Here is a 455,518-nt window from a genome sequence, read left to right as displayed (position 1 = left end):
CGCTACGCCGAGGAGCGCCACTGGGACGTCTTCCCCGGCACCTGGCTGGAAGCCGTCGACGGGGTGCAGCACTGCTCCTGCGGCGACCCCGCGTGCGCCGCACCCGGCGCACACCCGGCGCGTGAGGACTGGGCGACGCAGGCGACGGGCAGTGCGACGGTCGCGCGGCGGATGTGGCAGAAGCAGCCGGCGGCTTCGATTCTGTTGCCCACGGGGCGGACGTTCGACGCGATTTCCGTCCCGGAGAGTTCGGGGTTCCTCGCGCTGGCCCGGATGGAGCGCATGGAGTTGACGCTGGGGCCTGTGACGTTGACGCCGGCGCGGCGGATGGAGTTCTTCGTGCTGCCGGGGGCTTCGGTGAAGGTGCCGGATCTGGTGCGGAGGATCGGGTGGGCGCCGGCTTCCCTTGATCTTGTGGTGCTGGGTGAGGGTGGGTATGTGGCCGCGCCGCCCACGCGGTTCGGGTCTCGGGGGGCTGTGCAGTGGGCTTGTCGGCCTACCGCTGCGAACCGTTGGCTTCCGGATGCGGAGGAGTTGATCTCGCCGCTCGCCTATGCGTGTGGGCGGGATCGGTAGTTTCGCGAGTGCCGGTTGAGGGTGGCTGGTCGCGCGGTTCCCCGCGCCCCTAGGTTGGCTTCCATGACGTCGGCTGTAAGTGTGCGTGGGCTCTGGAAGCGGTTTGGGCAGCAGGTTGCTGTTGCCGGGATCGATCTCGAACTGCCCGCGGGGAAGTTCATCGGGCTGGTCGGGCCCAATGGAGCCGGGAAGACCACGACCCTCTCCATGGTGACCGGGTTGTTGCGCCCCGATCAGGGGAGCGTCTCGGTCGTCGGGCACGACGTGTGGGCGGACCCCGTGGCCGTGAAGGCGCGGATCGGGGTGTTGCCGGAAGGGCTGCGGCTCTTCGAGCGGCTCTCGGGGCGTGAACTCCTCGGGTACAGCGGGCGGTTGCGGGGGCTGCCCGGTGCCGAGGTCGACAAGCGGGCCACGCAGCTTCTCGACGTGCTCGACCTGGCCGGGGCGCAGCACAAGCTCGTCGTCGACTACTCGACCGGTATGCGCAAGAAGATCGGGCTCGCCGCCGCTCTCCTCCACAACCCCGAAGTCCTGTTCCTGGACGAGCCGTTCGAGGGCGTCGACCCGGTCTCCGCGCAGACCATCCGGGGCGTCCTGGAGCGCTACACCGCCTCCGGCGCCACCGTCGTCTTCTCCTCCCACGTCATGGAACTCGTCGAGTCCCTCTGCGACTGGGTCGCCGTGATGGCCGCCGGCCGCATCCGCGCCCAGGGCACCCTCGCCGAGGTCCGCGGCGAATCCCCCACCCTCCAGCAGGCGTTCCTCGAACTCGTCGGCGCGGGCGCCCGCGACCACAGTTCCGACCTCGACTGGCTGGGCGGCGGCACCCGATGAGCGACACCACGACACCCTCTTCGATCACCCCTGTCGTCGTACGGCTGAAGCTGTCCCTGCTCCGCAACGGTCTACGGCAGTCCGGTGGCCGGCGGGCCGCGTACGTCGCGTCGGCGGTCGTGGCGCTGCTGTTCGCCGCGCTCCAGTTGATCGGGCTGATCTCGCTGCGCGGGAACACGCACGCGGTGTCCGTCGTCGTCATCCTGGTCGCGGTGCTGGGGCTGGGCTGGGCGGTGATGCCGGTGTTCTTCCCGACCGGCGACGAGACCCTCGACCCAACTCGCCTGGTGATGCTGCCACTTCGGCCCCAACCCTTGGTACGAGCGCTGCTGGCGGCCTCACTGGTCGGCATCGGTCCGCTGTTCACGCTGGTACTGCTGCTGGGCTCCGTGATCGCGGTGGCGCACGGGCCCGCCGCGTACGTCACGGCGGCCCTGGCGCTCCCACTCTCCCTGCTGATCTGCGTGGCCCTCGCGCGGGCGGTCGCCGCGGCCAACATCCGCCTGCTGACCAGCCGCAGGGGCCGGGACCTGGCGGTGCTGAGCGGACTGGTGATCGCGGTCGGCGCGCAGTTGGTCAACTTCGGTGTGCAGCGCCTGGGTTCGACCGGACTGTCCCAACTCGACGCGCCGGCAGAGGTGTTGCGCTGGGTGCCGCCCGCGTCGGCGATCGGCGCGGTGGACTCGGTGAGCAAGGGCTCGTACGGCCTGGCGACCGCCCAACTGGCCCTGTCCGTGGGAGCTTTGGCAGCCTGCCTGCTCCTCTGGTCACGCAGCCTGACCAAGTTGATGACGGCACCGGACGGCTCGACGCTCCAGTCCGCGGAACCGGCGGCGAAGGACCGGGCATCCACCGGCGGCCTGGCCCGCCTCCTCCCGTCCGGCCGCACGGGGACCGTCATGGAACGCAGCCTGCGGTACGTGTGGCGCGACCCCAAGACCAAGGCGGCCTGGGTGACTTCGCTGGCGATCGGGCTGATCGTGCCGGTGTTCAACGCGTTGCAGGGCACGGGCTCGGTGTACTTCGCGTGCTTCGCGGCCGGGATGCTCGGCATCCAGATGTACAACCAGTTCGGTCAGGACACGTCCGCGTTCTGGATGGTCGCGCTGACGATCTCCACGACGCGGGACGCCTACGTCGAACTCCGGGCCCGCGCCCTGGCGTTGCTGGTGATCACCCTGCCGTACGCGGCCCTCGTGACCGTCCTGACGACAGCGCTGCTCGGCGACTGGTCCCGGCTCCCGGAGGTCCTCGGCCTCTCCTTCGCCCTCCTCGGCGCGATGCTCGCGACCGGCGCCTGGACCTCGGCCCGCTTCCCCTACTCCATCCCTCAGGGCACCCACAAGAACGTCGCCCCCGGCCAGGCCGGCCTGGCCTGGATCTCCATCTTCGGCGGCATGATCTCCGCGGCCCTCCTCTGCGCCCCCGTCATCGTCCTCACCATCTGGGCGAACGTCAGCGCGGACGGCGACCAGTGGAGCTGGGTGCTGTTGCCGGCCGGGGCGGGTTACGGAGCGGCGCTGACGTACGCGGGCCTACGCCTGGCGGCACCGGGAACGGCAAGGCGCCTGCCGGAGATCCTGGCGGCGGTGAGCAAGGGGTGACTTCTCAGCGCAGGGTGAGGTGATTCCCTCAGGGGCGCGGGGAACTGCGCGACCAGCCACAACGGCGCAGCACTCGCCACACAACAGAACCCCCCACCCCCCCTAGGCGCCCACCTCACACCAGCACCCCATCAAGAAACGGCTCGATAGCCGCCCGCCAGGCCTCGGGCTGGTCGTAGTGCACCAGATGCCCGGCATCGGCAACCTCCGCGTACTCCCCTCGCGGCAGCACCCGCACCATCTCCTGCGCCTCAGCCCGCCCCAACTCCCCGTCAAGCCCCCGAACGACCAGCGCAGGACACTGCACCTGAGCCAGTTCCTCCCAGTGCGCGTCGTACACCCACGTCTCCCGCGACTTCAGCATCTGCTCAGGCTCGAACACCGGCCGCCACCCGTCCGGAGACTCGTGCATGACCTCGGCGTAGAACTCCCCCCGGGACGGGTTCGGCCGCTCCACCCACGGATCGTCCTCGCCGAACCACTTACGGACATCCGCGAGCGTGGCGAAGGGAACGGGCCAGGACTCGAACCAGTCGGCCCACTCCCGCTGCGAGGCCGCGCCCAGCGCGGACGCCCGCATGTCGCAGATGATCAACCCCCGCACCAGATCGGGCCGTTTCGCCGCGAGCTGCCACGCCGTGAGCGCGCCCATCGCGTGGCCGATGAGGACGACCGGAGCGAGCCCCAGCTGCTCCAGCGCCGCCTCCGCGTCCTCGACGTAGGCCTCGCGGGTGAAGGCCGCCCGGGGCGGCTTGTCGCTCTGGCCGTGGCCGCGCTGGTCGAGGGCGACGGCGCGGTGCCGTTCGGAGAGCCAGCGGGCGGTGGACGCCCAGTGCGAGGCACGGCCCATCAGGCCGTGCAGTAACAGAACTCCGGGTGCCCGCTCGATCTCCCCCGACTTGGGCGGGTCCGCGAACTCCCATGCGGCCAGGCGTACGCCGCCTGCTCCGGTCACGTCGATGCGCCGCGCCATTGGTCCTGGCACCCCCCTAGCTCCGCACGGACCGCTCGCTCCCGCTTCGAGCCCATCGGTCCTGTGAACCACGCTCTGCCGCCTGTGCCGTTTCTTCTTGCTTCCGTCTCTTCTCTCGCTCGTCTCTTCCTACAGCTCATGCCCCGCGGGTTTCATCACCCGCAGGTTATCGAATACAGATTCGAAAATGCCGTCTCCGGCCGCAACACCCCTCGTTCGAGTGACCCGGCTCAAGGAATGATCGCCGCCGCCGAGGGGAGATCTTCAGCGGGAGGCGGACCGCTCGGGGAAACCGGTCCGAAGGGGATGACCTTGAGAGCTCGGGGCTCCGGGTCAGCACAGGGGAGGACAGGCCCCGGCGCCGCACGGCGCCGGGGCCTTCTCCACGTCTACGGCACATCCTCCCGTCCCCCTCACGGTCATATGCCTTGCGCGACAGCCTGGCACGCGCAGCGCCCGAGCGCTGCGATTCAGCGCAGCGAATCTCGGATTAGCCGAGTTCGCCGACGGTCCCGCCGGGACGCCACAACTACCCCTCGCGCCCCACGAGTTGAACGACCCGCAGCTCAGCGCTCGGCCCGCCCCCCGACCCTCGGCTCAGCGCTTGGCCACGAACACGTGCGAGGCGATCTCCGACTCCAGCTCGGCCGCCTCACCGCCGCTGCCCACCAGCACCCCGCCCGCCGACTCCGTCACGCTCACCACCGAGCCGGGCTGCACGCCCGCGCGGCGCAGCGTGTACATCAGCTGCGCGTCCGTCTGGATGGGCTCGCCGATCCGCCGTACGACGACGGTCTTGCCGTCGACACCCGGGTCGAGGTCGGCCAGCGACACCATGCCCTCGTCCAGGAACGGGTCGGCCCCGTCCTTCTCGCCCAGCTCTTCGAGCCCGGGGATCGGATTGCCGTACGGCGACTCCGTGGGGTGACGCAGCAGCTCAAGGACGCGGCGCTCCACGGCCTCGCTCATCACGTGCTCCCAGCGGCAGGCCTCGGCGTGCACCTGCTCCCACTCCAGGCCGATCACGTCGACGAGCAGACACTCGGCGAGGCGGTGCTTGCGCATCACGCGTGTGGCGAGCCGACGGCCCTCGTCGGTCAGCTCCAGGTGGCGGTCGCTCGCCACGGCCACCAGGCCGTCGCGCTCCATGCGCGCCACCGTCTGGCTCACCGTGGGCCCGCTCTGGTCGAGCCGCTCGGCGATGCGGGCGCGCATGGGGACCACACCTTCCTCCTCAAGCTCAAGGATGGTGCGGAGATACATCTCCGTGGTGTCGATCAGTCCGGACATACGTGCCCCTCGATTACCTCTGCCCGAAGCTCGACGGCTCCGCGGCGCGTGCGCTGGCCCTGGACTCAATTCTGACGCATACCACTGACAACCGTGCCGCGCCGCTGAAACCAGCCGGTTACGACCACCTGTGGGCCCCTGCGCGGCGGCCCGCCACCCGGGTTCCCCGGCCTTGCCCGCCGTATTGACAGCGCACTGGTCCAGACCGCACGGTGATCCGCGACACAGCCGCATGGCAACCGTACCGAAGGGGCTTCCGCATGAGCGACCGTACGCCGGCCGGCCAGTTCTTCGACGCCGCGATCACCCTCCTCCAGCGGGTCCGCGACGAAGAGGCCGACTCCGTCCAGGCGGCCGGCACGCTCCTCGCGGACACCGTCGCCGACGGCGGGCGCCTCTTCGCCTTCGGTGCCGGACACTCCTCCCTCGCGGCCCAGGACGTCGTCTACCGCGCGGGCGGGCTCGCCCTGATGAACCTGCTCACCGTCCCCGGAGTCGTCGGCGTCGACGTCATGCCGGCCACGCTGGGCTCCGCCCTGGAGCGCGTCGACGGCCTCGCGAGCGTCGTCCTGGAGACGTCACCGCTGCGCTCCGGCGACGCCCTGGTGATCATCTCGCTGTCCGGGCGCAACGCGCTCCCCGTGGAGATGGCCATGAAGGCCCGCTCCCTCGGCGTACGGGTCATCGGCGTGACGTCGGTGGCGTACGCCTCGGAGACGACGTCACGGCACGTCTCCGGGACGTACCTGAAGGACCACTGCGACGTGGTCCTCGACTCGAAGATCGCGATCGGCGACGCGGAACTCACCCTCGACACCATCCCGGCCCCCTTCGCCCCCGCCTCCACTGTCGTCACCTCCGCCCTCCTCCAGGCGGTCATGGCGACGGCGGCGGCGACCCTGGCCGACCGCGGCATCGAGCCGCCGCTGCTGCGCTCCGGGAACGTGGACGGCGGCCACGAGTGGAACGGCCGGGTGTTCGAGGAGTACCGGGACCGGATCTTCTACCAGTACTGAGCGGCGGCCCAGTAGTGAGCGACTGACTACTAGTGGCTCACTACTGGGCAGCGGCTCATTTCTCGCCCGCCGCCTCCGCCAGGTCCAGCGCGGCCGCGATCCGTACGGCGACATCCTCGGCGTAGATCGAGTCGGACCGTTCGAACTGGCTGCGCCCGGCGCCCCGTAGGAACGTCACGACGCCCAGGGTCCGCCCCCGGCTGCGCAGCACCGCGCACAGGGCGTGCACGGCGTCCGTGGGCCACTGCCTGACCCGGGCCCACTCGCGGGCCTGCTCGGGCGGGGCGGTGCCGATACTGGCCCGCACGGAGCCGACGCGTTCGACGCACTGCAGGGCGGGATGCCCCTCTCCGTAGCGCACGGGCAGCCCGGCGGCGCCGGTGAGGAGGCTGGGGCCTGGTGCGCCCGTGGGCGTAGCGGCGACCCGAATGAGTCGTACGACCGCCGTACCACTACGTAGGCCCTCACTATCGTTCAACGATCCGCCCGCGACCCGGTCGATGAGGGCGTGGTCGGCGAAGCCGGCGAGGGCGAAGTCGAGGTGGACGGTCGCCGCGTCGCGCGGGTCCTCGCACTCGGCGGCGGCGCGGGCGGCGCGGTGCAGTTGCTGGGCACGGAAGCGCAGCAACGACGCCTCCTGCTCCAGCTGCTTGGCCTCGGTGACGTCCTGGAAGAGCCAGCCGACGCCGAGCGGCACCGGTTCCTCGGTGAGCGGCGAGGCGAGCCGCAGGAAGCCACTCCGCCAGCACCGCCGGAGATTGCCCTCCGGCGTCCGTACGCTCACCCAGATCTCCGCGGGAGCAGGCGGCGCACCCTCGGCGAGCACGTGCGTGAGCGCGGCCTCCAACTCCTCGACACCTTGGGCGAGCAGCTCACCAAGAGGCCGCCCGAGCACGGAGGTGCGCCCGGTACCGAGCGCACGAGCGGCATGAGAGTTGACGACGGCGGGCCGCAGATCGGCATCGACGAGCACGACCCCCCAGGAGGCGTCCTCGAACAACGCCTCACTCAGGGCAATCGACCGCTCAAGGTCGATCTGGGCATGCACTTCACTGAAGGCGCAGTAGACCCCGGCGGGCTTCCCGTCGGGCCCGCGCACGGCGGCGGACTGGGTCCGCACAAGCACCCGCCCACCGTCCTTGGTCAGCAGAGCGAACTCATTGACCTGCCGCCCGGGCGCCTGCATGGCGGACATGAGCCGCCCCTCGACCTCCTCGGCGTCCGCACTCCGTACGGCCCACCCGGCCAGCCCCTGCCGCCCCACGGCCTCGGCCGCGGTCCAGCCGAGGATGCGCTCCGCCTCGCGGTTCCAGTGCGTCAGCACCCCGTCCGCGTCGAAGGCACACAGCGCCGCGTCCATCCCGTCCAGCAACGCGGCCAACAGATCGGAGCCGCCGACCCCTTCGGGCCCACCGTCCCGCTCGGGCTCGTCGGGACCCAACTCATCGGTGGTCCCACTACGCCGGGAAGCACTCACCTGGACCCCCTGCAGGCTGCGTCCGCGGACACGACGCGTCGGTTCACTCACTCCCCCTCATTCAACTCGAACGTGACGCAGCACACACCGAGTTCCCGCAAGATTGAGGGAATCGTTGTACGACGCCGGTTCGCTCCCGACACACTCGGCCGATGCCCGCGCGTCTCCCACTCGACGAACAACTCACCGCGCTACGGACGACATTGTCCCGCAACGAGACCCTCCTGGAGATCCTCGACCGCACCGCGGCCCTCGACCTCCCGAACTGGTACCTGACCGCGGGCTGCCTCTTCCAAACCGTCTGGAACACGGTCACGGACCGTCCCCCGACCCACGCCATCAAGGACTACGACGTCTTCTACTACGACGACACGGACCTGTCCTGGGAGGCCGAGGACAAGATGATCCGCGCAGGCCGCGAGGCCTACGCCGACCTGTCCACCAAGCCCGAGGTCGAGATCCGCAACGAGGCCCGCGTCCACCTCTGGTATGAGCAGAAGTTCGGCACTCCGTGCCCGCCGTACGACTCCGTAGAGGCCGCGATCGACTCCTTCGCGGCAACGACATGCTGCCTGGCCGTACGCCTGAAGGAGGACGGCAGTTGGCGCGTCTACGCCCCGCACGGCCTCTCCGACGTCTTCAACCTCGTCGTACGGCCGAACCCGGTCCTGGCACCACGAGAGGTCTACGAGACGAAGGCGGCCCGCTGGCGGGAAGCGTGGCCGGAGTTGACCGTCCTGCCCTGGCCCACGGAAACCGCGACTACGACCGCAACCGCAACCGCAGAGTGATCCACAAGTCGGTCTCGCCGTCCAGTACATAGCGCTCGGTCTCGACGAAACCCCGAGCCTCTGCGAACCGCACCCCGTCCGTGTTGGCGGCCAGGACGACGGTCTCGATCGCACCGGCGCCGAGCGCACGCGCGCGCGTGAGGCCGTTTTCGTAGAGGGCGGCTCCGTAGCCGCGCCGCCGGAAATCGGGCAGCACGCGCGCGATGACGGTCGCCACCGCTTCCTCGCCCTCCGGCGGCCGCACAGTGGAGCAACCCACGAGCACGTCCCCCAGGTACGCGTTCTCCAGCCGGTTCCGCCCGCTCCGCTCCCGGACTTCGTCGAGGGACATCGCGGCGGGCGGCACGATCAGGTTGTGGACGTGTCGCCAGTCCCGGAGTGCGTTCTGAGCATCGGGATCCACCGGTTCCATACGCACATCGGTCACCGTTCGCCGCTCCGCACGCTGTTCTGCCATGGCAGGACGCTAGGCGAGCAGACCGGCTTCTGGGCGTGGATAGCAGGAAGATCGGCTACGCGTTCGACGAATTCGGCCTGTTCGCACGAACGGGCGACTTCTGTTGGATCAAGCCCCGCGGGCAGATCCCGGTCTCTAGCGTCGACCGCACACTTCGGAAAGGAGGCCACTCGCTCCCCGGGCATCGACCGGAGTCCGCGCCGCCCCGGCGGACGGACGCAGAGTGGCCAGCCCCAGTCATCGCGATCGCAGAGATCAGGGAAGTACCCCGATGACTACGTTTCCCGCAGGCGAGCAGACCCACCAGGCCGTGCTTCCTCAGCGGCCTGCTCTGGAATCCGTGGGAGCAGACACCCCTGGGAGCAGGGACGAAACGGCTCACGGACTCCCCGCCACCGCGCGGGGCACCGTCGGGGAACAGGGGCGAGGGGAGACCGACGGGCGCGGTACCAGGGCCCGTCGGCGTCACGCCAAGAGCGCTGCCACGGCGGCGGAGGCGGCAGAGAACCGGAGCGGTGACGCTCCCGCACACCACCAGCCGTACAGGGGCGGGGTCGGCGCGAGCAGGGTCTTCGTGCTCGCCAGGGACGGGCGACCGCTCATGCCCTGCCATCCGGCCCGCGCCCGCGAACTCCTGGGAAAGGGGCGGGCCGTGGTCGCCCGGCAGGTGCCCTTCACCATCCGGCTGAAGGACCGCGCGCTCGCCGACTCGGAAGTCGACGGAGTGCGGTTGCGCATCGACCCCGGCTCGAAAGGCACCGGCCTCGCCGTCACCGACGAGAAGAGGGAAATGGGCCAAGAGGGCGCCGCCGTCACCGTCAGACGCGGGCTGTTCTCGATCGAACTCCGGCATCGCGGCGATCAGATCCGCCTGCGCATGCGGCAACGCGCCGGTTACCGGCGCAGGCGCCGCTCGGCCAACTGCCGCTACCGTGCGCCTCGTTCGGACAACCGGCCCCGTCCCGCAGGATGGCTGCCGCCCTCCCTGCGCCACCGGGTCGAGACCGTCCTCTCCCTCGCGACGCGCCTGTGCCGCTACGCCCCCGTCAGCGAGGTCCACATCGAACGCGTCGCGTTCGACACCCATGCCATGAGCGCGGGAAGGCCCCTGTCCGAAGCCGAGTACAGGCAGGGCCCACTCGCCGGAGCCACCGCCCGTGCCTACCTCCGCACCAAGTGGAACAGCGCCTGCGCCTACTGCGACGTGAGCGGCGTACCCCTGAACATCGAGCGCCTCAGACCCCGCAGCCGCGGAGGCTCCGACCGCGTCTCGAACCTCGTCCTCGCCTGCGTCCCCTGCAACGAGGCCAAGGGCACCACCCCGGTGGAGACCTTCCTCGCCGACCGGCCCGACCGCCTCGCGAGAATCCTCGGACAGGCCAGGGCGCCGCTCCACGACGCCGCCGCCATGAACGCGACCCGTTGGCAGCTCACGGAGGCCCTGGGCACCCTCGGCAGGCCCGTGCACGCCTGGTCGGGCAGGCGCACGAAAGGCAACCGCAGCGCCATGGGCCTGGCCAAGACACACACCCTGGACGCGTTGTCCGTCGGACGCCTCAACCACGCATACGGCGACGTGATCGTGCGGTACCCGGAGCGGGTGCTCGTCGCCAGGGCCACCGGGCGAGGCTCCTACCCCGCACGACTCCGGACCGGTTCGGCTTCCCCCGACTTCGCCGGGCTCGTACCAAGCGGCACTTCGGGTACGTCACCGGGGATCTCGTACGGGCCACGGTGCGCTCCGGCAAGTGGGCGGGCACGCGGACCGGCCGTATCTCCGTCCGGGCCAGGGGGCAGCACAGTCTGGCGACGCCGAGAGGTCGTATCAACGTCTCTCACCGGAATCTGCGGCTCCTCCAGCGGGGCGACGGATACGGATACGGCAGTCGTCCGGAGCCGACGCCGTCAACATCCCGAAAAAGCGGTTGATCCGTCGCCGAGCGGTTCCTAGTGTGTGGTGCACACGAGAAGGGAGGTGGTTCGGCAGATGTATGGAAACCGGACGCGTGAGGTGACTGCGGGCTAGCGGCCCGTCGCCACACCCAGTGCGGTGCCGGACCCGCACGTGAGACATGCGTGCAGCCGGCCCAATCTCCAGCAGTCACCCGACCCGCGAGCTCGCCGGTACGTCCGGCCGGCTCCCCCGCTGTGAGGCGGAGGGACCTGAGCTCGCGGGTCGTCTGTGTTTCCGAGGCCCTGTGGGTCAGGGGCTCAGGCGGTCCAGGTGCCAGGTGCCGGAGGGTTCTGCTGTGTAGCGGAGGCGGTCGTGGAGGCGGTTTTCCCGGCCCTGCCAGAACTCGACCGCCTGGGGGGCGATGCGGAAGCCGCCCCAGTGCGGGGGGACCGGGACCTGTTCGCCCTCGGGGTAGCGGGCGAGCAGGTCGGCGTACGACGACTCCAGTTCGGCTCGTGAGGGGATCACCGTGGACTGGGTGCTGGCCCAGGCGCCGAGTTGGGAGCCGTGCGGGCGGGTGCGGAAGTACGCGGCGGTCTCGTCGCGGCCGGTGCGGCGGGCGGTGCCGGTGACCAGGACCTGGCGGGCCATCGGGTGCCAGGGGAAGAGCAGCGAGACGTACGGGTTGGCGCCGAGTTCGCGGGCCTTGCGGGAGTCGTAGTTCGTGTAGAAGACGAAGCCCTGGGCGTCGTAGTGCTTGAGGAGGACCGTGCGGGAGCTGGGGCGGCCCTCGGCGTCGGCGGTGGAGACGACCATGGCGTTCGGCTCGTAGACGAGGTCCTGGAGCGCCGCCTCCTCGAACCAGCGGCCGAACTGTGTCATGGGGTCGGCTGCGAGGTCGTTCTCGTCGAGGCCCTCCGCGCGGTACTGCTTGCGCATCGCGGCGGGGTCGAGGCGGGGATCACGGTCGGTGGGATCGCGGTCGGTCACACGATCATCCTGCCGTACGGCGGTGTGGGGGCGGGGGCGGGTGCGTACAGCCGTCTACAGTGCGGGCCGTCGCGGGCCGTCGCGTGCGGTCGCGGGCCGTCGCGTGCGGTCGCGAGTTCGGGTGGCACTCAGTGCCGTAGGCCCTCCCCTTGTGTGGCACTCGGCGTTATGGTGCTGATGTCTCTATCTTCGGCCCGCGAGTCCCCCGTGACCGTGGAGCCACAGCATGAGGAGCCGCCTGATGTCCGACTTCGACCCCTCCTTTGTCCCTGGACTCGAAGGAGTCGTCGCGTTCGAGACGGAGATCGCCGAACCGGACAAGGAAGGCGGCGCTCTGCGGTACCGGGGCGTCGACATCGAGGATCTGGTCGGTCACGTCTCGTTCGGCAACGTCTGGGGGCTGCTCGTCGACGGCGCCTTCGACCCCGGGCTGCCGGCCGCCGAGCCGTTCCCGATCCCGGTGCACTCGGGGGACATCCGCGTCGACGTACAGTCCGCGCTGGCCATGCTCGCGCCCGTGTGGGGCCTCAAGCCGCTCCTCGACATCGACGAGGAGCAGGCGCGCGACGACCTCGCCCGGGCGGCCGTCATGGCGCTGTCGTACGTCGCCCAGTCCGCGCGCGGGCAGGGGAACGCGATGGTTCCGCAGAGCGAGATCGACAAGGCGCACTCGGTCGTCGAGCGGTTCATGATCCGGTGGCGGGGGGAGCCGGATCCCAAGCATGTCGCGGCTGTGGACGCGTATTGGACGTCCGCTGCCGAGCATGGGATGAACGCGTCCACCTTTACGGCTCGGGTTATCGCCTCTACGGGCGCTGATGTCGCCGCCGCGCTGTCCGGGGCCGTGGGTGCGATGTCCGGGCCTCTGCATGGTGGGGCGCCGTCCCGGGTGCTCGGGATGATCGAGGAGATCGAGCGGACCGGGGATGCCGAGGCGTATGTGCGGCAGGCGCTCGACAAGGGTGAACGGTTGATGGGGTTCGGGCACCGGGTGTACCGGGCCGAGGACCCTCGGGCTCGTGTACTGCGGCGTACCGCGCGGGAGTTGGGGGCGCCGCGGTTCGAGATCGCGGAGGCGTTGGAGAAGGCGGCGCTCGCGGAGTTGCATGCGCGGCGGCCTGATCGGGTGCTGGCGACCAACGTCGAGTTCTGGGCGGCGATCGTTCTCGACTTCGCTGAGGTGCCGGCGCACATGTTCACGTCGATGTTCACGTGTGCGCGGACCGCCGGGTGGTCGGCGCACATTCTTGAGCAGAAGCGGACGGGGCGACTGGTGCGGCCGTCTGCTCGGTATGTGGGGCCGGAGTCTCGTGGGCCCCAGTCGATCGAGGGGTACGCGGATATCGCCCACTGAAGAAGGGGCTGAGGTGCGTGGGCGACTGCGGGCCCGTTGGGGCTGGTCGCGCAGTTCCCCGCGCCCCTAGGAAACTCACCCCAAGGCGTGTTCCAGGAGGGCCGCCCATTGGGCTACCACCCTCTGACGCCTGACCCTGTCGTCTGTGAGCAGGTTGGCCAGGCCCAAGCCCCTCGCCATGTCCAGGAGGCCCTGGACTGTCTCCCGCACCCCCTGCTGGGACTCGTCCGCGTCCAGCAACTCCACCGCGATCCGGTGGGTCTCGCGGCCCACCTTCGCCTCCAACTCCGTCACCCGGGGCCGGAGTTGATCCTCGTTCGACGCGGCTACCCACAGGTGCAGGGCCGCGCGGAAGAGGGGGCCCGTGTAGAGGTCGACCAGGGCGTCGATCACCGCGCGGCGGTTTGCCGCGCCCTCCGGGAACAGGGTGCGCAGCGCCGTGGAGCGTTCTTCCGCCACGTACTCGACCGCCGCCGTGAAGAGGTCCTCGCGGGTGGGGAAGTGGTGTTGGGCGGCGCCTCGGGAGACGCCGGCGCGTTCGGCCACGACGGAGACCGTGGAACCTGCCCAGCCGTGTTCGGCGAGGCAGGACACGGCGGCTTCCAGGAGGCGTTGCCGGGTGGCCCGGCTGCGGTCCTGCTTGGGTCTGCGGTCGACCGCGCCCGGCGCCGTCGTCGCGCTCACACCACCCATGCGGGATCCCGTCGTTCGAGGAATGCTGTCATCCCCTCGCGGGCCTGCGCGGAGCCGAACAGCCGTGCCGAGAGCGCGGTCAGGTCGGCCGCGTCCCGGTCGAAGGTTTCCAGCACCCTAGCCGTGAGCAGCCGTTTCGTCTCGGCCAGGGCCTCGGGAGCGGCTCGGCGCAGGCCGTCGAGGATCGGTGCCAGTGCCTCGTCTACGTCCTCTCCCGCCACCGTCAGCAGGCCTGCGCGGGTCGCTTCCGTCGCGTCGAAACGCTCGCCGGTGAGGTAGTAGCGGGCCAGGGCTCGGGGGTCCGTGCGGGGAAGAAGAGGGAGGGAGATCACCGCCGGGGCCACTCCGATCCGTACCTCTGTGAAGGCGAAGGTGGCTGACGCGGTCGACGCTGCCGCTATGTCGCAGGACGCCAACAGGCCTACGCCGCCTGCCCTTACGTGGCCTGTCACTCGCGCCACCACCGGCTTCGGGAGTTCGACGATCTGGCGGAGTACGGCCACCAGGGCGTCCGGGGGCGGCGGGTCCCGTAGGTCCGCGCCCGCGCAGAACGTGTTGCCGGTGTGGGTGAGGACGATCGCCCGTACGCCGGCGTCCTTCCCGCACTCCGTCAGCGCGTCCGCCAACTCGCTTACCAGGGACGCCGACAGCGCGTTCCTGGTGTCCGGTGAGTCCAGGCTCAGGGTCTCGATGCCACGCGCGCGGGTACGACCGATCAGCGTCATGCGCGGCCTCGCAGTTCCCGGCGCAGGATCTTGCCGGAGGCGGCTCGGGGGACGGCCTCGATGAAGGTGACGATGCGGACGCGTTTGTACGGGGCGACGCGTTCGGCGACGTACATCAGGACCTCGCTCTGGGAGAGGTCGGGGGCGGTCGGGTGGCGGACCACGTACGCGTGCGGGACCTCGTTGTTGTCGTCGTTGTACTCGCCCACGACGGCCGCGTCGGCGATGCCGGGGTGGGTGAGCAGGAGGGCCTCCAGTTCGGCGGGGGCCACCTGGAAGCCCTTGTACTTGATGAGTTCCTTGACGCGGTCCACGACGAACGTCCAGCCGCCGTCGTCCACGTAGCCGACGTCCCCGGTGCGCAGCCAGCCGTCCTGGTCGATCATCGCGGCGGTGTCGTCGGGACGGCCGAGGTAGCCCTTCATCACCTGGGGGCCGCGGATGAGGAGTTCGCCCGCCTCGCCGATGCCGAGGTCCTTGTCGGGGTCGTCGAGGGAGACGATCCGCATCTCGGTGCCGGCGATGAGCTTGCCGACGGTTCCCGGGGGTGCGGTGGGCATGTCCCGTACGGGGACCACGTGGGTCCCCGGGGACAGTTCCGTCATGCCGTACGCCTGGCCTACGGGCGGCAGGCCCAGGCGGTGGGAGCAGGCGGCGGCGAGGTTCGCGTCGAGAGGGGCGGCGGCGCTGATGATGTATTTGAGGGACGAGAGGTCGTACTGCGCGACCGCGGGGTGCTTGGCGAGGGCCAGGACTATGGGCGGGGCCACGTAGAGGCCGGTGATGCGGTGGTTCTCGATGGCCGCGAGGAAGGTCTCCAGCTCGAAGCGCGGGAGGACCACGACCGCGGCGCCCTTCCTCAGGGGGGCGTTCATCAGGGCCGTCAGACCGTAGATGTGGAAGAAGGGGAGCACGGCGAGGATGCGGTCGCCTGGGCCGGTGGGGACCGCGGGCTCCAACTGGGCCAGGTTCGTCGCTATTTGACGGTGGGTGAGCATCACACCCTTGGGAGTGCCGGTCGTGCCCGAGGAGTACGGGAGAGCCGCCACGTCCGTCACCGGGTCGATGTCGACCGTCGGCTCGGGGGCCGTGGAGCCGAGCATGTCGGCGAGGGAGCGGTGGCCGGGCGCGCTGTCGCAGACGAATATCTCCTCGACGCCGCCCGCGAGTTCGGCGGCACGGCGTGCCGCGTCCAGGAGCGGTGACAGGGTGACGATCCAGCGGGCCGCCGAGTCGCGCAGCTGCTTGGCGAACTCCTCCGGGGTGGCGAGCGGGTGCACCGTCGTGACGGAGGCACCCGCGCGCGTGGCGGCGTAGAACGCCAGCGGGAAAGCCACCGTGTTGGGGCTGTGCAGGGCGAGGACGTCCCCCTTGCGCACGCCCGCGTCCGCGAGGCCGGCCGCGATCCGCCGGTGGAACGCGTCGAGTTGGGTGTACGTGAGCGTGGTGCCGTCCGTGCCGTCCACCAGCGCGGGTTCGTCGCCGAACTCGGCGGCTCGGGCCAACACCGCGTCGTGGATGGGGAGTTCGACGGCCGGAACGTCTGCGTACTCGCTGCGGAACATGGTTCCTCCTGGCGCGGCACTGGGCTTGTGGCGGGCTTCGGGCCCTGGGCTAGTACGACTTGGGCAGGCCCAGGGTCTGGTGGGAGACGTAGTTGAGAATCATCTCCCGGCTCACCGGAGCAATACGAGCCACGCGCGCGGCGGTTATCAATGAGGCGAGCCCGAATTCCCGCGTGAGGCCGTTGCCGCCGAGGGTGTGCACGGACTGGTCCACCGCCCGCACGCAGGCCTCGCCGGCCGCGTACTTGGCCATGTTGGCGGCCTCGCCCGCACCCACGTCGTCACCGGCGTCGTACAGGTACGCCGCCTTCTGCATCATCAGGCGGGCGAGTTCGAGGTCGATGTGCGCCTGGGCGAGGGGGTGCGCGATGGCCTGGTGGGCGCCGATGGGGGCGTCCCATACGGTGCGGTCGCGGGCGTACTCGATGGCTCGGGCCAGCGCGTAGCGGCCCATGCCGATCGCGAAGGCGGCGGTCATGATGCGTTCGGGGTTGAGACCGGCGAAGAGTTGGAGCAGGCCGGCGTCTTCGTCTCCGACCAGTGCGTCCGCCGGGAGTCGTACGTCGTCCAGGGTCAGCTCGAACTGCTTCTCCACCGCCTGGAGTTCCATGTCTATCTGGCGGCGGGTGAAGCCGGGGGCGTCTCGCGGGACGATGAACAGGCAGGGCTTCAGGCGGCCTGTGCGGGAGTCTTCTGTGCGGCCGACTATGAGGGTCGCGTCGGCCAGGTCGACGCCGGAGATGAAGACCTTGCGGCCGGTGAGGAGCCAGTCTGTTCCGTCTTTGCGGGCTGTGGTGGTGATGCGGTGGCTGTTGGAGCCGGCGTCCGGTTCTGTGATGCCGAAGGCCATGGTTCGGGTGCCGTCCGCCAGGGCGGGGAGCCAGGTTTGCTTTTGGGCTTCTGTGCCGAAGCGGGCGATTACCGTTCCGCAGATTGCTGGTGACACGACCATCATGAGGAGGGGGCAGCCGGCTGCTCCCAACTCCTCCAGGACGATGGAGAGTTCGGAGATGCCGCCGCCTCCGCCGCCGTATTCCTCGGGGAGGTTGACGCCTAGGTAGCCGAGTTTGGCTGCCTCGGACCAGAGTTGTTCTCGGTCGTAGGTGCGGCCGTGGCGTTTGCCCAGGGTGGAGACGGCTGCACGTAGGGCCTTGTGTTCTTCGGTTTCGGTAGTGGACATGTGACTCCCTCGTCGTGGCTGGTCGCGCAGTTCCCCGCGCCCCTTAGGTGGGCTCTACTACCGCCAATAGATCGGCGAGCTGTACCTGTTGGCCGGGTACAGCGTTCAGAGCCGTCAGATTGCCCGTTACCGGCGCCGTGATCTTGTGTTCCATCTTCATTGCCTCTAGCCACAACAACGGTTCGCCTGCGGCTACTTGGGCTCCTACCATCAGGCCGTCTGCCACTCTCACCACCGTGCCCGGCATGGGGGCCAGGAGGGAGCCGGGGGCCAGTTGGGCGGCTGGGTCGGGGAAGCGAGGGAGGGCTGTCAGGGTCGTTGCGTTCACGTACACCTGGTCGTCGCCGTAGCTCGCGACCTCGAACTTCCGCCTCACACCGTCCAGTTCGAGTACGACTCGCTCGGCGTCCGCGTGGATGACCCGCACCCCGTCCGCCGTCAGGCCCTCCCTCGTGTGGCGGTACTGGACCTCGCACTCGGTGTCGCCCATGGCGTAGCGCTTGGTCTGGGGCTGGGAGGGGAGGTTGCGCCAGGCGCCTCCTCCGAAGCGGGAGCGGCCGTGGGTGTCGGCGAGGGCTGCCGCGAGGGGGGCATGCGGGTCGGGGGTGGCCTCTGCGAGTTCCGGGAGGTGGCGGTCGTAGAAACCCGTGTCCATGTGGGCCGTCGTGAACTCCTTGTGGCGTAGGGAGTTGACGAGGAGGGTGCGGTTGGTGATCGGGCCGTGGATTGTCGTCCGTTCCAGGGCGCCGGCGAGTTTGCGGAGGGCTTCGGCGCGGGTGGGGGCGTGGGCTACGACCTTGGCGAGCATCGGGTCGTAGTGGATGCCTATGGTGTCGCCGTCGGTGTAACCCGTGTCGAGGCGGACGCCGTTCGGGACGGCTATGCGGTGCAGGGTGCCGGTCTGGGGGGTCCAGTCGTGGGACGGATCCTCGGCGTAGAGGCGGGCTTCTATGGCGTGGCCGCGCGGGTTCGGGGGGTCGTTTTCCAGGGGCTCGCCCTCCGCGATGCGTAGTTGCAGGGCCACGAGGTCGATGCCGAACACGGCTTCTGTCACCGGGTGTTCGACCTGGAGGCGGGTGTTCATCTCCAGGAAGTGGGCCTTGTTGTCGGGGGAGATCAGGAACTCGACCGTTCCGGCGCCTTCGTAGGCGACCGCGCGGGCGGCGCGTACCGCCAACTCACCGAGTTCCTGCGCGAGTTGATCCGGTAGGCCCGGGGCCGGGGACTCCTCGATCACCTTCTGGTGGCGGCGTTGGAGGGAGCAGTCGCGGGTGCCGAGGGGCCAGACCGTGCCGTGGGTGTCGGCGAGGATCTGGACCTCGACGTGTCGGCCGCCTTCCACGTAGGGCTCGACGAAGACCTCGCCGTCGCCGAAGGCGCTCATCGCCTCGGCGCGTGCCGCCGTCAACTCGGATGGCAGGTCCGCGAGTTGGCGTACGACCCGCATGCCGCGCCCGCCACCACCCGCCGCCGCCTTCACCAGGACGGGGAGGTCGGCCTCGGTGACGTGTTCCAGGGGGGCGATGCCCATGAGTTGTTTGGCGCGGGTCTTGGAGGCCATGGCCTCGATCGCCTCGGGCGGGGGGCCGATCCAGAGCAGGCCGGCGGCCTGGACGGCGCGGGCGAAGTCGGCGTTCTCGGAGAGGAAGCCGTAGCCGGGGTGCACGGCGTCCGCGCCTGCGGCGACGGCCGCCTTCACTATCGACTCCCCGCGCAGGTACGTGTCCGTGGGCGTCGAGCCGGGGAGCTGTACCGTGGCGTCGGCCACGCGTGTGTGGAGCGCGTGCTCGTCGGCGTCCGAGTGGACGGCGACCGTGCGGATGCCGAGTTCGCGGCAGGTGCGGAAGATCCGGCAGGCGATCTCGCCCCGGTTGGCGACAAGGACGGTCGCGATCATGTGGTCCCTCATGTCGGTCATGGCCCTCACATCCGGAAGACGCCGAAGCCACCGCGCGCGCCCTCGTAGGGCGCGGTGTGGATGGCGGACAGGCACAGGCCGAGGACGGTGCGGGTGTCGCGCGGGTCGATGACACCGTCGTCGTACAGCCGCCCCGACAGGAACATCGGCAGGGACTCGGACTCGATCTGCTGCTCCACCATGGCGCGCAACGCCGCGTCCGCGTCGTCGTCGTAGGGCTGCCCCTTCGCTACGGCCGACTGGCGGGCGACGATCGACAGGACGCCGGCGAGCTGTTGGGGGCCCATGACGGCGGACTTGGCGCTGGGCCAGGCGAAGAGGAAGCGGGGGTCGTAGGCGCGGCCGCACATGCCGTAGTGGCCGGCGCCGTAGGAGGCGCCCATGAGCACGGACAGATGCGGTACGCGGCTGTTGCTGACGGCGTTGATCATCATCGCGCCGTGCTTGATGATGCCGCCCTGTTCGTACTCCTTGCCGACCATGTAGCCGGTGGTGTTGTGCAGGAAGAGCAGCGGGATGTCGCGCTGGTTGGCCAACTGGATGAACTGGGCGGCCTTTTGGGACTCCTGACTGAAGAGGACGCCTTGGGCGTTCGCCAGGATGCCGACCGGATAGCCGTGCAGGGTGGCCCAACCGGTGACGAGGCTCGTGCCGTAGAGGGGCTTGAACTCGTCGAAGTCGGAGGCGTCTACGAGCCGGGCGACGACCTCGCGAGGATCGAAGGGGGTCTTCAGGTCCCCCGGGACGATGCCCAGTAGCTCGTCCTCGTCGTACTTGGGGGGTGCCGCCGGGGCCGGATCGCCGTACGCCTTGCGGTGGTTGAGGCGGGCGACGACGCGGCGTGCCTGGCGCAGGGCGTCCTGCTCGTCCACGGCGAAGTGGTCCGCGAGGCCCGAGACGCGCGCGTGCATCTCGGCGCCGCCGAGCGATTCGTCGTCGCTCTCCTCGCCGGTCGCCATCTTCACGAGCGGCGGCCCGCCGAGGAACACCTTCGCCCGTTCCTTGACCATGATCACGTGGTCGGACATGCCGGGGATGTACGCGCCGCCGGCGGTCGAGTTGCCGAAGACGACGGCGATCGTCGGAATGCCGGCGGCCGAGAGGCGGGTGAGGTCGCGGAAGATGGCGCCGCCCGGGATGAAGATCTCCTTCTGGGACGGGAGATCCGCGCCGCCGGACTCGACGAGGCTGATGCAGGGGAGGCGGTTGGCGAGGGCGATGTCGTTGGCGCGCAGGGCCTTCTTCAGCGACCAGGGGTTGCTGGCCCCGCCGCGCACGGTGGGGTCGTTGGCGGTGATCAGGCACTCCACGCCTTCCACCACCCCGATGCCGGTGACGAGGGAGGCGCCGACCGCGTAGTCGCTGCCCCAGGCGGCGAGCGGGGACAGTTCGAGGAAGGGCGTGTCGGGGTCGAGGAGCAGCTCGACGCGCTCGCGGGCGAGCAACTTGCCGCGCTTGCGGTGCCGTTCGACGTATTTCGGCCCGCCACCGGCGAGAGCCTTCGCGTGCTCGGCGTCGAGTTCGCCGAGTTTGGCGAGCATGGCCTCGCGGTGGGCCGTGTAGTCGGGACCGTTGGTGTCCAGGGCGGTCGAAAGGACGGTCACAGGAGTGCCTCCGGTATGTCCAGACGGCGGGAACGCAGCCATTCGCCCAGGGCCTTGGCCTGCGGATCGAAACGATGCTGGGCGGCGACGCCCTCGCCGAGAATCCCCTCGACGACGAAGTTGAGAGAACGGAGGTTGGGCAGGACATGCCTCGTGACCCCCAACTCGGCGGTCTCCGGCAGGAGTTGCCTGAACCTCTCGACGGTCAGCGCATGGGCGAGCCAGCGCCACCCCTCATCCGTACGCGCCCACACCCCCACGTTGGCGTTCCCTCCCTTGTCACCGCTACGGGCCCCGGCGACCAGACCAAGGGGCGCCCGCGCCGTGGGCCCGTCCGGCGGAGGCTCGGGGAGGGCCGGCTGCGGAACGTCTTCCAGTACGCGGGTGTCGTGGGCCGGGGCCACAGGAATCCGGCGCCCGTCGTGGAGGACGGCCATATGGTCGACGGCGCCATGGGGGACATACACATCATCGAAGACGCCATAGGGCGCTCCCTTTCCAGGTGGGGTCAGCACATGGAAGCCGGGGTAACTGGCCAGTGCGAGTTCGACGGCGGCGGCGCTCAGCGCCCGCCCGACGACCTCCGGATCGGCATCCCGCACGACGAGCCGCAGCAGTGCGCTGGCGGTCTCCTCGGTGGAGGCGTCCGCATGGTCGGTACGGGCGAGATCCCAACGGAGTTCACCGGGCCGGGACTTGGCGTTCCCCTCGCCGAACGCGGCCTCCATCTGCTCCCGGACGAGCGTGGCCTTGCGCTCGATGTCGAGGCCGGTGAGCACGAAGGTGACCTCGTTGCGGAAGCCGCCCAGCCGGTTGAGCCCGACCTTGAGGCTCGGCGGCGGAGCCTCTCCCCGCACGCCCTCGATCCGAACCCGGTCGGGCCCGGCCCCTGTCCCGTCCTCACTGAGCCGTACGGTGTCGAGGCGGGCGGTGACATCGGGCCCTGCGTACCGCGCGCCGTGCGTCTCGTAGAGGAGTTGCGCGGTGACGGTGCCGAGGTCCACGACTCCGCCCGTGCCCGGGTGTTTGGTGATGACGCAGGAGCCGTCCTCATGGATCTCGGCGAGCGGAAAGCCGGGGCGGCGGAGCTTTTCGGGCGCGTGCTCGGTGAAGAAGGCGTAGTTGCCGCCGGTCGCCTGGGTCCCGCACTCCAGCACATGTCCGGCGACCACGGCCCCCGCGAGCCGGTCGTGGTCGTCGGCCCGCCACCCGAAGTGAGCGACGGCAGGCCCGGTGACCAGGGCGGCATCGGTGACCCGCCCGGTGACCACGACGTCGGCCCCCGCATCCAGGCAAGCGGCGATCCCGAAGCCACCCAGATAGGCGTTCGCGGCAAGGGCGTCCGGATACCGCCCGGCGAGATCGTCCCCCTCGACATGCGCGACCCGTACGGCGATCCCGAGCCGGTCGGCCAACTTCCGTACGGCGTCGGCGAGTCCAGCGGGATTGAGTCCCCCGGCGTTGGTGACGATCCGCACCCCGCGCTCTTGGGCGAGCCCGAGAGACTCCTCCAACTGCTTGAGGAAGGTACGGGCGTACCCGGCGCCGGGGTCCTTCAGGCGGTCCCGGCCGAGGATGAGCATGGTCAGCTCGGCGAGGTAGTCACCGGTGAGGACGTCGAGTTGGCCGCCGGTGAGCATCTCTCGGAGGGCGTCGAAGCGGTCGCCGTAGAAGCCGGAGGCGTTGCCTATGCGGAGGGGGGCAGCGGTGGACGTCACTGTCCGGCTCCTTTCTCCTTCGGCGGGCGCCCGGCGCCGGGGGGTCCCGCGAAGGCCTGGGCGATGTCGAGCCAGCGATCGGCGTCGGGGCCGGCCGCTTCCACGGCGAGGTCGGTGCGGTGGGCTCGCTGGGTGACGAGGAGGCAGAAATCGAGGGCGGGGCCGGTGACGCGTTGCGGTGCGTCTTCCGGGCCGCAGACCCACAACTCACCGGAGGGCGCGCGGAGTTCGACACGGAACTCCTCGCTCGGCGGGGTGAGCCCATGCACACCGAAGGCGAAGTCACGTGCGCGCACGCCGATGCGCACCACATGCCGGAGCCGGTCCGTAGGTGGCCGGACCACACCGACCGCGTCGGCGACATCCTGGCCATGGGCCCAGGTCTCCATAAGCCGACCGGTGGCCATGGAGGCGGCCGACATGGGTGGCCCGTACCAGGGGAAACGGACTCCTGTGGGTGCGGCGTACAGGGCTGCCAGCAGGGCCGTCCGCCCGGCCCGCCAGTCGGCGAGGAGCTGGGCGGGCGTCTTGGCGGCCCCCTCCTGCGCACCCTCGTCCACGAACGTCTCGGGTGCGGCGAGCGCCTTCTCGACCAGCGCGCGGAACGCTTCCCCGTCCGTCACGGCGAGCAGGGCGGAGTGGTCGGTCCAGGCCAGGTGGGCGATCTGGTGGGCGACGGTCCAGCGGGCAGCGGGCGTCTCGAAGGCCCAGCCCTCCGGCCTCAACTCGGCTACCAGCCGGTCGAGTTCCTCGCTCTCCTCACGCAGGTCGTCGAACACGCGCGTCGGATCGGACATGGAGGGAGCATGGCAGGGGCACCAGAAACAATCAAGCGTGCTTGCATTATTAAACGGGGCGGGATGAGGGGACCCGGGGGGAGCACTATGGCCCTGAGCTGTGATGTGACCGTTGGGCCGCCCGCTTCTTGGTCAGTGTCGGGATTGCGGGAGCCGAGTAAAGGGCGCTCCCTGCGGTCGCGTCGGCTACGCCGATTCCGCTCCGCTCCACCCTTGACTCACCTCCCTCAATCCCGTTTCAGAAGCGAGCGGGCGGCCCCGAGGGATGGGTGGCCAGGCAAGAATCCCCGTGCCTGTACCGCGTTCCGGCCCGGCGCCTGGGGGCGCGCTCGCGTCTCGCCAGCACGCCGGGCCGGCTCAGCGGCCAACGGTGGATGGGCGGATGGGTGGCTACTGGAAGCCGGGGGTAAATCTAACCACCGTTGTGGGCTGTGACTGGTTAGAAATAGACACAGCTTCCAGAGAGGACAGGGCGGGGCCGGGGCGAGTGCGACGCGTTGAGGTCTCGCCCGCACGCCGGGCCGGCTTAGCGGCCAACGGTGAGTGGGTGGGGAGTGCGGTTGGGTGCTGCCACCCATCCCGCTGGCCCTTCCCTGCTGGGCTCTTCCCCCACCACTCTCCGCAGCCTGTGGTCTTTTCTAACCGGTCAAAGGTGGCGACGGTGGTTAGATTTACCCCCGGCTTCCAGCACCTACCCACCCGGCGTCGGTCGCTCAAGCCGAGGCCGCGTGCAGGCCGGACGGCAGCATGCCCCCCTGCACTCTCCACTCGTGTCGCGCCTCCCACTCCACCGGCGGGTAGCCGCTAAGCCAGCCCGGCGTGCAGGCGAGACGCGAGCGCGCCCCTCAGTGCCGGTCGGCAACACGGTTCAGGCAAGGGGGTCCCTACCTGGCCACCCGTTCCTCCGGGCCGCTCGCTCGCTTCTGAAACGGGCTGGAGCGGCCCTAGTCAAGGGTGGCCCGCAGGGCCATCGCCGAAGGCGACGCGTAGCGCAGCGGAGCGCCCTTTACTCGGGCCGTGGAAGCACGACACTGACCAAGAAGCGAGTGGCCCAACGGTCACCTACGCCTCTACTTTCGCCTTCCCCCGGCCCACCTGTGTCCGTACCGCCCCCATACTCGCCGCGATGACCAGCGTGATGGCCATGGCTTCGGGGACGGATAGGGCCTGGTGGAGGATCAGGAAGCCTGCTGTTGCCGCTACGGCTGGTTCCAGGCTCATCAGGATGGCGAAGGTTGAGGACGGGAGGCGGCGCAGGGCCAGGAGTTCGAGCGTGTAGGGGAGGACCGAGGACAGGATCGCCACTGCGGATCCGAGGGCGATCGTCGTCGGGTTGAGTAGCTTTGTGCCTGACTCCGCGATGCCGAGCGGCAGGAACACCACCGCCGCCACGACCATCGCCAGTGCCAAACCGTCGGCCTGCGGAAAGCGACGGCCCGTGCGAGCGCTGAAAATGATGTACGTGGCCCACATCGCGCCGGCCCCTAGGGCGAAGGCCACGCCTACAGGGTCCAGGCTGCTGAAGCCTCCGCCGCCGAGGAGGAAGACTCCTGCCAGGGCGAGACCCGCCCAGACCGCGTTCAGCGCGCGCCGGGATGTCAGGACGGAGAGGGCTAGCGGGCCCAGCACCTCAAGCGTCACCGCCGGTCCCAGGGGGATGCGGGCCAGTGACTGGTAGAAGAGGCCGTTCATCGCGGCCATGGTGATGCCGAAGACGACGACCGTGCTCCAGTCCGCCCGTGAGTGACCCCGCAGGCTCGGGCGGCAGATCACGAGCAGGACCACCGCGGCCACCAGCAGGCGGAGCGTGACCACGCCCAGCGCACCCACCCGCGGCATCAGCGTCACCGCCAGCGCGCCACCGAACTGCACCGAGATCCCCCCGGCCAGCACCAGCCCCACCGGCCCGAGCGAACCTCTGCGGGACGGAGCCGCGGTCGAGTCGGCGGTCGGGTTGGCCACGGGGGCGGGGGTCGACGTACTGGGGATGCTCACGGGGGCTTCCAGGGCTCGGTTCAGCGCGCATTCGTCCATCACGATGCACTGCTCGGTCCATGGTAATGGACTTCGACAGGTGTGAGAACCCTCTATGCAGCTGTCACTGGGCACTGGGCCTAGTCCCGGAACAGGGGCCGGCCATCGGGGAGGGTGGTGGGCATGGGCCCGAAGAGGGGATCGGAGTAGTCCGGGTACTCGGTCTGCGGGTGGGGCGGTTGATACGGCGGCTCGTACGTCGGTGCGTGCGTCTGCGGTACCCAGCTCTCGACGAAGACCGGTGCCGAGGAGTACCCGTAGCCCACGCCCGCCTCCGCGAACGACGGCAACCGGAGCTCCCCGGTGTCCATCACCGCGTTGTTCTGCGAGCGGTGCAGTCGCGAGTACGCCCCGCCCCGCGCCATCAACTCCTCGTGCCGGCCCGTCTCCACGATCCGGCCCCGGTCCACGACCAGGATGCGGTCGGCGTCGGGGGCGAGGTTGAGGTCGTGGGTGATCACGATGGTCGTACGGCCCGCCATCAGTCGGCGCAAAGGCTTCACGACCCGGCGGGCCGCCATCGAGTCCAGGCCGGTGGTCGGTTCGTCGAGGACCAGGACCGGGGCGTCGCGCAGGATCGCGCGGGCGATCGCCAGGCGTTGGAGCTGACCGCCGGACAGGCGGGCCGAGTTGGGGTCGACCTTCGTGTCGTAGCCGTCGGGGAGGCGGAGGATGAACTCATGGGCGTCGGCGGCGACAGCCGCGTCCATGATCGCCTGCTCGCTCGCGCCGGGGCGGCCGCAGGCGATGTTCGCGCGGACGGTGTCGTGCAGGACCAGGGTCTCCTGGGGGAGCAGGGTCACGTACTCGCGCAGGCGGGCGAGGGGGAGGTCCCGCAGGGGGACGCCGTCGAGGAGGACGTCGCCCGCGTCGGGGTCGTAGAAGCGGAGGAGCATTTTGGAGACGGTGGACTTGCCGGCGCCGCTTGGGCCCGTGACGATCACCAGTTCGCCTGGGTTGACGGTGAAGGAGAGGCCCTCCAGCGCGGTGCTGTCCGCGCCCGGGTAGCTGAAGGTGACGTCGCGGAGTTCGACCGTGCCGTCGGGGCGGCCGGTCTCGGAGTCGCGGGCGGGGTCGGCGACGGACGGGCGTACGTCGAGGATCTCGATGAGGCGTTCGGCGCCCGCGGTGGCGGCCGTGATGGTGAGGCCGAGTTGGGCCAGGCCGCGGACGGGCGGGTAGAGGTAGCCCAAGAAGGCGGAGAACGCGAGGAGTTGGCCGAGGGTCATGCGGCCGGTGGAGATCTCCCAAGCGCCGATGCCGATGACGGCGAGCACGCACACGGTCTCGATGACGGAGACAAGTTGCTCGTACGCCTCGTTGAGCCGGGTCGAGCGGACGGAGGCGCGGAACCAGGCGCCGGCCTCCTCGTTCAGGCGGCGGCGTTCGGCGTCGCGGCGGCCGTAGGCCTGGGTGAGGACGATGTTGCCGAGGGACTCCTCGACGACGGAGGTGATCGCGCCGTCGGCGACCCGGCCCTCGCGCGATACGTCCTTGATGGAGCCGGAGAAGCGGCGGGCCGCGAGCCAGAAGAGGGGGGCGAGGACGAAGGTGGCGGCGGCCAGGTCCCAGCGCAGCCAGAACGCGGCGGCGGCGTAGAAGAGGGCCGAGAAGAGCGCGGAGGCGGTACCGATGACACCGGACACGACGAGGGTCTCGATCGCCTCGACGTCGCCGGTGAGGCGCGACAACAGGTCGCCCTGGCGGTGCCGTTGGAAGAAGTGCGGGGGCAACTGCTGTACGTGGTCGAAGACATGCTCGCGCAGTCTCATCACGAAGCGTTCGGTGGCCCACGCGGCAAGGGAGTTGCCGGCGTACGAGACGAACGCGCCGACGATCGCGACGCCCAGCCATTTCACGGCCGGGCTCCAGAACGCGCTCAGCGAGCCCTTCGCGAGGGCGCGGTCGGTGAGGTCGGCGAAGAGGAGGATGGCCTCGGTCTCGGCGAGCGCGCCGATCACCGTGCACACCCAGACGAGGACCAGCCAGCGTCTGAGGCCGCGGGTCAGCGGCCAGAAACGGCGGAAAGCGGTGCGGGCGGGAATGGTGGGAGTTCCGTAGTCCTCGTCGTATTCGAGGTCTTCCTCATCCGCATCCATGTCCACAATACGCTCGCTTTCCGTCATCAGAATTCCTTGGATTTTCGAATTCAGGAAAGAAAAGAGGGCCGACTGCGTGGGTCGGCCCTCCCTCTACTGCCGGTTCAGCTGTCCTGGCCGGGCAGCGGCTTCGGCAGGGGCTTCGGCTGGTGCTTCTTGCGCGGCTTCGGGGGCGGGGGCGGCAGCTGCTGCTTCTTGGGCTTGGGCAGCGGGGCGAGCTTGTTGAGGCCCATTCCGAACTCCTAGGTTGTGCAGTGGAATTTGTGCGTCAAAGTCGAGCGTTTTACCGCCCGGGGAATTCCCGACACCCAGAAACTTACACGGGCCTGTAGCCAAGTCGCAGCAAAGTCGTCGAGCGAACGGCAAACATGGGCTGTGAATACCTTTGCGAATCCTGAGTTACGCCCGCCAACCTGAGAGTTCTCTAATAAACCTGAGAGCAGCCTTAATGAACCTGTGCTTCCGCCCTCAAGCGAGGGCCTGCCCGAGGCCGTCCGGCCCTCAGCGGCGCGCCATGTAGAGGTCCAGCGCCTTGTGCAGCAGCCGGTTGAGGGGGAAGTCCCACTCCCCCAGGTACTCGACGGCCTCTCCACCCGCGCCGGCCTTGAAACGCAGCAGCCCCAGCAGATGGTTGGACTCCTCCAGGGTGTCGGTGATGCCCCTGAAGTCGTATACGTCGGCGCCGAGTTGATGGGCGTCGGTCATCATGCGCCACTGCATCGCGTTGTTGGGCTGCACCTCGCGGCGGCGGCTGGTGGAGGCGCCGTAGGAGTACCAGACGTGCCGGCCCACCGTCAGCATCGTGGCCGCGGCGAGGATCTCGCCGTCGTGGTGGGCGAGGTAGAGGCGCATGCGGTCGGGGTGTTCGGCGGTGAGGGCGGTCCACATGCGCTGGAAGTAGGGCAGCGGGCGCGGGATGAAACGGTCGCGCTCGGCGGTCTCGGCGTACAGCTCGTAGAAGGCGGGGAGTTCGTCGTAGCCGCCCTGGACCACCTTCACGCCGGACTTCTCGGCCTTCTTGATGTTGCGCCGCCACTGCTGGTTGAGGCCGCGGTGGATGTCGTCCAACGAGCGTCCCGCGAACGGCACTTGGAAGACGTACCGGGGCTGCCCGGCCGCGAAGCCGTCCTCTCCCCCGGCTTCCGTCTGCTGCCAGCCCGCGCGGCGCAGGCGGTCGGCGACCTCGTAGGCACGCGGTTCGTACGACGTGGGCGCGGCGTCCTTCAGCCGGCGAGCGTCGGGGTCGGCGATCGCCGCCTTCACCGCGTCCGCGCTCCAGCGGCGTACGACGACGGGCGGGCCCATCTTCACGGTGAACGCGCCCTGCGACTTGAGGTGCGCGAGCATCGGGTCGAGCCAGCGGTCGAGATCGGCGGCGTGCCAGTCGATGACCGGACCCTCGGGCAGGTACGCGAGGTACTTCTTGAGTTTGGGCACGGGCCGGTACAACACCAGCCCCACGCCGACCAGTTGCCCGCTCGCCTCCTCGAACCACCCCAGGCTCTCCGCCCGCCAGTCGGGCTTCACCGCACCCCACGACGGCACCTGCATATGGCTGGCGGAGGGGCGGGCGGCGATGAAGGCGAGGTGTTCGGCGGGGGTGATGGGGCGGAGACGGAGGTTGGTCATACGCGGGCTCCCTGGCGGATCGAAACCGTGGTCGAACGGCCAGCCTAGGCAGTCACCCGCGCCCGTCCCGGGGTCCGAACGCCTCCAGCGCGTCCAGGTCCGACGCCCGCGCGTTGAGGAAGTAGTCGGCCCACTCGGCGATCTCCGGGTAGCCGGACTCGCGGGTGAGACGGTCGATCGCCGCCGGGATGTCGTACGGCGTCACACGCAGGTCCGTGCCGGGGCCGAGCAGGCACCAGTGGGCGCCGGGGCGGCCGTAGGGCATGCCGACGCTGCCGGGGTTGACGATCAGGCGGCCGTGGGCGAGGCGGACGTACGGCATGTGGGTGTGGCCGCAGACGATCGTGCGGATGTCGTCGTCGAGGCCGGTGAGGACCTCCGTCCAGCGGGCGGGGCGGGAGTCGACCAGGACGACCTCCTCGTCGTCCCGGGGCGTCGCGTGGCAGAACAGGACCTTGCCCAGGCCTCGGATCGGGAGGGTGAGCGTCTTGGGGAGGGCGGCCAGGAAATCGATCTGGTCGGGGCGGAGGGCGGTTGCCGCGTAGGGGGCGATGGGGTCGGGGATGTCGGCGCGTTCGCCTCTGCGGTACTCGACCAGTTCGCGGTCGGCGTTGCCCGAGATCCACAGCACCCGGTCGGCCTCGGCTCTCAACAGGTCTACTACTTCCGCCGGTTGGGGGCCCGCCGTGATGTCGCCGGTGAGGACGATGCGGTCGGCGGCGGCCACCTCCGGTTCGGCGAGGACCGCTTCCAGGGCGGGGAGCACTCCGTGGATGTCGGAGAGGACGGCGACTCGGGTCAGTTCGTCGGTCACTTGCCCTCTTCCTCCAGCGCGTCCGCCAGGACCTCCGCCAGGTGCCGGCCCCGTACCCCCGCCAGCTGCTCCAGCTGTGTGCGGCACGAGAAGCCGTCCGCCAGGACCACCGCGCCGTCCGGGGCCTGGCGTACCGCCGGGAGGAGTTGTTCCTCCGCGCATGCCGTCGACACCTCGTAGTGGCCCTTCTCGAAGCCGAAGTTGCCCGCCAACCCGCAGCAGCCGCCCGCCAGTTCGCCCGTCAGGCCGGCCGCCTCGCGCAGGCGGCGGTCGGGGGCGTCGCCCAGTACCGCGTGCTGGTGGCAGTGGGTCTGGCCGACCGTGGGGCGGTTGATGTGGGGTGGGGTCCAGTCGGGGGCCAGGCGTTCCAGAGCCTCGGCGAAGGTGAGGACCGAGGCGGACAGGCGGGCCGCCCGTGGGTCGTCCGGCAGCAACTCCGGGAGGTCCGTGCGGAGGGCCGCCGCGCAGCTCGGTTCCAGGACGACGATGGGCACATCCCCCGTGCCCGGGAGCTCGCCCATCGCGTCCAGTGTGCGGCTCATCACCGCGCGGGCGCGGTCCAGTTGGCCCGTCGAGACGTAGGTCAGGCCGCAGCACACCGGCTTCCCCGCCGTCAGCGGAAGCGCCGTCACCGGAAACACGTCCAGCCCCGCCGCCTCCAGCACCCGCACCGCCGCCTGCCCGACCTCCGGCGAGAGGTGTTCCGTGAAGGTGTCCGGCCACAGGAAGACACGCTCTCGACCAGGCTCCCCTGCTCTCGCGTCCCGTCGCCACGCCCGCGTGAACGTCGTCCCCGCCACCCGCGGAATCCCCCGCTCCCCCGCGATCCCGCCCAGCCGTTTCGCCAGCGACGCCAACGGCCGTACGGAAGCAAGGGAGTTGACCAGCCACGCCGTACGCGTGCGCGCCACCAGCCGGAGCCAGCGCGGCAGCCAGCCCATCGCGTAGTGGGCCGCGGGCCTGCGCCTGCCCTCGTAGTGGTGGTGCAGGAACTCCGCCTTGTACGTGGCCACGTCGACCCCGACCGGGCAGTCCGTGCGGCAGCCCTTGCAGGACAGGCACAGGTCCAGCGCGTCCCGGACCTCGGTCGACTGCCAGCCGTCGGTGACCAGTTCGCCCGCGAGCATCTCGTGGAGGAGTCGGGCACGCCCGCGCGTGGAGTGCGCCTCCTCGCCCGTCGCTCGGAACGACGGGCACATCACCGAGGGCCCGTTCGCCTCTGTCGTACGGCACTTGGCCACCCCGACGCAGCGCCGTACCGCCGCCGAGAAGTCGCCGCCGTCGGACGGGTAGCCGAACACCACGTCCACCGGCTTGCGGGGCAGGACCGAGAAGCGGAGGTTCGTGTCCAGCGGGGCGGGGCGCACCAGCATCCCGGGGTTGAGGAGGTCGTCCGGGTCCCAGACTCCCTTGACCCGCTCGAACAACGTCACCATCTCGGTGCCGTACATCTTCGGCAGGAGTTCCGCTCGTGCCTGCCCGTCCCCGTGTTCCCCGGAGAGCGAGCCGCCGTGCGCGGTCACCAACTCGGCCAGTTCCTCGGAGAATCGGCGGAAGCGGGCCACCCCCGCCTCCGTCAGCAGGTCGAAGTCGATGCGGACGTGGATGCAGCCGTCCCCGAAGTGGCCGTACGGCGTGCCCCGTAGGCCATGCGCGACCAGCAAGCCCCTGAAGTCGCGGAGATACGGGCCCAGTTGAGCCGGTGGCACCGCGCAGTCCTCCCAGCCCGGCCACGCCTCTGAGCCTCCCCCAGCCCCTGGGGGCTGGGAGGTGCCCCCAGGCATGCGCGTCGCCGCACCGCTCGCGTCCTCGCGGATGCGCCACAGGGCCCGTTGGCCCGAAGGGTCGGTCACCACCAGGGAGTCGAGGACGTCGGCCGCGCGGACGATGGTCTCCGCACGCGCGCGTGCCTCCGCCTCCGTGTCGCCGCCGGTCTCGACGAACAGCCAGGCGCCGCCCCGGGGGAGGTCGGCCGTGGAGCGGACCAGGTCGGCCGCCATGCCCTCGACGGTGAGCGGCGCGAAAGGCAGCAGTCCCGCCGCCGCCTCCGCCGCCGCGCTCTCGTCGGCGTACCCGAGTACCGCCAACGCACGTGCGCGGGGTGCCTCGACAAGGCGTACGACCGCCTCCGTGAGGATGCCCAGCGTGCCCTCGCTGCCGCAGAAGGAGCGGGCCACGTCCGCGCCGTTCTCGGGGAGGAGGGCGTCCAGGGCGTAGCCCGAGATGCGGCGGGGGAGGTCCGGGAAGCCGGTGCGCAGGCGGGCCGACTCGGCCTCCGCGAGGGGGCGTAGGCCCTCCGGGGCGCCCGCCCAGTCGCGGCCGAGGCGCAGAAGATCCCCGCGCGCGGTGATCACGGACAGGTCGCTCACGCTGTCCGCCGTCGTGCCCCAGGCGACCGAGTGGGAGCCGCAGGAGTTGTTGCCGATCATGCCGCCGAGGGTGCAGCGGCTGTGGGTCGAGGGGTCGGGGCCGAAGCGCAACCCGTGGGGGGCGGCGGCCTGTTGGAGGCGGTCGAGGACCAGGCCGGGCTGGACGACCGCCGTGCGGGAGGCGGGGTCCAGGGACACCAGGCCGTTCATGTGGCGGGTGAAGTCCAGGACCACGCCCGTGCCCGTCGCCTGGCCGGCGATGGACGTGCCGCCGCCGCGGGCCACCACCGGCACCCCGTGCGCCCGGCAGGCCGCGAGCGTCGCCGCCACGTCGTCGGCGTCACGAGGTGCGACGACACCCAGCGGGACGCGTCGGTAGTTGGACGCGTCCATCGTCATCAGCGCCCGGGACGTGACGTCGAAACCCACCTCGCCCCGGACGGTCCTGCGCAGCTCCGCCTCAAGATCCGCCATGCCCCCAGCATGCACCCGACCACTGACAGTGACCGCCCGGCATCTGGCGAAACGTTCCGGGAAACTTCGCGCCCACGGGGCACCGATTCCGTAAACGCATCCAGAACCCACCCAGTTCGATCACTAATTCTCATATAGTGACCGTCAGTTGAGCACCCGGAGTCGCTTCTCGCCCAGGAACCCGACGAGCACCCCCCGAGGACACGACCGAGGACGACTGAGGACCACGACCAAAGACGCCCGAGGACCCGACCGAGGACCCCCTTCATGACCGCCCCCATACTTCCCGGCGAACGACCCACCTTCCGCACCATCGCCCCCGTCCCTGTGTTCACCGCCGTGCTGGCCGGGCTCGCGGTCGCCGGCGCGGTCTATGTGACACCCGGCTCGAAGCGCCTCGCGGTCGCCTGCGGTGCCGGTGCCGGCGCGCTGCTGCTGTGCGCGGCCGTCGCGCTCGCCGCGCACGCGTATCAGACGGCCCGGATCACCCGCCGCCGCCTGGAGGCCGTCACCCTGGACGCGGGGCGGCTGTTGCAGGAACGGGCCCGGCTGAGCACGGACTTCGACCGGGAGCGCGTGCAGCTGACCGAGGAGCTGACCCACGAGCGGGCCCGGCTGACCGCGGAACTCTCGCAGGAACGCGCCCGGTTGACCTCCGACTTCTCCCAGGAGCGCATGCGGCTCACCACCTCCTTCGCGGAGGAGCGCGGCCGTCTCACGGAGGAGAGCGAGCTGGAGCGCGCCCGGCTGACCGCCGCGAACAAGCAGCTGTCCGAGAAGGCCCGCCGGGACTCCCACGAGCGGGCCGCCGCGCTCTCCGCGACCGCCAACGCGGCGGGCCGGATGCAGGCGCTGGCCACCGGCATGCTCGCCGACCTGCGCGCCATGGAGGAGCGGCACTCGGACGAGGACGTTCTCGCCGACCTGCTCCACCTCGACCACCGCACCGCGCAGGCGGGCCGTATCGCCGACTCCGTCGCCGTCCTCACGGGCGCCCGGTCCGGCCGCCGTTGGGCCCGCCCGATCGCCATGGAGTCGATCCTGCGCGGCGCGATGGGCCGGATCAGCGGCTATCAACGCGTGCGCGTGCACTCCGCGAGCGACACCGCCGTCGCCGGGCACGCGGCCGAGGGCGTGATGCACGCGCTCGCCGAACTCCTCGACAACGCCGCGAACTTCTCGCCGCCGAGCGCCGAAGTGCACGTCTACGTAGAAGAAGTGCCCGCCGGGGTCATCCTCTCGGTGGAGGACAGCGGCCTGGTCATGGGCGACATCCAGCTGCGCCGCGCCGAGCGGGCCGTGTCCGGCGACTCCACCGAGCTTGGCGGTCTCACCGGCACCCGGCTCGGCCTCGCGGTCGTCGGCCGGCTGGCCCGCAAGTACGGCCTGAAGGTGTCGTACCGGCCCTCCGCGCGGGGCGGCACCGGCGTCCTGATGCTCGTACCGCAGGACATCCTGGTGCCCCAGGACGCGCCGACACCGCAGGTGTCCCTGGACCTTCCCGAGCCGTCGCCGTCACCGTCGTCGACACCGGTGGATCCGGAGGCGGTTGCCGCGCCCGCGGCCTCCGTCCGGGACCATCCGTGGATGTCCTACGCCGCCGGGCGCACCCTCGCCGATCTGGACCCGGACCCGGTGCCCACGCACGAGTCGCCGGAGCGCGGGGTCCTCGCCGACGCGGTGACGGACGTAGCGAACGCGTTGCCCGAAGGCCTGCCCAAGCGTCGCCGGGGTCAGGCACTCGCGGAAGCCGAGCGCGCACGCACGCGTGCCGAGTCCCCGGTGCCCGAAACGCCCCGTCCGGCCCCCTCCGCCGACGACACCCTCGCCCGCACCGCCCGCTTCAACAGCTTCCGCCAGGCCGTACGCGAGGCGGCGACCGACCAGGGCACGCGCGCGTCCGGCACCGACGCGGACAGCACCGTACCGGCGGACAGCCCCGTATCAGCAGAGCCCACCCCCTCCCTCTCCCACTCGGAAGGCAACCCCACCTCATGACCGGCACGACGACCGCCGACGAGAAGCTCACCTGGCTCATCGAGGGCCTCCTGGAGCGCACCCCGGGCGCGCGGCACGCGCTCGTGCTGTCGCGGGACGGCCTGAAGCTGTGCCGGACGCCCGAACTCTCCGTCGACCAGGCCGACCAGCTCGCCGCGATCGCCGCCGGGATCCAGTCGCTGTCGCACGGCGCGTCCGTGGAGTTCGGCGACGGCAGCGGGGGTGTGCGCTCCGCGATGACGGAGTTCTACGGCGGGGTGCTGTTCATCGTCGAGGCGGGCGAGGGCGCGCATCTGGCCCTGGTCACCACCGAGGACGCGGACGCGGGGCTGATCGGGCACAACATGAGCGAGCTGGTGGAACAGCTCGGCGAGCACCTGCGCGCGGAACCCCGTTCGTGATGAGCCGCCCCGGCAGGGACGACTCACCCGACCGCCTCTACACGCTCACCGGAGGCCGCACCCGTTCCGGCCCGGACAGCCCGTTCGACCTGGTGACCCTCGTGGTCGCCGAGTGCGATCCGGCGACCGGGATGCAGTCGGAGCACGCGGCGATCCTGCGGATCACCGAACACCCCACGGCCGTCGTCGAGTTGGCGGCCGAACTGAAGCTCCCGGTGTCCATCACCAAGATCCTCCTCTCCGACCTTCTCGCGGCCGGCCGGGTCAGCGCCCGCCATCCGCGCAAGGCCGATCTCGATCCCGACGTCCTGGAACAGGTGCTCGTTGGACTCCGCAACCTCTGACGCGCGCACCCCCTTGGGTGCCTCCGCCGACAACGGCTTGAAGATCGTGGTCGTCGGCGGCTTCGGCGTCGGCAAGACCACGCTGGTCCGCTCGGTCAGCGAGATACGTCCCCTCAACACCGAGGAGACGATGACGAAGGCCGGCGAGGCCGTCGACGACATCAGCGAAGTGCGCGGCAAGTCCGCGACCACCGTCGCCTTCGACTTCGGCCGCATCACGCTCGACGCCCGCAATGTGCTGTACCTGTTCGGTGCCCCGGGCCAGGAGAGGTTCTGGTTCCTCTGGGACCGTCTCTTCTCCGGGACGCTCGGCGCGGTCGTCCTCGTCGACACCCGCCGCATCGGCGACTCCTGGTACGCGATCGACCGCCTCGAACACCACGGCACCCCCTTCATCGTGGCCTGCAACGACTTCGGCGGCCCGACCTACGCCCCGCAGCAGATCCGCGAGGCCCTCGACCTCGACCCGCACGTCCCCCTCCTGGACTGCGACGCCCGCTCCCGCGCGTCCGCGAAACAAGTCCTGATCACCCTGGTCGAGCACGTCAAGGACCAACACAGCAAGGGCCGTTACGACGGCCAGGGCCCCGCCCGCCCCCAAGTCCCCGCCCCTCACCAGGAGTTGGCCCTGTGACCGCGCCCGTACCGCTGAGTGGACCCAGGTTCCAGACCGAACCGGCGCAGCTGTACCGGGAGATGCGGCGCGAGCACGGCGCCGTGACCCCCGTGGTGCTCGACGGCGACGTCCCGGCCTGGCTGGTGCTCGGCTACCGCGAGCTGCACCAAGTCACCGGCGATCCCGTGCTGTTCAGCCGTGACTCCGACCTGTGGAACCAGTGGGACGGCATCCCCGACGACTGGCCGCTGCTGCCGATGATCGGCCGTAAGCAGCCGTCGATCCTCTACACGGTCGGCGAACGGCACCGCGAGCGCGTCGGCATGATCAGCGACGCGCTGGAGGCCGTCGACCCGTCCGAACTCCGGTCCTACACCGAGAAGTTCGCCGACGAACTGATCGACGGGATCTGCGCCAAGGGCGAGACGGACATCGTCGGTGACTACGCGATGCTGCTGCCGGTACGGGTCCTGGCCCGGCTCTACGGCTTCCGGGACGAGCAGGGTTCGGGGCTGGTGACCGCGCTCAACGACATGATCGACGGCCGCGAGCGGGCGATCGCCGGGCAGACCCATCTGGCCACGTCCATGGGGCAGTTGCTGGCCGACCGGAAGGAAGCGCCGGCCGACGACGTCGTGTCGAGGATGCTGACGCACGAGTCCGGCTTCAACGACATCGAGATCGCCCAGGACTTGATGGTGATGATGGCGGCGGGCCACCAGCCGACCGCCGACTGGATCGGCAACTCGCTGCGCCTGATGCTGACCGACGACCGTTTCGCGGCCTCGCTGTTCGGCGGCCGCAACAGTGTCGCCGAGGCGATGAACGAGGTCCTGTGGGAGGACACCCCGACGCAGAACGTGGCCGGCCGTTGGGCCTCCCGCGACACGCAGCTCGGCGGCCGCCGTATCCGCGCGGGCGATCTGCTCCTGCTGGGCCTCCAAGGCGCCAACTCCGACCCCCAGGTCCGCACCGACGGCTCCGCGCTCACCGGCGGCAACAACGCGCACTTCTCCTTCGGGCACGGGGAGCACCGGTGTCCGTTCCCGGCGCAGGAGGTGGCCGAGGTGATCGCGCGGACGGGCATCGAGGTCGTCCTGGACCGGCTCCCGGACATCGACCTGGCGGTACCGGCCGAGTCCCTCACGCGGAGACCTTCGCCGTGGCTGCGCGGACTGACCGAACTGCCGGTGCGGTTCACACCCGTCGCCGCGCTCTGAGTACCGAACTCCGAGATCCGGCTTCCGACTTCTGAGATCCGAGTTCCGACCCTTGAGCGCTGCCCTGCCCCTGCCTGTCCTCTGAGCCCAGCCCCTGCCTTTGGAGGCACTCCCGTATGAGCACCGGTTCCGAAGAGACCCGTATCGTCCTCGACCCGTTCGTCGGCGACCTGGACGGCGAGAGCGCGAGGCTTCGCGCGGCCGGTCCGCTGGCCGCCGTAGAGCTGCCCGGTGGCGTGCCCGTGTGGGCGGTGACGCGGCACGCCGAGGCGAAACAGCTGCTCACGGATCCGCGGCTGGTGAAGGACATCAACGTCTGGGGTGCCTGGCAGCGCGGCGAGATCCCCGCGGACTGGCCGCTGATCGGGCTCGCGAACCCGGGCCGTTCGATGCTGACCGTGGACGGCGTGGACCACCGCCGGATGCGCACGCTGGTCGCGCAGGCGCTCACCCCGCGCCGGGTGGAACAGATGCGGGAGCGGATCGCGAAGCGGACGCAGGGCCTGCTCGACGGCCTGGACGGGGACGAGGTCGACCTGAAGGCGGCGTTCGCGTACCCGCTCCCCATGTACGTCATCGCCGACCTCATGGGCATAGCGGAGGACCAACTCCCGCGCCTGAAGGAGCTGTTCGAGAAGTTCTTCTCGACGCAGACGCCGCCGGCCGAGGTGATCGCCACCCTCACGGAACTCGCGGGCATCATGGCCGCGACGGTCGCGGCCAAGCGCGCCGAACCCGGCGACGACCTGACCTCCGCCCTGATCGCGGCGTCCGAGAACGGCGACCACCTCACCGACGAGGAGATCGTCTCCACGCTCCAGCTGATGGTCGCGGCCGGCCATGAGACGACGATCTCACTGATCGTCAACACGGTCGTCAATCTCTCGACGCACCCCGTCCAGCGCGCCCTGGTGCTGGCCGGCGAGGCCGACTGGTCCTCGGTGGTCGAGGAGACCCTGCGCCACTCGACGCCCACCTCGCACGTCCTGATCCGCTTCGCCACGGAGGACGTCCAGGTCGGCGACAAGATCCTCCCGGCCGGGGACGCGCTGATCGTGTCGTACGCCGCGATCGGCCGCGACGAGGAGGCCCACGGCCCGACGGCGGGCGAGTTCGACATCACCCGCACCAGCGAGAACCGGCACATCTCCTTCGGCCACGGCCCGCACGTCTGCCCGGGCGCGGCCCTCTCCCGCCTGGAGGCGGACGTGGCGCTCCCGGCCCTCTACGAGCGCTTCCCGCACCTGGACCTGGCGGTCCCGGCGGCCGAGCTCCGCAACAAGCCGGTGGTGACGCAGAACGACATCTTCGAGCTGCCGGTGCGGCTGACGCCGGGCGACTGATCGGACGGTCCGCGGGGCCGGAGGGGTTGGAAGGAATCAAGCCCCTCCGGTGTCGGGAAACCCGCTCCCATCAGAAACGGAAGCCGAAGAGGCCACCTTCCTCGTTCCTGTCCGTCAACCGTGGGTCGACGACGCGCCCCTCCGTCTGGAAGCCGCGCTGGACCGCCTTGGCGAGGTCGTCGGAATTGAGGCTGACGATGTATTGCATGTCCTCGTCCTCGGCGACCTCGGCCGCCAGCGATAGCGCCGCGGCGATCTGTCGGTCGTCGACGCCGTCGAAGAGGTGGCTGTCGTGCACCAAGAAGTCAGGGCCACGACCATGACGGTGGGCGATGACGGCAATCGTGAGGTCAAGGCAGAAAATCACCATGTTGCCGATGCCTCGACTGTCACCCCGGTCAATGAACGGCGTGATCTTGAGGGAATTCGTCCCCGACTGAATGGCGAGGTAGGCCTCGTGCTCGGGCCCGTAGAGCCTGCGGGCATAGTCGGCGAACAGCAGAATAGCCTCGCGTGTCTGCTCCTGCCGCTCATCGAGGTCGACAGCCATGGCTTCCTGCAACTCCGCACGCTTCGCCGTGATCTGTCGGGCACTGCTCTCCAGTGCCTGAGCTGCCTCGTACCGGTGTCTGAGCGCATCGACGGACGCCTGCTTCTGCGCCAGCGCCTGTTGAAGGGCGGTCAGGGCTTCCAGCGCCCCGCCCTCCTCAAGTGACTTGAGTACTGAGGCCAGTTCTTCGCCGAGCTGTTCCCGCTCCCGTCTGCGGGTCTCCAGCCGCTGCTGAATGCCATTGATCTCGTCCATCAAGTACCGCCGACGATTCCGGACGACCGAGGCATGAAACGCCTGCACATCGTCGAACCGTTGTCGCACCTGCCGACCGAGCGTGACCCCCAACTCCTGGTAGGCCCGCTCCAGATAGCCGGTATCGGGATCTGCGGCCTCCGAAACCGAATTCTGAAGGTCATCCAGATTGCGTCGGTCCGTGATGTCCTCGTTCGGGATGGCGCGGATTCGGCGGTTTATGTCGTCGGCCCGGTTCTTGAGCTCTTCGTAAGCAGGTACAACCCTGAAGGATCCGATCTGTTCCTTCAATCGGCTCACCTCGTTCTCGCCCAGCGCGATCTGACCACGCAGGTCCGCAACGCTGCCGACGATCCGCCCCCAGACAGGGTCGTCCACGGCCTTCCGCAATTGACGCCGTGTGGCCTCCCGAGCCGCCAGTTCACGGAATTCGGCGGCAAGCCGCCAGTCAAGTCCCAGCAGATAGGCAAGGTTGGCCGTGGCCTCGGCCTCCGACTGCTGCGGGAACGTCCGTACTGCGTCATTGAACGCCTTGGCCGCGATGCGCCGGATCAAGAACGACAGCATGGTTCGGCCCGAGATCCCCGGGTGGTCCACGCCCAACCCGAACAGAACCTGCTCCACAAGCCGGTTCCACTCCGCGACCGGGATCACAGCCGGTCCGGCAACGTCGAAGAGGCTGCTTGAGTCGTGCCGAACATCGGGGTCGAGCCGTACGAAGCCCGCGTCACTGCCTTTGCGCTGTACAGTCACCTGTCCGTTGCCCGGCCAGTCCAAAGTCAGGGCGAAGGTGACGTTCTGGAGCGGCCGGCGGGAAGTGAGGCTCTTCTTGCCCGCGTTGGCGCCCAGGAGGAAATGCAGTAGCTCGACCAGGCTGGATTTTCCCGTGCCGTTGCGGCTGTCGGTTTCGCGCGAGGTCTCGGTCGTATCGGCCACCAGGAGATTGATTCCTGGGCTGAAGGTGACCGTACGGAACGACCCGAGGTCAGCGGAGAGGCTACGCAGCATCCTCGCTCCTTGTCGGTACGAGCAGATCCCGGCGCAGCTCAACGGTCCCGAGCGCGTACAGGATGTCCAGGCCCAGCACGAACCACTCGAACGAGACCGGGGCATGGTGGCCGAGCCGCACGCGCTGTTCCTTGAAGCGCGCCCAGGTCTGGGTCACGGTCAGGGGCTGGTCGAGCGCGAGGATGATCTGCGCACCGATGGCCAGCAACGCACGGTCAGGGGCGATTCCCTTGGTCGGAGTGAGCACTTCACATCTCCCCTACGGCCGTCGGCACCCACCCGGAGGGAGGTACGTCGAACACGTCGCAGCGCTCGAAGAAGTGCGCGATGACGACGGCCGCCGCCCACGTGGCCCGATGAGTCACTCGCGCATTGCCCACCACGTATTGCTCCAGTCCGAGCCACAGTTCCTCCGTGTCGGAGGTCGTCTCCCGCAGTTGGTCGAAGTAGATCCGGAAACCACGGGCCACCAAGTCGTGTTCGTCGACTCGTGTGATCCCGTCGTAGTACTCGTCCACCAGATAGCTGTGCCGCAACGCTTTGAACAGCGTCTCGCGCACGTCTTCGGTGAGGCGGTTGTACTCGATCTTGTGCTGGTTGACGACGGGTACCTCAGCCAAGGGCTCCGCGCTGTCCCTGCGCTGCGTGAGCTGCCTCAGCAGAGGTTCCAGGTCAGCCAGCCCGATGCCGTAGGTCCGGTCGTCGATCGGGATGGGGCAGCCGAGCAGGTCCTCGGCCGCGGCCCGGTCGAGCGTCATGAATTCCTGCCAGAGCCACTGCTTGCCGCGTACCGCCATCCGCAGCGGTCTGATCTCCTCCTGCGCGTCTGACAGCAGCACGCTGATCTGCGGATGGACCCCTCCCCTGGCGTCGTTGTAGACGAAGGCGAAGGTGTCGAAATGACCGTTGCGCTTGGCCAGTGCCTTGTCCAGGTCAGAACGGAGCTTGGACTGGAACGCGGCGACCGCGTGCGTCTCGGGGGCGTAGCAGGCGTGGAGGGTTCGATCCCAGAGAAGCATGCCGTCGGCTCCCATGTCTCCGAGATTGCCATGGGTGCGCACCGGCACGTAGTCGGAATGCCGCGCACTCATGAGGCGGTGGAAGAACTCCTCGAAAGGCTCGCCGTGCAGGTCCGTGAGCAACTGCTGAAATTTCAGGTACGCGAAGATGCGCTGAGTGAAGTCCATATCCCCCGTCGACCTTTGGATTGAAAATAGCGGCGCGGGCCGCTCAGCTCCGGTCGCGCAGTGCGGCAAGAGAAACACCGTCGTCCGTGTGCCAGACGCTCCAGCCGTTGATCTTGCAGTCAGCCACGGCTTCGCAGGCCCCCGACGGCGAGTCACGGATGCTCCCGTCCTCAAGCCGCAGATATCCGCCCTCGGTCACATACGCCGTGTGCGTCACGCCGAGGTTGCGCCTGCGCCAGGTGAGCCGCTGCTCCGGTGACAGCACACCTGCCGTCAGCAGCGAAGCCAACGACGGCTTTCTGCGCCGACCGGCCTCCGCGCCTTCCTGGCCCAGGTCGAGAAGCCTGCGGAGGACGGTGTTGGGGTTGTCCACGAACGGTTCGGCTTCCCTCTGGAGCCGTTCGTAGACGTCGTCGTCCACGACGATCGTGTGCTTCGGCACACGCCACCGCCTCTCTTCGGACTTCCTTGAGAGAAAAATAGAGAAACTCGGCGTCCCCGTCCAGCGCGATTGCCCGTTGCAGCCTCCACCCGCTCGCCCCTGTCTCACCCGACGGACGACGTTTCGCCCAGGTTTCCTGGAACGGCTAGGCTCCCGCTCGTGGCTGATATCGAGATTCCCGCTGACATCAAGCCCGCCGACGGACGTTTCGGCGCTGGCCCCTCCAAGGTGCGGACGGAGGCGCTGGACGCGCTGGCCGCCACCGGTACGTCTCTGCTGGGTACGTCCCACCGCCAGGCCCCGGTCAAGAACCTGGTCGGCAAGGTGCGCGAGGGCGTCTCCGCGCTGTTCTCGCTCCCCGAGGGCTACGAGGTCGTCCTCGGCAACGGCGGTTCGACGGCCTTCTGGGACGTCGCGACCCACGGCCTGATCGACAACAAGTCCCAGCACCTGACCTTCGGCGAGTTCAGCTCGAAGTTCGCGAAGGCGGCCAAGCTGGCGCCGTGGCTGGCCGAGCCGACCGTCATCTCCTCCGACCCCGGCACGCACCCCGAGCCGGCCGCCGAGGCGGGCGTGGACGTGTACGCGTACACGCACAACGAGACGTCGACGGGCGTCGCGGCCCCGATCAAGCGAGTGCAGGGAGCCGACGAAGGCGCCCTCGTGCTCGTCGACGCCACGTCGGGCGCGGGCGGCCTCCCGGTCGACATCGCCGAGACGGACGTCTACTACTTCGCCCCGCAGAAGTCCTTCGCCTCCGACGGCGGCCTGTGGATCGGCGTCTTCTCCCCCGCCGCGATCGAGCGCGCCGAGCGCGTCCACGCGTCCGGCCGCCACGTGCCCGAGTTCTTCTCGCTCCCCACGGCGATCGACAACTCCCGCAAGAACCAGACGTACAACACCCCTGCCCTCTCCACCCTGTTCCTCCTCAACGAGCAGCTTGAGTGGATCAACGGCCAGGGCGGCCTGGCCTGGTCGACGGCCCGCACGAAGGACTCGTCGAGCCGCCTGTACAGCTGGGCGGAGGAGTCGAAGTACGCGACCCCGTTCGTGTCCGACGCCACCAAGCGCTCGCAGGTCATCGGCACGATCGACTTCGCCGACGAGATCGACGCGGCGGCCGTCGCCAAGGTCCTGCGCGCCAACGGCATCGTCGACACCGAGCCCTACCGCAAGCTCGGCCGCAACCAGCTCCGCGTGGCGATGTTCCCGGCGATCGACCCGGCGGACGTCGAGGCGCTGACGAAGTGCATCGACTACGTCATCGAGAAGCTGTAATCGCCTTACGGTCACACGGTTCTACGACGACGAAGGGCGCCCCGCGGATCGATCGCGGGGCGCCTTTTGCCGTCGTAGGGCAATGCGGGGCGGCGTGCGGTCGACGTCCAGGTGAACCCGGAACCCGGACAAACCCCCCGCACACCACAGCCGCGTAACAGCGAACGCACAGCGGACAACTCCCGCCCCACCCCGCCGGTCGAACTCGACGCGTCGCACACCTGCGGCGCAACTCCTCGACTCCCGACCGAAGTTGGAGTTGCCCCATGCCCAGGAAGTCCCTGCCGACGCGGCTCGCCGCCACCGCCGCATTGCTGCTCACCGCGGGCGCCCTGTCCGCGCCGACCGCCTCCGCAGCCCCCTCGGACGCCGCGCCCGGCGACGCGTACGTCCTGACCGTGACGACGAACCCGGCCCGCACCAACTACCAGGAACGGCACGTCGACGTCACCGGCACCGTCACGAAGGCCGACGGCACCCCGGCGCCGAACATCCCCGTCACCCTCCAGGAAGTCGTCCGTTTCACCACCTGGAACCCGTGGGGCGACCCGATCGACCCCAACTACTACGAGTCGCGCGACCTGGGCAAGCCGGTCACCGACGCCAACGGGAAGTTCACGGTCCCGGACGTCGACATCGACCACTCGGGCGGCAGCAGCCTGCTCAACGTCCAGCACCAGGTGGAGATCACCGCCTCCTACGACGAGGACGGCGACCCCAACACCCCGCAGGACGGCTACTTCGCGGACACCACGGTGGCCGTCAACACCCGCTCCAGCTCGATCAGTTACTTGGTCAACAAGAAGAAGGTGAAGGCGGGCGACATCCTCACCGTCCAGGGCAAGGTCACCCTCCCCCAGGGCGTCGAGCCCCAGGGCACGGAAGTCTTCCTCCAGACCTACTGGGAACAGGAGTCCCACGTGAAGGTGACCGCGGAGGACGACGGCTTCTTCGTCCTGTCGGTACGCGTCTCCGGCTACGACGACACGTTCACGCTCCGCACGGCGCCGAGGGATATGTACGTGACGGGGGCACAGCAGGCTCTGCCGATCACCAACACGTCGTTGCCGCGCGGCTAACCTCCCGGCGGGACCGGGGGAGGTGGGTCCGGAAAGTGTGACACTTTTCGGGAAAGTGACACACTTTTCGGGGGAGGGTGTGGTGGGGGGCGTCAGAACTGCCGGACGAAGCAGCGCCAGGCTTCGCGCGAGACGGCAAGGAGGGGGGCGGTGCCGTCTTCCGGGTGCTGCTTGCTGTCGCGGACGGCGCGGCCGTGAGTAGCGGTGTCGGCGACCTCGACACAGGCGTTCTCCTGCCCGGAGTACGAGGACTTCCAGAAGGGGTTTACAACCTTGGTCACGATGTGTCTTCCTTCAAGCTCCGCAGTACGCCCCGGATGAGCTTCGCGCTCGCGTCCGGCGCCAACGCTGACGATCGTAGTAGGTCGTATGCATTGGCGTAAGCGGCAAGATCCTCCGCGCCTTCAAGGACCGAGGTACCTCGCAGGTTGTCCATGGCGACGGCTTCGACCGTCGGCTCCTCATCGAAGCTGAAGGAGTAGAAGGCGGACGAGTAACCGGCCAGGACCCCCGCGCTGAACGGCAGCACCTGCACGGTGACGTTCTTCCGCTTTCCGGCCTCAAGGACCGCGGACAACTGCTCCCGGTGAATCCCGACGCTCACCAACGGGTGCACGACGACGCCCTCCCAGAGAATGACCGTGTACGACGCCCCGCCCTCGTCGATCTTCGCCTGCCGCCCCATCCGTACCTTCACCAGTTGGTCGACCCGCTCCGGCTCCAGGTAGTGGGGACCGCCCGCGATAACCGACTCCGCGTAGGCCGGAGTTTGCAGGAGCCCCGGCACCGTGACCGGCTGCCACTCGCGGATGTAGGTCGCGTCGTCCTCCAACGCGATGTGGTCGACGTAATCCGGCCGCAGGTGCGCGGCATGCTCAAGCCACCAGCCCCGGTTCTTCGAGTTCTTGGCCAACTCCTCCAGCTTGACGCGCACTTCCGGGTCCGTGACGCCGTACGCGTCCAGCAGCAGCCGCACTTCGATCACGCGCGGGGTGGCGTGGCCACTCTCAACGCGGCTGATCCTGGCCTGACTTGATGCGATCAGATCGGCGGCCTGCGGCTGGTCGAACTTGGCAGCCAGCCTGTACTGCTTGAGTGCCGTACCCAATCGCCTGCTACGCACTGTCGGCCGTCCACCTGCGGGCATGGGCCCTCCCCTCTTCTGCGGCAACGATGCCACACCGAGCGTCAACCTTAGGGTTGCATCACTCGATCGAGTGACACTCACGAATATATTCGTCGATTCACATTGCGCGGATCCGGAATCCACCTCTAGCTTCATGAAGGCGCCGCAACGCAGCCCAACTTGACGCCACGTCAGGACGGAGTTCCCCCATGCCCGCGTCCGAAAGCTTCCGCATCCCCAAGAACCGAAGCCACGTCCCCGTCGCCCGCCAACACGTCCGCAAGACCCTCGCGGGCTGGGGCATCACCGACGAACTGGCCGACGCCGTAACCCTGTTGGCGAACGAACCGGTCACCAACGCCGTGACCCACTGCAAGGTCTCCCACTCCCAGATCAAGGTCGAACTCACCCTCACTGGCGCGGAGTTGGTCCTAGAGGTCTCGGACCCGGACCGGAACAGACTCCCCCGGCCGCACGACTCGACCCCGGACGAGGAAGGCGGCCGGGGCCTCGCGCTCGTCGCCGCGCTGGCCGACGACTGGGGATGCCGGCAGGAGCCGTACGCGAAGTGCGTGTGGGCGAGGTTCGGCCTGGAGGAGGTCCAGGCTCATGTTCCGGCGACTTTATGAGGCGACGGCCCGCCTGCTCACTCGCCCAACTCCCTTGAGCGACACGGAGCTTGCGCGGGAAGTCCGGACGCCCGACCCCTACGTATGGCGACTCCCGCCCGTCACACTTCGGTAAGACGGTCATCGCCCGCATCCCCGAACGTGTCTGTTAGCGTCCGCGCGACCCCTCAGAGATCCACAACAGGAGACGTAGATGGGTATCGCCCTCATCCTCGCGAGCGGCATCGCCTGGACGATCGTGTACGTCGAGGCGATCCGGGTCGGGTTGCGCGAGCGCACCTACGCGATGCCGGCCGTGGTGCTGGGTCTGAACTTCGCGTGGGAGTGGACGTACGCGGTGCACGACCTGGTCTTCGACCCGTCGGTGCAGGGCGGTATCAACCTGGTGTGGGGCATCGCCGACGCCGTGATCGTGTACACGTTCTTCCGGTACGGCCGCGCCGAGTTCCCGTCGTTCGTCACGCCACGGATGTTCGCCGGGCTGAGCGTGCTGCTGTTCGGGATGTCGTTCGCCGTGCAGTGGCTGTTCCTGGCGAAGTTCGGTGCGGAGGACGGGGTCGCCTACTCGGCGTTTCTCCAGAACCTGCTGATGTCCGCCCTGTTCATCGCGATGTTCGTCGCGCGGCGCGGACTGCGCGGGCAGTCGGTGACGATCGCGGTGGCCAAGTGGCTCGGCACGCTCGCGCCCACGATCCTCTTCGGCGCCCTCCAGCACGACGGGTTCCTGCTCGGGCTCGGCATCATGTGCAGCGTGCTGGACCTCGTCTACATCTGGCTGTGCGTGGCGGCGAAGCGGGGCGACTGGGACGGTGCGGTGTCCGGCTCGGCGGACTCGGCTCCGGAACAGCGGGAACACGGGCTTGCACCTCACACGGCGTCAGGGAGCATCGTCGACGCATGAGCATCGACCAGACATGGAAGGTCGGAGCGCTCGCCGAGGCGAGTGGGCTGACTGTTCGCACGTTGCATCACTGGGACCGGATCGGGCTGCTGAGTCCGTCCCGGCGTACGGCCGCCGGGCACCGTGAGTACACCGAGCAGGATGTGGTCCGCCTCTATCAGGTACTCGCGCTGCGCCGTCTCGGGCTGGGGCTGGAGACCATCGCCACGTGCCTGGACGTCGGAGTCGACCCGGTCCGGCTGGTGAACGAGCACCTGGCCGCCGTAGAGGCGTCCATCGCGTCCCTGGACGCGCTGAGGCGCCGACTGGCCGACATCCAGGGCGAGTTGGCCTCCGATCGGGCACCGGAGATCTCCGCGCTGATCGGCGCGCTCCGGACGATGGGCGGCGCGGGACCGGAACGCGAGCAGGCGCTACGGCGCCACCTCGACGACGACCAGATCCAGGCGCTGCACGACCGGGCGGCCCCGCTCGGCCCTGCCGCCCACTACCTCCTGGAGGTCGAGTGGCCGGAGCTGTACCGCAGGGCCGAGGCGCTGCGAACCGCCGGGGTGGAGCCGGCGGAACCGCGGGTGCGGAAGCTGGTGGCCCGCATGGACGAGCTGAGTTCGCTGTTCAGCGGGGGTGACGGCGACGTCTCGGCCGCGGTCCGGTCCGCCTGGCGGCACGAGCCCGCCGCGATGTCCGGCGACCCGACGGCTCCGGCCGACACCTGGCACACCCTGACCGCCTACCTCGACCGCGCCCGCGCCACCGCGTGACCGCGTGACCGCGACTTCCGGCCCTCTCCGCCCACGTCGGTCAGCGCGCCCACGATCACGGGGATGACCTCGGGTGCGTCAACCGGCCTGCGGGGCACGGTTGTTCGTGCTGCTCGGGCTGTCCTGATGGTTGGATCTGCACGTGGACAACATGTTGTGGAACAGGCTGTCGGCGGAGGCGCAGGCGGAGGTGGACGGCCTCATCGCCGCCGGCCGCAATATCCAGGCCATCGCGGTGATGCGGGAACGCCTAGGGCTTCCGCGGCCTGAACTGCGTGACTGTATCGATCTGTTGGCGTGGCGGCACGGGGCGCGGAACGAATAGGCGATACGCCCGTACGTGCTGCCGTCAGACGGCGAGGTCCCGACGAACCCGGGTGACGATCCGCCTCGCCTCGGCCCCGTACACGGCGGACGCGGCGTGTGTCTCGCAGACCAACTGGTGCAGCTCCTTGCCGGGGACGTGCAGCCACTCCTGCCGCTTCATCCGGGCACGCACCGCGTCGTCCGTGTCCCTGGTGGTGTTCATCAGTTCCGCGAGATCTTGGAAGAGGCGCAACGCGACGCCGGTCAGCTGTCCCGGCTCGTCACCTCCGCCGCCCAGCGGCTCGGCTCCGGCGGCGACGCATCGTACGGCTTCTATCTCGAACGGCCCTCGTACCTCTCGCTCGCCCTGGTGACCTGCTCCCCGAACCGCGCGAGGCCCGAACTGCCCTGCCCGCTCGGGAGTTGAGACCTCGGACAAGAACCACGGCCCCAACAGCCGGACAACAACCAGGTAGGCGCATGTCGACCGAACACATAGCCTCCGCCCGTGGCCGATCGCAGTGAGGCAGAAGGCGCGTTCAAGAACCGGTGCGAGAGCGCCGCGCGGACGCTCGCGCCACTCGTCGGCCACTTCATCGACCGCATCTCGTTCGCGGCCTTCAACGCGGACGACTCTCTGGAGATCGCCCTCTGGGCAGGACCGTCGAAACCCGACGTCGTCATCTCCCTCGGCGGCCTGCGCTACGTCATGGTCTCCAAACCCCCTGAGATCTCAGGGTGCTTCGTCGACGAGATCTCCCTGGTCCACCTGCCGACGACGCCGCATCCCTGGCCCGAGGACGCGGTCGGCCGCGTCGTCCGGTTCGGCGGACTGAGCGAGCTGGCGTGGCTTCGGATCATCGGGCCGGCCGAGGTGGACGTCATGGCATCGATCGTGACCGTCTACGTGGCCGTGGGATACGGCACGGCCACGTCGGCAGACGGCGATTCTTCATCACGCCAGGGGTGAGACGGGGCGCGCGCGGTGCCGGTCATGTCGCCCGACTCAGCACCCCCGCGCGAGCGCCGCCCCTCTGCCCCCTCTGCCCCCTCAGCCCCTCACGTCGCCGTACAGCTCAGGCTCGGCGCGCTCCCACCCCCCGGAGCACCCCCGAACCCGAAACTCGCCGAACCCCCCACCCCCACACTCCCGTTGTGATCCGCGTTCACCGCGGTCACACCCATCCCGCTCTGCGTGTACGTCGCGTTCCACATGTTCGTGATCTGCTGGGTGCCGGACCAAGTCCACTTCACCTGCCAGGACTTGAGGGCCGAGGTGCCGGAGTTCGTCACCGTCACGGCGGCGTTGAAGCCGGTGCCCCAGTCGCTGGTGGTGGCGTAGGTCGCCGTGCACGCGGCCGTGCTTCCGCCGCCGCCTCCGTCGCCCCCGCCCGTCCCCGTCCCCGTGCTCGGGAACCCCGCCGCCTTGATGCTCGCCAGGTATCCGTCCTTCACCGTGTCCACGGTCTGCCAGTCGTCCTTCAGGATTCCGCCCGTGTCACCGGAGTTGGGGTTCCACGACCAGAAGGTCCAGGAGAAGGAGTCGGCGCCGTACGTCGACGTCGGGCGGAGGTAACTCACCAGCGCGGCAAGCCACTTCTGGTCCACCGTCGATGCCAGCGTCGTGCCGAACTCGCCCACCCACACCGGCGCGATGTTCTGCTGGAAGAGGTAGCCCCAGTACTTGTCCCACACGGCGGGCATGTTCGCCGGGAAGGACGGGTCGCTGAACCACGGCTGTTGGGCCACGCTCGTCGCGTAGTCGTGGGCCGAGTACACGACCCGGTTGGGCACGGTGAGTTGAACCGGGTACTGGCCCGCGCCCATCAAGTTGCCGCCCCACCAACCCGATACGCCGGCGTACGTCTGCACACCCTCCACGAAGATCAGGAGGTCCGGGTTGACCGACAGCACCGCGTTGCCCGCCCGCTCCGCCGCCAGGCGCCAGTCCGTCGCCACGTCGCCGCAGCCCCAACACGCGGGATCGTGCGGCTCGTTGTGGAGGTCGATGCCGATGACCGTCGACTGGCCCGCGTAACGGGTCGCCAGGGAGCGGAGGTTGGCGATCCACGTCGACTCCGGTACCGCTGACGTGTACCAGAGCGCCGACTGCGCCGACGCGTCCGGGCGATGCCGGTCGAGGATGACCTTCAGGCCGTCCTGGCCGGCGTAGGCGACCAGTTTGTCCATGATCTGGAGGGAGTTCAGGCCCTGGAGGTCCGCGTTCTTGCCGCTGGAGAAGTCGATGCTGTTGGGGACCGTGCCGGGCTTGAAGATGTCGTCGCTGTAGGGGAGGCGGATGGTGTTGTAGCCCAGCGACTTCATCTGGTCGATCATGCTCTTGTAGTCGCGTGACCAGAGGCCGTGGACAACGTAGTTGGCGGTCTCGAAGCCGAACCAGTTGATCCCGGCGATACGAACCGGCTGCCCGGCCGCGTCCAGGATCTGGCGGCCACTGGTGTGCCAGTAACCGGCGCCGGGTGCGTCGGCCGCGTGCGCGGCGTGGACGCCGACCAGCGGTAGAAGGAGCACCGCCGTAACAGCGCACAGCGCTCTTCTCAAGGTGCGGAACATGTCGCTGCTTCCTCTCGGAGGCGCGGGTCCGGAACCAATGGGAGCGCTCCCACTACCCGACGTCCTCCATGGAAGCCATGTCGCGTGAACACGTCAAGGCAACGAGCAGCTATCGGCTGAGCCTGCGGAACCTCCGTACCGCCAGCGGAAGGAACAGCAGCGTCAGCGCCGCCGGCCATGCCCCCGCGAGCAGCAACGCGTGCTGTTCCGGCCAGGACGTGCCCTGGCCCGTCGGCGCCCCGAAGAGCGCGCGGGTGGCGCCGGCCGTGGACGAGAGCGGGTTCCAGAGGGCGGCCTGGCCGAGCCAGTGGGGCATCTGGGTCGGGGAGACGTAGATGCTGGAGATCATCGTCAGGGGGAAGACGATCGCGAACAGGCCGCCGACCTGTTCGGGGCCCGGGAGCAGGAGCCCGAGCCAGACGCCGACCCAGATCAGCGCGAAGCGCAGTGCCAGCAGCAGGGCCACCGCTTTCGCGAAACCGGGGCCGAACTCCGGGCGCCAGCCCATCCCGTACGCCGTGGCCATCATGATGCCCAACTCCGCGCAGGCGACGATGAGATCGGTCGCGCCGCGCCCCGCGACCACCGCCGACGGCGCCATCGGCATGGAGCGGAACCGGTCGATGACGCCCTTCTTCGCGTCGTTCACGAAGATCGTCGCCGTCGACACGAAGCCCATGGCCACCGTCATCACGAACATGCCCGGCATCAGGAACGCCTTGTAGTCGCCGCCGCCCGGCACCCGCATCGCCTTGCCGAAGACATAGCCGTACAGCAGCACGGAGAGGATCGGGAAGCCCAACTGCCAGAGGATGCTGACCGGTTGGCGCCGATAGTGGGTCAGGCCGCGCCGGACGACGTTCCAGCAGTCGGCGATCGTCCAGAAGACACGGCCGTGTTGGGGGCGTCTGCGGTAGGTGCGCCCGGTGCCCTCGGACGCCGTCGAGACGTTGCCGCTCACGCCGCCGCCCCCTCGGCCTCCGGGACCTCGAACTCCGGTTCCTGCGCGGCTGGTTCCTCTTCCGTACGGCGGCCCGTCAGCCGGAGGAACACGTCGTCCAGGCTCGGGCGGCGCAGGCCGATGTCCTCGACCGGGATGCCGTAGTGGTGGAGGTAGCGGGCGACCTCCGTCAGCGAGCCCACCCGGTCGGCCACCGGCGCGTGCACCCGCAACTCCCCCATGTCCGCCTCGGGTTGGCCGCCATGGGCCACTCTCGCGACCGCCTGCAACGCGTAGGGGATGTGGGCCGGTTCGCGCAGCACGACCTCGATACGGTCGCCGCCGACGCGGTTCTTGAGGCCGTCGAGGGTGTCGTCGGCGATGGCGCGGCCCTGGTCGATGACGGTGATGCGGGAGGCCAGGCGGTCGGCCTCCTCCAGGTACTGGGTGGTCAGGAGGACGGTGGTGCCGTCGGCCACCAACTGCCGTACCGCTTCCCAGACTTCGCCCCGGCTGCGCGGGTCCAGGCCGGTGGTCGGTTCGTCCAGGAAGAGGACGGCCGGGGCCAGGATCATCGACGCGGCGAGGTCGAGGCGGCGGCGCATGCCACCGCTGTAGCCGCCCGCGCCCTTGTCCGCCGCGGCCTCCAGGTCAAACTGGCGCAGGAGTTGGGACGCCCTCAACTTGGCCCGCCTGCGGCCGAGATGGAAGAGGCGGCCGAACATCTCCAGGTTCTGCCGGCCGGTGAGGATCTCGTCGATCGCCGCGTACTGGCCGGTGAGTCCGATCCGGGTGCGCACCTGGCGCGGCCGGCGGGCCACGTCGAGACCGGCGACCGTCGCCCGGCCGCCGTCGAGCCGGACGAGCGTGGAGAGGATGCGTACGGCGGTGGTCTTGCCGGCGCCGTTCGGGCCGAGCAGCCCGTGCACGGTGCCCTCGCGGACGGCCAGGTCGAAGCCGTCGAGGGCGAGTTTGTCGCCGTAGCGCTTCTCCAGCCCTTCGGCCTCGACCACGTACGTGTCACCACCCATGGGCCCTCGTCCCTCCCTCCCGTACCGAGCGTTCTCAGCGTTCGAACTGCGTGCACCGTATCCGATTGCGCGTACGGTGTACTCGGTTTTCGCGCGGCGACCTAGACTCCCCCGCATGACGAGCAGGCCCCCCAACTCGACCTCCAACTCGACGGACTCCAGCGGCAGCGGCGACATCGGCCGCACCCTCGAACTGCTGTGGGACACCGGCCCCCGCCCCAGCCGCGGGCCGAAACCGGGGCTGTCCGTCGACCGGATCGTGGACGCGGCCATCCGCATCGCGGACGAGGAGGGGCTGGACTCGGTGTCCATGCGGCGGGTCGCCACCGACCTCGGTACCGGCGCGATGTCCCTGTACCGGTACGTCCCCGGCAAGGCCGAACTCCTCGACCTCATGCTGGACCGCGTGCGCTTCCCGGACCACCCCAACGACGGTGCGGGCAGCGGCAGTTGGCGTACGGCGCTGGAGACCGCCGCCCGCGACGCCCTCGCCGTCCACCGCCGACACCCCTGGCTGCTGCGCGTCAACCAGTCCCGCCCGCTCCTCGGCCCCCGCGCCCTCGCCACCCTGGAACACCTGCTCGGCCGTATCCGCCCGATGGGCCTGACCGACCCGGAACTCGTCTCGACCGTCGTCATGATCGACGGTTACGTCGTCGGCGCCGCCCGCACCCAGGTCCACCAGGAGGAGGCGGCCCGCAGCACCGGGCTGACCGACGCGGAGTTCTACGGCGCCCAGGTCCCGGCGCTGGAGAAGGCGATGGCGACCGGCGCGTACCCGACCCTCGCGTCCCTCTCCCCCGACACGTTCACCGTCGGCTTCGACCACTTCGAGTTCGGGCTCGGGCGCATCCTGGACGGGCTGGAGGTCGTGGTCCAGCAGCACGGCGAGGGTCAACAGCCCGCAGAGACGGGTGAGTTCAGCTCCTACGACGCGTGAGGCGCCGTAGCCCGAACAACGCCCCGCCGACGACCACAATGGCCAGGGCGCCGATCTTCACGTTGCTCCCCGAGCCGCCGCCGCTGTCACCGCTCGCCGAACTCCCGCCACCGGAGGGCGACTTGGAGGAGTCCGAGCCACCCCCGGGCGCGTCCTCCGCCTGCACCGGACTGTCGGTGCCCTCGCTCCCGTACATCAGCTTGGTGCCGTCGGCGGAGTAGCTGACGGACTCCCCCTGCCCCTGCAACGGCACGTCGAGGCGCCCCTCGCGCTTGATCTTCCCGCCGTTCCAGTCGTAGTAGATACCGCCCAAGTAGCCGCGTACGGCGAGCTGTTGGCCGTTCGGCGAGAAGGCGGCGTCGGTGGCCCAGAGGTCGACGGCGGCGATGGGCTTGAAGTAGTTGGTGCCGGAGGAGGAGAGATTGGCGGGGCCTTCGAACAGATGCCCGCCGTCCTCCTTCTTGTCGATGATGTACACGCGTCCGGTCTTGGGGTGCACGATCAGCGACTCGGCGTTGCGGGCGCCGTCGGAGTACTTCACGACGTACTGCGTCGCCCGGATCGTCTGGTCCTTGAGCACCTTCGGTTCGGGCAGCTTGTAGATCCAGACGTAGGGCCAGGTCCCGTCGAGGTTGTCGCCGATGTCGCCGACGTAGATCTCGTTGTGCGGGCCGATGGAGATCGCCTCGACGTCACGCGGCTTGCCGACCCCGCTGAAGGTGACCGTGGCGACCGTCTTGCCGGTGCCACTGTCGACGGCGTAGATGTACGGGCCGTCGTTGCTGTCGTTGTGCGTCCAGTAGATGCCGGGGTGGAGGTGCGAGGCGGCGAGCCCGCTGGACTCGGTGATCCGGGAGTCGGTGATCGTGAACCCCTCGTCACCCTTGCCGTCACCGTCGTCTGAGGGTGCTGCGGCTGCGGGCAGGGCGAGCGCGCCGACGAGGAGGCCGGCACCGAGGAACGCGAGGAAGCGACGCATGCCCCAAGCCTGCCATCCCGTGCGGCGCCGGGCGTGGTGGGCCTCACACCCCGCCCGTTCCATCCATCGGTGGTTGATCGTCCATCATGAGCGGATGCTCAGGTTCATGCCCGTAGGCGACTCCATGACGATCGGGAGCGCGGGCGAACACACATGGCGTTACCGGATGTGGCAGCACCTGCGCGCGACCTACGGCGGCCCGTTCGCCGTGGTCGGCCCGCGCGAGACGCTGTACGACAAGGCGACGGACACGCCCACGTCGTACGAGTACGCCGACCCCGACTTCCCGCACTTCCACCTGGCCGGCTGGGGTGAGGGCTGGCTGCACATGGCCCCGCTGATCGGCGAGGCGGTCCGCGCGCACCGGGCCGACGTGCTCCTCGTCTCCCTCGGCCTGATCGACCTGGGCTTCTACACGAACGCGACGCAGACGGCCGCCAACATGCGGTCCTTCGTGGCGGCGGCCCGCATCGTGAGACCGTCCGTCCGCATGGTGTTCCTCCCGGTGATCCCGAACGTCCGCGCCCAGACGGACGCCCCCTTCGCCACCGAGGTAGCCCTCTTCAACGAACTCCAGGCGAAGGCGGTCGCCGACCTCGACGATCCCCGCTCCCCCCTCCTCCTGGCCTCCCTCCCGGAGTCGTACGACGTCACCCACGACACGTACGACGGCACCCACCCGAACGCGTCCGGCGAGCACAAGATCACGGGGGCGTTCGCGGGGGCGATGCATCAGGCGTGGGGGGTGGGCGGGGAGTACGGCGAGGACGCCCCTGCCGAGGGCGACAGCACCCAACACCGGGCGCACCACTCCTCGTTGAGGCGGTCGGCGCGGCGCTGACCGGCGGCGTGATCACGCCGGTCGATGGCGTGATCACTACGCATCCCGGTCACCGTGCGTATCGTTGAACCGCGCGGCTGCACTTGTGTGGAGGGCGGCCGGGGAGGAGCGCCACGATGACCGTCCTTGAAGACAGGATCGCGATGGCCGAGGTAAGCGGCGAGCTGACTCTTGATGTCATGTTCGAGTGGCTTGAGAAGATGCCCATCCCCGAGGGAATCAGGGTCGAGATCGTCGGGGGGAACATCTACATGTCGCCGCAGCGGGACACCCACTGGGAGATCATCCGCAGGGTCGTACGGGCGTTGGAGGACAAGTTCGGCATGATGGCGAAGATCTTCTCCGACGTGCGCATCGACTTTCCCGGCCATCTCAACGGCTTTTGTCCGGACGTCGCGAAGCTGCGTGAAGGCGCGCAGAAGAGCCCCGAGGGACACTGGCAGCACCAGGACGTCGAGTTCGTCGCCGAGGTCATTTCCAAGGGCACCGCCGCCAACGACTACGGCCCGAAGAAGGCCGCGTACGCCCTCGCCGAGGTCCCCGTCTACGTCATCGCCGACCCGTACCAGGGGCGTTGCCACGTCTACACCCACCCCAAGGGCGACGACTACGCGACGGAGACGAAGGTGGCGTTCGGGGACGACATGGATCTCAGCGGCACCGTGGTCGGTCTCACCCTCAGCACCGCCGACTTCCCCCGCGACTGACCCCCCTTGCATAGAGCGCACTCGAAGTCGTTGGCTAGATACTCATGAAGTACACGCAGCTCGGACGCACAGGCCTCAAGGTCAGCCGACTGGTCCTCGGCACGATGAACTTCGGACCGCAGACGAATGAGCCGGACAGCCACGCGATCATGGACGCGGCGCTGGACGCGGGCATCAACTACTTCGACACCGCCAATGTGTACGGGTGGGGCGAGAACAAGGGCCGGACCGAGGAGATCATCGGCAACTGGTTCGCGAAGAGCCCCGACCACCGCGACAGGACGGTCCTCGCCACCAAGGTCTACGGCAACATGGCCGCCGACGGCGACGCCTGGCCCAACCACGACAAGCTCTCCGCGGTGAACATCCGGCGGGCCGTGGACGCCAGCCTCAAGCGGCTACAGACCGACTACATCGACATCTACCAGTTCCACCACGTCGACCGGGCCACCCCCTTCGAGGAGATCTGGCAGGCGATCGACACCCTCATCCAACAGGGCAAGATCCTCTACGTCGGTTCCTCGAACTTCCCCGGTTACAAGATCGCCCAGGCCAACGAGATCGCCGCCCGCCGCGGCGGCACCATCGGCCTCGTCAGCGAGCAGTGCCTCTACAACCTCGCCGAGCGCCGCGCCGAGATGGAGGTCATCCCGGCCGCGCAGGAGTACGGCCTCGGGGTCATCCCCTGGTCCCCGCTCCAGGGCGGACTCCTCGGCGGGGTCATCAAGAAGGAGGTCTCGGGCGGCCGCCGGGCGAGCGGCCGGGCCGCCGACACCCTCGCCAACCCGACCTCACGCGCCCAGATCCAGGCCTACGAGGACCTCCTCGACAAACACGGCATCGAACCCGGCGAGGCCGCCCTGGCCTGGCTCCTCACCCGCCCCGGCGTCACCGGCCCGATCGTCGGCCCACGCACCGCCGAGCAGTTGGAGTCCGCGTTGCGCGCCGTAGAGCTGGAGTTGAGCGAGGAACTTCTCGGGTCACTTGACGAGATCTTCCCGGGGCCCGGCCCGTCGCCGGAGGCCTTCGCCTGGTAGACGCCGTTGAGGCAGGCGCCCCTTCAGGGGCGCGGGGAACTGCGCGACCAGCCACACACAGCCCGCACCCGGCGACGATCGCGCAGTCCCCCACGCCGCGCCCGCCCTCACTTGCCAAGGGCCGCCGCGAGCCCCACGACAACGAACAACAGCACAAGCACACCGGCCATGATCCGGTTCCGGGTTTTCGGGTCCACGTACCCGAGCCTAACCGGCCGCTCCCAGCGCCCAGCGGGCGACCGCCTCGTACCGCGGTTGCTCCCCCGCGACCCCGGACCTCGGCAGGTTGCTGCGGACGAGGACCAGCTCGTCCGCCGTCCACCCACGGCTCGCGAAGTCGTCGAGCCGGTCGAGACACGGCCGTACGTCCACGGCCTCCCGGCTGCGCGCCACGGTGAGGTGGGCGCGGTACCGCCGGTGTTCCCGCGTCGCCGTGGCCTCCTCGCAGCGCTCCGCGAGGTGTCGTAGGGCCGTCACGTCTCCCTCCACCCCCGCCCACAGCGCCCGCCCGTCCCCGAACTGCCCGCCTCCGCGCACCGCCAGCCCGAACGGTTCGGTCCGGCGCGCGGCCCGCTCCAGGGCGGCGGACAGTTCGGGTACGGCGACCTCGTCGACCTCGCCGTAGAAGGCGAGCGTGAGGTGCCAACCCGGGCGGGCCGTCCAGCGGAGGCCGTCCGCGCCCGGGAGGCCGTGCAACTCGTCGACGGCGGCACCCAGTTGGGCCAGTACGTCCTCGGGCGGCAGCAGCGCCGCGAAGAGTCTCATGGGGGCAGCCTTCCACCACTGCCCACCGTGTGTGCCCTGGGCTAACCGGTCTGCCGCGCTTGGACGGTTAGTCCAGGACACAGCCTTTTCCGACCCCTAGCCTGCTGCCATGGAGACCGACACCAGCATCAGCATCAGAGACGGCGGGCCCGACGACATCCCCGCGATACTCGGCATGTTCGACAGCGCCGTGGCATGGCTCGTCGCGCAGGGGCGGACCGGGCAGTGGGGCAGCACGCCGTGGTCGGAGAATCCGCGGGCCGTGGCGATGGTCGAGCGGTATGTGGCGCAGGGCTCGCCCTACATCGCCGAGGTCGGCGGCGTTCCCGTCGGCACGCTCACCCTCACCGACTCCCCGGGGTCGTACATCGACGCCGTGGACGAGCCGGAGCGGTATGTCCATCTCCTCGCCTCCGACCGCCGGTTCAAGGGCCACGGCGTCGGCAGCGCGCTGCTCGCGCACGCGGTGGAGGTGACGCGGCGGGCCGGGGTCTCCCTGCTGCGGGTGGACTGTTACGCGGGGGACGACCGCAAGCTCGTCGCCTACTACGAGAGCAACGGGTTCACGGCCACCGAGGCGTTCGTCGGGAGCGACCGGTGGCCGGGACAGGTGCTGGCCCGGAGGGTGTGACCATCACCATCACCCTCCGGGCCATGCCCCCAACTCCTAGGCCGCTGTCGCCAGTTGCTCCCGCTCGCGCGGGACGAAGGCCACGCTCGGATGGCCGTGGTTCCAGTCGAACGACAGGCGCAGGTCGCCGATGCGGGCCAGGATCACGCCGATCGTGGCCGCGGCGACGGCCGCGATGACGCCGCCGAGGGCGAAACTCACCCGGGGGCCGTAGGTGTCCGTGATCCAGCCGACGATCGGTGCGCCCACCGGCGTACCGCCCATGAAGACCATCATGAACAGGGCCATGACGCGGCCGCGCATGGCCGGGTCGGTGCCCATCTGGACGGCGGTGTTGGCCGTGACGTTGACCGTCAGGCCGAAGATGCCGATCGGGATCATGAGCAGGGCGAACAGCCAGTAGGAGGGGGCCACCGCGGCCACCACCTCAAGGATGCCGAAGGCCGCCGCCGCCGCGATCAGGACGCGGAGGCGGGTGGTGCCCCGGCGGGCGGCGAGCAGGGCACCGATCAGGGAGCCGACCGCCATCAGGGTGTTGAAGAGGCTGTACGCGCCGGCGCCCGCGTGGAAGATGTCGTCCGCGTAGGCCGACAGCCACACCGGGAAGTTGAAGCCGAACGTGCCGATGAAGCCGACGAGGACGATCGGCCAGATCAGGTCGGGGCGGCCGGCGACATAGTGCAGGCCCTCGCGGAGCTGGCCCTTGCCGCGCGGGGCGCGCGTGACGGAGTGCAGGTCGCGGTTGCGCATCAGGAGCAGGCTCGCCAACGGCGCCACGAAGGACAGGCCGTTGAAGAGGAACGCCCAGCCCGTGCCGACGCCGGTGATCATGACGCCCGCGACGGCGGGACCGACCAGGCGCGCGGACTGGAAGTTCGCCGAGTTCAGGCTGACCGCGTTCTGCAACTGCTCGGGGCCGACCATCTCGGAGACGAAGGACTGGCGGGCCGGGTTGTCGACCACCGTGGCGAGGCCTACGGCGAAGGCGGCGACGTACACGTGCCAGACCTCTACGTGGCCGGAGAGGGTCAGGAAGGCGAGGGCGAGGCCGGTGAGGGCCATCGCGGACTGCGTGACGAGCAGCGTGGGGCGCTTGGGCAGCCGGTCGACGAGGACACCGCCGTAGAGCCCGAAGAGCAGCATCGGCAGGAACTGGAGGGCGGTCGTGATGCCTACGGCGGCGGAGGAGCCGGTGAGGCTGAGGACCAGCCAGTCCTGGGCGATGCGCTGCATCCAGGTGCCGGTGTTGGAGACGACCTGGCCGATGAAGAACAGCCGGTAGTTCCGGATCTTCAGCGAGCTGAACATCGACGACTTGCCGGCGGGATCAGGGGTGGGCGGGGAGTCGGGGGTGGCTGGCGCGGGGGCGGAGTCTGCTCCGGGTCCCGAACTCAAAGGTCGCCTCCTCTTTCTTTTGCTCGTTCGCCTTCGGGGCGCTTTGTGCCGGTGTCGAGAGCCCGACCGTGTTCGGCCCTTCGGGCCTCCGCGCGCTCGCCCTCTCGACACCGGCGCGACCCTACGGCTCACTCGCGCATAGACAGACTTACAGGTGTGCGAGTTTCTCCAGCACGGGGGCGGCGGCGACGATCTTCGCCCACTCGTCCTCGTCGAGGCCGTCGACCAGGCCGGCCAGGAACGCGTTGCGCTTGCGGCGGCTCTCTTCGAGCATCGCCTCGGCCTGGGGGGTCTTGGTGACGACCTTCTGGCGCCGGTCCTCGGGGTGCGGCTCCAGCTGGACCAGACCCTTCGCTTCGAGCAGCGCCACGATGCGGGTCATCGAGGGCGGCTGCACATGCTCCTTGCGAGCGAGCTCGCCAGGGGTCGCGCTGCCGCAGGTGGACAGGGTGCCGAGCACCGACATCTCGGTGGGGCTCAGTGACTCGTCGACCCGCTGGTGCTTGAGTCGACGGGACAACCGCATCACGGCTGATCGCAAGGAGTTCACAGCGGCAGCGTCGTCGCCATGGGTTAGGTCCGGCATGTTCTTTAGCGTAACTCATTACTCTCCCTAAAGACCAATGGCGACACGCCGAGATGCCCGTGACCCTGACCACTGAACCCTTACGTCACCCATATGAGTGATACCGGCGCGGAACGTCACCCACCGCCCGGAACCGCCCCGGACCCTCGTCTACATGGGGACCAGCGTGCTCAGCCTGCGGATAGACGGGGAGCTGCTCGAACGGCTCCGACACCATGCCTCGAAAAGGGGAATGAGCGTCCAGGACTATGTGGTCCAGACGCTCATTCGGGACGACTTCGACGAGCGGTTCCAGACCGCGGTCGAGGAGACGGAGAAGTTCTACGGGGTCACGTGACCCCGTCCGATCAGGTGAGACCCAGCGCCGGCATCAGGTAGTAGAACCCGAACACCGCCGCGACGACGTACATCGGCACCGGGACCTCCCGGCCCCGGCCCGCCACCAACCGCAGCACCACGAACGTGATGAAGCCCATGCCGATGCCGTTGGTGATCGAGTAGGTGAACGGCATCATCACCATCGTGATGAAGGCCGGGATCGCGATCGTGTAGTCGGCCCAGTCGATCTCCTTGACGGAGCCCGCCAGGATCAGGAAGCCCACCGCGAGCAGCGCGGGGGTGGCCGCCTGGGACGGGACCATCGTGGCGACCGGCGTGAGGAACAGCGCTACGGCGAAGAGCGCGCCCGTGACGACGTTCGCGAAGCCCGTGCGGGCGCCCTCGCCGACACCCGCCGTGGACTCCACGAAGCAGGTGGTCGCGGAGGACGAACTGGCACCGCCGGCCGCGACCGCGATGCCGTCGACGAAGAGGACCTTGTTGATGCCGGGCATGTTGCCCTCGCCGTCGGTCAGCTTCGCCTCGTCGCTGATGCCCATGATCGTGCCCATCGCGTCGAAGAAGCACGACAGCAGGACCGTGAAGACGAAGAGCACGCCGGTCAGCACGCCGACCTTGGAGAAGCCGCCGAACAGGCTGAACTTGCCGATCAGGCCGAAGTCCGGGGTGGCGACCGGGTTTCCGGGCCACTTCGGGGTGGTCAGGCCCCAGGAGGGGATCGTCGCGACCGCGTTCACGATCACCGCGAGGACGGTCATCGTGACGATGGAGATCAGGATCGCGCCGGAGACCTTGCGGACGATCAGCCCGAGGGTGAGCAGCACGCCGAGGATGAAGATGAGCACCGGCCAGCCGTTGAGGTGACCGTCGGCGCCGAGCTGGAGCGGGACGGTGGTCTGGGCGGCGTCCGGGATGCGGGAGATGAACCCGGAGTCCACGAGCCCGATCAGCATGATGAACAGGCCGATACCGATCGAGATGGCCTTGCGCAGTCCGTACGGCACCGCGTTCATCACGCGCTCGCGCAGCCCGGTGGCGACCAGCAGCATCACGACCAGACCGGCCAGCACGACCATGCCCATCGCGTCCGGCCACGTCATGCGGGGCGCGAGCTGGAGGGCGACGACGGAGTTCACGCCGAGTCCGGCGGCCAGCGCGATCGGTACGTTGCCGATGACACCCATGAGGAGGGTGGTGAACGCGGCCGTCACGGCCGTCGCGGTGACCAGCTGGCCGTTGTCCAGGTGGTGCCCGTACATGTCCTTCGCACTGCCCAGGATGATCGGGTTCAGCACGATGATGTACGCCATCGCGAAGAAGGTGGCGAACCCGCCCCTGATCTCGCGAGGGAGGCTGCTGCCCCGTTCGGAGATCTTGAAGTAGCGGTCGAGGGCGGTCTGCATTGGATGTTCCTACGAGCAGAAGTGGACAGACGGAAACCGTTTCAGTATGAACATATGAAGACGTCAGGCGCTATCTCCGCGCGTAGATCAGAGAGTGTTGCGCCGCCTCGTAAGCTGGGGGCATGGCGAAGTGGACACCGACACACGAGGCACCGGAGCCCCTTGAGGGCCCGATCGTCCCGACGATCATCGGCCTCACGATCCTCTGGTTCGTCCTCTTCCTGGTACAGCTCCCCTTCTACGGCTGGTACGACGACCACGGCCATCTGTGGTGGCTGTGGACCTGCCTGGCCGGGAGCGGGCTCGGGCTGATCGGTATCTGGTACGTCCGGGGGCGCGATGCCGCCCTCAAGCGGCTGGCGGCCGAGGCGGCTGTTTCGGCCACGGAGGCCTCCTCCCCTGCTGCGGAGTGAGTAGTTCCTGCTGCGGAGTGAGGGCCCTCCCCTACACCCCTGGCATCACCCCGCCCCGCCCGCCGTCCTCCCCTGGTCGGATCTTCCGGGCACTCGGCGGGTGAAGCCGTAAATCCGCACGTACCGTCGAATGCATGACGCACACCGACGCGGGCGCCGAACTCGACCCTGTGCACCCCGTGCCCATCCCGGCGCGGCGGGCCCATGGACTCAGCACCGCCGAGGTCGCCGAGCGGGTGGCGCGCGGGGAGGTCAACGACGTCCCGGTGCGCAGCAGCCGTTCGCTCGGCGAGATCGTCCGCGCCAACGTCTTCACCCGGTTCAACGCGATCATCGGCGTGCTCTGGCTGATCATGCTGTTCGTGGCGCCAGTCCAGGACAGCCTGTTCGGGTACGTGATCATCGCCAACACCGGGATCGGGGTCTTCCAGGAGTGGCGGGCGAAGAAGACCCTCGACTCCCTCGCGGTGATCGGCGAGTCGAAGCCGACGGTACGGCGCGACGGGGCGGCCGTGGAGGTGAGCACCTCCGAGATCGTGCTGGGGGACCTCATCGAGATCGGGCCCGGTGACAAGGTCGTCGTCGACGGGGAGTGCGTCGAGGCCGACGGTCTTGAGATCGACGAGTCGCTGCTCACCGGTGAGGCGGACCCGGTGGTCAAGCGGCCGGGGGACGCGGTCATGTCGGGGAGTTTCGTGGTCGCCGGCGGTGGCGCGTTCGAGGCGACGAAGGTGGGGCGGGAGGCGTACGCGGCCCAACTCGCCGAAGAGGCCTCGCGGTTCACGCTCGTCCACTCCGAGCTGCGGACCGGTATCTCCACGATCCTCAAGTACGTGACGTGGATGATGATCCCGACCGCGATCGGCCTGGTCATCAGCCAACTGGTCGTCAAACAGCACGGGTTCAAGGACTCCATCGCGCGGACCGTGGGCGGCATCGTCCCGATGGTCCCGGAGGGGCTGGTCCTCCTCACCTCGGTGGCCTTCGCGATCGGTGTCATCCGGCTTGGCCGGAAACAGTGCCTCGTCCAGGAGCTTCCGGCCATCGAGGGGCTCGCCCGCGTCGACACGGTCTGCCTCGACAAGACGGGCACGCTGACCGAGGGCGGGATGGACGTCACCGAGTTGCGTCCGCTCGGCGGGGCCGACGAAACGTACGTACGCAAAGTCCTGGGTGCGTTGGGCGAGTCGGATCCGCGGCCGAACGCGTCGCTCCAGGCGATCATCACCGCTTATCCGGACAGCGGGGAGTGGCGGTGCGTGGAGTCGCTGCCGTTCTCGTCGGCGCGGAAGTACAGCGGGGCGTCGTTCAGCGAGGGGAACGGGGAGTCGAGCACGTGGTTGCTCGGGGCGCCCGATGTGCTGCTGGGTGCGGACGATCCCGCGCTGGAGGAGACCGGGCGGCTCAATGAGGAGGGGCTACGGGTGCTGTTGCTGGCCCGGGTCTCCGGTGAGCTGGATGATCCCGGGGTCGCGCGGGGGGCCTCGGCGACGGCACTGGTGGTGTTGGAGCAGCGGTTGCGGCCCGACGCGGCGGAGACGCTCGCCTATTTCGCCGAGCAGGATGTGCACGCGAAGGTGATCTCCGGGGACAACGCGGTGTCCGTGGGCGCGGTGGCCGGGAAGCTGGGGCTCAGCGGGCAGGTCGTGGATGCCCGTCAACTGCCTTCGGATCAGGAGGAGATGGCGAAGTCCCTCGACGAGGGGACGGTGTTCGGGCGGGTCACCCCGCAGCAGAAGCGGGACATGGTGGGGGCGTTGCAGTCCCGTGGGCACACGGTTGCGATGACCGGGGACGGGGTGAACGACGTTCTTGCCCTGAAGGACGCGGACATCGGTGTCTCCATGGGGTCGGGGTCCGAGGCGACCCGGGCTGTCGCGCAGATCGTGTTGCTCAACAACAGCTTCGCCACGTTGCCTTCGGTTGTTGCCGAGGGGCGGCGGGTCATCGGGAACATCACTCGGGTGGCGACGCTGTTTCTGGTCAAGACCGTGTACTCGGTGTTGTTGGCGGTGCTGGTGGTGTGCTGGCGGGTTGAATATCCGTTCCTGCCGCGGCACTTGACGCTGTTGTCCACGTTGACCATCGGGATTCCGGCGTTCTTTCTTGCGCTGGCGCCGAACACGGAGCGGGCGAAACCCCATTTCGTGCGGCGGGTGATGCGGTATTCGATTCCGGGTGGGGTGATTGCCGGGGCGGCGACCTTCGTCACGTATCTGATTGCCCGTCATCACTACGTTGGGAAGGGGGCGTTGGGGGCCGAGACCAGTGCGGCGACCTTGACCCTGTTTCTGATCTCCATGTGGGTGCTGGCGATTATTGCGCGGCCGTATACCTGGTGGCGGGTGGCGCTGGTCGCCTCGATGGGGGCGGCGTTTGTGGTGGTGCTGGTCGTGCCGTGGCTTCAGCATTTCTTCGCGCTGAAGTTGGTGGGGGTGACGATGCCGTGGATCGCTGTGGGGATTGCGGGGGTGGCGGGGGTGGCGTTGGAGCTGGTGTGGAGGTTGGTTGATCGGCGGGGGGTGGCTTGAGTGGGCGGTGGGGGCGTGGTTCGTCGGGTGCGGGTCGGTGGGGGGTTGGGGCGTGGTTCGTCGGGTGCGGGTCGGTGGGGGGTTGGGGCGTGGTTCGTCGGGTGCGGGTCGGTGGGGGGTTGGGTGCGTGGTTCGTCCAGCGCGGGCCGGTGGGGGCTGGTCGCGCAGTTCCCCGCGCCCCTTAAAAGCGGCTCGCCGCACCCCTGTTTTCAAGCTCGCGTCCTTTAAAGGCAGCTCGCCGCGCCCCTGTGTTTGAGCCCGCGCCCCCTAAAGCAGCTGCCGCGCCCCACTTCTTGGGCGCGCGCCCCTAAGAGCAGCTCGCCGTGTCCCTGTTCTCAAGTACGCGCCCCTTAAAGGCGGCTGCCGCGACCCCGTGCTTAGGCGCGCGCCCCTAAAAGCGGCTCGTCGCAACGCTGTTCCTAAGCCCGCGCCCTCTTCTTGGGCGCGGGCCCCTAAAAGCAGCTCACCGCACCGCTGTTCATAAGGCCGTGCCTCTAAAAAAGCAGCTGCCGCGACCCCGTTTTCGGGGCGCGGCAGCTGCTTTTGGGTGGTGCTACTTCACGTCGACGTAGTCGCCCGTGGCGTTGACCGCCGGGGTCGTCGAGGTGCCTGCGAAGCTGTAGCGGAAGTAGCCGTCGACCGTGGCCTTGACGGTGGTCTTCAGGGCGCCCGTCGAGCTCGTCTTGATGGTCTTGACCGTGGTGTACGTGGTGGCGTTCTTCTTGCGGAACTGGAGCTTGACCGGCTGGGTGGAGTAGCCGGTGTAGTTGTTGGCGTCCCAGTTCGCGCGGGTCAGCTTGCCGGTGACCGTGATGGTCTTGCCCTTCTTCACCGGCTCCGGGGCGGCGTTGACCGTCAGCTTGGACAGGCGCGTGACGTTCGGGGAGGCGAAGCCGCCCTGGTCGGCGAGGCCGACCTTGGTGATGTCGAACGTGCTGCTCGTCGGGTCCTGGCCGTTCAGCGCGATGGCCTCGGCGCCGGCCTTCCAGGCACCGGCGTCGGTGTTCGACAGGTCGCCGTCACCCGGGTAGATGTCGAGCGTGGCCTTGCAGGAGGCGGTGGTAGCCGAGGTGGCCGTGCAGGTGCCCGCGTTGTCGCCGAACAGCATGTTCGTCGGGTTGGCGAAGGTGCCCTTGTAGATGTACGGGCCGTTGAGGAAGTCGGACGCGGTGATGTCGACGTCGGCGCCGTGCGTGAGCGTGTACGTGACCGGCACGGAGACGTGGGCGGCGGCACCGACCACGATCGGCTTGCCGCTGTGCACCTTGATGTTGGAGAAGGTGACGTTCAGGGCGTACGGCTCGTCGTCGGCCGGGGTGGCGACAGTGGAGCCGGACAGGGTGGCCTTGCCGGAGGCGGTGTGAGCGGCCTCACGGATCTTCGCGACGTCCGAGCGGTAGGAACCGGCGTCGGAGCCCGCGGCCTGCGCGGCCGGTACGGCGAAGGCGGAGAGAACCAGGGCGCCGGAGACGGCGGCCACGGTGGCGCTTATGCGCATGCGTTCCCCAAGTGGGAAAGGGGGCCCCGACGCGCTGGTCGTTCCGAACGGCTCGTCGTCGGCGTCGGGGCCCAAGTGATGGCGGAGCCTGTTGGCTCACGTGATGTGATTCGCGACCAGTGGTGTGGGTTGTACGGCGAATCGAGACTTTGTGCGGGTATTGCGAACTGATGGTGAAGTGCGGAGACTCCGCCGGTCGGCGGGGCCGCGTGGGCCGCGTCGGGTCTTACTTCACGTCGATGAAGTCACCCGCGGCGTTGACGGCCGGGGTGGTCGAGGTGCCCGCGAAGCTGTAGCGGAAGTAGCCGTCGACGGTCGCCTTGACGGTGGTGCTCAGGTTGCCCGTCGAGTTCGTCTTGACGGTCTTGACGGTGGTGTACGTGCTGGCGCTCTTCTTGCGGAACTGGAGCTTCACCGGCTGGGTCGAGTAACCGGAGTAGGTGGCGGCGTCCCAGTTCGCGCGGGTCAGCTTGCCGGTGACCGTGATGGTCTTGCCCTTCTTGACGGGCTCCGGGGCGGCGTTGACCGTGAGCTTCGACAGGCGCTGGACCTGGAAGGTCTTCGCGTTGTCCTTCTGGACGTAGTCGGTGTCCTTGCCCCTGGCGACCGCCCAGACCTTCCAGCCACCGGCCACGGAGTTGATCAGGTTGGAGCGCGGCGTCAGGTCGAAGGTCGACTTGCAGGTCGACGTCGTGGCGTTCACCTTGGTGCAGGTGGCGCGGCCGTCGCTGCCGTTGGCGACGGCACCGCTGTCGGACGAGTCGATGTCGGCGCCGTGGTACAGGATCGCCTGCGCCCAGTCGACGCCCGAGGCGTCCTTGACCGTGAAGCTGACGGTGATGGTCTTCTTCGCGGTCGCGCCCACGACGACCGGCTTGCCGCCGTTCACCACGACGGTCGAGATCGTGGTGTCCCCCCGCCCCTCGTCGGCCTGCGCGGCAGGCATGGCGAGAGCGGAGAGGGCCAGGGCGCCGGTCAGGACGCCGAGGGTGGCACGCATGCGCATGGGTTCCCCAGGTAGAGAAGTGATCGTGGAGCCTGTTGGCTCAGCTGATCAGATTCACGACGAAAGGGAATGGTTGTACGACTCGTGAACTTTTTTCGGAACGACCGTGAAGATCGTCGACCGGCTCAGTCGAACCACCGGTCCCGAGCCAGTTCCTCCGTCCGCGACGGGTCTTCCAGCAGCGCCGCCACCTCGAAGCGGCGTGGCCACTGGCCGGCCGCCCAGGCCAGGCCGGCCGCTACGCCTTCCAGGGTCGAGGCGTGCAGCACGCCGTCCCGGGTCCGGCGCCAGTCGATCTCGACGCCGTCCACGACGAGTTCGTCGTGTTCGACGTAGGTCGCGGGGGTGCGGGGGCCCAGGAGCGTCCGGACGGATTCCGGTACGTCGTGCTCGGTGCCCTCCGAGGTGACCTCGCCGGTGATCGACTCGCTCAGGCGGCGGACCTGGAAGAGTTCGGCCAACTCGGCCGCCCTGGACGGGCGTACGGGGAGGAGTGGGGTGCCGGCGGTGAAGGGGAGCAGGTCGGGTGAGTCGACGACCACGGCGTCCGCCGCGTCCACGACCGTCACCTCGCCGTCGACCACGGCGCGCAGGTCGTCCGGGAGGGTCACCTGTTCCGGGTCGAGGTCGGCCAACGCGCTGTACAGGGCGTGCAGTTGGGTGCCGGTGACCTCGCGGTCGGGGTCGGCGAGGCGGTCGAGCAACTCGGCCGCCCCGCCCGGTTCTTCGAGCAGTGCGGCGACGGAGGTCCGTACACCGAGGGCCCGCAGCACCTGCTCGTCGTCGAAGCCGGTCGCGTCGGCCTCGTCGTAGAGGCCGCGCAGGAGCGGGTCGCCGCCTGCCGCCAGGAGGCCGGCCGGGCGGCGGCCGTCGAGTACCGGGTGGCCGCGCAACCACCAGGCCGTGTAGGACCGTACGACCTCGTGGGTGCCGTCCGGCATGAGGATGCGGACCTGTTGGGTGATCGCGTCGCGGAGCGGGGGCCGGGCGAGGAGCGCGAGGGCCTGGGGCCAGCGGTCCTCGTCGACGAGGTCGAGGTCGCGTACGGCGACGAGTTCGGTGGCGACGGGGGGTACGGGGGTGTCGGGGAAGCGGTCGAGGACGTCCTCCGACCAGACGTCCACGGAGTCCAGGAGGCCGGGGTCGTCGGGTTCCGCGAAGTCGCTGTCCCGGGGCTCCAGTTCGTCCGGGTCGAGGACCACGTCGGTGGCGCGGACCAGGGCGAAGGTGGCGAGGACTCCGCAGGCGGCGAGGGGCTGTTCACCCCAGCGGTCGGCCAAGTCGGCTTCCACGAAGGCCAGTTCGTCGTCCCGCATCACCTGGGCGAACGGGCTGCCGGGGAGGACCAGTTCGCCGGCGGGGGCGAGTTCGCCGTCCTCGTCGGGCAGGGCGAGGGCGCCGAGCCAGGGTTCGTCACCGGGTTCCAGGCCCGCGTCCCGGACCAGGGCGAGAACGGTCTCCGCCAACTCGTCGCTGTCCGGGGCGACTTCGTCCCACATGGCCCCGCCCTCCTCGTCGAGGGAGGCGGCCACGGCGGCCCGTACCTGGGGTGTCGTGAGGACGGCTCGGGGAGTCGCGGGCAGCGCGCCGAGCTTCTCCAGGAGGGGGTGCGCGGCGTCCGGGTGGGCGACCTTGAGGCCCAGCCGGGCGAGGACTTCGGGCTCGACCCGGGCGGAGTCGGCGGTGGGGAGGAGGACTTGGCGCGGCCCGATCGTCGTCCTGCCGTCCGCGAGCGGCACGGGCAGGCCGGTGAGCCGGTCGGGGTCGACGCCCGCGAGGCTGTCGTAGAGGCGCCGCCACCAGCCGGGGTCCTTCTCCAGGCCGGCCAGCCGGTCCACGGCGTCAGTGAGGGGGACGCGGGCCACGCCCAACGTCCGTAGTTCCACGCGGCGTTCGAGGCCGGCCGGGAGGAGGGTGGGGAGTACCTCGGCGAGGACGCGCACGGTGTCGGCGCCGGCGCCCTCGACGACCTCGGCGTCGCGGGGCCGTAGCGACTCGGGCAGGTCGGAGTCGTCGTCGCCCTGACCGTCGGGCTCGATGGCGGGCGGGAGGAAGGAGGTGCGCGGCAGGCGCTTCAGGATCGCCTGGCGCAGGGTGCCGTCCAGCTCCCCCTTGCCCAGCGGGCCGGGGACGAGGTCGATGATGCCGGTGGTCACCGGGCGCCAGGCGGCGAGGAGTTCGACGTACGCGTCCGCCGCGCGCTCCACGACGAAGTCGGTCAGCGGGCCCGGGGCGGCGTGCCGGCGGGTGGTGTCGAGGGGGAGCGAAGCGATCAACAGGGCGGGTACGCCCAGGGGTTCGTCGCTGGGCGTGGGCGCGTGCACGACCGGGCTGGTGCGGGGGCGGGCCGGAGTGCCGTCCTTGTCGACGGGTACGGCCCAGGTGATGGACCAGTAGGGCCGCAGCCGCTCCTCGACGGGGCGGTCGGCGAGGAGTTCCTTGGCGAGTTCCCCGTGCGCGGCGACCGTACGCCAACGGGTGGTTCCGTCCCGGCTGTCGTCCACGACGGTGTCGGCGCGGTCGGTGCGGCGGGTGAGGGTCCGGGGTTCTTGGTCCCCCACCTCGACCACGACTTCGGTCAGCCCCGGGAGGGCGAGGAGAAGCGCGTCGTCCACGGCGCCGAGGAGGCGCTCGGCGAGGTCCTCGGCGGCGGTGTCGCGGAGGGGGAGGATGACGACCGTGTCGTAGGAGTCGGGGGCGGTGCCCTCGGCCGCGAACGGGAGGCGGAGCAGCGGGATGTGGCCGTCGCGGCGGCGGATCTCGGTACCGAGGCCGGGGCTGTGGCGGGCGGTGTCGTCGGCGAGGGCGCGGGCCTCGGCGAGGGACCAGCGGACGCCGCCGTGCCTTCCGAGGACGGCGGGTTCGTCGGTCACGGCGACGACGGCGGCGAAGCCGACGCCGAAGCGGCCGACCGCGCTGTCGCCCGCGTCGCGCTTCGCGGAGGCGCGGAGGGTGGAGAGGGATTCGACACCGGTCGCGTCGAGGGGGGCGCCGGTGTTGGCGGCGCAGAGGACGCCGTCGCGGAGGGTGAGCCGGAGCCGTCCGGCCACACCGGCGCGGGCGGCGGCGTCGGCGGCGTTCTGAGCGAGCTCGACGACGAGTCGGTCCCGGTACCCGCCGAGGACGAGGTCCTCCTCGGCGTTGGCGTCCTCCCGGAACCGGGCCGGGCTGGTCGCCCAGGCGTCGAGCACCCCACGCCGCAGACGGGCGGTCCCGAACGGGTCGGCACCCTCGGCGGCGGGCCGCACGAACTTACTCACGTACGTTCACTCTCCTCATCGACGTCGCGATGAAGGTACCGCGCGGAGGGGGGTGGGGTTGCCGGGGAGGGTGTCCGGTGCGGGGGGATGGGTTCGTGTCCCTAAGGTCGGTTCATGGACGTTCGCGGCATCGATCCCCGTGACACCGCGTGGGAGCAGAACCATGCCCAGTACCGGGTCTACTTCTGGGACGTGGCGGCGGTGACGGCGTACGAGTACGAGGTCCTGGGCGAGGTCGACGTCGACGAGGTCCTGGCCTCGACATCCCGGTACGCGGCCGAGCGGGGATGGACCTACACGGTCTACGCGGCGGTGACATCCGACGGAGACGGCCCGGGGCTCATCCGCCTGGCCGGCGTCCTGGGCGACCCGTTCGCGGACGCGTGACGAATTCCGTCCAGGCGGCGAGGCGCGGCGCGTCTCCCAGTAGGTGGGGACCCTTCGCCGTGAAAGTGTGACACTTCGGCGGGAAGTGTCACACTTTTTGAGGGTGGGTGCGGGGGAGCGGCTGGTGCACGAAACCCGTCCACGCGGTGGAGGTGAGGGTGAGGCGGGGGCCCTCGGTGTGCTTGGAGTCACGGACGTGCACCGTGCGGGGCGCTACCGCGATCTCGACGCAGGAGTCGCCCTCGGGCCCGTCGCTGTAGCTGCTCTCGAACCAGGCCAGTTCGGGCGGCGGCGTCATGCTTCTCCCAGCTGGTGCACGAACCCCGTCCACGCAGCCGGAGTGACGGTGAACCGGGGCCCCTCCACGATCTTGGAGTCACGGACGTGGACCGTGTCGGGGGCTACGGCGATCTCGACACAGGACTCGCCGTCGTTGCCGCCGCTGTAACTGCTCTTGAACCACGCGAGTTCGAAGGCATCCTCGGCAGCGGTCTTGCGGATCATGTCTCTCCCAGCAGTTGTTCGATGAGGGCCGACGACTCCCGTGGGGAGAGAGCCTGCGCCCGGATGGTGCCATACCGCAGTTCGAGGATGCGCAGCTGTTTCGGATCCGTGGTCGGGCGACCGCTGAACGCACCGTCGGAACGCCCCACCGCCGTACCGTCCGGAAACTTCAGCACCTCGATCCTCCCGTCCAGACCGGAGTGGACTTCGCAGTTCATCGGCATCACTTGAAGCACGACGTTGCGCAGCTTCCCCACCTCCAGCAGGTGTTCGAGCTGCCCTCGCCACGCCATTGTGCCCCCGATGGGACGGCGTAGCACCGCCTCCTCCAAGACGAAGTGGATCGACGGAGCCGGGTCCCGGTCGAAGACCGATTGCCGGGCCAGACGGGCGGCAACCATGCGCTCCACGTCGTCCGGTGAGTACGGGGGCTGTGCTGCCTCGATCACGGACCGGACATGCTCCGGCGTCTGCAACAGCCCCGCGATGATGTTGCACTCGTAGACGCCGATCTCGACCGCCTGGGCCTCCATCTTCGCCAACGCCCGCACCTTCTTGGGGTACCGGACCTTGGCGGTGTCCTCCTTCATCGCCGAGATCAGCCCGTCCGCCCGAAGCACCTCCTCGGACTTGTCCAGATACTCGGGCCGGGGAATCCGTTTCCCACCCTCGATCTTGTAGACCAGGTCCTCGCCGTATCCCACCGCCACCGCAAAGTCTGCAGCCCGCATCCCCACCGCCTCCCGCCGCAGCTTCAACTGCCGCCCGACCGTCGCGAGGACCGCCAACCCCCACTCGTCGTCCGGGTCCACCTCCCAACCCGGCTCGTCCGCCTCGCCGTTGACCTGCTCCGGTTCGCTCATCCCGCACCCCTCCTGATTCGTACGACCGTGCCGCGACGCCCCTACCCGCGCGACCGGTATCGACAGCCTGGACACGACCGGACAACGACTGGACAGTCACCGTACGCAACGGCCATGTCACTGTTCACGGTAGTCACGCACGGCCACGCTGAGTGACGTGATCCAAGAAACCACCGCCTCCGAAGCCCAGCCCAAGCCCCAACTCGGCAACCCCATCCGCAACTTCACGGTGCAGTTGTCCCCCACCCGACGCGGCGCCCGCCTCGCCCGTCTCCTGGCCACCGAACAACTCCGCGCCTGGGCAGTCCCGTTGGACCCGGCCCGCCAGATCGTCGCCGAACTCGCCTCCAACGCGGCCACGCACAGTCGCGTCCCGGGCCGCGATTTCAGACTGACGCTCTACGTCGTCGGCGGCGTCCTGCGCATCGAGGTCACCGACACCCGGGGTGACTGTCCACCCCGCCCCCAACACCCCACGCAGGACGAGGAGTCGGGCCGGGGCCTGCTGATCGTCGAGGCGCTCGCCGACCGCTGGGGCTGGGACCCGGGACCGCGCCCCCGTAAGACGGTCTGGGCGGAGCTGGTACTGGACCACGCACCGAAGCCCGGAAACCCGAACTCCGGTGCAAGGGGCGCCTTTTCCCAAGAACCACGACGGTGAAAGGACCATCACCAAGCCCCACCCCACCCTCCCGGCAGCCGGGCTCGCCATTCACCCATCCGGGTGAACATCATCAACTGGGCTGGATTCCAGGCAGGTTGCGTGATCTACGCTCAGCGCGACACAACCGCAGACAGCGGACATACGACGGCCCTCGCCGGGACGGCAATCCCAAGGCGAGGGCCTGACCACCTAGGAAGACAAGACCTTCCCGATGGATACGTACGACATTAGCGCGCCCTCGCGCGCCCAGTCCCGGCACACCGCCAACGCTCACGCGAACCACCCGAACCGGCGGCCCAGCGGCCACAGCGGGCTCACGCACGACAACGCCCGGCACACCGCCCGCTTCACGGTGATCGGCAACCACCTCGCCCAGCACCCGGAGTTGTCGGCGCTCGCGATCGGACTCGGCGTCCACATCCAGTCCCTCCCGGCGGGCACCCGCGTCGACATCAAGTCGCTGGCGGCCCGTTTCCCGGAGGGCACGACCCGAATCGCCGCCGCGCTACGGGAGTTGGAGGCCCACGGCTACCTGCGTCGCGAACGGCACCGGATTCCCGACGGCCGCATCGTCACCCGCACGATCTCGTGCAACCAGCCCGGCAGCGGCCGTAGGGACAGCCATGCCCCGGAGACGCCGAGTACGCCAAGTGCGCCGAAGAGGCCGAAGAAGCACACAGCCCGTAAGGCGCTCCCGCCCGTACCGCGCCCGGCCCACCCCTCCCCCGCCCTCATCCAGCAGGCCACGGACCTCCTCACGGGCCTCCGCCGCCACGATCCCCGCCTGCTCCTGTCGGCCTGCGACACGGCCCACCTGGCGCCGGGAGTCGCGGCGTGGCTGGAGCGCGAGGTCAGCCCCACTGCCGTACGCCACGCGCTCACCACGGACCTGCCACCCGACCCCCTACGCCGCCCCGCAGCCCTCCTGGCCCACCGCCTGACGGCCCAACTCCCGCCCCCGCCGCCGTTCCGGACACCGGCGCCACCGCCGACGGTCCGGCACCCCCTCCAGAACTGCGAGGGCTGCGACCGCGCCTTCCGCTCACCTATCCCAGGACGCTGCCATGACTGCCGAACCGATCTTCCAGGGGCCGCCTAGCATGACCATCGCCTCGGACAACTCACAGCGGGGCGCTTCCCACTCCTACCGGGCCATGAGGGACTTCCTTGAGTCCATGGACGACACCATCCCGGGCAAATTCGAGATCACCAAGGAAGGAATCATCCACGACATGACGGCGGGCATCAGTCCGCACGAGCTGACCACGCTCCATCTTCGCAAGCGCCTGGAGAAGGCCATGCCGGAGGAAGTGGTAGCTCACACGGGGACGCCGGACGTGGAAGGCGAAGCCGAGGGCGTCATGCGCCATCCGGATGTAATGGTGATCGCGTGGGCGGACATGGACGTCCCAGGTTCGTTCGACCCGCACACCCTCATCGCCGCCATCGAAGTGGTCTCCCGCTCCAACCCGGACAACGACTGGGTCGGCAAGATGCGCGACTATCCCCTGATCGGGATCCCCATCTACGCCGTCTTCGACCCTCGCACCGGTACCGGCGCCGTCCTCACCGACATCCACGCCACCCCCGACGGCCCCCGCTACGCCACCCGCAAGGACTTCGTCTACGGCGAGGACGTCACTATCGCCGACTGGACGATCTCCACGGAGAATCTGCCGCGCTACGGAGAAGACAGGGGCACCGGCCGGCCCAAGCCGTGAACCGACCGGCACGCCTCTACGAGTGGCCCAACTCCGCAGAATCCTCATCCACGCCCACCGACACCGACCCCGAATCCGCCGCGGGCCGCAGCGGGAACGGGTCGACCATCGTCTCGTCGATCACCGGGGCCGGGGGGTGGGGCGGTTTGGGCATGACGGCTGCTTCGGAGTGGCCGCCGCAGCCGTAGGACAGGGACACGACGTGGCCGTCCGCCGGGGAGAACTCGTTCGCGCAGACGCCGAACGCCTGGCCCAGGGAGCCGCCGATCGCGACCAGGAAGCCGCAGCTGACACAGGCCGCGGGCGCTGCCTGGGCCATCGGGGTCTTCGGGCCGAAGCCGTCCTCCCAGCGGTCGGCGGCGACGTGGAGGCCGTAGCGGGAGAGGACCCGGGCGCGGCGGATGCCCAGTTCCTCGGCCACCGCCGCGATCGAACCCCGGGTGGGGGCGACAGGCAGAGCGGACGGCGCCCCGGCCGTCACCTCCGCGTCCTCCGACTCCACCAGTTCCGCCATCTCCTCGGAGACCGCGGAGTTCGGCGGGGGCTCGTCCTCGCCCGTGTAGCCGGGCTCCAGGCGGAGGTCCTCCGCGTCGGTGGGGAGCAGGTCGCCGGGGCCCATGTCGCCGGGGCGGAGGCGTTCGCTCCACGGGACCCATTCGGGGGCCAGGAGGGAGTCCGGGCCAGGGAGCAGGACGACCTCGTCCAGGGTCACCAGCTTCGCGCGGGACGCCCTCGCGACCGTCACCGCCCAGCGCCAGCCCCGGTAGCCGAACTCCTTGCATTCGAAGAAGTGCGTGACCACACGGTCACCGTCGGATTCGAAGCCGGCGTGCTCGCCGACCACACCGGGTGCGGCGGCCTCCTCGGCTGCGGCACGGGCGAGGTCGACGGCCTCGGCGCACAGGCGGTCGGGGGTGCGGCTTCGCGTGGTCGCTGCGCTCACAGGTATCGCTTCTCTCCTACGCCGTCTCACGGGTGCGCCTGGTGTGACGAAGGGAGCGGACGGAGCGGCTGAAAGACATGTACCAGGCCCTTGGAGGCACTGGTGGAGGGCCGCGTCGACGTCCGCGCCCGATCGCGCTCGGGCACGCCTACGCCATCCATTCTGCGGGATGGCCGAGAGGCGCGCGGCCGAGAACAATCGCCACGGCGCGCTACGCACGCTACCTTCTCCCGCGCCATGCGCCCACACCGGCGGCCTCTCGGGCGCTGCGCGGCGGTCCCGCGGACAACCATGGAACGGTCGGTCTGAGACCTGTGCAACGGCTCAGAATCCACCCCCGTACGCCTCCATACGTGCGGTAACCGCACTACTCGCGCCGTTCTCGGGGCACTATGACGGGGTGGCAGCCGCGAGGTCGCCCCAAGGTGCCACCGGGATCGGTGGCACGAAGGGGAACATCCGAGGTGGCGGTTCGGGCCGGGTGAGCGGTTCCGTCCGTGCGATGGGTCGTGCCCTGCACTTCCCCGTCACCGGTACCGCCCGCGGCATCCGCAAGGCCACCCACGCCCACGGCGCGGGCGAGTCGGGCCTCGGCCGGCTCATCGAACTGCACGCGGTGAACGGCGCCGGCGACGTCATGATCACCGTCGCCCTCGCCTCGACGGTCTTCTTTTCCGTGCCGACCGACGAGGCCCGGGGGCGGGTCGCTCTCTATCTCGCGATCACGATGGCGCCTTTCACTGTTCTCGCGCCGGTGATCGGGCCCCTGCTCGACAAACTTCCGCACGGGCGGCGCGCCGCCATGGCCGCCGCGATGCTGGCCCGCGCCCTCCTCGCGCTGATCATCTCCGGCGCGGTCGCCAGCGGCAGCCTGGAGCTGTATCCGGCCGCGCTGGGCGCCCTGGTCGCCTCGAAGGCGTACGGCGTCGTCAGAAGCGCCGTGGTGCCCCGACTGCTGCCACCCCGCATCTCGCTGGTGAAGGCGAACTCCAGAGTCACCCTCGCCGGGCTCCTCGCCACCGGCGTCGCCGCCCCGATCGCGGGCGGCCTGCACGCCATCGGCGACCCCTGGCCGCTCTACGGCGCCTTCGTGATCTTCGTCGCGGGTACGGTCCTGTGTTTCTTCCTGGACCCCAAGGTCGACTCGGCCAAGGGCGAGGACACGGCGCTGCTCGCGGCGGACGAGGACCATCTGCACGGCCCGCATCCCAAGGAGGTCAAGCGGCCGGGGCTGCGCACGGTCGGCATCGCCGTCACCCACGCGCTGGGCGCCAACGCGGCCCTGCGCTGGCTCTCCGGGTTCCTGACCTTCTTCCTCGCGTTCCTGCTGCGCGAGCACCCGATGACCGGGCAGAGCGCGGCCGTGTCGCTGGGCATCGTCGCCGTCGCGGCGGGCGTGGGCAACGCGCTCGGTACGGCGGTCGGTTCCTGGCTGCGGCAACGGGCCCCGGAACTCATCATCGTGACCGTCGTCGCGCTGGTCCTGGGCGCGGCCGTCACGGCTGCCATCTTCTTCGGTGCCGTACTGGTGGCCTGTCTCGCCGCCACGGCCGGGTTCTGCCAGGCGCTGGCCAAGCTGTCCCTGGACGCGCTGATCCAGCGGGACGTGCCCGAGCTGGTGCGGACCTCGGCGTTCGCGCGCTCGGAGACGATGCTCCAGATGGCCTGGGTGCTCGGCGGCGCGATCGGCATCGTCATGCCGCTGAACGGCGCCCTCGGCTTCACCCTCGCCGCCGCGGTCATCGCCCTGGGCTGGCTGACCACCCTGCGCGGGCTGCTCGCCTCGGCCCGGCACGGGGCCGGTGGACGCCCGCGAGTGGCCTAACCCGCACCACCCGGCCCGCCGCGCCGCACCCCACGTGGGGGGAGTACCGGACGGGCCCGATAGCCTTCGCCCCATGACCATGCAATCCGCTGTGCGACGCCGCCGCGCCGTCGCCGCCGCCGGCGCCGTTTCCGCCGGACTGCTCGTCCTGTCGGCGTGCGACAAGCCGACGCCGATCTCGACGATCACCGTCGGGAGGAACTCGGTCCACACCGAGGCCACCTGCTACAACGACGGCGACGCGGTGAAGACCGCGGACCTGCCGAAGTGCCTGAAGGCCTCCACGTCGATCTCGGTCGACCCGGACGACACCGTGCGCTTCGGTGTCGACCCGAAGATCGCCGACAACGGCTGGACGATCCTGATGAACGGTCAGCCGCTGACCGACTCCAGCAAGAAGACGTACCGCACGATCCCCGGCAGCGTGTTCTTCAACACCCAGTACGGCGCGACCGGCAACTCGACCGTCGTCTCCATCAAGGAGGGCGACAAGACGGTCAAGGGCCTGTGGTCCTTCAAGTTCAAGAAGGACTCCTGACCACGTCCGCGTCCACGCCGTCCTCCGTACGGATTCTCGTCGCCACCGCCGTCCCCGCCGAACGGGACGCGGTGGCACGGGCGTTCACGAGCGACCTTTTGTGCACGGTTGATGTCATCGCCGCCGGAGTGGGTCCCGCCGCTGCCGCCGCCGCTACGGCCACCGCCCTCGCCGGTACCCCGTACGCCCTCGTCGTCTCCGCCGGGATCGCCGGCGGCTTCCAGCCCGAGGCGCCCGTCGGCTCCCTCGTCATCGCCGACGAGATCACCGCGGCCGACCTGGGCGCGGAGACCCCGGACGGGTTCGTCCCGGTCACCGAGCTGGGCTTCGGGACCGTCACCCACCGTCCGCCGAGTGCACTCGTACGAGACCTCGCGGCCGCGTCCGGCGCCCGCACCGGAGCCGTACTCACCGTCTCCACGGTGACCGGAACGGCCGCCCGCGCCACGGAACTCCGCGCCCGCCACCCCCGCGCCCTCGCGGAGGCGATGGAGGGCTTCGGCGTCGCCGAGGCCGCCGCCGCCCACGGCGTCCCCGTCCTGGAACTGCGCGCGGTCTCCAACCCCGTCGGCCCGCGCGACCGCGCCGCCTGGCGCATCGGCGACGCGCTCGCGGCCCTGACGGAGGGATTCGGGAAGTGCGCGCCCGTACTGGAGAGTTGGAGACAGGTATGACCCCGTTGACCGAGCCCCTTCACATCGCCTTCTCACCCTGCCCCAACGACACGTTCGTCTTCGACGCGTGGGCGCACGGCCGGGTCCCGGGTGCGCCCGCGCTCGACGTGACCTTCGCGGACATCGACATCACCAACGGCATGGCCGAACGCGGTGAGTTGGACGTCCTGAAGGTGTCGTACGCCGTGCTGCCGTACGTCCTCGACGAGTACGCGCTGCTGCCGTGCGGGGGTGCGCTGGGGAGGGGCTGCGGGCCGCTGGTCCTCACCCGCGGGCCGGGTGACCTGACCGGTCGTACCGTCGCCGTGCCGAGCGAGCGGTCGACCGCGTATCTGCTGTTCCGGCTCTGGGCCGCGGACACGATCCCGGGCGGGGTCGGCGAGATCGTGGTCATGCCGTTCCACGAGATCATGCCGGCCGTGCGGGACGGGAAGGTCGACGCGGGGCTCGTCATCCACGAGGCGCGCTTCACGTACCAGAACTACGGCCTGCACAAGCTCGCGGACATGGGTGAGCACTGGGAGGCCACGACGGGGCTACCGATCCCGCTGGGCGCGATCATCGCGAAGCGGTCGCTGGGCGCGGACGCGCTGAACCTGCTGGCCGACTCCGTCCGTACGTCGGTCCGCGCGGCCTGGGACGACCCCGAGGCTTCCCGGCCGTACGTCATGGAGCACGCGCAGGAGATGGACCCGGGGGTCGCCGACCAGCACATCGGGCTGTACGTCAACGAGTTCACGGCGGATCTGGGGGTCGACGGGTACGCGGCGATCCGGGGTCTGCTGACACGGGCGGCGGCGGAGGGCCTGGTACCGGCACTGGACCCGGACGCGCTCACGTTTCCCTGAGCTTCCTGGTTGCCCTGAGCTTCCTGGTTGCCTGAACTTCCCGGGTGCCCTGCGCTTCCCGGTTGCCCTGAACTGGGGTCGCCGTCCCTGGGGGCTGCGCCCCCAGACCCCCATCGGCCCTGAAGGGGCCTCGTCCTCAAACGCCGGACGGGCTGGATATAGGCGGCCTGCATCAAGAGGTCACCCGGCGTTGGATTTTGGCGGCCTGTGTCGGAGAGGCGCCGGACGGGCTGGATGGTGCGGGTCTCCGCTGAAAAGTGACGGACGGGCTGGGTGGCGCGGGCCCGCGTCCAAAGAGCCGACGGGATGGATGGTGTCGGCCCGCGCTCAAAGAGCCGACGGGACGGGTGGTCTCGGCCCACGCTCAAAGAGCAAACGGGCTGCATATAGGCGGCCTGTGTCGGAGAGGCATCGGACGAGCTGGATGGTGCGGGCCTGCGCTGAAAAGTGACCGCCAGGCTGGGCGGTACGGGCCCGCGCCCAAAGAACCGACGGACTTGATGGTGTCGGCTCGCGCCCAAAGAGCGGACGGCCTGGGTGGTTTCGGCCCACGCTCAAGGACCGGACGGAGGGAGTGGTGTCGGCCCGCGCTCAAGGAGCGGACAGGCTGAGTGGCGCCCCAGCGCCAAGAAGAACCCCCGCGCACGCCACGGGCCGAGAGGCTGGTGTCGCCCCTCGGCCCGGACTTGCTCGGAATTTCTCGGATCCCTGGATCCATGGATCCCCGGATCCTTCGGCGTTCTCCTGTCCTCAAGATCCTCAAGATCCGCTGAATCTCCCGGACTTCTCCACGGCCCTCTACCCGGCCTCCTACACGTCCAACTGGTCGGCGACCGCGCGCAGCAGGCCCGCGATCTTCGCGCCCGCGGGCTTGTCGGGGTAGCGGCCGCGTTCCAGCATGGGTGTGATGTTTTCGAGGAGGGTCGTCAAGTCCTGGACGATGGAGGCCAGTTCGTCCGGCTTCTTGCGTTGGGCCGCCGCGACCGACGGGGTCGGGTCGAGCAGGGTCACCGAGAGGGCCTGGTCGCCGCGCTGACCGGCGACGACCCCGAACTCCACGCGCTGTCCGGGCTTCAGGGCATCAACTCCGGCGGGCAGAACCGAGGAATGGACGAAGACGTCACCGCCGTCGTCACGGGAGAGAAAGCCGAAGCCCTTCTCGCTGTTGAACCACTTGACCTTGCCGGTAGGCACGTCTGTCCTCGTCCTCGTACTCGTCGGAAAACTGCTTCGGATAGCAGACCGGCGGGTCGTCGGGACCCGCCGGTACCAAGGCTAATGGTCTTCAGGCCGGTGACAAGACGTCGCCGGGTTGTTCCTTTGCGCAAGGAACTACCCTGGTCCAGTGCGCGACAAAACCCAAACGAATTCCGCCGCGGCCGGTGACCGGCTGATCCGTGCCGGTGCCATCGTCTTTTTCATCGGTGCGGTGGCCACACTCGTCACCGTGGTACCGCTGTTGCTCCACACGACGCCTTTTCCGACGTACATGTACCTCTTGAGCATGCTCATGGGCGTCGGATTCCTGCTGGCCGCCGGAGGCGTGCTCCAGTCGGTCGCCGCGGGCCGGCGTCAGGCGCGCGCCGAAAGGTAGTCCGAAAGCCATCGCGGGAACTCGGTGAGGTCGCCGAGGACCACGTCCGCCCCGGCGGCGCGGAGTTCGTCCGCGTCGCACGGTCCGGTCGCCACCGCGACCGACAGGGCCTCGGCGGTACGGGCGCCGCGCACGTCCCCGACATGGTCGCCGACGTAGACGCTCGCGCCCTCCTCGCGCAGTGCCTCCGCCTTCTGCTCGGCCCACAGGTCGCCGATCACGGCGTCGGCGTCGATGCCGAGGTGGGCCAGGTGCAGCTTCGCGTTGGGCTCGTACTTCGCGGTGACGACGACCGCCCGACCGCCGGCCGCCCGCACGGCCGCGATCGCCTCGGGGGCGCCGGGCATCGCGGGGGTCGCGGCGACGGCGAACGACGGGTACATCTCGCGGTACAGGTCCGCCACGGCGGGCACCTCGTCCGCCGGGAACCAGTTGATCAACTCGTCTCCGAGCGGCGGCCCGAGCCGGGTGACGGCCAGATCGGCGTCGATGTACGTCCCCGTCCGCTCCGCCAGCGCCAGCATGGCGGCGTGGATACCGGGCCGGGAGTCGATGAGGGTCATGTCGAGATCGAAGCCGACGGTCAGGGCGGGCTCAGGGTGCGGGCTCATACGGGCCATTGTGCCCAGCTCCTACGACAATCCCACCGGGCCCGCTGACCGCACCCGGGCCCACCGACCGCGCTACCGCTGTCTCTGCGACCGCCACACCAGGTACAGCGCCGACGCCACCGCCGCGCCCCGCACCACCCACGGCCAGGTCTCCGCGATCGCGTCGCTCATGTGACCGTGCGCGATGGGGGTACCCCAGCGGCCCTCGTTCCTGCCCCACAGCCACACGATGCCGGCCGCGACGGCCGCCGTCGGCAGGCCGATCACCGCCGCCTTCGTCTCGGCGTCGGTCAGCCGCCGGGACGCGTACGCGATGAGCCAACCGAGCAGCAGGGCGAACCAGTTGCCGAGTACGGCGCCTACGACGAGCAGCGCGGCGGCGATCAGGAGGAGCGGGTTGGACCAGCGTCCGGCGGGGAGGCGCGGGACCATGCGGCGCCGGCGGGCCGGGGTTTCCGCCGCCTGCTCGATCACCGGTACGACCACCGCCTCCGGTGCCTTCGGCGTCTCCTTCGGGGGTTCCTTCGGCGGCGGGGGCTTGAGGAGTTCGGGGATCTCCACCCCGCCGGTGAACCCGGGCACGCTGTCGCCGAGCGCGAACCCGTTGCCGTTCTCCGGCCGCCACCAGTCGGGCTGGAGGACGCTCGCGCCGAGGTCGGACGCGCTGGCGAGGTGCGGTGCGGAGGCGGAGTTGTCGGGCTCCGGTGCGGGTGCGGATTTGGTGAGGCGGGTGCGCGGGAGCGGTACGACCCGGCGCAGGCCCTTCGGCCGTAGATCGTCCTCGTGGTCGCGTTGTACGGGGACGGAGGCGGTCGGCATCTGCGGAACACCGGCGCCGGTGCCGGCCGCGGCGACGATCTCGTCCGGGCTGCCGAGGCCCTTCAGGATGCGCTGGACGGCGGCCGGTGTGTCGACGGCGGACCCGGCACGCCGCCGGTCGATCTCGTTGCGCAACTCGGACACGAGCCGCATACGCGTGACCGAGGGCAGCTGCCGTTGCTGAGCCACGTCACCGACGCGGCTCAGAAACTCGTAGACGACCTGATCGCTCTCGATACCCACGAAGTCCCCTCCGTGGCGGGTGCGTTGGATACCCCGCCGGAACGACCGTAGCGCAGGTCGGGCGTCGTGTCGGCCCCGGCATCGGGGGGTACGGCGAGGACGGACGCCGGATGAGGGCGAGGGCGATCGCCGCCCACCCACGGGGTGCCCTCGGCCGAGGGTGTGGGGCGGTGCTGTCGGGCGGGCGGCACCGGCCCGGCGCCCGTACCCGCTACCGTGGGTCGGATGAGCACCCCGGCCACGCCGCCCCGTTCGCTCGCGGAGGCACTCCGAACCAGGGACGACGCGTCCCTGGCCGCGCTGCTGCGCAGCCGCCCCGACCTCATCACGCCCGTGCCCACCGACCTCACCCAGCTCGCGACCCGGGCCGGTACGCGCGGGTCGGTCGTGCGGGCGCTGGAGCGGCTGGACCGTTTCGCGTTGCAGACGGCGGAGGCGCTGGCCGTGGCGGCGGATCCGGCGTCGTACGACGAGTTGGTCGGGCTGATGGCGGGTGACGCGCGCGATGCCGCCGTCGTGCACGCGCTGCCGCGTGCCCTCGGGACCCTGCGCGAGCAGGCGCTGGTGTGGGGCGCGGACGACCGGCTGCGGCTGGTGCGGACGGCGCGTGAGCTGCTGGCGCCGTCGCCGCAGCATCCGTCGCCGACCGGCCTCGGGCCCACGGTCGCGGAGGCCACGGCGGGGATGTCGCCGGGCCGTATTCAGGAGATCGTGACGGCCGCCGGACTGTCCTCCACCCATGACTCCGTTTCCGCGGTGGCGGCACTGACCAAGCTGTTCACGGCCCGCAGGCGGATGAAGGCGCTGCTCGGGCGCGCTCCCGAGGAGTCGTTGGAGGTGCTGAACCGGTTGGTCTGGGGGCCGCCGTACGGGCAGGTGACCGCCGAACCTGCGGCCCGGCTGCGCTGGCTCATCGACCGGGGGCTGCTGCTGCCCACCGCGCCCGGAACTGTCGTACTCCCGCGTGAAGTTGCCCTGCATCTGCGGGCCGGGCGGGCGCACCGTGAGACGGAGCCGGTGGCGCCGTCGGTCGAGGCGAAGGCGATGCATCGTCCACAGGTTGTGGACACGACGGCGGCCGGGCAGGCGTACACCGCGCTCGCGACGGTCGAGGAGCTGCTGAAGGACTGGGACGAGGGCGGGCCGACCGTCATGCGCGCGGGCGGGCTCAGCGTCCGTGATCTGAAGCGGACGGCGGTCGCGCTGGACGTGGCGGAGCCGGTCGCCGCCTTCTGGGTCGAACTCGCTTATGCGGCAGGGCTGTTGGCCTCCGACGGTGACGCCGACGAACGGTACGCGGCGACCCCCGTCCTCGACGAGTGGCTGGAGCAGCCCGCCGCGCAGCGCTGGGTCCGGCTCGCCGAGGCGTGGCTGACGGCGACCCGGACGTCGGGGCTGGTGGGTGGGCGGGACGTGAAGGAACGGACGTTGTCCGCGCTGGGTCCGGGGCTGGACCGGTCGGCGGCTCCGGAGGTACGGCACCGGGTACTGGGTTTGCTTGCGGGGCTTCCGGAGGGGGCCTCGCCGTCTGCCGAGTCCGTGTTGGCTCGGTTGCGGTGGGAGCGGCCGGTCCGGGGGGCGGGGGGTGCGCAGCGCAGTACCGGGAATGCAGAGGGCGCGGGTGCTCAGGGGGGTGCTCGGGAGGACGACGATCTGCGTAGTCGGCTTGCCCGGTGGACGCTGAGCGAGGCGGAGATGTTGGGGGTGACGGGGCGGGGGGCCCTGTCGGCGCAGGGGCGGGCGTTGTTGGGGCCGCGGGGTGCGGTGGCGGGCGGCGGTAGCAGTGGCAGTGGCAGTGGCAAAGGTGTGGAGGACGCGGGCGGCTCCTCCGGCGGCGCCAACTCCTCAGCCCCCTCTGGCTCTTCAGCCCCCTCCGATCCCTCCGGCCCCGGCGACAAGCTCCCCGTCCATCACCACCAGCACCGCCCGCCCACTCCCCCCGACCCCCTCTCCCCCGCCGAACAGGCCGCCGCGAGTGCCGCCGCCGCGCGGCTCCTCGCGCCGCTCCTCCCCGAGCCGTTGGACCACGTCCTCCTCCAGGCCGACCTGACGGCAGTGGCCCCCGGCCCGCTGGAGCGGCCGTTGGCGGACATGCTGGACGTGCTCGCGGACGTGGAGTCGAAGGGCGGGGCGACGGTGTACCGGTTCACGCCGGGGTCGGTGCGCCGCGCGCTGGACGCGGGGCGGTCCGCCTCCGACCTGCACGACTTCCTCACCGCGCACTCCCGTACGCCGGTCCCGCAGCCCCTCGCCTATCTGATCGACGACGTGGCCCGCAGGCACGGGCATCTGCGGATCGGCGCGGCCTCGGCGTACGTGCGCTGCGACGACGACTCGGTGCTCAGCGAGATCCTGGCCGACAAACGGTCCGCGGGCCTGCGCCTGCGCCGCCTCGCGCCGACCGTGCTGGCGGCCCAGGCCGACCCGGCCGCGCTCCTCGACGGGCTGCGCGCGATGGGCTTCGCGCCGGCCGCCGAGTCCGCCGAGGGCGATGTCGTCATCACCCGGGCCCACGCCCGCCGCACCCCGCCCCGCACGGCCCCGGAACCGGTGCCGGACGGCCCGCCGACCCCGGACACGACCCTCCTGTCGGCGGCGATCCGCGCGATCAGGGCGGGCGACCGGGCCTCCACGACGCCCCTCAAGACGACCCCTTCGCCCGCCGGTGACCTCCCCCGCACCAGTTCCGCCGAGACCCTCGCCACCATGCAGGCCGCCGTCCTCACCGGCGGCACCCTCTGGATCGGCTACGTCAACGCCGAGGGCGCCGCCAGCCAGCGCGTCATCGCCCCCATCCGCGTGGAGGGCGGCTTCGTCACGGCGTACGACCACACGGCGGACGAGGTACGGACGTATCCGCTGCACCGGGTGACGGGGGTCGCGGAGCTGGCGGAGGACTGAGGTCCCGGGTCAGACAGCGGGTCGGGCGTCCCGGTTCAGGTAGCGGTCCAGCGCCTCGACGGCGTCCGCCACGAACGTCGGGCGCCGGGCCATCTCCCGCAGCTCGGCCTCCGTGACCCACGCGTGCCAGGAGATCTCGTCCGGGTCGGGGGTGATGTCCGTGCCGATGACCGCGTCGTGGACGCCGAGCCAGTACGGGCTGATCTCGCCCCGGCACAGGTACTTGAAGGCGAATTGGACCGGTGCCCGCACGCCGAGTTCCTCGGTGAGTTCGCGGGCCGCCGCCTCCTCGTAGGACTCCCCGGCCTCGGCGCCGCCGCCGATCATGAAGTTGTACTGCCCCGGGAACCGGGACATGTCCGCCGCCCGCCGGTGCACCAGGACGCGGCCCTCCTCGTCCCGGCACACGATCGTCGCGACGCGGTGCAGCCAGTGGTGCGTGATGGCCTCTCCCCGGTCCACGACCCCGAGCACCCGGTCCTGCTCGTCGACCCGGTCCACCAGTTCTCCCATGGCCTCCACCCTCAGTTCTCCCATGGCCTCCACCCCCAGCTCTCCCATCGCCTCACCCTCTCAGAGCGCCGCCGTGATCATCGGCCGATAGTGCACACTGGACGTTTGGCCGCCCCGAGTCCTCCAGGCCCGGCGAGCCCCGCAGAAAGGCAGTCGCGCGTGAATGGCCCCCTCATCGTCCAGTCCGACAAGACCCTTCTCCTTGAGGTCGATCACGAGCGCGCAGACGAGTGCAGGCGCGCCATCGCGCCGTTCGCCGAGTTGGAGCGGGCGCCCGAGCACATCCACACGTACCGGGTGACGCCGCTGGGGCTGTGGAACGCGCGGGCCGCCGGGCACGACGCCGAGCAGGTCGTGGACGCGCTGGTGGAGTACAGCCGGTATCCGGTGCCGCACGCGCTGCTCGTGGACATCGCCGAGACCATGGACCGCTACGGCCGCCTGACCCTGAGCAAGCACCCCGCTCACGGGCTCGTGCTCACGACCACCGACCGGCCCGTGCTGGAGGAGATCCTGCGCTCGAAGCGGGTCGCCCCGCTCGTCGGCAACCGGCTCGACCCCGACACGGTCGCCGTGCACCCCTCCGAGCGCGGACAGATCAAGCAGGTGCTGCTGAAGCTGGGCTGGCCGGCCGAGGACCTCGCCGGGTACGTGGACGGCGAGGCGCACGCGATCGAACTGGACGAGGACGGGTGGGCGCTGCGGCCCTACCAGAAGCAGGCCGTGGAGAACTTCTGGCACGGTGGCAGCGGTGTCGTCGTGCTGCCTTGTGGGGCGGGGAAGACCCTCGTCGGCGCGGGGGCCATGGCGCAGGCCAAGTCGACCACGCTGATCCTCGTCACCAACACCGTCTCCGCCCGGCAGTGGAAGCACGAGCTGATCAAGCGGACCTCGCTGACCGAGGAGGAGATCGGCGAGTACAGCGGGACGCGCAAGGAGATCCGGCCCGTCACCATCGCCACCTACCAGGTGCTGACGACGCGGCGGAAGGGTGTCTACCCGCACCTGGAGCTCTTCGACTCCCGCGACTGGGGGCTCATCCTCTACGACGAGGTGCATCTGCTGCCCGCTCCCGTCTTCAAGTTCACCGCCGACCTCCAGGCGCGCCGGCGGCTCGGGCTGACCGCGACCCTCGTGCGCGAGGACGGCCGGGAGTCGGACGTGTTCTCCCTCATCGGGCCGAAGCGGTTCGACGCGCCCTGGAAGGAGATCGAGGCGCAGGGGTACATCGCGCCCGCCGACTGTGTCGAGGTGCGGGTCAATCTCACGGAGTCCGAGCGGCTCGCGTACGCCACCGCCGAGGCCGAGGAGAAGTACCGCTTCTGTGCGACCACCGCGACGAAGCGGAAGGTCACGGAGGCGATCGTGCGCCGGTTCGCCGGTCAGCAGATCCTTGTCATCGGGCAGTACATCGACCAACTCGACGAGCTGGGCGAGCACTTGAACGCGCCCGTGATCAAGGGTGAGACCTCCAACGCGCAGCGCGAGAAGCTCTTCGGGGCCTTCCGCGAGGGGGAGATCAGCGTGCTCGTGGTCTCCAAGGTCGCGAACTTCTCCATCGACCTGCCGGAGGCCACCGTCGCCATCCAGGTGTCCGGGACGTTCGGCTCGCGTCAGGAGGAGGCACAGCGCCTCGGGCGCGTGCTGCGGCCGAAGGCCGACGGGCACCAGGCCCACTTCTACTCGGTCGTCGCGCGCGACACGATCGACCAGGACTTCGCCGCCCACCGCCAGCGCTTCCTCGCGGAACAGGGGTACGCCTACCGGATCATGGACGCGGACGAGATCCTCGCGGAGAACTGAGCGTCACGGTGCGGCGCGGGTGAAGCGGACGAGCGGGTGAAGCGGGCGGAGCCGGTGGTCACTTACGGCGAACGCCCGCTTCCTCGCCGTACTCGCCGAGGACGACCACGCTGAACGCGGCGCCCACGAACACTTTTATCGCGCGGAGGGCATTGCCGAGGCGATGGGGGTGGCTGCCGCCGGTGGCCGGTGTGGCGCCGGTCGGGCGGACGGGGACCGGGGTGATGGTTGCTGCGCTCATGTCTCCATGGTGCGTCTTGGGACATAAGGTCGGCATCGGTCCAGAGAGCCAACCTCCGGGCCGCCCGTGTACACCTCCGGGCTGACCCGTTCCCCTCCTGGGTGGAGGGGTCGTCCCCTAGGGGACACGCACGCGGGCGTCAACGCGGCCGTAAAATCGTTCGCCTCCGCCAGTTGCCCTGCTCTAGAATCTCCGCTCTTGCCCGCCTCCCCGCAGGGAGTGCCACCGCCCGGACGGAAACCGGTCGGTACCCACCGAGCACACACCCAGCAGCCGCATCAGCAGGCCCTCCGGAGGCACCCCCTTGTCCACGCCCACCGACGATCCGCTCTTCCGCGAACGCTCCCACCTGGCCTCCTCCCGTTCCGCGCTGCGTGCCATGCGCGAGGACGTCGAGTCGCTCGACATCAAGGACGTCACGGCGAACTGGGTCAACGCCGCGGTCCTCTCCCGCCAGATCGACGACCGCATCAAGGCGCTGGCCGACCTGAGCGACACCCCGCTGTTCTTCGGGCGGCTGAACTACCTGCACTCACCCGGCGCCGACCAGGCCGAGGGCGCGGAAGGCGAGCAGTTCTACATCGGGCGCCGGCATGTGCACGACGCCGACGGCGACCCGATGGTCATCGACTGGCGTGCGCCGGTCTCGCAGCCGTTCTACCGGGCGTCCAAGAAGGACCCGTTGGACATCTCGCTGCGCCGCCGCTTCGGTTACACGGGCGGCGACCTCACGGCGTACGAGGACGAGCACCTCATGGACCCGGCCGAGGCGGCCGCCACCAGCAAGCTGCTCCAGCAGGAGATCGAGCGCCCGCGCGTGGGCCCGATGCGCGACATCGTCGCGACCATCCAGCCCGAGCAGGACGAGATCGTACGGTCCGGACTCGGCGGCACGGTCTGTGTGCAGGGCGGGCCGGGGACCGGAAAGACGGCCGTCGGTCTGCACCGGGTCGCGTACCTCCTCTACGCCCACCGCGAGCGGCTCGCCCGGACCGGCACCCTCGTCATCGGGCCGAACAAGTCCTTCCTGCACTACATCGAGCAAGTCCTGCCCGCGCTGGGCGAGTTGACGGTCCGCCAGGGCACGGTCGACGACCTGGTCGCGCACGTCGAGGTGAGCGGCACGGACGAGGCACCGGCCGCCGTCATCAAGGGCGACGCCCGCATGGCCGAGGTTCTCCGCCGGGCCATCTACTCGCACGTCACCATCCCCACCGAGCCGGTGATGGTCGTGCGCGGCTCGCGCCGCTGGCGGGTCCCGGCGTACGAACTCGAAGCGATCGTGCGGGAGTTGCTCGACCGCGACATCCGCTACGGCGCCGCCCGCGAGGCGCTTCCGCAGCGCATCGCGCATGTCGTGCTGGTGCAGATGGAGCGGTCCGGGGAGGCGCCGGACGACCGGGTTCAGGACGCGGTGGCCCGCAACACCGCGGTGAAGGCGGCCGTCAAGGCGGTGTGGCCGCCGGTCGAGCCCGCGAAGCTCGTGCTGCGGCTGCTCACCGACGCGGACTTCCTCGCCGCGCACGCGGACGGGATCCTCGACGAGGACGAGCAGAAGACGATCCTCTGGGCGAAGGCCGTGCGGAGCGTGAAAGCCGCCAAGTGGTCTTCCCCGGATGCCGTGTTGATCGACGAGGCGACCGACCTGGTCCAGCGGACGCACTCGCTCGGGCATGTGGTGATCGACGAGGCGCAGGACCTCTCCCCGATGCAGTACCGGGCGGTCGGCCGCCGCTGCACCACCGGTTCCGCGACCGTCCTCGGCGATCTGGCGCAGGGCACCACGCCCTGGGCGACCCGGAGTTGGGACGAGGCGCTGGCCCACCTCGGCAAATCCGACGGCGTGATCGAGGAGTTGACGGCCGGTTTCCGCGTGCCGACGGACGTCATCACGTACGCCTCCCGACTCCTCCCCCACATCGCCCCCGGGCTCACGCCTGTCGCCTCCGTCCGTGAGAACCCGGGCTTCTTCGACCTCCGGGAAACGGTCGACACCGGCGAAGTGGTCGCGGCCTGCGAGGAGTTGCTGCGCAACGAGGGTTCGACGGGCCTGATCGCGGCCGACGCCAGGATCCCGGTGCTGGCGGAAGCCCTGACCGCGGCGGGCATCGGCTACATCGACCCGGGTGAGGAGACGACCGTGGAGACCCGTCTGACCCTGGTCCCGGCGTCGCTCGCGAAGGGCCTGGAGTACGACTACGTGGTCCTCGACGAACCGCAGGCCGTGGTCGACGGCGAACCGGACGAACGTACCGGCCTGCGGCGCCTGTACGTGTCCCTGACCCGAGCGGTGTCGGGCCTGATCGTCACGCACACGGCTCCGCTGCCGCCCCAACTCGCCTGAGGGGAAGGGGAGGTCGGCGACAGGAGCGGTCAGCGAGACGGACACGTCAGGCTCTGTCGAGCACGACCCGCCACTCGCCCACCGCCGTCACTGACACCGGCCGCTCCGAGCCCTCCGGCCGAGCGGCCGAACCGATGGCGCCGGTGCCGCCCCAACCCACCCGAGCGAAAAGGGCGGTCGGCGACAAGGGCAGTCGGCTAAACGGGCGATTCACGCTCCGTCGAGCACCGCCCGCCACTCGCCCACCGCTGCCGTCGACACCGGCCGGTCCCAGCCCTCGGGGCGGGCGGCTCCGCCGATGTGGAAGGCGTCGACCCCGGCGGCGAGGAGGGTCGGTACGTGGTCGAGGCGGAGGCCGCCGCCGACCAGGATGCGCTGCTCGTAGCCGGGTTCGCCGCGCAGGGCCGCCTCGCGGAGCAGGGTGGGGAGGCCGTCGTCGACGCCGTCCGCGGAACCGGCGGTGAGGTAGGCGTCCAGGCCCGGGAGGTCGGCGAGTTGTTTGCGCAGGGCGTCGCGGTCGGCGGCGCGGTCGATCGCGCGGTGGAACGTCCAGGCGCAGCCGTCCAGTTCGGCGACGACCCGTTCCACCGCGTCCAGGTCGACGCACCCGTCCGGGTCGAGGAACCCGAGCACGAACTGGTCGGCGCCGGCGGTCCGCAGCTCCCCGGCGACCCGGACGAGCCGGTCCACGTCACCCGCGGCGAACCCGTCCGCGAGGCGCAGCATCACGCGCAGGTCGATGTCGACGGCGGCGCGGATCGCGGCGAAGGTCTCCACCGGCGGGGTGAGTCCGTCGGCCGCCATGTCGGTGACCAGTTCGAGACGGTCCGCGCCTCCGGCCTGGGCGGCGACCGCGTCCTCGGCGCCGAGGGCGATCACCTCCAGGACTGCACGCGTGCTCATAGGACCCCTTCCGTCGTGTTCCCTGGAGCGGCTACAGGTCTAGTCCAATCTCAGGGTACGCGGGAGGGCCGGGGGCCGCGAGATCACCCCCGTCACCGCGCGCCGCCGACCAGGCGCCGGCTGCCGCACAGGTACCGACAACCGGCCGGGTGCCAGCCACCGCACGGGCGTGGGCTGGCGGCCGCACGGGCGTCGACTGCCGACCAGACATCACCCACCGCACAGGGGTCGGCCGGCGGCCGGATGCCAGCCACCCCACGAGCGTCGCCACCGACGGACGTCACCCACCCCACAGGCGGCGGCCACGGGCCAGACGTCAGCCGCCGAAGATGTTCAGCTCCGCCGGTTCCGCGCCGGCCAACTCGTATCCCGCCCCGGCCGGGACCGGCCGTCCCGAGTACAGGCGTACGAGCGTGGGCGCGTCGCCGATGTAGCGGGCCGGGGTCAGCTCGCCCGAGAGGTCGCCCAGGCGCAGGGGGTCGTCCAGGTCGTCGAGGTCCGCGTGCAGAGGCCGGTGGTTCTTCTGACGGGTCACGAAGGCGAGAAGGGTCAGAGCGGAGGACAGCCCCTCGCCACCATAGGCGCCGGGCACGCCGAGGACGTCCCGTACGTCACCCGCGTGCACCCACTCGCCGAGCGCGACCATGTCCAGCACACCGCGCGTGCGGGCGATGGCCGCGCCCGCCTCGGTCATGCCCCGCTCCAGTTCGTCGACGACCTGCGCGTTCGTCCAGTCGGCCCGCTCGGCGATGTCCCGGTCGTTGGCCGCCGGCGAGAACACGCCCTCCTCGAACCGGCGCTCCACCACCCGCGTCAGCGCGGCCGAGCAGTGCGCGAGAACGTCCCGTACGGTCCAGCCCGGACACGCGAGGGTCGCCAGCGCGAAGTCCTCGTCGGGGCGGGAGCGGAGGAGCGGGATCAGGGCGTCGCGCTCGGTGGTGAGGAGGCGGCCGGGCAGTTCGGGGTCACGTACCTCGTGTGCTGTGTCGGCGTAAGTCATGGGTTCCACGCTAGGGGCGCGGCCGCGGGAGGAAAATAAGGGGCATGGCCGATCTCGACGCCCTCCGCGCCCGCTGGACCCGCGCCCTCGAAGGCGCCCGCACGCCCGCCACCGCACCCGCACGCACACCCGACGGCGGTCCCGACGCCTGTCCCGACGCCTGTCCGGACCCCTCGCCGTACGCCGAGAACCTCCTCGCCCGCTGGCAGGAGCCGCAGCGGCACTACCACACGCTCACCCACCTCACCTCGGTCCTCGACCACGTCGACGTGCTGGAGAAGCACGCCGACGACCCGGACGTCGTACGGCTCGCGGCCTGGTTCCACGACGCGGTGTATCTCCCGGACCGTTCCGAGAACGAGGAGCGGTCCGCGCGGCTCGCCGAGCGGGCGCTGGCCGAGGCGGGCGTGCCGGAGGCGAGGACCGCCGAGGTCGCCCGCCTGGTCCGGCTCACCGTCACGCACGACCCCGCCGACGACGACCGCGACGGCCAGGTCCTGTGCGACGCGGACCTCGCGATCCTGGCCGCGCCGCCGTCGGCGTACGCCGCCTACACGGCCGCCGTCCGCGAGGAGTACCACTTCGTCCCCAACGACGCCTTCCGGGACGGCCGTTCGGCGATCCTGCGGCAACTCCTCGACCTGCCACGGCTGTTCAGGACGCCGTACGGGGCCGCGCGGTGGGAGGCCACGGCACGCTACAACCTGGCGGCGGAACTGGAGCTGCTGGCCCCTTAATCACGGCGGGCGCCGGTCGCCGCCCGTATGCTCCCCCGCATGGGGAACACGGGCGGAGACATGGCCGGGCATTCAGCCGCACACCAGGTGGAAGAGGCCGTCGCGAGCTGCCTCGCACTGCTGGGGACGGCGACGGACCGGGACTGGGACGGGGCGAAGGCGGGCCGGCTGGAGTGGAGTTGCCGGGACACCGCCGAGCACATCGCCGGTGATCTCATCTCGTACGCGGGGCAGTTGGCCGGTCGCGCGCAGCACGCGTACGTCCCCTTCGACATCACCTTCGACGACGGCACCGACAACTCCGGTGTCCTGGACGTGATCCGGACGACCGGCGTCCTGCTCGCCGCCGCGATCCGCACCACACCCCGTGAGGTGCGCGCCTTCCACCCGTACCCGTTCCGCAGCGCGAACCGCGAGGGCTTCGCCGCGATGGGCATCGCCGAGGTGCTGCTGCACACGCACGACATCGCCGAGGGCCTGGGCCTGACCTACCAACCCGCCCCGGAACTCAGCGAGTTCGTCCTCGGCCGGATCTTCCCGCACATCCGCCCCGGCGCCGACCACTGGCGCACCCTGCTGTGGGCGACCGGCCGCGGCGAACTCCCCGGCCGCGCCCCCGTCACCGGCTGGAAGTGGAACAACAACCTCGTCCACACCACCGACCGCCTCACCCTCCAGGGCATCACCCCCGCGGCCGCCGGTGACCTGGTCGCGGGCGGCGACGGCGGTTTCGAGTGGATCGAGGGCGGCCCCTACGAGGGCACCCGCGAGGCCGCGACCTTCCTGCTGAAGGCCTACGCATCGGGCGTCCACCGCCCGGAGTTCGGCGTGTTCGCCCTCGTCCGCCACGAGGACGGCCGCGCGGTCGGCGGCCTGGGCTTCCACGGCGCCCCCGACGAGGAGGGCCGCACGGAGATCGGCTACGACCTCGCGGAGGGCGCCCGCGGCCAGGGCTACGCGACGGAGGCACTCCGCGCGCTCTCGGAGTGGGCACTGGCCCGAGACGACGTACGCACCGTCTTCGCGACCATCGAACGCGACAACCTCGCGTCACAGGCCGTCGTCACCCGGGCGGGGTTCAAGAAGGTCAGCGAGGACGAGGTGGAGGGCGAGTTCGCCTACGAACTCGGGCGCTGAGCAGGCCCGTTCGGCCGACGGCCGGTGCCCTGCGAACTCCGGCGCCGAGCAACTCGCCTACTGCGCCCGCCCCTTGGGCCTCCGCAGCCCGGCCGCCGTCAGCAGCCGCACCACCTCCCGGCTCCGGACCTCCACCGCCCCGGCGGCCACCGCGTCCGCGTAACGATGCGAGGGAAGGTCGTAGTGATCGCGCTCGAAGGCCCGGCGCGGGACGCCCAACTCCTCGGCGAACAGGTGGAGTTCGTCGTACGAGACGTCACTGACGAGGTGGGACCAGAGGCGTCCGTGCCCCGGCCAGGTCGGTGGGTCGATGTACACGGTCACAGGGAGCCCAGGGTTCCCACGGCGGCGACCTTCACGCCCGCCTGGTGGCAGACCCAGTGCGGGTCGGGTCCCAGTTCCGGCTCGACCTCCAGGGCGTGCGGGTCGCCGGCCGCGCAGACCGGGCAGAGCGGCCAGCGTCCGTACGCCTCCAGCAGCGCGTCCTGCACGTCCTGAGCGACAAGGCCGGCGACGTACTCGACACCCTCCGGCCACTGCTCCACCCACCATCGCCGCTCCACGATGGACTCCTCCACCATGGACACCACGTCCGCCGCGACCACCTCGCGCGCGGCCAGATCGGCGAGCACGAGGGCACGGGCGGCGTGCAGCGCCTGCTCCAGGGGGCTTATGGGATCGCTGCTGGGGTCACTACTGGGGTCCATGCACCCATTGTGCGCACTCTTGACCGGACCACCGTCGCGAAAATATCTTTCAGAGGTGACTCAGGAAGTGAAGGAAATTTTCGGAAGCGCCTCCGGGAGTACGCCACCCGCCGCACTGGCCGCCAAGGTGCGCACCCTCGCCCCCTCCATGACCCGCTCCATGCAGCGCGTCGCCGAGACCGTCGCCGCCGACCCGGCCGGCTGCGCGGCCCTCACGGTCACCGGCCTCGCCGAACGCACCGGCACCAGCGAGGCCACGGTCGTCCGCACCGCCCGCGTCCTCGGCTACCCCGGCTACCGCGACCTGCGCCTCGCCCTCGCCGGGCTCGCCGCGCAGCAGCAGTCCGGGCGGGCGCCCGCCCTCACCACCGACATAGCCGTCGACGACCCGATCGCCGACGTCGTCGCGAAACTCGCCTACGACGAGCAGCAGACCCTCGCCGACACGGCCGCCGCACTCGACACCGTCCAGCTCGGCGCGGCCGTCACCGCGCTCGCCGCGGCCCGCCGTACCGACATCTACGGCGTCGGGGCGTCCGGGCTCGTAGCGCAGGACCTCACCCAGAAGCTCCTGCGCATAGGCCTCATAGCCCACGCCCACAGCGATCCGCACCTCGCCGTGACCAACGCGGTGCAGCTGAAGGCGGGCGATGTGGCCATCGCGATCACCCACTCCGGGTCCACCGGTGACGTCATCGAACCGTTGCGCGTCGCCTTCGAGCACGGGGCTACGACCGTTGCGATCACCGGGCGGCCGGACGGGCCGGTGACGCAGTACGCCGATCACATACTCACGACGTCCACAGCTCGGGAGAGCGAGCTGCGACCGGCCGCTATGTCCTCCCGGACGAGTCAGTTGCTGGTGGTGGACTGTTTGTTCATCGGGGTGGCGCAACGGACGTATGAACAGGCTGCGCCCGCGTTGTCGGCGTCTTATGAGGCACTGGCGCATCGGCATAGGCGATAGAGGTGCATTGTTCGCTGCGGGTGCGTTGTGGCTGGTCGCGCAGTTCCCCGCGCCCCTAGGGGGTTGACACCAGCGGCACTTTCAAGTGCGCGACGAGAACACCGACCGTTTTTAGGGGCGCGGGGAACTGCGCGACCAGCCCCCACCGGCCGGCAGACAAGAACGAACGGAAAGAGCCGCTTCTCAATGACCTCAACGTCCAACCCCCGTGACCTCCGCGCCGAGTTGGAGTCACTCACCACCGAAGCCTTCCGCCCGGAACTCGCCGGGATCGACCAACTCCCCACCCCCGAGATCGCCCGCCTCATGAACACCGAGGACGCCACGGTCGCCGCCGCGGTCGCGCAACGCCTCCCTGAGATCTCCGCCGCGATCGACGCCGTGGCCGACCGGATGGGACGAGGCGGCCGGCTGATCTACATGGGCGCAGGTACCGCAGGACGGCTGGGCGTACTCGACGCGTCCGAGTGTCCGCCGACCTTCAACACCGACCCCTCCCAGGTCGTCGGACTGATCGCCGGTGGCCCGGACGCCCTGGTCACGTCGATCGAAGGCGCCGAGGATTCACGGGAGTTGGCCGAGGCCGACCTCGACGCACTCACGCTCACCCCCGACGACACGGTGGTCGGCATCTCCGCCTCGGGACGCACCCCGTACGCGATCGCAGCCGTAGCGCACGCGCGCAAACTCGGGGCGTTGACCATCGGCCTGTCCTGCAACGCGCACAGCGCCCTCGCCGCAGCCGCCGAACACGGCATCGAGGTCGTCGTGGGCCCCGAACTCCTCACCGGATCAACGAGGTTGAAGGCGGGCACGGCCCAGAAGCTCGTGCTCAACATGCTGTCGACGATCACGATGATCCGGCTGGGCAAGACCTACGGGAACCTCATGGTCGACGTACGCGCGTCGAACGAGAAGCTGCGCGCCCGCTCCCGCCGTATCGTCGCGCTCGCGACCGGCGCGGACGACGCGGAGATCGAGCGCGCCCTCGCGGCCACCGACGGCGAGGTGAAGAACGCGATCCTGGTCGTTCTCGCGGGGGTCGACGGCCCGACGGCCGCCCGCCTTCTGGAGGAGTCCGGCGGCCGACTGCGCGCGGCGCTGACCGCGGCGGCCGACTGACCGGCACGCTCAGGGGGTGGACACTCCGTACGACACCGCCGCCGCCCTCCTCCCCCTCGTCGGCGGCCCCGCGAACGTCACCTCCGTCGCCCACTGCATGACCCGCCTCCGACTCGGCCTCGTCGACCGGTCGCTGGTGGACGAGGAGGCCCTGCGGGCGCTGCCCGGCGTGCTCGGGGTCGTGGACGACGACACATACCAGATCGTGCTGGGGCCGGGGGTGGTGGCACGGGTGACCCCGGAGTTCGAGAAGCTGGTGAGTGGCGCCGCCGGTGAACTGGCCGCGCGCGGCGCCGAGTTGAAGGAAGCACAACGGGCGCGCAACGCCACCCCCGGCAAACTCCTCCTCCGCCGGATCGCCAACATCTTCGTCCCGCTCATCCCCGCCCTCATCGGCTGCGGAGTCCTCGCCGGCCTCAACGGCCTGCTGATCAACATGGGTTGGCTCCCGGGAGTGACGGGCGCCCTCGCCGTCATCCCCTCCGCGTTCCTCACCCTCATCGCCGTCTTCGTCGGTTACAACACGGCGAAGGAGTTCGGTGGGACACCGGTGCTGGGCGGGGCGGTGGCCGCGGTCGTGGTGTACCCCGGGGTCGCGAAGGTCACAGCCTTCGGGGTCGCCCTCTCCCCCGGCCAGGGCGGGGTGCTCGGCGCACTCGCCGCCGCACTCCTCGGCACCTACGTCGAGAAGTGGTGCCGCACCTGGGTCCCCGCGACCCTCGACGTCCTCGTCACCCCCACCCTGACGGTCCTGGCCGCGGGCCTCGCGACGCTCTACGGCCTCATGTACGCGGCCGGCGAGATCTCCACCGCGATCGGCACGGCCGCGAACTGGCTCCTGTCCACCACCGGCCCCTTCGCCGGCCTGATCCTCGGCGGCCTCTTCCTCCCCCTGGTGATGCTGGGCCTCCACCAGGCCCTCATCCCCATCCACACCACCCTCATCGAACAGCAGGGCTACACCGTCCTGTTGCCCATCCTGGCCATGGCGGGCGCGGGCCAGGTCGGTGCGGCGGTGGCGGTCTACTTCCGTATGCGCCACGACACTTCACTCCGTACGACCATCAAGTCGGCGCTCCCCGCAGGGCTGTTGGGCGTCGGCGAACCGCTCATCTACGGCGTCTCGCTCCCCCTCGGCCGACCGTTCCTGACGGCCTGCGCGGGCGGGGCGGCGGGCGGGGCGTTCGTCGGGTTCTTCGCGATGCTGGGCGACAGGGTGGGGGCGACGGCGATCGGACCGTCGGGGTGGGCGCTGTTCCCGTTGCTGGCGGGGAACAAGGGGCTCGGGATGACGGTGGCGATCTATGGGGGCGGGCTGCTGACGGGGTACGGAATCGGCTTCCTCGCCACGTACGCCTTCGGCTTCGCCCAACGGGACCAAGTCGCCCGGAACGGAGGGGGGTTGGTCAGAGATCCATCGCGCGGCTGATGATCTCCTTCATGATCTCGGACGTCCCGCCGTAGATCCGCTGGACGCGCGCGTCGGCGTACCGGCGGCAGATCGGGGACTCCCACAGATAGCCGGAGCCGCCGAACATCTGCAGGCAGTCGTCGACGACCTGGCCCTGCAGCTCGGTGGTGACGAGTTTCGCCTCGGCGGCCTGGTCGGCGGTGAGGGTGCCCTGGTTGTGGGCAAGGACGCAGGTGTCGACGAAGGCCTGGGCGGAGCTGATCCGCGCCCGCATCGCGGCCAGCCGGAAGCGGGTGTCCTGGAATCGCGCCAACGGCCTCCCGAATGCGGTGCGTTGCTTGGTGTGGGCGATGGTCTCGCGCAGCGCGGCGCCCGCGTCGGCCACCGCACCCATCGCGACGACGAGTCGTTCCAGGGCGAACTGCCGCATCAGCAGAGCGAATCCCTGATCCGGCCCGCCGAGCACATCGGCGTCCGGGACGTACACGTCGTCGAAGAACAGTTCGGCGGTGTCCCAGGTCCGCAGCCCGAGCTTGTCGAGCTTGCGGCCCCGGGTGAAGCCGGGGGTCCCGTCGGCCACCAGGAACAGGCCGATCGCATGCCCCTCGCCGGTGCGGGCGGCGACGATGACGAGGTCGGCGTTGACGCCGCTGGAGATGAACGTCTTGGCCCCGTTGAGCAGCCAGCCGTCCCCGCCCGGGGCCCGCACGGCGTGCGTACGGAGGGCGGCCACATCGGAGCCGGTACCGGGTTCGGTGATCGCGATGGCGACCAGCGCCTCGCCCGAGACCGCGCGGGTGAGATGCCGGCTCTTCTGGTCCTCGGTGCCGAACTCGGCCAGATACGGGGCGACGACGCACGAGTGCAGCGGGGCCGCGAAGCCGGACTCGCCGGCGTCCGCCAGCTGCTCGATCATGATCTGCTCGTACCGCAGATCGGCCAGGCCCAGACCGCCGTAGGCGGGATCGGCCCACGGGCAGAGCAGGTTCTGTGCCCCCGCGAGCCGCCAGACGTCCTTGCCCACGATCCCCTCGCGCGCCCAGCCGTCCTGCCTCGGCACGACCTCGTGCTCGACGAAGCCGCGCCAGGCCGTCCGGTACGCCTCGTGAGCCTCGTCGAAATATCCGTTTCTGATCACGCCCCGACGGTAGGCGGGCGGCACGGCGGGCCGTCATGACCGCAGCGCTCACGGTCGTTGACCTGCGTGTCCCGTACGATCGGCGCTCATGGCCACGCCTCCCGCGTACAGCGCTCCGACCCGCTCGGTCGCCATCCACCACGTACGGGCCGCGCTGCGCGGAGCCCGGCGGCACGGCGTGGACATCGCCCCGCTCCTCGAACAGGCCACCCTACCACCGGAGTTGCTGGAGGTACCGCTCGCCCGGGTGTCGCCGCAGCAGTTCGCCCGGCTCACGAAGGCGGTGTGGCAGGCCCTCGACGACGAGTTTCAGGGCCTCGGCCCACACCCCCTCAGGGTGGGCACCTTCGCGATGATGTGCCACGCGGTGGTGCACTGCAGCCCCGACCTACGGACCGCGATCAACCGCAGCAGCACCTTCTACGGCCTCTTCCCCGGCGGCCCTCGCTTCCAACTGGAGGAGGGGGCAAGCGAGTTGGGACAGCAGGTGGCGCTCGTCTTCGACCTCACCGCCTTCGACGACCCCGACCACTACCTCGCCGAGTCCGCCACCGTCGTGGCCCACCGCTTCGCCGGCTGGCTGATCCGCCGCCGGATCAACCTCACCCGGGTCGAGTTCAGCCACCCGGCACCACCCCACGCGCTCGAATACGACCTCCTCTACGGCGCCCCGTGCACCTTCCGGGCCCCGCGCACCGCCCTCGTCTTCGACCGCGCCCTGCTCGAACTCCCCGTACTCCAGGATGAGTTGGGGCTACGCACCTTCCTGCGCCGCGCCCCGGGCGACGTACTCGCCCGCCTGGACTACGGCAGCACCGCCGCCGCGCAGGTCCGCCGACTGCTCGGGCAGTCGCTGCCGGACCGGATGCCGGACCCCGAGGACATCGCGGCCCGGCTCACGGTGAGCGCGCAGACCCTGCGGCGGCGGCTGGCGGCGGAGGGCACCTCGTTCCAGCGGATCCGCGATCAGCTGCGGCGCGATGTGGCCATCGCTGCGCTGGCCACGGGCACGGTCTCCATCGAGGACATCTCGCGGCGGCTGGGCTTCTCGGAGCCGAGCGCCTTCCACCGCGCGTTCAAACGCTGGACGGGTTCCGCGCCCCGCTCCTACCAGCCCGGCGACTGAGCCACCTCCCCTGCTGCGAACGCCCGGGTCAAGGACCTTGAGCGGCACGGTCACGGCAACCGCCCCACCCCACCCCCTACCGTCCCGGTATGACAGTGGTGGAAGAAGCGGGACTCGGCCGCGTAGGGATCTGGACCGCGAGCCTGGATGCCGTCGCCCCGGCGGTGGGCGCGGAGATCGCGGCCGAGCTGGAGGAGCAGGGCTGGGGAACCCTGTGGTTCGGCGAGGCGTACGGCCGGGAGGCGTTCAGCCAGGCGGGGGTGCTGCTCGCGGCCACCTCACGCATGCGCGTGGCGACCGGCATCGCGAACATCTGGGCGCGTGACGCGGTCGCGGCGAACGCGGCGTCCCGCACGCTGTCGGCATCGTACGGCGGCCGCTTCGTGCTCGGACTCGGGGTCAGCCACCGGCCGTTGGTCGAGCGGGTGCGCGGCGGCAGTTACGGCAAACCGGTCGCCGCGATGCGCGAGTACCTGACGGCGATGGCGGGCGCGACCTTCTACGCCGCCGAGGCCGACGCGCCCCGGCCGCCCGTCCTGATCGCCGCGCTCGGCCCCCGGATGCTGGAGACGGCCCGCGAACTCGCAGACGGCAGCCACCCGTACCTGGTGACACCGGCCCAGACCGCCGAGGTACGGGCGGCTCTCGGCCCGGACAAGATCGTGGCCGTCGAGATGGGCGCCGTACTCACCAAGGACCGCGAGACCGCACTGCGCCGGGCCCATACCCACCTGGACATCTACACCGGCCTGCCGAACTACCGCAACAACTGGCTGCGCGCCGGCTTCGACGAGACGGACCTCGTACGCGGCGGCTCCGACCGGCTGGCCGAGGCGCTCGTGGCGTGGGGTGACGAGACGGCGATCCTCGACCGGGTGCGCGAGCATCTCGCCGCGGGCGCCGACCATGTCTGCGTACAGGCCCTGATGGAGTCGCCGTTCGAGGTACCGACGGAGCCGTGGCGGGAGCTGGCACCCGCGCTCGTGGGCGGATAGCGATGGCGCGCCACCGGGCCCACCAGTGCTTGGAGCGGTTGCCGTCGCCCCTCTCGACGAGGTGATGCATCGGGTTGGCGGAAATCATGCCAGGGGTGCCCGCCACACCAGCGTGTACCGCCAGAACAGCCACCGCCGCGGCCGGACCCGTGGCAGGACGCGGATCGCCTCGCGGCGGACCTCGGCGAAGGTCATCTCCGGCGGCCGGGTGACGGCGGTCATGGCCACCGGGCGGGACGCGGCCCTACGACCCCGGTTCTTGACCCAGCCCACGACGAGGTTCAGGGCGACGGAGACGGCCCCGAGGAGAGTGTCGACGGCGTCCTCCTCGCGGGCACAGCCGACCACCACGAGGGTTCCACCCGGGGCGAGTTGGTCACGGAAGCGGGTGAGCGTCTCGGCGAACGGGAGGTGGTGGAGGGCGGCGACACAGGTGATGACGTCGTAGGGGCCGGCGGGGATCTCGGCCCGGGCATCGACGACGGTGAAGACCGCGGGAACACCTGAGACGCCGGAGACGCCGGACGAGGTCAACTCCCTTGCCCTGGCGATGATTTGGGGATCGGAGTCGATGCCCTCCACACCACCCGTACTCCTCGCGGCAAGCAGCCGCACGAGGTCGCCGCTCCCACAACCCACGTCCAGGGCGCGCCCGAACCTGCGGGGCAACTGCCGTAGCAGCCAAGGGTGGTAGTGGGCGTTGTGGCTCCAGGGGTGGGCGGAGTTGAAGGATTCGAGGGCGCGGAGGAGGCGGGGCGGAATCAGGGGCATGGGGGCAGTCGATCACGGCGGGTGGCTCACGGCGGGCGGCTCAGGGCAGGCGGCTCAGGGCAGGCGGCTCAGGGCAGGCGGGCTTCGCGGTTCCGCTCGCGGACCCTCGCCCGCAGTACCTCCTCCTGCCCGGCGGGTCCTGTCGACTCCGGTGGACAGTCCCACTCCCGGCCGCCGGCCACAGGCCGCAACTGCACGTTCCCGGCCACGTGCCCCATCACCTCGCCGACCCGCCCGTCCCGTACGTCCACGGCGTACGCCCCGACCGGGGGCCGTTCGCCGCGCAGCACGGACGCGAGCTTCTCGGCGGTACGGACGTTGCAACGCCCCAGCGTGACCAGCGCGAACTTCTCGTCGCTCGCACCTGTCACCGGGTCCACGCACAGGGACGGCAGGACGACACCGACGCCGGTGAGTGCCTCCCGGAGCGAAGCGACGATTTCTTCGGTCGATCGCAGCATTCCTTACGCCTCCACACAGAGTTTGCTGTTCGCAACACAGCGTGGCGGCAACGTGTCTAACCTGGCCATACGGGGAGTCCCAACAAACTCGGGTGTTAGGACAGGGAGTTGCTGTGGCAGGACAGAAAGACCTCGACCCGTCGTCGTCACCGCGAGCCTTGCTCGGCGCCGAACTCCGGCACGCCCGCGAGAAAGCGGGGCTCAGCCAGGACGAGTTGGGGCAGCGGCTGTTCGTGAGCGGTTCGTTCATCGGGCAGTTGGAGGCGGGGACGCGGCGGATGTTGCCGGAGTACGCGCGGATGCTGGACGTGGAGTTGGGGACGGGGGACTTCTTCGAGCGGAACTGTGGGGCGGCGGCGAAGTCCCAATATCCCGAGCACTTCGCGGAGGCAGCGGACGCGGAGGCCCGAGCCACGGCGATCCGGGAGTACTCGTCGATGCTGATCCCGGGGCTGCTCCAGACACCCGCGTACGCGAGGGCCGTCTGCCGGGCCTACCAGCCGACGGCAACCGACGAAGAGATCGACGCGGTGGTAGCACAGCGGATGGCGCGAGCCCACATTCTCGACGACCCAACGAAACCCTTGTTGTGGGCGGTGATCGACGAATCCGCGCTACGTCGGGCGACGGGTGGCCCCGGGGCCATGGCGGAGAACCTGCGCCACATCGCCGAACTGGGGCGCCGGAGCCGGGTCATCGTGCAAGTACTGCCGTTCGACGCGGGGGCGCACCCCGCGATGCAGGGCTGCATCAAGCTGATGGACTTCGCCGACGCCCCTCCACTGATCTACCTCGAAGGCGTAGGCACCGGCCAGTTGGACGACGACCCCACCCTCGTCGCCCAGTACAGGCTCTACTACGAGTTCCTCGCGGCCTACGCGCTCTCCCCCGAGAAGTCCCTGGTCTTGATCGAGGAGATGGCGCAGGATTACGCCCATGAGGAACAACCCTGATCACGACCTGAGCGCGGCCACCTGGCACAAGTCCAGCTACAGCGGGGGCAGCGGCGACAACTGCCTGGAAGTTGCCGACGGCCACCCCGCCCTCGTCCCCGTCCGGGACTCCAAGAACCCCCTCGGCCCGAAGCTCGTGTTCCGGGCCGCCGCATGGTCCACGTTCGTCGAAGACCTCAAGTAACCCCAACAACTCACCCGTTGGGATACGCCTCCGCGATCACCTTCGCGCGGAGGACCGTCCACTGGGCCAGCATGTCGTGGACCAGGTACAGGTCACGGCGCCGGGTCCAGGCCTGGCCGGACTCCAGGTCGTAGGTGCGCGGCATGGCGAACCCCGCGGGGGCGTACGCCGGCATCGCGCGGTCGCGGGTCGTCTGCACGCACCGCTTGTGGTGGTCGCGGAAACCGACGACACAGGCGGTGCCGACCCCGCCCGGGGCCTGCTTGCGGTGGTCGAAGACCTGGGCCGCGACCCCGTCCGTGCTGAGGTACGTGATCGTGCCGTCCGCCGCGATCTCGGGCTCGATCGACGTGACGTCGGTCATCCCGTACTTGGACTCCAACCAGCGCGCGATCTCCCACTGGGCGTAGACGGGCAGGTCGCGGCGGCCGGCGCGGATACGGGCCACCGTGTCGGCGAGTTCCTCGTTGACGGGGCCCGGCTCGGCGAGAACCTTCGTGGGGTCACCGCCGGCCGGGAGCCGGTTGCCGAAGGCGTAGGCCACGACGAAGTCGAACTTCTTCAGCGGCGCCGTCTCCGGGTACCAGTCGAAACCGACGTCCTCGATGAGGGGGACGAGGGTCTTGGCGGTCGCCTTGTCGTCGAGCTCCGCGGCGAGGGCCGCGACCATCTGGCGACTCAGGCCGCGCGGCCCGCCGTGCTGCGGGGATACCTGGGGTGACGCCTGCGCGGGCGTAGCACCGAGGACGGCGGGTGCGGCTACGGCGGCGGTGAGGGCGGCGGCGAATTCACGTCGTTGCATGGTGAGTTGACCTCTTTGTATAGGTTGCCGGAGTGGATCAGCCGACCAACAGATCCTTCTCGACGTCCCGGAACTCCTTCGCGTCGATGTCGGACCCCCGCTCGAATAGCAGTTGAACGAGCCGTACCGGCACACCAAGCGACATGGCGAGGTGAGCCAAGGCGCGGCGAGGTAAGCCCTTCCGCCCCTCCCGCTGAGTACCGGTACTCATGTCCAGGCGCGCCCCCCGGTCCACCGTTGTCCTCACCGCCCCGGACCGACCGACGCGAAGGACGACTCCTCGATGCCGCAGACCTCACGCCCGCGCCGTCTCCTCGCCCTCGCCACGGACAACTGGCCGGCGCGGACCTACCTGACCACCGTGGGTGTCTCCGTCGCCGCGATGTTCATCGCCCCGGAAAGCCCCGTAGCCGCAGGCCCGTTGATCCTCACGGCGCCGCTCTCCCTCCTGAGCGTGGTCCTGCCCTTCGGCCCCGGCACCGAGGGGCCGCTACAAGCGCTGGCGTTCGGCTCGTGGACGCTATGGCTACTGCTCTGCGCCCTCGTGAACGCCGCCGTACTCGGCGCCCTCGCGAAGAGATCCACGACGACGACAACGACGACGGCAACCACGGCACCTCGCACCCGCACCCGCACCCGCGCCTACGCTCGCCTACGCACCCTGCTCGCCCCCGCCGTCGACAACTGGCCCGCGCGGGCATACCTCGCCGTGGTCGCGACCTCGCTCGCGTTCTTCCTCTCCGCCGACTACATCCTGGCGGACCCGACATTCGCCGCACTCTGGCCGCTGATGGCCACGGCACCGGCCGGCTTCCTCGCCTTCCTCCTGCCGACATCGAGCTCGCCGGCCTTCGCCGCCGCTACGGCCCTGTGCGGCCTGGCCAACGCCGTACTGCTCGGCCACCTCGCCCACCGGCTCCGGGCACCGGAGGCACACCCGGCCACCTGAGCGGAGAACGAGCGCCGCCGCCCCACTCCCACCAAGGCAACCGGCCCGCGGCAAAGCCGACTATCGTCGACAGAACCATGAACCACGCCCAGCAGACCGCCCTAGGCCGCGCCCTCCGCCTCCTCGGCGAGCACGGCGAGGCCCTCACGTCCGACACCCCCGACGGCAAGCTCCACGAGGTCAAGGCGGACCTCAAGCGCGCCCTGGACCTGCTGGACGACAGCGTCAGCGGCGCCGCGCCCACCACCCGCTGCCCGGAGCATCCCAACGGCCCGGTCGACGCCGACGCCCCCGACCTCTGCCTGCTCTGCGAGACCCGCCGCCGCTCGGCCCGCCGCTCCGAGTTCAACGGCCCCGCCGCACCCCGGCCCACCGACACCACACCGTCCCGCTACGGCGTCCGCGAGGACCGCCCGCAGGCCCAGCAGCGCTGGCTCCCCGAACTGTGGAACGGCCAGGCCTGGCAGCTCTGCGGCACCCCGCGCCGCGACCGCCACGAGGCCGAGCTGTACATCAACGCCGCCCGCCGAGGCTCCCGCCCGGCGATGGCGTACCGCCTCGTGCACGAGTTCACGGACTACGAGGTACTCCGCGTCTGGGGCACACCGGTCCACGTGGACATCGAGCCGCTGGGAAACCTGTAGTACGCGGAGTACTCGGAATACGCGGAGTCCGCACAACGCGAAGTCCCCGCCCCGCGCGATGCGGGACGGGGACTTCGTTCGGAGCGCCGGGCAGGCCTTGCACCTGCATCTCCCCGCAGGAAGCGGGACATCTTTCCTTGGACCACCAACGCAGCACCAGCCAACCGGAGTTACGGCGACGGGCTCAAGATCCAGTATACCCGGCCCACAAGCCACTTAGGGCGCATGCCGCTCAACAACCGACCGAACCTGTTCGGCATCCAACTGGTACACCGTCTCGTGCGCCCGAGGATCCCGCGCATGGAAGGTATGGAACATCGGCCCGGTCTCCCCACCCAGCTCCACGAGCGAGGCCGAGGCGCCCCGCACGGCCCGCTCCGTGCCGTAGGCCGTCGTCAGATCCATCCGGTTGACGACACCGGGCGTGACCCACACCGGAGTCGCCTCCAGGAACCCGAAGAGCTGAAGGTGGAAGTGCCCGGTGAGCACGACCCGTACGTCACTCCCCCGGATCGCGTCCGCCAACTCCCCCGGATTCCGCAGCCCGAAGGCCCGCTGCATCGGCGTACCGAGGTTGATCGGCGGATGATGAAAGGCGAGAACGGTCCCGAACTCGGCCGGAGTCCCCAACTCCTCCCCCAACCAGTCCAGTTGAGCCCGGCTCAACGCCCCGTAAACCTCCCCCGGCACAAGCGAGTCGAGCGTGACGAACCGATACCCGCCGACCGTACTGACCGCAGCACACCCGAACTCCACCGGAAACACGGCGTCGGCAGCCACATGCCCACTCCCGAGCACCTTCCCGAACGCCTCCCGCTCGTCATGGTTCCCGGTCGTATAGAAGACGGGCACCCCACCCATCACCCGGGCGAACCCACCCACCAACTCCCGCACGGCCGCATACGCCTCCACCGCCCCGTCGTTGGCGAGGTCCCCGGTGACGACGACCGCGTCCACCCCCCGCTGATGCCGCAACTCGGCAAGCATCAGCCGCAGGGAGTCGGTCGGGTTGATGCCGTGGCGGTTGGGGGCGTCGGTACGTTCCAGGTGGGTGTCGGACAGGTGCAGGATCCTCATGTGCGCGAACGCTAGCCGGAGTTGGGGGCGGCGGACAGGGGACGGGGCCGGGCACCGGCGTCATCGGTGCCCGGCCCCGTCATCCACTCCGGCCGTCCTCATCCACTCCGGCCGCCCCCGCCCACTCCGGCCGTCCTCATCCACCCTCGCCGCCCCATCCACCCTGGCCGACTATCTCCAGCCCGTCCGGCGTTTGAGGACGAGGCCCTTCAGGGCCGATGGGGGTCTGGGGGCGCAGCCCCCAGGGACGCGCACCCCCACCACCCCGCACCCACAACTCAGCGCTCAGCTAAGCGACTTCAGCGCCGCCGCGTCATAAGGCGCCAGCTCCTCCACCCGCCCGGCGAGGACCTTGGCGGCCCACTCAGGGTCCTGAAGCAGCGCCCGTCCCACGGCCACCATGTCGAACTCGTCCCGCTCCAGGCTGTCGAGGAGGTCGTCGATGCCCTTGACCGGCGCGCCCTCACCCCGGAACCCCTTGAGGAAGTCCCCGTCGAGGCCGACCGAGCCGACCGTGATGGTCTGCTTCCCGGTGAGCTTCTTGGTCCAGCCGGCGAGGTTGAGGTCGGAGCCGGCGTCCTCGAACTCGGGGAGCCAGTAACGGCGGGTGGACGCGTGGAAGACGTCCACGCCGGCCGCCGCGAGCGGGGTCAGGATCGCGTCCAGCTCCTCCGGGGTCTCGGCGAGACGGGCACCGTAGACGTCCTGCTTCCACTGCGAGTAGCGGAAGATGATCGGGAATTCAGGAGAGACCGTCTCGCGGACCGCCGCCACGATCTCCGCCGCGAACTTCGTACGGGCGACCGCGTCACCGCCGTAGGCGTCCGTACGGCGGTTGGTGCCCGCGTACAGGAACTGGTCGAGGAGATAGCCGTGCGCGCCGTGCAACTCGACCCCGTCGAAGCCGATCCGCTCCGCCGCGGCGGCCGCCTCGGCGAACGCCCCGATGACGTCGTCCAGGTCCCGCTGCGTCATCGCCGTACCGGTGACCTCGTCGCTGCCGATCCGCAGCCCGGAGGGGCCGACGGCGGGCGCGTCCGCGTACGGCGGCTGGCCCTGCTCGCGGACCATGCCGATGTGCCACAGCTGCGGCACGATCGTGCCGCCCGCCGCGTGCACGCCCTCGGCGACCTTCGCCCAGCCGGCGAGCTGCTCCTCGCCGTGGAAACGCGGAATGTCGTCGCTCTGCCCGGCGGACTCGTGGCCGACGTACGTGCCCTCGGTGACGATGAGGCCCACGCCCGCGGCGGCGCGGCGGGCGTAGTAACCGACCACGTCCTCACCGGGGATGCCGCCCGGCGAGAACTGCCGGGTCATCGGCGCCATCACGATCCGGTTCGGGACGGTCAGGCCGTTGAGGGTGATCGGACGGCCGAGGATTTCGGCCGCTCGGGAGGCGGGGGCGGTCGTAGACACGTGTGGGGGCTCCTCGAATACCGGGTACCAGGTGGTATGTGCGTATGCATCGATCATGCGTCAACAACAACCACCCGGCCAAGCCCCTCATTCCGACCGCCCGGCACCTCCCCCTGTGACTCCGGACACGCCCGAGGGCGGTACCCCCTGCCAGAAGCAGGAAGTACCGCCCTCGGTAAGACCGTTGATCAACCGGAGGTCGATCAGAAGTCCATGTCACCGCCCGGCATGCCGCCACCGGCGCCCGCGCCGGCACCGGCCTTCTCGGGCTTGTCGGCGATGACCGCCTCGGTGGTGAGGAAGAGCGCGGCGATGGACGCGGCGTTCTGCAGGGCAGAGCGCGTGACCTTCGCCGGGTCGATGATGCCCTCGGCGATCATGTCCACGTACTCACCGGTGGCGGCGTTGAGGCCGTGACCGATGGGCAGGTTGCGGACCTTCTCGACGACGACTCCGCCTTCGAGGCCACCGTTGACGGCGATCTGCTTCAGCGGGGCCTCAAGGGCCAGCTTCACGATCGCGGCACCCGTGGCCTCGTCGCCTTCGAGCTCAAGCTTCTCGAAGACGTGGCCCGCCTGGATGAGGGCGACGCCGCCACCGGCGACGATGCCCTCCTCGACGGCCGCCTTCGCGTTGCGAACGGCGTCCTCGATGCGGTGCTTGCGCTCCTTGAGCTCGACCTCGGTGGCCGCGCCCGCCTTGATGACGGCGACGCCACCCGCGAGCTTGGCGAGGCGCTCCTGGAGCTTCTCGCGGTCGTAGTCCGAGTCGCTGTTCTCGATCTCGGCACGGATCTGGTTGACGCGACCGGCAACCTGGTCCGCCGAGCCCGAGCCGTCGACGATCGTCGTCTCGTCCTTGGTGATGACGACCTTGCGGGCGCGGCCGAGGAGATCCACGGTCGCGTTCTCCAGCTTGAGGCCGACCTCCTCGGAGATGACCTCGCCGCCCGTGAGGATGGCGATGTCGCCGAGCATGGCCTTGCGACGGTCACCGAAGCCCGGAGCCTTGACGGCGACGGACTTGAAGGTGCCGCGGATCTTGTTGACGACCAGCGTCGACAGGGCCTCGCCCTCGACGTCCTCGGCGATGATCAGCAGCGGCTTGCCCGACTGCATGACCTTCTCCAGGAGCGGGAGCAGGTCCTTGACGTTGGCGATCTTCGAGTTGGCGATCAGGATGTACGGGTCGTCGAGGACGGCCTCCATACGCTCCATGTCGGTGGCGAAGTACGCCGAGATGTAGCCCTTGTCGAAGCGCATACCCTCGGTGAGCTCCAGCTCCAGACCGAAGGTCTGGGACTCCTCGACGGTGATGACGCCTTCCTTGCCGACCTTGTCCATCGCCTCGGCGATGAGTTCGCCGATCTGGGTGTCGGCGGCGGAGATGGAGGCCGTCGAAGCGATCTGCTCCTTGGTCTCCACGTCCTTGGCCTGCTCCAGCAGGGCACCGGAGACGGCCTCGACGGCCTTCTCGATACCGCGCTTGAGGGCCATCGGGTTGGCGCCCGCGGCTACGTTGCGCAGGCCTTCCTTGACGAGAGCCTGGGCGAGAACGGTCGCGGTGGTCGTACCGTCGCCGGCGACGTCGTCCGTCTTCTTGGCGACTTCCTTGACCAGCTCGGCGCCGATCTTCTCGTACGGGTCCTCCAGCTCGATCTCCTTGGCGATGGAGACACCATCGTTGGTGATCGTGGGGGCGCCCCACTTCTTCTCAAGGACGACGTTGCGGCCCTTGGGGCCGAGGGTGACCTTGACGGCGTCGGCGAGCTGGTTCATACCGCGCTCAAGGCCTCGCCGCGCCTCCTCGTCGAACGCGATGATCTTGGCCATGTGAAGTGGTCCTCCCGGACTGGGGTGGATTGCTCCGGACCGCGCTGGCGCCCGCGACGGACGGCTCGCCTGCCCCATGGCTCCTTGCGCCACCTGGCCTGCGGGCCTCACCGACCCGATCCTTCGTTATCACTCTCACCTTCAGAGTGCTAACGCCAATGATTAGCACTCGGCATGGTCGAGTGCAAGCGGCTCCCAGGTTCTGGGCCCCTCCTTCACGGGGCGCGCGAGGTGCGCACGGGGCATGCCGAAGGGCCCGTACCCCAGGAGGTGACCCCCCAGGAGTACGAGCCCTTCGGTGAGGAACGAAGAACGTCGCTGCTGTTCGCCGGCGCGTGCTTCAGGTAGTCGCGAGCCGGACCATGTCCGCCTGCGGCCCCTTCTGACCCTGCGAGATCTCGAAATCGACCCGCTGACCCTCTTCCAGGGTGCGGTAGCCGTCCATCTGAATCGCGCTGTAGTGGACGAAAACATCCGCACCACCGTCGACCGCGATGAAGCCGTACCCCTTCTCCGCGTTGAACCATTTGACGGTGCCCTGAGCCATGCCTAACTCCCCTATTACTGGCCCTTGCACGGACCCGCACTTCGCGGATCCGGGTCAGACCTCACCCCCCACAGGATTGGGGGCGTGCGCCGGAACGCGTCGACCGCGGCCGAATGTATCCGTCCAACTGCCGTCTGCAACAGGTCAATCCGACGAGAATTCCGGGCAGGACCGGTCGGGAATATACGGAGAATTCGTCCGACTTCAGGGCAAGTCGGGCCCGATAAAGGGAACATAACGCGCAAAAGGAATGCACACTTTGGCTACTTCTCATCGCACGCGGAGCGGGTACTCATATGCGTCCGGCATGCGGAGTGGAGCGGGTTCCCCAACTGTACCCCGCTCAACCCTACAGAATTGCCCCCTCCGCTTCTCTCACGGAGGGGGCAATTCGATGAACTCTTGGTAATCGGCGTTACCCAGGGTAATTTCCGGGGCCCGCCAGACCGCCGCTCAGCCGCCGGCGACAGCCGGAATGATCGAGACGCCGGCCCCGTCCGGAGTGGCCGTCTCCAGCCCCTGCTCGAACCGCACATCGTCGTCATTCACGTACACATTGACGAACCGCCGCAGCTTGCCCTGATCGTCGAGCACGCGGGCAGAGATCCCGGCATGGTTCTTCTCCAGGTCACTGATGACCTCGGCGAGGGTGCCGCCTTCGGCGGTCACCTCGGCCTGCCCGCCCGTGTAGGTGCGGAGAATGGTGGGGATGCGGACACTAACGCTCATGCTGATGACCTCCGGTCAGGTGCGGCTTTTGCTTTTAGGGGCGCGGGGAACTGCGCGACCAGCCCCCACCGGGCCCGCAGACGACAACGACGCTACGACGCAAGCCCGGCTTCCCTGAACGACTCAAGGTTCGGCCGGATCGTCGCGGTGAGCCCGGTACCAGCCACCGCGTCCAGCGTCTTCAGACCATCACCGGTGTTGAGGACCACCGTCGTCAGGGTCGGATCCAGCAACCCGTTCTCGATCAGCTTCTTCGCCACACCGACGGTCACCCCACCCGCGGTCTCCGCAAAGATCCCCTCGGTCCGCGCCAGCAACTTGATCGCGTCGACAACCTGCTCGTCGTTGACGTCCTCCACCGCCCCACCGGTCCGCCGAGCGATGTCGAGGACATACGGCCCGTCCGCCGGGTTCCCGATGGCCAGCGACTTCGCGATCGTGTTCGGCTTCTGCGGCCGCACGACGTCATGCCCCGCCTTGTAGGCGACGGAGACCGGCGAACACCCTTCCGCCTGCGCCCCGAAGATCTTGTACGGCCTGTCCTCGACGAGCCCGAGCTCGATCAGCTCCTGCAAGCCCTTGTCGATCTTCGTGAGCTGCGACCCGGAGGCGATCGGCACGACCAGCTGGTCCGGAAGCTTCCACCCCAGCTGCTCGCAGATCTCGTAGGCGAGGGTCTTGGAACCCTCCGCGTAGTACGGCCGGAGGTTGACGTTGACGAACCCCCAGCCCTCGCCCGCCGGGTCACCGATCAGCTCGGAGCAGAAGCGGTTCACGTCGTCGTAGTTGCCCTCGATGCCGACGAGCTCGCCGCCGTAGATCGCGGCCATGACGATCTTGCCCTGCTCCAGGTCGTGCGGGATGAACACGCAGGAACGGAAGCCGGCCCGGGCCGCGGCGGCACCGACGGCACCCGCGAGGTTGCCGGTGGAGGAGCAGGAGAGGGTGGTGAAGTTGAAGGCACGGGCAGCCTCGATGGCCTGGGCCACGACGCGGTCCTTGAAGGAGTGCGTCGGGTTGCCGGAGTCGTCCTTGACGAACAACTTGCCCGCGTCGACGCCCAGTTCGCGGGCGAGGTTGTCGGCCTGGACGAGCTTGGTCCAGCCGGGGTTGATGTTCGGCTTGTCGGCCACGTCGGCGGGGACGGGCAGCAGGGGCGCGTAACGCCAGATGTTCGCGGGGCCCGCTTCGATCTGCTTGCGGAGCTCTTCGGTGTCGTAGGCCGAGAAGTCGTAGGCGATCTCCAGCGGGCCGAAACACTCCTCGCAGGCGAAGACCGGACCGAGCGGGACGCGGTGGCCGCACTCGCGGCAGGACAGCGCGGCGGCGGGGCCGAGATCGACGGCGTCTACGGAGTTCGTGGTGCTTGCAACAGTCTGCGCAGCCATGGAGGCGAGGCCCTTTCCTCATCTTCCTCACGACGCGTTTCGCCATGAGACGGATTTGGCACCTTCCCGAGCCGGGAGCCTCGCCACATCAACGTGACAAGACCGGCTGGAGGGTTGCCGGGGCTTCAACGGGCCGTATCCCTCTGCCCCTCTGGATGAGCGGTGTTCAGTTGTGTATGCGGTTGTGTCACTTGCGTGAGCGTTGACGGCCCCCGACATGCGATGGTCATCAGCGTTGTTCAAGACTGTAACCGAAGGCCAGGACAGTTGAGTGAGCCGTCCGAACCGCGAGACGACGGAATCCACCTGCCGCTACCGCGGCGGGCCTACACACGGTGACCGTCACTCGCCGAGAGAACGCAGAGGAGCCGCGCAACGTGCTGAAGGAAGTCGAGCACTGGCTGAGCACCCGCTCCTGGTCCATGACCGACCGGCCGCTCCACAAGATCCTGGCCGCGAAGCACCGCACGGGCCAGTCGGTCTCCGTCGTGCTGCCCGCGCTGAACGAGGAAGCGACGGTCGGCGACATCGTCGCGATCATCCGTCACGACCTCATGCAGCAGGTCCCGCTCGTCGACGAGATCGTCGTCGTCGACTCGGGGTCCACCGACCGCACCTCCGAGGTGGCCGCCGCGGCGGGCGCCCGGGTCGTGCACCGTGACGACATCCTGCCGCGCATCCCCGCCGTGCCCGGCAAGGGCGAGGTGCTGTGGCGCTCACTGCTGGTCACCAGCGGCGACATCGTCGCCTTCGTCGACGCGGACCTGAAGGAGTTCTCCTCCGACTTCGTCACCGGGATCGTGGGCCCGCTGCTCACCGACCCCGGCGTCGACCTCGTCAAGGCGATGTACGACCGCCCGCTCGGCGGCGCGGCCGGCCAGGGCGGACGCGTCACCGAGCTGATGGCCCGCCCGCTGCTGAACATGCACTGGCCGCAGCTGGCCGGTTTCGTGCAGCCGCTCGGCGGCGAGTACGCGGCCCGCCGCTCGCTGCTGGAGCAGCTGCCGTTCCCGGTCGGGTACGGCGTCGAGCTGGGCATGCTGGTGGACGCGCTGCACCTGGTGGGGCTGGACGCCCTCGCCCAGGTCGACGTCGGGGTGCGCAAGCACCGCCACCAGGACGGGCAGGCCCTGGGGCGGATGGCCGCGCAGATCTACCGCACGGCTCAGCTGCGGCTGGCCCGAGGGCATCTGATCCGGCCGTCGCTCACCCAGTTCGAGCGGGGTCCGGACGGTTTCGAGCCGCGCACGTACTCCGTGGACACGGAGGAACGCCCGCCGATGGCGGACATCACCGAGTACCAGTCACGCAAGGTCGCATAACCACACAGTTACAGACGCTCACGGACGGTCGTATACGGACTCGTGCAGTCCGCCGACGGCCGTCCGTACGTTTGAGCGTTTCCGGCCCGGGCTAGGTTGTGCCGTATGGCTTCTACGTCGTCCCCCTCGCCCGCGTCCGGTGCCGCTCAGGTGCTCGTCGCGTCCAATCGCGGCCCGGTCTCCTACGAGGTGGGCGACGACGGTTCGCTGCGCGCCAAACGGGGTGGCGGCGGGCTGGTGTCCGGGCTGTCGGCGATCGGGCCGGACGCGGGTGCGCTGTGGGTGTGCTCGGCGCTGTCCGACGGCGACCGCGAGGCGGTGCGGCGCGGGGTCGGCGAGGACGGCGTACGGATGCTGGACATCCCGGCGGACGTGCACGCCGACGCGTACAACGGCATCGCCAACTCCGTGCTGTGGTTCGTCCACCACATGCTGTACCAGACCCCGCTGGAGCCGGTCTTCGACGCGGAGTTCCGGCGTCAGTGGGCGTCGTACGAGACGTACAACCGGGCGTTCGCGGAGGCGTTGGCGGACGAGGCGGCGCAGGGTGCCGTCGCGATCGTGCAGGACTACCACCTGTGCCTGGTCCCGGGAATGCTGCGGGAGTTGAGGCCGGACCTGCGCATCGGCCACTTCTCGCACACCCCCTGGGCACCGGCGGACTACTTCCGCATGCTGCCGGACGACATCCGTGAGCAGCTGCTGACGGGCATGCTCGGCGCGGACCGCCTCGGCTTCCTCACCCACCGCTGGGCGGACGCGTTCGCGGCCTGCTGTACGGAGTTCACCGGGGGCGTCGGTGACACCCTGATCGGCGTCCACGGCCTCGGCGCCGACGCCGACTTCCTGCGCGCCCGCTCGCACGAGCCGGACGTGGAGGAGCGGATCGTGGCCCTCCGCGAGGAGATCGGCGAGGGGCGCAGGACGATCGTCCGCGTCGACCGCACCGAACTGTCCAAGAACATCGTGCGCGGACTCCTGGCGTACCGCCAACTCCTCGACGACCACGCGGAGTTGCTGGAACAGGTCGTCCACGTGGCGTTCGCCTACCCCTCCCGGCAGGACCTCGCCGTCTACCGCGACTACACGGCGGAGGTGCAGCGGGTGGCGGACGAGATCAACTCTCAGTACGGGAAACCGGGTTGGACCCCGGTGCTCCTCCACGTCGAGGACGACTTCGCCCGCTCCCTGGCCGCGTACCGCCTCGCCGACGTGGCCCTCGTCAACCCCATCCGCGACGGCATGAACCTCGTCGCCAAGGAGGTCCCGGTCGTCTCCGACGAGGGCTGCGTCCTGGTCCTCTCCCGGGAGGCGGGCGCCTACGAGGAGTTGGGCGAGGACGCGATCCCGGTCAACCCGTACGACGTGATCGGCACGGCCGCCGCGCTCCACGAGGCGTTGACCATGCCGGCCGAGGAACGAGCCGAGCGCACGAAGAGGTTGGCGGCGGCGGCTACGGCCCTGCCCCCGGCCCAGTGGTTCCTGGAACAGCTGAACGCGCTCAAGGGCTGAGCGCCGGAGCACCCTCTCCGAAAAAGTGTGACACTTTCGCCGAAAGTGTCACACTTTTTCGGAACAGCCCCTGCCCGGTCCCGCTCAGCCCAGTTGGGCCGCGATCGCCGCCAGCAGTCCTACGACCCCCGCCGGGCCGTCCACCACCAGGTCCGCCCGGTCCGAAAGCTCCGCGACCTCCGAGCTGCCACTGCACACCAGCAGACCCGGAACGCCGTCCGAGCGGAGTTTCTCCACGGCGGCGAAGGCGGGGAGGTCGCCCAGGTCGTCGCCGGCGTAGAGGACGGACTCGGCGCCGGTTTCGCGGAGGTAGTCGAGGAGCGCTACGCCCTTGTCCATGCCCGGCGGGCGCAACTCCAGGACCATGCGGCCGGGTTCGACGATCAGGCCGTGGCGGGTGGCGAGGTCGGTGAGGGGGGCGCGGAGGGCCTCGTAGGCCGCCTGGGGGTCGGTCGCCCGGCGGGTGTGGACCGCCAGCGCGCGGCCCTTCTCCTCGATCCAGGTGCCCTGCCAGGCGCCGATCCCGTCCAGGAAGCCCGGCAGCTCGGCGCGGACCGCCGCGACCCCGGGGTGCGGGGCGGGGGCGCTGACCGTGCTGCTCACCGCGTCCCAGCGCTCCGTGCCGTAGTGGCCGAGCACGACCAGGTGTTCCAGTCCCGGTACGCCCGCGAAGCCGCCGTTGCGGACCGCCACGCCGGCCGGGCGGCCGGTGATCACGGCCACGGAGGCCACCTTCGGGGCGAGTGCGGCCAGCGCCGGCACCGCGCCCGGGTGGGCCCGCGCCTGCTCGGGGTCCGGCACGATCGGGGCGAGTGTGCCGTCGAAGTCGAGCCCGATCACCGCGGCGGCCGGTTTGGCGAGGATCGCCTCCAGAGCCTCGCGCCCGGCGCGGGTGGCGGGGGTCGGCAGTGTGTGCAGGGGATCGGTGGAGTCCTGAGGGCTGCCCATGTCGACGACCCTATCCGGGCGGGGCCGGGACCCACACCTGCTGCTACCTCTCCCCACGCCTCGTTTCACGGACCCGTCTCAGCCTGTTCACCGTCACCGGGTCGTGGGCCAGCGCCCGCTCGTCGTCCAGCAGGGCGTTGAGCAGCTGGTAGTAGCGCACGGGGGCCAGGCCCAGCTCCTCGCGGATCGCGCGCTCCTTCACGCCGGGGCCGGGGAAACCGCGGCGCTCCAGCGCGAGGATGTCCTGTTCCCTCCGGTTCAGCGAAGGGAGCCGCGAGGGCCGGTCGTCGTCCATGCCCTGAACCGTAACCCCCGCCACTGACAACGCCCCCGGACGCTGCCCGGCTGCTACTTCCCGCTCTCCGCCAGCGACGCCGACGCCTGCAACTGCCCCAGCACCGCCCCCGGGCTGCCGTTCGCGGCCACCGCCTGCCCTATCCGCTTCTTGATGTCCGCGCTGACCGTGGACCAGGAGGTGTTGCCGACCGGGTAGAGCGTGGACAGCGGGAGTTCCTCCAGGAAGGGCCGTAGAGCCTTGTCCTGCCGGGACTCCTGCATCGCCTCGGACGCGGAGTTGGTCACCGGCAGGAGGTCGTACTCGCGGGAGAAGGCGAGGACGTTCTTCTCGCTGTAGACGAAGTCGAGGAAGTCGCCGATCTGCTCGCGGTGGCCGTTCTGCTTGAACGCGGCCATCCAGTCGGCGACACCCATCGTGGTCTTGGCCTTGCCGTTGCGGCCGGGCATCGCGACCGTGCCGAACTTGACGCCCTTCTTGGCGGCCTGCCGCATGAGGGTGGGGTGCCCGTTGAGCATGCCGACGTCACCGTTGGCGAAGGCGGCGAACGCGTCCGCGCGATTGAGCTCGGCGGGCGCGACGGGACCGGTCAGGCCCTTGGCGACCAGGTTGTCGCGCAGCCAGGTGAAGGTGGAGATGTTCTGCGTCGAGTCGAGGGTGTACGTGCCGATGTCGTCGGTGTAGCCACCGCCCCCGCCGAGCAGCCACTGCATCGTCTCGGCCTGCGCCTCCTCGGACCCGAGCGGCAGCGCGAACGGGTACTTCACGCCCTTCTCCTTCAACGCCTCCGCGTCGGCGGCCAGTTCGCTCCAGTCCTTCGGCGGGGTGAGCCCGGCCTCGGTGAAGAGGGTCTTGTTGTAGAAGAGGACGCGCGTAGACGCGGCGAAGGGCATGCCGTACTGGATGTGGTTCACCTGCCCCGCGTCCAGCAGCGGCTCCAGGAAATCGGCCTCTACGGGGATGGAGAGCAGGTCGGCGGTGGAGTACAGCCTGCCCGCGTCGGCGTAGTCCGCGTACGCGCCGATCTGCGCCATGTCGGGCGCCTTGCCGGCCGCGACCATCTCCTTGACCTTGCGGTCGACGTCGTTCCAGGAGTAGACGCTGACCTCGACCTTGACGTCCGGGTGCTTCGCCTCGTACGCCTTGACGAGCCCGTCCCAGTATTTCCGCGAACTGTTGGACGCGGAGTCGCCGTAGTCGGCGGCGACGAGCCGCAGAGTGACCTCACCGGAATCCCCGCCGAGGCCACAGCCCCCGAGGACCGCCGTCAAGCCCAGTGCGGAGGTCACCGCGATCATTCCTGTCCTACGCCGCTGCACTGCCGAATCCCCAACCTTTGCTGTCGTGACGTTCGCTCCGCGAACCCATAAGGTCTACACCACGTGAGTGGACTAGACCTCTCGCGGGTGTACGGGCCACACTGTCCCCCGTGAGACATGTCATCGCCCTCGACGTGGGCGGCACCGGGATGAAGGCCGCCCTGGTCGGGGCGGAGGGCGAGCTGCTCCACCGGGCCCGCCGGGCGACCGGCCGTGAGCGCGGTCCGGACGCGGTCGTCGAGCACATCCTCGGCTTCGCCGCCGAGCTGCGCGCGTACGGCGAGGAGCACCACGGCGAGCCCGCGGCGGCGGCCGGCGTCGCCGTCCCCGGCATCGTCGACGCCGAGCGGGGCATCGCCGCCTACTCGGCCAACCTCGGCTGGCGCGACGTACCCCTGCGCGATCTGCTGGCCGCCCGCCTCGGGGGCGTCCCGGTCGCCCTGGGCCACGACGTCCGCACCGGCGGCCTAGCCGAGGGCCGTATCGGCGCGGGCAAGGGTGCCGACCGCTTCCTGTTCGTCCCGCTCGGCACCGGTATAGCGGGCGCGATCGGCATCGACGGCCGGGTGGAGGCGGGCGCGCACGGCTTCGCGGGCGAGATCGGCCACATCGTCGTACGCCCGGGCGGTACGCCGTGCCCCTGCGGCCAGATCGGCTGCCTGGAGCGGTACGCGTCCGCGGCGGCGGTGACCGAGGCGTGGGCGGCCGTCTCCGGCGACCCCGGGGCGGACGCGGCGGACTGCGCGAAGGCGGTCGCCGCCGGTGACCCGCGCGCGGAGAAAGTCTGGCAGGAAGCCGTGGACGCCCTCGCCGACGGCCTCGTCACCGCCCTCACCCTCCTGGACCCCCGCACGATCATCATCGGTGGCGGCCTGGCGGAGGCGGGGGAAACGTTGTTCACACCGCTGCGGGAGGCGGTCCGGTCCCGGATCACCTTCCAGAAGCTGCCGTCCATCGTCCCGGCGGCCCTCGGGGACACAGCCGGATGTCTAGGTGCAGGCCTCCTGGCCTGGGACCTCCTCAATCTCACCGACCGTACGGAGGTAACCACCTGATGGCAGCCGACCCAGGGGCGCGGGGAACTGCGCGACAAGCCACGACGGACCCGCAGCCCGCAACCGGCACAAGGCCCCTCATCCTGTCCGGCGCCGCAGTGGTCCTCCCCACCGGAACGGTCAAAGACGGCCGCGTGATCATCGACGGCACCCGCATCACCGGCGCCGCCCCCGACAACGCCCAGGTACTCGACGTCACCGGATTCACCCTGGTACCGGGATTCGTAGACATCCACAACCACGGCGGTGGGGGCGCCTCGTTCACCTCCGGCACCCCCGAGGACGTCCTCAACGGCATCCACACCCACCGCCAACACGGCACCACCACCCTGGTCGCCTCCACCGTCACCGGCGAGATGGACTTCCTCGCCCAGCGCGCCGGCCTCCTCTCCGAACTGGCCGAACAGGGCGACCTCGCCGGCATCCACTTCGAGGGCCCGTTCATCTCCCCGTGCCGCAAGGGCGCCCACTCCGAGGCCCTGCTCCGCGACCCCGACCCCGCGGACGTCCGCAAACTGGTCGACGCGGCCCGCGGGCAGGCGAAGATGGTCACCCTCGCGACCGAACTCCCCGGCGGCCTCGACTCCGTACGCCTCCTCGCCGAACTCGGCGTCATCGCGGCGATCGGCCACACCGACGCGTCGTACGAGCAGACGGTGGAGGCGATCGACGCGGGCGCGACGGTCGCCACGCACCTGTTCAACGCGATGCCGCCGCTCGGTCACCGCGACCCCGGTCCGATCGCGGCACTGCTCGAAGACGAGCGGATCACGGTCGAGTTGATCAACGACGGCACCCATCTCCACCCCGCTTCCCTGGAGTTGGCGTTCCATCACGCGGGCGCGGACCGGGTCGCGTTCATCACGGACGCGATGGACGCGGCGGGCTTCGGCGACGGGCGTTACATGCTCGGCCCGCTGGAGGTCGAGGTGAGCGAGGGCGTGGCACGGCTGGTGGAGGGCGGTTCCATCGCGGGCTCGACCCTCACCCTGGACCGGGCCTTCAAGCGCGCGGTGACGGTCGACCGACTGCCGGTCGAGGACGTGGTCGCCGCGATCTCGGCCAACCCAGCACGGTTGCTGGGGAGTTACGACGAGATCGGCTCGCTGGAGCCCGGCAAGTACGCGGACCTGGTGCTGCTGGACTCCGCGTTCGACCTCAAGGGCGTGATGCGGCGCGGCACTTGGGTGATCGATCCCCAACTGGGGTGAAATGTAACGCTGTTGAGGCGGCGGTTGTCCCGGGAGACTGGGAGGACCGCCGCCTCTTTGGCATGATCGGGCCCGAACTGGACGGCGGATACACATACTTCGGGGGAGGTCGGCCGGTGATCCTCACGGTGACGCTGAACACCGCTCTCGATATCACCTACCGCGTACGGGAGTTGCACCCGCACGCTTCGCACCGCGTGTCCGAGGTGACGGAACGCCCGGGCGGCAAGGGCCTGAACGTGGCCCGGGTCCTGGCCGCCCTGGGCCACGAGGTGACGGTCACCGGCTTCACGGGCGGCGCGACCGGACGCATCGTCCAGGACCAACTCACGGGCACCCCGGGCGTGTTGGACGCGCTCGTCCCGGTCTCCGGCGCGACCCGCCGCACGATAGCGGTGGTCGACGAGCTGACTGGTGACACGACTCAACTCAACGAGCCCGGCCCGACGGTCACTTCGGCGGAGTGGACGGCGTTCCAGGAGGCGTACGGGTCCCTGCTGACCGGCGGGATCTCGGCGGTGGCCCTGTGCGGAAGCCTCCCGCCGGGAGTGCCGGTGGGCGCCTACGCCGGCCTGATCCGCACCGCGCGAACAGCGGGCGTCCCCGTCCTCCTCGACACCAGCGCCGAACCCCTCCGCCGAGGAGTCGCCGCCCGCCCCGACATCGTCAAGCCCAACACCGACGAACTCGCCGAACTCACCGGCTCCCACGACCCGTTGCGCGCCACCCAGGACGCGCGACGCCGAGGCGCCCGAACGGTGGTCACCTCACTGGGCGCGCGGGGGCTGCTGGCAGCAACCCCGGAAGGCACCTGGCACGCGACACCGCCGACCCGCATCCACGGCAACCCGACCGGCGCGGGCGACTCAGCGGTCGCGGGCCTGCTGTCGGGCTTGGTGGAACACCTGCCCTGGCCGGACCGGCTGGCACGGGCTGTCGCGTTGTCGGCGGCGACCGTACTGGCGCCGGTGGCGGGCGAGTTCGACCGGGCGGCGTACGAGGAGCTGCTGGGGCGGGTCGTGGTGACGGGGGAGGTCAGCGCGGCTTGAAACCGACCAACCAACCTTGGCCGACGACCGCCGACACGGATGGTCACTCCTTCAAGATCCGAAGCAGTGCCAGCACCTCGTCGACCGTGCTCTACTCGATCACCGACTCGGGCACCAGGGTTCCCTGCACCACGACCCCGTGCACGCGGGACAGCAGCGGTGGCTCCTACACGTGCTGGTCCGGAGGCCCTTCCGGCATTGACTGGGTCAAGGTGAGCTGGGGTGGCAAGACGGGTTGGGTAGCCATCCTCCGCGTCGAAGGCGGACGCGTCCAAGCAACGCGGTGTCATCGCCTGGCATCTGATCGACGGCCGTCGGAAGCTCACCCTCCGACGGCCGTCGGACGCCGCGGCCTGATGCGCCCCGGCCCATTCCTGACCTGGCGCCCCGGCTACTTCTTGACCTGGCCCTGTTTCACCCACAGCTGGTCCAGGAGGACGTTGCAGTTGTCGCCGTTCTCGCAGGACAGGGTGAGCGTGTTCGTTCCCTTGGTGAGGGAGGGCCACGCGAAGCTCGTCGTCCAGCCCTTCGCGAAGTCGCCGTCGGCGGCCTTCGCGTAGTTCTTCAGGCTGAACGGGCTGCCGAACTTCTTACCGTTGACGCTGAGCGTCATCTGCTGGTCGTCGCTGGTAGAGCTGTAGTGCGCGAACACCGTGTAGGTGCCGTCCGAGGGGATGCCGTTCACCTGCCAACTGACCGAGGCGCCCACGGTGTTCAGGCCCGTCACATAGACACCACCGTCGGCGTCGGCACCCTTGACGTCCGACGCCAGGGTGGCGCCGCCCTGGAGGTTCAGCGCTTTCGCGTCGATGGTCTGGGTCGCCAGCCCGCTCGACGCGCTCGTGCTCGGCGAAGGACTCGACGAAGCGCTCTGCGAAGCCGACGGCGTCGAACCCGCCTGGTCGCCGGTCTTGTTGTCGTCGTTTCCGTTCATCATCGCCACGCTGATGCCGATGACCACCGCGGCGACGACCGCGATCGCGCCGATCAGCAGGCCCTTGGTGTTGGGGCCGCGGCCCCGGCCGTTGCCGCCGCCGTTGTTGTAGGACGGGGGCTGCTGGCCCGCGGGCGGGCCGCCGGGGAAGGTCTCCGGGGCCTGGTAGTGGGCGTTGGGCTGGGCGCCGTAGGGCTGCTGCTGCGGGACCGTCTGGCCGTAGGGCTGCTGGTACTGGGCGGTGGGGGCCGCGGCGGCCTGCTGGCCGCCGTACTGGCGCTCGCCCACCGGGCGCACTCGGTTGACCGAACCCGGGTAGCCGTAGCCACCGCCGGACGGCGGCTGGGCGCCGGCGGCCTGGCCGTCCTCGTACAGGTAGCCGAACGGGTCGTCGTCCTCGGGCGTGCTCGCGCCGTTGTTGCCGGGCGTCATCCCTAGGTACTCCTCAACAGGTGCGGGTGCAGATACGTCAGCTTCAGACACGTCGTCGATACGTCTGGAGAACTGCGAGCCTACCCGCTCCGCGTCGTCCAAACGGGTGACTCGGACCGCATCAAACCGCTGACCTGGAGATCATCCCGCGCGTCTGTGCTGTTTGGGACGAGATCGTTTCTCGATGTACATCCGTTCGTCGGCGGACTTCAGGACCTCGTCCGCCGTCATGCCGCAGTGGGCCCACCCGATACCGAAACTGGCCCCGACCCGCATGCCGCGGCCGTCGACCCGGATGGGCTGGATGATCTCGTTCCGCAGGCGTACGGCGAGGTCGGCGGCGTCGGCCTTGCCGAGCCCGTCGGCCAGGACGACGAACTCGTCGCCGCCGAGCCGGGCCACCGTGTCGCCGTCGCGCACCGCCCGGCCGAGCCGCCGCGCGACCTCGATGAGCACCGCGTCGCCCGCGTTGTGCCCGAACCGGTCGTTGATCGACTTGAAGCCGTCGAGGTCGCAGAAGAGCACCGCGAGCCCCTTGGTGCCGTCGTCCCGCTCGCCCTCGGGGGCGATGGTGTGGACGTGGTGGTCGTAGGCGTCGAGGAGGTCGGCGCCGGGGCGGAAGTCGAAGCCGTGGCCGTTCGCGTCGTAGGCCGCGTGTCCGTACGCGGCGTCGATGGACTCGATCTCGCCGGGGTGGGTGGCCTGCGGGCGCTGGCAGAGGCGGGCGGAGAGGCGGGTGCGCAGCTCCGCGGAGTTCGGCAGGCCGGTGAGCGCGTCGTGCGCGGCGCGGTGGGCGAGCTGTAGCTCGCGGCGCTTGCGGTCCTCTATGTCCTCGACGTGGGAGAGGAGGAAGCGCGGTCCGTCGGCGGCGTCCGCGACGACGGAGTTGCGGAGCGAGACCCAGACGTACGTGCCGTCCCGACGGCCCAGGCGGAGCTCCGCGCGTCCGCCCTCCGCCGACGTTCTCAGCAGGGTGCCTATGTCCTCGGGGTGGACGAGGTCCGAGAAGGAGTAGCGGCGCATCGCGGACGCGGGGCGGCCCAGGAGGCGGCACAGGGCGTCGTTGCTCCGGAGTATTCGGCCGTGCTGGTCGCCGCCCATCTCGGCTATCGCCATGCCGGAGGGGGCGTACTCGAAGGCCTGCCGGAAGCTCTCCTCGCTTGCGCGCAGGGCCTGTTGCTCGCGCTCCAGGCGGACCAGGGCGCGCTGCATGTTGGCGCGCAGCCGGGCGTTGCTGATCGCTATGGCCGCCTGGAACGCGTACATCTGGAGCGCCTCGCGCCCCCACGCGCCCGGCCGCCGGCCGTTGCGCGGACGGTCCACGGACAGGACGCCGATCAGCTCGCCGCACGCGCCGCCGGAGACTCCGGGGGTGTACATGGGCGCGAAGAGCCGGTCGGACGGGTGCCACTCGTCCTCGAAGCGGGGTGCGGGGCCGTCGGTGTACCACTGCGGTACGTCGTCCTCGTCGAGGACCCAGCCCTCGGTGTGCGGGATGAACCGGAGGTCGCCCCAGGCCTCGCCCATGCCGAGCCGGCGCTCCCAGGAAGTGCGTGAGCCGACGCGGCCGGCGATGAGCGACTCGGCGGCGGAGTTGCCCGCGAAGGCGGCGACCACGAGGTCGCCGTCGGGGCGGACGAGGTTGACGCATGCCAGCTCGTACCCGAGACCCTTGACGACGCCGTCGGCGACGGTCTGAAGGGTGTCCGCCAGGCTGCGGGCGGTGTTCATGTCCGCCATGACCGTGTGCAGTTGTCGCAGGGTCGCAAGACGGACGTAGGGTTCCGACTCGGTCTCCATACTCGCCCTCCCCCCGAGACCTCGCAGTGAATCAAGGGTCATCTTCCCCGCCACTGAATCACAGCGCGCTGCCCACTCGGTACACAGGGTCAACAATTACTACCCCTTGTGACTCAAGTCACAGCAGAAGATGAACAATTGAGTGGAGTTTCTGCTTTTTCCCTGTGCGTTAACTGAACGCAAACTGTGCGGGTGTGTGGACATGATGCACGACGATGTTCCGCCGCGTGGGCCATTGGTCCTAGGACCCGAGTGGGCCGCAGGTCCGATGTGGTGCGCGAACACACGAGGCTAGCGTTTCGAGTGTGCTGAACACCGCGTCGCAGACCACCTCGATCATCAAGACCGTTCCCTCCGGGCATGCTGTGGGGGTGAGCAACGACGAGTTCCGCGCCGCCCTCGCGCGACTGGCCGCGGGCGTGGTCCTGGTGACCGCGCACGAGGAGCCCTACGACCCGGACGACCCCCAGGCCCCGGTCGGCGAGGACGTCGGCATGACGGCGACCGCGTTCATGTCGGTCTCCCTGGACCCGCCCCTGGTCCTGGTCAGCCTCCGCAACGGCTCCCGCATGGACGACCTCCTCGACGAACAGCCCCTGTGGGCCGTCTCCGTCCTCTCCGAGAGCCAACGCCACATCGCGGGCCGCTTCGCGATGAAGGGCCGCATCAGCGACCGGCTGCTGTTCGACGACATTCCCTACGTCCACGGGGAGGCGTCCGGGGCTCCGTTGGTACGGGGAGCCCTGGCCACGCTGGAGTGCCGGACGGAACAGCGGGTCCCGGCGGGGGATCACACGCTGGTCATCGGGCGGGTGCTGACGGCGGAGGTGGGGAGTGCGGAGGGGGGTCCGCTGTCGTACTTCCGGGGGCGGTACCGGCAGTTGGGGTAGGCAGCGGGGGGGCGGGGGGACGGCACTCCTGGCCGGTAACGGCAGTTGGGGTGACTGCCAATTCGGTGGCCCCGCCGGTGATCGACCCACTTACCGTGCACGCATGACGCCGATCACCGCCGCCGTTCCCGGGCCGCGCCTCGAAGAGTCACCCGGCTCAACATCGATGCCGCCATGGGCATACGGGTCCGCCCCGACCAGGAGTTCGCGGTCTCCCCCGTCATGAAGTCCCTCGCCGAGGCCTACGTCCATCAGGGCACCGCCTGGCCCCGCCTGATCGTCGACGAGGACCGGCCGGTCGGCTTCCTCATGGCCTTCCTCGACATCGACTGGAACCTGGACGGCACCGTCATCCGTTCCGGTCTGTGGCGGCTGAACATCGCGGCGGACGAACAGGGGCGCGGCTACGGCCGGTTCGCGGTGGAGTCGGTCGCCGCGGAGATCCGCCGCCGAGGCGGCAAGGAGCTGTACGTGACGTGGCACGAGGGTCCACTGGGCCCCGCGAAGTTCTACCTGGGGCTGGGTTTCCGGCCCAACGGAGAGCTGAGCGAGGGGGAGACGGTCGGGGTGCTGGAGCTGTCGTAGGCGATGCCGGCGACACCGTCCACCGAGGCGAGCCGTGCGAGGGCGGCGAAGTGCGCGAAGCTCGTCGCGCCGGTCGCCAGGGCTACGGCGCCGGCGGTCATGGCGCCCTCGGAGGGGGCGACGACGTCCGGGGCGAACACCTTCACCAGCGCGTCGAAGTCGCCCTCGCGCACGGCGGCGAGGAAGGCGTCGGCGACCGCCCGTTGCCGTACGAGATCCGTGTCCGGTGCGGGCCGAGTACGAGCCGAGGACGTGACAACCAACCGGTACCGGAACTACCCCCAGCCCCGCCCGTTCCGCCCCCGCTTCGTGTCGGAGCGCTGCTTCTTCTCCCGCAACCGGCGTTCGTTGATACCGCGCGGAATACGGGTCGCCCGGCGCGGCTTCGGCGGCGGTGCGGTGGCCTCCGCGAGGAGCGCCGCGAGGCGTACGGCGGCGGTCTCGCGGTTGCGCCACTGGGAGCGGTGCTCGGAGGACCGTACGGTGACGACGCCGTCGACGAGCCGCGAGGCGAGCCGCTCCAGCGCGCGCTGCTTCCACACCGGGGGCAGGGCCTCGGTCTTCGCGAGGTCGAAGCGCAGCTCCACCTGGGAGTCGCTGGTGTTGACGTGCTGCCCGCCCGGCCCTGACGACCGCGAGAAACGCCACATGAGCTCGGCCTCGGGCAGGGAGACGGAGCCGCGGACGGGATAGGGACCGGACATGTCCCCATGGTCGCGCAGCTGTCCGGTCCACGTCACTCCCATTTCCACAGGAGTCCCGCGGACCACCGAGGGGCGCGGGTAAAGAAAGTAAAGTCGCCTGGAACCTTCGGTACCCCTCTTGGCGTTCATACAGGTACCGGTAGCTTCGTCCTCAGTACGAAGCCCGCACCGCAACGAGGGAAGGACTCCCAACAATGGCTGTAAGCCTGTCCAAGGGTGGCAACGTCTCGCTCACCAAGGAGGCCCCGGGCCTGACGGCCGTCACCGTAGGCCTCGGCTGGGACGTCCGCACCACCACCGGCACGGACTTCGACCTCGACGCCTCGGCGATCGCGGTCAACCCCGAGGGCAAGGTCTACTCGGACGGTCACTTCATCTTCTTCAACAACAAGTCGACCCCGGACCAGACGATCGTCCACACCGGCGACAACCGCACGGGCGAGGGCGCGGGCGACGACGAGGCGATCAACGTCAACCTGGCCGGCCTCCCGGCGGACGTCGAGAAGATCGTCTTCCCGGTCTCGATCTACGACGCGGAGACCCGCTCGCAGAACTTCGGCCAGGTCCGCAACGCGTACATCCGCATCCTGAACCAGGCCGGCGGCGCCGAGATCGCCCGCTACGACCTCTCCGAGGACGCGGCGACGGAGACGGCGATGGTCTTCGGCGAGCTGTACCGCAGCGGCGCGGAGTGGAAGTTCCGCGCGGTGGGCCAGGGTTACGCCTCCGGCCTGGTCGGCATCGCCCAGGACTTCGGCGTGAACGTCTGACGTTCACCGCGTTGGTACGTGGTGCCGTGTGTGAGGGCCCCTGGCCGCGGTTGCGGCCGGGGGCCTCGGCATGTGCGGGAACGGGAGCCCGGGGACCGGGAGTTGGGGAACGCGGCACCGGGCGCCGGGAGTTGAGGGAACAGGGCGCGGGGGCCGCACAGGGGTGTCTCAGCCGCGTATGGCAATGTGCCGGGATCAACAGTCGTTGGCCCCTGGAAGGACAGCGAGCCCTATGTCGTTCGGACCGTCCCCCGCCGGTTTCGGGCCTCCCCCACCTCCCGCATGGACCCCGCCGACCGAGACGGAACGCGCACTGGCCGAGGCGAGAGCGCGCGGCGACCGGCCCGCGTACTACGACGCACTGGCCCGGGTCCGCCTCTACTACGTGATGTCGCGCGAGTCCTACGACGCCCAACCGGACCGTACGCACCGCACGTTCGCCCGCGACCCCCGCACCGGCGCGGAACGCTGGGAACTCTTCACGGACGGCATGCTGCCCGCGCCCCGCCCCGACCTGGTGTACTCCCGCGCCTCGCTGCGCGGGATAGCGGACGCCTGGAACCCGCGCTGCCCGCCCACCCTCCTCGTCAACCCCGGCACCCCCTGCGAACTGGCCCTCCCCTACGGCCCACCGGGCACGACGGACTGGTCACGCGCGGCGGAACGCATCGGCGCCCCCGACACCTCCATGCGGCTGCGCGCGCTCCACGTCGGCGGCGTGCTCCACGGCCCCGTGGCCCACGGCCTGGCCTGCGGAGCCCTCCTCTGCGTCAGCAACGGCTCCCTGTGGAACGCGGTGGCCTGGCACGGCAGCGGCTACGACGGTGAGCGCCGGCGGCTGCGCGAGTGGTGGGGCATCACCACCCGCGCCGAGTGGCAGCACCACCTGCGCAACCTGCTCGCCTGCGAAGCGTCCAGCTCCGTATGGGAGTTCGCGCTGAGCCTGCGCCGCACGATCGCCCGCGACTTCGGCGGCCACGTGGACACGGGCTACTGGCGCCAGGCCGTGGCCACCGTCATCCGAGCCAACTCGGAAGGCTCCACGGTGATCACGGAGGACGGCGTGACGAAGACGGACCCGCGCCCGGCGTCGGAGACCGAGGCCCGCATCGAGGGCGTACAACGGCTGATCGGCCGCATCACCCGCTACGAGGCCCGCATGCGGGCGGACGGCATCCTCGCCGAGAACCGCCACGTCACCTCGGTGGAGGCCTGGGACCTGGGCCGAGCCTCGAAGATGGCCCGCTGGGGCCTGGGCGCCCGCTTCGCCACCCTCCAGGAGACGGAGTCGGCCGTCGTCCGCGCCGGCCGGGCCGCCGCCCTCGCCCACCGCTCCTGGGCCGACTTCTCCACGGGCTACATCCTGGGCCGCTGTCTGCACTTCGACGAGGAGGAGTTCGGCGACTGGTACCAGGACATGGTCTCGGCGCACCGGATTCTGATGTCCGATCCCGGGAGCCCTTGGCTCAACATCCCTTTTCGATAAGGCGCCGTGACGGGGGACCGTCGAGTCGTCCCGAACCGGAGCGGGCCTCACGTCTCGGTGTCCGTTCAAGTCCACCTCGCCTCTGTGGGGCCGGAATCCGTGGGGCCGGAAGACGTCGCTGTGTTCAACGGCTCCCGCTCCGGAGGAGTTCCTGTGGGGAGGCGCAGGAGGAAGTGGGCGCCCTGGAGGCTCGGGACGATGGCCAGTGTGCCGTGATGCGCGGTGGCGATGCGTTCGGCGATGGCGAGCCCCAGCCCCGCGCCGCCTTCGTCGCGGGCGCGGGCGTCGTCGAGGCGGCTGAAGCGTTCGAAGATCCTCTGGTGGTGTTCCGGGGGTATGCCCGGGCCGTCGTCGAGGACCTCAAGGACGGCTCGCCCGTGTTCGGCGTCGCGGGTGAGGCGGACCGTGACGGTGCCGACGGCGTGGCGTTCGGCGTTGTCGAGGAGGTTGCCGAGTACACGGGCCAGGAGCGCCTGATGACCGAGTACGGGGATCGGCGCGGGGTGGATGAGGGCGGTCAGGGTGAGGTGGGGCGGCAGCCTCCTGCGGCTGGTCTCGCCGCGGACGAGCTCGGTCAGGTCGAACGGCGGGTTCGGCGGCGGGTCGGCGTGTCCGGCGTCCAGCCGGGCGAGGAGCAGCAGGTCGCTGGTGAGGGCCTGTAGGCGCAGGGTGTCGTCGTGGGCGGCGTGCACGACAAGGGGCCAGTCGGCGGTGTCGGGGTGGTTCAGGGCGAGTTCGAGTTCTGTGCGGAGACAGGCCAGTGGTGTGCGCAGTTCGTGGGAGGCGTCAGCGGTGAACTGACGCTGCTGTTCGACGACTCCTTGCAGGCGGTCGAGCGTGGAGTTCATGGTCACGGCCAGGCGGGAGATCTCGTTGCCGGAGCGCGGAACCGGGACACGTCGGTCGAGGTGGTGTGCGCTCAGGTCGGCGAAATCGGCGCGGATGGCCTCGACCGGGCGCAGTACCCGGCCGGCGGCGAACCAGGTCGTGCCCGACACCACCAGCGTCATGCCCGCGATGCCGCCGATGAGGAGCCGGACGATCGTGTTCAGACGGGCCTGTTCGGCCTCGAGGGACTGGGTGACGGCGACGTCCTCGACACCCGCGTGCACATAGGTGCGGTAGATGATCTGGCGGATGGGTACGGGCCCGCGAACCGGGTCGGTCCACGGGATCAGTGACAACTTCCCCTGACTCGCACGCGTCTTCTTCGTAGGGCGGCACAGGCTGATGTCCTTGTACTCGGCCTGTTGAGCCGGCTGGAAGAACCGGGTGCAGTCGGGTGGGTTCCCGCCGCTGAGACCGTTGATCATCGTGTCGATGACCGGGCTCATCCTGGCCGCCTTGTGGTCGGCGTTCTGCATCTGGGCGGTGCGCTCCGTGCGCGCGATGGGTATCGCGGCCGCGGTGAGCGGGACGAAGGTGATGACGGCGGCCAGGACGGCCAGTCGCATACGGATGGTGGCCGGTCGCAGGCGGCGCAGCAGGAGTCGTACACCGGCCGGTGTCATGGCCGGCCCCCGTATGCCGGGTCGAGGCGGTAGCCGGCGCCGCGGACGGTACGGATGGTCTGCCGGCCGAACGGTGCGTCGATCTTGCGGCGCAGGGAACTGACGTAGACCTCGACGAGGTTGACGTCGCTGTCGAAGCGGTCGTCCCAGACGTGTTCGAGGATCTCGCACTTGGAGACGGTCTCGCCGCCGCGCTGGGCCAGGTATTCCAGGACGGCGAACTCGCGGGCCGTCAACGCGATGGGGACCGTTCCACGGTGGCACCCGTGGGAGGCCGGGTCGACTTCGAGGTCGCCGATGTGCAGCACCGCCGGCCGCTCGGGTCGGCCGCGGCGGATGAGGGCCCGTAACCGGGCGGCCAGCGCGATGAAGGAGAACGGCTTGACGACGTAGTCGTCGGCGCCGGTGTCCAGGCCTTCCGCCTGGTCGTACTCGCCGTCCTTGGCCGTCAGCATCAGCACCGGCATCCACCGCCCCGCTTCCCGCAGCCGCGCACAGACCCGGTAGCCGTTCACGTACGGCAGCATCACGTCCAGCACCACCGCGTCATAGGGGTTCTCCAGCGCCAGCTCCAGACCTCGGCGCCCGTCGTGCCCCACATCGACCGCGTACCCCTCACCGACCAGGCCCCGGCGCAGCAGTTCCGCCATCCGCCGGTCGTCCTCCACCACCAGTATTCGCATCACCCCAGCATCGCCGCCGGCGGCTGAGGGGAACCTGAAAGGCCCTCAGGAACCTTCAGAGTCCCCTCAGTCCCGTCCTGCCATCGTTCTGTCCCACGGGTCCCCGGCGAGATCGGCTTCAGGGGGGAGATCTCGCCGGGGGCCCGTGGGTTGCGAGCAGACGCGGTCCGGACCACGCAGACGTCCCTGAGAGATCGGAAGGTCATCCATGCGAACGAAGCCCTTACGCGTACTGGCGGGAATCCTCGCCGTCCCGGCTGCCGTACTCGCGTTCGGCGGCACCGCCGCCGCCGCGCCGGCGCAGGCCGACCACAGCCAGGTCCAGGCATCACCGACGGCGACTCCGCTGACCCCGGCGCCCAACTGCGTCTCGTTCAGCCAGTACAGGAACGGCAACGCGCTCACGGGCTACTACACCAACGTCTACCTCGACAACAACTGCGGCACCGGCGCGCGAGTCAAGGTCATCATGGTCTACGGACACGACAGCGGCTGCATCCAGCTCGCGAAGGGCAAGCAGGACTACAAGTTCCGGTCCGACTCCATCACCGGCATCCTGTCGCCCTACGTCGACCGCATCGACGCCTGCTGACCCGGCCTCTCCTCGTGTGCAGAGCTGGTCGTTCCAGCTCTGCACACGCACGCGCTCCGCACGACGGCGCCACCGCACCCGGCACCCCGCCCAACAGATCTGGTTCGAGCCCGGCCGAGCCTCCGGCCGCTAGCGTGCCCCCATGTTCCTCGAACCGCTCACGCCGACCGAGGCCGGCGCGCTCCCCGGCGAGCTGCTCACCGAGCTGACCGCCCTCTACGCCTCGAACCACGCGTTCCACGCCCTGAGCGGTGACTTCCCGGACCCGGAGGACATCCGCCCCGAGCAGGTCGCGACCGCGCTGGCCGACGAACTCGCCGACCCGGACACGGAAGTCCTCCTCGCCCGCAGCGCCGGACGGCTCGTCGGGATCGCGATCACCCTCGGGACGCATCCCGACCCGGACGACGAGGACCCCTGGATCGGCCTGCTGATGATCGACGCCACGCGGCAACAGCAGGGACACGGACGGCAGTTGGCGTCCCTCGTCGAGGACCGTCTCCGCGCGGCCGGCCGAACCGCCATACGCCTGGCCGTCCTTGACAACAACCCCGACGGCGTCGCCTTCTGGACCGCCCTCGGCTACGACGTCATCGACCACCGCCGGGACCGCCAACTCGGCCGCCCCTGCGCCGTGTTGCGCAAGCGGCTCCGCAAACTCCGCCGCGCCGCCCGCATCGCCGTGCTCGACCCCTCGGGCTCCGTATTCCTCTTCCTGCACGACGACTCCGCGAACGGCACCTTCTGGGCCCTGCCCGGCGGCGGCATCGAGGGGGACGAGACCCCCCGCGAGGGCGCCCTGCGCGAACTGCGCGAGGAGACCGGCTGGACCGACCTGACCACCGGCCCCCTCCTCTGCACCCGGGAACGCGACTTCACCCGCGCCGACACCCACATCCGGCAACACGAGCACATCTACGTCACCCACGGCCCCCACCGCGAACCCACCGGCCCCGACCTCGCCACCGCCCACGCCGAGGACGGCATCCTCGCCTGGCGATGGTGGACACGGGAGGAGCTGCACGGGGCGACCGAGCTCGGCTGGCTGCCCGAACTCGCCGGACTGCTCGACGAGTTGGAGGAAGGGCCGGAAGAGAGGGCGGGAGGGGAAGCGGGGAATGGATGACCTCGCACCGGACACCACAGGCCGTCGGCAGCCGGACCCCCGGCCACGCGCCCTGCTCCACACCGACTTCGACGGCAACCCCGCGGAGCCCGACGACGTGATCGCCGACGCCCTGGACGACGACGGCTGTCTGGAACGCGCCCCCGGCCCGATCGCGATTCTCCAGGACCGGGCCGCCGACCCCGCCGGCCGTCTCCTCGCCTGCCGCGCACTCACCAGCTGGGCCGATCCGCTCGGCTACGACACCGTCCTCCAGGCCGCCGCCGGCCCTGACGACGTGGTCTGGCACGGCCGGTCCGCCGACCGGTTCTTCGGCCAGGACGACACCTTCGGCCGGCTCGCCGACGCGGTCGGGGCCAGTCCGGACATGGTCGACGAACGGGGCACCGCCGAGTTGCGGATCGCGGCGGCGCGCGCCCTGCTCTCCCTCACGGACCGGGTCCAGTTCGACCGGCACATGTCCTCACTGCTGTTCCGCGAGATCGTCGAAGCCGCTCGGGACGAGATCGACGCCACGGTGGAACGGGGCATCGACCGCCTCGTCTCCGGCGAACGTGTCCCCTACGACCTCGGCCTTCAACTCGCCCTGCTCACCGTCGCGATGAAGACATACGACGAGCCGGGCGCGAACGACGCCAGCTGATGTAGGGGTCACCGGATTCCGGCTCGGTCAAGGACAGGCCGGTCAAGGACAGGCCGGTCAAGGGCGAGCCGGCTTTCCCTCCCCGTACAGCCAGTCCTTCCAGATTCCGCTGAAGTCCTTGCCCGGCGCCATCTTCTCCACGTACGCCGTGAAGTCCGCCGTGTTGGCGTTGCCGTAGCGGTGGGTGGCTGCCCAGCCCTGGATGATGTCGTAGAAACGCGCGTCACCGACCGTCCGGCGGATCTTGTGGAGGACCATCGCGCCGCGTTCGTAGACGGGGCTGTCGGAGATGTGGGCGGCGGAGGTGGGGCGGGCCGGAGGGAAGGACCAGATCGCCTCGTCGTCGGACCTGTCGGCGAAGTAGGTGCCTTTGTAGAGGGCGTCGAAGCTCTGCTGGGCGGTGTCGCCGCCGTGGTCCTCCGACCAGAGCCATTCCGCGTAGGTCGCGAAGCCCTCGTTGAGCCACATGTCGCGCCAGGTCTTCGGGGTGACGGAGTCGCCGTACCACTGGTGGGCGAGTTCGTGGACGAGGGTGGCGGTGTCGGGGGCGCCGGGGAAGAACGGTCGGGTCTGGGTCTCCAGGGCGTAGCCCGCGTCGCCGCGGCGGTCGACGATCGCGCCGGTGGAGGAGAACGGGTACGGGCCGAAGTTGTACTCCTCCCACTCCATGATCTCGGGGATCTCCGCCAGCACCTCGCGGCTGGCCGCCGCCTCCTGCGGGTCCACCGCCACGTACACGGGGAGGCCGTTCTTCGTGCTGGTGCGGGTGATGTCGTAGTGGCCGATCGCCACCGTGGCCAGGTAGGTCGCCATGGGGTGGGTGGTGCGCCACATGTAGGTCGTACGGCCCGCCCGGGTCGTCGTCTCTGTCCTCAACTCGCCGTTGGAGACCGCCTGTAGGCCCTTCGGGACGGTGATCGTGATGTCGTACGTCGCCTTGTCGGAGGGGTGGTCGTTGCCGGGGAACCACGCCATCGAGCCGGTCGGTTCACCGAGGGCCAGCGCCCCGTCCGCCGTGCGCAGCCAGCCCTCTTCCGAGCCGTCGGGATCGGTGATCGTCTCGGGGGTGCCGGAGTAGCGGACGGTCGTCCTGAAGGTCTTGCCCTGGGGGACTGTGGAAGGTGGGCGGACTTTCAGTTCCTGGCCGGCGCGGGTCCAGGAGGTCTTCTTGCCGTCCACCGTCAGCGAGTTGACCTGCATGCCCTTGAGGTCGAGGTCGTAGGCGGAGAGGTTCCGGGTGGCGCGGGCGGTGATCGTCGCCGTACCGGTCAAGGGAGTTGAGGTGCCGGGGGTGTACGCCAGGGTCAGCGCGTAGTGGGTCACGTCGTAGCCGCCGTTGCCCGCCTGGGGGAAGTACGGGTCGGCCACGCCCGCGCTGCCGGCGGTGCCGTGTACGCCCCCTGTTCCACCGCACGCCGTCAGGACGAGGGCCAGCGCGCACGCGGTGACCGTGGGAACAAGGCGTACGGATCGGGACACGTGCGCGATCCTACGAGTTCGGGGCCTCCCACCCCGGACCGTCCGCCCGAAGTCCGGTGACCCTCGTACGCTCGGCTCCGTGCCCCGCTCTCCGAAGAAACCGCGCCGACTCGTTGCCGACGGGCGTACGTACATGTGGAGCCTGCGTCACCGTCACGCCCCCTCCGGGCCGACCAGAGACGACGCCGGCTGGACCGTGGGCTGCGTCCAGACCCTCACGTTGTCTCCGCAGCCGGCCGGCACGGGCGGTCCGCTGCGGATCGTCTTCACCTCGGGCCCGGAACGGTACGTCCCGGGCGGAGCCCCCTTCGGCTCCGGGGACGTCGGATACGGCCGTGGCGCCTCCCTCAACCTCCACGAACCCGGCGCCGTCCGCGCCCTCCTCGACGCGGCGTCGGCCCGCGGGTGGCTGCCGGGGCCGGGAGAGACGCGGGCGGTGGAGGTCGACGGCTGGGCCCTGCTGGAGGCGGCCGCCGCCGCACGGGACGGGGGCGGTGAGCGTCCCGCTGAGCCTGGTGAGGGACATCGTGAGGTGCGTGATGAGGGGCACCGTGAGGGGCCGTCCTGAGGGGTGACTCCGGCCGACCTCGGACCTCCCCGACCGTGACACCATCTCCTACGTGCTCGACATCGGCTACGCCCTCTCCAACCGCTTCCCCGACCCCCCGCAGACCGACTACCGGCGCGCGGACGTCCACGCGCTGCGGCACGACCTGTTCTGCGGCGACGTGTACCTCGCCGACACCAAGGCGGACCGGGAAGTGTCCACGGCCTGGGGATGGGTACCGGTGCTCGACTTCGCGTGGGCGTTGTGCGACATCGTGGAGCGGATCGACCAGGACCCGGCGGGGTCCCGGGCATCCCGGCCGCAGCGGGCGGAACTCGACTTCACCGAGTCCACCGACCGGATGCTGTTCGAGCGGCGGTTCGGGTGGGTGAATGTCGAGGCGGACTGGATGCGGCGGGACGAGGAGGCGTTGACCTTCTCCCACGCCGAACTGCGGCGCGAGGCGCGGGACTTCCTGCACGATCTGATCGCCGACCTGGTTGATCTGCATGATGCCCTCGGCGAGAACCCGGCGATCTGGACGTTGCAGGCAAGGTTTCCCCGGGTGCCCTGAGCTTCCTTCTTGCCCTGCACTGGGGTTGCCGTCCCTGGGGGCTGCGCCCCCAGACCCCATCGGCCCTGAAGGGACCTCGTCCTCAAACGCCGGACAGGCTGGATGACGGCACCCCAGGCCAAGAAGCAACCCTCCTCACCCCTCCACCCGAATCCCCATCTGCACAGCCAACACCGGCGCCAGATCCAACAGTTGCCCCATGCTGATCACCGCCCCGGACAACCGCTCCACCCCCCGCGCGATCTCCAACTGCACCGCCCCCCGCAGATCCACATCCGTGAACGACACCCCCGTGAAGTCCGCCCCCTTCAACGCACAGTCCACGAACTCGACGCGCTCCAGCCGAGCATCGAGAAAGTCCGGCTCGACAAGGACGCAGCCCTCGAAAACAACATCCCGCAGCTTCGCCTTGCGCAGGTTCAGGTAATCGATCTTGCCGCCCCGGATCACCACCCGCTCCAGAACCGCACCGTGCAACTGCACCCCGCCCATCCGCGCGTCGACCACCTCGACGTCACGCAGGGTCGACTCCGCGAGGTCGGTGCCGACACCCCGTATGCCGGTGAGGACGGAGTCCAGCACCCGCGCGTGATGCAGCCGCGTCTCGTCCAGCGCGCAGTCCGTCAGCGCGCAGTCCATGAACCGGGCACCCCCGCCGTCCTGCCCGACGAAGTCCTCGTCCCGGAACTCCAGCCCGTCGTAGTCCCCGTCCGGCTCCAACTCCCCACCGCCGTAAGCCTCCAGAGCAGGCAACCGCACCTCCGGCCGCCGCGCCCCCTTCACTCCACCCGTCGCTCTCCTCGCCATGCCCCCATCCTGCACCCCACCACTGACATCGAGGACGCCGGACACTTGACCTCAAGCACGCTTGAGGTCGAACAGTGACCCCATGCATGCCATACGACTCCACACCTTCGGCCCCGCCGAGAACCTCACCTACGAACCCGTCGACGACCCCTCCCCCGCCCCCGGCCAGGTCCGCATCGCCGTGGCCGCGGCCGGAGTCCACCTCCTGGACACCGTTCTGCGCGCGGGAGAACAGGGCCCGCTCCCCGAACTCCCCACCCTCCCCACCATCCCCGGCCGCGAGGTCGCCGGTGTAGTCGAGTCGCTCGGGGACGGGGTCGCCGGGCTGTGGCTCGGGAAGCGGGTGGTCGCGCATCTGGGGTTCGCGCCGGGCGGGTACGCGGAGTTGGCGGTGGCCGATGTCGACCGGGTGCACGAGATCCCGGCGAACCTGGACTTCGCGCAGGCCGTCGCGATGATCGGAACGGGCCGTACGGCGATGGGGATCGTGCAGTTCAGCGAGCTGAGCGTGGACTCCGTAGTCGTCGTTCCGGCAGCCGCGGGCGGACTCGGCACCCTGCTCGTGCAGCACGCCAAGCAGGCCGACGCCACGGTCATCGGCCTCGCGGGCGGCCCGGAGAAGGTCGCCCGCGTACAGGCGAACGGCGCCGATCTCGCCGTCGACTACACACACCCGGAGTGGCCGGGAAAGGTAAGGGCCTGGCTGGGCGGGCGGCACGCGACGGTCGTGTTCGACGGGGTGGGCGGAGCCATAGCAAGGGAGAGCGTCAACCTGCTCGGGCCGAACGGCCGGCACCTCGTCTTCGGCTGGTCGAGCGGGCAGCCGTACACCTCCGAAGCCGAAGGGGTGTCCGAACAGGTGCTCGGCCCCGTGATGATGCGAAAGGCCGGCGGACCGAGCCCCATCCGAACCCTGGAGCTACGAGCCCTCACCGAGGCCGCCGCAGGCCGACTAGTCCCGGCCATAGAACGATTCCCGCTGGCCAGCGCAGCACAAGCACACAGCGCACTGGAAAACCGAAGGACAACCGGAAAGGTGGTCCTAGAGCCATGACCACACAGAGCGGATCACCAAGCACACCACCCAGCCTCCCCCAACCGAACACACGCACGAATACAACTGAGGGTGCGATACCTACCGATTCATGGTCTTCTGAGCAGATGAGCGTCACCCAATCAGGTGAATCAGGTGGATCCGGAACGACGGCCACGGGCCCCGATCCCCGCCGCTGGTGGGGCCTGGTGATCATCGCTCTCGCGCAGCTCATGGTGGTCCTCGACGCGACGATCGTGAACATCGCGCTCCCCTCCGCACAGCGCGACCTGGGCATGTCCGACGGCAACCGGCAGTGGGTCATCACCGCGTACACACTCGCCTTCGGCGGCCTGCTCCTCCTCGGCGGCCGGATCGCCGACCTGGTGGGCCGCAAACGGACGTTCATCATCGGCCTGATCGGCTTCGCGGGCGCCTCCGCACTCGGCGGCGCGGCCACGACCTCGGGCATGCTCTTCGGCGCCCGCGCCCTACAGGGCGTCTTCGCCGCCGTACTGGCCCCCTCCGCCCTCTCCCTCCTCACCACGACCTTCACCGACCCGAAGGAACGCGGCAAGGCCTTCGGGATCTACGGCGCGCTCGCGGGCAGCGGTTCGGCGATCGGCTTCATCGCGGGCGGCCTGCTCACCGAGTACCTGAACTGGCGCTGGTGCCTGTACGTCAACATCCCCATCGCGATCATCGCGGTCTTCGGCGCCTTCGCCCTCCTCCACGACCGCCCGGGCCACTCCGGCGCCCGCCTCGACGTCCCCGGCGTCCTGCTCGGCTGCGGCGGCCTGGTCGCGATCGTCTACGGCTTCAGCGAGGCGGAACCACGCGGCTGGACGGACTCCCTGGTCCTGGCCCTGTTCGCGGCCGGTGTCGTCCTCCTCACCTCCTTCGTCTGGTGGCAGACCAGAGCCCCCAGCCCCCTCCTCCCCCTCCACATCGTCAAGGACCGCAACCGCGCCGGCTGCTTCCTCACGATGGGCCTCGCGGTCATCGGCATGTTCGGCATGTTCCTGTTCATGACCTACTACCTCCAGGTCATCCTCGACTACTCGCCCGTGAAGACCGGCATGGCCTTCCTGCCCCTCACGGTCGCGATCATCATCGGCTCGACCCAGATCTCGGCCCGCCTGATGCACCACGTCCCACCGCGCACCCTGATGGTCCCGGGCGCGGTCCTGGCCGCAGCGGGGATGTCCTTCTTCACCCGCCTCACGGTCCACTCGGACTACACGACCGAACTCCTCCCCGGCCTCCTCCTGATGGGCCTCGGCATGGGCCTCATCTTCATGCCGGTCTTCGCCACCGCCACGGCCGGAGTCGCCCCGCAGGACTCGGGCGTGACCTCCGCGACCGTCAACACCGCCCAGCAGGTGGGCGGTTCGATCGGCACGGCCCTCCTCAACACGATCGCCACCACCAGCAGCGCGGCCTACATCGCCGCCCACCTCCACACCCCGGCCCAGAAGGCCCTCATCACCAGCAAGGGCATCGTCCACGGCTACACGGTCGCCATCTGGTGGGCCGTAGCCGTGATGCTGATGGCCGGCTTGGTCGCGGGGCTGATGGTGACGGCGCGAGCCCCCAAGCACGGGGCGACGGCACAGTCACCCGCATCGGAGTCGGCATCCGAGTCCGTCACCTGAGCCGAGCGGACCGCAGGCCGCGTACGGCGGCAAGGCGACGTGTCGGGGGGTGTCCGCCCGCAGCGGTTGGCGCGTCAAGCACGGGCGAGCCGATGACCAACAGCCCCCGCGCCAATCCGAGGACGGACACCCCCCAACGCACCGCGGGCAAACCACAACGCACCCGCACCAAGACACAAAGCCGCACCCCAAACCACCTAGGGGCGCGGGGAACTGCGCGACCAGCCACAACGCACCCGAAGACGACAGCGCACCCCAGACCTCAGTGCCGCCCCGCCACCCAATCCGCAACCCGCGCCAACCGCGACGACTCCCCGCTCACCCCACCCGACTCCCGCCGATCCGCCACCCGATACGTCGCGTACAACCCCCGCACCCCCAACCACCGAAACGGCTCCGGCTCCCACTTCCGCACCTTGTGCCCCACCCAAGGAAGCCCGGTCAACTCAGAAACCCCCGCCTGCCCCGAGTCCAGCAGAACCAGATCCCGCAACGTCCGCGCGGCGAGATTCGTCGTGGCCACCCCCGACCCGACATAACCCCCGGCCCACCCCAGCCCCGTAGCCCGATCCAACGTCACCGTCGCGCACCAGTCCCGAGGCACCCCCAGCACCCCCGACCACGCATGCGCGACCCGCACCCCCGCAAGCGACGGAAAGAACCGCACAAGGATCTCCCGCAACGCCTCGACCGTAGAAGCCTGCGTCCGCCCGTCGTTGTCGGTCCTCGACCCGAACCGATACGGCACCCCACGCCCACCCAACGCGATCCGCCCATCAGCGGTGCGCTGCGCGTACATGTACGCATGCGCCATGTCACCGAGCGTCTCCGCACCACCCCACCCCACCGACTCCCACTGCGCATCGGAGAGCGGCTCGGTAGCGATCATCGACGAGTTCATCGGCAGCCACGTCCGCCGCTGCCCCTTGAGACTCGCGGTAAATCCCTCCGTACAACGCAGCACATAGGGCGCGCGAACGGTCCCGTACGGCGTCACCGCACGCTTGGGCCGAATCTCCGTCACGGGCGTCGACTCGTGAATGACAACCCCCAGCGCCTCCACCACCGCCGCGAGCCCCTTGACCAGCTTCACCGGATGCAGCCGCGCACCGTGCGGCGTCCACGTAGACCCGACCGCGTCCACGACCCGGATCCGCTCACCGGTCTCACGCGCGCCGTACAACTCCCGATCCGTCTCGCCGTACGACAGCTCGTGCTCATGAAAGTCCTTCAGCCGCCCCAACTGAGCGGGCGTACAAGCGACTTCGAGCACCCCGCCCCGATGGATATCGGCCTCGATCCGCTCTTCCTCCGCAACCCTCACGACCTCGCCAACGGTGTCGTTCATGGCCTTCTGCAAACGCACGGCGGCGTCCCGCCCATGGCGTTTCGCGTACCGATCACGCCCCGCGATCCCGTTGTACAGCCACCCCCCGTTCCGCCCCGACGCGCCGTACCCGCAGAACTTCTGCTCCAGGACGGTGACCCGGAGGAAGGGCGCCGCCTTCTTCAAGTAGTACGCGGTCCACAGCCCCGTGTACCCGCCACCGACGATCACCACGTCGGCGGAGGCGTCACCCCCGAGGGGCTCCCGTCGCGCGGGGAGGCCGTCATCCGCGTACCAGAAAGAAATGCCACCGTTCACGACACCGCTCACCGAGCTGCTCATATCCGGAAGCTAACCCCTGAGCGCGGCGACTGTCTCCTTCGGATTCCATGCTTTTCCACAGCCCCTGACCAGCGGATAACACGCCAGCCCGATCACCACGGACGTGAAATGCCCAAGATCGGTGAAGGTCCGGCCGGTAGCCAACGGCACCCCGTACACCGCCACCACAACCACCAGATACGGATACCGCCACGGCACCGCGATCCGGTACACCAGCACCCCCACCACCCCCGCCAGCGCGTAACTCACCCCGATGTCAAGGGTGTTGACCGCGGACTGCGGTGCCACGCCCCGCCTGATCGCCTCCAGCAGCGCGCCCTCGCTGATCAACGAGGCCAGCACATGCGCGGCCACACACACCATCAGCCACCGCGCCGTACCGAGCCACCGCTCGGCCTGCGCGTGGAACACCGTGTAGAGCACCGCATACGGCAACCAGCGCCCCCCGTCTATCCACATCGCGCTCGCGAACAGCACCCGCACCGGATTGTTCGACAACTCGTGGATGTTGGTGGACCGCTGCCGCAGGAACTCCTGCTCGAACTCCGGCGACATGTGGTGCATGGCGACCGTGGTGACGAAGAGGATCCCCAGCCAGACATAGGTGCCGGGGGCGCTGCGGACGTACGCCCACACCCTGTGGAGGCCCCGGGTAATTCGCATGAGCCGATTCACGCACGCAAGTATCGTCGGAGCCGTGATCGACATTCCGGCCGGACTGGTCGCCTCCCAGAACAGGTCCAACGGAGCGGCCGGACGCGCCTTCGTGGCGGAACTTCCCCAGCGTGCGGCCGACTTCCTCGACCTCTGGTCGCTACGGCTCAACGGCCCCTCGATGTACGGCAATTGCTCTCTCGTCCTGCCCGTCCTGCGCACCGACGGCACCCGGGCCGCGCTGAAACTCCAGTACCTCGACGAGGAGACCGCGGGCGAGCCGATCGCCCTGCGCACCTGGGCGGGCGACGGCGCCGTAGAACTTCTGGAGTACGACGACGAGACCGGCACTCTGCTCCTGGAACACCTCGACGCGTCCCGTGCCCTCACCCACGAACCGGACTCCCGCGCCGCGACCGTCGTGATCGCCCGCCTGCTCGCGCGTCTGACGGCGGTATCCGCACCGCCGGACCTGCGCCAGAACCTCGGCACGCTGGCGGCGGCCATGCTGGAACGGGTCCCCGCGGCCCTCCCCCACCTCCCCGACGCGGCCGACCGGCACCTGATCGAGGACTGCGCGGCAGCGGTCCGCGAGGTCGCGACCGAGCCCGGCGACCGGCTGCTGCACTGGGACCTGCACTACGACAACGTGCTCCGCAGCCCGCGCTACGACGACGTGCTCCGGAACCCGCGCTACGACGACCCCCTCCCCGCCGACCGCGAACCCTGGCTCGCCATCGACCCCAAGCCGCTGTCGGGCGACCCCGGGTTCGATCTCTTCCCGGCCCTGCACAACCGTTTCGACCCCGACGAAATCCGTTGGCGCTTCGACGCGATGACGGACGTGATCGGCCTCGACCGGCCACGGGCACGCGCCTGGACGCTCGGCCGGGTGCTCCAGAACGCGCTGTGGGCGATCGAGGACGACAGCCCGCCCGCGCCGCCCCACCTGGAGGTCGCGCGGCGGCTGCGCGGTTAGGACCGCCCTCTTACGCCCATGCTTACGCCCATGCCGGTGTCCACGTCTCCGTGTCGGAAGGGTCAGGGCGGGTCGAGCCGAGGTGATCACGGAGCGCGGCCAACGCCGGATGCCGATTGTCCCGGTGCCGGACCAGCGAGTGCGGATAGACCGGCGTCGGATTCCGTACGGCGATGCGCCGCAGGTCGTGACCGGCGGGCCAGACCAGGCGGGTCCGCTCCCCGACGAAGGTCGCCAGCGAACCCGACCCGGCGATGGTGTCCAGCAGCGGCTCCACCCCGAAGTCGGGCCCGGTGCTCTCGATACCGAGCCCGAACGCGGCGGCGAGCGCGTCGTAGTAGGCGGCCCACTCGGTGCCGGGTACGAGACCGGGCATCCAGATCCGGTGCCCGACGAGGTCGGCCGGGGTGACCGTCCGGGCGGCGGCGAGCGGGTGGGCCGGGCCGGTGAGCAGCTGGACGGGCTCGTCGAAGGCCCGGCTGACCTCGATGTCGTCGGGGAGCCGACGGCCGGTCGTCGTGACGGCACGGAAGGACGCGTCGACCGTGCCGGAGCGGATGGCGTCCACGGCCGCGTCGGCGTCGAAGAGGGTCACGACGTCGAGCTCGACGTCTGGGCGGGCCCGATGGAAGTCCCGTAGCAGCGCGGCCGGGGCGAGCCCGCGCCCGATCACGTCGACGCGCAGCGCGCGGTGACCGGGCCGGACGGAGGCGAACGCCCGCGCCTCGGCACGCAGCAGTTCGCGGGCGTGCGGCAGGAACGCCCGCCCGTCGACGGTCAGTTCGGCCCCGCGCGGGGTCCGCGCGAACAGCCGTACGCCTACGGCCCGCTCCAGCGCGGCGACCCGCTTGGAGACGGCCTGCTGGGTGATCGACAACTCCGTGGCCGCATGCTGGAAACGGCCCGCGTCCGCGATGGCCACGAAGGTGCGCACAGCGTCGACATCCACGTCGGCGACGATACTGGCGGCCACTGACAATCACCGCTCACCAGTGGGTACAACCAGAGGTTGTAGCTTCCCGGCGAATCGGTTGTTTGATCTCGGCGTCCGGCACTCGCTTTGATGCCGGTGGGCGAAGTCGTGGTCGCGGTCGGCGGGTAGGTGTCCTGGAAAAGTGTGTCAGTTTCGCCGAAAGTGTCACACTTTTCGGGAGAGGGTGGGGCGGGGATGGCAGGGAGGCGGGCGCTCGGGCGCCGGTTCGGGTGGCTGTGGGCGTCGTTCGCGGTCAGCTCGTACGGCACCGGGCTCGGGTTCGGCGCGTTCTCCTTCATGGCGATCCTCGTGCTGCACTCCGGCCCGACCCAGGTGGCGGTGCTGGCCGCCTCGGGACGGGCGGTGGGCGCCCTGGTCGCCGTACCGCTGGGGCCGTGGGTGGAGTTCCGCCGCAAGCGGCCGGTGATGATCGCGATGGACCTGACCCGGTTCGCGGCGCTGCTGACGGTCCCCGTCGCCTACGCGCTCGGCGGGCTCACCTTCGCGCAGCTCCTCGTCGTCTCCATCACGGTCGCCGCGGCGACCATCGCCTTCAACGCGGCGAGCGGCTCGTACCTGAAGTCACTGCTGCCACGGGAGGACCTGCTGACCGCCAACTCCCGCTTCGAGTCGACGACTTGGACCTCGACCATGCTCGGACCGCCGCTCGGCGGGGTCGCGATCGGACTGTTCGGCCCGGTGACGACGGTGATGGCCGACGCGGTCAGCTATCTGCTCTCGGCGCTGGGCATCCGTGCCATCGGCGGGACGGAACCGCACCCCGAGCGGAGCGGTGCGCCGCGGCTGCGCGCGGGCGAGCTGCTCGACGGCTGGCGCTACATCCTCGCCCACCCCACCCTGCGCCCGCTGCTCCTCAACGCGATGGTGGTCAACGGCCTGATCATGGCCGCCGAGCCGCTGCTCGCCGTACTCATGCTGGGGCACCTCGGCTTCTCCCCCTGGCAGTACGCCCTCGCGCTCGCGGCCTCCTCCGGCGTCGGAGGCTTCGTCGGCTCACGCCTCGCGCGCCCGCTCGCGGCCCGGTTCGGGCAGCACAGGGTGATGCTGGTCGCCGGGACACTGCGCGCGTGCTGGCCGATCGGCCTGGTGTTCGTCCGCCCCGGAGTCCCCGGGATGCTCCTCGTCATCGCCGTCCAACTCGGCCTGGTGACCTGCATCGGCGTCTTCAACCCCCTCCTGGCCACGGCCCGCCTCACCCACACCGCCCCCGACCGCGTGGCCCGCACCCTCACCGCCTGGTCCATCAGCACCAGCGCGGCGATCGCGACACTGACGGCCGCGTGGGGGTTGCTGGCGGCGGCCACGACCCCGCGCACGGCGATCGCGCTGGCCGGGGTCCTCCTCCTGGCCGGCCCGCTCCTCCTCCCCCGCCGCGAGCACGCTCCCCACGACTCCGGCAAGGACCCGAGCGCGTCTACCCTCTCGGCATGATCCGCACCGCGACCCCCACCGACATCCCCGTCATCCACGCCCTGATCCGCGAACTCGCCGCCTACGAAAAGGAACCCCAGGAAGCGAGGGCGACCCCGGAACAGCTCCACGAGGCCCTCTTCGGCCGACACCCCGGCGCCTACGCCCACATCGCGACCGACGACACCACCGGCGAACCGGTCGGCTTCGCCCTGTGGTTCCTCAACTTCTCGACCTGGCGCGGCGTCCACGGCATCTACCTGGAGGACCTGTACGTCCGCCCCACCGCCCGCGGCACCGGCCACGGCAAGGCCCTCCTCACCGAACTCGCCCGCATCTGCGTCGACCGCGGCTACGAACGCCTGGAGTGGTCCGTCCTCAACTGGAACCGCCCCGCGATCGACTTCTACGAAGCGCTGGGCGCCCGGCCCCAGGACGAGTGGACGGTGTACCGGCTGACGGACGGGGCGTTGAGGGAGCTGGGAGGGCACGGGTGACGGGTGCCGGGTGACGGGTGGTCCACCTGCTCACCTGCCCACTTGCCCGACTGGGCCTCTGTGGCCGGGAGTTGAGGGGGGCAACGGCGAAAATTCGCGCGCACGATCATGTCGAGACTGGGCAGGGTCGGGGCATGAGCTTCACGAATATGCCAACTTTTTTACCGGGCCTCGAACTCTCCCGCCGTTTCTACACAGAAGCCGTCCGCCCCCTCCTCGAAGACGCCGCCCCCGACATCCCGCACTCCGCCGCCCGCATCGGCGGCGGCTCCGAGGTCCTCGGCTACGACACCCCCCGCTCGACGGACCACGAATGGGGCCCGCGCCTCCAGCTCTTCCTCCGCCCCCGCGACGTCCCCCGCCACGCGGGCCGCATCCGACACCACCTGGCCGAGCACCTCCCGAAAACCTTCCACGGCTACCCGACGAACTTCGCCCCGACGCCCGACGGCGAAGTCCGAGTCATGAAGAGCACAACCGGCCCGGTCCACCACAGAGTCGAAGTAACCCACACCACGGCCTGGTTCAAGGCAACACTGGGCTTCGACCCGACACACGACATCACTACGGCGGACTGGCTAGCGACCCCCACACAACTCCTGGCCGAGGTCACGGGCGGCGCGGTCTTCCACGACGGCCTCCACGAACTCGGCCCAGCCCGCCACGCCCTCCGCTGGTACCCCCAAGACGCCTGGCTCCACGTCCTGGCCCGCCAGTGGAACCGCATCTCCCAGGAGGAGGCCTTCGTAGGCCGCTGCGGCGAGGTGGGCGACGAACTCGGCTCGGCGACAGCGGCAGCCGGCCTCACCCGAACCCTGATGCGCCTGTGCCTCCTCATGGACCGCCGCTACCCCCCGTACAACAAATGGCTGGGCACCGCCTTCGCCCGCACGACAGCCGGCCACCGCCTGATCCCGGTCCTCACAGCCGCCCTCTCGGCGACGGACTGGCACACGAGGGAAAAACACCTCGCCTACGCCTACGAAGCGGCAGCCGGCATCCACAACCAACTGAACCTGACCGACCGCGTGGACCCCACCACCCGCCCGTACCACTCCAGACCCTTCCGAGTCCTCCACGCCGAACGCTTCACCAAAGCCCTGACGGCCCGCATCTCGGACCCGACCCTGAGAGACCTCTCAGACAACATACGAAAGCCCAGGCCGGATGAAACCTGACCTGGGCATTTCTGGATGAGCCCCCTGTCGGATTCGAACCGACGACCTACGCATTACAAGGTCGCCAGAGCGTTACCCTATGCTTCACCGAACGTCACTGTTTCCACTGTCTGTGCAGGTCAGGCCGCATGTGCATACCCGGGACTCATTGATCGTTCACGGAGTTTCCCCGTCCTTCTGGCCCCATCCTGGACCCAGGTTTGGGCTGGCCCCCGGCTGGCCCGGCACCAGTCGGGCTGATATCAAGCTCAGCGGCGGGCGGCAAATCCCCCCTTTCTCGAACGAGCCTTGCGACGCGAAGAAGCTCCGCCTCGGCAGGAACGGCGTCCTTGAAGTTGCAGATGCAGGGACTTGGATCTACGTGTGCTTCTTCGTGTCGCTGGCCGCCGGAGTCGTGGCAGTCGTCTGGCCCCGGGCCTGGCTGCCCTTTCGTATTGCAGCCAGCCCAGCCAGGAAGGCCAGTGCGACTGTACTGACACGGCATTCGTGACCAGGCCCACGTAGCGCCGCGTAACAGCCACTCCCGCCTATCCCCGCTTCGCCGGTCTCGCCGCCTGACACAATTGATCTTGAGGGTGGTCTGATTTCCGTCGCCCTCAACCCACCGTATCCGTGCGATCCGCTACCCCAGCCGAGTACTCGTACTCATATCCCCACAGGTGCCCGGCTGACACAGTGGTCACAGCGGGGTCCTTCAGCACGGCTTCGTTGAGCGGACAGTTGGCTGCTGTCTCACATCGGCCATTCGCCGTCCACTCTCCTCGTCCGGTCGACAGCCGACTCTCGCTCAACCAGCGCGGCGCAGAAGATTGCACGTCGCAGCGGCGGAGCTACTCCGGGTCTAACGCGATCGCTTTCAGCCAGCTTCACGCCTTGGTGGGAGCCGGATTCCGCAGAGATGCAAGATCACAGCTATCTTGCCGAGTTACATCTGTCACGGATGAGGCACTACCAGTGAGCGGCCGAGGGACTCGCTGAGCAACGTGCCGCACAGGGAGGAAGCGGTGGCGGTCGACAACACAGGGGATCCGCAGGTAACTGCCGCTGGGCTTGAAGCAGCTGCCGGCGGCGCGATCGCCGCGTCGGGCATAGGGCCCTTCGCCGGTATCGGTGCCGCCGTGGCGCAGGCGCTGCGTGTCGAGGGCGAGACGCTGACGACCTTCAAGAAGCGGGTCGACGATCTCCTGACCCAGCTGGAAGAGTCGAAGGCCGCCCCGCGGAGGATCGCCGACGGTGGCCTGCCAACAGGACGGCTCGGGAGCTTCGACGAGGCCGACGCACTTCACGCTTCCTACACCCGCGTGCACTCCCGCCTGGAGCAGCTGTCCAAGATGCTGGCGCTGCAGATCGAGGGGCTGGTCGTCACGGTCGACGCGTCGAAGAGCGGCTATCACAACCTTGACGACGACGTCCGAGACCGCCTGAGCCGGATCCGGGTCGAGGCGGACAAGTTGATCGCCGACGAGGCGGGTCCGGGGGCGCGGGCACACACCAGCGGCGCGTCGAACGGATCGGCCCGCGACCAGCAGGGCTCCCAGCCGGCGGATGAGCAAGCCGGTGGCCTGTGATGGCGGTGTCGACGTCAGGGAAGAGTGGCAGCACAATGACCGCGGCAGGGAAGGCGGGGCAACTTCATGTCTGACTGGGGCAGTCGGGCCTGGCAGATGGTTAAGGAGACCCGGTTCGTTGCCCACAATCCAGAAGAGCTGTGGGCCATGGTCGAGCCCGCGGACGGTGCGACGGCCACGGAGCTGGGCGAACTGCTGACCCAGGCCGCCAAGACGATCAAGGAGATCGGCGGCGACCTGCGCACGCACAGCATGGCCGTCGAGTGGGACGGCGAGGGCGGCGAGGCGTTCCGGACGTGGTGCAACCAGGCCGCGCTGGCCACTCTGGGCCTGGGCGACTACAGCGAGTCCGCGGGCAAATGGCTGGGCCACGCCGCGGACACGCTCCACGAGGTCAAGCCCCAACTGGAGATCCTGCGAACGCAGAGCGCCACCGCGCGGTCGGTGCTCGACGCGCACGCCGCGAAGGCGACGGACGTCGGCAACCACGACGGCGGCCCCTCGGCCACCGAGGTGAAGACGGCCAAGACCCGGTACACCAACGACAGCGCCGACGCCGCCGGCCTGATGATCAAGCTCGCCCAGTCGTACACGGCCTCGACCGAGCAGATCGACGCGCTGGAGACGCCCGAGTTCCCGAAGCTGCCGGAGCGGTTCGTCCCCGAGGCCCGTGGCGAAACCGCGGTCTCCGTTCCGACTGGCCAGAAGTCCGTCACGCCAGTGGAGACCTCTGGGCGAAGGACAGCCGTCGACTCCGGTATGAGCGGGACGAGTTCAGCGCCTCAGGTGTCCGCGCCGCACCACTCCGCGAGCGTGGCGCACGTGCCCGATACGGCCCCGAGAGGCCATACGCACCCGACGAACACCACGATCCCGACGAATACGGCGATCGACAGCGTGGGAACGCTTCCTTCCACACCATCAGTCCCTGCTGCTGGCGCAGCTCCGCTCCCGGGAGTGAGCGGCCCGGACGGCAGGACATCGTCGCCAACCGGTGTGCTCCCACCTGCATTCGGGGGTACCGCGACGTTGGCGCCCGGTACTGGGGCAGGCGGAGGTCGTCCCGCGTACGGCGCTCGGAGCTCACTGCGCACGCCCTCCGAGCCAGGTGCTTCCGGCAGCTCGCGCGTACCCGGCCGCGGGCTGCCCACATCGTCTGTCCCCGGTATGTCCGGTGCTGGTACCGCTACCCCCCGCATGTCAGGGAGGGGACTGCCCGGTCCCGCGTCGGCCAGGGGCAACAACGGCATCACTGGCGGCCGCCCCATCTCTCCCGCCGGACGATCCACCGGTGCGATTCCCCGGGGCACGGTCGTCGGCGGCACCCCGAACGAGCAGCAGCCTCCGATGGGCCGTGGCGGCGTCGCAGGGGGTACGAGCGAGGGCGCGACACCGGCCCCCCGCAGCGGAGAACGCGTACCAGGTCGGGAAGGTGCGGCGAGGGGCGGCCCGAGGTCGCCCGCCCAGTCCGGTGGGATCATCGGCGGGCAGCCGAAGCAGGCCCCGCAGCGCAGAAGGGCGCTGTTCACCTCGGGAGGTGAGGGACTCGTACGCGGAGCGAACGCGCATGCCGACGGCACACTGCCGCAGGGCGGCGGAACGACCCGCGGTGGCTCCGCCGCTCCGCTGGGCCGCGCTGGCCGCTCCCCTCGTGGTGAACGCACCCGCGACCGCTCGGAGGACCATGCGGACGACGGGAGTAACCGGCACCAAGGCGACCAGCGCGTCATCCCGCCGACAACCGACTGAGCATCGCCCGCACCACGAGCAGCCTCGACGACAACGCCGATGAGAAGGACGAACATGCGCACCCGCAGCAAGCAGGCCAGACGACGCGGACCGGTCGTGTCGGCCCTGGCAGGCGTCCTGCTGGCGAGCGTCGCCGTCACGCCCGCGCACGCTGACACCATCCGCAGCCGGCAGTGGTACCTCGACGCCATGCAGGCCCAGCAGATGTGGAAGACCAGCACGGGCAAAGGCGTCACCGTCGCATTGATCGACAGCGGCGTCCAAGCCGACATCCCCGACCTGCAGGGCCAGATCGTGACGGGGAAGGACTTCTCCAAACGCGCCGGCGACGAACGCACGGACTACGACGGCCACGGCACGGGCATGGCGGTCATCATCGCCGGTACCGGTGGCAGAGGCGCCACCAACGGCTCCTACGGCCTGGCCCCGGGCGCGAAGATCATGCCGATCCGCGTACCTGACTTCGTCGAGCGCAACCGTACCGACGGCAACCAGGACGACTTCGCCACCAGCACGGCCAAGGCCATCCGGTTCGCGGCGGATTCGGATGCCAAGGTCATCAACATCTCGCTGGGAAGCACGGCCCACTCACAGCAGCTGACCGACTCCGTCGACTACGCCCTGTCCAAGGGCAAGCTGATCTTCGCGGCGGTGGGCAACACCGGAGACGCCCTCAACGAAGTTGAGTACCCGGCAGCGATCCCCGGGGTAGTGGGCGTCGGGGCGATCGACAGAAACATCAAGGCGACGAAGGAGTCCCAGCACGGGCCCCAGGTCGACCTGGTCGCGCCAGGAGCGGACATCGTCACGGCCTGCCTCGAATCCAGCACCAAGGTGTGCGAGACGCGCGGCACCAGCGACGCCACCGCCCTCACCTCCGCCTCCGCCGCCCTGATCTGGTCCAAGCACCCCGGCTGGACCAACAACCAGGTTCTGCGGGTCATGCTCAACACCGCAAGCAAACCCAAGAGCGGCAAGAACCGCACCGACTACCTCGGCTACGGCGCCGTACGCCCCCGCATCGCGCTGACGGACCCCGGCGACCCCGGGCCGGCGGACAAGTACCCCCTCCCGGACCTCACGGCCGCAGGCGCCAACTCCCCCTCTCCTGGCGCCTCCGACGCACAGGGCGCGGGTGCGCCAGCAAATGATGACAGCTCTACCGCGGCAGCCTCCGCATCCAAGGACGATCACGGCAACAGCACCCTCTGGATCGGGCTGGGCATCGGTGCCGCCGTACTCCTCGGAGGAGCGATCGTGGCCTTCGTCGTCGCCCGCAGGCGTCAGAGCCGCTTGGATTCGCCGTCGGTGTCCACGGGCCCTGCGAATCAACTGCCCCACCCCCACTCGACGTTCATGCCGCCCACCAGCGCATCGAGTGCCGGTGGCCCACCCAACCAGGGAGAGCGAACCTGACCCACCGACTCACTGAAGGAAGCACGCCACAGCAGACTCGCCACGCATGAGTACGGATACTCAGCCGTCCTGGTTGCGGTAGCGGATGGGACGCACGGTGAAGGGGCGCTACCGTACGTCTCGGCCATTGCGATGTGACTGCTGCGAACATTTGCAACGTTCCGGTCGTACGGTCACGGTCACATCTATTCCGGACGTACGACGAGGCACGGGGAGGGGCCACACATGGCGTGGGAGGAGTGGGAGGAGATCAAGGCCACTGCGGTCGATCGGCACTCCACGCGGATGCAGCTCAACCAGCTGCCGGCCGATCAGGGGGGCGGCGGCACGAGTAACGTCGGCACTCCTTCCGGCAAGCTGAGGTCCGACAAGGCGGCGTGGTCCAGGGCGGGGGAAGGCGTCGGTGATCTGCGGGACAACACCGGCAAGGCGCTGGCGAAGTTGGAGGAAGGCCAGACAGGGCTCGATAAGGGTTCCGGATGCCTTACCGCAGCTGCCCAGAAGGGTGTGTACGACTCCTGGGAGCGCCGATTGAAGGACATCGGTGAACTCTGCGACGGGCTCGCCGGCGTGCTGGAGAAGACGGGTAACGACCAGCTGAGGACCGACGAGGCCATCAAGGCCGAGATCGCCAAGCTGAAGGTCCGCTCCGAGGAGACGCCCGCTTCCAGCGACTCGGGCAAGGGCCGGTGATCTGGAGGCATGGACCTCGGTACGCTCAAAGCCATCAACCCGTCTGAATACGCGGAAGCGGCGGACGGCTATCGCGCGGTGAGTGACATGGCTGACGCGGCCAAGGATCGCATCGACAAGCAGATCACCACAGACATGCGCAAGGCCAATGAGGGCGAGGCCGCGGACGCGGCACTCAAGCAGTTGCGGAAGCTGTCGGAGAACTTCCACTACTCCCAGGTGGAGTGCGGTCTGATCACCGGAGCCCTCGACGGCTTCTCGTCCGAAATCGCCGCCCCCAAACGGCGCCTGACTGACGCGCTGGACGACGCGGCCGTGCTGGCGTACACCGTCAGCGAGGACGGCGCCATCACGTATCCCGCAGGCGGTAAGAACGAGCTCACCGGTGAGCCGATCCCCGGCGGCACGGTCCTGGCCAACAATGGCCTGATCACGGGCAACAACACCGGATTCCAATCACCAGGGCTGGCGCCGAACGATCCTCAGCTCAAGAGTGCGAACCCGCATCACGCCAAAGCCGTGGACATCGCCGACCGCATCACCTACGCCGTACGAGAAGCCCAGGAGATCGACGATCGGTACAGCAAGGCACTGCGCAAGCTCAACGCGGCACCGGGCCTGAACGTCAGCACCAGGACATGGGCGGACGTGGCGTCCGACGTCGATGCTGTGAGTTCTGCCGCGAGTGACTACATCGCGGACCACATCCCGTTGGACAAGTCACCCGCCGACCGCAAGAAGTGGTGGGACAACCTCAGCAACGAGGAACGCGAGGAGTACAAGGCCGCCTTCCCGGAGATCATCGGAAACCTGGACGGAATCCCGGCCGTGGTCCGCGACGAGACAAACCGCGAGAACATCCAACTTCTCATCGCGCAGTTGGACGGCCGACAAGACGAGGCGTCCAAAGACAAGCTTGACGGGCTGAAAGGCATCCAGACCAAGCTCAACTCGGGCAGTCAGCCACCAATGTTCCTTCTGGGGGTCGGTCTCGAAGGAAACGGGAGAGCGATCGTCGCCTTCGGGAATCCTGACACCTCAAAGAACGTCTCAGCTTATGTACCCGGCTTGGGCACTAAACTCAATTCCAGTTTTGCCGACGGCACCGTGAAACGCGCCTTCGATACGGCTAAGGATGCCCAGGGTATCGATCCCTCCTCATCCGCGATCGTATGGCTCGGCTACGATGCTCCTCAATCGATCGACGTGATGACTACGAACGATGCCGAGCACGGCGCCCCTGCGTACAACAGTTTCATGGGCGGAATTTCGGCAACCAATGAGCATGCCGATCCCCATATCACTGCCATTGGACATTCCTACGGTTCCCGACTGGTGGGGGCCGCCACACAGGAGGCGGGAGGGATTCCGGGGGCTGATGACATCATCCTCGTCGGAAGTCCCGGCGTCGGCGTCGACAAGGCGGCGGACCTGGGTGTGGGCAAGGACCACGTCTGGGTGGGAGCGGCTGAGAACGACATCGTCACCAAGCTCCCTTCGTCAAAGGAAGCTGTGGCAGGAACCATGGGATTCTTCGGAGGAGGGCCGCTTGGCGCGTACGTCGGAGGGGAAATCGCAGACCAGGGTGACGATGACATCTGGTTCGGCAAGGATCCGGCAAGCAAAGCGTTCGGCGCCAACAGATTCGAGACGTTGCCCGGTCCGGAGCTGGCCCAGCCTGCCTTCCCCGACGTATTGGACTCCAAGTTGGACATCGAAGCCCACAGTAATTACTTCTCTCCAGAGGAAGGGAAGGACAAGGTTTCTGCGCGAAACATCGCTGCCATTGTCGCAGGACAGCCTGGATACGTAACGAGGGAGACGCCGCGATGAGGAAAAGAGTTGCAGCGGCCGCAGTGCTGGTTCTACTTCTGGCCGGGTGCGGCTCGACAGGTACCGCGTCCTCAGGCAAGGAAAGCCAATCGAAGATGAACATGCAAGAGGCGGCCGACAAGGCGGACGCGATTCTGGACGAGACGTTTGCGGCCGTCAAGCCTCCCGTTCAGTGGACTCACACGTACTCAATGCCGGGTGACTGCTATGTGGACCGTGATCGTTCCGTCATGACGATCATCTCGGCCGAACGGCGTGGCAGCTTCCTTGGGGTGTTGGAACGCCACTGGAAGAGCAAGGGCTACAAGCTCGTCGCCACGAGTCAGAACGGGCTGGCAGCCAACTTCGAGACCCAGGACGGCTTCCAGCTCGAAGTCCTGATCGGGACCACCGGCCAGGCCCACGTGAGCGTCACCACCCCATGTGTGGAAAAGTCCGAGGTCGCACCGCCGACCAGCACGCCGAACGGCCCGGACTACTCGAAGCAGAAGCTGCCGGCGCCGAACGTGAAGTCGACGTTCTGGTCGAGCGACGCGCCCGTCTCGAGCTGACGCACGCGTCCGGAAGCTCATCGCTGCGGCTTCCTTCCAGGGTGATGACCTGGTCGGCGGGGCACGCAGGCATCCCTGCCACGCCAGCGCGAAGGGGGCGGGCCTCCTCCGCAACGACGACGGAGACGTACCCATCTCTCTGCGCCACGAGTACTGACGGGTCATTCAGGGATCCGGCTGTGCCCATCGCGGCAGAGCGGTCCGGCTGCCGGGCGGCGCCCGAACCACTCTGCCGCGATGGGGCCTCGGTCAGCTACGTGGGACTGCGCACCGGAGGTCCTGAGAACACCCGGAACTTCAGCTCGTGGCTCCCGTACCATCAACTCTGGGTGGGGGCTTGGCGTATGCCATGGACTGAGCGTGCGGAGGGGCGTCCCCCGAATCGGGGTGCTCGCCCGCTCGGTTCCAGTGGATCTCCGGGACGGCCGTACACCGAGCAGTGTCCGTAACGGGGGAAGCAGGGCTGGAACCACCCATGACGTACGACATCGCAGCCCCTGAACCCGCGGGCATGGTCGCTTCGCTCAGCTCACTGGGGTACTCACTGCCGGCTGCCATCGCGGACCTCGTGGATAACAGCATCTCGGTGGAGGCCCGCAACATCGACGTCGAGTTCACGTGGGCAGGACAGGACTCGTGGGTTGCGGTCGTCGACGACGGCTGGGGCATGACCGTCGAGGAACTCGTCACCGCCATGACCGTGGCGGCTCGCGGGCCCGCGACGTCGCGCTCCTCCACCGACCTGGGCCGCTTCGGGGTCGGCCTGAAGTCGGCCTCGTTCTCCCAGGCGAGGCAGCTCACGGTGTCCACCGCCACCGCCGGGGAGTGGCACACCCGTACGTGGGACCTCGACGTCGTCGAGCAGTTCGGTGAATGGCGACTGCTCCACGGGGCCGACGACGCCACCACAGCCGTGCTCGACAAAGTCCGAGGTGCCACCGACCACGGCACCGTCGTGCTCTGGCGACGGCTCAACGGGTACCACGGCGGCGCTTTCAGCGAGGACGACGAGCACACCCAGAAGCAGTTCTACGCCGAGGTGGTCCGCACGGAGTCCCACCTCGGCATGGTCTTCGCCCGTTTCCTCACCGGGAGCCGACGCCGAAACCTCCGGGTCTCCGGGACTCCGGTTGAACCCTGGGATCCGTTCATGGGCAACCACCCCTCGGTGCAGCGACTCCCGACCGAGGAACTGCCGCTCGGTGGCCGCTCTGTACGGGTCGAGGCGTTCATCCTCCCCAGCGCCCACCGGCTCACTCCGGAGGAGTACGCCAGAGCCGCGGGACCACAGGGCTGGCTCGACCAGCAGGGGTTCTACGTCTACCGCCGGAACCGCCTGATCCTGGCGGGCGACTGGCTGGGGCAACGTGGGATGCGCCGCGAGGAGAAGTACAACCTGGCTCGTATCGCCGTCGACATCCCAGCCGAGACGGACGCCGAGTGGGGCGTCGACGTGAGGAAGTCGAGCGTTGTCCCGCCCGTCGGTCTCCGCCCGCACCTGAACCGCATCGCGCGGCAGGCGCGGACAAGAGCCGCGGACGTGCTGCGGCACCGAGGACAGGTCGCTGCGCGTACACACGGTGATCCCCTGTCGTACGCGTGGACCGTGCGCCGGCCAGACGGCAGGGTCACGTGCAGGATCAACCGCAGCCACCCACTGGTTCAGGCTGCTCTGAGACCCGGCAGCAACAGCGCGGCCGACGTGCGCGCGTTGATCCGCCTCCTGGAGGAGACGGTGCCGGTCGCTGCCCTCCGCGTGATGCACGAGACGGACACCAGCGACGACCCGGAGCCATTCGGTGGACCGGGGCCCGCCGACGACGCCGCTATTGAAGTCGCACAGCGCATCTACGAGTCGCTGGTCTCTGGCGGCCGCTCACCCGCTGCCTCACGCGAGAGGCTGCGGACCATGCCGCCCTTCGACCAACTACGGGGATTCTGGAGCAAATAGACCCGTTGTCAGTGGTCGCCCCTACCCTGCTCGATACCGTATACGTCCAGCTGGAGGTCCCGCGTGAGCATCATTCCCGACGAACCCATGGCCAAGGCCAAGCGCCTGGTTCTCGGATTCCTGCCACAGGACCGTCAGCCGAAGACGGACGAGGTGCAGAACGCGGTCAACGCCATCTTCGGAATGCTGGCCGCGCAGGGCGAATCCCTGGACCGGGACCAGCTGGCCAAGGAGATCGAGGTCATGACCGCCGTGTTCCAGGAGCGGTCCTCGGGACTCACGGACTCCGAGGGGCACGAACCGTGGCTGCCCGAGGCGAAGAACGACCGCGACTGGGACTTCTGGGAACGCTACCGGCGTTACCTCGAAGACGTGGTGAACCTTCCGCCGTGGGTCGTGAGGCGACTGGACCAGAGTTCCGACGACGTGCTGAGCCAGCTGGAGGACCCGCGCCGCGCCGGTTCCTGGAGCCGTAAGGGCCTCGTGATCGGTCAGGTGCAGTCAGGTAAGACCGGCCAGTACATCGGACTTGCCGCCAAGGCCGTGGATGCCGGCTATCGACTCGTCGTGGTGCTTGCCGGCATCCACGACGACCTCCGCAGCCAGACACAGTTGCGGATCGACGAGGGACTCCTGGGTTTCGACACGCAGCACTACAGGCGATCCAACGAGGTCGGCAAGTCGCGGCTCATCGGCGCGGGCCGGATGCCCCTCGCGAAGAAGCTCGACATCGCCTCGCCGACGAACAGCACCGCGAAGGGAGACTTCGGCAAGAAGACGGCCTCCCACACCAACTTCCCTCTCGGCAGCTTCCCCGTGGTGCTCGTCGTCAAGAAGCACTGGAAGCTTCTGGAGTACGTGCGTGACTGGGTGCTCGACGTTCACGGGACCGAGGACGAGAACGGCAAGAGGGTCGTGAAGGACCTTCCCATGATCGTCATCGACGACGAGGCCGACAACGCCTCGATCGACACGACCAAGGACGACGACGCGGACCCGACGAAGACCAACGCCGCGATCCGTGACCTTGTCAACGTCTTCGACCAGTCCGCGTACGTCGGATACACGGCCACCCCGTTCGCCAACATCTACATCAACCCTGAGGCGAACAACGAGAAGGTCGGGAAGGATCTCTTCCCGGCGAGCTTCATCCGCAGCCTTCCCTCTCCCTCCAACTACCTCGGTCCTGAGCGGGTCTTCGGCCTACAGGTGGACGATGACGACGAGGAGGACACACCGCCCCTGCCCCTGGTGCGTCACGTGAAGGACGCCGAGCTCTGGCTTCCCGGCAAACACAAGTCGGGCCACGTCCCCGGCGACAAACTCCCTCAGTCCCTGCGAGAGGCGATCTCGTCGTTCGTGCTCGCCTGTGCGGCCAGGCGGGCTCGGGAGCAGACGAAGGTGCACAACTCGATGCTGGTGCATGTCACCCGCTTCACTGCGGTGCAGGGACTGGTGCGGGACCAGATCGACGACCACCTGCGTCTCCTCATCGACACGCTCCGTGACAGGTACGGCAAGGGCCCCGCGCTCCGCGAGGAACTCCAGGAGCTCTGGGAGCGGGACTTCGTGCCCACCACGGAACAGTTCCCGACCGACGAGGCCGAGCCCCTCACGTGGGATCAGGTTTCGGCGGAACTCCTGGACGCCATCCGGAAGATCCAGGTCAAAGCTGTGAACGGCACGTCCAAGGACGCACTCGACTACTACGAGAGCCGCAGGAGCGGTCTCTCCGTGATCGCTGTCGGAGGGCAGAAACTCTCCCGTGGCCTCACCCTGGAAGGTCTGACGGTCAGCTACTACCTGCGCTGGTCCAAGTCGTACGACGCCCTCCTCCAGATGGGGCGGTGGTTCGGATACCGGCCGAAGCACGAGGATCTGTGCCGTCTGTACACGACCCCCGAGCTTCAGGACGCCTACGTGGAGGTCACGGCCGCCACCGACGAACTGCGCCGGGAAGTCGAGGAAATGGCCACGCTCGGTCTCGAACCGACGGCGTTCGGGCTGAAGGTGAAGTCCTCGTCACTAGGGCTGACCGTGACCACACCCAACAAGATGCGCAAGGGCACGAAGATCCTTCTCAGCTACTCCGGCGAAGGGCCGGAGACCGTGATCTTCAAGCTCGCCGACCGGACCGTCGCTCACAACTTCAAGGTCCTTGAGGGCTTCGTCCGACGACTCGACAGCGCCGAGGGTCTCAACAAGGTGACGCCCGAGGGCGGCAACGTGCAGTGGGAGGGTGTCCCTCCCGAGCTGGTCTCGGAGTTCCTGTCCGACTACGAGACCGACCCCATGGCGCAGCGGGTCCGGCCGAGGCTCATTGCCAAGTACATCGACCAGTGCGCGAAGGTGGGAGAACTGGCCGACTGGACCGTGGTTCTGGTCAGCAGCACGACGTCGAAGTGGCCGAAGGAGATCGCTGGACACACCGTCGGCGCTGTGAAGCGAGCCGCGCTCAAGGATGACTTCGAGATCGAGGGTAGGTATACGATCCGCCGGGTCATCAGCCCTCAGGACGAGCTGATCGGTCTCGACGAGATCCAGAGGGAAAGGGCGCGCGAAGCAGCGCGAAAGGCTGCGGAGGAGGCCGAGAAGGCCGCGCCCCCGCAGAACCCGTCGGGCACGTACATCCGGCGGCAGCGCCGCCCCGACCAGGGCCTGCTGCTGATCTACCCCGTCATGCCCGTCAACAAGGACGGCTTCGGGGTGTCGACCACACCCCTCGTGGGCTTCCAGGTAAGCCTCCCCCACTCGAAGCACCAGTCCAAGACCGAGTACGTCGCCAACACCGTCTGGCTCCAGGACGACATCTACTCGATCGTCGAGGAGGACGAGGCGTGACCGTCACCGAGGACGCGTGGAGTGAACTGGAGAGTCCCCAGGACACCCCGGGGCGATCCACCCTCCGTCTGCACCCGGAGTCCCCGCTCGACATCTTCCTCTCCGTCTCCCACCCCGGCCGACAGCGCATGCTGGTTCTCAGAACCGACGCCCGCTCCGCCGACCCGATCGTCCGGTCGGTGGGGCGTCTCCCCCGGGCTGCCGGAATCGAGATGAGCCTCAGTGCGGTGTCCCGTGTCGAGTACGAGCTCCAGGTGATCCTGACCGCGAACGAGCTGCGTGAGGTGTTCAACCCTCTCGTCAGCGACGTCGCCGACACCGCGAAAGACGCTCCGGCAGCCACCGAAGCCCTGGCGGCCGCCGTGGACAGATTCGGGAGGTGGCAGGACCTTCTGCGTGCCGTCGGCAGGGATGGGCTGAGCGTCGAGGCGCGTCGCGGACTCTACGGCGAACTCCTCGTACTGGGCGACGTCCTCCTGGCCTCGCTGGCCCAGTCCGAGGCCGTCGAGGGATGGACTGGGCCCACGGGGACCAACCAGGACTTCCAGCTGCCCGATGTGGCCATCGAAACCAAGGCCAGCGCCGCGAAGCGTCCCCGCAGCATCCGCATCGCGAGTGAGCGGCAGCTGGACGGGACCGGGACCCCCGCCCTGCTTCTCGCGCTCGCGACGATCGACGAACGACGCGGTGGGTCGGGAGAGAGTCTGAACAGGAGGGTGGACGGAATACGTCAGCAGCTCACGAGTCCCTCTGCCCGGGCCCGTCTCGATGGTCTACTCATGCAGGCTGGCTATCTCCCCGGACACCGCGACCTCTACGACGAGCCTCGATACACCCTCCGGGACCTACGTTTCTGGCATGTACGGGAGGACTTCCCGAGGCTGGTCGAGTCGGATCTTCCCGAGGGCGTCAGCGACTGTACGTACAACTTGAGCACCTCGGGTCTGGACGTCTACCGCGCGACAGCCGACGAAGTGAAGGAACTGATCGGGGGATCTCATGGCTGAACTCGACCTGGCCGAGTTCTCGAGGAGCCTCGTTGCCGATGTCCAGGCGACCGCCGACGCCGAGGGGACGACGACCCCGGAGGCGTTCACACGTCGAGTCTTCGAGGACCTAGAGCAGGCCGGCGTCGTGTCCAACACCTTCACCGCGTACCACAAGGCACGTGGCCACGAGGTGCACGGTTACGGCATCGGAGAGTCGGGCGAGTCACTGGACCTGTTCGTGACGGACTTCCAGCTGATCCCGCTGGAGACCAAGCTCACCAAGGCACAGATCGAGACGTCTTTCAGACGGCTCCTGACGTTCGTACTGCGTTGCCGGGATGGGCTGCAGCAGGACATCGACGAGTCCTTCGACGTGTACGACATGTGCTCGGCGGTCGAAAAGGCCCTCACCGAGGTACAGCGGATCAGGCTCTTCCTGCTCAGCAACCGGGTGAGCACGTCGACCGAGATCCCGGCCTCGGACTTCGACGGCCTCCCGGTGACCCATGAGGTGTGGGACCTGGCACGGCTGCACCGTCACGCGACGTCGGGCAGCCTCGGGGAACCCATCGTGGTGCCCTTCGTCCCGCCACTCGCCTGCGTCTCCGCTCCCAGCTCGGAGGAGGACCACTCCGTGGTCCTGGCGGTCATACCCGGGCAGATGCTCGCCGAGCTGTACTCCGACTACGGCACCCGGCTCCTCGAGCTCAACGTCCGTTCCTTTCTTCAGACCCGCGGCGCGGTCAACCGGGGCATCCGCGAGACGTTGCTGCACTCGCCCGGCCGGTTCCTGGCCTACAACAACGGGATCACGGCGACGGCGTCGCAGGTCGACTTCGTGAGGGGACCGGACGGCGAGCCCACCCACATCTCAGGCGTCCACGGCCTTCAGATCGTGAACGGCGGTCAGACAACCGCCTCGCTCCACTACGCGCTGAGCCGTGACAAGGCCGACCTGTCCCACGTCCGGGTCCAGATGAAGCTGACGGAGGTGTCACCGGAACGGCTCGGGGAGATCGTTCCGAAGATCTCGGAGTACTCCAACACGCAGAACCGGGTGACCCAGGTCGACTTCAGCTCCAACCACGACTACCACGTGGAGATCCAGCGGATCACACGCTCTCTCTGGGCCCCCGCGACGGACGGCAGCGGCCAGGAGACCCACTGGTTCTACGAGCGTGCGCGAGGCCAGTACACGGACGAGGTGGCGAAGGCCCGTACCCCTGCCAGACAGCGGCAGTTCAAGAAGCTGAACCCTGTGAGGCAGAAGTTCACGAAGTCGGAGCTCGCCAACTTCGTCCACTCGTGGAACCGCTTGCCGTACCTCGTGTGCCGGGCGGCGCAGAAGAACTTCGTCGAGTTCATGCTCCACATCGAGGAGGCGCCGCCCCGCGTTGACGTCCAGTACTGCCAGCGAGTGATCGCGATGGCCGTCCTGTTCAAGGCGGTGGACCGGATCGCCGCCATCCACGGAGCGGGCAGCCACAAGAGAGCGATCACCACCTACACCATGGCCCGACTCTCCCTGGAGACGGACCGGCGGATCGATCTCGACCGGATCTGGCGGGAGCAGGGCATCTCGGCGGTGCTGGAGGCCGCGATCCACGACCTGTGCCCGCGGGTCATGCGGGCGGTGACCAGTCCCCTGGAGGGGAACCACGTGGGCGAGTGGGCCAAGAAGGCGGCGTGCTGGGACGCGGTGTCCCGGGTGTCGTGGAAGGTACCCCGCGCTCTGGCTGCGGAACTGCTGGACCATTCGTTGGACGAGGCTGCGCTCGCCGGCGGTACCGGCGCTGACGAGGGAGCGGGAGAGGAAGCGGCCCTGGTCCCTGCTGACGAGTGGTACGCGATCGAGCGCTGGGCCAAGGAGACCCGCAACCTCGAACCCTGGCAGCGACAGCTGGCCCTGTTCGTCGGAAGGCGCCTCGAACTCGACCAGCAGGTTCCCGAAACGCAGGCCGTCCAAGCCCTACACGCTCGCAATGAGGCGCTGCGCCTGGGGTTCAATCCCGGCCAGTAACTGGTGGATTCGTGTCTGAGGCGCGAACCCACCGACATGTCAGAGAGTTCCCTGCTCGATGAGGTCCCGAATCGCGTCCTCGGCCCGCCTGAGGACGATCCGCCCGTCACCGTCACTGAACGCGACAAGGTCGGCACCTGGCGAGATGTCGGCCTCGGCGAGCAGCCCGAGGGGAAGATCGACACGGCCGTGGTCGTCGACGCGAAGCTCAGCTGGTTCCCGAAGCATGAGGAGAGTGTGGCACTCTCACCCCAGAGGGCTGCGGACAGGCTGGAACCACGAACATGACACAAGCTGAGAGCGCGCCAGGCGGACGCTGGGTCAGCACGAACAAGGGCGAACACCTCCGCGGAAGACGCGTGCGTGACACCGCCCCCGAGGTGGCTCTTCGGAAGGCCGTGCACCGGCTCGGGCTCCGCTTCCGGCTCCAGCGCAGGGTCGCGACTCGTTGCGCGGCTGACTTCGTCCTGCCCCAGTACGGCGTCGCCGTGTTCGTCGACGGGTGTTTCTGGCACGGCTGCCCTACCCACGGAGCTGCGGTCTTCAGGGGACCGAACGCCGCCCTGTGGAGAGAGAAGATCGAGACGAACAAGGAGCGGGACCTCCGCAACACCGAGGCCGCGGAGGCCGCGGGGTGGACGTTGGTCCGGATCTGGGAGTGCGAGATCCGGACCAACGTCGAGCGAGCAGCGCTCAGTCTCGCCCAGCGGTGCGGCGCACGGACTCACGGGCCTGAGCAGGCGCCGGGATCCGACCCTGTGTCTCGTCCAACGCGTCGGTGAACAAGTCACCCGAAGCGTCGTCCCTCCCGGCGCAGTACTTGCTCAGGGGACACTCGTAACAGAGCGGCTCCTTCGCCCGGCACAGGGTTGTTCCGATCAGGCGCAGCGCCGCCATGCGCAGGGGCGCGTCCTCCCCCGCTCCGACCAGTTTCACGAGGTTCACACGGCCGTCGCTAAGCCTGTTCGTACGGTCCGAGTCGCTGTCGTTCAGACGAGCGGCGACCCGCAGCGCGCCCTGTCCCACCCAGAGCAGGTCCTCGTTGGCCAGAAGCCGAAAGAGAGTACTCTCTGCTGGTTTCAGCTCCAGACGTCCATGGACGTCCTCCGGCTTCGCCCACACGTCCTCGTCGTCCACCACGACAACCATCCGGTCGATGCGAGCGCGAGCAGCCGTGCTGGGAGCCTTGTCGAGGAGGGCCTTGAAGGCGCTCTTGGTCAGAGACCGGCATTCCCTTACGACCTCGACCATTGCCTTCAGCTGATCGGGCTTCAGCTTGGTGCCGGACAGTATGGCCACCACCGCTGCGGACAACGGAGACATCCGGCCCGGGAGCTGGTACCAGGCGCCCTCTTCACGCTGCCGTTCCGCCCAGACAGTCAGGTCCCTGCGCACCGTACGCCAGTGAGGCTTGAGTCCGACCCCGTCCGGTTGCCCCTCGCCCGAGGGCAGCAGCGCTTCGGCCGCTGCCTGGCCGAGCAGGGGCGGCACGGCGTTGCCGATCTGCCGAAAGGCGTCACTGCGCGTTCCGGCGAACCGGAACCGGTCGGGGAAGGTCTGCACTCGTGCCGCCTCGCGGACGGTCAGGGTGCGTTGCTGTTCCGGGTGGATGTACCAGTAGCCGTCCTTGGCGATGTGCGCCGTGATCGACCTGCTGAGATCGGCCCAGTCCAGCTTCTTGTACTTGTCCGTGAACTGATCAGCGTTGTACCGCTGAAGCTTCGGATCGATGTCCGAGTACAGGGTCTTGGAGTTCATCCCGGAGAAGATCTCGAAGTCGTCCGGCCTGACCCTGCGGGTCATGTGGTCCCAGACGTGATCCTTCGGCGCACGCTTCCGCATCTCCGTCGCGAAAGGGGACAGCTTCTCAGGAGTGCTGTACGGCCACTCACGACTTCCGATGCGTTCCCTGGCCACGACGGGCAGTTCGGGCAGGTCACCGATGGCGTCTCGCAGCGTGGTGCGTTCCTTCGTCTCGGCACGCCACTCGAACTTCTCCACGTCGTTCCGCGCCAAAAGGATCAGGCGCTTCCGGTGCTGAGGGACTCCGTGGCGCCATGCGTCGACAAGACGCAACTGCGTCGCGTAACCGAGCTCCTCCAACTGCTGCTCGATCGTACGAACCACGAAGAAGTCGTCACCAAGCCCCATGTCGGGCACGTTCTCCATGAGAACCGCACGCGGACGGATCCGCTTCACGACGTCGAGGTAAGCACTCCACAGCTCCTTGCGACGGTCGTGGGGATCACGGCCGTGGTGGTCGACAAGGCTACGGATCTTGCTGCGTCCCGCCCTGCTGAACGGCTGGCAGGGTGGCCCGCCCGCGACCAGATCGATCTTGCCCTTGGCCGGCTCCAAGAGCTCCTCAAGCTTGTCACGTTCGTCGGGACTGCCCAGATCCATGCGCAGGCTCATGCCGGGAAAGTTCGCGGCATGCGTTTCCAGGGCTCGCTCGTCGTGGTCGACGGCGGCTGCCACCGTCCAGCCAGCCCGTTGAAGCCCAAGGCTCAAACCACCCGCTCCGGAGAAGAGGTCGACCGCGAGTCGCCGTCCGCTACCGAACCCTTCCAGCCATCCGGCGAACTTCTCAGGCTTACAGCTGTACCTGTGCGACTTGAGCTTCAGCTGGTCGCTCCGCTCGAGAGGCACGCCGTAGTACTGCTTCGCCACAGCACGAACCTCCACGCCAACGAGAACAACGAGCACCAGGACATCACGCATCCGCTGGTGAGATCAAGGTGTCCGACATTTCGCCTGCCAGAAAGGCTGAGGTCAACCAGCGGGCCACCCCAAGCACCCCGAGAATATTACGGTGAAACCGACCCGTGGGGCTGATGCAGCGCTCTGGTGCCTTCCGAGGTGATCAATGGTACGGGTTCACTCCGACAAGATCACCAGCGGGGAGCATCTCCTCGGAGCGACGTCCGGTTCACGTTCACATCTTCAACGCCGCCCCTGGCCGGAGGTCACGCGCCGTGCGACGTCTCAACGCCAGTGGGGCGACGGCACGGGCACAGACGGAGTGCGGAGCCCAGCGTCGATTCCGTGAGGTCACCTACCAGGCCGACGAAGCAGAGGGACAGGAGAGACAAAGCCGGATCCAGCTGACGTCTCCACTGTCAGGCCGGCGATCTGGCGCTCGATCGCCTTGACGTTCTCCGCGGTGTTCACCGTGGCGACCCCTTGGACCGTGACGGCCAAAGGATCAACGACGAGCGCCGCCCTGCGCTCGCGGAGAACCTCCACGGCGACGGCCTCCACCGAGCCGAGACGCATGTGACGTACATCCAGGTCGCTGCGGTCGGTCTCGCCGAGTTCGGAGCGGAGGTAGGCGTACTCGGCGTCGGTGAGTGTCATGCAGCACCTTTGCCGTGATGTGGATGTCCGGGACGTACAGGATGGGCATGGCGACCGCGGCGCCCTTCGTCCAGACCTGGACCGGGTCGTCCTGGTAGCCCTGGGTGATGACGATGCCGGAGGCGTCCTCGCGGGTGATCGCCGGGTTCGTGCCGGAGGACAGGACCAGGGACTCCGCTGTGATGCCGTACTGGGTCTCCGCCCATGACTGCGGGTTCGGCGGGAGGAGGATCCAGCGGTCCTCAGGGATGACGCGCTGGTAGGTGTCGTCGACGGAGATCTGGACGTCGTAGACGGTGATCGGCCGGAGGTTGTAACGGGCACGGACGACCTCGACCTCGTTCGGGGCGAGGACCGCTGTGGGGGTGGTGGAGCCGTTGACGCTGCCGTAGTACGCCGCGCGGTAGGCGTCGTGCGCGGCGAGGGTCGCTCGGGCCTTGTACGAGGTGATGACGCGGGTGGGGAGTGGGGCGCCGATGGAGCGGAGGTATTCGATCCATCGGAGTTCGTCGGCGAGGGGGTCGCTGGTCGGGTCCTACCAGGGCTTGGCGGCCGTGGGCATGTTGGCGGCGGGGACTCCGAAGTCGGCTTCCAGGTGGAGGCCGTTCTCGCCGTTGAGGGTGAAGATCCCGTCGGTGAGGAGGTCGCCGGCGGCCAGTTCCATGCGGTTGTGGATCGACTCGACATGGCGCTCGATGTCGTCGTAGAGCAGCTCGACGAACTCCGTGGCGTCTGCGCCGCGGGAGGTGTCGAGGAGGATCAGTTCGAGTTCGCCGATCAGCAGCCTCTGTCCGAGCGGCGGAAGCATGCCCTCGGTGAGGATCTTCTCGGCCTGGCGGCGGGCTACGGCGGTCTGGGCATCGTAGGCGCGGAACTTCGCGGCGTTCACGCGGCGCTTGCTGCTCTTGATGCGGAACTTGACGGAGTTCAGGCGGCGTTCGGGCATGACCGTGCGGGTCAGCTCGTAGTCGGCTGGGGTGGTCATGGTGCGGGCGAAGGCGTTGATGTCGGCGGCGTCGATGTCGCGCAGCAGGGTGTCGAGCATGGTCGGTGCGGCTCCTCAGATGAATCAGATGAAGTGGATCTGCGCGGTCGACTGGGTGATGTCCGCCGGGTTCAAGCCACCGGGGATGTGGGCGGCCGCGATGACGCCGTGCCACAGCAGGGCCGCCCCGGCCCGGGTGCTGGTCTGGGCGAAGGGGACCTCGGCGAGCAGGACGCCGGTGAAGGTGGCGCGGCCGTCGGTGGCGGTCTTGTCCCACGGTCCGTAGAGGCCGGTGGCGCTGATGCGGCCGAGCAGGATGCCGGAGAGGAAGGTGTTGCGTGGCTGGAGGAGGCTGCTGGGCCTGTAGTGCGTGCCGCTGGTGAACAGGGCGATGTCGAGGGTGACGGTGAGTGGGGTGTCGAGTCCGTGCCGGGAGGCCAGCCAGGGGCGGTCGGCGGTAGTGGACTCGGAGTAGGTGATCGGCTGGAGATCCACGCCGGGTTCCTTCGGGCAGGCCGGGTCTGCGGCGAGTCCGTACGGTCACCGGGCGGTGCCGTCGTCCGCGGGTGGGTGGTGGGGCGCGGTCCCCGTGGGGCGTCAGGTGTTGTTCCCGACAACTCGCGCCGCCTGGAGCACCGTGCCCGCCTCGCCGGACTGCAAGATGCGCCACCCGCAATACTTCTCCGACCGCTGAGACCCACCGGTAGAGCTGTCCGGCCTGCCGCCGATCCGGTTCCACGACGACCGCCACGAGGCCGAGGGCCTGGCGCTGGCCGCCGACGCCGACGCCGCGCTGAAAGTAGTGCACGCGATTCTCGGGCACTCCTCGACGCGCATAGCGACCCACACATGCCAGACGGATGCTGACCAGCATGCACACCGCGAAGGCTTCAGCCTGCTTAGACCTCATCACCACATACTCGGAGAAAGAAACCGAAGGCGGATGAACCGGACCCACGCGGGCCCCAGATCGGGCCCCATCTGGCCACTTCGGGGCCCAATCAACAAGTGGTCTAGACCGGTACCCGCTCAAGGGAACAAGGAAAGGCCAGGTCAGAAGCTATATGACCTGGCCTTCGAAGGAGCCCCCTGTCGGATTCGAACCGACGACCTACGCATTACAAGTGCGTTGCTCTGGCCAACTGAGCTAAGGAGGCCTGCGTGGGCGCGACGACGCGCGCGATCACGTGCCCGTGCAGTGTACCCAGGTCCCCGCGGCCCCCTGTCGAAAATTTCCTCGAAGTTCACATGGGCCCAGGTACTGACAGACCAGGCAAACGCCAGGTACCGTCCTGACCCAGTTCACTCGCGTGGACTACACCACCACCTTCCTACAACGGATCGTCCGGCACGTTCCTGCCGGTAGAAGGGGGCCCTTCATCATGGCCACTGTTTCGTTCGACAAGGCGACCCGGATCTACCCGGGCACCGAGAAGCCCGCCGTAGACGGTCTGGAGATCGAGGTCGGGGACGGCGAGTTCCTCGTCCTCGTCGGTCCGTCCGGCTGTGGCAAGTCCACCTCGCTCCGGATGCTCGCGGGGCTTGAGGACGTCAACGCCGGCGCCATCCGCATCGGTGACCGCGACGTCACGCACCTGCCGCCCAAGGACCGGGACATCGCCATGGTGTTCCAGAACTACGCGCTGTACCCGCACATGACGGTCGCCGACAACATGGGCTTCGCGCTCAAGATCGCCGGCGTCAACAAGGCCGAGATCCGACAGAAGGTGGAGGACGCGGCGAAGATCCTCGACCTCACGGACTACCTCGCCCGCAAGCCGAAGGCCCTCTCCGGCGGTCAGCGCCAGCGTGTCGCGATGGGCCGCGCCATCGTGCGTGAGCCCCAGGTCTTCCTCATGGACGAGCCGCTGTCGAACCTCGACGCCAAGCTCCGTGTCTCCACCCGTACGCAGATCGCCTCGCTCCAGCGCCGCCTCGGCATCACCACCGTCTACGTCACCCACGACCAGGTCGAGGCCATGACGATGGGCGACCGGGTGGCGGTGCTCAAGGACGGTCTGCTCCAGCAGGTCGACTCGCCCCGCAACATGTACGACCGCCCCAAGAACCTCTTCGTCGCCGGCTTCATCGGCTCCCCCGCCATGAACCTGATCGAGGTCCCGATCACCGACGGCGGCGTGAAGTTCGGCAACTCGGTCGTCCCGGTCAACCGCGAGGCGCTCAAGGCCGCCACCGACAAGGGTGACCGCACGGTCACCGTCGGCGTCCGCCCCGAGCACTTCGACATCGACGAGCACAACGGCGAGGCCGCGAAGACCCTCACCAAGGACTCCGAGGACGCCCCGGCCGGTCTCGCCGTCTCCGTGAACGTCGTCGAGGAACTGGGCGCCGACGGTTACGTCTACGGCAGCGCCAAGGTCGACGACAACCTCACGGACCTCGTCGTCCGCGTCAGCGGCCGCTCGGTGCCGGAGAAGGGCTCCACGCTCCACGTGGTCCCGCGTCCGGGTGAGATCCACGTGTTCTCGACCTCCACGGGCGAGCGACTCACCGACTGATCGGTCCTCACCGGCCGGTCGGTTCTCACCGACTGATCAAACGTTCCCAGGAAGGGCCCCGCGGATCGCCGCGGGGCCCTTCCTGTTGCGCACAGCCCCCGAACGTGTCGACAAATACCCCGGCAGAGCGGTCATTTCGAGCAGTGTTCGTCAACCCCCTACCCAATCCGAGGCACCGATCCATCCCCCGAATTGGTGACTAAATGTCGCCAAATCATTACCGGACGCTACCCTCACACGCGTGAAGCACTCCAATAACCAACAGCCGCGACGCGGCCGGGGCCCCGCCCGTCGGGTCGGCCGCACGCTCGCCCTCGTCCTGCCCGTCGTCATGGTGCTCTCCGGGACCCTCGCGGTCACCCGGGTCAACTGGTCGGGGAGCCCCTCCAGCTCGATGCTCACCGCGACGGACGTCACGGCGGCCGGAGCCTCCTCGCGGGCCGCCGCACGCGCCCCGCAGGACATCCTGCGCGACCAGCTCATGACCGAGCTCCAGGACAAGAACCCCGGCGTCGTCCTGACGCACCTCCAGGAGGCGGTGAACGGCCACCCGTCGCTCGCCACCCACTGCACCTCCATCGCCCGCGCACTGGGCCGCGCCGCGGTCCGTATCTACGGCGCCGCACGCGCCCAGTCCTACGCCCGCCCCGTGTGCGACACCGCGTTCGCCTCCGGGGTCATGGCCGCGCACAGCTGACCGCAGCCGGTGCCCGCGGGAACAGGTCGGAGTAGGAGGTCGGTAACGGCTGATTAAGGAACGGTTGCAGCCGAAAGATGCGGTGGGGCCGCCACGTACAGTTCGGGTCATGACCGATCCGAACGCCGCGTCGCGCCCCACCCAAGCCGTGATCCTGGCCGGTGGCCAGGGATCCCGGCTGCGCCCGTACACCGACGACCGGCCCAAGCCGATGGTCGAGATCCCCGGCACGGGGACGCCGATCATCGGCCATCAGCTCGTCTGGCTCGCCGAGGAGGGCGTGACCGACGTGGTGGTCAGCTGCGGGCATCTCGCCGAGGTGCTCCAGGACTGGCTGAAGTCGGCCGACCTGCCGGTCGACGTGACCACGGTCGTCGAGACGGAACCGCTGGGCCGCGGCGGCGGGCTCAAGTACGCCGCCGCGCACCTGCCGCGGCCGGACAAGGCCTGGTACGCCACGAACGGGGACATCTGGACCCGGTTCTCGCTGCGTGACATGGCGGACTTCCACACCGAGCGCGACGCGGTCGCGACGATCGCGCTGGCTCGGCCGCGGATCCCGTGGGGGGCCGTGCAGACGGACGGCTTCGGGCGCGTCACGGACTTCATCGAGTCGCCGCCGACGCAGTACGCGATCAATGCGGGGGTGTACGTCTTCTCGCCCGAGTTCGCGGGGTTGTTGCCGGAGCGGGGGGATCACGAGCGGACGACTTTCCCTCACCTCGCTCGTGAACGGCGGTTGGCCGGGTTCCCGATTCCTCAAGGGGCTTACTGGCGGGCCATCGACACCGCGAAGGACCTCAGGGAAGCTGCCAAGGAGCTTGCTGCGCTGGGTCGTTGAGTGCGGGTCGCGTGTGGCTGAGCGCGCAGTTCCCCGCGCCCCTAAAAACAAAGCCGAAGGGGGCCTGCACTCAAAAGTGCAGGCCCCCTTCGCCATACCCACCGGAGTCAGCCGGTGGGCGACTGCTTCAACAAGCCGCCCACCGGCCCAGTTACCCCAACAGGCCGCCCACCAGGCCCGGCTGGCCGGAGGAGGATGAACCCCCGGTGCTGGAGCCGCCGTTGGAGCCGGTGCCGCCGCTGGTGCCGCCGCTGGACGTGGGTCCGGAGGTGGTGCTGGGGGCCTGGCCGGCCGGGGAGGACTGCTGGGGCTGGGTGCGGCCCGCGGTGCCCTGGGTCTGGCTGGGGGCGCCGCCGGTGGCCGTACCGGAGGAGGAGCGGGTCGCGCCCGGGGTCGTCGCGGCACCCGACGGCTTGGCCGAAGTCGCGTGCTGGGACGGGGACTTGGACGCCCTGGGGCTGCTGCTGTGGCTCTTGGTCGGTTCGCCGGGGAGCGGGGCGCCCGGCAGTTCGTTGCGCGGGGCCTCGCCGGGGCCGGGGACGACCACGCGGCTGGAGTCGCGGACCGCGCCGCCGAGCAGGGAGCCGACGAGCAGCGTGAGGCCGATGGAGACGGCCGTGACGAGGACGCCGCGGCGCAGGACGTAGCGGCGCAGCTCCCAGATGTCGGCGCGGGGTCCGAGGCGGCGCCAGGCGCTGCCCGCGAGGCGGCCGTCGACGGAGTAGACGGGGGCGCCCGCGATGATCAGCGGGGACCAGGCGGCGAGGTAGATGATGTCGGGGGCGTCGTAGGCCGGGACGGTCTTCCAGCTGACCGTGACGATCAGTGCCGCCGAGAGCAGCGCGCCGAAGACCGCGGCGACCCGCTGCCACAGGCCGAGGATCGTGAGGACGCCCACGATGACCTGGGCGAAGGCGATGACGAGCCCGGAGCCGACCGGGTGCTGGAGCGCGAACTGCCGTAGCGGCTCGGCGACTTCCCACGGGTGGAGGGTGTTGAGCCACTTCACCATCGAGCCGCGCTTGCCGCCGTCGAAGTAGACGGGGTCGCACAGCTTGCCCATGCCGGCGTAGATGGAGATGAAGCCGAGGAAGATGCGGAGCGGGAGGAGGACGACCCCGAGGTTCATCCGGCGGCCCGGGTAATAGGCGTGCCGTACGGGCTCGTTGGGGTTGCGCCGGGTGCGGCGCTCCTGTTCCGTGCCCTCGAAGTCCTCGAACTCCGGGTCCCCGTAGGCGGGTTCGTCGTAGACGCTGCCCACCGTCCGCATGGGCGGCAGGAGTCGGGTCTCGCCGGTGTCGTGGTCGCCGCCGCGCTGGGCGCCGACGACCGGGGTCTCGATGGTCTGCGCGGTCAGGTCGCCGTCGTAACCCCCGCTGTCGATACGGGGGATGACCTGCGTGGCTCCGGCGTCGCCGGCCGGTTCGTCGCCGTGGCGGACGCCCGTGCCGCGCACGGCCTGGAGCAGCCGGTGGGCGCCGGTGTCGTCCGGCGCGGACTTGCCGCTCCAGACGACGGGCCGGCGACGCGCGCCGACGGCGGGGATCCGGCCGGGGGCCTCGGTGGCGCTCAGGTGCCGTGCGATCCGCGGCGACGGGGGACGCGACGAGGCGCCCAACTGCACGCGGAAGCTCGCATGATTGACGATGATCTGCGCCGGATCGCTCGGCACCTTCACCATGCTCAGCGCGGGAGCGTCGTCGAAGCCCGACGGGCCGTCCCCCGTGGGTGTGCGGGGTGTTCTGGTGTCCACACTCATCTAACCGAGTGACGTGTGTTTAGGACACTGCTTTGACTCGCCGGAAGTGTCCGGACCGCGTCAAGCGTGTGCCCGAGCCCCAGATTGCCCCGAGTGGGGGACGGTGCCGAACGCCCGTTCAGGAGCGCTTGCGTGCCGCCTCGTAGAGCACAACTCCGGCCGCCACACCGGCGTTGAGGGACTCCGCGCCGCCCGGCATCGGGATCCGGACCCTGAAGTCGCAGGTCTCGCCCACGAGTCGGGACAGGCCCTTGCCCTCGCTGCCGACGACGATGACCACCGGGCCTTCCAGCGCGGCGAGTTCACCGACCTCGTGCTCACCGTCGGCCGCGAGACCGACGATCGAGAGACCCGCCTTCTTGTACGCCTCCAGCGCGCGCGTCAGGTTCGTGGCGCGGGCGACGGGCGTGCGGGCCGCCGTACCGGCCGACGACTTCCACGCACCGGCGGTCATGCCGGCCGCGCGCCGCTCGGGGACGAGCACGCCGTGACCGCCGAACGCGGCGACGGAGCGGACGATCGCGCCGAGGTTGCGCGGGTCGGTCACCCCGTCGAGGGCGACGATCAGCGGGTCCTCGCCCTTGTCGTAGGCCGCGTTGGCGAGGTCCTCGGCGTGCGCGTACTCGTACGGCGGGACCTGGAGGACCATGCCCTGGTGGTTGAGGCCGTTCGTCATGCGGTCCAGCTCGGGGCGGGGGGCCTCCATGAGGTGGACGCCGCCGCGCTCGGCGACGAGCTGGAGCGCCTCGCGCACCCGCTCGTCGTTGTCGATGAACTGCTGGACGTAGAGCGTGACCGCCGGGACGCCCTCGCGCAGCGCCTCCACGACCGGGTTGCGGCCCACGACCATCTCGGACGTGCCCTTGCCGCCGCGCCCGCGCTGCGCGGGACGGCGCTGGACCTGCTTGGCCTTGGCGTTGGCGACGCGGTTCTTCTTGTGGCCCTTGCGTACCTCGGCGGGCGGGGTGGGGCCCTTGCCTTCGAGGCCCCTGCGCCGCTGGCCGCCACTGCCGACCTGCGCGCCCTTCTTGCCGGACATGCGGCGGTTGTTGGCTGCCATGACCTACCTGTCTGTGTGACCCGTCTGGGGGTGTGGTGCGTACGTACGTCTATGCAGTGTGCCGCCCGGAGCGCCGGGCGGCACAGTCGATCTTCGTTGACCGGGTGCGATCAGGGTGCGATCGGGGTGGGTTCAGCGGGGGCCGAGGGTCCAGCGCGGGCCCTGCGGACCGTCCTCGATGTTGAGTCCGGACTGGTTGAGCTGGTCGCGGATGCCGTCGGCGGTCGCCCAGTCCTTACGGCCCCGGGCGGCCTCGCGCTGGTCGAGGACCATGCGGACCAGGGTGTCGACGACGCCGTGCAGGTCTTCGCCGCGGTCACTGCCCTCGCCGACCCAGTGCGGGTCCAGCGGGTCGAGGCCGAGCACCCCGAGCATGGCGCGCACCTCGGCGAGACGCGCCACGGCCGCTTCCTTGTCGTCGGCGGCGAGGGCGGAATTCCCCTGCCGGACGGTGGTGTGTACGACGGCGAGCGCCTGCGGGACGCCCAGGTCGTCGTCCATCGCCTCGGCGAAGGCCGGCGGCACCTCGGCCGCGGGCTCGACGACTCCCCCGGCCTTCTCCACGACCCGCTGCACGAAGCCCTCGATCCGCGCGAACGCGGACTCGGCCTCGCGCAGGGCCTCCTCGCTGTACTCGATCATCGAGCGGTAGTGCGGGGTGCCGAGGTAGTAGCGCAGGACGATGGGGCGCCAGCGCTTGACCATCTCGGAGACGAGGACGGAGTTGCCGAGCGACTTCGACATCTTCTCGCCGCTCATGGTGACCCAGGCGTTGTGCACCCAGTACTGCGCGAAGTCGTCGCCGTAGGCCTTGGCCTGGGCGATCTCGTTCTCGTGGTGCGGGAAGATCAGGTCGAGGCCGCCGCCGTGGATGTCGAAGGCGGGGCCCAGGTACTTGTGCGCCATCGCCGAGCACTCCAGGTGCCAGCCGGGGCGGCCGCGGCCCCACGGGGTCTCCCAGTCGGGCTCGCCCGGCTTGGTCGCCTTCCACATCGCGAAGTCGCGCGGGTCGCGTTTTCCGGTGATGCCGTCCTCGGTGGGCTGGCGCAGGTCGTCGATGTCCTGGTTCGACAGCTGGAGATAGTCCGGGTACGAGCGCACGTCGAAGTAGACGCTGCCGTCGGCCTCGTACGCGTGACCGCGCTCGATCAGCCCGCGCATCATCTCGATCATCTCGGGGACGTGACCGGTCGCGCGCGGTTCGTACGTCGGCGGGAGGCAGCCGAGTGCGGTGTAACCGTCGTTGAACGCGCGCTCGTTCTCGTACCCGATCGACCACCAAGGGCGGCCCTGTTCACGGGACTTGGTGATGATCTTGTCGTCGATGTCCGTGACGTTGCGGATGAACGTGACGTCGTAGCCGCGGTGTTCGAACCAGCGGCGGAGGATGTCGAAGTTGAGGCCTGAGCGGATGTGGCCGATGTGGGGGGCCGCCTGCACCGTGGCGCCGCAGAGGTAGATCGAGACACAGCCCGCTGTGAGCGGGGTGAAGTCGCGAATCTGCCGGGCGCTGGTGTCGTACAGGCGAATGGTCACGGTACAAGGGTAGTGGGCGTTGCGCTGTGCCTCAGACGGTTGGGTCGATTGTTGTGTGCGGGCCGGTGGGGGCTGGTCGCGCCCCGCGGCGGAGCCGCTGATGTCACAGCCCCGCGCCCCTAAAAAACCGCCTCGCTCACGCGTGTTTCACCACCAGGGCTGTTGCCACTGCCATGAGGCCCTCGTCCCTGCCCGGGAAGCCCAAGCCGTCCGTTGTCGCGCCCGATACCGAGACCTGCGCTCCTGCCGCCTCCGACAGCAGCTTCTGGGCTTCGTCCCTTCTCTTGCCGATCTTCGGCCTCGGGCCAATCACCTGGACCGCCACGTTGCCGATGGTGAAGCCCGCCTCGCGGACGATCCTCGCGGCCTCTGTCAGGAGGGTGACCCCGGACGCGCCCGACCACTCGGGGCGGCCCGTGCCGAAGTGCTGGCCCAGGTCACCGAGGCCGGCGGCGGAGAAGAGGGCGTTGCAGGCCGCGTGGGCCACGACGTCCGCGTCGGAGTGGCCGGCCAGGCCCGGGCCCTCTCCCTCCCACTTCAGGCCGGCGCACCACAGGTCGCGGCCCTCCTCGAAGGCGTGGATGTCGGTGCCGATGCCGACCTGGGGAAGGGGGTACGTCTCAGAAGCCATCGTTCAGCCTCCTGCGGGTCAGGACCGCCTCCGCGAGGACCAGGTCCAGGGGGCGGGTGACCTTGAAGGCCTCCTCGTGGCCGGGGACGACCACGACCGTGAGGCCGAGCTGTTCGACCATGCTCGCGTCGTCGGTGACGTTGTCGGTGACCGTTTCGTGGGCGTGGACCAGGGTCGCGCGGTCGAAGCCCTGAGGGGTCTGTACGGCGCGGAGGCGGGCGCGTTCCGGGGTGGCCACGACCGGTTCCGGGCCGCCGGGGTGCGCAGCCGGCTCTACTTCCTTGACCGTGTCGGCGAGGGGCAGGGCCGGAACGACGGCGGGGGCTCCGTCCCGTACGGCCTCGATGACCGCGTCGACCGTGTCCACCGGGACGAGCGGGCGGGCCGCGTCGTGGACGAGGACGATGTCGTAACCGGGCGGCAGCGCGTCCAGACCGAGCTTCACGGACTCCTGGCGGGACTCGCCGCCGGGGACGACGAGGAAGTCGGTGCGATCCGGGAGTGCGTGGGCGTCCAGGAGGGTCTTCACCTCGGCCGCGCCGTCGGGCGGGGCCACTACGACGACCAGGGAGACCGCGCGGGACGCGGCCAGGGCGCGGATCGCGTGGATCAGCATGGGGGTGCCGTTCAGCGCGCGGAGCGCTTTGGGGGCGCCCGGGCCGAGGCGTACGCCCCGTCCGGCGGCCGGAATCACGGCGGCGACGGAGGACTGCGCCGGCGAAGGGCGCGAATCGTCAGACATCGGTTCCTGTCAGGTTTGTGTGCTCGACCTACGTGGGTATGGCCTCAGGAGTGCCGGGCGCGACGCCTTGACCGGACCCTTCCGTGACACCGGTCGAGCCAGCTGCCCGGGCCCGGCACACCATTATCGGGGGATGTTTCTCCGACGTTCGACGGAGTCGGAGTCTCGGGTCTCGGGTCTTCGACGGAGTCCGGAGTCGGCGTCGGAGTCTCGGAAAAATCCCCCGAACATGCCGAAGCGCCCGGCGACAAGGGAGCTGTCATCGGGCACCACGGCATTTCAGTGTGCTGAGCAGGGCGTACCAGTCGCCTGCGTCAGGACGCGAGAACCTCGTCGAGCAGGGCCTCGGCCTTGTCCTCGTTCGTGTTCTCCGCGAGCGCGAGCTCACTCACCAGGATCTGGCGAGCCTTGGCGAGCATGCGCTTCTCACCTGCGGAGAGTCCGCGCTCGCGCTCACGACGCCACAGGTCACGGACGACTTCCGCGACCTTGATGACATCGCCGGAGGCGAGCTTCTCCAGATTTGCCTTGTAACGACGCGACCAGTTCGTGGGCTCCTCGGCATACGGAGCGCGCAGCACCTCGAAGACCCGGTCCAGCCCGTCCTGACCGACCACATCACGTACGCCGACGAACTCCGCATTGTCCGCTGGCACACGCACCGTCAGGTCACCCTGAGCGACCTTCAGCACCAAATAGGTCTTGTCCACGCCTTTGATCTGGCGAGTTTCGATAGCCTCGATCAGCGCGGCCCCGTGATGGGGATAGACCACGGTGTCGCCAACCTTGAACGTCATGTGACAGGTACCCCTTCCGTGGCTATCCAGGGTAACACGGAAACTGCGGGTTCTGAATGGCGTTTTCGCAGGTCAGAGCGCATCTCGGGGCTTGACAACTGCAACAGGAACGTGCTGCGGAGACCGAGCGGAAGAGGGTATTCGCAGGTCGGAGCGGCTCTCCGGGCGAGGTGAAACGCGTACGTTACACACATCCGGAGGCGCCTCCAACTGGACGAACGTCCCCAAATGTCTGGTTCCAAGTGCTCGACTTCCGCTACTCCGTTCGGTGGGCGGAGCCCGGTACGAGACGAATCCGGAATTGATCACCGAAGCCCGTCGAGATGCCGGTGATCGATTATCCGAGGCGCCGTGCATTCTTCACCGAAAATCCGCCGCCGGACGACTGAGCTGCTTATGTGAATGCCGAACGAGTGCCGGTCACAAGTGACCCGTGAGTCACTTGAGGCACACGGGTACCCGGTTGGGGGAGGGTCGGGTGCGGTGGTGCGGGAACGGCTCGGTAACCTAAGGCCGCTGACAGACACTTAGGGCGGCTTTATTCGGGAGTCGCCCTGCTCCGCCCACGTTCAAGGAGTAGCCGCCGCCGTGAGCAGCAGCCTTCGACGCGGCGCCCTCGCCGCCGCCACCATCGCGTTCTCGATCGCCTCGCTCGCCGCGTGCGCCGCCGGCAACGACGCACAGACGCTGGAGGTCAAGCCGGACAACGCGGCCGCCTCCGTGGGCGTCATCAAGGTGCAGAACGCGCTCGTCATCACCCAGCCCCTCACCGAGTCCGGCTCCGAGGCCGCGGGCCCGGCGGTGATCTCCGCGACCGTGTTCAACAACAGCAAGAGCCCCCAGACCCTGGACTCCGTCAGCGTCGACGGCGCCGGCACGGCCACGCTGACCCCCGCCAAGGGCAAGGGCAAGCTGGTCGTCCCGGCCTTCGGCTCGCTCGTCCTGGGCGGCAAGGGCAACGCCTCCGCGGCGCTGGCCGACCCGGCCGGCATCACGGACGGCAACACCCAGAAGATCACCTTCACCTTCAGCACGACCGGCGGCGTGAGCCTGAACGCCTTCGTCGTCCCGGCCGACAGCTACTTCACCAAGTGGGGCCCGACCTCGATCCCCTCGACGCCGGCCGCGGGCGCCACCGCGACCACCTCCGGCTCGCCGAAGCCGGGCAAGAGCACGTCGGCCACCCCGACCGACGCGGCCTCCGCGAGCGCGACGGCCACGGAGACGGGCACCACCACCGGCTGAGCAACAGTCGTAGGACTACGACGACGGGCGGGACCTCACGGAGAGGTCCCGCCCGTCGTCGTGGAGCCGGTGAGAGAGTGTTCGCGGTCTACGGCTCGAACTTGTAGCCGAGGCCACGCACCGTCACCAGGTAGCGCGGCGCGCCCGGGTCCGGCTCGATCTTGGCGCGGAGGCGCTTGACGTGGACGTCCAGGGTCTTGGTGTCGCCCACGTAGTCGGCGCCCCAGACTCTGTCGATGAGCTGCATGCGGGTCAGTACGCGGCCCGCGTTGCGCAGGAGCATCTCCAGCAGGTCGAACTCCTTGAGGGGCAGGTCGACCTTGGAGCCGGAGACCGTGACCACGTGGCGATCCACGTCCATGCGGACCGGACCGGCTTCGAGGGCGGCCGGGGTGACCTCCTCGGGCTCGCCGCGGCGGCGCAGGACGGCCCGGATACGGGCGACGAGCTCGCGGGACGAGAAGGGCTTGGTGACGTAGTCATCGGCTCCTATTTCCAGGCCTACGACCTTGTCGATCTCACTGTCCTTGGCCGTCACCATGATGACGGGGACGTTGGAGCGGCCGCGCAGCTGGCGGCAGACCTCCGTGCCGGGGAGCCCCGGCAGCATCAGGTCGAGCAGGACGAGGTCGGCGCCGTTGCGCTCGAACTCGTCGAGTCCGTCGGGCCCGGTGGTCGCGATGGCGACCTCGAAGCCCTCCTTGCGGAGCATGTACGACAGGGCGTCGGAGAAGGACTCCTCGTCCTCGACGACGAGCACTCGGGTCACGGAAGGACCTCCGGGGCGGGAAGCGGTTCGTACGGGGATGGTTCAGGGGACGCCTCGACCTCGTCGTCGAGGTCGGGGTGCTGGTGGGCGCGGTCGCGGGCCGCACCCGCCTCCGGCAGCCTCAGGGTGAACGTGGAGCCCTGTCCCTCGGAGCTCCACACCGTGACCTCCCCGCCGTGCGAGGCGGCCACGTGCTTGACGATCGCCAGTCCGAGACCCGTACCGCCGGTGGCCCGCGAGCGGGCCGGGTCGACACGGTAGAAGCGCTCGAACACGCGCTCCTTGTCCTTCTCGGAGATGCCGATGCCCTGGTCGGTCACGGCGACCTCGATGTGGTCGCCGCCGCCCGCGGAGATCCGGCGTGCGGCTATGCCGACGCGGGTGCGGGCGGGCGAGTAGTTGACGGCGTTCTCGACCAGGTTTCCGAGGGCCGCGGCCAGCTGGCCCCGGTTCCCGTAGACGTGCAGGTCGGCGGTGCCGCCGGCGGCCATGGTGATCTGCTTGGTGCCGGCCTGGTGCCGGCAGCGGTCGATGGCCTCGGCGACGAGTTCGTCGACGCGGACGGGTTCGGCGTCTTCGAGGGGGTCGTCGTTCTGGACCCGTGACAGGTCGATGAGCTCCTGCACGAGATTGGTCAGGCGCGTGGCCTCGATCTGCATCCGGCCGGCGAAACGCTCCACCGCCTCAGGATCGTCGGAGGCGTCCATGACCGCCTCCGAGAGGAGGGAGAGCGCGCCGACCGGGGTCTTCAGTTCGTGGCTGACATTCGCCACGAAGTCACGTCGTACGGCCTCGATACGGCGGGCCTCGGTGAGGTCCTCCACGAGGAGCAGGACGAGCCGGGAGCCGAGCGGCGCCACCCGGGCGGAGACCGCGAGGGCCTCCCCGCGGCCGGTGCCGCGCCGGGGCAGATCCAGCTCGACCTGGCGTATCTCGCCGTCGCGCCGGGTGTCCCGGGCCATCTTGAGCATGGGGTCGACGGAGAGTTTCCCGCCGCGGACCAGTCCGAGGGCGTACGCCGCCGAGCTGGCCTTGACCACGGCGTCCGCCTCGTCGAGGACGACGGCCGAGGAGCGGAGCACCGAGAGCACGGTGTCCACACCCGGCGGAAGCACCGGGTCCGTATGCAGGGAGGTCCTGGTCGGTCGCTTCTGGTCGCGTTCGCTCCAGCGGAACGCCAGCATGGCGATGACGCCGGTGAGCACCCCGGCGATCGCTGCCGCTGCGGCGACCGCCGCGTTCACGTCCATGCCCCCAGGTTAGGCATGGGATACCTCCTGGCCACAGCCATCGGAGTGCGACCTCGAACACTCGTCGCCCAGAGTTCACCTTGGAGCCAGTATTGGTTCATTCGGGGTGGCGGAAACCGTCGCGTAGGAGCGGGAACGTGGGAGCGTGGGGTGGAAGGGCCGGTTTTTGGTCACATCGACAGGCCCAGGGCCCCGGAGCCCCCGAAGCAACGTAGGAGAGGGAACCCTGATGCGGGACGCGTACCACGAGGAACTTGACTCGATCGGCGACGGTCTGGTGGAGATGGCCCGGCTGGCCGGGTCGGCGATCGGACGCGCCACGACGGCCATCCTGGACTCCGACCTGAAGCTGGCCGAGAGCGTCATCGAGGCCGACAAGAAGGTCGACGATCTCCAGCACGACCTCGAAGCCCGGGCCATAGCACTGCTGGCGCGGCAGCAGCCGGTGGCGACGGATCTGCGGATCGTCGTCACGTCGCTGCGCATGTCGGCCGACCTGGAGCGCTCCGGCGACCTCGCCCAGCACGTGGCGAAGCTGGCCCGGCTGCGCTTCCCCGAGCGGGCCGTGCCGCACGACCTGCACGCGACCATCCTGGAGATGGGCCAGCTCGCCCAGCGCCTGATGGCCAAGGCGGCCGAGGTCATCATCACGAAGGACGTCGACCTCGCGCTCCAGTTGGAGCAGGACGACGACGCGATGGACCTCCTCCACCGCACGCTCTTCCAGCACCTGCTGGACGACAAGTGGAAGCACGGCATCGAGACCGCGGTCGACGTGACCCTCCTCGGCCGCTACTACGAGCGCTTCGCCGACCACGCGGTCTCGGTCGCCAAGCGCGTGGTGTTCCTGGTGACGGGCGAGCACGCGGACGAGTTGCAGCCGGACATCCAGCCGGTGACGGGGGCGGAGGGCGCGTAGCTCTCCGCTCGGTCGCTCGGCCGGGGGGTCTCTGGAAGCCGGGGTCATTTCTAACCACTGTCCTGGTCTGAGACTGGTTAGAAATGACCCCGGCTTGCGGGGAAGCCTCAATGCGCCGTTGATGCGCCCGGCGAAGCGGGCATCCAATGGGCACAGGCACCAGCCTCTAGGAGGACCCATGGCCGAATCCCCCGCCACGACGCCGGACCCGACGCAGGAGCGCGAGACGCAGCAGCCCGCCGAGATCAAGAGCCTCCCGCTCTTCGGCGCCTGCGGCTGCGGTTCGGGCTGCGGGTGCGGGTGCCAGTCCGGCAATCCCTGCCAGTGCGGCTGACCGCCGCCCACTCCCTGAGGGGCCTCGGTGCTACGGCGCCGGGGCCCCTCAGGCGTGTTCGGCCGCCGGTGGCCCCGGACGCCGTGGAAGCGCAGCATTGAGGGGGGAAAGCACGAGGAGGTGTGAGGCCATGGCTCAGTACATGGATGTACATCACGGGATGAAGGGCATCACGGCCGACCAGTTGATGGAGGCCCACAAGGCGGATCTCGCCGTGGAGAAGGACGAGGGTGTCCACTTCGAGCGGGCCTGGGCGGATCCGGAGACCGGGACCGTCTACTGCCTCTCGGAGGCGCCGTCGCCGGAAGCGGTCCAGCGCGTCCATGAACGCGCGGGTCACCGGGCGGACGAGGTGCACGCGGTGCCGTACTCGATCTGACGACTGCCTGTTGGACGTCAACAGGTCGGATCGGCAGGGGTGTTCGAGTCTTTGGTGCTGTTTGGGCAAAGGGTTCGACATCGACAGTTCAACAGTCTTGTCCTGTGCATGTCTCACTCGATGAGATGCGCGGAGACCTCTTCGTCCGGCTGACGGCCGGGCGAACTCCGCAGCACTCAGGGGGGATTCATGCGCATAGCCCGCACGAGACTGAACATGGCCGCTGCCACGGCCGCCACCGCCGGCCTCGCCGTCGCCGCGCTGGCGACCGCGCCGCTGGGCGGTGTCGCCGGCGCCGCACCCGCCGCCGCCGTACCGCAGACGAAGGCGATCCCGGCGATCACGGGGCACACCCTCGCGCGCGACGTGCCGACCCCGCTCTCCAGCGCGGAGTGTGAGGCCAAGTGGCAGATCGCCTGCTACAACCCGCTCCAGTACCGCACCGCGTACAACCTCAACTCCCTGTACCGGAAGGGCATTACGGGCAAGGGGCGGACGATCGTCATCGTGGACTCGTTCGGTTCGCCGACGATCCAGCACGATCTCGACACGTACAGCAAGCAGTTCGGCATGCACAGCGCCAAGGTGAACGTCGTCAAGTGGGGCAAGGTCCCGGTCTTCGACCCGACGAACGCGGACATGACCGGCTGGGCCGGCGAGACGACCCTGGACGTCGAGATGGCGCACGCGGTCGCACCCGACGCGAAGATCGTGCTGGTGGAGACGGCGGTCGCCGAGACCGAGGGCGTGACCGGGCTGCCGGAGATGATGGACGCCGAGAAGTACCTGATCGACCACGGCGTCGGCGACGTCATCACGCAGAGCTTCGGCGCGACGGAGAACACCTTCCCCGGCTTCGACCAGGGCGACTTCTCCAGCATCAAGAAGCTGCGCTACGCCTTCGAGGCCGCCAACCGCAAGCACGTGACCGTCCTCGCCTCCTCCGGCGACGGCGGCGCCACCGACTACAACGCGGACGGCTCGGCCTTCTACGACAAGCCCGTCAACTCCTGGCCCTCTTCCGACCCGCTGGTCACGTCGATCGGCGGCACACAGCTGCACCTGAACGACAAGGGCGACCGCGTCACCCCGGACAGCGTCTACAACGACTACGGCGCGGGCGGCGGCGGCCAGTCCCACGTGTTCGCCCGCCCGTCCTTCCAGAACGGCGTGAAGAGCGTCGTCGGCACCCAACGCGCCACCCCCGACGTCTCGATGGCCGCCGCGGTCAACGGCGGCGCGTGGACGTACTCCAGCTTCGACCCGACGGCAGTCGGCTGGGACGTCTACGGCGGCACGAGCGAGGCCGGCCCGCTCTTCTCGGGCATCATCGCGCTGGCGGACCAGGCGGCGGGGCACCGGGTCGGCAACATCAACTCGGCGCTGTACGCGCTCGCGAAGCACGGCGCCAAGGGCAACGGCATCGTCGACGTGAACGACGGCACGAACAACTCGTACGCGGGCGTGACCGGTTACACCGCGGTCAATGGCTACGACATGGCGACGGGCGTGGGCACGGTGGACGCGCTGCGGTTCGTACCGGCGCTGGCGCGGGCCAGCCGGCGCTGACCCATCCCATCCCATCGTGAGACGGCCCAGGCGCAACTCGCCTGGGCCGTCCTGCTGTTGACGCGGTTCACACGGTTCACACGCTGATGGACTGGGCGTAAGTGACCTGGTTGAGGACGTACACGACCTGGTCGCGCGACTGCACCGGGATCATCGTCGAGTGGTGCCGACCACCGCTGTTCACGCCGACCTGCACGAACCCGGTGGTGACGCGTTCCTTCATCAGCAGGAACAACAGCCCGACGAAGCACAGCAGGAAGAACAGGATCGCCAGCACGATCGCATGCGGCGGAATCCGCTCCTCGGTACGCGACATGTCCGTGGCCGTCCACACCGCGCCCCTGAGCGGCATCGACCCGGCGGGGCTCACGATGGTGTCACCGTTGACCGCGATGTCTCCGAGGGTCAACAGCGGGGCGGCGAAGGCGGGTTGGGGCTGGGGTTGCTGCTGCGCGTACGGCTGGGGTTGCTGCTGCGCGTACGGCTGGGGTTGCGGCTCCGGCGGTACGGCTTGCGGGTAGCCGTAGAGGGGAGCTGGGCTCGCGGGGTAGCCGTAGGCGCCCTCGGCGTACGGACCACCCGGCGGGGTGGCATAGGGATTCTGACCGGGTTGTCCGGGCGGCTGTTCCGGAGGTGGTCCGGGGTACTGGTTCGCCATGGGTGCTCTTCCCCCCGAGAGTGCGTGTGAACGCGTCCATCCTCCCGCTCGGTCACATCCCGTATCTACGTAATGACGAGAAATATCCAGGCACGGGCGCAGTCACGACGAGGACGGTGCCGAAGTCGACGACGTGGCCGTCCGTTTCCGGTACCGGGCGAGTCGGCGCCCGAGCGTGTAGAGGGTGCCCAGGAGTACCACCGATGCCCCGACGGCCCAGCCGATGGAGCCGCCGTCGCGGTACATCTGGATCCCCTCCACCAGCAGCAGAACGCTGACCGGCGGACCCACCAGGTCGGAGAAGACGTCCATCCACCACATGACTTTCGAGAAGTCGTCCACGGCTTGATCGTGACAGGGGGACGGTTCGTTGCCAAGGATCTTTTTGTCGCCCTGCCGCAGCGGTTGCTCGGCGGAGTCGCTCGGGATTCGCCCGGGCGGCCATGACCTGGCCGGTGTTCCAGCGAAAGCGGCGCCCGGCGGCCCGTTCCAAGGCCAACACGTGTGTGATCGCGGCCCGTTCCGTCTCTTTGTCCCCCATGGCACCCCCTGCCTCTGAGTGCCTGCGACGCCATGGTGGCGCGCGGGCGGGGGAGTTGGGAAGCTGAAGCTGTGGACCTCCGGGGCGAGCGACGGTGACCGAGCACACCGAGCACACCGAGTACTTCGAGTTGGTCTGCGACCACGTGGACTACGACGTGGTGATCACCGATCCCGGCGCCCGGGTGCTCGATGTCGCCCAGGTCGTAAGCCGGTTGACGGGGCTCGGCCTCTGGCGCGGCAAAGTGCTGGTGACGGAAGTTCCGGCCGTAGTACTCGACGGCGTACCGCGGGCGGACGCCGAGACGGCGGTCGCGGCGCTCCGCGAGGCGGGAGCGCGGGCGGAGACGAGGCAGTGGCAGCCGCCGGGCCTCCCGGCTCCTTGCCCCTGACCGCCACCTGCCCACCGATGGCGCGGGCAGGGGACGGGCACTTCAACCGTCAGGGGTCAGGAGGCAGCGGGCCGGGGTCACTTCACGTCGACGTAGTCGGCCGAGCCGGGCGTCGGCTGGGTGAGGCTCGTGCCCGCGAAGTCGTAGCGGTACGCGCCGTCCGCCGTCGCCTTCACGGTGGACGTGGCCCAGCCGTCGCGGTCGGTCTTGAGCTTCTTCAGGGTGACGAAGGGGCCGCTCGTGCCCTTGCGGTACTGGAGCAGCACCTGGTGCCCGATGAGGGGCACGTTCTTCTTCTGCTCCCAACTCGCCACCGTCATACGGGCCTTGACCGTGATGTTCGCGCCCTTCTTCACCGGGTCCGGGGTGACGACGGTCTGGGACATGGAGGTCTGGCGCCTGATGCGTGCGAAGTAGACGCCCTCCCCGCGGGTGACGTTGCCGGCGCCGTCGACGGCCACGGGGGTCATGTACCAGAGACCGGCGAGGGCGTTGCTGCGGAGGTTGACGTTCGGGTCGGCGGTCACGAGGGCCTCGCAGTAGGAGGTGAACTCGTTGATCTTGTGGCACTGGGCAGCCCCGGCCATGACCCCGTCGGCCGTCGCCCGGTCCTCTCCGTGCCACAGTTCGTACGACACGCTCTTGACGCCGGACGGGTCGCTGACCGTCGCGGAGACCGAGAACACCCTCTTCTTGGTGGCCTCGACGCCGACGGTGTAGTCGAGGTCGTGGTTGACGCCGATGTTCACGAACGTCGTGGCCGAGTCGCCCTGGGCGGCCCCGGCGGCCGGAAGTGCGAGAACGGTGACGGCCAGGGCGGCGCTGAGAGCGGCGGCGGCGGTCGCGGCGGCGACGGTGGTGGTGCGTCTGCGCATGGTGTGGTTTCCCCCCACGTGTGATGCGTCGAGTGGTGACTTCACCCGCAACAGACAGAGGGGGCGGGTGGGAGGTTGTGCATGATCGCCGACCCACCCCATCACTTAACCTCGACTTCTCCGGGGGTTGTCGGAATCACCGGACGCCGGTCACCGGCCAACTTCCCCGCGCGGGCCGCGGAGGGGACCGAGACGAGCCGGGCCGTGAGAATGCCCGCCCGTCCGTCGGCCTACGAACTGATGGGCAACTCGCGGGCTCGCCGGCGTGCTTGGGCCCGCAGCCCCTTCAGCCGGCTGTGGAAGGCGTTGTGGCGGTTCTGGTCGAGGTTCAGCGGGAGGTCGAGTCGGGAGATGAACTGTGACTCCAGGTCCCATGGTTCGCTCTGCTCGATCCAGCACACCCGCGCGTTGTCCGCCATCCACTGGCTCAGGGTGGCTTCGCCTGCCTTGCCGAAGGTCATCCGCTTGCCGCTGCCCACGCGGCGCAGCTCAAGTCCCAGCAGGCTTCCGAGGGTGAGCCGCAGGGTTGAGCCGGCCGCGTTGCCTCGGTAGTGATAGCGCACCCGCTTGCGCAGGTTCTGAGTGCTGGTCCGGTTCGCCATGTACCGCGGGGCTATGCCGACGTAGAGCAGGCGCCCGGCGTGCAGGTCCGGGTGAGGCGACTGTTCGAAGTGCCATCCGTAGACCCCTGCCACCGCTGGGACAGGACTCGGGCGCGCCAAGACCTCCCGCGCCGACCACAACCGGCCTGGACTTACGAGAGCGACAGCTTCCACGAAGCCTCCAGACGCGCCAGGGCTGATCGTCGCAGGCTACTGGGCGACGCTGACGCAGCTGGTCGCGGACTGAAGCCAGGGCCTCTTGGTAGCTCGGGATCGCGAAGCCGACCGAGATCCAGGAGACCCTGTTGCCGCGGTTGTGCGCGCTCGCGCCGATGGAGCTCAACTCGGCTGCTCCGTCGTGCGGTTACCGCGCCATCTTCTTCAGAGTCCAGTCGAGCGTCATTGCTGACTTGCTCGTAGTGGAAGCAGTGAACATGGTGCCGCCGGAATCGGTCTGCAACTCGGAAGTGCCGCCGCACTGTACGTCTGTGGCCTTTCCCCCGGTGGGCTGGACATGCACCAGCCCCTTACCCCGGCAGGTCAAAATGAGTTCCCCGGCCACCCCCGGTGTGCTGTCGGCACCGAAGTGGACGGGCGCCCCGGCGACAAGGCGCAGCCCTGTACCAGAGGCGGTCACGTGCAGAGCCGATGCCGTATGGGCTGGGCTGGCCGTCGCGGAAGGGTGAGCGCCGGCGGTAGCTCGATCTGCCGGGTGACCGCCGCATCCCGCCAATGCCACACCGGCAGCCAGAGCCGCCCAAGCGGCAGGCGCACGCTTCATGAACTGGTCTCCCAGTACTTGATACGGATGGAGTAGGAAGGCGCGGTCAGGGTACCCGAGCCAATGGTTTTGACATTGCAAGGGGCGACGATCTCAGTCTTCTTCCAGGGTATTTTGTATCCGTCCGATCCCGGCTTGGCGTTCCCGATCTTGTGTGGGCTGACCGAGAAGGTTCCGGTCAAGGTCGTCGAAGCCGTGATAGAGCCGTGGAGCGTGACGGACAGACTTGCCTCGGCTTTGGCGATCAGCCCGTTGATCTCGCTTTTCGCCGTACCGGTCACGGACGCGCCGACGGTGGCACCCGCTTGGAATGCGACGCTCATCGTGCCGCCCTTGGGGCCGTACGGGCCGGAGCGGAAGACAGGGACTGGCGCGCCGATGAAGTAGCCCTTCTTGGCTCCGAAGCTGGTGGAGACCTCGCCTACTTCGGGGCAGGCCTGCGGGCGGGCGGTTACCGCGTCAGCCGCTTGGGCGGCCGGCGCGGTAACCAGACTTGCTGATGCGATTGCCGCAAGCGCGGCTATTGACGCCCGGAACATGAATCCCCCTGGTCAGGCATTGTGCATGGTGATCTTGGTCGACCAGGAACGTAGCGCACCCATAGACAATCGATCAACAGTTTTGAGACGAACTTGAGGCGCCTGATTTTTTGACATTCCATCAGAGGGAATTCAATTCAGGCAGAGATCGCTCCGCATGCCCTGAGCGGCTGTTGTCGGAGTTCAACTCGGTTGCTCCGTCGTGCAGTTGTGACGCTCACCGCTTCGGGAATGCGGCCGATCACCTGTGGCGTGTTCGGCGGTATCCGTCGGACATGACGGACGCGGAGTGAGAAGCGGTTCGGCCGCTGCTGCCGGTGCCGGCCTGGCCGCGTGGCCGGGGCGGACAACCGGAGGCGTACTGCCACCGCGCAATGCCGGACGCGATCCGCTGCCTCGTGGACAACGGCATCAAGTGGGGGCGATTCCCGGGGACTTCCCGCCGTGGGGTCGGGTGTATGCCTCCTTCCTTCCGCCGGTGGCGTGACCGTCGGCCGGTCAAGGAGTTCCACGACCGGCTCCGGGCGAAGTTCCGCGGGGAGCTGGGGCGGGACGCGGAGCCGGCGGTCGGTCCCCGCGCCGAGACTCAGAGATCCGAACGCATGCGAAGTGGGATCCGCCGCCTCGCACAATCCGGGATCCAGAGGGCCCACGGCGGACCCGGATCGTGAAAACGCCCCCGATCCGCACCGTATGCGCAGCTCAGGGGCATGATCACCATTCCTACTTCTTCTTGCCCTGGTTCTTGACCGCCTCGATCGCGGCCGCGGCCGCGTCAGGGTCGAGATACGTCCCGCCCGGCTTGACCGGCTTGAAGGACGCGTCCAGTTCGTAGGCCAGGGGGATGCCCGTCGGGATGTTCAGGCCCGCGATGTCGGCGTCGGAGATGCCGTCGAGGTGCTTGACCAGGGCGCGGAGGGAGTTGCCGTGGGCGGCGACCAGGACCGTGCGGCCCGCGAGGAGGTCGGGGACGATGCCGTCGTACCAGTACGGGAGCATGCGGACGACGACGTCCTTCAGGCACTCCGTGCGGGGGCGCAGCTCCGGCGGGATCGTCGCGTAGCGCGGGTCGTCCGACTGGGAGAACTCCGTGCCGTCCTCAAGGGGCGGGGGCGGGGTGTCGTAGGAACGGCGCCACAGCATGAACTGCTCCTCGCCGAACTCCGCGAGGGTCTGGGCCTTGTCCTTGCCCTGGAGGGCGCCGTAGTGGCGCTCGTTCAGGCGCCAGCTGCGGTGGACGGGGATCCAGTGGCGGTCCGCGGACTCCAGCGACAGCTGTGCCGTGCGGATCGCGCGCTTCTGGAGGGACGTGTGGACCACGTCGGGGAGGAGATCGGCGTCCTTCAGGAGCTCGCCACCGCGGACTGCCTCCTTCTCGCCCTTCTCGTTCAGGTTGACGTCCACCCAGCCGGTGAACAGGTTCTTCGCGTTCCACTCGCTCTCGCCGTGGCGGAGGAGGATCAGCTTGTACGGTGCGTCGGCCATGCCTCAGAGCGTAATCCACGCATTCGGGCACCCGCCTGGCGCCTGTCCCCCGGCCCCACAGTTGACGGCTTCTGTTAATCGAGTGGTCCCCTGGGCCGTCCCGTTCGTAAGTTGTGCTCGCGGCCGTAGCCGCTTACATGCCAAGCCAACAGGCCAGGCCATCTGTCCGACCGTGGGGGAACGATCCATGTCACTCGACGCCCTGAGACGTGCCGCCAGGGAGACCGTCTCCGGTCTGCCCCGCGAGTTCTGGTGGCTGTGGACCAGCACGCTCGTGAACCGGCTCGGGGCGTTCGTCTCGACCTTCATGGCCCTGTACCTGACCCTCGACCGCGGCTACTCCGCCACCTACGCCGGTCTCGTCGCCTCCCTCTACGGCCTCGGCGGGGTCGCCTCCTCCATCGGCTCGGGTGTCATGACCGACCGGCTCGGGCGCCGCCCCACCCTCCTCATCGCGCAGTCGGCGACCGCCGCGTCCGTGGCCCTGCTCGGCTTCATGCACGACCCCGTCGCCATCGCCGCCGTGGCGTGCCTGGTCGGGGCGGCGAGCAACGCGTCCCGCCCGGCGGTGCAGGCGATGATGGCCGACATCGTGCGCCCCGAGGACCGGGTCCGCGCGTTCTCGCTCAACTACTGGGCCATCAACCTCGGCTTCGCGATCTCGTCCATGGCCGCCGGGTTCATCGCCGAGGTCAGCTACCGCGCCGGGTTCCTGCTGGAGGCCGGGATGACGGCGGTCTGCGCGGTCGTCGTGTTCCTACGGCTGCCCGAGTCCCGGCCGACCGTCGCGGCGGACGACAGCAAGGGGGCGGCCGACGCGGTCGGGCTCGGGACCGTACTGCGCGACCGGCGGTTCATGAGCGTCGTAGGACTCTCCTTCCTCGTCGCCGTCGTCTTCCAGCAGGGCTCGGTCGGGCTGCCGGTCGCGATGGGCGAGGCCGGCTTCACGCCCGCCGACTACGGCACCGCGATCGCCGTCAACGGCTTCCTCATCGTCGCCCTCCAGATCCCGGTCACCCGACTCATCGAACACCGCGACGCCAAGCGCCTGTTGGTCGTCTCGTCGATCCTCGCGGGCTACGGCTTCGGGCTCACCGCGTTCGCCGGCTCGGTCGGCGTCTTCGCCCTCACGGTGTGCGTGTGGACCCTCGGCGAGATGATCAACGCCCCCACCCAGACGGGCCTGGTCGTCCGCCTCTCCCCGCTCCAGGGCCGCGGCCGCTACCAGGGCATGTACACCCTGTCCTGGGCGGTCGCCGCGCTCGTCGCCCCGCTCATGTCCGGTTTCGTCATCGACCGGTTCGGGGCGGAGTGGCTGTGGGGGATGTGCGCGGTCGTGGGGACGGGGGCGGCGGTGGGGTACGGGGCGCTGATGCGGGGGCTTCCGGCGAGCGGACCGGCGACCACCGAGACACCGGCTGCGGTCGAGCCCGAGGTCAGCGCGGCCTGAGGGGTGGGGGGTGGTGGGGGAAAGTGTGTCACTTTCCGGAGAAGTGACACACTTTGCGAGGTGGGGTACGGCCTGTCGGCGTCGGCGCAGCGCGATCCACCGAGCGTTCACGCAGCCGAGGCCGTCTCGGCGAGGGTGAACCATACGCGTTTGTGCACGCACCCCTCCCCCGCGGCCGGCCATGTCACCACTCCCCACCCGGCAGAGAGCCGGGCCAGGAGCAGGAAGCCCCGCCCCCGCCCCTCATCGAGCCGAACCCCACGCGACGTCGAGGCAGAGCCTTCGTTCCACTCGTCGTCCCGGACCGCGACGCAGACATGCCCCGGACGCACCGAGACATCGACATACAGCCGAGCCGTACGCGCGTGCAGATACGAGTGCGTGATCACCTCGCTCACCACACAGGCGTGCGGCGTGCGCCACCGACTCGTCGAACAGCTGGTCGCCGACGACGAGTTGCGCGACCCCGAGGTGCGGCGCGCGGCCGAGACGGTCCCCCGCGAGGTTTTCCTCGGCCCCGCGATCTACCGGCCGAGCAGCCCTCCGGGGGTCACGGTCTGGACCCCCACCCGCCGCGACGACACCCCCCGCCGACGCGTGGCTGCGCCTCACCTATCAGGACCGGACATGGGTGACACAGCTCGACGGCGTACTCGCCGAGGAGGCCGCAGGTCCCGTCACCGGAGGGAGCCCGACCTCGTCCTCGACCCTGCCCAGCGTCATCCTCGGGATGATCGAGCAGGCGGGCGTCGCCCGAGGGAAACGCGTGCTGATCATCGGCACCGGAACGGGCCTGTCGACCGCCTACGCCTGCGAGGTGGCCGGCCAGGAGAACGTGACCTCGATCGAGACCGACCCCGCTGCGGCAGAACGCGCGCGCAAAGCTCTCACCGAGGCCGGCTACACCTCGACGCTCATCACGGCCGACGGCCTGCGCGGCCACCGCGACCGGGCCCCGTACGACATCGTGATCGCGTTCTGCTCGATGCGGTACATCCCCTACGGCCTGCTCCAGCAGATCAAGGCCGGAGGAAACCTCCTCGTCACCCTCGCCGGATGGGGATCCGGACACGGCCTCGTTCGTCTCACGGTCGAGGGCGACGGCGTCGCGGAAGGCCGGTTCCTGCCCGGATACACCTCGTTCATGATCGCCCGTACCCACGACCGGCCACCGCACGGACCCTTCGAACTGCTCCCCGGGGACGAACGCCCGAGCGTGATCGACCCCGCCCTGCTCGACGACTGGAGCGGCCGGTTCGTCGCACAGCTCGCCGCGCCCTCGGCGGAACGGCTCGGCACGGAAGCCGAGCAGATCCTGCTCGACGTGGCCGCCGGCTCCCAGGCCCGGACCCGCACGGCGGACAACGGCGAAGGCTGGACTGTCGTCCGACGCGGACCGCTCGACCTGTGGACCGCGGTCGAGAACTCGATCACGCGCTGGCAGAGCCACGGCTCACCGCACGTGTCCAGCTTCGGAATGACGATCACCCCGGACACGCAAAGGGTCTGGCTCGACGAACCACATGGTCCGAGCTGGGCACTCCCCGTCTAGCCCGCCGCAAAGGGGCGTCCTCACGGATGCATCCGCGCCCCCTTCACCACCTTGTCCACCCCGTTCCGCGGCCCGTACACCGCCAGCCCCACCACATCCAGCTCGGCCGTGGCGACGGCCCGTACCGCCGCTCGGTTGTCGCGGTCGTTGCCCGTGGTGAAGAGGTCCGACGTGAAGACAGCCCTCGGCAGGGCGCGGGACAGCGCTCGCCCGTGCGCCGCCACCAGGACCTCCTTCGTGGCCTCGAAGACCATCACCGGCTGTCGGAACATCGACAGATACCGCACCCCGTCGGCGTCCTCGTACGGCTCCCCGATCACCTCGGGGACCTGCGATCCCAGGCCGCTGACCAGGAAGGACGTGACGTTCAGCCGTTGCCAGGGCTCAAGGTCCTCCCGCAGCAGGACGGCGATCTTGGTGTCGAAGCGGACCGGTTCGGCGGTGATGGCGGTGCTGGCAGTGGTGTCAGTGCTCATACGTCGAGACTGCCGACCGCCCCACGGTTCCGTCTTGTACGTTCTTTGCATGGCCCCGCAGCGCCCCCAGCAGGAAGTCTCCGCGTGGCGGCCCCGCATCCCCGGTGTCGTCGAGGTCTTCCACGCGCACTTCACCGAGTACGCGTACCCGATGCACGTGCACGACGCGTGGACGCTGCTGATCGTGGACGACGGAGCCGTACGGTACGACCTCGACCGGCACGAGCACGGCACCCCGCACGACACCGTGTCGCTGCTGCCGCCGCACGTCCCGCACAACGGCTCCCCCGCCACCCCGCACGGCTTCCGCAAGCGCGTCCTCTATCTCGACGGCACGCATCTCCCGGACAGCCTGATCGGTTCCGCCGTCGACCGGCCGGACCTCCGTGATCCCGAACTCCGGCTGCGCGTGGGCCAGTTGCACACCGCGCTCGACCACCCCGGCGACGAACTGGAGGCCGAGAGCCGACTGACCCTCATCGCCGAGCAACTGCACGCCCGCCTACGGCCGTTCGCCGCCCCCTCCCCGACACCCGGCCCCGGTCCCGTCCTCGCCCGCGACCTCCGCGAACTCCTCGACGAGCACGTCACCGAAGGCATCACCCTCGACGAGGCCGCCCGGCTCGTGCACGCCCATCCCGCCCATCTGGTACGGGCGTTCAGCGGGGCGTACGGCATCGCACCGCACCAGTACCTGATGTCCCGCCGCGTCGACCGCGCCCGCCGGCTCCTCCTCGACGGCCGTCCGCCGGGCGAGGTGGCGACGGTGACCGGGTTCTACGACCAGTCCCATCTCACGCGCCATTTCCGGAAGTTGGTGGGGGTCACGCCGGGGCGTTATTCACGCGACAGTGATCGCCGCCGTAGCTAGATTCCGCGCATGGACTGGCACGAATGGCACGACGCCTACGACTCCCCCGACTCCTACCTCAGCCGCCGCCTGGCCCTCATCCAGGAACGCCTCCGCCTCGCTCTCGACACCGCCCCGCCGGGCCCGCTCACCGCGATCAGCCTCTGCGCCGGACAGGGCCGCGACCTGATCGGCGTACTGGCCGAGCATCCCCGAGGGCCCGAAGTCCGCGCCCGGCTCGTGGAGTTGGACGAGCGGAACGTGGATGTCGCGAGACAGGCGGCCCGCGCCGCCGGCCTCCCGAACGTCGAAGTCGTCGCCGGAGACGCCTCGTTGACGGACCAGTACGCCGAACTCGCCCCCGCCGACCTCGTCCTCGCGTGCGGCATCCTCGGCAACATCTCCGACGCCGACGTCGAACGCGTCCTCGACCACTGCACCGCCCTGTGCCGGACGGGCGGCACCCTCGTCTGGACCCGCAGCCGCGACCTCGCCCCCGACCTCGTCCCCCAGGTCTGCGCCTGGCTGGAGGAACGCGGTTTCGAGCGCCTGTGGGTGTCGGACCCCTCGATCCCCCAGTCCGTCGGCGCCCACCGTTTCACCGGCGAACCCCGCCAACTCCCCACCGGCACCCGCATGTTCGACTTCATCGGCTACGACGTCCTGCGCCGGGCCTGAGTCACAGCTCCCGCTGCGCCTCGTACAGATTCCGCGGCCGTACGACCCCCGTCGTGCCGTAGAGCTCCAGCCGCGCGTGCAGGTCGCCGGTGAAGTCGGGGACGTCGATCTGGTCGAACTCGGTGACCGTATTGAGGCCCACCGTGGCGCTGTACGGGGCGAGTTGGTCGATCTTCATCAGGCCCGCGCGCCCGTTCGTGACGCGGATGTTCCAGTGGGTGAAGCGGGCGCCGAAGAGCGGACCGGCGTTCGCGTCACCGCCGTGGCGGCCGTCGTTGTTGACCGTGATGTCGGTACGGACGTTGGCGAAGGGCAGGCCGCGGTGGCTGTCGAAGGTGCCCATGCGCATGTCGCCGCGCGACCAGACGTTGTACGACGACAGACCCTCGACGTTGATGCCGTGGAGCTGGGTGTTGGCCGGGGCCGGGACCGTGCGCTCCTCGATGGTGAAGTCCTCGACGAGGTTGTCGTGCGAACCCTCGCGGCAGAAGTAGGGGTGATGAGAGCCCCGGCCCGCCACCGTCGTACCGCGCAGCGTGCACGCCGAGGCCGCCACCAGGCCGAAGCCGTTGTCCACATGACGGACCGTCACGTCGTCCACCCAGCAGTCGTAGGCGCACTGGAGGACGACGCCGTTGTAGCCCTTGTCGAGGAGGTGCGGTTGCTGCGGGGTCTCCACCGCCTCCAGGGTCAGGCCTTCCACTCCCGAGCCCGTCAACTCCTCCACGTGCGTGGTGAATTGGGGGTTCCACTCGGGGCGTAGGTCGAGGGGCAGGGGGCGTTCGAGGGTCACCTTGCGGCCGTGGACGTGCGCGATGCGGACGGGCCATTCGTAGGGGACGTACGACAGCAGCTTCGTCTTGTCGTCCCAGTAGTACGCCTCGGGGCCGGGGCCGCCGCCCGCCATGTGCTCCAGGAGGGTGTGGCCGGTGTCGTCGGCGAGGCGGAGCAACACCAGGTTGCCCGGCTTGAGTTGCGAGGCGTCCGCGACCCGCACCGTCCAGGCGCCCTGTCGCGCGGGCTCGATCGTCGTCAACTGCCGCCATTCGTCACGCTTGTTGCCGGTCCAGCCCTCGAAGGGCCAGGCCTTCGCCCTGATCGCGGCGACCAGTGAGTCCCAACGGGCCGTCGGGGCAAGCCAGATGAGGCCGCCCGCCCAGGACCAGGACGACTTGTCGCCGCCGTAACGGGAGCCGTAGACGCCGATCAGTTCGGTGAGGTTCTTGGTCGCGTAGAGCTTCGTACGGTTGCTGCCCGCGCCCCTGACCACCACGTTCGAGTGGCCTACGCGGATCACGTCGTCGACGCGGAAGGTGCCGGGCGGGATGAGGACCGTGCCACCGCCGGCCCTGCCGGCAGCGGCGATGGCACGGTTGATCGCGGGGGCGGAGTCGGTCGTAGCGTCCGCTACGGCGCCGTACGCGCGGACGTCCAGCACGCGCGAGTGCCGGGGGTGTCGCTGCGCGCCCGCCTTCGCGACGTACGGGATCTGTGGGTGGGTGTAGGGGGTGCGGGTGAACTCCCGCCAGAGGGAAGGGACTTGACCTCGCGATCCCTGTTTCGGCAGGGGGACCGCCAAGGCCAGGGTGCTTCCGAGCAGGGTTCGTCTGGTGAGACGGGGATTGCTCATGTACGTACGTCCTCCCACGCGGCTCTTCATGGATGTGAACGTCGTTCAGAAATGTGCTGGCGGTGAGCATGCCACGGCGCCCGGGCGCAACGAAAGAGGGCGGGAGGAGATCAGTTGGTCGGGCGCTGGGTCAGATTCGTGAACGCGTCCAGATTCCGCGTCGACTCCCCGCGCGACACCCGCCACGCGTACTCCTTGCGGATCGCGGAGGCGAAGCCCAGTTCCAGGAGGGTGTTGAAGCTGCCGTCGGCGGCCTCCAGGACCTGGCCGAGGAGGCGGTCGATCTCGGCCTCGGTGACGGCGGACAGCGGCAGCCGGCCGGTGACGTACACGTCGCCGAGCTGATCGACGGCGTAACTCACGCCGTACAGCTTGAGGTTGCGCTCCAGGAGCCAGCGGTGGACGCCCGTCTCGTTCTCGTCGGGGTGGCGGATGACGAAGGCGTTGAGCGAGAGGGAGTGGCGGCCGACAAGGAGGGAGAGGGTCGTCGACAGCTTGCGGGTGCCGGGGAGTTTGACGACGAACGTACCGGACTCCGGGCTCTCCCAGTCGAGTTCGGCGCCCTTGAGGAAACCCTCGATGACCTGCGCCGCCCGCTCCTGGTCCGCTGCCGCCTCACCCATGGTGCGAGCGTACGTGACGGCGGTGGGCCTGCGCCGCCGCCGTGTAGACGTCCGCCGTGGCGGCGGCGGCGGTGTCCCAGCCGAAGGACTGGGCGTGCCGGGCGGCGGCCTCACCCATGCGGGGCGCGAGGTGCGGGTCGTCGGCGAGCCGGCGCAGGACGTGGGCGTAGGCGACGGGGTCGTGGCCCTGGACGAGGAAGCCGGTCTCGCCGTCGCGCACGGCGACCGGGAGGCCGCCGACCGAGGCCGCGAGCACCGGCGTACCGGCCGCCTGCGCCTCTATGGCGACCAGCCCGAAGGACTCGCTGTACGACGGCATGACCAGCACGGACGCGGCCCGGAACCAGTCCGCCAGCTGCTCCTGCCCGACCGGCGGCCGGAACCGTACGACGTCCGCGATGCCCAGCCGCGCGGCCAGCTTTTGCAGGCCCTCGGGCTTGGCGAGGCCGCTGCCGCTGGGGCCGCCGACGACGGGCACGACGATGTTCGAGCGCAGCTCGGGCCGCTCGTCGAGCAGCACGGCGACCGCGCGCAACAGCACATCCGGCGCCTTCAGGGGCTGGATGCGGCCCGCGAAGAGCGGGATCAGGGCGTCCTGCGGGAGGCCGAGGCGGGCGCGGGCGGCGGCGCGGCCGTCCGCCGGGCGGAAGCGTTCGAGGTTCACGCCGGGGTGTACTACGGCGACCTTGGCGGGGTCGGCCGAGTAGTGCCGTACGAGTTCGTCGGCCTCCTCCGCCGTGTTGGCGATGAGGCGGTCGGCTGCGGCGACGATCTGGGTCTCGCCGATGACGCGGGCGGCGGGCTCGGGGGTGTCGCCGTCGGCCAGGCTGGCGTTCTTGACCTTGGCCATGGTGTGCATGGCGTGCACGAGGGGGACGCCCCAGCGCTGGGCGGCGAGCCAGCCGACGTGGCCGGAGAGCCAGTAGTGCGAGTGGACGAGGTCGTAGTACCCGGGGCGGTGGCCGGCCCACGCCTGCATCACTCCGTGCGTGAACGCGCAGAGCTGGGCGGGGAGTTCCTCCTTGGCGAGACCTTCGTACGGCCCCGCGTCGACGTGCCGGACGAGGACGCCGGGTGCCAGCTCGACGGTCGGGGGGAGGGCGGCCGTGGTGGCGCGCGTGAAGATCTCGACCTCGATGTTGATCGCGGCGAGGCGCTGCGCGAGCTCCACGATGTAGACGTTCATGCCGCCGGCGTCGCCCGTGCCGGGCTGGTGCAGCGGTGACGTGTGCACGGAGAGCATGGCGACCCGGCGGGGCTTGCGGTGCAGCCGCAGCCGGGTGGACGAGGCCGCGGAACGCCGCCCGAGCCTGCTGCCGTACTGGCTCACGTGGCGTTCCTCCTCGCTGCGGGCATGCCTGAGGGAGGGTGTGGGGTTCCCTCCAAGGACGCCAACATCGGGAGGCCGGATTCTCATTCCGGCGCATGGGGATTTTACCGAGCCATTGCCGATGGTCGCTCAACCGTTCGAGCGCGGGCTGCGTGGTCGGCACGCGAACCGGGCAGCCGTCCGAACGATCGGCACGCGGGCCGACCACTCCTCAGCCACCTCTTGACCTGCGGCGACACAACCCTCGCAGCAGGCCCACAGGTCTTGTAGGCGTATCCGGCCTCGGGCTCTTCAACGTAAGGACAAACCTGTCCCTCTCCCCTGGTACGTGCAGCATCGGCGACTTCACCGCGACCCCCGTCTGCGACGCCCAGGGCAACGGCGTCATCCGCGTCACCGACAAGGACGCGACCGGCACCCCGGCCAAGATCACCCTGTACGTCCAGCTGAACATGCCGGGCGGAGAGCGGTGGGTCGACACCGAGACCATCGCGCACCCGACCGCCGACGGCGTCAGCGTCGACCTCAAGACCCTGGACTGGTACGCCGGCGAGACCTTCCGGGTCCACGTCCAGGCGGGCGACCAGGTCGACGACGACATCACGCCGATGGTCGTCGTCCCGGACGTGACATGCGGCGCCTCCGCCTCCGCGTCGGCCTCGGCCTCGGCGTCCGTGTCCGCCCAGCCGTCGACGTCGTCGACCCCTACCTCCGACCCGTCCTCCGCCGAGAGCAGCAGCCCCGTGCCCGCGGCGAGCGGCGCCCCGTCGCCCGCGGGCGGTGGCACCCACCTCGCCGACACCGGCGCGAGCGACGGCACCACGGCGCTCGCGGGCACCGCGGCCGCCCTGCTCGCGGCGGGCGGCGGCATCGTCGTCGCCCTGCGCCGCAGGACGGCTCGCGGCTCGCGCTGATCGCCCCGGCCCGGCTCCCGTGGCGACACCCCCGTAGAAGCCGCCGCCTACCCTCTAGGTATGACAGCCCGCGCAGCCACCCGCCCGATCGGAACGGTGACCCGCGGCACCACCAACCCCAACCGGCTGCGCCGTATGGACCGCTGGATCGCGGCGACGCACGGCGCCGAGCTGCGGCGGGCCGTCGATCCCGTCGCCGTGGACCTCGGCTACGGCGCCGCGCCCTGGACCGCCGTAGAACTGCTGGCGCGCCTCCGTACCGTCGCGCCGCACGCGCGCGTGGTCGGTGTCGAGATCGAACCGGCGCGGGTCGCGGCGGCGAGACCGTACGAGCGGGAGGGGCTCGCTTTCCGGCACGGCGGGTTCGAGATCCCCGTGCCGCAGCGGCCGTCGCTGATCCGCGCGGCGAACGTCCTGCGGCAGTACGACGAGGCGCGGGTCGCCGAGGTCTGGGCGCGGCTGTGCGGGCGGCTCGCGCCGGCGGCCGGGGGCTCCCGGGGCGGGCTGCTCGTCGAGGGGACCTGCGACGAGATCGGGCGGCGGCACGTGTGGGTCGCGCTCGGTCCCGAGGGGCCGCGCACGGTCACCTTCGCGACGCGGCTCGGTTCCCTGGAGCGGCCGTCCGACCTCGCCGAGCGCCTCCCGAAGGCCCTCATCCACCGCAACGTCCCCGGCGAACCGGTGCACGCCTTCCTCCGCGACTTCGACCGCGCGTGGGCCGCCGCCGCGCCCTACGCCTCCTACGGCGCCCGCCAGCGCTGGATCCGCGCGGTGCGGGACCTGACCGCGGACTGGCCGGTCACGGACGGTCCGGTGCGCTGGCGGCAGGGCGAAGTGACCGTGTCCTGGGGGGCGTTGGCGCCGAGCGGGTGAATCCGGTTGCGGGTGTGGCGCGTGGGGAACGATCCCCGGCGACCGTTCGTCACACGGGCGGGGAGATCGTCACGCCAGGTCGTGACAACTCATGACCTGGAAGGAAAGGGAAGAAGTACGGGAAGTTCCGCCTCTGTCGTTTTGCGTGCGGGCATGGCACGATCCCCCAGGCGTCCGTAAGTTACTGACGGTCAATCAGATGTGGGATGCGGGGGAACGGATATGGGAACGGGCAGGCGAGCCCTGATCACGACGGCCATCACGGTCGTCTGCGCGGTCACCGTACTCGCGGCACCCGGCATCGCGTTCGCGAGCCCGGCTCCGACGCCGACAGCGACGCCTTCGGCGACCGCGTCCCCAACCCCCGTGACCAACAAGGACCTTGAGGCCGTACGCGAGAAGCTCGACGCGCTCTACCACGACGCCGCCGTCGCCACGGACGCCTACAACGCGGCCGAGGAGAAGTCCCAGAAGCAGTCCGCGGAGATCGTCGAGCTGGCCAAGAAGATCGTCAAGGGCCAGGAGAAGCTGGACGAGTTGAAGGACCGCGCCGGTGCCGCGGCCCGCTCCCAGTACCGCACGGGCGGGATCCCGGACGAAGCGCAACTGCTGCTGAGCGACAACCCGCAGGCGTTCCTGGACGGTACCGGCCGGGTCCTTCAGGGCCAGCGCGCCACCAAGGGCCTGATCGCCGAACTGACCCGCACCCAGCAGGACTTGAAGCAGTACACCGCCGACGCCTCCGCCCAGTGGCAGCAGTTGGAGAAGAACCGCCAGGCCAAGGCCGCCGCCAAGAAGAAGGTCACGACCCAGATCGCGGCGGCCGAGCAGCTGGAGTCCCAGCTGGAGAAGCAGGAGAAGGAGCGGCTGGCCAAGCTGGAGCAGCAGGCCGCGCTGAAGGCGCAGACCGCGTGGCTCGACTCCGGCGCCCTCAAGGATGCCGGCGGGAAGGCGTCCGCGGCGGGCAAGGCGGCGGTGGCCTACGCGACGGCCCAGCTCGGCAAGGCGTACGAGTGGGGCGCCGAGGGCCCGTCGACGTACGACTGCTCGGGGCTGACCTCACAGGCCTGGGCGAGCGCCGGCGACCCGATCCCGCGCACCTCGCAGGAGCAGTGGAAGCAGCTCCCGCACGTCGCCGAGAAGGACATGCGCCCCGGCGACCTCATCATCTACTTCGACGACGCCAGCCATGTCGCCATGTACATCGGCGACGGCGCGATCATCCACGCCCCGCGGCCGGGGCGGACGGTGACGGTCGCGGGAGCGGGTTCGATGCCGATATTGGGTGTTGTGCGACCGGATGCGTAATACGTCCGGCTGATGGGCGGGGTTCGGTCGGTGACCCGGGCCACGTGACCTGGCGCACGCACCACCCGCGCCAAACACCCGCCCGGCGTGACCTTCGTCATTCCCCGGTAAGAGCCACCCTGCCCAACTGCCGTACGGATCACGGCATATGACAGTGGCCGCCTGCCGGGCGACCTGTCTCACACCATTCCTTTACGGCGCCCACTACCGCTATGGTCCCGGTCGGTGGGTCGAGGTCCCTCGCTCCGCCGTGCCCTCGGGGGGAGGGAAGGAACCAGGACGATGCCCGCACCCATACCGCGGCAGAGAGCGGTCCCGGCCGCGGAAAGTGGTCAGGCGCAGACCGAGCCCGCGATCGGCGGCCGCTCCGGAGACAGTTCCGGAGGCCTCACCGGGGACAGCTCCGCAGCCGCCTCCACGGCCGTGCCCGGAGCCGTGTCCGAAGCCGTCTCCGAAGCCACGGAGGCTCCGCGCCCGCAGGACAAGGCCGACGACGGCAAGGCGGACGACCGCCCGGCCGACGCCACGCCCGGTGCTGCCCACGCCCAGGCCCCTGCCCACGGCACCCCGACCGGTCACCTCACCCTGCTGATGATCGAGGACGACCCCGGCGGCTCACCCGTCGTGCCCGAGCTGCTCGACCCGACCGGCAAGCCGATCCGGATCCGCACCGCCCGCAACCTCACCGAGGCCGAGCGGCTGCTCACCGACGACGTCCACTGCATCCTGCTGGACCTCGCGCTGCCCGCCCCCGCCCGGGCCGGGGACGGCACCGACGACGAGCTGGCCGTGCTCAAGCACGTGCTGCGGATCGCGCCGCACCACGCCGTCCTCGCCCTCACCGCGTCCGGCGACACCGAGCGCGGCGCCGAGGCGGTCCGCGTGGGCGCCCAGGACTATCTCTTCCGCGACGAGCTGGACGGCCGGCTGCTGAGCCGCGCGATCCGCTACGCGGTGGAGCGGAAGCGTTCCGACCGCGCGGAGCGCAAGCTCACCGAGTCCAAGCTGCGCGCCCAGGAGAACGCCCGCCTCGAACGCGGCCTGCTGCCCACCCCCCTCCTGGAGGGCTCCCCGCTGCGCTTCGCCGCCCGCTACCGCCCCGGCCGCTCCCGCGCGCTGCTCGGCGGCGACTTCTACGACACCGTGCGCACCCCCGACGGCACCGTGCACGCGATGATCGGCGACGTCTGCGGCCACGGCCCCGACGAGGCCGCGCTCGGCGTCGAACTCCGCATCGCCTGGCGCGCGTTGACCCTGGCGGGCCTCTGCGGCGACCAGCTGCTCGGCACGCTGCAACAGGTCCTGGAGCACGAGCGCTCCGACGACGAGATCTTCGCGACGCTCTGCACGGTCGACATCGCCCCCGACGGCCGCCGCGCGGGCCTCTGCCTGGCCGGCCACCCGTCCCCACTGCTGGCCCGCCCCGGCCGCCCCGCCGAACTGCTCCCCTACGACAACAACGGCCCCGCTCTCGGCCTGCTCCCCGGCGCCCGCTGGCCCCGGATGCAGGTCGAACTGGGCGCGGAGTGGAGCCTGATGCTCTACACCGACGGCCTGATCGAGGGCCGGATCGGCGAGGGCCGCCGCGAACGGCTCGGCCAGGACGGCATGGTGGCGATGGTCCGCCGCCAGCTCGCCGAGGGGCTGCGGGGCGAGGAGCTGCTCCGGGCCGCGGTCAACGAGGTCCGCGACCTCAACGGGGGCGAGCTGACGGACGACGTGGCGGTAGTGCTGCTGGACCGGGCGCCGTAGCTCCGTAGCGAGCGGGGCGACCGGTCGGTGCGGTGGTCGTCGTACGGCTTCAGCGGCCGCCGTTGTACGGGCCGTAGGGGCCGTCGCTGCTGGAGCCGCCTCTGCGGCTGCGGCCGCCGCCGGGGAGGCCGCGGAGGGCCGGGCGCACGTCGACCATGTACACGATGGTCGCGACGAGGCCGATGATCGGCAGGAACGACAGGATGTTGAAGATCAGGTTCACCACGAAGGCGATCCCGAGGACGATCAGCCAGAACGGCTTGGTCTTCTTGTCCGCCGCGCGGTAGGCGTCCTCGCGACGCGTGGCGGCGTCGACGAGTGCGAAGCCGCTGAAAATGATCAGGGCGGTGCTCAACAGCCACATGAACCCTGCGAAGCCCTGCATCAGCACTACGTCCACCACCAGACTCGGCTAGTTCCTACGCGGTCACCGTACCCGCAACCGGATTCCCGCTACCCGAAGAACGGGCCGGGCACTCATGGAGTGCCCGACCCGTTACCGATCACCCGTACGTGTTACTTGGCGGGCGGAGTGGTCTTCTTGGCGGTGGTCTTGCGGGCCGGGGCCTTCTTCGCGGGCGCGGCGGGCTTCTTCGCCGGAGCGGCCGGGGCCGGGGTCTCGGCCTTCACCACGACGGGCTCGGCCACCGGAGTCGGGTCGGGCTCGACCGCGACGGCCAGCTCCTCGATCTCGTCGGCGGCCTCGCCGCGCCAGGTCTTCACGGCCTGCTCGCCGTGCTCGGCGACCTTCTCGTACGCCTCGCGGGCCTTGACGGCGTACTCGGCGGCGACGCCGACACCGCGCAGCGCGAAGTCCTGGGCGGACTCGCCGAACTTCTTCAGGTCGGCGTCGAAGGTGCTGCTGAGCTTCTTGAGGTCACCGTCGAGGCTGGTGATGAACTCGTTGACCTTGGTCTGGAGGTTCTCCTGCGCCCCCTTGGCCTTGGCACCGGCCTCCTTGGCACGGGCGGCGGCCTTCTCCTGCACGGCCTTCGGGTCGGTGCCGCGCACGGCGTCGATCCGGGCCGGCGCCTCGGCACGCAGCTGCTCGACCAGGCCGGGAACCTTCTTGGCCTGCTGGAGCGCGAGGTCGGCGGTGCCGGCGGCGAAGTAGAGGGGGGTGGGGTCGCTCAGGGTCTTGCGCAGGTCATCGGTGATGGCCATGGTGATGGTCCTCCCGGTTGCTATCAGCTGAGGGTTGTGTGATGTGTACGTCCGCGGGTCAACCGGCGGTCTCGTGCGGCGCGGCACTGTCGCCGCCCTCGCCACCGTCGCCGACATCGGCCACGCCGGGGCTACTGCTACCGCTACTGCCGCCGTCCTCGCCCCCGTCGGCGATCTCGAACCCGTTCTCCTTGCGGAAGGACTCGTAGATCTGAAGCAGCACCTGCTTCTGCCGTTCGGTGAGCGTGGGATCGGCGAGGATGACGGCACGCGTCTCGACCTCGTCCCGGTCCCGCTCGGCGTCGAGGATGCCGGCTCGCACGTACAGCGTCTCGGCGGAGATCCGCAGCGCCTTGGCGACCTGCTGCAACACCTCCGCGCTCGGCTTGCGCAGCCCGCGCTCGATCTGGCTCAGATACGGATTCGACACCCCGGCGGCATCGGCGAGCTGCCGCAGAGACAGCTGCGCGTTGCGCCGCTGCTCACGCAGATACTCCCCGAGATTGCCGACGTTGAGCGTTGCCATGCCTCCACCTTGCACCACCCGCGCTAACTTTTGCAAGCACCCGCTTGCAAAAGTGCGCCATGCCACGTGCCGGGCCGGTCGCCGGGCGCGGCGAGGCGCGTGCCGACGCCACATATATGCTCGCCGCCGTGCGCCGCCGACCGTGCGTGCACCGCGTCGGTCGTGCTCGACGTAGCCGTGGTCACGTGGGGGACGCGCCGTGCGCGGACGGCGGGAGCCGGACGATGGCGAACGGAGCGCGGGAATGGTGAGTATGTGGCCCGACATGGTCCGGTCCGCGGCCGGGCCCGGACACCGCCGGATCTTCGAGCGGGGTGACGTGATCGGCGCGGGCGCGCTGATCGCCTGCGTGGTGGTCTCGGTGATCGCGGCCGACGGGGCGGCGTTGAAGGTGGTCGTCGCCGTGCTCGGGCTCTGCGCGGAGCTGGGCATGGTGCTCAGTGGCCGGGCCCTGCCGACGCCGCTGACCTGGTTCGGCGTCGCGCTGACCATCGGGACGGGCTTCGCCGTCATGGCTCTCGTGCCCAACGGGCTCGGCGAGGTTCCCGTGCTGGCCGCCGCCGCCGTGCTGCCGATGTGCATCCCGGCCGGGCCGGTGCGCAACGCCTGCGTCGCGCTGCTGGCTGTCGGCTTCGGCGTCGCGGTCATGGTGATCTTCGGCAGCGTGGCCGGCCTGCTGTCGGCCGTCGGGGTGTGGCTGCTCGCCGACCGTTCGATCGAGCACGCCGCGCTCCAGGCCGAGCGGGACCGCGCGGTCGCGCTGCTGGCCGAAGTGGAGGCGTCCCGCGCCGCCCGACAGGAGGCGGCGGCCCTTGAGGAGCGCAGGCGGATCGCCCACGAGATGCACGACGTGCTCGCGCACAGCCTCGCCGGACTGTCCATGCAGTTGCAGGCGGTCAGGGCGATCGCGCGGCGTGACGGTGCTCCGGCGACGCTGACCGGGCCGCTGGACCGCGCCGCCGAGCTCGCGCGCGACGGAGTACAGGAGGCCCGCGCGGCGGTGGGTGCGCTGCGTTCCGTACCGCTCCGGGGTGTGGCCGATATCGACGGCCTGACCAGGGGTTTTCCGGGCGAGGCGCGGCTGCGCGTCAGCGGCCGGACCGGTCGGCTCGCACCCGAGGCCGGGCACGCGGTGTACCGGGCGGTGCAGGAGGCCATGACGAACGCGGCGCGGTACGCGACCGGTAGCGCCATCGACGTGGACCTGGCGTGGGAGGGCTCCGAGCTGCGGGCTGTCGTGCGGGACCGCGGGCTGCCGGCCGGTCGCGGCCCGTCGGGAGTACAGGGCAGCGGCACGGGGCTGCGCGGCATGGCCGAGCGGATCGAGGCCGTCGGCGGCTCGTTGGCCGCCGGACCCGCGCCCGAGGGACCGGGCTGGCGGATCGCGCTCCGTGTGCCGGTCGTGGAGGGCGCCGGCGCCGCGGCGGACACCGCTGTTGAGAATGGTGCCGCGGCGGACGGCGCTGTCGTAGGCGGCACTGATGCAGGCGGCGCTGTCCCAGATGGCACTGACGCAGACGGCACTGACGCAGGCAGCACTCACTCGGGCGGCACTCACGCGCCTGGCACCAACACCGGCGGCATGACGGCAGACGGGAAGGCGGACGCGTGACGATTCGGGTGCTGGTCGCGGACGACCAGGCGGTGGTGCGGGACGGGGTGGTGCTGCTGCTGACCTCGGCGGCGGACATCGAGGTGGTCGGGCAGGCCGGTGACGGGAACGAGGCGGTGCGGCTCGCCGTGGCGGAGCGGCCCGACGTCGCCCTCGTCGACCTGCGGATGCCCGGGCTCGACGGCGCGCAGGTGACGGCCGAGATACTGGCGGCGGGCATCGGGACACGGGTACTGATCCTGACGACGTTCGCCGACGACGACGCGGTGATGCCCGCGCTGCGGGCCGGCGCACTCGGTTACCTGACCAAGGACGCGACCGGCGAGGCGGTGCTGGCCGCGGTCCGGGAGGTGGCGGCCGGCCGGACCGTCCTCGACCCGGCCGTGCAGCGACGGCTCGTGCAGCTCGTCGTGACGCGGCCCGAGGCGCCCGCCGCCGCGCCCGCGTCCTCGCCGACGACGCTCCCTCCCGAGGCCGAGGGGCTGACCAGGCGGGAGGTCGACGTCGTACGCCTCCTGGCGAAGGGGCTGAACAACCGGCAGGTGGCGCGCGAGATGGTCGTCAGCCTGGCGACGGTGAAAACGCACCTCAACCACGTCCTGGCCAAGCTGGCGCTGGAGGATCGCGGCGCGCTGATCGCCTGGGCCTGGCGCTTCGGCCTGGTCGACAACACCGAGCGGTAGCGGCGCGGACCTCAACCCGGGTTACACCCCTGGGTTGAAGGAGTTCGGGGCGCGTCGGCGAATGCTCGTACCCATGACAACGACCGACTGGTTCATCGACATCGCGCTCCTGCTCATCGTCCTTCGCCAGCTGCGCGAGGAGCGGCTGACCACCCGCACCATCCTGCTCCCGCTCGGCATGATCGCCTGGGCGGCCAGCAACTACCTGACCGACATCCCGACCGCCGGCAACGACGTCCCGCTGGCCGTGGTCTTCGCCGTCACCGGGGTCGTCCTCGGCCTCGCCGGCGGTCTGCTCACCCGGGTCCGGCACGCCGACGGGCATGTGCTGATCAAGGCCTCCCGCAGTGCTGCCGCACTCTGGATCATCAGCATGGGCTTCCGCCTGGGCTTCGCGGTGTGGTCCACGCACCCCTCCGGCGCCGCGCACGTGACCAGCTTCTCCGCCGCGCACAACGTCACCAGCGGCCAGGCCTGGGTCGTCGCCCTGCTCCTGATGGCGGTCGGCGAGGTCGTCGTCCGCCTGGGCACGATCGTCATCCGCGGCCAGCTGCTCCAGGCACGGGCCGACCGCGACGCGACCAAGCCGGCCCACCGCCCGGGCGCCTACGCCTGAGTCGCGGAGCAGCCCACGGCCCGGGCGCCTACGTCTGCGTCGCGGAACCGCCCACGGGACAACCCGCGGCACGGCGCTCGACCCGCGCACCGGACCCACAGCTCATCTCATCCTGCTCAACCCCCCACCCGCACATGACCAGCACGGAGGTCCCTCATGTCCGCATCGCACCGCACGCCGCGTGCCCGCACCCTGCCCCGGCTGGCCGTGGCCGTCGCCACGGTGGCCCTCGGAGCGGTCGCCTGTTCGTCCGGCGGTGGGCACGCGACCGGCGCTTCCAGCAGCAGGCCGAGCACGCGGGCCACGGCGATCACCGCTACCAAGGCGGCGTCGACCGTCGTCCCGAACTCCGCCCCGAGCGGGCGGGGCGCGTTCCTCGGACCGGTGCGCCGGATCCCGGTCGACGGCATCAGGATCGGCTACCGCCAGTTCGGCTCCGGCCCCGACCTCCTCATGGTCATGGGCGACACCGGCACCATGAGCGACTGGACGGTCGACCTGCTGAGCCGGCTCGGCCGGCACTACCGCGTCACGATCTTCGACAACCGCGGCGTCGGCTACACGACCGACGACACCTCGGTCCCCGACACCATTCCCCTCATGGCGGACGACACCGTCGGTCTGATCAAGGCGCTGGGTCTACGGCACCCCGCGCTGCTCGGCTGGTCGATGGGCGGCGAGATCGGCCTGACCGTCGCCGCGCTCCACCCGGGTGCGATCAGCGCGCTCGTGAGCACCGGCGGCGACCTCGGCGGCAGCGAGGCCATCAACACGCCGGCCGCCGTGGCCAAGGAGCTCAACAGCCCGAAGACCACGGGGCCGCAGATGATGGACCTGCTCTTCCCCGCCGACGCCACCGCCGCGCGGGCCGCGTACATCGAGCAGCTCGGTCTGATCCCGCCCGAGAAGGTCGGCGACGAGACGCTGCTGCGTCAGTACCAGGCCGGACAGGCGTACGGGTCCTTCGAGGGCACCTGGGACAAGCTGCCCGACAGCACCATCCCGATGCTGATCACCAACGGCTCCCTCGACAAGATCACGCCGCCCAAGAACGCGAGCATCATCGCTCAGCGGGCCAAGCACGCCGAGCTGGTCATGTTCCCCGACGCCGGCCACGCGATGCTCGTCCAGGACTCCGGCCGGTTCGTCTCCCTGGTGACGCGGTTCACCGAGGCGTCGGGCATCGGGTGAGTGCCTGGCGTTTCCCGCATCCGGACGTGTCGTGGTGCCTGTCATGTACGCCCGTTCAGGGGCACGCGGATCCTCGCGGGAAGCTGGAGCGCTGTGGTGAAGCACGTGGAACGCGAGGCGGTCACGCTCACTCCGACCCGACGGGCGGGTTCGGGCAGGCCTCTTCTCATCGTGCCCGGTGTCACGGCCGATACCGCCGGCCGGCAGCCGGTCGTGGACGCGCTGGACGTGGCCGGACCGGTCCATGTGCTGAACCGGCGCGGCAGGGAGCAGGGCGTGGACCTGTTCGGCTGGAGCCTGGGCGGGCTTGTCGCGCTGGAGTCGGCCGCGCGGCGCGTCGGCGTCGTCGTTGACCACGGGGATGCCGCGCCCGGCGGCCGTGACGGTGTCCACGTTGTCCAGGCCTACGCCCGCGCGGCCGACGACGCGCAGCCGCGGCGCCCGGTGTCGAGCGCCTCGGCGTCGACCTGGGTGCCGCCGCGCACGATCAGGGTGTCCGCGTCGGGCAGCACGGCGTACAGGGCCGGGCGATCAAGGCCGTCGACGGCATCGTCGGGAAGCAGGGCAGGCCGGGACCCGGGTCAGAGCAACTGGGCGCGGTACCAGGCGGCGTGGGCCGCAAGACCCGCCGAGAGGCCGGTGTCGGGCACGCGGCCCCCCAGCTCGGCCAGCCGGGTCGCGTCGAACCAGTGGTCGACTCCGAACAGATCCAGGAGGTGCCCGTCGCACCCGGCGCGCACCAGTTCCGCGCGGGCCCCCTCGAACGACTGCTCGCCGCCCACCAGCGGGAAGCCGAGGTGCAGGTGCGCCGCCACGACCAGTTCGCGCAGGCTGACGGGCCGGGACGGGCAGGCGTGGAAGACGCCGGTCGCCCGCCTCGGCGGCGTTCCCACCACCATGTGGGCGAGGGACGCGGCGAGGCTGCCGACCTCGGTGAGGGAGAGCAGCGCGCCACCACGCCCGGGCAGCCCCGAGCGCAGGGCTCGCACCACACGCAGCAGGCCCGGCATCACCCACCGGTCACCGGTGCCGTAGACGAGGTAGGGGCGGAGCACCGCCCCGCCCGCCCCGAGCACGAACCGCTCGCCGCGCAGCCGGCTGCGGCTGGTCGGTGAGACGGGGCGCGGCTCCGCGTCGCCCTCCCGCAGCTCCCGGAACGGCCCGTCGCCGTACACGGCCGCGGTGCTCAGCTGCACGAACGCGGCCACACCGGCGCGCCCGGCCTCCTCCACCAGACGGCGCGTGCCCTCGACGTTCACCGCGGCGCACCGGTCCTCGTCCTTGCCGATGTACGAGGCCAGATGCAGGACGGCGTCCACGTCCCGGCCGATGCCGCGCAGGGTCGTGGGGTCCGTGAGGTCGCCGTCCACGATCTCGACGTACGGCCCCGGCGTCACCGAACGGTGGTGGGCCAGCACGCGCACATGGGCCCCCGTGGACCGCAGGAGAGGAAGGACCGCGCCGCCGATGAATCCGGACGCGCCGGTGACGAGGACGCGAGGGCGGTTCATCGGCGGGCGCCCGATGGCGCCGACCCGGCGCGGGCTGTCAGCAGGCACTCGAAGGCGGTCCCGCCGTTCTGTTCGGCGGTCACCCGCACCTCGTACGCGCCGTCGCCGTGCGCGGGCGGGGCCAGCCGGGCCCGGACGAAGCAGGGGGTGTCGAACTCCACGTACCGGTGGAAGCGGTTGATCATTCTGGTCACCAGCACAGGATCGGGGCCCAGGAGGCGCTGGGCCGCCTGGCGCGCCGCCTCCAGCGGGAGCATCCCCGGCACATGGTCGGTCGGGGGGGAGCGAAGAGCGTGGGGTGCGTCCAGTGACGCGCAACGGCCACCCCTCCTCACCGGCCGGCCGGCGGCCGAGCACCACGTCGCTCCCGCGCGCCCTGCCCACCTCGTGCGCGGGCAGGGGCTCGGCCTGCTCCGGCAGGACTCCGGGAACCTCCGCGTGCGCGCCGCGCAACCGCCGGTGGACGGAGCCGCGCACGCAGTTGAGTACCGTCCGGCCACGGCCCAGGCACACGGCGCCCCGGGCCGGACCGACGTCCGTGGTCATTCCCGCGAGGCGGTTGCCGTGCAGTGCCACATCGGTGCAGGCGATGGTCAGTTCGACGTCGGCCGACCCGTCGTCCAGGAGAAGCGCGTCCGATCGGTTCGTAGAAGCCGTGGCCGCGGGGCGCCGACCACTGGTGGGGGCGGCGGACGTCTTCGATGAGCGCGGCTACGCGGCCGCGAGCTCAACGAGATCCAGGCACGCGGCGGCGTCACGAAGGGCGCCATGTACTCCCACTTCACATAGAAGGAGGAGATCGCGCAGGCGGTGACGGCCTCTCAGCCGGACATGAAAGTGACGGCACCCAGGACGAGCGAAGGCATCACGGAGCCCCGCCACCGCCGCCCTGCCCATGGCCGTGCCCATGGCCATGCTCATGGCCGTCCCCGTACCCGTTCCAAGCCCGCAGCTTGTCCGGATTGACCACCAGCCACACATCGGTGATCAGCCCACCCCCGACCCCCACCGAAAGCACGGCGAACGTGGTCCCGCAGATCCGTACCGCCACCCCGGGCATCCCGTTCACGTCCTCCTCGACAAGCTCCACCTCGGGTTCCCGCCGCATGAGCCCGAGGAAGAGGCGAGCCACCTTGTCCCGGCCGACGACCGGACGCAGGGCCGCCCGCACCTTGCCGCCCCCGTCGCTGCGCGACTCGACCGCCGGGTCGAGCAGCGCGACCAGCGCGTCGAGGTCCCCGGTCTCGCAGGCCTCGCGGAACGCGGAGACGACGCGCCCGTGTTCCTCCGCCGTGGCGCTGCCGGGCGGGCGCCGGGCCAGGCGGCGGCGGGCGGAGGAGGCGAGTTGGCGGCAGGCGGCGGGCGTACGGCCGACCGTCTCGGCGATCTCGGTGAACGGCAGGCCGAAGACGTCGTGGAGGACGAAGGCGACGCGCTCCGCGGGAGTCATCGAGTCGAGCAGCACCAGCATCCCCATGCTGACCGACTCGTCCAGGGTGATCCGGTCGGCGGGATCCTCGGCACCCGCACCGCCGCCCGTACCGACCCACCCGGCCCCGTGCCGCACCGGCTCCGGCAGCCACTCACCGGTGTACCGCTCCCGCCGGGCCCGCGCCGACCCCAACTGGTCCAGGCAGATCCGCGAGGCGACCCGGGTCAGCCACGCCATCGGCGCGTCGATCGCCCGCTGCCCCTCCTCGGACAGCGCGTACCAACGGGCGTACGTCTCCTGTACGACGTCCTCGGCATCCTGCACCGAACCGAGCATCCGGTACCCGAGGTTGAGCAGCCGACGACGCTCGGCCATGAGGGAACCGAGGGTCGGGACGGGCGGGTCGGCCGGTTCGGCCGGGTCCTGGCCTGTTCCGGACGGCGAGTCGATCGGCGAGTCGGACGGCGAGTCAGGCGGCACGGCGGCGCTCATCCTCCCTGCCATTCCCGCTCGGCCCGCGCGCCCTTCGCCACGTCTCGCGCAAGCCACTCATCAAACGTCTGCCGACCCCGCGCCCCACCCCCCACCGGCAACTGCCCGTCCCCCGTCATGGCCGCCCCCACCCCACCCGGCATCCGCACCGGCACCACCAACCGCCGTTCCCCCCGAGCCCGCAGCAACCGCCGCACCATGTCCACGAGTTGCTCGACGCGTGGCCCGGCGAGATCCGGGGCCATGCCCTGAGCCGGACCCACCGCGAGCTTCACCAGGTGCTGCGCCACCTCCCGCGCGGCGACCGGCTGGGTCCGCATCCGCGGCACCACCGCGAACGGCTTCGGCACCCGTTCGAGGGTCTGCTCGGCGAACTCGTGGAACTGCGTCGCACGCAGCACCGACCACGGCACCGCCCCACCCCGCACCACGTCCTCCTGGCGGAGTTTGCCCTGGTAGTAGCCGAGTCCGACCCGGTCGATGCCGACGATCGACAGCGCCACGTGATGCCGTACGCCGGCCCGCTCCCCCGCGTCGAGCAGATTGCGCCCGACGGCCTCGAAGAACGCGACCGACTTCCGCGCGCTCGTGGTCGTCACGTTGCTCACGTCGACCACGGCGTCCACACCCTCCAGCGCCGCGTCGAGCCCCGCGCCGCCCGCGGCCAGGTCCACACCCCGCGACCGGCTCAGCACCACCGGTTCCCGCCCGGCCGCGACCAACTCCTCGACCACGTACCGCCCGACGAGCCCGGTGCCGCCCGCCACCGCCACCCGCATGCCGTCCCTCTCCTTCACTGGGTGTCACCCCGCCGTCCAGGAAACGCCGGTACCAGCAACACCGCCGACAACAGCACCAACGCGCTCAGGGACACGACATTCAGCACCTGGTCACGCGTCCCGTACATGTCGAGGTGCTGTACGTGATAGCTGAAGTGCAGCACGTTGAAGACCAGCCACACCGCACCCGTCGTCTGCACCAGCCGGGTGTTCCGCACGTGGCGCAGCGCGATGACCGTCAGACAGGCCAGCGCGAGGAACATCGACCCCGCGTCCTTGACGAGGTGTTCGTTGTAGGGGCCGAGCTGGGGCAGCCAACTCAGCCCGAGCCCGGGGAAGTCGGCGTACCACCCCGTCGGCGAGAAGTAGGCCCACAGCCCTGTGTACAGGCTGACCACGGCCAGCAGACCGAGGCTGACATACCGGATCGTTGTGTTCATACCCGTACGACGACACAGCCCCCGAGAATGTCAGGCCGGGCCGGTCCGGACGCCGAAGACGCGGCTCAGGCGGCCGCTTCCCGCTCCCCCCGCACCATGAACACATCCACCGGGTCCTCCGCCTCGACGACGAACCCGTACCGCTCGTACAACCGCCGGGCCGGACTCCCTCGCAGGACATTCAGCCGTACGACGCCGCCCCCGCCCCGATCACACCGCTCCAGCAGCTCCCCCAGCACGCCGGACCCGATCCCGCGCCCCTGGTGTTGTGCGCCCACATAGAAATGCTCCAGCCAGTGGCAACGGGCGCCCGCGTCCGGCCGTAGCGCCACGCACCCGGCGAACGCCCCGCCCACCTCGATCACCCAGGTGCACCCCGGCTCGAACCCGTCCCGAAACCGCTGCCGCACCCGCCGCGCGTCGTACCTGCCGAGCCGTTCCAGGTCATCGCGGAGTACGACGGCACGCAGCTCGGCGATCGCGTCGGCGTCGGCGGCCGACGCGGGCCGTAGCTCCCAGTCCGCCATGATCGGCACGCTACCGCGCGGAAATCGATGGAACCCGGGCGGCCCCGCTGCTGGAATGACGCGATGCACGACAACGGTGACGACGACACATCGGCGGTCATGGACCGAGGCCGGTACGAGGGCGCCAAGACCCCGTGGGATCAGCCGACTTGGCGGAGTGAGGTCCTCGCCTGGGCCACCCGCGAACTCACGGCAAGGGGCCTGCACGAGAGCGGGACAGCCCGCCGGGGCGAACGCCTGCGCCCGTGGTCCGTCCTGGTCCGCATCCCCGTAGAAGACGCCGCCACCACCTCCACCTCGGTATGGCTGAAGGCGAATCCCCCCGCCGGCGCCTTCGAGGCGCCGCTCACCGCCGCACTCGCCCGCTGGGTCCCGGAGTACGTCCTGGAACCCCTCGCCGTCGACGCCGACCGCGGCTGGTCCCTGCTCCCCGACGGCGGCGAACTCTTCCGCCAGGTCCTCGACCGCACCCCCACCGACGCCCGCGCCTGGGAAGAACCGCTGCGCCAGTACGCGACGATGCAGCGCACCCTCGTCCCGTACACCAAGGACCTCGAACACCTCGGCGTCCCCAGCGCCCGCACGACGGCCCTCCCCCAAGTCTTCGACAGGACAGTGGAGTTCATCCACTCGGTCCTGGAACAGACAGCGCCGCTACGACACCCCACCCCCGACGTCGACCCCACCACCCTGCACGCCCTACGCCCCCGCCTGCTCAACTGGTGTGCGGAACTGGCCGACTTGGGCATCCCCGACTCCCTCGACCACTCCGACCTGCACGACGGCCAGTTGTTCAACCCGGAGCCCGGCCGCTTCACCTTCTTCGACTGGGGCGACGCGGCCGTGTCGCACCCGTTCTACAGCTTCCTGGTCCCCGCGGGACGGATCACCGAACGCCACGGCCCCGAGGCCCTGCCCCGCCTACGCGACGCCTACCTGGAACCCTGGACGGGAACGGGCCGTACCGGCAAGGAACTTCGCCGCGCGCTCACCCTGGCGGGACGGCTCGGCGTCATCGGCCGCGCGGTCTCCTGGGGCCGGCACTTCCCGGGCGCGTCCGACGAGACACGGGCGGCGGGCGCGACGGAGAGCGCGAGGTGGCTGCGGCAACTGTCGTACGACGACCCCCCGTTCTGACGGTTCACCGCTCCCCATGGACCCCAACCACCCACCACCCACTACTGGTTGACCGCCAACCACGCCTCCATCGCATCGAAGTCCGCACCCGTGATCCCGTACCGATGGTCGACGCGTCGCAACAACGCCCGTTCGGGATGGTGGGCGGTCACCCAGTCGCGGTCGGCGTCCCGAATCTCGTCGTCGACCCACACGAAGGGCCGCCCGGCGGCCCAGGCGACAAGCGACCGGGTCTTCCAGTGCAGGCGACCGCTGGTCGGACTCTCACTCCCCTCCTCCGGTGCGAGCCAGTCCACCAGGGGGAGTTGGGGCAACCCGAGCCAGGGCGCGACGCACACGTTCGCGTCGTCCATCCAGGTCGTCGCCCACACCAGTTCGCACCGCAGCGCGGCGAGCCGCGGCCCGAGCGCGGGGTCGATCCGGGTCAGCAGCGGAGGGGCGGCGGCGGCCGGCAGCGCGAAGCCCGGTTCGTACACCGGGTAGGGCCGCGACGCACCGAAGGGAAGCAGCGTTCCGTCGACATCGAGGAAGAGGAGCATCGCCAACAGGATCGGACACTTTCCTCTCCTCTGCCACGCCCGTCAGCCGTTCCTCCCCCGCGCCCCGCACGTCACCGCTCGAACCCGCCCGCGCGCAGCAGCTCGTCGACCCGGGCCCGATGCGCGGCCTCCCACTCGTCAAGGCTCTCGGCGCCCTCCTGGACCAACCGCGCCGACGCCCCCGACAGCACCTCGGCCCGCCGCGCACCCGGCACGACCACGACCCCGTCCTCGTCGGCCACCACGACATCCCCGGCGTCGACGGCGACGCCCCCGCACCGCACTCGCCCGTTCAACGGCAGTACGGCCTTCTTGACCCCCGGGATCGGCACGACCCCCCGCCCGAACACGGGGAACCCGGCCGCCCGCACCTCCCCCACGTCACGGATCACCCCGTCGACGACGAACCCGGCGATCCCGCGCCGCTGCGCGATGGCACACACATTCCCGCCGGCGAGCGCGTATTCCACATCCCCCGACTCCACGACGACGACCGAACCGGGCTCGGCACGGTAGATGGCCGCGTGCAGCATGAGGTTGTCGCCGGGCGGACACCGCACGGTGAAGGCCGGCCCGGCGAGCCGCGGCATCGGCCCCCACAGCGCCCGGACACCGAGGTCCAACACCTGCGCGTGGCCGAGCAGATCGGCGAGGGTGGTCGTGGGGATGTCCTCGAATTCGGTGGCGTCAGTCATACGACGGACGCTACCGCCCCCCTCATGACTGCCGGGTCGGCCTTGTGCCGTGAGCGAGTCGGGTACCCGGCCTCCGAGTGAGGCCGAGGCGGGCGAGAGCCCCCGACGGCGACCGGGTCCTCGCCTCGGCGGCCCTGACCCGCCTCCGCGAGGAACACGAACGGATCGCGGAGCTGGTGGACGAACTGCGCGAGTCTCTCACGTCGACCACGGATCCGGCGGAGGTGGAGCGGCTGACGTCGACGCTGGAGGCTCATCTGACGTACGAGGAGGAGGAGTTGATTCCACTGCTCGACGCCGCGCCTTGACCTCCGCTCTCCTTTAGGTCGAAGGCTGCACGCACATTCCGCTGCCGTGGAGGTGGGTTGTGCGTGCGGCACGGGCGGTCAACTCGGCGTCACGACCCTGCCTTTGACCACGATGGGTGGCGATGCGGCTATGGATGGTGCTGACCTGCCGAGTGGCTCACTGACAGCCGCGCCCCTTTTCCTTCTCGATCAAGGGCAGATAGGAGCTGACGACTGTCTCGGCTCCGGCATCCCTCAGTCCCGTGACTTTTCGTGTGTTGCGCCCAAACCCGAGGAATCGCACTCCGGCCCGTCTGGCCGCCTCGACGTCCGTGCCGGTGTCACCGATCATCACCGCGTCCTGCGGCCTCAGCTTCAGACTGCCGAGGGCACGAGTCAGGACGTCAGGGTCGGGCTTCATCAGACCGAGGTCCGTGGCACGGCCATGGACGAACTCGAAGCAGCGTCGCAAGCTCATCCGCCGGAGATAGAGTTCCGCGGCCCAGCGAGAGTTGTTGGTGACCACAGCCAGTCGGACCTGCCGCCCGGACAGCATCTCTATGAGCCGGCTGGCGCCCGGGGTGCCCCAGTGCCCGTCCACTGCCTTGTTCGCCGCCTCCAGTTCACCCATGGTCACCATGGCCTCAAGGAGCGGCAGCAGTCCGCCCACGTCCCAGCGCCGCCGCGCCTCGTACACCGCCCCCAGCACCGCGTGGGGATCGTCATCGGTGCGCACATCCTCCTTGAGCATTCCCGGGAAGCCCAGCTCATCGATCTTGCTCACCAGAGCACGGGCGACGGACCTCGACGCACCGTTCGGGAACAAACGGCAGATCGGACCATCGAAGTCGAACAGCACACATCGCGCGCCTGCCAGCAACTCCCGTGCTTCCTTGACGTCGTCGAGGTCGACAGCCATGCCGCTCCACCCTCCGCAACGGTTTCCGTCGGTGGATCAACTCCCCACACCCGTGGGCTCTCTGTGGGCCGAAGCGCCAATACCCGCCGTATTTCCCCGTCGTCCGGTGTGTTCCCCCGGCCGGGCGTGGTCATGGCTCACTGAGACCTGGCCGACGGCCGGAATCTCCGCCCGCTCCACCTCTCCCTCTCCGTCGGGCCGCTCCATCCGCCGGACCAGGTCCTTCGCATGCCAGTCGAGCAGGGCCTCGCGGACTTCCCGTTCGTGCGGCAGCCCGTCCAGACCCAACGGGCCGCTCGCCCGATGCAGAGCCCGGCACACCCGCTCTGCGGCGCGGACCACATCGCGCCTCGCGGGCCTGTCCGGAAGTTCCAGCGCCGTACGCATCACATCAGGGTAGAGCGACTGCACGTACTCGAACCCGAGGTAGGTGCGCAGGTCCCGCTTCAGCTCGACGGTCATGTCAGCGTGGCCGGTTCGCCGCATCGCGGACGCCCACATCCCGATCATCAGCCCGCGCTCCTTGCTGTCGTACTCCATCCGCACCAGATGGGTCGCCAGGTCGTGCAACGGGTCGCCGTACAGGGCGAGTTCCCAGTCGATGACCACGAGCCCCTCGCCATCCGGCCCGGGGGTGGCCAGCACATTGGCCCGGTGAACGTCCGTGTGCAGAAGCGCGAAGGGGCGGGAGGCCAGCTTCGGGGCCGAGTCCAGGAACCGGTTGACCGCATCGCCCGGAATCCCGACCGCGTCGAAGAGGCTGCCGAAGCGCGGCCGATTGGACCGGTTGACTCTCTGCTCCGAGAATCGGGCAAGGCGACCGAGGAACCCCTGGCTGTCGCCACTGACCGGCCAATCGGTCGGCACCGGCGGCAGGGCATCCTCGGGGATATCCGCCAACCGGGCGAAGAAGTCCGCCAGTACCGCCAGCCTGCGCCGGCCGATACGCTCCCCGGCCGGCGCGACCTCGGCCAGCGCGCAGCCCGCCAGATAGCCGTGCAGAGACCATTCTCCGAAGTCCGCCAGGCATCTCGGGACTTCGTTGAGACGCTCGCCGACCACGCGCAGCACCTCCGACTCGCGTCGCCACAATCGCGGCACAACCTCGATCACCGGCAGGGGTGTACGGAACTTGGCGAGAACCTCTCCCGACGGCATCCCCAGAAGAAGGGCCAGCGGGCGGCCCACGGGCATGATGACGTTGGTGTTGTGATGGCCGGAAACCACCTCCCCCTGAGGGCGGTGGCGGCGCGCCTCCGCGAATCGGCGGACCAGTGACTGGTGCGCCCTGCGGTGCAGAGGGGACGACATGGGCGGAGGCTACTACGCGCCATGACCGTCTTCACGCCGTGTCACTATTTGGACAACCTCCGATCACTGCCGGTATCCGCCAGCTCCTCCTGGCTTCATCAGGGCGTCTCGTCGGATGTACCTTCGGATCGAAGTTGAGGATCTGCCCAGCACTCCCAGTTCGACCTGAACCAGTCCCTCATACTCGCGAAGAAGAGGGAGTCGTGCGATTCCTCGTCATCCTCCCAGCGGTGGTACGAGAGAGTCGAACCCGCGCCGAGCACATCAAATGCGGCCACGGGCTTGCCCTGTCGTGACCCGTCAACACCCTTGAGCGTGATCGGGCGCCGGATCACCTCGTAGGGGCCGAACAGCATGTCCGAGTCATTGAGTACATACAGCTTGAACTGCGGTGTCATCGGGATCCGTTGGATCTCGATCTCGGTGTCAACTCCCATGTCCCGCAATCTGACGGCGAGTTCGGCCAGCTCGGCACAGTGATCCTGCACCATGCCCCGCCATCGCTCCCAAATCCGGGCGTCGTCCGGATCCTCGGCACTGGGGTAGGCCAGCCGCTGCCCTTCTCCCGGCAGGAGCATGCGGATGCTCAGTTTCCGCGGGTCGATCTCCTTGGCGACCACCCGCTCCTCCTGGTTCTTGAGGTGCCTGAGCAGCGTCTCGGAGGTGAGCGAGGCGACATCCAAGGACACCTCGGCCTGCTCGAAGGCCCGACTGATCAGGGGCCCGAGCGACACCCGCCCCCGCGACCCAGGACGAGCTTCCGTGAGCCGGGTTCGAGGGACCTTCACGACTCTGACGCCACTGCCCTGCCGGGATTCGAGCCAGCCCTCCTCGGTCAACTTGCGCAGAACCCGCTGGACGGTGTCCCGGCTGACGCCATACTCCTCCGCCAGCTCCCGCTGTGGCGGAAGGAGTTGTTTGTAAACGAAGGCCCCGCTCTCCAGTTGCTCCCGAAGAGCGGTCTCCACACGCGTGGATCCCTTGCCTCCGCTTTCCGCATGTCCCGAGGTAGTCACGGATCGAACCTACCGCTTTCACGGCCGGATCACACCACTTTCAGCCAAACAGGCCAACCCATTGGACTGAAGATTAGAGACCACCCCAAACGGGAAAGTCCAATCCAAGTCAACCAGTCCAATTGGACGGGGCGTTGACGAGACACAAGGGGGACGGTGGGAACCATGCCGCTACTGGAGATAGCCCTTTCGATACTGCGCATCGGCTTCGAGCAGATCGTGCAGTGGCGCTATGGCGCCATGGGCATCGTGGCCCTGCTGCTGCTGAGCATCGGACTCCGGGCCCGCAACTCGACATGCGCCTCGGTGGGTGCCGTCATCCTGCTCCTGCTCATGATCCCGAGCTGAGTCGCACTCAGTCAGCCGCCCTGCACGACCTTCAGCAACTGGTCGAACGAGTCGACAACCGTCTCCGCACCAGCCCTGCGCAGCGGCTCCGCGTCACCCGCGTAGCCCAGGAACGGGACACCGGCCTCGCGTGCGGCTTCGAAGTCCGTGACGGAGTCGCCGATCATGAGGGCGGAGGAGGGGGCCGTCCCCATCGCTTTCAACGCTCGGTTGAGACAGTGCGGGTCGGGCTTGAGGCGTTGCAGGTCCCGTATGCGGCCGTATATGTGAGGGGAGAAACAGGAGACGAGACCGCGGCCCTCCAGGTACTCGCGCACCGCCCGGGGGGAGTTGTTCGTGGTGATCGCCAGCCGAGAACCGACCGCTTTCCAGGTACGGATCAGTGGGTCGGCGTAGGCGGTGGGCATGGCCGAGGATGCGGCCTTCACCTCCTCAATGGTCAGACGTTTCTCCAGTTCCGTCACCAGGTCACTGTCGGGGCGCCGGGCGTCGATGGAACGCAGCACGATGTGCGGGTCCAGGGACTCTCGTTCGGACTGCGTCAGCAACCCGTGCAGGCCTTGCCCCTTGAGCCAGGCCATGAGATCGCGAGCCACCTGCTCCGCCTTGCGCCCCGCGAACAGCCGGCAGATCGGGCCGTCGAAATCCCACAGCACGACTCGCGCCGGAGTGATCAACTCGCGGAGGTTGCCGGTCTTGTCATCGGTCTGTGCTGTATCAGGAGTCACTAGGAGAGTGTCAGGTCCGTCGTGATGGTTTCCCAGAGGGCGTCGAACCACAGCTGCGATTGATCCACGAACGCCGCGTCCCGCTCGCCGGTCTGCCGGAGGAAGGAAAAGAGGAGGGACTTGGCGCCGAGGGCGTCGTACATGTCCAGGGTCTGGTTGCCGTACTCCTCCTCCCGCCGCGTCAGCAAGTAGTAACCGAGCAGCGCCTCCTGGCCGTTGAGGAGGTAGAGCTTCACCGGCGGGGTGAAAGGGAGCGCCCGGAACGTGACCTTGACGTCCATGCCGTGCGTGGCTCTCAGGGAGAGCAGGTTGTGCTGGAGCACCTGGCCCTGGGCGTTGCGCATCGCCAGCCAGCGTTGGTGGACCGAGTTGTCCTCGGCGTCGCCGTCGACCGGGACCGGGAACGCGAGGGTGATCTCCCTGGAGGGCACGAGGATGCGGACCGTGATCGACTCGGGGCGCAGGCGGCCCTCGTGGATCTGGCGGAGGGGTTCGCCGATGGCCACCATCAGGGTCTCGGCGGTGTGGCACACGACGTCTATGTTGACGTTCGGCGAGGAGAAGGCTTCTGTCAGCCGCGGGGCCAGGCCGACCATCGTCGGCTGGGGTTCCCCCCGCAACGGCGTCGGCGGCTCCGCGATCCGTGGCGGGCTCCCCTTGCTCACGTTGGTCAGGAGGCCCGCCTCCTGGAGGAGGCGGAGTGCCTGGCGTACGGCGCCTCGTTCGACCCCGAACTCCTCCGCCAGGTCGGCCTGGGTGGGCAGGCGGTCTCCCGCCTTGAGGTCGCCGGTGCGGATGCGGTCGCGTAGGGCGTCGGCGATCTCCTGGGGCGAGAAGCTTCTGCTGCCGTTCACTGCCACGTTCTCCTGGGTCACGACCAAACGGTATAACTCTGCCCCATCTATGGGGAGTTGTTTGGAACCTGATTGTAAGTAGGTGTGAGTAGGTACCAATTGGGAACAACTTAAGCAGAGTTGGCTGCCAACTTCTCCAAGTTGGTGGAAGTTTTGCTTCCACAGCCCGAAGGGGGAACCACCGTGCCTGCCATCGCCCTCCTCTCCGCCGTCTTCGTCGTCGGCTTCGAGCAGATCGTCCAGTGGAAGTTCGGCGCCACCGGGATCATCGGCCTGCTGTTGCTCTCCATCGGCATCAAGGCCAAGAGCCCGGCCATCAGCTCCATCGGGGCCGTCGTCCTGGCCCTGCTGGTCACCGGACCGGCCCTGTGACCGTACGACCCGAAGGCCGCCCCCAAGGTCACATCAGGTCAGCCACTGCGGGAGGCGATCAGCTCGTGGGTGTCAGCGTGAGTTCCGAACTGATCGTCTCCCACAGTGCGTTGAACCACAGGTGCGACTGTTCCACGAACGTCGTGTCCCGCAGTCCCGCGCTCTGGTCGAAGGCGAACAGCATCGACTGGGTGCCCTCCGCGTCGTACATCTCCACCTGCTCGTGGCCGATCTCCGCCTCGCCCTTGGTCAGCGTGTAGTAGGCGAAGAGCGCCTCCGAGCCGTTGAGCAGGTACAGCTTCACGGGCGGGGTGAAGGGCAGCGCGCGGAACGTGATGTGCACGTCGATGCCGTGCGTCGCGCGTAACGCGAGCAGGTTGTGCTTCAACACCTGTCCCTGGGCGTTGCGTTGGGCCAGCCAGCGGCGTTGCAGCCGGCTGTCGGCCGGGGCGTCCACGCGGGAGGGGAAGGCGAGGTCGATGTCGCTGCTCGGCAGCAGCACCCGGACGTCGACCGTGGCCGGTTTCAGACGTCCGGCGTGGATCTGACGGAGCGGTTCGCCGACGGCCAGCGTGAGCGAGACCGCGGTCAGGCAGAGGGCCTCTATCTCTACGTGCGGCTGCGCGAAGGCCTCCGAAATGCGCGGTCCCAGGCCGACCATCGTGGGCTGCGGCGGGGCTCCGGGGCCGGTCAGGGCCAGGTTGAGGTCGGGGGCCACGGTCGCCGGGCTGCCCTTGGACACGTTGGTGAGCAGCCGCTCGGACTGGAGGATGCGCAGCGCCTGTCGTACGGCCCCGCGCTCCATGCCGAACTCGTCCGCCAGCTTGGCCTGGGTGGGCATGCGCTGGCCGGGCCGCAGTACACCGGACCTGATCCGGGTGCGCAGCTCGTCGGCCAGCTCACGGTGTGACCACTCCGGCCGTGGTGACCTCGTCCGTCCATTGACGGTGGCGTGTTCCGGGTCCACGACCAAACACTACAACTTCCCGCCATCTTTGGGCAGTTCAAGGAAAGGTGGTTATGAGACGTACCCAAGAGGAGATAACTAGAAGAGAGTTGGTCACCAACTTGACTGACTTGGCCGCCTGGGTCTCTCTCCTGGAGGGGAGCCGAGAGCCCGGCGGCCGGCACCAAACCCACAACTGAACAGCTACGGATGAGTCCAGTCCATCAACAGGCACCAGCGGAAAGGTCGTTCAGGATCAGAAGATGTCCGGGCACCATGGCCGCCTGGACGTACGCAGCAGGGCGTCGGCCACACGGGCGGCGCCCGCTCGTTCTTCCCGCACCCGGCCCAGCGCCGCGAGCCGCACGGCGGACTCGTCACCCAGCCACAGCGTCCCCAACTCCCGCACATCCAGCGTGAGTTCGGCGCTCTCCGTGGTCGGCGTGCAGGACGCGCCCTGCGCCGACGCCTCCAACCGGTAGCGCCCGCCGGCGAGCCCGGCCCCGTCGACCACCTCGAACACCAACGTGCCCTCCCCCTCGTACGACCGCGCCTCCATGGCCCGTACGACGTCCAGGACCCGCACCCACAGCCAGTCCGCCTGTGTCGTGATCGTCGCCGCGCGCGGGTCCGGCAGCAGGAGGGGCAGCAGGTCGTCGGGGGCACGCCAGCCCGACTTCACCTTGGTCACCCAGTCGATGGAGCAGATGTGGTGCCACAGGGCGCGCTCGGCGGCCGGGGTGGTCGCGATCAGCTTCTTCACGGTGGCCGTGTCCTGCGGCTGCTTGGCGTCGGTCCATGTGTCGTCGCAGCCGTATGTGGCCAGGCCCTGCACCTCGCCGTCCGGCGCGCGGTAGACGGCGTAGAACGGCTCCGTCCACGGCGCGTGCTCCAGGCGTACGGCGCCCGTGGTGACCTGCCACCAGCGGTCGTCGCGGTTGACCGCGCCGGGCTGGGTGCGGCGCAGGCGCTCGTGCAGTTCGGGGCCGAGCTTGCGCACGTCCTCGGCGTCCACCAGGTCGATACGGCCGCCGTCCTCCGGGGCCGACCAGCGGGGGTCCAGGCCGGCCCTCGTCACGTCGATGTCCCACTGGGTCGCCGTTGTGGCGGGGCCGAAGCCGTAGCGGCCGTAGATCCGGTACTCGGCGGCGATGAGGGTGGCCACGACGTCGCCGCGCTCCTTCGCCGCGGCGAGGTCCTGGGTCATCATGCGGGTCAGCAGGCCTCGGCGGCGGTGGGTGGCGGTGACGGTGACGTTCGAGATGGCGTCCGCGGGGACCGGTCTGCCACCTACCGCCGTCAGTTCCTGGGGGAAGGAGCGGAAGGTCGCCACGCAGCGGTTGCCGTCGAAGGCGCCGAGAGTGCGGGACGTGTCGATGTAACTGCCGCGGTCGGCGATCTCTTCGTCCGAGACGTCCGGGGTGCGCAGGAAACCGGTGTTCAGGGCGCGGATCCAGTCGGGGATCTCGGGCTCTGTGACGGGGCGGACGGCGAGATCCTGGGGGTGACTGGTCATGGGATCACGCTAGGTGTACGAGCGGCGGGGTGTCTCGGGGATTTTTCTCGCCCCCGCCGCCCCTACCCGTCCCATCCCTGGGGGCTGCCGCCCCCAGACCCCTGCTTCGGCCTGGACGGCCTCGTCCTCAAACGCCGGACGGGCTGAGTGGGGCCGACCTCGCTGAAAGAGTGAACGGGCGGCACAAGCACGCTCCCCCACCCGGGACCCTCTGGAAGCTGGGGTTATTTCTAACCAGTCAAAGCCTGCGACAGTGGTTAGATTTACCTACAGCTTCCAGCAACCACCCACCCACCGCTGGCCGCTGAGCCGACCCGGCGTGCTGGCGAGACGCGAACGCGTCCCTCCCCACCTTGGCCACCCGTTCCTCCGGGCCGCTCGCTCGCTTCCGAAACGGGCCGTGGAAGCCCGACACTGGCCGAGAAGCGAGTGGCCCGACCCCGGCCCCGGCTCCCTAGAACACCGCCCGGATCTCCCCCACCTCACGCCCCCCACCCAACACAGCCGCCCTCCCGAGCTCCCCGGTCGGTACGTCCATCAGGTCCAGGGCCCGTCGCAGCACCGGCCCCAACGCCCGCCCCGCCCCGTCCTCCACCTTGAACGCCAGCGCCCGCCCGTCCGGTAGGGCGACCGCCTGGACCGCCTCCGCGCCCATCTTCGACAGCAGGCCCGGTACCGCGCGCATCAGCCACGTGTCGGGGCGGCGGGTGCCGGCGACGTACTCGGGGTGGGCCCGCATCGCGTCGGCGACCCGGCGTTCCGCCGAACCCGGGGCGGCCAGGACGAAGAAACGGAAGGCGCGGGCCAGGCCCGTCAGGCTGATCGCCATCAACGGGGCGCCGCAGCCGTCCGTGCCCACGGCCGCCACCCGCTCGCCCGACACTTCCTCCACAACCCTGTGGATAAGTTTTTGGAGGGGGTGGTCGGGGTCCAGGTACGAATCCAGCGGCCAGCCCCGCAGCGCCGCCGCCGCCAGCATCGCCGTGTGCTTGCCGGAGCAGTTCATGGCGACGCGATCGCGCACGGCGCCCGAGGCCAGGTACGTCTCCTGCTCGACGGGGTCGAGGGGGAGATCCGGCGGGCACTGCAACCGGCCCGCGTCCAGGCCGTGTTCGGAGAGGAGTCGGCGTACCAGATCGCGGTGGAAGAGTTCGCCGGAATGGCTCGCGGCGGCGATCGCGAGGCGTTCGCCGGTGAGGTCGAGGCCCGCGCGCAGGACACCCGCCGCCTGCATCGGCTTGTTGGAGGAGCGGGGGAAGACGGGGGTCGTCACGTCACCCAGGGCCAGTTCCACCGAACCGTCCGCCGCCAGAACCACCAGGCTGCCCCGGTGCCGGCTCTCGACGAAGCCGGAGCGGACCACCTCCGCCAGCACCGGAGGGGCCCCGTCGACAGTCTCCGTACCCTCAGCCGTCACATCGGGCCCCTCACGTCACTCACAACAGCAGGTCGTCCACCTGTGCCTCTCCCTCACGGTACCGGCGGGCGATCTCCGCGCTACAGCCGTCGGCCGTGTGTTGGAGCAGCTGACGGCGCCGGGACACCTGCTGTTCGTACCGGACCAGGCGGCCCATCGCCGTGGTCAGCTCCAGGTCGGTGCGGGCCTCCAGGTCGGACAGTTCGACCTCGGCGAGCATCTCCGCGGCCAGCAGCCGGTACTCCTCGCTGTGCGGCGTGCCCAGCGTGACGTGCCGGGCCGAGGAGCGGTGCCGGGCGGGGGCGTCGGTGAGGATCTCCGAGAGACGGTCCACCACCGAGGCCGCGCCCGCCGGGGAGCGCCGGGCCAGTTCGGCCCGCAGGATGTCGATACGGCCCTGGAGGAGCCGTCGTACGTAGCTCAGGTCGGCCTCGTCGCGCTGGGCGTCGCGGCGCACCGCGCGCAGCTCCGGGAGCCGTAGCGCGGTCAGGTCGGGTGCGGGCGGTTCGGCGGGCAGCAGCGGGCTGTCGACGCGCTGCGCGGGCGGGCGGCGCGTGGCCGGTCCTCCCGCGCGGATCAGCGAGACAGGCCCGTGGGGCTGCCCGGTACTCGGTGTGCTCATGTGCCTGAACCGTCCCCTCGACCGGCGTGTGGACAGCATCGTGCCACCCCCGGTGGCCGCTATGTGACCGAGTGCCCCCGAACGGCCCCAGATGGGGGGTTAAGGATCAAAAATAGGCCTGCCGGGAGCCGTTCTCTTCCGCACGGCATCATGGGGGCCATGCGAGCAGTGGTGCAGCGAGTGGACAGCGCGAACGTCGTGGTCGACGGCGAGACGGTCGGGGCGATCGAGGGCGAGGGCCTGTGCGTCCTCGTCGGCGTCACCCACGAGGACACCAAGGAGAAAGCGGCCCAACTGGCCCGCAAACTCTGGTCGATCCGCATGCTCCACGACGAGAAGTCGTGCAGCGACATCGACGCCCCGCTCCTCGTCATCAGCCAGTTCACGCTCTACGGCGACGCCCGCAAGGGCCGCCGCCCCACCTGGAACGCGGCCGCCCCCGGCGACATCGCGGAGCCGCTGGTCGACGAGGTCGTGGCCCAACTCCGTTCGCTGGGCGCCACGGTGGCGACGGGCCGCTTCGGCGCCCAGATGCGCGTCTCCCTCACGAACGACGGCCCGTTCACCGTGGTCGTGGACCTCTAGGGCTCTACGACCACTTCCTGCGCCGCCGCCGTCGTGTCGGCCAGCAAGGGCGCGTCCAACGGCACGTTCCGCTTCACCAGCGCGAGCGCGATCGGCCCCAGCTCGTGGTGGCGTACGGAGGTCGTGATGAAGCCGATCTTGCGGCCCTCCGCGCCCTCCTCCGCGAGCCTCAACTCCGTGCCGTGGCCCGGGAGATGGACCTCGCTGCCGTCGAGGTGGAGGAAGACCAGGCGGCGCGGCGGCTTGCCCAGATTCTGCACCCGGGCCACCGTCTCCTGGCCGCGGTAGCAGCCCTTCTGGAGATGCACCGCCGTACCGATCCAGCCCAGCTCGTGCGGGATGGTGCGGTGGTCGGTCTCGAAGCCGAGGCGCGGACGGTGGTGCTCGACGCGCAGCGCCTCGTAGGCGAGGATCCCGGCCGGGGGGCCCGCCTTCTCGGCGTACGACTCCAGGTCCTCGCGCGGGAGGAAGAGATCGCGGCCGTACGGCGTCTCGCGTACGACGGCGCCGGCCGGGACCTCGGCGATGGAGCCGGCGGGGACGTACACCACCGCGAACTCGCTTGTGCGGTCGGTGACTTCGACGCGGTAGAAGAACTTCATCGACTCCAGGTAGGCGATCAGCGCCTCCTGGGTGTCCGGTTCGGTGTGCATCCACACCGTGGTGCCGTCGTCGACGAGGTACAGGGCGTGCTCGATGTGGCCGTGCGCGGAGAGGATCAGGGCCTCGGTGGCGACGCCGGTGGGGAGGTCGCTGACGTGCTGGGTGAGCAGGAGGTGCAGCCAGCTCAGCCGGTCGTCACCGGTGACGGCGACGACCCCGCGGTGCGAGAGGTCCACGAAACCGGTGCCGTCGGCGAGGGTGCGCTGCTCACGGAACAGGTCGCCGTAGTGGGCGGCGACGCCTTCGTCCACTCCTTCGGCGGGGACGGCGCCGGGCAGGGACAACAGGGGGCTCTTCATACGGGTAAGCCTACGACTCGGTAGTTGAAGTCTTAGCGGTCGCGCTCTTGCCCGTGCAGTCCTTGCAACGGCCGAAGATCGCGAAGTGCTTCATGTCGGTCTCGAAGCCGAACGTGTCCCGCAGCTTGGCCCGGAACTCGGCGGCCACCTCGACATCGGCCTCGATGACGTTCGTGCAGTCACGGCAGACCAGATGGATGTGATGGTGCCGGTCCGCGAGGTGGTACGTCGGCGCCCCGTGCCCGAGATGCGCGTGGCTGACCAGCTGGAGCTCCTCCAGGAGTTCCAGGGTCCGGTACACGGTGGAGATGTTGACCCCCGACGCGGTCTTCCGTACTTCGCCGAGAATGTCGTCGGGGGTCGCGTGCTCCAGGGTGTCCACGGCTTCGAGCACGAGCTGTCGCTGCGGCGTCAGCCGGTAGCCGCGCTGCCTGAGGTCACTCTTCCAGTCGGTGCTCACCACACTGGAAGTGTAGGACTACTTGAAGAAAGCGATCCCGTCGTCCGGCATGTCGTCCGGGAGGGCCTTCGCCCAGCGTTCGACGTCGTCCGGGGTGACGATCTTCTTCAGGTGCGCGGACATGTAGGGGCGGAGTTCGACCTCGGGGGTCTGCTTCTCGCCGACCCACATGAGGTCGCTCTTGACGTAGCCGTAGAGGCGCTTGCCGCCGGTGTAGGGGCCGGAGGCGGCGGTGCGGGCGACGGCGTCCGTGACCAGGTCGATCTGGGGCTTCTGCTTGGCGAGTTCGCCGTACCAGATCTCGACGACGCCGTCGTCGCGGGTCATCGTGACCTCGACCTTGCGGTCGGCGTCGATGCGCCAGAAGCCGGACTCGGTCTCCAGGGGGCGGACCTTGTTGCCGTCGTTGTCCAGGACCCAGGTGTGGGAGCGGTACTCCAGGAAGTCGCGGCCGTCGTGCGTGAAGGAGACCTCCTGGCCGAAGTTGCACTTCTCGGAGCCGGGGAAGTCGTGCACGCCCGCGCCGGCCCACTCGCCGAGCAGGAAGACGAGGGGAACCAGGTCCTTGTGGAGGTCGGACGGAATCTCGATCATGACGTCAGCAGTTCCTCGGTGGGGGTCAGCGCTGGCCCTGGTACAGCTTCTTCACGCTCAGTCCGGCGAAGGCGAGGACGCCGACGCAGACCAGGACCAGCAGGGTTTCGAAGAAGATCTCCACGGGTGCTCCTCGGATGAGCGTGCTGCGATGCGTGTACATGTGCATAAGGCCGGGCCCCAGCTTACGCGGCTGGGGCCCGGCCTTCTCTGCGAGGTGCGGCTAGCCGAGCAGCTGGCTCTGGAGCGTCACCGTCTGCTGGAACGGGATGCCGTTCGCCTCGCCCTTCCTCGACTGCACGATCATCGCGACGGTGTCGCCGGCCGTGAGGAACGCCAGCCGGATCTGTTCGGGGCCGTACGGTTTCGCCTCGGTGTACGGGACGAGCGAGACGTCCGTGATCTTTGCCGCGTCCGGGAAGTCGTCGTCCGGCTCGTAGCTGTCGGCGCCGTGCACCGGGTAGGTGGGGGCCGCGTATCCGCCCAGGTTTCCCCCGACCATGCCGTCGGCGACCGTCGCCGTGTCGAACTGGAGCAGGTAGATCCGGGTGTGCGTGCCGTCCGGGGTGGTCCAGCCGCGCGCCGCGATGTGCCGCAGGCCGTCGTCGGTCAGCTTCTGCGCGAGTTCGGTCCGGTCGTCGCCGGACGAGAGCTCGGCGAGGAACGTCTTCGTGGCCAGCCAGCCGTCACTGCCGTCGAGTGCCTTGTCCCCGGTGGCCCCCTTCGGTGCCGGCAGCACCAGCGCCCGCAGATCCGCGAAATGGACCTCAGCGGTGTTGGCCTCGGCGAACGGCCCCGGGCTGCCCGCCGGCAGCGGCGGCTTGCTGAGCACGGGATAGTCCCACCGCCCGTCCGAAGCCGTCCCGAGCCCGGGCACGTCCGTCCGCTTCATGTCGGTGATCCCGTACGCCGTCCCGGCCCCGACCACGGCGAACACCACGACGGCGGCACCCCACCGAAGAACCGCACGCAGGACGCGACGGTCTTTCTTGGCGGGAGTGAGCGGGATGAGCGGTTCCGTGGCGGGCGGAAGGGCCGGAAGGGGCGGGGCTTCGTGAGCGTCCGGGCTGAGCGGGGGCTGTGCGACCACCGTGCCGACCGGAACCTCGGCGGAGGCCGCCGCCGGGACCGCCGGAGGCTCGGCGGCAGCCGGAACAGCCAGAGGCTCCGTGTCTGCCGGTACAGCCGGGGCCTCGAAGGCCGCCGGTGTCACAGCAGAGGACTCCGAAGCCGGCGGAACCACCGAAGACTCCGGAGCCGACGGAGCCGACGGAGCCGTCGGGGCGGCCGTGCGCTCCGGTGTCGTCGACGCGGTCGAGGAGTCGGCGGAGGGCGGGGGCAGGGCGGGCTCCCTGGGTGTCGTGTCCTGCTGCTGGTCGGTCATACCGCCTCCCCCGGGTCCTTGATGCGGTCGAGTTGGTCCTTGAGCAGGTGCGCGATGGCGGAGGTCTGCATGGGCTTGGAGGATTCCGCCGTGAGGGTGACCAGGACCTCGCCCTGGTAGGCGGAGCAGAAGATCGAGTCGATCTTCTCCTCGGTGTCCTTCGGGGAGAGGAAGCACTCGGCGTTCTTGTAGCCCTTGATCGTCGGGCCGGGGCGGAAGACGCCCAGGGCGTCGAGGAACTCGTTCTGGAAGCGGGACGCGCTCCGTACCGCCGCCGTGTCCCCGATCTGGGACAGCACGATGTTCACCGTCGCCGCCTTGTCCGTGTAGCCGGTCGACTGCTGGTTGGTGCTGACGTAACTGCGCATCGCCAGGCCCTTGGTGTGCTGCTTGTCGATCTCCTTCTCCAACGGCTTGCGCTGCTTGAGCGGGAGTTCCTTCAGCGCCTCCTTGCGCAGCGCCGTCGCCTGCGCCCCGGTGAACGCGGCGTCATAGCCGTACTGCGCGATGTCGGGCCCCTCGCTCCACCCGTCGTCGAGGGCGTACGGCACGAGCGCCGCGGCGAGCCCGGTCGCCTTCGCCGTGCCCGTCGCCTTCTCCTCGGACACCTTCGGGAACGTCCATACGGTGTCGCCCGCGTCCCGGTCCGCGCCGTTCACGGTCACGACGGTGTACCCGACCCCGCCGACCACGGCGAGGCTCAGCAGCACCACCCCGGCGATCGCCGCGATACGGCCCTTGCGCACCGGCTTCTTGACGGCATCCGGAGGCAACTCCTCGGAACTGTCGACCGGTTCGGGGTTCTCGATGGTCACAGCCGCTCCATCTGCCGCTTGGCCAGATCCATGATCTTCTTCTTGGGGACGGGGCTCCCGGAGGAGACCCAGATCTCCATCTCGATGTCACCGCGCCAGGCGTGCGCGTCGGCGTTGTAGACATCCGTGTAACCGGCCTCGCGGTCCGGCGAGTTGTGGACGTACGCCATCCCGTCACCGGTGCCCGGGATGGGCCAGCTGTCGGTGTGGGGCTTGTTCTCGGCGTAGGTGTAGGCGCTGCTCGCGGAGTCGGCGACGACAAGCTGGTCCTGCTGCCGGTACTGCACGAGCCGGATCTCGACGTAGAGCGAGCTGCCCTCCCGCCAGTTCGCGACAGCCGCGCGGCGGAACTCGTCGGCGACGAGCTCAGGGAAGGCGTTGGCCGGCCTGTCGTACATCTCCGCGTATCCGGCCAGGTCCAGCCACCCGTCCTCCCCGGTGGTGTAGTCCGCGTCCCGCGCCCCGCTCGGCCTCTTCAACAGCAGCTTGCGCAGGTCGCCGTCGACCTTGACCTCACGGTCCTGGGCGGCGGACAACGGCTCCGGCGCCGGCCCCTTCGCCTGGACGAGCGTGGTCTGCGAGAGCGAGGGCAGCGCGTCGGGTGCGCGGTTCGCCTGCACGAGGAAACCCGTACAGGTACCGGCTACGACACCCAGCACGGCGGCGACGGCGATGAGGAGGGTGGTACGGCCCCGGCGGCGCGGGCGGGGCGCGGGCCCCGACTCCGGCTCCCGTTCCGGGCCCGACTCCGGCTCCGGCGCGGGTACTTCTTCGATGGATTCTTCGGGTACTTCCAAAACGTCCCCCACGGAACATGACGTGCGCATTCCATATGCGCGCACAGGAGACCCATGGCCAACGCAGGGAGTTGTAAGGGAGTTGATTACGATTCGGTCATGTCGAAGAAGCTCGTGATCAAGGTGACGGCAGGAGCCGACGCCCCCGAACGCTGCTCACAGGCGTTCACGGTGGCCGCGGTCGCCGTGGCCAGCGGAGTGGACGTCTCGCTCTGGCTCACCGGTGAGTCCGCGTGGTTCGCCCTGCCGGGCCGCGCCGCCGAGTTCGAACTCCCGCATGCCGCGCCGCTGCCCGACCTGATCGACTCGATCCTGGCGGCCGGCCGCGTCACCCTGTGCACGCAGTGCGCGGCCCGCCGGGACATCTCCGAGAAGGATGTCATCGAGGGGGTTCGGATCGCCGGGGCGCAGGTGTTCGTGCAGGAGGTTATGGCCGACGGTACGCAGGCGTTGGTCTACTGAGCCTGTCCCTTGACCGAGCCTACGAACTCCGCCCAGGCGTCCGCGCCGAAGAGCAGGGTGCCGTGGGTGGGGTTCTTGCTGTCGCGGACGGGGACGAGGGGGAGGAGGTTGGGGGCGAACTCGACGCACTGGCCGCCGTCGGTGTTGCTGTAACTGCTCTTCCGCCACGTGACGTTGCTCAGGTCGATGGCTCGCACGGCACTTCCTCCAACATCCGCAGGACGAACGACCGCGACTCGGCCGGGGGCAGCGCCAGGTCGCGTACCGCATCATATGCACGTTGCAGCCGCTCAACCCGTTCGGTTTCTTCGATCAGTTCCCCACGCACATCGTTCTCCGTGTAAGCCACGGTACGGCCGTCGAGCAGCCTCAAGAACATGGTGTCGGTGTTCGTCAGGCCGTGCAGTCCAGCGCTGAACGGCAGGATGTAAGGCGTGACGTTCGGGCGCTCCGCAACTTCCGCCAGGAACTCCAACTGCTCACGCCAGGCCCGCTTGTCGCGCAACTCCATGCGCAGGACCGCCTCGGACATGATGGTGCGGAACGGCGGCGCATCATCGCCCTCCAGCAACTTCCGTCGCCGCACGCGCGCTTCGACCTGTTGCTCCAGCTCTTCGCCTCGGAGCCCACCTGCCGCGAGGGACTCCCTCACGTACCCGTCCGTCTGGAGCAAACCTGGCGGGGCGCTCACGGCGTAGTGCCACATGCTGACCGCCTCGGCCTCCAGCATCATGTACCGCCGGTACTGCTCCTTGAACTGCGTCGGGTCACCAACTGCCAACTCCCACAAGGTGAGTAGCAGCGGCGCCGTCCCGTAGTACTGGTCCAACGCCTGTACGACCTCGGGCCCACCCAGCGTGCCGCCACGCTCCATCTTCCCGAACTGCGACGCGTCCCACCCCAACGCCTTCCCCAACTCCCGCAGACTCAGGCCCCGTTCACGCCTCAACCTCACCAGTTCCTCGGCAAACCGCTTCCTGGGCTCATGGCTCAGCGCCGTGACAGCCACCCGTTGCGGCATCTCAACCTCCCGTGCTGTGGAATTTGTGGAATTTGACGCGCCAGGCACGGAAGTTGAGCCCGTTGGCGCTGCGTTCGCCTCCGCCCTGGGCCATCCTCGTAACACACCCAGGAATGCACAGAGTAGTGCAACTGTCGCATTCTGTATGGAAGTTACCCAAAGAGGAAGAGGAGGAGGCGCCGATGGAACCCGGAACGCTGCTCTACGACCCGGCCACCGGCACGGTCGGCGAGTACCAGGACAAGGCAGGGCCCTACGCCCTGTTGCGTCCGGTCGGCGGTGGGCGCGAATGGCAGGCCGACCCGGGGTCACTCCGCCCGGCCACGGACGCGGAGCGCATCAGCGCCGGGGTCCGTGCCGCGAACTACCGCGCACGGACCGACGCCCCGTTCCTGGTGGCCGTACCGCCGCAGCCGGCCCCGGGGTGCGCCGGCTGCGCGGAACTGGCCGAGGTCCGGACGGCGGCACGCACCGCGCGTGACTACAGCGCCGAGACCGACGCGAACGTCCTGCTCCGCAAACACCGCAGCGAGGCCCACCCCGTATGAACCGTCCCCGCCCTCACCAGCTGATCCAGGTCCCCCCGGCCCAGGCGGTACCACCCCCGCTCATGCCACCCGCACCGCCCTTGCCCGTCGTACGACAGCAGGAGCCCCCGGCACCACCACCCGCAGCCACACCTGCACCCGCACCCACCCGGCGCCGCCGACGGTTCCGCGCACCCCGGGCCCTGCGCGAGGACGCCTTCTGGACCGGGGCGCTCACCGCGATGTGCATCGGCGGCCTGCTGATGGCGATCATCGCGACGACGTGAGTGCGTAGGCGTCCACACCAACACCCGGAACGCCTCAGGACAGTTTCGCTCCGGGGGCGAACGCGGGCAGCTTCTCAAGACTGCTGCGCACGGCCTCCGCGCCGTACTCGAACATCTGCCGCTCGTAGTCGCCGACCGCGCCGAGCAGATCCCGGCGGCCTTCGTCGGCATCGATCAGGCGGCGGCGCAGCAGGTCGGCGTCGCGCAGCGCGGTGTTCGCGCCGTTGCCCCCGGTCGGGGAGGTCGCGTGGATCGCGTCGCCCAGCAGCGTGACCGGGCCGGACGCCCAGCGCTCACCGGGCTTGACCACCCGGATGGACAGCAGCGCGGTGTTGTCCGGGTCGGCCTGCTCGATCAGCGCGCGCAGCTCGGGGTGCCAGCCGTCCATCCTGGACAGCACGGCGTCCTGCGCGGTCAGCTCCTCCAGCGAGCCGTTCGACGGCAGGATCATGGCCCAGCGCACGTAGTCGCCGATGTCGGGCAGCATGACCTCGGGGGCCAGTCGCTCGGCGGCCTGCTTCGGCGGGGTACGGAAGCGCATCGCGCCGAGCAGCAGGCTGACGCCGTCGCCCGCGATCTTCGAGCCGTACGCCTTGGACAGGCCGGCGAACTCGTCGGTCAGCGGGGTGCGGCCGATGACGAACCGGACGCCGGTGTCGGTCGGGGTGGTCCGCGGCGACAGCACCCCGCGAACCGCCGAGGTGACGCCGTCCGCGCCGACGAGCAGGTCGGCGGTGGCCGGGTCGCGATGCGCGAACCGGGCTTGGACAGTGCCGTCGGCCAGCACGTCGTAGCCGGTCAGCGCGGCGTCGGTGTGCACGGTGAGGCCCGTCAGCAACAGGTGTCGCAGCACCTGCCGGTCGACCACGATGCCGGTCCGGCCCGCGCCGAGCCTGCCGATCTCGTTCAGCTTCGGGTCCAGGATCAGCTGCTCGGCGGAGGCGTCCATGACGATCTCGTCCAGCAGCGGGTGCCAGCGCGTCGGCAGGCAGTCGCGCACCGCCCGGAAACCGGTCGGGTTCAGCACGAGTCGGTAGCCCTGGAACCGGGCGACGATCCCCGGGTCGCGCTCGAACACGTCGGTTTCGATGCCCGCACCACGCAGACCCTGCGCGAGAGCGAGGCCTCCCAGACCGGCTCCGACTACGGAAACTCTCATCACACACCTCCGGAAAATCGACCCGCCACGAATCTGGTTCGCCGAACCAGATTCGCCTGACTGACGAACTTAGTTCGTTCTGACGATCTAAGTTCTACTGAACGAACTAAGTTCGTGTCAAGGTAAGGTGGTCGGCATGTCAGCCGATCCCCGCGATCCCCGCGATCCCCGCGATCCCCGCGATCCCCGCCAACGCCGCGCAGCCCGCAAGAAGCCGATCACCGTCGAGCGGATCACCGACGCCGCCCTGGAAGTCGTCGCCACCGAGGGGTACGACGCGCTGACCATCCGCCGGGTCGCCGCCGTGCTCGGCACCGGCCCGTCGTCGCTGTACGCGCACATCGTCAACAAGGACGACATCGACGACCTGCTGATCGGCAGGCTCTACGCCGAGGTCGTGCTCCCCGAACCCGACCCGGCCGCCTGGCGCGAGCAACTGCTCGGGGTGTACACGCAGATCCGCGACCTGTACCTGAAGTACCCCGGAGTCTCGCGCGCCGCGCTGGCCATGGTGCCGACCAGCCTGGACACGCTGCGGGTCGGCGAGGGAATCCTGGCGATCCTGCTCGCGGGCGGCATCGAACCGAGGACGGCCGGATGGGCCCGCGACGCGCTGTCCCTCTACGTCAGCGCCTACGCACTGGAACAGTCGCTGGTCCGGCAACGGCGCCGGCAGGAGGATCCGGAATGGGTGCTCAGCCACGAGGAGTTGCTGGACCGCTTCACCGCGCTGCCTGCCGAGGAGTTCCCGCAGACCCGACGCCATGCCGCCGAGCTGATCTCCGGCACCGGCCCCGACCGCTTCGAGTTCACCCTCGGCCTGCTCATGAACAACCTGCGGCCCGCATCCGGTTGACCTGGGGTGTGCGGTGACCGCGTGACGCCTTCGGTCACGTGCCGCCGTCGGGCGGGCCGATGAGGACCCGGTCGGGTTCCTCGGCGCGGATCACGTACCCGAGGAGGCGGAGGTAGAAGCCGGCCGGCTCATGCGCGTCCCGCGCGTCAAGCAACACGGTGGACGGTCTCGTAGGCGACATGCCCGCCCCCCTACCCGCTCACCGAGATGTGCATCGGCGGCCTGCTGATGGCGATCATCGCTACGACCTGAGCAGGCCTGCGGCCGTAGTCGAACGGCTGTCAGGGGGACGGTCGGGCGGGGCTGTCAGGGATGTCCGCCGCAACCGCAGCCCGTCATGGCCGCCCCATCCTCGGGCGGCGGGGTGGTCGCGGCGGCCTGTTCCACCGCCGTGAGCAGCCGGCGTCGTTCCTCCGGCGGGATCCACCTGCCGTCGACGACCACGCCGTGGACGCGGCGGGTGTTGCGGATGTCGCGCAGCGGATCCGCGTCGAGGACGAGCAGATCGGCGGCCTGTCCGAGGGCCACGGTGCCGACGGCGGGCAGGCCGAGGGTGCGGGCCGCGTCCGACGTGGCCGCGCGCAGCACCTCGCCCGGGGTGAGGCCGGCCGTGACGAGCAGCGCCAGTTCGTCGTGGAGGGCGAAGCCCGGGACGAGATATCCCGTGCCGGTGTCGGTGCCCGCCGCCAGCCGCACACCCGCGCCGTGCAGTTCGCGGACCAGCCGGAGCCGGTGCGCGAAGATCTGCCGGATCTGCCGGGCCTGCTCGGGGGTGCGACCGCCGGTCAGGTCCGCCAGCTGGTCCGGCCAGCCCTCCACCTGCCAGGCGGGCAGGTACTTCCACTCCTCGGCCCGGGTCGGAACCTCGTCGGGCAGCTCCAGCGTGCGGTGCACGCTGAGCGTGGGGACGACCGCGGTTCCGTGCGCCGCCAGACTCCGGAAGAGGGCGTCCGCCCGGTCGCGGTCGTAGCCCCGCACCGCCCGCCATTCCAGGGGATGCACCTGCTGGAACCAACTGCGGTACCGGGACAGGCTGTTGGGGTCGCGCGGGTCGATCCGTACCGCGTCCAGGAGGCGCCGTATCTCCTTCTCGTGCCGTGAGGTCGCCAGGAGCAGCGCGTGCAGGTGCTCGATGGTGCGGTGGCCGGCGGCGCTCGCCTCCGCGATCCGTACGGTGTCGGGGCAGTGCCCGAGGTGGGGGATGCCCTGGCGGCGGGCCTCGTCCGCGATGGCGAAGTAGGCCTCGCGGGACAGGCGGGAGTACACCTTGACGAAGTCCGCGCCCTCGCGCTTGACCCGCCGTACGGCACGGCGGGCCTCGGCCGCGTCGGCCACCTCGATGGTCGGGCCCACGTCGGCCGCCCACAGTGAGGGCGTGCCGTCGACGATGGGGCTGCCGATCACCCAGCGGGGGCCGAGCAGTTCACCGCTGCGGATCTTCTCGCGCCACTCGTGGTGGACCGGCTCGCCCCGCATCTCCCGGACCGTGGTGACGCCGGTGAGGGCGTACAGCGCCGGCACCACCGACTCCGGGCCGTCGCTGTGGGTGTGCGCCTCGATCAGTCCCGGGATCAGGTACTTGCCGGTCAGGTCGACCGTGCGAGTGCCGGGGCGGAGGCGGATGCGGGCGCTCGGGGCGAGTGCGGTGATGCGGCCGCCCTCGACGACGACCGTCATGCCGGGGGCCGGGGGCGCGCCCGATCCGTCGATCACGGTGACGTTGGTGAACGCCAACGGGCCGGTGCCGGGGCCGGTGCCGTTTCCGGCCGTGGTCCCGGTCGTCGTCCCGGTCGCGCGTGCCGTGCCGACGGCCGCCGTGCTCGTCAGTGCCGCACCCGTCACGGCGGCGGCCCCGGTCAGGAACCCCCGTCGGGCCATACCGTGATGTGCCCCAACTGTCGCTTCGGACATGCTGTTTCCCCCTCCTGCTGGTGAGTCCGTCGGCCGTGTCCGCCGACTCCCACGACTCTGGCGGACACGCGGCGGCAGGACAGTGCGGCCAGACCGTGGATGTGGGGGTGTTGCTGGGACCACCGGGGGCGGTCTCAGGGCAGAGGGACAACGGGCGCATGGGCAAGCACAGTCGCCCCGGACCGCCGAACCAGGTGGGTGAACGAACTCCGGATCGGCGACGACCCGGCCGTGTGACGTCCCTCGGTCACGCCCCCTGCTCCTGTCGCCACAGGCAGAAGGGGTGGCCGGACGGGTCCAGCAGGACGCGTACGTCGTCCTGCGGCTGGTGATCGTGGAGCGTGGCCCCTTCGCGTACGGCCCGCTCGACCTCGCCCTCCAAGTCATCGACCTGGATGTCCAGATGCAGCATCATCTGCTGCTCGCCGGGGTTGCGGGTGGGCCACACCGGCGGGACGTACTCCGGCTCGGTCTGGAAGGAGAGGCCGGTGCCGCCGTCGGGCGGGCCGATCAGGACCCAGTCGGGTTCCTCGGCCCGGACCACGTAACCGAGCAGGCGGAGGTAGAAGTCGGCCAGTTCGTGCGCGTCCCGCGCGTCGAGCACCACGGTGGACAGTCTCGTAGGCGACATGCCCGCCCTCTACCCGCTCGCCGCGTGCCCTACTGGCGGCGCTTCTTGCCGTCCAGTTCGTCCCACCACTCGTCGGACTTGGGGTCGCCGGAGGGGTCGTCCCACCAACGGTCGTCGGGGCCGCGCCGGTTGGCGACCATCGCGGCGACCGGCGGGATCAGCATCGCGACCACACACATCCCCACGGCCGCGGGCACCGACCAGATCCGCACGACTCCCCAGGCCAGGACGAAGAGTCCGATGCAGATGCCCATCATGACGAAGTACACGCGACGACGACGTGCCAGCATCCTTCCAGCCTAGGCCCGCAGGGATGCCGACTCCACAGATGCGGCCCCACCAGCGTCGGCCAGCATCAAAGCCGCTTCGCAGACTCGGGCCCAGCAGCGCCGACGGCCGGAGGCCGGCGCAGCGCTCCCCAGCCTGCGAAGCAGTGCAAGGAGCGCATCAAAAAGGGGGCCACGCGACGGCGACGTGCCAGCATGCTTCCAGCGTAGGCCCGCATCAGAGCCGACTCCACAGGTGCGGCCCCCACCCCCACCTGAAAAAAGTGTGACACTTTTCGCGAAAGTGTCACACTTTTTCAGGGTAGGTACCCCGGGCCCGCTGGACTCGCCAGCAGCGTCAGACGGCGATCGCGACCTCCGCCAGGCCGCCCGTCTGGGCGACCACCGTGCGGTCGGCCGTGGCGCCCGGGACGAGGGCGCGGACGGTCCAGGTGCCCTCGGCCGCGTAGAAGCGGAACTGGCCCGTCGCGGAGGTCGGGACCTCCGCGGTGAACTCACCGGTCGAGTCCAGGAGACGGACGTAGCCCGTCACCGGCTCGCCGTTGCGCGTCACCTGGCCCTGGATGGTGGTCTCACCGGGCTTGATCGTCGAGGCGTCGGGGCCGCCGGCCTTCGCTCCACACATGGTCTGTCCTTACGGGGGTTAGGGCTTGGGCTTGGTCGGGGCTTACTTGTTGGCGCCGAGCTCGATCGGGACGCCGACGAGGCTGCCGTACTCGGTCCAGGAACCGTCGTAGTTCTTGACGTTCTCGACACCGAGCAGCTCGTGCAGCACGAACCAGGTCAGGGCCGAGCGCTCGCCGATACGGCAGTACGCGATGGTGTCCTTCGCCAGGTCGACCTGCTCGTCGGCGTAGAGCTCCTTGAGCTCGTCGTCCGACTTGAAGGTGCCGTCGTCGTTGGCGTTCTTCGACCAGGGGATGTTGCGCGCGGACGGGACGTGGCCCGGACGCTGCGACTGCTCCTGCGGAAGGTGCGCCGGCGCGAGCAGCTTGCCGCTGAACTCGTCGGGCGAACGGACGTCGACCAGGTTCTGCGCACCGATGGCGGCCACGACGTCGTCGCGGAACGCGCGGATCGCGGTGTTCTGCGGCTTCGCCTTGTAGGAGGTCTCGGCGCGCGCGGGGACCTCCTCGACCAGCTCGCGGGCGTCCAGCTCCCACTTCTTGCGGCCACCGTCGAGCAGCTTGACGTTGTCGTGGCCGTAGAGCTTGAAGTACCAGTACGCGTACGACGCGAACCAGTTGTTGTTGCCGCCGTAGAGGATCACCAGCGTGTCGTTGCCGATGCCCTTGCCGGACAGGAGCTTCTCGAAGCCCTCCTGGTCGACGAAGTCACGGCGTACCGGGTCCTGGAGGTCCTTCGTCCAGTCGATCCGGATCGCGTTCTTGATGTGGTTCTTCTCGTACGCGGCCGTGTCCTCGTCGACCTCGACGATGGCCACGCTCGGGTTGTCGAGGTTGGCCTCGACCCAGTCGGCGTCGACCAGGACGTCACTGCGGCTCATGCTTTTCTCCTCCGGGGCAGATACGGCGGTGCGGTGCGTGAGAGAAAGGGTGCGCGCTCGCGCGGGTGTCCCTGATCAGGGACACGGGGGAAGACGGAAGCCTGCGCTTCCGCTCAGAAAGTGCGACAGAGCATGGCGGCGACGCGGCACAGGTCCACTGCCCGCCGCTTCGTGAGGTCGTCCGCCTGGCGCTTCATGAGGTCGATCGTAGGGACGGATCGCGGCGCATGTCACCGGTGTGTCGTATTTTGAGACGCGATCGTCCGTGATGTGAGACGAGGGAGGCGTTGGAGGCCCTACGGCGGGGAATCCGGGGCCCCTCGGCCGTTAATTCCCCTGCCGTACGGACATCGCCGTCTCGCCCCTCGGACAGGCACCGCCCACCCGGAGCTCGACCTACCCGGCCAGCCTGACGTTCGAACCCTTCACCTTGATGTCCACACCGCTCTTCGCGGCCTGCACACTGTCCAGCTTCACACCGCCCGGCAGTTGGTCGAGCGTCTGCTGGAAGTCGGTGATCGAGCGGATCCGGGAGTCGGCGAGGTCGACGACCAGCTTGGGCAGGTTGTCCGCGTGCACCTTCACCGTGTTGCCCACGACGGTGACCGTGCTGAGCACCGGATACGTCGTCGTCCCGATCCCGGTGACCGTGACCTTCATGTCGGCCTTGATCTTGCCGTCGCCGCCGTCGGAGAGGCTGACGATCTGGGCCGTGACACCGGTGAAGACGCTCGTCGGCGCGGACTTGGCGGCCTTGAGCAACTGGTCGTAGGAGATGCTCGCGGTGCCCGTCGCGCTGGCCGCCGTGGCGGAGCTGTAGCCGCTGGAGAACTTGACGTCCTTCATGTCGGCCTTGAGGTCGTCGATCCGGATCGTGGTGGCGCCGCCGGAGGCGCTCGTGTTGCCGGTCGGGGCCTCGTACTGGCCGACGCCGAGTTCCACGTCGTCCAGCTCACCGGAGGCGACCTGGGTGAGGAAGGGGAAGCCCTTGATGGAGACGTCGGGGGTGCTGGCCAGGTTCTCGCTGGTCTTCACCTTGGACGCGGCCTCCTCCTCGGCGAAGTGGAGCGCGACCCGGTCCACGACCACGAACAGGACCCCCAGAATCACCACGACGATCAGAAGTATTCGTAGCCCACGCATGTACGGAGATCCCCACCTGGTGGTCGTCGACGAAAGCGGTACGACGACCTAATGGCCGCCGAGCGCGAGAGTAGTCCTGCGGGACGCGTGTACCGCGAAATTGTCGATCAGCTGTGACAGTGCTCTTAACTGCCTCGGACAACCACCAGGGCTCTCTTAACTACCGTCTACGACACGGCACTTGGCCGCCCGCGCTATACGAGCGCCCGTCCCAGCAGGTACACCGCGGGGGCCGCCGCCGCGAGCGGGAGGGCCACGCCGGCCGTGAAGTGGACGAAGCGGGACGGGTAGTCGTAGCTCGCCACCCGGTGGCCGATCAGCGCGCAGACCGCCGCGCCCGCGCCGAGCAGCGCGCCCTTCGCGCCCATGCCCGTCATGCCGCCGACGGCGATGCCCGCACCCGCGGCGGCCAGCAGCGACACGACGACCGACGCCACGGTCGGCAGCGGCAGCGCGCGGGCCAGGACCGCCACCGCGACCGCGGCCGCGCCGACCGTCACCGCGTCCGGGTCGGCCGCGAGGTGACCGGCCGCGACGATGGCCAGGGCCGCCGAGGCGACCGTCGCCATCAGGCCCGTGATCCGGGTGTCCGGGTCGGCGTGCGAGCGCAGCTGCATGACGAGGGAGAGCAGGACCCAGACACCCAGGGTGCCCAGGATCGCGGCGGGACCGTTCTCCCGCCCGGCCGCGAGCAGCGCCACGTCCGCGACGAGCGCGCCCGCGAAGGCCAGCGCGATGCCCTGCCGCGCAGGCCACATCCCGTTCAGCCGGAACCAGCCCGCGGCCGTCACCGCCTGAAGAATGACGAGCGGTACGACGAGGGCGTAGGACCCGACCTGCGCGGTGACGGAGAGGAGGAGCGCCAGTACGGCGGTGAGGGCGGCCGGCTGCATCCCGGGTTCGATGATCGGCGAACGGCCCTCAAGGCGGGCCCGCTGGGCGTCGGTGATCCGGGTGTTGCCGGCGAGGGAGGGCGGGCCGTAACCCTCTGCGGCGGGTGCCTGCGCCTCGGGGACCTCAGGTCCGGCGGGCTGGGCGTAGGGGTCGTGACTCTGCTGTGCCGCCTGGTAGTTCTGCGGCGGGAAGTACGCCAGGTCGGACGCGGAGGGTCTGGTCTGCTGGACCTGGGTGTCCCAGGTCTGGCCCTGCCACTGCTGGGTGTACTGCTGGGCCGCCTGCGGATCGTCGTACGCCTGCTGCTGATGCCCGGGCCACGCCTGCGCCCGTGCCTGCTGGGGCTGCTGTTGCTGCTGTTGTTGTTGCTGGGCGTAGGGGTCGTAGCCCTCGCCATAGCCCTCGTACGGCTGGTTGCTCATCGCTTCGCTCATCCTCCTGCGAACGGCGGGAGCACCTCGACCGTGCCGCCCTCGGCCAGCCGTACCGTCTCATGTCCGCGGGTGCCCACGGGATCACCGTCGACGAGGAACGAGCATCGCAGCAGTACGCGGGCGAGTTCCCCGGGGTGTCGCTCGCGGACGGCGGCGAGGGCGTCGGCGAGGGTGACCGCGTCGTACGGCTCCTCGGCGATGCCGGCCGCGGCCTTCGCGGCGGCCCAGTAGCGCACCGTGACCTTTGGCATGTGCTCGCTTCCTCGGTAGACCGGTGTCGACGGATCGGGCGTCAACACCGTCAGGCTAGCCGTCCTGTGAATTGCCCCAGCGCCCGATGCGGGCCAGCAGGTCGTCCGCGGCCGCGTGCTCGGCGTGGCCCATGCCCGGCTCCAGCCAGAGTTCGGCCTGGTCACCGGCGGCGTCGGCCAGCATGCGGGGGTGGTCGACGGGGAAGTAGCCGTCGCGGTCGCCGTGCACGATGAGGAGCGGGGTCGGCGCGATGCGCGGGACCGCCTCGACCGGGGAGAGCGGGACCGGGTCCCAATCGCGGTGGTGGATACGGGTGTTGAGGGCGTAGCGGCCGACCAGCCGGCCCTCGGGGCGGGTCACCAGCCAGTGCAGCTTGCGCATGGGGGCCGTCCCTCTGTAGTACCAGCGGGCCGGCGCACTCACGGAAACCACCGCGTCCGTGTGCGCTTCTGTGCGCCCCTCGCGCCTCCGGCCGTCGGCGTGCGCCTGCGAGCCGTAGAGCGCCGCGTGCCGCAGCACCACCGAACCGCCCATCGAGAAGCCGACGGTGACCACCCGCGCGTGCCCCTGCTCGCGCGCCCAGGCGACCGCCGCCGCCAGATCGAGCACCTCGCGGTCGCCGACGGTGGAGCGTCCGCCGGAGGCGCCGTGGCCCCGGAAGGAGAAGGTGACCACGGCCCCGTACTGGAGGAACGCCTCGGCGACCCGGCGTACATGTGGCTTGTCCACATCGCCCGTGAAACCGTGCGCCACGACGAACACCGGATCACCGGAAGGTGACCGGGAGGCGTCGTATACGGACGCCCCCGGTTCGTATACGGAATCGATCGTCACCCCGTCGTCGGTGTGCAGAAACGTCCGCAAAGGTGTACGTCTGATCGTCTCAGAGTTCGGACGAACGGTGGATCGTGCCACATGACCTGCCGTACCAGCGCTCATGTGGGCTATTCTGCTGGACAGAGGACTCGGGCAGCGAAGCCCCCGGGTCCTTTTGTGCTTCCGGGAGCGTTGTATACGAAGCGGTACGCCACGGGAAACCGCAGGTGGCCGTAGGCGATACAGAGCCCCCGGGATCACAGAGCATCGCCGCAATGCCGCAGTGCCGCATACGTCCTCGCAGGGACCGAGGAGGAACCAGACATATGAGTTCTCTGCTGCTCCTGACCAATGCCCTCCAGCCGTCTACGGAGGTGCTTCCGGCCCTTGGCCTGCTGCTGCACAACGTGCGCGTGGCACCGGCGGAAGGCCCCGCTCTCGTCGACACCCCAGGTGCCGACGTCATCCTGATCGACGGCCGCCGCGACCTGCCCCAGGTGCGCAGCCTGTGTCAGCTCCTCCGGTCCACCGGTCCGGGCTGTCCGCTCATCCTCGTCGTCACCGAGGGCGGCCTCGCGGCCGTCACCGCCGACTGGGGCATCGACGACGTCCTGCTCGACACGGCGGGCCCCGCCGAGGTCGAGGCGCGACTGCGCCTGGCCATGGGCCGCCAGCAGATCGTCAACGACGACTCCCCCATGGAGATCCGCAACGGCGACCTCTCCGTGGACGAGGCGACGTACTCCGCCAAGCTCAAGGGCCGGGTCCTCGACCTGACCTTCAAGGAGTTCGAGCTCCTCAAGTACCTCGCCCAGCACCCGGGCCGCGTCTTCACGCGCGCCCAGCTGCTCCAGGAGGTCTGGGGCTACGACTACTTCGGCGGCACGCGCACGGTCGACGTCCACGTACGACGGCTGCGCGCGAAGCTCGGAGTCGAGCACGAGTCGCTGATCGGGACCGTCCGGAACGTCGGTTATCGATTCGTTACCCCGGAGAAGGGTGACCGGGGCGGCGACGAGGCCAAGCTCAAGGCAAGCGCTGCCATCGCCGACGCAAAGCCGGAGGATGCGGACGGTACGGCCGATTCGGCCGCGCTGGACGCCGCCGAGATCCCGGCCGAGGCGTAACCGTTCCGGGCAGGGCGCCGCTTCTCGGTGTCGGCTCCGCGCGGAGATGGTGCGCGGAAGCTGAGAGAAGCTTCGAAACGCCCTGCCCAGAGCGGGTCCATCCGCGTAGACTCCGCGCGTGGCCAAGGTGACTCGGGATGATGTGGCGCGGCTGGCGGGTACTTCGACCGCCGTTGTCAGCTATGTCATCAACAACGGACCCCGGCCGGTTGCCCCGGCCACGCGCGAGCGTGTCCTCGCCGCGATCAAGGAACTGGGGTACCGACCCGACCGGGTGGCCCAGGCCATGGCGTCGCGGCGTACGGACCTCATAGGCCTGATCGTGCCGGACGCGCGCCAGCCCTTCTTCGGGGAGATGGCGCACGCGGTCGAACAGGCCGCGTCCGAGCGCGGAAAGATGGTGCTGGTCGGCAACTCCGACTACGTGGGCGAGCGCGAGGTCCACTATCTGCGCGCGTTCCTCGGGATGCGGGTCTCCGGCCTGATCCTCGTCAGCCACGCGCTGAACGACAACGCGGCCGCCGAGATCGAGGCGTGGGACGCCCGCGTCGTCCTCCTGCACGAACGCCCCGAGGCGATCGACGACGTGGCGGTCGTCACGGACGACCTGGGCGGCGCCCAGCTGGCCGTCCGCCACCTCCTTGAGCACGGCTACGAATACGTCGCCTGTATGGGCGGTACGGCGGAGACGCCGTCCGTCGGTGACCCGGTCTCCGACCACGTCGAGGGCTGGCGGCGCGCGATGACCGAGGCCGGCCTGCCGACCGAGGGCCGCCTCTTCGAGGCCCCGTACAACCGCTACGACGCCTACCAGGTCGCCCTCGGCATCCTCGCCGGGCCCCGCCGTCCCCCCGCGATCTTCTGCTCCACCGACGACCAGGCGATCGGCCTGCTGCGGGCCGCGCGCGAGCTGCGCATCGACGTACCGCGCGAGCTGGGTGTCATCGGCTTCGACGACATCAAGGAAGCGGCCCTGGCCGACCCGAAGCTGACAACGATCGCATCGGACCGCCCGGCGATGGCCCGCGCGGCGGTGGACCTCGTCCTCGACGACGGCCTGCGAGTGGCGGGGTCTCGGCGCGAGCGACTGAAGGTGTTTCCGTCGCGGCTGGTGATACGGCAGTCGTGTGGGTGCGAGGGCTGAGGTCTTCGGCTGCGAGGACCTGACGCCGTTCGGCCGCGGGTCCGTTGCCGGGGGCTCTGCCCCCGGGCCCCCGTATCGGCCCTGAAGGGGGCTCGTCCTCAAACGCCGGACGGGCTGGTTTTGCGGGCCTGTGTTGGAGAGGTCAGCGGGTTCGCCTCTGCGGTCACAGGGTTCGCAGGAATCCCCGAGTTTGCAGGGCTCCGGCGTCTTTATATCGGGCATACGAGGTTCTGTCGGGCTTCTCAGCGGGGACTCAGGTACCTCTCATGATCGCGCGACAGGCTCTGTTCCATGACCGAGAGCTTCCGCCGCAGCGGCGAGTACGAGACCCCCCAGGGCGACCAGCCGCAGGCGTACCCCCAGCAGCAGCACGCCTCTTCTCCCGTGAACCCGGAGTGGCCGCCCCCGCCGGCCTACCAGCCGCCGGTGCAGCAGGCTCAGCCGGTGCAGCCCGTACAGCAGGTTCAGCAGCCGGCCGCTCCCGCGTGGCCGACCCAGACTCCCGCCCCCTCGCCCGCCCCGCAGGCCGCCTTCGGCGCCGACGGCGGAGCGTACGGCGGCGGTGACGGCTACGGCGCCGGTGACGGCGGGGCTCTCGCCGCCGACGGCGGCGGCGGTCACGGCGGCGGCGACACCGCTCTCCTCACCCACGTCCAGGGCGAGGCGCCCAAGCCGAAGAAGCGCACCCGGGGTCCGTTCGCGCTGCTCGCCGCCGTGGCGATCGTCGCGGCGGCCGTCGGCGGCGGCACGGCGTACGCCTTCCAGGAGCTGACCGGCAAGGACACCGTCGCCACCTCCAGCACCACCACCGCCGTCGTGCCCTCCAGCAAGAAGGGCGACGTCGCCACGATCGCCGCGACCGTCAGCCCGAGCGTGGTCGAGGTCGAGGCCACCCTCAGCAACGGTTCGTCGACCGGCGCCGGCGTGATCATCACGACCGACGGCCAGATCGTCACCAACAACCACGTCGTCTCCGGCGCCTCGTCCATCAAGGTCAAGACGAGTGACGGCAAGTCGTACACCGCGAAGGTCGTCGGCACCGACAGCAAGAAGGACCTCGCGCTCCTCAAGCTGGAGAACGCCTCCGGCCTGAAGAAGGCCACCCTCGGCAACTCCGCCGGCGTCCAGATCGGCGACACGGTCGTCGCGATCGGCTCCCCCGAGGGCCTGACCGGCACGGTCACCAGCGGCATCGTCTCCGCCCTGAACCGTGACGTGACCGTCTCGACCGACGAGAGCCAGAGCCAGGGTTCGGATTCGAGCGGCGGCAGCGGCCAGTGGCCGTTCCAGTTCGGCGGCCAGCAGTTCAACGGCGACACCGGTTCGTCCACGACGACGTACAAGGCGATCCAGACCGACGCGGCCCTCAACCCCGGCAACTCCGGCGGCGCCCTGATCGACGCGAACGGCAACATCATCGGCATCAACTCCGCGATGTACTCGTCCAGTTCGGACTCCTCGTCCTCGTCGTCCGAGGCCGGAAACATCGGCATCGGCTTCGCCATCCCGATCAACACCGTCAAGGCGGACCTGGCTTCGCTGCGGGCGGGCGGTTCCGACAGCTAAGCACTGCCCCACACGAACCAAGTAGGGAGTACGTCATGATCAAGCAGGTTTCGCACACGGTGACCGACACCGGAGCGGCCGGTCTCGGCCTGGCCCTCGGGGTGGCGTACGAACTGCACGCGCCGGCGGCGCGGGCGCCCGAGGTGGCACCCGTCCCGGAGCTGATGGGGCTGCGGACCAGCGCGGCCCGTCCGCACCACCGCAAGGTGCCGCTGAACCGCCTCCAGACGATGCGAGGCTGAGCCGGAGACAGGGGAAGCCGATCTCACCCTTTTTCTCACTTCCTCCCCTCTTCACGCACCGGCCGGGAAACATGCGAGGCTGATTGCGACCAGCCGATCGTTGTCTCCCCGTCCCACCGCACCCGAGGAATCCAGCCATGAGCCCCGCCGAAGGCGACCGTGACACCCAGCGCATCCTGATCGTCGACGACGAGCCGGCGGTACGCGAAGCACTCCAGCGCAGCCTCGCGTTCGAGGGGTACGACACCGAGGTCGCCGTCGACGGCGCGGACGCGCTGGAGAAGGCGACCGCGTACCAGCCCGACCTGGTCGTCCTCGACATCCAGATGCCGCGCATGGACGGCCTGACGGCGGCCCGCCGGATGCGGGGCGCCGGCACGACGACCCCGATCCTGATGCTGACGGCCCGCGACACGGTCGGCGACCGCGTCACCGGCCTCGACGCGGGCGCCGACGACTACCTGGTCAAGCCCTTCGAACTCGACGAACTCTTCGCGCGGGTAAGGGCGTTGCTCCGCCGCAGCTCGTACGCGGCGGCAGCCGCCGCCGGGAACGCCCCCGAGGACGACTCCCTCACCTTCGCCGACCTCCGCATGGACCTCGCGACCCGTGAGGTGACGCGGAACGGCCGCCAAGTCGAGCTGACCCGCACGGAGTTCACGCTGTTGGAGATGTTCCTGGCGCATCCCCGGCAGGTCCTCACCCGCGAGCAGATCCTCAAGGCGGTCTGGGGCTTCGACTTCGAGCCGTCCTCCAACTCCCTTGATGTGTACGTGATGTACCTGCGCCGGAAGACGGAAGCCGGGGGCGAGCCTCGGCTTGTGCACACGGTTCGTGGTGTGGGGTATGTGCTGCGGCAGGGTGGCGCGGAGTGAAGAAGGTCCTCGACCGGTTCCTGCACCGGTTCCGGACACTGCCGATCCGGTCACGGCTGGCGATGCTGGTCGCGGCGGCGGTGGCGTTCGGGGTGGCGGCGGTTTCGGTGACCTGTTGGTTCATCGTGCAGGGGAAGTTGTACGAGCAGTTGGACAACGACCTGCAGAGGTCGGCGATGAGGGGGCCCGGTCAGATCCCGCAGGTCCAGTCCGCCCTCCTCAACTGTTCGGAGACGGTCCCGCAGACCAACAACGGTTTCATCGTCCGGAACTCCTACTCCCAGGTGGTCACGGAGAAAGGAAAGGTCTGCGTCTCAGGTGACTCCACGGGAGTGGTCAAGGTCACCCAGGCCGACAAGGACGAGATCAAGAACGCGATCGAGAACCGGGTCTACTACCGCAACGGCACGGACACGGACGGCAACGAGGTACGCGTGATGACGCGCTTCGTGTCCCCCACCACCACGACCTCCGGGGCTGTCGGGCCCAATGTCGGGCTCCTGGTCGCGGTACCCCTCAACGGCACCCAGAACACGCTCAACGAACTGGCCCTGATCCTGCTCCTCGTCTCCGGCATCGGAGTCGTCGGCGCCGGAGCCGCAGGCCTCGCTGTCGCCCGCGCAGGTCTCCGCCCCGTCGACAAACTCACCGAGGCCGTCGAACACGTGGCCCGTACCGAGGACTTGGCCATCCGCATCCCCGTGGACGAGGACAGCGACGACGAGATCGCCCGCCTCTCCCGCTCCTTCAACTCCATGACTACCTCCCTCGCCAACTCCCGCGAGCTGCAACAACAACTCATCGCGGACGCCGGTCACGAACTCCGCACCCCCCTCACCTCCCTCCGCACGAACGTCGAACTCCTCACCCGCAGCGAGGAGACCGGCCGCCCGATCCCCCCGGCGGACCGCAAGGCACTGCTCGCCTCGGTGAAGGCGCAGATGACCGAACTGGCGTCCCTGATCGGCGACTTGCAGGAGTTGTCCCGCTCGGAGGGCCAACGGGGTGAGCGCGTCCAGGTGGTCTCGCTCCAGGACACCGTGGAATCCGCCCTGCGCCGAGCCCGCCTGCGCGGCCCGGAGTTGACGATCACGGCCGACGTACAGTCCTGGTACGTCCAGTCGGAGCCCTCCGCCCTGGAACGCGCGATCGTCAACATCCTCGACAACGCGGTGAAGTTCAGCCCCGAGGGCGGCACGATCGAGGTCCAGCTCACCCACGGCGTCCTCACCGTCCGCGACCACGGCCCCGGCATCCCCGCCGACGAACTCCCACACGTCTTCGACCGGTTCTGGCGTTCACCGAGTGCACGGGCGCTGCCCGGCTCGGGGTTGGGCCTGTCGATCGTCGCCCGCACGGTCCAACAGGCGGGCGGAGAGGTGACGTTGGCGCACGCGCCGGGTGGGGGGACGGTGGCGACGGTACGGATGCCGGGGGCGCCGACTGCACCGCCCGAAAGCTCCACCTCCCCCCAGTAGGTAGCCCGAAAAAGTGTGACACTTCTTGCCGAAGTGTCACACTTTTTCGGGGGAGGGGTCGAGAAGTCCCGCTACCCCGCGCCGACCAGCTCCGCCTCTCCGACGCCCTGTTCGGCGCGGGCGAGGCCGCGGCGGCGTCCTTGCTTCAGGACGGCCCACCGGACTCGGCTGAGCGTCAGAGCCCTCTGCACCTCTCGCGCGGCGGCGACTTACTCCGCAACCTGCTCACCTACCGCCCCAACGTCGGTTGCTCGGTGGCCAGTTGGGGTCTCCGCCATCGCTACTCCTCTGCCGGAGGCAGGGCGATAGGCTCAGGTTCTCGCCAGAAGACCTCTTCGACCACGATCTAGAGGTGGCGGCCCTTCGGTTCGGTGGACCGGCCCGGCATGACGCTCATGCTCTCGGGTAACCCGGCGTCGGCATTGATGCCACGGAAGTACGGATCCTTCGCGGCGACCAGTTCAGCTCGCACCGCGAGGACGATGGTGGCGAGGGCATCGGTTCGCCAGTCCGCCTGCCATGGCGACCTCACGAACCCATCGGTCACTCGCCGGGCTCCAGGTCTCGGACCCGGTAGTGAATCTTCGCCGCCGCTTCGAGCAGGGCCTTGGCCTCGGCGATGTCGATGCATTCGTACGCGGCACGGTGTTCGAGGTCGCGGACATGCGCGTCCAGCCTGGGGTCACGGGCGAGGGCGTACTCACCCCACCAGCGGGCCATGAACGCGGGCACGGGACCTACGTCGTACGCGTCGGCGATCGCCCACTTCCAGTGGGCGTCGAAGTCGGGGAGGAGTTCGGGGGTGTGCTGCGCGATGGCCCTGAGCAGCGCCTTCGGCGTCCGCTCGGGCATCGGCGGGACGGACGGCTCGGGTTCAGCAACGTGAGCAGTCATGGCCGGCGCCCTCCTTCGACGCGTCGTGTCTACGACCATAACCGGCTCGTCCGTTCCCTCTCGGTGGTTGGTCTCCCGGCCGTCCATTCGACCGGAAGATCAACGATGAGGGAGGCGCGGCGGCGAACGTCAGGCCTTTCGACTCACGTCACCCGAACGTGCGCACGGCCGCCCCGGCTTTGACCCCGTCCACGAACCCGGACCAGGCCGCGGCGGCGAGGATCAACGGCGGGGAGGTGGGGGCCTTGCTGTCCCGGACGGGGACCAGCCCGGTGTGGCCGTCGGCAACCTCGACGCAGTTCGTGCCACCCCTGTCGCTGTAGGACGACTTGTGCCAGGCGGCTGTGCTGAGGTCGGGGGCGGACCTCATGCCCCCTCCCCGCCCCGAACCAGTTCCACGAACGCGAGCCAAGACCCAGCCGAGAAGACCAGCTCGCGGCTAGCCGGGGTCTTGCTGTCCCGGACAGGGACGACACCGGTGTAGCCGTCGGCGACCTCAACGCAGTCGTTGGCTCCGCCTTGGCTGTAGCTCGACTTGCGCCACGCAGCGGTGCTGAGGTCAGGGGTGTGCGTCATGACGTCTGTGCTCCTTCAGTACAGCCCGGATGAACACCAGCGAGTCCCGTGGGGACAACGCCAGGTCGCGAAGACGATCGTAGGACAGTCGGAGCCGCAGAACATCGTCCGGATCTTCAACCAACTGACTGCATCCGTCGCCCTCTTTGTAAGCAACGGCGCTGCCGTTCTTTTGCCAGAGCAGGGTCAGCGATCCCGTCATGTAGTGATGAACTCCCGCCGAAAACGGCAGCACTTGAAGGGTCGCGTTGGGCAACGTGGCGACCGTCTCCAGGTGAAGCAACTGGTCGTGCCAGGTCTGGGCGCTGGCAGCGGGTCGCCGGAACGCCACCTCGTCCATGATGATCCGGACATCGGGTGCGGGCTTCTGCCGTAGCACGTACTGCCGTCCCAGCCGTGCGGCTACCTGCTCCTCGACCATCTCCTCGGCGTCTGCTGTTGTCTGGCCCCCAGACAACACCTCGCGAGCGAAATCCTCTGTCTGCAGGAGACCCGGCACCGCAGGTGTGAACACCCTCATCACCCGCGCCGTCGCCTCCAACTCCATGAACCTCTTGTACTGGTCCTTGAACGCGTCCAGCCGAGCCGCCTTCCAATGGCTGACGAGCAGCTCACCGGCCTCGTAATAGACGTCCAGGTCCTCCATGACCGTCACCTTGGACAGCCGTTCCCCGGACTCCAGTCGGCTCAGGTAGCTCTTGTCGTAGCCGGTGTCCTCGGCCAGCTGCCCGAGTGACTTTCCCGCCTTCTCGCGCAGATACCGGAGCGTCCGTCCCAGTACCGCGCGCCCCGACTCGCCCTCCGCGTCAACCTGTTCGGTCACGTCACCCCTCCCCGTTGCCTGGGCCCGCAGACAACGCCAACCCTCTTCCGCAGCGTACGCCGCACCAGTGACCATCGAGGTACGAACGGTAATCACCGCTCGTCAGGACACTCGGCAGGACAGAGGAGCGCAGCGGAATGAGTGAACGCGTCGTAAGAATCTGGGAGTTACTACTGATGGCACTCGTGCGCGGCATCGATGTCGGGCCTCGCCGTATCCACGGAGTGGCGGTGCGGGCATGACCATCCCCAACACCACGTACGGCGAACGGCAGTTGCGGTTGCTGCCCTGGACCACCCCCGACGGCAAGCCCTGTTACCTCAGCGCCGACAGCCACGACAGCCGGCTCTCCCTCCTCGCCGATGACATCGAGGCGGCCCAACTCGAATCCGGGGAACAGGTGTTGGCCGGAGCCAAAGCCGTACTCGCCGACCCGAAGGCCGGCGAACGAGCCGTACGGTTCGCACTCACCAGGGCGTCCGAATCCCTCGGCGACACCCTCCGGATCGCCATCAGCCGCGGCGAACGCATCCCGGAGCCCGAACGGTGACCCCGGACCGGTCCCGTCCACTGACCTCGGGGCCCTTCATGGTCCCGGTCCGCCTCCTGACACCCACAGCTCCCCGGCCTACCATCGACCCGTCCTACACGGGGGAGTTGTCATGGGCGAGGACGTGCACGAGCGCGGCATCGAGCGGGAGTACGGCCGACGAAGACGGTCGTCCTGGCGGCGGCTCATCCCCCTGACTGTCATCGTCGCGAACTGTGTCCTCCAGCTGACGACGGACTCCGATGTCGCCGGCGTGCCGTCCAGGACAGCGATCGTGACGATCCTGCTGAGTTCGCTCACCGCGATGCTGTTGTTCCGATGGCGGGGACGCACGATCGTGGGCACCGACGGAATCACCGCGCGCGGAACCCTGCGGTCGGTGACGCGAACCTGGCACACCGTCTACGACATCCGGCCCGAACTCAACCACGCCGGGAAACTGGACGGATCCGAGTGGTTGACCTATCTCTACGACGTCCAGGGCCGCCGATTCCTCCTCCCTTACGTCGACGACTGGCAACTCCCGGACTTCCACGCCGAGATCGCCGACCTGCGCGCCACGGCCGCCCTGCACCACGGCACGACCTGGGAGCCGAGGCCCGCGACAGAAGCGTTGATCCGTCGGCGCGCACGGCACCGCAAAGCCTGGGAATTCGCCTGCCTCACTGGCTTCATCGCCGTGTTCGCGGCGTTCGTGTTCCTGGCGTAGCCCCTGCGAACCGAACCCCGGCTCACCCCCTCCCGGCCCGGCACAGCTCCCGCCCTTAGGATCGCCCCCAACACAGGCTCTGGGGAGGGTCGATGGGCGGGGACGACGAGGACGACCGCGACGACGGACGTGGGGTCGAGCGGGAGTACCGCAGGCGGAGAAAGATGTCCCGGGGAAGGTTCGCCGCCCTGTGCATCGTCCAAGTGAACTTCGCTCTTCAGATGGCGCGGCCCGACACCATCCCCGGCCGGTACAGGCTGCTCGCGGTGGCGCTCATGGCGCTGCTGGGTGTCTGGGCGATTCTCACCGTGCGACGGGGGCGCACCACCGTAGGGACCGACGGTGTCTCCACCCGCGGAGCCTTCCGCGTGCGCAGGTGGGCCTGGCACGACATCTACGATCTCCGCGTAGAGACCAATCCGGGCCAACGCAGAGCCGACGTCAAGTCGTTGACCTACCTCTACGACAACGACGGCCGCAGGGCACGCCTCCCCCACCTCGACGACTGGCAGCTCCCGGACCTCTGGGCCGAGGTCGCCGGCCTGCACACCGCGGCCGCCCGGCACCGGGGCATGACCTGGGAGCGGCGCCCGGCGGTCGAAGTGCGCATCCGCGAGCGGGCCGCGTACCGCAAGGCCCGGGAGCGAGCGATCACCGGGGCCCTGCTCGTTCTCTTCGCCGCCATCGGGTATGTGGTGTGGGAGGCCGTCACCGACGGCGATCCCCACCCCTTCCTCCTGCTCTTCTGCGCCCCCCTCGCCGCCTACGCCCTCCTCGCCCCTCTCTTCCGTCGGCGCTACATCCGAGCCCTAGCCCACGCATAACCCCCTGCCAGCCCCAGCACAGCCGCCCGTCACACCGTGTTCAGATGGCGCGGAAGATCCTGCTTGCCGACGACGACGTGGACGTACGCGAAGGGCTTGGGCGGCTGCTCAGATTCGAGGGGTACGAGACCGTTCTCGCCGGAGACGGCCGTACCGCGCTCGATCTGCTCGGCGTATCTCTCGGTGTATCTCTCGGCCTGTCCCTCGGTGTGCCGGATGATGCCTCCGCGCCGGACCTCGTGCTGATGGACGTCACCATGCCAGAGTTGGACGGGCTCGCCGCCACCCGGCGTATCCGTGCCTCCGGGTCCACCGTGCCGATCCTGATGATCACCGGGCGGGACGCGGTCGGCGACCGGATCGTCGCCCTCGACAACGGTGCCGACGACTACCTCTCGAAACCGTTCGCCGTCGAGGAACTCCTCGCGCGTGTACGGGCGTTGCTGCGGCGCGGTGCCCAGCGGAACGCCGCCGACGAGCATCCGCCCGAGCTCGAACGGCTCGTCTTCCAGGATCTGGTCATGGACCTGCGTACCCGCACCGTCGCCCGTGACGGCCTGCCGCTCGATCTCACGCGGACCGAATTCCTGTTGCTGGAGTACCTGTTGAGGCATCCGGGTGCCGCGCTCACCCGGTCGCAGATCCACCGGCACGTGTGGGGCTTCGACTTCGAGCCCGCGTCCAACACCCTTGATGTGTACGTCATGTACCTGCGCCGGAAACTGGAGAGCCGCGGCGAACCGCGGCTCATCCACACCGTGCGGGGGCTCGGGTACAGCCTCCGTGCAACTCCCTCTACATGATCCCTATTTGAGGGGAAGCCGCAGGATCATCGTCTCGTCCGGTGCCTGCGGCGGGACCTGGCGCAGGGTCATCGTGTCCTCCGAACGATGCGAGCGGTGCGAACGATGCCGTCCCGTTCCGGTGATCGCCATTTCGGGGAGCGGACCCGCAAGTCGCGCGTACGCGCCGCCCCTTGCCACCAACTCCGCGTGCGTTCCCGTCTCCACCAACCGTCCGCCTTCCACCACCAGGATGCGGTCCGCGTCCGGGGCGAGGCTCAGGTCGTGGGTGATCATGATGGTCGTACGGCCCGACATCAGGCGGCGTAGAGGCTGGATCACCTGGCGGGCGGCCACCGAGTCGAGGCCGGCCGTCGGTTCGTCCAGGACCAGGACCGGGGCCTCTCGGAGCATCGCCCGGGCGATCGCGATCCGTTGGAGCTGACCGCCGGAGAGGGCCGCCGTGCCGGGGGCGATCTGGGTGTCGTAACCCTCGGGGAGGGAGGTGATGAAGTCGTGCGCCGCCGCCGACCTCGCCGCCCGTTCGATCTCCTCGTCCGTCGCGCCGGGGCGGCCGCACTCGATGTTCTCGCGGACCGTGCCGTTGAGGATGAGGGTCTGCTGGGGGAGCAACGCGACGTTCTCCCGCAGGAATTCGAGGGGTACGTCGCGGAGGGGGACGCCGTCCAGGCAGATCACGCCCGCCGAGGGGTCGTAGAAGCGGGTGAGGAGTTTGGAGAGCGTGGACTTGCCCGCCCCGCTCTCGCCGGTGATGATCACCAGCTCGCCCGGGTCCGCCCTGAAGGTGACTTCGTCGACCGAGTTCCGGGTCGCGCCGGGGTAGGCGAAGGTCACACCGTGGAAGCTGACCCAGCCGTGGACGGGCCAGGCGGGGACGGGTTGGCTGGGGTCGCCGACGGACGGGGTGGCGTCCAGGATCTCGTTGATACGGGCGGCGCCGGCCGTGGCGGCGGTGAGGGTGAGGCCGAGTTGGCCGAGGTTGCGGACGGGCGGGTACAGGTAGCCGATGAAGGCCGCGAAGGCGAGGAGGGCGCCGAGGGTCATGCGGTCGGCGGAGATCTCCCAGACGCCGAGGCCGATCACCGACAGGACGCAGAGGGTCTCTACGACCTCCACGAACTGCTCGTACATCTCGCTCAGGCGGGCGCCGCGCACCGACGCCTTCATCCATGCGCGCGCTTCGACGTCGAGGCGCTTCTCCTCGTCGCGGCGGCGGTTGTACGCCTGGGTGAGGACCACGTTGCCGAGGGACTCCGCCACCACGGACGTGATCGCGCCGTCCGCGACCCGCTCGTCCGTCGAGGCCTGCTTGATACGGCCCGAGAAACGGCGGGCGGCGATGAGGAACAGGGGAGCGAGGACGAACGTGGCCAGGGCCAGGTCCCAGCGGAGGTACAGGGCCGCGCAGGCGTAGAAGACCGCGGAGAAGGCCGCCGAGATCGTGCCTACGACTCCGGACACGACCATCTGCTCGATGGCCTCGACGTCTCCGGTGAGGCGTTCGACCAGGTCGCCCTGGCGGTGCTTCTGGAAGAAGTGGGGCGGGAGGTCCTGGACGTGCCGGAAGACGTTCGCGCGCAGGCGCAGGACGAAGCGTTCGGCGGTCCAGGTGGCGAGGGAGTTGCCGAAGTAGCCGACGAGCGCGCCCAGTGCGGCGACACCGAGCCAGGCCGCGGCCGGGCCCCAGAAGGCGGACAGCGAACCGGACTTGAGGGCGTTGTCGGTGAGGTCCGCGAACAGCAGGATCGCGGCGGTCTCGGAGAGCGCCGACACCACGACACACGCGATGATCACCGCGAGCCACTTGCGGTCACCGCGGGTCAGCGGCCAGAAACGGCGGAAGGCCTCACGGGCTTCCCTCATGGTCAACTCCCTTCAGAGCGTGGGCTGGTCATGGCCGAGGCGGGGCCACCGGAGCGAGTTCGCTCGCTAACCGGTGGCCCCGCCTCAGGGTGTGCTGGATCAGCCCTTGTGGCCGACGGGGCGCTTCGGGGCGGGCTTCTTCGGCGCCTTCTTCTTGGGGGCCGGGGCGGGCTTGTGGCTCTTCTTGACGGGGACGATCTTGTGGAAGCTCATGGCGGGGTCCCTCCCGGTAAGTGCCGCTGTAGTGCGGCGAGTTGTGGGGTACTGCGGGTGGTACTGCGGGTGCTGCGGGTCTTCTACGGCCTGCCCTGCGGCTTACTTGTGGCCGACCGGACGACGCTTCGGGGCCGGAGCCGGCTTCTTCGGGGCCTTCTTGGGCGCCGGAGCGGGCTTGTGGGCCTTCTTGACCGGGGCGATCTTGTGGAAGCTCATGGTGGGGTCCCTCCCGGTAAGTGCCGCTCAGCCGCGGCGAGTTGTGGAGTGGTGCGAGTACTGCGGGTGGTGCTGCGGGTGCTCTGAGTGGTGCGGGTGCTGCGGGTCTTCTACGGCCGGGCCGGCGGCTTACTTGTGGCCCACGGGGCGGCGCTTCGGGGCCGCCGCCGGCTTCTTCGCGGGCTTCTTCTTCGGGGCCGGGGCGGGCTTGGGGGCCTTCTTCACCGGGGCGATCTTGTGGAAGCTCATGTCTGTGTCCCTCTCCGTCGCGGCTGCTGCCGGCTCTGCTGCGGTTCTGCAACAGTTCCTCTACCGATCTGCTGCAATTGCCTTTGAACTACTTCTGAATTACGTCTGTAAATTCTCTGTCAGCCCTTGTGGTCGACCGGGCGACGCTTCGGGGCGGGCTTCTTCGGCGCCGGCTTCTTGGGGGCCGGGGCGGGCTTGCGGGTCTGCCTGATGGGGTGAATCTTGTTGAAGCTCATGGTTTATTTCCCTCCCTGGGAATTCTTATCCGTGGTTTATCGCGGCTGGTCGGACGGGCTACTTGTGGCCGACCGGGCGGCGCTTCGGGGCCGGGGCGTGCTTCTTCGGGGCCTTCTTGGGCGCCGGGGCGGGCTTGGGGGCCTTCTTCACCGGGGCGATCTTGTGGAAGCTCATCGTGCTCTCCTTCGTCTCTTGCGTTCTCTTGCGTCTTCTTGTCGTTTGCGCTGTTCGCTTTCGACATGGAAAACACTACTGGACTTCTGACGCAGGAAAAGACTTTTTCGCTTAGACCTTCCTGAGCAATCCCTGTGGAAGATTCTTATGGACTTTGCGGAACTGAACCCGCTCTTACACAGAATTTAAAACGGGAAAACAGTAAGGGGCCCGGTGCCGACCTACGCGGCACCGGGCCCCTGAGCAGGGAAAAGCTGCTGACTGTTACTGGACGATCGTGATCCGGTTCGCCGCCGGGGGCACCAGCGGGCCGGTGGCCGACGAGTTCGCCGTCAGGTAGTCCGCCAGCGCGGTCAGGTCGTCCGTGCCGACCAGGTCGCCCGTGCCCTGCCCCAGCGTCGTGAAGCCGTCACCGCCGCCCGCGAGGAAGCTGTTCGTCGCGACGCGGTACGTGGCCGCCGGGTCGATCGCGGAACCGTTGAGCCTGATCGAGTCCGTGACCACCCGGTCCGCGCCCGTCTTCGTCAGGTCCAGCGTGTACGTCAGCCCGGACGACACCTGGAGCACCTTCGGCGCCGCCGTGTTCGTGCCGCTCACCTGTTCCTTGAGCGCCTGGATCACCTGGGCGCCGGTGAAGTCCTGGAGGTTCACCGTGTTCGCGAACGGCTGCACCGTGAAGCCCTCGGCGTACGTCACCACGCCGTCGCCCTCGGCACCGGTGGCCTTGTAGGTCAGCCCCGCCCGCACCCCGCCCGGGTTCATCAGCGCGAGGTCGGTCTCCGGGTCCAGCCGCTTGCCGTAGGCGAGTTGGGCGTCCGCGATGAGGTCGCCCATCGGGGACTCGGTGCCGGTGTTGTTGACGTCCCCGGCGATGTAGCCGATCGCGCGGTTGCCGATGGGGGCCGCGAGGGTGTTCCACTTGCCGATCAGGGAGGTCATGTCGGCGGCCTTGGGCACGGTCCGGGTGACCACGTGGTTCGCCGACTTGACCGCCGTACGCGCGATGTCGCCCGTCTTACGGTCGTACGTCAGCGTGGTGTCCGTGTAGAGGCGGCCGAAGGAGGCCGCCGAAGTGACCATACGGGGCTTGCCACTTGGGTCGTCGATCGTGCAGACGTACGCGTTGTGCGTGTGGCCGGTGACGAGCGCGTCCACCGCCGGGGTGACGTTCTTCGCGATGTCGACGATCGGGCCGGAGATGCCGGAGCCCGAACCGGACGCGTCGCAGTCGTAGTTGTACGACGCGGAGGCCGGGAAGCCGCCCTCGTGGATCAGCGCGACGATCGACTTGACGCCCTGCTTCTGGAGCTCCTTGGCGTACTTGTTGATCGTCTCGACCTCGTCCTTGAACTGGAGGCCCTTGACGCCGTCCGCGGAGACGATGCCCGGGGTGCCCTCCAGGGTCACGCCGATGAAGCCGACCTTGACGCCGTTCTTCTTCCACACCCAATAGGGCTTCAGGATCGGCTTCTTGGTCTTCTCGTCGAGGACGTTGGCCGCGAGGTAGGGGAAGTCGGCGCCCTTGAACTTCTTGTCCGCGTAGCAGCCGTCGGTGGGGTGGCAGCCGCCGTTCTGGAGCCGCGCCAGCTCCTTCGCGCCCTCGTCGAACTCGTGGTTGCCGACCGAAGTGACGTCCAGATCAAGCTTGTTGAGGGCCTCGATCGTCGGCTCGTCGTGGAACAGGCCCGAGATCAGCGGGGACGCGCCGACCATGTCGCCGCCGGCCGCGGTGATCGAGTACGGGTTGCCCTTGCGGGCGTCGCGCAGATGCGTCGCGAGGTACTCGACGCCGCCCGCGTCGATCGTCTTCGTCGTGCCGTCCGGCTGGAGTTCGGCGACGCGGCCGGAGGAACCGGACGGGGGCTCCAGGTTGCCGTGCAGGTCGTTGAAGGAGAGGAGTTGAACGTCCTGGTAGCGGCTGGGCTTGGAGCTGTGGCCGTGGCCGCTTCCGCTTCCCTTTCCGGTCGGGTTGCCGTGCGCGTCGGCGGGGAGTGCCGCGGCCAGCGCACCCGCCGTGGCCAGGCTCACCGTGGCGGCGAGGAGTGCGGCGGTACGGCGTCTGCGCGGGCGGTTCGGCTGGGTTGTGGCTGGCATGAGCCCCCCTGTGTGTCGGCTGAGAAGGTCACCACGTTCCGGCGCAGCCTAGGGTCAACGCGCGTAGCGTGACAGGGGGTTCTTGGTTACATCCTGGTTTCTTCTTTGCCGCCACTTTGCGGGGGGATCGGCTTACCCTCATACCCATGACCAGCGACGACACCGTACGGCCCGCGCCCGGCTCCCGTTCCATCGAGACGTACTCCGCGCTCACCCCGGACCAGGCGGAGGCCGTCCTCGCGCTGATCGCCGAGGCCGCCCGCGTCGACGGGCAGCAGGCGGTGTCCGAGCAGGGTCGGTTGCGGATCCGCGGGGGTGAGCGGGACGGGGTCTCGCATCTGCTGCTGACCCTGGGCGCCGAACTCGTGGGCTACGCGCAGCTGGAGGACACCGATCCGGTGGAGGCGCCGGCCGCCGAACTCGTCGTCCACCCCTCCCACCGGGGGCACGGTCACGGGCGGGCGCTCGGCGCCGCGCTGCTGGCCGCGTCGGGGAAACGGCTCCGGGTGTGGGCGCACGGTGGGCATGCCGCCGCGCGTCATCTCGCGCAGGTTCTCGGGCTCACGATGTTCCGTGAACTCCGGCAGCTGCGGCGGCCGTTGACCGACCTGGAGTTGCCGGATCCGGTGCTCGCGGAGGGCGTGACCGTACGGACCTTCGTCCCCGGCGTCGACGACGCGGCATGGCTCGCCGTGAACGCCGCGGCCTTCGCCCACCACCCCGAGCAGGGTTCCCTCACCCAGGGCGACCTGGACGACCGTAAGTCCGAGGCGTGGTTCGACCCCGAGGGGTTCTTCCTGGCGGAACGGGGCGGGGAGCTGGTGGGCTTCCACTGGACCAAGGTCCACGAGCAGGAGCAGCTCGGTGAGGTCTACGTCGTCGGGGTGCTGCCGGGGGCGCAGGGTGGGGGGCTGGGCAAGGCGTTGACGACGATCGGGCTACGGCACCTGGCCTCGCAGGGGCTTCCTACGGCGATGCTGTACGTCGACGCGGACAACAAGGCGGCGGTGTCGGTGTACGAGCGGCTGGGATTCACGACGTACGAGACGGACCTGATGTACCGCTCGGAGTCGTAGGGTTCGCTGCGCCTGCTCGGGCGGTGCGGCCCTTTGCCCGTCCCCGCCGGAGGGGACCCTCCCCGCGAAAGTGTGACACTTTCCACTGGAGTGTCACACTTCTACGGCTCACTCCCCCTACCCCCCTGGCACTGAGCGCCCCGCCCGCCACTCAACGTCGAAGACTCCTCAAGCCGCAGCGAGCTCGCACCACACGAGCTTCCCCCGCCTGCCGTGCCGGGACAACGGCTGCCAGCCCCACTGATCGGCACAGACCCGGACCAGCGCGAGACCGCGCCCGTCCTCCGCGTCGCCGAGTTCCTCCAACGGCCTTGGCGGCTCCGGCGGTTCGGGATCGGCGTCCCAGGCACCGAGCCGCAGCACCCCCGCCGGCCAGCCCACCCGCAGGGCGGCGGGCCCCTTCGTGTGCCGTACGGCGTTGGCGACCAGCTCCGTCGCGAGGAGTTCGGCGGTGTCGGCCAGCCGGATCAGTCCGTGCACGGTGAGGATCAGCCGGAGGGTGCGACGGCTGACGGTGACGGCGCGCAGGTCGTTCGGGACGTAGAGGCAGTACTTCCCAGGGCACGGGCGGGTTTTCGGGCATGCGTCAACTCCGCTTCGGTGATGGGGGTTTCGGAGGACTGCGGGGTGCCGCGGGCGGTGGCTTGCCGCAGCCGTGCTGGCAGGACGGAGTGGTGCGCTTCCGGTGCCCCGGGATTGCCGCAGTGTGTGCGTCGCATCACCGACGGTAGACCTAGCATTTTAAGTTTTGCAAGCCGGTCGCGTAATCTGACCCCCGAACGAGTCGCGCCCACCGGCGCGTTGGGAGGAACAGTCGTGGCATTGAGGCGCGAGCCAACGGCACGTCAGATGCGCCTGGCGGTCGAGTTGCGCAGACTCCGCGACGCGGCAGGTCTCGCGGCCCGCGAGGGAGCAGCGCTGCTCGGAGTGAGTTCCGCGCAGATCAGTCAGATCGAGGCGGCCCTCGCCGGCGTCAGTGAAAAGCGGCTGCGTCGGTTGGCGGCCAACTATGCAGCCACGGATGAGGAGTTCATCGACGCCCTCGTCGTCATGGCGACCGACCGGACCCGCGGTTGGTGGGAGGAGTATCGAGGTTCGCTGCCCACCCCGTTCCTCGACCTGGCCGAGCTGGAGCACCATGCCAGCTGCCGATGGGACGTGGACTTCCTGCACATCCCGGGCCTTCTACAGACCGAGGACTACGCCCGGGCCCTCTTCTCCTACGTGAACCCGGAGTTCCCGGAGAGCGAGGTGGAGAGCTGGGTGGAACACCGGATGAGGCGCAGGACCATCATCGAGCGCCCCGACCCGATCCCGTACGAGACGTTGATCCACGAGGCGGCCCTGCGTATCCGGGTCGGCGACCAGATCACGGCGCGGGCCCAACTCACCCGTGTCCTGGAACTCTCCGAAGCCCACCACGTCACCGTGCGTGTCATCCCCTTCGATCTGAACGGCTTCGGCGGGGCCGGAAGCGCCATGGTGTACGCGGGCGGTGCCGTCCCGCAGTTGGACACGGTCGTACGTGACGGCCCCAACGGCCCCGTTTTCATTGACTCCGAGGCCCAGCTCAATCGCTATCGAGCCCTCTTCCGTAGGGTGGAGGCGGTGTCACTTGAGCCCGAGCGTTCGCGTGACTTCATCCACAGGCTGGCGAAGGAGCTGTGACCGCATGATCACCCCTGGCATATGGCAGAAGTCATCGTTCTCCGGGGGCGGCCAGGGCGACGCCTGCGTGGAGGTCGCCCATCGTCACCCGCACATAGCCATCAGGGACTCCAAAACCCCGGCCCGAGCCACCCTCACCTTGCCCACCCCCACCTTCACCACCTTCGTAGAAGCCCTGAAGGAGAACCCCGGACCCTGAACCGCCTCGTCCTCAGACGCCGGACACGCCGGACCCTGCCGACCGGATGGGAATCAGCCGCCTGCGCTTCAGCGGTTCCGGTCCGCACGCCGCCCATACCAGGGCCGCCCCCACCAGCACCATCGCCCAGTGGTCGTGCCCCACCCCCCACGGTTTCTCCGTCGGGGAGACGTACATCCCCCAGTCGTTCGGCAGGGCCACGCGCGACACCAGGGCGATGACCAGGAAACCGGCGGCCACGCGCTGGCCCGGTTCCGGCTCGGCCGTGAAGCGGAGGGCCGCCCCCGCTGCCGCGAGGGAGAGGACCGCCGCTGCCGCCGCCTCCAGGGTCATGTCGCCCACCGGAGGGCGGATCTTCGACGGGATCAGCAGGACCGCCGCTGTCCACCAGGCCGCCGCGAACGGGGCCACCAGTGCCACCCGCAGGGTCGTGCGGAGGATGCGGCGGGTCGGTACCGAGGACGTCAGGTCGCGGGTCGGGTCGTCGAGGACGAAGGCCAGGCCCAGGGCGAAGGTGAGGGCGGCGGCGCGCAGGGCGACGAGTGCGGACCACGGGTCCGGTTCGTCCGCGAGGAGGCGGGGCAGGGCCGCGATCAGTAGGGCCACCGCTGCGGTCACGCCCAGCGCCCGTACCGGGAGGGCGCGCAGGACCGGGTGGATCAGCTGCGTCAACACCCTTGCTGTAGAGGGCCGTTGGGCGTCCGCCCGCTCTGTCTCCCCGCTCTCCCTCGTCATCACTCGCACTTGTCGGCCCCACCGGGAGCCTTGACGCCCAGCAGCTGAGCGACCTTTGCCGTCGTCACCTTCGGAGAAGTCAGTTCGGCCCAGTGCGCCTTCACCTTCGGGGTGACCGTGGACGGGCCCGCGGCGAGCAACTCCCTTACGACGCTGGTCTGTCCGGCCGTCATGGTCATTCCGTTGGTCGGCGACAGGACGACGGAGGAGCCGGTCACGGTGTCGCTCAGGCGGACCGCGCGGAGCTCGGTCACCGGGTCGGACGTCCAGCCCAGGGCCAGCCACATGATGGTGACCATGCGGCCGTCGCACACGTCACCGCCGGCCTTCTCGTTCCCGAGGACCAGTACGGAGGCGACCGCGGCCGAGAATTCCGGCGTCCGGGGCCCGCCCCACATCGTGCGCACGGTGACCTGGTTCGGCGCGGTGGACGGGTCGATCGCTCCGTCGCCATCCATGCCGTAGCGGGCCTCGACCCGTTGCCGTACGAGGAGCTTCTGGGTCTGGGCGGTGCCGCCCGCGAGGGACTGGACGTGGTCCGTGACGTCGGCCCATGTCGCCGTCCTGGGGCCCCACTCGGGGAACGCGCAGTACGTCGAACGGCCGTGCCGGACGCAGGACTCGACCTTCTGCGGGGTGAGCGTGGCCACGGTGCGGGCCGCGACCGTCTCCGACGGGACGCCAGCCGCCTGGCCGATCCCGCCGACCATGCCGAGCGCGACCGCTCCGGCCAGCGAGCCCGCCAGTACCGCCGTCGACGTCTTCGTGCGGCCCTTGCTGATCAGTACCGCCAGCAGGGCGAGGGCCAGCGCCAGGCCCGTCAGGTAGAGGGAGTGCGAGACGGCCGGGCGGCCGATCAGGTCGGAGGGGATCGTCTTGGTGCTCGCCACGCCCACGACCGGGGTCAGCCAGGTCGAGGCACCGCCGCCGCCGAACGAGACCGGCGCGAGGACGGACATCACGAGGAGCAGCACCGCGGCCACCGGGATCGCGAACGGCTTCGGCACCAGCCTCGCCATCAGCAGGCCGATCGCCCCGCACAGCAGCACGCACAGGGGGCCCACCAGCAGCTCACCCACCGAACCGTTGCCCACCGCCGTCGACTTGACCGCCTGCCAGCCGAACTGGGCCGCCACGCCCAGCGCGACGAGTCCGGTCACCGGCAGGATCGACAGCGCGTGGGCTGCCGTACGGCGCCACGGTTCGAGGGCCACGACCCCGAACAGCCGCTCCGTGTCGTGCCGTCGGGAGCGCAGCACGGCCTGGTTGACGCAGAGCAGGACCGCGAAGCCGACCAGCAGCGGGCCCGTCTGGGTTTCGCGGTCGACGTCCTGGAGGGCCGGGTAGCCGTACCAGGCGCCCTTGGTGCGCCACACGATCCAGGCGACGTAGGCCGCCAGCATGAACAGCACCGGGATACGGAGGAGGAGTTTGCGGGACTCGAAGCGGGCCAGGGCGAAGATCGCCTGCCAGGACTGGCGGGCCGGTGCCGTGCTCGTCTCGGCGGGGGTCAGGGTCAGTACGGTGCTCATGCCGTCGCCTCCGCGTGCATGCCGTCGAGGGTGAGCAAGTAGCCGTCCTCCAGGGTGGGTTCGACGAGTTCGGCGCCGGGCGGCGGGTCGCCCACGTTGCGGAAGACGCCCAGGCCGGTGCGCCAGCCCGCCTTCGCGTCGGGGTCGCGTTCCGAGCTGCTCCACACGCGGCCCGCGGCCCGTGCGGTGAGTTCGGCCGGGGTGCCGTCGAAGCGGACCCGGCCGACGGCCATCACGACGACGCGGTGGCAGAGCATCGCCACGTCCTCGGTCTGGTGGGTGGACAGGAGAACCGTTCGCCCCTCCCCCGCGCGGGCGATCAACTCCCTGAAGCGCATGCGCTGTTCGGGGTCCAGGCCGACCGTCGGCTCGTCCAGGACCAGGAAACCCGGGTCGCCCACCAGCGCCGCCGCGAGCGCGACCCGCTGGCGCATACCGCCGGACAGCTTCTTGATGCGCTTGCCGCGTACGTCCGACAGGTCGACCTCGGCGAGCACGCGCCGTACCTCGTTGTGGCGGGCGGTGCGGTCGGTCAACTCCTTGAGGATCGCGACGTAGTCGACGAAGTCGAAGGCCGTGAAGTCGGGGTGGAAGCCCGGTGTCTGCGGGAGGTAGCCGAGCACGCGCCGGGTCTCCTGACGGCCGGCGGGCGTGCGGGGGTCGTGACCGAGGACGGTGAACGCGCCCTCGTCGGCGGGGACCGCGGTGGCCAGCACCCTCAACAGGGTCGTCTTTCCGGCCCCGTTGGGGCCGAGCAGGCCGGTGACGCCTTCGGTGAGCCGCAGCGACACGTCGTCGAGGGCGGTCGTCAGGCCGTAGCGCAGGCTGAGCCCGGCCGCGGAGACGGTGGTGGTCATGACGTACTCCAGTCAGGAAGTCGTAGTCGTCGTCGTAGCGAAATTCAGCAAGTCGTAGCGAAATTCAGGCTGTTGGGCGGAAGCCCGGGGTCTTCGTGTCGAAGCGGTCGCGGGCCAGGTAGAGGAGGCCCGCGGCGAGGACCGCCACCGCCGCGGCCACCGTCTGGCCGGTCGCGGTGAACGGGGCGAGCGTGCCGCCGTGCGTCGCCCGCTCGTGGGCCGTCACCAGCAGGGCGGTCCAGGCCACGCCGACCACACCCGGCGCGAGGACCGGGCCCAGGCGCGGGGTCAGCGCGAGGCTCGTCGAGGTGAGGGCGAGCGCGGGGAGCAGCCAGGCCAGGGCGGCGAGGCCGTATCCGGGCAGGGCCAGGGTCGCGAGGCCGTTCAGGCCAAGTCCCGCCACCAGTACGGCGGTTGTGCGGATCATGAGCAGTTTGAAGCCGTGCATCGGGGCCACGACGGTCATCTCGTAGGTCGGGTCGAGCACCGGGCCGTACGCCATCGCCACGCCCGCGAGCGGCAGCAGCGGGGCGAGGGCGAGGAAGACGTCGGGTGCCGCGACGTTCGAGGCGTCGGTCATCAGGACCGTCATCACGAGCAGCAGGGCCACCGCGCCGAACCACGAGCGGCGCAGCACCGGTGTCGCCGCGAGCAGCCGTGCCGTGTGGTCGGCCACGCCGATCCGGACGAGCAGGGATTCCACCAACCCCCTTCTGGGGGCGTCGAGTTCGGCGTCGAGGCGTTCCCAGCCCGCGTCGAGGGCCACCGGGTCGGTGACGGACGCCAACAGGGCCCGGCACTCGGCGCACCGGGCGAGGTGGGTGTCGGCGGACCAGAGCATGGGCGGTGCCAACTCGCCCCGCGCATAGGCGCGTACGTCGTCTTCGGCCACATGCCAGGTCATGCCAGCTCCTCCCGCAGTTGCTTACGGGCCCGCATGGCCCGTGTCTTGACCGTGCCGGCGGGGATGCCCAGCAGCACGGCGGCCTCCCGGGTGGTCAGCCCGTCGATCACGGTGGCCTGGAGGACCGCCCGCAGCTCCGGCGAGAGCCGGACCAGGGCGCCGGCGAGATCCCCGTGCTCCACCCCCGCGAGCACGCGCTCCTCCGCCGACGCCTCGTCCCTGTGCCGGAGCCGCGCCAGCGCCTGCCGCAGCCGGCCGCGCGCCCCGTCGCCGCGCAGCACGTCGATCAGCCGCCGCGACCCGATCCGCCACAGCCACCCGGCCACATCGCCGTCCTCGCGGTAGCGCGCACTGCCCCGCCACACCGCGAGAAACGTCTCCTGTACGACGTCGTCGACCATCCCGGCGTCGGCGCAGCGGCCGCGCAGCCGCGCGGTCAGCCAGGGCGCGTACCGCCGGTACAGCTCCTCGAACGCGCGCCGGTCGCCGTCCGCCGCGATGGCCCGCAGCAGCTCCCCGTCGCTTCCCGTATCGCTCACGTCTCCTCATCGCACGAGCCCCGCCGATCGGTTCACGGACCGGCACATCGATCTCACTTGACTTTCTCAGCCCCCTTGCACCACCCTTTCACTACTCAATTAGTGAAAGGGTGGTGGAACCCAGTGGTCGAGTACCGCATCGACCGGCACAGCGGCGTGGCCACCTATGTACAGATCGTCCAGCAGACCAAGCAGGCACTGCGCCTGGGAATGCTGGAGCCCGGCGACAAGCTGCCGACGGCCCGCGAGGTCGTCGAGGCCACGGCCATCAACCCGAACACCGTCCTGAAGGCCTACCGCGAGCTGGAGCGTGAGGGACTGGTCGAGGCCCGGCGCGGACTCGGCACCTTCATCCGCAAGGGGCTGAGCATCACGCCCGCCGACTCGCCGCTGCGGTTAGAGCTCGACGACTGGGCCGCGCGGGCCCAGGAGGCCGGCCTGGGCCGGGACGACGTCGCCGCGCTCTTCACCGCCGTACTCGAAAAGCACTTCCAAGGAGAAGACTGATGACAGGCACCGCCGCGATAGAGGCCGCCGCTCTCGGCAAGCGGTTCGGCCGGCGGGGAGGGTGGGCCCTGCGGGACTGCGCCTTCCGACTGCCCGCCGGACGTGTCTGCGCGGTCGTGGGACCGAACGGCGCGGGCAAGTCCACGCTCCTCGCACTCGCCGCCGGGCTGCTCGCCCCGACCGAGGGCGCGATATCCGTCCTCGGCACGGCGCCGGGCGCGGCCCGCGAGCGGGTCGCCTACGTCGCGCAGGACAAGCCCCTCTACCCGCAGCTCACCGTCGCCGAGACGCTGCGCATGGGCGCCGACCTGAACACCGACCGCTGGGACCCCTCCGTCGCCCAACGCATCGTGGACGACGGGGACTTGAACCCGAAGTCCCGCATCCGCACCCTCTCCGGCGGCCAGTGCACCCGCGTCGCCCTCGCCCTGGCGCTGGCCAAGCGGCCCGAACTGCTGCTGCTGGACGAGCCGATGGCCGACCTGGACCCGCTGGCCCGGCACGAGATGATGGGCCTCCTGATGGCGCGGGCCGCCGAGTCCGGCACCACGATCGTGATGTCCTCGCACGTGGTGGCCGAACTGGAGGACTCCTGCGACCACCTGCTGCTGATCGGCGGCGGCCGGGTCCGGCTCGCCGGGGAGATCGACGAGCTGCTCGCCGCGCACGTCCATGTGTCCGCGCCCGCGCACGCGGTCCTCGCCCCGCACACGGTCGTCGAGTCGCGCACCACCGGCCGCCAACTCAGCGCCCTGGTCCGCCCGTCGAGCACCCTCGACACCGACTGGCGCACCAGCACCCCTTCACTGGAGGAGCTGGTCCTCTCCTATCTGCGCAACCCCGAAGCCGGCGGCACCAAGACCCCGGAATCCGTCGCGTGACCGCCCTCGCGACACCCCCGGCGCCCCTGCGCCCTCGGAAGGCTGTGCTCTTTTCTAACCATTCAAGCGCCGTGAGAGTGGTTAGTTTTACCCACAGCCTCCAGCACCCACCCATCCCCAACGCTCCGGAGACCGCCGCATGACCGCCCTCGCCACACCGCCGGTCACCGGACGCCAGGCCGGATCCTCGCCGCATCTGCTCCGCTGGCTGATCCGCCTGCACCGGCCCGCCCTGGTCGCCTGGGTCCTGTTCGTGCTCGTCCTCGGCGGGCTGCTGCTGTGGGTCGGCGGGCCGCTCACCGACGCGGCGGTGGAGGGCTGGAAGCAGTACCACGCCTGCGAGTCGGGCGGTTGCGTGTACGACCCGAGCGCGGTCGCCCGCTACAAGGACTGGTACACGTACGCGACCTTCGCCGTCGTCGGCGTCCCCGTCCTGATCGCCGGCTGGTCCGGTGCCACGCTGACCAGTCGCGAACTGGAGCACGGCACCGCGCAGTTGGCGTGGACCCAGTCGGTCTCGCCGGCCCGCTGGCTCGCCGCCAAGCTCGCCCTGCCGGCCGTACTCGTCACCGTCGGCTCCGCCGTGCTCGTCGGGCTGCACCACTGGGCCTGGTCGACGGGCCAGGGCCGTCTCGACTCGGCCAAGAGCTGGTACGACGTCGGCACCTACGCCGCCAACGGCCCGGCCACCGCCGCCCTGGCCCTGGCCGCCCTGGCGATCGGCGCCCTCTTCGGCCTGCTCAAGCACAACTCCCTTGCCTCACTGGTCGGTTCGCTGTGCGGCACGGGGCTCCTGTGGAGCGTCATGGCCATCGCGACGCCGTACCTCTGGCCCACCGTCACCAAGCTCAGCAGCCTCAAGAACAGCGTCCCGCAGGGCTCCGGCATCGTCGTCGACCAGGGCCTGGTCACCTCCACCGGCGCCCACATCGCCAACCCGCAGTGCGGTGCCATCACCAACAGCGGCTGCCAGGCTGTCTACGCCAAGCTCGACGCCGTCGGCTACTACAACGACTACCACCCCCAATCCCACTACTGGCCGCTCCAGTTGACCGCGACCGCGATCATCCTCGCCGTCACCGCCGCCCTGGCCGTGGCCGCGTTCCGACTCCTCAAGCGCCAGACCGGCCCGTCGGCGCCCGCACGCAAGGCAGCCGCCGTATGACCACCCTGGCCCTGAGCCCCACCGCCCGACCGCAGCGCGCCGTACTGCGGCTGCACCGACCGGCGTTGACCCTCTGGGGCGCGTTCCTGCTGCTCGCCGTGGGCGCGCTGCTCTGGGTGCACCTGTTCCGGGCGCCCGCCGAACGGCACCCCGTCGACCAGTACTTCGTCCTCACCGACGTCAACAACGTCATGAACTTCCTTGGCGATGTGCTCAGTTACGTCTCCACAGCCGTGGCCGCCTGGACGGGTTCCGCGCTGATCGGCCGCGAGCTGGAGTCCGGCACGGCCCGCCTCGCCTGGACCCAGTCCGTCACCCCGGCCCGCTGGCTGACCGCCAAACTCACCGCGGCGGCGCTGCCGTTGACCGCCGGCAGCACCCTGCTCGGCCTGGTCTTCGCCTGGGTCTGGACCACCGACCAGGACGTCCTGGTCACCAACTGGTCCTGGGACCGCGTCCTCGTCCCGGCCGGCCCGATGTCCGTCGCCCTGGTCCTCTTCGCCCTGGCCGCCGGCACCCTCGCCGGAGTCGCCCTCGGCCGCGCACTGCCCGCGCTCGCGGTGGCCGCCGCCGTCACCTACGCGGCCCGCTACTTCTTCGGCCGCACCTGGGACGACATCTGGCCGGACCGCCACTTCTGGCCGGTCCAGCTCACGGCGACGGCCGTACTCCTCGCTCTCACCGCACTCGCCCTCGCGGCAGCCTTCACCCTGCTCGGCCGCCGTACGAACATCAAGGGAGCCGCCGTATGACCGCCCTGGCCACCGCCCCGACGGCCCGCACCCGTGCGGCCGGCCCCGTCCACGCGGTCCTGCGGTTGCAGCGCGGCGTCCTGATCGTCTGGGCGGTGCTCTTCACCGTCGCCGCCGGTGCCCTGCTGTGGGCCTACGGTCCCGGAGGGAACGCCGCCGCGGCCGACTGGAAGCGCAAGTGCGGCGCCCACGGGTGCGACTGGAGCGCCGCGATCACCAACTACCACCTGGCCTACGCGGGCGCCGAGTTCCTGATCGGCGTCATCCCGTACTTCGCCACCGCTCTGGCGGGCGCGGTCGTCGGCCGCGAGCTGGAGAACGGCACCGCGCGACTCGCCTGGACGCAGTCCCTCACCCCGACCCGCTGGCTCGCCACCACCCTCGCCGTGCCCGCCGCGCTCATCGCCACCGGCTCCACCGTCCTCGTCCTGCTGCACCGGCTGCTGTACGACGCCCACCAGGTGCCGATCACCTGGAGCTGGTGGAACGCGGAGACCTTCATCCCCAACGGCACCCTCGGCATCGCCTACCCCCTGCTCGGCCTCGCCGTCGGCGCCCTCGCGGGCCTGCTCCAGCGCCGCCTCCTGACCTCGATCGGCCTCGGGTTCGCCGCCACCGCACTCGCCCTCACCACCCTCGGCTTCGCCCGCCCGCACCTCTGGCCCTGGGCGACCAGCACCGGCGCCGACTACGAGACACCGCGGAACGTCCTCTACGGCGACGGCGGCGCCGTCACCTCCACCGGCGCCCACATCGCCGACCCGATGTGCCGCGACAGCACGGCGTGCCTCAAGGCCCACGACGTCACTGGCTTCTACAGCGAGTACCACCCCGCCTCCCACTTCTGGCCCCTCCAGCTCGTGGAGACCGGCATCGTCCTCGCCGTCACCGCCCTCGTCCTCGCCGCCGCCTTCACCCTCCTCAGGCGCCGCACGGCCTGACCGGAACCCACCTCCCCGCGGCTCCCAGGCATCCGTTACGTTCATTTCCGCGCCGTGGACGTCCGGGAGCCGCCCCCCGATATCCCGCACGCCATGTCGCCGTAACCAACGGTTCAGACGGGCTTGCGACGCTCGGCGAATGAAGCCCGTCGTGCCAGAGCCTTCGCCGCCTCCCGAGGTGAACGGGAGCAACGGGGCCGTCGTCCCGCTCCTTCCGGCGCTGTCCGACGCGCCTGTATCACCGGTGGCGCGGAACAATGGGCACATGAGCAGCCAGCCCAACGCCCAGGCCCAGGTTCAGCACGCGCAGCCCTCCGTGGGCTCCATAGCCGCCCACCGCCCGCACACCGTGTCGGCGGCGGTCTCCGATCTGGAACCCGACATCGACGCCGACCTCGACGAGTACGAGGAGTCGCCGTACGACGGGCCCCAGCTGCCGCAGGGCCGCTTCCTGGACCGGGAGCGCAGCTGGCTCGCGTTCAACGAGCGGGTCCTGGAGCTGGCCGAGGACCCGAACACGCCCCTGCTGGAGCGGGCGAACTTCCTCGCGATCTTCGCCAGCAACCTGGACGAGTTCTTCATGGTCCGGGTGGCCGGCCTGAAGCGCCGTATCGCCACCGGTGTCGCCACCCGCTCCGCGTCCGGTCTCCAGCCGCGCGAGGTGCTGGAGATGATCTGGGCCCGCTCGCGCGAGCTCATGGCCCGGCACGCCGCCTGCTATCACGAGGACATCGCCCCCGCGCTGGCCGAGGAGGGCATCCACCTGGTCCGCTGGAACGAGCTGACGGAGAAGGAGCAGGCCCGCCTCTTCACGCTGTTCCGGCACCAGATCTTCCCGGTGCTGACCCCGCTGGCGGTCGACCCCGCGCACCCCTTCCCGTACATCTCGGGCCTCTCGCTGAACCTCGCGGTCGTCGTACGGAACCCGGTCACCGGCCACCGCCACTTCGCGCGCGTCAAGGTGCCGCCGCTGCTCTCCCGCTTCCTGGAGTCCTCCCCGGGCCGGTACGTCCCCCTGGAGGACGTCATCGCCGCCCATCTGGAGGAACTCTTCCCGGGCATGGAGATCCTGGAGCACCACGCGTTCCGGCTGACCCGCAACGAGGATCTCGAAGTCGAGGAGGACGACGCCGAGAACCTGCTCCAGGCCCTGGAGAAGGAGCTCATGCGGCGCCGCTTCGGGCCGCCGGTGCGCTTGGAGGTCGAGGAGTCCATCGACCGCGAGGTGCTCGACCTGCTGGTGCGCGAGCTGAAGATCAGCGAGGCCGAGGTGTACCCGCTGCCGGGTCCCCTCGACCTGACCGGCCTGTTCCGGATCGGCGGCCTGGACCGGCCCGAGCTGAAGTACCCGAAGTTCATCGCGGGCACCCACCGCGACCTCGCCGAGGTCGAGTCCGCGTCCGCGCCCGACATCTTCGCCGCCCTGCGCAACCGGGACGTGCTGCTGCACCACCCGTACGACTCGTTCTCCACGTCCGTCCAGCGGTTCCTGGAGCAGGCGGCGAACGACGACGACGTCCTCGCGATCAAGCAGACCCTGTACCGCACCTCGGGCGACTCCCCGATCGTCGACGCGCTCATAGAGGCGGCCGAGGCCGGCAAGCAGGTCCTCGTCCTGGTCGAGATCAAGGCCCGCTTCGACGAGCACGCCAACATCAAGTGGGCGCGCAAGCTGGAGGAGGCGGGCTGCCATGTCGTCTACGGCCTGGTCGGTCTCAAGACGCACTGCAAGCTGTCGCTCGTGGTCCGCCAGGAGGGCGACCTGCTGCGCCGCTACAGCCACGTCGGCACCGGCAACTACCACCCGAAGACGGCCCGCCTGTACGAGGACCTCGGGCTGCTGACGGCGGACCCGCAGGTCGGCGCCGACCTCTCGGACCTCTTCAACCGGCTGTCCGGCTACTCGCGCCGCGAGACCTACCGCCGCCTGCTGGTCGCCCCCAAGTCCCTGCGCGACGGCCTGATCGCCCGGATCAACAAGGAGGTCCAGCACCACCGTGCCGGGCGCCCCGCGTTCATCCGCATCAAGGTCAACTCGATGGTGGACGAGGCGATCATCGACTCGCTGTACCGCGCGTCCCAGGCGGGCGTCCCGGTCGACGTGTGGGTCCGCGGCATCTGCGCGGTCCGGCCCGGCGTCCCCGGCCTGTCCGAGAACATCCGCGTACGGTCCATCCTCGGCCGCTTCCTCGAACACTCCCGCGTCTTCGGCTTCGGCAACGGAGGCGAGCCCGAGGTGTGGATCGGCAGCGCCGACATGATGCACCGCAACCTCGACCGTCGGATCGAGGCCCTCGTCAGGGTCACCGACCCGGCCCACCGCGCCTCGATCAGCCGGCTGCTGGAAACCGGCATGTCGGACACCACTTCCTCCTGGCACCTGGGCCCGGACGGCGAGTGGACCCGGCACGCGACCGACGCGGAGGGCCAACCACTGCGCAACGTCCAGGAGATGCTCATAGACGCCCGGAGGCGCCGGCGTGGCACAGCAACACCTTGACCCGACGGATCCCACGGCCCGGGCCGTGACAGGTGACGCCCTCGCGGGCTACCTGCGCGGCCAGGCCACCGAGTTCCTCCGCGCCCTGCGGCTGCACCGGGAGACCGGCAACGGGCAGAACGGCACCGAGGACTCCGTCGACGCGGCGCGCGCCCTGCGCCACTCGGCCCGCCGGATCAGCGGCACCCTGCACACCTTCCGTCCGCTGCTGGACGCCGACTGGTCCGAGGCGATGCGCCCCGAACTGGCATGGCTGTCCGGCACGTTGGCCCTGGAGCACGCGTGCGCGGCCCGCCTGGAGCGGCTCCTGCTGGCCCTGCACCGGCTGTCGGGTTCCACGGCGTTCCCCGCCCAGTCGGTGGCCTCGGCGGTCGGCGGCCGGATCACCGGCGCGGGCCGGGGCGTCCCGGCACCCGCCACAGCCGTCGGCCGCGGACCGGCCACGTCCCCGACCGCCACCGCCGAGCGCGGCAACCTCACCGTGGGCGCGGCCAAGGCCGGTGCCCTGCTGGAGCGCCAGCTCACCCTGGCCCGGACCCGGGCCCACTCCACCGCCCTCCAGGCCCTCGGCTCCTCCCGCTTCCACGCGGTCGCCGACAAGGTCGCCGTGCTGGCCAGCGAGGTCCCGCTGACCCCGGCCGCGGCCGGCACCGACCTGCGCGCGCTGGCCGCCGCCGCCGGGGAGCGCCTCACCGACGCGGTCACCGCGCTGCCCCTGGTCACCGCCGGGCACCCGTACAACGCCGAGGCCCTCATCCACGGCCTCTCCCCCGACCCCGCCCCGCACCCCCAGGACGGCCCCTGGCACCAGGTCCGGCTGCTGCTGCGCCTGCACCGCTACGCCGGTGAGGTCCTGCACGCGGACGGCGCGCCGATGGACGTACGCCTGCTGACGGCCGGCCAGGCCCTCAATCTGCACCGGGACGCCTCGGAGGCCGCCGCGGCGGCCGCGTCGGCGGCCCGCACCCCGCGCATCGCCCCGGCGACCGCGTACGCGCTCGGCGTGCTCCACGCCGACCAGCGCCACGAGGTGGAGGCGGCCCGCTTCGCCTTCCATCAGTCGTGGCAGAAACAGGCGGTGGGCACGCCCTGACGCCCTGAGCAGAGCCGCGCACCACCCCCGCGCAGAGGAGACGGTGAACCACCAGTGACTTCCTCCACGAACGACACCATCGTCCAGGCAGCGGGCTGCGTCCTGTGGCGCCACCGGTCCGCCGGAGACCTCGAACTGGCGCTGGTCCACCGGCCCAAGTGGGACGACTGGTCGTGGCCCAAGGGCAAGCTCAAGCGGGGCGAGACCTTCGAGGACGCGGCCCGGCGCGAGGTGCTCGAAGAGACCGGCTACACGTGCAGGCTGGGGACGAGACTCCCGTCGGCCCACTACACCGACCACCACGGGCGCCCCAAAGAGGTCCGCTACTGGGCGGCCGAGGTGACCGACGGAGCCTTCGCGCCCAACGACGAGGTGAACACGCTGCTCTGGCTCCGGCCGGCCGAGGCCCAACGGCGACTCACCTACGAGCGGGACCGCGACCTGATCTCCCTCGTGCTGATCGCGGTCGGCACGGACGAGGACCCTCTCGACTGAGGCTCGGCTCGACTACGGGGTGTCGTCGCGGCTTTCGGCCGTGCCGACGACGACGAGTTCTCCGCTCTCCAGCAGCTCCGCGAGCACCCGCGGCGCGCGCTTGAAGTGGCAGTGGTCCCGCTGTGCGCGGCCGATCACCCGGTCCGGGTGGCCGAGCGCCGCCAGCACGTCCCAGTGCAGGCCCTGCGCCCAGACGTACCCCGGCTCCCCGTCGACGTCCATGTCCCTCTCGTCCAGCGGGGTGTCCGCGAGCGCGCAGGCCAGCCGGTACCCGTCCACGGGACCGGCGGCGAAGTCCAGGAACACGGCGGGGTCCGCGTCCGCGGGGGTGCCGTCGGCGGGCTCGTCGTCCTGGACGCCCGGCCAGGAGTCGTAGCGGTAGGCACGGACTCCGTCCCGCCAGACCTCCAGCTCCAGCCGGTCGCCGTCGTACTGGAAGGCGGCCAGCACCGGAACGCCCAAGGCGGCGCCGACCGGCCCGGCGACCGAGAAGACACCGTTGCCGTCGATGAACCGGTCCGGATGGACGAGGCAGAATCCCGGCCCGGCGGGCGCCGCGTAGGCGGCCACGCGGACCTCGCGCAGAACGGGGGCCGCCCGGTCGAGCGGCAGGGGAATCAACAGCGTGCCGTACGTGGCCACGGCCTCACCTCCGAGAACGCCGTGAACCTACGTGCCCACGGCACCGCGAGGCCGGCGAAATACGCTCGCCGTCCCGCGGTGCCGTCCCGCCCACCTCGCGTTACGTTGCGAACGGGCGGCCACGGCAGGTCCCTCACCCGGCCGAGGGACCGCCCCTCGTGGAGACGCCGGGGACCGCTCCACACCTGGCATAGTCCGGAACCAGCCCGTGTCCTCGACGTGAGCGTTCCGTGACCTAACCGCACCGCCCACAGGGGTTCACCCTCCGTTCACTTATGCCCATAGGCGCCTTCACCTGTTCTGCCTAATTTCGGCCTTACGCGATGCGAGCCGCGACCTGGGGGTCGCCACCCGTGTCACCCCGTCTTCGCACGCCGCCGTAATTCAGGACGGCGGCTCTCGGAAGGAACTCTTTCAAGTGAAGCTTCAGCGCATGAACCGGCGGGCCCTCACCCTCGGTGCTCTCGCGGTCTCCGGCGCCCTGGCCCTCACGGCGTGCGGCTCGGACGACAACGGCGGCTCTTCGAGCAGCACCAGCTCCTCGGCGGCCAACGCCAGCTCCGCCAACTGCGGCGCCGCGAAGAAGGGCCAGCAGCTGCTGGCCGACGGCTCCTCCGCGCAGAAGAACGCGATCGACGCGTGGGTGAAGGCGTTCAGCCAGGCCTGCGGTGTCCAGATCAACTACAAGGGCGGCGGCTCCGGCGCCGGCGTCACCTCCTTCAACCAGGGTCAGCTGGCCTTCGCCGGTTCCGACTCCGCGCTGAAGCCCGAAGAGGTCACCGCCTCCAAGCAGGTCTGCTCCGGCGGCCAGGGCATCGACCTCCCGATGGTCGGCGGCCCGATCGCGCTCGGCTACAACGTCCCGGGTGTCGACAACCTGGTCCTGGACGCCCCGACGCTCGCCAAGATCTTCGACAGCAAGATCACCAAGTGGAACGACGCGGCGATCAAGAAGCTGAACCCGTCCGCCACGCTGCCCGACCTCAAGATCCAGGCGTTCCACCGCTCGGACGAGTCCGGCACCACGGACAACTTCACCAAGTACCTGATCGCCACCACCGCCGCCAACTGGAAGTACTCCGGCGGCAAGGCCTGGCAGGCCAAGGGCGGCCAGTCCGCGGCCGGCTCCGCGGGCGTCGCCCAGCAGGTCAAGGCGACCTCGGGTGCCATCGGCTACTTCGAGCTCTCCTACGTCGGTGACGGCGTCAAGGCCGTCAGCATCGACACCGGTGCCGCCGCCCCGGTCGCGCCCAGCACCGACAGCGCCACCAAGGACATCGCCGACGCCAAGGTCGTCGGCACCGGCTCCGACCTGTCGCTCAAGCTGAACTACAACACCAAGGCCGAGGGCGCGTACCCGATCACCCTGGTGACGTACGAGATCGTCTGCGACAAGGGCAACAAGGCCGCCACGCTGCCCGCGACGAAGGCGTTCCTCACCTACATCGCCAGCGAGGAGGGCCAGAAGGTCCTCAGCACCATCGACTACGCGCCGATCCCCGACGCGATCATCACCAAGGTTCGCAGCACCATCGCGAGCATCAGCTAGTCCGAGTGTGCGGCCGGGTCCCGGACCAGGGACCCGGCCGCACCGTCCGGTGCACCGCCGCCACGGACCCCACACCGCACGTGTGGACCCGCAGACCGGAGAAACCCGATGGACATATCGACCAAGAACCCCGCAGAGGCACCGCCTCCCACCCCAGCACCCTCGGCCGCCGTGCAGAAGCGCACGGCCCGCGGCGCCACCCGACCCGGTGACCGGATCTTCCTCGGTCTCTCCCGCGGGTCGGGCATCCTGCTGTTGGTGATCATGGCCGCGATCGCGGTCTTCCTCACCTATCGCGCCTCCCTCGCGATCAGCAAGGACCACGCGAACTTCCTCACCACCTTCGAGTGGAACACCAACCTGTTGCCGCCGAAGTTCGGCATCGCCGTCCTGGCGTTCGGCACGGTGGTGTCCTCGATCATCGCCATGGTCATCGCGGTCCCGATCGCGGTCGCCATCGCCCTGTTCACCACGCACTACGCCCCGCGCAAGCTCCGCGGCCCGGTCTCCTACGTGATCGACCTGCTGGCCGCCGTACCGTCCATCGTGTACGGCCTGTGGGGCGCCCTGATCCTCGTACCGCACATGGTCGGGCTCTTCGGGTGGCTGAACGACTACCTCGGCTGGACCGGGATCTTCTCCTGGGACGAAGGCGCCCCCCGCTCGATGCTCACCGTCGGCATCCTGCTGGCGATCATGATCCTGCCGATCATCACCAACGTGAGCCGCGAGGTCTTCCGCCAGGCCCCGCAGATGATCGAGGAGGCGGCCCTCGCCCTCGGTGCCACCCGCTGGGAGGTCATCCGCATGGCGGTGATCCCCTTCGGCCGCTCCGGCGTGATCTCCGCCTCGATGCTCGGCCTCGGCCGCGCGCTCGGCGAGACGATGGCCGTCGCCACCGTGCTCTCGCCCGACTTCATCATCCACGCCAGCCTGCTCAACCCGGGCGGCGGAACCTTCGCCCAGAACATCGCCAGCAAGTTCAGCGAGGCGTCGGCGGACGGCCGGGACGCGCTCATCGCGTCCGGTCTCGTCCTGTTCGTCATCACCCTGCTGGTCAACGGTGCGGCCCGGCTCATCATCGCCCGCCGCGCGGAGTACTCGGGGGCCAACGCATGAGCAACGCAGCCGTAGCGGAAAAGCCCGCGAGCACCCTCCAGGGCGCCACCCTCCCGAAGTGGTCGCCGTACGCGATCGCCGGCGGGTCGATCGTCCTGGCCGTCCTCATCGGACTGGTCGGCAGCCTCGACAGCAAGGTCCAGTGGGGCCTGATCGCGGCGATCCTCTTCGTCGTCGGTACGTACGTCATCGCCTCGCGCATCGAGGGCACCCGCCAGGCCAAGGACCGGATCGCGACCAGCCTGGTCTGGGTCGCGTTCATCCTCGCCGTCATCCCGCTCGTCTCCCTCCTGTGGACGACGATCTCGCGCGGCGTGAAGGTCCTGAACATCTACTTCCTGACCCACTCGATGGGCGTCGTCGCCGACTCCGAGCCCGGCGGCGGCATCTACCACGCCATCATCGGCAGCCTGGAGCAGGTCGGCCTCGCCACCCTGATCGGCGCCCCGATCGGTGTGCTCACCGCGATCTACCTGGTCGAGTACGGACGCGGCGCCCTCTCCAAGTGGGTCACGTTCTTCGTCGACGTCATGACGGGCATCCCGTCGATCGTCGCGGGTCTGTTCATCCTGTCCCTGATGCTCATGTGGGACATGGAGCCCTTCGGCTTCGCCGGTTCCTGCGCCCTGGCCATCCTGATGATGCCGGTCGTGGTCCGCTCCACCGAGGAGATGCTGAAGCTCGTCCCGAACGAGCTGCGCGAGGCCTCCCTCGCCCTCGGCATCCCGAAGTGGCGCACGATCCTCAAGGTCGTCCTCCCCACCGCGATCGGCGGCATCACCACCGGCATCATGCTGGCGGTCGCCCGTATCGCCGGCGAGACCGCGCCCGTCCTGCTGCTGGTGTTCGGCAACCCGTTCATCAACAACGACCCGTTCCACGGGGCCCAGGCGTCGCTGCCGCTGTACATCTACCAGCAGTTCGCGCAGAGCGCGGGCGCCGGAGCGGCCTACGACCGCGCCTGGGCGGCCTCGCTCACCCTGATCGCCTTCGTGATGATCCTCAACCTGGTGGCCCGCGGCATCGCCCGCTGGAAGGCCCCCAAGACCGGTCGCTAAAGCATCGATATGCGGCTACCGCCGCGCGGGGCCCCTCCGGCGACACAGAGACTTTTGGAAGTGAAGCAGTCATGTCCAAGCGAATCGACGTAAGCGGGCTCACCGCTTTCTACGGCTCACACAAGGCGATCGAAGACATCTCGATGACGGTCGAGCCCCGTTCGGTGACGGCCTTCATCGGCCCCTCCGGCTGCGGCAAGTCGACGTTCCTGCGCACGCTCAACCGTATGCACGAGGTCACGTCCGGCGGCCGCGTCGAGGGCAAGGTCCTCCTGGACGACGAGGACCTCTACGGCCACGGTATCGACCCGGTGTCGGTCCGCCGCGAGATCGGCATGGTCTTCCAGCGGCCGAACCCGTTCCCGACGATGTCGATCTTCGACAACGTGGCGGCGGGCCTGCGCCTGAACGGCAGCTACAAGAAGAGCGAGCTGTCGGACGTGGTGGAGAAGTCCCTCAAGGGCGCGAACCTCTGGAACGAGGTCAAGGACCGCCTGAACAAGCCGGGTTCGGGCCTGTCGGGCGGCCAGCAGCAGCGCCTGTGCATCGCGCGGGCGATCGCGGTCGAACCGAAGGTCCTCCTCATGGACGAGCCCTGCTCGGCCCTGGACCCCATCTCGACCCTGGCCATCGAGGACCTGATCGGCGAGCTGAAGGAACGCTTCACGATCGTCATCGTGACGCACAACATGCAGCAGGCGGCCCGCGTCTCGGACCGCACGGCCTTCTTCAACCTCGCGGCGGTCGGCCAGCCCGGCCGCCTGATCGAGATCGACGACACGGAGCGCATCTTCTCCAACCCGTCGGTCCAGGCCACGGAGGACTACATCTCGGGCCGCTTCGGCTAGACACCGGCGCGCCAAAAACCCCTCGCGGTGCTGCATGGCGGTGCCACCGCGAGGCCGAAAAGGGCCCGCCCCTGGCTCCCGGGGGCGGGCCCGTTCGTCTTACGTTGCCTGCCCACCCACCCACCCGACTCGGTGGGCCGAGAGGTGCCCCCTCGGGGGCCGTTCGTTTGCGCGGGCGAGTGGGGGTGCGCGTTCCCGCTTTCCCACCCGCCCACCCGTTTGCGGTCGGCCGAGAGGTGACCGATTCAAGACACCCGGGGTCACCTGACGGCCTAGCTTCTTGGCGCGGGTCAGTGGGAGTGCACGCCCGTACTTTCCCACCCGCCCACCTGTTTACGGTCGGCCGAGAGGTGACCGTTTCAAGCGACTTGAGTCAGGTGTCTTGAATCGCCCACCTCTTGACCCACCGTAAACGGGTGGGTGGGTGGGAACGGGGGGCCAGGGGGCGAAGCCCCCGGCATACAGCGGCACGGCGCCTACAGAACAGCCAGGTCCACAACCCAGAACGCCAGCGCCGCCACAATCGCCGCCGCCGGCATCGTGATGAACCACCCCATCACGATGTTCTTGGCAACACCCCACCGAACGGCCTTGACCCGCTTCGTCGCCCCGACACCCATGATCGCCGAGGTGATGACATGCGTCGTCGACACCGGCGCCTTGAAGAGATACGCCGTGGTGAACATGATCGCCGCACCGGTCGTCTCCGCCGCGAACCCCTGCGGCGGATCCAGCTCGATGATCTTCCGCCCCAGCGTCCGCATGATCCGCCACCCGCCCGCGTACGTCCCCAACGACAGCATCAACGCGCAGACGATCTTCACCCAGACCGGAATCGGATCGCCGTAGGTCGAGTGGCCGGAAATCACCAGGGCCATCACCACGATGCCCATGGTCTTCTGCGCGTCCTGAAGACCGTGCCCGAGCGCCATCCCCGCGGCCGAGACGGTCTGAGCGATACGGAATCCCCGCTTCGCCTTGTGCGGATTGGCCCGCCGGAAGATCCACATGATCGCCGTCATCACCAGATAACCGCCGACCAGACCGACCACCGGCGACACGAACATCGGCACGACGACCTTGTCGACGACCCCGTGCCAGATGACGTCCGTACCGCCCGCGAGCGCGGCCCCCACCATCCCGCCGAACAACGCGTGCGAGGACGACGACGGCAGCCCGAAGTACCAGGTGACCAGGTTCCAGGTGATCGCGCCGATCAACGCCGCGAAGAGGATCCCCATCCCCTTCGACCCCTCGGGCGTCTCGATCAGCCCCTCACTCACCGTCTTGGCGACCCCGGAACCGAGAAAAGCACCCGCGAGATTCATCACGGCGGCCATGGCGAGCGCCGCGCGCGGAGTCAGCGCCCGGGTCGAGACCGACGTAGCGATGGCGTTCGCGGAGTCGTGGAAACCGTTCGTGTACGTGAAAAAGAGCGCGACCAGAATGGTCACGACCAGAGCGAAGGTGTCCATGGAGAGGTCAGGACTCCTTGACGGCGATGGTCTCCACCGTGTTCGCCACGTGCTCGAACGCGTCCGCCGCTTCCTCCAGCACATCCACGATCTGCTTGAGCTTCAGCACCTCGATGGCCTCGTACTTGCCGTTGAAGAGCATGGCCAGCAGCTTGCGGTGGATCTGGTCGGCCTGGTTCTCCAGCCGGTTGACCTCGATCCAGTACTCGGTGAGGTTGTCCATCGTGCGCAGGTTGGGCATGGCCTCGGCGGTGAGCTCCGCCGCCCGCGCCAGCACCTCGATCTGCTGCTCGACGCCCTTGGGCAGTTCCTCCACGTTGTAGAGGACGACCAGGTCGACGGCCTCCTCCATGAAGTCCATGATGTCGTCGAGGCAGGAAGCGAGGTTGTAGATGTCCTCGCGGTCGAAGGGCGTGATGAAGGAGGAGTTCAGCTGATGGAAGATCGCGTGCGTGGCATCGTCACCGGCGTGTTCCGCGGCCCGCATACGCTCTGCGATCTCGGCCCGGCCGGCGGTGTCCGCCCCGAGCAGTTCCATGAGGAGTTTCGAGCCCGTGACGATGTTGTCCGCGGACGCGGCGAACATGTCGTAGAAGCTCGTCTCCCTGGGGGTCAGACGAAAGCGCACAAGGGGTCCTCGGGATGCATGGGTTTCGGTCAGGCTGATGCTAAGTGCATCATCCGGCCACGGCTAATGGGCCGTCCCCCAGTGTCGCCCATCAGGCACAGTGATCCGCACGGGGGCGTACCAAGGGCCCTATACCCAGCAAAGTTCGTTACGATATACCCACTAGGGGTATATGTCTGGAGGACGCGATGGACGCGATGACGACCACCGAGGCCGGCGCGGCGGCAGCGCCCTCCGAACCGACGCGCGAGCCGGTCGACGAGGTGACCCAGGAACCGGTCACGCACGGTTACCACCACCAGAAGGACGAGCACCTCAAACGCCTGCGCCGGATCGAGGGCCAGGTCCGCGGCCTGCAACGCATGGTCGACGAGGACGTCTACTGCATCGACATACTCACCCAGGTGTCCGCCTCCACGAAGGCCTTGCAGTCGTTCGCGCTGCAACTCCTGGAGGAGCACCTGCGGCACTGCGTCGCCGACGCGGCGATCAAGGGCGGCGAGGAGATCGACGCGAAGGTCGACGAGGCGACGAAGGCGATCGCCCGACTCCTCCGCACCTAGGGCCTGTCGGGGATGTCCCGTTCCTCGGCGACCTTCAGCACCTCGTCGATGCTCTCCAGGCTGAGCCGGTCCTCGGCGGCCGAGGCCGCGATGATCAGGTCTCCGCACAGCTCGATCTCGGCGAGGGCCACGTGGTCCTGAACTGCCGTACCGCCGACCGGAGCCACGTGCATCACCTCTTCTCTGCCGACACCGACTTCCTAGAGTAGGGAGCGGTCTACACAACGCGCATGGCACGGACGGGCTAGTCCTCACCCCGACCCACACCGACCGTTTCAGGTCACTTCTCGGCGATCTGCCCGGCGTAGATGTCCTTCGACGCCGGAAGTCGTACGTCCACGGGGGCCCCGAAGTCGTACAGCAACGTCGTCGAGGTGACCGCCACCGGGTTGTGGCGCTGCCCGTTGACGAAGCTGAACCGCTGCCCCAGCTTGCGGACGCGCCCCTGGTCGTCGAGGTAGACGTCGAAGGGCACGCGGGCGGTGGCGAACCCTTTCGCCGCCGACCGCAGAGCCGCCTCGTTCCCCGCTGACGCGCTCCGCGCGGCGACGGCGAGATCGGCGACCCCCCGATAGTGACGCACGGAGGCCCCGGCCACCTCCGTCTTCCCCAGATCCGTCGCCGTAGTCGTCCCGCGCAGCAACTCGGCGGCGGCGTACGGGTCGGTGGCGCCGCCGGTCACGAGGTTGCCGTCGGTCAGCGTCCCGGTGTCGACCCGTACCCATTTGTCGGCGGGCACCCCGGCGCCCCGGTTCTTCATGAACAGGGCGCCCGGCGCGAGGAGTTCGGTGATCGGCCGGTGCTCACTGGCGCCGGCCGGGTCCTGCGGGAGCTGCACCTTCAGCCGGCCGAGCTGGCGGCGGAAGTCGTAGACGCCCTCGCCGCGGATGGTCACGCGGGTGCCGCCGGTGGCCATCTCCATGGACGTACGGGCCTGTGAACTCCCCGCCGCCGCAAGGGAGTCGGCGGCGCGCCGCACCACCGCGACCGCGTCACCGCCGCCGCGCGCGTCCGCGGTCGCCACCCCGTCACCGGCGCCGCATCCACCGGTGCCGACACAGACCCCGACCATGAGCCCCGCCGCGACGACCGCCCCGCCCGCGCGCCTCTGCTGCCGCTCCATAGCCTGCCGTACCCCCGTACGTCGTCACGGGCCCTGTCGTTCCGCTTAACGACGGGTGGATGGGCCCGTCACGCGTTGTGGCGGCCGTACAACCGCCCTATGACCGTCGCGCGACCGCCATACGAGCGCTTTACCCGGGCTCGGTACCTTGGTCGATGTGGCGCAGCAGGACGAACGACAGGCTCCCCCCGTACATCCCGAACATCACACGACGACGGTCGAACAGGGTCCCTTCTGCTTCGCCCGCTGCGTCTGCGGCTGGCGGGGTCCGGCGAGACGGGCGAGAAGCCAGGCCAGGACGGATGCCGCGGGGCATCCGCCTGTTCCGAACCTGTGACATGCGCACGAGAACTTGTGGGGTCCGGCCCGTATCTCACTTGACGGAACCCCACAGGAGGCGAAATGGAACGGCGTTCGTTCATAGGCGGCGGCGTGGCCGCGATAGCGGCGGTCGCGACCACCGCGTGCAACGGCAAGAACACCGGCGGCGGTGCCCCGACCGCCACGGCGACCAACGCCTCCAGCTCGACAGGCACGACCGGCACGACCGGCCTGCGCACCACCACCGCAGCCGCCGCGGCCAACTGGGCCGCCCTGGCCCGTGAGCTGGACGGCACCCTGGTCCGCCCCGGTGACGCCTCCTGGAAGACGGCCCACCAGCTCTACAACACCCGCTTCGACGCCCTGAAGCCGGCCGCGGTGGCGTACGTCGCGAACCCCGACGACATCCGCTCGGTCCTCTCCTACGCCCGCGCCCACAACATCCGCGTCGCGATCCGCAACGGCGGCCACTCCTACGCCGGCTACTCCTCCGGCGACGGCCGCCTCATCCTCGACGTGTCGAAGCTGAACAAGATCCGGGCGAGCGGTTCCTCCGCGGTCGTCGGCGCCGGCGCCAAGCTGATCGACGTGTACCGGGGCCTCGCCGCGAAGGGCGTCACGATCCCCGCCGGTTCCTGCCCGACGGTCGGCGTCTCCGGCCTCACCCTGGGCGGCGGCCACGGCGTGGTCTCCCGGGCGTACGGCCTGACCTGCGACAGCCTCACGCAGGCCACGCTGATCACGGCGGACGGCAAGCAGCTGGTCGCCAACTCCACTGAGAACAAAGACCTGTTCTGGGCGCTGCGCGGCGCGGGCAACGGCAACTTCGGCGTGGTGACGGAGCTCCAGTTCAAGACCCACCCCGCGCCCCAGGCCGTATCGGGCTATCTGACCTGGCCGTCGTCGATGGCGGCGGCCGTGGTGAAGGCCTGGCAGGAGTGGGGCCCGGACCAGCCCGACGAGATCTGGTCGTCCTGCCACCTGACGAACACACCCGGCGGCACGCCCCGCGTCTCGGTCGCGGCCTTCTCCCTCGGCACCTACAACGAACTCCAGAACGCGGTCGACAAGCTGGCCCACCTGGTCGGCGGCAACGCGTCGAGCGTCTCGCTGAAGCGGCACACGTACGAGGAGTCGATGGAGGCGTACGCGGGCTGCACGTCCTTCTCGACGGACGCCCAGTGCCACCTGCCGGGCTCGACCCCGGGCCGTTCCCCGCAGGGCGCGCTGGCGCGGGAGACCTACGTGGGCCGCTCCGACTTCTTCGACCGCTCGATCTCGGCCACGGGCATCCAGACGATGCTCAACCAGATGAAGGCGGTCCGCGGCAACTCCGGCGACATCGCCCTGACGGCCCTCGGCGGCGCGGTCAACCGCGTCTCCCCCACGGCAACGGCCTTCGTCCACCGCCGCTCCCGCATCCTGGCCCAGTACATAGTCTCCTGGCCCTCCGGCACGGCCGGCACATCAGCCCAGTCCTGGCTGACGTCCTTCCACAACGCCATGAAGCCCTACGCCTCCGGCGCGGCCTACCAGAACTACACAGACCCGACTCTCACCAACTGGCGCAAGGCGTACTACGGCGACGCGTCCACCCGCCTGGCAACCCTGAAGAAGCAGTACGACCCGACCCACTTCTTCACGTACCCGCAGGGGTTGTAGGCGGGGCTGAGCAAGGGTGCGAAATCGGCTCCGGTCCGGCAACACCCCCAGGGGCGCGGGACCGTATCCATCCGCGGCTCCGCCGCGCGGGCGCGACCACCCAGGGGGAAGAAGTCAGCCACGGTTCGACAACCCCCTAAGGGGCGCGGGGCTGTATCCATCCGCGGCTCCGCCGCGCGAGCGCGACAAGCCACCCGTACCCCGTCACCCCGCCCCACCCCAACCCCCTCAGGGGCGCGGGGAACTGCGCGACCAGCCACAACGCACCCGCAGCCAACGAACCGACCCCCAGGCGGAGCCTTACGCAGCGAGGTCCCGCTCCTCGGTACCGGACGACTCGCTACGAGCCCCCGGAATCAAGGCATCCCGCCCCACCCCCCGCGCACCGGCCGACCGAACCACCCACCCACCCCACGCCGACCCCTCAACCGCCTTGAGCACCGGCGTGAGCAGAGCCATGGCAACCGGCGACAGAAGCAGAGCGACAGCCGTACCCAGCGCGAACCCACCGATCACGTCGGTCGGATAGTGCACGCCCATGTAGACCCGGCAGAACCCTTCGAGCAGCGCGAGCCCGATCCCGACCACCCCGAACCGCCGATCCGCGACGAACAGCGCGACCCCCATCGCCATGGTGATGGTCGCGTGATCGCTCACGAACGAGTAGTCGGTCTTCCCGGAGATCAGCACATCGAGCCCGGTGTGGTCGAGGAACGGCCGGGGCCGCTCCACGAACCCGCGGATGGGCACGTTCACGAGGACGGCGAGCGAAGCGGCGAGCGGCGCCCACACCAGCGCGGCCACGGACGACGCGGAGTCCTCGCCCCCACGCCGCCGCACGGACCACCAGCACCCCACCACGAGCAGCACCATCGCGACGAGCAACCCGTACTCCCCGACGAACTCCATGCCGCGGTCGAACCAGTGCGGTGCGTCCTTGGCGAGCCCATTGATGTCGTAGAGCAGATCGACGTCGGGATTCGACCCGGATTCGGCGAGTACAGCCATGGTGCTGCGGCTCCTTCGTCGTAGTTCCGGGCGCACCTCTCGTGCGCATTACTGAACAGGAACGCACGGTCCCGGTTAATACGTTCCACCCTCCACCGAATGATCACTCAGACGTTATCGAAGAGAGACTCATCGCCGCAGCTCAGGGGGTGGGTTCACGCTCGGTTCACACCGTCGTGGGGAGCGCTTTCGCGCCATCTTCGGTGACCCGGGTGGCGCCGAAGTAATCAGGGGTGTCAATGGGGTCGAATCGGATCACAGCACCCGTCCGGGGCGCGTCGATCATGTACCCGCCGCCGACATAAATCCCCACATGCCGGATGGCCCGGGAATTGGTGAGGTCGTCCGAGAAGAACACCAGATCTCCCGGAAGCAATTCGGCCCGCTGCGGATGCGGTCCCGCGTTGTACTGATCGTTCGCGACGCGCGGCAGCGTGATCCCCGCCTGGGCGAACGCGGCCTTGGTCAGCCCCGAGCAGTCGAACCGCCCGTCCTGGTCGGCGGTGCCGTTACCGCCCCACAGATACGGCGTGCCGAGCTTGGTCTGGGCGTAGGTGATGGCGGTCGCGGCCTGCTCGGAGGGATCGACCCGGCTGACGGGCGCGGCGAAGCTCTGCGAGAGCGTCGTGATCGTCTTCACGTAGTTCTTGGTCTCGGAGTACGGCGGCACGCCCCCGTACTTGATGACCGCGTACGCCCCCGCGTTGTACGAGGCGAGCATGTTCGCGGTCTGGTTCCCCGGCACGTCCTTCACGTACTTGGCGAGCTCGCAGTCGTAGGTCGCGGCCGACGGGATCGCGTCATTCGGATCCCATACGTTGCGTACGCCGTCGCCGTTGGCGTCGATCCCGTGCGTGGCCCAGGTCCCGGGGATGAACTGCGCTATCCCCTCGGCCTTCGCCGGGCTCTTCGCGTTCGGGTTGAACCCGCTCTCCTGGTACAGCTGGGCGGCGAGCAGCGCGGGGTTGAGGGCGGGGCAGAGGTTGCCCCACTTCTGCACGAGCGCCGAGTACGCCGTCGGCACCGCGCCCTTGGCGAGCGCGACGCTCCCGCCACCGGCCCCGTTCACGAGGTTCCCGGCGACGAGGTAGACCCCGACGACGAGCAGCATCACAAAGCTGAGCCCGAGCCCAGCCGCGACCCCACCGGCCACCCATACTTTTCGCACGGCTCAACCCTCCCCCATGTCAGCCCTGTTCAAGGCCATTTCGGGGCAGGGTGGCGGCATTTCGCCGTGCTTCCACCACATCTGACGCGTATTCAGCGAGTCACACCCACCGCACACCGCGCCTTACAGCACCGCATTACGGGCGAGTCGTACGACCGCGGGCCAACCGCCCCACTACGGGTCGGTCGTCGCGTCCTTGTACAACTCGGCCGCCTCTTTCCCGAACACGACGCTGTACGAGATGTCCGGTGTCAGCCCGCCCTGCTCATGCCCGCCGATGACACCCACGACCTGCTGGTCCCCGTTGATCCAGGGACTGCCACTGGTGCCGCCGGTGAAGCCGGGGCAGTCGATGCGCTGCTGGGTGCCGCTGTGCTGGGTGGGCTTGTTCGTGCAGCTGATGGGCTGGTCGGTCGCGGAGGGATACCCGGTGATCGTCACCGCCGTGGCCCCGGTCGCCGTCCCGGTCGTGAACCGGTCGGCCCCGACCACGTCCTCGATGTTCTTGCCGCCGACCTCGACGAGCGTGGCGAACCCGATGTCGCTGTCCTCGGCCTGCCCCTTGGCCCACCCGTCCGGCAGGAACCGCTTCTCGACCTTCCACACCCCGTACGGCGCCTTGCCGTCCCGGTAACCGGGGACGAACACGTCGCCGGGGTCACCGTCCAGACAGTGGGCCGCGCTGACGATGAGGTTGTGCCCCGCGCTGTGCACCACGGACGCGGTGCAGTGGTGCCCCCCGGCGAGGCTGGTGGCATGGGCCGCCCCGAACAGGGCGCCGACCCGCACGCTCTGCTTGCTCACCTCGGTCACGGTGGTCACACCGAAGGGCCCGGGGCCGTCGTCGGCGGTCGCCACAGAGGCGGAGGTCAGTGCCAGCGTCACCACGGCGACGAACAGCGCGTACCTACGGTTGCCCGCGAGGCGAGCGGAACGGGAGATGCGTGAGCTGCGCTTCATCGGGCCCCACTCTGTCCCACAAAGGTGAGAAAGGACGTCGACGTTTACTGAAATTTCGCTGTGAACAGCGCGTTCGCGCTCAGGTCGACGTTTGGTCCGGCGGTCTGTCCACCGTACTGTCCGTCCGTCCCTCCCGCCTCTCCTGCGCGATACTCGTCGTCTCCCCGGCACCCGACGAAGGAAACCCCCCGTGTCTGACATCCCCCCCGACCTCACCTGGGAACGAGCCGCCCCGCCGGACGCGACGGGCCCCGGCCCCTGGATCGAGCTCGCCTTCGGCCCGGGCGACGACGGCGAGGCCCCGGTCTACATCCGCGAGACCAGCGACCCGGAGAACGTCGTCACCACCAACCGCCGCAAGTGGGACGCCTTCGTACTCGGCGTACAGGCAGGCGAGTTCGACCACTTCGTGGAGGGAGTGGAGGGCGTGGAGGACACGACGGACCCAACACCCCCGGAAATCAAGGAACTCGGGCCGGATGCACCGAATACTCCGGGGACTCCGGGGACTCCGGGGACTCCGGGGACTCCGGATGCATAGAAGCCGCGTCTACGCCCTCCTGATCGACACCCCGGGCCCGGAGGCCGCCGCCGCGGCGGCCTTCTGGTCGGCGGCACTCGGCACCCCGGCGGAACCGGTCCCCGGAGAGGAGCAGTTCACAACGCTCCACGAGGCAATTCCCGGCCTGGTCACGGCGATTCAGGCCATCGACGACCCCGACCCGCGCTTCCACATCGACATCGAGACCGACGACGTGGAGGCGGAAACGGCCCGCCTGCTCACCCTCGGCGCGACCGAGACCGCCCGCTGGCTGGAGTGCCGAGTGCTGCGCGCCCCCGGCGGCCACCTGCTCTGCGTCCTGCCGGTGCACAGCGACCCCGAGGTCTTCAACACCCGTGCGCGCACCTGGAGTTAGCGCGCGGCACTCACCAGCGGGAACACCACTCCCGTAAGCCCCTCCGACGCCTCCCACAACCGCTCCGCCGCCTCCACGTCACTCGCCGCCGGGCTCCGCCCCACCAGCGTCGGCGCCCCGCGCATCTCCATCGGCCCGCTCGGGCCGGCGAAACTCGCGCCCGGAAGATCCTGGGTCGCCACGAAGAGCGTCGGCAGGGCGCCGCCCTTGTCGTCCTGGGCGAGGACCTTGTTGCCCGCGGCCATGAGGACGCGCGAGACCGGGTTCGCCGTATGGCTCTGGAGGTTGGTCGCCGCCCAGCCCGGGTGGGCCGCGAGGGAGCGGACGCGTGAGCCCGACTCCGTGAGCCTGCGCTGGAGTTCGAGCGTGAAGAGCAGGTTGGCGAGCTTGGACTGGGAGTACGCGCGCTGCGGGCTGTAGATCCCGTCCAGGTTCAGGTTCTCGAAGTGGATGATGCCGTCGCCCATCCGGTGCGCGCCGGAGGAGACGGTCACCACCCGGTCGGTGATGTGCGGCAGCAGCAGGTTCGTGAGGGCGAAGTGGCCCAGGTGGTTCGTGCCGAGCTGCATCTCGAAGCCGTCGCGCGTCCGCCGCTCGGGGAGCATCATCACGCCGGCGTTGTTGACGAGCAGGTCGAGCGGCCGGTCCCAGCCCTCGGCGAACTCCCGCACGGACGCCAGATCCGCGAGATCCAGCCGCCGCACCTCCGTGCTCCCGCTCACCTTGGCCGCCGCGGCCCGCCCCCGCTCAAGGTCCCGCACGGCGAACACGACGTGCGCGCCCGCACGGGCCAGCTCGGCGGCGGCCGCGAACCCGATCCCGCTGTTGGCCCCGGTGACGACGGCGGTACGCCCGGAGAGATCAGGAATCCGCCCGACACCCCACTTGACCTTGCTCTTGCCCTTGCTGCTGCCGATGGTCCTGTCCGTGTTGTCCATGCCTCCCAATGTAGGCAACGCCAACAATGCTGTCAATGACAACAATGGTGACGGTGACAACAATGTCGGCATCGACAACATCGGGATACGATGCTTCGTATGCCTGTACGCCCCTATCACCACGGAGACCTGCGCTCCGCCCTGCTCGCGAGCGCGGAGCGCACCCTGCTGGAGAAGGGGGTGGCCGCACTGTCCCTGCGCGAACTGGCCCGCGACGTCGGCGTGAGCCACGCGGCCCCCGGCCGCCACTTCAAGGACAAGCAGGCCCTGGTGGACGCCTTGGCCCTGACCGGCTTCGAGCGCATGGCGAGAGACCTGACCGCCGCGGACAGCCCCGACCTCCCCCTCGAAGCCCGCCTCACCGAACTGGCCAGGACCTACGTCCACTTCGCGGTCTCGAACGCCGAGTTGGTGGAGGTCATGTACTCCCGCAAGCACGACGCGGACATCTCCGAGCAGCTCCGTGCGGCGGTGGACGGCACGACCAACCAGTTCGTACAGATCGTCATCGACGCCCAGGAACGCGGCGAGATGATCCCCGGCACCCCCTGGACCATCGCCCTGGTCATCGGCGCCGCCCTCCACGGCACAGCCTCCTTCGCAGCCCAGGGCACCCTCACCCCAGAGGCAGCGGTAGCCGACATCCCCGCCCTGATCCACCACTTGCTGAACGGTTTGACACCCCGCGAGAACTAGCAGCGAACGGCGACCACTTGGCGCCGGTTCAGAGCAACCCCCTCAGAGGCGCGGGACTGTGTCGATATGCGGTTCCGCCGCGCGGGCGCGCCCAGCCCCCACCCACCCGCACCCCGCAACAACCGAACCACCCACCCCGAACCCGGCAGGCAACCCCAGTCAACGCGCGTCCCGCTGTGAAGTTCCCGTGGAGAGAGTCAAGCCCGAGCCATCCCCACCCCATCCCGCAGCCACTGATCAGCAATCCCCCAACCCCCTTGAGTAACGCGGAAGTCAGAATTCCGGAACCCACCTTGTTGTCACGTACTCAACAAGAGATGGTCATCGCGGGCCGCCGCCCCCACCGGGAACCTCACCGGTGGACCCCCCACCCGCAGGCCTCTGCCAACCTCTCTCTGGAGGCTGTACGTTGCGTACGTCACCCCCCAATTCCCCCCACATACGCGGCAACTGGCGCAGACTCGGCACCGCCGCCGCCGCGACCACCGCGCTCCTGCTCGCCGGACTCGGCACCGCGGCCCACGCGAGCGCCGCCACCACCCCCCACAAGGCGACCGCCAAGACGATCGCCGCGCAGGTCGCCAAGGCCCACGTGCAGTACACGAAGATCGGCTGCGCCGCGACCCCGAAGAAGGGCTTCGCCGCCTGTAACGCCCTCCGTGTGACCGGCGGCACCACCGCCTTCATGGAGAAGCAGGCCGCGCTGAAGGGCGTCACGCCCAGGACCATCTCCCCGAAGGCCGCCTCGGACGACCCCACCGGCTACGGCCCCTCGGACATCCAGTCCGCCTACGGCCTGGCCTCCGCCGCCTCCTCCAGCGGCTCCGGCGAGACCGTCGCGATCGTCGACGCCTACGACGACCCGAACGCCGCCGCCGACCTGGCCACCTACCGCTCGTACTACGGCCTCTCGGCCTGCACGGTCGCCAACGGCTGCTTCACCAAGGTCAGTCAGACCGGCTCGACGACCTCCCTCCCGACCGCCGACAGCGGCTGGGCCGGAGAGGAGTCCCTCGACCTCGACATGGTCAGCGCGACCTGCCCGAACTGCAACATCCTCCTGGTCGAGGCCAAGTCGGCGAGCGACGCCAACCTCGGCACCGCGGTGAACGAGGCCGTGAAGCTGGGCGCGAAGTTCGTCTCCAACTCCTACGGCGGCTCGGAGTCCTCCTCCGACACGTCGTACGACACCTCGTACTACAAGCACGCGGGCGTCGCCATCACCGCCAGCGCGGGCGACGAGGCCTACGGCGCCGAGTACCCGGCCGGCTCCCGCTACGTCACCTCGGTCGGCGGCACCGCCCTCAAGACCTCCTCGAACAGCCGCGGCTGGACCGAGTCCGTCTGGAAGACCAGCAGCACCGAAGGCACCGGCTCCGGCTGCTCCGCGTACGACGCGAAGCCCACGTGGCAGACCGACACCGGCTGCACCAAGCGCATGATCTCCGACGTCTCCGCGGTCGCCGACCCCGCCACCGGCGTCTCGGTCTACGACACCTACGGCGACGACGGCACCGGCTGGGGCACCTACGGCGGCACCAGCGCCTCCTCCCCGATCATCGCGAGCGTCTACGCCCTCGCCGGCACCCCCGGCAGCAGCGACTACCCGGCGTCGTACCCCTACGCCGCGGCCGGCACCTCCGCCCTGAACGACGTGACGAGCGGCAACAACGGCTCCTGCTCGACGAGTTACTTCTGCACCGCCGGCTCGGGCTACGACGGGCCGACCGGCTGGGGCACCCCGGAGGGCGTGTCCGCCTTCACCGGCTGACCGCACTCCACTCCGCGAGAACCTCCCCGTCGGGTCACGGGGAGCCGCCGGCAGAGGGGGACGTGGGGTCCCCTCGGCGGAGCGAATGGCAACGGGCCGCGGCAACCAGCCGCGGCCCGTTCGCCATGCCCCACACCTCATGCGTCCGTGTGCTAAGCGACTGCGTGACCAGTGGAAACACCATGGAAATACTGTGAGTTGGGTCAAGCGGGCGCCACCCGATGGCCATCGGACAGCCATCGGAACGTAAGGCCCAGACCCCGTTCGGCAATACGGAGGTCAGGATTCCAGCAGCCTCTTGTTGTCGCGTACTCAACAAGGGATCGTCATCGCGGGCCGCCCCCCACCGCCGGGGAAACCGCACCGGCGACACGCACCCGCACCGCCCCTGTTCCACCGACTCAGGAGGCTGCACCTTGCGTACCACGACCCCCAACTCCCCCCACACGCACGGTAGATGGCGCCGCACAGGGTCCGTCGTCATAGCCACGGCCGCACTCGTCTTCACCGGCCTCGGCACCGCCGTACAGGCGGACGCCGCGGCGAGCGCCACCACCTCCACGAAGGTGACGTACGCCGCCACCCCCTGTGCGACCCCCAAGCACACGGGCGACCTCACCTGCAAGTCCTACCGCGTCACCGGCGGCCTCACCGCCTTCCAGAAGGCCCAGGCCGCGAAGACCGGCATCACCCCCAAGGCGGCCGACGCGTCGACCCCCTCCGGCTACAGCCCGACCAACCTCCGGTCCGCCTACGGCCTGACCTCCGCCGCCGCCTCCAACGGCTCCGGCGAGACGATCGCGATCGTCGACGCGTACAACGACCCGAACGCCGAGGCCGACCTCGCCACCTACCGTTCGTACTACGGCCTTTCGGCCTGCACGACGGCCAACGGCTGCTTCAAGAAGGTCAGTCAGACCGGCTCGACGACCTCGCTGCCCTCCAGCGACGCGGGTTGGTCCGAGGAGATCTCCCTCGACCTCGACATGGCGAGCGCGATCTGCCCGCTGTGCAACATCACCCTCGTCGAGGCCACCAGCGCCAGCTACGCCAACCTCGGCACCGCCGAGAACGAGGCCGTGACCCTGGGCGCCAAGTTCGTCTCGAACTCCTACGGCGGCTCCGAGTCCTCCTCCCAGACGACGTACGACACCTCGTACTACAAGCACGCGGGCGTGGCCATCACCGTCTCCTCCGGTGACAGCGCCTACGGCGCCGAGTACCCGGCAACGTCCCAGTACGTGACGGCAGTCGGCGGCACCGCCCTCTCCACATCGTCCTCCACCACCCGCGGCTGGACCGAGTCCGTCTGGCGCACCTCCAGCACCGAGGGCACCGGCTCCGGCTGCTCCTCCTACGACGCCAAGCCCACCTGGCAGACCGACACCGGCTGCACCAAGCGCATGGAGTCCGACGTCTCCGCGGTCGCCGACCCCGCCACCGGAGTCTCGGTCTACGACTCCTACGGCGTCACCGCCGGCTGGTACACCTTCGGCGGCACCAGCGTCTCCGCGCCGATCATCGCCGGCGTCTACGCCCTGGCCGGCACCCCGGCCAGCGGCACCTACCCCGCGCAGTACCCCTACGACTACGCGGGCACCTCGTCCCTCAACGACGTCACCAGCGGCTACAACGGCTCCTGCTCGACGGCGTACTTCTGCACCGCCGAGACCGGCTACGACGGCCCGACCGGCTGGGGCACCCCGGAGGGCATCTCGGCCTTCGCCAACTGACGGTGACCTGCCCCCCACCCTGAGCTGATCCTCCGTCACATGACGTGCCACAGTGGGTCGTGGGGGCCACACCTGGCACGAGAGAACGGGCCGCGGCATCCAGCCGCGGCCCGTTCATCATGAGAACATCAACGCGAACCAAAGCGAGTAATCAGGGGCTAACGACCGAACCACGGACAGGTTCCGCTCCAGAATCGTTGCCCGGCGTTACCTACCGTGATACACAGAGTGACCGTACGGGGTATTCGTACGAAACCCGCCAATCAATGACGCCAAGTCGACATCCGACGGCGTCTTTGTCGGCGACAATGATGCCTGACCTCTGCGCACCTGCAGGGGACGCGGAACTACCCACCAGGGGCGGTGACTTACATGCTCTTCGCGGCCGACAAGGGAGACATCAACACCATCATCGGGGGGATCGCTCCGGACTGGGGCCCCTTCGGCAGCCTGGGTAACGAGGCGAAGGTGATGATCGAGGTCGTGATGGCGGTCGCCATCCTGCTCTGCCTCGGTATCGCCGTATGGGGTGCGGCCAAACAGCGCATCGGCGCGACGGCGCTCCGCGACACCTTCAGCGCGGAACAGGGCAAGGGACTCATCGTCGCCGGCCTGACCGGCGTCTTCATCATCGGCTCCCTCGGCACCCTCTTCACCATCGTGTACGGCATGGCCGTGTAGCCGTCCGACCGGAGCCCCCTCCCCGTCTCCCCACCCATCCACTCCCCCGCCCGTCGTGCCCACCGGCTGAGGTTGCGTTTCCCTGATGTCGAGTCACCACTCCGCGCCCGCGCGGGAACCAGCACGGCTACCGTCGTACTTCCAGATGTTTCTGGACGACGGCGAAGGGGCGTACCCGGCATGAGTCCCGGAGACGAGCACGAGACCTCCGGCGGTTACGGCGGCACCGGCCAGACCCGCACCCGCCTCCCCCAGGGAACCGGCGGCGACATCTACGGCGGCGCCCGCCGCGGCGGCAGATCCTCCTCCTCCAAAAGCCTGGTGACGGTCGTCGCAGTCGTCGTCCTCCTCATCGCCGCCATCGCCTTCGCCAACCGCGGCGACGGCACGTCGGCCTCGAACAACGGCACCACGTCGAGCGGTTCGAAGCCGGATGCCGCGTCCACGGCGGCGACGGGGACGAAGCCCGTGCAGTCGAAGGCGAGCGGGATCCCGGCCGGGTTCGCGCACGACCAGCAGGGCGCGGAGAGCGCGGCGACCAACTACGCGACGGTGCTCGTCTCGGCCGACATCCTCAAGCCGGCCCGGCGGGCGGAGATCGTGCAGCAGGTCTTCGCCGCAGACAAGCAGACCGCGCTGGAGAACAGCCTCGACCAGGCCTACTCCAAGGACTTCCTGAGCAAGCTCGGCCTGGACGAGAACGGCAACGCGACCTCGGGCAACACCTACGTCTCCCGCACCGTGCCCATCGGCACCAAGGTCACGAGCTACTCGGACACCGCGGCGACGGTGGAGGTCTGGTGCACCGGGCTGTACGGCACCGCCGGCACGGCCTCGACCAACCCGGTGACCAGCGACTGGTTCACCCTGACGCTCCACCTGCGCTGGGCCGACACCGACTGGAAAGCCGACAGCTTCTCCCAGAAGGACGGCCCGGCCCCTGTCCCCGGTGACAACAAGGCATCGACCGCCGACGCCATGGCCAAGGCCGTCCAGGAGTACGGAGGGTTCACCTATGCCCGGTAAATCGGGTCGCGTACTCAAGGTCGCGGCCGCCCTCACCGCCGTACAGACCACCGCCGTACTGCTGGCCACCCGCGCCGTCGCAGCCCCCACGCCGTCCCCCTCACCCTCCGGGAAGGCGGATTGCAGGCTGCTCGTCGCCGACGCCAAGGACATCTGCGAGAACGGCAAGGCCGGCGCCGGTTCCGGGACCACCACCCCCAGCACCACCGACACCCTCGACCCCCTCTCCTCCCTCGGAAAGGGCTGCGCCGAAGCCGCCTCCTGGACCATCGACAAGCTCAGCGACGCCGTCAAAGAGACAGCGAACGTCGACTTCACGAACCCCAGGTTCCTTCAGCAGTACGCCGTCGTCTTCGCCGCGTCCACGATCCTCACCCTTCTCCTGTGGCTCCTCGCGGTAGCGAAGCGCGCGGTCCGAGGCGTCCCCCTCACCACCGCGATCTCCGAAGCCATCGGCTTCCTCTGGCTCACGGTCATCGCCTCCGCGTTCACCCCCCTGATCCTGTACACCGTCGTCTCCGCCACGGACGGCATCACAGAGGTCCTCGCGAAAACCACCGGCAACCAGACGGACACCTTCTTCGGCAACTTCTCCGGCGCCCTCGCCAAGGGCAACAACATCGGCGGCGGCCCGATCATGCTGATCGTGGTCTCCCTGGTGTCGATCCTCGCCGCCGGCGTCCTCTGGCTGGAGCTCGTCATCCGCGCAGCCCTCCTCTACGTCGGCGCCCTCCTCGGCACCGTCGTCTACGCGGGCCTCGTCGACAAGAACCTGTGGGGCCACGTCCGCCGCTGGGCCGGCATCATGATCGCGGTGATCCTGGTCAAACCGGTCATCGTGATCGTGCTCGGCCTGGCCGGCGCGCTGTCCACCGCCGACGGCCCGGACTCGTTCTCCGCCGTAGTCTCCGGCCTCGCGATCATCCTGCTCGCCATCTTCGCCAGCGCGATGATCTACCGCTTCGTCCCCGGCTTCGGCGACGAGATCGCCGGCGGCCGCAGCAACCGCATCATGCAGGGCGCCGAAGGCAAGGCCGCCGCGGTCATCAGCTCCCCGGCCACCATGGTCGCCCAGGGCATCAAGACCCACAGCTCCCGCGCGAACGACGGCGGAGGCGGGGGCGGCCAGTCCTCGTCCGGCGGCGGCGCCCGCCCGTCCAACCCGATCTCCGGCGGCGTCGCGGCCCACAGCAGCCGCCCGTCGAGCGGCGGCGGCGGAGCAGCCCCCTCCGCCGCGCCCGCACCCCGCCAGAGCCCGGCGAACACCCCGCACGCCCGCAACAACCGCACGGGAGGTGAAGGGCGTTGACGACAGAGGCCCACCTGTCCCATCCGATCACGCCCCGCCGGACCTATCTCATCGGCCGTGCCCGGCCGAACGCGATCGTCGGCAAGAATCGCGAGACCGGCGAGATCGCGCTCATCATCGTGGGCGCGTTCCTCGGCATGATGAGCGGACTCCTCGTCCCCGTCCTGTCCCTGCGCATCGTGCTGCTGACGGGCTTCCCGATGCTCGCGCTGATGGCGGTCTACGTCCCGTACAAGCGCCGCACGTTCTACAAGTGGTTCGAGATCAACCGCAGTTACAAGCGGACCCTGCGCAACGGCACGACGTACCGCTCCTCCGTCGTGGAGGCCGGCGTCCACCTCGACGGCCGCGAGGTCGAGGTCGGCCCGCCGCCCGGGATCGGCCGCATCAACTGGCTGGCCGCCCCCTTCGGCCCGGACGAGATCGCCGTACTCCTGCACGCCGACCGCCGTACGGTCACCGCCGCGATCGAGATCGAGGGCCCGGGCGTCGGCCTGCGCGACAGCGAGGACCAGGAGGCCCTCGTCGACCGCTTCGGCACGCTCCTCAAGCACGTGGCGAACGGCGACGGCTTCGTCACCCGCATCCAGATGCTCGCCCGCACCCTCCCCGCCGACCCGGACGCGCACGCCAAGGACGTCGCCCAGCGCGGCGACGAGAAGTCACTGACCTGGCTGCAACAGTCGTACGACCAACTCCAGTCGATGGTGTCCACCAGCAGCGAGCAGCACCGCGCCTACCTCGTCGCCTGCATGCACTTCACCCGCGAACTCTCCGCCGAGGCCCACGCGATGGCCCGCGCGTCCCGCCCGCACGCGGGCCGCAAGCTCGACCGGGACGCGGGCCTCGCGGTCGTCATGGCGCGCGAGTTGACGGACATCTGCTCCCGTCTCCAGGAAGCCGACATCCGCGTACGGCAGCCGCTCGGCCAGGGCCGGCTCGCCTCGCTCATCCACTCCATGTACGACCCGGACCACCCCATCGACCACCTCCAGGCGATGACGAAGCGCAACGCCTGGCCGGCCGAACTCGACGCCATGGAACCGACGTTCCTCCAGGCGAAGACCCGTGAGTCGTCGACCCGCGAACCGTGGTGCCACGCCACGGCCTGGGTGAAGGAGTGGCCGATGACCCCGGTGGGTGTCAACTTCCTTGCCCCGCTCCTCGTCCACACCCCGGACGTGATCCGCACGGTCGCCGTCACGATGGACCTCGAACCCACCGAGGTCGCCATCGAACGCATGCTGACCGAGAAGACGAACGACGAGGCCGACGCCTCCCGCGCCGCCAAGATGAACCGCACCGTCGACCCCCGCGACGTCGCCGCCCACGGCCGCATGGACCAGCGCGGCGAGGACCTGGCGAGCGGCGCGGCCGGAGTGAACCTGGTCGGCTACATCACCGTCTCCTCCCGCAACCCCGAGGCCCTCGCGCGCGACAAGCGCACGATAAGGGCGTCCGCGGGCAAGTCGTATCTGAAGCTGGAGTGGTGCGACCGCGAACACCACCGCGCGTTTGTGAACACACTGCCGTTCGCCACCGGCATCCGGAGGTAGGGCTCAGATGCGGGATCCGCTGTCCGTCCTCACCGACGCCTTCACGTCCTTCCTCTTCGGAAAGATCGAGTCCACCCGCCTCCCCGTCCGCACGTCGACAGGCCAGGCCCAGGCGGTCTACCTGCCGACGGCCGCCCCCGGCCTCGGCGACTCGGGCGTCATCATCGGCCGCGAGGTCTACTCCGGCAAGGGCTACATCTACGACCCCTTCCAGCTCTACGGCCAGCAACTCCCCGCCCCCCACTGGCTGGTGCTCGGCGAGTCCGGCAACGGCAAGTCGGCCCTGGAGAAGACGTACGTCCTACGCCAACTGCGCTTCCGCGACCGCCAGGTGGTCGTCCTGGACGCCCAGGGCGAGGACGGCGTCGGCGAATGGAACCTGATCGCGGAGGAGTTGGGAATAACCCCTATCCGCCTGGACCCGACCGCCGCCCTGGACATGGGAATCCGCCTCAACCCGCTCGACCCGGCGATCACGACGACGGGCCAACTCGCCCTGCTCCGAACGATCATCGAGGTGGCGATGGGCCACGGCCTCGACGAACGCTCCGGCTTCGCGCTCAAGGTGGCGCACGCCTACGTCAACGAGACGATCGTCGAACGCCAGCCGGTCCTCATGGACATCGTCGAGCAACTGCGCCACCCCGAACCGGAGTCGGCCGAGGCGATGAACGTCGCCATAGACGACGTACGGGCCTGGGGCCTGGACGTCGCCCTCGTCATCGACCGCCTGGTCGACGGCGACCTGCGAGGCATGTTCGACGGCCCGACGACGGTGGGCATCGACCTCGACGCCCCGCTGATCGTCTTCGACCTGTCCCACATCGACCGCAACTCCATCGCCATGCCCATCCTGATGGCGATCGTCGGCGTCTGGCTGGAACACACCTGGATCCGCCCCGACCGGAAGAAGCGCATCTTCCTCGTCGAGGAGGCCTGGCACATCATCAACAGCCCCTTCGTGGCCCAACTCTTCCAGCGCCTGCTGAAGTTCGGCCGCCGCCTGGGCCTGTCGTTCGTGGCGGTGGTCCACCACCTGTCGGACGTCGTCGACGGAGCCGCGGCAAAGGAAGCCGCGGCGATCCTCAAAATGGCCTCGACACGAACGATCTACGCCCAAAAAGCGGACGAAGCCCGGGCAACCGGGCGGGTGTTGGGCTTGCCACGCTGGGCGGTGGAGATCATCCCCACCCTCACCCCCGGCATCGCGGTCTGGGACGTCAACGGCAACGTCCAGGTGGTCAAACACCTGATCACCGAGACGGAACGCCCCCTCGTCTTCACCGACCGCGCGATGACCCAGTCCTCCCGCGAACACGACCAGGAAGTGACCGACGACGCCCTTCGCGCCGCCGAGTTGGAGGCCGAGGAACGCGCGGCGGCCTTCATGGAACAACAGTTGAGCGATCTCGACGGCTCCTCCGAGTCCACGGTGGCGTGAACGGCGGTGGCATGACATGAGACCGGACGACGGTGGACGCGAGCGCCAAGGGGGCATCCCCGACGGCCTGTTGGTGAGCCTGCTCGCGTTCCTCATCGGCATGACGTTGCTGGTCTGGTCGGCCACCGGCCTGGCCGCCCTGTTCTCCAAGGGCAGCTGGCCGACCGGCGTGACCTTCGCCCGCACCCCGATGGCCATGCGCCACCTGATCGCCCAGCCCCACGACATCACCGGCGCCTGGCCCCAGTCCCCACCCGCCGAGTTCTCCGGCTACGGCCTCTTCTGGGGCCTGTTCATCGGCGAGTTGATGATCCTGGTCGTCCTGACGGTGTTCGTGATGGGCACGCTGGCGAGATGGCGGGCTGTACGGGCAAGAACTCGGGCGGCGGGACTGGTCGTCCCGCCTTCACCGGAGCCCCACGAGGTACCGATACAACGCCCGGAACCACCACAACAACCGCAGCCGACGGTCCTCCTGGAACAGGCGCCACCTGCACCGGTCTCCTCAACTTCTCTGTCCAACGGTGAACGGGTGGGTGGGTGGGAAAAAGTCTTTCTGGCGACGGCGGAAAGCCGCCAATCCACCGCCACCCAAGCCGTAAGGGACGCGGAAGGCCCAGCCCTGGTAGTCACGTCCAACCCCGCCATCTGGCAGGACACAAAGGACGCCAGAGCCAAACTCGGCCCGGTCCTCCTCTACGACCCCACCCACCTCTGCGACACCCCGGCCCGCCTCCACTGGTCCCCCACAACGGGCTGCGAGGACAAACCAACAGCGGTAAAGAGAGCCGCCGCCCTCCTCACCCCGGTAAGACCCACGGCAAAGATCGACCAGGCGGTGGCGGACACAGCCGAAACGCTCCTCCGCAGCTACCTGCACGCCGCCGCCATCGACGGCCGCACCATCCGCCACGTCCACCGCTGGTCCCAGGGCACCCAGATCCAGGACGCGGTGAGAATCCTCCGCACCAACCCCAAGGCAGCCCCCGGTGCGGCGGGCGAACTCGAAGCCGCACTCACGTCCCACCCCGAACGCCGGGACATCGCCCAGGAGTTGACGACCCGCGCACTGTCCTCCCTCTTCACGGTCAACATCCGCGAAGCCTGCACACCCAACAGAACTGACGCCCTCTCCTTGGATTCCTTCGCGAACGAAGGGGGCACGCTTTATCTGGTCGGTGAATCCATCGAGGACCCCCGTACGAACCCGGGCGCGATGCCTCTCCTCACCGCCCTCGCATCAAGCGTGGTCGAGCGCGGCCGGCACATGGCCGAACGGTCATCGGCCGGTCGCCTCGACCCACCAATGACGCTTGTCCTGGACGACGTCGCCGCCGTGGCCCCGCTCCCCCAACTCCCCGAACTCCTCGCCACGGGCGCGGACCGAGGCCTGCCGACCCTGGCCCTCCTCCGCTCCAGAGAACAGGCCAGGGCCCGCTGGCCCCATCACGAACTACCGGTCTAGCAACAGGACTTACGGCGCCCACAGCCACGGCTACGGCCGCTCGACCGCCATCTCCAGCTCACGCTCGTCCGCGTTCCCGCCCAACGGCACGACGACGCCCGTGGGTATGAAGCCTGCCTTGCCGTAGAACCGCCGGGCCCGCTCGTTGTCCTCGTGCACGATGAGCCGCACCCGCTCGACCCCACGCCCCCAGGCCCACTCCAGCGCAGCGTCGAAGAGCACCTCGGTCAACCCGATGCCCCGCACCTCCGGCCGCACGAACACCCCGACGATGTGCCCCTGCTTCCGCTCGACCGCAAAGCCGGCCCAGTCGACCGTCCCGGCCTCCTCAAGCAGCACGGTCGCCGTCCCGACCCACTCCCCGTCCGGCCCCTCCGCAATGACCTGCTGAGCCTTCTCAGCACCTTCGGCAGCCCCTACGGCCCGCTCCTGATAGAAGGAGTCCGGCCGGGCCAGCGCCGTGTCGTAGGTCTCCAGGAAGGCAAGGTGCGCGACGGGATCCTGCAAGGCGACGAGCCGCAGCTCCTTCGCCGCGGCCCACTCGTCGGCGCGTATCGAACGGATCTTGTAGTTCATGCCAGTCACGGTAGCCGAAACGCAGAAAACCCCCGTACCGAATAAACGGTACGGGGGTTTTCGCAATATTTGTTCGGCGGCGTCCTACTCTCCCACAGGGTCCCCCCTGCAGTACCATCGGCGCTGTAAGGCTTAGCTTCCGGGTTCGGAATGTAACCGGGCGTTTCCCTCACGCTATGACCACCGAAACACTATGAAACAGACAACCGCACCATCACCGTGACCATGGCAATGGGGTTGTTCGTGGTTTCAGAACCAACACAGTGGACGCGAGCAACTGAGGACAAGCCCTCGGCCTATTAGTACCGGTCACCTCCAGCGGTTACCCGCCTTCCAGATCCGGCCTATCAACCCAGTCGTCTACTGGGAGCCTTAACCCCTCAAGGGGGTGGGAACACTCATCTCGAAGCAGGCTTCCCGCTTAGATGCTTTCAGCGGTTATCCCTCCCGAACGTAGCCAACCAGCCATGCCCTTGGCAGAACAACTGGCACACCAGAGGTTCGTCCGTCCCGGTCCTCTCGTACTAGGGACAGCCCTTCTCAATGTTCCTGCGCGCGCAGCGGATAGGGACCGAACTGTCTCACGACGTTCTAAACCCAGCTCGCGTACCGCTTTAATGGGCGAACAGCCCAACCCTTGGGACCGACTCCAGCCCCAGGATGCGACGAGCCGACATCGAGGTGCCAAACCATCCCGTCGATATGGACTCTTGGGGAAGATCAGCCTGTTATCCCCGGGGTACCTTTTATCCGTTGAGCGACGGCGCTTCCACAAGCCACCGCCGGATCACTAGTCCCGACTTTCGTCCCTGCTCGACCCGTCGGTCTCACAGTCAAGCTCCCTTGTGCACTTACACTCAACACCTGATTGCCAACCAGGCTGAGGGAACCTTTGGGCGCCTCCGTTACTCTTTAGGAGGCAACCGCCCCAGTTAAACTACCCATCAGACACTGTCCCTGATCCGGATCACGGACCCAGGTTAGACATCCAGCACGACCAGACTGGTATTTCAACGACGACTCCCCCTGAACTGGCGTCCAGAGTTCACAGTCTCCCAGCTATCCTACACAAGCCGAACCGAACACCAATATCAAACTGTAGTAAAGGTCCCGGGGTCTTTCCGTCCTGCTGCGCGAAACGAGCATCTTTACTCGTAGTGCAATTTCACCGGGCCTATGGTTGAGACAGTCGAGAAGTCGTTACGCCATTCGTGCAGGTCGGAACTTACCCGACAAGGAATTTCGCTACCTTAGGATGGTTATAGTTACCACCGCCGTTTACTGGCGCTTAAGTTCTCAGCTTCGCACACCCGAAAGTGCACTAACCGGTCCCCTTAACGTTCCAGCACCGGGCAGGCGTCAGTCCGTATACATCGCCTTACGGCTTCGCACGGACCTGTGTTTTTAGTAAACAGTCGCTTCTCGCTGGTCTCTGCGGCCACCCCCAGCTCAAGGAGTAAATCCTCTCACCAGTGATGGCCCCCCTTCTCCCGAAGTTACGGGGGCATTTTGCCGAGTTCCTTAACCATAGTTCACCCGAACGCCTCGGTATTCTCTACCTGACCACCTGAGTCGGTTTAGGGTACGGGCCGCCATGAAACTCGCTAGAGGCTTTTCTCGACAGCATAGGATCATCCACTTCACCACAATCGGCTCGGCATCAGGTCTCAGACTTAATGAATGGCGGATTTGCCTACCACTCGTCCTACACCCTTACCCCGGGACAACCACCGCCCGGGATGGACTACCTTCCTGCGTCACCCCATCACTCACCTACTAACCGCTTGGGCCGGCGGCTCCACCACTTTCCATTCCCCGAAGGGTCCGGAACGGCTTCACGGCCTTAGCATCACGATGCTCGATGTTTGACGCTTCACAGCGGGTACCGGAATATCAACCGGTTATCCATCGACTACGCCTGTCGGCCTCGCCTTAGGTCCCGACTTACCCTGGGCAGATCAGCTTGACCCAGGAACCCTTAGTCAATCGGCGCACACGTTTCTCACGTGTGTATCGCTACTCATGCCTGCATTCTCACTCGTGAACCGTCCACCACTAGCTTCCGCTGCGGCTTCACCCGGCACACGACGCTCCCCTACCCATCCATACAGGCGTTGGCCCTATTGTATGAATGACACGACTTCGGCGGTACGCTTGAGCCCCGCTACATTGTCGGCGCGGAATCACTAGACCAGTGAGCTATTACGCACTCTTTCAAGGGTGGCTGCTTCTAAGCCAACCTCCTGGTTGTCTCTGCGACTCCACATCCTTTCCCACTTAGCGTACGCTTAGGGGCCTTAGTCGATGCTCTGGGCTGTTTCCCTCTCGACCATGGAGCTTATCCCCCACAGTCTCACTGCCGTGCTCTCACTTACCGGCATTCGGAGTTTGGCTAAGGTCAGTAACCCGGTAGGGCCCATCGCCTATCCAGTGCTCTACCTCCGGCAAGAAACACACGACGCTGCACCTAAATGCATTTCGGGGAGAACCAGCTATCACGGAGTTTGATTGGCCTTTCACCCCTAACCACAGGTCATCCCCCAGGTTTTCAACCCTGGTGGGTTCGGTCCTCCACGAAGTCTTACCTCCGCTTCAACCTGCCCATGGCTAGATCACTCCGCTTCGGGTCTTGAGCGCGCTACTATATCGCCCTATTCGGACTCGCTTTCGCTACGGCTTCCCCACACGGGTTAACCTCGCAACACACCGCAAACTCGCAGGCTCATTCTTCAAAAGGCACGCAGTCACGACTGTATGTGCAAGCACATACAGCGACGCTCCCACGGCTTGTAGGCACACGGTTTCAGGTACTATTTCACTCCGCTCCCGCGGTACTTTTCACCATTCCCTCACGGTACTATCCGCTATCGGTCACCAGGGAATATTTAGGCTTAGCGGGTGGTCCCGCCAGATTCACACGGGATTTCTCGGGCCCCGTGCTACTTGGGTGTCTCTCAAACGAGCCGTTGATGTTTCGACTACGGGGGTCTTACCCTCTACGCCGGACCTTTCGCATGTCCTTCGCCTACATCAACGGTTTCTGACTCGTCTCACAGCCGGCAGACTGTGAAAGAGAGATCCCACAACCCCGTACACGCAACCCCTGCCGGGTCTCACACGTATACGGTTTGGCCTCATCCGGTTTCGCTCGCCACTACTCCCGGAATCACGGTTGTTTTCTCTTCCTGCGGGTACTGAGATGTTTCACTTCCCCGCGTTCCCTCCACTTGCCCTATGTGTTCAGGCAAGGGTGACAGCCCATGACGACTGCCGGGTTTCCCCATTCGGAAACCCCCGGATCAAAGCCTGGTTGACGACTCCCCGGGGACTATCGTGGCCTCCCACGTCCTTCATCGGTTCCTGGTGCCAAGGCATCCACCGTGCGCCCTTAAAAACTTGGCCACAGATGCTCGCGTCCACTGTGCAGTTCTCAAACAACGACCAACCACCCGTCACACACCGCTTACACGATGCTTTACCGGGGTCGGCACTGAAGGCAGCTTGTTACAGCCGTGCCCTCAGACACCCAACAGCGTGCCCGGTATCCCCGTCACTCATGGTCAGCTTTCCACGCCCCGAAGAGCAGTACTTGCAGCCCGAGATGAGCGGCGACACCGAATAATCAACGTTCCACCCTTGAGCAACCACCGCAGAACATTTGCCTGCGTAATGGCCCTGGACCACCAAGCAAGCTTGGCGGCCTAGATGCTCCTTAGAAAGGAGGTGATCCAGCCGCACCTTCCGGTACGGCTACCTTGTTACGACTTCGTCCCAATCGCCAGTCCCACCTTCGACAGCTCCCTCCCCACAAGGGGGTTGGGCCACCGGCTTCGGGTGTTACCGACTTTCGTGACGTGACGGGCGGTGTGTACAAGGCCCGGGAACGTATTCACCGCAGCAATGCTGATCTGCGATTACTAGCAACTCCGACTTCATGGGGTCGAGTTGCAGACCCCAATCCGAACTGAGACCGGCTTTTTGAGATTCGCTCCACCTCACGGTATCGCAGCTCATTGTACCGGCCATTGTAGCACGTGTGCAGCCCAAGACATAAGGGGCATGATGACTTGACGTCGTCCCCACCTTCCTCCGAGTTGACCCCGGCGGTCTCCTGTGAGTCCCCGTCACCCCGAAGGGCACGCTGGCAACACAGGACAAGGGTTGCGCTCGTTGCGGGACTTAACCCAACATCTCACGACACGAGCTGACGACAGCCATGCACCACCTGTACACCGACCACAAGGGGGGCACTATCTCTAATGCTTTCCGGTGTATGTCAAGCCTTGGTAAGGTTCTTCGCGTTGCGTCGAATTAAGCCACATGCTCCGCTGCTTGTGCGGGCCCCCGTCAATTCCTTTGAGTTTTAGCCTTGCGGCCGTACTCCCCAGGCGGGGAACTTAATGCGTTAGCTGCGGCACCGACGACGTGGAATGTCGCCAACACCTAGTTCCCACCGTTTACGGCGTGGACTACCAGGGTATCTAATCCTGTTCGCTCCCCACGCTTTCGCTCCTCAGCGTCAGTAATGGCCCAGAGATCCGCCTTCGCCACCGGTGTTCCTCCTGATATCTGCGCATTTCACCGCTACACCAGGAATTCCGATCTCCCCTACCACACTCTAGCTAGCCCGTATCGAATGCAGACCCGGGGTTAAGCCCCGGGCTTTCACACCCGACGTGACAAGCCGCCTACGAGCTCTTTACGCCCAATAATTCCGGACAACGCTTGCGCCCTACGTATTACCGCGGCTGCTGGCACGTAGTTAGCCGGCGCTTCTTCTGCAGGTACCGTCACTTGCGCTTCTTCCCTGCTGAAAGAGGTTTACAACCCGAAGGCCGTCATCCCTCACGCGGCGTCGCTGCATCAGGCTTTCGCCCATTGTGCAATATTCCCCACTGCTGCCTCCCGTAGGAGTCTGGGCCGTGTCTCAGTCCCAGTGTGGCCGGTCGCCCTCTCAGGCCGGCTACCCGTCGTCGCCTTGGTGAGCCATTACCTCACCAACAAGCTGATAGGCCGCGGGCTCATCCTGCACCGCCGGAGCTTTTAACCCCCACACATGAGTGCAGGAGTATTATCCGGTATTAGACCCCGTTTCCAGGGCTTGTCCCAGAGTGCAGGGCAGATTGCCCACGTGTTACTCACCCGTTCGCCACTAATCCCCACCGAAGTGGTTCATCGTTCGACTTGCATGTGTTAAGCACGCCGCCAGCGTTCGTCCTGAGCCAGGATCAAACTCTCCGTGAATGTTTTCCCGTAATCGGGATCACATACACGAGAGCGGAACAGTCAGGCGGAATAAGCCCGACCGTTCACAGCGTCCTCGCTGTATGTTTTCTTCAAAGGAACCTCGCCCCAACCATCGTGATGATGAGCTGGAGACGGGGTATCAACATATCTGGCGTTGATTTTTGGCACGCTGTTGAGTTCTCAAGGAACGGACGCTTCCTTTGTACTCACCCTCTCGGGCTTTCCTCCGTGCTTTTCCCTTCGGTCTTGCGTTTCCGACTCTATCAGACCGTTTCCGGTTCCGATTTCCTCGGTGCTTTCCAGGTTTCCGCTTCCGCGTTTCCCTTTCCGGCGGTTCCGACTCTACCAGATCCTTTCGGGCCTGATTCCCAGTCAGAGTGGGCTGCCTTCCCGGCCGTTGGGCCGTTCCGACGTCTCAAACCTTAGCCGATTCCCCCGGCGGAGTTCCAATCGAGGCCCAGTGACCTGATCGAACAACAGCCGAGCCCAAATCGAATTGAATTCGGGCACGCCGAAATCAATCCCGTTGGGAGATCGTGCGGTTGGTTTGGGTTGCCGCTGTCGCGGCGGAGGTGCTGCCGGAGAACCGTTACGGCTCGGCGGCAACCCGAAGAACTTTACGGATCGAGCAGGGGACTGTCAAGCACCCTCTGTCAAGATCTTTTATTCGAGGTCGCTGAGCCGGCCGCCGGCGTCCGGCTGGGCGTGCTCCACCCTGCGCAGCAGGCGGGTCAGGACCTCGCCGAGGACTGTGCGCTCCACCGGGGAGAGGTCCTGGAGGAGGTCCTCCTCGAAGACCGTCGCCATGCGCATCGCCTCCAGCCACTTGCCGCGACCCTCGGGCGTCAGCTCCACGATCACGCGGACGCGGTTGGACTCGTCCCGCTCTCTGGTGACCAGGCCCTCGGCGACCATGCGGTCGATCCTGTGGGTCATCGCGGCCGGCGTGAGGCCGAGGCGCTTGGCGAGGTCGCTCGGGCCCATCCGATAGGGGGCGCCGGCGAGGACGAGCGCCTTGAGGACCTCCCACTCGGCGCTGCTCATGCCGAGGTTCGCGGTCTGGCGGCCGTAGGCGACGTTCATGCGGCGGTTCAGGCGGCCCAGGGCCGAGACGATCTTTTCGACCTGGGGGTCGAGGTCCTTGAACTCGCGCTGGTAGGCGGCGATCTGCTCGTCGAGTGTCGGTTCGCCCATGGGCGTCAGTATCGCACGGGGTCGCTTGGCGTTGAAGTCCTTCTAGATGTACTGTTTAGCTTCGAAGTCTTCGGTACTAAGAAGTACCGATGGCGACCAACTACCTGATTGAGGTGACCGTGACCAGGGCGATGGGCGCAGCGATGCGCCGGATCCACGTGGGTAACGCACTCAGCGCGTTCGGGCTCGGCTTCACGGTCCCCTACCTGTACGTCTATGTGGCGCAGGTGCGGGGACTGGGGGCCATGACGGCGGGTCTCGTACTCGCCGTCTTCGCCGTGGCCGCGTTGATCGTGCTGCCGTTCGCCGGGCGGGCCATCGTCCGGCGCGGTCCCCGACCGGTTCTCCTCGTCGCCCTGGTTCTGGCCGCCGTAGGGTCGATGAGTCTGGGGCTGGCGGGGACCGCGACCGCTGTGTTGCTGTCGGCTGCCGCGCTCGGGGCCGGGCAGGCCGTGATGCAGCCGGCGCTCGCCACGATGATCGTGGACTGTTCTACGGCGGACACGCGCTCGCGTGCCTTTGCGATGCAGTTCTTTCTGCAGAATCTCGGGCTCGGTGTCGGCGGGCTCATCGGGGGTCATCTGGTCGACACGACCAGCGCGGCCTCGTTCACGCTGCTCTTCGGGATCGAGTCGGCGATGTTCCTGGTGCTCGCCGGGGTGATGGCGACCGTGCGGATGCCGCATTCGCCGGTCATCGGTGACGCTCCCGCGCGGTCGTCCGCCAAGGGGGCCTGGAAGCAGTTGCTGGGCAACCGAGCCATGGTGCAGCTGAGCGTGCTCGGCTTCGTGCTGTTCTTCGCCTGCTACGGGCAGTTCGAGTCGGGGTTGAGTGCGTACGGGATCGAGGCCGCCGGTATCTCGACGTCCGCGCTCGGTACGGCGCTGGCCGCCAACACCGCGATGATCGTCGTCGCGCAGTTCGCGGTGCTGAAGTTCGTCGAGCGGCGTCGGCGCTCGCGCGTGATCGCGGCCGTAGGGATGATCTGGGCGCTGGCGTGGGTCACGGCCGGGTTCGCGGGGCTCGGGCACGGGAGTCAGGAGATGGCTACGGCGGCCTTTGTGTCGACGTACGCGCTGTTCGGGCTGGGGGAGGCGATGTTGTCGCCGACCGTCGCTCCGCTGGTGGCCGATCTGGCGCCGGAGGGGATGGCCGGGCAGTACAACTCGGCCTTCGCCCTCGTCAAGCAGCTCGCGCTGGCCGTCGGGCCCGCGGTGGGCGGGCCGTTGGGGGCTTCGCTGCCGGGGCCGTATGTCGTGACGTTCTTCTTGTTCTCGCTGGGGATCAGCCTGCTCGCCGTGAAGCTGGGGCGGCAGTTGACCGCCGTACAGGATCAGCCTTGGCGGGCGAAGGGGAGTCTGGTCGTCGCTCGCGGGAGTGTGGAGCCCGTAGGGGTCGAGGCGTAGGTCAGGCCGGGGGTGTCTTGGGGAGTACGAACTCGCACCAGACGGCCTTGCCTCCGCCTGGGGTGCGGCGGGAGCCCCAGTTCGAGGCGATGGTCGCCACGATCGCGATGCCTCGGCCCGACTCGTCGGCCGGTTCCGCGCGGCGGCGGCGGGGCAGGTGGTCGTCGCCGTCCGTGACCTCGACGATGAGGCGGCGGTCCGTGCGGCGCAGGCGCAGGCGCATGGGCGGGGTGCCGTGCTGGAGGCTGTTGGCGACCAGCTCGCTTGCGGCCAGGACGCCCAGGTCGTGGAGTTCGGTGGGGAAGCGCCAGCTGGTGAGGACTCCGGAGGCGAACGCACGCGCGCGTGGGGCCGCTTCCACTCCGCCGAGCAACTCCAGGGCCGCGTTGCGGAAGAGGTCGCCGGCCGGGCCGGTGCGGGCCGGGTGCTGGATGACCAGGACCGCGACGTCGTCGTCGTGGTCCGCGGTGACGCCGAGGGCGCGGACCAGGCGGTCGCAGACGACCTGAGGGGTGCCGGTGGCGCCGGCCAGGGCGCGCTCCAGGGAGGCGATTCCCTCGTCGAGGTCCTCGTCCCGGCGCTCCACCAGGCCGTCCGTGTAGAGAACCGCCGTAGAACCGGGGCTGAGGGGGATCGAGCCCGAGGAGTGGATCCAGCCGCCGGTGCCGAGTGGGGGGCCGGTGGGTTCGTCGGCGCGCTGGACCGCGCCCGTCTCGTCGCGGACGAGGATCGGGAGGTGGCCGGCCGAGGCGTAGACCAGGCGGCCCTCGTTCGGGTCGAAGATGGCGTACACGCAGGTGGCGATCTGGTTCGCGTCGATCTCCGTGGCGAGGCCGTCCAGGAGCTGGAGGACCTCGTGCGGGGGCAGGTCGAGGCGGGCGTACGCCCTTACCGCCGTGCGGAGTTGGCCCATGACCGCCGCCGCCCGGACGCCTCGGCCCATGACGTCGCCGATGACCAGGGCGGTGCGGCCGCCGCCGAGGGTGATCACGTCGTACCAGTCGCCGCCGACCGCCGCCTCGGTGCCGCCGGGCTGGTAGGTGGCGGCGATGCGCAGGTCGTCGGGTTCTTCGAGTTCCTGGGGGAGCAGGGAGCGCTGGAGCGTCACGGCTGTCTCGCGCTGGCGGCGTTCGCTCGCGCGGAGGCGTTCGGCGGCCTCGGCGTGGTCGGTGACGTCGGTGGCGAAGATCAGGACGCCGCCCTCCGCGCTGTCGGCGCTCACGGCGACCGGGGTGCACGTGAACGTGTACGAGCGGCCGCCGGGCGCCTTGCGGGACTTGAGGGTGCGGGGCTTGCCGCTGCGCAGGACCTGGTCCAGGAGCGGGAGCAGGCCCAGTTCGTCGAACTCGGGGAGAGCCTCGCGGGCCGGTGCGCCCAGGGGGCGGGTGCCGAAGGCCGCTGCGTAGGCGTCGTTGACGTACGCGATGCGCTGGTCGGGGCCGTGTACCAGGGCGACGAGGGCCGGGACGCGGTCGAGGACCTCGCGGACGGGCAGGTCCTCGACGGCGGGGACCGGTGGCGGCTCGTCGGTGAGCTGCTCGGCGCGGGCCGCGGGCACGGAGCCTTCTCCTCGCCGGTCCGGGGTGACCGTGTGGTCGGTCCGCGCTGCGGCGCGGCGCTGCGTTCCGGGGAGCCGGGCGCTCCAGCGCGTGAAGTTCACGAATCCTTGCCTCGTGTAGGTGTTGTCGGCCCGCTCCGGACCCTGCCGGGGGTCCGGGGGTTGGCCCCCGGGGGATGCAGCACAGTGGGGAAAGCCTCTTGGGTGAGAAGGGCGGGCGCGGGCCCGCCCGAAGTCGTGGACCAGTCTGGCAGTGTGACCGACCGGGGCGACATTCGTCAGACGCCTCGGCGGCCGGTGGAGTTCCTCGGTCCGGTCAGTTCGACCCCTTCGGGTCGTGTGGAGGCCTTCCACCGGCCGCGAGTTCGAACTCCGCTCGGGGATGTTCGAGTGAACCGAGGGAGACGATCTCCCTTTTGAAGAGCCCCGCCAGGGTCCATTCGGCGAGCACACGGGCCTTGCGGTTGAAGGTGGGCACCCTGCTCAGGTGGTAGACGCGGTGCATGAACCAGGCAGGGTAGCCCTTCAGCTTCCGTCCGTAGACCTGCGCGACACCTTTGTGCAGTCCCAGGGAGGCGACCGAGCCGACGTACTTGTGGGCGTACGTCTCCAGGGGCTCGTCACGCAGGGAGTGCGCGATGTTGTCGCCGAGGATCTTGGCCTGGCGTACGGCGTGTTGGGCGTTGGGGGCGGTGGTGGTGCCGGGTTCGGAGGCGGTGACGTCGGGGACGGCGGCCGCGTCTCCCGCTGCCCACGCGTGCGTGGCGCCCTCGATCGTCAGCTGGGCGGTGCACTTGAGGCGGCCGTGGTTGTTGAGCGGGAGGTCGGTGGCGGCGAGCACCGGGTGGGGTTTCACGCCGGCCGTCCACACGAGGGTGCGGGTCGGGAAGCGCTGGCCGTCGCTGAGGACGGCGACGCGGTCGACGCAGGATTCGAGGCGGGTCTCCAGGAGGACCTGGATGTTGCGGCGGCGCAGCTGGGTGATCGTGTAGGTGCCCATCTCCTCGCCGACCTCGGGGAGGATGCGGTTCGAGGCCTCCACGAGGATCCACTTCAGGTCGTCGGCGTCGACGTTGTGGTAGTAGCGCACGGCGTAGCGGGCCATGTCCTCCAGCTCGCCGAGCGCCTCGACGCCGGCGTAACCGCCTCCTACGAAGACGAAGGTCAGCGCCGCGTCGCGGATCGCGGGGTCGCGGGTGGAGGAGGCGATGTCCATCTGCTCGATGACGTGGTTGCGCAGGCCGATGGCCTCCTCGACGGTCTTGAAGCCGACGCCGTGCTCGGCGAGACCGGGGATGGGGAGGGTGCGCGAGATCGAGCCGGGGGCCAGGACGAGTTCGTCGTACGCCAACTCCTCGGCGCCCGTGCCCTCTTCCTCGGTGGCGAGGGTGCTGAGGGTCGCGGTGCGCTTGCCGTGGTCGATGGCGGTGGCCTCGCCGATGACGACCCGGCAGCGGCCGAGGACGCGGCGCAGCGGGACGACGACGTGGCGGGGGGAGATCGAACCGGCGGCGGCCTCGGGGAGAAACGGCTGATACGTCATGTAAGGGTCGGGACTGACGACGGTGATCTCGACCTGCCCGCGCTTGATTTCACGTTTCAACTTCTTCTGAAGGCGCAGGGCTGTGTACATCCCGACGTAGCCGCCACCGACAACGAGAATGCGCGCGCGTTCCTTCACCATCCCATGACGCACCCGGCGCTGGAGTTTGTCCACAGCCTCGACAAATTGTGTGACCGGCGACGGAGGGTGCGCGGGCGCGCCGAAAGTGCCGTCGTCGAGGGCAGGTTCGCAGGTCAGTGAGGGTGATCGGGGTGGTGCCCCGGGGTGCAATAGGGGCGTATGCGACCCGTACTCCGATCGGGGGGCGCTCCGTGCGGAACCTGCCCCTTCTGAATTGACCCCCTCTCAACTATGTTCGTGTGTCGACGGGGTGAAGGGGGATGTGCTCAGCGAGTCCGCGAAGAGCGGGGCTCGCGAACCGGGCTTGTCTCACGATGCTCCGGCTGCCGATGGCGGGGAGTCTCCGGGGGGAGACGTCATTAACCGGGGGAACGTGTATGCATATTCAGGATTCGCATTGGACATCCGCGTCAGCCGTCGCATCCGGCGGCGCGGTCGGAGCGGCGGCGAACGGACGCGGGGACTCCTCGCGGACGACGCCGTTGCGGGTGGACGCACAGCGCAATCTGGAGCACGTGCTGCGGGCGGCGCGTGAGGTCTTCGGCGAGCTGGGCTACGGCGCGCCGATGGAGGACGTGGCGCGACGCGCGCGGGTCGGTGTCGGCACGGTGTACCGGCGCTTCCCGAGCAAGGACGTCCTGGTGCGGCGGATAGCCGAGGAGGAGACCTCCCGGCTGACCGACCAGGCGCGTTCGGCGCTCGGCCAGGAGGACGAGCCGTGGTCGGCGCTGTCGCGCTTCCTGCGGACGTCGGTGGCCTCGGGCGCCGGGCGGCTGCTGCCGCCGCAGGTGCTGCGGGTCGGCGTCGCCGATGAGGGTGAGGGTGCCGCTCTCCTCGACGAGGCGCGGGTGCCGCAGCAGCGGACGCAGCCGGGTGCGGGTGAGCTGCGCCTGGTGCCGGAGGATTCGGCGGGGTCTCTGGGTTCCGCGGAGTACGACGCCGGGGCGACCGCGCTGCTGGAGGTCGTGGGGCAGTTGGTGGACCGTGCGCGGGCCGCGGGGCAGTTGCGGGCGGACGTCTCGGTGTCGGATGTGCTGCTGGTGATCGCTACGGCGGCGCCCTCGTTGCCGGATGCCGCGCAGCAGGCGGCGGCGTCGGCTCGGTTGCTGGACATTCTGTTGGAGGGGTTGCGGTCGCGGCCGTTGTGAGGCGGTCTCGGCCGTTGTGAGGGTGGGGCGCGGCCGTTGTGAGGGTGGGCCGGTGTTGGGGCGGGCGTCTTCTGGGGGCTGCGCCCCCAGCCCCCCCCATCGGCCCTGAAGGGGCCTCGTCCTCAAACGCCGGACGGGCTGATCTATGCCGACCCAGTTGAAAAGGTGCGGGCGGGTGGCCCGTTCCCGGTGACTCGAATAGGTGACTGTGGGGCGTGGGTGCCGTGGTGCCCGCGCCCCTCGTGACACCTGGGAATGTTCCGGGCATTTCGGTCACCGGTGCCAACTCCCGTTCCGGGCCCGACAGTTGAGCCTTCCCCGGAGGGGTGAACGCTAGTACTGCGGTGCGGGAAGTCCCCACGGATGAGTGGATGGTCCGTACGACGGGGTCCTGAACAAAAGCCAATATGGCTACGCTGACCCGGTGTTCGGGACCGGTTGGACTGGCTTGGCAGGCGGCGGGGGCTTTCCGCGATGAGCGTTGACGGGCGTGACGAGTCACTGGGTGACGGTGACCCGGAGGCCGGTGGGCTGACCTCACCACAGGTGCCGAGTCAGGGCGGGCCCAGTGGTGTCCCCCAGGGTGCTGTCCCCCCGGGTTTCGAACCCGCCGAGGGCAGCGTCCCACCGCAGCGCGAGGGCAGTGTGCTGCCGCCGCCGCTGCCGCCGCGGGAGATGCCGGCGGCCGACGCCTCGCTGATCGAGCGGATGCGCGCCGGTGACGACACGGCGTACGAGGAGCTGTACCGGCGCCACGCGGACGCCGTGCGCCGGTACGCCCGGACCTGTTGCCGGGACGGGCACACCGCCGACGATCTCACCGCCGAGGTCTTCGCCCGCATGTTGCAGGCGGTGCGCGGCGGTTCGGGGCCCGAGCACGCCGTACGCGCGTATCTGCTGACCTCCGTCCGGCGCGTCGCCGCGAACTGGACGAAGTCGGCGAAGCGCGAGCAACTCGTCGACGACTTCGCGGTGTTCGCCGCGCAGTCCGCGCGGGTGTCGGAGGTGTCCGACGACGACACGATCGACCTGGGCGCCGATGTCCGGGCCATGCACGTGGCCGAGCAGTCGATGGCGATGCAGGCCTTCCGGTCGCTGCCCGAGCGGTGGCAGGCCGTGCTGTGGCACACCGAGGTCGAGGACGAGTCGCCGAGCGAGGTCGCCACGCTCTTCGGGCTGGACGCCAACGGCACGCGCGTGCTGGCCAGTCGGGCCCGCGAGGGGCTCAAGCAGGCCTATCTCCAGGCCCATGTCAGCGCCACCCTCACCGACGACGAGGACTGCTCGCGCTACGCCGACCAGCTCGGCACCTACGCCCGCCGCCGGCTGCGCACGCGTGCCGAACGGGGGCTGCGCAAGCACCTGGAGGAGTGCGCCAAGTGCCGGCTGGCCGCGCTACAGATCGAGGAGGTCGCCAGCGGTATCCCGGCGGTCGTCCCGGTCGCGGTCATCGGCTGGTTCGGCGTCGCCGGGTACGCGAAGGCGGTCGCGCTCATCGCCGGTGGCGCGGGAGCGGGTGCGGCCGGTGCCGCTGGTGCCGCCGCCGCTGCGAGCGGGAGTTCGTCCGGCAGTGCGGGTGCCGGAGGCGCGGCCGCCTCCGAGGGCCTGGGCGCCCCGGTGAAGGCGGGCATCGCGGCCGGTGTGGTCGCCACGGCGGCAGCGGCGGCGATCGCCCTCGCGCTGGCCGGCAGCACCCACACCCCCGCGAAGAAGCCCGAGGCGAAACCGGCGCCCTCGTCCTCCCCCATCGCCAAGCCCGAGTCGACTCCCCCGACGCCCCCGAAGAAGCAACCGGCCCCGGAACCAGCGGTGTTGAAGCCGGAACCGACGCCCACTCCGACCCCGACGCCCAAGCCCACACCCCGGGCGAAGCCGACACCGACCCCGAAGTCCACCCCGACTCCGAGGCCGACCCCCAGACCCACGCCGACGCCCACCCCCACGCCGACCCCGACGCCCCCACCCGCGCCGACGATCTTCCAGGTCAGCGAGCTCTCGTACAACGTCAACGGCGACGGCACCGCACCGGAGATCCAGCTCGGCGAGAGCAGCTGGGTGTGGCAGCGCTACGGCGTCTCGATCGGCGGCACCCGGTACGCGCACGGGGCCACCGTGCACGGCCGCTCCTCCGTCACGATCGACCTCAACCGCCAGTGCGTCTCCTACGACGCGACGGTCGGCGTCGACGACATGATGCTGGGGATCGGCAAGGTGTACTTCTCGGTGTACGCGGACGGGGTGCGGCTGTGGCAGTCCGGGGAGATCGACGGCGGGGATCCCGCGGTGCCCGTCCATGTGAACATCGCCGGGCGCAAGACCGTGCGGCTCGTGGTCGAACCGCACAGCTCCTTCGACAACCTGGCGCTGGCGGACTGGGCGGAGTCCAAGTTCACCTGCCAGTAGGAGGTCACGGCGGGGCGGGCAGCTCCGCCAGGATCTCGTCCATGGTGAGGGTCTCGCCGCGGGCGCGTTCGGCGGCGTAGCGCTCGGCGCTCAGGTCGGTGCGGGCGACGGCCTCGGTGTGCTCGACGCGGGCGCGCTCCGGCATGGGGCGCGGGTGGCCGCCGCGCCAGTGGTCGCCCGCGGCCAACAGCCGTACCGCGCGCGGGAGTTCGCCGAGGTCGGCGAGGAGCAGGGCCGTCTGGTCCACCAGCATCGCGATCAACGCGTCGGCGCAGCGCTGTTCTACGGCCTCGCGCAGGGTGGCGGTCATCAGCTCAAGGCCGCGTTCCGGGCCGGACTCGGCGGCGGTGACCAGGGCGGCGACCGCGTTCAGGCCGGCCTTGAACTGCGGTGGGGGTGTGCCCTTCTGGCTCTCCGTCGTGGCCAGGTCGCTCAACTCCCGCGCGCGGGCGACGTCTCCGTCCTCCAGGGCGATGTGCGCGCGCAGCATCAGGACGAAGGTGCGGGCGTCCGCCACACCGTGCCGGTCGGACTCCTCGGTCGCCCGGTCCAGGCCCGCGAGGGCGCTGTCGCGGTCGCCGGCGCGGAAGGCGAGTTCGGCGAGGCGGGCGATGAGGAACGGGGTCTCGGTGTTGGCGCCGACCTCGTAGGCGAGCGCCAGGGCCTCCTCGTACTCCGTCCGCGCCTCCTCGAAGCGGCCGCGGACCATGGCGGCCTCGCCTACCGCGCTGGACACCTGGGCGCGCACCCAGCGGTCGCCGACGCGTCGGCAGAGCACCTTCAGCGCCTTCAGGTCCTCGTCGATGCCCGCCATGCCGCCCGGTGAGTCGACGAGGAGGTGCGTGCGGAACATCAGCATCACGGCGTTCTCCCAGTCACCGCCGTGGGCACGGGCGTTGACGACCGCCGCCTCCATGGCGGGCCGGATGTCCATCGACTCGGTGAGGAAGTAGGCGGTGAGCGGCCAGATGAGCCCCGGCATACGGGCCGACTGCGGGCCACCGGCGGAGAAGTGGTCCTGGATCAGCCGCATGTACTGCCACATGCACTCGTCCCGCAGGCCGTCCTCCGTCCGTCCCAGGAGCTCGGACTCGGCCCTGAGGAAGAGGTTCAGCAGCCGGAGGTCCATCCGTCGCGTGTGCAGGGGGTGCCGGGCGTCCGCCTCCGGGTCGGCGACGTAGGCCTCGTACGGGTCCAGGGCGGAACCGGCCGGCGAGGTCAGGGCGAGGACGCGGATCACCCATTCCGCGCCCTCGGTGCGGTAGTTGCGCAGCCACCAGAACCAGCCGACGGCGATGACCAGGGCACCGGCCTCCGCCTCGTCGCGCGCGGCGACGGAGCGGGCGAGGGCCGCGCGGATGTTGTCCAGCTCGGTCTCCAGGCGGGCTATCCACGGGAGTTGGTCGCCCGAGCGGAGGAGCGGCTCGGCCTCCTCGACGAGGGCGCTGACCCACGCGCGGTGCCTGCGCTCGGCGGCGGCGCGCAGGTCGGGGGTCTCGGCGGCGCGCTCGACGGCGTACTCGTGGATGGTCTCCAGCATGCGGTAGCGCATGCCGCCGTCCGTGTCCCCCGGGGTGGCCACGATCAGGGACTTGTCGACCAGGGAGCCGATGAGGTGGGCCGCGGGGCCGGTGCACACGGCCTCGGCCGCCGCGAGGTCCCAGCCGCCGGCGAACACGGAGACCTCGCGCAGCACCGTCCGCTCCGCCTCGTCGAGCAGGTCCCAGGACCAGTCGACGACGGCACGGAGGGTCTGCTGGCGGGGCAGGACCGTGCGGCTGCCGGAGGTGAGGAGGCGGAAGCGGTCGTCGAGGCGGTCGGCGATCTGGCGCGGGGTGAGCAACCGGAGCCGGGCGGCGGCCAGTTCGATGGCCAGGGGCAGGCCGTCGAGGCGGCGGCAGATCTCCGCGACGGCCTCCGTGTCCTGGAGCACGGCCTCCGCGTCGGGGCGGACGGCGGTGGCGCGCTCGGTGAAGAGGCGGTGTGCCTGGTCGGGGACGAGGGGTTCGACCGGGCGCACGGACTCGCCGGGGACGCCGAGGGGTTCACGGCTGGTGGCGAGGATCGTGAGCCCCGGGCAGCGGGTCAGGAGGGTCTCGGCGAGGTCGGCCACCGCGTCGATGACATGTTCGCAGTTGTCAAGGATCAGGAGTCGGCCGCGCGAGGCGCAGTACTCCACCAGCAGGGCGACCGGGTCGTCCTGCGTGGTCATCAACTCGGTGGTCAACAGGGCGGTCTCGCGCAGACCGAGGGCACTGACCACCGCGCCCGGCACCGCCTCCGGCCGGTCGAGCCGGGCCAGCTCGACGAGCCACGCCTGCGGGAGCCCGGCGGCGGCTTCCTCGGCGAGACGGGTCTTTCCGGAGCCGCCCGGTCCGGTGAGCGTGACCAGGCGGGCCCTGTGCATATCGGAACGGATGGCGGCGATCTCGGGTTCCCGGCCCACGAAAGAGGTAAGCCGAGGACGCAGGTTGCCGTTGCGCTCGGGCGGCCCCGGTGCCGGGGGCGTCGTACTCGCGGGTGCCGTCGACGTGAGCAACTCCCCGTGCAGGGCGCGGAGTTCCGGACCCGGGTCGGTGCCGAGCCCTTCGGCGAGTGCGCGCCGGGCGGCCTCGTACGCGGCGAGGGCGTCGGCTCCTCGGCCCGAGTCGCGCAGGGCGCGGATGAGGAGGGCGTGCAGGGGTTCGTCGTAGGGATGCGCGGTGGTCAGTTCCCTCAGTTCCGGTACGACGTCGGCGGCGCGGCCGAGCAGCAGGTCGGCCTCGGCCCGCGCGCGGGTGGCCTCCTGGCGCAGCGCGTCGGGGCGGGCGGCGGCGGACCGGTCCGGGAGGTCGGCGAGCGCGGGGCCGCGCCACAGGGCGAGCGCGTCGGCGAGGTCGCGGGCGGCGGCGGTCGCGTCGCCGCGGTCGAGGGCGGCCGTACCCCGGCGGGTGAGGTGTTCGAAGACGAACAGGTCCACGTCGTCCCGGGTGGCCGCGAGGCGGTAGCCGCCGGGGTCGGAGGCGATCGCTTCTTTACCGAGGGTGCGGCGGAGGCGGCCGACCAGGGCCTGGAGGGCGGCCGGGGCGTCCTGGGGAGGTTCCTCCGCCCACACCTCGTCGATCAGGGTGCCGGAGGGGACGATCCGGCCCGGGTGCAGGGCCAGCGCGGCGAGCAGGGCACGGATGCGCGCACCGCCGAGGGGTACGCCGGTGCCGTGTTCGTCTTCCGCCCGGGTGTTGCCCAGGATTTTGTACCGCACCGGGTCATTGTCTCCGGGTGGGTGGGGTGGAGGCACGGGGTTTCGCGGCGGGGCGGGTGGTTGGGGTGGTTTGGGGGATGCTGGGTGGGGCGGTTCAGGGTGCGGGGATCTTGGACTGGTGGACAGGTTGTTGGTTGGCTGCGGGTGCGTCGTGGCTGGTCGCGCAGTTCCCCGCGCCCCTTAGGGGCGCTCTCGTTGCCCGGAGTGCGTGCAATGGCCGACGGCTGAAGCCCCCGGAACCCCCGGACTTAGCGCGCCCCGCTCACAACCGCCCCCCGCTCACCCGCCGGAGGCCAACGCCCCCCGTTGCGGACGGATCCCCTCCGGTACGGCACGCGCGCGTGCCGGTGTGCCCGTCCAGCAGGTGCCCCGGCGGGCCAGCAGCCGGCCCAGCCACAGTTCCAGGGAGACCAGGTCCGCGAGGCCGTCCAGGGGCAGTGGCTCGCCCTGGGCCGCCGCGCGGAGCGCCTTGCGGACGACGCGTGCCTCCACCAGGCCCGCCTGCGCGAGCAGCGGCGTGGCGAACAGGTCCATCAGGGAGTCCGCCGCGACCCGTAGACCCTTGCGGGCCGCGGCCGCCGCCGACGCGTGGGAGGGGGCGCCCCAGCCGGGTGGGAGGTCGCCCACGCCGGCGCCCTCCAGGACCGTGCGCAGGATGGCCGCGCGGGCGCCCGGCTGGACCCGTAGGGCTTCGGGGAGGGAGCGGCAGGCGCGGACCACCTGGTTGTCGAGGAAGGGGGTGTGCAGGCGCTGGGAGCGGATCTCGGCTGCCTGTTCCAGGACGCGGAGGTCGTTGGCGTGGCGGGCCAGGGCCGCTCGCGCGCGGAAGTCGCCGGGGCGCTGGCCGGGGCCGCTGCCCTGGCGGCTGGGCGCGCTCTGGAGGCGAACCGATACTTCAGCCAGGGCCTCGCCGGTCAGCCAGCGCGCTGCGGGGCCCGGTCTGGCCCAGGTGAGCGCGGCGAGGGAGGCACCGACCGCGCCGCCGGGCTCGTCGAAGCGCTGGTTCATCAACCGGTCGGCGAGGACTTCGAGTCCCGCGCCGTAGGGCGTGCGGGCGAGGCGGCGGGCCGCGCCGTAGACGCGCCCCGGGACCATCACCGAGCCGTCCGCCTTCGCCAACGCGGCCACCGGGCGCACCAGATGACGCCGTTTGCGGTCCATCAGGAGGTCGGCGAGGCGGGCCGGGTGGGCGTCCAGGACCTGGCGGGCGCCGTAGCCGGTGAAGTGGTCGGCGCTGCCCGCGGCGAGCCGGGCGCGGTGGCGGGCGGCGACGATCAGGGAGGGGCCGGGTTCGTCGGTGAGGGGGCCGTCGAGTTCGGCGTACGGGAGGACGTCCTCGGCGCCGGTGACCACCACGTGGTGCAGGCGCGGGTTGGCCGCGAGGGTGCCCGCGCGCTCCACCTCGGACTCGCGTCCGGGGACGGCGAGATCGTTGAACGTGACGGCCAGGAGCCGTTCGCCCGCGCCGGTGCCGTGCCCGAGGACCGTGCCCGGCGCCCCCGGCAGCCCGGCGGCGAGCAGGGCCAGCGTCCCGGAGGCGGGCCCCCCGGAGAGGTCGGCCCCGATCCCGGGGACGGGCATCCCGCGCGCGGCACGCCGTTCGGCGGGCCCCATGCCGGGGACGGGTCCCGGGTCTATGTCGGGCACGTGGCGGGGAGCGGAGAGGCGCGCACGCACCGCATCAACGAGCGCGTCCCGTACGGCGTCCACCGCGCTGTCCGGGTCCACGGCCGCCGCCGCGACCGCGAGGGAGGCGACCGGCTCGTACCCGGCGATCTCACGCGCCCCGGCGCGCAACACCAGCGCATGCCCCGGCGGAATGCGCCGTACGCCCTCGTACGGCGTCGAGTCGTGCAGCGCGGCCGGGACGTCCGGGGCGGCGAGCAGCGCGGCGAGGTGACCGAAGTCGAGGTTGGCCTCGATGAGGTCGGCGAGCGGGAGCGCGGCCGTGGAGTACGCCGTACCGCCGGCCCAGGGGGTGAAGAACACCGGCTTGGCGCCCGCGAGATCACCGCAGACCATGGTGCGGCGGCCGACCTTGACGACCGCCGTGTAACTGCCCGACCAGGCCGTCAGATGCCGAAGTGCCCCTCCGCGCGCGGAGAACAGGCTGAGGCGCAGCTCCTCGTCGGAGGCGCCGCACGTACCGAGGACCGCGATACGCGTCTCGGCGTCGACCTTCACGACCCGTACTTCGTCGGGTCGCCAGTCGCCGACCGCCCACAGCGGATCCGGGTCGCCCCAAAGGAGTTGGGACCCGACCGGGTGCACCGTCTCACCGTCGAGGCCGGTCGCCCCCGCGGAACCGATCGTGGCGGCTCCAGCGGCGGTACTGCTCCATCCCACCAACCACCGCATCGACGCCTCCACAGGCTGTGGACAACCAGTGCACCGCACGAACTGGGCACCATGCTGCCATGAAGGACGCCTTCCGGAGGGCCGGAGAAGCCGCTTGAGATCGCGTGAAGACGCCCTGGACTAGGGACAACCGGACAAGGAAGACCCTACGTCCACGACGCGAATGCGCCCCCGATACGCTCCCCCAAAACACCTAACGCGCCCTCAACTCCCATGGTAGGAGCGGTATTCGACATCGGGAGGCAGGGGCGGTTTTCGGCCAAATCGGCGTTACAGGGACAGGCTCGCGCACGCTCCGTACATGCCGTGCGCACCGCTTCGCACCGCGCACAGTCCGGGAGGCGGAGTACGCCTCCCGGACCGGTCCGCCGCCCGCGGGGATGTAGGCGGCGGTGTCCCCCAGCCCACTGGATCCAGTACAGCGGGCCGACCCACGCACGATCCATCGAAGCGCTCCCGGGATGGCCGGAGAAGAGCGCACACACGGGCGCACGGCCACACGACGGGGGCACGTCGCAACCCTGCGTGCAAACCCCGCACTCGCGTACGGACCACAATCCCGCCAACCGGAACAATGCCCCTTAACGCTTGGGATGCGGCGAACTACGCTGGGTTTACGAATGCCGGGTGGTTATGCCAGCGCGGCAGCCGTCTGTGTCGAGGGGTGGCGCATGTCCAGGGAGCAACGCGGGCCGAACGAAAAACTCGGCACCGTTCTCGCCCTCGCGGGAATCAGCAACGCAGGACTCGCGCGTCGCGTCAACGATCTTGGCGCTCAACGCGGGTTGACACTTCGCTACGACAAGACGTCGGTGGCGCGCTGGGTGTCGAAGGGGATGGTGCCCCAGGGCGCCGCCCCGCACCTCATCGCGGCCGCCATCGGCCAGAAGCTCGGCCGCCCTGTGCCGCTCCACGAGATCGGCCTGGCGGACGCGGATCCCGCACCGGAAGTGGGCCTCGCCTTTCCCCGGGACGTCGGCCAAGCCGTGCGTTCCGCAACGGAGTTGTACCGGCTCGACCTCGCCGGCCGCCGGGCCGGCTCCGGCGGCATCTGGCAGTCCCTCGCCGGGTCGTTCGCAGTCAGCGCATACGCAACGCCCGCCTCACGGTGGCTGATAACCCCGGCCGACAGTTCGGTGGCGCGCGAGGCCAACTCCGCGGAGAGCTCCGGGACACCGCTCAAAGTCGGCCACAGCGATGTGCAGAAACTGCGGGAGGCCGCGGAGGACGCGAGGCGCTGGGACTCCAAGTACGGGGGTGGCGACTGGCGTTCGTCCATGGTGCCCGAGTGCCTCCGGGTGGAGGCGGCACCGCTGCTGCTCGGCTCGTACTCCGACGAGGTCGGCAGAGCCCTGTTCGGCGCGAGCGCCGAACTCACCCGCCTCGCCGGGTGGATGGCCTTCGACACGGGTCAACAGGAGGCGGCGCAGCGGTACTACATCCAGGCGCTGCGCCTGGCCCGCGCGGCGGCGGACGTGCCGTTGGGGGGCTATGTGCTGGCGTCGATGTCGTTGCAGGCGACCTACCGGGGCTTCGGCGACGAGGGCGTCGACCTCGCGCAGGCGGCGCTGGAGCGCAACCGGGGGCTTGCTACGGCCCGGACGATGAGCTTCTTCCGGCTGGTCGAGGCGCGGTCCCATGCGAAGGCGGGGGATGCGCAGGCGGCCGGGGCTGCCCTGAAGGCCGCCGAGGGGTGGCTTGAGCGGTCCCGGGAGGGCGACAACGATCCGTCGTGGCTCGGGTTCTACGGCTACGACCGGTTCGCGGCCGACGCGGCGGAGTGCTACCGGGACTTGAAGGCGCCTCGTCAGGTACGGCGGTTCACCGAGCAGGCGTTGTCGAAGCCTACGGAGGAGTTCGTGCGGTCGCACGGGCTTCGGCTGGTCGTCTCTGCGGTGGCTGAGCTTGAGTCGGGGAATCTTGATGCGGCTTGTGAGCAAGGGGTTCGGGCGGTGGAGGTCGCTGGGCGGATCTCTTCGGCGCGTACGACGGAGTACGTGAAGGATCTTCTGCACCGGTTGGAGCCGTATGGGGATGAGCCGCGGGTCGTTGAGCTGCGGGAGAGGGCTCGGCCGTTGTTGATGGCGCCCGCCTAGTCGTCTGCGTGGTTGCGGTCTGTCTGCGCGTGCGGGTCCGTCGTGGCTTGTCGCGCAGTTCCCCGCGCCCCTTGGGCGCGGGTATCCCTTCCGGGGTTTGAAGGCATTGTCAGTGGTGCAGTGCACTATCGAAGCCGGGAGGTGGTGCACGTGCGGGCTGGGGTCGGGTTCGACTGTGACGTGCTCGTGGTCGGTGGCGGGATTGTCGGGCTGTCTACGGCGTATGCGATCACGCGTGCCGCGCCGGGTACGCGCGTCACCGTGCTGGAGAAGGAGGCCGGGCCCGCCCGGCACCAGACAGGGCGCAACAGCGGAGTCATCCACAGCGGGATCTACTACCGGCCGGGGTCGCTCAAGGCGCGATATGCGGTGGGTGGGGCTGCCGAGATGGTCAAGTTCTGTGCGGAGTACGGGGTTTCGCATGCCGTCACCGGGAAGTTGATCGTCGCCACGGAGCGCGCCGAGCTGCCTCGCCTGCACGCGCTCGTGCAGCGCGGGCGGGAGAACGGCATTGCGGTCCGGGAGCTGGGCGGCGCCCAGATCGCGGAGTACGAACCCGAGGTGCGCGGCCTCGCGGCCATACAGGTCGCGACGACCGGCATCTGCGACTACACCGAGGTCGCCCGCCGCCTCGCCGAGGCCTCCGGCGCGGAGATCCGCTACGGCGCGCGCGTGGCCCACATCGACCGGCGCCCGGAGCGCGGGGTCGCCGTCCGTACGGTGACCGCGACCGGCGGTGACGTCGTCCGCGCCCGCGTCCTGGTCAACTGCGCCGGCCTGCACTGCGACGAGGTGGCCCGTCTCACCGGCGACGACCCGGAGATGCGGATCGTGCCGTTCCGCGGCGAGTACTACACGCTCACCCGCCCCGAACTGGTCCGGGGCCTGGTCTACCCGGTCCCCGACCCGGCGTTCCCGTTCCTCGGCGTCCACCTCACGCGCGGCATCGACGGCAGCGTCCACCTCGGCCCGAACGCGGTCCCGGCCCTGGCCCGCGAGGGCTACGACTGGGGCGTCGTAAGCCCCCGGGAAGTCGCCGCGACAGCAACCTGGCCCGGCACCTGGCACATGGCCCGACAGCACTGGCGCTACGGGGCGGGCGAGCTACGCCGGTCCATCTCCAAGACCGCGTTCACGGCAGCCGTGCAACGCCTCCTCCCGGCGGTGACCCCGGACGACCTGGTCCCATCGGCGGCGGGCGTACGGGCGCAGGCGGTCCTGCGGGACGGCACCCTCGTAGACGACTTCCTGATCAAGGAGGGACCGCGGGCGGTACACGTCCTCAACGCCCCAAGCCCGGCGGCCACCGCCTCCCTACCCATCGGCAGAGAGGTAGCCCGCAGGGCCCTAGCTGCACTGCACCGGGAACTACAGCACCGCTAAGGGGCGCGGAACTGCGCGACCAGCCACAGCAGACCCGCGCTCGCCAGACAACAGAAGCCACGCAGACGCAAAGGCGCACGCCCAGTAAAATCAACCCATTGTGTCTGACTCCCCCAACACCCCCGCCGAGCCCGCGCAGCGAATCCGGCCCAAGGGCGAACCCCGTTTCCCCGACGGGCCGACGCCCGACCCCGCCGGCTCCCACTTCGAACGCCGCATCCGAAGCTTCCAACCCCGCAGAAGCCGGGTGACAGCCGGCCAGGCAGACTCCCTGGAACGCCTGTGGCCCAAGTGGGGCCTGGACATCGACGGCCAACGAACCCTCGATCTCCCCGAGCTGTTCGGGAACGACAACCCCGTCGTCCTGGAGATCGGCTTCGGCATGGGTGAGGCCACCGCCCAGATGGCCGCCGACGCCCCCGCGACGAACATCCTCGCCGCCGACGTGCACACCCCGGGCCAGGGCAACCTCCTCCGCCTCGCCGACCACCACGGCCTGTCCAACATCCGCGTCGCCAACGGGGACGCGATCATCCTGCTCCGCGAGATGCTCGTCCCGGACGCGCTCGACGGCCTGCGCGTGTACTTCCCGGACCCCTGGCCCAAGAAGCGGCACCACAAGCGGCGCCTGATCCAGCCGGAGTTCCTCACCCTCGCCGCGACCCGCCTCAAGCCAGGGGCGACCGTGCACTGCGCGACGGACTGGGAGCCGTACGCGGAGCAGATGCTCGAAGTGCTCGACGCGCACCCGGACTTCGAGAACAGCCAACCTGAGGGCGGTTTTGCGCCCCGTCCGGAGTTCCGGCCGCTGACCCGTTTCGAGGGCCAGGGACTGGACAAGGGACATGTCGTGAACGATCTGCTCTTCCGTCGCGTACCCCACGACGACCAGCACTGACGACCAGCGCCGACGCCAGGCTCCCTCGCGGGCCGTGCCCTTACCTCGTTAGGGTCGATGCCGTGGCCACGTTTCCGCCGTACCCCCCGCACCCCGGCCACCCCGCCGGTGGTGTGGCCGGGCACGGGCCGCGGGTGCGCTGGTGGCAGCGGAAGTGGGTCCGTTACGGCGCGTTGATCGCCCTGCTGACGCTCTCCGGGCTCGTCATCCTCGCGCTGGTCCGCCAACAGACCGGCACGGAAGGGTTCTTGGTCGGGCTCGGGCTCGCCGTACTACCCGTCCCCCTCCTCCTCGCCGCCTTCCGCTGGCTGGACCGCGTCGACCCCGGCCCCTGGCGCAACCTGCTCTTCTCCTTCGCGTGGGGCGCCTGCGCCGCGGCCCTCATAGCCATCGTCGCCAACAGCTTCGCGACGAGATGGATAGCGACCACGACCGCCGATCCGACCAGCGCGGACACCCTCGGCGCGACCGTCATAGCCCCGATCGTCGAGGAGTCGGCGAAGGCGGCGGCCGTACTCCTCGTCTTCCTGTTCCGCAGACGGGACTTCACCGGGATCGTCGACGGGGTGGTGATAGCCGGGGTCACCGCCACCGGCTTCGCGTTCACCGAGAACATCCTCTACCTCGGCACCGCCTTCGGCACCGACCAGCTCACCGGCGACCGCGGCTTCACCTCCGTCACCGCGGCGACCTTCTTCGTGCGCATCGTCATGTCCCCCTTCGCGCACCCCCTGTTCACCGTCCTCACCGGCATCGGCTTCGGCATCGCCGCCCTCTCCCCCGACCGGCAGCACGTCCGCCGCGTCCTGCTGCCGCTGACCGGCCTGCTCCTCGCGATGGGCATGCACGCGATCTGGAACGGCTCCTCCACCTTCGGCCAGTACGGCTTCTTCGAGGTCTACGGCGTCTTCATGGTCCCCATGTTCGGCCTGCTGACCTGGCTGGCGGTCTGGACCCGGCAGCGCGAACTGCGCACCGTGCGCGAGGAGTTGCCCGCCTACGTCTACGCGGGCTGGCTGATCCCGGCCGAACCGTTCGTGCTCGGCTCGATGAAGGCACGGCGCTTGGCCCGCGAGTACGCCCGCCACCACCTCGGCAGGCAGGCGGCTCGCTCGGTCGCCCGGTACGAGGCCCACGCGACCTCTCTGGCGTTCCTGCGGCACCGGGCCGCGCGGGGTCGCGCCGGCGCCGATTTCGTCGTACGGGAAAGGGAGCTGCTGCACGAGCTGTGGCTGCGCCGGGAGGTGGCGCGGCCCGCGCTGGACTACGCGGCGCGCCGGACGGCGCCACCGGTACCGGTGGTGGTGCCGCCGTGGCCGCCGGTGTACGGGTCGTACGGGTCTCCCCTGTACAACCCGTACCGGTCATAGTTCCGAGGACATTTACGCCGACGCCTGCGTGAGGCGGGTGATCTCCGCCTCCGTCAGCTCCAGTTCGGCCACGCCCAGCAGTGCGGGGAGCTGCTCCACCGACCGGGCCGACGCGATCGGGGCCGCGACCGTGGGCTGGGCCGCGAGCCAGGCGAGGGCCACCGTGGCGACCGGGGCGTCGTGGGCCTGGGCGACCTCGTCGAGGGCGGTGAGGACGTTCAGGCCGCGCTCCGATTCGAGGTACTGGGCCGCGCGCCCGGCCCGCGGGCTGTCGACCGTCGTACCGGGGCGGTACTTGCCGGTGAGGAAGCCGGCGGCCAGCGCGAAGTACGGGACCGCGGCCAGGCCCTCCCGCGCGGCGAGCTCGCTCAGCTCACCCTCGTAGGTGTCGCGCGAGACCAGGTTGTAGTGCGGCTGGAGGGCGACATAGCGGGCGAGGCCCTCGCGGTCGGAGAGGTCGAGGGAGGCCCGGAGCCGCGCCGGGGTGATGTTGGACGCGGCGATGTGCCGCACCTTTCCCGCCTTCACCAGCTCGTCGAGCGCGCCGATGATCTCCTCGACCGGCACCTCGACCTGGTCGAAGTGGGTGTAGTAGAGGTCGATGTGGTCGGTGTCGAGGCGGCGCAGGGAGGCGTCCGCGGCGGCCTTGATGTTGGCGGCGCTCAGGCCCGGGAAGTCGGGGTGCTGGCTGACCTTGGTGGCGATGACGACGTCGGAGCGGTTGCCGCGGGCCTTGACCCACTTGCCGATGATGGTCTCGGACTCGCCGCCCTGGTTGCCCGGCGCGAACGCCGAGTACGAGTCGGCGGTGTCGACGAAGTTGCCGCCCGCGGCCGCGTAGGCGTCGAGCACGGCGAAGGAGGTCGCCTCGTCGGCGGTCCAGCCGAAGACGTTGCCGCCGAGGGAGAGCGGGAAGACCTCAAGGTCGGACCGGCCCAGCTTGCGAAGAGAAGTCATGACCCACTTCAACAGCCGGACCGGAACCGGATATTCCAGCCCTTTAGAGCCCTTAGAGCCCTTAGGGGTTGAGGCCCTTGCTGCGCAGCCAGGGCGCCGGGTCGCTCGCGGTGGCGGCGCCGTTGATGTGCACCTCCAGGTGGAGGTGCGGCCCGGTCACGTTGCCGGTCGCGCCCACGCGGCCGATGACCTCACCGGTGGAGACCTTCTGCCCGACGCTCACGTTGATCGAGGACTGGTGGCAGAACCACAGCTCGGTGCCGTCGTCGAGGGTGAGGATCGTGCGGTACCCGTACGACCCGGCCCAGCCCGCCTCGGTGACCGTGCCGCTGTGGATGGCCTTGATCAGCGTGCCGGTGGGAGCGGCGAAGTCGAGACCCGTGTGGTACCCGGAGGACCACATCGAGCCGGCCTGTCCGAAGGTGCCGGTGATCGTGTACGAGCCGACCGGCAGCGTGTACTGCTTGGCCAGCGCGGCGAGCTTCGCGGCCTCGGCCTTCTTCTTGGCGGCGGCCTCCGCGGCCTTCTTCGCGTCGGCGGCCTTCTTCGCGGCGTCCTTCTCGGCCTTGGCGGCGGCGTCGTCGACCTGCTTGGCGACGGCGGCCTCGACGGCGGCCTTCGACTTGCCGTCGACCTGCACCTGCTGCGACTCGGCCTGCGCCATGATCCGGTTGCGCAGCAGCTCGCCCGCGTCCGAGGCACCCTTGGCGGTCTCGGTGGTGGTCACGCCGACGCTGCTGAGCGCGGTCGCGGAACCCTTGGGGGTACTGCTGGACGAGTCGTCCAACAGATGACCCACGGAGGGCAGGTCGGGTATGGAGATCGATACCGGCGGCTTGCCGGTGTTGGCGCTGGCCATGCCGCCCGCGCTGACGGCGGCTATGACACCGACGCCCAGGACGGTGGAGCTGCGGGCGAATCCTCCGCCACCACGCTGCTTGGCGACACGGTGCTTGCCGCGGTTGGGAGCAACGGTCTCCGCGCTGGGATTCCACTCCTCCCAGGGGCCCTCGTCGGGGCGGTAACCGCCGTAGACGACAGGGGCTTCTGGGGCAGCCTGGTTGGACGCCACGTGGGCGTGCTCCTTTCCTTCCTTCTCGCCTACCGGGTTAGCTGACGGGTTCGGAGCAGGAAGGTCTCCTACGCGCGTAAACCGGCCGCGTTTCCACGGCAGTTGACGAGCGATTCACCCCAAGGTGGTGGTTCCCCGGTTCCCTTTCAGGATTCGGCGCGTGCGCACGGAGCCATCTCTAGTGACGGCTGGGACGACCGCGCTGCGTTATCGAACGTTAATAGACACGGGCGCCCGTTTCCAAGCTGTTCGGCTTGATCATTAACCTTTCCTTGCTGGACGAAGGGCCCACCACCGGCGAAAAACGGGCGAGTTGGCCAAGTCTCAGAATTCCCACAGGTATTGACGGCATGTCAGTTGTTATGCGGAGGGCTCCCACCCGGTCACCCGCCGTGACAACGGTCATGGATGCCGTACGGCGATCATCGCCATGTCGTCCGTCATCCAGCCCCCGGAGTACCGGCGCACCTCCTTGGCGAGGATGCCGAGCAACGCCTCGGGGGTGCGGAAGGTCCGGCCGGCCAGCCGCGCCCCGGGGTCGTAGAAGACACCGCGGGAGTCGCGCGCCTCGGACAGCCCGTCGGTGTGCACGAGGAGGGTGGCCCCGCCCGGGAACGCGAACTCTTCAGCACGGTCGGGCCAGACCCCCAACTCCCCCATTCCCAGGGGCAGTGCGGGCTCCTGGACCTGCAACGTACGGACGGTGCCGTCCTCGTGCAGGAGCAGCGGCGGCGGATGGCCGCGGTCGACGATCCGTACGACGCCGTCGCCGTGCGGGAGTTCGGCGAGGACGGCCGTGGTGAACCCCTCGAACGCGTCGAGCCCGTCGCGCCGGGTGCCCTCGCGCGCCAGCGCCCGCTCCAGCCGCTGCGCGACCGCCTCCAGGGTCGCCTCCTGCTCGGCGGCCTCCCGGAACGCCCCGATGACCACGGCGACGGCGGCGACCGCGCCCATGCCCTTGCCGCGCACGTCGCCGACGACCAGCCGTACGCCGTGCGGGGTGTCCTGCACCGCGTACAGGTCGCCGCCGATGAACGCGCCCTCCTGCGCCGCCTCGTACCGTGCCGCGATCGCGAACCCGCCGATGCGATCGGCCGGTTCGGGCAGGACGGCGCGCTGGGCGGCCTCGGCGATCTCGCGCGCGGAGGCGAGCTGTTCGCTGCTGCGGCGGACCAGGAGGTTGATCAGGACGGCGAGGACGGCGACCGTCGCCACGGTGACCACCTCGGTGACCGCGTCGGTGTCGAGGACGATGCCGAGCCTGATGTGGATCACCAGCACGACGGCTACGGCCGCCAGACCGGTGAGGACGGTGCCGCGCCGGGAGTAGAGCGGGGCGGCGACCAGCGGGGCGGCGGTGAAGAGCGGGGCCGCCGTGAATTCGGACGGGGTGAAGTAGTCGTAGAGCGCGGCGGCGATCAGCAGCAGGACGGGGAGGCGGCGGACGACGGCGCGGGCGTACGAGATCCGCCGGCCCTCGCCCTCGGGGCGGGGGGACGGACTGTCGCCGAGGCCCGGGTCGGGCGTGGGATCGCCGGGGAGGCGCCCGCCGGCTCGCACGTACGGACCCTCCTCCTCCACACGTCCAGTTTTTCCCGGTGGGGGGAGTGCGGCGAGCGGGGTGGGCCGACAGGGGGAGAAACACCAAGGGCCGGAACCCATTTCTGGATTCCGGCCCTTGGCCGTAGTAGCGGGGACAGGATTTGAACCTGCGACCTCTGGGTTATGAGCCCAGCGAGCTACCGAGCTGCTCCACCCCGCGCCGTTGTGATTGCAACTATACGCCATCCGCGGGGTCCGATGTCACACAGGTTTCAGTCGGCGGTGTTCCCGGCGTGCGTGAGGGTCTCCCAGGAGACGAAGAGGTCGTCGCTGCCGGCCGGGCGGGTGGACTCGGCGAGCTTGTGCGCGGCGGGCACCTTCACGCCGAGCCGGCCCTCCAGGTGGTTGACGGCGACCTCCAGGTCGGGCCCCATGTTCCGGTCGACCTTGCCGCCGCACAGCCAGGCGGGCGCGGGCTCGCCGAGCTGGTAGCGGGCGTGGAATTCGAGGGCCGCCTTGAGCCGGTCCTTGACCCCGTCGTAGAGGTCGACGCCCTGGTGCCAGGCGGTCTCGGCGATGTGCGCGGTCGCGGCCAGCGAGTACCCGACGTGCTTGAAGTTGCGGCAGGTCTCCTGGGCGAGGCCGTCCTTGAAGGTCGTCTGCTTGAACCAGTATGTCGTCAGCTTCTGCGGCGTGGTGAGCTTCGAGCCCACCGGGGTGAGCGGCACCCTGCCGTCCTTGGCGAGGTAGAAGTAGGCGGGCACGCGGTCGCGGAAGCGCTTGACGGCGGCGTCGAACGCCTTGTGGTCGTCGAGGAAGACGGCGATGCCGATCGCCGCGTCCGTCATCGCGAGGTCCCAGTTGCCGTTGTAGTCCGGCAGGTCCTTGGTGACTTCCGGCTCGTAGGCGGTACGCAGCATCGTCCCGAACCGCTTGACCCGGTCCGCCGGCCATCCGGCGCCGGGCGCGTACCGCACGATCTCCGCCGCCCGCGCCCAGGTCGAACCGGCCCACGCGGTCTGGAGCCCGGCGTCGTCGGAGGTGTGCTCCTTCATCTTCGCCGACCAGTCGTCCATGATCTCCCGCGCCTTGAGCGCGTGATGCTGCTTGCCGGTGATGCTGAACAGCAACGCCTGCGTGTACGCCGCGATCGCGTCCTCGCGCTCCTCGACACAGCCGTGCGCGGCCTTGCCGTTCCAGGGGCAGTCGACGTCCGCGGACGGCTTCGCCGTGTACTTGTACGACCCGTACTTGCTGTCCCGCATCCCGAAGTACGCCTTCAGCCAGGGCTGTTTGCCGGCGGTGACGTTCTTGCGCACGGCGTCCAGCTGGCCCTTGCTGACGAGGACTCCGGGGTGGGTGAACGCGGCGTCCGCGGGAAGCGCCCGGGCCATGGTCCGCGTGCCGGTGTCCGCCGTTCCGCACGAGGCGAGCAGTCCTACGGCTACGGACGCGCCCAGCAAGGTGATGGCGTGCCGCCGGCCCACTGACCTCATGTGTCCTACCTCCGCGTTGTCCTCCGCACCGGTTCTTTGTGAGCGTGACGTGGGAGGCGGTGGGGCGCAGGATTTGATGGGCCGGTCGGGGAGCCGGGGGGGTGGGGGGCCTGAAAAAGTGTGTCACTTTCGGCGAAAGTGACACACTTTTCCGGAGAGGGTGTCCCGGGTCAGCCGAGCAGATGCCCGTTCGGCGCCTTCGCTCGCTTCTCGTACTCCGGGAGTACGACCACGGTCACCCCCCGCGCTGCCAACATCCCGCTCCCGTCGGCCCCCGCGACGAACGTGTCGGGCTCGCGCCAAGCGGTCACCACCCGCCGTACGCCCGCGTCGAGGATGAGGCGGGCGCAGGGCTTGGGGCGGGAGGCGCGGTGGGTGCAGGGTTCGAGGCTGGTGTAGACGGTGGCCGTGGGGAGGCGGGGGTCGGCCGGGTCCAGCTTGGCCAGGGCCGCCTCCTCCGCGTGGACCACCGGGTCGCCCGCCTCGCGGGAGTGGCCCCGGGACAACTCCGTGCCGTCCTCCGCCACCACCACCGCGCCGACGCTGAACGCCGTCTCCGAGGGCGGGCAGTCTGCGGCCAGGTCGCAGGCGAGGGCGAGCCAGTGGTGGTCGGCGGCGGAGGGGAGGTCGCCGGTGCCGGGGGCGGTGGGTTCGTAGCGCATGAGGACCACGTCCTCGATGGGGCGGGTCTCCAACAGGCGCAGGCGGCCGGACTGGTAGGTGCCCGGGCCGAACAGGCGGGGGGCCTTGTCGTCGCCCACGAACAGGGGGGACAGGACCAGGTGGAGTTCGTCGGCCAGGCCCTGTTGGAGGAGTTGGGTGTGGATCGTGCCGCCGCCCTCGACCATCAGGCGGTCAACTCCCCTTACCGCGTGCAGGTGTTCAAGAAGGGCGCGCCAGTCGAGGTCGGGGCCGAGGGCCACGACGTCCGCCGCCAGGCCCCGTTCGCGTGCTCGCTCCGCGCCCTTGTCCGTCGTACAGACCAGCTTTTCGCCGCCCGTGTGCCAGAAGTTGGCCGTCGGGTCCAGGTCGCCGGAGGCGGTGACCGTGACCTTGAGTGGATACTCCGGCTTGCCTGCGGCTACGCGACTCGCCCTGCGCTCAGGGGAGTTGACCAGGAGACGGGGGTTGTCCGCGCGGATCGTGCCGGCGCCGATGAGGATCGCGTCGACCGATGCCCGGACCTCGTCGACACGGTCGAAGTCGGCCGGGCTGGAGAGGAGCAGCCGGTCGGGGCCGGTGTCGTCGAGGTAGCCGTCGAGGGAGACGGCGGCGGACAGCAGGACGTACGGGTGGGGCATCGACGCGCTCCCGGGTCATTGCTCGTGGGGATGGCGGGGCTGGGTGGAACGGCGGGGCTTGGTTCAAGTTTGAAACAAACCTACACTGGGGGCATGACGACTCGCTGGCTCACCGCCGAGGAGCAGCGCGCCTGGCGCGCGTACATCGCCGCGACGCACCTCCTGGAGGACGCGATCGACCGGCAGCTCCAGCAGGAGGCCGGCATGCCCCACCTGTACTACTCCATCCTCGCCAACCTCTCCGAGGTGCCGGACCGCCGGCTGCGGATGACCGACCTCGCCGAGAAGTCGAAGATCACCCGGAGCCGGCTGACGTACGCGGTGACCCGGCTGGAGAAGGACGGTCTGGTGCGGCGGGAAGGGTGTCCGTCGGACAAGCGGGGCAGCACCGCGGTCCTGACCGACGAGGGGATGGCCGTGCTGGAGCGTACGGCGCCGGGGCATGTCGAGACCGTACGGGCCGCGATCTTCGATCACCTCACGCCGGAGCAGGTGCGGCAGATGGAGGAGATCAGCGCCGGGATCGTGCGGGCGCTGGAGGAGCCGAAGGACGTTCCGTGGCGCCGCCGCTCCACTCCTTCGTGCTCGTGAGTCTTCCGGCGTTCGTTCGTGACCCGTCCCACAATTCTGTTGCTTCAAATTTCAAGCATGAGGTAGTGTCCGTCATCGTGGATGTGCTTCAAAACTGAAGCACTCACCGAGGCACATCCGCGTACCTGCCGCCGGACCACGGAGACCCGCATGCCCGACTTCCCCGCCGCCACCCCGCGTGCCCGCGTCCGGGTACCGCTGCGCTTCCAGGACGGCTACGGCGTCGACGCCGAACTCGTCACCTTCCACGGCCTGACCGACGGCCAGGAACACGTGGCGGTCGTCCTCGGCGATCCCGCCCCCGGTACGACCCCGCTGGTCCGGCTGCACTCCGAGTGCCTCACCGGCGATGTCTTCGGCTCCGCCCGCTGCGACTGCGGGCCCCAGCTGCGCGAGGCCGTCGAGCGCATCGCCGAGCGCGGCGGTGTCCTGCTCTACCTGCGCCAGGAGGGCCGCGGCATCGGCCTCTACAACAAGCTCGACGCGTACGCCCTCCAGGACCAGGGGCTCGACACGTACGCCGCGAACACCGCGCTGGGCCTGCCCGAGGACGCCCGTGACTACACGGCCGCCGCGCAGATGCTCAGCGCCCTCGGGATCACGTCCCTGGACCTGCTCTCCAACAACCCTGACAAGGCCGACCAGTTGCGCGGGCTCGGCATCGACGTCCACGACCGCGTGCCGACCGGTGTGTTCACCACCCCGCACAACGTCCGGTATCTACGCGCGAAGGTCCTCCAGACCCACCACACGCTGCCGCTGGGCCAGTTGACGGAGCTGAACGCGGGCTGAGCGGGGGCAGAGCAGCGTGGATGGTGTAGCGGGCTACACCATGCATTCGGGAGGGCACTCCCTCGTGCCGGAGAGCGGCCGCCGGAAAGGTTGAGACCACGATCTCGACCGCCCGCCGACACGGAGGCCCTCCCCAGCCATGGCAACTCTCCTTTATCGCTTGGGCCGTGTGGCCTTCCGGTGGCGCTGGTTCGTCACCCTGTTGTGGGTGGCGGTCCTCGGCGCCGTCGGATTCGCCGCCGCCAAGGCGCCGGCCGCCCCGGACGACGGCTTCACGATGCCCGGCATCGAGTCGCAGCGCGCCTTCGACCTGCTGGAGCAGCGCTTCCCCGGCACCGCGGCGGACGGCGCGAGCGCGCGGATCGTCTTCGTCGCCCCGAACGGCGAGAAGGTCACCGCGACCGAGAACAAGGCCGTGATCGAGAAGCTGGTCACGGAGGCGGCCGACGGTTCCCAAGTCGCCTCCGTCGTCGACCCGTTCGCCGCGAAGTCGGTGAGCGCGGACGCGTCCACGGCGTACTCCACCGTCACGTTCAAGGTGAAGGCCGACGACCTCACCGGCGCCGCCAAGACCCACCTGGAACGGGCCATCGACACGGCCCGGGACGCGGGCCTGACCGTCGAGGTCGGGGGCGACGCCCTCGCGACCCAGCCCGCGGCGGGCGGCAGCGCCGAGGCGATCGGCATCGCGATAGCGGCTGTGGTCCTGCTGGTCACCTTCGGTTCGCTGGCGGCGGCCGGCCTGCCCCTCCTCACCGCGATCCTGGGCGTCGGCATCAGCATGTCCGCGGTCCTCGCCCTGGGCAGCGCCTTCGGCCTCTCCGAGACCACCGGCACACTCGCCACGATGCTCGGCCTCGCCTGCGGGATCGACTACGCGCTGTTCGTCGTCTCCCGCTACCGGGAGGAACGCGAGAAGGGCCACGCGCCGCGCGAAGCGGCGGGACTGGCCGCCGGTACGGCGGGTTCGGCAGTGGTGTTCGCCGGCCTGACCGTAGTCATCGCCCTGGCCGGTCTGTCGGTGGTCGGCATCCCGATGCTGACGAAGATGGGCCTGGCGGCGGCGGGCGCGGTCCTCCTGTCGGTCCTGATCTCCCTCACCCTGGTCCCGGCCGCCCTCGGCTTCTGGCCGAACGCCGTCCTCTCCCGCCGCGAGCGGAAGGGCAGGGCCAAGGCCGGGCGGAGCAAGGCCAACGGCGAGAACGGGGGCAGCCGTTGGGCCCGGCTCGTCGTGCGCCGCCCGATCCCCGTCCTGCTGCTCGGCGTCGTGGGCCTCGGCGCGATGGCGCTGCCCGCGCTCAACCTCCAGCTCGGCATGCCCGGCGACGAGGCCAAGTCCACGGCCACCACCGAACGCCGTGCCTACGACGACCTCGCGAAGGGCTTCGGCCCCGGTTTCAACGGTCCCCTGACCATCGTCGTGGACGCGAAGAAGGCGGACGACGCGAAGAGCGCCGTAGCGACGGTCTCGAAGGACATCGCGGCGACGGACGGGGTGGTCTCGGTCTCACCCGCGCGCTTCAACTCGGCCGGCGACACAGCGGTGTTCAGCGTGACTCCCGCCACCAGCCCGACCGACGAGAAGACGAAGCGGCTCGTCCAGACGATCCGCGACGAGCGGTCGGACATCGAGTCGAAGGCCTCCGGCGCGAGCTTCGAGGTCACCGGCACCACCGCGCTGAACATCGACGTGGCGCAGAAGGTCCAGGGCGCGCTGATCCCGTACCTGGCGCTGGTGGTCGGCCTGGCGATCGTCCTCCTGCTCCTGGTCTTCCGCTCGCTGCTCGTGCCGCTGAAGGCGGCCCTCGGCTTCCTGCTCTCGGTCCTCGCGGCGCTGGGCGCGGTCGTGGCGGTCTTCCAACAGGGCCACGGGGCCTCGCTGTTGGGCGTCGAGCAGACCGGTCCGATCATGAGCCTGATGCCGATCTTCCTGGTGGGCATCGTCTTCGGACTGGCCATGGACTACGAGGTGTTCCTGGTCTCCCGGATGCGCGAGGCGTACGTCCACGGGGACGGGCCCGGGGAGGCGATCGTCTCCGGGTTCCGGCACAGCGCCCGGGTGGTCGTGGCCGCCGCGCTGATCATGATGGCGGTGTTCTCGGGCTTCATCGGTGCGGGCGCCTCGATGATCAAGATGATCGGCTTCGGGCTGGCCATCGCGGTGCTGTTCGACGCGTTCGTGGTCCGGATGGCGATCGTGCCCGCGGTCCTCTCCCTGCTGGGCAACAAGGCCTGGTACCTGCCGAGTTGGCTGGACCGGATCCTCCCCCGCATGGACGTCGAGGGCGAGGCCCTGAGCCGCAAGGTCCCGGCGCCTGCCGCCGACACGCCCACCGCCCGCCTCACTCCGGTCCCCTAGCTCCCTCAGACCGGGGCCGCCGAGAGCGGAGGCGGCCCCGCGGTGCCGGATCCCGTGGGGACGGGGACCGGCGCAAGTCCCGGGCCCGGCGACGGGGCACTCCCCCCGCCCGTCGCCGGGCCCGCGGACGTCCCCACCTCACCGAGTCACCAACTCGCCCACCAGAGAGGGCACTTCGATGAAAACCTCAGTGCAGGCCGGCGTGGCCGGGCTCCTCGCCTGCGGCACGCTGCTCACCGTCGTGCTGGTCACCCGCGACGGCGACGGCAACGACGACGACAGCCACGCCGGTATCGCCTACTCGGCCCCGTCGAAGGGCCCGTACGTGGCCCTCGGTGACTCCTACACGGCCGGCCCCGGCATCACCGACCCCACGGGCACCCCGGCCGGCTGCGACCGCTCCGCCGGCAACTACCCGGCCCTCGTCGCCGCCGAACTCGGCCTGAAGGGAGGAGACTTCCGCGACGTGAGTTGCAGCGGCGCCACCACCTCCGACCTCACGGCGGCACAGAAGACGGACGACGGCACCAACTCCCCACAGCTCAGGGCACTTTCGTCGACGACCCGCCTGGTCACCGTGGGCATCGGCGGCAACGACATCGACTTCAGCGCGATGATCAAACGGTGCGTGGCGATGGGCGCGCTGTACGAGATGACGGGCAGCGGCAAGTACGTCCCCGAGGACGCGCCCTGCGAACGGAACTACGTCAAGGGCGACTTGGACGCCGTGGAGAAGAAGATCGCCACGGCGGGCGAACGCCTCACCCGGGTCCTGGCCGAGGTCAGGCGCCGCGCCCCCGAGGCCCGGGTCTACGTCGTCTCGTACCCGGCGATCCTGCCGTCCGACAGCGCCGACTGCGGCCGGGAGATGTCCCTCGCACCGGGCGACGTGACCTTCCTCCGCGAGAAGGAGAAACAGCTCAACTCGATGCTGCGGCAACGGGCTTCGGAGGCGGTGGCCGGCTACGTCGACACGTACACGCCCTCCGCCGACCACAACGCCTGCGCGGCGAAGGACACCCGCTGGATCGAACCGCTCGTACCGGAGAGCCCGGCGGCGCCGGTGCATCCGAACGCGCGGGGCGAGCGGGGCATGGCGGACGCGGTGCTGCGCACGATCAAGTCGGCGCTGTAGGGCTGTCGTTCACGGTCCAAGGTGTCAACCCGTGGATCCGCAACCTAAGTTGCACCAGTGGACACTGTGAGTCACGAAAACTCCCTAGGCCGTCCCGGTCGGCCCGGCACAGCATGAGGCGACTCGTCCTCAAGTGATCGGGAGACACAGTGAACTCCTCCCCCACCGGTGTCGGCCGCCGCGCCTTCCTCGGCCGTACGGCAGGTGTCACGGCAGGTGTCACGGCCGGCGCGGCCCTGCTGAACACCCTGCCCACCGCCCCCGCATCAGCCACCTCGCGCGACGACGCGAGCCACCCCGTAAGAACCCAGTCAGGCCTGGTCACAGGTGTCCCCGCAGCCCTCCCCGGCGTCACCGTCTACAAGGGCATCCCGTACGCCGCCTCCACCGCGGGCGAGAACCGCTGGCGCGCACCACAAGCACCCCCCTCCTGGCAGGGCGTCCGCAAGGCCGACACCTGGGGCGCCGCCTGCCCCCAGCCGGTCACGGGCATCGCGGCCGACAAGGTGCCCCCGCTGAGCGAGGACTGCCTGAACCTCAACATCTGGACGGGGGCGGGGAGTTCACCGGCCAGGCGCGACCTCCGCCCGGTCTTCGTCTGGATCTACGGCGGGCGCAACAGTGCCATGTGGGCCTCGCAGCCGGTGTACGACGGGGCGAACCTGGCGGCCAAGGGCGCCGTCGTCGTGACGTACAACCACCGTGTGGGCGCCTTCGGCAACCTCGCGCATCCGGCGCTGAGTTCGGAGGGCGGGCACGGTGGTTCCGGGAACTGGGGTGTGCGGGACACGGTGGCGGCGCTGAAGTGGATCCGCCGCAACATCGCCGCGTTCGGGGGCGATCCGGAACGGGTGACGCTGGCGGGCTGGTCGCACGGCTCGTCGTTCGTGAACATCCTGATGATCTCGAAACTGGCCCGGGGCCTGTTCCACCGGGCCGTCCTGTCGGCGGGCGTGCAGTACACCAAGGACCCGGCACTGGGCCATGTGGCCGGCGGTTACGCGCAGTTGGCGGCGGCGGAGGCCAACGGCACGGCGTTCGCGACGTACATGGGCGCGTCCTCGCTGTCGAACCTGCGCGCGCTGACGGCCGACGAGATCGTGACCAAGGTGTACGCACAGGACGCCCCGGCGACGGCCACGAACTTCGGCAACGTACTGGACGGCTACGTCCTGCCGAAGTCGTACACGGCGGCGATGACGTCCCGTACGGAGTACGACATCCCGGTCCTCACCGGAAACAACAAGGACGAGAACGGCGCGTCCCCGACCCTGACGATGACGGTCGCGGCGTACGAGGCCTACGCGGCGACGACGTTCGGCGCCCAGGCCGCCGACTTCCTCGCCCTCTATCCCGCGACGACGGACGCGGAGGCGGCAGCGCAGTACAACGACTACGCCCGCGACGAGGAACGGGTCTCCACGTTCCTCTGGGGCACGCAGTTCCGCGTCACGGCCGCCAACCGCAGCCCCGTCCACACCTACTGGTGGACCCACGTCCCCCCGGGCCACGACACCACCAACCCGATCGAACCGGCGGACGGCGTCGGCGCCTACCACGGCGCCGAGAAGTACTACCTCTTCGGCAACCTGTACGGCACGGACCGCCCGTGGACGGCGGCCGACCACGCGATCGCCGACCGGACGTCGTCGTACGTCGCGAACTTCGCGGCCACGGGGAATCCGAACGGCCACGGGCTGCCGACCTGGCCGGCGTTGCGCACGTCGAAGCCGGTGGCGATGGAACTGGGTGATCATTTCGCGCCGTTGCCCGCAGCGGACACGGATGCCAAGTACGCGTTCCTGAAAGGGTATTTGGAGTCGCAGGCGACGGATTACTGACACCGAGCCGGAGCGGTCGGCGGTCGGCACGGACGCCGACCGTCGAGGTGCTCCTCACAGGAGGACGACAACCCCGCGCCGCTCCAACTCCGTCAGCAGCGCCGAGGGCGGGTCGCAGTCGTTCCACCGCAGGTCCAGTTTCTCCAGCGACGGCATGCCCAGCACCCAGTCCGGCAGCCGGGTGAGGCGGTTGCTCCGCAGGTCGAGCTGTCGTAGTCGGGGCAAGTCGGCGAGCGCGGACGGGAGTTCGGGGAGGGCGTTCTCCCGTAGGTCCAGGTGGCGCAGTTCGTGGAGGTGGGCCGCGGTCGACGGCAGGTGGGTGATCTCGTTGGCCCGGAGCCAGAGTTCGCGCAGGTTGCCGAGGGCGCCGATGGTGTCGGGCAGTGTGGTCAACCCGTTGTGCTGTGCCCGGAGTTCGATCAGGCCGGCCATGTGGCCGAGGGCCTCGGGGAGGGTGGTGAGGGTGTTCTCGCCGACGTTGAGGTAGCGCAGGCGGGTCAAGTTGCCCAAGGTGGGCGGGAGTTCGGACAGGGCGTTGTCGTGGAGGTAGAGGAAGGCGTCGAGGTCGGTCAGGGTGCCGAGTTCGTCGGGTATCGCGGTGAGGTGGTTGTGGCCGAGGTCCAGGGTGGTCAGGCTGTGGAGTCGGCCGATCCCGGGCGGGAGGTCGGTGAGTCCGTTGTCCGCGAGGATGAGGACCTGGAGTTCGGTGCGTCGCCAGACCGACTCGGGGACTTTTCCCAGCTGTTGGCGCCACAGGTTCAGTACGTGGGGCGCGGTCCGCCTCTCCCGGGGTATGTCGGTGTCAGTGGCCGGAGTCGCTCCTGCTCGCTCATCGGACACCGGACGCCGCCAACAGGCCCAGTACGTCGCCGAGTTGCCGACGTACCCCCGCATCGGCGATGAGCCCGTCCGCGCCGAGCATGCCCCGGTCCACCGGGATGCTCACGCAGGCCGACTCCACGATGTCGGCGCCGGTATAGCCCAGGACCGTCCGCAACGTGGCCTCCGCACCCCCGCCCCGCCCCGGTGGAGCCGCGTTGACCAAGGCCACCGGCTTGTCGGAGATCTCGGTGCCGCTGACCGTCCAGTCCAGGAGGTTCTTGAACGAGCCCGGCAGGGTGCCCGCGTACTCCGGGGTGCAGATCAAAATCCCGGCCGCCCGGTCGATCGCCGCCCGCAGCGCGGCCACGGGCGCGGGCAACGGGTCGGTGTCGTCGTCGGGGTTGAAGTGCGGAAGCCCGGCGAGACCGTCGTACAGCACGGTGTCCACCCGCGCGTCCGGCGCCACGGCACAAGCGGTGCGCAGCACGGCCTCGTTGGAGGAGCCGGCCCGCAGACTCCCCGACAGCAACAGGATCACCGGTGACGTGGACATCCGCACAACCTACTCCCGGCGCTCACGCCCACCCGTGCAGGGACACCTGCGGTTCGACGCCGTCGAGGTACTGCCGTAGAGCCCGGCCGTTGCCTCGCACGAACTCCTCGGGCAGGGCGTCGACTTGGGCCCAGCGGACCTGCGCGTGCTTGAGGGGCTCGCGGTTCTCGGCCTCGCCGGTCCACTCGTCGGCGACGAAGACGACCGTGAGGAAACCGCCCGGCGCCTCGACCCCGAGGGCGCCGTGGACGATATGCACGACCTTCAGCGAGGCCGGGTCCACGACGACCCCGGTCTCCTCGTACAGCTCGCGCACGGCGGTCTCGGTGACGGGCTCGCCGGGTTCGTTCTTGCCGACGGGGAGGTCCCACATCCCGCACCCGAACTTGGCCTTCTCACCACGCTGGAGGAGAAGGACACGACCGGCCGCCCTGTCGTGGACGATGACGGACGCGGCCAGGAGGGTCATGGAGGAGTGGGCGGGCTGGAGGGCAGGATTCATGGCCGGCCCGGCCGGACCGTGAGATACACCCAGCCGCTCCACACGGCCCCGGTCTGGGCGCCCGTGGCCGGTGGGGTGTAGTGGCCGCGCACGCGGTAACGGCCGTTGTCCGCGAAGAGTTTCAGCGCGCGGCTGTAGCCGTACGCGCCGTCGGCGTACAGCGGCACGCAGCGCTGCGAGGTGCTGGGGTGCCAGGCCCCCGAGGTGTAGCGCTCGACGGACACCGACATGCATCCGGTGGTCTGGTGGGGCGTGACCTTGAGGCTGAGGCCCATGTTCACCTCGGACTTGTAGAGGACCTGATAGGTCGTCGACCCGATCCGGGTGGTCGCGAGCGGCCATTGCAGCTGCGTGCGGACGGTCGGCGTGAGTGTCACGGTGTGCGTCACGGTCCGTGGGGCGTACCGGTAGTCGCCCGCGAAGACCGCGGTGAACGTGGTGTTGCGACCGATCTTCTCGTACACGACCAGGTTGCCGGCCGAGTCGACGTGCCCGCTCTTGAGCCGGGTGCGGGACTGGCCCGCGGGCTGGGCATAGAGCGTCACCGTACGGGAGTTGTACGTCGTCCCCAGATGCGCGGTGACCTTGGCCTTCGCGCCTGAACGGTAGGACGCCGCGTCGGTGGTGACGCTCAGTGCCGAAGTCGCCCTGGACACCTGGACGTCGGCCGTCGCCGTCACCGGGAGGTAGGCCGTGCCGCCGTCGTACGTGACGGTGTAGGTGTTCATGCTGCCAACCTGCGGTGTGTCGTGCAGCGCGAACGTGCCGTCGGCGGCGACCGGTACGGCGGGGAGGGCGTAGCCGGACGGATGCGCCAGGTCCTTCTTGACCACGTGGACCGTGCCGGTCGTCAAGTGGGCGTGGGGCCAGGTGAGTTGGCCGGTGACGGTGAGCGGCGCGGCGCGCTTGCCGGCGGTGGGTGCCGACAGCGTCGTCGTCGGCGCGTACTTCGCGACGGGGATGTCGAAGGTCCGGGTGGCCGGGGCGTAGTGGCCGCCGCCGGAGTAGTCGACGCGGTAGCTCAGGGTGCCGGTGAGCGGGGCGGTGTCGTGGACGGTGTACCCGCCGAAGAGGTTGGCCGCGTTCGCCGGAAGCCTGGTCGGGTCGGTCACGGCGATGCCGTCCGGGTGCGCGCTGTCGTAGCGCAAGATCCGTACGGTGCCGGGGAGTTGGCCGTGGTCGCTCGCGGTCAGGGCGATGGTGGAGTCGAAGGAGACGTTGAGGGAGACGGGCTCGCCGGGGGCGAGGGGCGAGGTGGCGCTCCCGATCAGCCGGACCGCGGCCGCCTCCGGGGACTTGGCCACCTCCAGCGTCGGGCTTCCTCCGTCGGCGTCCACGGCGACGCCGTAGAGGCGGCTCTCGTCCGGGGCCCAGGCGAGGCCGTGGGCGGCCAGGCGCAGCGGAGAGTCGATCGCGTGGCTGCCGTAGAAGCCCGAACCGGTCACCGGAACGGCCCTGAACTCGTCGCCGTCGCAACCGCATCCCGCCAGGGTTCCGTCGGGCGCCACGGCCACCGCACGCGCCGCCAGCGGGTCGGCGAAGCGGCCGTCGGCGGCGAGGTCGGAGACGCGGAACCGGTTCGCGCTCGGGTTCCGCCACGACGTGACGGCCACGTCCTGTCCGTCGGCCGTGACCGCGAAGTCGGTGAGGTCGGGGACGGGCAGTGCCTGGGCCGCCTGCCGGGTCAGCCCGCCGTCCGCGACGCGGTACGTGACGAAGGCGGAGGTGTCTCCCGTCTGCACAGCCGCGACGAGCGTGCCGGACGAGGTCGGAGTGGTCGCCAACAGCGGGGAGCCGGCCCAACTCCCGGAATCCTGGGCGGTCTTCACCGACCCGGTCGCGTCCACCGACCCGATGCCACCGGCACCCGCGCCTCCGTAACCGAACCAGAGGGTGCCCCCGGCCACGGCCAGCGCGTCGGGACGGGTACCCGCGCCGGTGGCGTAACGGGCCGTCTCCGTCAGGGTGTCGGTGTCGATCGCGGCGATCGTGTCCTGGTCGGGCAGTGCCGCGTAGACCGTGGAACCGTCGTCCGAGAGCGCCAACCCCGTGGCACCGGGCTCCCCTTGGATCGTCGTCGGGTCGCCCCCGTCGAGATCCGTCACGAGGATGCCGTCCGTGCCGGCGCCCCCGCTGAGGAAAAGATGGCCGTGCGCGGCGTCCACCGCCAGATGCGAGAAGCCCGCGATCGGCAGCGACACCCCCGACGCCGCGTACGAGTCGCCCGCCCCCGGGACGATCACACCCGTCAGCCCCGACACCGTCGCCGCAACGGTCAGCAGCGAAAAGCGTCTTGTCTTCATGCGAGTCCCCCGGACACTCGTCGAGACCCCGGCCGTCCGAAGGCGGCCGGGGAGTAAATCTTCCATCCCCAGATCACAGACACAGACACAGACACAGAAAGCCGCACCACCCGCTCACGCGGACGGGCGCCGGCGCGTCAGCCGAAGTAGCCCTCCAGGTCGGCGACCACGTCGACCGAGCCGAGCGCGTTGTGGATGCGGATGGAGCCGTCGGCTCCGACCGGAACCACGGCGAGGATCGGCCGGGTCCGGCCCGCGGTCAGGTTGTCGTTGGACGCGTTCGGCAGGCTGCCGTCGCCGTAGGCGGTCAGGTGGGTGTTGACGGTCGGAGTGACGCCGGTCAGGTTGACCAGCACGGCGGAGGCGCCCGCGGGGACCCCGTCGACACCGGCGACCTTCACGGTGAGGGTGCCGCCCGCGCCCAGTGACCTGTCCGGTGCGCCGAGGCCGGCGCGGGTGTCGAGGAAGCGGGTGGGCGTGGTCCCCACGAAGGGGCCGCCGCTGAGGGCGTCGGGGTCCGCGGGATCGTCGGACGAGCCCGCGAGGTCGTTCGTGTACACGCCCTGGACGTCGGCGATCAGGTTGACGTGCCCGGCGCTGTTGTAGATGTGGACCTTGCCGGCGCCCACACAGGGGGTGGCCAGATTGGAAGCGGTCTGCCCGGCCCGGTAGTTGAGCGTGGACGTGGTCGGCGGGGTGGGGCCGTCGCAGGCGACGGTGATGTAGCCGCTGCCGGTGCCTCCGGTCACGGTGACGTTGAGGACGGCCCCGACGGTCGCCTCGCCCCGGGCGTACTTCGGCAGGGTGACGGTCGTGGTGCTGCCGGGTCCCACCGCGCCCTTGGGCGCGCCGGTGCCGTCGCGGGTGTCCAGCACCCGGGTCGGGACCACCGTGGCCAGGCCGGACATGTACGGGTCGTCGCTGCTCGGCCTGGTGGTGGTGTAGTACCCCTCAAGGTCGGCGATGAGGTTCACGGCACCGTGCGCGTTGTAGAGGTCGATGTAGCCGTCGGTGCCCACCCGGACGGTGACGAGGTTCGGATTGTCCTGTCCCGCCCGGAAGTTGAGGTTCGAGGCGTTCGGGCGGGTGGTGCCGTCCGGGTAGACCGTCACATAGCCGGCGGCGGTGGCGCCCGCGTCGGTGATGTTCAGGGTCACCCCTGTCACCCCGGAGGCCGGGATGCCGTCCACGCCGAGGACCTTCAGCCGGACCACGCCTCCGGCGGCGACCGGACGCTTGGCCGCGCCCGTCCCGTCGCGGGTGTCCAGCAGCCGCTCGGGGCCCGCGGGGACGAAGGCCGCGCCGACCGTCGCCTTGCCGGTCGTGGTGGTGGTCCGCCCGCCGGAGTCGGTGATCGTCTGCGTGACGGTGTACGTGCCCGGGGCCGCGTAGCTGTGCTTCAGCGTGTCGCTGAGGGCGGTGACGGAGACGGCCGTGGAGCCGTCGCCGTAGGTGATCCGGTCGCCGGTGACCGCGTACGGATCGAAGTCGACGTTGTAGAAGCAGTTCGCGGTGTCCGGCGCCGAGGGGCTCGTCGCACAGGAGACGGTCGAGGTGAGGTCCGGTGTGGGATCGACCAAGGCCCAGATGTCGGCGGCGCCGACCCGCGTGCCGTCGGCCCTGTCGACCACCACCGCGACCTGGACTCCGCTGATCCCGGTGGCCTGGGTGTAGGTGTGCGTGGCCGAGCCGGTGGTGGAGGTGACGGTGGTGCCGCCACCGAAGTCGAAGGCGTACGTGAACCCGGTCGTCGAGTCCGACCACGGATTGCTCACCTGCGCGGTGGCGGTGACCGGAACGCCGACGTATCCGCGGCCCATCTTGATCCCGCTCACGGTGAGCGGGTCCTGGAACTCCGTGGCGCCGCGGTCGTCGTGGCCGGTGCCGGCACCGGTGTCCGGGACCAGCGGGTCGTCGACGCGGGCATGGCCGTCGATGTCCGTGGACAGCTCACCGGGAGCGTCGGTGTCGGCCGAGTCGACGAGCGGTGAGTGCTCGGCGGGTCGCCCGAGCGCGGGGATCGTCAGGTCCGTCTGGTCCAGGTCGTGGGTGCCCTGTCCGGTGCCCGCCCGGAACGCCTGCGCGGTGGCGTACGCGGTGCCGGCCCAGTCGTAGTCGGTTCCGGCCGACGACGGGTTGAGCGCGTTGTAGTCCGCGGTGACCTGCGGGGCGGAGGCGGCGTCCACCGTGATCCCGGCATGGGTGCCGGTGCACGTCGTGGTGCCGTAGGGCAGCGCGACCGTGTTCTCCACCGACCCGGAACTGCCGTCGGTCAGGCTGACCCCGTCGGCGCAGTCCGTCGCGACGGTGTCGCCCGCGAGGTCGATCCCCGTGGTGCCCGCGGCGAGGACACCGCCGACCTGGAAGGAGTCGCCGGCGAGCGTGATGTCCCGCGCGCCGGGCGCACTGCTGAAGTCGGGCCCGTGCGGCTGGCTGACAGTGAGGCGGGTGAGCGAGATGCCGGAGGAGGACCCGTCGACCGCGATCACCGGGGTGGTGCCGTCGACCAGGGTGCTCTGCACGACCGCGACGCGGTAGGTGATGTGCTGCGAGCCGGTGACGGCGAGGGCGGTCGTACCGGAGGTCCTTGCCCGTATCCCGGCCAGGTCGACGTACTGGGCGCCGGAGAACGTGACCGCCGTCGTGCCCTTGCCCGCGACGGTGACCGACGATCCGTCGCCGGGTGCGGAGAGGAAGGTGACGGGTGCGTCCGCGGTGCCGACGGACCTGATGGTCACCGGTGCGTAGGCCGTGTTGCGGCCCGCGACGTACACGGTGTCACCGGGAGCGGCGGCGTCCGCGGCCGGCTGGATCTGGCAGAAGGGCTCGGCCGCCGAACCGGGACCGGTGTCGCTACAGCCGGTGGCCGCGTCATCGACGTGGAACGCCGTACCGGCGACGGTGTCCGCGTGGGCCACGCCCGGCCCGAAGCAGCCGACGACCAGGACAGCCAGAGCGGCGGTCGACGTCAGCGGTGGTCTTCGCCCCATGAACACGTTCCCCCTCCGGGCCGGCGAAGGCGTCGGAAGGCGGCGCGCACGGCCTGTGCGATCCAGTCAGGTGTGCGCTGGAACTGTCGGGAGAATAGGTCACGTCGGGGACAGCGAAGGCCGATGAATGGGCGCCGGTTCGTCGACGCGTCGAAAGTTTGCGCGGTGTTTGATCAAAGCAGGGGCCACGAAGACCGGCCCATCAACGGGTATTGACCGTTCCGGGATGCGGAGGGGACCGGTCCCGTCATCCCGGCCCGACCCCCTCGGCGGGATCGGTACCGGCCGGCAGCACCCCGGCCAGGGACTCCAGGGACGGTCGGCGGCCGCGCTCCACGTGCACGAAGGCGAGCGAGGCGGCGAGTTCGGTGTCGCCGGCGCAGATCGCCTCGTACAGCTCGCGGTGCTCGGTGCACAGGACGCCGGGGTCGCGGTCGGAGGTCACGGCGTAACTCATTGATCGCCGACGCGGCCCCGCTCTCCTTCGGGAGGGCGGGGCCGCTTTCGTGCGTCTGCCACGGGACGGCCGAGGCGGGTGAGAAGGCATGTCAGCCTCGCGCGCCTCTGCGCCCGCCGCGCGCCCTGACAGCGGCGGCGGGCACTCCCATAGCTTCCACATGCCACACCTCATCAGTTGGTAGCCGGGGTCGATCAAGCGCCCGGTTTCCGCTGGGGGTTGCCGGACCTCGGCGGCCCTGGCCCAACAAGATGAGGTGAGGTGGGCAAGTGGTGCCAAAGGATCACGCCGACTCCCGCAAGGGGTGGGCGCTTGCAGTGGCTGAACGACTCGGGATCGCGATAGCGGCACGCGCGCTGTGGTCCGTCGTCGAACGGCTGCTCCACCACTAGGGGCTTTGCCCCAGGCCACGCCCCCGGTGTAACCCCAGTCGCCGGGGGCGGGCCGCCCGCATATAGATGTGCGCACAAAACAGGGCGGTCACCAGCGCCCACTTATCGCGCTACTACGGCTAGGGCAACTCGGTGACGAACGTTCCGACGCCGACCTGCATCTGCGCGAGGCCCGTGTCCCTCAGCTCGGACAGGACCCGGCGGGCCGTCATCTGCGCGATGCCGAACTCGCCCTGGATCGCGAGAACGCCCGGTAGCTGCGAGCCCGGCGGGTACGTGCCGTCCACGATTCGGGCCTCGATGACCTCGTATACCTGCCGCCACCGCGGTACGTCCGGCTTCCAGTCCATGCGCGCCACCGTGCACCGGGCACTCGCCCTCGCCGCACCTTCCACCGCCATGGACGTCACCCTGCTCATCGCACAGTTGCGCGGGCACGTCGAGCTGATGGTGACCGAGGTCGAGCCGCTCGCTGCCGAGCATGCCGGGCGCGCTCGCCGACGTCTGCCTGGGCGAGGCTCGCCGCAAGCTCGACGCCGGCGGAGAGATCCGGCCCCTCGCCTCCGCACGGCTCGCCTACGCCCGCCGCCTGGCCCGTGTCCTGACCGCCCTGTGTGACCACCACCGCAACCTCGGCGGGGCCACAACATGACGGCGCGCCCTCACATCTGCCGCGACTGCGACGAGCCGATCGCCGACCCGGACGACGCCGTCCTCATCTGGCACCAGGAATCCATGAGCGGGCCCGGGCGGGACGTGTGGGCGCACCATGAACACGCCGACCTGATCCAGCCGGACACCTCGCTGGTCCGTGTCCTGGCCCGGGTCATGATCTCCCGCGCCCTGCGCGAGAACGACCGAGTCCGCAGACTCCCGTCCGCCCCGGTACCCCGTGCTGAGTGGGGCGGGCGGGACCGGGCCCCGGCCGGCATTCCCCGTTGCCGACCGGGGCCGCTCCATGTGCAGGCGAAGGGCGGCGAGTGCAAACTGACGGCGGGGGTCGAGAACGGAGCCACCATGGAATTGCGAGAAGACATCCAGTGCGGCGTCACCCTCGACATGACGGAGATCAGCGAGGCCGACGCGAACCGGATGATCCGGCTGGCTCAATCCTCTGGCCTCTTGGTCAACGTGCAGTACCAGAAGCGCGAGCACTGCAAGATCTCGGTGAACTTCGCCGACAAGCTGGCGGAAGCCCAGGCGCTCGTCGATGAGGCGCACCGATTGCGGGACAGCTCCGGCGACTACGACTGAGAACACATGATCGCCTGCACTTCGGTTGAGCGTCGGCTGAGCTAACGATCACCGAGGCCCCGAAAATGGCTGCGGCCCCAGCTCGAAGTGCCTCTGAGCTGGGGCCGATTGCGTAGACCCTGTGGGACTCGAACCCACAACCAATGGATTAAAAGTCCACTGCTCTGCCAATTGAGCTAAGGGTCCTCGCGATGTTGCCTCCCCGAGCATAGCGGGAGGTGGCCGTGTCTCCGATCGGGTATCGGGGACACGGCCGCGCCGGACGGCGAAACAGGGTGCGAGCAGGGCCGGGAGTAGGGCCGGGACAAGGGACCGACTGGTCCGGAGTGTTACGGATCCACCGGTTCGGGCACCCCCGCCCGCCCCACCCCCCGCACCTTCGCCGGAGAACTACGGATCCACCGGTCCAGGCACCCCGCCCCACACCACCACCCCCATACCGGCAAAGACACCAACCAACCCGGACCGCTACGGATCCACCGGCTCCGGCGCCCCCGCCCGCGCCGCCTCCCGTGCCTTCGTCCGTGCGTGTTCCGGGTTCAGGAACCACTCCCGGGCCGAGGCGAACCACCAGGCCGCCGCGAAGCCCAGGACCACCAGGACCGCCACCGGCGCGTAGTTGAAGGACTCCCAGGTGACCGGTGAGACCTGCGGCAGCATGAACAGGACGGTGATCACGATCACCCACACCACCGACACCGTCCCGATCAGCCGCGACCACCGGCCCAGATGCCACGGCCCGCGCTGGAAGTCGTCCCCCTTGCCCAGCCGTAGGAGGGTCGGGATGACGTAGGCGATGTACAGGCCGATCACCGCGATCGACGTCACCGCCGCGTACGCCGTCACATTGATCAGGTAGGGGAGGCCGAGCACCAGCGCACCCGCCGCCGCCAGCCACACCGCCGCCACCGGCGTCCGCGAGCGCGGGCTCACCGTGTGCCAGACGCGGGAGAACGGGAGCGCGCCGTCGCGTGAGAAGGCGTAGATCATGCGGCTGTTGGCCGTCACCGACGCCATCCCGCAGAAGAGCTGCGCGCCGATCACCACCAACAGCAACAGCTTGCCCGCCGTCGCTCCCAGGGCGTCGAGGAGGATCTGGGCCGGGGGTGCGCCTGTCGCCGACTTCAGCTCCCCGTTGTACGACTGGATCGCGTACGTGAAGCCCAGGAGCAGCACGAAGCCGGCTATCCAGGACGTCCAGATGGAGCGGACGATGCCCTTCGGGCCCGCCGTCGACGCGTCGTGGGTCTCCTCCGTCATGTGGGCGGAGGCGTCGTAGCCGGTGAAGGTGTACTGCGCCATCAGGAGGCCCAGCAGGACGACGTAGACCCCGCTGCCCCAGCCGGTGTTGTTCACGAACTTCGTGAAGACGAACGTCGTCGACTGGTGGTGGTCCGGGACGAAGGTCAGCGCGCCGACGATCACGCCGACACCCACCACGTGCCACCACACGCTCACGTTGTTGAGGATGGCGACGATCTTCACGCCGAAGGTGTTCAGCAGGCCGTGGAGGATCAGGATCCCGGCGAAGAGGAGCACCGTGCGGCCCGGCGTCACCTTGAAGTCGAACTGGAGGTTCAGGTACGCGCCCAGGAACGACGCCGCGCCGAAGTCGATGCCCGCGGTCACCGCGACCTGGCCGAGGACGTTGAACCAGCCCGTGAACCACGCCCAGGCCGCCGCCGTGCGCGGGGGCGCCAGGCGGTGGGCCCAGAAGTACAGGCCCGCCGACGTCGGGTAGGCGGAGCAGATCTCGGCCATCGACAGGCCGACGAAGAGGGTCATCAGGCCGACCGCCACCCAGCCCCACATGATCACGGCCGGGCCGCCCGTGTTCATGCCGAACAGGTACAGCGTCAGGCAGCCCGACAGGACCGAGATGATCGTGAAGGAGACCGCGTAGTTGGAGAACGCCGACATGCGGCGGGCGAGAACCTGCGTGTAGCCGAGTTGGGCAAGCCGTTCTTCGTCGGAGAGACCGGGGGGATCTCCCTTTGACAGCCCACTCGCTATGGCGTCATCTGTCATGCCCCCAGCGATTCCCTCGCCGGGGGCGTGACATGCGCCACTTAAGGAATCGATAAGGACTCGATGTGGCCAGAAAACGCCCTAGGAGTCACATACGCGTCACATACGAGTCACCTCAGAAGACGCCCTTGTAGCCCTGCCACCCGGTCGCGATCTTCACCCGCGCCCCGAACGACCCCTTCCCGTCACCGCTGTTGCGGTACAGCACCCCCGCCGAGTCCCGCTCGACCAGGTCCGCCTTCCCGTCCCCGGTGATGTCCCCGACCCCGACCACCGTGTTGTACGACCCGCCCCACGCCGTGAACAGCTTCGCCCGCGCCCCGAAGGTGCCGCGGCCGGTGCCGTAGTAGCGGTACAGGTTGTTCGACTGGTCCTGGGCGAGGAGGTCGCCGATGCCGTCGCCGTTGATGTCACCGACGCCGACGACCTTCTTGTACGTCTTCCAGTTCGTGTACAGCTTCACGCGGGCGGAGAGCTTGCCCGTGCCGGTGCCCTTGTAGAGGTAGACGTCCCCGGTGGACGTGTTGCGGGCGATCAGGTCCGGACGGCCGTCGCCGCTGATGTCGCCGGGCGCGGTGAGGACGTCGTACTGGTTCCAGCCGCTCGTGCCGAGTGACGTGTACGCCGTCGACGGCTTCAGCACCGCGTCGCAGGCCGGTTTGTACGCGCGGAGCGCGCCGCTGCTCAGCCGGACCAGGACGTCGTTGCAGCGGTCGCCGCTCAGGTCGCCGAAGGGCACCGCCCTGACGGTCGTCGGCCAGCCACTGCCGCTGACCTTGCCGGCGAACGTGCCCTTGCCCGTGCCCAGTTGATACGTCAGCGCACCCGCCGGGTCGAGCGTCAGGAGATCACCTACGGCGTCGCCGCCCACGTGGTCGTGGCGGGCCGGGGCACCGCCGCGCAGCGCGACCGTGCCGCTCGCCGTCACCGGGGCACCGACCCCGTCGGCCGGTGCGACGGACAGCGTCCAGTCGTACGACCCGTTCGTCAGGAAGGTCGCCCCGGTGACGGACGCGGACCAGCCGACCTTCAGCTCGCCGCGCGCCGCGCCGCCGTCCCGCGTGTCCACGACCTTGCCGGTGGCCCGGCTGCGCACGGTCAGCCGCCAGCTCGCGGACGGCTTCGACAGCAGCACGGTGGCCAGGGTGTCCTGGGTGGTGTCGATCTCGTGCGCCTGCACGGACGGGGCCGCCTCGACCGGGGCCAGCAGGCGCAGCGGCTGCGGGGTCGTGCCGGTCGGCACGAGGTGCACGCGCTCCTGGTCGTCGACGTAGGCCACGTTCCCGGTCGGCTCGTCGACCGTCCAGCGCACCTCGCGCTGGGAGACCCCGGTGTCGGGCAGCGCGCCGATCACCCGGCTCACGGGTGTGCCGTCGGGGAATGTGGTGAGGACCAGTTGCCCGGCCTGTCTGTCGTGCGTGACGACGAATCCGTCGCCCAACTCGGCCTCGCCGGAGGGGACTTGGACCGACTTCTTCGCCGTACGGTCGTAGACGCCGGCCGTGCCGTCGGGGCAACTCCAGTACAGCCAGCGGCCGTTGGCCCGGAGTTCGGTGGGTGCGCAGCCGGCGTCGGTGGTGAGGGTCTCGGTGGTCTCCTTGGTGGTGAGGTCGTACGCCGTGAGAGTGCCGGGGGTGGTGCCCGGCGTCCACAGGGTGTCGCCGGAGAGGGCGGCGGCGCCGGGGGTGCGGGTGAGGGCCGGTGCGCCGTCGTTGCCGATCCGGTAGACGGTCTGCTCGGTCGCCGTGGTGTGGATCAGGTAGCGGCCGGAGACGTCCGTGATCCGGCCGCCCGCGGGGACGGCGCGCTCCCAGAAGGTGGCGGAGGCGGGCCCGTTGACCCGGATACGGTCGCTGGTCGCGGTGTCCTTCGTCACCCAGGCGGCCCGGCCGTCGGCCGTGCCGTACAGCTGGGAGCAGCCGACCTCCGTCAACGGGCAGGTGCCGAGGTTCAGTTGGGCGCCGTCGAACGACGAGCGGGCGCCGAACTCGGGCGTACCGGTCGCGGCGACGGTCCGTATGTAGTCGTCGCGGTATCCGTTCGGGCCACCGGTGTCGGCGACGAGGAGCCGCCCCTGCTCCAGGGACAGCCCCTGGATCCTGACCGGCGGCTTGGGCAGCGCCCTGACCTGGGTGACGACCGGGGTGCCGGCGGGACCGGGCTGGATGCGCTGGATGCCCCAGTCGTCGCTCCCGGTGCGGCCGATCTTCACGGCGGTGCCGTCGGGGCCTGCCGCGATCCCGAACGAGGACGACGGCATGAGGGTCACCGCGGCGCCGCCGGCGATGGGCTGGGCCGTCACCGCGCCGGTGCCGTTGACCAGCCAGTCCCCTACGAGTGCCAGGTCGTGCGTCGCGTTCACGCCGTCGCCGACGCCCCTGAGCACCACCTCGGCCGGGGTCGCCGACAGGTCGGCGCGCGGCAGCACCAGCACCTTGGCCTTGTCGTAGGCGGAAACGACCACGTGGTCCCGGGATGCCTGCACATCGATGTACCCGCTGGGCAGCGGACCGGTCGTGCTCTGCACCTGCCCGGTCTCCCGGTCCACGGCGACCAGCACCTGCTGTCCGTCCAGCGAGGAGCGGAGGAACACGCTGGTGGCGTCCGCGCCGGCCGGCAGACCGAATATCAGGCCCGCCGGTCCGCCCGCGACGGTCACGTCCCGGGTGGTTCCGTCGGCGCCCGGGGTCAGCAGATGCATGATCCGGGTGCTGGTGCCGTCCTCGGTGGTGGAGTTCCGGAAGGCGAGGGCGAGGTTGTCGAAGACACTGAGGAAGCCGAGGCCCGCCGGGATCTGGACACTGCGGGTCGTGCCGTCGGTCGGGTCCCAGAACGCGACCCGGCCGTCGGGGTACTGGTACGCGAGGACATCCGTACCGGTGGCCCGGACGGTCGCCCCGTCCCGCGCCGGCACGGGCACCGCCACACCGTCCGAGTAGCGCGTCCACAGCGACGGCGTGACGCCCTCCACCCGGTGGAAGACGCCCTGCGCCCCGGCGCTGTCGTGACCGCCCTGGGTCGAGGACGCGAGCAGCGCGGCCGAGGTGTAGGTGCCGCGCAGCGTGGCCGGTACGACCGTCTCCTGCGCCGCGCCCACCGCGAACGCGGGCGCCGGCAGCAGCGGGCCGAGCCCGGCGGCGAGTACGGACGAGACGGCGATGCCCACGAAGGCATGACGAACCAAGGAGTCCTCCCCCAGAACAGACAGAACAGAGCGGGATGCGTGCGCCCTTGTCGCCCCCGGCCCCCAGCCGTCACATCCCGCACACAAGTCGGCCGATCATACAGCCAAGACACAGAAAAGAGCGCGCAAAAATGGCCCCCGCCCGAACCCGGACGGGGGCCATCTCCCTGCTCTGCTACGTCACTTGACGTCAGCCGTTGCGCTTCCAGCGGGGCTTGTCGTCGCGGCGGCCGAAGGAACCGGTGCCGGTGCCCGTGCCGGTCGTGCCGCGGTGGCCCGGACGGTCGTGGCCGCCGGCGCGGAAGCCGGGGCGGTCGCCCTGGCGGTCACGGTTGAACGGGCGGTCGCTGCCCCGGTGACCGGTCGCGGGACGGTCGTCGCGACGGAAGCCGCCCGACGCCGGACGGTCGTTGCCGGTGCCGCGGTCGTCACGGCGGAAGCCACCGGACGGACGGTCGTCACGACGGTCACGGTCGAAAGAACGGCCACCACGGTCGCCGTCACGGCGGTCGTTGCTGAAGCCGCCCGAGGGACGGTCGTCGCGGCGGAATCCGCCACGGTCGCCACCGCGGTCGTTGCCACCGCGGTCGTCGCGGCGGAAACCACCCGAGGGGCGCTCGTCACGACGGTCGAAAGAACGGCCACCACGGTCGCCGCCGCGGTCGTTGCCGGTGCCGCGGTCGTCACGACGGAAGCCACCGGACGGACGGTCGTCACGACGGTCACGGTCGAAAGAACGGCCGCCACGGTCGTTGCCGCCGCGGAAGCCACCGGACGGACGGTCGTCGCGACGCTCGAAGGAACGGCCACCGCGGTCACCGCCACGGTCGTTGCTCCCACGGTCACGGCGCTCGTAGTTGCCGCGGTCGTCACGCTGCTGGCGCGGACGGTCGTAGGAGGAGGACTCCTCGCGCACCGGCGCCTCGGCGACGGCCGACTGCTCGGCGGCAGCGGCCTCGACCACGGCGGCAGCCTCGGCCACCGCCGTCTCCGGGTCCTCGCCCCGCTCGCGCGCGGCGCGGGCGATCAGGCGGTCGGACTCCTCGCGGAGCTCGGCGGCACGGCGCGTGGCGCGCTCCAGCTCCTTGGTGAGCTGGGTCACCTCACGCTCGGCCTGCTGCGCGGCGTCGCCCGCGGACTGAGCCTGGACCTCGGTCATCGAACGGGCGCCGGTGATCTCGGCGACCTCGGGCTCGAAGGCCGTACCGGTGTTGATGATGTGACGCCCGGCGTCGACGCCCGCGTCCTCCATCAGCCGGAAGATCTGACGGCGCTGGTGCGGCAGCGAGAGGGAAACGACGGTGCCCGTACGACCGGCACGCGCCGTGCGGCCCGCGCGGTGCAGGTAGTCCTTGTGGTCGCCGGCCGGGTCCACGTTCAGGACCAGGTCGATGCCGTCGACGTGGATACCGCGGGCGGCCACGTCGGTCGCGACGAGCGCGTTGACGTAACCCTCCTTGAAGTCCGCCAGCGTCCGCGTACGGGCGCCCTGCGTCATGCCGCCGTGCAGCGCGTCGGCCTTCACGCCGGACTCGCGCAGCTGCTCGGCGATGCGGTCGGCGCCGAGCTGGGTGCGGACGAAGATGATCGTGCGGCCCTTGCGGGAGGCGATCGCGGCGGTGACCGGCGCCTTGTCCTTGGGCTTCACGATGAGGATGTGGTGGGACATCGTCGTGACGTTGCCCTGCGCACTGTCGACCTCGTGCGTGACCTGGTCCTTGAGGTAGCGCTTGACCAGCGTGGAGATCTCGTTCTCCATCGTCGCCGAGAACAGCATGCGCTGGCCGCCGGCCGGGATCTGGTCGAGCAGCTCGGTGACCTCGGGCAGGAAGCCCAGGTCGGACATCTGGTCGGCCTCGTCGAGGACGGCGATGCGCACGTCTTCGAGGGAGCAGGCGCCGCGGTTGATGATGTCGCGCAGGCGGCCGGGAGTTGCGACCAGCACATCGACACCCCGCTCAAGGGCGTAGATCTGGTTGCCCATGGACGTGCCGCCGCAGACGACCTTCATCTTGAGGCCGAGGACGTCGCCGTAGGGCTGGAGCGCGTCGGCGACCTGCATCGCCAGCTCGCGGGTGGGGGTGAGGATGATGCCGCGCGGGCGCTTCTTCTCGGTGCGGCCGCCGGAGAGCGTCGCGAGCAGCGGCAGACCGAACGAGAGGGTCTTGCCGGAGCCGGTACGGCCGCGGCCGAGGATGTCCTTGCCGGCCAGGGCGTCCGGGATGGTCGCCGCCTGGATCGGGAAGGGGGCGGTCACACCGTTCTGCGCGAGCTTGCGCACGATGCCCTCGGGGAGACCGAGGGACGCGAAGGTGACCTCGGGGGCCGCCTCGGTGGTGGCCTCTACGGCCGTCTCGTCACCCTCGTTCTCGTTCTCGGGCATGACGATGTGATCAGTACTGGAAATGGACATGCGAATGCGAAACCTTCCGGAGTATCCGTCGGCACGCGCCCGTCAACTCCGTGATTCGCTCTATCGACCGCCTCAATGCGGTCCGTCACGGCAAGGGAGAGTACGCGCCACACGGCGCGCTCTACAGTGGCGCCGGGCAATGGGATCAAACGATCTACCACCTTACGCACCCACCACCCCTCGACGCAAACCGGCCCGCATTGACGTGCGTCACACCCGTCACTACGCCGGCGACCCGGCCGCGGGCGCCGGTTCACGGTCCACCAGCTGCGGTACGGGGTCCTCGTGAGCCGAGGACGAGGGCTCCGCGACGGTCGGCTCGACGGACGAGGGCTGCGCGGACGGCGTCGGGTCCGGGGGCGGGGGAGTCCGCGTCGGGGTCTGCTGCGGCACGGCCGTGGTCGGTGCCCCCGGCTTCGGACTCGCGCCCGGTCTGGGCGCCTTGGTGGCCGTCGGACTCGCCGCACCGCCGGGCGCGCTGGGCGAGGCCGAACCCGAGGCGGACTCCCCCGGCCCGGGCTTCCCGTGCCCGTGCTTCCCGTCCCCGGCCGAACCGCCGAACCCGATCCCGCCGCCCGGCACCCCCGAACCACCGTCCGGCGCCGCACCGCCGTGCTGCCCGGCGGAGTGCGAGGGCTTGGCACCGCCGCCCGCGTCGTCGCCCACGCTCATGCAGCCGGCGGCAGCGGCGACGACGGCGACCGCGGCGGCCAGACGGACGGGTACGTACATGGGGCGCACGGGGCCACCTCCGAGGGCGGAAAAAGGGAGTCTCCCTCTCAACTCCCACCGCCCACCGGAAGACACGCGCCGCACCGACAGCCCCTGTTTCCTGGCCGGAGAAGACCGGTTCCCGACCCGTTCCAGCCCCTCACCGACCGGGAATCGCCGTTACGGCACCCCCCGCGCCACCTCAACTCCCCTCCTCCGGAACCGACTTCGAGCACATACCGGACAAGCTCGGCCCGCCGTCTCCGCGCCCGCAGCCCCGAACCCGCGTTCGTCCCGGACAATGGACCCGTGCTGGAAATGACACGCGAGGCGTTCGAAGAGCTGGTGAGTGAGGCCCTGGACCGGATCCCGCCCGAGCTGACGCGGGTCATGGACAACGTGGCCGTGTTCGTCGAGGACGAACCCGACCCGTCCGACCCCGAACTGCTCGGCCTCTACGAGGGGACACCGCTCACCGAACGGGGCGAGTGGTACGCCGGCGTCCTGCCCGACCGGATCTCGATCTACATGGGCCCGACCCTGCGCTACTGCGCCACCACGGAGGACGTCGTCCACGAGGTCGCCGTCACCGTCGTCCACGAGGTCGCCCACCACTTCGGCATCGACGACGAGCGACTGCACGAACTGGGCTGGGGCTAGGTCGTGTCCGCCGGGTGGGCGGTTCTTCGGCTGCGCGCCGGTGGGGGCTTGTCGCGCAGTTCCCCGCGCCCCTTTCGGGGGCGGAGCCCCTCGCCGACGCTCCGCCTTCCGCGTCGCCCGCGGCGGCAGGTTTCCTACGACGACGGAGGGCTCCCGGCGCGCATCACACCCCGCTCAACGGCGCCGATCAGTCACCGCCGCTCTCCCACGACCTGATCCGCCGGACAGGCCCCGACCCACCCGCATACCTGCCCCCACCCCTGGGCATACGGGACCAATGGCCCGCGTCCCCGTCGCAGCCCTGAACCGCCTCCGCCGAGCCCAGCACGCCCTGATCCGCCAGTACCGCGCCCGCCGCCCCCGCCCCGTCCTCGAACTCGTCCCCCAGCCCCACCCCTGGCCCCACGCCCTCGGCCTCGTCATGGTCGTCGTGGTCGGGGCCTGGCTCGGCCTGCTGATCGTGGGCAACGTACGGGCCCAGGTCGGCCCCATGAACACGACCATGACCCTGCGCCCGTCCCTCACCGGCGGCACGAAGATCAACGTCTCCCCGCTCGGCGCCCTGTCCCTCGACAGCCACCACGCCCCGGTCCGCCTGGACGTCAACGTCGACCAGCTCGACCCGGAACGCTCGCAGGCCCTCGTCGACCACCCCGAGCGCCTCTCCGGCCTCCAGGACGAGGTCGCCCGGGACGTCGAACACGGCACCCTCGACCTGGCCGTACGGTCCTGCACGGCCGTGGTCCTCGGCGCGACGACCCTCGGCCTCGCGGTCTACCGCCGCCCCCGCCGGGCCCTCGCGGCCGGCGGCCTCGCGCTGACCCTCCTCGCCGCGTCCGGAGCGACGGCGTACGCGACCTGGAACCCGAAGTCGATCCTCGAACCGAAGTTCTCCGGCCTGCTCTCCTCGGCCCCGTCCCTGGTCGGCAACGCGCGCAACATCGTCACCGAATTCAACGTCTACCAGCAGGAGTTGGCCCGCCTGGTGACGAACGTGACCAAGCTCTACGACGTCACGTCCACGCTCCCCGCCTACCAGCCGGACCCGACCACGATCCGCGTCCTGCACGTCTCGGACATCCACCTGAACCCCGCGAGCTGGAAGATCATCGCGTCGCTGGTGGAGCAGTACAAGGTGAACGTGATCGTCGACACCGGCGACACCATGGACCACGGCACGACGGCCGAGAACGGCTTCCTGGACCCGATCGCCGACCTGGGCGTCCCCTACGTCTGGGTCAGGGGCAACCACGACTCCCTCGCCACCCAGCGCTACCTGGAGAAGATGAAGAACGTGCACGTCCTGGACGGGGGCCGGGCGGAAACGGTCGCGGGCATACGCTTCGCGGGCATCGGCGACCCCCAGTTCACCCCGGACCGCTCGACCGCCCCGGGCGCCGACAACGCGGAGGAACTCGCCGGCGACCAACTCGCCTCCGCCCTCCGCGACCAGCGGGCCGCCGGCACCCCGGTCGACATCGCCCTGGTCCACGAACCGTCGGCGGCCCGCGAGACCGACGGCGAGGTCCCCCTCGTCCTGGCCGGCCACCTCCACCACGAGGGCACCGAGGTCATGAAGCACGGCACCCGCCTGCGCATCGAGGGCTCGACGGGCGGCAGCGGTCTGCGCGCCGTGGAAGGCAAGTACCCCGACCCGATCGAGGCGTCGATCCTCTACATCGACCGCGACACCCACCGCCTCCAGGCCTGGGACGAGATCAAACTCGGCGGCCTCGGCCTGACGACGGCAGAGGTCAGCCGCCACCTCCCGAAGGAGAACCTGCCCTGAGCGCACCCCGCCTTTTCGGTTTGGCTCCGGCCCAAACGCCGTAGTACAGTCTCGTCGTGCCCAAGGGCACCGGTCAGGGCTTGACCGTCCGAAACTCCGCAGGGAGTCAGGAGAAGCGGCCCCCTTCGGGGGAAAGCGGAGTCACATGCTTCTCACGTCCCCTGGGACACCTAGACGAAGCAAGCAGTACTGAAGAAGGCCCTCATCGTCTAGTGGCCCAGGACGCCGCCCTTTCAAGGCGGTAGCACGGGTTCGAATCCCGTTGGGGGCACGCAACACCGTGTGCGACACTGGCTCCGCCAGTTCGCGCGCAACAGCAAGGTCCTGTGGAGCAGCTTGGAGTGCTCGCCACCCTGTCAAGGTGGAGGCCGCGGGTTCAAATCCCGTCAGGACCGCTGAGGTTCCGCAAGGAATCTCGTGGCTGGGTAGCTCAGTTGGTACGAGCGATCGCCTGAAAAGCGATAGGTCGCCGGTTCGACCCCGGCCCCAGCCACCGGATCGAAAGCCCTGTCCCACCCGGGACGGGGCTTTCGTCGTGACCGGACGACACAGGGCGGGGCGCGATGGGTCAGGACGAGGCCAGAGGCATCCGGGACACGGACCTGGAGAAGATACGGGCGCGGTACGGACTGCTCGCGGTGGTCGGGAGCAATCTCGCGATCACCGCGGTGGCGATCTTCGGCGTATGGCAGCTGAACGGCGACCGTGCGGTGATCGTAGGCGTCCTGACCTCGGCGTTCACCGCGATGGCGGGGCTGACGACGGCCTACCTGGGCATCAAGGCGGTGTCCAACACGGCGCAGTCGATGTCCAAGGACGCCGGGCGAGAAAAATCAGCCCGTCCGGCGCTTGAGGACGAGGCCCCTTCAGGGCCGATGGGGGGTTCGGGGGCACAGCCCCCGACAACGGTGCCGTAACTCACCCGCACGACTCCCGCCGAGCCGCCGGAGGCAACCCGTACAACCCCCGCCGGCAAACCATTCGCCAGGAATTTCGCCGAGGTGAGATCCTGGACGGCGTATGTCTACGCACCCCGCCTCCGCGCCCGGCACTTCCGCCCCCGCCCTCGGCGACCTCGCCCCCCGCCTGACCGAGCTGACCCTGCGCGACGCGCACCGGCTCGGGCGCAGGCTCGAAGGCGCGCGCAAGATCCGTAAGCCGGAGGCCCGCGCCGCCGTCCTCGCCGAGATCGAGACCGAGGTCGCCCGCGGCGAGGAGCGGATGGCCGCGCGGCGCACCCGCATCCCGGCGATCTCGTATCCGGAACAGCTGCCGGTCAGCCAGAAGAAGGCCGACATCGCGGCCGCGATCCGCGACCACCAGGTCGTGATCGTGGCCGGTGAGACCGGCTCCGGCAAGACGACCCAGATCCCCAAGATCTGCCTCGAACTCGGCCGCGGCGTCCGCGGCATGATCGGACACACCCAGCCCCGCCGTATCGCCGCGCGCACCGTCGCGGAGCGCATCGCGGAGGAGATGGACACCCCGCTCGGCGAGGCCGTCGGCTGGAAGGTCCGTTTCACGGACCAGGTGAACCAGGAGTCGACGTTCATCAAGCTGATGACGGACGGCATCCTGCTCGCCGAGATCCAGACCGACCGCGAACTGCGCGCCTACGACACGATCATCATCGACGAGGCCCACGAGCGGTCCCTCAACATCGACTTCCTGCTGGGCTACCTCGCCCAACTGCTGCCCAAGCGCCCGGACTTGAAGGTCGTCATCACCTCGGCGACCATCGACCCGGAGCGGTTCTCCCGGCACTTCGGCGAGGCCCCAATCATCGAGGTCAGCGGCCGGACGTATCCGGTCGAGGTGCGGTACCGCCCACTCCTGGAGGACGAGTCCGAGGACTCCGACCGCGACCAGATCACCGCGATCTGTGACGCCGTGGAGGAGCTTCAGGGCGAGGGCAAGGGCGACATCCTCGTCTTCCTCTCCGGCGAGCGGGAGATCCGCGACACCGCCGACGCGCTGACGAAGAAGAACTACCGCTTCACGGAGGTCCTCCCTCTCTACGCCCGCCTCTCGCACGCCGAGCAGCACCGGGTTTTCCAGCAGCACACGGGCCGCAGGATCGTTCTGGCGACCAACGTCGCCGAGACCTCCCTCACCGTCCCGGGCATCAAGTACGTCATCGACCCCGGCTTCGCCCGCATCAGCCGCTACAGCCACCGAACGAAGGTGCAGCGGCTGCCCATCGAGGCGGTGAGCCAGGCAAGTGCCAATCAGCGCAAGGGGCGTTGTGGCCGTACGTCGGACGGCATCTGCATCCGCCTGTACTCCGAGGACGACTTCCTCGCCCGTCCGGAGTTCACGGACGCCGAGATCCTGCGGACGAACCTCGCCTCCGTCATCCTTCAGATGACCGCGGCCGGTCTCGGTGAGATCGAGAAGTTCCCGTTCATCGACCCGCCGGACCACCGCAACATCCGCGACGGCGTCCAACTCCTCCAGGAACTGGGCGCGTTGGACCCGGACGAGAAGGACCCGCGCAACCGCCTCACACAGACCGGCCGCAAGCTCGCCCAACTCCCCGTGGACCCACGCCTGGCCCGCATGGTCCTGGAGGCCGACAAGAACGGCTGTGTCCGCGAGGTCATGGTGATCGCCGCCGCGCTCTCCATCCAGGACCCGCGCGAACGCCCGGTGGACAAGCAGACGCAGGCGGACCAGCAACACGCCCGTTTCCGGGACGAGTCGAGCGACTTCCTCGCGTTCCTCAACATGTGGCGGTACATCCGCGAGCAGCAGAAGGAACGCGGCTCCTCCGCGTTCCGTCGCATGTGCAAGCAGGAGTACCTGAACTTCCTCCGCATCCGTGAGTGGCAGGACATCTACAGCCAACTCCGCACGGTGGCAAAGCAGATGGGCATCCAGTTCAACGAGGAGGATGCCGCCGAGCAGAGCGTCCACGTCTCCCTCCTCGCCGGCCTGCTGTCGCACATCGGCATGAAGGACGTGAAGAACGCCGGGGGGGAGGGTGGGAAAAACACAGCGAAGAACGAGTATCTGGGCGCCCGCAGCGCCAAGTTCGCGATCTTCCCGGGTTCGGCGCTCTTCAAGAAGACCCCGCGTTTCGTCATGTCGGCGGAACTGGTGGAGACGTCACGCCTCTGGGCCCGCGTCAACGCCAAGATCGAGCCCGAGTGGGTCGAGCCGCTCGCCGGCCACCTCCTCAAGCGGACGTACAGCGAACCGCACTGGGAGAAGGACCAGGCGGCCGTGATGGCCTTCGAGAAGGTCACGCTCTACGGCGTCCCGATCATCGCCCAGCGCAAGGTGAACTACGGCCGCATCGACCCGGAGGCGTCCCGCGAGCTGTTCATCCGCAACGCGCTGGTCGAGGGCGACTGGCGCACGCACCACAAGTTCTTCGCCGACAACCGCAGACTCCTCACCGAGGTCGAGGAGTTGGAGCATCGCGCCCGCCGCCGGGACATCCTGGTCGACGACGAGACGCTCTACGACTTCTACGACCAGCGGGTGCCCGAACACGTCGTGTCCGGCGCCCACTTCGACTCCTGGTGGAAGCACAAGCACCATGAGGAGCCCGAACTCCTCGACTTCGAGCGCTCGATGCTCATCAACGAGCGCGCGGGAGACATCAGCAAGGACGACTATCCGGACTCCTGGCATCAGGGACGGCTCAAGTTCCGGGTGACGTACCAGTTCGAGCCGGGCGCGGACGCGGACGGTGTCACGGTCCACATCCCGCTCCAGGTCCTGAACCAGGTCACGGACGAGGGCTTCGACTGGCAGATCCCCGGGTTGCGGGAAGAGGTGGTGACGGAACTGATCCGCTCCCTCCCGAAGCCGATCCGCCGCAACTACGTCCCGGCCCCGAACTTCGCCCAACGCTTCCTGGCGGCAGCGGTCCCCCTCCAGGAACCCCTCCCCACCACCATGGCCCGCGAGTTGAAGCGCATGGTCGGAGTCCCCTTCACCGCCGACGACTTCGACTGGTCGAAGGTCCCGGACCACCTGCTCATCACCTTCCGGATCGTGGACGAGCGGCGCCGCAGGATCGCCGAGGACAAGGACCTGGAGGCGCTGAAGGTCCGCCTGAAGCCGAAGGCGCGCCAGGCCATCTCACAGGCGGCCGCGGCGACGGCCGAGCGCGAGGGCGGCGAGTCCCTGGAACGCAAGGGCCTCACCGACTGGACGATCGGCTCCCTCACCCGCGTCTTCGAGACCCGTCGGGCCGGCCAGCCGGTAAAGGCGTACCCCGCGCTGGTCGACGACGGCGACACCGTCTCCGTACGGCTCTTCGACACGGAGGAGGAGCAGGCGGAGGCGATGTGGAAGGGCACGCGCCGGCTCATCGTGCGCAACATCCCGGTGAATCCGGCGAAGTTCGCGTCCGAGAAGCTCACGAACGCGCAGAAGCTGGCCCTGTCCGCGAACCCGCACGGTTCGATCCAGGCACTGTTCGACGACTGCGCGCTGGCGGCGGCGGACAAGCTGATCGGCGACTTCGGCGGCCCGGCGTGGGACGAGGAGTCGTACCGGAAGCTCTACGAGAAGGTGCGCGCCGAGATCGTCGACACGACGGTCCGGGCGGTCGACCAGGTCCAACAGGTGCTGGCCGCCTGGCAGGCCTGTGAGCGCCGCCTGAAGGCGGCACACAGCCCCGCGCTCCTCCCCAACCTCGCGGACGTACGCGCCCAGTTGGACGCCCTCGTGAAGCCGGGCTTCGTCACGGCGACGGGCATACGACGCCTGCCCGACCTGATGCGCTACATGGTGGCCGCCGACCGCCGCCTCCAGCAGATGCCGACGGGGGTCCAGCGGGACACGACCCGCATGGAGAAGGTCCACGAGATGCAGGACGAGTACGCGTGGCTCCTGGAGCAACTCCCGCAGGGCCGCCCGGTTCCGTCCTCCGTCCGGGACATCCGCTGGATGATCGAGGAGCTCCGGGTCAGCTATTTCGCCCACGCGCTGGGCACGGCGTACCCCGTCTCCGACAAGCGGATCGTGAAGGCGATCGACGCGGCCGCACCGTAACAACGCCTGCACACCGAGTGAGTTCGACCAGGCGGGCCCGCCTCCTGTACAGTCTCATCTCGCGGCACAACGCACCATCAAGTGCCGCGAATCAAGGTCCTGTGGAGCAGCTTGGAGTGCTCGCCACCCTGTCAAGGTGGAGGCCGCGGGTTCAAATCCCGTCAGGACCGCAATAGATCAAACGAAAGCCCGGGTCTTCGGACCCGGGCTTTCGTGTGTGTCGTCGCCCTCGTGGCTGCTACGACTCCCTTGACGCCGCCGCACCCGCCAGGTACCCAGAAACCAGGCCCCGTTCCGCACAGGGCCACTGGAGGTGGCACATGGCGGCTTCGGTCAGGCACGAGACGCGGGCGCTGCTCCGTGCGCACCTGTCGGCCGCCAGCTCCTACCGCCATGTGACCCGGCACTGCTCGATCTGCCACCGCCTGCTGCGGCTGGCCATGGACGCCCCGCCGGCGCCGGAGCCGCAGGACGACCCGGAGAGTGGAACGTCCTAGCGCACATAGGTCAGAGGCAACAAGCCATCCGGCATGTGACGGGTGTCACCGCATAAGTTTTTGAAACGTCGGAACTTACGACTCACCTACAACTGGTCAATTTAATATGTGCAATTGCACCCCTACGAAGGATCGTGCACAGGAGATCCGACAGCCCTCCCCAGACTCCGACAAGGTCCCTCACAGGACCCCGCGCTCAGGGCCTGTCGGCCGCGCACGGACCCACGACCAGGCACAAAAAAGATCGCGCTGGACCCGGCGGAGTCCAGCGCGATCTACGACGCACCCTGTTCAGTTGCTTCAAAAGCGTTGGGCGTGGGCCCTGTTGGGGCAGAACCCGCGTCGCTTGGAGCTGTGATGTCGGGCACCACGACCGGCTGGGGGGCCGGCCCTGTGCCCTTATTCAGTTGGTCAGGCTTCCGTGCGCTGCTGCGGGATGCCCGCGAGCAGGGCACGGACCTCCGCCTCGCGGTAACGGCGGTGTCCGCCGAGCGTGCGAATCGAAGTGAGCTTGCCGGCCTTCGCCCACCGCGTGACCGTCTTGGGGTCCACACGGAACATCGTGGCGACCTCAGCCGGGGTCAGCAGCGGCTCGGCATCAGGGGTGCGAGCGGTCATGAGCGGCCTCCTCGGGAGAACCGAACCTTCTCGGTTCTTTCCTCTAAATTCTGCACCTTGACCCGCGTTGCCCGAAATGGCGTGTGCGGGTCGAGTCGGTTATAGGACGAACGGCTTGTCCTCGGCACTACAACTACACCATCTGTCCAACCGCGTAGGCCAAACCGATGGAATTGCCCTCCCAGGTGTCCATCAGCGACGGAAGCCGATGGACCATGCCATAGCGGACAGTCACACCACTGTGACGATCAGTCACAGGGGCGATCAGGAGTCATCCAGACCCCCCAAAGCGCGCAATGCCGAGATTCCGCCCAAAGCATGACGGATGGAGTCCTCCCCGGACTCCTTGTCCTATTTTGGCATGAGGAGGGGCAAGCGGCGCAAGGCATCTGCACGTGCGGTCCGTCACGCTTGGCATCAAACGTCCGGATCGGGACCTACGTCCCGTGTTGACGAACCGTAAGAATCCTATGCGCATCTGTTCGAAGATGTCAGCCACGTTCGAAGGCGAGCCGGCCCGTGTCCGTCCCCGCCCGGCTCCGCGTCAGTTCGCCGAGCGCCGGTCCCTGACCGACCGCCAGCGCTCCACGAGCCGCCCGTACGCCTCGCCCGCCGCCGCCCCGTCCCCGGTCCGCAGCGCCTCGATGCCGGCGGCCACGTCCGCCGCCGAGTGGTCGTCCTCCAGCTCGCCGGCCGGCAGGACGTGCACGAGCCCGCCGTAGTCCAGCTCGACCAGGGACCGCGGATGGAACTCCTCCAGCCAGCGCCCCACGTCCACCAGACCCTCGATCAGCGGCCCGTCGTCCATCGCGTCCTTCAGGGCCCGCAGCGCCCGCGCCACCCGCCGCCGCGCCTGCACCATCGGCGTCCGGTACCGCAGCATCGGCGGCACGTCCCCGGCGGCCTGGTCGTAGCGCCGCTCCTCGTCACCGACGAGCACGAACCAGTTCAGCGGCACCTGCCAGGTCGCCGTCCGGATCCACGGGCGGGCGTCCGGGTTCCGGGCCAGCCAGCGCTCGTAGTCCTGCGTGGCCTGATCCCGTACGAGCGGCGGCAGTACGGCGTCCAGGACCGGCGGCGGAAGCTCCTCCGCGAGGTCTCCCAGGGCCTGCCAGCCGCGCAGCCGGGTGCGCCAGGGGCAGACGCAGACCACGCCGTCGACCTCCACCACGAAGGCGTCGGCGCTCTCGTGCACCGGCACCGGGATGGGCGGGGTGGGCAGCAAGTCGGCCAGCGCGCGGCGCAGTTCGTCCTGGTAGGACGGGCGGTCGGGGCGGCGGGCGTAGCGCGTCCAGTGGCCGCGCTCGGGCTCGGGGAAGGCGGCCAGCGGCTCGTAGACGCGCAGATAGGTCGCGTACGGGACGATCACCGAGGACACCTTCTTGGGCACGCCTGCTCCCTCCCCCGCCGACCGTCGGGAAAACCTCCGGAACCCGCTCACGAACGCGCGGGAAAACTATGCAAATCGTCGCACGGACACCCCCCTTCGGTAGGTGATCCTGAACACTGCACGGATGGCGGCCCGACGCAGGCTCTACGCTCATGCGACAGGTACCCGCCACCCCTACGGGAGCCTGTCTCCAACCGCCGCCACTTACCCAGGAGTCACCACCGTGACCGACGTAGACAACGGCGTCCTGCACACCCTGTTCCACTCCGACCAGGGCGGTCATGAGCAAGTCGTGCTCTGTCAGGACCGGGCCAGCGGCCTCAAGGCCGTCATCGCCATCCACAACACCGCCCTGGGCCCCGCCCTGGGCGGTACGCGCTTCTACCCGTACGCGAGCGAGGAGGAGGCCGTCGCCGACGCGCTCAACCTCGCCCGCGGGATGTCGTACAAGAACGCCATGGCCGGTCTGGACCACGGCGGCGGCAAGGCCGTGATCATCGGTGACCCGGAGCGCGACAAGACCGAGGAACTGCTGCTCGCCTACGGCCGGTTCGTGGCCTCGCTCGGCGGGCGCTACGTCACCGCGTGCGACGTCGGCACGTATGTCGCCGACATGGACGTCGTGGCGCGCGAGTGCCGCTGGACGACCGGACGCTCCCCCGAGAACGGCGGCGCCGGCGACTCCTCCGTGCTGACCGCCTTCGGTGTCTTCCAGGGGATGCGGGCGAGCGCCCGGCACCTGTGGGGCGACCCGTCGCTGCGCGGCCGTACGGTCGGCATCGCGGGCGTCGGCAAGGTCGGGCACCACCTGGTGGAGCACCTGCGGGACGAGGGCGCCGAGGTCGTGATCACGGACGTGCGCGAGGAGTCCGTACGCCGGATCCTCGACAAGCACCCGACGGGCGTGACGGCCGTCGCGGACACGGAGGCGCTGATCCGGGTCGAGGGGCTCGACATCTACGCCCCCTGCGCGCTCGGCGGCGCCCTGAACGACGCGACCGTGCCGGTGCTGACCGCCACGGTGGTGTGCGGCGCGGCCAACAACCAGCTGGAGCACCCGGGCGTCGAGAAGGACCTCGCCGACCGCGGGATCCTCTACGCGCCGGACTACGTGGTGAACGCCGGTGGCGTGATCCAGGTGGCCGACGAGCTGCACGGGTTCGACTTCGAGCGGTGCAAGGCGAAGGCCGCGAGGATCTTCGACACCACGCTGGCAATATTCGCACGTGCGAAGGAAGACGGTATTCCGCCGGCCGCCGCGGCCGACCGGATCGCCGAGCAGCGGATGCACGAGGCGGCCGGCGCACGCGGACGCTGAGGTTCCGGTAAGCCGCTCGGCAGGCGTCTTCGGTACCCGTCGGCGACGACTTAGAGAGAACTCTCACGTTCGTCGGCGGGTCGCCTGCCAAGAAGTGGTTAAAATCGCGGTTGACCAGCGAGTACAGGGCACCTCGCGGGTCCTGGAGCCCGGCACGTGCTGCGGGCGACGTACCGTATGGGCGCGGGCTCAGGTACCGTGGAAGCCCTACGGACCGGTCTCTCCACGGAGAGTCCGTTCCAGATCATGAACGCGTGTCAAGACTCTGGGGCCACGGAGCCCCGTATCCGAGGGGGTCGAGCCATGGGGCGCGGCCGGGCAAAGGCCAAGCAGACGAAGGTCGCCCGCCAGCTGAAGTACAGCAGCGGCGGGACTGACCTCTCGCGTCTGGCCAATGAGCTGGGCGCTTCGACTTCGAGCCAGCCGCCGAATGGCGAGCCGTTCGAGGACGACGACGAGGAAGAAGACGACCCGTACGCTCAGTACGCGGATCTCTATAACGACGACGACGAGGACGAGGACGACGAGTCCGGTCCCCAGTCGCAACGTCGCGGCGCGTAACGCAACAGCGTCCCTCGCAGCAGTTTCCGCCATTTCCGGAACAACTGCACCTCACCCGGTCCGGGGCTACACCGCCGGACCGGGTTTTGTGCTGCCGTTCATCAGGCTGGAGCTTCTAGATCGAATACGTGCCGACCAGCTCCGCGCCCGTCGCGTGGTCGCCGCGCTCGGTGATCTCGCCGGCGACCCATGCCTCGACCCCGCGGTCGGCCAGGGTCTCCAGGGCCACGTCCGCGGACTCCTCCGGGACGATCGCGATCATGCCGACGCCCATGTTCAGGGTCTTCTCCAGCTCCAGGCGCTCGACCTGGCCCGTCCTGCCGACGAGGTCGAAGATCGGGGCCGGGGTCCAGGTGGAGCGGTCCACGATCGCGTGCAGGCCGTCCGGGATGACCCGGGCGAGGTTGGCGGCGAGTCCGCCGCCGGTGACGTGCGAGTAGGCGTGCACGTCGGTCGTACGGGTCAGCGCCAGGCAGTCCAGCGAGTAGATCTTCGTGGGCACGAGGAGTTCCTCGCCGAGCGTGCGGCCGAGCTCCTCGATGCGCGCGTCCAGGTCGAGACCGGCCTGGTTCAGGAGCACATGCCGGACGAGCGAGTACCCGTTCGAGTGAAGTCCCGAGGACGCCATCGCGATGACCGCGTCACCCGTCCGGATGCGATCGGCGCCGAGCAGCCGGTCGGCCTCCACGACGCCCGTACCGGCGCCGGCGACGTCGAAGTCGTCCGGGCCCAGCAGACCGGGGTGTTCGGCGGTCTCGCCGCCGACCAGGGCGCAGCCGGCCAGCACACAGCCTTCGGCGATGCCCTTGACGATGGCCGCGACACGCTCGGGGTGCACCTTGCCGACGCAGATGTAGTCGGTCATGAAGAGCGGCTCGGCACCGCACACCACGATGTCGTCCATGACCATGGCGACCAGGTCGTGGCCGATCGTGTCGTAGACGCCGAGCCGGCGCGCGATGTCGACCTTCGTGCCGACGCCGTCCGTGGCGGAGGCGAGCAGGGGGTGCTCGAACCGCTTGAGGGCGGAGGCGTCGAAGAGCCCGGCGAAGCCGCCGAGGCCACCGAGGACCTCGGGGCGCTGGGTCTTCTTCACCCACTCCTTCATGAGTTCTACGGCGCGGTCGCCCGCGTCGATGTCGACGCCGGCGGACGCGTAGGAAGCACCGGGAGAGGGAGTCTCAGACATTGCCTGGGATCTTTCGCGTTGATTGATACGGGGCTTCTACGGGCGACGGATCGCGTCGGCCGCGGCCGTGGCGGCCGGACCGGCCGCCAGCTCGGTCTCCAGGAGCTGCTTGCCGAGCAGCTCGGGGTCCGGGAGCTCCATCGGGTACTCGCCGTCGAAGCAGGCGCGGCACAGGTTCGGCTTGGCGATGGTGGTCGCGTCGATCATGCCGTCGATGGAGATGTACGCCAGGGAGTCGGCGCCCAGGGAGACGCCGATCTCGTCGACGGTCATGCCGTTGGCGATGAGTTCGGCGCGGGTGGGGAAGTCGATGCCGAAGAAGCAGGGCCACTTCACGGGCGGCGAGGAGATCCGGATGTGGACCTCGGCGGCGCCGGCCTCGCGGAGCATGCGCACCAGCGCGCGCTGGGTGTTGCCGCGCACGATCGAGTCGTCGACGACGACCAGGCGCTTGCCCTTGATGACTTCCTTCAGCGGATTCAGCTTCAGGCGGATGCCGAGCTGCCGGATGGTCTGCGAAGGCTGGATGAACGTACGGCCGACGTAGGCGTTCTTCACCAGACCCGCACCGAACGGGATGCCCGAGGCCTCCGCGTAGCCGATGGCGGCCGGGGTGCCGGATTCCGGAGTCGCTATGACCAGATCGGCGTCGACCGGGGCTTCTTTGGCGAGCTTCCGGCCCATCTCGACACGGGAGAGGTAGACGTTCCGACCGGCGATGTCGGTGTCGGGGCGGGCGAGATAGACGTACTCGAAGACACAGCCCTTGGGCTTCGCATCCGCGAATCGGGACGTACGGAGGCCGTTCTCGTCGATGGCGACGAACTCGCCCGGCTCGATCTCGCGGACGTAGGCCGCACCGCAGATGTCGAGGGCGGCGGACTCGGAGGCGACGACCCAGCCGCGCTCCAGCCGGCCGAGGACCAGCGGGCGGACGCCCTGCGGGTCGCGGGCGGCGTAGAGGGTGTGCTCGTCCATGAAGACGAGCGAGAAGGCGCCCCTGACCTGCGGGAGAACCGCGTGGGCGGCCTCCTCGATGGTCAGCGGCTTGCCGTCGGTGTCGACCTGGGCCGCGAGGAGCGCGGTGAGGAGGTCGGTGTCGTTGGTGGCCGCGACGCGGGGCGTACGGCCTTCCTGCTTGGGCAGGTCGGCGACCATCTCCGCGAGCTGTGCGGTGTTGACCAGGTTGCCGTTGTGGCCGAGCGCGATCGAGCCGTGCGCGGTGGCACGGAACGTCGGCTGGGCGTTCTCCCAGGTGGAGGCGCCGGTGGTCGAGTAGCGGGCGTGTCCGACCGCGATATGACCCTGGAGCGAACTGAGGGAGGTCTCGTCGAAGACCTGGGACACGAGGCCCATGTCCTTGAAGACGAGGATCTGGGAGCCGTTGCTGACCGCGATTCCCGCGGATTCCTGACCCCGATGCTGGAGGGCGTAGAGCCCGAAGTAAGTGAGCTTGGCGACCTCTTCACCGGGAGCCCAGACTCCGAAGACGCCGCAAGCGTCCTGGGGTCCTTTCTCGCCGGGGAGCAGATCATGACTGAGTCGACCGTCACCACGTGGCACGGCACCGAGTGTAGGCGAGATCGACCACTGGTCCGAATTCGGGTTACTCGCCGGTAGTGGATCACTTGGCGGCGACGGCGCGCACGATCGTGCCGTTTCCGCTGGTCAGCGTGAGGGTGTCGTGATCGACTCGGTAACCGACCTGCCCGTCGAAGAGGCCGAGCAGGGCGCGTTCGGTGCCCATGAGTGAGGCGTCGCACATCATTCGGGTGGTGGACGGGCGGCCGAGGGTGATGTGGGCGGTGCGGACGGTGGCCGTCGCGTTGACGGCATTGCAGCCGAGGCGGCCGCCGACCTTGCCCTTCTTGGCGTCGAAGGTGAGGTACGGCTTGCCCTGCGCCTTGGTGGTCGCGCCGTCCGCGGTGATGCCCCGCACCTGCCAGTCGACGCCGGTGACGGGGCGCTGTTCCGCTACTGATCCGCTGCCGCCGGTCGCCTTCTCGCTGCCGCACGCCACCACGAGCGGGAGGATGGTCAGGACGGCGAGGGTGAATCGCTGTTTGTCCATGGGGGTGGGACGGGAGGGGTGGAGGAGCGGTTCCCCGGCCCCCTTCGAGGTTCCGCGGTTCACCCCATGATCGGGAGCAGCCCGCCCAGATCCGCCCGTTCCCCGCTCGCCCTGACCTTCGCCTCTTCTACGGCGTCCTTCCACCGCGTCCGCCCGGTCGCCAGCCGGAGCCAGGTCAGGGGGTCGGTCTCCACGACGTTGGGCGGGGTGCCGCGCGTGTGGCGGGGGCCTTCGACGCACTGGACCACGGCGTACGGCGGGATGCGGACCTCGGTCGAGCCGCCGGGGGCCTTCATGGCGAGGGCGTCGGCGAGGAGGCGGGTGCAGGCGGCGAGGGCCTGGCGGTCGTGGGGGATGTCCAGGCCGGGGACGGCCGCGTTGAGGTCGTCGGTGTGGACGCAGAGTTCGACGGTGCGGGTGACCAGGTAGTCGGCCAGGGGCATCGCGCCGGCGTTGGTTTCGAGCAGGCGGGTGCCGGGGTTCGTGTCGAGGTGCGCGGTGAGGGTCTGCTCGACTTCGACGAGGTAGGCGTCCAGGTCGGGGTGCTGGGCGGCGAGGGTGCGGGTGAAGTCGGCGATGGCGGCGGAGCTGGCCGCGGTGGCGAAGGGCCAGTCGAGGATCACGGCGTTCTGTGCGGGCGGGGCGGGGCGGTCCAGGGAGCGGTGGATCGCGGTGATCGCCATGCCGATGTGGGCGACGAGTTCGCGTACGGTCCAGTCGCCCAGCCGGGTGGGGAGCGCGAGTTGGTCGGGGGTGAGCGTCCCTACGGCTTTTCGTACGTTCCCGAACTGGGCTAGGACCGCCGAGCGGGTCTTGGCCGGGTCATAGGTACGCGCGCGCTTCTTGGCCGGGGGCATGGCGGTGAGCCTAATCCTGGGGTGGGTGCGCCCGCGGGTGTGTGGGTGGGGTCGGGGTCGTGGCGGTACGGCGAGCCCGCCGCTTGTGGGGCCCCGCTGGTGTTGTGAGAGTCGAACGGGTTGGTGCCGGGTGCGCGGCGGGCCGGCTTCCCGACCCGGTAGATCTCACACCGCGCGGGCATGAAGCCCGGACCGAGCTCGTCGATCGAGTCGTTGTCTTCGCTGCCCGCCTTCGCCCTCGTCGTACCGCCGTCGAGGTCCAGCACCTGGTCGGGGTCGACGAGCCCGGCACAGGCCTTCGCGATCCGGTCCCGGCCAGCGGACCGGTCGTACTGGTCCCTCGCCTCCGGCCACAGCCCCCAGCCACCCGCACCGACCCCGAACACCGCTGCCACAGCCACGAGTTGGTTGAAGGCGTTACGCCGACGGTTCCCTCGGTCCGGAGTCAGCCAGCGCGAGCGCGGAAAGGGCACCCGGGCCCGCTCAGAGGATGAGGAGGATGAGGATTCAGGCGTGTGTTCACTGTCGAAACTCACGTGCGCCTCCGGGCGCCGCCGCCGAACTCACGTATACCCACCGGTACTTCCACGTTCCCGCTCCCCCGTTCCACGCCCACGAACCGTCGAAGTCAGCACGAGCGAAGGCCCTGCCCGGATCCCGGACAGGGCCTTCACATGCATGCGTGCGTTTCTACGACGGACTACGGCGGCCTACGACGACCTACGCCAGCAGCGCCGGGATCGTTCCCTCGTGCGCCTCGCGCAGTTCCTCCAGGGAGAGCGCGAACTCGCCCTGGATCTCTACCACTGCATTTGAATCAGACACAGTGCCGTCCACTACGCCGATGCGCGTGACCGGGAGGCCCCGCGCCCCGCACATGTCGTTGAAGCGAAGTTCCTCCGAGCGGGGGATCGCCACGACCGCGCGGCCCGCCGACTCCGAGAAGAGGAAGGTGAACGCGTCGAGGCCGTCGGGGACGATCAGGCGTGCGCCCTTCTCGCCCAACAGGGCCGATTCCACTACCGCTTGGATCAGACCGCCGTCGGACAGGTCGTGCGCCGAGTCGATCATGCCGTCGCGGGACGCGGAGATCAGGATCTCGGCCAGCAGCCGTTCCCGCTCCAGGTCGACCTTGGGGGGCAGGCCGCCGAGGTGGTCGTGGACGACCTGCGACCAGGCCGAGCCCCCGAACTCCTCACGCGTGTCGCCGAGGAGGTAGAGGAGCTGGCCCTCTTCCTGGAAGGCGACCGGCGTGCGGCGTGCCACGTCGTCGATGACGCCCAGGACCGCGACCACCGGGGTCGGGTGGATCGCGACGTCGCCCGTCTGGTTGTAGAGGGAGACGTTGCCGCCCGTCACCGGCGTGCCCAACTGCTGGCAGGCGTCGGCCAGTCCACGGATCGCCTCCGCGAACTGCCACATCACCGCCGGGTCCTCGGGCGAACCGAAGTTCAGGCAGTCCGACACCGCGAGGGGCTTCGCGCCCGTCGTGGCCACGTTGCGGTACGCCTCCGAGAGCGCCAACTGCGCGCCCGCGTACGGGTCCAGCTTCGCGTACCGGCCGTTGCCGTCCGTCGCGATCGCGACCCCGAGGCCGGTCTCCTCGTCGATGCGGATCATGCCCGAGTCCTCGGGCTGCGCCAGCACCGTGTTGCCCTGCACGAAGTGGTCGTACTGCGACGTGATCCACTTCTTGGACGCCTGGTTCGGGGACGACACCAGGGCCAGGACCTGGGACTTCAGTTCCTCCGAAGTCCCGGGCCGGGCAAGCTTGTTGGCGTCGTCCGCCTGGAGCGCGTCCTGCCAGGACGGGCGGGCGTACGGGCGCTCGTAGACCGGGCCGTCGTGCGCGACCGTGCGCGGGTCGACGTCCACGATCTTGCCGCCGTGCCAGAAGATTTCGAGGCGGTCGCCATCCGTCACCTCACCGATGACCGTGGCGATGACGTCCCACTTCTCGCAGATCTCCAGGAAGCGGTCGACCTTCGACGGCTCCACGACCGCGCACATCCGCTCCTGCGACTCGCTCATGAGGATTTCCTCGGGAGAGAGCGTCGAGTCGCGGAGGGGGACGTCGTCGAGCGTCACCGTCATGCCGCCGGAGCCATTGGACGCCAACTCGCTTGTGGCGCAGGAGAGTCCGGCCGCTCCGAGGTCCTGGATGCCCACGACCAGCTTCTCGGCGAAGGCCTCCAGGGTGCACTCGATGAGGAGCTTCTCCTGGAAGGGGTCGCCGACCTGGACGGCGGGGCGCTTCGACGGCTTCGCGTCGTCGAAGGTCTCGGAGGCGAGGATGGACGCGCCGCCGATGCCGTCGCCGCCCGTGCGGGCGCCGTAGAGGATGACCTTGTTGCCCGTGCCGGAGGCCTTCGCGAGGTGGATGTCCTCGTGCCGCATGACGCCGATGGCGCCCGCGTTGACCAGCGGGTTGCCCTGGTAGCAGGCGTCGAAGACGACCTCGCCGCCGATGTTGGGCAGGCCCAGGCAGTTGCCGTAGCCGCCGATGCCCGCGACGACGCCCGGGAGGACGCGCTTGGTGTCGGGGTGGTCGGCCGCGCCGAAGCGCAGGGGGTCCACGACCGCTACCGGGCGCGCGCCCATCGCGATGATGTCGCGCACGATGCCGCCGACGCCCGTGGCCGCGCCCTGGTAGGGCTCGACGTAGGACGGGTGGTTGTGCGACTCGACCTTGAAGGTGACCGCGTAGCCCTGGCCGACGTCCACGACGCCCGCGTTCTCGCCGATGCCCACGAGCAGGGCGTCGGACTGCGGGGCCTTCTCCCCGAACTGGCGGAGGTGGACCTTGGATGACTTGTACGAGCAGTGCTCGGACCACATGACGGAGTACATGGCGAGTTCGGCGCCGGTGGGACGGCGGCCGAGGATCTCCACGACCTTCTCGTACTCGTCCTTCTTCAGGCCGAGTTCGGCCCAGGGCAGCTCGACGTCGGGGGTCTCGGCCGCGTGCTCGACCGTGTCCAGAGGCGTCCGGCTCATGCGTTGACCAGCTTCTTGAGGATCGAGGTGAAGAAGGGGAGGCCGTCGGTGCGACCGGACCCGACGAGCGCCTCGACGGCGTGCTCCGGGTGCGGCATGAGGCCTACGACGTTCCCGGCGGCGTTCGTGATGCCGGCGATGTCGCGCAGCGAACCGTTCGGGTTGACGTCCAGGTAGCGGAAGACGACGCGGCCTTCTGCCTCCAGCTCGTCGAGCGTGTGCTCGTCGGCGACGTAGCGGCCGTCCATGTTCTTCAGCGGGATGTGGATCTCCTGGCCGGACACGTAGTCGCTGGTCCAGGCGGTGTCCGCGTTCTCCACCCGCAGTTTCTGGTCACGGCAGATGAAGTGCAGGTGGTTGTTGCCGAGCATCGCGCCGGGGAGGAGGTGCGCCTCGGTGAGGATCTGGAAGCCGTTGCAGATACCGAGGACGGGGAGTCCCGACTTCGCCTGCTCGATGACCGTCTCCATCACCGGCGAGAAACGGGAGATGGCGCCCGCGCGCAGATAGTCGCCGTAGGAAAAACCGCCCGGGAGGACGACGGCGTCGACCTGGTGGAGGTTCTTGTCCTTGTGCCAGAGGGCTACCGGTTCGGCGCCGGCGAGACGGATCGCGCGCTGGGTGTCGCGGTCGTCGAGGCTGCCGGGGAAAGTGACGACGCCAATACGAGCGGTCACTTGGCGGCCTCCGCCACTTCTTCCACCTTGACGGTGAAGTCCTCGATCACCGTGTTGGCGAGGAAGGATTCCGCAAGATCGTGGATGCGGGCGAGCGCGGCCTCGTCGACCGGGCCGTCAACTTCCAGTTCGAATCGCTTTCCCTGACGTACGTCGGAGATGCCTTCGAAACCCAGGCGTGGCAGCGCACGCTGGACCGCCTGGCCCTGGGGGTCGAGGATCTCCGGCTTGAGCATGACGTCGACTACGACGCGTGCCACTGGCACTCCCGGTGTTGTGGTGCTGAGCGTGTTCCTGCGGGTCTTCGACAGGTGACTTCAGACTACCCGCACAAAATTTCTACGCGAGTAGAGTTGTAGGAATCTACGTGAGGACCATCACGATCCGGTGTCGGGCGGGGGTCTTCACGAAAAGTTCAGGGAAAGATCCCGGATCGATCCCGGTTCCCTATTGCGCGGAGACACGCGGGAAGATTTAGTCGGGCTTCACATTGCATTGCCGGGCACTGTACAAATGAATTGGCAATAGCCGATACTTTGCCCAATAACAGGCGGACAGTCGACATCTCCGCACCTCCGTGACGTCTCCGTGCGTCCCCGCGGATAGTGCGGTTTCAGGTGTCGCACGAAGGGACCGATATTCGTGGCGCAGAAGGTCGTGGTCACTCTCTTTGACGACATCGACGGCTCGGAAGCGGCGGAAACGATCGCCTTCGGGCTCGACGGCAAGTCGTACGAGATCGACCTGAATCAAGCCAATGCCAAGAAACTGCGTAAGGCGCTCGCGCCCTACGTGGACGCGGGTCGCAAGCGGTCGAGGTCGGGCAAGGCCTACCGCCAGACCGAGGTCGCCCCCGACCCGGCGGCCGTCCGGGCCTGGGCCCAGGCGAACAAGATGGACGTGCCGGCGCGCGGACGCATCCCCAAGAAGATCTACGAGGCGTTCACCGCCGCGCAGTGAGCAGCCCGGTGCGAGTCGGGCCGATGAGTCGGGCCTACGGCCGGTCATCGGCCCCTCGGGGCAACCGACTTGCGCTGCACCCCTCCCGGTCAGCTAGAGTTCGGAGCACGCCGAGGGGCGAGGCCGAAAGGCCCAGCTCACGGAGTACACGCGGGTGTAGTTCAGTAGCAGAACATCCTCCTTCCAGGAGGAAGGCGCAGTGTGCAATTCCTGTCACCCGCTCTGCGAGCATCACCGTCCGGACCACCCTGGTGGATCGGGTAGGCTGGTGCTCGCGCCGATCAGTGAGAGCTGGTCGGAGGCAATGCGGACGTAGCTCAGTTGGTAGAGCGCAACCTTGCCAAGGTTGAGGTCGCCAGTTCGAACCTGGTCGTCCGCTCCAGCGAAAAACCCCGGTCCGGGTGGACCGGGGTTTTTTGTGTGCCCGCTGCCCGTCGTATGTCCCGTGCCCGTCTGACATTTGTCATGCCGAGTGATGACACCGCGCACTGCTGCCGGGCCTCCGCCGCGGCGACGCTGAAGTCATGGACACCAACGAACACGAACACGTGATTGAGGTCACTGACCTACGCCGTGTGTACGGGGGCGGGTTCGAGGCTGTGCGGGGGATCACATTCTCCGTGCGGCGCGGGGAGGTCTTCGCGCTCCTGGGCACCAATGGCGCGGGCAAGACGTCCACGGTCGAACTTCTTGAGGGCCTCGCACCGGCGTCCGGCGGCCGGGTGCGCGTCCTCGGCCACGATCCCTACAGCGAGCGGGCCGCCGTACGGCCGCGGACCGGGGTGATGTTGCAGGAGGGCGGGTTTCCGTCCGAGCTGACCGTCGCGGAGACCGCGCGGATGTGGGCCGGCTGCACGAGCGGGGCGCGGCCCGAAGCGGAGGCGCTCGCGCTGGTCGGGCTCGCGCGGCGGGCGGACGTACGGGTGAAGCAGTTGTCCGGGGGTGAACGGCGGCGGCTCGATCTCGCGCTCGCGCTGCTCGGGTCGCCGGAGGTGCTGTTCCTCGACGAGCCGACGACCGGGCTGGACGCCGAAGGGCGGCAGGACACCTGGGAGTTGGTGCGGGCGCTGCGCGACGGCGGGACGACCGTGCTGCTGACCACGCACTACCTGGAGGAGGCTGAGGGCCTCGCCGACCGGCTCGCGATCCTCAGCGAGGGGCGGATCGCGGTCACCGGAACTCCGGCCGAGGTGACGGCGGGGCGGCCGTCGCGGATCTCGTTCGAGCTGCCCTCGGGCTATTTCGTGGGGGACCTGCCGCCGCTCGGCCCGCTGGGGGTTGTCGGGCACGAGGTGGCGGGGAGGGTCGTACGGCTGGAGACGCGGGAGTTGCAGCGGGCGGCCACCGGGCTGTTGGTGTGGGCCGAGCGGGCGGGGATCGAACTGCGGCGGCTTGAGGTGCGGTCGGCTTCGCTGGAGGAGGCGTTTCTGGGAATCGCCCGGGAGCACGGGCGTGAGCAGGAGGTGGCGGTATGAGTACCGTGACGACTACGACGACGGCTTCTACGACTACTCCGGTCGGGCGGCTACGGGCGCTCGGGCGGGCCGAGTTGGCGTTGCTGAGGCGGAACCGGAGTGCGGTCGTCACGGCGTTGCTGGTGCCGTTGGCGTTGCCGTTCAGTGTGCGGCCGGCCGTTGAGCAGATGGATCTCAAGGGGGAGGGGCTGTCGGTCGGGGGGATGATGCTCACGGCCGCGATCGGGTTCTCGTTGCTGTTCGCCGTGTACTCGTCGCTGGTGAGTGCCTTTGTCGCGCGGCGGGAGGAACTGGTCCTCAAGCGGTTGCGCACCGGGGAGTTGGGCGACGCCGAGATCCTCACGGGGACCGCGCTGCCGGCGGTGTGTCTCGGGTTCGTGCAGTCCGTGCTGCTGGCGGTGGCGTGCGTGCTGCTGCTCGACGCGGGGGCGCCCGCGATGCCCCAACTCGTCGTGCTGGGGCTGCTGTTCGGGCTGTTCCTGAGCGCCGCGCTGGCCGCCCTCACGGCGACGATCACCCGGACCGCGGAGAGCGCGCAGGTGACCGCGTTGCCGGTGCTGTTCGCGTCCATGCTGGGCTCCGGGATCATCATCCCGCTACAGCTTCTGCCCGATCGTGTCGCCGCCGTCTGCCAATTCCTTCCGCTCTCCCCCGCGATCCGGCTGATCAGCGGCGGCTGGAACGGCGACCTGTCCGGCTACGACGCACTCGGCGCCGTCCTGACCGCGCTGGCCTGGACGGTTCTCGCGGTGTTTGCTGTACGGCGGTGGTTCCGGTGGGAGCCGCGGCGCTGAAGTACGGGGAGCACCTGCACATGCGGATACCTGGAGGTTCGGGCGGCTGGTGGGGACGGAAGAGCACACCCGGGAAGGTCGAGACGTACACCCGGTGGTCCTTCCACTTCTTCGCGGTCTTCGAGGTCGCGGCGGTCGGGCTGCCGCTGTTCGCCCAGGTCCGGGCGGGTCTCGCGGGCTGGATGACGGCGGTGGTCGTCGTGCACGCCCTGCTCTGCTCCGCCACCGCCTCCCGGGCACTCGACTGGACGCGCGACCGGCGGGCGCAGCCCGTACGGCTCCTGTGGGCCCTCGGTACGGTCACCGTGCTGATCTCCGTCATCGCGCTCGTTCTACGGGAACGGGGTCCCGGCGGCGACGACCTGCGGGCCGCCACGAGCACGGTCTTCGTGTGCGTGCTGGGCTTCGGCACCGGCACGCTCACGCTCGGGGTCCGCGGCCGGCGGCACCTCCTCGCCGTGGTGGCGAGTGCCGTGGGCGGGGCGCTGGTCGTACAGCTCCCGCTGGGCGTGGCCGCGCCCGCCGCGCTCGGCACCGCGGTCGCCGTCCTCTTCACCGCCGGCTGTCTCGCCTTCACCGCCGCGTTCTCCGTCTGGCTGCTCGACGCCGTCTACGAACTCGACGAGGCCCGCGAGACCCGGGCCCGCCTCGCCGTCGCCGAGGAACGGCTGCGGTTCGGGCGCGACCTGCACGATGTCATGGGCCGCAACCTGTCGGTGATCGCGCTGAAGAGCGAACTCGCCGTACAGCTCGCCCGGCGCGGGCGCACCGAGGCCGTGGAGCAGATGATCGAGGTCCAGCGGATCGCCCGGGAGTCCCAACGGGAGGTGCGGGATGTCGTACGGGGCTACCGCGAGGCCGACCTCCGACTCGAACTGGCCGGTGCGCAGGGCGTGTTGGCCGCCGCCGGCATCGACTGCGAGGTGACCGGCGACGCGGCGGGACTGCCGGTCGAGGTGCAGTCGGCGCTCGGGTGGGTGGTTCGCGAGGCGACGACCAATGTACTGCGGCATGGGGATGCGGGGCGGTGTGTGGTGGGGGTGCGGGTGGAGCAGGGGCGGGTTGTGCTCACCGTTGAGAACGACGGGGTCAAGGGCGGCGGGGGCGGGCGGGGGTCTGGGCTGGTGGGGCCGGCTGGAGGGGGCGGCGGGGGCGAGGTCGTCGACGGGGCTGGGGAGCCGGGGCTGGTGGTGGAGAAGGCCCGGGCCGAAGTGATCGACGGCGGGGGCGGGTTGGGGCCGACGTCGGAAACCCACGGGGCGGAGGCGGGCGACGGCGGTGGCAGGTCGGGGCCGGCATCGGAAACCCACGGAGCAGAGGTGGGCGAAAGCGGTGCCGGGTCCGGGCCGGCTGGAGAGAAGGGCCGGGCCGAAGTGATCGACGGCGGGGGCGGGTTGGGGCCGACGTCGGAAACCCACGGGGCCAAGGTGGGCGACGGCGGTGGCAGGTCGGGGCCGGCATCGGAAACCCACGGGGCGGAGGTGGGCGAAAGCGGTGCCGGGTCCGGGCCGGCTGGAGAGAAGGGCCGGGCCGAAGTGATCGACGGCGGGGGCGGGTTGGGGCCGACGTCGGAAACCCGCGGGGCCAAGGTGGGCGAAGGCGGTAGTGGATCCGGGCTCGCTGGAGAGAACCACGAGGCCAAGGTCGTCGAGGGCCGTGGCGGATCGGGGTTGGTCGGGCTGCGGGAGCGACTGACCGCGGTCGGCGGGGAGTTGGAAGCCGGGGCTGTGGACGGCGACCGGTTCCGGGTGGTGGCCACGGTGCCGTTGGCCGGGGCTGCGGGGACGGGGGGCTCGGCCTCATGAACGCGCTGCGCGTGGCGCGCCCGCTGGTCGTGGCGGGGGCCCGGTGCCTCGTGATCGAGCGGGTCGCACGCCCTCCGGCCGCCATGGCAACCGGGGGCCTCATGACCGCCCGTCCCATCCGCCCCTGCCCGCCGCAAGCCGGGGAAATCGCCCCGTGACCGCCCACCCCGAACGTCCCCTGCCCGCCCTCACCAGGAGCACCCCATGACCGCCCCCGTCGTAAGACTCCTGCTCGCCGATGACGAGCACCTCATCCGGGGTGCGCTTGCCGCGTTGCTCGGGCTGGAGGATGACCTCGTGGTGGTGGCCGAGGCTGCTACCGGGCCCGAGGCGTTGGCCATGGCTCGGGCTCATGAGCCGGATGTGGCTGTGCTGGATCTTCAGATGCCGGGGGCGGACGGTGTGAAGGTGGCCACATCGTTGCGGGCCGAGTTGCCGGGGTGCCGGGTGTTGATCGTGACCGGGCATGGGCGGCCCGGGCATCTGAAGAGGGCGCTTGCGGCGGGGGTGCGGGGGTTTGTGCCGAAGACCGTCAGTGCGCAGCGGCTTGCCGAGATCATTCGTACCGTGCATGCCGGAAACCGTTATGTCGACCCCGAGTTGGCCGCCGACGCGATCTCCGCCGGGGACTCGCCGCTGACCGCCCGTGAGGCCGAGGTGCTGGAGTTGGCCGCCGACGGGGCGCCGGTCGCGGAGATCGCCGAACGGGCCGCGCTCTCGCAGGGGACCGTACGGAACTATCTCTCGTCCGCCGTCTCGAAACTCGGGGCCGAGAACCGGCATGCGGCAGTGCGTCTCGCACGCGAGCGAGGTTGGGTATAGTTGCTCTCGCGCCACGGCGCAACGCGGACGTAGCTCAGTTGGTAGAGCGCAACCTTGCCAAGGTTGAGGTCGCCAGTTCGAACCTGGTCGTCCGCTCCAAACAAAGACCCCGGTCCGGGTGGACCGGGGTTTTTCGTGCCCTCTAGGCCCAGTTCAGGCCCGTCAGGCGCTCGTACGCCTCGATGTACTTCGCGCGCGTCGCGTCCACCACCTGCTGCGGAAGCGCCGGCGGCGGCTGCTCGCTCCTGCGGTCCCAGCCGGACTCCGGGCCGGTGAGCCAGTCGCGCACGAACTGCTTGTCGTACGACGGCTGCGCGTGGCCCGGCTCCCAGGTCTCGGCCGGCCAGAAGCGGGACGAGTCCGGGGTGAGCACCTCGTCGGCGGCGATCAGCGTCTCGCCGTCGAAGCCGAACTCGAACTTCGTGTCCGCGAGGACGATGCCCCGCTCGCGCGCGATGTCCCGGGCCCGGCCGTACACCGCGAGCGTCGCCTGGCGCAGCTGCGCGGCGGTGTCGGCACCGACCTGACGCGCGACCTCCTCGTACGACACGTTCTCGTCGTGCTCCCCTACGGCGGCCTTCGTCGCCGGGGTGAAGATCGGGGCCGGGAGTTCGCTGCCGTCGACCAGGCCCTCGGGGAGGGCGAGGCCGCAGACCGTGCGGGAGGCGTCGTACTCGACCAGGCCGGAGCCGGTGAGGTAGCCGCGGGCCACGCACTCGACCGGGACCATCTGGAGGGACTTGCAGATGAGGGTGCGGCCCGCCCAGTCGGCGGGGGCGCCGGGCGGGAGGTCGGTGCCGAGGACGTGGTTGGGGATCAGGTCGGCGAGCTGGTCGAACCACCAGAGGGAGAGCTGGGTGAGGACGCGGCCCTTGTCGGGGATCTCCGTGGGCAGCACCCAGTCGTAGGCGGACATGCGGTCGCTGGCGACCATCACGAGGTCGCCCGCCTCGTTCTGGTAGAGCTCGCGCACCTTGCCGGTGTGGAGGTGCGTCAGGCCCGGAACCTGGAGCGGCTCGGGCTTTTCTACGAATCCGGACACGGGTTCCTCCAGTGGGTCTCTCCAACTGGCTCGATTGTCCCGTATGCGGGACCGACCCCTGGTCGCGGGGGTTAGTCGTGCTTGCAGATGCGGTCCAGGAGGTTGGCCGTGGCGCGCTGGACGCGGGCGTCCACGTGGCCGGGGCGGTCCAGGGCCGGTGACCAGGCGAAGGTGCCGGAGGCGAAGACGAGGGAACCGGACGGCGCCCGGTACAGGGACGTCTCCTGGTGGCGGAGGGCGCCCTCGCCGTCCGCGTACGGGGAGTGGGCGAGCAGGATGCGCTCCTCGTGCGGGGGCAGCTGGGTGCGCGGGAAGTACCGGTCGGCCTCGCCCGCGACCAGGCCCTCGATCTGGTCGCCCTCCCCGGCGCCGGTCGCCTCCCACAGCCAGTGGTCGGCGTTGCGGACGATCAAAGGGTGCGGCTCGGGCACGCGGCCCGCGTACTGGATGCCGACCAACTGCTGCTCTGGGCGGTCGACTTCGCGCCACAGCACCGGTTTGCCCGGGCCCCGGCGCTTGCGGCAGGTGAGCAGGCGGTCGGGGACACCGGACGGGGACGGCCCCAACTCCACTTGCCAGTACATGGTGTTGGCGGAGAGGAAGACGAGGGACGTGCCGTGGTCGCGGGCGCGTTCGACGGTACGGCGCATCTGTGTCGACCAGTACTCGTCGTGGCCCGGGAAGACCAACCCCCGGTAGCGGGTGGGGTCGACGCGTCCTGAGTGCAGGTCGCGGGCGTCGGCGTAGGCGAGATCGTAGCCGTAGCGCTCGGCCCAGCGGATGAAGTCGTAGGCGTGGCCCACATGGAGGGGCAGGCCCGCGCCCGCGTACGGGCGGTCGAAGGAGACCGTCGTCGCGGCCTCGGACTCGCCGAGGAGGCGGCCGTCGCCGTCCCAGGCGTGGTAGAGGCTCGCGCCGGTGTGGCCGTCCTCCGGGTAGAGGTTGTAGGCCTGCCAGGTGATGTCGGGCAGGAGGAGGAGCAGGTCGGCGGGGTGGTTGTCGCGGACCGTGAAGGGGATGTGCGAGCGGTAGCCGTCGGCGGTCGTGAGGACGGCCACGTACGCGCCGATGCTCCAGTAGCTCGGGATCTGCAAGCGCCAGGACAGCCACCAGTGGTGGCAGGAGACCGTGCGGTCGGCGGTGAGCGGCGGGGGCTGGACGATGCCCGAGAGCCGGGGGCTGGTGGTGATCTTCGCGGCGCCGTCACCGCCGTAGTGGCCGATGCGGTAGATGTCGACGGCGAACTCCTGGGGCGGGTCGACCGTGACGTGGAAGTCGAGCGCCTCGCCGGGTGCGACCGCGCCGGCCGAGGTGAACCCCTTGATCTGGCGGCGGACATCGTCGGCCGAGCGCGGACCGCCGCCCTCGGACGCGCGTGGCGCCGGGAGCTTGGGGGCGTTCCTGCCGGAGGTGCGGGGGGCGTGGGCCGGGGTCGGGTCCACGTACCAGGGGACGACGTGGCCGGTGTCGTCGAAGTAGGTCTCGCTGCCCCGGAGCCAGGGGACCGGGCCCTGCCCGAAGGGGTCCGTGACGGCGTGCGCCAGCGCTCCGGACTCCCAGCGGCGGATCTGCTCCGACCCCATGATCACTCCCCTCCCTCGTGCCCCCGTGGTGTTCCTTCGTCCAACTGTCGTATGCCGTAAGCCTTTGCCACGTCCGGGACGGCGTACGGGATCGGCCTCAGCACATCACATTAAGCACTCACTCTGTCACTGGTCGTTGCCAATTGACCAAAAGTGGAAGTGCGGATTCCGCCCAGGTTCGGGGATTCAGACGAGGCGAACCGGCTTCTCCGGGCGTATGCCCAGGTCGATCAGCCACGCCTGGAGCGGAGCGGGGTCGCCGTCCTCCACGAGGCTGAGGACCCTCGGGGCGAGGTCGGCCGCCCTTTCGCCGTTGACGAGCAGCGTCGGACCGTCGAGCCAGTCCAGTCCGGGCAGCGCGCCGGCGGTGTCCATCGCGGCGCAGCACACCATCGCCGTGACGTGATCGGCGAGCAACTCCCGCCCGGTGCGCGGGGGTTGGAGCGGGAAGAGGGGGAGCGCGGTGTCGTCCCAGAGCCCGGTGTCGGGTCCTTGCCCGGGCGGGGCCGAGCTGATCGGCGGGGTCGCGGCCTCCTCGCGCGCCAACTCCGCGGTGAGGCCCGCGGCGAGGGCCGCGCTGTGCGGCGATCCGCTCTCGCCGAACTCTTCGTCGTCGTCGGCCATCGCCTTGTAGGGCTCGGGCTCCGGACGGGAGTGAGGGGCCAGGTCTGGTTCCGGCGCCGGTTCCAGGTGGGGGGCTGGGGGTTCCGGCTGTGCGGGGGTGGGCGGGCCGCTGAGGGTGACGTCCGCCGCGTACGGATCGGCGGCGCCGTCGGCCTCCGCGTAGCCCTCCTCCGCGTAGCCCTCCTCCGTACGGCCGTCGGCCTCGCCGTACCGGTCGCCCGGTGCCGTCGCCGTCGGGTCCGTCAGGTGGTCCACCACGCGGGCCAGGGTCGGGGCGTCGTGGTGGGGCGGGGTCGGGTCGGGGGCGCGGCGGACGCCCAGGGTGTCCAGGACGCGGTGGAGGCGGGCCGCGTCGGTGCGCCATTTGCGGTCGACGACCTCCTCCGGGTACTCCTGCCAGCTCACCGGCGCCCAGTCGGGACCGGTCTCGGCGGGGCCCCCGTGGAACAGGCGGGCGGCGAGGAGCGAGGTCGCCTCGTCGATCGTGCCGGGTTCTTCGAGCAGGTCACAGGCGGGGCGCTCGCCGAGCCGGGAGGCGAAACCCTCGGCCAGGCGGTCGCGGCGGGACAGCTCCGTGAGCGCCGCGACGACGCCCGCGTCCAGCCGGGACGGCCAGCGGCCCATCCGCCACGCGGGCAGCGCGACCCGGGTCAGCAGCCGGTCCCAGCCCGCGTACGCCAGGCCCACCTGTTCCTGCGCGACGATCCGCAGGCCGTAGTCCACAGCCTGTGCACGCTCGGCGGCCGCGGCGGCCACGCCCCGCTCCATCTCGGCCGCGTGTCCCCGGCAACTGCGCAGCAGCAGCCGGGCGACCCAGCCGACGCCGGCCAGCACCGAGCGGAACACGGGACCGCGCGGTGCCGAGGTCACGGCCACCGCCGCGTCCAGGCCCCGTACGAAACGGCGGGCCGCGGCTATGTCCGGGTGCGCCGAGGGTCCCGTACCGGCGACGACCGGCGCGAGCACCGCCCGCAGCTCGCCCACCCGCATCCACCACAGGAACGGGGAGCCGATGACGAGGACGGGCGAGGCGGCCGTACGACGGGAACGCGTCGGGGTGAGGCCGCGTACGCCGGTGATCTCGTCGCGGTTCTCCTGCGGGGGCGGGCCGTGGGACGGGTGGGTGCGGTCCTCCAGCCAGCTGTCGCAGTCCGGGGTGAGCGCTATCGCGGACGGCGCGGGGACGTCGAGGCGGTCGGCCAGGTCGCGCACCAGGCGGTACAGGTCGGGGGCCGATTCCTCGGCGATCGCGACCGTGGGACTCACGGCCGGGCGGGCCCGCGCGACCACCAGCGCGATGGCGCCGGCGGCGAGCAGCACGACGACCGCGGCCACGCCCATGATCCAGCGGGAGAGGTCCCAGCCCCGGCCCACGAGATGGCCGGTGGAACCGCCCGCGAGCAGGATCACCGCGACGGCGGCGGGCAACAGGGCGACGGCCAGCGCCCGGCTGCGGATCCGCAGCACGGCCAAGGCCCGGGAACGCGCCGACTGCGCGCCCGCCTCCACACCCACACCCATACCGGTCACGACCGGACCTCGCCCCCTCCGTGCTGTCCCGTTCCGCTGGCGTTGCTCACTCCCCCACTGTGGCACCCGCCACTGACATCGCAATGCCGGTGGGCCAAGTGCCGGAACGCTTGCGCCGCACCATAGTTGGGGCCCCGGTCCCCGTCAGCCGGTTGGGGCATCGGTCACTCGATGGAATGGCTCAGGGGAAAGGTGGATGACAGAGGGCAAGGATCAGGCCCCGAATCGTGAGACGGATTCGGGGCCTGTCGGGTTTATCGGAGCGCGGGGGCGCTTGGTGCGCGGCGGAGTTTCGGGTTAGCCGCCCGCCGCCTTCGCCGCGATGTCCGTACGGTGCTGGGAACCGTCGAGACGGACGCGGGCCACGGCCGCGTACGCACGCTCGCGGGCCTGCGTGAGGTCCGCGCCGGTCGCCGTGACGGAGAGGACGCGGCCGCCCGCGCTGACGACGTCGTCGCCGTCGTACCTGGTCCCGGCGTGCAGCACGTACGCGTGCGGGGCGTCCTGCGCCGCGACCTCGTCGAGGCCGGTGATCGGGTCGCCGGTGCGCGGGGTGCCCGGGTAGTTGCGCGAGGCGATGACGACGGTGACCGCCGCGTCCTCGCTCCAGCGCAGGGGGGCCAGGTCGTCGAGGGTGCCGTCCGCGGCGGCGAGCAGGACGCCGGACAGCGGGGTCTTCAGGCGGGCCAGGACCACCTGGGTCTCCGGGTCGCCGAACCGGGCGTTGAACTCGATGACCCGGACGCCGCGAGACGTGATCGCGAGGCCCGCGTAGAGGAGGCCGGAGAAGGGGGTGCCGCGGTGGCGCATCTCGTCGACGGTCGGCTGGAGGACGGTCTGCATGACCTCGTCCACCAGCTTCGGGTCGGCCCACGGCAGCGGGGAGTACGCGCCCATGCCGCCGGTGTTCGGGCCCTCGTCGCCGTCCAGCGCGCGCTTGAAGTCCTGCGCGGGCTGGAGCGGGACGACGGTGACGCCGTCGGTGATCGCGAAGAGCGACACCTCGGGGCCGTCGAGGAACTCCTCGATGACGACCCGCTCGCAGGCGTTGGCGTGCGCCTTCGCGGCTTCGAGGTCGTCGGTGACGACGACGCCCTTGCCCGCGGCCAGTCCGTCGTCCTTCACGACGTACGGCGCACCGAAGGCGTCGAGGGCCGCGTCGACCTCTTGCGGGGTCGTGCAGACGTAGGAGCGGGCGGTCGGCACACCGGCCGCCGCCATCACTTCCTTGGCGAAGGCCTTGGAGCCCTCCAGCTGCGCGGCCTCCCCGGAGGGGCCGAAGACCGGGATGCCCGCCGCGCGCACGGCGTCGGCGACCCCGGCGACGAGGGGTGCCTCCGGGCCGACCACGACCAGCTCGGCACCGAGTTCGGTGGCCAGCGCGGCTACGGCTGCGCCGTCCAGGGGGTCGACCTCGTGCAACTCGGCTGCCTCGGCGATGCCGGCGTTGCCGGGGGCGCAGTGCAGGGCGGTGACGTCGGGGTCGTTGGACAGGGAATGGCACAGGGCGTGTTCGCGGGCGCCGGTACCGATGACGAGGACCTTCACGGGGTCAGCCTAGGTCACGGTGGGGGTGGGGCGGGGCGGGGTGGGGGGTGAGGCCGGAGTTGGGGCGGGGGTGGTCGGTGGTGGGGCGGGGTTGGGGGCGGATCGGGGTGGGTGGTTTGGGTTGTTTGCGGGGTGCGGGTGGGTGGGGGCTTGTCGCGCAGTTCCTCGCGCCCCTAGGGGGATGGGGTGGGGCGGGGTTAGGGGGCTGGACTCGCCCGCGCGGCGGAGCCGCATATCGACACAGCCCCGCGCCCCTAGGGGGTTGGGGTGGGGCGGAGTCCAGGGAGCGTGGGGCTACTCGTTGGTGAATTCCTCGATGACCGTGGCTCCCAGTTCTCGGACGATGAGTTCGTGGCCGGAGAGGGCCGACTCGTCGAGGTCGGGGTCGTCGTCCTCCGGAGTGTCGTCCTCGGCGGAGACGGTGCGGGGCGCGGGTGCCGGGGGCGCGGAGGGTTGGGCGGGCGCCGGGGCCTGTGACGAGGGGGAGTTGGGGGTGTTCGTGGGGGCGGGCGCGGGCGTGGGCTGGGGGGATGCCGGGCGGGGGGCGGACGTGGCGGGGGCGGGGGTGCCATAGCCACCGGACGGCGCACCTCCGTAACCACCCGCGGCGCCGCCGCCACCGCCGCCGTAGGAACCGCCCGGTTGCGGGGGCGGGGTGCCGCCGCCCGACGGGTCCACGACCGCGTCGATCTTCCACTGGACGTTGAACTGCTCGGACAGCGCCTGCTTCAGCACGTCCTCGCTGCCGCTGCTGTTGAAGTTGTCCCGCGCACCGGCGTTGACGAAGCCGATCTGGAGGGTCGTGCCGTCGAAACCGGTGACCTGCGCGTTCTGGCTGAGCAGGATCCAGGTGAAACGGCGGCGGTTCTTCACCACTTCCAGGATGTTCGGCCAGAGCATGCGGGGGTCGAGGCTGCCGGCCGGGGGTGCGACGGCGGCTTGGGCGGGGGCCGCGGTCTGGGGTGCGGAGGCCGGTACGGGGGTGTTGTGGGCGGGGGCCGGGGGTTGTCCGCCACCTGTCGGTGCCGCCGTGGGCCAGCCGCCGGGGCGGCGACCGCTGCCCGCGGCTGTGGCGGTGGGCCAGGCGCCGGGGGTGGGGGCCTGGGGTTGTGCCTGAGGCTGAGGCTGGGGCTGTTGGGGTTCCGGGGTGGGCGGGGCGGGCTGGACGTAGGCGGGTGCGGGGGCGGGGGGCTGCTCCGCCGGCATCGCGGGCGGGGTCGCGACGGGAGCCGGGGTGGCGCCGGGCGCCCCTGGACCTCGTACGGCTGCGCGTGCGGCGGCGGCACCACCGCCCGGCGGGACGGGGGCCGGGGCGTGAACCTGGGCAGGGGGCTGCGCGTGGGCTTGGGGTTGGGGTGGTGCTTGGGGGTGGGCGTCGGGTCCGGGGACGTAGGCCATGGTGGGCGCTCCGCCGCCGCCCGCGAAGTTGACGCCGCGCTCCAGTCGGTCGAGGCGGGCCATGACCGACTGCTCGTCGCCGTAGGCGGCGGGGAGCATGACGCGGGCGCAGATGAGTTCGAGCTGGAGGCGGGGGGAGGTGGCGCCGCGCATCTCGGTCAGGCCGGTGTTGACGAGGTCGGCGGCGCGGCTGAGTTCGGCGGCGCCGAAGGTGCCCGCCTGGGCCTGCATGCGTTCGAGTACGTCGGTGGGGGCGTCGATGAGGCCCTTGTCGAGGGCGTCGGGGACGGCCGCGAGGATCACCAGGTCGCGGAGGCGCTCCAGCAGGTCGGCGACGAACCGGCGCGGGTCGTTGCCGCCGTCGATGATGCGGTCGACGACCTCGAAGGCGGCGGCGCCGTCACCGGTGGCGAAGGCCTCGACGACGGAGTCGAGGAGCGAGGCGTCGGTGTAGCCGAGCAGCGAGGTCGCCATGGCGTATGTCACACCGTCGGTGCTGGCGCCGGCGAGCAACTGGTCCATGACGGACATGGAGTCACGCACGGAACCGGCGCCGGCGCGCACGACGAGGGGCAGGACGCCCTCCTCGACGGGGATGTTCTCCTGCCCGCAGACCTGGCCGAGGTACTCGCGCAGGGTGCTGGGCGGCACGAGCCGGAAGGGGTAGTGGTGCGTGCGCGACCGGATGGTCCCGATGACCTTCTCGGGTTCGGTGGTCGCGAAGATGAACTTGAGGTGCTCCGGCGGCTCTTCGACGACCTTGAGCAGCGCGTTGAAGCCGGCCGACGTGACCATGTGGGCCTCGTCGATGATGTAGATCTTGTAGCGACTGCTCGCGGGCCCGAAGAACGCCTTCTCGCGCAGCTCACGGGCGTCGTCCACACCACCGTGCGACGCGGCGTCGATCTCGATGACGTCGATGGAACCGGGTCCGTTGCGCGCGAGGTCCGTGCAGGACAGGCACTCGCCGCAGGGGGTGGGGGTGGGGCCCTTCTCGCAGTTCAGACAACGGGCCAGGATGCGCGCGCTCGTGGTCTTGCCGCAGCCCCGCGGCCCGCTGAACAGGTACGCGTGATTGACCCGGTTGTTCCGCAGCGCCTGCTGCAACGGGTCGGTGACATGTTCCTGCCCGATGACCTCGGCGAACGACTCCGGGCGGTAACGGCGGTAGAGCGCGAGAGACGACACGCGTACGAGGTTATAGGCGCCCACTGACAACGGGGGCCGCCTGTGAGCCCGCCGACCGTCCCGACCCCCGGGCGACTGCTCCGGCCCCGGGCGACCGTCCCATCCCCCGGCAGACTGTCCCGCCCTGGAAACCCGACCCCGGGAACGCAAGCGCCCCCCACGCACCCGCCAGAGCCAACCTACCCTTGCTGCCTTCCGGCCCTGGGGGAGTTCAGTCAGATAGCGCCGCGTGAGGGGCTCCGCACAGGCTACAGGATCTGAGCGGGGGGAACGAGTTCGCGAGCACTCCTCAACGTCTTGTATTGTTTGCCGCGGAGGATTCGCCTAGTGGCCTAGGGCGCACGCTTGGAAAGCGTGTTGGGGGCAACCCCTCACGAGTTCGAATCTCGTATCCTCCGCCAGTGCCTCACCGGGCACGATGTCGAAGGGCCCCACCGTTCGCGGTGGGGCCCTTCGTCGTTGGCCGGGCTACTTTGCATTTCTGGCACCCGACGCCATGACACCCAGTAGTTTCTCCGTGACACCACACCATTCGACCCCAGGCGCCCGCCTCTGGTGACCGCCGGTCTCAAGGAGCCGATGTGCCCGACGAAGCGTTCAGCATCGACAAGCGACCGCTGCGGGACCTGCTGCGGCAGGTCGAGGTCGGCAAGGCCCAACTGCCTGAGTTCCAAAGGGGTTGGGTGTGGCCCTACCCGAACATCGCGAGCCTCCTCGCGTCGATCTCACTGAGTTATCCCGTCGGCACCGTCATGTTGCTCAAGGCCGGCGGCGACGTCCGGTTCAAGTACCGGCCGATCGAAGGAGCTACCCCGGTCGGTGAGCCCGAGCCCGACACGCTCGTGCTCGATGGGCAGCAGCGGCTGACATCACTGTTCCAGGCTCTGAAGCTCAAGGGCCCTGTGGTGACACAGGACTTGCGCAAGCACCAGGTGTCGGGCTGGTTCTACGTCGACATGGTCCAGGCACTCGACGAGAACGGCGACCGCGAGGACGCCATCCGGTTCCTGCCCGAATCGCGCAAGGTCCTCAACTTCCGGGGTCAGGTCATCGAGGACTACTCGACTTCCGAGCGCGAGTACGAGGCCCAACTCTTCCCGCTCCACGCGGTGTTCGACGGCGGGGACTGGGGTTACGAGTTCACCGACCACTGGAACGGTGACAAGGAAAAGCGCACGCTGTGGCGGGACTTCAACGAGGCGTTCGTCCGCCCCTTCGACCGCTACCACGTGCCGGTCATCGAGCTCGGACAGGCGACCCCGCGCCAAGCCGTGTGCCAAGTGTTCGAGAAGGTCAACACCGGCGGGGTCACCCTGACCGTGTTCGAGCTGCTGACCGCGACCTACGCGGCGGACGAGTTCGATCTGCGTAGTCACTGGGAGCGAGAATGCCGGGCTGCCTGGAAGGCCCCCAAGTACCGCATCCTCCGTGAGGTCTCCAACACAGACTTCCTGCAGGCCGTCACCCTGTTGGCCACGGCTGAAAGGCGCGAGCGCGAGGCGGAACGCGGAACGGAAGAGGAGCGGCTGCCGCGCATCGGCTGCAAGCGCAAGGACATGCTCGCTCTGTCCCTGGAGGACTACAAACGCTTCGCGCCGTCCGTCATCACCGGCTTCAAGAAGGCGGCGAAGTTCCTCCACCAGCAGTTCCTCTTCGACACGAAGTTCCTGCCGTACGGCACTCAGTTGATCCCCCTCGCCGCGATCCTGGCCCTGGCCGGGGACGCCGCGCAGAGCGCCGGAGCGCAGCACAAGCTCGCCCGCTGGTACTGGTGCGGTGTGTTCGGAGAGCTCTACGGCGGCTCGACCGAAACCCGGTTCAGTCAGGATCTGCCGGACGTCGTCGACTGGATCCGCGAGGACGCCGCAGAGCCACGGACGGTCACCGCCGCGCAGTTCGCTCCCGGTCGCCTGCTGACGCTCCGCACTCGCAACAGCGCCGCGTACAAAGGGGTTTACGCTCTCCTGCTCAAGGCGGGCGCCCTGGACTGGCGTACCGGAGAGAAGGCCGAGGTCATCGGGTACTTCGACGAGTCCATCGACATCCACCACATCTTCCCCAAGACGTGGTGCGAGAAGGCCGGTTACACTCCCGCCGACTACAACTCGATCATCAACAAGACCCCGTTGACCGCCCGCACCAACCGGATCATCGGAGGGGCGGCTCCCTCCGACTACCTGGACCGTCTGGCCAAGACCGCGCAGACCCCGGACGAAGGCGTCGCCGAACGTATCCGTTCTCACCTGGCCCGACCCGAACTCATGGCGGCCGACGACTTCGACGGGTTCTTCACCGCGCGCAGAGCCGCGCTGCTCCGCAGCATCGCGGCCGCGATGGGCAAGCCGCTCCTGGACGACGATCCGAACGCCGAGGGTCCGGGGATCAACCTCGACACGGCGGACGACACCGACGATCTGTGATCCGCGAAGTCCCCGTGCGCAGCGTGCTCGACTCGCGGATCCGGCGGATGCAACGGATTCAAATGTCATGATTCAGGCGTGGAATGGAGCGAATCAGCCGAATGTGGCCGCGAGTAGAGCGATGAGCTCCTCTGTCCGGTGACGATGGGTTCGCGACGCGACACCTTCGGCCGGACACGGGAGGACGAATGGGTAAGCAGGTCAAGTGCGGGTCGACCGATACCAAGACCGGCAAGCGGTGCCAGAAACCGGCGATGATCGGCTACTCCCGTTGCCAGTTGCACCGAGGTGCCTGGACCCCACCGCAGCAGAAGAAGACCAAGAAGCGCTGATCCCGCGGGTGTTCGGCGTCCCCCTCCTCACGGGGTCGAATTCCACCAGGGCAACACATACACCGGCGGTTCATCCACAAAGGCCGTCTCTCCGCCGATCTGCCGCGTGCGGGCACCCTCGGGATCGTCCAAGTCGTAGGCAGGCCAACCGGGATCACCATCCACAAGGAACCCCCTCCACGCACCGATGAGCGCGTCGCGGGTCGCGCGGTGTTCCGGGGTGTCGATGTCCAGGAGGGTGAGTTGGCCGAAGGCGTAGAAGCGTTCGGAGCCGTGGAAGGCGCCGTAGTGGGGGCCCAGGGGTTCGGCGGAGAAGAGGTAGGTGTGGGCGGGGCCGCCTGCCTTGGTCTGGAGGTTGGCCAGGTGGGTTGCTCGGCGGCGGTAGACGGCGTCGGAGAGGAAGCGGGTTCGTAGGTCGGACAGTTCGGTGGACGGGGCGTTGGACTGGGCGCTGGCCGGGACGTTGGACTGGTCGGTCGACGCGTCCCGTGCTTCGTGGGTTCGGTACGCCTCCAGTAGGTCGTGCGGATGTTGTACGCCCGCCAGTTCCATCTCGGCCAGGAGGGCCCGCTCGTCTGCCGGGTGGCGGTAGTGCTCGGTGGCGTAGAGGTACTGGAAGGTGCGGAACTCGTCCCGGTTGGCGCCGATCAGGAGGGGGATGTGGGTTGCCGCGCCCGCTGCGATCGACTTCGCGGGGTCCTCCGTGATGACCGTTCCGTCGTGTACGAGGCCCCAGGCTCGGCCGCCGGGGAGGTTGCGGGCGCCGAAGTCCTGGTCGATCACCGCGTGTTGGGCCTCGATGATGCGGGACAGTGGGGCGGTCCGTAGTTCGGCCATCGTCTTGGCGCCGACCTGTGCCATGAGGTCTTCCGTGATGGCGGCGGAGATGTCGGGTGGGTAGAGGCGGCCGATGCTGCCGCTGTGGAGGATCGCCTTGTGGAAGGTGCCCCGGGCGGCGGGGTGGGTCAGCAGGGCGCCGATCGAGAAGGCGCCTGCCGAGTGGCCGGCGATGGTGATGTTGGCCGGGTCGCCGCCGAACGCGGCGATGTTGTCCTGGATCCAGTGCAGTGCGGCCGTCTGGTCCTGGAGGCCCAGGTTGGCGCTGTCCCGCCATTCGGCCGCGTCCGGGCCCGCCGGGTTCAGCCAACCCAGCGCTCCTACCCGGTAGTTGGGGGCCACCACCACCGCGCCGGTCAGGCGGGAGAGGGCTGCGCCGTCCGTCGTCGGCGGGGAGGCTGTACCGAGTTCGAAGCCGCCGCCGTAGATCCATACCAACACCGGTCGGCTGCCGCCGAGTTCGGGCGTCCATACGTTCAGGTACAGGCAGTCCTCGGAGGTTTCCCAGCCGCCGGGGCCGTCCGCGCCTCGTTGTGCGGGGCCTGCCGGGTACGCCGTTGCCTCGCGTACGCCCGCCCAGGGGGTGGGGGGTTGGGGTGGGCGGAGGCGCAGGGGGCCGATGGGCGGGGCGGCGAACGGGATGCCGGCGAAGAGTGACGCCGGTTCGCCGTCGTTCGTAAGCGTGCCGCGCAGGACGCCCTGTGCAGTGCGTGCCGTGGGTTCGATGGGTACGGGCTGCGGCGTTGTCATCGGGTCAGTCTTTCGCTTCCGTTGCGGGTGGGGCCGGTACGTCCATCTCCAACAGGCAGGCCGCGAGGCTCTTTCCGTGGGCGTCCAGGCGGAGGGAACGGGTGACGCCGCCGTCGAGAGCGTCGTAGAGGACGAATTTGAGGGCGTGGAGGGACGGGATCTCGTAGCGGTGGATCGGGCCCGGGGGGAGGTCGGGGAAGTGGTGGCGTATGCGGGCGGGGGTGAGGAGTGTGCGCAGGTGGGGGTAGTTGGTGGGCCGGTAGGGGATGACCGAGATGTCGGCCGTGGAGCCCTTGTCGCCGGAGCGGGCGTGGGCCAGTTCGTGGAGTTTCATGGTGGTGGTCCTCCTGCCGTTTTCAGGTGAACTTCCGTGGTGGGTATGACCAGTTCGCGGGGCAGCAGGACCGAGGTGATGGCGATGTTCTCGCGGGTCTCGCGGGTGACGCCGGCGCCTCCGTAGGGGCCGTTCAGCCACAGGGACGCCACCTCTCTGCCAACTCGGCGTGCCTGGAGGTGGGTTGTGGTGCGGGCGGCCACGCGTAGGCGAACTTCCGGCGGTTCTACGGCCGTTGTGGAGTCGGCACCGGGTCCTCTGTGTACCGCGTCGACGCCGATCAGGTCGTAGCGCGCCTCCGTGACTGCGAACTCGGTTGTCGTCAGGCGCAGTTCTACGATCCGTGCCGCCTCGCGGGCCCGGGCTACGGCGCCCGGGCCGGCGTAGGAGATCTCGCCGGTGGCGTGGAAGCCGTCGCGGTAGCCGATCGAGGTCTTGAGGGTGCGGGGCCGTGCGCGGCCGGTGATGCCCGAGACCGCGACCCGGTCCTCCGCGAGGTGGGTGAGGTGGGCGTGGGAGAAGTCGGCGGTGACGTCCGGGGTGAGGTAGGCGGCGGGGTCGTGGACCTCGTAGAGGAGTTGTTCGGTGACGGTGGCCGGCGTCAACCGGCCGCCTGAGCCGGGGACTTTGGTGACCGTGAACGAGCCGTCCTCGGCGACCTCGGCCAGTGGGAAGCCCAGGCGGGCCAGGTCGGGGACGTCCTTGGTGCCGGGGTCGGCGTAGTAGCCGCCGGTGAGTTGGCCGGCGCATTCCAGGAGGTGGCCCACGGCGGTGCCGCGGGCCAGGAGGGGCCAGTCGGTCGGGGGCCAGCCGAACTCGTGCATCAGCGGGGCGAGGAAGAGCGACGGGTCCGCGACCCGGCCGGTGACGACCACGTCGGCGCCCTGGGCGAGGGCCTCGGTGACGGGGGTCGCGCCGAGGTAGGCGTTCGCCGATACGACGGTCTCGTGGAGGTCGCTCACCGTGCTTGCCGTGCCGGGGCCGTCCAGGAGGGGGAGGTGCGTGCCTTTGACCAGGTGGAGTACGTCGTCGCCGGTGATCGTCGCGATGCGCAGGCCGTCGAGGCCCAGGCGGTGGGCCACCTCGGCGACCACCCGGGCGGCGGCCGTCGGGTTGGCCGCGCCCATGTTGGTGATGATGCGGGTGCCCTGGCGGGCGCAGGGTTCGAGTACGGCTTCCATGCGCTCCTCCAGCCACTCGTTGTAGCCGGCGTCCGGGTCGCGGAGACGGTCCAACTGGGCCAGGGCGACGGTGCGTTCGGCCAGGCACTCGAAGACGAGGTAGTCGAGGCGGCCGTGTTCGGCGAGTTCCACGGCGGGGTCGATGCGGTCGTCGGCGAAGCCGGCGCCGCAGCCGATGCGTATCCGTCGCCCCGGGTTCTCAGGGGTCGGTGTCCGTGTCGGTGCCTGTCTCGATGTCCGTGTCCGTGTCCGTGTCCGGCTCATGGGACCACTGTGGGTCGGTGCGGGGGTCCGGGGCAAAGATCAATCGCGTATGGATTGATGTGGCCTCCACATGAATGGGCACTCCGCCCTGTACTCATGGGGCATGGACATCACCCTGCGCCAGATGGAGCTCTTTGTGAGTGTCGCCGAGGCCGGGTCGTTCACCAGGGCCGCCGAGGAGGCGCTGCTCAGTCAGCCCGTGCTGAGCCGTACCGTCCAGCAGCTCGAACACGCGGTGGGCGCGAAGCTCTTCGAGCGGACCACGCGGTCGCTGGCGCTCACCTCGGAGGGCACCGAGCTGCTCGGTATCGCCCGCGACATCCTGCGGACGTATCACCGGGGCATGGAACGGTTCGCCGCGATCCGTGCCGGGGAACGGGCCACGGTGACGGTGGCCGCGCTGCCGTCGGTGGCCGCCGGGATGCTGCCCGGCGTTTTCCGGGCCGTGCTGGCCGAGCATCCCGGGATGCAGTTGCGGATTCTGGACGGGACCACGCGGGAGGTGATCGAGTACGTCCGCTCCGGGGCGGCGGAGTTGGCGATCGCGGAGAGCGGTCAGGCGGACCCTCAGGTACGCGGCCAACTCCTCTGCGAGGAACCGGTGTTGGCCGTACTGCCGATGGACCACCCTCTCACCGAGCGGGCGTCCGTGACCTGGAACGACCTCGCCCGGCAGCCCTTCGTCGCCTTCACGCCGTCCAGCAGCGTACGGCGGCTCGCCGATCTGTCCTTCGAGCAGGCGGGAGTTCGGCCGACGAACGTCATCGAGACCCGGGAGGTGGGTACGGCGGCGGGCATGATCTCGGCGGGGCTCGGTGTCAGTGCCGTACCCCGGCTGGTGCTGCCGCTGATGTCCTTCGGGCGACTGGTGACTCGGCCGCTGAACGACCCAGGTACGGTACGGAAGTTGGCGGTCTACACGCCGCGTACGCCTGTGCTGCCGCCGGCGTCCGCCTATTTCCTTCACCGGCTTCTGCATACCGCGGCTGCTGAGCATGATGGTCCCGTGCCGGGTCGGTCGGAGACCGGCGAGCAGGGAAACAAGGGGGAGAGACGTGTCTGATGAGCCCGGTGACGTCGTCGTCTACTGGCGGCCCATGTGCCCGTACTGCATGAAGCTTCTCGCCCGACTCCGGTTCACACGGCTGCGGTTCACCAAGGTCAACATCTGGCAGGACCCTGACGCGGCGGCGTTCGTCCGCTCCGTCGCGGACGGGAACGAGACCGTGCCGACGGTGACCGTGGCGGGGCGGGCGATGGTGAATCCGTCGAAGCGGGAGTTGCTGGAGGCGGTGGAGGCGTATGCGCCGCATCTGCTGTCGGGAAGCGGCTGACAGAGCTGTTCATACCGCTCGTCCGGTCCCCGCGTCGCCGCTCCGGACTCCTACAGCGGCTGTCCGCCCCGGAGTTGGGCGTCGGATGCTCGTTTCACTTCGGCGAACCGGTCGTCCTGGCGGGTTCCGCCTGCCAGATCGCTCAGGGCGTACGCCGTGTACGTGAAACCGTCCGTCGTGTGGAACCGCGCCCCCCAATTGCCGAGGCTCACCGCGCTGACACGCGACCACGGCAGACGTTGGGTGCCCCAGGGATTCACCATGACGATCACGTCCGTCGTGAATTCCAGGCGTACGCGCAGCAGCCCCCACCAGGAGAAGAGCGCGAACCCCAGCGCAACGGCCGTAGCGATCCCCGCAGAACCCGCGGACTCTGCGCCCGGGTGGGAGAGAGCACCCCACCAGGTGGACAGCGCCACGCACGCCGGGCCGACGGCCAGCAGGTAGCCCATGAGCCGGCCGGACCGGCTGACCCGCCAGACGCCTATGACGTCGTCCCGTACATCGTCCACGGTACGAATGATGCCGCCCGGGCGCGGGTTCGTCGCCTTGTTCTCGGTGCCCTGTTCAGGGTGAGGTGACCACGAGCGTCGTACCGGGTTCGTCCGCGTGCTCGACCGCGAATGTGCGGGGCGACCAGGCCGGTTCTGGTGGCTCAACCCCGGTCGCCGCTGGGCTACTTGGGTGGGTCGAGCGGGTTCCGGTCCGGGGTCGGTGGGGTGTTCCACCAGGCCGGTGGGGGTGGGATCGGGGTCCAGTCGGGGCCTCGGTGGGTCTGCCACCAGGTTTCCATCGTGTGGAGCTTGTGCTCGAAGTGGCGGTCCCAGGACAGGAATCCGGTGGTGGGTGCCCGGAGTTCGGTGCTGCGGCCGTTCGCCTCGTGGAGGACGATCGACTTGATGCCCGCGGTGGACCGGACCTGGATGGCCTGGATGTCGGACCAGGGGATGGTCCGGCGGCGCAGGTTGTGGACCACCGCCGCGGACGGGGTGAGGGTGATGCCGAAGCGGGAGGGGAGGAGGTTGCCCAGCACCAGCAGGACTGCCCAGAACGCCACCACGCCGAGCAGTCCGCCCGGTGGGCGGAACTCGGTCCCGGCTGTGGTGAAGAGGACCGTTGTCATAACGGCCATGGGCAGGAAGGGCGTTGTCCGTTGCCACAACGCCATGCGGATGCGCACCTCGGCCGGCGACGGTCTCCCGCTCGGCGAACTGTCCATCCCTGTAACCCCGTTGTCCCGTCGCGCTGTCGTCCCGCTCATCCGGTGCCGTGATCCATTGTCGCCGTTGTCTCTGTGTCTGTCGTTGAAGAAGTTTCCCGGGACGTGACAACCTCCCTGGGAGGTAACCCCGTTCCTCAGGCATGACGTACTTCTCACCGCGCGCCGCGCCGGTGCCGGGTGGAGGTGGCCTGTGATCCGGACGCCGGTCTGGCAGGACGTCTCCGATGCCGGTGATGCCCGCGATGCCCGTGGTGCCGGGCTCGACTTCGACGACTTCGCTCGTAGTCGGCAGGCGCATCTGCGGCGTACGGCCCATCTGCTGTGCGGGGACTGGCACTTGGCCGAGGACCTGACGCAGACGGCGCTGGCGAAGCTGTACGCGGTGTGGCGTCGGGTACGGCAGTTGGAGTCGCCGGACGGGTACGCGCGGCGGGTGCTGTACCGGACGTTCATCGACGAGACCCGGCGAAGGCGCTGGTGGGAGCGGCCGGGGGCGGGGGCGGACCAGATGGATGCGGTGGCGCCGGCTTCCGATCCGGATCTGCGGCTGACCCTGCTCGACGCTCTACGGCAACTGCCCCCGCGTGGGCGGGCGGTACTGGTGCTGCGGTTCTGGGAGGACCAGAGCGTGGAGGCCACGGCGGCGGCGCTGGGGTGCAGTGTCGGCACGGTGAAGAGCCAGACCTCCCGGGGTCTTGGCACCCTGCGCACCATCCTGGCCGACTCCGGCAAGGATCTCGGCGACGACTTCGGACCTGGCAGCACAGGCACTGGAACCGGCTATCTGCGGGCGGAGTGGTGAGCGTGAGCATGAGTGGAAAGGCCGGTGACGAGTTCACGGACCGGACGGGCTGGACCGACCCGCAGATGTACGAGTCCGCCCTCGCCGATGCCCTGGGCGGGCTGGGTTCCGGAGCCGAACCGCCCATGCCCGACCTGGTACCGGGCGCCGTCGCGCGCGGCACACGGATCCGTCGGCGTCGGCGGGTCGGCGCGACCCTGAGCGCCGCCGTCATGGCAGGGGTACTCGCGCTCGGCGGGCACGCGTTGCTCACGCCCCGGCCGGAGAGTACGCCGACGCTTCCCGCCGGGCAGTCGTCGCTCTGGTATCCGTCACTGGAGTTGGTGCGGTCGATCCTCTCCTCCGCGAACGGCACCGGCACGACCGTCTCGGCCGAGCAACCGCGCCAACCCCTGCGGCCCGGCCGGTACTTCAGGATGACCACCGCCGACGGCAACGTCAACGACCTCTACGTGAGCGTCAGTCGGACCGCCACGGACCCGACGTACGCCCACCCGTCCCGGGCCTGCGCGGACAGCAGCGGCCGTCTGATCGCCTCCCCTTGGAACGGCCTGATCGCCCGGTGCGCCCAGGCCGAGCACGGGTCGGGCAGCCTGTTTCTCTACTACGTGGCCGACGGATCTCTGGGCACCGGTGTCACCTATCTGACCCCGGGTGGATGGACGGTGCAGGTCATCGCGGGCACGCTCGACGAGGCCGCCACCGGCCGGAGCGGCAAGCATCCGCGCATGGGTCCGCTCACCCAACTCGCCACCGATTCCCGCATCTTCGACGCCGTGAAGGAGAGCGGCGGCGGCTGAACCGGGACCTCGCCGGCTGAGCGAAACACCCCTTGTCCACAACACCCTGATCACCCCTGATCACCCCTGAAGGAGTGCATGGCATGAGCATGCCTAAATTCGGCACGCCCGGAATACGTACGTCCGCCCTGGCCCTCACCCTCGGACTGCTCCCCCTACTCGCCGCCTGCGGCGGCTCCGACAGCAAGTCCGACAGCACGTCGGCCTCCAACGAAGGGAGTTCGTCTTCGAGCCCGGCCACGACGACAGTCAACGGCGCCACCCAACTCACCGTCCCGGACGGCGTGGACGCGGACACGAAGAAGCAGTACATCGAGGAGAACGCCATCGCGGTCTGCATGAAGAAGCAGGGCTTCACCTACACCCCGCATGTGCAGACCTCGACCGCGGCCGATCCGTACGCCTCGCTCGACGGGGAGGACTACGCGCGGGCCAAGCAGTTCCGACAGAAGTACGGCTTCGGGTACTACGCCGGCGTCGTCTACCCGAACGACCCCGACGTCCCCTTCAGCAAAGCCGCGATGGCCAAGCGGACCTCACCCCAGGACCAGGACGAGGTCGGTCTGACCGACGCCCAGAAGAAGGCGTACGACATCGCGCTGACCGGTCCCCCGGCCAAGACCAAGGCGGAGGAGAAGGTCGGCGGGTGCTCGGAGACGGGGCGGGTCGCGGCGCACGGGCCGGCGCTCAGCGCGGCGGCCGAGAAGAACGCGGAGAAGGCCCGCGACGACCAGAACCGCGCCAACGGCCTCGCGCTCAACGGTGACGCCCAACTCGTCCAGCTCGCCCAGCAGTTCGCGACCTGCCTGACCGGCCAGGGCATCACGGTCAGCACCACCCAGCCGACCGGCATGGTCGACATGGTCCGCCTCGACATCTCCCGCCAACTGCCGGAGAACTTCCTGTCGATGAGCAAGGACGCCGCGCTGCCCCTCCTCAACAAGGACATCGGCATCGCCCTCAAGGACCTGGAGTGCGGCAAGAAGTTCCGCGCCGCCTACTTCCCCAAGGAGAAGGCCAAGCCCTACTACGGGGAAAACGCATGAGCCGCTCGGGGGACGACGCGTCCAGCCGAATCGGCAGCGGTCGTAGGCGACTTGGGGCCGTTGTCTCGGCGGTGGTGCTGGTCGGGGCGGGTGGGTGGTTCGCCGGTACGCAGGTGCAGTCGCCCGCGGACGCCGCCGCCGCGCATCAGGCACCGAAGGCCGGGCCGGTGACCGTCGCGGTCGTACGGCAGTCGCTCACCGCGAGTGTCGTGGCGACCGGGTCGGTCGAGTTCGCGTCACCGCGGCCGTTGTCGCTGGCCGGGCCGGTCGGCAGCGGGGCGGCGGCCGGTGCGGACGGCGAGGGCGCCGAACAGCGGGTCACCAAGGCGCCGGTGGCCGGTACGAAGATCAAGGAGGGCAACGTCCTGATGACGGTCAACGGCCGTCCGGTGTTCGCCCTCGGCGGTTCCGTACCGATGTACCGGGCGCTGGGGCCCGGCACTTCGGGCGACGATGTGACCCAGCTTCAGAAGGCTTTGAAGCGGCTCGGGTTCGACCCCGGTGGTACCGGCGGGACGTACGGGCAGGGGACCGCCACCGCCGTCTCCGACTGGTACAAGAGCAAGGGGTACGACGCCCAGGAGCCGAGCCCCGCCGATCAGCAGCAGCTCGGCTCGCTCGAACAGGCCGTCTCCGCCGCACAGGAGGCGCTCCTCACCACCAACAGCGGTTCGGGTGAGGACAGTTCCAGTGAGACCGGGGCGTCCAGCAGCCCCGCCCCGCAGTCCAGCACGGACAAGCAGGTCCACGAGATCCAGGTCAAGTCCGCCCAGAAGGCACTGGACTTGGCGAACGACGCGCTCAGCAGCTTCAAGGCCACCTACGGTACGAAGGTCCCGGCCGGCGAGGTCGTCTTCCTGCCGAAGCTGCCCGCGCGGCTGGACAAGGTGAGCGTGAAGACGGGCGACACCCCGTCCGCCCAGATCGGCACGGTGACCAGTTCCGACGTGGTCGTGCAGGCCGCCGTCCCCGGCACCGACGCCCAGCTCCTCCGCCACGGTATGACCGCCCAACTGACCACGGCGGACGGCAAGTCGGCGCAGGGCACGGTGGACGTCGTGGCGGACGGTTCCGATTCCTCGTCGGGTGCGGACTCCGCCGCTACGGCCCCCTCCACCACCGCCGAAACGGACTCCGCCGCCGACTCCACCGCCGCCGTCCAGGTGCGGATCGCCGTCCCGGAACCCGGGCCGCTCGCCGGTGAGGCCGAGGCCGCCGTGAAGGTGACCATCAAGGTCGGGGCCTCCGACGGCAAGGTGCTGACCGTGCCGATGGCCGCGATCCACACCTCGTCGGACGGACGGGCCCGGGTCAAGGTCGAGCGCGGCACCACCGTGACCGACGTCCATGTCACCGTCGGGCTCTCCGCCGCCGGGGTCGTCGAAGTCAAGCCGGAGGAAGGCGTGTTGAAGGCGGGCGAGAGGGTGGTGGTGGGCGAGTGATCGACACCGTGGTCGATGCCGAGGTCGATACCGTCATCCAACTCACCGGTGTGGAGCGGACGTTCCCCTCCGACCCGCCCGTGCACGCCCTGCGCGACGTCCACTTGACCGTACGGCGTGGCGAACACCTGGCCATCGTCGGACCGTCCGGTTCCGGGAAGTCCACGCTGCTCAACACGCTCGGCCTGCTGGACCGGCCCACGGCGGGTTCGTATCTGCTGGACGGCGTGGAGACCACCGGCCTCGGCGATCTCGAACGAACTTCCTTGCGCGGGAGCCGGATCGGGTTCGTGTTCCAGTCCTTCCACCTGTTGCCGTACCGGACGGTCGACGAGAACGTGATGCTGGCCGAGGTGTACCGCAGGCCGCGGCCCGAACGGGGGCGGGGTGGGCGGCTCGCCCGCGCCCATCAGGCCCTGGAACAGGTGGGGTTGGGGCACCGGGTGGGTTTCCGGCCCGACCGGCTGTCCGGCGGTGAACGTCAACGGGTCGCCATCGCACGGGCGTTGCTCAGCGACCCGGCGCTGCTGCTCTGCGACGAGCCGACCGGCAACCTGGACACCGAGAACACCCTCTCCGTGCTGGAACTCTTCGACGACCTGTGTGCCCAGGGCATGACCCTGGTCGTGATCACCCACGACGACGCGGTCAGCCGTCGGGCGGGGCGGCGGGTCCGGATCACCGACGGGCGCCTGGCGGAGGAGGCCAAGTGAGCGTCGTAGAGCAGGAGTTGGAGAACTCCGTGCGGGTCGAGCGGCCCTGGATGGATCCCCGGGATCTGTGGACGGAGGCCCTCGCGGGGGTTCTCGCCCGGCCGGTGCGGTCCGCGCTGACCACGCTCGGCACGGTCCTCGGCATCACCACGCTCGTCATCACCATCGGGGTGGCGTCCACCGCGGGCAACCAGATCGTGGGCCGGTTCGACGCGCTCACCGCGACCTCGGTGACCGTGACCGTGCCGGAACCGCTGCCCGGCGCGGAGGACGACGGGCCGTTGGTGCCGTGGTCGGGGACCGACGCCGTGGCACGGCTGGCGGGGGTGGAGTCGGTGGCCGCGCTCGCCGACTCGGCCGCCACCGACAGCGTGCAGGTGCGGGCCAACGACGTGACCGCGCCCGGCGACCTGTCCGGCCAGACCCTCGCCGTGGTCGCCGCCTCGGCGGGGCTGCCCGCGGCCGTGCACGGACGGATGACCGCGGGACGGTTCTACGACGCCGGGGACATCGCCCGGCGCGACCACGTGGTGGTGCTCGGCGACCAGGCGGCGCGGCTGCTCGGCATCAAGCGGGTGGAGGACGCGCCCGCGGTCTTCTTCCGCGGGCAGTCGTACACCGTCATCGGCATCCTCGGCGGGATCCGGCGCGAGGCGCGGCTGTCCACCGCGGTGATGGTGCCGCCGACGACCGCGGCCGACCGGATCGGGCTGCGGAACATCACCCGCGTGCTGGTCAACACCGCACTGGGCGCGGCCAAGCAGGTCGCGCGGCAAGCACCGATCGCCCTCGCGCCCGGGCACCAGGACTCGCTCGCCGTCGTGGCACCGCCCGACCTCTCCAAGGCCCGCGCCGGCGTCCAGAACGACACCAACAGCCTCTTCCTCGTCCTCGGCCTCGTCTCCCTCGTGGTCGGCGCGATCGGCATCGCCAATGTGACGCTGGTGACGGTGATGGAACGGATCGGCGAGATCGGGCTACGGCGCTCCCTGGGCGCGTCACGGCGCCAGGTGGCCGGACAGTTCCTGCTGGAGTCGACGACCATCGGGCTGCTGGGCGGAGTCGTGGGCGCGGCCCTGGGCATCGCGGTCGTGGTGTGCGTCGCCGTGTTCAAGGAGTGGACGCCGGTGCTGGATCTGCGGCTCGCGCTGGGGGCGCCGCTCGCCGGTGCGCTCGTCGGGCTCCTCGCGGGGCTGTATCCGTCGCTGCGGGCTGCTCGGATGGAGCCGGTGGACGCGTTGCGCGCGCCGTCGTAGGACATTCCCGCCGGCGAACGGGACCGGTCGAGGGGGCGGGTCCACGGCGCGCCGCTCCGCCGCATAGAGTGCTGCGGCAGATCCGGCGAATCCGGCAGAACCACCGAGCCGTCCGTGGAGGTAGATCGCGATGGAGACCCCGCCGCAGCTCACCCTGGGTCGGCTGTTCTCCTCGTGGCAGGCGGACGTCCCCGCGCTGCTGGTCGTCGTACTCCTCGGCGGCCTGTACGGCTGGGGCGTCCTGCGCCTGCGGCGGCGCGGCGAGGCGTGGCCGGTGGCGCGGACCGTCGCGTTCGCGCTGCTCGGCCTCGGCACGATCGTGGTCGCGACGATGTCCGCGCTCGCCGTGTACGACCGCGTGCTGTTCTGGCCGGCCGCCGTCCAGAACGTCCTCCTCGACCTGATCGCCCCGCTCGGCCTGGCCCTGGGCGATCCGCTACGGCTGGCTCTGCGCGCCCTGCCCGAACGTGCGGCGGCTCGCGCGCAAGGGGCGATGACCGGTCGACTGTTCCGGCTGCTCACGTTCCCCCTGGTCAGTACGGCCCTGGTGTTGGCGACCGAGCTGACGATCTACTTCACGCCATACTTCGAGACCGCCCTCGCCGACAACTGGCTGCACCAGCTGATGTACCTCCATCTGCTGCTCGCCGGGAGCCTGTTCGTGCTGCCGGTGCTCACCCGGGAGGAGGCGCTGCCCGCCTGGTGCACGCATCCGGTGCGGGCGGGGCTCGTGTTCGTCGACGGGATCATCGACGCGGTACCGGGCATCGTGGTGATGACCCACGGCACGCTGATCGCCGGGTCCTGGTACCTGAGCCACTCCCCGTCCTGGGCTCCCGACGTCCAGCACGACCAGCAACTCGGCGGCGGCGCGATGGTCAGCATCGCCGAACTGGTCGCCCTCCCCTTCCTTCTCGCGATCCTGGTCCAGTGGGCGCGCACGGAACGCGCCGAGACGGTGGCTCTGGACCGGCGGCTGGACGCGGAACTGGAAGTGGTCCGGGCGAGGCCCGCGGAGGGCTCGACGGGGACGGCGACGGGTGCGGCGACGGGGGCTGAAACGGGGACTTCTACTGAAGGGCCCGATCTCGTACGCCCCTGGTGGGAGACCGAGAACAGCGAGGTCGCGCAGCGCATCCGGGGGCAGCGGTAGCGACCGGCTCTCAGACCCGGCTGTCCAGACCGTCCAGACTGTCCAACTCCCTGATCAGCCGGGCCCCTTCACGGGTCATGATCTCCGGGTCGCGCAGGGCGTTGGAGAGCAACGACATGCCCTGATAGGCGCCGATCAGAGTCAGGGCGAGGCCCTCGGGGTCGGCCGCGCCGAGCTGCCGGTACTGCTCCGCCACCCAGTCCACCAGTCGCCGTATGACCTGGCCCGCGGCGAGATCGAGGCCGTCCTCGTAGCGCTTGTCCAGCTCTACGGCGAGGGTGCCCATGGGGCAGCCGTGGCGTGCCGCCATGTCCTTCTGCTCGACCCAGCCGCCGATGAGGGCCTTGAGGCGTTCGCGCGGGTCGGGGAGCCGGTCGAGCTGCGCGGTCAGGGTCTCCAGGTTGCCGGTGTGCTCGGAGAGGGCCGCCTCGATCAGCTCGTCCTTGGTCTTGAAGTAGTAGTAGACGTTGCCCGTCGGGACGTCGGCGGCGCGGGCGATGTCGGCGATGGTCGTACGCTCCACGCCCTGCTCGTGCAGGACCCGGGCGGTGGCGGTCGTCAGGCGCTGCCGTTTGCCGGCGGCGGGCCGGGCTGGCTTGGCGGGCTGCGCCGACTTGGCAGGCTGCGCCGACTGGGCGGGCCGGGAATCCTTTGAGTCAGTCACCTGACTAACTATAGACAACACGCGGGTCGGTCGTGCTAGCTTCTTCTCGACGGAGTTAGTCAGCCAACTAACTCATACATGACGGGGGTAACGACATGATCGCGGTGACAGGAGCGACCGGGAACGTGGGACGGACGCTGGTGCGGATCCTCACGGAGGACCAGGTCCCGGTGACGGCCGTGGCCCGGCACATCGGCGAGGCCCAAGTGCCGCCCGGGGTGCGGGCGGTGGCCGCCGACCTGGGCGAACCGGACGGTCTGCGGGGTGCGTTCGAGGGGGCCCGGGCGCTGTTCCTGCTGATGGCGGGCGAGCGGCCGTACGACATTCTGGACGTGGCCAAGGCGGCCGGTGTCCGCAAGGTGGTGCTGGTGTCCTCGCAGGGGGCGGGGACCCGGCCCGAGGCGTACGCACAACCGCGTCAATTCGAGGCGGCCGTACGGGAGTCGGGGCTCGACTGGACGATCCTGCGGCCGGGCGGGCTGGACAGCAACGCGTTCGCCTGGGCCGAGTCGATCCGCGCCGGGCGCACGGCGGCGGCACCCTTCGGTGACGTGGGCCTGCCCTTCGCCGACCCCGACGACGTGGCCGAGGTCGCCGCCACCGTGCTGCGCGACGACACCCACACGGGCGCGACCTACGTCCTGACCGGCCCCGCGCCGACGACACCGCGCGCGCGGGCGGCGGCGATAGCGGCGGCACTGGGTGAGCCGGTGACCTTCACGGAGCAGTCCCGCGCGCAGGCGTATGAGCTGATGGCACGGTTCATGCCCCTGCCCCTGGTCGAGGGCACGCTGAGCATCCTGGGGACGCCGTCCGAGGAGGAGCAGCGGGTGAGTCCCGATGCGGAGCGGGTGTTGGGGCGGGCCCCGGGTACGTTCGCGGCGTGGGCGGAGCGGAACGCGGTGGCGTTCCGGTGACCGCCACGGCAACCCGTTCGACGCGCGTCCTCAACTCGACGATGTCCCACCGGGAGTTGGGCGCTGGAGCCCCGATCGTGTTCCTGCACGGCAACCCGACCTCGTCGTACCTGTGGCGGAACGTCATGCCGGGTGTCGCTTCCGGGCGGCTACTGGCGCCGGACCTCATCGGCATGGGCGACTCGGGCAAGCCGGAGATCGCGTACTCCTTCGCCGATCACGCCCGGTACCTGGACGCCTGGTTCGACGCGCTCGGGCTGCGGGACGTGGTGCTGGTCGGGCATGACTGGGGAGGCGCCCTGGCCTTCGACTGGGCCACGCGTCATCCGGACCGGGTGCGGGGCATCGCGTTCACGGAGACCATCGTCAAGCCGATGACCTGGGAGGAGTTTCCGGACGGGGGCCGGGAGCTGTTCCGGGCGATCAAGACGGAGGGCGTCGGCGAGGCCATGCTCCTCGACGAGAACGCCTTCATCGAACAGGCGCTGCCCGCCTCCTCCGCGACCCCGCTCGCCCCGGCCGACCTCGCCGTCTACCGCGAGCCGTACCCGACCCGGGAGAGCCGCCGGCCCCTCCTGCGCTGGGCGCGCTCGATGCCGCTGGGTGGCGAACCCGCCGATGTCGTGACCAGGATCGAGGCCTACGACCGGTGGCTGGCGGCCAGCCCGGAGGTACCCAAGCTGCTGCTCACGTTCGCGCCCGGGGCGGGGACGATGATGGGTGAGGACGTCATCGCCTGGTGCGCGGCGAACATCGCCGCCCTGGAGATCGAGCACGCGGACGCCGTCGCCGGCCATCACACACCGGAGGACCAGCCCGAGTTGATCGCGGCCGCGATATCGGGCTGGGTGGAGCGGCTCGGCCTTACGTATGGTCAGAGAGCGATCACGAGGTGAGACTCTCGGGTGAGCGTGTCGCGGAACGGCGACAGAATGCGACTCTCCGTATGTGCCGGGATCGCCCGACGATGGGGCGGGGCTCCGTCGTCCGGGGCAGGGGTTGGGGTCAGTGAGTGCTTACCGGGTGGCCGAGGCCGCACCAGTTCGATGCCCCCTGATCGCTGAGAGGCAGGACACCACTCGTGGCCCTACCAACCAGCACCACCGGAACGACGTCTCTCAGCAGCTACAGCTGTCTGGCTAAGAGGATGTCTCACGTGATCGTTTGTTGATGCGACATGATGCCGGATCGTGGGTGCTGATCTGTCGCGTCAGCTCGTGCCGGACGAACGGTGGGAGCTGACCGCTCCGTTGCTGCCGAGGTTCAACTCCCGTCCGCAGGGCGGTGGTACGGCTCCGGTGGCCGAGCAGGCGGTGTTCACGGCCGTGGTGTACGTGCTTGACGAGCGGGTGTGCGTGACGGTATCTGCCGGAGTCGTTCGGGGTTTCGCCGGCCACCGCGCATCGCCGGTTCAGCGCGTGGACCGAGGTCGGGTTGTGGCGCGGGTTGCATCGGGCCGTCTTGGACGAACTCGGCGCCAGGGGCGAGCTGGACTGGTCGATCGCGGCAAGAAGGGCAGCAGACTGCGCGTGCTGTCCGAGGCCCAGGGCCTGCCGCTGGTTGTGGCGGTGTCGGGTGCGAACCTGCACGACAGTCAGGCTTTCAAGCCTCTGATCCTCGGCATGCCCGCCGTCCGTTCACGGCGCGGGCCCCGCGGGAGACGGCCGGTGAAGATCCGCGCGGTTAAGGCGTGCCGCTCCGCAGAACACCTGCGCCGGCACCGCTGGAAGATCGAGCGGTCGATCGCCTGGCTCTTCGGCTACCGCCGCCTCACCATCCGGTACGGACGAAAGGGAAGCCGCTTCCTTGCCTTCCTCGGCCTCGCCGCAGCCCTGGCCTGCTACAAGCGGCTCGCGAAACTCGCCACGTGAGGCATCCTCTAAGCCTTGATCGGTGCGGCCGACCGCGCGGCCTGCTCGATCTTCGCGCGGTGGGCCGCACGGGCTTCCTCGTCGATCTGCCGCTCGTGTTCGGCGCGCAGCCCGGTCCGGCCGTCGAGGCCCTCGCGCAGGATGTCGGCGTGCCCGGCATGCCGGACGGTCTCGCTGAGGACATGGGTCATGACGGCGAACAGGTTCGTGTTGGGGTAAGGCTCCGGCCACCACGGCACGTGGCCGGGGGCGTCGAGGGGAAGCTCGTTGATCGTCGCGTCCGAGTGTTCCCACGTGCGCCGGTAGAACCCGATGATCTGCTCGCTGGTCTCGTCCTCGGTCGCCCACTGATCGCTGCCGTCGGAGTCCTGCCACCTGGGCAGCGGTTCCGGGGAAGGGCGGTCGAAGACCCCGCCGAAGTACCTGGCCTCGACCAGAGCCACGTGTTTGACCAGGCCGAGGAGGTTGGTCCCGGTGGCTGTCAAAGGTCGGCGGGCGTCGTATTCGGACAAGCCGTCGAGTTTCCAGAGCAGCGCCTCGCGGTCCCGCCGCAGTCTCCCGTGCAGGTTGTCTTTCGCGAATTCATCGATCATGCGGCATGAGCCTGCCAGGGGCTGCTCGTAGTCTCAAGATCCGGTAGTCCGCAACGACCGGCAGAACCGAGGCCTGGCCGTGGCCGCCGCCCTGACCTGCTACAAGAAGCTCGCAAAACTTGCCACGTGAGACAACCTCTAGGCTTGTCTTTTATCCCCAGGCACTCGCGTGACAGTTACGGTTGATCGCCCGGATCGGTCCCGGTGCGGGGCGGTGTTGCCGGTCGGCGCATGATGACCGTCATGGAGAGCGCGGTCGAGAAGATCAAGGTCTGGTTCCGCCTTGTCCCTCGTGAGGGGTGGTTCCCACAGGACACGGAAGGGCTGTGGGCCACGAAGCTCGGCGACGATACGGCCCGTGTGCAGAACGCCCCCTTCCTTCAGGACGGGGTGGCCGAAGGCGACGTGGTGCGGTACCGGACCGACTCCCACGGGCTCCACTGGGCCGTCGGTCGGGTCAGCTCCTCCGGCAACTGCACGGTCCGTGTGGTGCCCGTGCCCACCGGGCCCCTGGGACGCAGTCCGCAGGCGGTGCATCAGCGCCTTTCGGCGTTCAGTCTTGGAGGCGAGGTCTTCAGTGTGGACTTCCCCATGCTGGCCTTCACCGCGCCGGCCGGCGCGGACTTCACCGGGATCAAGGCCCTTCTGACGCAAGGCCAAGAGGAAGGCTGGTGGCACTATGAGGTCGGCTGTGGCACCGATGAGTGGTGGAACGCCTGAGTTTGACTCTCGCCTCTGATCTCGAACATCGAGGCGCACAGGTTCACTCGCCTGGGCATTCGCCGGACAGGCGGACGACCCCCGCATGAGCATGCGTTCCGCCACGGAATCACGTTCATACGAAGGCAGCAGAGGTGAGTGTGCTCGACCATGATGCCCGGCGGGACGCTTTCGACTTCCCGTCCCACTTTCGAGAAGACTTCTACGCGTGCCTGACCCGGCGCGGTGACACGCTGTTCGAGCTCACGGACGCGATGCTCTGCGGGGACGCCCCGGTCACCTCGCCGGTCGATCTGACGCTGCTGGCCGAGCACCGGCGTGGGCACGGCACGTTGTACGACGCGCTCAACCAGGGCCGCATCGACGCGGCCGGGCTGCGCAAGGCGCTGGCCATGCTGCCGCAGCCCAAGGCCGCCGATGGGCGCCCGGTCCTGGCCGTCGATGTCTCCGCGTGGCTGCGACCCGACGCGCCGACCAGCCCGGACCGGATGTTCCGCCATGTCTACGGACGCTCGGGACGCTCCAGCGACCAGTTCCCGGCTGGCCGTACTCGTTCGTCGCCGCGCTGGAGACGGGTCGCACGTCGTGGTGCCAGCTGCTGGACGCGGTCCGCCTCGGCCCGGACGACGATGTCGCCGAGGTCACCGCGGCCCAGGTCCGCCGCGTGGTCACCGATCTGATCGCCCAGGGGCAGTGGGCTGCGTACCCCCGAGGTCGCAGACCGGTGAACGTGGCTCGTGCTCGCGGCACACACCCAGCTCCGGCTCACCCGCGAGGCCGCGGCCGATCTCCGCCGCCCCTGGGAGAAACCGGCCGAGCCCGCCCGGCTCACCCCGGCCCGCGTCCGCCGCGGGTTCAGGAACCTCCGCCCTCACCTGCACAGTCCGGCCTGTGCGCCCAAACTCTCAACGCCCGGCCCAGGGCGCCCACTTGGATCGAAGAACCGGCAACCCGCCACCCGTTACGACGTGGGCAAATCGACCAGACGCACTGAAAGTATCGCTGACCGCAATCAACCCGAAGCTCACAAACCATGAAAAACAAGCTAAAGCGGGCATGAGGGATCGGTGCGGCCAACCGTAATGCTCATGGCGAACTGCTCAGTTCCCGGATGGTTATGGCTGAGTGACGACGATCCGCCAGATCACCGAATTGGCTGCTGAGAACTTCCAAGCCAGTTCATGCATCTTGGCGTGCGGTATCTCGGCGGTGAACACGCCGCTCCCGTCACCGCACTGAGACCCGATGAGGGAATTTCCAGCGGCGATTACGTTAAATTTGGAGGGACCGGCGCATGTCCACATCACCGTGATGGATGAGGCTTTCCCCGCTGACGCCGGAAGCGTGACGCCGCCCGCACCATGCCCCGACCCCGTGTACAGCGTCTTCGACCCGACAGGGAGTGACGACTGGACCGGATTGGGAAGGCGTTCCGGACTCGTCGGGGTCTGCGCCGGAGAGGGGGTCGCGTCGGACCCCGTCGTCGCTTTCGCCGGTGACGACGTCGACCCGTGAGTGGCGGTCGCCTGAGAGTGAGAGCCGCCCGAACAGGCCGACACAAGGGCCAGGGCCGACAGGGATGCGGCCAGCAGAGAGCGCTTCATCAGATCGTCCTCAACTCACGAATGGGCGATGTAGGGCGAGAGCGCCGGGAGCTTCGCGGTCCCGTGATTCGAGACGATCCACTTGCAGCCACCGTTGTAAGAACCGCGCTCCCAGTTGAAGGAGTATCCCTTCGAACCAAGGGCAAGCCATCCATCCGCCTGGTTCGCCGGAACTTTCCACGCCCCACCGAGGGTGACGGTGGTGGTCTTGGCGTAGGAGATCGAGCCGCTGATGGTCTCCTCGGCGGACGCAACGAGGATCCCTTCGCTGAACTTGACCGCATACGTGAAGGTGCCTGTCCAGGTGTGACCCTTGGCCACCGAGACCGAGAGCAAAATGCCGGACTGTCCATAGACGGTCTTGGTCTTGTCACCGACGAACGTGCTCTTGACTTTGGAGAAGGAGAAGCCCGGGTCTGCCGGGCAACCGTCCGGGTGGACCGAACCGTCGACGTCGGCGTCGGCCGGCGCCTGCGGGATCGGGTTCCCGTCCTGGTCGGCATTGTCAGGATTGACCGTCGTCGGAGCCTCCACCGCGAAGGCAGTGCCCGCTCCTCCCCCTCCCACAGCGAGAAAAGCGGTCAGTACAGCGGCTGTGCATGCGCGAGCTAGCGTGGCGTTCATTGGTTCCCTCCGTTTCACCCCCGCCGGGAGCGACATGGACAGAACAATCATCGAATACTTAGGTGATCGTCAAGAAAAATCGAACATTCTGAGCGAGACTTGAGGTTGGCGATTAACTCAGGGCCACTACTTACGCCACGACCCTTTCGAGCGATGAAGCACAACCCCCGCACCTTCGGCATAAATCGACCATGCACACTCGGCGATATTGCCTTTCCTGTACCCTCTTTGCTCAATAAAGGAAATCAAAGGATTGATCCTTGGTTATCTAAGGATCGGGTATAGCTTGGTGAACGTCGCCGCCTTGAGCGGCAGTCCCGCAGAATCTTCTACGTAGGGTTGTTCACCGCATCGACCCATCCCCCACCCCGCTGGCCGCCGCGAAGGCGCAGGGGGTGTTGAAGGACGCCCGGGACACGGCGAAGGAGACCGAGCGGACGCGCAAGGAGGTGTTCGACGGTGAGCGGCGGCTCGCCGACTTGCAGGCGCGGATCGTGGTCACGGACGAGACCGCGATGTTGCAGGAGGCCGGGGTCTACGCCTACCGGCACGCCCTGCACGACGCCATCGCCTACCGCAGCCGGCTCGACACCCTGCAGACCGAGATCAAGAACCTCGCCCGCACCGACCGGGCGGTACTCGCCATCACGGGCTGGACAGTCAACGGCTCCACGCGCGAGGGCCAGAAGATGGTCCGCGACTTCTCCAAGCTGATGCTGCGCGCCTACAACGCCGAGGCCGACTACGCGGTGCGGACCATGCGCCCGCACCGGCTGCGCTCGCTGGTCGACCGCCTCTGCAAGAGCCGCGAGACGATCGCCAAGCTCGGCGCCACCATGCACATCCGGATCAGCGACCAGTACCACAGCGCGCGGGTACGGGAGTTGGAGCTCACCGCCGACTTCATGCAGAAGAAGGACGCGGAGATGGAGGCCAAACTCGCCGAGATCGAGGGCGCGTTGCAGGACGTCGAGACCCGCGCGGCGAACATCCGCACCGGCTATGTCTACGTCATCTCGAACGTCGGCGCGTTCGGCGATCGCGTCGTGAAGATCGGCATGACCCGCAGACTCGAACCCCTCGACCGGATCTACGAGTTGAGCGGCGCGGCGGTGCCGTTCCGCTTCGACGTGCACGCGCTGATCTTCAGCAAGGACGCGGTCGGCCTGGAAGCGGAACTCCACCGGCAGTTCGCCCCACGCCGGGTGAACCAGGTCAACAGCCGCAAGGAGTTCTTCTACGCCACCCCGACCGAAGTACGGGACGCGCTACGGCCGTTCACCGGCCAGCATCTGATCGAGTTCACGGAAGAGCCTCAGGCACTGGAATGGCGGGCCAGCAAGCAGCCGACGTGACCTCGCATCCCGCCCCGCCCACCGCCTACCGCACGATCCGCACCTGACGGGACACGCTCACCTGGTCCACGTCCGTCGTCCTGACCGTGACCTTCATCGTCCACGTCCCGGCGATCGGCAGGTTGAGGGAGTTGGTCCCCCAATAGCCGCCCTCGTCCTTGACGTCGGCGTCGAGGGGGCCGATCTTCTGGGCCGCGAGGGTGAAGGAGAGCCGGAGTTCGGGGACGGTGGCGAAACCGCCGTCGGGGCCGTAGACCACCGCCTCGACGGAGTTCAGGCCGACACGTCCGGGGTCGAGGGTGATCTGTACCTTGCCGCCGGAGTTGCCGACGCGGAACGGGACGGTGGTGACCGAGGCCGCCGGTATCCCGGCCGGTGTCGCCGTCTTCTGCGCGTCCGCCGCGGCCCGGCCGGGGAGGGTGTTGGTCAGCAGGGTGGTGATCACCAACACCACGACACCGACGCCGACTTCGAACAGCACCGAGCGGCGCAGACCGCGCCGGTACCGGTCCTTGGAACCGTCACCCCGGTCCTGGGCACCATCGCCCCCGTCCTCGGAACCGTCACCGGGACGCGAGGCGCCCTCGCCCGCACCTCCCGAAGACTCCCCCGAAGCCACCGTCCCGTCCGCCCCCGCCCGCACCAACTCCGGTACCCGGAGCCGTACTTCCGCCCCCACCAGCCGCCCCGTCCACTGCCGCGACCACCCCGCCACCGCGAGCAGCAGCGTCACCGCGCCGAGCTTCACGAGGAGGATGCGGCCGTACGACGTCCCGGTCAGGGCGTCCCAGGAGCCGAGGCCGCGCCAGGACTGGTAGATGCCGGTGACGACGAGGACGGTCACCGAGGCGAAGGCGAGGCGGGAGAAACGGGCCACCGGGGCCGCGTCGAGGTCCGACGAGCGGTAGAGGACGGTGAGCAGGGCCGTCAGGCCGCCCAGCCACACCGACATAGCGAGCAGATGCAGCACCGCCGAGGTCATCGCCACCGGCACCTGGATCCCGGCGGACGCGTGCTCCGCCGACGCCCAGGTCAGCGCCAGCCCGACCGCGAGGACGGCACCCGTCCCCAGGGCCACCCGTCCGAACCGCTCCCGCCCCCGAAGTCGTAGGAGATAGAAGGCTGTTGCGGCGATCAGGACCACCCGGGCCGCAAGTGCCAGGCCAGGGCGGGAAGTCAGTGTCTTCGGGATCGCGGAGGGTTCGAAGGCCGTGGCCAGGCCGGTGCCCGCTTCGTAGGGCGCGCGGAGGATGAGGAGGGCGACCGTCGCCGCCAGCAGGGTCCACCAGCCCATCAGGATCGGCTTGTTGAGGACGGTCGGGTTCGGGGGGCGGCACAGAGCCACGAAGGTGGCGGTACCGATGAGGAGGGCCGCGGCTATGTACGCGAAGTAGCGGGCTACGTCGTAGAGGCTGCCGGTGAGGGGTTCCTCGGTCGGGGCCGTGGTGATGGGGGTGGTGGTGGCGGAGGGTTTACCGATGGAGAAGGTGAAGGCGCCCGAGACCGGGTGGCTGTCGGCCGAGACCACGCGCCAGGCGACCGTGAAGGTCCCGGTGCCGAGCTTGGCCGGGAGGGTCACGCTCGCCGTGTCGCCCGCGTCCTTCGCGTGGTGCGCGGAACTCGTCCTCACCCGCCGGTTGTCGGGGTCGTAGACGCGGAAGGAGTCGTCGAGGAGGGCGACGGACTCGGAGAAGGTGAGGGTGACGCTGCGGGGGGCGGACTTGAGGACGCTGCCGTCGGCGGGGTCGGTGGATTCGAGGGCGGCGTGCGCGGACGCGGTGCCCGCGGTGCCGAGGAGGAGCAGGACCAGCAGGGAGCCCAGCAGCACCAGCCCTTGAACTCCTCGCCGGCCGCCCCGTCCGCCTCCTCCGCCGCGTCCAAATCCTTGTCCCTCATTCCGTCGTCGGCGCACGTCATATCTCCGTCTTCGGACTTGCAGGTCTGCGGTTATGTACGGAGGAAACACACGTCTCGCTCACCAGGTGGGCCGCGCCAACACTCCGCCGTCCACGACCAGGTCGTGCCCGGTGACCCAGGAGGCGAGACGCGAGGCCAGGAACACACACGCGTCCCCGACATCCTCCGGCCGCCCCAGCCTCCCCGTCGGCGCCGCCTCCCGCCACCTCCGCACCCCGTCGGGCCACGCCTCCGCCAACCCCTCCCGGTCGATCAGACCGGGCGAGACCGTGTTGACGCGGATGCCGTACGGGCCGTACTCCAGGGCGGCCGACCGCGCGTGCATGACGACGGCGGCCTTGGACGCGGAGTAGTGCGCGTGGAGGGCGGCCGGCGCGCTCGCCTCGATGGACGCGATGTGCGTCACCGTGCCGCCGGCACCGTGTTCTCTCATCACCTCGGCCGCAGCCTGTGTGCAGGCGAAGACGCTGGTCAGGTTGGTGTCGACGACTGTCCGCCAGTCCGCCGCCGTCATGCCGGGCAGGGGTTGGGTGGGCTGTACGCCCGCGTTGTTGACCAGCGCGGTCAGCCGTCCGCCGCTCCACTCCGCCGCCTCGCGGACCAGTCCGCGGCAGGCGTCGTCGTCGGTCAGATCGGCTTGCAGTACGACGGCTCGGGCGCCCGACTCCCGCACCCGGGAAGCGACTTCACCGGCCGCCCCCACAGCCGTACGACAGTGGACGACGACTCCCGCCGCGCCCTCCTCCGCGAACCGCAGCGCGATCCCCCGGCCGATGCCGCCGCTCGCGCCCGTGACCAGGGCGAACTGGCCCTCCAGCAGGCCGCTCACGGGCGGCACAGCCCGGTGATGCGGGCGGCCTCGGCCGGGGTGCGGGCGTAGCGGGCGGTCAACTCGCCCGCGTCGCCGTGCTCGTAGCCGTCGTAGGTGAAGCCGGGTGCCATCGTGCAGCCGAAGAACGACCACGTGCCGCCCGCCACCACCCGTGCCCCCATCCAGGTGCCGCCGGGCACGGTGAACTGGAGGTGCCGGCCGTGCAGCGGGTCCGGCCCGAGGACCGCCGTGCTCGACGTGCCGTCCGGGGCGAGGAGCAGGAGTTCGAGCGGGTCACCGAGGTAGAAGTGCCAGACCTCGTCGGCGGGGAGGCGGTGGAGCGCGGAGAAGTCGTCCGCTGTGAGCAGGGCGACGATCGCGGTGCCCTCCGGGCGGCCGTCGGGCCGTTCCGGGCCCGCCCACGTCTGGCGGAACAGGCCGCCCTCGCGGGGGATCGGCTCCAGGTCGTAGTGGGCGACGAGGTCTTCAGGGGTCACTCCGGTCACTTCGGCAGGCTACGGGAAGGCCACCTCGCGAGGGAGAAATGCCAGTTGAGCGCGCTTTTCGGGGATGAAGACGTCCGGGATGTCCACCTCCGGGAGGACGACCCTCGGGCCCGCCACGAACCCCTGCCGCAGGAACCGCGCGATCGCCTTCTCGTTCCGCACGTCCGGATCGACCACGACCCGGCGCCGGTCCAGCCCGAGCAGGACGTAGGTGGCGAGGACGCCCATCAGCGTCGCCGACCAGCCGGGCCGGTCGCCGTCGGGTCCGGCGGGTGCGAGGAGGAGGTGGATGCCGATGTCTCCGGGTTCTACGGCGTAGCAGTCGCCGACGCGGTCGGCTGCGGGGTCGTAGGTCTGGAGGAGTGCGACGGGTTCGTCGTCCCTCGTGACCAGGTGGGCGTGGTGGGTGTCGAGGGTGTCCATGTGGGCGTAGATCTCGGTGACTTGGGCCTGGGTGAGGCCGTTCATGCCCCAGAACGAGGCCCGTTGCTCACTGACCCAGCGGTGGATCGTCCCGGCGTCGGCGACCGGGTCGAGGGGGAGGATGCGGACGGTGCCGAAGCCGGTGATGTGTTGTGAGTGGACCGGTTCACGGGTGGGGGCTGTGTCTCTGTGAGGTTCGAGCCGGGTGAAGTCGGTGATCACCGGGGCCAGATCTCCCTTGAGCCACAAGGGCAGTTGATCGCGGTGGTGCGGTGAACCGGGCACGCCCGACGCCCCCAACGGCACCACCCACAGGCTGTCCTCCCGTCGGGCCAGGTCCCACACGAAGCGGGCCGCCGGACCCCGCGCGCTGAGATCGGTGAGCCCGGGTACGGCGGAGGTGCACAGCACGCAGTCGTGGTCACCGGCCAGGCCGGGACCGGGAGTTGGGCTTCCGCCGGACGCCCGCCAGGGTGCGAGGCGATGGGTGTCGCCCCACATACCGACCGGCTTCGCCGCGGCCTCCTCGACCGCCGCCCGTACGATCTCCGACCGGTCGATGCCGTACAACTCCCGTGCGCTCAGCAGGTGTTCGAGCGCGAAGGCGACGCGGGGGAGCAACGCGAGCCACGGCGCGAACACCTCCGGGTACGCGGGCGGTTCGGCCAGCGCGGCGAACGCCGGGTGCGCCGCGAGCCGTCGTACGACAGCGCCGCGCACGGCCGCGTAGGCGGCGGCGTCGGTGCTGTCGGCGTCCATGCGGCGGTCCCAGGTCAGCAGCCGGTCGCGGAGTGCGGAGGCCTCGGGGCTGAGGTCGGTCAAGACCGCCAGGTGGTCCAACAGGGGTGTGGCGGAACCGAGATGGGCGTCCATGTGGATCGCGGGCATGTCGGCGGCGGACCACTTCTCGCGTTCGGCGAGCAGTGCGGTGATGCGGTCGGCGCGGTGGCTCGGGGCGAACTCGACGCCGAGTGGGGTGGCGGGGCCGCGTTGGTTGGCCATGACGGCGATGCCGTCGTCGGTGAGGTGTCCGCGGGGTGGTTGATGCCAGCCGCTCCACTCGTGACCGGGTTCCCAGGCGGGGACGAGCCGGGTGCGGTTGGACTCGGCACGCAAGGGCACCTTGCCGACGACCCGGTGCAGCAGTCCGCCCTCGGTGTCGGCGGCCTGGACGACGTTGACGGGTTCGGCCCAGTCGTCGAACGCCCGGTCCACGTCGGCGACTTGGCGGGCGCGGAGGAGGGGGAGGAGTGTGGTGAAGCCGAGGTCGTCGGTGACGCGGGGCGGGTAACGGAGGCTGACGGCGAGGGGCGGGATGTCGAGTGGGGCGCTGACGCTTCCGTCGCGCCCTTCCGGTTCGCCGATGATGCCTACGTCGAGTCCTTCCGCCCCGCCGACGATGCCTCCGTCAAGCCCTTCCGGTCCGCCGATGACGACGGGCCCGCGCTCGGTCTCGATCACCTCGACCTCGACGGACTCCTCCCCCGCCACCTCGATGATCTCCATGTGCCGGGCCGCGCGCCGCCAACTCCCGTCCGGGCCAAGGGCTTCCACCCCGGCGCCGGTGCGGCGCAACCGTTCCCGGTACAGATCCTGGTAGTCGGCCATGGCGTTGGTGATGGCCCAGGCGACCGTGCCGGTGTGTCCGAAGTGGGCGATACCGGGGACGCCGGGCACGGTGAGGCCGACGACGTCGAACTCCGGGCAGGAGAGGTGGACTTGCTGGTAGACGCCGGGGTCCTCGATGAAGCGATGCGGATCACCGGCGAGCACGGCCCGCCCGGTCACGGTCCGTTCCCCGCTGACCAGCCAGCCGTTGCTGCCGGAGATACCGGGGCCGTCGGTTGCGAACAGCCCGACGGCGTCCGGCCCGAGGTGCCGTATCGCCTCTTCGCGCCAGAGCTTGGCGGGGAACCCGGCGAAGAGGATGTGGGTGGCCAGCCAGATACCGAGAGGGGTCCAGGGGTCCCAATGGCCGGGGGTTAGGCCGGAGTCGGCGAACTCGGGGGCCGGGGCGGCTGTCTTGTCCGACGTGGGGGCGGGGGTGCCTGTTCTGTCCGACCCGGAGGTGGGGGCGCCTGCTCGGTCCCGACCGGAGGCGAAGACGCCCGTCCCGCCCGGCCCCGAGGCGGGAACACCTGCTCCGCCGAACCCGGAGGGCCAGGCGCCTCCGGTCCCGCCCGACCCGGAGGTGGGGGCGCCTGCCCGGTCCGGCCCGGAGACCAAGACACCCATCCCGCCCGGCCCCGAGGCAGGGACACCTGCTCCGCCGAACCCGGAGGGCGAGGCGCCTCCGGTCCCGCCCGACCCGGAGGTGGGGGCGCCTGCCCGGTCCGGCCCGGAGGCCAAGACACCCATCCCGCCCGGCCCCGAGGCAGGGACACCTGCTCCGCCGAACCCGGAGGGCGAGGCGTCTCCGGTCCCGCGCGACCCGGAGATGAGGGTGCCCGTCCCGCGCGACCCCGAGGCGGGTACGCCCATCCCGCCCGACCCGGAGAGCGAGGCGTCCCCCATCCCGGCCACGGAAGCGGAGGCCGGCGCGGAAGCGGCCCCCTCGCCACCCCCAGATCCCGAAGTACCAACCCCCAACCCCTCATTGACCCCGTCGACATACGCCCGAACCCAGCGCGCGGTCTCCGGGTCCCGCTTCTCCAAGGCCTCGAAACAACGCCGAGCCGTGTCGTCGAGCCGCACGCGCCGCGCGAAGAGATCCCAGGGCAGGGCGCCTACGCCGAGGAAAGAGGCCGACGTGCCCTGCGCGCGATGCCGTTCGACCTCGATCTGCCAGCCGCGGTCGAGGGCGGTGACGCGGCCCTGGGCGCGGGCCAGTTCGTCGGCGCTGTCGGCACGCAGGTGGGGGATTCCCCAGGCATCTCGGTAGATCTGGGTTGTCACCCTGCGACCTCTCTGTATTGCGACTGTCTGCATTGCGGCTGTTTTTTAGGTTAGCCTTGCCTAAGTTACTCGTGGGGAAAGCGTACGCGAAGGGTGAAGAGGCCATGGTGCAGGGGCGCGGTTGGGAGGGCGCGGTTCTCAAGCTGCTGCGCGCGAAGGACTTCGAGTTCACGGTGACACGGGCCGAGGACGTCACCCCGCGCTACCGCCGCCTCCGCCTCACCGACGGCGGCATGCTCGCGGCGACCGGCGTCCACCCGACGATGTGGGTCCGCCTCTGGTTCGACAACGCGGGCAAGCCCCACCAGCGGGCGTACACCCTGGTCGACCCCGACCCAGCGACCGGCACGTTCGGCCTCGAATTCGCCCTGCACGAGGGGTGTGCGAGCGACTGGGCCCGGGCCGCGAAGCCCGGCGACACGATCGAGGCGACGGTCCAGGGCACGGGGTTCGAGACCCCCGACCCGGCCCCCTCCCACCTCTTCGCGATCGGCGATCCCGCGTCGCTCCCCGCCATCAACTCCCTTCTGGACACGGTCGGTTCGAAGGTCCCGGCGACGATCTGGTTCGGGGGCGAGTCCGGCAGCCTCCCCTTCCGTACCGACCCGTCCCTCCACGAGGTCCGCCACCACCCCCGAGGCCAACTGACCGACCGGGTACGCGCGGAACTCCCCGACCTCCTGAAGGGCAGCGCCGACCCGTACGTCTGGATCACCTGCGACACGGCCACGACCCGGGGGCTGTCGTCGTACGTACGCAAGGAGCTGGGGGTACGGCGGGAGCGGGTGCACGCGTTGGGGTACTGGCGGGCGAGCTGAACCCGCACGCGCCATCATCGACCCATGGACGCAACCCTTCACCTCGCCCAGGACCCCGCCGCCGACGAACTCCTCGGCCGTTCCCCGCTCGCCGCGCTGGTGGGGATGCTGCTCGATCAGCAGGTGCCGATGGAGTGGGCGTTCAAGGGGCCGCGGACGATCGCCGACCGGCTCGGGGCCACCGATCTGGACGCGCAGGAGATCGCCGCCCGCGACCCCGAGGCCTTCGTGGCGCTGCTCTCCGAGAAGCCCGCCGTGCATCGCTACCCGGGATCCATGGCCAAGCGGATCCAGCAGTTGTGCCAGTACCTCGTCGAGCACTACGACGGGGACGCGAGCGGTGTCTGGGAGGGCGTCGGTACGGGTGCCGAGCTGCTCAAGCGGCTTGAGGAGTTGCCCGGGTTCGGGAAGCAGAAGGCGCAGATCTTCCTCGCCCTGCTCGGCAAGCAGCTCGGGGTCACGCCGAAGGGGTGGCGGGAGGCCGCCGGGGCGTACGGCGAGGCGAAGTCCTACCGTTCCGTCGCCGACATCACCGGGCCCGAGTCGCTGGCCAAGGTCCGCGCCCACAAACAGGAGATGAAGGCCGCGGCCAAGGCAGCGAAGGCAGCCGCCGGCAAGTAGACCCCGCCTCTGCACCCTGCCCCACCTCAGCCCCCTAGGGGCGCGGGGCTGTGTCGATATGCGGCGCCGCCGCGCGGGCGCGACCAGCCCCCACCACGCACCCGCAGTCGGAATACGACCCCCTAGAACCCCGACACCCCCGGCACTCCCGTCAGCCAGGTGGCCCGCCCCGGTGGCGGGCAGTCCGCCCCCGGTCAAAACATGGACCATGACCGAGGCACCGAGCGGCCCCTTCAGGGGCCCGGAGTTCGACGACCGCCACGCCCACGACACCCGTGTCCCGCGCGCCCACCGTGACGAGCCGGAACCGGAATTCGAAGGGCCCCTCTTCGCCCTCTCCCAAGCCGCCTGGCAGGTCGTCCTGCTCACCGGCGTCGCGTCCCTCGTCCTCGGCGTGCTGGTCCTCGTATGGCCCGGCGCGTCCCTCTTCGCCGCCGGGATCCTCTTCGGCGTCTATCTCCTGATCAGCGGTGTCTTCCAGCTGGTCGCCGCCTTCGGCACGCACCGGGCGACCTCGCTGCGTGTGCTGGCGTTCATCAGCGGCGCGCTGTCGATCGTGCTGGGCCTGTTCTGCTTCCGCGGGCCGATGCAGTCGATCCTGCTGCTCGCCCTGTGGATCGGCATCGGCTGGCTGATCCGGGGCATCACGCAGACCCTGGCCGCGATCCACGACCGGACGATGCCCGCCCGCGGCTGGCAGATCTTCCTCGGGATCGTCACCTTCATCGCCGGCATCGTGCTGATCGACTCCCCGTTCCGCTCGGTCGCCGTCCTCACCCTCGTCTGCGGCATCTGGCTGGTCGCGGTCGGCGTCGTCGAGATCGTCACGGCCGTCCGGATGAGGAGCCACGCCAAGCAGGTGCCCCAGTCCCTGTGACGCTCGTCGGTAGGCCGTGCGGGCGGTTTACGCGCCCGCCGCGATGAACGCCGCACGGCCGCTGGGAGATGACTTTCCATGAGCACGAGGGTGCGCCCCGCACACAGCCTCCCCCGCAGCCGCGCCTGGCTGCGGGCCCTCGTGCTGCTGCTCGCCCTGCTCGTCCCGGGCACCCACGCCGAGATGCGCGCGACGCCGGTCGCGTCGTCGTCCGTGGAGACGACCTTCGAGTACGACGTCCTCGACACGGCTGCCGCTGCCCTACGGCCCCTCTCCCTCGCCGTCCACCGGCCCGCCGTGCCGCTGCGCCCCGCGCCCGGCCCGGCGTCCCCGGCCTCCCGGGTGCGCTCCTTCCCCGCGCCGCCCCGGCCGTCGTACACCCTCCGCGCTCTGCGCACCGTGGTCCTGCGCTGCTGACGGACCGACCGTCCCCCGAGGTCAACCCGTCACCGCGACGCTAGGAACACAGCCATGCCCATCGACCCGTACGCGGTCCTGCGCGCCCTGTTGCGCGCGGAGGCCGTCCGCAACGCACCCAAGCCGGAAGCCCGCCGAACCGAGCCGCAGCGGCCCCCGGAGGAACGGGCGCGCTGACCTGCCGTAGACGGCACGGCCCGGCGGGGGCTAGCGCTTCCGCCGGGCCGTGCCGAAGAGGGAGCGGGTGATCTCGCGGCCGATCTGGGTGCCGACCGATCGCGCCAGGGACTTGAACATGCCGCTGCCTACGACCTGTTGGACCATCGACTCGTCCTCCTTGGGCGCCTTCGGAGCCGACTTGGCAGCCGCCTTCGGTGTCTCCGGTGTCTCCGGTGTCTCCTGGGGGCGGGACGTCAGCTTCTCGTACGCCGACTCGCGGTCCACAGCCTGTGCGTAACGGCCGTAGAGGGACGAGGACTTGACCGCCGCGTCGAGGGTCGCCGCGGCGATCGGGCCCATCAGGGACTCGGGGGCGCGCAAGCGGGTGACGGCGACGGGCGTCGGGGCGCCGTTCTCGCTCAGGACCGTCACCACGGCTTCGCCTGTGCCCAGGCCCGTCAGGATCTCCTCCAGGTCGTAGGAGGAGTTCGGGAAGGTCTTCACCGTTGCCTTCAACGCCTTCTGGTCGTCCGGGGTGAAGGCGCGCAGCGCGTGCTGGACGCGGTTGCCGAGCTGGGCCAGGACGTCGCCCGGTACGTCCTTCGGGGTCTGGGTCACGAAGAAGACGCCGACCCCTTTCGAGCGAATGAGGCGGACGGTCTGCGTGATGGAGTCCAGGAAGGCCTTGGACGCGTCGTTGAAGAGCAGGTGCGCCTCGTCGAAGAAGAAGACGAGCTTCGGCTTCTCGGCGTCTCCGACCTCCGGGAGGTCGTGGAAGAGGTCGGCGAGCATCCACATCAGGAAGGTCGAGAAGAGCTGCGGTCTGTCCTGGACGGCGGGGAGTTCGAGGACGGAGACCATGCCCCGGCCGTCCGACGCCGTACGCAGCAGCTCGCTGGTGTCGAAGTCCGGCTCACCGAAGAAGTCGGCCATGCCCTGTGCCTCGAACGCGGTGAGGGAGCGCAGGATCACGCCGGCCGTGGCGGTGGACAGGCCGCCGATGTTCCTCAGTTCCGGCTTGCCCTCGTCCGAGGTCAGGAAGGTGACGACCGCCCGCAGGTCCTTGAGGTCGATCAGCTCCAGGCCCTTGGTGTCGGCGTAGTGGAAGAGCAGGCCGAGGGACTGCTCCTGGGTCTGGTTGAGCTGAAGCACCTTGGAGAGCAGGACCGGGCCGAAGCCGGTGATCGTGGCCCGGACGGGGATGCCGTGACCGATGCCTCCGAGGGCGTAGAACTCCGCCGGAAAGCCGGTCGCCGTCCACTGCTGCTTCACCTCGGCGGCCCGCCCCGCGACCTTGTCGTTCGTGACGCCGGGCGCCGAGATGCCCGACACATCGCCCTTCACATCCGCGAGGAACACCGGCACGCCCTGCGCCGAGAGCTGCTCGGCGATGAGCTGGAGGGTCTTGGTCTTGCCGGTGCCGGTGGCGCCCGCGACGAGGCCGTGGCGGTTGAGCATCGGGAGGGGGATGCGGATCTGCGCGTCGGGCAGACAGGCCCCGTCCCACAACAGGGCCCCCAGGTCGAGTGCAGGTCCTGTGAAGGCGTACCCGGCGGCGATCGTCTCGCTGTCACTCATATCAGGCCCCTGTTCCCGTTTTGCCCGGCTTTACGGCATCTTTTCCAGCGTCGCACTCCGTCTCCATGGCTGCGCCCGGAACGTCATGACCGGTAGGCTTTCCGTGTGATCTTCAAGCGCATCGGAAACGGCCGGCCGTACCCCGACCACGGCCGGGAGAGCACCCGGCAGTGGGCGGATGTCGCGCCGCGCCCGGTCCGCCTCGATCAGCTCGTGACGACCAAGGGCCAGCTCGACCTGGAAACCCTCCTCGCCGAGGACTCGACCTTCTACGGCGACCTCTTCGCGCACGTCGTGAAGTGGCAGGGCGACCTGTACCTGGAGGACGGGCTCCACCGGGCGGTCCGCGCCGCGCTGCAACAGCGCCAGGTGCTCCACGCGCGTGTTCTTGAGCTGGACTGAGCGGCACCCCCCTTTTTTTGAGGCTCGGTTCGCCTCCGGGGGCACCAAAGCCTGTGTCGAGAGCCCGACCGTGCTCGACCCTTCGGGCCTCCGCGCGCTCGATCTCTCGACACAGGCGCGCCCCTTCGGCTCACTCGCCGGGGCCGACCCGGACCCGAGGTTCGTCCTTTCGGGTTGGTCTCGGCGCTGTCGAATGATCATCTAGTAGGCATCGCCGCCCGGGCGCACTACGCTGCGCTCATGAGCATGCTGACTCCCCCAGGCATGGGCGGCCAGTACCGGATCACGGGGGACAAATACCCGCGTATGCGCCGTCCGCGGCGCCGCGGGAGGCTCGTCCTCATGGTGGTCGCGTCCGTCGCCGTACTGGGTGTGGGCGGGTGGGGCACGTTGCAGCTCATCGACGTCTTCACCGGTGGCGGCAAGCAGGCCGCGGCGGCCGGCCCCAAGGCCGACTGCGCGACCAAGGCGAGCCCGTCACCCAGCGCCGACGCCGCCGTACCGAAGCCGGCCCAGATCACCGTGAACGTCTACAACGCCACCCCTCGCAGCGGCCTCGCCAAGTCGACCGCCGACGAACTGAAGAAGCGCGGCTTCCAGATCGGTGACGTGGGCAACGCGTCCGCGCAGTGGGACAAGAAGGTCAAGGGCACCGGCGTGCTGCTCGGCCCCGCCTCCGCCCTCGACACCTCGCTGCCCGTCCTCGCCACCCAGCTGACCGGCGCCGAGCGCCGCACCGAGGCCACCCGCAAGGGCACCGCGGTCGACCTCGTCATCGGCGCCGCCTTCAAGAACCTCACGGCGAAGGCGGCCGCCGACAAGGCCCTGGCCGCGCTGGCCGGACCCGAGCCGACGGCCAGTGCGTCACCGAAGGCGTGCTCGTAGCCGTACGAGAGCAGGGTCGTACGAGAGCAGCCGTACGAGAGCTGTCGTAGGACCGCAGTGCTACGACAACACCCGATTCCCGTACGGCGGGTAAGAGCCGTACGGGAATCGGGTGTTGACGGAGTCCTACTCGGCCGCGCCGTAGAGGCGGTCGCCCGCGTCGCCCAGGCCCGGGACGATGTAGCCGTGCTCGTTCAGGCGCTCGTCGACCGAGGCCGTCACGACGGTCACCGGGGTGCCCGCCAGTTCGCGTTCCATGACCTCGACGCCCTCGGGGGCGGCGAGCAGGACCACGGCCGTCACGTCGTCGGCGCCGCGCTTGATCAGCTCGCGGATCGCGGCGACCAGGGTGCCGCCGGTGGCCAGCATCGGGTCCAGGACGTACACCTGGCGGCCGGAGAGGTCCTCCGGCATGCGCGTGGCGTACGTGGAGGCCTGGAGGGTCTCCTCGTCGCGCACCATGCCCATGAAGCCCACCTCGGCGGAGGGCAGCAGCCGGACCATGCCGTCCAGCATGCCGAGACCGGCCCGCAGGATCGGCACGACCAGGGGACGCGGGTAGGACAGCTTGACGCCGGTGGTCGGGGAGACCGGCGTCGTGATGTCCACCTGTTCGGTGCGCACGTCGCGCGTGGCCTCGTAGGCGAGCAGGGTGACCAGCTCGTCGGCGAGGCGGCGGAAGGTCGCGGAGTCGGTGCGCCGGTCGCGCAGCGTGGTGAGCTTGTGGGCGACCAGGGGGTGGTCGACGACGTGGAGACGCATGTCCACAACAGTAGCCGCCGCTCCGTGCCTGCTCGCGTTGGCATCAAACCGCCCGTCCGGGGGAAAGTGGGAGGGACGGAACGGGGTGGTGAACCGATGCCTGAGCGTGAGTCCCACGAGGACCCGTCACAGCACGACAGCCGGGAGACCGAGGCCGAGCGCAGGCGGCGCCGGGCCCAGTTCCTGCGCGAGCTGACCGAGGCGCGCGAGCTGCGCGACCGGGTCCAGCCCCGCCGCGCCAAGGTCGCGCGGCTGCGCCACGCCATGCGTATGCGCACGTTCCGCTGGTAGTCGAGGCCTGTCTCACAGCACTTTGTAAGCCCAACCGGGTGCGTGTGTAAGGCGATCGCCGCGTACGATCCCGCTGGTGGTCGATCAAAACGGGCGGACACAGGGAGCCGAAGACGTCCCCTGAGCGCCTTGTTTCTGCCACGATTCCGAGTGGGTGGGGCTCGGAGCACGAGCTCTCCCCGCCCGCAGCCTCAGCCGGGGGGACCTCCAACCGGCACACCTATGACCAGTGGGAGAGTCACGGTGTACTTCGCCGCACTGCTCGCGCGCACCGAAGACGGGTGGGAAGCGAGCGACACAGAGCTCGACGATGTCGAGAGCATGTCGGACCTGGCCACACTGGCCCGTGAAGCCTCGCCCGAGGACGACACGGTGCTGGTGCTCATCGAGCAGGAGGACGCCTGGTTCGGCGTCGTCCGCGTCGATGGCGAGGACGACCCTCGGATCTACGTCTCGGACGCCGCTGCCGCAGCCCGCAGCTCGTACGGCGAGATCCTGCTCACCGACGAGCTGCTCGGACGGGATCCGGACGACGACGACGCCGTCGATCTGGACTCCCTCGACCTCGACGGCACCGAGGACGGTGACACCGAGGAGGAGGACGACGACGAGGACGGCACCTCCTCGGCCGAGGCCGTTCCGCACAGCCCGGTCGGTGACCGCCAGATCCTGGACGACCTGGGCGTCGGCGAGAAGGAGCTGCTGCTCCTCGACGCGGACGACGCGCTGAGTTCCATCGCCGAGGCCCTGGGGGCCTCGGAGGTCCTGGAGACCGTCCGCTGACCACAGCACGCACAGAAGGGACTCCGGACCCGGTACGCGACCGTTGGCGGGCCGCGATGCGGCTCGCCCTCGACGAGGCCGGACAGGCCGCCCGGGGCGGCGACGTCCCGGTCGGCGCGGTCGTGCTGTCCCCGGACGGTACGACCGTGCTCGCCACCGGGCACAACGAACGCGAGGCCACCGGCGATCCGACGGCGCACGCCGAGGTCCTCGCGATCCGCAGGGCCGCCGCTCACACAGGTGAGTGGCGGCTGTCCGGCTGCACGCTCGTCGTCACCCTCGAACCCTGCACGATGTGCGCGGGCGCGCTGGTGCAGTCCCGGGTCGACCGGGTCGTCTACGGCGCCCGCGACGAGAAGGCCGGCGCGGCCGGCTCACTCTTCGACGTCGTCCGCGACCGCCGGCTCAACCACCGCCCCGAGGTCATCGAGGGCGTCCTCGCGGACGAGTGCGCCCACCTGCTCACGGAGTTCTTCCGGGACCGGTAGCGGGACCGGTGGCAGCCCCTGTCTCGGGCCTCCGATTACCGATTTCAAACCACGCCCCACCTTGTTGTAAGGTCTCTCTCGGTAGCGTGTCCGAGCGGCCGAAGGAGCTCGCCTCGAAAGCGAGTGTGGCGCAAGTCACCGAGGGTTCAAATCCCTCCGCTACCGCTTCTGAAGGGCCCCGTCGAGAGACGGGGCCCTTCGTGCATGACGGCGGCAACACCCCTTCACCTGCGGACCGTTGATCCCTGATTGATCCAAAAAAGGGCCGTGAAGGTTACACTCACCGCCGGCAACAGGGGGCCCACGGGCACGAAGTCACACGGGAGGCCGCGATGGCGGTGAACGCCAAGAAGATCGTCGTCTACTTGCTCGTGGTCTTCGCGTCGTACGTGATCATCACGGACCCGTCCAAGGCGGCCGACTACGTCCAGATAGGCTTCGAGGGCATATCGGACGCCGCGAAGGCCATCGGCGACTTCATGACCTGGCTGGCCGACGGGGCGCAGTAGCGAAACAGCCGACTACCCAGGAGCGCGCGATGATCCGCCACCTCGTCCTCTTCAAGCTCAACGAGGGTGTCGAGCGCGACGACCCGCGTGTCGTGGCCGGCGTCGAGGCCTTCCGGCCGCTCGGCGACCTGGTCGACGAACTGCGTTTCTGGGAGCTGGGCTGGAACATCAGCGACCGCCCCATCGCCTACGACTTCGCGATCAACTCGGCGGTCGACGACCCCGAGGCCCTGAAGCGGTACATCGAACACCCCGCGCACCAGGCCGGCGTCGCGCTGTGGCGCGAGTTCGCCACATGGATCGTCGCCGACTACGAGTTCTGACCGCCCCCGAAGAAGCCCGAAGCGCCCCTTCCTCAAAGCCCCTTGCCGTCACGGCGAGGGGCTTTTGTTGCTCAACACGGCATAACACGGTATTAGGCGGTGCTTGCACACAGTGCACATGTCTTGTGATGCTATGACCGCTTTTGACGGATGAGTTGACCTATTGAAGAGGTGTGGCGTTGACCTTGTCGGCCAGTACAGCGCCGCCCCAGGACGAGGCGCCCGCCCAGCCCCCCGTGGCAGCCGCTCCGCCGCGCAGCCGCGGCGCGGACACCCGGGCCCTCACCCAGGTGCTCTTCGGCCAGCTCAAGGGGCTCCAGCCGGGTACGCCGGAGCACAACCGGGTGCGCGGGGCGCTCATCGAGGCGAACATCCCGCTCGTGCGCTACGCCGCCGCCCGCTTCCGCTCCCGCAACGAGCCGATGGAGGACGTCGTCCAGGTCGGCACCATCGGTCTGATCAACGCCATCGACCGCTTCGACCCGGACCGGGGCGTGCAGTTCCCGACGTTCGCGATGCCGACCGTGATCGGCGAGATCAAGCGGTACTTCCGTGACAACGTCCGCACCGTCCATGTCCCGCGCCGGCTGCACGAGTTGTGGGTGCAGGTCAACGCGGCGACCGAGGATCTGACGACCGCCTTCGGGCGCACCCCCACCACCGGCGAGATCGCCGAGCGGCTGCGCATCGGCGAGGACGAGGTGCTGTCCTGCATCGAGGCCGGACGGTCGTACCACGCGACCTCCCTGGAGGCCGCCCAGGAGGGCGACGGACTGCCCGGCCTGATCGACCGGCTCGGCTACGAGGACCCGGCCCTGGACGGCGTGGAACACCGCGACCTCGTCCGCCACCTCCTCGTCCAACTCCCCGAGCGGGAACAGCGGATCCTGCTGCTGCGCTACTACAGCAACCTCACCCAGTCGCAGATCAGCGCGGAGCTCGGCGTCTCCCAGATGCACGTCTCCCGGCTCCTCGCGCGCAGCTTCCAGCGGCTGCGCTCCGCGAACCGCATCGAGGCGTAGCAGCCGTAGCCGGACCCATAGCGGAAGCCGTATCGGGGCATAACCGAATGCCCGAGCGAGCTGTCACCGGTACGAACGAATCGCTCATGGGGCCCTTTCCCGACGGTTCTGCGCTGAAAAGCCGTCAGACCCCCTTTTTCCAGGGCTGTTTCGTCACAGACATGTCGACATGTCACTACAGCGTGTTGCCGACATGTGACATTCTGCGGGAAGCGCGTTTGCCGTGGCTCCGGCTCCGGTATTCAGGTGAAGGCACCGCTCCCCAGACGGGGGCGATCGCCGCGACCGTCCCGCGACCCAAAGGGGGTGGCATGTCCGCAGACCAGGGCAGCTCGAAGGTGCTCACGCTCACCAAGAGCGACGCTGAGCCCGCACTCGACGCCGTTACGGTCCTTGAGGCCGTACCCGCCGTACCGGCCCCGGCCCTCCCGACCACGGGAGCCATCGACACCCGCACCCTGTCCCGCTCCCTCTTCCTGCGGCTCGCCGCACTCGACGAGAACAGCCCCGAGCGTGGTTACGTCCGGGACACCCTCATCGAGCTCAACCTCCCGCTCGTGCGGTACGCCTCGGCGCGTTTCCGCTCCCGCAACGAGCCGATGGAGGACATCGTCCAGGTCGGCACGATCGGCCTGATCAAGGCGATCGACCGGTTCGACTGCGAACGCGGGGTGGAGTTCCCGACGTTCGCGATGCCGACCGTCGTGGGCGAGATCAAGCGCTTCTTCCGCGACACGTCGTGGTCGGTGCGCGTCCCGCGTCGCCTTCAGGAGCTGCGCCTGGCCCTGACGAAGGCCAGCGACGAGCTCTCCCAGAAGCTGGACCGGTCACCGACCGTCCCCGAACTCGCCGTGGTCCTGGGCGTGTCCGAGGAGGACGTCGTCGACGGCCTCGCGGTCGGCAACGCGTACACGGCCTCCTCGCTCGACTCCCCGGCCCCCGAGGACGACGGCGGCGAGGGCTCGCTGGCGGACCGTCTCGGCTACGAGGACACGGCCCTGGAAGGCGTGGAGTACCGCGAGTCGCTCAAGCCGCTGCTCGCCAAGCTCCCGCCCCGTGAGCGCCGGATCATCATGCTGCGCTTCTTCGCCAACATGACCCAGTCGCAGATCGGCGAGGAGGTCGGCATCTCCCAGATGCACGTCTCCCGGCTCCTCACGCGCACCCTCTCGACCCTCCGCGAGGGCCTGATCTCGGACTGACCCCCAACAGGGTCCCGAGGGTTCCTATTTGACGGAGTGTCAGCCACCATGGCGCGATGCCTCGTTCGACATGGACAGCCGGCCGCCGAGGCGCCCTGTTGGGCGCGTCGGCGGCCGTCGTCTGCATGACGCTGACCGCGTGCGGAAACACCGGCGACGGCGGCTACGTGGCGGTCGGCCCGCCTCGCCCATCCGCTACGGCGGTACGCCCGACCGGGAGCGTCACGCTGGTACCGCTCGACGACCCGACGCCGCCCGCAGGCAGCAAGTCACCGGCCGGCGGGGCGACTTCGGCACCCGCCCCGGCTCCCTCTTCAACCACGGGTGCCAAGTCCGGCCGTAGCACCACGCATTCACCGTCACCGACCCCAACTGCCGTTCCTACGACGGCTCCCGCCACCCCCGCCGCCCTCACCTGGGGCGAGCCCGCGCGCAAGGCCACGGACCACCGCTGGTGCGAGGACGTGACCCTGAGCTTCCGCAACTCCGGGGGTACGGCGGTGCGTTCGGGCACGGTGACGTTCGGGACGCACATCATCGGGGCCCTCGGGATCGACTGGGCGACGATCGGGTCGGCCGAGCGACTTCCCGTGCCGATCGCGGCCCATGCGCGCGAGGACCACACCTGGACCGTGTGCGTCGACGCGTGGCGGGTGCCGTTGGGGACGCACATCGAGACGCGGGACGTGTCGGTCGAGTGGAGGTAGAGCCGGTCGATAGGCTCCGCGGCATGGACGTTCAGGTGGAGATCGCGCGCGAGGCGACCGGTGAACTCGTGGACGCGTTCGGGCGGTTGCTGCCGCAGTTGTCCGGCACGGCGGGGACTCTCGACCGGGCCGCGGTCGAGCGGATGGTCTCGTGCGCGACGAACACCGTGCTGGTCGCGCGGGACGCGGGCACGATCGTCGGCACCCTCACGCTGGTGATGTCCCCCGTGCCGTCCGGACTGCGCGGGCGCGTCGAGGACGTCGTCGTCGACAGTGCCGCCCGGGGGAGGGGGATCGCCGCGCTGCTCATCGAGCGGGCGCTGGGCATCGCCCGGGAGGCCGGGGCGCGGACCGTCGATCTCACCTCGCGGCCGGACCGCGCCGCGGCGAACCGGCTGTACGAGCGGCTCGGCTTCCGGGTCCGGGAGTCGACGGTCTACCGGTTCCCGTTGGAGCCGACCCGGTAGACCACTGCTCGGATGAAGCGGTCGGTGTTACATGAAGGCCAGGTAGGCCACCGCCGCCACGACCAGCACGGCGACGACGACGCCGACGATCAGGCCGACGCGGGGTCCGGCCGAAGCGGTGGGCGCGGCCTGCGGCCGGCCGCCCTGTGGGGTCTCGTCGACGAAGGCACGGAACATCTGGGTACTGCCGGCGGGGTCGTAGTTGCCCTCGGGGCCCTGGGTGTTTGCCATGGGCCGAGACACTAGCGAATCCCCGGGTGACACCCAAGTGCGGGGCCTCGGACGAGCTTCCCCACCTGCGGGTTTACGTTCAGAAATGCTTGCCTTTGCCAACTTTTTATGCCGCACCTACCTTTTTTATTTGCCTGTAGCAACCAACCTCTCTTAGTCTCTTATGGTTGCCCTAAGCAACGAACACGGAACGGACATGGGACCGGACATGGGAGGTGTGATGGCCGAGCGGACGCAGTACGAGGAGCTGATGCGTCAGTTCAGTGCCTTCGGCGCCGTACGCAGGGAGTTGGGGCGGATCATGCCCTCCGACTGCCCCAGCGGCTCCGCGGCCGTACTGACCCTGCTCGACCGGTACGGCGACATGCGGATGAGCAAGCTCGCGGAGTTGCTCTCCGTCGACATGTCCGTGACCAGCCGCCATGTCGCGCACGTCGTCGACCGGGGCTGGATCGAACGGTCCCCCGACCCCGCCGACAAGCGCTCCCGCATCCTGCGCCTCACCCCCGGCGGCCGGGCCCAGGTCGGCGAACTGTCGCGGCGGACCGCCCAGTTGCTCGCCGACCGGCTGAGCGACTGGAGCGACGAGGAGGTCGGGCAGCTGATCGAGCTGATGGCCCGGCTCCGGGCGAGCTTCGGCGACTGCCGTACCGCACAGCCCCCGCCCATGCCCCCTCCCACGCGACCTCCCGTCGCGGCCGGGACCCCCCGCACCAGCGACTCCCCCCACCACGAACTCGAACACACCACCCGTACACCCGCATAAGCACGGAAGAAAAGGAAGCCCATGGCAACGACCACACCAGCCGGTGTGCGGGCTCACGCCAAGCACGGAGGGGCCTCCCCCGCGGCCCCCGACGGCGCTCCGATGACACACCGGCAGATCATGGAGGCGCTCTCCGGGCTGCTGCTCGGACTGTTCGCCGCGATCATCTCGTCGACGATCGTCACCAACGCCCTGCCGACCATCATCGGCAGTCTGGGCGGCGGCCAGGAGGCCTACACCTGGGTCGTCACCGCGGCCCTGCTCTCCATGACGGCCTCGGTGCCGCTGTGGGGCAAGATGGCCGACCTGGTCAGCAAGAAGGCCCTGGTCCAGATATCCCTGGTCATCTACATCATCGGCTCGGTCGTCGCCGGCCTCGCGCAGAATCCGGCGATGCTGATCGGCGCCCGTGTCATCCAGGGCCTCGGCGCCGGCGGTCTCTCCGCCCTCGTCCAGGTCGTGATGGCCGCGATGATCGCCCCGCGCGAGCGCGGCCGGTACTCCGGCTACACCGGCGCCACCTTCGCCGTGGCGACCGTCGGCGGTCCGCTGCTCGGTGGCGTGATCACCGACACCTCGTGGCTCGGCTGGCGCTACTGCCTGTTCGTCGGGATCCCGTTCGCGCTGATCGCGCTGATCGTGCTCCAGAAGACGCTGAACCTCCCGGTCGCCAAGCGGAAGGTCAAGGTCGACTGGACCGGCGCCTTCTTCATCACCGCGGCGGCCTCGCTGCTGCTGGTCTGGGTGACCTTCGCCGACGACAAGTACGAGTGGCTGTCGTGGCAGACGTACGCGATGGTGGGCGGCACCGTCGTGCTGGCGCTGCTGTTCGTGTTCACCGAGACACGGGCGAGCGAGCCGATCATCCCGCTGCGCCTGTTCCGCAACCGCACGGTGTCGCTGGCTTCCCTGGCCTCGCTGTTCGTGGGCGTCGGCATGTACTCGGGCACGGTCTTCTTCTCCCAGTACTTCCAGCTGGCCCGCGACAAGTCCCCGACGATGTCCGGTGTCATGACGATCCCGATGATCGGCGGCCTGTTCGTCGCGTCGATGGTCTCCGGCCGCTTCATCACCAAGACCGGCCGCTGGAAGGGCTGGCTGGTCGCCGGCGGCCTCTTCCTCACCGCGGGTCTGGGCCTGCTCGGCCTGATGCGCTACGACACCCCGTACTGGGAACTGTCCATCTACATGGCCCTGTTGGGCATCGGCGTCGGCACGATGATGCAGAACCTGGTCCTCTCCACGCAGAACCAGGTCACCCCGAAGGACCTCGGCGCCGCCTCCTCCACGGTGAGCTTCTTCCGCTCGCTCGGCGGCGCGGTCGGCGTCGGCGTGCTCGGCTCGGTCATGTCCGGCCGCATCACGCACTACGCCAAGGACACCGTCGCCTCCTTGGACCCGCAGTCGCAGGCCGCCGCCGCGAAGGCCGTCGGCAGCAGCGCGCTCCCCGACATGGACGCCCTGCCGAGCACGGTCCGCACCTGGCTGGAGGGCGCCTACGGCCACGGAATCGCCGACGTCTTCCTCTACGCGGCCCCCTTCGCGCTCATCTCCTTCATCGTCGTGATGTTCATCAAGGAGGTCCCGCTGCGGACCTCCGGCGGGCTGGCGCAGGCGGCCGAGGAGGCCGTGGGCGTGCTGGACGCGGCGGAGATCCCCGCGCCCGCCGAGCAGAAGGTCCCCAGCTGGGCGGCCGAAGGTACCGAGCAGCAACTCGCCGCCGTGGCAACGGTGGTGGGGGAGGAGACCGTACCCATGTCCGATCCCGTGTCCGGTGGAATTCCCGTCCGGGGCTTCGTCCGCGGCGCCGAGAGCGCGCCCGTCCCGCAGGCCGCCGTCACCCTGATCTCCCTCGGGGGACGCCAGTTGGGCCGCTCGGTCACGCAGGCGGACGGCTCCTACGCGCTGGACGCGCCGAGCGTGGGGTCGTACGTCCTGATCGCCTCCGCCGACGGCTTCCAGCCGCAGGCCTCCACGGTCGTCGTCAACGGCCACGAGCCGGTCTCCTACGACGTCCTGCTCAGCGGCACCAGCGGTCTGAACGGGCTCGTCCGGGCCGCCGAGACGGGGCTGCCCGTCAAGGACGCGATGGTCATCGTGACGGACGTGCGCGGCGACCTGCTCTCCACCGGAATCACCGGTGAGCAGGGCGAGTTCGCGTTCGCCGAGCTGGTGCCGGGGGCCGTGACCGTCGCGGTGAACGCCGCCGGGTACCGGCCGCGCGCGCTGCCGGTCGAGGTCGGCGGCACGGGGGTCACCCGGGTCGAGATCGACCTGGACTCCGGCGCGCAGGTCCTGGGCGTGGTCCGGGCCCCGCACGGTCCGCTGGCCGACGCCCGCGTGACCCTCGTGGACGCGGCGGGCAACGTGGTCGGCACCGCGACGACCGGTTCGGACGGGGCGTACGCCTTCACCGACCTCAGCGGCGGCGAGTACACGGTGATCGCGACGGGCTACCCGCCGGTCGCGACCGCCCTCACGGTGAACGGCCGCGGGGCCGACGGGCACGACATCGAACTCGCGCACCCAGGCGAGTAGTTGATACCCCGGCCTGCGCAACGCGTCCCGAGCGGAGGCGCGTTGCGCGGGCCGGTCCCCTTTGTAGGGCTGTACGGCAAGGAGTTAGAGGGACATGGGACTGACCGCGAAGATCCGTACCCGCGACGGATGGGCCGTGTCGCACGCGGTCGTCACGGTGACCGACATGACCGGGGCGCAGGTGCTGCGGGCCGAGGCGGACGCCGAGGGGGCGGTGCGGGACGTGAACCCGCTGGCGCCCGGGCCGTACACCGTGATCGTGACCGCCGTCGGGTACGCGCCCGCCGCCGCCACCGCGATCGTCACCGCGAGCGGGCGGGCCGAGGTCGGCACGGTGACGCTGGCCCGGCAAGGGGGTACGGAGTTGCCGCCGCCCGGGCCGTGGACGGTCGACCCCGCCCACTCCACGGTCGGCGCGGTCGCTCAGCACCTGGGCATCTCCAGCGTGCGCGGCCGGTTCACCGACTTCACGGCGTCGGTCGAGATCGCGCCGGACGACATCGCCAAGTCCCGGGTGGAGGCGGTCATCCGGGCCGCGTCCATCGACACGGGGAACGGCATGCGCGACGACCACCTGCGCTCCCCGGACTTCCTGGACGTGGCCCGCTACCCGGAGATCACCTACTCCTCGACGGGTCTGACCCCGGCCGGCTCCGACCGCTGGACCGTCTCCGGCGAACTGACCCTTCACGGCGTCGTACGACCCGTCGACCTCGACCTCGCCTACCTCGGCACCGGGGCCGACCCCTGGGGCGGCACGCGCGCCGCGTTCCGGGCGACCACGGAGCTGCACCGCGAGGACTTCGCGATGAACTACAACCAGGTCGTGCAGGCGGGGATCGCGGCGATCGGTACGACGCTCAAGGTCGAGCTGGACATCCAGGCGGTGCAGGGGGAGTCGTTGCCGCAGGCGTAACAGGGTGGGCTCCGCCTAGGCTGGTCAGCATGGCTTCGAACATCGCGAGCAACACCTCTGTGTCCCTGGACGAGCTGCTGGATTTCGTACGGCCCCGGCACCGGGCGATCCTGCTGACCCGGCGGGCGGACGGGAGCCCGCAGGGTTCGCCGCTGACCTGCGGGGTCGACGACTCGGGGCGGATCGTCGTCTCCACGTACCCCGAGCGGGCCAAGACCCGCAACGCGAAGCGTGATCCGCGGGTCAGCCTGATCATCCTGAGCGACGAGTGGAACGGCCCCTGGGTCCAGATCGACGGCTCCGCCGAGGTCATCGACTCGCCGGAGTCCGTGGAGCCGCTCGTCGAGTACTTCCGGAACATCTCGGGGGAGCATCCGGACTGGGACGAGTACCGGGCGGCGATGGTGAAGCAGGGGAAGTCGATCGTGCGGGTCACGCCTGAGAAGTGGGGTCCGGTGGCGACGGGTGGCTTCCCGGCGCGACTCGCCGAAGGCTGAGGTGGTGCTGGGGGCTCCGCCCCCAGACCCCCATCGGCCCTGAAGGGGCCTCGTCCTCAGACGCCGGACGGGCTGAAAAATGCCGGCCTGAGTTGAAAGAGGCGGCGGGGGCTCAAGCCGACGACCGGCTGAAGGCGCCGGCCGGAGTTGAAGAAGCCGACCGGCATTCAAGCCTTGGAGAGGCTGATAATGCCGACCTGAGGTTGAAAGCCCGCCCCGTACTCACGCCCGCGACGGGCTGTCCTTGCCGCCGTCCCTCTTCACCATCGCCTCGATGCCCGCCACCAGCAGGTCCAGGGCGAAGGTGAAGTCCCGGTTCATCATCTCCGCGACCGTGTCGCCGCCCCGGGCCGCCATGAGTTTCTTGGACTCCTGCACGACCTCGGCGGTCGTCGGGGCCCCGTCGAACGTCGTCATGGCGTGCCGGAAGTAGTCGTCGGGGGTCATCCCGGTGTCGGCGACGCGGGCGAAGAAGTGGCCCTCGATCGTGCCGTAGCCGTAGACGAACTGGAAGACGGCCGAGATCGCCCCCGTCAGCCCGTGCTCCGGCAGCCCGGTTCGGCGGATCACGCGTTGTACGACACGGGAGAACGTGAGCGAGTTCGGTCCGATGTTGAGGAAGGTACCGGCCAGCGGCGACAGCCAGGGGTGCCGGACCAGTAGGGCCCTGTACTCCGTTGCCAGCATGCGGAGTTGGTCCCGCCAGTCCTCGCCCTCGGACTCCGGATCTGGCAGGCGCAGCTCCCCGAAGACGGCATCCAGGGCGAGTTCGAGGAGGTCGTCCTTGGTGTCGACGTACCAGTAGACGGACATCGCGGTCACGTTCAGCTCCGCGGCGAGCCTCCGCATGGAGAACTTGGCCAGGCCTTCGGCGTCCAGCAGCCGTACGGTGACTTCGGTGATGCGGGCGCGGTCGAGGCCGGGTTGCCCTCCACCGCCGCGCCCGCTCCGACGCGTCTTCGTCTCAAGCCAGACACTGGTGCGCGCGGAACGCCCCGACGGCGGGCTTGCCTTGGCCATGACGCACCTTCCTCAGCATTTCAGTCCCGGGCCAGTATTCAGGGGCGCGGGGCTGTGACATTTGCGGCTCCGCCGCGTGGGCGCGACCAGCCACAACGCGCCCGCAGCCGCCAACGCACCCCGCCACCCGAGCTACTGGGCGACCACCATCTCCGAGTCTGCCCGCTCCGCCCGCCACAACAACGCCGCCGCAAGCAACCCCCCGACCAAAACAGCAACGGCCCCCACCAACTGACTGACCTCCAGCCCGGCAGAGAAGGCATCGGTCACCTTCCGCCTCTCCTCAGCCGACGACGCCGCCGCCAACCCGACCGGCAGGGACACCGCCGCGAACCGAGAACTCAGCACCGCACCAAGAACCGCGACCCCCAACCCGTTCCCGAACTCCCCCAACGTTCCATTGACGCCCGCCCCGACCCCCGCCTTCTCCGGAGGAATCGCACTCATGATCGCGTGAGCCATCGCCGGATTGGCGATCGCCGCCCCCGCCCCGATCAGCACCAGCCCCACCAGCGTCCCCGCATACCCACCGGTGGCAAGCGACGCGATCGACACCAGTCCCGCCGACATCGACACCATCCCCAGCCCGATGGAAACCGGCATCCCGAGCCGCGCCGTCCACTTCGCCGCCAGCCCCGAGAAGTTGAGCGCGACGATCACCAGAGCGAGCGGTGCCGTACGGACACCCGCCTCCAACGGGCCGTAGCCGAGGACGAATTGGAGGTGCTGGGTGAGCAGGAAGAGCGAGCCGGCCATGCCGAAGGTGATGAGGACGACCCCGGCGACCGCGCCCGTGAAGCGGCGGTCGCGGAAGAAGTCCAGGTCGAGCATGGGGTACGGGACACGGTTCTCCCAGGACGCGAAGGCCGCGAGGACCACGACCGCCACCGCCACCGTGAGCAGCACCCGCCCGGACGTCCAGCCGTGCGCCGGGCCGGAGATGATCGCGTAGACCAGCGCGGCCATGCCGATGGTCGAGAGCAGGGCGCCCAGGAGGTCCGGGCGGTCGCCGCGTGGGTTCTTGGACTCGGGGACCAGGACCACCGCGGCCACCAGGGCCAGCGCCGCTACCGGGATATTGATCAGGAAGATCGCGCCCCACCAGAAGTGGTTCAGCATGAAGCCGCCGAGGAGCGGGCCCGTCGCGAAACCGAGCGCGTTCACCGCGGCCCAGATGCCGATCGCCCTCGGCTGTTCCTCAGGGCTGAAGATCTGCATCACTACGGCCAGGGTGGTCGTGATGAGCAGCGCCCCGCCGACCCCCATACCGGCCCTCGCGGCGATCAACTGCCCGGTGGACTGGGCGAGTCCGGCGACCAGCGAGCCCACGCCGAACAGCACGAGACCCGCGATCAGCATCTTCTTGCGGCCGTAGCGGTCGGCCGCGCTGCCCGCGGTGAGGAGGAGTCCGGACTGTACGAGGGAGTACGCGTTGATCATCCACTGGATGTCCGCGGTGCTCGCGTCGAGTTCGCGGGTGAGCGAGGGGATCGCGACGTTCAGGACGGTGTTGTCGAGCAGCACGGTGAGCTGGGCCAGGCAGATGACTCCGAGGACGATCCAGCGCTGGGGGTGGCCCTGAAGGGCTTGGGGGCCTGGGGAAGTCGGCATGCTGTACACCGTAGAACAGTCCCTATACGGCGTACAACAGAGTTACGGCGGACATGAAGAGGGGCGGTGACCGTGTGGTCACCGCCCCTGCTCAGTGGAGAACCGTCAGCCGGGTGTCAGCTGCTCGTCTTCTGCGTCAGGTCGTAGAAGGTGGCCGAACCGACCGTCACCTTCTTGTAGTTCTTCTCGACCCACGAGGAGATCTGCGAGGAGCTGCCCGTGCTGCTGCTGCCGCCCATTCCGGTGCTGCCCGAGATGAAGTAGTGGATCTTGCCGTCCGCCACGTACTTCTTGAACTGGGCCAGCGTCGGCGACGGGTCGGTGCCGTTGAAGCCGCCGATCGCCATCACCGGGTCGCCGGTGGCGAGTTGGTAGCTCGCGGCGTTCTGGGAGCCGATGGACGCGGCGACCCAGGTGTACTTGCTCGCGTCCGTCTGGAGGAGCTTCTTGGCCGCCGAGGTGACCGTCGCGCCGTTGAGCAGGCCGCCGACGCCACCGCCGCCGCCCATGCCGCCGCCGCCCATGCCGCCGCCGTCGCCGGTCTGGCCGCCACCCTGGTTCTGGGTCGTACCGCCGCCACCAGGAGTGGTGCCCGTACCGCCGCCGGGCATCGTGCCCGTGCCGCCGCCGGGGAAGCCGCCGCCCTGGTTCTGGGTGGTGCCGCCGTTGCCGCCCTGCTGACCGGGCATGGTGCCCGTGCCGCCGGTGCGGTTGCCGCCACCGAAGCCGCCGCGACCGCCGCCGCCACCCGGACCGCCACCGCCGCCCATCATGCTCGCGCCGGCCGGACCGGCCGTCGGGATGGAGCCGGTGTGTGCGGAGTTGACCGTCGAGAGGGTGTACGCCGCCGGGCCCGCCAGGCCTGCCACGATGCTCAAGCCGACTGCCGCGAGGGCGAGTTGGCGGCCGATCTTCGCTACGAAGATCAGGCCGAGCGCACCGGCCAGGGAGCCGATGAGGACCAGCCACTTCAGCCAGGGAAGGTAGTCGGAGGTGCGGTTGAGGAGGACGTAGCCCCACACGCCGGCCGCAACTACCGCTGCCGCGAGGGTGATCGACGCCCAGATCTCGCCGCGCTTCTCCCAGAGGGAGCCCGCGCCGATGCCGATGACGGCGGCCATGTAGGGGGCCAGCGCGATCGTGTAGTACTGGTGGAAGATGCCGGCCATGTAGCTGAAGACGACCAGGGTCGTCACCAGCGAGCCGCCCCACACCAGCATCGAACTGCGCCTGACGGAGGTGCGGTTGAGCTTGCGTGTGGCCACCAGGCCCGCGACGAGGAGGATCAGCGCGGTGGGGAGCAGCCAGGAGATCTGGCTGCCGATCTCGTCGTTGAACATCCGGCTCCAGCCGGTGGCACCCCACATGCCCGTGCCGGTGCCGCCACCGCCGCCTCCGACGCTGCCGGTCTCATCGCCGCTGAGGCGGCCGAACCCGTTGTAGCCGAAGGTCAGTTCAAGGAAGCTGTTGTTCTGCGAGCCGCCGATGTAGGGGCGCGAGGACGCCGGCCACAGCTCGACGAGCGCGACCCACCAGCCCGCCGCGACGACCAACGCGCCGGTGGCCAGGCCCAGTTGGGCGAACCTCTTCTTCACGCTCACCGGTGCGCAGACCGCGTAGACGATGGCCAGCGGCGGCAGGATCAGGAAGGCCTGCAACGTCTTCGACAGGAACGCGAAGCCGATCGCGACACCCGCCCACACCAGCCACTTCGTACGGCCGTCCTCCAGGGCCCGGACGACGAGGTAGCAGGCGAGCGCCATGAGCAACGCCAGTGCGGCGTCAGGGTTGTTGAAGCGGAACATCAGCGCGGCGACCGGGGTGAGCGCCAGTACGGCGCCCGCGATCAGACCGGCCTGGGGGCTGTGTCGACGGCGTACCGCCGCGTAGACGACCGCGACCGTGCCGACGCCCATGAGGACCTCGGGGACCAGGATCGCCCAGGAGTTGAGGCCGAAGACGCGGACCGAGATCTCCATCGGCCACAGGAACGCCGAGGGCTTGTCGACGGTGATCGCGTTGCCCGCGTCGAGCGAGCCGAACAGGAACGCCTTCCAGCTCTTGCTGCCGGCCTGAACCGCCGCCGAGTAGAAGGAGTTTGAATAGCCGGACGCGCTCAGGTTGTAGAGGTAGAGCAGCGCCGTCGCCAGCAGCATGCCCCAGAACGCGGGGCGCGCCCAGCGCGGGTCCTCGGGCCGGCCGCGCCACAGGCGGCGCCCGAGCGGCTGCTTGGGCTCACCGGCCTGGGGGGCCAGGGTGTCCGCGGGCGCCACCGGCTCGTGTACGGCCGTGTCTCTGCCGGTGTCGCTGTCACCGGTAGGCGGCCCCCAGGACGAGGGGCTGCCTCCTCCCGGGTAGGTCGTCTGATCGGTGTCGGTGGTCATCGGCGGTCCCTCGGATCGGTGTCGTGGGGACGCACCGGCTGCAACTGCATCGTCGCGTCCCTCCAGGTGCCGTCCGCGGCTTCACCGGCGCGGAACTGGGTGGTGTGGTGCGGGGTGGTGTCGTACGCACTCTGCTGGGGCTGCGGCTGACGCTGCGGCAGCGGGGCGTACGAACCACCCGGGTACTGCGGGTTCTGCGGGTGCTGCGCCGCCGTCGAATAGGTCGGCGACGAAGGGGAGTTGAGGGCTGCGACCGTCGAGTCCTCGGCGCTGTCGTCGCGGTCCGGGAAGACCCAGGCGCGGAAGAGCAGGAAGCGGAGGACGGTCGCGGCGAGGTTGGCGGCCACCAGGACCGCGAGTTCGGTGGAGTGCGCCGGGTTGCTGCTGGCCGCGTTCAGCGCTGCAAGGGAACCGCTGGTCAGCGCGAGGCCGATGGCGAAGACGACGAGGCCCTGCGCCTGGTGGCGGACGGCGCCGCCCCGGCCGCGGACCCCGAAGGTCAGCCGGCGGTTCGCGGCGGTGTTGGCGACCGCCGAGACCAGCAGGGCGAGCGCGTTGGCGACCTGTGAGCCGCCGAACTGCCGGAAGAGGCTGTACAGGACGAGGTAGAAGAGGGTGGAGAGACCGCCGACCACGCAGAACCCGACGAGCTGGCGGGCCAGCCCCTTGGGCACGTCCTGGATGTCGCGGTCGCGCGGGTCGTCGCCGAAGGGCCGCGTGACGCGGTCGAGCGGCAGCGAACCGGAGGCCAGGGCCTTGCCCACGCGCCACACTCCCTTCAGGTCCTCGGTCGCCGTCTTGACGATGTGGACGGTCGAGTTCGGGTCGTCGACCCAGTCGACCGGCACCTCGTGGATACGGAGTCCGGCACGCTCGGCCAGCACCAGCATCTCGGTGTCGAAGAACCAGCCGGTGTCCTCGACGAGCGGCAGCAGCGCCTGGGCCACATCACGCCGGATCGCCTTGAATCCGCACTGGGCGTCCGAGAAGCGGGCCTGCAACGAGCCGCGCAGGATCAGGTTGTAGGTCCGGCTGATGAACTCGCGCTTGGCGCCACGCACGACACGCGACGAGCGGGCCAGCCGGGAACCGATCGCCAGGTCGGAGTGACCCGAGATCAGCGGCGCCACCAGGGGGAGCAGCGCATTGAGGTCGGTGGAGAGATCCACATCCATGTAGGCGAGGATCGGGGCGTCCGAGGCGGACCAGACGGTGCGCAGTGCTCGACCGCGCCCCTTCTGCTCCAGCCGGAACGATTTGACCTCGGGGATCTCCGACTCCAGCCGCGCGGCCACCTGAGGGGTGGTGTCGATCGACGCGTTGTCCGCGATGGTGATGCGGAACGCGTACGGGAACGTGCGCTTGAGGTGCTCGTGCAGTCTGAGCACACATGGCTGGAGGTCCTTCTCCTCGTTGTAGACGGGGATCACTACGTCCAGGACAGGCGTACCGGCGTCTCCGGCCGGGAGGTGCTCCCGCGCCGGCAGGGTGCCGGGAGAAGAGTCGGTTCGCATGCCCCGACTCTCCTCAAGCGCCCTGTTGCACCCATGTGGTGGCACTGTGCTGTGCCTGTGAGTGCGATTGCCAATTCGTTTCGGGGGCGGGCGTGGGCACAGCGGGTGCCAGCGCGGGCAGATGCACGGTGAACACAGTGCGTCCGGGAACGCTGTCCACGGTGACGGCTCCGCCGTGCGCGGTCGCGACCGCCTGCACGATGGCGAGGCCCAGACCCGTCGATCCCGTGGAGCGGGAACGCGCCGAGTCGCCGCGCGCGAACCGCTCGAAGACATGCGGCAGCAAATCGGACGGGATGCCCTGGCCGTTGTCCTCTACGTCCACGCACATCCACGGGCCGCGCCGCTGCACGCGTGCGGTGATCGTCGTACCGGGCGGTGTGTGCTTGCGGGCGTTGCCCAGCAGATTGATGAGGACCTGCTGGATACGGGCCGCGTCCGCCGACACGAGGGCCGGTTCGTCGGGCAGGTCGAGCCGCCAGTTGTGGTCCATGCCGGCCGCGCGCGAGTCGCTGATGGTGTCCACGACTAGCGGGATGAGGTCGGTCTGGTCGAACTGGAGCGGTCTGCCCGCGTCGAGCCGGGCGAGGAGGAGCAGATCCTCCACGAGGAGGGTCATACGACCCGCCTCGGACTCGATCCGGCCGAGGGCGTGCTTGGTGTCGGGCCCGGTCTGTTCGCGCCCGCGCCTGGTCAGCTCGGCGTATCCCCGGATGGAGGCGAGTGGCGTCCGCAGCTCATGACTGGCGTCGGCCACGAACTGCCGTACCCGCATCTCGCTCTGCTGTCTCGCGTGCAGGGCGCCGTGGACGTGGTCGAGCATCCGGTTGAGCGCGGCTCCGACCTGGCCGACCTCGGTGTGCGGGTCGGTCTCGGACTCGGGGACACGTTCGTTGAGGGTGACCTCGCCGGTGTGGAGGGGGAGTTCGGAGACGCGGGTGGCGGTGGAGGCCACGCGCCGCAGGGGGCGGGTGGCGACGCCGACGAGGACGTAGCCGGCGATGGCGGCGGCGACGAGGCCGGCGGCGGTGACGCTCACCTCGACGAGGATCAGGGTGTTGATGGTGCTTTCGGTGTCCGAGGTGGGGATGGCGACGTAGTAGCTGCCGTTGATGCCGGAGACGTACTTGACGCGGTAGTCACCCAGCCCGGGGAGCTCCACGGTGTGCGCCGCGGTGTCCTGGGACACCTCGTTGAGCGCACTCTTCTGAGCGCTGGTGAGCGCCACGGGGCTCATGTTGAAGACGCCGCTGCTGCTGTCCTTCTTCTTCTCGCCGACCTTGCCGTCGGTGATGGAACCGTTCTTGACACTCGCGATGACCGTGCCCTCCGGCTGCGGCCCGCGGGCGACGAAGTCGGAGAGAACGACGGCCTTGCCCTTCTGCTGGGCCGCCTTGCTCTGCTGAGCCGTCTTGCCCTGCTGTTCGGGCGGGGCACCGTCCTTGCCGTCACCGGGCGGCCCGAAGCCGCCCGAGGCACGGGCCGACACCTCGCCGAGCCGGCCGTCGAGCTGGTCGTACAGATGGGAGCGCAGCGCGAGCGTCGTCACCGTACCGATCACCGCGCACACCACCGCGATCAGCGTCACGGACGCGACGACGAGCCGGGTCCGCAGGGTGCGCGGCTTACCCGCTCGTTTCTTCTGCGCACGCGGCCGTCGTCGCCCGCTCATGACGCCGCGGGCTTGATCAGGTAACCGGCACCGCGCCGGGTGTGGATCATCGGCTCACGACCGGCGTCGATCTTGCGCCGCAGATACGAGATATAGAGCTCGACCACATTGGCCTGCCCACCGAAGTCGTACGACCACACACGGTCGAGGATCTGCGCCTTGCTGAGTACCCGCCGGGGATTACGCATGAGGAAGCGCAACAGCTCGAACTCGGTCGCGGTGAGGTGGATGCCGTCCCCGGCCCGCGACACCTCGTGGCTGTCCTCGTCGAGGGTGAGGTCACCCACGACCAGTACGGAGTCCGAGCGGCGGTCGGCGGCACCGGAGCGGCGGATCAGTCCGCGCAGCCGGGCGACGACCTCTTCGAGGCTGAAGGGCTTGGTGACGTAGTCGTCGCCGCCGGCGGTGAGTCCGGCGATACGGTCCTCGACGGCGTCCTTCGCCGTCAGGAACAGCACCGGCACGTCCGGCAGCTCTCTGCGCATCCGCCCGAGAACGGTCAGGCCGTCCATGTCCGGCAGCATCATGTCGAGGACGACTGCGTCGGGCCGGAACTCGCGCGCGGTCTGTATCGCGCCGGTCCCGTCACCCGCACTACGGATCTGCCAGCCCTCGTATCGGAGGGCCATGGACAGCAGCTCGGTGATCGACAGCTCGTCGTCCACCACAAGCACTCGGACGGGGCTCCCGTCCGGCCTCAGCAGTTCGGTGCGCCCCTGGGGCGAGGTCGTGGTCATAGTGGACACCTTGTCGGGGTCCCCTAAGAACACGCTTTCCGGAGTCTGTGATTTTCCTGAGAAACTCACAGGGACCACTCAGGGAACACCTTGGAACCGCTTTCCCAGCGCTCATTCAACGGTCACAGAGCCGTGCATCGCTCCGGCACCCGCCCCGACCTCCCCCGCGTCTCCACGTTCTCCACGCATCACCCGTACCCGTGGGACTCTCAGCTCGCCCTCACAGTCCGAACAGCCGCGCCCCGTTGTCGTGGCAGACCGCGCGCAGCCAGTCCTCGCCCAGGTCCAGCCGCTCCAGGGCGTGCAGCTGGTGAACGTACGGATACGGAATGTTCGGGAAGTCGCTGCCCAGCAGCACCCGGTCGCCGAGCG

General features: G+C 69.6%; 426 protein-coding genes, 12 tRNA genes, 3 rRNA genes, 1 other RNA gene, 8 pseudogenes and 2 riboswitches (2 of these 452 cut by a window edge). Of the genes and pseudogenes, 224 read left to right on the top strand and 226 right to left on the bottom strand.

Going from position 1 to position 455,518, the window contains the following annotated elements; all coding sequences use genetic code 11:
* The 3 genes from OG194_RS26320 to OG194_RS26310 all read left to right on the top strand — a co-directional run.
* Positions 1-576, top strand: the 3' portion of a protein-coding gene (locus OG194_RS26320) for a bifunctional DNA primase/polymerase (protein ID WP_327403258.1). Its footprint begins 87 nt before the window's first position; the window shows 576 of its 663 coding nt (coding positions 88-663); its start codon lies beyond the left edge, outside the window; its stop codon occupies positions 574-576.
* 63 nt (positions 577-639) lie between these two features.
* On the top strand, positions 640-1,410 hold the full coding sequence (locus tag OG194_RS26315; protein ID WP_078652842.1) for an ABC transporter ATP-binding protein: 771 nt from the start codon (positions 640-642) through the stop codon (positions 1,408-1,410).
* Positions 1,407-3,014: a transporter gene (locus OG194_RS26310; protein WP_327403257.1), complete on the top strand. Its 1,608-nt coding sequence runs from the start codon at positions 1,407-1,409 to the stop codon at positions 3,012-3,014. The genes OG194_RS26315 and OG194_RS26310 overlap by 4 nt, the downstream gene beginning before the upstream one ends.
* 115 nt (positions 3,015-3,129) lie before the next feature.
* Here OG194_RS26310 and OG194_RS26305 read toward each other — a convergent pair whose 3' ends face one another.
* Positions 3,130-3,987 (bottom strand): alpha/beta fold hydrolase, encoded by an 858-nt coding sequence (locus OG194_RS26305; protein WP_327403256.1) that lies wholly within the window; start codon positions 3,985-3,987, stop codon positions 3,130-3,132.
* A gap of 597 nt (positions 3,988-4,584) precedes the next feature.
* Positions 4,585-5,277 (bottom strand): metal-dependent transcriptional regulator, encoded by a 693-nt coding sequence (locus OG194_RS26300; RefSeq protein WP_019057324.1) that lies wholly within the window; start codon positions 5,275-5,277, stop codon positions 4,585-4,587.
* A gap of 260 nt (positions 5,278-5,537) precedes the next feature.
* On the opposite strand from OG194_RS26300, the gene OG194_RS26295 reads away from it, so the two are divergent.
* Positions 5,538-6,293: an SIS domain-containing protein gene (locus tag OG194_RS26295; RefSeq protein ID WP_327403255.1), complete on the top strand. Its 756-nt coding sequence runs from the start codon at positions 5,538-5,540 to the stop codon at positions 6,291-6,293.
* Between the two features lie 55 nt (positions 6,294-6,348).
* Here OG194_RS26295 and OG194_RS26290 read toward each other — a convergent pair whose 3' ends face one another.
* A complete protein-coding gene (locus OG194_RS26290) occupies positions 6,349-7,770 on the bottom strand; it encodes a PAS domain-containing protein (RefSeq protein WP_327403254.1) in 1,422 nt (473 codons plus the stop codon).
* Positions 7,771-7,922: 152 nt separating this feature from the next.
* On the opposite strand from OG194_RS26290, the gene OG194_RS26285 reads away from it, so the two are divergent.
* Positions 7,923-8,561, top strand: coding sequence for a nucleotidyltransferase family protein (locus OG194_RS26285; protein ID WP_327403253.1), 639 nt, complete (start codon positions 7,923-7,925; stop codon positions 8,559-8,561).
* Here OG194_RS26285 and OG194_RS26280 read toward each other — a convergent pair.
* Positions 8,533-9,018: a GNAT family N-acetyltransferase gene (locus OG194_RS26280; RefSeq protein WP_327403252.1), complete on the bottom strand. Its 486-nt coding sequence runs from the start codon at positions 9,016-9,018 to the stop codon at positions 8,533-8,535. The genes OG194_RS26285 and OG194_RS26280 overlap by 29 nt on opposite strands.
* A gap of 601 nt (positions 9,019-9,619) precedes the next feature.
* Between OG194_RS26280 and iscB the strand changes: the two genes are divergently transcribed.
* Positions 9,620-10,969: an RNA-guided endonuclease IscB gene (gene iscB / locus OG194_RS26275; protein ID WP_327403251.1), complete on the top strand. Its 1,350-nt coding sequence runs from the start codon at positions 9,620-9,622 to the stop codon at positions 10,967-10,969.
* Positions 10,970-11,221: 252 nt separating this feature from the next.
* Here iscB and pdxH read toward each other — a convergent pair whose 3' ends face one another.
* Positions 11,222-11,902 (bottom strand): pyridoxamine 5'-phosphate oxidase, encoded by a 681-nt coding sequence (pdxH, locus tag OG194_RS26270; protein WP_442811629.1) that lies wholly within the window; start codon positions 11,900-11,902, stop codon positions 11,222-11,224.
* A gap of 241 nt (positions 11,903-12,143) precedes the next feature.
* Here pdxH and OG194_RS26265 point away from each other — a divergent pair, with 241 nt between their 5' ends.
* The gene (locus tag OG194_RS26265; protein WP_327403250.1) at positions 12,144-13,256 is read left to right on the top strand and encodes a citrate synthase 2; all 1,113 of its coding nucleotides are present in this window, start codon (positions 12,144-12,146) and stop codon (positions 13,254-13,256) included.
* A gap of 75 nt (positions 13,257-13,331) precedes the next feature.
* Here the strand turns inward: OG194_RS26265 and OG194_RS26260 are convergent, their stop codons facing one another.
* The 14 genes from OG194_RS26260 to OG194_RS26195 form a co-directional block, all read right to left on the bottom strand.
* The gene (locus tag OG194_RS26260) at positions 13,332-13,949 is read right to left on the bottom strand and encodes a TetR/AcrR family transcriptional regulator (protein ID WP_327403249.1); all 618 of its coding nucleotides are present in this window, start codon (positions 13,947-13,949) and stop codon (positions 13,332-13,334) included.
* Positions 13,937-14,674 (bottom strand): enoyl-CoA hydratase family protein, encoded by a 738-nt coding sequence (locus OG194_RS26255; RefSeq protein WP_327403248.1) that lies wholly within the window; start codon positions 14,672-14,674, stop codon positions 13,937-13,939. The genes OG194_RS26260 and OG194_RS26255 overlap by 13 nt, the downstream gene beginning before the upstream one ends.
* The gene (locus tag OG194_RS26250) at positions 14,671-16,239 is read right to left on the bottom strand and encodes a 4-coumarate--CoA ligase family protein (RefSeq protein ID WP_327403247.1); all 1,569 of its coding nucleotides are present in this window, start codon (positions 16,237-16,239) and stop codon (positions 14,671-14,673) included. Before OG194_RS26250 ends, OG194_RS26255 begins: the two co-directional genes overlap by 4 nt.
* A 49-nt stretch (positions 16,240-16,288) precedes the next feature.
* Complete coding sequence (locus OG194_RS26245; protein ID WP_327403246.1) at positions 16,289-17,419, bottom strand: acyl-CoA dehydrogenase family protein; 1,131 nt, start codon at positions 17,417-17,419, stop codon at positions 16,289-16,291.
* 43 nt (positions 17,420-17,462) lie between these two features.
* Entirely contained in the window at positions 17,463-19,316 is a 1,854-nt protein-coding gene (locus OG194_RS26240; protein ID WP_327407212.1) for an acetyl/propionyl/methylcrotonyl-CoA carboxylase subunit alpha, read from the bottom strand.
* 26 nt (positions 19,317-19,342) lie between these two features.
* Positions 19,343-20,941: an acyl-CoA carboxylase subunit beta gene (locus tag OG194_RS26235; RefSeq protein WP_327403245.1), complete on the bottom strand. Its 1,599-nt coding sequence runs from the start codon at positions 20,939-20,941 to the stop codon at positions 19,343-19,345.
* Positions 20,938-22,659 carry an acyclic terpene utilization AtuA family protein gene (locus OG194_RS26230; protein WP_327403244.1) on the bottom strand — a complete coding sequence of 574 codons (1,722 nt, stop codon included), beginning with the start codon at positions 22,657-22,659 and terminating at the stop codon, positions 20,938-20,940. Before OG194_RS26230 ends, OG194_RS26235 begins: the two co-directional genes overlap by 4 nt.
* Positions 22,656-23,456, bottom strand: a complete 801-nt coding sequence (locus OG194_RS26225; RefSeq protein ID WP_327403243.1) for a TIGR03084 family metal-binding protein — start codon at positions 23,454-23,456, stop codon at positions 22,656-22,658. Before OG194_RS26225 ends, OG194_RS26230 begins: the two co-directional genes overlap by 4 nt.
* A gap of 1,062 nt (positions 23,457-24,518) precedes the next feature.
* The gene (locus OG194_RS26220; RefSeq protein WP_442811801.1) at positions 24,519-25,490 is read right to left on the bottom strand and encodes an EamA family transporter; all 972 of its coding nucleotides are present in this window, start codon (positions 25,488-25,490) and stop codon (positions 24,519-24,521) included.
* Between the two features lie 80 nt (positions 25,491-25,570).
* On the bottom strand, positions 25,571-27,589 hold the full coding sequence (locus OG194_RS26215; RefSeq protein ID WP_327407211.1) for an ABC transporter ATP-binding protein: 2,019 nt from the start codon (positions 27,587-27,589) through the stop codon (positions 25,571-25,573).
* A gap of 104 nt (positions 27,590-27,693) precedes the next feature.
* Positions 27,694-27,822, bottom strand: coding sequence for a hypothetical protein (locus OG194_RS26210; protein ID WP_327403241.1), 129 nt, complete (start codon positions 27,820-27,822; stop codon positions 27,694-27,696).
* A 268-nt stretch (positions 27,823-28,090) separates the two neighbouring features.
* A complete protein-coding gene (locus tag OG194_RS26205; RefSeq protein ID WP_327403240.1) occupies positions 28,091-29,218 on the bottom strand; it encodes a lipid II:glycine glycyltransferase FemX in 1,128 nt (375 codons plus the stop codon).
* A 52-nt stretch (positions 29,219-29,270) separates the two neighbouring features.
* On the bottom strand, positions 29,271-30,032 hold the full coding sequence (locus OG194_RS26200) for a metallophosphoesterase family protein (RefSeq protein ID WP_327403239.1): 762 nt from the start codon (positions 30,030-30,032) through the stop codon (positions 29,271-29,273).
* Entirely contained in the window at positions 30,029-32,875 is a 2,847-nt protein-coding gene (locus OG194_RS26195; protein ID WP_327403238.1) for an FAD-binding and (Fe-S)-binding domain-containing protein, read from the bottom strand. Before OG194_RS26195 ends, OG194_RS26200 begins: the two co-directional genes overlap by 4 nt.
* A 267-nt stretch (positions 32,876-33,142) precedes the next feature.
* Between OG194_RS26195 and OG194_RS26190 the strand changes: the two genes are divergently transcribed.
* The 6 genes from OG194_RS26190 (at position 33,143) to OG194_RS26165 (ending at position 38,797) form a co-directional block, all read left to right on the top strand.
* Entirely contained in the window at positions 33,143-34,873 is a 1,731-nt protein-coding gene (locus OG194_RS26190) for an ATP-binding protein (RefSeq protein ID WP_327403237.1), read from the top strand.
* Positions 34,870-35,274, top strand: coding sequence for a roadblock/LC7 domain-containing protein (locus tag OG194_RS26185; RefSeq protein ID WP_317880350.1), 405 nt, complete (start codon positions 34,870-34,872; stop codon positions 35,272-35,274). Before OG194_RS26190 ends, OG194_RS26185 begins: the two co-directional genes overlap by 4 nt.
* Entirely contained in the window at positions 35,274-35,618 is a 345-nt protein-coding gene (locus OG194_RS26180; protein ID WP_327403236.1) for a DUF742 domain-containing protein, read from the top strand. The genes OG194_RS26185 and OG194_RS26180 overlap by 1 nt, the downstream gene beginning before the upstream one ends.
* Positions 35,599-36,252 (top strand): GTP-binding protein, encoded by a 654-nt coding sequence (locus OG194_RS26175; RefSeq protein ID WP_327403235.1) that lies wholly within the window; start codon positions 35,599-35,601, stop codon positions 36,250-36,252. The genes OG194_RS26180 and OG194_RS26175 overlap by 20 nt, the downstream gene beginning before the upstream one ends.
* Positions 36,249-37,454, top strand: coding sequence for a cytochrome P450 (locus OG194_RS26170; RefSeq protein WP_327403234.1), 1,206 nt, complete (start codon positions 36,249-36,251; stop codon positions 37,452-37,454). Before OG194_RS26175 ends, OG194_RS26170 begins: the two co-directional genes overlap by 4 nt.
* Positions 37,455-37,570: 116 nt before the next feature.
* Positions 37,571-38,797: a cytochrome P450 family protein gene (locus OG194_RS26165; RefSeq protein WP_327403233.1), complete on the top strand. Its 1,227-nt coding sequence runs from the start codon at positions 37,571-37,573 to the stop codon at positions 38,795-38,797.
* 70 nt (positions 38,798-38,867) lie between these two features.
* Here the strand turns inward: OG194_RS26165 and OG194_RS26160 are convergent, their stop codons facing one another.
* Genes OG194_RS26160 through OG194_RS26145 form a run of 4 tightly spaced genes read right to left on the bottom strand, consistent with a single transcriptional unit; the run spans position 38,868 to position 42,239 of the window.
* Complete coding sequence (locus OG194_RS26160; RefSeq protein WP_327403232.1) at positions 38,868-40,610, bottom strand: ABC-three component system protein; 1,743 nt, start codon at positions 40,608-40,610, stop codon at positions 38,868-38,870.
* The gene (locus OG194_RS26155) at positions 40,600-40,857 is read right to left on the bottom strand and encodes an ABC-three component system middle component 6 (protein WP_327403231.1); all 258 of its coding nucleotides are present in this window, start codon (positions 40,855-40,857) and stop codon (positions 40,600-40,602) included. Before OG194_RS26155 ends, OG194_RS26160 begins: the two co-directional genes overlap by 11 nt.
* A gap of 1 nt (position 40,858) precedes the next feature.
* Positions 40,859-41,797 (bottom strand): ABC-three component system protein, encoded by a 939-nt coding sequence (locus OG194_RS26150; protein WP_327403230.1) that lies wholly within the window; start codon positions 41,795-41,797, stop codon positions 40,859-40,861.
* Between the two features lie 43 nt (positions 41,798-41,840).
* The gene (locus OG194_RS26145) at positions 41,841-42,239 is read right to left on the bottom strand and encodes a hypothetical protein (protein ID WP_327403229.1); all 399 of its coding nucleotides are present in this window, start codon (positions 42,237-42,239) and stop codon (positions 41,841-41,843) included.
* Positions 42,240-42,398: 159 nt separating this feature from the next.
* Here OG194_RS26145 and serC point away from each other — a divergent pair, with 159 nt between their 5' ends.
* Positions 42,399-43,517: a phosphoserine transaminase gene (gene serC / locus OG194_RS26140; RefSeq protein ID WP_327403228.1), complete on the top strand. Its 1,119-nt coding sequence runs from the start codon at positions 42,399-42,401 to the stop codon at positions 43,515-43,517.
* A gap of 266 nt (positions 43,518-43,783) precedes the next feature.
* Complete coding sequence (locus OG194_RS26135; protein ID WP_327403227.1) at positions 43,784-44,596, top strand: acyl carrier protein; 813 nt, start codon at positions 43,784-43,786, stop codon at positions 44,594-44,596.
* Positions 44,597-44,688: 92 nt separating this feature from the next.
* Here OG194_RS26135 and OG194_RS26130 read toward each other — a convergent pair whose 3' ends face one another.
* Together OG194_RS26130 and OG194_RS26125 are read right to left on the bottom strand one after the other, a co-directional pair.
* A complete protein-coding gene (locus tag OG194_RS26130; RefSeq protein WP_327403226.1) occupies positions 44,689-44,877 on the bottom strand; it encodes a DUF397 domain-containing protein in 189 nt (62 codons plus the stop codon).
* Positions 44,874-45,743 (bottom strand): helix-turn-helix domain-containing protein, encoded by an 870-nt coding sequence (locus OG194_RS26125; protein WP_327403225.1) that lies wholly within the window; start codon positions 45,741-45,743, stop codon positions 44,874-44,876. Before OG194_RS26125 ends, OG194_RS26130 begins: the two co-directional genes overlap by 4 nt.
* Positions 45,744-45,931: 188 nt before the next feature.
* Here OG194_RS26125 and OG194_RS26120 point away from each other — a divergent pair, with 188 nt between their 5' ends.
* From OG194_RS26120 to OG194_RS26105, 4 genes are all read left to right on the top strand, one after another.
* The gene (locus OG194_RS26120) at positions 45,932-46,351 is read left to right on the top strand and encodes an ATP-binding protein (RefSeq protein ID WP_327403224.1); all 420 of its coding nucleotides are present in this window, start codon (positions 45,932-45,934) and stop codon (positions 46,349-46,351) included.
* 193 nt (positions 46,352-46,544) lie between these two features.
* Positions 46,545-47,252, top strand: coding sequence for a transmembrane-type terpene cyclase (locus OG194_RS26115; protein ID WP_327403223.1), 708 nt, complete (start codon positions 46,545-46,547; stop codon positions 47,250-47,252).
* Complete coding sequence (locus OG194_RS26110; protein ID WP_327403222.1) at positions 47,249-48,013, top strand: MerR family transcriptional regulator; 765 nt, start codon at positions 47,249-47,251, stop codon at positions 48,011-48,013. Before OG194_RS26115 ends, OG194_RS26110 begins: the two co-directional genes overlap by 4 nt.
* A 142-nt stretch (positions 48,014-48,155) precedes the next feature.
* Positions 48,156-48,338 carry a hypothetical protein gene (locus tag OG194_RS26105; RefSeq protein ID WP_327403221.1) on the top strand — a complete coding sequence of 61 codons (183 nt, stop codon included), beginning with the start codon at positions 48,156-48,158 and terminating at the stop codon, positions 48,336-48,338.
* Between the two features lie 24 nt (positions 48,339-48,362).
* Here the strand turns inward: OG194_RS26105 and OG194_RS26100 are convergent, their stop codons facing one another.
* On the bottom strand, positions 48,363-48,542 hold the full coding sequence (locus tag OG194_RS26100) for a hypothetical protein (protein ID WP_327403220.1): 180 nt from the start codon (positions 48,540-48,542) through the stop codon (positions 48,363-48,365).
* A gap of 21 nt (positions 48,543-48,563) precedes the next feature.
* On the opposite strand from OG194_RS26100, the pseudogene OG194_RS26095 reads away from it, so the two are divergent.
* A pseudogene (locus tag OG194_RS26095) lies at positions 48,564-48,746 on the top strand (hypothetical protein); the annotation flags it as partial.
* 81 nt (positions 48,747-48,827) lie between these two features.
* Entirely contained in the window at positions 48,828-49,289 is a 462-nt protein-coding gene (locus tag OG194_RS26090; protein ID WP_327403219.1) for a hypothetical protein, read from the top strand.
* An 89-nt stretch (positions 49,290-49,378) separates the two neighbouring features.
* Here the strand turns inward: OG194_RS26090 and OG194_RS26085 are convergent, their stop codons facing one another.
* The 3 genes from OG194_RS26085 to OG194_RS26075 all read right to left on the bottom strand — a co-directional run bounded on the left by OG194_RS26085 (position 49,379) and on the right by OG194_RS26075 (position 52,864).
* Positions 49,379-50,893, bottom strand: a complete 1,515-nt coding sequence (locus OG194_RS26085) for a cellulase family glycosylhydrolase (protein WP_327403218.1) — start codon at positions 50,891-50,893, stop codon at positions 49,379-49,381.
* A gap of 109 nt (positions 50,894-51,002) precedes the next feature.
* Positions 51,003-51,854, bottom strand: coding sequence for an ABC transporter permease (locus OG194_RS26080; protein WP_442811628.1), 852 nt, complete (start codon positions 51,852-51,854; stop codon positions 51,003-51,005).
* A complete protein-coding gene (locus OG194_RS26075; RefSeq protein WP_327403217.1) occupies positions 51,851-52,864 on the bottom strand; it encodes an ATP-binding cassette domain-containing protein in 1,014 nt (337 codons plus the stop codon). The genes OG194_RS26080 and OG194_RS26075 overlap by 4 nt, the downstream gene beginning before the upstream one ends.
* A 115-nt stretch (positions 52,865-52,979) precedes the next feature.
* On the opposite strand from OG194_RS26075, the gene OG194_RS26070 reads away from it, so the two are divergent.
* On the top strand, positions 52,980-53,804 hold the full coding sequence (locus OG194_RS26070) for a TetR/AcrR family transcriptional regulator (RefSeq protein WP_327403216.1): 825 nt from the start codon (positions 52,980-52,982) through the stop codon (positions 53,802-53,804).
* On the opposite strand, the gene OG194_RS26065 is transcribed toward OG194_RS26070, so the two are convergent.
* Entirely contained in the window at positions 53,785-54,783 is a 999-nt protein-coding gene (locus OG194_RS26065; RefSeq protein ID WP_327403215.1) for a WD40 repeat domain-containing protein, read from the bottom strand. The genes OG194_RS26070 and OG194_RS26065 overlap by 20 nt on opposite strands.
* 94 nt (positions 54,784-54,877) lie before the next feature.
* Here OG194_RS26065 and OG194_RS26060 point away from each other — a divergent pair, with 94 nt between their 5' ends.
* From OG194_RS26060 to OG194_RS26050, 3 genes are all read left to right on the top strand, one after another.
* Complete coding sequence (locus OG194_RS26060) at positions 54,878-55,624, top strand: GDSL-type esterase/lipase family protein (protein ID WP_327403214.1); 747 nt, start codon at positions 54,878-54,880, stop codon at positions 55,622-55,624.
* A 116-nt stretch (positions 55,625-55,740) separates the two neighbouring features.
* Positions 55,741-56,331, top strand: a complete 591-nt coding sequence (locus OG194_RS26055) for a Uma2 family endonuclease (protein WP_327403213.1) — start codon at positions 55,741-55,743, stop codon at positions 56,329-56,331.
* Positions 56,332-56,375: 44 nt separating this feature from the next.
* Positions 56,376-57,368 (top strand): aldo/keto reductase, encoded by a 993-nt coding sequence (locus OG194_RS26050; RefSeq protein ID WP_327403212.1) that lies wholly within the window; start codon positions 56,376-56,378, stop codon positions 57,366-57,368.
* Between the two features lie 207 nt (positions 57,369-57,575).
* Here OG194_RS26050 and thpR read toward each other — a convergent pair whose 3' ends face one another.
* A complete protein-coding gene (gene thpR / locus OG194_RS26045) occupies positions 57,576-58,133 on the bottom strand; it encodes an RNA 2',3'-cyclic phosphodiesterase (RefSeq protein ID WP_327403211.1) in 558 nt (185 codons plus the stop codon).
* 109 nt (positions 58,134-58,242) lie between these two features.
* Here thpR and OG194_RS26040 point away from each other — a divergent pair, with 109 nt between their 5' ends.
* A complete protein-coding gene (locus OG194_RS26040; RefSeq protein WP_327403210.1) occupies positions 58,243-58,764 on the top strand; it encodes a GNAT family N-acetyltransferase in 522 nt (173 codons plus the stop codon).
* 36 nt (positions 58,765-58,800) lie between these two features.
* Here OG194_RS26040 and OG194_RS26035 read toward each other — a convergent pair whose 3' ends face one another.
* Both OG194_RS26035 and OG194_RS26030 read right to left on the bottom strand, forming a co-directional pair.
* The gene (locus OG194_RS26035) at positions 58,801-60,072 is read right to left on the bottom strand and encodes an MFS transporter (protein ID WP_327407209.1); all 1,272 of its coding nucleotides are present in this window, start codon (positions 60,070-60,072) and stop codon (positions 58,801-58,803) included.
* Positions 60,073-60,307: 235 nt separating this feature from the next.
* Positions 60,308-60,745 carry a MarR family winged helix-turn-helix transcriptional regulator gene (locus tag OG194_RS26030; protein WP_026150457.1) on the bottom strand — a complete coding sequence of 146 codons (438 nt, stop codon included), beginning with the start codon at positions 60,743-60,745 and terminating at the stop codon, positions 60,308-60,310.
* Positions 60,746-60,899: 154 nt separating this feature from the next.
* Between OG194_RS26030 and OG194_RS26025 the strand changes: the two genes are divergently transcribed.
* Positions 60,900-61,082 (top strand): hypothetical protein, encoded by a 183-nt coding sequence (locus OG194_RS26025; RefSeq protein ID WP_026150456.1) that lies wholly within the window; start codon positions 60,900-60,902, stop codon positions 61,080-61,082.
* 10 nt (positions 61,083-61,092) lie between these two features.
* On the opposite strand, the gene OG194_RS26020 is transcribed toward OG194_RS26025, so the two are convergent.
* Positions 61,093-62,487 carry an NCS2 family permease gene (locus OG194_RS26020; RefSeq protein WP_327403209.1) on the bottom strand — a complete coding sequence of 465 codons (1,395 nt, stop codon included), beginning with the start codon at positions 62,485-62,487 and terminating at the stop codon, positions 61,093-61,095.
* Positions 62,488-62,609: 122 nt separating this feature from the next.
* On the opposite strand from OG194_RS26020, the gene OG194_RS26015 reads away from it, so the two are divergent.
* Complete coding sequence (locus OG194_RS26015) at positions 62,610-62,900, top strand: DUF2530 domain-containing protein (protein ID WP_327403208.1); 291 nt, start codon at positions 62,610-62,612, stop codon at positions 62,898-62,900.
* 134 nt (positions 62,901-63,034) lie between these two features.
* Positions 63,035-65,431 carry an HAD-IC family P-type ATPase gene (locus OG194_RS26010; protein WP_327403207.1) on the top strand — a complete coding sequence of 799 codons (2,397 nt, stop codon included), beginning with the start codon at positions 63,035-63,037 and terminating at the stop codon, positions 65,429-65,431.
* Positions 65,432-65,984: 553 nt separating this feature from the next.
* On the opposite strand, the gene OG194_RS26005 is transcribed toward OG194_RS26010, so the two are convergent.
* The 3 genes from OG194_RS26005 to OG194_RS25995 all read right to left on the bottom strand — a co-directional run bounded on the left by OG194_RS26005 (position 65,985) and on the right by OG194_RS25995 (position 71,195).
* A complete protein-coding gene (locus OG194_RS26005; protein WP_327403206.1) occupies positions 65,985-66,929 on the bottom strand; it encodes a hypothetical protein in 945 nt (314 codons plus the stop codon).
* Between the two features lie 226 nt (positions 66,930-67,155).
* Positions 67,156-67,935: a calcium-binding protein gene (locus OG194_RS26000; protein ID WP_327403205.1), complete on the bottom strand. Its 780-nt coding sequence runs from the start codon at positions 67,933-67,935 to the stop codon at positions 67,156-67,158.
* Positions 67,936-68,060: 125 nt separating this feature from the next.
* The gene (locus OG194_RS25995) at positions 68,061-71,195 is read right to left on the bottom strand and encodes a sacsin N-terminal ATP-binding-like domain-containing protein (RefSeq protein WP_327403204.1); all 3,135 of its coding nucleotides are present in this window, start codon (positions 71,193-71,195) and stop codon (positions 68,061-68,063) included.
* Positions 71,196-71,309: 114 nt separating this feature from the next.
* On the opposite strand from OG194_RS25995, the gene OG194_RS25990 reads away from it, so the two are divergent.
* On the top strand, positions 71,310-71,582 hold the full coding sequence (locus tag OG194_RS25990) for a hypothetical protein (RefSeq protein ID WP_327403203.1): 273 nt from the start codon (positions 71,310-71,312) through the stop codon (positions 71,580-71,582).
* A gap of 88 nt (positions 71,583-71,670) precedes the next feature.
* On the opposite strand, the gene OG194_RS25985 is transcribed toward OG194_RS25990, so the two are convergent.
* Genes OG194_RS25985 through OG194_RS25975 form a run of 3 tightly spaced genes read right to left on the bottom strand, consistent with a single transcriptional unit; the run spans position 71,671 to position 72,949 of the window.
* Positions 71,671-71,880, bottom strand: coding sequence for a DUF397 domain-containing protein (locus OG194_RS25985; protein ID WP_327403202.1), 210 nt, complete (start codon positions 71,878-71,880; stop codon positions 71,671-71,673).
* The gene (locus OG194_RS25980; RefSeq protein ID WP_327403201.1) at positions 71,877-72,086 is read right to left on the bottom strand and encodes a DUF397 domain-containing protein; all 210 of its coding nucleotides are present in this window, start codon (positions 72,084-72,086) and stop codon (positions 71,877-71,879) included. Before OG194_RS25980 ends, OG194_RS25985 begins: the two co-directional genes overlap by 4 nt.
* Complete coding sequence (locus tag OG194_RS25975) at positions 72,083-72,949, bottom strand: helix-turn-helix domain-containing protein (RefSeq protein WP_327403200.1); 867 nt, start codon at positions 72,947-72,949, stop codon at positions 72,083-72,085. The genes OG194_RS25980 and OG194_RS25975 overlap by 4 nt, the downstream gene beginning before the upstream one ends.
* 157 nt (positions 72,950-73,106) lie before the next feature.
* On the opposite strand from OG194_RS25975, the gene OG194_RS25970 reads away from it, so the two are divergent.
* From OG194_RS25970 to OG194_RS25960, 3 genes are all read left to right on the top strand, one after another.
* Positions 73,107-73,610 (top strand): ATP-binding protein, encoded by a 504-nt coding sequence (locus OG194_RS25970; protein WP_327403199.1) that lies wholly within the window; start codon positions 73,107-73,109, stop codon positions 73,608-73,610.
* 214 nt (positions 73,611-73,824) lie between these two features.
* Positions 73,825-74,712 (top strand): helix-turn-helix domain-containing protein, encoded by an 888-nt coding sequence (locus tag OG194_RS25965; RefSeq protein WP_327403198.1) that lies wholly within the window; start codon positions 73,825-73,827, stop codon positions 74,710-74,712.
* 1 nt (position 74,713) lies between these two features.
* On the top strand, positions 74,714-75,334 hold the full coding sequence (locus OG194_RS25960; protein ID WP_327403197.1) for a Uma2 family endonuclease: 621 nt from the start codon (positions 74,714-74,716) through the stop codon (positions 75,332-75,334).
* Positions 75,335-75,350: 16 nt separating this feature from the next.
* Here the strand turns inward: OG194_RS25960 and OG194_RS25955 are convergent, their stop codons facing one another.
* Positions 75,351-76,277 (bottom strand): DUF3027 domain-containing protein, encoded by a 927-nt coding sequence (locus OG194_RS25955; protein WP_327403196.1) that lies wholly within the window; start codon positions 76,275-76,277, stop codon positions 75,351-75,353.
* Between the two features lie 400 nt (positions 76,278-76,677).
* Here OG194_RS25955 and OG194_RS25950 point away from each other — a divergent pair, with 400 nt between their 5' ends.
* The 4 genes from OG194_RS25950 to OG194_RS25935 all read left to right on the top strand — a co-directional run bounded on the left by OG194_RS25950 (position 76,678) and on the right by OG194_RS25935 (position 80,162).
* A complete protein-coding gene (locus OG194_RS25950) occupies positions 76,678-78,102 on the top strand; it encodes an MFS transporter (protein WP_327403195.1) in 1,425 nt (474 codons plus the stop codon).
* A 73-nt stretch (positions 78,103-78,175) separates the two neighbouring features.
* Entirely contained in the window at positions 78,176-78,640 is a 465-nt protein-coding gene (locus tag OG194_RS25945) for a DUF2771 domain-containing protein (protein ID WP_266771202.1), read from the top strand.
* Entirely contained in the window at positions 78,610-79,314 is a 705-nt protein-coding gene (locus OG194_RS25940; RefSeq protein ID WP_327403194.1) for a futalosine hydrolase, read from the top strand. The genes OG194_RS25945 and OG194_RS25940 overlap by 31 nt, the downstream gene beginning before the upstream one ends.
* Positions 79,311-80,162: a 1,4-dihydroxy-6-naphthoate synthase gene (locus tag OG194_RS25935; protein WP_327403193.1), complete on the top strand. Its 852-nt coding sequence runs from the start codon at positions 79,311-79,313 to the stop codon at positions 80,160-80,162. Before OG194_RS25940 ends, OG194_RS25935 begins: the two co-directional genes overlap by 4 nt.
* Positions 80,163-80,972: 810 nt before the next feature.
* Here OG194_RS25935 and OG194_RS25930 read toward each other — a convergent pair.
* Positions 80,973-81,356 (bottom strand): cold-shock protein, encoded by a 384-nt coding sequence (locus OG194_RS25930; protein ID WP_019057239.1) that lies wholly within the window; start codon positions 81,354-81,356, stop codon positions 80,973-80,975.
* Positions 81,357-81,507: 151 nt separating this feature from the next.
* Between OG194_RS25930 and OG194_RS25925 the strand changes: the two genes are divergently transcribed.
* On the top strand, positions 81,508-81,756 hold the full coding sequence (locus OG194_RS25925) for a hypothetical protein (protein WP_327403192.1): 249 nt from the start codon (positions 81,508-81,510) through the stop codon (positions 81,754-81,756).
* Here OG194_RS25925 and OG194_RS25920 read toward each other — a convergent pair.
* Positions 81,735-82,376 carry an HAD family hydrolase gene (locus OG194_RS25920; RefSeq protein ID WP_327403191.1) on the bottom strand — a complete coding sequence of 214 codons (642 nt, stop codon included), beginning with the start codon at positions 82,374-82,376 and terminating at the stop codon, positions 81,735-81,737. The two genes, OG194_RS25925 and OG194_RS25920, sit on opposite strands and share 22 nt — an antisense overlap.
* A 63-nt stretch (positions 82,377-82,439) precedes the next feature.
* Complete coding sequence (locus OG194_RS25915; RefSeq protein ID WP_327403190.1) at positions 82,440-83,429, bottom strand: hypothetical protein; 990 nt, start codon at positions 83,427-83,429, stop codon at positions 82,440-82,442.
* Positions 83,430-83,654: 225 nt separating this feature from the next.
* Here OG194_RS25915 and OG194_RS25910 point away from each other — a divergent pair, with 225 nt between their 5' ends.
* Positions 83,655-86,330 carry a helicase-associated domain-containing protein gene (locus tag OG194_RS25910; RefSeq protein ID WP_327403189.1) on the top strand — a complete coding sequence of 892 codons (2,676 nt, stop codon included), beginning with the start codon at positions 83,655-83,657 and terminating at the stop codon, positions 86,328-86,330.
* Between the two features lie 9 nt (positions 86,331-86,339).
* Here OG194_RS25910 and OG194_RS25905 read toward each other — a convergent pair whose 3' ends face one another.
* Positions 86,340-86,843 carry an NUDIX hydrolase gene (locus OG194_RS25905; protein WP_327407208.1) on the bottom strand — a complete coding sequence of 168 codons (504 nt, stop codon included), beginning with the start codon at positions 86,841-86,843 and terminating at the stop codon, positions 86,340-86,342.
* 159 nt (positions 86,844-87,002) lie between these two features.
* Between OG194_RS25905 and OG194_RS25900 the strand changes: the two genes are divergently transcribed.
* Positions 87,003-88,646, top strand: coding sequence for a DNA repair helicase XPB (locus tag OG194_RS25900; RefSeq protein WP_327403188.1), 1,644 nt, complete (start codon positions 87,003-87,005; stop codon positions 88,644-88,646).
* 58 nt (positions 88,647-88,704) lie between these two features.
* Here the strand turns inward: OG194_RS25900 and OG194_RS25895 are convergent, their stop codons facing one another.
* Positions 88,705-88,887, bottom strand: a complete 183-nt coding sequence (locus tag OG194_RS25895; protein WP_327403187.1) for a hypothetical protein — start codon at positions 88,885-88,887, stop codon at positions 88,705-88,707.
* 277 nt (positions 88,888-89,164) lie between these two features.
* On the opposite strand from OG194_RS25895, the gene OG194_RS25890 reads away from it, so the two are divergent.
* The gene (locus OG194_RS25890; RefSeq protein ID WP_442811800.1) at positions 89,165-91,231 is read left to right on the top strand and encodes a HelD family protein; all 2,067 of its coding nucleotides are present in this window, start codon (positions 89,165-89,167) and stop codon (positions 91,229-91,231) included.
* A 210-nt stretch (positions 91,232-91,441) separates the two neighbouring features.
* Here OG194_RS25890 and OG194_RS25885 read toward each other — a convergent pair whose 3' ends face one another.
* Both OG194_RS25885 and OG194_RS25880 read right to left on the bottom strand, forming a co-directional pair.
* A complete protein-coding gene (locus tag OG194_RS25885) occupies positions 91,442-92,134 on the bottom strand; it encodes a copper homeostasis protein CutC (protein ID WP_327403186.1) in 693 nt (230 codons plus the stop codon).
* 316 nt (positions 92,135-92,450) lie between these two features.
* Positions 92,451-93,134: a maleylpyruvate isomerase family mycothiol-dependent enzyme gene (locus tag OG194_RS25880; protein ID WP_327403185.1), complete on the bottom strand. Its 684-nt coding sequence runs from the start codon at positions 93,132-93,134 to the stop codon at positions 92,451-92,453.
* Between the two features lie 44 nt (positions 93,135-93,178).
* On the opposite strand from OG194_RS25880, the gene OG194_RS25875 reads away from it, so the two are divergent.
* Complete coding sequence (locus OG194_RS25875; protein ID WP_327403184.1) at positions 93,179-93,871, top strand: HD domain-containing protein; 693 nt, start codon at positions 93,179-93,181, stop codon at positions 93,869-93,871.
* 87 nt (positions 93,872-93,958) lie between these two features.
* The gene (locus tag OG194_RS25870) at positions 93,959-95,008 is read left to right on the top strand and encodes a GNAT family N-acetyltransferase (protein WP_327407206.1); all 1,050 of its coding nucleotides are present in this window, start codon (positions 93,959-93,961) and stop codon (positions 95,006-95,008) included.
* A 57-nt stretch (positions 95,009-95,065) separates the two neighbouring features.
* Here the strand turns inward: OG194_RS25870 and OG194_RS25865 are convergent, their stop codons facing one another.
* Both OG194_RS25865 and OG194_RS25860 read right to left on the bottom strand, forming a co-directional pair.
* A complete protein-coding gene (locus OG194_RS25865; RefSeq protein ID WP_327403183.1) occupies positions 95,066-95,332 on the bottom strand; it encodes a DUF4031 domain-containing protein in 267 nt (88 codons plus the stop codon).
* A complete protein-coding gene (locus OG194_RS25860) occupies positions 95,329-95,715 on the bottom strand; it encodes a hypothetical protein (protein ID WP_327403182.1) in 387 nt (128 codons plus the stop codon). The genes OG194_RS25865 and OG194_RS25860 overlap by 4 nt, the downstream gene beginning before the upstream one ends.
* A 55-nt stretch (positions 95,716-95,770) precedes the next feature.
* On the opposite strand from OG194_RS25860, the gene OG194_RS25855 reads away from it, so the two are divergent.
* The 3 genes from OG194_RS25855 to OG194_RS25845 all read left to right on the top strand — a co-directional run bounded on the left by OG194_RS25855 (position 95,771) and on the right by OG194_RS25845 (position 99,233).
* Complete coding sequence (locus tag OG194_RS25855) at positions 95,771-96,682, top strand: MurR/RpiR family transcriptional regulator (protein ID WP_327403181.1); 912 nt, start codon at positions 95,771-95,773, stop codon at positions 96,680-96,682.
* Between the two features lie 186 nt (positions 96,683-96,868).
* Positions 96,869-97,804 (top strand): N-acetylmuramic acid 6-phosphate etherase, encoded by a 936-nt coding sequence (gene murQ / locus OG194_RS25850; protein WP_327403180.1) that lies wholly within the window; start codon positions 96,869-96,871, stop codon positions 97,802-97,804.
* 16 nt (positions 97,805-97,820) lie between these two features.
* Positions 97,821-99,233 carry a PTS transporter subunit EIIC gene (locus OG194_RS25845; protein ID WP_327403179.1) on the top strand — a complete coding sequence of 471 codons (1,413 nt, stop codon included), beginning with the start codon at positions 97,821-97,823 and terminating at the stop codon, positions 99,231-99,233.
* Here the strand turns inward: OG194_RS25845 and OG194_RS25840 are convergent.
* Positions 99,211-100,353 carry an acyl-CoA dehydrogenase family protein gene (locus OG194_RS25840; protein WP_327403178.1) on the bottom strand — a complete coding sequence of 381 codons (1,143 nt, stop codon included), beginning with the start codon at positions 100,351-100,353 and terminating at the stop codon, positions 99,211-99,213. The genes OG194_RS25845 and OG194_RS25840 overlap by 23 nt on opposite strands.
* An 88-nt stretch (positions 100,354-100,441) precedes the next feature.
* On the opposite strand from OG194_RS25840, the gene OG194_RS25835 reads away from it, so the two are divergent.
* The gene (locus tag OG194_RS25835; RefSeq protein ID WP_327403177.1) at positions 100,442-101,479 is read left to right on the top strand and encodes an AraC family transcriptional regulator; all 1,038 of its coding nucleotides are present in this window, start codon (positions 100,442-100,444) and stop codon (positions 101,477-101,479) included.
* An 89-nt stretch (positions 101,480-101,568) separates the two neighbouring features.
* Positions 101,569-102,474 carry a TIGR03620 family F420-dependent LLM class oxidoreductase gene (locus OG194_RS25830; RefSeq protein ID WP_327403176.1) on the top strand — a complete coding sequence of 302 codons (906 nt, stop codon included), beginning with the start codon at positions 101,569-101,571 and terminating at the stop codon, positions 102,472-102,474.
* A gap of 84 nt (positions 102,475-102,558) precedes the next feature.
* Here OG194_RS25830 and OG194_RS25825 read toward each other — a convergent pair whose 3' ends face one another.
* Both OG194_RS25825 and OG194_RS25820 read right to left on the bottom strand, forming a co-directional pair.
* Positions 102,559-103,245 (bottom strand): class I SAM-dependent methyltransferase, encoded by a 687-nt coding sequence (locus OG194_RS25825; RefSeq protein WP_327403175.1) that lies wholly within the window; start codon positions 103,243-103,245, stop codon positions 102,559-102,561.
* A gap of 68 nt (positions 103,246-103,313) precedes the next feature.
* Positions 103,314-103,706 (bottom strand): hypothetical protein, encoded by a 393-nt coding sequence (locus tag OG194_RS25820; RefSeq protein ID WP_327403174.1) that lies wholly within the window; start codon positions 103,704-103,706, stop codon positions 103,314-103,316.
* Between the two features lie 113 nt (positions 103,707-103,819).
* Here OG194_RS25820 and OG194_RS25815 point away from each other — a divergent pair, with 113 nt between their 5' ends.
* Together OG194_RS25815 and OG194_RS25810 are read left to right on the top strand one after the other, a co-directional pair.
* Positions 103,820-104,659: a helix-turn-helix domain-containing protein gene (locus OG194_RS25815; RefSeq protein WP_327403173.1), complete on the top strand. Its 840-nt coding sequence runs from the start codon at positions 103,820-103,822 to the stop codon at positions 104,657-104,659.
* Positions 104,643-104,843 (top strand): DUF397 domain-containing protein, encoded by a 201-nt coding sequence (locus OG194_RS25810; protein ID WP_327403172.1) that lies wholly within the window; start codon positions 104,643-104,645, stop codon positions 104,841-104,843. Before OG194_RS25815 ends, OG194_RS25810 begins: the two co-directional genes overlap by 17 nt.
* Positions 104,844-104,853: 10 nt before the next feature.
* Here OG194_RS25810 and OG194_RS25805 read toward each other — a convergent pair whose 3' ends face one another.
* A complete protein-coding gene (locus OG194_RS25805) occupies positions 104,854-105,645 on the bottom strand; it encodes a hypothetical protein (protein WP_327403171.1) in 792 nt (263 codons plus the stop codon).
* A 283-nt stretch (positions 105,646-105,928) separates the two neighbouring features.
* Between OG194_RS25805 and OG194_RS25800 the strand changes: the two genes are divergently transcribed.
* Positions 105,929-106,594, top strand: a complete 666-nt coding sequence (locus OG194_RS25800) for an SCO4225 family membrane protein (RefSeq protein WP_327403170.1) — start codon at positions 105,929-105,931, stop codon at positions 106,592-106,594.
* Between the two features lie 77 nt (positions 106,595-106,671).
* Positions 106,672-107,238 carry a hypothetical protein gene (locus tag OG194_RS25795; RefSeq protein WP_327403169.1) on the top strand — a complete coding sequence of 189 codons (567 nt, stop codon included), beginning with the start codon at positions 106,672-106,674 and terminating at the stop codon, positions 107,236-107,238.
* Between the two features lie 216 nt (positions 107,239-107,454).
* Here the strand turns inward: OG194_RS25795 and OG194_RS25790 are convergent, their stop codons facing one another.
* The 6 genes from OG194_RS25790 to thrC all read right to left on the bottom strand — a co-directional run bounded on the left by OG194_RS25790 (position 107,455) and on the right by thrC (position 114,227).
* Positions 107,455-108,315: a metallophosphoesterase gene (locus tag OG194_RS25790; RefSeq protein ID WP_327403168.1), complete on the bottom strand. Its 861-nt coding sequence runs from the start codon at positions 108,313-108,315 to the stop codon at positions 107,455-107,457.
* Between the two features lie 285 nt (positions 108,316-108,600).
* Complete coding sequence (locus OG194_RS25785; protein WP_327403167.1) at positions 108,601-109,731, bottom strand: NADH:flavin oxidoreductase; 1,131 nt, start codon at positions 109,729-109,731, stop codon at positions 108,601-108,603.
* Positions 109,732-109,934: 203 nt separating this feature from the next.
* Positions 109,935-111,563 carry a chaperonin GroEL gene (groL, locus tag OG194_RS25780; protein ID WP_200690012.1) on the bottom strand — a complete coding sequence of 543 codons (1,629 nt, stop codon included), beginning with the start codon at positions 111,561-111,563 and terminating at the stop codon, positions 109,935-109,937.
* A gap of 340 nt (positions 111,564-111,903) precedes the next feature.
* A complete protein-coding gene (locus tag OG194_RS25775; RefSeq protein WP_006382349.1) occupies positions 111,904-112,110 on the bottom strand; it encodes a cold-shock protein in 207 nt (68 codons plus the stop codon).
* Positions 112,111-112,563: 453 nt separating this feature from the next.
* The gene (locus OG194_RS25770) at positions 112,564-112,839 is read right to left on the bottom strand and encodes a MoaD/ThiS family protein (RefSeq protein WP_266771159.1); all 276 of its coding nucleotides are present in this window, start codon (positions 112,837-112,839) and stop codon (positions 112,564-112,566) included.
* A gap of 92 nt (positions 112,840-112,931) precedes the next feature.
* Positions 112,932-114,227 carry a threonine synthase gene (gene thrC, locus OG194_RS25765; protein WP_327403166.1) on the bottom strand — a complete coding sequence of 432 codons (1,296 nt, stop codon included), beginning with the start codon at positions 114,225-114,227 and terminating at the stop codon, positions 112,932-112,934.
* Positions 114,228-114,242: 15 nt separating this feature from the next.
* Positions 114,243-114,389: riboswitch (SAM riboswitch) on the bottom strand.
* 215 nt (positions 114,390-114,604) lie between these two features.
* Here thrC and OG194_RS25760 point away from each other — a divergent pair.
* Positions 114,605-115,549, top strand: coding sequence for a glucosyl-3-phosphoglycerate synthase (locus OG194_RS25760; RefSeq protein WP_327403165.1), 945 nt, complete (start codon positions 114,605-114,607; stop codon positions 115,547-115,549).
* A gap of 105 nt (positions 115,550-115,654) precedes the next feature.
* Complete coding sequence (locus OG194_RS25755) at positions 115,655-117,061, top strand: alpha,alpha-trehalose-phosphate synthase (UDP-forming) (RefSeq protein WP_327403164.1); 1,407 nt, start codon at positions 115,655-115,657, stop codon at positions 117,059-117,061.
* An 84-nt stretch (positions 117,062-117,145) separates the two neighbouring features.
* Here OG194_RS25755 and otsB read toward each other — a convergent pair whose 3' ends face one another.
* The 3 genes from otsB to OG194_RS25740 are packed head-to-tail and all read right to left on the bottom strand — an operon-like array spanning position 117,146 to position 119,623.
* Positions 117,146-118,009: a trehalose-phosphatase gene (gene otsB / locus OG194_RS25750; RefSeq protein WP_327403163.1), complete on the bottom strand. Its 864-nt coding sequence runs from the start codon at positions 118,007-118,009 to the stop codon at positions 117,146-117,148.
* Positions 118,010-118,052: 43 nt separating this feature from the next.
* Positions 118,053-118,304 (bottom strand): DUF3263 domain-containing protein, encoded by a 252-nt coding sequence (locus tag OG194_RS25745; RefSeq protein ID WP_327403162.1) that lies wholly within the window; start codon positions 118,302-118,304, stop codon positions 118,053-118,055.
* Positions 118,305-118,357: 53 nt separating this feature from the next.
* Positions 118,358-119,623 (bottom strand): ABC transporter substrate-binding protein, encoded by a 1,266-nt coding sequence (locus tag OG194_RS25740; protein WP_442811627.1) that lies wholly within the window; start codon positions 119,621-119,623, stop codon positions 118,358-118,360.
* A gap of 110 nt (positions 119,624-119,733) precedes the next feature.
* On the opposite strand from OG194_RS25740, the gene OG194_RS25735 reads away from it, so the two are divergent.
* The 3 genes from OG194_RS25735 (at position 119,734) to OG194_RS25725 (ending at position 122,938) form a co-directional block, all read left to right on the top strand.
* Complete coding sequence (locus tag OG194_RS25735) at positions 119,734-120,678, top strand: ROK family protein (protein ID WP_327403160.1); 945 nt, start codon at positions 119,734-119,736, stop codon at positions 120,676-120,678.
* Positions 120,678-121,889: an N-acetylglucosamine-6-phosphate deacetylase gene (gene nagA, locus OG194_RS25730; protein ID WP_327403159.1), complete on the top strand. Its 1,212-nt coding sequence runs from the start codon at positions 120,678-120,680 to the stop codon at positions 121,887-121,889. The genes OG194_RS25735 and nagA overlap by 1 nt, the downstream gene beginning before the upstream one ends.
* Before the next feature lie 116 nt (positions 121,890-122,005).
* Positions 122,006-122,938, top strand: a complete 933-nt coding sequence (locus OG194_RS25725; protein ID WP_327407205.1) for a 1-phosphofructokinase family hexose kinase — start codon at positions 122,006-122,008, stop codon at positions 122,936-122,938.
* 391 nt (positions 122,939-123,329) lie between these two features.
* Here the strand turns inward: OG194_RS25725 and OG194_RS25720 are convergent, their stop codons facing one another.
* Positions 123,330-124,304, bottom strand: a complete 975-nt coding sequence (locus OG194_RS25720) for a carbohydrate-binding protein (RefSeq protein ID WP_327403158.1) — start codon at positions 124,302-124,304, stop codon at positions 123,330-123,332.
* Positions 124,305-124,445: 141 nt separating this feature from the next.
* Positions 124,446-126,104 (bottom strand): diguanylate cyclase CdgB, encoded by a 1,659-nt coding sequence (gene cdgB, locus OG194_RS25715; protein ID WP_327403157.1) that lies wholly within the window; start codon positions 126,102-126,104, stop codon positions 124,446-124,448.
* 305 nt (positions 126,105-126,409) lie between these two features.
* Between cdgB and OG194_RS25710 the strand changes: the two genes are divergently transcribed.
* Positions 126,410-126,994, top strand: a complete 585-nt coding sequence (locus tag OG194_RS25710) for a flavin reductase family protein (protein ID WP_327403156.1) — start codon at positions 126,410-126,412, stop codon at positions 126,992-126,994.
* A 174-nt stretch (positions 126,995-127,168) separates the two neighbouring features.
* On the top strand, positions 127,169-127,579 hold the full coding sequence (locus tag OG194_RS25705; protein ID WP_327403155.1) for a GNAT family N-acetyltransferase: 411 nt from the start codon (positions 127,169-127,171) through the stop codon (positions 127,577-127,579).
* On the opposite strand, the gene OG194_RS25700 is transcribed toward OG194_RS25705, so the two are convergent.
* Both OG194_RS25700 and arfB read right to left on the bottom strand, forming a co-directional pair.
* Entirely contained in the window at positions 127,504-127,842 is a 339-nt protein-coding gene (locus OG194_RS25700; protein ID WP_327403154.1) for a hypothetical protein, read from the bottom strand. The genes OG194_RS25705 and OG194_RS25700 overlap by 76 nt on opposite strands.
* A gap of 12 nt (positions 127,843-127,854) precedes the next feature.
* Positions 127,855-128,283 carry an alternative ribosome rescue aminoacyl-tRNA hydrolase ArfB gene (arfB, locus tag OG194_RS25695; protein ID WP_327403153.1) on the bottom strand — a complete coding sequence of 143 codons (429 nt, stop codon included), beginning with the start codon at positions 128,281-128,283 and terminating at the stop codon, positions 127,855-127,857.
* 194 nt (positions 128,284-128,477) lie between these two features.
* Here arfB and OG194_RS25690 point away from each other — a divergent pair, with 194 nt between their 5' ends.
* Both OG194_RS25690 and OG194_RS25685 read left to right on the top strand, forming a co-directional pair.
* Positions 128,478-129,053 carry a TerD family protein gene (locus OG194_RS25690; RefSeq protein WP_327403152.1) on the top strand — a complete coding sequence of 192 codons (576 nt, stop codon included), beginning with the start codon at positions 128,478-128,480 and terminating at the stop codon, positions 129,051-129,053.
* 232 nt (positions 129,054-129,285) lie between these two features.
* Complete coding sequence (locus OG194_RS25685; protein WP_327403151.1) at positions 129,286-130,539, top strand: DUF1266 domain-containing protein; 1,254 nt, start codon at positions 129,286-129,288, stop codon at positions 130,537-130,539.
* 65 nt (positions 130,540-130,604) lie between these two features.
* Here the strand turns inward: OG194_RS25685 and OG194_RS25680 are convergent, their stop codons facing one another.
* Together OG194_RS25680 and OG194_RS25675 are read right to left on the bottom strand one after the other, a co-directional pair.
* Positions 130,605-132,050 (bottom strand): sensor histidine kinase, encoded by a 1,446-nt coding sequence (locus OG194_RS25680; protein ID WP_327403150.1) that lies wholly within the window; start codon positions 132,048-132,050, stop codon positions 130,605-130,607.
* Positions 132,047-132,733: a response regulator transcription factor gene (locus tag OG194_RS25675; protein ID WP_327403149.1), complete on the bottom strand. Its 687-nt coding sequence runs from the start codon at positions 132,731-132,733 to the stop codon at positions 132,047-132,049. The genes OG194_RS25680 and OG194_RS25675 overlap by 4 nt, the downstream gene beginning before the upstream one ends.
* Positions 132,734-132,941: 208 nt before the next feature.
* Here OG194_RS25675 and OG194_RS25670 point away from each other — a divergent pair, with 208 nt between their 5' ends.
* The 3 genes from OG194_RS25670 to OG194_RS25660 all read left to right on the top strand — a co-directional run bounded on the left by OG194_RS25670 (position 132,942) and on the right by OG194_RS25660 (position 135,094).
* Positions 132,942-133,325 (top strand): hypothetical protein, encoded by a 384-nt coding sequence (locus tag OG194_RS25670; RefSeq protein WP_327403148.1) that lies wholly within the window; start codon positions 132,942-132,944, stop codon positions 133,323-133,325.
* Positions 133,326-133,467: 142 nt separating this feature from the next.
* Complete coding sequence (locus tag OG194_RS25665) at positions 133,468-134,451, top strand: bifunctional GNAT family N-acetyltransferase/NUDIX hydrolase (protein WP_327403147.1); 984 nt, start codon at positions 133,468-133,470, stop codon at positions 134,449-134,451.
* Positions 134,444-135,094, top strand: a complete 651-nt coding sequence (locus OG194_RS25660; protein ID WP_327403146.1) for a hypothetical protein — start codon at positions 134,444-134,446, stop codon at positions 135,092-135,094. The genes OG194_RS25665 and OG194_RS25660 overlap by 8 nt, the downstream gene beginning before the upstream one ends.
* Before the next feature lie 57 nt (positions 135,095-135,151).
* Here the strand turns inward: OG194_RS25660 and OG194_RS25655 are convergent, their stop codons facing one another.
* The gene (locus OG194_RS25655; RefSeq protein WP_327403145.1) at positions 135,152-136,573 is read right to left on the bottom strand and encodes a M1 family metallopeptidase; all 1,422 of its coding nucleotides are present in this window, start codon (positions 136,571-136,573) and stop codon (positions 135,152-135,154) included.
* A 133-nt stretch (positions 136,574-136,706) separates the two neighbouring features.
* On the opposite strand from OG194_RS25655, the gene OG194_RS25650 reads away from it, so the two are divergent.
* Both OG194_RS25650 and OG194_RS25645 read left to right on the top strand, forming a co-directional pair.
* Positions 136,707-137,141, top strand: coding sequence for a hypothetical protein (locus OG194_RS25650; protein WP_442811799.1), 435 nt, complete (start codon positions 136,707-136,709; stop codon positions 137,139-137,141).
* A 52-nt stretch (positions 137,142-137,193) separates the two neighbouring features.
* Positions 137,194-137,694, top strand: a complete 501-nt coding sequence (locus tag OG194_RS25645) for a hypothetical protein (protein ID WP_327403143.1) — start codon at positions 137,194-137,196, stop codon at positions 137,692-137,694.
* Between the two features lie 135 nt (positions 137,695-137,829).
* Here OG194_RS25645 and OG194_RS25640 read toward each other — a convergent pair whose 3' ends face one another.
* The gene (locus OG194_RS25640) at positions 137,830-138,501 is read right to left on the bottom strand and encodes a pentapeptide repeat-containing protein (protein ID WP_327403142.1); all 672 of its coding nucleotides are present in this window, start codon (positions 138,499-138,501) and stop codon (positions 137,830-137,832) included.
* A gap of 82 nt (positions 138,502-138,583) precedes the next feature.
* Here OG194_RS25640 and OG194_RS25635 point away from each other — a divergent pair, with 82 nt between their 5' ends.
* Both OG194_RS25635 and OG194_RS25630 read left to right on the top strand, forming a co-directional pair.
* Positions 138,584-139,555, top strand: a complete 972-nt coding sequence (locus tag OG194_RS25635; protein WP_327403141.1) for a zinc-binding dehydrogenase — start codon at positions 138,584-138,586, stop codon at positions 139,553-139,555.
* A 107-nt stretch (positions 139,556-139,662) separates the two neighbouring features.
* Positions 139,663-141,189 carry an MFS transporter gene (locus OG194_RS25630; RefSeq protein ID WP_327403140.1) on the top strand — a complete coding sequence of 509 codons (1,527 nt, stop codon included), beginning with the start codon at positions 139,663-139,665 and terminating at the stop codon, positions 141,187-141,189.
* 262 nt (positions 141,190-141,451) lie between these two features.
* Here OG194_RS25630 and OG194_RS25625 read toward each other — a convergent pair whose 3' ends face one another.
* Together OG194_RS25625 and OG194_RS25620 are read right to left on the bottom strand one after the other, a co-directional pair.
* The gene (locus OG194_RS25625; protein ID WP_327403139.1) at positions 141,452-142,858 is read right to left on the bottom strand and encodes an NAD(P)/FAD-dependent oxidoreductase; all 1,407 of its coding nucleotides are present in this window, start codon (positions 142,856-142,858) and stop codon (positions 141,452-141,454) included.
* Positions 142,859-142,867: 9 nt separating this feature from the next.
* Positions 142,868-143,521, bottom strand: coding sequence for a rhomboid-like protein (locus OG194_RS25620; RefSeq protein WP_327403138.1), 654 nt, complete (start codon positions 143,519-143,521; stop codon positions 142,868-142,870).
* Here OG194_RS25620 and OG194_RS25615 point away from each other — a divergent pair.
* Positions 143,520-144,491 (top strand): aminoglycoside phosphotransferase family protein, encoded by a 972-nt coding sequence (locus tag OG194_RS25615; protein ID WP_442811625.1) that lies wholly within the window; start codon positions 143,520-143,522, stop codon positions 144,489-144,491. The genes OG194_RS25620 and OG194_RS25615 overlap by 2 nt on opposite strands.
* Positions 144,492-144,513: 22 nt before the next feature.
* Here OG194_RS25615 and OG194_RS25610 read toward each other — a convergent pair whose 3' ends face one another.
* A complete protein-coding gene (locus tag OG194_RS25610; protein ID WP_327407204.1) occupies positions 144,514-145,440 on the bottom strand; it encodes a LysR family transcriptional regulator in 927 nt (308 codons plus the stop codon).
* Between the two features lie 219 nt (positions 145,441-145,659).
* Between OG194_RS25610 and OG194_RS25605 the strand changes: the two genes are divergently transcribed.
* The 13 genes from OG194_RS25605 (at position 145,660) to OG194_RS25545 (ending at position 164,181) form a co-directional block, all read left to right on the top strand.
* Positions 145,660-146,916 (top strand): MFS transporter, encoded by a 1,257-nt coding sequence (locus OG194_RS25605; protein WP_327403136.1) that lies wholly within the window; start codon positions 145,660-145,662, stop codon positions 146,914-146,916.
* On the top strand, positions 146,913-147,392 hold the full coding sequence (locus OG194_RS25600) for a GNAT family N-acetyltransferase (RefSeq protein ID WP_327403135.1): 480 nt from the start codon (positions 146,913-146,915) through the stop codon (positions 147,390-147,392). The genes OG194_RS25605 and OG194_RS25600 overlap by 4 nt, the downstream gene beginning before the upstream one ends.
* A 134-nt stretch (positions 147,393-147,526) precedes the next feature.
* Positions 147,527-148,570: a DUF4037 domain-containing protein gene (locus OG194_RS25595; RefSeq protein WP_442811624.1), complete on the top strand. Its 1,044-nt coding sequence runs from the start codon at positions 147,527-147,529 to the stop codon at positions 148,568-148,570.
* A gap of 1,004 nt (positions 148,571-149,574) precedes the next feature.
* A complete protein-coding gene (locus tag OG194_RS25590; protein ID WP_327403134.1) occupies positions 149,575-150,138 on the top strand; it encodes a hypothetical protein in 564 nt (187 codons plus the stop codon).
* 66 nt (positions 150,139-150,204) lie between these two features.
* A complete protein-coding gene (locus tag OG194_RS25585; RefSeq protein WP_327403133.1) occupies positions 150,205-151,887 on the top strand; it encodes a hypothetical protein in 1,683 nt (560 codons plus the stop codon).
* Between the two features lie 54 nt (positions 151,888-151,941).
* Positions 151,942-153,303 carry a type VII secretion-associated serine protease mycosin gene (gene mycP / locus OG194_RS25580; RefSeq protein WP_327403132.1) on the top strand — a complete coding sequence of 454 codons (1,362 nt, stop codon included), beginning with the start codon at positions 151,942-151,944 and terminating at the stop codon, positions 153,301-153,303.
* A 225-nt stretch (positions 153,304-153,528) separates the two neighbouring features.
* Positions 153,529-153,996, top strand: coding sequence for a hypothetical protein (locus tag OG194_RS25575; protein ID WP_327403131.1), 468 nt, complete (start codon positions 153,529-153,531; stop codon positions 153,994-153,996).
* A gap of 9 nt (positions 153,997-154,005) precedes the next feature.
* On the top strand, positions 154,006-155,829 hold the full coding sequence (locus OG194_RS25570; protein ID WP_327403130.1) for an alpha/beta hydrolase: 1,824 nt from the start codon (positions 154,006-154,008) through the stop codon (positions 155,827-155,829).
* The gene (locus tag OG194_RS25565; RefSeq protein ID WP_327403129.1) at positions 155,826-156,380 is read left to right on the top strand and encodes a hypothetical protein; all 555 of its coding nucleotides are present in this window, start codon (positions 155,826-155,828) and stop codon (positions 156,378-156,380) included. Before OG194_RS25570 ends, OG194_RS25565 begins: the two co-directional genes overlap by 4 nt.
* 475 nt (positions 156,381-156,855) lie before the next feature.
* Positions 156,856-158,331 (top strand): ATP-binding protein, encoded by a 1,476-nt coding sequence (locus OG194_RS25560; RefSeq protein ID WP_327403128.1) that lies wholly within the window; start codon positions 156,856-156,858, stop codon positions 158,329-158,331.
* A 63-nt stretch (positions 158,332-158,394) separates the two neighbouring features.
* Positions 158,395-161,172, top strand: coding sequence for a Z1 domain-containing protein (locus tag OG194_RS25555; RefSeq protein ID WP_327403127.1), 2,778 nt, complete (start codon positions 158,395-158,397; stop codon positions 161,170-161,172).
* Positions 161,169-162,179 carry a PD-(D/E)XK motif protein gene (locus OG194_RS25550; RefSeq protein ID WP_327403126.1) on the top strand — a complete coding sequence of 337 codons (1,011 nt, stop codon included), beginning with the start codon at positions 161,169-161,171 and terminating at the stop codon, positions 162,177-162,179. Before OG194_RS25555 ends, OG194_RS25550 begins: the two co-directional genes overlap by 4 nt.
* Entirely contained in the window at positions 162,172-164,181 is a 2,010-nt protein-coding gene (locus OG194_RS25545) for an AIPR family protein (protein WP_327403125.1), read from the top strand. The genes OG194_RS25550 and OG194_RS25545 overlap by 8 nt, the downstream gene beginning before the upstream one ends.
* 39 nt (positions 164,182-164,220) lie before the next feature.
* Here the strand turns inward: OG194_RS25545 and OG194_RS25540 are convergent, their stop codons facing one another.
* The gene (locus tag OG194_RS25540; protein ID WP_327403124.1) at positions 164,221-164,409 is read right to left on the bottom strand and encodes a hypothetical protein; all 189 of its coding nucleotides are present in this window, start codon (positions 164,407-164,409) and stop codon (positions 164,221-164,223) included.
* Positions 164,410-164,465: 56 nt separating this feature from the next.
* Between OG194_RS25540 and OG194_RS25535 the strand changes: the two genes are divergently transcribed.
* Positions 164,466-164,963, top strand: coding sequence for a very short patch repair endonuclease (locus tag OG194_RS25535; protein WP_327403123.1), 498 nt, complete (start codon positions 164,466-164,468; stop codon positions 164,961-164,963).
* On the opposite strand, the gene OG194_RS25530 is transcribed toward OG194_RS25535, so the two are convergent.
* From OG194_RS25530 to OG194_RS25510, 5 genes and pseudogenes are all read right to left on the bottom strand, one after another.
* Positions 164,875-166,851: a DNA cytosine methyltransferase gene (locus OG194_RS25530; protein ID WP_327403122.1), complete on the bottom strand. Its 1,977-nt coding sequence runs from the start codon at positions 166,849-166,851 to the stop codon at positions 164,875-164,877. The two genes, OG194_RS25535 and OG194_RS25530, sit on opposite strands and share 89 nt — an antisense overlap.
* A 381-nt stretch (positions 166,852-167,232) precedes the next feature.
* On the bottom strand, positions 167,233-167,538 hold the full coding sequence (locus OG194_RS25525) for a hypothetical protein (protein WP_327407434.1): 306 nt from the start codon (positions 167,536-167,538) through the stop codon (positions 167,233-167,235).
* 16 nt (positions 167,539-167,554) lie between these two features.
* Positions 167,555-168,583, bottom strand: a pseudogene (locus tag OG194_RS25520) (major capsid protein); the annotation flags it as partial.
* A gap of 24 nt (positions 168,584-168,607) precedes the next feature.
* A complete protein-coding gene (locus OG194_RS25515; RefSeq protein ID WP_327403121.1) occupies positions 168,608-169,018 on the bottom strand; it encodes a head decoration protein in 411 nt (136 codons plus the stop codon).
* 588 nt (positions 169,019-169,606) lie between these two features.
* Positions 169,607-169,680, bottom strand: a tRNA-Thr gene (locus tag OG194_RS25510).
* A gap of 225 nt (positions 169,681-169,905) precedes the next feature.
* On the opposite strand from OG194_RS25510, the gene OG194_RS25505 reads away from it, so the two are divergent.
* The 3 genes from OG194_RS25505 to OG194_RS25495 all read left to right on the top strand — a co-directional run bounded on the left by OG194_RS25505 (position 169,906) and on the right by OG194_RS25495 (position 172,580).
* Positions 169,906-171,042 carry an ABC transporter ATP-binding protein gene (locus OG194_RS25505; RefSeq protein WP_327403120.1) on the top strand — a complete coding sequence of 379 codons (1,137 nt, stop codon included), beginning with the start codon at positions 169,906-169,908 and terminating at the stop codon, positions 171,040-171,042.
* 241 nt (positions 171,043-171,283) lie between these two features.
* Positions 171,284-171,739: a hypothetical protein gene (locus tag OG194_RS25500; RefSeq protein ID WP_327403119.1), complete on the top strand. Its 456-nt coding sequence runs from the start codon at positions 171,284-171,286 to the stop codon at positions 171,737-171,739.
* 109 nt (positions 171,740-171,848) lie between these two features.
* Positions 171,849-172,580 (top strand): nucleotidyltransferase family protein, encoded by a 732-nt coding sequence (locus OG194_RS25495; protein WP_327403118.1) that lies wholly within the window; start codon positions 171,849-171,851, stop codon positions 172,578-172,580.
* A 151-nt stretch (positions 172,581-172,731) separates the two neighbouring features.
* Here OG194_RS25495 and OG194_RS25490 read toward each other — a convergent pair whose 3' ends face one another.
* The 6 genes from OG194_RS25490 to OG194_RS25465 form a co-directional block, all read right to left on the bottom strand.
* A complete protein-coding gene (locus OG194_RS25490) occupies positions 172,732-174,339 on the bottom strand; it encodes a DoxX family protein (protein WP_327403117.1) in 1,608 nt (535 codons plus the stop codon).
* A 118-nt stretch (positions 174,340-174,457) separates the two neighbouring features.
* Positions 174,458-175,399, bottom strand: a complete 942-nt coding sequence (gene rlmB, locus OG194_RS25485) for a 23S rRNA (guanosine(2251)-2'-O)-methyltransferase RlmB (protein WP_327403116.1) — start codon at positions 175,397-175,399, stop codon at positions 174,458-174,460.
* A gap of 132 nt (positions 175,400-175,531) precedes the next feature.
* Positions 175,532-176,935: a cysteine--tRNA ligase gene (gene cysS / locus OG194_RS25480; RefSeq protein WP_327403115.1), complete on the bottom strand. Its 1,404-nt coding sequence runs from the start codon at positions 176,933-176,935 to the stop codon at positions 175,532-175,534.
* Between the two features lie 136 nt (positions 176,936-177,071).
* Entirely contained in the window at positions 177,072-177,566 is a 495-nt protein-coding gene (gene ispF / locus OG194_RS25475; protein WP_327403114.1) for a 2-C-methyl-D-erythritol 2,4-cyclodiphosphate synthase, read from the bottom strand.
* Positions 177,556-178,308, bottom strand: a complete 753-nt coding sequence (gene ispD, locus OG194_RS25470) for a 2-C-methyl-D-erythritol 4-phosphate cytidylyltransferase (RefSeq protein ID WP_327403113.1) — start codon at positions 178,306-178,308, stop codon at positions 177,556-177,558. The genes ispF and ispD overlap by 11 nt, the downstream gene beginning before the upstream one ends.
* A 314-nt stretch (positions 178,309-178,622) precedes the next feature.
* Positions 178,623-179,105 carry a CarD family transcriptional regulator gene (locus OG194_RS25465; protein ID WP_003953493.1) on the bottom strand — a complete coding sequence of 161 codons (483 nt, stop codon included), beginning with the start codon at positions 179,103-179,105 and terminating at the stop codon, positions 178,623-178,625.
* 588 nt (positions 179,106-179,693) lie between these two features.
* On the opposite strand from OG194_RS25465, the gene OG194_RS25460 reads away from it, so the two are divergent.
* Positions 179,694-180,350, top strand: coding sequence for a DUF461 domain-containing protein (locus OG194_RS25460; RefSeq protein ID WP_327403112.1), 657 nt, complete (start codon positions 179,694-179,696; stop codon positions 180,348-180,350).
* Positions 180,351-180,438: 88 nt separating this feature from the next.
* On the opposite strand, the gene OG194_RS25455 is transcribed toward OG194_RS25460, so the two are convergent.
* On the bottom strand, positions 180,439-181,119 hold the full coding sequence (locus OG194_RS25455; RefSeq protein WP_009340348.1) for a response regulator transcription factor: 681 nt from the start codon (positions 181,117-181,119) through the stop codon (positions 180,439-180,441).
* Complete coding sequence (locus OG194_RS25450; protein ID WP_327403111.1) at positions 181,116-182,369, bottom strand: sensor histidine kinase; 1,254 nt, start codon at positions 182,367-182,369, stop codon at positions 181,116-181,118. Before OG194_RS25450 ends, OG194_RS25455 begins: the two co-directional genes overlap by 4 nt.
* A 229-nt stretch (positions 182,370-182,598) precedes the next feature.
* Between OG194_RS25450 and phoU the strand changes: the two genes are divergently transcribed.
* The 4 genes from phoU to OG194_RS25430 all read left to right on the top strand — a co-directional run bounded on the left by phoU (position 182,599) and on the right by OG194_RS25430 (position 185,570).
* Positions 182,599-183,288, top strand: coding sequence for a phosphate signaling complex protein PhoU (gene phoU, locus OG194_RS25445; protein ID WP_327403110.1), 690 nt, complete (start codon positions 182,599-182,601; stop codon positions 183,286-183,288).
* Positions 183,289-183,466: 178 nt separating this feature from the next.
* Complete coding sequence (locus tag OG194_RS25440) at positions 183,467-183,622, top strand: hypothetical protein (RefSeq protein WP_019062518.1); 156 nt, start codon at positions 183,467-183,469, stop codon at positions 183,620-183,622.
* 130 nt (positions 183,623-183,752) lie between these two features.
* Positions 183,753-184,001, top strand: coding sequence for an SCO4226 family nickel-binding protein (locus OG194_RS25435; protein ID WP_327403109.1), 249 nt, complete (start codon positions 183,753-183,755; stop codon positions 183,999-184,001).
* 189 nt (positions 184,002-184,190) lie between these two features.
* Positions 184,191-185,570, top strand: coding sequence for a S53 family peptidase (locus OG194_RS25430; protein WP_327403108.1), 1,380 nt, complete (start codon positions 184,191-184,193; stop codon positions 185,568-185,570).
* A 76-nt stretch (positions 185,571-185,646) separates the two neighbouring features.
* Here the strand turns inward: OG194_RS25430 and OG194_RS25425 are convergent, their stop codons facing one another.
* Positions 185,647-186,228 carry a hypothetical protein gene (locus tag OG194_RS25425; RefSeq protein WP_327403107.1) on the bottom strand — a complete coding sequence of 194 codons (582 nt, stop codon included), beginning with the start codon at positions 186,226-186,228 and terminating at the stop codon, positions 185,647-185,649.
* 102 nt (positions 186,229-186,330) lie between these two features.
* Positions 186,331-186,570 carry a hypothetical protein gene (locus tag OG194_RS25420; RefSeq protein ID WP_327403106.1) on the bottom strand — a complete coding sequence of 80 codons (240 nt, stop codon included), beginning with the start codon at positions 186,568-186,570 and terminating at the stop codon, positions 186,331-186,333.
* 293 nt (positions 186,571-186,863) lie between these two features.
* Between OG194_RS25420 and OG194_RS25415 the strand changes: the two genes are divergently transcribed.
* Positions 186,864-187,160 carry a ribosomal protein L7/L12 gene (locus tag OG194_RS25415; RefSeq protein ID WP_327403105.1) on the top strand — a complete coding sequence of 99 codons (297 nt, stop codon included), beginning with the start codon at positions 186,864-186,866 and terminating at the stop codon, positions 187,158-187,160.
* A gap of 77 nt (positions 187,161-187,237) precedes the next feature.
* Here OG194_RS25415 and OG194_RS25410 read toward each other — a convergent pair whose 3' ends face one another.
* The 4 genes from OG194_RS25410 to OG194_RS25395 all read right to left on the bottom strand — a co-directional run bounded on the left by OG194_RS25410 (position 187,238) and on the right by OG194_RS25395 (position 191,442).
* A complete protein-coding gene (locus OG194_RS25410; RefSeq protein ID WP_327403104.1) occupies positions 187,238-188,035 on the bottom strand; it encodes a hypothetical protein in 798 nt (265 codons plus the stop codon).
* Between the two features lie 230 nt (positions 188,036-188,265).
* Positions 188,266-188,730, bottom strand: a complete 465-nt coding sequence (locus OG194_RS25405; protein WP_327403103.1) for a GIY-YIG nuclease family protein — start codon at positions 188,728-188,730, stop codon at positions 188,266-188,268.
* 684 nt (positions 188,731-189,414) lie between these two features.
* The gene (locus OG194_RS25400; RefSeq protein WP_327403102.1) at positions 189,415-189,957 is read right to left on the bottom strand and encodes a hypothetical protein; all 543 of its coding nucleotides are present in this window, start codon (positions 189,955-189,957) and stop codon (positions 189,415-189,417) included.
* Positions 189,958-190,680: 723 nt separating this feature from the next.
* Entirely contained in the window at positions 190,681-191,442 is a 762-nt protein-coding gene (locus OG194_RS25395) for a phosphoglyceromutase (RefSeq protein ID WP_327403101.1), read from the bottom strand.
* Between the two features lie 187 nt (positions 191,443-191,629).
* Between OG194_RS25395 and OG194_RS25390 the strand changes: the two genes are divergently transcribed.
* Positions 191,630-192,892, top strand: a complete 1,263-nt coding sequence (locus tag OG194_RS25390) for an MDR family MFS transporter (RefSeq protein WP_327403100.1) — start codon at positions 191,630-191,632, stop codon at positions 192,890-192,892.
* A 107-nt stretch (positions 192,893-192,999) separates the two neighbouring features.
* Here the strand turns inward: OG194_RS25390 and OG194_RS25385 are convergent, their stop codons facing one another.
* Positions 193,000-193,290 carry a hypothetical protein gene (locus tag OG194_RS25385; RefSeq protein WP_327403099.1) on the bottom strand — a complete coding sequence of 97 codons (291 nt, stop codon included), beginning with the start codon at positions 193,288-193,290 and terminating at the stop codon, positions 193,000-193,002.
* A 233-nt stretch (positions 193,291-193,523) separates the two neighbouring features.
* Between OG194_RS25385 and OG194_RS25380 the strand changes: the two genes are divergently transcribed.
* A complete protein-coding gene (locus OG194_RS25380; protein WP_327403098.1) occupies positions 193,524-194,444 on the top strand; it encodes a methyltransferase domain-containing protein in 921 nt (306 codons plus the stop codon).
* A 20-nt stretch (positions 194,445-194,464) separates the two neighbouring features.
* Here the strand turns inward: OG194_RS25380 and OG194_RS25375 are convergent, their stop codons facing one another.
* Positions 194,465-194,920 (bottom strand): DUF2000 domain-containing protein, encoded by a 456-nt coding sequence (locus tag OG194_RS25375; protein ID WP_327403097.1) that lies wholly within the window; start codon positions 194,918-194,920, stop codon positions 194,465-194,467.
* 49 nt (positions 194,921-194,969) lie between these two features.
* On the opposite strand from OG194_RS25375, the gene OG194_RS25370 reads away from it, so the two are divergent.
* Both OG194_RS25370 and OG194_RS25365 read left to right on the top strand, forming a co-directional pair.
* The gene (locus OG194_RS25370) at positions 194,970-195,791 is read left to right on the top strand and encodes a helix-turn-helix transcriptional regulator (protein WP_327403096.1); all 822 of its coding nucleotides are present in this window, start codon (positions 194,970-194,972) and stop codon (positions 195,789-195,791) included.
* Between the two features lie 9 nt (positions 195,792-195,800).
* Complete coding sequence (locus OG194_RS25365) at positions 195,801-196,448, top strand: class I SAM-dependent methyltransferase (RefSeq protein ID WP_327403095.1); 648 nt, start codon at positions 195,801-195,803, stop codon at positions 196,446-196,448.
* A 1-nt stretch (position 196,449) separates the two neighbouring features.
* Here OG194_RS25365 and OG194_RS25360 read toward each other — a convergent pair whose 3' ends face one another.
* From OG194_RS25360 to mshA, 3 genes are all read right to left on the bottom strand, one after another.
* A complete protein-coding gene (locus tag OG194_RS25360; protein WP_327403094.1) occupies positions 196,450-198,078 on the bottom strand; it encodes a glycosyl hydrolase family 28-related protein in 1,629 nt (542 codons plus the stop codon).
* A gap of 110 nt (positions 198,079-198,188) precedes the next feature.
* Positions 198,189-198,701: a YbjN domain-containing protein gene (locus OG194_RS25355; protein WP_327403093.1), complete on the bottom strand. Its 513-nt coding sequence runs from the start codon at positions 198,699-198,701 to the stop codon at positions 198,189-198,191.
* The gene (mshA, locus tag OG194_RS25350) at positions 198,694-200,031 is read right to left on the bottom strand and encodes a D-inositol-3-phosphate glycosyltransferase (RefSeq protein ID WP_327403092.1); all 1,338 of its coding nucleotides are present in this window, start codon (positions 200,029-200,031) and stop codon (positions 198,694-198,696) included. Before mshA ends, OG194_RS25355 begins: the two co-directional genes overlap by 8 nt.
* 152 nt (positions 200,032-200,183) lie before the next feature.
* On the opposite strand from mshA, the gene OG194_RS25345 reads away from it, so the two are divergent.
* The 4 genes from OG194_RS25345 to OG194_RS25330 all read left to right on the top strand — a co-directional run bounded on the left by OG194_RS25345 (position 200,184) and on the right by OG194_RS25330 (position 204,878).
* A complete protein-coding gene (locus OG194_RS25345; RefSeq protein ID WP_327403091.1) occupies positions 200,184-200,945 on the top strand; it encodes an LAETG motif-containing sortase-dependent surface protein in 762 nt (253 codons plus the stop codon).
* A gap of 60 nt (positions 200,946-201,005) precedes the next feature.
* A complete protein-coding gene (locus OG194_RS25340; RefSeq protein ID WP_327403090.1) occupies positions 201,006-201,818 on the top strand; it encodes a class I SAM-dependent methyltransferase in 813 nt (270 codons plus the stop codon).
* 222 nt (positions 201,819-202,040) lie between these two features.
* Positions 202,041-203,126, top strand: coding sequence for a C40 family peptidase (locus tag OG194_RS25335; RefSeq protein WP_327403089.1), 1,086 nt, complete (start codon positions 202,041-202,043; stop codon positions 203,124-203,126).
* Between the two features lie 282 nt (positions 203,127-203,408).
* Positions 203,409-204,878: a PP2C family protein-serine/threonine phosphatase gene (locus OG194_RS25330; RefSeq protein WP_327403088.1), complete on the top strand. Its 1,470-nt coding sequence runs from the start codon at positions 203,409-203,411 to the stop codon at positions 204,876-204,878.
* Positions 204,879-204,927: 49 nt separating this feature from the next.
* Here the strand turns inward: OG194_RS25330 and OG194_RS25325 are convergent, their stop codons facing one another.
* The 3 genes from OG194_RS25325 to OG194_RS25315 all read right to left on the bottom strand — a co-directional run bounded on the left by OG194_RS25325 (position 204,928) and on the right by OG194_RS25315 (position 206,568).
* Positions 204,928-205,263: a DUF2516 family protein gene (locus tag OG194_RS25325; protein ID WP_327407202.1), complete on the bottom strand. Its 336-nt coding sequence runs from the start codon at positions 205,261-205,263 to the stop codon at positions 204,928-204,930.
* 131 nt (positions 205,264-205,394) lie between these two features.
* Positions 205,395-206,042 (bottom strand): hypothetical protein, encoded by a 648-nt coding sequence (locus OG194_RS25320; RefSeq protein WP_327403087.1) that lies wholly within the window; start codon positions 206,040-206,042, stop codon positions 205,395-205,397.
* A 58-nt stretch (positions 206,043-206,100) separates the two neighbouring features.
* A complete protein-coding gene (locus tag OG194_RS25315; RefSeq protein ID WP_327403086.1) occupies positions 206,101-206,568 on the bottom strand; it encodes a helix-turn-helix domain-containing protein in 468 nt (155 codons plus the stop codon).
* Positions 206,569-206,812: 244 nt separating this feature from the next.
* Here OG194_RS25315 and OG194_RS25310 point away from each other — a divergent pair, with 244 nt between their 5' ends.
* From OG194_RS25310 to OG194_RS25295, 4 genes are all read left to right on the top strand, one after another.
* The gene (locus OG194_RS25310) at positions 206,813-208,180 is read left to right on the top strand and encodes a sensor histidine kinase (protein WP_327403085.1); all 1,368 of its coding nucleotides are present in this window, start codon (positions 206,813-206,815) and stop codon (positions 208,178-208,180) included.
* Positions 208,177-208,863 carry a response regulator transcription factor gene (locus OG194_RS25305; protein ID WP_327403084.1) on the top strand — a complete coding sequence of 229 codons (687 nt, stop codon included), beginning with the start codon at positions 208,177-208,179 and terminating at the stop codon, positions 208,861-208,863. The genes OG194_RS25310 and OG194_RS25305 overlap by 4 nt, the downstream gene beginning before the upstream one ends.
* Positions 208,864-208,936: 73 nt before the next feature.
* Entirely contained in the window at positions 208,937-209,479 is a 543-nt protein-coding gene (locus OG194_RS25300; RefSeq protein WP_327403083.1) for a hypothetical protein, read from the top strand.
* A 156-nt stretch (positions 209,480-209,635) separates the two neighbouring features.
* Positions 209,636-210,670, top strand: coding sequence for an alpha/beta fold hydrolase (locus OG194_RS25295; protein ID WP_327403082.1), 1,035 nt, complete (start codon positions 209,636-209,638; stop codon positions 210,668-210,670).
* Between the two features lie 581 nt (positions 210,671-211,251).
* Here the strand turns inward: OG194_RS25295 and OG194_RS25290 are convergent.
* The 6 genes from OG194_RS25290 to OG194_RS25265 form a co-directional block, all read right to left on the bottom strand.
* Positions 211,252-212,181: an NAD-dependent epimerase/dehydratase family protein gene (locus OG194_RS25290; RefSeq protein WP_327403081.1), complete on the bottom strand. Its 930-nt coding sequence runs from the start codon at positions 212,179-212,181 to the stop codon at positions 211,252-211,254.
* The gene (locus tag OG194_RS25285; RefSeq protein ID WP_327403080.1) at positions 212,178-212,447 is read right to left on the bottom strand and encodes a hypothetical protein; all 270 of its coding nucleotides are present in this window, start codon (positions 212,445-212,447) and stop codon (positions 212,178-212,180) included. Before OG194_RS25285 ends, OG194_RS25290 begins: the two co-directional genes overlap by 4 nt.
* Positions 212,448-213,046: 599 nt before the next feature.
* On the bottom strand, positions 213,047-213,988 hold the full coding sequence (gene sigJ, locus OG194_RS25280; RefSeq protein ID WP_327407201.1) for an RNA polymerase sigma factor SigJ: 942 nt from the start codon (positions 213,986-213,988) through the stop codon (positions 213,047-213,049).
* A 113-nt stretch (positions 213,989-214,101) separates the two neighbouring features.
* Complete coding sequence (locus tag OG194_RS25275; protein WP_327403079.1) at positions 214,102-214,884, bottom strand: SDR family oxidoreductase; 783 nt, start codon at positions 214,882-214,884, stop codon at positions 214,102-214,104.
* 14 nt (positions 214,885-214,898) lie between these two features.
* Positions 214,899-215,324, bottom strand: coding sequence for a hypothetical protein (locus OG194_RS25270; protein ID WP_327403078.1), 426 nt, complete (start codon positions 215,322-215,324; stop codon positions 214,899-214,901).
* A 65-nt stretch (positions 215,325-215,389) separates the two neighbouring features.
* Complete coding sequence (locus OG194_RS25265; RefSeq protein WP_327403077.1) at positions 215,390-215,851, bottom strand: GNAT family N-acetyltransferase; 462 nt, start codon at positions 215,849-215,851, stop codon at positions 215,390-215,392.
* A gap of 63 nt (positions 215,852-215,914) precedes the next feature.
* Here OG194_RS25265 and OG194_RS25260 point away from each other — a divergent pair, with 63 nt between their 5' ends.
* Positions 215,915-216,988 (top strand): aminoglycoside phosphotransferase family protein, encoded by a 1,074-nt coding sequence (locus tag OG194_RS25260; RefSeq protein WP_327403076.1) that lies wholly within the window; start codon positions 215,915-215,917, stop codon positions 216,986-216,988.
* Positions 216,989-217,029: 41 nt separating this feature from the next.
* Here OG194_RS25260 and OG194_RS25255 read toward each other — a convergent pair whose 3' ends face one another.
* Together OG194_RS25255 and OG194_RS25250 are read right to left on the bottom strand one after the other, a co-directional pair.
* Entirely contained in the window at positions 217,030-217,527 is a 498-nt protein-coding gene (locus OG194_RS25255; RefSeq protein ID WP_327403075.1) for an HAD domain-containing protein, read from the bottom strand.
* Positions 217,528-217,598: 71 nt separating this feature from the next.
* Positions 217,599-218,222, bottom strand: a complete 624-nt coding sequence (locus OG194_RS25250) for an RraA family protein (protein ID WP_327403074.1) — start codon at positions 218,220-218,222, stop codon at positions 217,599-217,601.
* A gap of 122 nt (positions 218,223-218,344) precedes the next feature.
* Between OG194_RS25250 and OG194_RS25245 the strand changes: the two are divergent.
* A pseudogene (locus tag OG194_RS25245) lies at positions 218,345-218,530 on the top strand (hemerythrin domain-containing protein); the annotation flags it as partial.
* Between the two features lie 157 nt (positions 218,531-218,687).
* Here OG194_RS25245 and OG194_RS25240 read toward each other — a convergent pair.
* The 4 genes and pseudogenes from OG194_RS25240 to OG194_RS47675 all read right to left on the bottom strand — a co-directional run.
* Positions 218,688-219,428, bottom strand: coding sequence for an HAD family hydrolase (locus OG194_RS25240; RefSeq protein WP_327403073.1), 741 nt, complete (start codon positions 219,426-219,428; stop codon positions 218,688-218,690).
* Between the two features lie 36 nt (positions 219,429-219,464).
* Entirely contained in the window at positions 219,465-220,655 is a 1,191-nt protein-coding gene (locus OG194_RS25235; RefSeq protein WP_327403072.1) for a phosphotransferase family protein, read from the bottom strand.
* 182 nt (positions 220,656-220,837) lie between these two features.
* On the bottom strand, positions 220,838-221,422 hold the full coding sequence (locus OG194_RS25230; protein ID WP_327403071.1) for a hypothetical protein: 585 nt from the start codon (positions 221,420-221,422) through the stop codon (positions 220,838-220,840).
* Between the two features lie 111 nt (positions 221,423-221,533).
* Positions 221,534-221,707 (bottom strand): annotated as a pseudogene (locus tag OG194_RS47675) (GntR family transcriptional regulator); the annotation flags it as partial.
* Between the two features lie 213 nt (positions 221,708-221,920).
* Between OG194_RS47675 and OG194_RS25225 the strand changes: the two are divergent.
* Positions 221,921-222,103 carry a hypothetical protein gene (locus tag OG194_RS25225; protein WP_327403070.1) on the top strand — a complete coding sequence of 61 codons (183 nt, stop codon included), beginning with the start codon at positions 221,921-221,923 and terminating at the stop codon, positions 222,101-222,103.
* Between the two features lie 11 nt (positions 222,104-222,114).
* Here the strand turns inward: OG194_RS25225 and OG194_RS25220 are convergent, their stop codons facing one another.
* A complete protein-coding gene (locus OG194_RS25220) occupies positions 222,115-222,831 on the bottom strand; it encodes an HAD family hydrolase (RefSeq protein ID WP_327403069.1) in 717 nt (238 codons plus the stop codon).
* On the bottom strand, positions 222,831-223,712 hold the full coding sequence (locus tag OG194_RS25215) for a winged helix-turn-helix domain-containing protein (protein WP_327403068.1): 882 nt from the start codon (positions 223,710-223,712) through the stop codon (positions 222,831-222,833). Before OG194_RS25215 ends, OG194_RS25220 begins: the two co-directional genes overlap by 1 nt.
* Before the next feature lie 156 nt (positions 223,713-223,868).
* On the opposite strand from OG194_RS25215, the gene OG194_RS25210 reads away from it, so the two are divergent.
* Positions 223,869-224,057, top strand: coding sequence for a hypothetical protein (locus tag OG194_RS25210; RefSeq protein WP_327403067.1), 189 nt, complete (start codon positions 223,869-223,871; stop codon positions 224,055-224,057).
* A gap of 58 nt (positions 224,058-224,115) precedes the next feature.
* Here the strand turns inward: OG194_RS25210 and OG194_RS25205 are convergent, their stop codons facing one another.
* The 4 genes from OG194_RS25205 to OG194_RS25190 all read right to left on the bottom strand — a co-directional run bounded on the left by OG194_RS25205 (position 224,116) and on the right by OG194_RS25190 (position 228,558).
* Complete coding sequence (locus tag OG194_RS25205) at positions 224,116-225,030, bottom strand: winged helix-turn-helix domain-containing protein (RefSeq protein ID WP_327403066.1); 915 nt, start codon at positions 225,028-225,030, stop codon at positions 224,116-224,118.
* Positions 225,031-225,259: 229 nt separating this feature from the next.
* On the bottom strand, positions 225,260-226,519 hold the full coding sequence (locus OG194_RS25200) for a GNAT family N-acetyltransferase (protein ID WP_327403065.1): 1,260 nt from the start codon (positions 226,517-226,519) through the stop codon (positions 225,260-225,262).
* A 454-nt stretch (positions 226,520-226,973) separates the two neighbouring features.
* Positions 226,974-227,936, bottom strand: coding sequence for an asparaginase (locus tag OG194_RS25195; RefSeq protein WP_327403064.1), 963 nt, complete (start codon positions 227,934-227,936; stop codon positions 226,974-226,976).
* Positions 227,937-227,955: 19 nt separating this feature from the next.
* Entirely contained in the window at positions 227,956-228,558 is a 603-nt protein-coding gene (locus OG194_RS25190) for an RsiG family protein (RefSeq protein ID WP_327403063.1), read from the bottom strand.
* A 159-nt stretch (positions 228,559-228,717) separates the two neighbouring features.
* Here OG194_RS25190 and dtd point away from each other — a divergent pair, with 159 nt between their 5' ends.
* Complete coding sequence (gene dtd / locus OG194_RS25185) at positions 228,718-229,143, top strand: D-aminoacyl-tRNA deacylase (RefSeq protein WP_327403062.1); 426 nt, start codon at positions 228,718-228,720, stop codon at positions 229,141-229,143.
* Here the strand turns inward: dtd and ygfZ are convergent.
* The 6 genes from ygfZ to OG194_RS25155 all read right to left on the bottom strand — a co-directional run bounded on the left by ygfZ (position 229,140) and on the right by OG194_RS25155 (position 234,155).
* Complete coding sequence (ygfZ, locus tag OG194_RS25180; RefSeq protein WP_327403061.1) at positions 229,140-230,105, bottom strand: CAF17-like 4Fe-4S cluster assembly/insertion protein YgfZ; 966 nt, start codon at positions 230,103-230,105, stop codon at positions 229,140-229,142. The genes dtd and ygfZ overlap by 4 nt on opposite strands.
* A 10-nt stretch (positions 230,106-230,115) precedes the next feature.
* The gene (locus OG194_RS25175) at positions 230,116-230,568 is read right to left on the bottom strand and encodes a Fur family transcriptional regulator (RefSeq protein WP_327403060.1); all 453 of its coding nucleotides are present in this window, start codon (positions 230,566-230,568) and stop codon (positions 230,116-230,118) included.
* Between the two features lie 15 nt (positions 230,569-230,583).
* Positions 230,584-231,159: an FABP family protein gene (locus OG194_RS25170; protein WP_019062576.1), complete on the bottom strand. Its 576-nt coding sequence runs from the start codon at positions 231,157-231,159 to the stop codon at positions 230,584-230,586.
* A gap of 223 nt (positions 231,160-231,382) precedes the next feature.
* On the bottom strand, positions 231,383-232,249 hold the full coding sequence (locus OG194_RS25165) for a hypothetical protein (protein ID WP_442811798.1): 867 nt from the start codon (positions 232,247-232,249) through the stop codon (positions 231,383-231,385).
* Between the two features lie 290 nt (positions 232,250-232,539).
* The gene (locus tag OG194_RS25160; protein WP_327403058.1) at positions 232,540-233,358 is read right to left on the bottom strand and encodes a hypothetical protein; all 819 of its coding nucleotides are present in this window, start codon (positions 233,356-233,358) and stop codon (positions 232,540-232,542) included.
* The gene (locus OG194_RS25155; RefSeq protein ID WP_327403057.1) at positions 233,355-234,155 is read right to left on the bottom strand and encodes a hypothetical protein; all 801 of its coding nucleotides are present in this window, start codon (positions 234,153-234,155) and stop codon (positions 233,355-233,357) included. The genes OG194_RS25160 and OG194_RS25155 overlap by 4 nt, the downstream gene beginning before the upstream one ends.
* Positions 234,156-234,254: 99 nt before the next feature.
* Between OG194_RS25155 and OG194_RS25150 the strand changes: the two genes are divergently transcribed.
* The gene (locus tag OG194_RS25150; RefSeq protein ID WP_033281308.1) at positions 234,255-234,617 is read left to right on the top strand and encodes a DsrE family protein; all 363 of its coding nucleotides are present in this window, start codon (positions 234,255-234,257) and stop codon (positions 234,615-234,617) included.
* On the opposite strand, the gene OG194_RS25145 is transcribed toward OG194_RS25150, so the two are convergent.
* On the bottom strand, positions 234,611-234,814 hold the full coding sequence (locus tag OG194_RS25145) for a DUF397 domain-containing protein (protein WP_327403056.1): 204 nt from the start codon (positions 234,812-234,814) through the stop codon (positions 234,611-234,613). The genes OG194_RS25150 and OG194_RS25145 overlap by 7 nt on opposite strands.
* On the bottom strand, positions 234,796-235,638 hold the full coding sequence (locus tag OG194_RS25140; RefSeq protein WP_327403055.1) for a helix-turn-helix domain-containing protein: 843 nt from the start codon (positions 235,636-235,638) through the stop codon (positions 234,796-234,798). The genes OG194_RS25145 and OG194_RS25140 overlap by 19 nt, the downstream gene beginning before the upstream one ends.
* 182 nt (positions 235,639-235,820) lie before the next feature.
* Between OG194_RS25140 and OG194_RS25135 the strand changes: the two genes are divergently transcribed.
* Entirely contained in the window at positions 235,821-236,186 is a 366-nt protein-coding gene (locus tag OG194_RS25135; RefSeq protein ID WP_327403054.1) for a hypothetical protein, read from the top strand.
* Between the two features lie 62 nt (positions 236,187-236,248).
* A complete protein-coding gene (locus OG194_RS25130) occupies positions 236,249-236,452 on the top strand; it encodes a hypothetical protein (protein WP_327403053.1) in 204 nt (67 codons plus the stop codon).
* Positions 236,453-236,486: 34 nt separating this feature from the next.
* Here OG194_RS25130 and OG194_RS25125 read toward each other — a convergent pair whose 3' ends face one another.
* The gene (locus OG194_RS25125; protein WP_327403052.1) at positions 236,487-237,611 is read right to left on the bottom strand and encodes an FAD-dependent oxidoreductase; all 1,125 of its coding nucleotides are present in this window, start codon (positions 237,609-237,611) and stop codon (positions 236,487-236,489) included.
* A gap of 136 nt (positions 237,612-237,747) precedes the next feature.
* Between OG194_RS25125 and OG194_RS25120 the strand changes: the two genes are divergently transcribed.
* Entirely contained in the window at positions 237,748-238,467 is a 720-nt protein-coding gene (locus tag OG194_RS25120) for a TetR/AcrR family transcriptional regulator (protein ID WP_327403051.1), read from the top strand.
* 34 nt (positions 238,468-238,501) lie between these two features.
* Here OG194_RS25120 and OG194_RS25115 read toward each other — a convergent pair whose 3' ends face one another.
* The 11 genes from OG194_RS25115 to OG194_RS25070 form a co-directional block, all read right to left on the bottom strand.
* Positions 238,502-238,648, bottom strand: coding sequence for a hypothetical protein (locus tag OG194_RS25115; RefSeq protein ID WP_327403050.1), 147 nt, complete (start codon positions 238,646-238,648; stop codon positions 238,502-238,504).
* Positions 238,649-238,773: 125 nt separating this feature from the next.
* The gene (locus OG194_RS25110; protein ID WP_327403049.1) at positions 238,774-240,378 is read right to left on the bottom strand and encodes an amidohydrolase family protein; all 1,605 of its coding nucleotides are present in this window, start codon (positions 240,376-240,378) and stop codon (positions 238,774-238,776) included.
* A 247-nt stretch (positions 240,379-240,625) separates the two neighbouring features.
* A complete protein-coding gene (locus OG194_RS25105; RefSeq protein WP_327403048.1) occupies positions 240,626-241,009 on the bottom strand; it encodes a VOC family protein in 384 nt (127 codons plus the stop codon).
* Between the two features lie 29 nt (positions 241,010-241,038).
* Positions 241,039-241,299, bottom strand: a complete 261-nt coding sequence (locus tag OG194_RS25100) for a DUF3099 domain-containing protein (protein WP_327403047.1) — start codon at positions 241,297-241,299, stop codon at positions 241,039-241,041.
* Positions 241,300-241,633: 334 nt separating this feature from the next.
* Positions 241,634-241,921, bottom strand: a complete 288-nt coding sequence (locus OG194_RS25095) for a DUF1416 domain-containing protein (protein WP_019064558.1) — start codon at positions 241,919-241,921, stop codon at positions 241,634-241,636.
* Positions 241,922-241,963: 42 nt separating this feature from the next.
* Complete coding sequence (locus tag OG194_RS25090; protein ID WP_327403046.1) at positions 241,964-242,803, bottom strand: sulfurtransferase; 840 nt, start codon at positions 242,801-242,803, stop codon at positions 241,964-241,966.
* A 113-nt stretch (positions 242,804-242,916) separates the two neighbouring features.
* Positions 242,917-243,000, bottom strand: a complete 84-nt coding sequence (locus OG194_RS47670; protein WP_366433785.1) for a putative leader peptide — start codon at positions 242,998-243,000, stop codon at positions 242,917-242,919.
* 199 nt (positions 243,001-243,199) lie between these two features.
* A complete protein-coding gene (locus OG194_RS25085) occupies positions 243,200-243,946 on the bottom strand; it encodes an LmeA family phospholipid-binding protein (protein ID WP_327403045.1) in 747 nt (248 codons plus the stop codon).
* A 194-nt stretch (positions 243,947-244,140) separates the two neighbouring features.
* Complete coding sequence (locus tag OG194_RS25080) at positions 244,141-245,262, bottom strand: hypothetical protein (protein WP_327403044.1); 1,122 nt, start codon at positions 245,260-245,262, stop codon at positions 244,141-244,143.
* 8 nt (positions 245,263-245,270) lie between these two features.
* Entirely contained in the window at positions 245,271-245,525 is a 255-nt protein-coding gene (locus tag OG194_RS25075) for a MoaD/ThiS family protein (protein WP_033281322.1), read from the bottom strand.
* Positions 245,526-245,580: 55 nt separating this feature from the next.
* The gene (locus OG194_RS25070; RefSeq protein WP_327403043.1) at positions 245,581-246,465 is read right to left on the bottom strand and encodes an alpha/beta hydrolase; all 885 of its coding nucleotides are present in this window, start codon (positions 246,463-246,465) and stop codon (positions 245,581-245,583) included.
* A 203-nt stretch (positions 246,466-246,668) separates the two neighbouring features.
* Here OG194_RS25070 and OG194_RS25065 point away from each other — a divergent pair, with 203 nt between their 5' ends.
* The 6 genes from OG194_RS25065 (at position 246,669) to OG194_RS25040 (ending at position 252,774) form a co-directional block, all read left to right on the top strand.
* Complete coding sequence (locus OG194_RS25065; RefSeq protein ID WP_327403042.1) at positions 246,669-247,469, top strand: winged helix-turn-helix transcriptional regulator; 801 nt, start codon at positions 246,669-246,671, stop codon at positions 247,467-247,469.
* Positions 247,470-247,587: 118 nt separating this feature from the next.
* Complete coding sequence (locus tag OG194_RS25060; protein ID WP_327403041.1) at positions 247,588-248,613, top strand: LacI family DNA-binding transcriptional regulator; 1,026 nt, start codon at positions 247,588-247,590, stop codon at positions 248,611-248,613.
* A 291-nt stretch (positions 248,614-248,904) separates the two neighbouring features.
* The gene (locus OG194_RS25055) at positions 248,905-250,179 is read left to right on the top strand and encodes a S1C family serine protease (RefSeq protein ID WP_327403040.1); all 1,275 of its coding nucleotides are present in this window, start codon (positions 248,905-248,907) and stop codon (positions 250,177-250,179) included.
* A 35-nt stretch (positions 250,180-250,214) separates the two neighbouring features.
* Entirely contained in the window at positions 250,215-250,421 is a 207-nt protein-coding gene (locus OG194_RS25050; RefSeq protein WP_033281327.1) for a hypothetical protein, read from the top strand.
* A 137-nt stretch (positions 250,422-250,558) separates the two neighbouring features.
* Positions 250,559-251,296 (top strand): response regulator transcription factor, encoded by a 738-nt coding sequence (locus tag OG194_RS25045; RefSeq protein WP_019064547.1) that lies wholly within the window; start codon positions 250,559-250,561, stop codon positions 251,294-251,296.
* On the top strand, positions 251,293-252,774 hold the full coding sequence (locus OG194_RS25040) for a sensor histidine kinase (RefSeq protein WP_327403039.1): 1,482 nt from the start codon (positions 251,293-251,295) through the stop codon (positions 252,772-252,774). The genes OG194_RS25045 and OG194_RS25040 overlap by 4 nt, the downstream gene beginning before the upstream one ends.
* A gap of 346 nt (positions 252,775-253,120) precedes the next feature.
* Here OG194_RS25040 and OG194_RS25035 read toward each other — a convergent pair whose 3' ends face one another.
* The 5 genes from OG194_RS25035 to OG194_RS25015 all read right to left on the bottom strand — a co-directional run bounded on the left by OG194_RS25035 (position 253,121) and on the right by OG194_RS25015 (position 255,067).
* Positions 253,121-253,321, bottom strand: a complete 201-nt coding sequence (locus OG194_RS25035) for a hypothetical protein (protein ID WP_327403038.1) — start codon at positions 253,319-253,321, stop codon at positions 253,121-253,123.
* Entirely contained in the window at positions 253,318-253,668 is a 351-nt protein-coding gene (locus OG194_RS25030; protein WP_327403037.1) for a hypothetical protein, read from the bottom strand. Before OG194_RS25030 ends, OG194_RS25035 begins: the two co-directional genes overlap by 4 nt.
* 148 nt (positions 253,669-253,816) lie before the next feature.
* Complete coding sequence (locus OG194_RS25025) at positions 253,817-254,038, bottom strand: DUF397 domain-containing protein (RefSeq protein ID WP_327403036.1); 222 nt, start codon at positions 254,036-254,038, stop codon at positions 253,817-253,819.
* Positions 254,035-254,244: a DUF397 domain-containing protein gene (locus tag OG194_RS25020; protein WP_327403035.1), complete on the bottom strand. Its 210-nt coding sequence runs from the start codon at positions 254,242-254,244 to the stop codon at positions 254,035-254,037. Before OG194_RS25020 ends, OG194_RS25025 begins: the two co-directional genes overlap by 4 nt.
* On the bottom strand, positions 254,228-255,067 hold the full coding sequence (locus OG194_RS25015) for a helix-turn-helix domain-containing protein (RefSeq protein WP_327403034.1): 840 nt from the start codon (positions 255,065-255,067) through the stop codon (positions 254,228-254,230). Before OG194_RS25015 ends, OG194_RS25020 begins: the two co-directional genes overlap by 17 nt.
* Before the next feature lie 238 nt (positions 255,068-255,305).
* Between OG194_RS25015 and OG194_RS25010 the strand changes: the two genes are divergently transcribed.
* From OG194_RS25010 to OG194_RS24995, 4 genes are all read left to right on the top strand, one after another.
* On the top strand, positions 255,306-255,617 hold the full coding sequence (locus tag OG194_RS25010; RefSeq protein WP_327403033.1) for a hypothetical protein: 312 nt from the start codon (positions 255,306-255,308) through the stop codon (positions 255,615-255,617).
* 112 nt (positions 255,618-255,729) lie between these two features.
* Positions 255,730-256,326: a hypothetical protein gene (locus OG194_RS25005; protein WP_327403032.1), complete on the top strand. Its 597-nt coding sequence runs from the start codon at positions 255,730-255,732 to the stop codon at positions 256,324-256,326.
* 92 nt (positions 256,327-256,418) lie between these two features.
* The gene (locus tag OG194_RS25000) at positions 256,419-257,150 is read left to right on the top strand and encodes a PH domain-containing protein (protein ID WP_327403031.1); all 732 of its coding nucleotides are present in this window, start codon (positions 256,419-256,421) and stop codon (positions 257,148-257,150) included.
* Between the two features lie 44 nt (positions 257,151-257,194).
* Positions 257,195-257,953 (top strand): response regulator transcription factor, encoded by a 759-nt coding sequence (locus OG194_RS24995; protein ID WP_327403030.1) that lies wholly within the window; start codon positions 257,195-257,197, stop codon positions 257,951-257,953.
* A gap of 3 nt (positions 257,954-257,956) precedes the next feature.
* Here the strand turns inward: OG194_RS24995 and OG194_RS24990 are convergent, their stop codons facing one another.
* Both OG194_RS24990 and OG194_RS24985 read right to left on the bottom strand, forming a co-directional pair.
* Positions 257,957-259,816, bottom strand: coding sequence for an ABC transporter ATP-binding protein (locus OG194_RS24990; protein ID WP_327403029.1), 1,860 nt, complete (start codon positions 259,814-259,816; stop codon positions 257,957-257,959).
* Between the two features lie 1,356 nt (positions 259,817-261,172).
* Positions 261,173-263,002, bottom strand: a complete 1,830-nt coding sequence (locus tag OG194_RS24985; RefSeq protein ID WP_327403028.1) for a bifunctional metallophosphatase/5'-nucleotidase — start codon at positions 263,000-263,002, stop codon at positions 261,173-261,175.
* Between the two features lie 146 nt (positions 263,003-263,148).
* Between OG194_RS24985 and mshD the strand changes: the two genes are divergently transcribed.
* Positions 263,149-264,078, top strand: coding sequence for a mycothiol synthase (gene mshD / locus OG194_RS24980; RefSeq protein ID WP_327403027.1), 930 nt, complete (start codon positions 263,149-263,151; stop codon positions 264,076-264,078).
* A gap of 168 nt (positions 264,079-264,246) precedes the next feature.
* On the opposite strand, the gene OG194_RS24975 is transcribed toward mshD, so the two are convergent.
* Positions 264,247-264,558 carry an ATP-binding protein gene (locus tag OG194_RS24975; RefSeq protein WP_442811622.1) on the bottom strand — a complete coding sequence of 104 codons (312 nt, stop codon included), beginning with the start codon at positions 264,556-264,558 and terminating at the stop codon, positions 264,247-264,249.
* 336 nt (positions 264,559-264,894) lie between these two features.
* On the opposite strand from OG194_RS24975, the gene OG194_RS24970 reads away from it, so the two are divergent.
* Positions 264,895-265,746, top strand: coding sequence for a helix-turn-helix domain-containing protein (locus OG194_RS24970; protein ID WP_327403026.1), 852 nt, complete (start codon positions 264,895-264,897; stop codon positions 265,744-265,746).
* A 4-nt stretch (positions 265,747-265,750) separates the two neighbouring features.
* Complete coding sequence (locus OG194_RS24965) at positions 265,751-265,945, top strand: DUF397 domain-containing protein (protein ID WP_327403025.1); 195 nt, start codon at positions 265,751-265,753, stop codon at positions 265,943-265,945.
* A gap of 12 nt (positions 265,946-265,957) precedes the next feature.
* Here the strand turns inward: OG194_RS24965 and OG194_RS24960 are convergent, their stop codons facing one another.
* From OG194_RS24960 to OG194_RS24940, 5 genes are all read right to left on the bottom strand, one after another.
* On the bottom strand, positions 265,958-266,620 hold the full coding sequence (locus tag OG194_RS24960) for an ABC transporter (RefSeq protein WP_327407199.1): 663 nt from the start codon (positions 266,618-266,620) through the stop codon (positions 265,958-265,960).
* A 59-nt stretch (positions 266,621-266,679) separates the two neighbouring features.
* Entirely contained in the window at positions 266,680-268,212 is a 1,533-nt protein-coding gene (locus OG194_RS24955; RefSeq protein ID WP_327403024.1) for an ABC transporter permease, read from the bottom strand.
* The gene (locus OG194_RS24950) at positions 268,209-269,069 is read right to left on the bottom strand and encodes an ABC transporter ATP-binding protein (RefSeq protein WP_327403023.1); all 861 of its coding nucleotides are present in this window, start codon (positions 269,067-269,069) and stop codon (positions 268,209-268,211) included. The genes OG194_RS24955 and OG194_RS24950 overlap by 4 nt, the downstream gene beginning before the upstream one ends.
* A gap of 64 nt (positions 269,070-269,133) precedes the next feature.
* On the bottom strand, positions 269,134-269,973 hold the full coding sequence (locus OG194_RS24945) for a zf-HC2 domain-containing protein (protein WP_327403022.1): 840 nt from the start codon (positions 269,971-269,973) through the stop codon (positions 269,134-269,136).
* A complete protein-coding gene (locus OG194_RS24940; RefSeq protein WP_327403021.1) occupies positions 269,970-270,512 on the bottom strand; it encodes an RNA polymerase sigma factor in 543 nt (180 codons plus the stop codon). The genes OG194_RS24945 and OG194_RS24940 overlap by 4 nt, the downstream gene beginning before the upstream one ends.
* Before the next feature lie 123 nt (positions 270,513-270,635).
* Between OG194_RS24940 and OG194_RS24935 the strand changes: the two genes are divergently transcribed.
* From OG194_RS24935 to OG194_RS24900, 8 genes and pseudogenes are all read left to right on the top strand, one after another.
* Entirely contained in the window at positions 270,636-271,019 is a 384-nt protein-coding gene (locus tag OG194_RS24935; protein WP_327403020.1) for a GntR family transcriptional regulator, read from the top strand.
* Positions 271,019-271,516 (top strand): annotated as a pseudogene (locus tag OG194_RS47665) (ATP-binding cassette domain-containing protein); the annotation flags it as partial. The gene OG194_RS24935 and the pseudogene OG194_RS47665, both read left to right, overlap by 1 nt.
* 523 nt (positions 271,517-272,039) lie before the next feature.
* A complete protein-coding gene (locus OG194_RS24925) occupies positions 272,040-273,065 on the top strand; it encodes an ABC transporter permease (RefSeq protein WP_327403018.1) in 1,026 nt (341 codons plus the stop codon).
* Positions 273,062-273,817, top strand: coding sequence for a hypothetical protein (locus OG194_RS24920; RefSeq protein ID WP_327403017.1), 756 nt, complete (start codon positions 273,062-273,064; stop codon positions 273,815-273,817). The genes OG194_RS24925 and OG194_RS24920 overlap by 4 nt, the downstream gene beginning before the upstream one ends.
* Positions 273,814-274,758, top strand: a complete 945-nt coding sequence (locus tag OG194_RS24915; RefSeq protein ID WP_327403016.1) for a hypothetical protein — start codon at positions 273,814-273,816, stop codon at positions 274,756-274,758. The genes OG194_RS24920 and OG194_RS24915 overlap by 4 nt, the downstream gene beginning before the upstream one ends.
* Before the next feature lie 139 nt (positions 274,759-274,897).
* Positions 274,898-277,258, top strand: a complete 2,361-nt coding sequence (locus OG194_RS24910; protein WP_327403015.1) for an RNA degradosome polyphosphate kinase — start codon at positions 274,898-274,900, stop codon at positions 277,256-277,258.
* Positions 277,239-278,351 carry a CHAD domain-containing protein gene (locus tag OG194_RS24905; RefSeq protein WP_327403014.1) on the top strand — a complete coding sequence of 371 codons (1,113 nt, stop codon included), beginning with the start codon at positions 277,239-277,241 and terminating at the stop codon, positions 278,349-278,351. The genes OG194_RS24910 and OG194_RS24905 overlap by 20 nt, the downstream gene beginning before the upstream one ends.
* A 54-nt stretch (positions 278,352-278,405) precedes the next feature.
* The gene (locus OG194_RS24900) at positions 278,406-278,846 is read left to right on the top strand and encodes an NUDIX hydrolase (RefSeq protein ID WP_327403013.1); all 441 of its coding nucleotides are present in this window, start codon (positions 278,406-278,408) and stop codon (positions 278,844-278,846) included.
* Between the two features lie 12 nt (positions 278,847-278,858).
* On the opposite strand, the gene OG194_RS24895 is transcribed toward OG194_RS24900, so the two are convergent.
* Positions 278,859-279,488, bottom strand: coding sequence for a hypothetical protein (locus OG194_RS24895; protein ID WP_327403012.1), 630 nt, complete (start codon positions 279,486-279,488; stop codon positions 278,859-278,861).
* Between the two features lie 418 nt (positions 279,489-279,906).
* Between OG194_RS24895 and pstS the strand changes: the two genes are divergently transcribed.
* From pstS to pstB, 4 genes are all read left to right on the top strand, one after another.
* A complete protein-coding gene (pstS, locus tag OG194_RS24890) occupies positions 279,907-281,037 on the top strand; it encodes a phosphate ABC transporter substrate-binding protein PstS (RefSeq protein WP_327403011.1) in 1,131 nt (376 codons plus the stop codon).
* A gap of 108 nt (positions 281,038-281,145) precedes the next feature.
* Positions 281,146-282,156 carry a phosphate ABC transporter permease subunit PstC gene (gene pstC, locus OG194_RS24885; RefSeq protein WP_327403010.1) on the top strand — a complete coding sequence of 337 codons (1,011 nt, stop codon included), beginning with the start codon at positions 281,146-281,148 and terminating at the stop codon, positions 282,154-282,156.
* Entirely contained in the window at positions 282,153-283,214 is a 1,062-nt protein-coding gene (pstA, locus tag OG194_RS24880; protein ID WP_327403009.1) for a phosphate ABC transporter permease PstA, read from the top strand. Before pstC ends, pstA begins: the two co-directional genes overlap by 4 nt.
* A gap of 71 nt (positions 283,215-283,285) precedes the next feature.
* Positions 283,286-284,062 (top strand): phosphate ABC transporter ATP-binding protein PstB, encoded by a 777-nt coding sequence (gene pstB / locus OG194_RS24875; RefSeq protein ID WP_033281351.1) that lies wholly within the window; start codon positions 283,286-283,288, stop codon positions 284,060-284,062.
* Positions 284,063-284,538: 476 nt separating this feature from the next.
* Here the strand turns inward: pstB and OG194_RS24870 are convergent, their stop codons facing one another.
* Positions 284,539-285,537 carry an inorganic phosphate transporter gene (locus OG194_RS24870; RefSeq protein WP_327403008.1) on the bottom strand — a complete coding sequence of 333 codons (999 nt, stop codon included), beginning with the start codon at positions 285,535-285,537 and terminating at the stop codon, positions 284,539-284,541.
* A gap of 7 nt (positions 285,538-285,544) precedes the next feature.
* Positions 285,545-286,165 carry a DUF47 domain-containing protein gene (locus OG194_RS24865; RefSeq protein ID WP_026151758.1) on the bottom strand — a complete coding sequence of 207 codons (621 nt, stop codon included), beginning with the start codon at positions 286,163-286,165 and terminating at the stop codon, positions 285,545-285,547.
* Positions 286,166-286,362: 197 nt separating this feature from the next.
* Here OG194_RS24865 and OG194_RS24860 point away from each other — a divergent pair, with 197 nt between their 5' ends.
* Positions 286,363-286,728 carry a metal-sensitive transcriptional regulator gene (locus OG194_RS24860; RefSeq protein ID WP_327407198.1) on the top strand — a complete coding sequence of 122 codons (366 nt, stop codon included), beginning with the start codon at positions 286,363-286,365 and terminating at the stop codon, positions 286,726-286,728.
* Here OG194_RS24860 and OG194_RS24855 read toward each other — a convergent pair.
* Both OG194_RS24855 and OG194_RS24850 read right to left on the bottom strand, forming a co-directional pair.
* Positions 286,725-286,901 (bottom strand): hypothetical protein, encoded by a 177-nt coding sequence (locus tag OG194_RS24855; RefSeq protein WP_327403007.1) that lies wholly within the window; start codon positions 286,899-286,901, stop codon positions 286,725-286,727. The genes OG194_RS24860 and OG194_RS24855 overlap by 4 nt on opposite strands.
* 107 nt (positions 286,902-287,008) lie before the next feature.
* Positions 287,009-287,851, bottom strand: coding sequence for a hypothetical protein (locus OG194_RS24850; protein ID WP_327403006.1), 843 nt, complete (start codon positions 287,849-287,851; stop codon positions 287,009-287,011).
* A gap of 157 nt (positions 287,852-288,008) precedes the next feature.
* Here OG194_RS24850 and OG194_RS24845 point away from each other — a divergent pair, with 157 nt between their 5' ends.
* Together OG194_RS24845 and OG194_RS24840 are read left to right on the top strand one after the other, a co-directional pair.
* Positions 288,009-288,188, top strand: a complete 180-nt coding sequence (locus OG194_RS24845; RefSeq protein WP_327403005.1) for a hypothetical protein — start codon at positions 288,009-288,011, stop codon at positions 288,186-288,188.
* Positions 288,189-288,253: 65 nt separating this feature from the next.
* Positions 288,254-289,834 (top strand): FAD-binding oxidoreductase, encoded by a 1,581-nt coding sequence (locus OG194_RS24840; RefSeq protein ID WP_327403004.1) that lies wholly within the window; start codon positions 288,254-288,256, stop codon positions 289,832-289,834.
* 300 nt (positions 289,835-290,134) lie between these two features.
* Here the strand turns inward: OG194_RS24840 and OG194_RS24835 are convergent, their stop codons facing one another.
* The 3 genes from OG194_RS24835 to OG194_RS24825 form a co-directional block, all read right to left on the bottom strand.
* On the bottom strand, positions 290,135-290,842 hold the full coding sequence (locus OG194_RS24835; protein ID WP_327403003.1) for a phosphatase PAP2 family protein: 708 nt from the start codon (positions 290,840-290,842) through the stop codon (positions 290,135-290,137).
* A 166-nt stretch (positions 290,843-291,008) separates the two neighbouring features.
* The gene (locus OG194_RS24830; protein WP_327407197.1) at positions 291,009-291,953 is read right to left on the bottom strand and encodes a bifunctional lytic transglycosylase/C40 family peptidase; all 945 of its coding nucleotides are present in this window, start codon (positions 291,951-291,953) and stop codon (positions 291,009-291,011) included.
* Between the two features lie 231 nt (positions 291,954-292,184).
* Positions 292,185-292,970, bottom strand: a complete 786-nt coding sequence (locus OG194_RS24825) for a trypsin-like serine peptidase (protein ID WP_327403002.1) — start codon at positions 292,968-292,970, stop codon at positions 292,185-292,187.
* A gap of 190 nt (positions 292,971-293,160) precedes the next feature.
* Between OG194_RS24825 and OG194_RS24820 the strand changes: the two genes are divergently transcribed.
* Both OG194_RS24820 and OG194_RS24815 read left to right on the top strand, forming a co-directional pair.
* On the top strand, positions 293,161-293,511 hold the full coding sequence (locus OG194_RS24820; RefSeq protein ID WP_442811621.1) for a DUF397 domain-containing protein: 351 nt from the start codon (positions 293,161-293,163) through the stop codon (positions 293,509-293,511).
* Positions 293,504-293,887, top strand: a complete 384-nt coding sequence (locus OG194_RS24815) for a VOC family protein (protein ID WP_327403001.1) — start codon at positions 293,504-293,506, stop codon at positions 293,885-293,887. The genes OG194_RS24820 and OG194_RS24815 overlap by 8 nt, the downstream gene beginning before the upstream one ends.
* Here the strand turns inward: OG194_RS24815 and OG194_RS24810 are convergent.
* The gene (locus OG194_RS24810; protein WP_327403000.1) at positions 293,884-294,825 is read right to left on the bottom strand and encodes an oxidoreductase; all 942 of its coding nucleotides are present in this window, start codon (positions 294,823-294,825) and stop codon (positions 293,884-293,886) included. The genes OG194_RS24815 and OG194_RS24810 overlap by 4 nt on opposite strands.
* A gap of 99 nt (positions 294,826-294,924) precedes the next feature.
* On the opposite strand from OG194_RS24810, the gene OG194_RS24805 reads away from it, so the two are divergent.
* The 9 genes from OG194_RS24805 (at position 294,925) to OG194_RS24765 (ending at position 306,503) form a co-directional block, all read left to right on the top strand.
* Positions 294,925-295,521: a TetR/AcrR family transcriptional regulator gene (locus tag OG194_RS24805; RefSeq protein WP_327402999.1), complete on the top strand. Its 597-nt coding sequence runs from the start codon at positions 294,925-294,927 to the stop codon at positions 295,519-295,521.
* Between the two features lie 409 nt (positions 295,522-295,930).
* On the top strand, positions 295,931-297,292 hold the full coding sequence (locus OG194_RS24800) for a S53 family peptidase (RefSeq protein WP_327402998.1): 1,362 nt from the start codon (positions 295,931-295,933) through the stop codon (positions 297,290-297,292).
* Between the two features lie 416 nt (positions 297,293-297,708).
* On the top strand, positions 297,709-299,025 hold the full coding sequence (locus OG194_RS24795; RefSeq protein ID WP_327402997.1) for a S53 family peptidase: 1,317 nt from the start codon (positions 297,709-297,711) through the stop codon (positions 299,023-299,025).
* 372 nt (positions 299,026-299,397) lie between these two features.
* Positions 299,398-299,706, top strand: coding sequence for a hypothetical protein (locus OG194_RS24790; protein WP_019065418.1), 309 nt, complete (start codon positions 299,398-299,400; stop codon positions 299,704-299,706).
* Positions 299,707-299,886: 180 nt separating this feature from the next.
* Positions 299,887-300,732: a hypothetical protein gene (locus OG194_RS24785; protein WP_327402996.1), complete on the top strand. Its 846-nt coding sequence runs from the start codon at positions 299,887-299,889 to the stop codon at positions 300,730-300,732.
* A complete protein-coding gene (locus tag OG194_RS24780; protein ID WP_327402995.1) occupies positions 300,722-302,041 on the top strand; it encodes a hypothetical protein in 1,320 nt (439 codons plus the stop codon). Before OG194_RS24785 ends, OG194_RS24780 begins: the two co-directional genes overlap by 11 nt.
* On the top strand, positions 302,038-303,597 hold the full coding sequence (locus tag OG194_RS24775; protein ID WP_327402994.1) for an SCO6880 family protein: 1,560 nt from the start codon (positions 302,038-302,040) through the stop codon (positions 303,595-303,597). The genes OG194_RS24780 and OG194_RS24775 overlap by 4 nt, the downstream gene beginning before the upstream one ends.
* A 7-nt stretch (positions 303,598-303,604) precedes the next feature.
* On the top strand, positions 303,605-305,038 hold the full coding sequence (locus OG194_RS24770) for an ATP-binding protein (protein WP_019065414.1): 1,434 nt from the start codon (positions 303,605-303,607) through the stop codon (positions 305,036-305,038).
* A 16-nt stretch (positions 305,039-305,054) separates the two neighbouring features.
* Complete coding sequence (locus OG194_RS24765) at positions 305,055-306,503, top strand: type IV secretory system conjugative DNA transfer family protein (protein WP_327402993.1); 1,449 nt, start codon at positions 305,055-305,057, stop codon at positions 306,501-306,503.
* A 30-nt stretch (positions 306,504-306,533) separates the two neighbouring features.
* Here OG194_RS24765 and OG194_RS24760 read toward each other — a convergent pair whose 3' ends face one another.
* From OG194_RS24760 to OG194_RS24740, 5 genes are all read right to left on the bottom strand, one after another.
* Entirely contained in the window at positions 306,534-307,079 is a 546-nt protein-coding gene (locus OG194_RS24760; protein WP_327402992.1) for a GNAT family N-acetyltransferase, read from the bottom strand.
* A 71-nt stretch (positions 307,080-307,150) separates the two neighbouring features.
* A 5S ribosomal RNA gene (rrf, locus tag OG194_RS24755) occupies positions 307,151-307,267 on the bottom strand.
* Positions 307,268-307,358: 91 nt separating this feature from the next.
* Positions 307,359-310,481, bottom strand: a 23S ribosomal RNA gene (locus OG194_RS24750).
* A 314-nt stretch (positions 310,482-310,795) separates the two neighbouring features.
* Positions 310,796-312,323 (bottom strand): 16S ribosomal RNA (locus OG194_RS24745).
* The 16S, 23S and 5S rRNA genes sit together here, the layout of an rRNA operon.
* 666 nt (positions 312,324-312,989) lie before the next feature.
* Complete coding sequence (locus OG194_RS24740) at positions 312,990-313,520, bottom strand: MarR family winged helix-turn-helix transcriptional regulator (RefSeq protein ID WP_019061611.1); 531 nt, start codon at positions 313,518-313,520, stop codon at positions 312,990-312,992.
* 89 nt (positions 313,521-313,609) lie between these two features.
* On the opposite strand from OG194_RS24740, the gene OG194_RS24735 reads away from it, so the two are divergent.
* A complete protein-coding gene (locus OG194_RS24735; protein WP_327402991.1) occupies positions 313,610-314,926 on the top strand; it encodes an MFS transporter in 1,317 nt (438 codons plus the stop codon).
* A gap of 1 nt (position 314,927) precedes the next feature.
* Here OG194_RS24735 and OG194_RS24730 read toward each other — a convergent pair whose 3' ends face one another.
* Both OG194_RS24730 and OG194_RS24725 read right to left on the bottom strand, forming a co-directional pair.
* Entirely contained in the window at positions 314,928-316,586 is a 1,659-nt protein-coding gene (locus OG194_RS24730; RefSeq protein ID WP_327402990.1) for an ATP-binding SpoIIE family protein phosphatase, read from the bottom strand.
* 214 nt (positions 316,587-316,800) lie between these two features.
* On the bottom strand, positions 316,801-318,168 hold the full coding sequence (locus OG194_RS24725) for an NAD(P)/FAD-dependent oxidoreductase (protein WP_327402989.1): 1,368 nt from the start codon (positions 318,166-318,168) through the stop codon (positions 316,801-316,803).
* Between the two features lie 377 nt (positions 318,169-318,545).
* Between OG194_RS24725 and OG194_RS24720 the strand changes: the two genes are divergently transcribed.
* Complete coding sequence (locus tag OG194_RS24720; protein WP_327402988.1) at positions 318,546-319,316, top strand: TetR/AcrR family transcriptional regulator; 771 nt, start codon at positions 318,546-318,548, stop codon at positions 319,314-319,316.
* Positions 319,317-319,790: 474 nt separating this feature from the next.
* Positions 319,791-321,719, top strand: a complete 1,929-nt coding sequence (locus OG194_RS24715; protein ID WP_327402987.1) for a sigma-70 family RNA polymerase sigma factor — start codon at positions 319,791-319,793, stop codon at positions 321,717-321,719.
* Between the two features lie 4 nt (positions 321,720-321,723).
* Here OG194_RS24715 and OG194_RS24710 read toward each other — a convergent pair whose 3' ends face one another.
* Both OG194_RS24710 and OG194_RS24705 read right to left on the bottom strand, forming a co-directional pair.
* A complete protein-coding gene (locus tag OG194_RS24710; protein ID WP_327402986.1) occupies positions 321,724-324,960 on the bottom strand; it encodes a BTAD domain-containing putative transcriptional regulator in 3,237 nt (1,078 codons plus the stop codon).
* A 279-nt stretch (positions 324,961-325,239) separates the two neighbouring features.
* The gene (locus OG194_RS24705; RefSeq protein WP_327402985.1) at positions 325,240-327,318 is read right to left on the bottom strand and encodes an asparagine synthase-related protein; all 2,079 of its coding nucleotides are present in this window, start codon (positions 327,316-327,318) and stop codon (positions 325,240-325,242) included.
* A gap of 671 nt (positions 327,319-327,989) precedes the next feature.
* Between OG194_RS24705 and OG194_RS24700 the strand changes: the two genes are divergently transcribed.
* The 4 genes from OG194_RS24700 (at position 327,990) to OG194_RS24685 (ending at position 333,065) form a co-directional block, all read left to right on the top strand.
* Entirely contained in the window at positions 327,990-329,414 is a 1,425-nt protein-coding gene (locus tag OG194_RS24700) for a hypothetical protein (protein WP_026151123.1), read from the top strand.
* A gap of 120 nt (positions 329,415-329,534) precedes the next feature.
* Positions 329,535-330,797 carry an L-2-hydroxyglutarate oxidase gene (gene lhgO, locus OG194_RS24695; RefSeq protein ID WP_442811620.1) on the top strand — a complete coding sequence of 421 codons (1,263 nt, stop codon included), beginning with the start codon at positions 329,535-329,537 and terminating at the stop codon, positions 330,795-330,797.
* Positions 330,798-330,897: 100 nt separating this feature from the next.
* Entirely contained in the window at positions 330,898-331,695 is a 798-nt protein-coding gene (gene trmB, locus OG194_RS24690) for a tRNA (guanosine(46)-N7)-methyltransferase TrmB (protein ID WP_327402984.1), read from the top strand.
* A 62-nt stretch (positions 331,696-331,757) separates the two neighbouring features.
* Positions 331,758-333,065, top strand: a complete 1,308-nt coding sequence (locus OG194_RS24685; protein WP_327402983.1) for a PrsW family intramembrane metalloprotease — start codon at positions 331,758-331,760, stop codon at positions 333,063-333,065.
* 12 nt (positions 333,066-333,077) lie between these two features.
* Here OG194_RS24685 and OG194_RS24680 read toward each other — a convergent pair whose 3' ends face one another.
* The 6 genes from OG194_RS24680 to OG194_RS24655 all read right to left on the bottom strand — a co-directional run bounded on the left by OG194_RS24680 (position 333,078) and on the right by OG194_RS24655 (position 339,433).
* Entirely contained in the window at positions 333,078-334,022 is a 945-nt protein-coding gene (locus OG194_RS24680) for an aldo/keto reductase (RefSeq protein ID WP_327402982.1), read from the bottom strand.
* 61 nt (positions 334,023-334,083) lie between these two features.
* Positions 334,084-335,094, bottom strand: coding sequence for a M23 family metallopeptidase (locus OG194_RS24675; protein WP_327402981.1), 1,011 nt, complete (start codon positions 335,092-335,094; stop codon positions 334,084-334,086).
* Positions 335,095-335,105: 11 nt separating this feature from the next.
* A riboswitch (cyclic di-AMP (ydaO/yuaA leader) is annotated at positions 335,106-335,263 on the bottom strand.
* Positions 335,264-335,496: 233 nt separating this feature from the next.
* On the bottom strand, positions 335,497-336,654 hold the full coding sequence (locus OG194_RS24670) for a PP2C family protein-serine/threonine phosphatase (RefSeq protein ID WP_327402980.1): 1,158 nt from the start codon (positions 336,652-336,654) through the stop codon (positions 335,497-335,499).
* A gap of 128 nt (positions 336,655-336,782) precedes the next feature.
* Positions 336,783-336,856: transfer RNA gene (locus tag OG194_RS24665), tRNA-Met, on the bottom strand.
* A gap of 52 nt (positions 336,857-336,908) precedes the next feature.
* Complete coding sequence (locus OG194_RS24660) at positions 336,909-338,132, bottom strand: alginate lyase family protein (protein WP_327402979.1); 1,224 nt, start codon at positions 338,130-338,132, stop codon at positions 336,909-336,911.
* Between the two features lie 170 nt (positions 338,133-338,302).
* Positions 338,303-339,433, bottom strand: a complete 1,131-nt coding sequence (locus OG194_RS24655; RefSeq protein ID WP_327402978.1) for a dihydrofolate reductase family protein — start codon at positions 339,431-339,433, stop codon at positions 338,303-338,305.
* A 93-nt stretch (positions 339,434-339,526) separates the two neighbouring features.
* Here OG194_RS24655 and OG194_RS24650 point away from each other — a divergent pair, with 93 nt between their 5' ends.
* From OG194_RS24650 to OG194_RS24630, 5 genes are all read left to right on the top strand, one after another.
* Entirely contained in the window at positions 339,527-340,024 is a 498-nt protein-coding gene (locus OG194_RS24650; protein WP_327402977.1) for a MarR family winged helix-turn-helix transcriptional regulator, read from the top strand.
* 150 nt (positions 340,025-340,174) lie between these two features.
* Positions 340,175-340,816 (top strand): GTP cyclohydrolase II, encoded by a 642-nt coding sequence (locus OG194_RS24645; RefSeq protein ID WP_327402976.1) that lies wholly within the window; start codon positions 340,175-340,177, stop codon positions 340,814-340,816.
* 139 nt (positions 340,817-340,955) lie between these two features.
* Positions 340,956-343,175, top strand: coding sequence for an MMPL family transporter (locus tag OG194_RS24640; RefSeq protein WP_327402975.1), 2,220 nt, complete (start codon positions 340,956-340,958; stop codon positions 343,173-343,175).
* 178 nt (positions 343,176-343,353) lie between these two features.
* Positions 343,354-344,310: an SGNH/GDSL hydrolase family protein gene (locus tag OG194_RS24635; protein ID WP_327402974.1), complete on the top strand. Its 957-nt coding sequence runs from the start codon at positions 343,354-343,356 to the stop codon at positions 344,308-344,310.
* 149 nt (positions 344,311-344,459) lie between these two features.
* Positions 344,460-346,151 (top strand): carboxylesterase/lipase family protein, encoded by a 1,692-nt coding sequence (locus OG194_RS24630; RefSeq protein WP_327402973.1) that lies wholly within the window; start codon positions 344,460-344,462, stop codon positions 346,149-346,151.
* Positions 346,152-346,205: 54 nt separating this feature from the next.
* Here OG194_RS24630 and OG194_RS24625 read toward each other — a convergent pair whose 3' ends face one another.
* From OG194_RS24625 to OG194_RS24595, 7 genes are all read right to left on the bottom strand, one after another.
* Positions 346,206-346,913: a leucine-rich repeat domain-containing protein gene (locus tag OG194_RS24625; RefSeq protein ID WP_327407195.1), complete on the bottom strand. Its 708-nt coding sequence runs from the start codon at positions 346,911-346,913 to the stop codon at positions 346,206-346,208.
* A 67-nt stretch (positions 346,914-346,980) separates the two neighbouring features.
* Positions 346,981-347,526 carry an NADPH-dependent FMN reductase gene (locus tag OG194_RS24620; RefSeq protein ID WP_327402972.1) on the bottom strand — a complete coding sequence of 182 codons (546 nt, stop codon included), beginning with the start codon at positions 347,524-347,526 and terminating at the stop codon, positions 346,981-346,983.
* A 22-nt stretch (positions 347,527-347,548) separates the two neighbouring features.
* The gene (locus OG194_RS24615; protein ID WP_327402971.1) at positions 347,549-348,028 is read right to left on the bottom strand and encodes an NUDIX domain-containing protein; all 480 of its coding nucleotides are present in this window, start codon (positions 348,026-348,028) and stop codon (positions 347,549-347,551) included.
* Entirely contained in the window at positions 348,025-350,331 is a 2,307-nt protein-coding gene (locus tag OG194_RS24610; RefSeq protein ID WP_327402970.1) for a hypothetical protein, read from the bottom strand. The genes OG194_RS24615 and OG194_RS24610 overlap by 4 nt, the downstream gene beginning before the upstream one ends.
* Before the next feature lie 137 nt (positions 350,332-350,468).
* On the bottom strand, positions 350,469-353,321 hold the full coding sequence (locus tag OG194_RS24605; protein WP_327402969.1) for a hypothetical protein: 2,853 nt from the start codon (positions 353,319-353,321) through the stop codon (positions 350,469-350,471).
* Positions 353,322-353,568: 247 nt separating this feature from the next.
* The gene (locus tag OG194_RS24600) at positions 353,569-353,766 is read right to left on the bottom strand and encodes a hypothetical protein (protein ID WP_327402968.1); all 198 of its coding nucleotides are present in this window, start codon (positions 353,764-353,766) and stop codon (positions 353,569-353,571) included.
* Between the two features lie 523 nt (positions 353,767-354,289).
* Positions 354,290-354,520, bottom strand: coding sequence for a winged helix-turn-helix domain-containing protein (locus tag OG194_RS24595; RefSeq protein ID WP_327402967.1), 231 nt, complete (start codon positions 354,518-354,520; stop codon positions 354,290-354,292).
* On the opposite strand from OG194_RS24595, the gene OG194_RS47660 reads away from it, so the two are divergent.
* A complete protein-coding gene (locus tag OG194_RS47660) occupies positions 354,471-354,788 on the top strand; it encodes a DUF6415 family natural product biosynthesis protein (protein ID WP_442811618.1) in 318 nt (105 codons plus the stop codon). The genes OG194_RS24595 and OG194_RS47660 overlap by 50 nt on opposite strands.
* 30 nt (positions 354,789-354,818) lie before the next feature.
* Entirely contained in the window at positions 354,819-355,424 is a 606-nt protein-coding gene (locus tag OG194_RS24585) for a hypothetical protein (RefSeq protein WP_327402965.1), read from the top strand.
* Positions 355,425-355,537: 113 nt separating this feature from the next.
* Here the strand turns inward: OG194_RS24585 and OG194_RS24580 are convergent.
* The 5 genes from OG194_RS24580 to OG194_RS24560 form a co-directional block, all read right to left on the bottom strand.
* Positions 355,538-355,610, bottom strand: a tRNA-Lys gene (locus OG194_RS24580).
* Positions 355,611-355,892: 282 nt separating this feature from the next.
* Positions 355,893-357,452: an amino acid permease gene (locus OG194_RS24575; RefSeq protein WP_327402964.1), complete on the bottom strand. Its 1,560-nt coding sequence runs from the start codon at positions 357,450-357,452 to the stop codon at positions 355,893-355,895.
* Positions 357,453-357,567: 115 nt separating this feature from the next.
* Positions 357,568-360,636, bottom strand: coding sequence for a VCBS repeat-containing protein (locus OG194_RS24570; RefSeq protein WP_327402963.1), 3,069 nt, complete (start codon positions 360,634-360,636; stop codon positions 357,568-357,570).
* Between the two features lie 190 nt (positions 360,637-360,826).
* A complete protein-coding gene (locus OG194_RS24565) occupies positions 360,827-363,049 on the bottom strand; it encodes a DEAD/DEAH box helicase (protein ID WP_327402962.1) in 2,223 nt (740 codons plus the stop codon).
* Positions 363,050-363,271: 222 nt separating this feature from the next.
* Complete coding sequence (locus tag OG194_RS24560; protein ID WP_327402961.1) at positions 363,272-363,781, bottom strand: hypothetical protein; 510 nt, start codon at positions 363,779-363,781, stop codon at positions 363,272-363,274.
* A 288-nt stretch (positions 363,782-364,069) separates the two neighbouring features.
* Here OG194_RS24560 and OG194_RS24555 point away from each other — a divergent pair, with 288 nt between their 5' ends.
* The 9 genes from OG194_RS24555 to OG194_RS24515 all read left to right on the top strand — a co-directional run bounded on the left by OG194_RS24555 (position 364,070) and on the right by OG194_RS24515 (position 371,716).
* On the top strand, positions 364,070-364,420 hold the full coding sequence (locus OG194_RS24555) for a metallopeptidase family protein (RefSeq protein WP_026179323.1): 351 nt from the start codon (positions 364,070-364,072) through the stop codon (positions 364,418-364,420).
* 277 nt (positions 364,421-364,697) lie between these two features.
* Complete coding sequence (locus OG194_RS24550) at positions 364,698-366,209, top strand: metallophosphoesterase family protein (protein ID WP_327402960.1); 1,512 nt, start codon at positions 364,698-364,700, stop codon at positions 366,207-366,209.
* Positions 366,210-366,407: 198 nt separating this feature from the next.
* Positions 366,408-366,480, top strand: a tRNA-Glu gene (locus OG194_RS24545).
* Positions 366,481-366,529: 49 nt separating this feature from the next.
* A tRNA-Asp gene (locus tag OG194_RS24540) sits at positions 366,530-366,604 on the top strand.
* A 24-nt stretch (positions 366,605-366,628) separates the two neighbouring features.
* Positions 366,629-366,702 (top strand) — tRNA-Phe (locus tag OG194_RS24535).
* A gap of 70 nt (positions 366,703-366,772) precedes the next feature.
* Positions 366,773-367,126 (top strand): hypothetical protein, encoded by a 354-nt coding sequence (locus OG194_RS24530; protein ID WP_327402959.1) that lies wholly within the window; start codon positions 366,773-366,775, stop codon positions 367,124-367,126.
* Between the two features lie 103 nt (positions 367,127-367,229).
* Positions 367,230-371,219, top strand: a complete 3,990-nt coding sequence (gene hrpA, locus OG194_RS24525; protein ID WP_327402958.1) for an ATP-dependent RNA helicase HrpA — start codon at positions 367,230-367,232, stop codon at positions 371,217-371,219.
* Between the two features lie 95 nt (positions 371,220-371,314).
* A tRNA-Asp gene (locus tag OG194_RS24520) sits at positions 371,315-371,389 on the top strand.
* Between the two features lie 150 nt (positions 371,390-371,539).
* Positions 371,540-371,716 carry a DUF6274 family protein gene (locus tag OG194_RS24515; protein ID WP_327402957.1) on the top strand — a complete coding sequence of 59 codons (177 nt, stop codon included), beginning with the start codon at positions 371,540-371,542 and terminating at the stop codon, positions 371,714-371,716.
* Between the two features lie 411 nt (positions 371,717-372,127).
* On the opposite strand, the gene bldC is transcribed toward OG194_RS24515, so the two are convergent.
* Both bldC and OG194_RS24505 read right to left on the bottom strand, forming a co-directional pair.
* The gene (bldC, locus tag OG194_RS24510; protein WP_033321412.1) at positions 372,128-372,334 is read right to left on the bottom strand and encodes a developmental transcriptional regulator BldC; all 207 of its coding nucleotides are present in this window, start codon (positions 372,332-372,334) and stop codon (positions 372,128-372,130) included.
* Between the two features lie 544 nt (positions 372,335-372,878).
* Entirely contained in the window at positions 372,879-373,724 is an 846-nt protein-coding gene (locus OG194_RS24505) for a hypothetical protein (protein ID WP_327402956.1), read from the bottom strand.
* A gap of 223 nt (positions 373,725-373,947) precedes the next feature.
* Here OG194_RS24505 and OG194_RS24500 point away from each other — a divergent pair, with 223 nt between their 5' ends.
* Both OG194_RS24500 and OG194_RS24495 read left to right on the top strand, forming a co-directional pair.
* Positions 373,948-375,042, top strand: coding sequence for a Leu/Phe/Val dehydrogenase (locus OG194_RS24500; RefSeq protein ID WP_327402955.1), 1,095 nt, complete (start codon positions 373,948-373,950; stop codon positions 375,040-375,042).
* 303 nt (positions 375,043-375,345) lie between these two features.
* Positions 375,346-375,603 carry a DUF3073 domain-containing protein gene (locus OG194_RS24495; RefSeq protein WP_019061825.1) on the top strand — a complete coding sequence of 86 codons (258 nt, stop codon included), beginning with the start codon at positions 375,346-375,348 and terminating at the stop codon, positions 375,601-375,603.
* 115 nt (positions 375,604-375,718) lie between these two features.
* Here the strand turns inward: OG194_RS24495 and purM are convergent, their stop codons facing one another.
* The 7 genes from purM to purS form a co-directional block, all read right to left on the bottom strand.
* A complete protein-coding gene (gene purM, locus OG194_RS24490) occupies positions 375,719-376,792 on the bottom strand; it encodes a phosphoribosylformylglycinamidine cyclo-ligase (RefSeq protein WP_327402954.1) in 1,074 nt (357 codons plus the stop codon).
* A gap of 36 nt (positions 376,793-376,828) precedes the next feature.
* Positions 376,829-378,355 carry an amidophosphoribosyltransferase gene (gene purF, locus OG194_RS24485; protein WP_327402953.1) on the bottom strand — a complete coding sequence of 509 codons (1,527 nt, stop codon included), beginning with the start codon at positions 378,353-378,355 and terminating at the stop codon, positions 376,829-376,831.
* Positions 378,356-378,416: 61 nt separating this feature from the next.
* Positions 378,417-378,863 (bottom strand): META domain-containing protein, encoded by a 447-nt coding sequence (locus OG194_RS24480; RefSeq protein WP_327402952.1) that lies wholly within the window; start codon positions 378,861-378,863, stop codon positions 378,417-378,419.
* A 59-nt stretch (positions 378,864-378,922) separates the two neighbouring features.
* Positions 378,923-379,720, bottom strand: a complete 798-nt coding sequence (locus OG194_RS24475; protein WP_327402951.1) for a maleylpyruvate isomerase family mycothiol-dependent enzyme — start codon at positions 379,718-379,720, stop codon at positions 378,923-378,925.
* A 720-nt stretch (positions 379,721-380,440) separates the two neighbouring features.
* Positions 380,441-382,717, bottom strand: a complete 2,277-nt coding sequence (purL, locus tag OG194_RS24470; RefSeq protein ID WP_327402950.1) for a phosphoribosylformylglycinamidine synthase subunit PurL — start codon at positions 382,715-382,717, stop codon at positions 380,441-380,443.
* Positions 382,714-383,394 (bottom strand): phosphoribosylformylglycinamidine synthase subunit PurQ, encoded by a 681-nt coding sequence (gene purQ, locus OG194_RS24465; protein ID WP_327402949.1) that lies wholly within the window; start codon positions 383,392-383,394, stop codon positions 382,714-382,716. Before purQ ends, purL begins: the two co-directional genes overlap by 4 nt.
* On the bottom strand, positions 383,391-383,654 hold the full coding sequence (gene purS / locus OG194_RS24460) for a phosphoribosylformylglycinamidine synthase subunit PurS (RefSeq protein ID WP_015659417.1): 264 nt from the start codon (positions 383,652-383,654) through the stop codon (positions 383,391-383,393). The genes purQ and purS overlap by 4 nt, the downstream gene beginning before the upstream one ends.
* A gap of 382 nt (positions 383,655-384,036) precedes the next feature.
* On the opposite strand from purS, the gene OG194_RS24455 reads away from it, so the two are divergent.
* The 8 genes and pseudogenes from OG194_RS24455 to OG194_RS24420 all read left to right on the top strand — a co-directional run bounded on the left by OG194_RS24455 (position 384,037) and on the right by OG194_RS24420 (position 389,349).
* The gene (locus tag OG194_RS24455) at positions 384,037-384,354 is read left to right on the top strand and encodes a histone-like nucleoid-structuring protein Lsr2 (protein WP_327402948.1); all 318 of its coding nucleotides are present in this window, start codon (positions 384,037-384,039) and stop codon (positions 384,352-384,354) included.
* Between the two features lie 150 nt (positions 384,355-384,504).
* Positions 384,505-384,576 (top strand) — tRNA-Gly (locus tag OG194_RS24450).
* 84 nt (positions 384,577-384,660) lie between these two features.
* Positions 384,661-384,736: transfer RNA gene (locus OG194_RS24445), tRNA-Gly, on the top strand.
* Positions 384,737-384,878: 142 nt separating this feature from the next.
* On the top strand, positions 384,879-385,829 hold the full coding sequence (locus tag OG194_RS24440; RefSeq protein ID WP_327402947.1) for an ABC transporter ATP-binding protein: 951 nt from the start codon (positions 384,879-384,881) through the stop codon (positions 385,827-385,829).
* On the top strand, positions 385,826-386,623 hold the full coding sequence (locus tag OG194_RS24435; protein WP_327402946.1) for an ABC transporter permease: 798 nt from the start codon (positions 385,826-385,828) through the stop codon (positions 386,621-386,623). Before OG194_RS24440 ends, OG194_RS24435 begins: the two co-directional genes overlap by 4 nt.
* A 20-nt stretch (positions 386,624-386,643) precedes the next feature.
* Positions 386,644-387,753 (top strand): annotated as a pseudogene (locus tag OG194_RS47655) (sensor histidine kinase); the annotation flags it as partial.
* Between the two features lie 879 nt (positions 387,754-388,632).
* Positions 388,633-389,250: a response regulator transcription factor gene (locus tag OG194_RS24425; protein WP_327402944.1), complete on the top strand. Its 618-nt coding sequence runs from the start codon at positions 388,633-388,635 to the stop codon at positions 389,248-389,250.
* A gap of 23 nt (positions 389,251-389,273) precedes the next feature.
* Positions 389,274-389,349, top strand: a tRNA-Gly gene (locus OG194_RS24420).
* A 43-nt stretch (positions 389,350-389,392) separates the two neighbouring features.
* Here OG194_RS24420 and OG194_RS24415 read toward each other — a convergent pair.
* From OG194_RS24415 to ffs, 6 genes are all read right to left on the bottom strand, one after another.
* Positions 389,393-390,292 (bottom strand): phosphoribosylaminoimidazolesuccinocarboxamide synthase, encoded by a 900-nt coding sequence (locus OG194_RS24415; protein WP_327402943.1) that lies wholly within the window; start codon positions 390,290-390,292, stop codon positions 389,393-389,395.
* A gap of 71 nt (positions 390,293-390,363) precedes the next feature.
* On the bottom strand, positions 390,364-391,875 hold the full coding sequence (locus tag OG194_RS24410; RefSeq protein WP_327402942.1) for a N,N-dimethylformamidase beta subunit family domain-containing protein: 1,512 nt from the start codon (positions 391,873-391,875) through the stop codon (positions 390,364-390,366).
* Between the two features lie 186 nt (positions 391,876-392,061).
* The gene (locus OG194_RS24405) at positions 392,062-394,020 is read right to left on the bottom strand and encodes a hypothetical protein (protein WP_327407194.1); all 1,959 of its coding nucleotides are present in this window, start codon (positions 394,018-394,020) and stop codon (positions 392,062-392,064) included.
* 306 nt (positions 394,021-394,326) lie between these two features.
* Entirely contained in the window at positions 394,327-395,577 is a 1,251-nt protein-coding gene (gene purD / locus OG194_RS24400) for a phosphoribosylamine--glycine ligase (RefSeq protein WP_327402941.1), read from the bottom strand.
* 294 nt (positions 395,578-395,871) lie between these two features.
* Positions 395,872-398,163 (bottom strand): DNA polymerase III subunit gamma and tau, encoded by a 2,292-nt coding sequence (locus OG194_RS24395; protein ID WP_327402940.1) that lies wholly within the window; start codon positions 398,161-398,163, stop codon positions 395,872-395,874.
* Positions 398,164-398,306: 143 nt separating this feature from the next.
* Positions 398,307-398,405: signal recognition particle sRNA small type (gene ffs / locus OG194_RS24390), an RNA gene on the bottom strand.
* Between the two features lie 71 nt (positions 398,406-398,476).
* On the opposite strand from ffs, the gene OG194_RS24385 reads away from it, so the two are divergent.
* The 3 genes from OG194_RS24385 (at position 398,477) to OG194_RS24375 (ending at position 400,915) form a co-directional block, all read left to right on the top strand.
* Positions 398,477-398,564, top strand: a tRNA-Ser gene (locus OG194_RS24385).
* Between the two features lie 180 nt (positions 398,565-398,744).
* Positions 398,745-400,583 carry a GmrSD restriction endonuclease domain-containing protein gene (locus OG194_RS24380; protein WP_327402939.1) on the top strand — a complete coding sequence of 613 codons (1,839 nt, stop codon included), beginning with the start codon at positions 398,745-398,747 and terminating at the stop codon, positions 400,581-400,583.
* A gap of 188 nt (positions 400,584-400,771) precedes the next feature.
* Entirely contained in the window at positions 400,772-400,915 is a 144-nt protein-coding gene (locus tag OG194_RS24375) for a hypothetical protein (RefSeq protein WP_327402938.1), read from the top strand.
* Between the two features lie 27 nt (positions 400,916-400,942).
* Here the strand turns inward: OG194_RS24375 and OG194_RS24370 are convergent, their stop codons facing one another.
* Genes OG194_RS24370 through OG194_RS24360 form a run of 3 tightly spaced genes read right to left on the bottom strand, consistent with a single transcriptional unit; the run spans position 400,943 to position 404,281 of the window.
* Positions 400,943-402,502, bottom strand: a complete 1,560-nt coding sequence (locus OG194_RS24370) for a carboxylesterase/lipase family protein (protein ID WP_327402937.1) — start codon at positions 402,500-402,502, stop codon at positions 400,943-400,945.
* A gap of 4 nt (positions 402,503-402,506) precedes the next feature.
* On the bottom strand, positions 402,507-402,836 hold the full coding sequence (locus tag OG194_RS24365) for an AtuA-related protein (RefSeq protein ID WP_327402936.1): 330 nt from the start codon (positions 402,834-402,836) through the stop codon (positions 402,507-402,509).
* Positions 402,833-404,281 (bottom strand): acyclic terpene utilization AtuA family protein, encoded by a 1,449-nt coding sequence (locus OG194_RS24360; protein WP_327402935.1) that lies wholly within the window; start codon positions 404,279-404,281, stop codon positions 402,833-402,835. The genes OG194_RS24365 and OG194_RS24360 overlap by 4 nt, the downstream gene beginning before the upstream one ends.
* 103 nt (positions 404,282-404,384) lie before the next feature.
* Between OG194_RS24360 and OG194_RS24355 the strand changes: the two genes are divergently transcribed.
* Both OG194_RS24355 and OG194_RS24350 read left to right on the top strand, forming a co-directional pair.
* The gene (locus OG194_RS24355) at positions 404,385-405,344 is read left to right on the top strand and encodes a LysR family transcriptional regulator (protein WP_327402934.1); all 960 of its coding nucleotides are present in this window, start codon (positions 404,385-404,387) and stop codon (positions 405,342-405,344) included.
* A complete protein-coding gene (locus tag OG194_RS24350; protein ID WP_327402933.1) occupies positions 405,337-405,615 on the top strand; it encodes a glutaredoxin domain-containing protein in 279 nt (92 codons plus the stop codon). Before OG194_RS24355 ends, OG194_RS24350 begins: the two co-directional genes overlap by 8 nt.
* Before the next feature lie 50 nt (positions 405,616-405,665).
* Here OG194_RS24350 and OG194_RS24345 read toward each other — a convergent pair whose 3' ends face one another.
* Complete coding sequence (locus OG194_RS24345) at positions 405,666-406,127, bottom strand: hypothetical protein (protein WP_327402932.1); 462 nt, start codon at positions 406,125-406,127, stop codon at positions 405,666-405,668.
* A gap of 164 nt (positions 406,128-406,291) precedes the next feature.
* On the bottom strand, positions 406,292-406,747 hold the full coding sequence (locus OG194_RS24340) for a hypothetical protein (RefSeq protein WP_327402931.1): 456 nt from the start codon (positions 406,745-406,747) through the stop codon (positions 406,292-406,294).
* 280 nt (positions 406,748-407,027) lie between these two features.
* Between OG194_RS24340 and OG194_RS24335 the strand changes: the two genes are divergently transcribed.
* The 7 genes from OG194_RS24335 to OG194_RS24305 all read left to right on the top strand — a co-directional run bounded on the left by OG194_RS24335 (position 407,028) and on the right by OG194_RS24305 (position 414,049).
* Positions 407,028-407,639 (top strand): SigE family RNA polymerase sigma factor, encoded by a 612-nt coding sequence (locus tag OG194_RS24335; protein ID WP_327402930.1) that lies wholly within the window; start codon positions 407,028-407,030, stop codon positions 407,637-407,639.
* Positions 407,640-407,647: 8 nt separating this feature from the next.
* Positions 407,648-408,439, top strand: coding sequence for a hypothetical protein (locus tag OG194_RS24330; RefSeq protein WP_327407193.1), 792 nt, complete (start codon positions 407,648-407,650; stop codon positions 408,437-408,439).
* Between the two features lie 83 nt (positions 408,440-408,522).
* On the top strand, positions 408,523-409,485 hold the full coding sequence (locus OG194_RS24325; RefSeq protein WP_327402929.1) for a hypothetical protein: 963 nt from the start codon (positions 408,523-408,525) through the stop codon (positions 409,483-409,485).
* The gene (locus tag OG194_RS24320; protein WP_327402928.1) at positions 409,482-410,927 is read left to right on the top strand and encodes a peptidoglycan-binding protein; all 1,446 of its coding nucleotides are present in this window, start codon (positions 409,482-409,484) and stop codon (positions 410,925-410,927) included. The genes OG194_RS24325 and OG194_RS24320 overlap by 4 nt, the downstream gene beginning before the upstream one ends.
* Positions 410,924-411,640, top strand: coding sequence for an ABC transporter ATP-binding protein (locus OG194_RS24315; RefSeq protein ID WP_442811616.1), 717 nt, complete (start codon positions 410,924-410,926; stop codon positions 411,638-411,640). The genes OG194_RS24320 and OG194_RS24315 overlap by 4 nt, the downstream gene beginning before the upstream one ends.
* On the top strand, positions 411,637-412,896 hold the full coding sequence (locus OG194_RS24310) for an ABC transporter permease (RefSeq protein WP_327402927.1): 1,260 nt from the start codon (positions 411,637-411,639) through the stop codon (positions 412,894-412,896). Before OG194_RS24315 ends, OG194_RS24310 begins: the two co-directional genes overlap by 4 nt.
* A gap of 130 nt (positions 412,897-413,026) precedes the next feature.
* Positions 413,027-414,049 carry a cytochrome c oxidase assembly protein gene (locus tag OG194_RS24305; RefSeq protein ID WP_327402926.1) on the top strand — a complete coding sequence of 341 codons (1,023 nt, stop codon included), beginning with the start codon at positions 413,027-413,029 and terminating at the stop codon, positions 414,047-414,049.
* Between the two features lie 10 nt (positions 414,050-414,059).
* On the opposite strand, the gene OG194_RS24300 is transcribed toward OG194_RS24305, so the two are convergent.
* A complete protein-coding gene (locus tag OG194_RS24300; RefSeq protein WP_442811615.1) occupies positions 414,060-414,713 on the bottom strand; it encodes a TetR/AcrR family transcriptional regulator in 654 nt (217 codons plus the stop codon).
* A gap of 95 nt (positions 414,714-414,808) precedes the next feature.
* Between OG194_RS24300 and OG194_RS24295 the strand changes: the two genes are divergently transcribed.
* The 3 genes and pseudogenes from OG194_RS24295 to OG194_RS24285 all read left to right on the top strand — a co-directional run bounded on the left by OG194_RS24295 (position 414,809) and on the right by OG194_RS24285 (position 417,501).
* Complete coding sequence (locus OG194_RS24295; protein ID WP_327402925.1) at positions 414,809-415,630, top strand: SDR family oxidoreductase; 822 nt, start codon at positions 414,809-414,811, stop codon at positions 415,628-415,630.
* A complete protein-coding gene (locus OG194_RS24290) occupies positions 415,627-416,526 on the top strand; it encodes a haloalkane dehalogenase (RefSeq protein ID WP_327402924.1) in 900 nt (299 codons plus the stop codon). The genes OG194_RS24295 and OG194_RS24290 overlap by 4 nt, the downstream gene beginning before the upstream one ends.
* Positions 416,527-416,820: 294 nt before the next feature.
* A pseudogene (locus OG194_RS24285) lies at positions 416,821-417,501 on the top strand (transposase).
* Positions 417,502-417,509: 8 nt separating this feature from the next.
* On the opposite strand, the gene OG194_RS24280 reads toward OG194_RS24285, so the two are convergent.
* Complete coding sequence (locus OG194_RS24280) at positions 417,510-418,094, bottom strand: DinB family protein (protein ID WP_327402923.1); 585 nt, start codon at positions 418,092-418,094, stop codon at positions 417,510-417,512.
* A gap of 231 nt (positions 418,095-418,325) precedes the next feature.
* Between OG194_RS24280 and OG194_RS24275 the strand changes: the two genes are divergently transcribed.
* Positions 418,326-418,814: a DUF4265 domain-containing protein gene (locus OG194_RS24275; protein ID WP_327402922.1), complete on the top strand. Its 489-nt coding sequence runs from the start codon at positions 418,326-418,328 to the stop codon at positions 418,812-418,814.
* Between the two features lie 134 nt (positions 418,815-418,948).
* Positions 418,949-419,851 (top strand): annotated as a pseudogene (locus OG194_RS24270) (transposase).
* A gap of 582 nt (positions 419,852-420,433) precedes the next feature.
* On the opposite strand, the gene OG194_RS24265 reads toward OG194_RS24270, so the two are convergent.
* The gene (locus tag OG194_RS24265) at positions 420,434-421,042 is read right to left on the bottom strand and encodes a hypothetical protein (RefSeq protein WP_327402921.1); all 609 of its coding nucleotides are present in this window, start codon (positions 421,040-421,042) and stop codon (positions 420,434-420,436) included.
* 395 nt (positions 421,043-421,437) lie between these two features.
* On the opposite strand from OG194_RS24265, the gene OG194_RS24260 reads away from it, so the two are divergent.
* Positions 421,438-422,397, top strand: coding sequence for a DUF4041 domain-containing protein (locus tag OG194_RS24260; RefSeq protein WP_327402920.1), 960 nt, complete (start codon positions 421,438-421,440; stop codon positions 422,395-422,397).
* Between the two features lie 25 nt (positions 422,398-422,422).
* On the opposite strand, the gene OG194_RS24255 is transcribed toward OG194_RS24260, so the two are convergent.
* From OG194_RS24255 to OG194_RS24240, 4 genes are all read right to left on the bottom strand, one after another.
* On the bottom strand, positions 422,423-424,225 hold the full coding sequence (locus tag OG194_RS24255) for a copper resistance CopC/CopD family protein (RefSeq protein ID WP_327402919.1): 1,803 nt from the start codon (positions 424,223-424,225) through the stop codon (positions 422,423-422,425).
* Positions 424,226-424,372: 147 nt separating this feature from the next.
* Positions 424,373-425,152, bottom strand: coding sequence for an SDR family NAD(P)-dependent oxidoreductase (locus tag OG194_RS24250; protein ID WP_327402918.1), 780 nt, complete (start codon positions 425,150-425,152; stop codon positions 424,373-424,375).
* Entirely contained in the window at positions 425,140-425,622 is a 483-nt protein-coding gene (locus tag OG194_RS24245; protein ID WP_327407190.1) for a cupin domain-containing protein, read from the bottom strand. The genes OG194_RS24250 and OG194_RS24245 overlap by 13 nt, the downstream gene beginning before the upstream one ends.
* Positions 425,623-425,640: 18 nt before the next feature.
* Positions 425,641-428,949 (bottom strand): GNAT family N-acetyltransferase, encoded by a 3,309-nt coding sequence (locus OG194_RS24240; RefSeq protein WP_327402917.1) that lies wholly within the window; start codon positions 428,947-428,949, stop codon positions 425,641-425,643.
* Positions 428,950-429,053: 104 nt separating this feature from the next.
* Between OG194_RS24240 and OG194_RS24235 the strand changes: the two genes are divergently transcribed.
* The 5 genes from OG194_RS24235 to OG194_RS24215 all read left to right on the top strand — a co-directional run bounded on the left by OG194_RS24235 (position 429,054) and on the right by OG194_RS24215 (position 431,859).
* Positions 429,054-429,767, top strand: a complete 714-nt coding sequence (locus tag OG194_RS24235; RefSeq protein WP_327402916.1) for a siderophore-interacting protein — start codon at positions 429,054-429,056, stop codon at positions 429,765-429,767.
* 24 nt (positions 429,768-429,791) lie between these two features.
* Positions 429,792-430,388, top strand: coding sequence for an HhH-GPD-type base excision DNA repair protein (locus tag OG194_RS24230; protein WP_327402915.1), 597 nt, complete (start codon positions 429,792-429,794; stop codon positions 430,386-430,388).
* Between the two features lie 208 nt (positions 430,389-430,596).
* Positions 430,597-431,265, top strand: coding sequence for an HdeD family acid-resistance protein (locus OG194_RS24225; protein ID WP_327402914.1), 669 nt, complete (start codon positions 430,597-430,599; stop codon positions 431,263-431,265).
* Positions 431,266-431,343: 78 nt separating this feature from the next.
* Positions 431,344-431,682, top strand: a complete 339-nt coding sequence (locus OG194_RS24220) for a hypothetical protein (RefSeq protein ID WP_327402913.1) — start codon at positions 431,344-431,346, stop codon at positions 431,680-431,682.
* Between the two features lie 54 nt (positions 431,683-431,736).
* Positions 431,737-431,859 (top strand): hypothetical protein, encoded by a 123-nt coding sequence (locus OG194_RS24215; protein ID WP_327402912.1) that lies wholly within the window; start codon positions 431,737-431,739, stop codon positions 431,857-431,859.
* A 30-nt stretch (positions 431,860-431,889) separates the two neighbouring features.
* Here OG194_RS24215 and OG194_RS24210 read toward each other — a convergent pair whose 3' ends face one another.
* Positions 431,890-433,419 carry a helicase HerA-like domain-containing protein gene (locus OG194_RS24210; RefSeq protein WP_327402911.1) on the bottom strand — a complete coding sequence of 510 codons (1,530 nt, stop codon included), beginning with the start codon at positions 433,417-433,419 and terminating at the stop codon, positions 431,890-431,892.
* Positions 433,420-433,524: 105 nt separating this feature from the next.
* Here OG194_RS24210 and OG194_RS24205 point away from each other — a divergent pair, with 105 nt between their 5' ends.
* Both OG194_RS24205 and OG194_RS24200 read left to right on the top strand, forming a co-directional pair.
* A complete protein-coding gene (locus OG194_RS24205; protein ID WP_003999914.1) occupies positions 433,525-433,821 on the top strand; it encodes a type II toxin-antitoxin system VapB family antitoxin in 297 nt (98 codons plus the stop codon).
* A gap of 264 nt (positions 433,822-434,085) precedes the next feature.
* Positions 434,086-434,706 (top strand): LytR C-terminal domain-containing protein, encoded by a 621-nt coding sequence (locus tag OG194_RS24200; protein ID WP_327407189.1) that lies wholly within the window; start codon positions 434,086-434,088, stop codon positions 434,704-434,706.
* A gap of 126 nt (positions 434,707-434,832) precedes the next feature.
* Here OG194_RS24200 and upp read toward each other — a convergent pair whose 3' ends face one another.
* Positions 434,833-435,468 carry a uracil phosphoribosyltransferase gene (gene upp, locus OG194_RS24195; protein ID WP_327402910.1) on the bottom strand — a complete coding sequence of 212 codons (636 nt, stop codon included), beginning with the start codon at positions 435,466-435,468 and terminating at the stop codon, positions 434,833-434,835.
* Between the two features lie 96 nt (positions 435,469-435,564).
* Here upp and OG194_RS24190 point away from each other — a divergent pair, with 96 nt between their 5' ends.
* The 10 genes from OG194_RS24190 (at position 435,565) to OG194_RS24145 (ending at position 441,260) form a co-directional block, all read left to right on the top strand.
* Positions 435,565-435,759 (top strand): hypothetical protein, encoded by a 195-nt coding sequence (locus tag OG194_RS24190; protein ID WP_327402909.1) that lies wholly within the window; start codon positions 435,565-435,567, stop codon positions 435,757-435,759.
* Positions 435,760-436,002: 243 nt separating this feature from the next.
* On the top strand, positions 436,003-436,542 hold the full coding sequence (locus OG194_RS24185) for a tRNA adenosine deaminase-associated protein (RefSeq protein ID WP_327407188.1): 540 nt from the start codon (positions 436,003-436,005) through the stop codon (positions 436,540-436,542).
* A 56-nt stretch (positions 436,543-436,598) separates the two neighbouring features.
* Positions 436,599-437,030: a tRNA adenosine(34) deaminase TadA gene (gene tadA / locus OG194_RS24180; RefSeq protein ID WP_327402908.1), complete on the top strand. Its 432-nt coding sequence runs from the start codon at positions 436,599-436,601 to the stop codon at positions 437,028-437,030.
* An 80-nt stretch (positions 437,031-437,110) separates the two neighbouring features.
* Positions 437,111-437,195, top strand: a tRNA-Ser gene (locus OG194_RS24175).
* 167 nt (positions 437,196-437,362) lie between these two features.
* Positions 437,363-437,539: a hypothetical protein gene (locus OG194_RS24170; protein ID WP_318017336.1), complete on the top strand. Its 177-nt coding sequence runs from the start codon at positions 437,363-437,365 to the stop codon at positions 437,537-437,539.
* Positions 437,540-437,568: 29 nt separating this feature from the next.
* Positions 437,569-437,862 (top strand): Dabb family protein, encoded by a 294-nt coding sequence (locus OG194_RS24165; RefSeq protein ID WP_327402907.1) that lies wholly within the window; start codon positions 437,569-437,571, stop codon positions 437,860-437,862.
* A gap of 173 nt (positions 437,863-438,035) precedes the next feature.
* Positions 438,036-438,884 carry an RNA polymerase sigma factor SigF gene (locus tag OG194_RS24160; protein ID WP_327402906.1) on the top strand — a complete coding sequence of 283 codons (849 nt, stop codon included), beginning with the start codon at positions 438,036-438,038 and terminating at the stop codon, positions 438,882-438,884.
* A 311-nt stretch (positions 438,885-439,195) separates the two neighbouring features.
* Complete coding sequence (locus OG194_RS24155; protein WP_019054917.1) at positions 439,196-440,086, top strand: RNA polymerase sigma factor SigF; 891 nt, start codon at positions 439,196-439,198, stop codon at positions 440,084-440,086.
* 56 nt (positions 440,087-440,142) lie between these two features.
* Complete coding sequence (locus tag OG194_RS24150; RefSeq protein ID WP_327402905.1) at positions 440,143-440,793, top strand: hypothetical protein; 651 nt, start codon at positions 440,143-440,145, stop codon at positions 440,791-440,793.
* A 23-nt stretch (positions 440,794-440,816) separates the two neighbouring features.
* Positions 440,817-441,260, top strand: coding sequence for a GNAT family N-acetyltransferase (locus OG194_RS24145; RefSeq protein ID WP_327402904.1), 444 nt, complete (start codon positions 440,817-440,819; stop codon positions 441,258-441,260).
* Between the two features lie 27 nt (positions 441,261-441,287).
* On the opposite strand, the gene OG194_RS24140 is transcribed toward OG194_RS24145, so the two are convergent.
* Complete coding sequence (locus OG194_RS24140) at positions 441,288-441,491, bottom strand: hypothetical protein (protein WP_033285555.1); 204 nt, start codon at positions 441,489-441,491, stop codon at positions 441,288-441,290.
* A gap of 220 nt (positions 441,492-441,711) precedes the next feature.
* Here OG194_RS24140 and OG194_RS24135 point away from each other — a divergent pair, with 220 nt between their 5' ends.
* From OG194_RS24135 to OG194_RS24120, 4 genes are all read left to right on the top strand, one after another.
* The gene (locus OG194_RS24135; RefSeq protein ID WP_327407187.1) at positions 441,712-442,257 is read left to right on the top strand and encodes a MarR family winged helix-turn-helix transcriptional regulator; all 546 of its coding nucleotides are present in this window, start codon (positions 441,712-441,714) and stop codon (positions 442,255-442,257) included.
* Between the two features lie 21 nt (positions 442,258-442,278).
* Positions 442,279-444,795: an MFS transporter gene (locus OG194_RS24130; protein WP_327402903.1), complete on the top strand. Its 2,517-nt coding sequence runs from the start codon at positions 442,279-442,281 to the stop codon at positions 444,793-444,795.
* Positions 444,796-444,889: 94 nt separating this feature from the next.
* A complete protein-coding gene (locus OG194_RS24125; RefSeq protein ID WP_327402902.1) occupies positions 444,890-445,711 on the top strand; it encodes a YceI family protein in 822 nt (273 codons plus the stop codon).
* A 29-nt stretch (positions 445,712-445,740) separates the two neighbouring features.
* Positions 445,741-446,208, top strand: coding sequence for a PPOX class F420-dependent oxidoreductase (locus OG194_RS24120; protein ID WP_327402901.1), 468 nt, complete (start codon positions 445,741-445,743; stop codon positions 446,206-446,208).
* A 222-nt stretch (positions 446,209-446,430) separates the two neighbouring features.
* Here the strand turns inward: OG194_RS24120 and OG194_RS24115 are convergent, their stop codons facing one another.
* The 7 genes from OG194_RS24115 to OG194_RS24085 form a co-directional block, all read right to left on the bottom strand.
* Positions 446,431-447,228, bottom strand: a complete 798-nt coding sequence (locus tag OG194_RS24115) for a TetR/AcrR family transcriptional regulator (RefSeq protein ID WP_327402900.1) — start codon at positions 447,226-447,228, stop codon at positions 446,431-446,433.
* A 132-nt stretch (positions 447,229-447,360) separates the two neighbouring features.
* Entirely contained in the window at positions 447,361-448,839 is a 1,479-nt protein-coding gene (locus tag OG194_RS24110) for an MFS transporter (protein ID WP_327402899.1), read from the bottom strand.
* 116 nt (positions 448,840-448,955) lie between these two features.
* The gene (locus OG194_RS24105; protein WP_327402898.1) at positions 448,956-451,223 is read right to left on the bottom strand and encodes an ArnT family glycosyltransferase; all 2,268 of its coding nucleotides are present in this window, start codon (positions 451,221-451,223) and stop codon (positions 448,956-448,958) included.
* A complete protein-coding gene (locus OG194_RS24100; protein ID WP_327402897.1) occupies positions 451,220-452,737 on the bottom strand; it encodes a bifunctional glycosyltransferase family 2/GtrA family protein in 1,518 nt (505 codons plus the stop codon). Before OG194_RS24100 ends, OG194_RS24105 begins: the two co-directional genes overlap by 4 nt.
* 13 nt (positions 452,738-452,750) lie before the next feature.
* Positions 452,751-454,409, bottom strand: a complete 1,659-nt coding sequence (locus tag OG194_RS24095) for a HAMP domain-containing sensor histidine kinase (protein ID WP_327402896.1) — start codon at positions 454,407-454,409, stop codon at positions 452,751-452,753.
* Positions 454,406-455,146 carry a response regulator transcription factor gene (locus OG194_RS24090; RefSeq protein WP_327402895.1) on the bottom strand — a complete coding sequence of 247 codons (741 nt, stop codon included), beginning with the start codon at positions 455,144-455,146 and terminating at the stop codon, positions 454,406-454,408. The genes OG194_RS24095 and OG194_RS24090 overlap by 4 nt, the downstream gene beginning before the upstream one ends.
* Before the next feature lie 220 nt (positions 455,147-455,366).
* Positions 455,367-455,518: the end of an amidohydrolase family protein gene (locus tag OG194_RS24085; RefSeq protein WP_327402894.1), read on the bottom strand. 778 nt of this gene lie beyond the right edge of the window; only the last 152 of its 930 coding nucleotides appear in the window; the start codon falls outside the window, past its right edge; the stop codon is at positions 455,367-455,369.

It is taken from the genome of Streptomyces sp. NBC_01288 (assembly GCF_035982055.1).
Taxonomy (GTDB): domain Bacteria; phylum Actinomycetota; class Actinomycetes; order Streptomycetales; family Streptomycetaceae; genus Streptomyces.
The sequence above is the reverse complement of the archived record's forward strand: the minus strand, read 5'-3'. Positions and strand labels throughout refer to the sequence as shown.

Excerpts from the sequence above, each read along its gene's own strand:
- OG194_RS25545 (WP_327403125.1), top strand. The coding sequence starts at position 162,172 with ATGGCTGAACTCGACCTGGCCGAGTTCTCGAGGAGCCTCGTTGCCGAT.
- OG194_RS25000 (WP_327403031.1), top strand. The coding sequence starts at position 256,419 with ATGGGCGGGGACGACGAGGACGACCGCGACGACGGACGTGGGGTCGAG.
- OG194_RS24620 (WP_327402972.1), bottom strand. The coding sequence starts at position 347,526 with ATGTCCACGTCACCGGTGATCCTGTTGCTGTCGGGGAGTCTGCGGGCC.
- OG194_RS24615 (WP_327402971.1), bottom strand. The coding sequence starts at position 348,028 with ATGAATCCTGCCCTCCAGCCCGCCCACTCCTCCATGACCCTCCTGGCC.
- OG194_RS26165 (WP_327403233.1), top strand. The coding sequence starts at position 37,571 with ATGAGCACCGGTTCCGAAGAGACCCGTATCGTCCTCGACCCGTTCGTC.
- OG194_RS25810 (WP_327403172.1), top strand. The coding sequence starts at position 104,643 with ATGAGGAACAACCCTGATCACGACCTGAGCGCGGCCACCTGGCACAAG.
- OG194_RS25140 (WP_327403055.1), bottom strand. The coding sequence starts at position 235,638 with ATGCCGCAACGGGTGGCTGTCACGGCGCTGAGCCATGAGCCCAGGAAG.
- OG194_RS25680 (WP_327403150.1), bottom strand. The coding sequence starts at position 132,050 with ATGACACCGGCCGGTGTACGACTCCTGCTGCGCCGCCTGCGACCGGCC.
- OG194_RS24700 (WP_026151123.1), top strand. The coding sequence starts at position 327,990 with ATGTCCAGGGAGCAACGCGGGCCGAACGAAAAACTCGGCACCGTTCTC.
- OG194_RS26110 (WP_327403222.1), top strand. The coding sequence starts at position 47,249 with ATGAGCATCGACCAGACATGGAAGGTCGGAGCGCTCGCCGAGGCGAGT.
- OG194_RS24330 (WP_327407193.1), top strand. The coding sequence starts at position 407,648 with ATGAGTGGAAAGGCCGGTGACGAGTTCACGGACCGGACGGGCTGGACC.
- pstB (WP_033281351.1), top strand. The coding sequence starts at position 283,286 with ATGTCCAAGCGAATCGACGTAAGCGGGCTCACCGCTTTCTACGGCTCA.
- OG194_RS24530 (WP_327402959.1), top strand. The coding sequence starts at position 366,773 with ATGGGTCAGGACGAGGCCAGAGGCATCCGGGACACGGACCTGGAGAAG.
- OG194_RS25320 (WP_327403087.1), bottom strand. The coding sequence starts at position 206,042 with ATGGCCATCACCGATGACCTGCGCAAGACCCTGAGCGACCCCACCCCC.
- OG194_RS25240 (WP_327403073.1), bottom strand. The coding sequence starts at position 219,428 with ATGGCTGTCGACCTCGACGACGTCAAGGAAGCACGGGAGTTGCTGGCA.
- OG194_RS24170 (WP_318017336.1), top strand. The coding sequence starts at position 437,363 with ATGGCGGTGAACGCCAAGAAGATCGTCGTCTACTTGCTCGTGGTCTTC.
- OG194_RS24605 (WP_327402969.1), bottom strand. The coding sequence starts at position 353,321 with ATGGGGCGAAGACCACCGCTGACGTCGACCGCCGCTCTGGCTGTCCTG.
- OG194_RS24855 (WP_327403007.1), bottom strand. The coding sequence starts at position 286,901 with ATGCACGTGGCTCCGGTCGGCGGTACGGCAGTTCAGGACCACGTGGCC.
- OG194_RS25150 (WP_033281308.1), top strand. The coding sequence starts at position 234,255 with ATGTCGAAGAAGCTCGTGATCAAGGTGACGGCAGGAGCCGACGCCCCC.
- tadA (WP_327402908.1), top strand. The coding sequence starts at position 436,599 with ATGCGGCTCGCCCTCGACGAGGCCGGACAGGCCGCCCGGGGCGGCGAC.
- OG194_RS24965 (WP_327403025.1), top strand. The coding sequence starts at position 265,751 with ATGATCACCCCTGGCATATGGCAGAAGTCATCGTTCTCCGGGGGCGGC.
- OG194_RS25090 (WP_327403046.1), bottom strand. The coding sequence starts at position 242,803 with ATGAGCCGCAGTGACGTCCTGGTCGACGCCGACTGGGTCGAGGCCAAC.
- OG194_RS25690 (WP_327403152.1), top strand. The coding sequence starts at position 128,478 with ATGGCTGTAAGCCTGTCCAAGGGTGGCAACGTCTCGCTCACCAAGGAG.
- OG194_RS25260 (WP_327403076.1), top strand. The coding sequence starts at position 215,915 with ATGCACGACAACGGTGACGACGACACATCGGCGGTCATGGACCGAGGC.
- OG194_RS25650 (WP_442811799.1), top strand. The coding sequence starts at position 136,707 with ATGTGGAGCCTGCGTCACCGTCACGCCCCCTCCGGGCCGACCAGAGAC.
- OG194_RS24140 (WP_033285555.1), bottom strand. The coding sequence starts at position 441,491 with ATGGCAAACACCCAGGGCCCCGAGGGCAACTACGACCCCGCCGGCAGT.
- OG194_RS24280 (WP_327402923.1), bottom strand. The coding sequence starts at position 418,094 with ATGATCGATGAATTCGCGAAAGACAACCTGCACGGGAGACTGCGGCGG.
- OG194_RS24355 (WP_327402934.1), top strand. The coding sequence starts at position 404,385 with ATGGACATCACCCTGCGCCAGATGGAGCTCTTTGTGAGTGTCGCCGAG.
- OG194_RS26060 (WP_327403214.1), top strand. The coding sequence starts at position 54,878 with ATGCTCAGGTTCATGCCCGTAGGCGACTCCATGACGATCGGGAGCGCG.
- cdgB (WP_327403157.1), bottom strand. The coding sequence starts at position 126,104 with ATGGAGACCGAGTCGGAACCCTACGTCCGTCTTGCGACCCTGCGACAA.
- dtd (WP_327403062.1), top strand. The coding sequence starts at position 228,718 with ATGCGAGCAGTGGTGCAGCGAGTGGACAGCGCGAACGTCGTGGTCGAC.
- OG194_RS24575 (WP_327402964.1), bottom strand. The coding sequence starts at position 357,452 with ATGACAGATGACGCCATAGCGAGTGGGCTGTCAAAGGGAGATCCCCCC.
- OG194_RS25275 (WP_327403079.1), bottom strand. The coding sequence starts at position 214,884 with ATGCGGGTGGCGGTGGCGGGCGGCACCGGGCTCGTCGGGCGGTACGTG.
- OG194_RS26205 (WP_327403240.1), bottom strand. The coding sequence starts at position 29,218 with ATGACCAACCTCCGTCTCCGCCCCATCACCCCCGCCGAACACCTCGCC.
- OG194_RS24770 (WP_019065414.1), top strand. The coding sequence starts at position 303,605 with ATGCGGGATCCGCTGTCCGTCCTCACCGACGCCTTCACGTCCTTCCTC.
- OG194_RS25685 (WP_327403151.1), top strand. The coding sequence starts at position 129,286 with ATGTCGTTCGGACCGTCCCCCGCCGGTTTCGGGCCTCCCCCACCTCCC.
- OG194_RS26120 (WP_327403224.1), top strand. The coding sequence starts at position 45,932 with ATGCCCGCGTCCGAAAGCTTCCGCATCCCCAAGAACCGAAGCCACGTC.
- ispD (WP_327403113.1), bottom strand. The coding sequence starts at position 178,308 with ATGTCTGACGATTCGCGCCCTTCGCCGGCGCAGTCCTCCGTCGCCGCC.
- rlmB (WP_327403116.1), bottom strand. The coding sequence starts at position 175,399 with ATGGCAGCCAACAACCGCCGCATGTCCGGCAAGAAGGGCGCGCAGGTC.
- OG194_RS25720 (WP_327403158.1), bottom strand. The coding sequence starts at position 124,304 with ATGACGCCCGGCAACAACGGCGCGAGCACGCCCGAGGACGACGACCCG.
- OG194_RS25880 (WP_327403185.1), bottom strand. The coding sequence starts at position 93,134 with ATGACTTACGCCGACACAGCACACGAGGTACGTGACCCCGAACTGCCC.
- sigJ (WP_327407201.1), bottom strand. The coding sequence starts at position 213,988 with ATGGCCGAGCGTCGTCGGCTGCTCAACCTCGGGTACCGGATGCTCGGT.
- OG194_RS24740 (WP_019061611.1), bottom strand. The coding sequence starts at position 313,520 with ATGGGCGAACCGACACTCGACGAGCAGATCGCCGCCTACCAGCGCGAG.
- OG194_RS24780 (WP_327402995.1), top strand. The coding sequence starts at position 300,722 with ATGCCCGGTAAATCGGGTCGCGTACTCAAGGTCGCGGCCGCCCTCACC.
- OG194_RS24830 (WP_327407197.1), bottom strand. The coding sequence starts at position 291,953 with ATGCTGCTCGTCGTCGGGGTCTACCTCGTCGCCGGGAACCTCGTGAAC.
- OG194_RS26190 (WP_327403237.1), top strand. The coding sequence starts at position 33,143 with ATGACCGCCCCCATACTTCCCGGCGAACGACCCACCTTCCGCACCATC.
- OG194_RS25565 (WP_327403129.1), top strand. The coding sequence starts at position 155,826 with ATGAGGAAAAGAGTTGCAGCGGCCGCAGTGCTGGTTCTACTTCTGGCC.
- OG194_RS47670 (WP_366433785.1), bottom strand. The coding sequence starts at position 243,000 with ATGAAGCGCCAGGCGGACGACCTCACGAAGCGGCGGGCAGTGGACCTG.
- OG194_RS25675 (WP_327403149.1), bottom strand. The coding sequence starts at position 132,733 with ATGCGAATACTGGTGGTGGAGGACGACCGGCGGATGGCGGAACTGCTG.
- OG194_RS25945 (WP_266771202.1), top strand. The coding sequence starts at position 78,176 with ATGACCATGCAATCCGCTGTGCGACGCCGCCGCGCCGTCGCCGCCGCC.
- OG194_RS25535 (WP_327403123.1), top strand. The coding sequence starts at position 164,466 with ATGACACAAGCTGAGAGCGCGCCAGGCGGACGCTGGGTCAGCACGAAC.
- OG194_RS25065 (WP_327403042.1), top strand. The coding sequence starts at position 246,669 with ATGAGTTCTCTGCTGCTCCTGACCAATGCCCTCCAGCCGTCTACGGAG.
- OG194_RS25920 (WP_327403191.1), bottom strand. The coding sequence starts at position 82,376 with ATGGCCCGTATGAGCCCGCACCCTGAGCCCGCCCTGACCGTCGGCTTC.
- OG194_RS25010 (WP_327403033.1), top strand. The coding sequence starts at position 255,306 with ATGACCATCCCCAACACCACGTACGGCGAACGGCAGTTGCGGTTGCTG.
- OG194_RS24825 (WP_327403002.1), bottom strand. The coding sequence starts at position 292,970 with ATGAAGCGCAGCTCACGCATCTCCCGTTCCGCTCGCCTCGCGGGCAAC.
- OG194_RS25265 (WP_327403077.1), bottom strand. The coding sequence starts at position 215,851 with ATGGCGGACTGGGAGCTACGGCCCGCGTCGGCCGCCGACGCCGACGCG.
- OG194_RS25070 (WP_327403043.1), bottom strand. The coding sequence starts at position 246,465 with ATGAGCGCTGGTACGGCAGGTCATGTGGCACGATCCACCGTTCGTCCG.
- OG194_RS25340 (WP_327403090.1), top strand. The coding sequence starts at position 201,006 with ATGACAGCCCGCGCAGCCACCCGCCCGATCGGAACGGTGACCCGCGGC.
- OG194_RS25575 (WP_327403131.1), top strand. The coding sequence starts at position 153,529 with ATGGCGTGGGAGGAGTGGGAGGAGATCAAGGCCACTGCGGTCGATCGG.
- OG194_RS26055 (WP_327403213.1), top strand. The coding sequence starts at position 55,741 with ATGACCGTCCTTGAAGACAGGATCGCGATGGCCGAGGTAAGCGGCGAG.
- OG194_RS25200 (WP_327403065.1), bottom strand. The coding sequence starts at position 226,519 with ATGACCAGTCACCCCCAGGATCTCGCCGTCCGCCCCGTCACAGAGCCC.
- OG194_RS24120 (WP_327402901.1), top strand. The coding sequence starts at position 445,741 with ATGGCTTCGAACATCGCGAGCAACACCTCTGTGTCCCTGGACGAGCTG.
- OG194_RS25985 (WP_327403202.1), bottom strand. The coding sequence starts at position 71,880 with ATGACGCCGCCGCCCGAACTGGCCTGGTTCGAGAGCAGCTACAGCGAC.
- OG194_RS24230 (WP_327402915.1), top strand. The coding sequence starts at position 429,792 with ATGGACGCAACCCTTCACCTCGCCCAGGACCCCGCCGCCGACGAACTC.
- OG194_RS24135 (WP_327407187.1), top strand. The coding sequence starts at position 441,712 with ATGGCCGAGCGGACGCAGTACGAGGAGCTGATGCGTCAGTTCAGTGCC.
- OG194_RS25395 (WP_327403101.1), bottom strand. The coding sequence starts at position 191,442 with ATGGCCGACGCACCGTACAAGCTGATCCTCCTCCGCCACGGCGAGAGC.
- OG194_RS24090 (WP_327402895.1), bottom strand. The coding sequence starts at position 455,146 with ATGACCACGACCTCGCCCCAGGGGCGCACCGAACTGCTGAGGCCGGAC.
- OG194_RS24475 (WP_327402951.1), bottom strand. The coding sequence starts at position 379,720 with ATGCCCCCGGCCAAGAAGCGCGCGCGTACCTATGACCCGGCCAAGACC.
- OG194_RS25425 (WP_327403107.1), bottom strand. The coding sequence starts at position 186,228 with ATGGCGAACCAGTACCCCGGACCACCTCCGGAACAGCCGCCCGGACAA.
- OG194_RS24480 (WP_327402952.1), bottom strand. The coding sequence starts at position 378,863 with ATGGACAAACAGCGATTCACCCTCGCCGTCCTGACCATCCTCCCGCTC.
- OG194_RS24275 (WP_327402922.1), top strand. The coding sequence starts at position 418,326 with ATGATGACCGTCATGGAGAGCGCGGTCGAGAAGATCAAGGTCTGGTTC.
- OG194_RS25660 (WP_327403146.1), top strand. The coding sequence starts at position 134,444 with ATGGATGACCTCGCACCGGACACCACAGGCCGTCGGCAGCCGGACCCC.
- nagA (WP_327403159.1), top strand. The coding sequence starts at position 120,678 with ATGGCAGCCGACCCAGGGGCGCGGGGAACTGCGCGACAAGCCACGACG.
- OG194_RS26025 (WP_026150456.1), top strand. The coding sequence starts at position 60,900 with ATGGGGACCAGCGTGCTCAGCCTGCGGATAGACGGGGAGCTGCTCGAA.
- OG194_RS25875 (WP_327403184.1), top strand. The coding sequence starts at position 93,179 with ATGGCCGATCTCGACGCCCTCCGCGCCCGCTGGACCCGCGCCCTCGAA.
- OG194_RS25255 (WP_327403075.1), bottom strand. The coding sequence starts at position 217,527 with ATGCTCCTCTTCCTCGATGTCGACGGAACGCTGCTTCCCTTCGGTGCG.
- OG194_RS24725 (WP_327402989.1), bottom strand. The coding sequence starts at position 318,168 with ATGGTGAAGGAACGCGCGCGCATTCTCGTTGTCGGTGGCGGCTACGTC.
- murQ (WP_327403180.1), top strand. The coding sequence starts at position 96,869 with ATGACCTCAACGTCCAACCCCCGTGACCTCCGCGCCGAGTTGGAGTCA.
- OG194_RS25965 (WP_327403198.1), top strand. The coding sequence starts at position 73,825 with ATGGATACGTACGACATTAGCGCGCCCTCGCGCGCCCAGTCCCGGCAC.
- OG194_RS24925 (WP_327403018.1), top strand. The coding sequence starts at position 272,040 with ATGACCGCCCTCGCCACACCGCCGGTCACCGGACGCCAGGCCGGATCC.
- OG194_RS25225 (WP_327403070.1), top strand. The coding sequence starts at position 221,921 with ATGCCGCTACTGGAGATAGCCCTTTCGATACTGCGCATCGGCTTCGAG.
- OG194_RS25490 (WP_327403117.1), bottom strand. The coding sequence starts at position 174,339 with ATGAGTGTGGACACCAGAACACCCCGCACACCCACGGGGGACGGCCCG.
- OG194_RS26265 (WP_327403250.1), top strand. The coding sequence starts at position 12,144 with ATGTCCGACTTCGACCCCTCCTTTGTCCCTGGACTCGAAGGAGTCGTC.
- OG194_RS24810 (WP_327403000.1), bottom strand. The coding sequence starts at position 294,825 with ATGGACAACACGGACAGGACCATCGGCAGCAGCAAGGGCAAGAGCAAG.
- OG194_RS25625 (WP_327403139.1), bottom strand. The coding sequence starts at position 142,858 with ATGAGCAGCTCGGTGAGCGGTGTCGTGAACGGTGGCATTTCTTTCTGG.
- OG194_RS25310 (WP_327403085.1), top strand. The coding sequence starts at position 206,813 with ATGGTGAGTATGTGGCCCGACATGGTCCGGTCCGCGGCCGGGCCCGGA.
- purL (WP_327402950.1), bottom strand. The coding sequence starts at position 382,717 with ATGAGCCGGACGCCTCTGGACACGGTCGAGCACGCGGCCGAGACCCCC.
- OG194_RS25980 (WP_327403201.1), bottom strand. The coding sequence starts at position 72,086 with ATGATCCGCAAGACCGCTGCCGAGGATGCCTTCGAACTCGCGTGGTTC.
- OG194_RS25620 (WP_327403138.1), bottom strand. The coding sequence starts at position 143,521 with ATGCGAATTACCCGGGGCCTCCACAGGGTGTGGGCGTACGTCCGCAGC.
- OG194_RS25570 (WP_327403130.1), top strand. The coding sequence starts at position 154,006 with ATGGACCTCGGTACGCTCAAAGCCATCAACCCGTCTGAATACGCGGAA.
- OG194_RS24145 (WP_327402904.1), top strand. The coding sequence starts at position 440,817 with ATGGACGTTCAGGTGGAGATCGCGCGCGAGGCGACCGGTGAACTCGTG.
- OG194_RS26305 (WP_327403256.1), bottom strand. The coding sequence starts at position 3,987 with ATGGCGCGGCGCATCGACGTGACCGGAGCAGGCGGCGTACGCCTGGCC.
- OG194_RS24760 (WP_327402992.1), bottom strand. The coding sequence starts at position 307,079 with ATGAACTACAAGATCCGTTCGATACGCGCCGACGAGTGGGCCGCGGCG.
- pstA (WP_327403009.1), top strand. The coding sequence starts at position 282,153 with ATGAGCAACGCAGCCGTAGCGGAAAAGCCCGCGAGCACCCTCCAGGGC.
- OG194_RS25910 (WP_327403189.1), top strand. The coding sequence starts at position 83,655 with ATGAGCACCCCGGCCACGCCGCCCCGTTCGCTCGCGGAGGCACTCCGA.
- OG194_RS25355 (WP_327403093.1), bottom strand. The coding sequence starts at position 198,701 with ATGGGTGAGGCGGCAGCGGACCAGGAGCGGGCGGCGCAGGTCATCGAG.
- OG194_RS24610 (WP_327402970.1), bottom strand. The coding sequence starts at position 350,331 with ATGAAGACAAGACGCTTTTCGCTGCTGACCGTTGCGGCGACGGTGTCG.
- OG194_RS25885 (WP_327403186.1), bottom strand. The coding sequence starts at position 92,134 with ATGAGCACGCGTGCAGTCCTGGAGGTGATCGCCCTCGGCGCCGAGGAC.
- OG194_RS25600 (WP_327403135.1), top strand. The coding sequence starts at position 146,913 with ATGATCCGCACCGCGACCCCCACCGACATCCCCGTCATCCACGCCCTG.
- OG194_RS26160 (WP_327403232.1), bottom strand. The coding sequence starts at position 40,610 with ATGCTGCGTAGCCTCTCCGCTGACCTCGGGTCGTTCCGTACGGTCACC.
- OG194_RS26050 (WP_327403212.1), top strand. The coding sequence starts at position 56,376 with ATGAAGTACACGCAGCTCGGACGCACAGGCCTCAAGGTCAGCCGACTG.
- iscB (WP_327403251.1), top strand. The coding sequence starts at position 9,620 with ATGCCCTGCCATCCGGCCCGCGCCCGCGAACTCCTGGGAAAGGGGCGG.
- OG194_RS24860 (WP_327407198.1), top strand. The coding sequence starts at position 286,363 with ATGACGACCACCGAGGCCGGCGCGGCGGCAGCGCCCTCCGAACCGACG.
- OG194_RS25055 (WP_327403040.1), top strand. The coding sequence starts at position 248,905 with ATGACCGAGAGCTTCCGCCGCAGCGGCGAGTACGAGACCCCCCAGGGC.
- OG194_RS25295 (WP_327403082.1), top strand. The coding sequence starts at position 209,636 with ATGTCCGCATCGCACCGCACGCCGCGTGCCCGCACCCTGCCCCGGCTG.
- OG194_RS25830 (WP_327403176.1), top strand. The coding sequence starts at position 101,569 with ATGACAGTGGTGGAAGAAGCGGGACTCGGCCGCGTAGGGATCTGGACC.
- OG194_RS26210 (WP_327403241.1), bottom strand. The coding sequence starts at position 27,822 with ATGGGCCTCAACAAGCTCGCCCCGCTGCCCAAGCCCAAGAAGCAGCAG.
- OG194_RS25670 (WP_327403148.1), top strand. The coding sequence starts at position 132,942 with ATGCGAACGAAGCCCTTACGCGTACTGGCGGGAATCCTCGCCGTCCCG.
- arfB (WP_327403153.1), bottom strand. The coding sequence starts at position 128,283 with ATGTCCGGTCCCTATCCCGTCCGCGGCTCCGTCTCCCTGCCCGAGGCC.
- mycP (WP_327403132.1), top strand. The coding sequence starts at position 151,942 with ATGCGCACCCGCAGCAAGCAGGCCAGACGACGCGGACCGGTCGTGTCG.
- OG194_RS26255 (WP_327403248.1), bottom strand. The coding sequence starts at position 14,674 with ATGACGCTGATCGGTCGTACCCGCGCGCGTGGCATCGAGACCCTGAGC.
- OG194_RS24720 (WP_327402988.1), top strand. The coding sequence starts at position 318,546 with ATGCATATTCAGGATTCGCATTGGACATCCGCGTCAGCCGTCGCATCC.
- OG194_RS47660 (WP_442811618.1), top strand. The coding sequence starts at position 354,471 with ATGACCTCGTATACCTGCCGCCACCGCGGTACGTCCGGCTTCCAGTCC.
- otsB (WP_327403163.1), bottom strand. The coding sequence starts at position 118,009 with ATGGGCAGCCCTCAGGACTCCACCGATCCCCTGCACACACTGCCGACC.
- bldC (WP_033321412.1), bottom strand. The coding sequence starts at position 372,334 with ATGACCGCTCGCACCCCTGATGCCGAGCCGCTGCTGACCCCGGCTGAG.
- OG194_RS24375 (WP_327402938.1), top strand. The coding sequence starts at position 400,772 with ATGGGTAAGCAGGTCAAGTGCGGGTCGACCGATACCAAGACCGGCAAG.
- OG194_RS24215 (WP_327402912.1), top strand. The coding sequence starts at position 431,737 with ATGCCCATCGACCCGTACGCGGTCCTGCGCGCCCTGTTGCGCGCGGAG.
- OG194_RS25095 (WP_019064558.1), bottom strand. The coding sequence starts at position 241,921 with ATGTGTGGAGCGAAGGCCGGCGGCCCCGACGCCTCGACGATCAAGCCC.
- OG194_RS25895 (WP_327403187.1), bottom strand. The coding sequence starts at position 88,887 with ATGAGCGCAGCAACCATCACCCCGGTCCCCGTCCGCCCGACCGGCGCC.
- OG194_RS25525 (WP_327407434.1), bottom strand. The coding sequence starts at position 167,538 with ATGACACTCACCGACGCCGAGTACGCCTACCTCCGCTCCGAACTCGGC.
- OG194_RS25540 (WP_327403124.1), bottom strand. The coding sequence starts at position 164,409 with ATGCTTCGGGAACCAGCTGAGCTTCGCGTCGACGACCACGGCCGTGTC.
- OG194_RS26215 (WP_327407211.1), bottom strand. The coding sequence starts at position 27,589 with ATGGATGCGGATGAGGAAGACCTCGAATACGACGAGGACTACGGAACT.
- OG194_RS25325 (WP_327407202.1), bottom strand. The coding sequence starts at position 205,263 with ATGCAGGGCTTCGCAGGGTTCATGTGGCTGTTGAGCACCGCCCTGATC.
- OG194_RS24655 (WP_327402978.1), bottom strand. The coding sequence starts at position 339,433 with ATGCCCCACCCGTACGTCCTGCTGTCCGCCGCCGTCTCCCTCGACGGC.
- OG194_RS25375 (WP_327403097.1), bottom strand. The coding sequence starts at position 194,920 with ATGAGCACTGACACCACTGCCAGCACCGCCATCACCGCCGAACCGGTC.
- OG194_RS25390 (WP_327403100.1), top strand. The coding sequence starts at position 191,630 with ATGTCACTCGACGCCCTGAGACGTGCCGCCAGGGAGACCGTCTCCGGT.
- OG194_RS26310 (WP_327403257.1), top strand. The coding sequence starts at position 1,407 with ATGAGCGACACCACGACACCCTCTTCGATCACCCCTGTCGTCGTACGG.
- OG194_RS26285 (WP_327403253.1), top strand. The coding sequence starts at position 7,923 with ATGCCCGCGCGTCTCCCACTCGACGAACAACTCACCGCGCTACGGACG.
- OG194_RS24815 (WP_327403001.1), top strand. The coding sequence starts at position 293,504 with ATGCATAGAAGCCGCGTCTACGCCCTCCTGATCGACACCCCGGGCCCG.
- OG194_RS24995 (WP_327403030.1), top strand. The coding sequence starts at position 257,195 with ATGGCGCGGAAGATCCTGCTTGCCGACGACGACGTGGACGTACGCGAA.
- upp (WP_327402910.1), bottom strand. The coding sequence starts at position 435,468 with ATGCGTCTCCACGTCGTCGACCACCCCCTGGTCGCCCACAAGCTCACC.
- OG194_RS24950 (WP_327403023.1), bottom strand. The coding sequence starts at position 269,069 with ATGACCACCACCGTCTCCGCGGCCGGGCTCAGCCTGCGCTACGGCCTG.
- OG194_RS24990 (WP_327403029.1), bottom strand. The coding sequence starts at position 259,816 with ATGAGGGAAGCCCGTGAGGCCTTCCGCCGTTTCTGGCCGCTGACCCGC.
- OG194_RS25075 (WP_033281322.1), bottom strand. The coding sequence starts at position 245,525 with ATGCCAAAGGTCACGGTGCGCTACTGGGCCGCCGCGAAGGCCGCGGCC.
- OG194_RS24325 (WP_327402929.1), top strand. The coding sequence starts at position 408,523 with ATGAGCATGCCTAAATTCGGCACGCCCGGAATACGTACGTCCGCCCTG.
- OG194_RS24945 (WP_327403022.1), bottom strand. The coding sequence starts at position 269,973 with ATGACCTGGCATGTGGCCGAAGACGACGTACGCGCCTATGCGCGGGGC.
- OG194_RS24220 (WP_327402913.1), top strand. The coding sequence starts at position 431,344 with ATGAGCACGAGGGTGCGCCCCGCACACAGCCTCCCCCGCAGCCGCGCC.
- OG194_RS24660 (WP_327402979.1), bottom strand. The coding sequence starts at position 338,132 with ATGAGGTCAGTGGGCCGGCGGCACGCCATCACCTTGCTGGGCGCGTCC.
- OG194_RS25495 (WP_327403118.1), top strand. The coding sequence starts at position 171,849 with ATGACCGATCCGAACGCCGCGTCGCGCCCCACCCAAGCCGTGATCCTG.
- OG194_RS25935 (WP_327403193.1), top strand. The coding sequence starts at position 79,311 with ATGACCCCGTTGACCGAGCCCCTTCACATCGCCTTCTCACCCTGCCCC.
- OG194_RS25370 (WP_327403096.1), top strand. The coding sequence starts at position 194,970 with ATGGCCCCGCAGCGCCCCCAGCAGGAAGTCTCCGCGTGGCGGCCCCGC.
- OG194_RS24165 (WP_327402907.1), top strand. The coding sequence starts at position 437,569 with ATGATCCGCCACCTCGTCCTCTTCAAGCTCAACGAGGGTGTCGAGCGC.
- OG194_RS25860 (WP_327403182.1), bottom strand. The coding sequence starts at position 95,715 with ATGGACCCCAGTAGTGACCCCAGCAGCGATCCCATAAGCCCCCTGGAG.
- OG194_RS25805 (WP_327403171.1), bottom strand. The coding sequence starts at position 105,645 with ATGCAACGACGTGAATTCGCCGCCGCCCTCACCGCCGCCGTAGCCGCA.
- OG194_RS25105 (WP_327403048.1), bottom strand. The coding sequence starts at position 241,009 with ATGTCGCCTACGAGACTGTCCACCGTGGTGCTCGACGCGCGGGACGCG.
- ygfZ (WP_327403061.1), bottom strand. The coding sequence starts at position 230,105 with ATGAAGAGCCCCCTGTTGTCCCTGCCCGGCGCCGTCCCCGCCGAAGGA.
- OG194_RS24850 (WP_327403006.1), bottom strand. The coding sequence starts at position 287,851 with ATGGAGCGGCAGCAGAGGCGCGCGGGCGGGGCGGTCGTCGCGGCGGGG.
- OG194_RS25825 (WP_327403175.1), bottom strand. The coding sequence starts at position 103,245 with ATGCCCCTGATTCCGCCCCGCCTCCTCCGCGCCCTCGAATCCTTCAAC.
- OG194_RS25330 (WP_327403088.1), top strand. The coding sequence starts at position 203,409 with ATGCCCGCACCCATACCGCGGCAGAGAGCGGTCCCGGCCGCGGAAAGT.
- OG194_RS25110 (WP_327403049.1), bottom strand. The coding sequence starts at position 240,378 with ATGTCCGAAGCGACAGTTGGGGCACATCACGGTATGGCCCGACGGGGG.
- OG194_RS26195 (WP_327403238.1), bottom strand. The coding sequence starts at position 32,875 with ATGGCGGATCTTGAGGCGGAGCTGCGCAGGACCGTCCGGGGCGAGGTG.
- OG194_RS24835 (WP_327403003.1), bottom strand. The coding sequence starts at position 290,842 with ATGGCTGTACTCGCCGAATCCGGGTCGAATCCCGACGTCGATCTGCTC.
- OG194_RS24210 (WP_327402911.1), bottom strand. The coding sequence starts at position 433,419 with ATGAGTGACAGCGAGACGATCGCCGCCGGGTACGCCTTCACAGGACCT.
- OG194_RS26030 (WP_026150457.1), bottom strand. The coding sequence starts at position 60,745 with ATGCCGGACCTAACCCATGGCGACGACGCTGCCGCTGTGAACTCCTTG.
- OG194_RS25770 (WP_266771159.1), bottom strand. The coding sequence starts at position 112,839 with ATGAGCGTTAGTGTCCGCATCCCCACCATTCTCCGCACCTACACGGGC.
- OG194_RS25030 (WP_327403037.1), bottom strand. The coding sequence starts at position 253,668 with ATGACTGCTCACGTTGCTGAACCCGAGCCGTCCGTCCCGCCGATGCCC.
- phoU (WP_327403110.1), top strand. The coding sequence starts at position 182,599 with ATGCGGGACGCGTACCACGAGGAACTTGACTCGATCGGCGACGGTCTG.
- OG194_RS26220 (WP_442811801.1), bottom strand. The coding sequence starts at position 25,490 with ATGGACGAATGCGCGCTGAACCGAGCCCTGGAAGCCCCCGTGAGCATC.
- OG194_RS24115 (WP_327402900.1), bottom strand. The coding sequence starts at position 447,228 with ATGGCCAAGGCAAGCCCGCCGTCGGGGCGTTCCGCGCGCACCAGTGTC.
- OG194_RS24340 (WP_327402931.1), bottom strand. The coding sequence starts at position 406,747 with ATGGCCGTTATGACAACGGTCCTCTTCACCACAGCCGGGACCGAGTTC.
- OG194_RS25975 (WP_327403200.1), bottom strand. The coding sequence starts at position 72,949 with ATGAGCGAACCGGAGCAGGTCAACGGCGAGGCGGACGAGCCGGGTTGG.
- thpR (WP_327403211.1), bottom strand. The coding sequence starts at position 58,133 with ATGAGACTCTTCGCGGCGCTGCTGCCGCCCGAGGACGTACTGGCCCAA.
- OG194_RS26250 (WP_327403247.1), bottom strand. The coding sequence starts at position 16,239 with ATGTTCCGCAGCGAGTACGCAGACGTTCCGGCCGTCGAACTCCCCATC.
- OG194_RS25440 (WP_019062518.1), top strand. The coding sequence starts at position 183,467 with ATGGCCGAATCCCCCGCCACGACGCCGGACCCGACGCAGGAGCGCGAG.
- OG194_RS25435 (WP_327403109.1), top strand. The coding sequence starts at position 183,753 with ATGGCTCAGTACATGGATGTACATCACGGGATGAAGGGCATCACGGCC.
- OG194_RS24640 (WP_327402975.1), top strand. The coding sequence starts at position 340,956 with ATGGCAACTCTCCTTTATCGCTTGGGCCGTGTGGCCTTCCGGTGGCGC.
- OG194_RS25025 (WP_327403036.1), bottom strand. The coding sequence starts at position 254,038 with ATGAGGTCCGCCCCCGACCTCAGCACAGCCGCCTGGCACAAGTCGTCC.
- OG194_RS25335 (WP_327403089.1), top strand. The coding sequence starts at position 202,041 with ATGGGAACGGGCAGGCGAGCCCTGATCACGACGGCCATCACGGTCGTC.
- OG194_RS24305 (WP_327402926.1), top strand. The coding sequence starts at position 413,027 with ATGGAGACCCCGCCGCAGCTCACCCTGGGTCGGCTGTTCTCCTCGTGG.
- OG194_RS24870 (WP_327403008.1), bottom strand. The coding sequence starts at position 285,537 with ATGGACACCTTCGCTCTGGTCGTGACCATTCTGGTCGCGCTCTTTTTC.
- OG194_RS25135 (WP_327403054.1), top strand. The coding sequence starts at position 235,821 with ATGGAACCCGGAACGCTGCTCTACGACCCGGCCACCGGCACGGTCGGC.
- OG194_RS24805 (WP_327402999.1), top strand. The coding sequence starts at position 294,925 with ATGCCTGTACGCCCCTATCACCACGGAGACCTGCGCTCCGCCCTGCTC.
- OG194_RS25170 (WP_019062576.1), bottom strand. The coding sequence starts at position 231,159 with ATGATCGAGATTCCGTCCGACCTCCACAAGGACCTGGTTCCCCTCGTC.
- OG194_RS24320 (WP_327402928.1), top strand. The coding sequence starts at position 409,482 with ATGAGCCGCTCGGGGGACGACGCGTCCAGCCGAATCGGCAGCGGTCGT.
- OG194_RS26015 (WP_327403208.1), top strand. The coding sequence starts at position 62,610 with ATGGCGAAGTGGACACCGACACACGAGGCACCGGAGCCCCTTGAGGGC.
- OG194_RS24425 (WP_327402944.1), top strand. The coding sequence starts at position 388,633 with ATGACCGCCCCCGTCGTAAGACTCCTGCTCGCCGATGACGAGCACCTC.
- OG194_RS25085 (WP_327403045.1), bottom strand. The coding sequence starts at position 243,946 with ATGCGTGGGCTACGAATACTTCTGATCGTCGTGGTGATTCTGGGGGTC.
- OG194_RS26185 (WP_317880350.1), top strand. The coding sequence starts at position 34,870 with ATGACCGGCACGACGACCGCCGACGAGAAGCTCACCTGGCTCATCGAG.
- OG194_RS26180 (WP_327403236.1), top strand. The coding sequence starts at position 35,274 with ATGAGCCGCCCCGGCAGGGACGACTCACCCGACCGCCTCTACACGCTC.
- OG194_RS25360 (WP_327403094.1), bottom strand. The coding sequence starts at position 198,078 with ATGAGCAATCCCCGTCTCACCAGACGAACCCTGCTCGGAAGCACCCTG.
- OG194_RS25050 (WP_033281327.1), top strand. The coding sequence starts at position 250,215 with ATGATCAAGCAGGTTTCGCACACGGTGACCGACACCGGAGCGGCCGGT.
- OG194_RS26000 (WP_327403205.1), bottom strand. The coding sequence starts at position 67,935 with ATGCGCATGCGTGCCACCCTCGGCGTCCTGACCGGCGCCCTGGCCCTC.
- OG194_RS25775 (WP_006382349.1), bottom strand. The coding sequence starts at position 112,110 with ATGGCTCAGGGCACCGTCAAATGGTTCAACGCGGAGAAGGGGTACGGC.
- OG194_RS24785 (WP_327402996.1), top strand. The coding sequence starts at position 299,887 with ATGAGTCCCGGAGACGAGCACGAGACCTCCGGCGGTTACGGCGGCACC.
- hrpA (WP_327402958.1), top strand. The coding sequence starts at position 367,230 with ATGTCTACGCACCCCGCCTCCGCGCCCGGCACTTCCGCCCCCGCCCTC.
- OG194_RS24915 (WP_327403016.1), top strand. The coding sequence starts at position 273,814 with ATGACCGCCCTGGCCACCGCCCCGACGGCCCGCACCCGTGCGGCCGGC.
- OG194_RS24515 (WP_327402957.1), top strand. The coding sequence starts at position 371,540 with ATGGCGGCTTCGGTCAGGCACGAGACGCGGGCGCTGCTCCGTGCGCAC.
- OG194_RS26300 (WP_019057324.1), bottom strand. The coding sequence starts at position 5,277 with ATGTCCGGACTGATCGACACCACGGAGATGTATCTCCGCACCATCCTT.
- OG194_RS24840 (WP_327403004.1), top strand. The coding sequence starts at position 288,254 with ATGGAACGGCGTTCGTTCATAGGCGGCGGCGTGGCCGCGATAGCGGCG.
- OG194_RS25605 (WP_327403136.1), top strand. The coding sequence starts at position 145,660 with ATGGCAGGGAGGCGGGCGCTCGGGCGCCGGTTCGGGTGGCTGTGGGCG.
- OG194_RS25430 (WP_327403108.1), top strand. The coding sequence starts at position 184,191 with ATGCGCATAGCCCGCACGAGACTGAACATGGCCGCTGCCACGGCCGCC.
- OG194_RS24585 (WP_327402965.1), top strand. The coding sequence starts at position 354,819 with ATGACGGCGCGCCCTCACATCTGCCGCGACTGCGACGAGCCGATCGCC.
- OG194_RS25115 (WP_327403050.1), bottom strand. The coding sequence starts at position 238,648 with ATGTCGCCTACGAGACCGTCCACCGTGTTGCTTGACGCGCGGGACGCG.
- OG194_RS26125 (WP_327403225.1), bottom strand. The coding sequence starts at position 45,743 with ATGCCCGCAGGTGGACGGCCGACAGTGCGTAGCAGGCGATTGGGTACG.
- OG194_RS24920 (WP_327403017.1), top strand. The coding sequence starts at position 273,062 with ATGACCACCCTGGCCCTGAGCCCCACCGCCCGACCGCAGCGCGCCGTA.
- OG194_RS24405 (WP_327407194.1), bottom strand. The coding sequence starts at position 394,020 with ATGGGTGTGGGTGTGGAGGCGGGCGCGCAGTCGGCGCGTTCCCGGGCC.
- OG194_RS24265 (WP_327402921.1), bottom strand. The coding sequence starts at position 421,042 with ATGAACGCCACGCTAGCTCGCGCATGCACAGCCGCTGTACTGACCGCT.
- OG194_RS24190 (WP_327402909.1), top strand. The coding sequence starts at position 435,565 with ATGCCTGAGCGTGAGTCCCACGAGGACCCGTCACAGCACGACAGCCGG.
- OG194_RS26280 (WP_327403252.1), bottom strand. The coding sequence starts at position 9,018 with ATGGCAGAACAGCGTGCGGAGCGGCGAACGGTGACCGATGTGCGTATG.
- OG194_RS26100 (WP_327403220.1), bottom strand. The coding sequence starts at position 48,542 with ATGAACACCACCAGGGACACGGACGACGCGGTGCGTGCCCGGATGAAG.
- OG194_RS25800 (WP_327403170.1), top strand. The coding sequence starts at position 105,929 with ATGCCGCAGACCTCACGCCCGCGCCGTCTCCTCGCCCTCGCCACGGAC.
- OG194_RS26135 (WP_327403227.1), top strand. The coding sequence starts at position 43,784 with ATGCCCAGGAAGTCCCTGCCGACGCGGCTCGCCGCCACCGCCGCATTG.
- purM (WP_327402954.1), bottom strand. The coding sequence starts at position 376,792 with ATGTCTGAGACTCCCTCTCCCGGTGCTTCCTACGCGTCCGCCGGCGTC.
- OG194_RS25120 (WP_327403051.1), top strand. The coding sequence starts at position 237,748 with ATGTCAGCCGATCCCCGCGATCCCCGCGATCCCCGCGATCCCCGCGAT.
- OG194_RS26150 (WP_327403230.1), bottom strand. The coding sequence starts at position 41,797 with ATGGACTTCACTCAGCGCATCTTCGCGTACCTGAAATTTCAGCAGTTG.
- OG194_RS24155 (WP_019054917.1), top strand. The coding sequence starts at position 439,196 with ATGTCCGCAGACCAGGGCAGCTCGAAGGTGCTCACGCTCACCAAGAGC.
- OG194_RS25640 (WP_327403142.1), bottom strand. The coding sequence starts at position 138,501 with ATGGCGAGGAGAGCGACGGGTGGAGTGAAGGGGGCGCGGCGGCCGGAG.
- OG194_RS25250 (WP_327403074.1), bottom strand. The coding sequence starts at position 218,222 with ATGACTGACGCCACCGAATTCGAGGACATCCCCACGACCACCCTCGCC.
- OG194_RS26245 (WP_327403246.1), bottom strand. The coding sequence starts at position 17,419 with ATGTCCACTACCGAAACCGAAGAACACAAGGCCCTACGTGCAGCCGTC.
- OG194_RS24495 (WP_019061825.1), top strand. The coding sequence starts at position 375,346 with ATGGGGCGCGGCCGGGCAAAGGCCAAGCAGACGAAGGTCGCCCGCCAG.
- OG194_RS26065 (WP_327403215.1), bottom strand. The coding sequence starts at position 54,783 with ATGCGTCGCTTCCTCGCGTTCCTCGGTGCCGGCCTCCTCGTCGGCGCG.
- OG194_RS24705 (WP_327402985.1), bottom strand. The coding sequence starts at position 327,318 with ATGCGGTGGTTGGTGGGATGGAGCAGTACCGCCGCTGGAGCCGCCACG.
- OG194_RS26260 (WP_327403249.1), bottom strand. The coding sequence starts at position 13,949 with ATGGGTGGTGTGAGCGCGACGACGGCGCCGGGCGCGGTCGACCGCAGA.
- OG194_RS24365 (WP_327402936.1), bottom strand. The coding sequence starts at position 402,836 with ATGAAACTCCACGAACTGGCCCACGCCCGCTCCGGCGACAAGGGCTCC.
- OG194_RS25795 (WP_327403169.1), top strand. The coding sequence starts at position 106,672 with ATGAACCACGCCCAGCAGACCGCCCTAGGCCGCGCCCTCCGCCTCCTC.
- OG194_RS24100 (WP_327402897.1), bottom strand. The coding sequence starts at position 452,737 with ATGCGAACCGACTCTTCTCCCGGCACCCTGCCGGCGCGGGAGCACCTC.
- OG194_RS25705 (WP_327403155.1), top strand. The coding sequence starts at position 127,169 with ATGGGCATACGGGTCCGCCCCGACCAGGAGTTCGCGGTCTCCCCCGTC.
- OG194_RS26085 (WP_327403218.1), bottom strand. The coding sequence starts at position 50,893 with ATGTTCCGCACCTTGAGAAGAGCGCTGTGCGCTGTTACGGCGGTGCTC.
- OG194_RS26240 (WP_327407212.1), bottom strand. The coding sequence starts at position 19,316 with ATGATCGCGACCGTCCTTGTCGCCAACCGGGGCGAGATCGCCTGCCGG.
- OG194_RS25820 (WP_327403174.1), bottom strand. The coding sequence starts at position 103,706 with ATGCTGCGATCGACCGAAGAAATCGTCGCTTCGCTCCGGGAGGCACTC.
- OG194_RS24985 (WP_327403028.1), bottom strand. The coding sequence starts at position 263,002 with ATGCCAGCCACAACCCAGCCGAACCGCCCGCGCAGACGCCGTACCGCC.
- OG194_RS25125 (WP_327403052.1), bottom strand. The coding sequence starts at position 237,611 with ATGAGAGTTTCCGTAGTCGGAGCCGGTCTGGGAGGCCTCGCTCTCGCG.
- OG194_RS25080 (WP_327403044.1), bottom strand. The coding sequence starts at position 245,262 with ATGAGCAACCAGCCGTACGAGGGCTATGGCGAGGGCTACGACCCCTAC.
- OG194_RS26035 (WP_327407209.1), bottom strand. The coding sequence starts at position 60,072 with ATGTTCAGCTCGCTGAAGATCCGGAACTACCGGCTGTTCTTCATCGGC.
- OG194_RS24440 (WP_327402947.1), top strand. The coding sequence starts at position 384,879 with ATGGACACCAACGAACACGAACACGTGATTGAGGTCACTGACCTACGC.
- OG194_RS26315 (WP_078652842.1), top strand. The coding sequence starts at position 640 with ATGACGTCGGCTGTAAGTGTGCGTGGGCTCTGGAAGCGGTTTGGGCAG.
- OG194_RS24680 (WP_327402982.1), bottom strand. The coding sequence starts at position 334,022 with ATGACTTCTCTTCGCAAGCTGGGCCGGTCCGACCTTGAGGTCTTCCCG.
- OG194_RS25905 (WP_327407208.1), bottom strand. The coding sequence starts at position 86,843 with ATGGGAGAACTGGTGGACCGGGTCGACGAGCAGGACCGGGTGCTCGGG.
- OG194_RS25290 (WP_327403081.1), bottom strand. The coding sequence starts at position 212,181 with ATGAACCGCCCTCGCGTCCTCGTCACCGGCGCGTCCGGATTCATCGGC.
- OG194_RS25410 (WP_327403104.1), bottom strand. The coding sequence starts at position 188,035 with ATGCGCAGACGCACCACCACCGTCGCCGCCGCGACCGCCGCCGCCGCT.
- OG194_RS25400 (WP_327403102.1), bottom strand. The coding sequence starts at position 189,957 with ATGTTCCGGGCGTCAATAGCCGCGCTTGCGGCAATCGCATCAGCAAGT.
- OG194_RS25315 (WP_327403086.1), bottom strand. The coding sequence starts at position 206,568 with ATGGCAACGCTCAACGTCGGCAATCTCGGGGAGTATCTGCGTGAGCAG.
- OG194_RS24410 (WP_327402942.1), bottom strand. The coding sequence starts at position 391,875 with ATGGGGTCGGAGCAGATCCGCCGCTGGGAGTCCGGAGCGCTGGCGCAC.
- OG194_RS24435 (WP_327402946.1), top strand. The coding sequence starts at position 385,826 with ATGAGTACCGTGACGACTACGACGACGGCTTCTACGACTACTCCGGTC.
- OG194_RS24370 (WP_327402937.1), bottom strand. The coding sequence starts at position 402,502 with ATGACAACGCCGCAGCCCGTACCCATCGAACCCACGGCACGCACTGCA.
- OG194_RS24150 (WP_327402905.1), top strand. The coding sequence starts at position 440,143 with ATGCCTCGTTCGACATGGACAGCCGGCCGCCGAGGCGCCCTGTTGGGC.
- OG194_RS24635 (WP_327402974.1), top strand. The coding sequence starts at position 343,354 with ATGAAAACCTCAGTGCAGGCCGGCGTGGCCGGGCTCCTCGCCTGCGGC.
- OG194_RS25130 (WP_327403053.1), top strand. The coding sequence starts at position 236,249 with ATGCCACCCGCACCGCCCTTGCCCGTCGTACGACAGCAGGAGCCCCCG.
- OG194_RS25190 (WP_327403063.1), bottom strand. The coding sequence starts at position 228,558 with ATGAGCACACCGAGTACCGGGCAGCCCCACGGGCCTGTCTCGCTGATC.
- OG194_RS24735 (WP_327402991.1), top strand. The coding sequence starts at position 313,610 with ATGGCGACCAACTACCTGATTGAGGTGACCGTGACCAGGGCGATGGGC.
- OG194_RS25300 (WP_327403083.1), top strand. The coding sequence starts at position 208,937 with ATGACAACGACCGACTGGTTCATCGACATCGCGCTCCTGCTCATCGTC.
- OG194_RS24225 (WP_327402914.1), top strand. The coding sequence starts at position 430,597 with ATGACCGAGGCACCGAGCGGCCCCTTCAGGGGCCCGGAGTTCGACGAC.
- OG194_RS25665 (WP_327403147.1), top strand. The coding sequence starts at position 133,468 with ATGTTCCTCGAACCGCTCACGCCGACCGAGGCCGGCGCGCTCCCCGGC.
- OG194_RS24650 (WP_327402977.1), top strand. The coding sequence starts at position 339,527 with ATGACGACTCGCTGGCTCACCGCCGAGGAGCAGCGCGCCTGGCGCGCG.
- OG194_RS24200 (WP_327407189.1), top strand. The coding sequence starts at position 434,086 with ATGGGCGGCCAGTACCGGATCACGGGGGACAAATACCCGCGTATGCGC.
- OG194_RS25465 (WP_003953493.1), bottom strand. The coding sequence starts at position 179,105 with ATGACGTTCAAGGTTGGCGACACCGTGGTCTATCCCCATCACGGGGCC.
- ispF (WP_327403114.1), bottom strand. The coding sequence starts at position 177,566 with ATGGCTTCTGAGACGTACCCCCTTCCCCAGGTCGGCATCGGCACCGAC.
- OG194_RS25365 (WP_327403095.1), top strand. The coding sequence starts at position 195,801 with ATGGACTGGCACGAATGGCACGACGCCTACGACTCCCCCGACTCCTAC.
- pstC (WP_327403010.1), top strand. The coding sequence starts at position 281,146 with ATGGACATATCGACCAAGAACCCCGCAGAGGCACCGCCTCCCACCCCA.
- OG194_RS26115 (WP_327403223.1), top strand. The coding sequence starts at position 46,545 with ATGGGTATCGCCCTCATCCTCGCGAGCGGCATCGCCTGGACGATCGTG.
- OG194_RS25635 (WP_327403141.1), top strand. The coding sequence starts at position 138,584 with ATGCATGCCATACGACTCCACACCTTCGGCCCCGCCGAGAACCTCACC.
- OG194_RS25270 (WP_327403078.1), bottom strand. The coding sequence starts at position 215,324 with ATGAACACAACGATCCGGTATGTCAGCCTCGGTCTGCTGGCCGTGGTC.
- OG194_RS26005 (WP_327403206.1), bottom strand. The coding sequence starts at position 66,929 with ATGCGCATAAGCGCCACCGTGGCCGCCGTCTCCGGCGCCCTGGTTCTC.
- OG194_RS24645 (WP_327402976.1), top strand. The coding sequence starts at position 340,175 with ATGCCCGACTTCCCCGCCGCCACCCCGCGTGCCCGCGTCCGGGTACCG.
- OG194_RS26070 (WP_327403216.1), top strand. The coding sequence starts at position 52,980 with ATGACGAGCAGGCCCCCCAACTCGACCTCCAACTCGACGGACTCCAGC.
- OG194_RS25615 (WP_442811625.1), top strand. The coding sequence starts at position 143,520 with ATGAGCCGATTCACGCACGCAAGTATCGTCGGAGCCGTGATCGACATT.
- OG194_RS25585 (WP_327403133.1), top strand. The coding sequence starts at position 150,205 with ATGTCTGACTGGGGCAGTCGGGCCTGGCAGATGGTTAAGGAGACCCGG.
- OG194_RS24105 (WP_327402898.1), bottom strand. The coding sequence starts at position 451,223 with ATGACCACCGACACCGATCAGACGACCTACCCGGGAGGAGGCAGCCCC.
- OG194_RS24595 (WP_327402967.1), bottom strand. The coding sequence starts at position 354,520 with ATGGACTGGAAGCCGGACGTACCGCGGTGGCGGCAGGTATACGAGGTC.
- OG194_RS26225 (WP_327403243.1), bottom strand. The coding sequence starts at position 23,456 with ATGTCCGATCCGACGCGCGTGTTCGACGACCTGCGTGAGGAGAGCGAG.
- OG194_RS25450 (WP_327403111.1), bottom strand. The coding sequence starts at position 182,369 with ATGGACGTGAACGCGGCGGTCGCCGCAGCGGCAGCGATCGCCGGGGTG.
- OG194_RS25005 (WP_327403032.1), top strand. The coding sequence starts at position 255,730 with ATGGGCGAGGACGTGCACGAGCGCGGCATCGAGCGGGAGTACGGCCGA.
- OG194_RS24560 (WP_327402961.1), bottom strand. The coding sequence starts at position 363,781 with ATGTACGTACCCGTCCGTCTGGCCGCCGCGGTCGCCGTCGTCGCCGCT.
- OG194_RS25990 (WP_327403203.1), top strand. The coding sequence starts at position 71,310 with ATGGACGTTCGCGGCATCGATCCCCGTGACACCGCGTGGGAGCAGAAC.
- OG194_RS25560 (WP_327403128.1), top strand. The coding sequence starts at position 156,856 with ATGACGTACGACATCGCAGCCCCTGAACCCGCGGGCATGGTCGCTTCG.
- OG194_RS25835 (WP_327403177.1), top strand. The coding sequence starts at position 100,442 with ATGGCCACGCCTCCCGCGTACAGCGCTCCGACCCGCTCGGTCGCCATC.
- OG194_RS24550 (WP_327402960.1), top strand. The coding sequence starts at position 364,698 with ATGGCCCGCGTCCCCGTCGCAGCCCTGAACCGCCTCCGCCGAGCCCAG.
- OG194_RS24955 (WP_327403024.1), bottom strand. The coding sequence starts at position 268,212 with ATGAGCACCGTACTGACCCTGACCCCCGCCGAGACGAGCACGGCACCG.
- groL (WP_200690012.1), bottom strand. The coding sequence starts at position 111,563 with ATGGCCAAGATCATCGCGTTCGACGAGGAGGCGCGGCGAGGCCTTGAG.
- OG194_RS24110 (WP_327402899.1), bottom strand. The coding sequence starts at position 448,839 with ATGCCGACTTCCCCAGGCCCCCAAGCCCTTCAGGGCCACCCCCAGCGC.
- OG194_RS26020 (WP_327403209.1), bottom strand. The coding sequence starts at position 62,487 with ATGCAGACCGCCCTCGACCGCTACTTCAAGATCTCCGAACGGGGCAGC.
- OG194_RS24790 (WP_019065418.1), top strand. The coding sequence starts at position 299,398 with ATGCTCTTCGCGGCCGACAAGGGAGACATCAACACCATCATCGGGGGG.
- OG194_RS26075 (WP_327403217.1), bottom strand. The coding sequence starts at position 52,864 with ATGGGTGGTGACACGTACGTGGTCGAGGCCGAAGGGCTGGAGAAGCGC.
- OG194_RS24360 (WP_327402935.1), bottom strand. The coding sequence starts at position 404,281 with ATGAGCCGGACACGGACACGGACACGGACATCGAGACAGGCACCGACA.
- mshD (WP_327403027.1), top strand. The coding sequence starts at position 263,149 with ATGACCAGCGACGACACCGTACGGCCCGCGCCCGGCTCCCGTTCCATC.
- OG194_RS26010 (WP_327403207.1), top strand. The coding sequence starts at position 63,035 with ATGACGCACACCGACGCGGGCGCCGAACTCGACCCTGTGCACCCCGTG.
- OG194_RS24235 (WP_327402916.1), top strand. The coding sequence starts at position 429,054 with ATGGTGCAGGGGCGCGGTTGGGAGGGCGCGGTTCTCAAGCTGCTGCGC.
- OG194_RS24130 (WP_327402903.1), top strand. The coding sequence starts at position 442,279 with ATGGCAACGACCACACCAGCCGGTGTGCGGGCTCACGCCAAGCACGGA.
- OG194_RS24715 (WP_327402987.1), top strand. The coding sequence starts at position 319,791 with ATGAGCGTTGACGGGCGTGACGAGTCACTGGGTGACGGTGACCCGGAG.
- OG194_RS24295 (WP_327402925.1), top strand. The coding sequence starts at position 414,809 with ATGATCGCGGTGACAGGAGCGACCGGGAACGTGGGACGGACGCTGGTG.
- OG194_RS25960 (WP_327403197.1), top strand. The coding sequence starts at position 74,714 with ATGACCATCGCCTCGGACAACTCACAGCGGGGCGCTTCCCACTCCTAC.
- OG194_RS25755 (WP_327403164.1), top strand. The coding sequence starts at position 115,655 with ATGGCTTCTACGTCGTCCCCCTCGCCCGCGTCCGGTGCCGCTCAGGTG.
- OG194_RS24765 (WP_327402993.1), top strand. The coding sequence starts at position 305,055 with ATGAGACCGGACGACGGTGGACGCGAGCGCCAAGGGGGCATCCCCGAC.
- thrC (WP_327403166.1), bottom strand. The coding sequence starts at position 114,227 with ATGGCTGCGCAGACTGTTGCAAGCACCACGAACTCCGTAGACGCCGTC.
- OG194_RS25020 (WP_327403035.1), bottom strand. The coding sequence starts at position 254,244 with ATGACGCACACCCCTGACCTCAGCACCGCTGCGTGGCGCAAGTCGAGC.
- OG194_RS25595 (WP_442811624.1), top strand. The coding sequence starts at position 147,527 with ATGAGCTTCACGAATATGCCAACTTTTTTACCGGGCCTCGAACTCTCC.
- OG194_RS24910 (WP_327403015.1), top strand. The coding sequence starts at position 274,898 with ATGAAGCCCGTCGTGCCAGAGCCTTCGCCGCCTCCCGAGGTGAACGGG.
- OG194_RS25045 (WP_019064547.1), top strand. The coding sequence starts at position 250,559 with ATGAGCCCCGCCGAAGGCGACCGTGACACCCAGCGCATCCTGATCGTC.
- OG194_RS24565 (WP_327402962.1), bottom strand. The coding sequence starts at position 363,049 with ATGTCCATTTCCAGTACTGATCACATCGTCATGCCCGAGAACGAGAAC.
- OG194_RS24095 (WP_327402896.1), bottom strand. The coding sequence starts at position 454,409 with ATGAGCGGGCGACGACGGCCGCGTGCGCAGAAGAAACGAGCGGGTAAG.
- OG194_RS25505 (WP_327403120.1), top strand. The coding sequence starts at position 169,906 with ATGGCCACTGTTTCGTTCGACAAGGCGACCCGGATCTACCCGGGCACC.
- OG194_RS26295 (WP_327403255.1), top strand. The coding sequence starts at position 5,538 with ATGAGCGACCGTACGCCGGCCGGCCAGTTCTTCGACGCCGCGATCACC.
- OG194_RS26040 (WP_327403210.1), top strand. The coding sequence starts at position 58,243 with ATGGAGACCGACACCAGCATCAGCATCAGAGACGGCGGGCCCGACGAC.
- OG194_RS24125 (WP_327402902.1), top strand. The coding sequence starts at position 444,890 with ATGGGACTGACCGCGAAGATCCGTACCCGCGACGGATGGGCCGTGTCG.
- OG194_RS25790 (WP_327403168.1), bottom strand. The coding sequence starts at position 108,315 with ATGAGGATCCTGCACCTGTCCGACACCCACCTGGAACGTACCGACGCC.
- OG194_RS25745 (WP_327403162.1), bottom strand. The coding sequence starts at position 118,304 with ATGGACGACGACCGGCCCTCGCGGCTCCCTTCGCTGAACCGGAGGGAA.
- OG194_RS25100 (WP_327403047.1), bottom strand. The coding sequence starts at position 241,299 with ATGCTGGCACGTCGTCGTCGCGTGTACTTCGTCATGATGGGCATCTGC.
- OG194_RS25630 (WP_327403140.1), top strand. The coding sequence starts at position 139,663 with ATGAGCGTCACCCAATCAGGTGAATCAGGTGGATCCGGAACGACGGCC.